Raw genomic sequence first — 332,490 nt, forward strand, 5'->3', positions numbered from 1 at the left:
GAGCGTTTCGTCTCAACCGAGGCGCGCATTCTACGCTTTCCTCATTTGCTGTCAAGCGTTTATTTTGAAGTTTTTTCGAAGCGGCTTTCTTACGAAAGCGTTCAACTTCAACAACTTACCGCTTGCCTCGTTGCGTTCAACGCTGCGAGGAGGCGAATAATACGCGCTTTGAAATCAGAGTCAACACCTTGATCTAAAAAACTTATTTTCGTCCCCTGCGCCTGACCGGCAACTAAATGCATGCAGCACCGCTCTGTAGAGAAACCCCCTAGGAGCGTACTGGCAATGAGCGATGCGCAAAGCGAAAAGACCCCCGGCCTGTCGGCAGATGAAGAGAAGGAAATCGATGACAACCAGCCCCCGCGCGCCGCGGTGCTGCACGAGATCATCCGTACCCAGGGCGACCATGAACTGGAACGCACCCTGGCCGCGCTGTGGTGGTCGGCCCTGGCCGCCGGATTGACCATGGGCCTGTCGCTGATGGCCATGGGGCTGTTGTATTCACGCCTGCCCGATGGCGAAAGTTCCCAGGTCATCGCCGCCCTTGGCTATAGCGCGGGTTTCCTGGCGGTGATCCTGGCCCGCCAGCAATTGTTCACTGAGAACACCCTGACTGCCGTGCTGCCGGTCATGACCACCCCTACCCTGGGTAACCTCGGCCGCCTCCTGCGACTGTGGGGGGTGGTGCTGCTGGGTAACCTTGCCGGGACCTTGCTGGTGGCGTGGGTCATGCTGGAACTGCCTATCTTCGACAGCAAGACCGACGTCGCCTTCCTGGAAGTCGGGCGCAAGGTCATGGAAAACGATATGAGCCAGATGTTCGCCAAGGGCATCGTATCGGGCTGGATGATCGCCACCATGGTCTGGATGATTCCGTCCATGGAGCACGCCAAGATCTGGATCATCCTGATGATCACCTACCTGATGGCGCTGGGCGACTTCACCCATATCGTCGTGGGCTCGGTGGAAGTGTCCTACCTGGTATGGGCCGGTGAAGAGACCTGGAGCCGCTTCTGGCTACACTTCGCCTTGCCGACCTTGGCCGGCAATATCGTTGGCGGGAGCTTCATCTTCGCGCTGATCAGCCACGCCCAGGTGCGCAGCGACAGCGGCAAGTCACCGTCCAAGCTGCTGAGCGACGACAAGCAGGAACAGCGCGAGCGCGATTGAATCAGCGCTGCGCCACTGACCGCTCAACCGTGCTCTCGCCCTGGCGCGATGGGTGCGGTTGCCACCAGCGCGGCCCTTCATGGGGCATATCGATGCTCACTCGCTCTCCCATTTGCGGCGTGCTGAGCTTCACCTGGGCCTGGGCTGCCAGCGCGACGATGCGTTCGAACGGCTCTTGCCAGGCATGCAGGGCCAGATCGAACGTGCCGTTATGGATCGGCAGCAGCCACCGCCCACGCAGATCCACATGCGCCTGCAGGCTCTGCTCGGGCTGCATGTGCACATTGGGCCAGGCGACGTTGTAGGCACCGGTCTCGATCAAGGTCAGATCGAACGGCCCATAGCGCTCGCCAATCTGCGCAAAGCCCGCGAAGTAACCGGTGTCGCCACTGAAGAACAGTCGCGTTTGCTCATCGACGATTACCCAGGACGCCCACAGGGTGCGGTTGCTGTCCAACAGCCCGCGGCCGGAGAAGTGCTGTGCAGGTGTCGCGACAAAGCGCACCCCGTGCACCTCGGTCTCTTGCCACCAGTCAAGCTGGGTGACCTTGGCCGCCGGCACCCCCCACTCGACCAACAGGTCACCCACGCCCAGCGGCGCCAGGAAACGCTCGGCGCGCGAAGCCAGGCGGCGAATCGCCTGTTCGTCCAGGTGATCGAAGTGATCGTGCGAGAGCACCACCGCAGCCAGTGGCGGCAAATCATCGAGCCCCAGTGGCGGGGCATGAAAGCGCAGCGGCCCGGCCCACTGCACCGGCGATGCCCGTTCGGCGAATACCGGGTCGGTGATGAAGTAGCGCCCACGCAGTTTGAGCAATACCGTCGAGTGGCCCAGGCGCCACAGGCTGTGGTCAGGCGCATCGAGCACCTGCTGACGGCTCATCGCCTGCACCCTGATCGCAGCCGCCGGCCGCGTCTCTGGCGGCTTGCGCAGCAACAGGTATTTGAGGCCAATGCGCAGCTTTTTCAGGAAGCCGTCCTGGGGCAGGCTGGCCTGATTGTGAAAACGCCCGTCACGCTGAGGGGCGACGGGGTCGCCGGAACTCGCCAAGGGAGCCATAAGCAGCAACACTCCAAGCAACAACGAAGGCTTCATGTTACCCCACCGGGATCACATCAACCGTAAATGGCCTGATAAGCCGTGCTCAGGCTTGCCTGGCGTGGAGCATAGTTCGCTGCCTGCTCAGCGCAATGACCGCTCGGCCACGATCTCCGGCAGATCCTCGCGCTGCATATAGATGCGCAGTGGCTCGGCAATATTGAGCCGGTCATCGACGTGCTGGCTTAGCAGCAGTGCCAGGCGCTCGCGACACAGGGCCATGCGTTTACCCTGCAGCGCCCGCCAGACGAATTCGCTGCACGGGGTGATGCTGTCGTCTGCCACGTCCATGCCGAAGGCGTCTTCGGAAAAGCGCACGATATGCTCGCCGCGCTTGCCATGAAAGCCGACGAAGCCGTTGAGTTGGTCCGCTGCGCTGCAGATATCTTGAGAAGTGATGGCCATGAGGTAACCTCGCAATTGAACGAAAGAACGCACGCAAGGCCCGCGGTCGCCTCTACTGGACGACTCACAGCCGCCAGACTAGCGCATGCCCAGCGGGTGCGGCGAAGGATTTTCGTGGCAAATTGCAAGCGCCGATCAGCGCCGCGACTGATCCTCATGGACCTGCACGCTGGCGGTCATCCCCGCACTCAGGTGCACGCCCTGGGGAATGCTATCGAGCTTAATGCGGACCGGAATGCGTTGCGCCAGGCGTACCCAGTTGAAAGTCGGCTCGACCACCGGTAACAGTTGACCGTCGGGGTTGCTGTTGCTGTCGGTAATGCCACGGCTGATGCTTTGTACATGGCCCTGCATGGCCTCACCTGCGCCCATGAGCCACACGCTGACGCGATCGCCCACGCGTATGCGCGGCAGCTTGGTTTCCTCGAAATACGCCTGAATATAGAAGGTCGAGTCGTCCACCAGCGCCATCACCGCCTGCCCGGCATTGACGTAGTTGCCCTGGGCCAGGCGCAGATTGGTGATATGCCCGCTGCGCGGGGCGCGCACCTCGCTACGCGCCAGGTTGATCTTGGCCACCTGTAATTGCGCCTGCGCCTCGTGCAGCTCGCCGCGAGCGATAGCCGCGTTGATCTGGGCGTTTTCACGCAGCTCCGCGCTTATCGCCTCCGGGCCCAGCGCCGTGCGCCGCGCAGCCTCACGCTCGCGCAGGTGCAATTGCTGGGCGCGGGTTTCAGCCACGGCGCTGGCTTGCTCGAACGCCGCCTGAAACCGCTCGCGATCGATGCTCATCAGCACATCACCGGTCTTGACCTGCTGGTTGTCCTCGACCTTCAGCTCGCGCACCCAGCCCGAGACGTCTGGAGCGATCACCACCACATCGGCACGCACCCGCGCATCGCGGGTCCACGGCGTGAGCATGTAGTACTGCCAGAGTTGATAACCCGCCAGAACGGCGACGGCAACCACGCACAAAGTCACCAGTACGCGAACCACAGCACGCATTCAATCACTCCTCACAAAGGCCCAAGCAGACGCACCACCAGATACAGCACACACACGAACAAGGCCGCATCGAACAGCGCTTCGTGCCAGATCCAACGCCCGAGCGGCGTTGCCTGCACCAACAAGCGCAGCACGGCGGTCAACGCCAGTGCCATTAACACATAGATCAGAAACGGGCTGAGCAACACCCCGCCCAGCGCCCATTCACGCAAGCCCATCGGCATCCTCCTGCGAGCGGCACCATCTGCGCCAGCTGTTGTTCAACTGCAGCACCGCACCTTGCGCCAGGCGCAACGGGTCGCTGGCCGGCGCCTGCTGCAGCGCTTCGATGAACCGTGCGCTGGCGCTGTCCAGACGATGTTCGCGGCCGGCCGCTGGCCCTTGCGCCAATACCGCCTCGACCTGGCGCAAGTAGTCGCGATCAGCCCCCGCCAACGGCACCTGGGCCAACGCCAGGCACATGCGCAGATGCACCAGCTCATCGCCCAGGTCCAAGCCATGCAGGCCATCGTCCCAGCGCTTGCGCCGGTGGTTCGACAACTCGCCCGCATGCCGCGCCAGTTGCATCAGCCGATCAGCCATACGCCCGCCGAACCAGGTGTCGGCGCCGCGCAAATCCCGGCGGGTCAAGCGCACCAGGTCGTTGACGGTCGCCGCACGCAGGCGTCGCCCCAGCCACGCAGGGTGGCGAAACACCAGCAGACGGAACGCCATCACCGCCGCGCCCACGCCAACCAACATGGCCAAGGCACTGTTGAGCATGCTCGCCACCCCGAAGGTCATGGCATTGAGCGGTGCTACCAGGACGATGAAATGCAAACAGTAGGAGGTCGCCGTCGCCCCGGTACGCGGATGCGCCATGCCGAGCGCGCCGAAACCCAGCGGCACGCCCATGCCCAGGCACAGCATGGCGAAGCTGCTCCACTGCGGGAGGAGTATCTGCCCTACCAACAGTGCAACCGGGATCGCCAGCAAGATCCCGCGCAGAAAGCTCAGGCCGATCTGCGCGCCGTTTTCACGGCTGGCGAACAAGCTGCAGACCACGCAGGTCAAGACCAGCCCGCCGAGTGCCGACGGCCATGCGGTTGCCAGCCAGAAACCGCTCATGGCCAGAAATGCCAGGGCACTGCGTGAGCCAAACAGCAAGGCCAGGGACCAGTCGCGGTGCACGGCCAGCCCCTGGGCGGTGCTCCGCCCTGCCCTGCCGGCTTCGACATCGGTCAACGACTGGCGCGCGGCCATGGCGTTATCCAGGAGCAACGTCATGCGCGCCAGGCAATAGTGCTCGGCCGGGCTGATCTGCTGATCGTGAGCTGCATCCCACAGGCGTTGGCGCAACAGCAGCAAGCCTGCTTGATCGGAGTCGAGCAACTGCGTGCGCAACTGCTCGAACCACGGCGCAAGCCGCGCAGCTTCATGCGCATCGAGTTGCAGCCACTGCCGGCGCACCGAGCGGGCGATGCGCAGCAGCACCATGAGCGTGTGGCTCAAGCTGCGAATCGCTCTGGCCCGCTGCCGGCCGCGCTGCCCCTCGAACCAGGCGTGTTCACGCTGGGTGTCGATGGCGACGATGCGCCCGAGGCTGTCGAGCAGCCCTTTGCGCGCCTCGTCTTCGCCGCCGAGCATGGCGCTAGCCGCCTGCAGCCCGTTGGTCCAGGCCTGGCGCGCCTGCCCGGTCAATTGCTGCTCGACACGCAGCGGCCAGATCAAGGCGCTGCTGGCAGTGGCGCAAACGATCCCCAGGGAGATCTCGGTGCAGCGCGCCACAGCCTGGTCGAATACCTGCAACGGGTTGCCGATCGCCGGCAAGGCGATGATCGCGGCGGTGTAGCCGGCCAGCACGAAGGCGTAGGCCCAGGCGCTGCGCAGCTGCGTGGAAGCGGCGGTGCACAGCGCCAGCCACAGGGCCAAGGCCAGCAGGAACAACCACGGCGTCTGCGCGAACAGGCCGATGAACACCACCGACATGACCGTGCCCACCAGGGTGCCGGCCAGGCGTGCCAAGCCCTTCTGCACAACCATGCCGGACAACGGCTGGGCGACGATGAACGCGGTCATCAACGCCCACGCCGGCTGCTCCAACCCCCAGCGCATGGCCAGCCACAGCGCCAGGCCTCCCCCAAGCAAGGTCTTGAGGGCGAATTTGATGGCAAGGCTGCTGGGTGCGAAAAGCGCCTGGAGGGTGATGGGCACGGACGAACCTTATGCGCGGTGGCTAGTTACACGATAGACAACGGCAGATAGCATACTGCGCGACTTATTAATTAGCTAGCTAATCATCTATATAAACCACGCGCACAAAAAAATGGGCGACCGAAGTCGCCCTAAATGCCTTGCGTGCTCGTGAATCCGGAACCTCAGCGCGGCTTGCGCTTGTTGGCGTCCTTCCAGATGAAAATGCCCAGACCGGCAAAGAAGGCGAACATCAACCCGACCGTTACCACCCCCGCGATAACCACGTTGTCGAGAAACATGCTGGCCTCCTGATAGGTTTGCCGTCGTCCGATGGATGCAAGGTAACCAATCTGGCGGGGGAGAAAATTGATCAGGGTCAACTTCGCCCAGAACTGGGCTCACGAGGCGGGCGCAGGGATGACCTGCGTCAAATTTCAGCGCTTCTTGGGTTTGCCTTTGGGCTTCTTTTTCTTGGCGCCTGCCAATGGCATGGCCTGCTCGAACGCCTGGCGCACCTCGTTCAGGCGTTTTTCCTTGAGGTCATGGATGCGCTTGGCGCGCTCGGCATCGAAGTCGATGAGGTTGTCTTGGCTCATGGGTGGGCTCGACCGTCTACAGAACCTGCATCATGCCGCCGGCTAGCCGCGCTGACCAGCCCCCGCTCAGACTTCGATGTCCACCAGCAGGCCCTGGCGCGGGGTTTCGCCCATCAACGGTGCCACCGGCACGGTGTTGTCGGCGTTGAGCTCATCACCCGGCACAGCACTGTAGAGCTCGTCTTCACGCGGGTTGCGGCGCTTTTGCTGGCGACGCTGCTCCTCACGCAAGAGCAGTACCTGCTCCTGCGGATCGCGCTGGTGCTTGAGGTCGATCGCGCTTTCGCTGGACGACGGCTGCACGGGGACTACCGGCTTGATGTCGGGGGTCTGCTTGACCGGGTCCTGTTGCGAGGTCACGGGCGCGGCACTGAGCGGGATGATCGGCGGCAGCATGCAAGTTCTCCTGTACCCCTGTATCGGCCGACCCCAGGCCGGCTTGAGCGTGGCGGATCGGTACGCAGCTTGCCTAGGTAGACAGCGGTTACTGCAGATCGTCCTCGGGGTCATCGTCTGGCGGCGCGCTGACCTCGCTCCAGGGCCGCTTGTAGACTTGCTGCCACAGCCCATCAAGGTGCTCGCGCAGCACCGCGGGGGCGGTCTTGAGCGAGGCGCTGTCTTCGCGCTCACCGCCGATCGGCTGCTCCCCGGCCGGGCTGATCAGCGATTGGCCGGTGATGGTGTAGACCTTCTGCCCTTCACGCATTTCGATGGAGATGTCATGCGGGTCGATGCCACCGCCACAGTAGGCATGACTGGCGACGGTCACTTCGGCGACACCGTCCTTGTTCAGGTCGGTGACGTCGCTGACATCGGTATAGAAGTCGGCGTCCAGGTCGAGCCCTGGGCAGGTGGTTTCCTGTTCGATCTGCCAGCGCGGAACAAACGCATCGCGCTCGGCGGCACGCCCATAGAGCGTGGCCTTGAGCACCACCCGGTCGACTTCCTGCTCCGACTCGGCATCCACCGCCTGCCCGTCGCTGCGGCTCAGTACCAACAAGCCCTCGCCGTCGTGATCGCGAAAATGCACGCTCTTGAGCGGCGTCTGCACACCCAGCACTTCGAGTTGCTCGACCGGTATGGCAGGCAGGGTTTCAAAGCTTTTCTGTTCACAGGCAGCCAGCAACGACAAGCTGCCGATGGCCATACAGGTGTGCAACCAGCGGTGCGTGAACGACATAACGGCGCGCAACCCTTGTCAGCGAGACGGTGTTCTGCGATGAAACAGCTAGACTGATCGACTTCTGGGGTATGGTCCGCCCCCCTGATCCGTTAACATAGCCGGCTTTTCATCGCGGGAGTTCAGGCAGTATGGCGCAGCAGTATCAACCGGGGCAACGCTGGATCAGTGACAGCGAAGCGGAGCTTGGCCTTGGGACAATCCTGGCCCAGGATGGCCGCCTGCTGACCGTGCTCTATCCCGCCACTGGCGATACCCGCCAGTATTCCCTGCGCAATGCGCCGTTGACCCGCGTGCGCTTCTCGCCGGGCGACCAGATCACCCATTTCGAGGGCTGGAAGCTGACCGTGCGTGAAGTCGAGGACATCGACGGGCTGATGGTGTACCACGGCCTGGATGCTCAGAACCAGCCACGCACCCTGCCGGAAACCCAGCTGTCGAACTTCATCCAGTTCCGCCTGGCCAGCGATCGCCTGTTCGCCGGGCAGATCGACCCGCTGTCGTGGTTCAGCCTGCGCTACAACACCCTGCACCACACCAGCAAGCAGATGCAGTCGGCACTGTGGGGGTTGGGCGGCTGCCGCGCGCAACCGATCGCACACCAGCTGCACATCGCCCGTGAAGTGGCCGACCGCAGCGCCCCACGTGTTCTGCTGGCCGACGAAGTGGGCCTGGGCAAGACCATCGAAGCCGGCCTGGTGATTCACCGCCAGCTGCTCTCTGGCCGCGCCAGCCGCGTGCTGATCCTGGTGCCGGAGAACCTGCAGCACCAGTGGCTGGTGGAAATGCGCCGGCGCTTCAACCTGCAAGTAGCCTTGTTCGACGCCGAGCGGTTCATCGAGAGCGATGCCAGCAACCCGTTCGAGGATGCGCAACTGGCACTGGTGGCGCTGGAGTGGCTGGTCGAGGACGAAAAGGCCCAGGACGCGCTGTTCGCTGCCGGTTGGGACCTGCTGGTGGTCGACGAAGCGCACCACCTGGTATGGCATGAAGACCAAGTCAGCGCCGAATACGCCCTGGTCGAGCAATTGGCCGAAGTGATTCCTGGCGTGCTGCTGCTAACCGCTACCCCTGAGCAGCTTGGCCAGGACAGCCACTTCGCGCGCCTGCGTCTGCTCGACCCTAACCGCTTCCATGACCTGGCCGCTTTCCGCGCCGAGAGCGAAAACTATCGCCCGGTGGCCGAAGCGGTGCAGGAGCTGCTCGATCAAGGTCGCCTGTCGCCCGAGGCCCACGCGACCATCGAAGGGTTCCTCGGCGCCGAAGGCGAAGCCCTGCTGGCAGCGGTCAGCGATGGCGACACCCAGGCCAGCGCGCGTCTGATTCGTGAGCTGCTCGATCGCCATGGCACCGGCCGTGTGCTGTTCCGCAATACCCGGGCGGCGGTGCAAGGCTTCCCCGAGCGTCAACTGCACCCGTACCCGCTGGCCAACCCGGAGCAATACCAGGCGCTGCCCGCTGGCGAACGCGCCGAACTGTATCCGGAAGTCGCCTTCCAGGCCCTGGGCGAGACGGCCGATGAGCAACGTTGGTGGCGCTTCGATCCACGTGTCGACTGGCTGATCGACACCCTGAAAATGCTCAAACGCACCAAAGTGCTGGTGATCTGCGCCCATGCCGAAACTGCCATGGACCTGGAAGACGCCCTGCGCGTGCGCTCGGGCATTCCGGCCAGCGTATTCCACGAGGGCATGAGCATCCTTGAGCGCGATCGGGCAGCCGCCTACTTCGCCGATGAAGAGTTCGGCGCGCAAGTGCTGATCTGCTCCGAGATCGGCAGCGAGGGCCGTAACTTCCAGTTCGCCCACCATCTGGTGATGTTCGATCTGCCGGCGCACCCCGACCTGCTCGAACAGCGAATCGGTCGTCTTGACCGTATCGGTCAGCAGCACATCATCGAGCTGCACGTGCCCTATCTGCAGGACAGCCCGCAAGAACGCCTGTTCCAGTGGTACCACGAAGGCCTCAATGCCTTCCTCAATACCTGCCCGACCGGCAACGCCCTGCAGCATCAGTTCGGTTCGCGCTTGCTGGCGCAGCTCGCAGGCGGTGAGGCCAAGGCCTGGACTGCCTTGGTCAGCGAAGCCCGCGCACAGCGAGAGCGCCTGGAGGCCGAGCTGCACAGCGGTCGCGACCGCCTGCTCGAACTCAACTCCGGCGGCGCCGGTGAAGGCCAGGCCCTGGTCGAGGCGATTCTTGAGCAAGACGATCAGTTCGCCCTGCCGATCTATATGGAAACCCTGTTCGACGCGTTCGGCATCGACAGCGAGGACCATTCGGAGAACGCCCTGATCCTCAAGCCAAGCGAGAAGATGCTCGATGCCAGCTTCCCGCTGGGCGATGATGAGGGCGTGACCATCACCTACGATCGCGCCCAGGCACTGTCGCGCGAAGACATGCAGTTCCTGACCTGGGAGCATCCCATGGTGCAAGGCGGCATGGACCTGGTGCTGTCCGGTTCCATGGGCAACACCGCGGTCGCGCTGATCAAGAACAAGGCGCTCAAGCCTGGCACGGTACTGCTCGAACTGCTGTTCGTCAGCGAGGTAGTAGCCCCGCGCAGCCTGCAGCTGGGTCGCTACCTGCCCCCGGCAGCGTTGCGCTGCCTGCTCGATGCCAATGGCAACGACCTGGCCTCGCGCGTGGCCTTCGAGACCCTCAACGATCAGCTTGAAAGCGTACCGCGCGCCAGCGCCAACAAGTTCATCCAGGCCCAGCGCGACGTGCTCGCCCAGCGCATCAGCGGCGGCGAAGCGAAGATCATGCCGACCCATGTCGAACGTGTCGCCGAAGCCCAGCGGCGCCTGGCAGCGGAGGCTGACGAGGAGTTGGCGCGCCTCACCGCGCTCAAGGCCGTCAACCCAAGCGTGCGTGACAGCGAGATCGACGCCCTGCGCAAGCAGCGCGAGCAGGGTCTGGCCATGTTGGACAAGGCCGCCCTGCGGCTCGAAGCCATCCGCGTGCTGGTAGCCGGCTAGCACTGGATTCGCTGGCCCCTGAACCCCGCGCATCCTTGCAAGGTGCGCGGGGTTTTTCGTTATGCGAAGCCGCTATTTGGTCCATAACCAAATCATTGAAGTCAAAGTGCCATTATTGAGGAAGCTTTCGACGCGTCTTTCTATACTGCCTCGGGACCGTCCACGCGGTTGACGACGACGATCTGGCGAACTCGAACAAAGGGCATGCTATGGAATGGCTGGGGTTGCAACTGTTCGCCGGACTGCCGGCACACGGGCAGATCGTCATGGACTGCCGCCACGAGCCGTTATTGATCGTGATCGCCTTTGCCGTGGCCAGCGCGGCGTGCTTTGCCACCCTCGACATGGCCGAGCGCCAATCCCACAGCCGCCACGCCGCCGCCCAGCGCCAATGGCGCCTACTGGGCGCCTGCTGCCTGGCCGGCGGCATCTGGGCCATGCATTTCATCAGCATGCTGGCCTTACAGGCGCCGCTGGAAATGCACTACGACGCCACCCTCACTGGCCTGTCCTTGCTGATCGCACTGGCTGCGGCGTGGCTGGCCATGACCAGCCTCGATCGCAGCGACATGCGCGCGCATCATTATGTGCAAAGCGCGGTGCTGATCGGCGTGGGTATCATCCTCATGCATTTCGTCGGCATGGCGGCGATGCAGACCGGCGCGCAGCAGTACTACCAGACCAGCCTGCTGCTGGCCAGCGCGGCCATCGCGGTGATCACCAGCCTGGGTGCCCTGTTGCTGGCGCGCTTTTTTCGCAACGGCAGCGGCGTCGTGCATCAAGCGATGAAGTATGGCGCCAGCCTATTGATGGCCAGCGGCATCGTCGCTACCCATTTCACCGGCATGGCTGCCATGACCCTGGTCATACCTGCCGACACCGCACTTACCCTGCCTTCTGCTGACAACAGCCTGCAACTGAGCCTGACGGTGGCCTTCATCACCTTGCTCATCAGCGGCAGCAGCATCAGTGCTGCGCTGGCCGACAAAAAGCTGCAGAGCAAGGAAGAAGACCTGCGTCGCTACGGCGTCCTGCTCAGCCAACTGGATCAAGCCCGCGCCTCGTTGCAGCAAGCTGCCCATTACGATGCCTTGACCAACCTGGTCAATCGCCGCGGCTTCAACCAGCTGTTCGCCGAGCGTCTGGCCGAGCAGGATGCCAATCACAGTCGTCTGGCGGTGATGTTCCTCGACATCGACCACTTCAAACGGATCAACGACAGCCTTGGGCATGACGCAGGCGATGAACTGCTCAAGGCGATCGCCGAGCACATCAGCGCCGCGACGCGTAGCCAGGACCTGGTGGCGCGCCTGGGGGGCGACGAATTCTGTGTGGTGACCAGCCTCAACAACCGGGACGATGCGCGTCATCTGGCCCAGCGCATCATGCAACGGATGAAAGATCCGATCGACCTGGGTGGACGGCGCATGGTCATGACCACCAGCATCGGCATCAGCCTGTATCCCGATGACGGGCTGACAGCAGAAGAGCTGCTCAAGCACGCCGACCTTGCCCTTTACCAGTCCAAAGGCAACGGGCGCAACAGCCTGCATTTTTTCAACAGCTCGCTGAAAAGCCGGGCCAGCCTGGCCCTGCAGTTGGAGGAGGAGCTGCGCATCGCTCTGCTCGAGGAGCGCGGTCTGTGCGTGCATTACCAACCGATCTTCGACGCTGCCAGCGGCCAGGTGGCCAAGCTCGAAGCCCTGGTGCGCTGGCAGCACCCGCTGCATGGCTTGATGGGGCCTGACCGGTTCATCGGCGTCGCCGAAACCAATGGCCTGATCGTCGACCTCGACTTGTGGGTGCTGCGCCACGCCTGTCAGGATCTGGCTCGCCTGCACCAGCATGGCCATGCCAACCTCAGGGTCACGGTCAATTGCTCGGCGGTGACCCTGGGCCACGAGTCCCTGCCCAACGAAGTGGCGATGGCGCTGGACCAGGCGGGCCTGGCGCCGAGGTACTTGGAACTGGAAGTCACCGAACATGCATTGATGGGCGATATCCAGCACACCGTCAACCTGCTCAAGCGCGTGCGTAGCCAGGGCGTTGGCCTGTCGATCGATGATTTCGGTACTGGCTACTCATCGTTGGCCTACCTCAAGCGTCTACCCCTGGACGTGCTGAAGATCGACCGCACGTTCCTGCACGATGTGCCCACCAACTCCAAGGACCGGCAGATCGTCCAGGCCATCATCGCGATGGCCCACACCCTGCACCTGAAGGTGGTCAGCGAGGGCGTGGAGACGCCCGATCAGCATCACTTTCTGGCCAGTAGCGGCTGCGACTACCTGCAAGGCTACCTGCTCAGTCGTCCACTGCCGATGGGCGATCTGCGCGCCCTGCTCGAGCGGCTCGACAGCCAAGCCTGGGCGCTTACTCCTCGCTGCGATAAAGCTCCACCAGGGTCGCCGGATCCTTTTCCAGATAACCCTGGCCACCGTGCAAGCGCATCAACTGCGCAGCCAGGCCACTGACGGGCGTTGCGGCGCCGTGTTCGCGAGACAGCTTGACCGCACCGTCCAAGTCCTTGAGCAACGTGCGCACGTGCCATCTGACCGGTTCGAACTGGCGCTTGGCCATCTGCGGTGCAAGGATCTGCAGCGGCTTGGAGTCGGCGAAACCACCGGCCAGGGCGTCGGCCAGCAGGCTGGCGTCCACCCCTGAGCGCTCGGCCAATGCCACCACTTCGGCGATGACCAGGGCATTGCAGGCCACGATCATCTGGTTGCACGTCTTGGTCACCTGCCCTGCCCCTACCCCGCCCATGTGCGTAACCCGCTGGCCGAGCACCTGCAGCACTGGGCGAGCACGCTGCAGATCAGCGGCTTCGCCGCCCACCATGATGGCCAGGCTACCGGCTTGCGCGCCCGCGACGCCGCCGGAGACCGGCGCATCCAGCCACGCCATGCCGCACCGGGCTGCCAGTTCCGCAGCCATTTCCCGGGTGGCGGTAGCTTCCAGGCTCGAGCAATCGATCAGCAGTTGGCCGCTGCGCCCGCCTTGTGCGATGCCCTGCGCGCCGAACACCACCTCACGCACGACGGCGGTATCGGCCAGGCACAGCACTACCATGTCGCTGCTGCGGCACAGCTCGGCCGGATTGCTGGCCAGGCGCGCACCGGCCGCGAGCAACGACGCGCATTTGTCCGGGCTGCGGTTCCATACCGTCAGGGGATAGCCAGCGGCCAACAGGCGCTGACACATCGGCAGGCCCATCAGGCCAATTCCGGCAAACCCCAGCGAAGGCAATGCTTTACTCATGAGCAACTCCAGGCAGCAAATCGAAGAACCCGCACCAGCGGGTGTGCAGGTGCCAATCCAGCGTAAAAACCTTAGAACTCGTAAGGGAAACCCCTATCGCATGGCCGGAGAGTCCGTTGCTACAGTCGCGCTATACCCGTACTGGCCATGTGGCATAACCCTCACGATCACATCTAGAAGGCAAACGGCGCACTATGACCTCTGCGAACAATTCTGCCAATGCGGCCCATGAGTCTTCAGCCTTGCCAGCCGCGCCGAGCAGCAGCGATCCGCGGTCGCCCGCCAGCGTCTCGCGCCCGCTCCCCCAGCAGTACCTGTACTTCACCGAACAGGACATCCAGAGCATTCTCGACAACCTCGACGGCCTGCGTGATCTGGTATTTCCCAGCACCCTGCACGCCGAAGACGAAGACGCCTTGCGCCTGGAGCAGCAGTTTCCATCGGTGTGCCTGATCGGCCTGGGTCGCTGCGGTTCGAATATCGCCCTGGACGTGGCGGAGCTGGTGTACAACGCGCGCACGTTTTTCCTCAATGAGTTCAACAATGAAGACCGTCCCAGGGGCGAGCCCGACTACAGCCCTGCGCGGTGGATACGGCAAAACCTGCGGCTGGTGCAGAACAAAGGCGCCAAACCGGTCTTTCTGGTCGAGCCGCTGGTCATGCTCGGCGACCTCGACAAGGACATTGCCGGGCGCATTCGTTTTTCGCGCAAGGGTGAGCGCGGCGGCTTTCTGCGCGACTACAGCAAGATGAAGATCATGGACCTGTCCGAGGTCCACGCTGGCGGTGCCGGCAACGCGCCGATTCTGGGCCAGTACTTGGCCAGGATCATCCTCAACCGCGAAACCCAGCGCTTCTCCAGCGCCGAGTGGAAGCTGGTGCATTCCTACCTGATCGACTCCTGCGGCATCAAGGCCAACCAGTCGCGCTTGTACTTCTACATTTTCAGCGCCGGCGGCGGCACGGGCTCAGGCATGGCCTCGGAGTTCGGCCTGGCCCAGCAGTACGCCTACATGAACAAGACCTTCGACACCAAACCCGTCGAAGACAACGACGGCAAGAGCGGCCACTCGTTCGTGTTCGAACCGATCTTCACCAGCGGCATTTGCGTGCTTCCCAATGCGTCTGACAACCGCAGTGAAATGTCCGAAGCCTTGCACATCAATGCCGGGCGGCTGCTGTGCAAGTACCTGAGCGAGGAGTGGGATTTTTCATACAACTTCGCCAATGAGGACAGCGGCGAGGCCAGCGTGATGGGGCGCATCCGCCCGTGGAACGCGATGATGCTGATTTCCAACGACATCATGCGCTATGCCGAGCAGAGCGACGATGGCACGATTCACAACATCGACGTCAATGCCATGGAGAAACACGCCAACCAGTATATCTCCCAGCAGATCTTCAACATCCTGACCGCCCAGGCGGTGACCACCGACTACGACCAGAATTATTTCCGCCGTGCCGGCATCGACATCGGCGAAACCATCCGCCTGGATGCCAACGACCTGTTCATGAGCCTCGCCGGGCCTGTAGCGATCGCCTATGCCGAGTCGGTCGTGCCCGAAGCACCGACGCTGAGTTCCGACAAGTTCAAGGTCTTCGAACGCGACACACCGCGCATGGACATCGACGACCTGTTTCTGCGCTCGATCGACCTGCCGCATTTCAACAAGCAGACCCAGGCCATCGAAGGCATCAGCCTGCTGCCGATCGAGTCGCAACGCTACCGCGCAGCCCTGGAGCAGTATCAGGCTTCTGGCTTCGACGCCGCTGCCTTGCACGACCTGCATTTCTTCAAAAACTGCTCGTCGGTGGTGTCGATCGTCTCGCTGCCCAAGGACTACAAGCTCTCTTACATGGACCTGAACCGGCTCAAGACCCACCTCAACAGCCTGTTTCCCAACACCACGCTCAAGCGCTATGCCCTGGTGATCGGGGCCTCGGCCAACCTGTCGCTGACCACCCTGATCGCCAAGAGTCCATGCCTGTCGGACGATTTCCTGACCTTGATCGTAGCCTTCATCAAGCGCTGCTTCGCCAGGCCGCCGTACCGCTTCGACGACACCCTGGACAATGCCATGCTCGACTTCATCACCAGCGAGCACTTCCAGGAGGAACGCATTGATCAGCTGCTCAATGAGTTCGAAAACCCGGCGAAAATTCTTGATACCAACTGGTATGCGATCAAGCCCATGTACGAAAAAAAGTACCGTGAGCTGATCAGTGACAAAGGCCGTTTCGTCTCGATCAACGATATCCGCCTGTCGAGCGAGTGCGTGAAGAAGGCCATCAAGTACCTGCGCGAGATCTTTCGTCACCGCATCGGCAAGACCCGGGTCATTTCCCTGAACAACCACACAGGACGGATCGACTACTAGGCGACCTGGCGAGCGGTAATTACGCTGTGCGTAAACTGTTACCGCCCCGCCGAATCGCCAAGCGACTGTTACCAACTTCCACCTTACGTGCGCGTCAACGCGCACGCTTTAGGTGCGCTTGTGCATTTGCGTGCACTGAAACGGATCTCGCTTACCCACGGGCTTTGGTTTGGATGACGATGAACGGCGAAACCACCACCGCCCATATCTCTGGATCGCGGCTTTGCAGATCGCTCGCCTGCTCGGCAGTCACCGGCCCGACAGTGCCATCGTTGCGCCATTTGGCAACCATCTCGCTGCGATTTTCCGCCATTGCAGCAGCGACTTCGATCAGGTCGAGAGAGGGCTCGACCCAAATCAGGTCACCCTTGGCCCAGAAACGCTCCAAAGCTTTCCACTCGATGATCGCCGTCTCGCCGAGCAATTTGGCATAGAGGGTGCTTGTTTGATCAGTCATGGGTCTTTACCCGCACAAATAGCCAATGAAAAAAGGTCGGCATTTTTGCAGAAAAACCCGGTTTCAAATATGTAATTTGGTCGATTGACCCCGAACTTGTGGGGTGGGGCCGTAGATGCAGGCAAAGTGATGGCGCTTTTCTGTATCTTTCTGTCGACCATGCGACAACCCGCGATCTAGGCACTTTTTGCCGGCTTTTCAAGCGCGCAGACAGCGCTCTACACTGTACCGGTACAGTTCCGGGACATGTTCCGGGGGAAGGTGGGCATGCAGCGTGGCGTGACCATGCCGCAAATCCCGCCCGGTCTGTAGCCCTGGCCGCCAGGACTATAAGAATTACAACAGAATGAGTGGAGCACTATGATCAAGATTTCCAAGCTGTTCGCCGCAATGGTACTGGCCGGGGTAGCCAGCCATTCGTTTGCCGCCGATACCATCAAGATCGGGATCGCAGGTCCCAAGACCGGTCCTGTGACCCAGTACGGCGACATGCAGTTCATCGGCGCCAAGCAAGCCATCAAGGACATCAACGTCAAGGGCGGCGTCGATGGCAAAATGCTCGAAGCCAAGGAATACGACGACGCCTGCGACCCTAAACAGGCCGTGGCGGTCGCCAACAAAGTGGTCAACGATGGCGTCAAGTTCGTGATTGGCCACCTGTGCTCCAGCTCTACTCAGCCTGCGTCCGACATTTACGAAGACGAAGGCGTGATCATGATCACCCCCGCCGCCACCTCGCCGGAAATCACCTCCCGCGGCTACAAGCTGATCTTCCGCACCATCGGTCTGGACAGCGCCCAAGGCCCGGCTGCCGGCAACTACATCGCCGACCACGTAAAACCGAAGGTCGTTGCCGTTCTGCACGACAAGCAGCAATACGGTGAAGGCATCGCCACCGCGGTCAAGCAAACCCTGGAGAAGAAAGGCACCAAGGTTGCGGTCTTCGAAGGCCTGAACGCCGGTGACAAGGACTTCTCCTCGATCATCCAGAAGCTCAAGCAGAACAACGTCGACTTCGTCTACTACGGCGGCTACCACCCAGAGCTGGGCCTGATCCTGCGCCAAGCCCAGGAAAAAGGCCTGAAAGCCAAGTTCATGGGCCCGGAAGGCGTGGGTAACGACTCCATTTCGCAGATCGCCCAGAACGCCTCCGAAGGCCTGCTGGTGACCCTGCCCAAGTCGTTCGATGCCGATCCGGAAAACAAGGCCATCGTCGACGCCATCAAAGCCGATGGCAAGGACCCGAGCGGCCCGTTCGTGTTCCCGGCCTATTCTGCTGTGGAGCTGATCGCCAAAGGCATCGAAGCGGCCAAGTCCGAAGACACCGACAAGGTGGCCGAGGCCATTCACAAGGGCTCGTTCAAGACCCCGACCGGCACCCTGTCGTACGACGAGAAAGGCGACCTGAAAGACTTCAAGTTCGTGGTCTACGAATGGCACTTCGGCAAGCCGAAGACCGAAGTCTCCCCTCAGTAACTGCGTGACTAATAGCTGACCGTTGAAGCCCACTGTGCGAGCAGTGGGCTTTGTTTTACGAGGTTCATGGGCCTGATCCCCGCGATCCGGGGGCGTGCCCACCTGAAAATCTTAAAACCGTCACCCGCGGTTTCCTGGCCGTACCCCTGCCAGCGAAATGCAAATCAGGTTTTTAGGAGCGCTGTAATGCCTGAGATCTACCATTTCTTCCAACAACTGGTTAATGGATTGACCATCGGCAGCACCTACGCCTTGATCGCCATTGGCTACACCATGGTGTACGGCATCATCGGCATGATCAACTTCGCCCACGGCGAGGTCTACATGATCGGTTCCTACGTGGCCTTCATCGCCTTGGCTGGCCTGGCCATGATGGGTATCCACTCGTTACCGATCCTGATGACCGTCGCCTTCGTCGCGACGATCTGCGTCACCAGTGCCTACGGCTACAGCATCGAACGGGTTGCCTACCGCCCCTTGCGCAACAGCAACCGGCTGATCCCGCTGATTTCCGCTATCGGCATGTCGATCTTCCTGCAGAACACGGTCTTGCTCTCGCAAGACTCCAAGGACAAGTCCATCCCCAACCTGATCCCTGGCAGCTTCTCGTTCGGGCCAGGCGGCGCCGAGGAGGTCCTGGTCAGCTACATGCAGATCCTGGTCTTCGTGGTCACGCTGGTAGCCATGACCTGCCTCACCCTGTTCATCTCCCGTTCCCGCCTCGGGCGCGCCTGCCGTGCCTGCGCCGAGGACATCAAGATGGCCAACCTGCTGGGCATCAACACCAACAACATCATCGCCCTCACCTTCGTCATCGGCGCCGCATTGGCTGCGGTGGCGGCCGTGCTGCTGAGCATGCAGTACGGCGTGATCAACCCCAACGCCGGCTTCCTGGTGGGCCTGAAGGCCTTCACCGCGGCGGTACTGGGCGGCATCGGCAGCATTCCGGGCGCCATGCTCGGCGGGCTGGTGCTGGGCGTGGCCGAGGCCTTCGGCGCCGACATCTTCGGCGACCAGTACAAGGATGTGGTGGCATTCGGCTTGTTGGTTCTTGTCTTGCTGTTCCGGCCGACCGGCATTCTCGGCCGCCCGGAGGTTGAAAAAGTATGAACAGAAATCTCAAACAGGCGTTCTTCAGCGCCTTGCTGGTCTGGGCCGTGGCATTTCCGGTGCTGGGCCTGAAGCTGAGCATCGATGGCATCAGCCTGGTGGTGCACAGCCAAGGTTCGTTCACCATCAGCATCATCGCCGTGTGTTCGGTATTGATGTTCCTGCGCGTGCTCTTCGACCGCCAGTGGAATGCGGTGATGGGCCGCCGTTCGGATCGCAAGCTGATCCCGCCGGCTGTCAGCAACTACCTGACCCTGCCGAAAACCCAGCGTTACGTGATCATGGGCCTGATCGTCGCCGCCTTGGTGTGGCCGTTTTTCGGCTCACGTGGGGCGGTCGACATCGCCACGCTGATCCTGATCTACGTGTTGCTGGGCTTGGGCTTGAACATCGTGGTGGGGCTGGCCGGCCTGCTCGACCTGGGTTATGTCGGCTTCTACGCCGTTGGCGCCTACAGCTACGCGATGCTCTCGCATTATCTGGGCTGGAGTTTTTGGGTCTGCCTGCCGATCGCGGGCCTCATGGCGGCGACCTTCGGTTTCCTCCTCGGCTTCCCGGTACTGCGCTTGCGTGGAGACTACCTGGCGATCGTGACCTTGGGCTTTGGCGAGATCATCCGCTTGTTCCTGCGCAACCTCACCGACTGGACCGGCGGCCCCAACGGCATCAGCAACATCCCCAAGCCAGAGCTGTTCGGCCTGACCTTCGAACGTCGCGCAGCCGAAGGCATGCAGACCTTCCATGAGTTCTTCGGGCTGCCTTACAACTCGATCAACAAGGTCATCTTCCTTTACCTGGTCGCCCTGCTCCTGGCACTGCTGGCGTTGTTCGTCATCAACCGCCTTCTGCGCATGCCGATCGGCCGGGCGTGGGAAGCGCTGCGCGAAGACGAGATCGCCTGCCGTGCCTTGGGGCTGAACCCCACCGTGATCAAGCTCTCGGCGTTCACCTTGGGCGCCGCCTTCGCAGGTTTTGCCGGCAGCTTCTTCGCCGCGCGCCAAGGCCTGGTGACGCCTGAGTCGTTCACCTTCATCGAGTCGGCGATCATCCTCGCCATCGTGGTCCTGGGCGGCATGGGTTCTCAATTGGGCGTGATTCTGGCGGCCATCGTGATGATCTTGTTGCCTGAGTTGATGCGTGAGTTCAGCGAATACCGCATGTTGATGTTCGGTGCGCTGATGGTGTTGATGATGATCTGGCGTCCGCAAGGCCTGCTGCCTATGCAACGTCCTCACCTGGAGCTGCGTCGATGAGCCGCGAAATTCTGCAAGTCAGCGGCCTGAGCATGCGCTTCGGCGGCTTGTTGGCGGTCAACGGCGTCGCCCTGACCGTCAAGGAAAAACAGGTCGTGGCGCTGATCGGCCCCAACGGTGCCGGCAAGACCACGGTGTTCAACTGCCTGACCGGCTTCTACAAGCCAAGCGGCGGCACCATCCTGCTGGACGGTCAGCCGATCCAAGGCTTGGCGGGCCATCAGATCGCCCGCAAGGGCGTGGTGCGCACGTTCCAGAACGTGCGCCTGTTCAAGGAAATGACCGCGCTGGAAAACTTGCTGATCGCTCAGCACCGCCACCTGAACACCAACTTCTTCGCTGGCCTGTTCAAGACCCCAGGGTTCCGCCGCAGCGAACAAGAAGCGATGGAGCGCGCGCAGTATTGGCTGGATAAGGTCAACCTGACCGAGTTCGCCAACCGTACTGCCGGCACCTTGGCCTACGGCCAGCAACGACGCCTGGAAATCGCCCGCTGCATGATGACCCAGCCGCGCATCATCATGCTCGACGAACCGGCTGCGGGCCTGAACCCCAAGGAAACCGAGGACCTCAAGGCGCTGATTGGCTACCTGCGCGAGTCGCACAACGTCACCGTGCTGCTGATCGAGCACGACATGAAGCTGGTGATGAGCATCTCCGACCACATCGTCGTGATCAACCAGGGCACGCCGCTGGCCCATGGCACGCCGGAGGAGATTCGCGACAACCCTGACGTGATCAAAGCCTACCTGGGGGAAGCGTAAATGCTGAAGTTCGAGAACGTTTCCACTTTCTACGGCAAGATCCAGGCATTGCACAGCGTCAACGTGGAAATCAACCAGGGCGAGATCGTCACCCTCATCGGTGCCAACGGCGCCGGCAAGTCGACCCTGCTGATGACCCTGTGCGGCTCGCCGCAGGCGCACAGCGGCAGCATCAAGTACCTGGGCGAAGAGCTGGTGGGCCAGCCGTCGTCGCACATCATGCGCAAGAGCATCGCCGTGGTGCCCGAAGGCCGCCGTGTGTTCGCCCGCCTGACGGTGGAAGAAAACCTGGCCATGGGTGGCTTTTTCACCGACAAGGGCGACTACGAAGCGCAGCTGGACAAGGTCCTGCAGCTGTTCCCGCGCCTCAAGGAGCGCTACATCCAGCGTGGCGGCACCATGTCTGGTGGCGAGCAGCAAATGCTGGCGATCGGCCGCGCCCTGATGAGCAAACCCAAGCTGCTGCTGCTCGACGAGCCTTCGCTGGGCCTGGCACCGATCATCATCCAGCAGATCTTCGACATCATCGAGCAACTGCGCCGCGATGGCGTGACGGTGTTCCTGGTCGAGCAAAATGCCAACCAGGCGTTGAAGATCGCCGACCGGGCCTACGTGCTGGAAAACGGCCGGGTGGTGATGCAGGGGACCGGTGAAGCGCTGCTGACCGACCCCAAGGTGCGCGACGCCTACCTGGGCGGCTGAATGAGCAAAGGGCCTACGGGCCCTTTTCTCTTTGCGCGAGGCAAGCCGTACCGCGCCAGCAAACACTTGTGATACCCGCTCACCCTGCGTAACGTGGCCAGCTCTTTGAACCCGATTTGCGGAGCCCGCCCGATGCGCCTCACCCCTACCCTGCTGCTCAGCGCCTTGTTGCCTTTTTTCGCTGGCTGCCAGCTGCTGGCCGAGCAGCCCCGTGATCCGAACATCGGCACCACGCGCATGCAGGGCGAGCTCAGCGCCGGGGGTGGCCGACTGCTGTTCAAGCCGTGCAGCGAAGCGCGACGTTTCGTGATCAATGACGTAGCCGCCACGGGCATCCTGCAAGAGTCGGCAAGCCTGGCCAAGGACGCCAATGCCAAGCTGTTTGCCGATGTCCGTGGCCGTCTGACCGGTGCCAAGCAGGCCGACAACGACGGTCAGCTCGAGGTCAGCCGCCTGTACCGTCTGGAGCCATCGCGCCAGGGTTGCGACGACCCCAACTTCAAGCAATTGACCCTGCGTGCCGACGGTCATGCGCCTGAGTGGCAGGTGCAGGCCAGTGGCCGGGGCATGGTGCTCGATCGCGCGGGCAAGGAGCCGCTGCCGTTGCCGTTTCTCGAGGAAGAGGTCCCAGGCGGCGGTCTGACCCTGAGCAGCGAAGCCAACGGCCAACACGTCGAATTGTGGGTCGCCCCGCAGCGCTGCGTCGATGCCGCCAGCGGCGCCGTGCGCCATCTGCGCGCCGAACTGCGCATCGACGGTCAGACCCTGCACGGCTGCGGCTACTACGGCGGTGCCCGCGACAACTGATGGCCGGGCGCTTTTATCCTGCCAGTCAGGGTGGCTAACAGCTTATACTTGGCGGTTTGTGTAAAGCCGCCGGCCGCCCATGGCCGGGATATTGGACCCTGTCATGCTACGAATCACCGAACTCAAGCTGCCCCTGGACCATCCCGACGAGGCCCTGCGTGAAGCCATCGTCCAGCGCCTGGGCATCGACGACGCGCAACTGCTGAGCTTCAACCTGTTCAAGCGCAGCTACGATGCGCGCAAGAAGAACAGCGAACTGTTGTTCATCTATACCATCGACCTGCACGCCAGCAACGAAGCCGAGCTGCTGCGCAAGTTCGCCGACGATCGCAATATCGGCGTGGCGCCGGACGTAACCTACAAATACGTCGGCCAGGCGCCGGCCGATCTACAGGAGCGTCCTATCGTGGTCGGCCTCGGCCCGTGCGGAATCTTCGCCGGCTTGCTGCTGGCGCAGATGGGCTTCAAGCCGATCATCCTCGAGCGTGGCAAGGAAGTGCGCCAGCGCACCAAGGACACCTGGGGTCTGTGGCGCAAGAGTGTGCTCAACCCCGAATCCAACGTGCAGTTCGGCGAAGGCGGCGCCGGAACCTTCTCCGATGGCAAGCTCTACAGCCAGATCAAGGACCCGAACCACCACGGGCGCAAGGTGCTGGAAGAGTTCGTCAAGGCCGGCGCGCCGGACGAGATTCTCTACATCAACAAACCCCATATCGGCACCTTCCGCCTGACTGGCATGGTCGAGCAGATGCGTCAGGACATGATCGCTCTGGGTGCTGAAGTACGCTTCGAGGCGAAGGTCACCGACCTGCTCAGCGATAATGGCCAACTGACCGGCGTGGTGCTCGAAAGCGGTGAGCAACTGCATTCGCGCCACGTGGTCCTGGCATTGGGCCACAGTGCCCGCGATACCTTCCGCATGCTCCACGCCCGGGGCGTGTACATGGAAGCCAAGCCGTTCTCGGTGGGCTTTCGCATCGAGCACCCGCAGTCATTGATCGACAAGGCGCGCCTGGGCAAGTATGCCGGGCACCCGAAACTCGGTGCGGCCGACTACAAGTTGGTGTATCACGCCAAGAACGGTCGCTCGGTCTACAGCTTCTGCATGTGCCCAGGCGGCACCGTAGTGGCCGCCACCAGCGAGCCAGGGCGTGTGGTCACCAACGGCATGAGCCAGTACTCGCGTAACGAACGCAACGCCAACTCCGGCATCGTCGTGGGCATCGACCCGGAGCGCGATTATCCGGGCGGGCCGCTGGCGGGTATCGAGTTGCAGGAGCGCCTGGAAGCCCATGCCTATGTCATGGGCGGTAGCAACTACCAGGCGCCGGCACAGCTGGTGGGCGACTTCGTCGCAGGTCGGCCGACGACCGCCTTGGGCAGCGTCGAGCCATCCTACAAACCGGGTGTCACCTTAGGCGATCTGGCGCCGGCGCTGCCCGACTTCGCCATCGAAGCAATCCGTGAGGCACTGCCGGCGTTCGACCGGCAGATCAAGGGCTACAACCTGCACGATGCAGTGCTGACCGGAATCGAGACGCGTACCTCCTCGCCCCTGCGCATCACCCGTGGCGCCGACTTGCAGAGCTTGAACATGAAGGGCCTGTTCCCGGCCGGTGAGGGTGCCGGTTACGCCGGTGGCATTCTATCGGCGGGCGTGGATGGCATCCGCATTGCCGAAGCCGTGGCGCGCGATATCCTCGGTCTCTGACACGCCATTAAAAAACCCCGAAGCGGCCAGGCCGCTTCGGGGTTTTTTAATGGCTGAGGATCAGTGGGTGACGCGGCTGGTGCCGTCGACGGTCATGATTCGGACCCGCTCGCCAACGCGGAAGATTTCATTCTCTTGTACAGCCTGTACATAGGAACGCATGCTGCCGTCGTCTTCGCGCACGGTAATCTCGACACCTTGGGTGCGGGTGATGCCTTCTTCGGCTGCAGACCCTGCCAGGCCGCCAGCCAAGGCTCCGATCACCGCAGCCACCACACTGCCACGGCCGCCGCCGACGGCGCTGCCGGCGACACCACCGACAATGGCACCGGCGCCACCGCCGATTGGGGTCTTGGTACCCTCGATCTTGACCGGGCGCAGGGATTCGATGGTCCCCATACGCACGGTTTGCACGCGGCGGGCCTCATCACGGGAGTAGCTGTCGCCGGTCAGGCTCGAGGCACAGCCGCCCAGCAGTAGCGACGCAGTGGTAAAGGTCGCCACCAGCAAAGCAGATTTACGCATGGGTACGGTCTCCAAAAGGTTATGTGTCCATTAGACGCTTCGTGCTGCGCGCTGTCACGACGCACATGTAATAAAAATGATTTCGTTCAGCGCCGGTACAGGCACCTTTCAGGCTAAGACAAGCGCTGGCCGCCGATTGCTGCATCGCCCGGCCCGGTATCAAGAAAAAGGGCCGCAGTGCGGCCCTTGTGCAAGCATCACGGCGCCAGCCGTTCCCGCTGCCACTGGCCGTCGACCAAGCGGTAGTTGAGGCGATCGTGCAGGCGGCTTGGCCGGCCCTGCCAGAACTCGATGCGCTCCGGCAGCAGGCGGTAGCCGCCCCAATGCTCCGGGCAGTGTGGCTGGGTGTCGCTGAAACGTGCCTCGGTGGCCTTGACCATGCCCTCGAGTTCTTCGCGGCTGGCAATCACCTGGCTTTGAGGCGAAGCCCAGGCACCCAGGCGGCTGCCCAAGGGGCGCACCTGGTAGTATTCGTCCGATTCCCGGGCGCTGACCTTCTCCACCCGGCCTTCGATACGCACCTGCCGCTCCAATGCTGGCCAGAAGAAAGTCATCGCCGCGAACGGGTTGGCCTCCAATTGTTGGCTCTTGGCGCTGTCGTAGTTGGTGAAGAAGGTGAAACCGCGTGCGTCCAGACCCTTGAGCAGCAACACCCGGCAGTGCGGGCGACCGTCGGCATCGACGGTGGCCAGGGTCAGGGCGTTGGCCTCCACCGGCGGCTGCTCGGTTTTCACCGCATCGCCGAACCACTGCTGGAACAACGCGAACGGCTCATCCGGGGCCTGGGTTTCGGCCAGGCCATCTCGGGTGTAGTCGCGGCGCATATCGGCCAGGGATTGGGTCATGACTGCGTTTCCTTGACGATCAGTTGGTCTTCGCAGGGCTGTTGGCAGCTACTTTCTTGTCGGCGGCGGCAGCTTTCTTGGCGGCAGGCTTGGCCGGGGCCGCTTTTTTCTTGGCGCTGGCCTTGGCGGTGGTCTTGGCCGCAGGCTTGGTCGCAGCTTTTTTCGCAGCCGGCTTGGCTGCGGCTTTGGCAGCAGGCTTGGCCACAGGTGCGGCTGCGGCAGCCGGTGCCTTGCTGTCCTGCACGGCAACCATCGACGCTGGCGCCGACACCGGAACGGCGCGCTGGTATTTGGCCATCAATGCGAGCATGGTGTTCTGCGGCGTCAGCAGCATTTCCACGCGGCGGTTGAGCGAGCGACCTTCTGGGCTGTCATTGGCCGCACGCGGCATTTCCGAACCCATGCCCTTGAGCGACAGGCGATCACGCTGCAGGCCGCTGAGGCGGAAGATGGCCGAAACCGACGCTGCACGCTCCAGGCTGAGCTTCTGATTCAAAGCTGCAGCGCCACTGGTATCGGCGTGGCCAAGCACCAGCACGGCGGTCTTGTTGTCGCCCTCGACAGCCTTGGCGACCCGGGTGATCGGGCCGAGGGTCATGGGCAGCAACATGTTCGGGCGGTCGGGGTTGTAGGAGCTGTCCACTGGAATGGTCACGACCAGTACGTTGTCGCGGCGCTCCACCTCCAGCTTGCTGTCCTTGACCGCTTCACGCAGCTTCGGCTCGTACTGGTCGAGCCAGGCTTGAGTGGCCTTTTCATCGATCTTCGGTACAGCGGGTGCCTGAGCCTGTTTCTCTTCATTGCCGAATGGCCACCACCAGCGGCTGGCGCTCTCGGACTTGGCGTCGGCCTTGGCGACCTTCTCGGTGACCGCCTCTTTCACTTCCTTGTCGGCGACCTTGTCGGAACCGAATGGCCACCAGCTGCTGACGCCTTCGTTGGCGGCATCCTGGGAATGGCTGGCGCAGCCGGTCATGGCGGCCAAGCACAGGGCAAGAGCTAAGGTTTTATGTGAAGACATCAGCGATACACCATGAAATTGAAAGAGATTTTGCCCAGGCAACCAGGCGTTGGTATTGAGGATAGTCAAAGGGTTCGCGTAATACCCGCATTACCCGATCAAAGGCAAGTCCCCAGCACGCGCACCAGCTGCTGGGCGCGCGGGTCCATGAGCACATAAGGGCCGAGGGTGTTGACCACGAAGCCGAATGCGACATCGCGCTCAGGGTCGGCAAACCCCACCGAGCCGCCCGCGCCAGGATGCCCGAACGCGCGGGCGCCGAGGCCAAAGGTGGCATTGGCGACCTCGGGCTGATCGAGCATGCAGCCGAGGCCAAAGCGGGTCTGGGTCAACAAGGTGCGATCCTGGCCAAGGCTGTGCTCGCGGGTCAACTCATCGAGCAGTTCGGACTCCAGCAGGCTGCCGTCGAGCAGACCGGCATAGAAACCGGCGAGGCTACGTGCATTGCCATGGCCGTTGGCCGCTGGCTGCTCCATGCGCCGCCACTCAGGCTTGTTGGTGCTGGTAAGGATCGCTGGCGGGTTGGTGAAGGCACGGGTAGACAGCGCTTCGGGCTCGCGCAGGGTGACCTGCAGCAGGCGCTGGGCGGCCGCATCCCCAAGGTTGCCCTTGCCGCGCGCGATATGCGCGACACGATGGAACTGCTCGTCGGCCAGGCCGACGTGAAAGTCCAAGCCCAATGGCCGGGCCGTACGGTCGACGATCGACTGCCCAGGGCTGCGGCCGTCGGCACGCCGGATCAACTCGCCGATCAGCCAGCCATAGGTGATGGCGGCATAGCCATGCTCGGTGCCAGGCGTCCACCACGGAGTTTCGGCGGCCAGGGCATCGACCATGGCCTGCCAGTCATACAACGCCTCGGCCGGCAGCAGCTCGCGGATCGCCGGCAACCCGGCGCGATGGCTGAGCAACTGGCGCAGGGTGACGTGTTGTTTGCCAGCTTGGGCGAATTCGGGCCAGTAGTGGGCTACCGGTACGTCCAATGCCAACTTGCCCTCGCCGACCAGCTGCAGCGCAGTGACGGCGGTGAAGGGCTTGGTGCAGGAGAACAGGTTGGCGATGGTGTCGCTGTGCCAGGCGTGCTGAGCGTCCTTGTCGGCGCTGCCGGCCCACAGATCGAGCACAGTCTGCCCACCGACCTGAACACACAGCGCGGCGCCGCGCTCCTGGGGATCTTCGAACAATGCGGCGAAGGCGTCGCGTACCGCTTCGAACTGCAGCTCGTAATGGCCCTGGATCTGCACCCGCTATTCTCCATACGACATGGCTGAAAAGGGGTGCATTGTTTCAGTAGTTGGCTGTTTTGCAAACTGGCTGTCGCTCGATGGTCGCCAACTGCCGAGCGTCAAGGGGCCTTTGGCTCAAGCTTGTTACGCAATTGCCCGAGCAACTGCACATTATGCTTGCGCACAGCCTCGACGAAGCCTGGGTACGGCACATCGGTAATCGCCACCAGCCCCAGGTGACCGTTCTCGCCGTCGAGCAGACGCCCACTGGCCGGCTGGTCGAGGTACTGGAACCAGTGCGCACCGACGATCATCGGTTGGGCCAGGGCCGCATCGAGAAAATTGCCATAGGCCGGCCCGCGCTGCTCTTCCCGGGCGACTTCCACCGGGCCAGGCCAGAACGGCCCGCGGTCGCGCGAACCGAACTGAAACTCCGACACCAACACCGGTTTGTCCAGCTCGGCCAGGCGAGCGAAGTCGTAGCCATCTTCGGGCTTGAGGGTATAGAAGTTGAAACTCAGGACATCGCAGAACTCGGCGCACGCCTTCACCGCTTCCGGGGTACTCACGGCGTAGCGTCCGCCGAGCAGCAGGTGGTTGGGCGCATGCCAGTTCAGCGCATCGGCGATGGTCTTGAAGTAGGTTTCGGCAAATACCTGCTGGAAGTACTGATAATCACGCTCGATCTCCGGGTGCTGCGGGTCGGGCAGCGGCGCTTCGAAGCCTGGATCTTCCATGAGCTCCCAGGCCGGCAGCTCGATGCCCCAGGCCTTGGACAGGCCCTCCTGATTGCGGTACTTGTCGCGCAGCTGCTTGAGAAAGGCGCGCTTGGCCGGCACGTCGGTGGTCAGGCGCAGGGTGCCATAGGCCAGGCCATAGCGGGCTTTGGGATCGTTACCGGGGGCGGCCCAGGCCAGTTCGTTGTCGGCGAAGTAACCGATCAACCACGGGTCGTCGCGGTGGTCACGCGCGGCGATGGCAACGGCGCGCTCGGTGGCCATGGCAAAGCGCGGGTCGAACGGATCGGGCATGCGCCCCCACCAATCCATGCCGGTGCTGATGCTGGCATAGTCGCCCACGATCGACAGCGGCAAGGTATAGGGCATGCGCCGCGCTTGACCCAGGGCCGGGTCGCTCCAGTTGCCGAGGGTGTTGAAGCCCCAGGCCTGAAGGCGATCCAGGGTATGCGCCTGCCAGCGGGCTGCATCGAGCATCGGGGTGGGGCACGGCGCTGCAGCCTGCCCTTCGACCGCAGGCGCGCACGGCGTGCCGTGACTGCGTTGAAGGTTCGCGGCATAGAAGTCGAACCAGCGGCCCTGCTTGAAGGCACGTCCCTGCGAGGAGGCATTGCCATCGTCATTGTTGCCCTGGCCATAGAATGCCGACAGCGCATCGCCTTCTGCAGGCAAGGCCTGGAACATGGCTTCGCGCCCGGCGACATAGGTGCGCCCGCCATCGGCGGCGACGGCATTGACGCCCAGCGAGAAAAACGGGTGGCCTTCCGGCGTCACCAGGTACCAACGGCCGTCGCGCTTGTGGGTGCGGAAGAACCCTTTGGCTTCGAAAGCCGGCCCGGCCACCACGCCGCCGTAGCTGTCCAGGCGCAACTGCTGGCGCTCGGCAAGCCAGCCCTTGAGCTGCTGCTGATCGCGCAGCTCCGCCGCCTTGAGCTGCTCGTCGCTGGTGATCTTCTCCGGCCAGCGGCCTCGGGAGAACTGGCCGTAGGCGTCGATCAAGTCGCGATAAGCGGCTTGATAAGCCTGGTCGTCATCCTGAATGCCGACTTTCTCGATCAACAGGTTCTGTGCAACGTTCGGATTCGCAATGCTCAGGCTGACCGAAGCCACCTGCTTGAGGTCCAGTGCCCCAGCGCTGCTGGTCAGCAGCACCCGCTGCCCCTGGTGCATCCAAGGCATTGGCGGCCCCGCACGCATGCCTTGGCTCAGCGGCGACATGGCCTTGAGCGGCACCATGACGGTTTGCGCAGGGCCTGCCGGCAGGTCGACGCGGCTGGTGAGGCTGCGGCCATCGCTGCCGAGCACCGTGACATCGACGGTCAAGGCCCAGTCCTGGGCGCTCTGCATGCGCAGGGTCAGAAATTGCCCAGCCGACCAGTCCCATACGCCGGCCTGCGGGCTCAGGCGCAAGGTCGGGCGTTCGACAGGGTTGAATACCACTCGCCTGAGCACTTCGCCCTCGGCCGTCTGCTCCGCATTGTACTGGGGCATGCCGCTGTTCTCGGTTGCCACGCTGACCTGCGAAGTTGGGCGCACGAAGCTGAACAGCGTCTGTTGCCCAGCCAGCGACGGCGTGCTGAACAACAAGGTGAGTACCACGGGCAAGCTGCGGCGGATCATAGGGCTGGGGCTCTCCTTCCGGACCCTCATGAGCCCGCGACTGAGTATGGACAACAGGCCGGCGCATCGTGCGCCGGCCGTCAGGAAATCTCTCGCCGGAACGGCGGTAGCGCGTTGAGAATAGCTTTGCCATAGCGCTGAGTGACCAGACGCCGGTCGAGCAAGGTGATGACGCCGCGGTCCTGCTCGGTACGCAGCAACCGTCCGCACGCCTGGATCAGGCGCAGGGAGGCGTCGGGCACGGCGATTTCCATGAACGGGTTGCCGCCTCGCGCCTCGATCCATTCGGCCAATGCCGCCTCGACCGGGTCATCGGGCACAGCGAAGGGGATCTTGGCGATCACCACGTGTTCGCAGTAGGCACCGGGTAGATCGACACCTTCGGCGAAGCTGGCCAGGCCGAACAGCACGCTGTGCTGACCATCGTCGACCCGGGCCTTGTGCTTGTTCAAGGTTTCCTGCTTGGACAGATTGCCCTGGATGAGCACCAGCTTGCGCCAGTCGCGGTCCAGGCCGTCGAACACCTCTTGCATCTGCTTGCGCGAAGAGAACAGCACCAGCGCGCCGCGAGCATCTTCGACGATGTTCGGCAGCTCGCGGATGATCGCGGCGGTGTGCGCGGCGGCATCACGTGGATCGGCCTTGAGGTCCGGAACCCGCAGCAGCCCGGCATCGCCGTGCACGAACGGGCTGGGTACCACGCAGGTCACGGCATCGCGCGGCAACCCCGAGCGCATGCGGAAACGGTCGAACTTGCCCAGTGCGGTCAAGGTTGCGGAGGTCACCAATGCGCCATGGGCGACGCTCCAGAGGCTGCGCCGCAGCATTTCGGCGGCCAGGATGGGGCTTGCGTTGACTTCGATGTCGAACAGCGCGCCGCTCTCGGCCAGGGTCAGCCAGCGCGCCATGGGCGGGCTGTCCTGCGGGTCCTCGGCGGTAAAGGCGGTCCACAGCTCCCAATTGCCCTGGGCGCGGGTCACCAGGCTGCCGAACAACGGGTACCATTCTTCGGCCTGGTGGCTGGCGATGCCGATGTTGACCTCGCCATCCATGCCCTCCTTGAGCAGGTCAGCCAGCCGGGTGAACAGGTCGTTGAGACGGGCGAAGCCTTTCTTGAGTTCGATGCCGACTTCGCGGATCTGCTCCGGCACCACGCCGCCTTCGAAGCGGTAGCGTGGTCGCTCACGGCCCTCGGTATCTTCGCTTGGACGAAAATCGGCGACTTGCTCGCACAGGGTGAACATGAATTGCTGCTGGGTACGCACCTCGCGGGCCAGCTCAGGTACCTGCTCGATGTACTTGCCCAGGTCGCCCGGCAGTGGGTGCTGGGCCAGCAGCTTGGTGAGGTTCTTGGCGGTTTGCTCGAGCCAATCGGCCGTCGAGCGCAGGCGGGAATAGTGGGCGAAGTGGCCGATGGCCTTGTCGGGCAGGTGATGACCTTCGTCGAACACGTAGACCGTGTCGCGCGGATCGGGCAGCACGGCGCCGCCGCCCAGGGCCAGGTCGGCCAGGACCATGTCATGGTTGGTGACGATCACATCGACCTTGCCCATGCCTTCGCGGGCCTTGTAGAACACGCACTGCTGGAAATTCGGGCAATGGCGGCCCGTGCACTGGCTATGGTCGGTGGTCAGGCGCGCCCAATCCTGGTCGTCGATGGCCTCTGACCAGCTGTCACGGTCACCGTCCCAACGGTTGCCGGCGAGCTTCTCGATCATGCTGTTGAAGAGCTTCTGGCTGCGCTCGTCGACCTCGATGTGAAAGCCCTCTTCCTCGAACAGCTGAGCGGTGGCCGATTGCGCATGGCCCTCCTGCAGCAGGATGTCGAGCTTGGACAGGCACAGGTAACGGCCGCGACCCTTGGCCAGGGCGAAGCTGAAATTCAGGCCGCTGTTGCGCATCAGGTCGGGCAAGTCCTTGAAGACGATCTGCTCCTGCAGGGCCACGGTCGCAGTCGCGATCACCAGGCGTTTGCCGGCAGCCTTGGCCGCTGGAATCGCGGCCATGCTGTAGGCGACCGTCTTGCCGGTACCGGTGCCCGCTTCCACCGCGACCACCGCAGGCTCACCGCTGCGGCGACCTTCGTCGTCGCAGGCGATGTCGCCGAGCACCTTGGCCACTTCGGCGATCATCAGGCGCTGGCCGTAGCGTGGCTTGAGGCTCTTGGCTTCGAGAAAACGCGAGTAGGCGCCCTGGATGGTGGCTTTGAGTTCGTTGCTGATCATGGTCTGCAGGCGCCCGTAGGGCTGGATATATTTTCAGTGTTGCGCATGGGGCGGCTATCATACCCCGCTATTGCCCATTGTGCCGCATGGAGATCCGGATGCTTGCCTTTGCCTTGCCTTACACACTGCATGTTCTTGCCGCCTTGGTGTGGGTGGGCGGCATGTTCTTCGCCTGGCTGGTGCTGCGTCCGGCAACGGTTTCAGCGCTGGAGGGGCCTGCGCGGCTACGCCTGTGGCTGGAAGTTTTCCGACGCTTCTTCGTCTGGGTCTGGCTGGCCGTGGCGATTTTGGCGATCAGTGGTATTGGCATGCTGCACCTGCGCTTCAGCGGCTTCGAAACCGCGCCCAGGTACGTGCAGGTGATGATCGGTGGGGCGATCGCCATGTTCGCGCTGTTCATGCGCATCCAGGCCTTGTTGCTGCCAGAGCTGAAGGCGGCGGTGCAGGCCGAGGACTGGCCGGCCGCAGCCGCGGCGTTGGCGCGGATTCGGCGCCTGGTGGGCGCCAACCTGTTGCTGGGCCTGGCCATCGTCGCCGTGGCCAGTGCTCGCCTGCCGATCTGATCGAACGTTGACCCCGAACGCCCGGCACGCCGCGCTCGGGGTAAAGCCTCACAAGCGTTGCAGGATCAGCTCACCTTGAGCGCCAGCCAGCCCGGGCTGGCCCTCCTGACCCGGCCGGCCATTGGCGCCTTTGTCGGTACGGTAGACCAGGCAACCCTTGCTCGCCCCGCCCTTGCCCGCCTTGCCGGCCGCGCCGGGCTTGCCGGGCGCACCACCGTCCAGGCGCACGACGATGCGCTCTTCGGGAAAGTCCCGGGGCACATGCAGGCGGATTCGCCCGCCGGGTGCGCCGTCATGCCCATTGCCGCCGTCGTCGCCATTGGCTCCACGGCTTGCCTGGCCCCAGGTGCAGCCACCAGCCTGGCCATTGGCACCATCCAGACCGACGTAGCCCGGCGCTCCGGCGCCGCCTCGGGCATCGATGGCCAGGCGCTCGGCGTCCAGTTCGGCCAGCGTCAGTTCAAGGCTGCGCCCTGAGCGCGCCGCCCGTTCGTAGCTGCCCGCAGCGCCAGGCGCGCTGATTTCGCTACCCTCTCCCAGCACCGCACGGCGCACGTCGATGGCCAAGGCCGACTCGGCGGGGGCAATGGCAATGCGTGCTTCACGGCCCAAGTGCAGGTCATCGATCTTCAGCTCGGTCAGGCTGGCCGGCAACAGCAAGGTCGCCGAGTCTGCCACGCGCAACTGCTCAAGGTGCACGCTGGCCGACTTGCTCGGCAAGCGCAGCATCGAATGCGGAGCGACTTCCAGGCTCTGAGCCAGCACCTGCGGGGCCACGAACAGCGCCAGCAACATCATCTTACGCATGGCGAGGCGCCTCCTGCGGACGGGGAATGGACATGACATGAAAGATACCGGTAAGCAGAATCTGCAAACGGTCGAACCACCGATGGCTGCGCCCGCGCAAGCTGGTGTTGAACAACAGCACTTCGAGCAGATGCAGGCCGAACACGAAGACGCCTACGGCATTGATCAACAGATTCAGCGGCAACGGTTGCGGCATGAGCAGATTGAACAGCACCACCCCCCAGAACGCCACCGTCAGGACCTTGCCCAGGCCCAGGATGAATTTCATGCCCTGCTCCCCTTGTGTCTATTTATAGTTATCCCGGCGTGCCCGCTGCAGCGAGCGACCCAGCCAACACTACCTACTCGGCCAGGCCTTCGCCAGTCGAACACGCGCCTGCAAGAGGGTGACGCAGGCGCTTGCGGCTCAACGCTGGATCTTGATCTCGGTGCGACGGTTCATGGCGCGTCCTTCGGCGGTGGCGTTGTCGGCCACTGGCTGGGTTTCGCCGGCACCCATGACCGAGACGAAGCTGGCGCGCGGGACGCCGCTTTCGATCAGATAGCGGGTCACCGACTGGGCACGGCGCTCGGAGAGCTTCTGGTTGTAGCTATCGGAACCGACGCTATCGGTGTGGCCGGTCACGCTCAGGCGGGCGCTGGGCGCTTCCTGTTTCAAGCGCGTGGCGACGCTGCTCAGGCGTTCGCGGTCGGCAGGCGTGAGCCCGGCTGAGTTGAATTCGAAGTGCACGTCGCGAATGACGATGACTTCCTCCTTGACCACCACCACTTCCTCGACCACCGCCACTTCCTCGACCTGCGGCGGGCAACCGTTGGCATCGACCTGCACCCCGCGCGGCGTGCCAGGGCACTTGTCGCGGCTGTCCGGTACGCCGTCGCCATCCTCGTCACCGTCGCCATGCGCCCAGCAGTAGCCCGCGGCCAGACCACCGCCGAGCAAGGCGCCCCAACCGGCCCAGCTGGTACTTTCGAAGGCACCCAGGGCGGCGCCGCCGACACCCCCGACGGCAGCGCACTTCGGCCAGTCGGTCTTTTGCAGACCGGCACACCCGGTCAGCACACTGCTGAATAGAACCAAGGGTAACGCTGCGCGTACTATGCTCATATTCTCAGTCTCTCCATGGGAATCGGCGTCAGGCCGATCCCTGCCAGTAAAGACCGCGTCGTCCATCCCTGCCAGCAATGCGCCATGACGCTGCGAGCGGCCTCTATGCCGGCGGCCCGCAGCCCGCTAGTCTTGCAGCACCTGAACGAGGAATGGCAATGACCGATGGTTCTTCCCAGCGCACGCCGCAGCAAGCCTTGGCTGCTCTGCTCGAGCGCTTCACCCCGCAACGCCTGCTGCTGGTGGGCACACGTTTCCCGGCCCTGGAGGCCTTTGCCCAGGCCCACCCGCAGGTGATCATCGAAACCTGCGCACCAGGCCCTCTGCCACCGGCGCTGGCCGCGCAGCGCTTCGACCTGGCGCTGCTGGTCGACTGCCTCGAGCATCTGCCCAAGCGCACCGGCCTGCACCTGCTGGGCGGCATTCGCAACCTCAATGCCAACCGGGTCGCAGTGCTGGCCGACCTGCCCGCCTGCGGCTGGCACGACACCGATTTCTTCGCCCTGGCGTTGTCGGCCAGCGAGAAATTCAGCCGAGGCGAGCAGGTCCTGAGCTTGTTCACCTATGATCTACATGATTACAAGCAGGTCCCCGACTGGCTCAACGCCAAGTTTTGGGCCAACCCTGAAAACTTCGGCAAGTACTGGTGGTGATGATGAGTGTCTCGGTTTGCCCTTGTGGCAGCGGCAACCTGCTGGACGCCTGCTGCGGGCACTACCATGCCGGTACGCCGGCGCCTGATGCGCAGACACTGATGCGCTCGCGCTACAGCGCCTACGTATTGGGACTGGTCGACTACCTGGTCGGCACCACCCTGCCCGCGCAGCAAGCCGCATTGGACCGCGCCGCCATGGCAGCCTGGAGCGCCCAGAGCACCTGGCTGGGCCTTGAGGTGGAGAGCGCCGAGGTCTTGGGCGGCCAACCCGAACATGGCTTCGTGACCTTCACGGCGCGCTGGCACGATGCGCACGGCGACCATCAGCACCGCGAGCGCTCAGCCTTCGTGCAACACGCGGGGCGTTGGTACTTCATCGACCCCACGGTCACCCTGCGCGCCGGGCGCAACGATCCCTGCCCCTGCGCCAGTGGGCAGAAATTCAAGAAATGCTGCGCCAGCTACGTCGGTAACTGACGATGATCGCCGCCGCCCGCCTGCTGCTGCTTGCTGCCCTGCTAGCGGGGCTCGCCGGCTGCGCGAGTTGGGGTGGGGACGACTGGCGCCCGCCCGAGGTGCACCTGACACGTGTTGAAACGGTCAAGGCGCGGCTGCTGCAGCAGGAATTTCTCTTGCACCTGCGTATCGACAACCCAGACGACAGCCGCCTGTTCATTCGCAACCTCACCTACTCGGTGTGGCTGGGCGATGTGCTGCTGGCCGAGGACGAGGTCAGCCTGTGGCGCAGTGTCGGCGCGCACGCCCGACGCACCTTCAAGATCACCGCGCGGACCAACCTGTGGCGCCAGCTCAAGCCGCTGGCCAAGTTGCTCAAAAGCCACGCGCCGTTGCACTACCGCCTGCAGGGTGAACTGCGCAGCGGTTTGATCATCCATCGGGACCTGCATATCACGCGCAGTGGTGAGATAATCCCCGGCACTTTCATACCGGAGTGACCCTGCAATGACCCAGCAACCCCATGTTCATGGCCCCGACTGCAACCATGGTCACGATCATGACCACGATCACGGCCATGTCCACGGCCCGCACTGCAACCACGGCCACCAGGAACCGGTGCGCAACGCCCTGAAGGACGTCGGCCGCAACGATCCGTGCCCATGCGGCAGCCAGAAGAAGTTCAAGAAGTGCCACGGCGCCTGATCGCCACGCCTTGAGCCGGTCAGGCGCGCGGCCTGATCGGCGCCTGACCGTGGCTGCATGCTACCTTTACCCCTCTGCCCCTATTCCTCGCCACGCCCCCCAGGAGCCTTCGTCATGGCCGCCCCCGTGCTTCCACCTTTCCGCCTGCGGTTCACCGCCGCCGCTACGCTGCTCGGCATGCTCGGGCTTGCCGGCTGCCAGACCGGCGGCGTGCGGGACAGTGTGCCGCCGACCACCGGCGTGCAAGCGCTCAAGGGGCTGGCGCAGAACGTTTCGGTACGGCGCAATGCGCTGGGCGCGCCACTGATCGAAAGCAGCAACTTCCATGATGCGCTGTTCAGCCTGGGTTACGTGCATGCCAGCGATCGCCTGGAACAGATGGTCGCCATGCGCCTGCTGGCCCAGGGCCGGCTCGCCGAACTTGCCGGCAGTCAGGCGCTGCCCATCGACCGCCTGATGCGTGCAGCCAACCTCAAGCAACGCGCAGCCCAGCAGTACGCCGATGCCTCGCCGCGCCTCAAGCGCTTCTTCGAGGTCTACGCCCGCGGGGTCAATGCCTACCTGTTCCGCTACCGCGACCGGCTGCCGGGCGAGCTGGCCAGCAGCGGCTACCGACCCGAGTACTGGAAAGCCGAAGATTCGGCGCTGATCTTCAGCCTGTACGCTTTCAGCCAATCGGTGAATGTCCACGAAGAGCTCAGCGCCCTGGTCCTGGCGCAGCAGGTGGGCAGCGATAAGCTGGCCTGGCTGCTGCCCGGCGCCCCGGATGAACCGCTGGCCGATGCCGAGCCAGAAAAACTCAAGGGCCTGAACCTGGCCCGTCAGCTGCCCGGGCTGACCGAGCTGGCCGCAGCCAGCCGGCAGTTGGCCGATCTGGGCCTGCTCGGCAGCCCAGGCTCGGCCAACCTGGCGCTCGGCCCGCAGCGCAGCCGCAGCGGCAAAAGCCTGCTGGCCAGCGACAGCCGTGCCAGCTGGGCGCTGAGCCCGGTGCAGATCCACACTGCCAGATATCAGGTCGCCGGGCTGTCACTGCCGGGCTTGCCCATCGTGCTGGCCGGCTACAACGGCAAGCTGGCCTGGAGCAGCAGCGCGGTCATGGCAGACAACCAGGACCTGTACCTGGAGCAACTGCGCCATGCCGGCAACCAGGTCAGTTACCTGGCCGACGGCAAGTGGTTGGCCGCGCGCGCGCGCAACGAAACCTTCCTGGTCCGCGGTCAGCGTCCGCAGCGTGAGGTCATGTACGACACCCGTCACGGCACCCTGCTGGGCGACACCCGGAGCGCCAGCTTGGGCTTGGCCCTGAGCCTGCCGCAGCTGCAAGGCGAGCGCAGCCTCGACGCTTTGTTCGACCTGACCCGCGCGCAGAATCTCGAGCGCGCTTTCGACAGCACGCGCGAAGTCGCCAGCGCAGCGTTGAATTTCGTCTTCGCCGAGCCTGAGCACATCGGCTGGCAGGTCAGCGGCCGTTACCCCAACCGCCGCGAAGGCCAGGGCCTGCTGCCCTCACCTGGCTGGGACGGGCGCTATGACTGGGACGGCTATGCCGACCCCATGCTGCACCCGTACGATCAGGATCCGCCGGCTGGCTGGATCGGCCACGCCAACCAGCGCAGCTTGCCACGCGGCTATGGCATGCAGCTGTCGAGCACGTGGTATTACCCCGAGCGCGCCGAGCGTCTTGGCCAGTTGGCTGGCAATGGCCGGCACGACAGCCGCAGCCTGATGGCGCTGCAGAACGACCAGGTGACATTGCTGGCCGGCAAGCTCAAGCAGATGTTCAACGCCCCCGGCATGGCCGGCCCGCTCGACCAGGCCATCGCCGCTCTGGCGCCAGCCCAGCGGGACAAGGCCCGCGAAGCCCTGGCGCGGTTGCAGGCCTTCGATGGGCGCCTGAGCCCGACGTCAGCCGATGCCGCGCTGTACGAACTGTTCCTGCAAGAGGTGACGCGCCAGACCTTCCTCGATGACCTGGGCCCGGCCTCAAGTCCGGCCTGGCGGGCCTTCGTCGGTAATGCACGGCTGTCGTATTCGGCCCAGGCCGACCATCTGCTCGGCCGCGATGACAGCCCGTTCTGGGACGATCGCAGCACGCCGCACAAAGAAGACAAGCCGACCATTCTCGCCCGCAGCCTGGCCGGCGCCATCGACACCGGCAGCGCCTTGCTGGGCGCTGACCGCCGCGCCTGGCAGTGGGGCACGCTGCACCAGTACCGATGGCCAGCGCCGAGCTACCACGGTTTGGGCGATGCACTGCGCCGTGCACCGATCGCTACCGGTGGCGACTTCAGCACCTTGGCCATGACCCCCTACGCGTGGGGCAATGACTTCGACACCTACCTGCCTGCCTCGGCACGCATGATCGTCGACTTCGGCCAGGCCGAGCCGTTGCAGGTGCTGACCAGCAGCGGCCAGTCCGGCAATCCGGACAGTGGTCATTACCAGGACGCCCTGGATGCCTGGTTCAAGGGTCGGTTCATGAGCCTGCCGCTGCAACCGCAGCACTTCGCCAAGGCCTACGGCAACCAGCGCCTGACCTTGGTGCCGGGGCGCTAAGCGACCCGCCGCGCGCATCGCAGCCGAACTTCCGCTGTCCATGGCGGCTCCTAACTGGTAATCCCGACCAGCACAGGCACCGCCATGGACCTTGTGATCGCCCGACCCGAAGGCCTGTACTGCCCACCCGGCGACTTCTACATCGACCCTTGGCGCCCGGTCGACCGCGCCGTGATCACCCATGGTCACGGCGACCATGCCCGTACCGGTAATCGCCATTACCTCACCGCCGCCCCCGGCGCCGGCATCCTGCGCAGTCGCCTGGGCCAGGACATCGACCTGCAGACCTTGGCCTATGGCGAACGCATCCAGCACCACGGCGTCACCTTGAGCCTGCACCCGGCCGGTCATGTGCTGGGCTCGGCGCAGGTGCGCCTGGAATATCAAGGTGAGGTCTGGGTCGCGTCCGGCGACTACAAGGTCGAACCCGATGGCACCTGCGCCGCCTTCGAGCCGGTGCGCTGCCATACCTTCATCACCGAATCGACCTTCGGCTTGCCGATCTACCGCTGGCCGAGCCAGGCCGAGATCTTCGCCGGGATCAACCAGTGGTGGCGCAGCAACCGTGACCAGGGCAAGGCCAGCGTGCTGTTCTGCTACGCCTTCGGCAAAGCTCAGCGCATCCTGCATGGTCTGGACCCGGACATCGGCCCGATCCTGGTCCATGGCGCCGTCGAGCCACTGAACCGGGTATACCGCGAAGGCGGCGTGTACTTGCCGCAAACCCGCTATGCCGGCGATGTAGCGCGCAACGACCCGCTCATGCGCCAGGCCCTGGTCCTGGCGCCGCCGTCCGCTGGCGGCAGCAGCTGGATGCGCCGTTTCGGCGATTACAGCGATGCCTTCGCCAGCGGCTGGATGTTGCTGCGCGGCACGCGGCGCCGGCGCGGTGTCGATCGCGGTTTCGTGCTGTCCGACCATGCCGACTGGCCAGGCCTGCTGTGGGCCATCCGAGAGACTGAAGCACAGCGGGTGATGGTGACCCATGGCTCGGTCAACGTGCTGGTGCGCTACCTCACCGAACTGGGCCTGGATGCCCGCGCCTTCGTCACCGAATATGGCGACGAAGACGACACTCACTCAACGCAGGCCGACGCATGAAAGCCTTTGCCCAGCTCTACCTGCGCCTGGACGCCACCACCTCGAGCAACGCCAAGCTGCAAGCCTTGCGCGACTACTTCGCCAGCGCGCCGGCGGCCGACGCGGCCTGGGCGGTGTACTTCCTCGCCGGCGGCCGCCCGCGCCAGTTGGTCCCGACCCGCGTACTGCGCGAGCTGGCCACAGCGATGGCGGGCTTGCCGGAATGGTTGTTCGAGGAAAGCTATCAGGCCGTCGGCGACCTGGCCGAGGCCATCTCCCTGCTGCTGCCGGAATCGGCGCATGCCAGCGACGAGGGCCTGGCGCATTGGGTCGAGGTGCACCTGCTGCCACTGCGTGGGCTGCCGGCCGAGGAGATCCAGCAACGCTTGCCCCAGCTCTGGGCGCAACTGGATCGCCCCAGCCTGATGCTGTGCTTGAAACTGATCACCGGCAGCTTCCGCGTTGGCGTGTCCAAGTTGCTGGTCACCCGCGCCCTGGCGCAACTGGCGGAGCTGGACGCCAAACGTGTGGCGCAACGGCTGGTCGGCTACACCGACATCAGCCACCGGCCGACAGCCGCCAGCTATCAGAAGCTGATTGCCGAGGAGTCGGCGGACGAGCACAGCCAGCGCGGTGGCCAGCCCTACCCATTCTTTCTCGCCCACGCCCTGCAAGCACCGACCGAGCAATTCGATACCTTGCTGGGCCCGCCCAGCAATTGGCAGATCGAATGGAAATGGGATGGCATCCGCGCCCAGGTGGTCAAGCGCGAGGGTCAGCTGTGGATCTGGTCCCGTGGCGAGGAGCTGGTGACCGATCGCTTTCCCGAACTGCACGGCATGGCCGAAAGCCTGCCCGACGGCGTAGTGATCGATGGCGAGATCCTGGTCTGGAAGCCCGGCGCCGATGCCGCCAAGCCCGCCGTTCAGCCGTTCGCCCTGCTGCAGCAACGCATCGGCCGCAAGACCCTCGGCAAGAAGGTCCTGGCCGATGCCCCGGTGGTGCTGCAGGCCTACGACTTGCTGGAGTGGCAAGGCGAGGATTGGCGCAACCGTGCCCAGCATGAACGCCGCGCGCAGCTGGAGCGGCTGGTGCAGGCGCATCCCCTGGCCCCCTTGTTGCTATCGCCGCTGTTGGAGGGTGACAGCTGGGAGGCCTTGGCCGAACAGCGTGAACAGTCGCGCAACCTGGGCGTCGAGGGGTTGATGCTCAAGCAACGCGAGGCGCTGTACGGCGTGGGCCGCACCAAGGACATGGGCCTGTGGTGGAAATGGAAGATCGACCCGTTCAGTGTCGATGCCGTGCTGATCTACGCGCAGCGCGGTCATGGCCGCCGGGCCAGCCTGTACAGCGACTACACCTTCGCCGTGTGGAATGCGCCCCCCGGCACGCCCGATCGGGCCTTGGTCCCATTCGCCAAAGCCTATTCGGGCCTGAGCGATGCCGAGATGCGCAAGGTCGATGCGATCGTGCGCAAGACCACCGTGGAAACCTTCGGGCCGGTGCGCAGTGTCACGCCAACCTTGGTCTTCGAGCTGGGTTTCGAGGGTATCGCGCTGTCCAAACGGCACAAGAGCGGTATTGCCGTGCGCTTCCCGCGCATGCTGCGCTGGCGTCTGGACAAGCCTGTGGACGAGGCTGACGACCTGGCCACCTTGCAGGCGCTGCTGGCCTGAAGAGCAGGCGAAAACGGGCAAACTATGCTTCTATCTGTGGGCCGACACGTGTCGCAGTCCGTTTTTCGTCACGCAGCCAGGACCACCATGCACCACTCGACTCACGATTTGCTCTCCCCCGTGCCGGGCGTCACCCGGCAATTGCACAGCTTCCACTTCGGCCCCCGGAGCGGCGCCAAGGTGTACATTCAGGCGTCGCTGCATGCGGACGAACTACCTGGCATGCTGGTGGCCTGGCACCTCAAGCGGCGTCTGGCCGAGCTGGAGCGACAAGGGCGCCTGCAGCGCGAAATCGTCCTGGTGCCGGTGGCCAACCCCGTAGGCCTGGAGCAGGTCATGCTGGACGCGCCGCTGGGCCGCTTCGAGCTGCAGAGCGGTGAGAACTTCAATCGCAACTTCGTCGACTTGTCCGACAGCATCGGCGATCAGGTCGAAGGCCTGCTGACCCAGGATCCGGCCCATAACCTGGCGTTGATCCGCGACCACCTGCGCCGTGGCCTGGCCGCACACCCGGCACACACGCCCCTGCAGTCGCAACGCCTGGCCCTGCAACGGCTGGCCTGCGATGCCGATCTGGTCCTGGACCTGCACTGTGACTTCGAGGCGGTCGAGCACCTGTACACCACGCCGGAAGCCTGGCCCCAGGTCGAGCCGCTGGCACGCTTACTGGGCGCGCAGGCCAGCCTGCTGGCCACCGACAGCGGCGGACAGTCGTTCGACGAGTGCTTCAGCCTGGTCTGGTGGCAGTTGCAGCAGCGCTTCGCCAAGCGCTTCCCCATCCCGCTGGGCAGTGTCGCCGTAACCATCGAACTGCGCGGTCAGGCCGACGTCAACCACGAACTGGCGAGCAAAGACTGCAACGCCATCGTCGGCTACCTGACCCACGCCGGTGCCATCAGCGGCCCCAGCCCTGCGCTGCCACCCCTGCCGCGGGCGGCCACCCCACTGGCAGCTGTCGAGCCGCTGGTGGCCAGCTCGGGCGGCCTGCTGGTCTATCACGCACGCCCCGGCGACTACTTGCAAGCCGGGCAGTTGGTCGCCGAAATCATCGACCCGCTCAGCGATCAGGTCGGCGAGGTACGCAATCGCCAGCCAGGCCTGTTATATGCACGCGGTGTGCGGCGCATGGCCACCGCTGGCATGGTCATCGCCCATGTCGCCGGCACCGAGGTATGTCGCAGCGGCTACCTGCTGGCCAACTGATCGAGTAAAACCAATGGGCGCGACCGGTGGTCTGTAGAACACAGCCCTTCAGGACCGCGCCCACGCATGCCCTCCGATCTTGCCAATGCCTGGTTTGCCGCCCTCGGCTGGAAACCTTTCGCCTTCCAGCGCCAGGTCTGGGCAGCGGTGGAGCGCGGCGAATCCGGTCTGCTGCATGCCAGCACCGGCGCAGGCAAAACCTATGCAGTGTGGCTGGCAGCCTTGCGCGCCTTCGCCAAAACCGCCAACGCCCGCCAGCCGGCGCCCTTGCAGGTGCTGTGGATCACGCCCATGCGCGCCCTGGCTGCCGACACCGCGCGGGCCTTGCAGGCACCGGTCGATGAACTCGGCCTGAACTGGACCGTGGGTGTACGCAGCGGCGACACCGGCAGCGCCGAACGGGCGCGCCAGGCGCGGCGCTTGCCCAGCGTGCTGATCACCACCCCCGAAAGCCTCACGTTGCTGCTGACCCGCGCCCAGGCGGCCGAAGACTTCGCCAGCCTGCGCATGGTGGTAGTGGATGAATGGCACGAGCTGCTCGGCAACAAACGCGGGGTGCAGTTGCAATTGGCGCTGGCGCGCCTGCGCCGCTGGCAACCGGCGCTGGTGACCTGGGGCCTGTCGGCCACGCTGGGCAACCTGCCACATGCCCTGGACGTGCTGCTGCCAACAGGCGGCCAATTGGTCAAGGGCCGCCAGGACAAGCAACTGCTGGTCGACACGCTGCTGCCCAAGGCCATCGAACGCTTTCCCTGGGCCGGGCACATGGGTCTGAAGATGCTCGATCAGGTGGCCCATGAACTCGATGTCAGCACCAGCAGCCTGGTGTTCACCAATACCCGCGCCCAAGCAGAGCTGTGGTACCAGGCCCTGCTCGATGCCCGTCCCGAGTGGGCCGGGCTGATCGCCTTGCACCACGCCTCGCTGGCCAGGGCAACCCGCGACTGGGTTGAGCAGAGTCTCAAGCAAGGCACTCTCAAAGCCGTGATCTGCACCTCGAGCCTGGACCTTGGCGTGGACTTTCTGCCGGTCGAGCGAGTCTTGCAGATTGGCTCGGCCAAAGGCATTGCCCGGCTCATGCAACGCGCCGGTCGTTCGGGCCACGCGCCGGGGCGGCGCTCGCGCATCACCCTGGTGCCCACCCATAGCCTGGAACTGGTTGAGGCTGCTGCAGCGCGAGCGGCGTTGGCTGCCGGGCACATCGAGGCCCGCCGCTCGCCGCGGCTGAGCATGGACGTGCTGGTGCAGCATCTGGTGAGCATGGCACTGGGCAGCGGTTTCCGGCCCGATCAACTGCTCGAAGAAGTGCGCAGCACCTGGGCCTTTCGCGACTTGCGCGACAGCCAGTGGCAATGGGCGCTGGACTTCGTCAATCATGGTGGCTATTCCCTGACCGCCTATCCGGACTACCAACGGGTCGAAGCGCACCCGGACGGCCTCTGGCGGGTCGCCAGCGAGCGCTTGGCCAGGCGGCACCGCATGGGCATCGGCACCATCGTCAGCGAGGCCAGTCTGCAGCTCAAGTACTGGAGCAAAGGCGGCGGCGGCAAGCACCTGGGCAGCGTCGAAGAAGCCTTCATCGCCCGCCTGCGTCCAGGCGACACCTTGGTATTCGCAGGTCGCGTGCTGGAATTGGTGCGGGTCGAGGGCATGACCGCCTACGTACGCCGCAGTACCGCACGCAAGGCTGCCGTCGCGCGCTGGAATGGCGGGCGCATGCCGCTGTCCAGCGAGCTGGCGGATGCTTTGGTCGAACAACTCGATGGCGCCGCTCATGGCCGCTATCAGGCTCCGGAATTGCAGGCAGTACGGCCCCTGCTGGAGGTGCAGGCACAGTGGTCGGCGCTGCCCACCCGCACGACCCTGCTCGCTGAAACCATGAGCTCGCGCCAGGGCTCGCACCTGTTTTTGTATCCGTTTGCCGGGCGCATGGCCAACCTTGGCCTGGCCAATCTGATCGCCTGGCGAGTGAGCCGGGTGCAACCGCTGTCGGTATCGATCGCGGTCAACGACTACGGCTTCGAGCTGCTCAGCCCCAGCACTGTGGACTGGGCAGGCTGCTTGCCAGAGGCACTGTCGGGGCAAGATTTGCTTGAAGACGTATTGGCCAGCCTCAACGCCGGGGAAATGGCCTTGCGGCGCTTTCGCGAAATCGCGCAGATCGCCGGCCTGGTGTTTGGCGGCTACCCGGCTGCGCAGAAAAGCACCCGACAGATTCAGGCGTCCAGCGGCCTCTTTTATGAAGTGTTTCGCAAGCACGATGCCGATAACCTGCTGCTCGGGCAGGCGCGAGACGAAGTGCTGAGTGAAGAGCTGGAGATCGAGCGGCTGCATCAGCAGCTGCTGAAAATGCAGGGGTTGCGCCTGGACCTGCGCGTCCTGCAACGGCCCGGGCCGCTGGCCTTCGCCTTGCTCGTCGAGGGCATGCGCGAAACCCTGAGCACGGAAAAACTGGCCGACCGCATCGCGCGGATGGTGGCAGACCTGGAAAAAGCAGCGAACCGGACATGACTGTGCATTTGAGTATCGAACACTGCGGCCAGACCCTATGGCTGCTGCCCGACAAAGCCATCTACTGGCCAGCGCGCAGGGCGCTGCTGGTCGCCGACGTCCACATCGGCAAGGCTGCGAGCTACCGCGCGTTGCATCAGCCGGTTCCACGGGGCACGACCACGGCGACGTTGGCACGCCTGGATGAATTGCTGCTTCGCTATGCGTGCGAACAGCTGATCGTGCTCGGCGATTTCCTGCACGCCCGCACGGCCCGGACCCCTGCAACGCTGGCCGCGTTGCAGGCGTGGAAAAATCGGCATCCAGGGCTGAAGGTGATCCTGGTACGCGGCAACCATGACAAGCACGCCGGCGATCCGCCTGCGGAACTGGGCATCGAGGTGGTGGATGAGCCGCTGCTGCTGGCGCCGTTCGCGCTCAAGCATGAACCCGAGGCACACCCCGGCGTTCCTGTACTGGCGGGCCATGTGCATCCGGTCTACGTGCTGCGCGGTCGGGGACGGCAACGGCTGCGCTTGCCCTGTTTCCTGCTGGATCAGCAGGTCAGCCTGCTGCCGGCATTCGGCGAGTTCACCGGTGGCTGGAACGTGGAGCCTGCCAACAGCACCCGCGTATTCGTCGCAGGCGCCGAGCAGGTCTGGGCACTGGCCCTGCCGTCAAGCGACAGGTGAGGGAGGCGGCTCGTCGGGAATGGTCGGCTCACCCGGTTCGGTCGGCGGCTGATCGCCCGGCTGCGGCGTATCCGGCCCCGGCTGCCCTGGCACGCCGCCAAGCTGCATCGGCAGGGGCTGTGCCAGCAGTGACCACGCCAACAGACCGATCTGATTGGGCTGCAGCACGGCCAGCTTCTCACTGATGGTGGGGTTGAGTTTCATTGGCACCTCCAGACGAGGGCCGTCTCGCTTCATGCGAGTCGGCGCTGTTCACTGTGTTGGAGTGCCGTTCGGGAAACTAATTCCCCGCGCTCGTCGGATCAGGTGCGCGGCAGGGTAACGCCGCGTTGCCCCTGGTACTTGCCGCCACGATCCTTGTACGACACTTCACATTCTTCGTCGGACTCGAGGAAGAGCATCTGCGCCACGCCCTCGTTGGCGTAAATCTTGGCGGGCAGCGTCGTGGTATTGGAGAACTCCAGCGTCACGTGACCTTCCCACTCAGGCTCGAGGGGCGTGACGTTGACGATGATGCCGCAGCGGGCATACGTGCTCTTGCCCAGGCAGATGGTCAGCACATTGCGCGGAATCCGGAAGTACTCCACGGTGCGGGCCAGGGCGAAAGAGTTCGGTGGAATGATGCAAACGTCGCTCTTGATGTCGACGAAGCTGCCAGCGTCGAAGTTCTTCGGATCGACGGTGGCCGAGTTGATGTTGGTGAACACCTTGAATTCATCGGCGCAGCGCACGTCGTAGCCATAGCTGGAAACGCCGAAAGAGATGACCCGGCTGTCGTGCTCGCCGCGCACCTGGCGCTCGACGAAGGGCTCGATCATGCCGTGTTCCTGCGCCATGCGGCGAATCCACTTGTCCGATTTGATGCTCATGGCGGGGTGTCCTGAAGAGTTGCGAGGGGAAAATCCAGGCGTGCATCTTACCGGTCCCGGCGCCTGGGTTAAAGTTCCAAGCCACACCCCGCGTCGGCTGCGGCCTGGAGTATCCGCCGATCTGAATTTCGACAAACCTTTCACCGGTTATTGGCAGGTCAGTGAAAGTGGGTTAAGGTGACGCCACTGTGCTGCACGCGACACCGAAGATCTGTTTGATGCACGATTCACATCGGCCCATCTGCAAGACTCCTTCTGCTCCTTTGCACTCAGTTCACGGCTGGGGCTTTTCCTGGCCGCCATCAACTTTGTCCAAGGAGACAGAAAAATGTCCAACCGTCAATCCGGTACCGTCAAGTGGTTCAACGATGAGAAAGGCTACGGCTTCATCACCCCTCAGTCGGGCGACGACCTGTTCGTGCATTTCAAAGCCATCCAAGCTGACGGCTTCAAGACCCTGAAAGAAGGCCAGGCTGTTACTTTCGTCGCTACCCGCGGCCAGAAAGGCATGCAGGCTGAAGAAGTCCAGATCGCCTAAGTCGATCTCGCTTCCTCGCTTCAAAAAAACCCGCCTCCTGGCGGGTTTTTTTATGCCTGGTGATTGCACCAGGCCAGCCACTGGGCAAGCGGGCGGACCCGCCGCCCAGCGGCGCGCGGTAGCTGTCAGTCGTCGCTGACGGTAATGCTGGGCATGGCGGGTGCCGCCGCCTCCTGCTGGACGATGCGCGCACCGACCTGGCGCGCCAACTCCTGGTAGACCATGGCGATCTGGCTCTCAGGCTCGGCGATGGCCGTCGGCTTGCCGTTGTCGGCCTGCTCGCGGATCAGCATCGACAGCGGCAACGAAGCCAGCAGCTCGACCCCATACTGGGCCGCCAGCTTCTCGCCCCCGCCTGCGCCGAACAGGTGTTCGGCATGACCGCAGTTCGAGCAGATATGCACGGCCATGTTTTCCACTACGCCCAGCACCGGAATGTTGACCTTGCGGAACATTTCCACGCCCTTTCTGGCATCGAGCAGGGCCAGGTCCTGGGGTGTGGTGACGATCACCGAGCCAACCACCGGGACCTTCTGGGCCAGGGTCAACTGGATGTCGCCGGTGCCTGGCGGCATGTCGATGACCAGATAATCGAGGTCATCCCAGGCAGTCTGGGTCACCAGCTGCAGCAGCGCGCCGGAGACCATCGGCCCACGCCAGACCATCGGCGTGTTGTCGTCGGTCAGAAAGGCCATGGACATCACTTGCACGCCATGGGCCTGGATCGGCACGAACCATTTCTGCTCGCGGATCTGTGGGCGCGTGCCTTCGGCGATACCGAACATCACGCCCTGGCTGGGGCCGTAGATATCGGCATCGAGGATGCCGACCCGGGCGCCTTCGCGCGCCAGTGCCAGCGCCAGGTTGGCGGCGGTGGTCGATTTGCCGACGCCGCCCTTGCCCGAAGCCACGGCGATGATGTTCTTGACGTTGGCCATGCTCGGCACCTGGGCCTGGGCCTTGTGCGCCGCGACCACGCAATCGATCGACACCTGGGCCGAACCGACACCGTCGAGGTTTTCGATCGCCGTCTGCAGCACCTGCGCCCAGCCATTGCGGAACAGCCCAGCGGCGTAGCCTAACTGCAGGTGCACGGCGACCCGGTCACCCTGGATATCGATGGCGCGCACACAACCGGCGCTGACCGGGTCCTGGTTCAGATAAGGGTCGGTGTACTGGCGAAGCACGCCTTCGACGGCGGCACGGGTGACGGCACTCATGAACACTCCCATTGGCAAACTGAGTTCAAAACAGGCACCTATCCTAACCGTCAATCGTCAGCAGATGCGTGCTTGGGGTGAAATATCTTCGCTGGGCCTTTATAGTGGCCGATCACCCTGATGTTCACCTGAGCCCTATAAGTAGCCGAGCCACCATGTCCGAGCCACGCCAGATTCTCGTTACCAGCGCCCTGCCCTACGCCAATGGATCCATCCACCTTGGCCATATGCTGGAGTACATCCAGACCGACATGTGGGTGCGCTTCCAGAAGCTGCGTGGCAACCAGTGCATCTATGTCTGCGCCGACGACGCCCACGGTTCGGCCATCATGCTGCGCGCCGAGAAAGAAGGCATTAGCCCCGAGCAACTGATCGCCAATGTGCAAGCCGAGCACAGCGCTGACTTCGCTGATTTCCTGGTGGACTTCGACAACTTCCATTCCACCCACAGTGAAGAAAACCGCGAACTGTCGAGCCTGATCTACACCCGTCTGCGGGACGCCGGGCACATCGCCACGCGTTCTGTGACCCAGTACTTCGACCCGGAAAAAGGCATGTTCCTGGCCGACCGCTTCATCAAGGGCACCTGCCCCAAATGCGCGGCCGAAGACCAGTACGGGGACAACTGCGAGAAGTGCGGCGCGACCTACGCACCGACCGAGCTGAAGAACCCCAAGTCGGCGATCTCCGGCGCCACGCCAGTGCTGCGCGATTCCCAGCATTTCTTCTTCAAGCTGCCGGACTTCCAGGCCATGCTGCAGCAGTGGACCCGCAGCGGCACGCTGCAGGATGCGGTAGCCAACAAGCTGGCCGAATGGCTCGATGCCGGCCTGCAGGAGTGGGACATCTCGCGCGATGCGCCGTACTTCGGCTTCGAGATCCCAGGCGAGCCGGGCAAGTACTTCTATGTCTGGCTGGATGCGCCGATCGGCTACATGGCCAGCTTCAAGAACCTCTGCGCACGTCGCCCGGAGCTGGACTTCGATGCGTTCTGGAACGAGGGCTCGACCACCGAGCTGTACCACTTCATCGGCAAGGACATCGTCAACTTCCATGCGCTGTTCTGGCCAGCCATGCTCGAAGGCGCAGGGTTCCGCAAGCCGACCGCGGTGAACGTGCACGGCTACCTGACGGTCAACGGCGCCAAGATGTCCAAATCGCGCGGTACATTCATCAAGGCGCGCACCTACCTTGACCACCTGCAGCCCGAGTACCTGCGTTATTACTACGCAGCCAAGCTTGGCCGTGGCGTCGATGATCTCGACCTGAACCTTGAAGATTTCGTGCAGAAGGTCAATTCCGACCTGGTCGGCAAAGTGGTGAACATCGCCAGCCGTTGTGCCGGCTTCATCCACAAAGGCAACGACGGCGTCATGGTCGCCGGCAACGCCGCGCCCGAATTGACCGAGGCCTTCATTGCCGCCGCCCCGTCGATCGCCGAAGCCTATGAAGGCCGCGACTTCGGCCGTGCCATGCGCGAAATCATGGCCTTGGCCGATCGCGCCAATGCCTGGATCGCCGACAAGGCGCCGTGGTCGCTGGCCAAGCAGGAAGGCAAGCAGGATGAAGTGCAGGCCATCTGCGCCCAGGGCATCAACCTGTTCCGCCAGCTGGTGATTTTCCTCAAGCCGGTGCTGCCAGTGCTCGCCGCCGATGCCGAGGCCTTCCTCAACGTCGCCCCGCTGACCTGGAACGACCACAGCACGCGCCTGGAAAACCACATGCTCAATCCATTCAAGGCGCTGATGAGCCGCATCGAGCCTGCAAAGGTCGAAGCCATGGTGGCCGCCAGCAAGGAAGACCTGCTGGCCGCCGAAGCTCAATCACCAGCGCCGGTCGGCAACGGCGAGCTGGCCAAGGATCCGCTGGCCGCGCAAATCGAGTTCGACACCTTCGATGCGGTCGACCTGCGCGTTGCCCTGATCGTCAAGGCCGAGGCTGTGCCTGGCGCCGACAAACTGCTGCAGCTGACGCTGGATATCGGCGACGAGCGGCGCAATGTGTTCTCGGGGATCAAATCGGCCTACCCGGACCCTTCCAAGCTCGAAGGGCGGTTGACCATGATGGTGGCCAACCTCAAGCCGCGCAAGATGCGCTTCGGGGTGTCCGAGGGCATGGTCATGGCAGCAGGCCCGGGTGGCGAGGAGATCTACTTGCTCAGCCCTGACAGCGGCGCCAAGCCCGGTCAGCGTATCAAGTAATCCCCCTGCCCCGGCCTCAGCGCCGGGGCAGCTCCATCTGCAACCGGCCCTGCCCTGTCGTCAAGGAATGCATTGACCGATGAACGCCGCCAAACGCCTGGAGATCTTTCGCAGGCTGCACGAAGACAATCCCGACCCCAAAACGGAATTGGCTTATACCACCCCTTTCGAGTTACTGGTCGCGGTGACGCTCTCGGCGCAGTCCACCGATGTCGGCGTCAACAAGGCCACCGCGCGGCTGTTTCCGGTCGCCAACACCCCTCAGGCCATCTATGCGCTGGGTGTCGAAGGGTTGAGCGAATACATAAAGACCATCGGCCTGTATAACAGCAAGGCCAAAAATGTCATCGAAGCCTGCCGCTTGCTGATCGAGCGCCACGACGGTGTGGTTCCGCAAACCCGCGAAGACCTGGAGGCCTTACCGGGCGTAGGGCGCAAAACGGCCAACGTGGTGCTCAACACCGCTTTTCGCCAACCGACCATGGCCGTCGACACGCATATCTTTCGGGTCAGTAACCGAACCGGTATCGCGCCGGGCAAGACGGTGCTGGAGGTCGAAAAGAAGCTGATCAAGTTTGTACCCAAAGATTACCTGCTAGATGCCCACCATTGGCTCATCCTGCATGGACGCTATGTGTGCCAGGCACGCAAACCCCGCTGCGGCAGCTGCCGCATCGAAGATTTGTGCGAGTACAAGCACAAGAGCAGTGACGATTGAGCCGATAGTAAAAACGCCGGCGTTTCGATTGAAAAAATCTTTTTTACCCGCGTTCGCTTTCTCGCTATAAGGACGGCCATTAGCCCTTTGGCTTGGAGCGACCCATGAGTGACGATAAAGACGACCTGTCGATCGAAGATGACTTCGTAGCTGTCGAGGACGATGCAGAGCCGCAAGTGGAGCCTGCGAAGACCAACCTGAGCAAGCGTCGCACCATCGACAACCTGCTCGAGGAGCGGCGACTGCAACGGCAACTTGCCGACTTCGACTACGACCTGTAGCCGCGCAGTCGCCTGCGCGCAGGAGGCTGCCTGCGCGGCCATCTCAATTGAGGTTATGCCGTCGCGCCAACTCGACCAGATCGACCAGCGAGTGCGCGTTGAGCTTCAGCAGCAGCCGGGTTTTGTAGGTGCTGACTGTCTTGTTGCTGAGAAACATGGCGTCGGCGATTTCCTTGTTGGAGCGCCCGCGCGCAAGCTGCTGCAGCACCATCATTTCTCGGGCCGACAAACGATCGACCATCTCCGTTTCGCTGGCACCGCCCACCCGTCCCCGTGTCTTGTGCAAGGCCTGGTTAGGGAAGTAGCTGTAGCCTGAGAGCACTGCCTTGATGGCGCTGAGCAGCTCGGTGAGTTCCTGCTGCTTGCACACATAGCCAGAAGCGCCGGCCTGCATGCAGCGCATGGAAAAATGCCCAGCGGCCTGTGAGGTGAGGACCAGCACGCGGCTCCCCGGACTTGCCGCCGCCATGCGCGCGATGACTTCCAAGCCGTCTAGCTTGGGGATGCCAATGTCGAGCACCACGATATCCGGATGGTGCTCGCGCGTAAGCTGCAAGGCCGCTATGCCGTTGTCGGTCTCGGCCACCACATCGTACCCGTGCCGCTCCATCAGCATGCGCACGGCCAAGCGTATGACCGGATGATCATCCACGATAAGGACTTTATTCATGCGATATCCATCATTGGTTATTTAGCATTGACGATTGCCCCACCTTAACCGAGCCGAAGGTGCAATGGCGCATCGATACCCCGCGCAAATAGCCGAATAGATGATCCCTACAATGGTTTGGGAAATTTCCTACAAGGGGCGATTTACAGCACAAGCGCCGAAGTGCTTCGCCCTAGTGACTCAACCCACAACGCAGCGATAAGCAGGCGCGCCCGCTGACTCGGAAAGAGTCCACAATTTGGTTGAGGCGTTCAGTCGGTTATTGATAGCCGACAATATGAAAGGAGGCATCCCATCATGACCGAGAGCCAACCTGTAGCCCCGTTGACGATCATTGCCATCTTCGCGGGGATCATCGAGGCATCAGCCCTGGCCACGTTGCCGTTTCTCAGTGAAAAGAGTCAGACTTACTACACTTGGTTTCTCGTCGGCTTTCCGTTCTTTCTTACCGCCCTGTTCTTTCTGACGCTGAACTTCAACTACAAGTCGTTTTACAAACCCGATCCCGCCGAGCCCCGCGCTGCGCTTGAACCGGTGTTACAGCCGCACCCGCCGCAGGCAGTCACCATGATCTTTTCCGGGCCTGATGCACAGGCGCGCCTGCAGCAAGAGGTGCTGCAGGCGGTTACCCAAGTGCATCCGGCAGACAGGCATTGGCGTTTTCATCAAGAGGAGTTACAGCGCATCGTGCTGCTGTCGATCGTCTGCCAAGCCCCAGGCTATCGCCGTGAACGTTGACCAGCAGCAGCGTGACGCGCACAAAAAACCCCGGCAGCCGCCAGGGTTTTTGATGTCTGCGCGCCAGGCGCTTTACGACATTGCCTGCGTGGCGATCAGAGCATGCCACGGCCTTTGTTGGCAGCGATGCGCATGCGCAGGGCATTGAGCTTGATGAAGCCCGCAGCATCGGCCTGGTTGTAGGCGCCGCCGTCTTCCTCGAAGGTCGCGATGTTGGCATCGAACAGCGAGTCGTCGGACTTGCGACCGACCACGACAACGTTGCCCTTGTACAGCTTCAGGCGAACCACGCCATTCACGTTGACCTGCGACGCGTCGATCATCTGCTGCAGCATCAGGCGCTCGGGGCTCCACCAGTAACCGGTATAGATCAGGCTGGCGTACTTGGGCATCAGCTCGTCTTTGAGGTGAGCGACTTCACGGTCCAGGGTGATCGACTCGATGGCACGGTGTGCCTTGAGCATGATGGTACCGCCAGGGGTTTCGTAGCAGCCGCGCGACTTCATGCCTACGTAGCGGTTTTCTACGATGTCCAGGCGCCCGATACCGTTGGCACCACCGATGCGGTTCAGTTCGGCAAGCACGGTGGCCGGGGTCATGTCGACGCCGTCAATGGCGACGATATCGCCGTTGCGGTAGGTCAGCTCGATGTAGGTGGCCTGGTCAGGGGCGTTTTCTGGCGAAACGCTCCAACGCCACATGTCTTCTTCGTGCTCGGTCCAGGTGTCTTCCAGTACACCGCCCTCGTAGGAGATGTGCAGCAGGTTGGCGTCCATCGAGTACGGCGACTTCTTCTTGCCGTGACGCTCGATCGGAATGCCATGCTTTTCGGCATAATCCATCAGCTTCTCGCGCGACAGCAGGTCCCATTCGCGCCATGGGGCGATGACCTTGACGCCAGGCTTGAGGGCATAGGCACCCAGCTCGAAGCGAACCTGGTCGTTACCTTTACCGGTAGCACCGTGGGAAATGGCATCGGCGCCAGTTTCGTTGGCGATCTCGATCAGACGCTTGGCGATCAGCGGGCGGGCGATGGAAGTACCCAGCAGGTACTCGCCTTCGTAGACGGTGTTGGCGCGGAACATCGGGAAGACGAAATCACGCACGAATTCTTCACGCAGGTCGTCGATGTAGATCTCTTTGACGCCCATTGCCTGCGCTTTGTCGCGTGCCGGCTCGACTTCCTCACCCTGACCCAGGTCAGCGGTGAACGTCACCACTTCGCAGTCATAAGTATCCTGCAGCCACTTGAGAATCACCGAAGTATCAAGGCCGCCGGAATACGCCAGTACGACCTTTTTTACGTCCGCCATGCCATCACTCCACGGGGTTGTACGGAAAGCGGCCGATTCTACCGGCGTTGCCGATAAATTTACAGAGGCGCGACAGCTTCTGACGACAAAGCGACAAGAACTTTCTGTGGGGCGACGCCAGTGGGCGCAGGCACGCTCACAGCTGCTTGGGTGGCGCCGCCACGTCAGGCGCGACCGCCGGTTTGGGTGGTGCTGCCACTCGGTCCAGCTCGATGTTCACCCGGCGATTGCGCGCCCGGTTGGCTGCGCTGTTGTTCTTCACCAGCGGGTAGCGCTCACCGTGGAAGCGCACGACGATCTGCTCTTCAGGCACACCATGGGCCTTGAGGTAATCGGCCACCGCCAGTGCCCGACGCCTGGAAGTGTCACGGTTGGTGAGGCGATTGCCACTGTTGTCCGAATGGCCATTGAGTTCGATGTGATTGACCGTCGGATCAGCCTTGAGGTAGTCCAGAATGACGTCCAGGCGCGCCCGCGCGTTGGCGTCCAGCTCCAACCCGCCGCCCGGGAAGCCGACCTGGGTCTGGCGCACCTGGTCATAATTCATCGCCAGCATCTTGCTCGCACAAACCTGGTAATCGCCATAGGCCTTGGCGAAACTCACCGGCAGTACCCGCACCTCCATGGCCCGCCCGCCTTCGCCGGTGTAATTGCGCACCACCGTGCTGCGGCCATCGAGCAAGCCGTTGATCAGGCGGCTGGCCTGGCTTTGCGAAGAGCTGAACAGCACACCACTGCGGGCCATGCGTACCGCGCCCAGGTTGACGTCGCCACGCCCTGGTTGCCAGGGGGCGGCGGCGGCGAGCAGGGTTGCAGCGCCCGCGCCCAGCACATTGCTGTCCGAACGCAGCCTGAACACTGGCTGCTCACCGGCCTTGCGCACGAACTCGCCACTGCCGAAACCGTCGATCGGCTGAATCAGGCGGCATTCGAACTGATCGCCCTCGACCTTCCAGGCGACATTCTCCACGCGGGTCTGGAAGGTCAATGCACCGGCCGGCAGGCTGGCGACAAGGGTCAACAGGGCTAGGTAACGCTGGCGCACGGGCGGCTCCACAAATTCTGACTGCTACAGGCAGGCTATCGGACGCTTGGCTGAAAACTTGATAGCCGTGCTCGGACCGGGGTTTTCCGGTAGCATTGGCGCCTGAGTTCGACCCGCCTGGAATCCCCAATGTCCGATCGCCTGACCCTCCTGCGTCCCGACGACTGGCACATCCATCTGCGCGATGGTGCCGTCCTGCCTCATACCGTTGGTGATGTGGCGCGTACTTTCGCCCGTGCCATCATCATGCCCAACCTGGTTCCGCCGGTGCGCACTGCCGTCGAAGCTGGCGCCTATCGCGAGCGGATCCTGGCCGCTCGCCCGGCCGGCAGCCGCTTCGAACCGTTGATGGTGCTGTACCTCACCGACCGCACCAGCCCCGAAGACATCCGCGCGGCCAAGGCCAGCGGTATCGTCTACGCCGCCAAGCTGTACCCGGCCGGTGCCACGACCAACTCCGATTCGGGCGTGACCAGCATCGACAACATCTTCCCGGCCATCGCGGCACTGGCCGAGGTGGGCATGCCGTTGCTGGTCCACGGTGAAGTGACGCGCAGCGAGATCGACGTGTTCGACCGCGAAAAGCGCTTCATCGATGAGCACATGCGCCGCCTGGTCGAGCGCTTCCCGACCTTGAAAGTGGTGTTCGAGCACATCACCACCGGCGATGCCGCGCAGTTCGTCAGCGAAGCCCCGGCCAACGTTGGCGCTACCATCACTGCCCAACACCTGCTGTACAACCGCAACCACATGCTGGTGGGCGGTATTCGGCCGCATTTCTATTGCCTGCCGATCCTCAAGCGCAACACCCACCAGGTGGCACTGCTCGACGCAGCCACCAGCGGCAACCCGAAGTTCTTCCTCGGCACCGATTCGGCACCGCACGCCCGTCATGCCAAGGAAGCGGCCTGCGGGTGCGCTGGCTGCTACACCGCTTACGCTGCGATCGAGATGTACGCCGAGGCATTCGAGCAGCGCAATGCCCTGGACAAACTCGAAGGCTTCGCCAGCCTGCACGGGCCGGCTTTCTATGGCCTGGCGGCGAACACCGACACCATCACCCTGGTACGCGAAGAGTGGACCGCTCCAGACAGCCTGCCGTTCGGCGAGCAGACCGTGATCCCGCTGCGCGCCGGTGAGACGTTGCGCTGGCGCCTGCTGGAGGACAACGCGTGAGCGAAGACCATTACGAAGACGACCAGGACAGCCTGGGCGGCGGCTCGCGTCACCCGATGGCCGAGCGCTTCCGTGGCTATCTGCCGGTGGTGGTGGATGTCGAGACCGGCGGCTTCAACAGCGCCACCGATGCCTTGCTGGAAATCGCCGCTGTCACCATCGGCATGGACGAGAAGGGCTTCCTGTTCCCCGAGCATACGTATTTCTATCGCGTGGAGCCGTTCGAAGGGGCCAATGTCGAGCCCGCTGCGCTGGAGTTCACCGGCATCAAGCTCGATCACCCGCTGCGCATGGCCGTGAGCGAAGAAAGTGCGCTGACCGACATCTTCCGTGGTGTGCGCAAGGCGCTGAAGGCCAACGGTTGCAAGCGGGCGATCCTGGTCGGGCACAACAGCAGCTTCGATCTGGGCTTTCTCAATGCGGCAGTCAACCGCAACGATATCAAGCGTAACCCTTTCCACCCGTTCTCCAGCTTCGACACCGCCACCCTGGCGGGCCTGGCATACGGCCAGACGGTCCTGGCACGCGCCTGCCAGAGCGCCGACATCGATTTCGACGGACGCGAAGCACACTCGGCACGCTATGACACCGAAAAGACCGCCGAGCTGTTCTGCGGCATCGTCAACCGCTGGAAAGAAATGGGCGGCTGGAGTTATTGAGCGGCAAGCTGCAAGGCAAAGCGAGTAGCGAGTAGCTTCGCAAAAAAAACCGGCCACGAAGGCCGGTTTTTTTTGGGGGTCCGGAAGCTTAGAGCTTGCCAGCGTTCTCGCTCAGGTAGGCGGCAACGCCTTCTGGCGAAGCGCTCATGCCTTTGTCGCCTTTCTTCCAGTTGGCAGGGCAGACTTCGCCGTGCTCTTCGTGGAATTGCAGGGCGTCGACCAGGCGCAGCAACTCGTCCATGTTACGGCCCAGCGGCAGGTCGTTGATGATCTGCGAACGGACCACACCGTTGGTGTCGATCAGGAAGGCGCCACGGAAGGCCACGCCGCCTTCGGACTCAACGTCGTAGGCCTTGCAGATTTCGTGGGTCATGTCGGCAGCCAGGGTGTACTTGACCTGGCCGATGCCGCCGTTGTTGACCGGGGTGTTGCGCCAGGCGTTGTGGGTGAAGTGCGAGTCGATCGAAACGCCGATCACTTCCACGTTACGCGCCTGGAAGTCAGGAATGCGGTTGTCCAGCGCGATCAGCTCGGACGGGCAGACGAAGGTGAAGTCCAGCGGGTAGAAGAACACCAGGCCGTACTTGCCCTTGATGGCCGAGGCCAGGTTGAAGCTGTCGACGATCTCGCCATTGCCCAGCACAGCTGGGACGGTGAAGTCGGGGGCTTGTTTGCCAACGAGTACGCTCATTGTTATCTCCTGATGAGGGTGAGAAACCATTTGCCGGGCCAAGGCAGCTTGCCCGACTTCCAACAAAGGCTGACCATCATACACGGCTTGGCATGACAGGCCGAATGCAACCGTCGGTCGCCCGCCGAGGGGATTACCAGAAACCACTTTGACAAGCATTCTCATTAACATTAAGCTCCAACCCATCGACTCAACCAGCGATGGTCAGCCCTATGTATGTGTGTCTTTGTGTAGGCGTCACCGACGGCCAGATCCGCGAAGCAATCTATGAAGGATGCTGCAGCTACAAGGAAGTCCGTACGGCGACCAATGTCGCCAGCCAGTGTGGCAAATGCGCCTGCCTGGCCAAGCAGGTGGTACGCGAAACGCTCACCGAGCTGCAAGTCAGCCAGCAAGCCGCCCTGCCCTACCCCGTGGAATTTACCACTGCGTAATTCAACCGAATTCAAAGAACCGGACCTCGCGTCCGGTTTTTTTATGCCCGCATATCAATAAGTTAGGCCTTTAACGCGGTTCACAAACATTCTTATTCCTATTAATTTTCACTTAACTTTCAATAACTTAGGTTTGACAGTCGTGAGCACCAGGCTCAGACTCTGCGCTATCGGCACACTTCTACAGGGCAGGAACCCGGCATGAAAGGCGACATCAGCGTCATCCAGCATCTCAACAAGATCCTCGGAAACGAGCTGGTCGCGATCAACCAGTATTTCCTGCACGCCCGCATGTACGAAGATTGGGGCCTGAACAAGCTCGGCAAGCACGAGTACAAGGAATCCATCGACGAGATGAAACACGCTGACAAGTTGATCAAGCGTATTCTCTTCCTCGAAGGTATTCCTAACGTTCAGGACCTGGGTAAGCTGCTGATCGGCGAGCACACCAAAGAGATGCTCGAGTGCGATCTCAAAATCGAGCAGAAAGGCCTGATCGACCTCAAGGCTGCCATCGCCCATTGCGAAACTGCAGGCGACTTCGGCTCGCGAGACATGCTCGAAGACATTCTCGAATCCGAAGAAGAACACATCGATTGGCTGGAAACCCAGCTGGGCCTGATCGACAAGATCGGCATCGAGAACTACCTGCAATCGCAGATGGGCGAAGAGTAAATCTGGCGCCCATGAAAAAACCCGCTCGATGCGGGTTTTTTTATGCCTGCCTGTTTATCAGGCTTCGGAAGCCTTGGCCTTGGCAGCAGCCTCTTTGATCAGGGTTTGCAACTCACCCTTCTCGAACATTTCCAACATGATGTCGCTGCCGCCGACCAGCTCACCACCGACCCACAATTGCGGGAACGTTGGCCAGTTGGCGTACTTGGGCAGGTTGGCGCGGATTTCCGGGTTCTGCAGGATGTCGACGTAGGCGAACTTTTCGCCGCAACCCATCACAGCCTGCGAGGCGCGCGCGGAGAAGCCACACTGTGGGGCATTCGGCGAGCCTTTCATGTAAAGCAGAATGGTGTTGTTGGCAATCTGCTCTTTGATCGTTTCGATGATATCCATGTAGCACCTCGGCTGAACTTTCCGACGCGATCGTCGGCACGGTGACGCATTGTATCGGAAAGCCGAGCAGCGTGCTCGGCCTTGCCGATGCTCAAGCGGCGCTCACCTGCACCGGCACGCCATTGAGCGCAGCGTTGCCGGACACCGCGTCGCGCAGGCGCTCGTCGGTCAAGTCGTTGGCACTGACCCCGGCGTGGGCCTGGGCAACCTGCATCTGCACGCCTTGGCGGGTGTGGCCGAAGCCATGGGGCAGACTGACCACGCCGGGCATCATGTCGTCACAGGCCTGCACCTGGACCTCCACTTCGCCCGTGCGCGAGCGAATGCGCACGCGCTGGCCATCGTGCAACTGGCGCTGCTGCAGGTCGTGCGGGTGCATCAGCAGTTGATGGCGAGGCTTGCCTTTGACCAGGCGCTGAAAATTATGCATCCACGAATTGTTGCTGCGCACATGCCGACGCCCGATCAACAGCAGCTCGTCTGAGGATGGCGGCGCCAGTTGCGCCAGGCGCTGCAGGTCGTCAATCAGCACCTGCGGCGCCGCCTCGACGGTCTTGCTCGAGGTGGCCAGGCGCGCACCGAGGTTACTGCGCAGCGGCCCCAGATCGAGCCCATGGGGATGCTGGTCAAGGGTCTGCAACGACAGGTTCCACGGGCTGGCCTCGCCATAGCGACCTTTACGCAGGGCCAGGTCGATCATCTGCGCCGGTGACCAGGTGTTCTTCAGCTCGACCTCGGCAAGCCTGGCATAGGCCTGCGCCAAGCCGACGAAAATTTCCCAGTCGTGCAACGCGCCCTCGGGCTTGGCCAGAATGGCTCGGTTGAAACGCGTCACGTTGCGCACCGCCAGCAGGTTGAAAGTGCTGTCGTAATGATCGTTTTCCAATGCCGAGGTCGACGGCAGGATAAGGTCAGCGTGGCGTGTCGTCTCGTTGATGTACAGGTCGATGCTGAGCATGAACTCAAGCCCTTCCAAGGCCGTATCCAACTGCCGGCCGTTGGGGGTGGACAGCACCGGGTTACCGGCGACCGTGACCAAGGACCGTACCTGGCCGTCGCCTGGGGTGAGCAGTTCTTCGGCCAGCGCCGCCACCGGCAGTTCACCGCCATACTCGGGCAAGGCTGACACGCGGCTCTGCCACACATTGAAATGGCCACCGGAGGTGCTCGCCACCAGATCCACCGCAGGCTCGGTGCACAATGCGCCACCCTCGCGATCCAGGTGGCCGGTCACCAGGTTGATCAGTTGTATCAACCAGTGGCACAGGCTGCCGAACGCCTGGGTAGAAACGCCCATGCGGCCATAGCAGACCGCGCTCTGGGCGGCGGCGAAGTCGCGGGCCAGCTGGCGAATCCTCGCCGCCTCGATGCCACAGTGAACGCTCATCGCCTCGGCGCTGAACGGCGCGATCGCTTCACGCACCTGCTGGAGCCCAGTGACCGGCAGGTGCGAGCCACGGGCAAGGTCTTCTTCGAACAGGGTATTGAGCAGGCCGGCCAGCAGCGCCGCATCGCCGCCGGGGCGGATGAACAGATGGTCATCGGCCAGGTTGGCGGTTTCGCTGCGCCGCGGGTCGACCACCACCAGGCGGCCTCCGCGCGCGCGCAGGGCCTTCAGGCGCTTTTCCACATCCGGCACGGTCATGATGCTGCCATTGGAGGCCAGCGGGTTGCCGCCCAGAATCAGCATGAATTGGGTATGGTCGATGTCCGGGATCGGCAGGAGCAGACCATGGCCGTACATCAGGTGGCTGATCAGGTGCTGCGGCAGCTGATCCACGGAGGTAGCGGAAAAGCGATTGCGGGTTTTCAGCAGGCCCAGAAAGTAATTGCTGTGCGTCATCAAGCCATAGTTGTGCACGCTGGGGTTGCCCTGGTACACCGCCACGGCATTGCGCCCATGGGCCTGCTGAACCGCCCACAGACGCTCGGCGGCCAGGCTGAACGCCTCTTCCCAACTGATCGCCTGCCACTGCTCGCCAATGCGCCGGTGCGGTTGACGAAGGCGGTCCGGGTCGTTCTGGATATCTTGCAAGGCCACCGCTTTGGGGCAGATGTGCCCGCGGCTGAACGGATCCAGGGGGTCGCCTTTGATCGAGCCGATCACCGCGTGCCCATTGGGTTCATGGCTGACTTCGATGTTCAGCCCGCAGATCGCTTCGCACAGGTGACAGGCACGGTGATGCAGGGTCTTGGTCATGGCCGCCTCTGCCTTGTTGTGATTATGGAGTTAGCGAGACTCGACTATGCCGCGCAGGCTCATCGTCGACCAGCGGGCTTTGCGCCATGAATTGCGCGACATCAGGCAGACGATTCACGACAGCGGTTTGCAAAGTGCCCAGCAGGCCGTGTACAACCTGCTGTAGCAAATAAAAAACGGCTCGGACACCAGGGTCACGATACCCGGGGCCGTCGCCTCAATACGCGGCCGCTGTTTCCCCTCTTGGTTTCAGGCGACATTTAATTATAGTATTGCGCCTTTCCCCATTTCGTCCGCTCCGTGCGGCTTACGCCGCAGGTCACCTCCGTTGTTAAAAATAAACCTACGGTCGACCTGCATACTGTTGCAGATAAGGTAGTCAATATGAGCGCTAGGCACTTTCTCTCCCTGCTGGATTTCACCACCGACGAACTGCTCGGGGTGATCCGCCGAGGCATCGAGCTGAAGGACCTGCGCAAGCGAGGCGTGCTGTTCGAGCCGCTGAAGAACCGCGTATTGGGCATGATTTTCGAGAAATCCTCGACCCGTACCCGTGTATCGTTCGAAGCCGGGATGATCCAGCTCGGGGGCCAGGCCATCTTCCTCTCGCCACGCGACACCCAACTGGGCCGCGGCGAGCCGATCGGCGACAGCGCCATCGTCTTGTCGAGCATGCTCGACGTGGTGATGATCCGCACCCACGCCCACAGCACCTTGACCGAATTTGCCGCCAAATCGCGCGTGCCAGTGATCAACGCGCTGTCCGACGAATCGCACCCTTGCCAACTGCTGGCCGACATGCAGACCTTCCTGGAACATCGCGGCGCCATCCAGGGCAAGACCGTGGCCTGGATCGGCGACGGCTTCAACATGTGCAATTCCTACATCGAGGCGGCCAAGCAGTTCGATTTCCAGCTGCGCATCGCCTGCCCGGAAGGTTATGAACCCGATCCGCGCTTCATGGCCCTGGGCGGCGATCACGTGCAAATCGTGCGCGACCCGCAGCAAGCAGTGCAGGGCGCGCACCTGGTGACCACGGATGTCTGGACTTCCATGGGTCAGGAAGAGGAAACTGCACGGCGGCTAAAGCATTTTGCGCCTTACCAGGTCACCCGTGCCCTGCTCGACCTGGCGGCACCCGACGCCTTGTTCATGCATTGCCTGCCCGCCCACCGAGGTGAGGAAATCAGCCATGACCTGCTCGACGACCCACGTTCGGTCGCCTGGGACCAGGCTGAAAACCGCTTGCATGCGCAGAAGGCCCTTCTCGAATTTCTTGTCGAACCGGCTTACCACCACGCATGAGTTCCCTACTGCTGAATCTGCGCAACCTCGCCTGTGGCTACGGCGAGCAGCGCATCGTCCAGAACCTCAACCTGCACCTCAATGCAGGCGACATCGGTTGCCTGCTGGGTTCCTCAGGCTGCGGCAAGACCACCACCCTGCGCGCCATCGCAGGCTTCGAGCCGGTGCACGAAGGGGAAATCCAGCTGGCCGGCGAGGTGATCTCGCGGGCCGGCTTCACCCTGGCGCCGGAGAAGCGCCGCATCGGCATGGTGTTTCAGGACTACGCCCTGTTTCCTCACCTGACCGTGGCGCAGAACATCGCGTTCGGCATCGCCAAGCATCCGCGCCAGGCCCAGGTGATCGAAGAAATGCTCGCGCTGGTCAAGCTCGGCGGCTTGGGCGGGCGCTACCCGCATGAGCTGTCCGGGGGTCAGCAACAGCGGGTGGCATTGGCGCGGGCGTTGGCCCCAGAGCCTCAGTTGCTGCTGCTGGACGAGCCGTTTTCCAACCTCGACGTAGAACTGCGCCGACGCTTGAGCCATGAGGTCCGCGACATCCTCAAGAGCCGCGGGACCAGCGCCATTCTGGTTACCCACGATCAGGAAGAAGCGTTCGCCGTCAGCGATCACGTCGGCGTCTTCAAGGAAGGTCGCCTGGAACAGTGGGATACGCCCTACAACCTTTATCACGAGCCGCAGACACCCTTCGTGGCCAGCTTCATCGGCCAGGGCTACTTCATCCGAGGCCAGATGAGCAGCCATGAAGCGGTAATGACCGAACTCGGCGAACTGCGCGGCAATCGCGCCTACATCATGGCGCCCGGCAGCGCGGTCGACGTCCTGCTACGCCCGGATGACATCGTTTACGCCCCGGGCAGCGCGCTGCAGGCGAGCATCATCGGCAAAAGCTTCCTGGGTGCATCGACGTTGTACCGTCTGCAGCTGCCAACGGGCAGTCAGCTCGAAGCGATCTTCCCCAGCCACGTCGACCATCAGCTGGGCGATGCGGTAGGCATTGCGGTCAAGGCAGACCATCTGGTGCTGTTCGCAGCGCCCGGCAGCGTGGCGGCGCAACTGCCGCGCCTGGATGGTGTACGCCGCTACAGCTCGGCGACTTGAAACCACCCCTAGGGGCCGGCGCTCGGCCCCTGCTGCTCTGCTCAGACCTTGCCGATAGCGGCGAATGTGCCTTGGGTATGTTCGGCAAGCACCGCAGCGGCCAGCTCCACCTCGAGTCCGCGCCGGCCAGCGCTGACATGAATGGTTGCAAAACCTTGCGCAGAGTCGTCGATGAACGTGCGCAAGCGCTTTTTCTGCCCTAGTGGGCTGATTCCTCCTACAAGATAACCGGTCGAGCGCTGCGCAACAGCCGGGTCGGCCATTTCGCACTTCTTGACGCCGGCCGCATGGGCCAGCGCCTTCAGGTCCAGGGTACCGACCACTGGCACCACCGCGACCAGCAATTCGCCTTTCTCGCTGCTCGCCAGCAAGGTCTTGTACACCTGCTGGGGGTCGAGCCCGAGCTTCTCCGCCGCCTCCAGTCCGTAGGACGCTGACTTGGGATCGTGCTGATAGCTGTGCACGCGGTGCGCGGCGCGGTGTTTTTTCAACAGGTCGAGTGCGGGGGTCATGCCTGGCTCCGATGCTGACGGCTCGGCGCTACTGTAGGGCATCTGCACCACAGCAGCCAGCGGCGCGCCCCGTCAGAGCCTCTAGCACGCGGATCAGGCCTGCACACAGGCGCTCAAAACGTGACTGACCGTTCACTTTCGACCTTTGACATCAGCGTTTCTTGTCTATATTTTTTCGTTTCTGAAGAAACGGTGCCCTTTTAAGGTGCACGTCATCTACCCGCCGCCTGTCAATGGGGATCGACATCCGGCTTTGCTGTCGAGCGCTCTGCGCCTCACAACAAAAACAACGAGGTCATACATGACGACTGCTCTACGTGAACCCACGCTGTCCAGCCAATGTCTGGCAGAATTTCTCGGCACCGCATTGCTCATCTTCTTCGGCACCGGTTGCGTCGCCGCGCTCAAGGTCGCAGGCGCAAGCTTTGGCCTGTGGGAGATCAGCATCATCTGGGGTGTCGGCGTGAGCATGGCCATCTACCTCACGGCGGGTATTTCCGGTGCGCACCTGAACCCTGCTGTGAGCATCGCCCTGACCCTGTTCGCCGGCTTCGACAAACGCAAGCTGCCGCTGTACGTGCTCGCCCAGATCGCCGGCGCCTTCTGCGGCGCGGCGCTGGTGTACACGCTGTACAGCAACCTGTTCTTCGATTTCGAACAAGCCCACGCCATGCTGCGTGGCAGCGCCGACAGCCTCGAGCTGGCGTCGGTGTTCTCGACCTACCCGCATCCGGCCTTGTCCACTGGCCAGGCCTTTCTCGTCGAAGTGGTGATCACCGCCATTCTGATGGCGGTGATCATGGCCCTGACCGACGACAACAACGGCCTGCCGCGTGGCCCGATGGCGCCACTGCTGATCGGCCTGCTGATTGCCGTGATCGGCAGCGCGATGGGTCCACTGACCGGCTTTGCAATGAATCCGGCCCGCGACTTCGGGCCAAAATTGATGACCTTCCTGGCTGGCTGGGGCGAAATCGCCTTCACTGGCGGTCGGGATATTCCGTATTTCCTGGTTCCGCTGTTCGCTCCGATCCTTGGCGCTTGCCTGGGCGCTGCGAGCTATCGCGGCTTGATCGCGCGCAACCTACCGGCTGCGCCCGGCGCGGCCGAAGAGACAAACGACCATCGCCAGGGCGATACTCAAGTCAACTGATGACGGCGCCCTGACCTCCTCTTTATGCAAGGCCTACGACCATGACAGACACCCAGGATAAGAACTACATCATCGCCCTGGACCAGGGCACTACCAGCTCGCGGGCGATCATTTTCGACCGCGACGCCAACGTGGTTGGCACCTCGCAGCGCGAGTTCGCCCAACACTATCCGCAGGCTGGCTGGGTCGAACACGACCCGATGGAGATCTTCGCCACACAGAGCGCGACCATGGTCGAAGCCTTGGCGCAGGCCGGCATCAGCCACGCCCAGGTCGCCGCACTGGGGATCACCAACCAGCGTGAAACCACGGTGGTCTGGGACAAGGAAACCGGCCGCCCGGTGTACAACGCCATCGTCTGGCAGTGCCGCCGCAGCACCGAGATCTGCGCCCAGCTCAAGCGCGATGGGCACGAAGGCTATATTCGCGAGACCACCGGCCTGGTCACCGACCCGTATTTCTCGGGCACCAAGCTCAAGTGGATACTGGACAACGTAGAAGGCGCCCGCGAGCGCGCCGAGCGTGGCGAGCTGCTGTTCGGTACCGTCGATAGCTGGCTGATCTGGAAATTCTCCGGCGGCAAGGTGCATGTCACCGACTACACCAATGCCTCGCGCACGCTGATGTTCAATATCCACAGCCTGCAGTGGGACGACAAGCTGCTGGAGATTCTCGGCATCCCACGGCAGATGTTGCCCGAGGTGCGTTCGTCCTCGGAAGTCTACGGTCACACCAAGAGCGGTATCGCCATCGCCGGTATCGCCGGCGATCAGCAATCGGCGCTGTTCGGACAGATGTGTGTGGAGCCTGGCCAGGCCAAGAATACCTATGGCACTGGCTGCTTCCTGCTGATGAACACCGGTGACAAGGCTGTAACGTCGTCCCACGGGCTGCTGACCACCATCGCCTGCGGCCCGCGGGGCGAAGTGGCCTACGCCCTGGAGGGCGCGGTGTTCAATGGCGGCTCGACCGTGCAGTGGCTGCGCGACGAGCTCAAGATCGTCAACGACGCGCTGGATACCGAATATTTCGCCAGCAAGGTCAAGGACAGCAACGGCGTGTACCTGGTGCCGGCGTTCACCGGACTCGGCGCGCCCTATTGGGACCCCTATGCGCGCGGTGCGCTGTTCGGCCTGACCCGCGGCGTCAAGGTCGATCACATCATCCGTGCGGCCCTGGAATCGATCGCCTATCAAACCCGCGATGTGCTCGATGCCATGCAGCAGGACTGTGGCCAGCGCTTGTCGGAATTGCGCGTGGATGGGGGCGCGGTCGCCAACAACTTCCTCATGCAGTTCCAGGCCGATATCCTCGGCACCTGTGTCGAGCGCCCGAAAATGCGCGAAACAACCGCCCTCGGCGCTGCTTACCTGGCCGGGCTTGCCTGCGGCTTCTGGAGTGGCCTGGACGAATTGCGCGACAAGGCCATCATCGAGCGCGAGTTCAGCCCGCAACTGGACCCGGCCCAACAGGAAAAACTCTACGCAGGCTGGAAAAAAGCCGTCGAGCGTACCCGTGACTGGGAAGATCACGAGGCGTGATCGCCGCTGGGGCCGCACTGCGGCCCCCATGGCGCACTGGCCGTCATCCCTTTCCTACGGCATCATTGCAGCATTTGTCCGGCAGCCCCTAAGGACCGCCCATGAATCTGCCCCCCCGCCAACAACAAATCCTCGAACTGGTGCGCGAACGCGGCTACGTCAGTATCGAGGAAATGGCGCAGTTGTTCGTCGTCACTCCGCAAACCATTCGCCGCGACATCAACCAACTGGCCGAGCTCAACTTGCTGCGCCGCTACCATGGTGGTGCGGCCTACGATTCGAGCATCGAGAACACCGCCTATGCCATGCGCGCCGATCAGATGCGTGACGAGAAGCAGCGCATCGCCGATGCGGTGGCACGGCAGATTCCGGACCATGCCTCGCTGTTCATCAACATCGGTACCACTACCGAGTCCATCGCTCGGGCGCTGCTCAGTCACAGTCAGTTGAAGGTCATCACCAACAACCTGCACGTGGCGGCAATCCTGGCCGCCAAGGATGATTTCGAAGTACTGGTCGCCGGCGGCACGGTGCGCCGCGATGGCGGCGTGGTGGGCCAGGCCAGTGTCGATTTCATCAATCAATTCAAGGTGGACTTCGCCCTGGTCGGGATCAGCGGCATCGACGAAGACGGCAGCTTGCTGGACTTCGATTATCAGGAAGTGCGGGTGTCGCAGGCCATCATCGCCAATGCGCGGCAAGTGATCCTGGCCGCAGACTCGAGCAAGTTCGGACGCAATGCCATGGTCAGACTCGGCTCGATCAGCCTGGTGGACTGCCTGGTGACCGATCAGGCGCCCAGTGTGGAACTGGGTCAGCTTCTCGATCAACACAAGATACGCCTCGAGGTCGTCTAATCCGGGGCGGCGACTGCTGCTATTTTCACAAATGTTCATTTAAGCGTCATTCAATCAGTTTTTTCTATGAGGACTGACTGGCGACCCGCGTCTTGTTGCGCTAGTATTTTCGGAAACGAACATTAATGTTCATATTCGATGTGAACAGCCCAGGAGGCCTTGCCCGTGACCGAGTCCGTTTCGCCCCAGCTCCCCTCAAGCGAATGCTTTGACGTTGCCGTGATCGGCGGCGGCATCAACGGTGTGGGCATCGCTGCCGATGCGGCCGGGCGTGGCCTGAAGGTTTTTCTTTGCGAAAAGGACGACCTGGCCCAGCACACCTCCTCGGCCAGCAGCAAACTGATTCATGGCGGCTTGCGCTATCTCGAGCATTACGAGTTCCGTCTGGTGCGCGAGGCGCTGGCCGAGCGCGAAGTGCTGCTGGCCAAGGCCCCGCATATCGTCAAGCCGATGCGCTTCGTACTGCCCCACCGTCCGCATCTGCGCCCAGCCTGGATGATCCGCGCAGGGCTGTTCCTTTACGATCACCTGGGCAAGCGCAAGCGCTTGGGCGCGTCGCGCAGCCTGCGCTTCGGGCCAGGCTATCCACTCAAGCCGACGATCACCCGCGGTTTCGAATACGCCGACTGCGCAGTCGACGACGCCCGCCTGGTGGTGCTGAACGCCATGGCTGCACGCGAGCATGGCGCGCACATCCGCACCCGCACTCGCTGCCTGCGTGCCGAACGTGTCGATGGCCTGTGGCAGGTTGACCTGCAGCACGCCGATGGCAACCTGCAGACAATCCAGGCTCGGGCGCTGGTCAATGCGGCAGGCCCGTGGGTCGCCAGCTTCATCAAGGACGACCTCAAGCTCGATGCGCCGTACGGCATTCGCCTGATCCAGGGCAGCCATCTGATCGTGCCGCGCCTGTACGAAGGTGAACATGCCTACATCCTGCAGAACGAAGATCAGCGTATCGTCTTCTGCATCCCCTACCTGGAGCGTTTCACCCTGATCGGCACCACCGACCGTGAATACACCGGCGACCCGGCCAAGGTGGCGATCACCGAGCAGGAAACCGACTATGTGCTGAAGGTGGTCAACGATCACTTCAATCATCAGCTAAGCCGCGACGACATCCTGCACACTTACTCCGGTGTGCGTCCGCTGTGCAACGACGAGTCGGACAACCCTTCGGCGGTGACTCGCGACTACACCCTCGCCCTGTCGGCAAGCGCGGGCCAGGCCCCGCTGCTGTCGGTCTTCGGCGGCAAGCTCACCACCTACCGCAAGCTCGCCGAATCGGCGATGGCTGAACTCAAGCCGTTCTTTACCCAGATGCGCGGCAGCTGGACCGCCACTGCACCCTTGCCAGGTGGCGAGAACATGAGCACCGCGCAGGCATTGGTCGAGCGCCTGATGACCGCGTACAGCTGGCTGGCGCAAGACATTGCCAAACGCTGGGCCGTGACCTACGGCGACCGCGTCTGGCGCCTGCTTGAAGGCGTTCAAGGTCCGGACGATCTCGGCACGGCCATCGGCGGTGGCCTGTTCAGCCGCGAGGTGGATTACCTGTGCCGTGAGGAATGGGCCCGCGACGCCGATGACATCCTGTGGCGCCGCACCAAGCTGGGCTTGTTCACCACCGCCAGCGAGCAGCAGGCGCTACGTGATTACCTCAAGCAGATGCCTGCACTGCGCGCTGCCTGAACAATGGCGGCCCGTCTTCAGCCGAGGCCGCCTGTCGCTTCAGGGGTGGAGCCGCTGATATAACTCAGCGGCCAATGTCCTGAGCAGTTTGCGCTCTGCAGCCTGGTACTCGTGCATGTAGCCTATGCTGCGCTGGTTGAATAGCCACTCGTCTATGGTGCCGTTCTCCAACTCCTTCTCACTCGCTTCCAACAAGGTCAGGGACTGCGCATTCACCTGAGCGAAACGCTCGGCGTAGTGTTCGCGTGCGTAGGCCTCCCAGAACGGCCGCTGTGCAAGCGATGTAATCAGCGCTTGTGGCGATTCGGCCGCCAGCACCTGCTCCTGGGCCGCGATCAGGTCCCGCGTGGTGACGTGGGCGAAGGCCTCGTAATGCATGGTTTCGGCTTCAATGGGCAAATCCAGGGCGCTTGCCAGTTTCACCCGGTAGAACAACTGCACTTCGATTTCATCGATATGCGGGTTATTCGCAGCACGCATCTGGTCGATGTGCCGCATCGCGATTCGATCCACCTCATCGAGGCGATACAGGCCGCGTGCCAACGCCATGAGCTTGCCGGGCACCGCCGCAGGAGGCAGGTTACTGGTGTACTTTTCCGCCTGTACCGCCACTTCCATCTGGCCCAGCAACAGCAACAAGCGGTCTTCGCAGGTGCGGGTGCCAGAGGCTTGGAGGAACAGGCGCTCGCGCACGCTTTCATGCTCCGCGCACGCCTTGAGTATGCGCCAGATTCGTGCGCGGTAATGCCCGGGGTGTTCACTGAAGTCGTCGCCGCGGGCAAAGTCGGCAAGAAACAGAAACAGGCCAGATGAGCCTTGCTCGGCGTGCAACGCGTGCCACCATGTGCGGCGCTCACTCGCGGTGGCGGCGGGCCCATCGCCCAACCAGCATTCGAGCAACTCATCGTCGATCGGCCCGTGCCGGTAACTGGCACTGCCCCTCTGGCCTGCCGTCACCCCACCGGAGGCTTCGTCGAGCAAGCCCTCGCTAACCGCATCCAGCGGGTTGTCATGCACCGTCATTTGGTCGATCTGGTTGCGCAGGTCAGTCAGGCTCATGCGGATCTGGCTGATGTTGTTGTCGCGCAGGTCCAGGTGCGCTTGCCAGGTAACCTGGGCAGGCACGGCGTTGAGTGATGTGCCATTGAGCGCCAGCGAACGCAGGCGGCGCAGGCCCGGCAGCGCTGGTGCATAGCCGAGCGGATTTCTCGAAAGGTTGAGTACCTGCAACTGCGCCAGGGCCGACAGGCGCCGTTCGCCAGCGCCATCCATGACGATGCGATTGCGCCCCAGATGCAACTGACGCAGGTGCCGCAAGCGCTCTACGCCAGGCGGCACCGTGCTCAGGCGATTGCCTTGCAGGTCCAGTTCGACCAGATTGCCGAAGCGCGACAGGAAGTCTTCATCGATCTCGCTCAGGTCCATGTTGCGCAGGGTCAGCCGCCGGATGTGGTCGAAGCGCAGGCCACGCGGCAGGCGCGGCAGGCTACCGACGCGTTCGCCATCGATTTGCACCACGAACTCGTCGGCATAGTTGGTGATCTTGCGGCGCCAGGCGCGGCGCAGGGCAGTGACCACCTGGCGCCGCCGCCAGCTGTCGCGAATACCGCTGGCAGCGTTGTGCCAGGCATTCAGCGCTCGGCGCAGGCGTGTCAGTTGAGCCTGAACATGCTCGTAATGGTCCCAGAGGCTTTCACCGTGCTCCAGCACGTCGAGCAAGTAGGCTTCGAGTTCGTCCTCGGTGAGCAGCGGGTAAATGCGTTGAAAGCCGCGCCTGATCGAGCGCCGTCCGCCGCCAAGGCGTCCGCTGAGCGGGTAGCCCAGGCGCCCATCGATCAAGCGCAGCGGCGCGCGCACGCCGATGGCTGGCGACACCATGTCCAACGTCTCGAGGAGCTGATTGCGGTTCTGGCTGGCAGCGCCGAGCAAACGCCATGACAAGTCATCGCCGGTCAAGGACGTGACGCTGCCCAGACGCGCCTGCTGCTCATCGTCCAAGCTCTGCAGCAGCGCCTCGATCAAGCCCCGGGCAGGGCCAGGGCCGTCATCAAGCACGTAGCCATCACCGACCCGCACCAGAACCTCGACTTCAGCGCCGCTGCCTATGCTGGCCACCAGTCGCCCCTCTGTACTGCCCACGCGCAGTTCCAGGCGCCGCTCTGGACCCGGCGGGGCCAAACGGTCGAGCACGCTCAAGGCCAGGCGTTCGGTGTCTTCGTTAACCGCCCTGGCCAAGCGCAAACCGGCGCAGGCACGGTCCAGGCGGCTGTCCTGGATCAGCCAGCGGGCGCGTTCGGCCAGCACCAGCGGGACGCGACCGGTGCGTTCGAAACTGTCGAGGTGGGTGCTCTCTGCACTGCCAGCCAGGTGCTGCCGCAGGCGTCGGGTGAGGCTTGGGAAGTCCCGTTGTAAAAGTGCTTCGAGGCCGCTTAGCTGGTCGGTCTGGCCTGTCAGACGTTGCAGCAGAGCCTCGCCCTGCTCGGTCACGTGCAACTGATGCAAGCGGTGCAGTTCGACGGCATCGGCCAGACGCGCCGGGGCGCCTTCGCCTGCCAGGTGCAGATGCCGCAGCTGGTCGGCCGTCACGCGCGTGGTCTGCATGGCCTGGGTCGCCAGTTCGTCGCTGACCGTCGACAGTTCGGCGCCGAAGGCGCGCAGCAGTTGCCCATCGCTGGCCCACTGCTGCGGCTCGACATAGCCTGCCGCCGCTGCCTCGGCCAATTTCACCCGGCCATCGGCAGCCGCCACCGGTACCAGCTCATCGACAAACGGCGCAGACGCCAACTGAGTACGCAGCATGCTGCTGCCTTTGGCCACCAGCACGCCAATGGCGACGTTTTCCGCCACGCCGAACAGGTGATCAAGGGCCGTCGCGCGGTCGCCGATACGCCAGGCCTCATAGCCTTCGTACACCTGCCCGGCCAGTTGCACGGCATTGACCGCCAGCATCACTTCGCCCAGCACCGGCACGAACATCCCTGCCAGATTGAGCAGCTCAAAGCCGGCGCTTTGCCAGGCATCGAGCCGTGCACGGCGATCTTCATCATCTTCTTCAGCGGTCGGCACCGCGAGCACGCGTGCATCATCGAACAGCTTGTCGACCTGCTGGCGAGCCAGATAGGCATAGATTTTCGCCTCGATCGGCAGGTTGCGACCGTCGAGCTGCATCGCCGTAGCCGGCCCTTGCACTTGAGGGGCCAAGGCGGAATAGAACGTGGCACGATCACGCTCACTGATGAAACGGGCGAAATAGCGCTGGTAATCGCCATCGCGCAGGCGCACCGCCAGATCCTGGTACAGCGCCTGCCAGGACGCGTAGCGCGTAACCGTCTGCCCCGGTTGGGCCGGGAAATAAGCAATCACATGCCGCACAGGGCCATCGGCGCTATCGCGCACTTCGAGCGCCAGCACACCGCGCACCTGCTTGCCCAGCAGATAAAGCTGACGGGCGTGCACCACCCCCGGCAATGGCGCCACGCTGGGCTTGCTGCTCAACAGCGGGAGCACATGCAGAAAACAGCTTTCATCCAATTGACCGTCCAGGGCAGCAAGGCGCATCGCCACTTCGACATGGCTGCGCCAGGCGGCCTCGAATGCCAGATGCACCTGCCCGCTACGTTCAGCATCCTGTTCAGGACGCAGCAGGTCTTTCAGCACGCCCTGGTAGCGAGCGCCCACGTTCAGCGCACGGCACAAGCCAGCGAAGCGCTCGAACCCCAACGCCAGGCGCTTGCCGGCAGCGTCTTGCAGTTGGCCCTTGCGCAGGATGTCCGGGCGCGTTTCGGCCACATGATAGTTGTGCAAGGCCGCCGCCAGCAGCGTCTGTTTCGAGACGTGGGTATAGCTGGGTGGCTTCAATACCGGCGCCGCTGTGGGCAACAGAATGCGTTGCTCGACGCGCACCCAGGTCGCACGGCTGTCTATCTGCCCCAGACCTGCGCGCTGTGCCAGCTCTTCGACCAAGGGCTTGGCGAATTGGTCCAGTGGCGGCATCTGCTCGAAAATCGCCTGCAACCGGCCAACTGCCGTTTCCTGGTTTTGCAGGGCACGGCGCAACGCGTGCAGTCGGTCGATCGAGGCATGCTGCCAATGGGCTGGCAGGCGACTGGCGATCAGGGCGGGTATGGAACCTGGCAGGAAATCGTTCGGATCGGTAGCTGCAGCGGGCATGAGCGAAGCTCCTAGAAAGTGAGCCCACTAGCTCAACAACTCGCTGCCACCGAGATGACGTATCGGAATAACACAACGACGCGTTGTTCGTTCGGATAGCCGAAGCCATTGATGAACATTCATTCGGGAAGCCGAACGGACGCATTTGTAGCACCAGGTAATAAAAGGTTAATCCTCAGCAAATTCGCAGCGTTATCATCAAGGGCGGAGCTTGGCACGACTCATGCTCTACACTTGGTAGCCGAATGCACCCGCTTACAGCGGCATTCGTTGAACGAAAGAGTCCGCCAACGGCTCCATAAAAAAAACAAACACGTCGAGGAAAATTTGATGCGCATCGTTCGTCACCTGTTGGGCGCAACCATCGCCGCCGCGATCATCGCTTCGCCAGCCATGGCCGAAGAGCTGACCGGTACCCTGAAGAAGATCAAGGAATCGGGCACCATCACCCTGGGCCACCGCGACTCTTCCATCCCGTTTTCCTACCTTGCCGGTGGCAGTACGCCGGTAGGCTACTCCCATGACATCCAACTGGCCGTGGTCGATGCCCTGAAGAAACAGCTGGGCACCGACATCAAGGTCAAGTACAACCTGGTCACCTCCCAGACCCGCATCCCGCTGGTGCAAAACGGCACCGTCGACCTCGAATGCGGCTCGACCACCAACAACGTCGAACGCCAGCAGCAGGTGGGCTTCACCGTTGGCATCTTCGAAGTCGGCACCCGCCTGCTGACCAAGGTCAAGGACGGTCAGCCTGCCTACAAGGACTTCCCTGATCTGGCTGGCAAGAACGTCGTGACCACGGCCGGCACCACCTCCGAGCGCCTGCTCAAGGCGATGAACGCCGACAAGCAGATGAAGATGAACGTGATTTCCGCCAAGGACCACGGTGAAGCCTTCAACATGCTCGAAAGCGGCCGCGCCGTGGCATTCATGATGGATGACGCGCTGCTCGCCGGCGAAATGGCCAAGGCGCGCAAGCCTTCGGACTGGGTCATCACTGGCACCCCGCAGTCTTATGAAATCTACGGCTGCATGGTGCGCAAGGGTGACGATGCGTTCAAGAAAGCGGTCGATGACGCCATCGTGGGCTATTTCAAGTCCGGCGAAGTCAACAAGAGCTACGATAAGTGGTTCCAGCAGCCAATCCCACCTAAAGGCCTGAACCTGCAGTTCAAGATGAGCGACGAGCTGAAGAAGCTGATCGCCGAGCCGACCGACAAAGCGGCCGACGACAAGAAGGCCTGATCCTCAGCCGATAGTGGCCTGGTGCACATCCGCACACGATCCAACCCACAGGCCACGCTTTAGTGTCTACCCTTTCATCCAAGGGCGCGCCGCGCCCCTGGATGCTCGAAGGTGCCCGTGAAACAACCGTCTGAGGGGAAATCCCGATGAATTACAACTGGGACTGGGGCGTGTTCTTCAAGTCCACCGGCGTGGGTAGCGAGACCTATCTGGACTGGTATATCACCGGTCTGGGCTGGACCATCGCGATTGCCCTCTGCGCCTGGATCATCGCCTTGCTGCTGGGGTCTGTCCTCGGCGTCATGCGGACCGTGCCGAACCGTCTGGTATCGGGGATCGCCACCGCCTATGTGGAGCTGTTCCGCAATGTGCCGCTGCTGGTGCAGCTGTTCATCTGGTACTTCCTGGTGCCGGACCTGCTGCCTGAAGGCCTGCAGGAATGGTTCAAGCAGGATCTCAATCCGACCACCTCGGCGCTGATCAGCGTGATCATCTGCCTGGGTCTGTTCACCGCCGCACGGGTGTGCGAGCAGGTACGCACTGGTATCCAGGCGCTGCCACGCGGCCAGGAAGCTGCGGCCCGGGCCATGGGCTTCAGCCTGCCGCAGATCTACACCAACGTGCTGCTGCCGCAAGCCTATCGGATCATCATTCCACCGCTTACCTCGGAATTCCTGAACGTGTTCAAGAATTCCTCGGTAGCCTCGCTGATCGGGCTGATGGAGCTGCTGGCGCAGACCAAGCAGACCGCCGAGTTTTCCGCCAACCTGTTCGAGGCCTTCACCCTGGCCACGCTGATCTACTTCACCCTCAACATGGGCCTGATGCTGCTGATGCGTGTGGTCGAGAAGAAAGTCGCCGTGCCCGGCCTGATCTCCGTGGGGGGCAAATAAATGGAAATGGATTTCAGCGAAATCATCCCCGCGCTGCCGGCCCTGTGGGACGGCATGTTGTTGACCTTGCAACTGATGGTCATGGGCGTGGTCGGCGGTATTGTCCTGGGTACGCTGCTGGCCCTGATGCGCTTGTCCTCAAGCAAGCTGCTGTCGCGCCTGGCCGGGGCCTACGTCAACTACTTCCGCTCCATCCCGCTGCTGTTGGTGATCACCTGGTTCTACCTGGCGGTGCCATTCGTGCTGCGCTGGATCACCGGCGAAGACACCCCGGTCGGTGCGTTCACCTCGTGCGTCGTGGCGTTCATGATGTTCGAGGCGGCCTACTTCTGTGAAATCGTCCGCGCCGGCGTGCAGTCGATCTCCAAGGGGCAGATGGGCGCGGCACAGGCCCTGGGCATGACCTACGGGCAAACCATGCGCCTGATCATCCTGCCGCAGGCGTTCCGCAAGATGACCCCGTTGCTGCTGCAGCAGAGCATCATCCTGTTCCAGGACACCTCGCTGGTCTACACCGTCGGCCTTGTGGACTTCCTCAATTCGGCACGTTCCAACGGCGACATCATCGGGCGCTCCCATGAGTTCCTGATCTTCGCCGGGGTCGTGTACTTCGTCATCAGCTTCTCCGCTTCGTGGCTGGTCAAGCGCCTGCAAAAAAGGATCACCGTATGATTTCCATCAAGAACGTCAACAAGTGGTACGGGGACTTCCAGGTGCTGACCGACTGCAGCACCGAGGTCAAGAAAGGTGAAGTGGTGGTGGTCTGCGGCCCCTCGGGCTCAGGCAAATCGACCTTGATCAAGTGCGTGAATGCGCTGGAGCCGTTCCAGAAGGGTGACATCGTGGTCGATGGCACCTCGATCGCCGATTCCAAGACCAACCTGCCCAAACTGCGTTCACGGGTCGGCATGGTGTTCCAGCACTTCGAGCTGTTCCCGCACCTGAGCATCACCGAGAACCTGACCATTGCCCAGCGCAAGGTGCTCGGCCGCAGCGAGGCGGAAGCGACCAAGAAGGGCCTCGCCCTGCTCGATCGGGTCGGCCTTGGCGCCCACGCCAAGAAGCACCCTGGGCAGTTGTCCGGTGGTCAGCAGCAGCGCGTGGCCATCGCCCGCGCGCTGTCGATGGACCCGATCGTCATGCTGTTCGACGAACCGACCTCGGCGCTGGACCCTGAAATGGTCAATGAAGTGCTCGACGTCATGGTCGAACTGGCCCATGAAGGCATGACCATGATGTGCGTGACCCACGAAATGGGCTTTGCCCGTAAAGTGGCCAACCGGGTGATTTTCATGGACAAGGGCCACATCATCGAGGACTGCCAGAAAGAGGCATTCTTCGGCGACCCTACAGCGCGCCACGAACGTACCCAGCATTTCCTCAGCAAGATCTTGCAACACTGATTCGGCACCAACGGCAGCGCTGCCCGGCTCAGGCCGGCAGCGGATGCTGGCCGTGACAAGGCCACTGTGATGAAATGCGACCCCTCGCTTCTTCTGCCTGCCAAGCCCGCCGTGAAATCCCGCCTGATCCGCCAACTGCTGCTGCCACCTTTGATCATCCTGCTGATGGTCGGCCTCGGCTGGGCCGGTTATTCGATCAGTGAAAGCAACGGTATCCGGGTGCTCAGCGAAAGCGGTGAACGCGCCCTCGAACTGCATGCGCGCACCGTCGAGAGCGAAATCAGCAAATACACCTACCTGCCCAGCGTGCTCGAGCTCGAAGACAGTGTCTCGCGGCTGCTCACCGACCCCGATGGCGCCAACCGGCAATCGGTCAACGAATACCTCGAGGGCCTCAACCGCCGCAGCCGCAGCCGGGCGATCTTCGTGCTCGATACCAGCGGCCGGGTGCAGGCCACCAGCAACTGGCGTGACGCCGACTCGTTCCTGGGCGAAGACCTGTCGTTTCGGGCCTACTTCCAGACCGCCGTGCGCGGCGAGCCCGGGCGCTTCTATGGCATCGGCAGCACCACCGGCGAAGCTGGTTATTACCTGGCCCATGGCCTGGAAGAACATGGCAAGGTGATCGGCGTCGCGGTCATCAAGGTACGCCTGGACACCCTCGAAGAGCGTTGGCAGCGCGCCCGCCTGGAGGCTTTCGTCAGTGATGAGAATGGCATCATCATCCTCTCCAGCGACCCTGCCCGGCGCCTGAAGTCGGTGCGCCCGTTGTCGCCGCAAATGAAGGAGCGCCTGGCGCGCAGCCTGCAGTATTACTGGTGGCCGCTGAACGAGCTGCAGCCCCTGGCCCGGGAAACCCTGGCCGATGGCGTGGAAAAGCTCACCTTCCCGGCCAACAGCGAGACCGCCCAGGGCAAACCCCATGAAGTGACGTACCTGGCGCAGACCCGGCGCCTGGCGGACACTCCCTGGCACTTCACCCTGCTCACCCCGCTGCAGGATCTGCGCCGCGAATCGATGGTCCAGGGCATCCTGGTAGGCGTGGCGTTCGCGCTGCTGGCGATCCTCGGCATCGCCTGGAACGAGCGACGCAAGGTGATCGCCACCCGCCTGGCCGCGCGCGAAGCGCTGCAACAGGCCAACAACCAGTTGGAGCAGCGCATCGCCAACCGCACCGCCGACCTGCGCGCCAGCAACGAGCGCCTCAAGGGCCAGATCCGTGAACGTCGGCACGCCGAGCAGACCCTGCGCCATGCCCAGGACGAACTGGTCCAGGCCGGCAAGCTGGCGGCAATCGGCCAAATGTCGACCAGCATCGCTCATGAACTCAATCAGCCGCTGGCGGCGCTGCGTACGCTATCTGGCAACACCGTGCGATTTCTCGAGCGTGGCGCGCTGGAAACCGCCAGCACCAACCTGCGTACCATGAACGAGCTGATCGATCGCATGGGCCGCATTACCGCCAGCCTGCGCTCGTTCGCCAGGCGCGGTGATGACAGCGGCCAGGCATCGCTGGCCAAGGCGGTCGACGCGGCCCTGCAGGTGCTGGGCGAGCGCATCGCCGGTGGCCAGGTGCAGTTGCACAGCGACTTCGACGACCAGCAACTGGCGATCGACCAGACCCGCCTGGAACAGATCCTGGTCAACCTGATCGGCAACGCGCTCGACGCCATGGCCAGCCAACCGTTACCGGCGCTGTGGCTGGAGGGTGAGCTGGCGGCTGACAAGTACCGCCTGCGGGTGCGCGACAACGGCCACGGTATCGACGATGAAACCCGCAAGCACCTGTTCGAACCCTTCTTCACCACCAAACCGGGCGAACGCGGCCTGGGCCTGGGGTTGACCCTGTCGGCAAGCCTCGCGGCCGCCGCCAAGGGCAGCCTGAATGTGGAGCACCCCGCCAGTGGCGGGACCGCCTTCGTCCTCGCCATGCCCCTCGTCCAGCCCCCCAGCGAATCGGCAGAGCAACCATGAATCCAGTGCCCCTTACCGTCCTGATCGTCGAAGACGACCCGCATGTGCTGCTTGGCTGCCAGCAGGCGCTGGCATTGGAAGACATCGCCTGCGAGGGCGTGGGCAGCGCCGAGCAGGCCCTGGAGCGGGTCGGCGATGATTTTGCCGGCATCGTCGTCAGCGACATCCGCCTGCCAGGCATCGATGGTCTGGAACTGCTCAACCGCCTCAAGGCGCGCGACAAGAGCCTGCCGGTGGTGCTCATTACCGGGCACGGCGATATCGACATGGCCGTGGGTGCGATGCGCAACGGCGCCTACGATTTCATGGAAAAACCCTTTTCCCCCGAGCGCCTGGTCGATGTGGTGCGCCGCGCCCTGGAACAACGCGGGCTGTCGCGCGAAGTGCTGGCGCTGCGCCGGCAATTGGTCGAGCAAAGCAGCCTGGAGGGCCGCATCATCGGGCGCTCCCCGGCCATGCAGCATTTGCGCGAGCTGATCGCCAATGTCGCCGACACCTCGGCCAACGTCCTGATCGAAGGTGAAACCGGCACCGGCAAGGAATTGGTCGCGCGTTGTCTGCACGACGCCAGCCGGCGCCAGGCCGGGCCATTCGTAGCGCTGAACTGCGGTGGCCTGCCAGAGAACCTGTTCGAGAGCGAGATTTTCGGTCACGAAGCCAACGCCTTCACTGGCGCGGGCAAGCGACGCATCGGCAAGATCGAACATGCCAACGGCGGCACGCTGTTCCTCGATGAAGTGGAAAGCATGCCGATCAACCTGCAGATCAAGCTGCTGCGCGTTCTCCAGGAGCGCACCCTCGAGCGCCTGGGTTCGAACCAGAGCATCGCCGTTGACTGTCGAGTGATCGCGGCCACCAAGTCCGATCTCGATGCCCTCGGCCAGTCAGGGCAATTTCGCAGCGACCTGTACTACCGCCTGAACGTGGTGACCCTGGAGCTGCCGCCCTTGCGCGAGCGCCGCGAAGACGTACCGCAGTTGTTCGAGCACTTTTTGCAGCAATCGGCCCTGCGCTTCGACCGCGAGACGCCGACCCTCGACAGCCAGACCCTGTCCCGGCTGATGGCCCACGACTGGCCAGGCAACGTGCGCGAACTGCGTAACGTCGCCGAGCGCTATGCGCTGGGGCTGCCAGCGTTCAAGAAGAGCCCGAGCGGCGCCGCCAGCCAGGGTGTTGGCTTCGCCGAAGCCGTGGAAGCCTTCGAGCGCACCTTGCTCAGCGATGCACTGCAACGCAGCGGCGGCAACCTCAGCCAGGCCAGCCAGGAGCTGGGCATGGCGAAGACCACGCTGTTCGACAAGGTCAAGAAATACGGACTCGGCTGACCCTGGACCTCGCCTACTGCGGTAATAGTCCGACGCTCCGCACACCAGCGGTTTGCCTGCACGGTCGACAGGCGCCTGCAACATGAGCGAAACTCAACTGATTCCCCGTTAACATAAAATATTTTCTCGGAGTCAGCCGTGCTGGAGATCCGCCACCTCAAAACCCTTCATGCCCTGCGCGAAGCTGACAGCCTGGTGGAGGCTGCCGAGCGCTTGCACCTGACCCAGTCGGCGCTTTCGCACCAGTTCAAGGAGTTGGAAGAACGCCTAGGCCTGCCCTTGTTCGTGCGCAAGAGCAAGCCGATCCGCTTTACCAGCGCAGGCCTGCGCCTGCTGCAACTGGCCGATGCCACCCTGCCGTTGCTGCGCGGCGCCGAGCGCGACATTGCCCGGCTGGCCGGCGGCACTGCCGGGCGTCTGCACATGGCCATCGAGTGCCACAGCTGCTTCCAATGGTTGATGCCGACCATCGACCAGTTTCGCGACGCCTGGCCCGAGGTGGAACTGGACCTGGCCTCAGGCTTCGCCTTCGCCCCGCTACCGGCCCTGGCACGCGGTGACCTGGACCTGGTGGTGACCTCCGATCCGCTGGACCTGGCCGGTATAACCTATGTGCCGCTGTTCACCTATGAAGCCATGTTGGCCGTGGCCAACCAGCATGCCCTGGCGGGCAAGGCCCATATCGTGCCGCAGGATCTGCTCGACCAGACGCTGATCACCTATCCGGTGGAGCGCGATCGCCTGGACATTTTCACCCGTTTCCTCGAGCCCGCCGACGTCGAGCCTGCCGCCGTGCGTACCTCCGAACTGACCGTGATGATGATGCAGTTGGTCGCCAGCGGCCGCGGCGTCTGCGGCATGCCGCATTGGGCGCTGCACGAATACAGCTCGCGCGGTTACGTCAAGGGCAAGCGCCTGGGCGAAAAAGGGCTGTTCGCCACCCTGTATGCGGCGGTGCGCACCGACATGCTCGATGCACCCTACATGCGCGATTTTCTGCTGACCGCCAAAGACACCTCGTTCGCCACCCTCGACGGGGTCAGTGCGGTGCGCTGACGGCCTCGCGATACAGCGGCAAGATCAGGTCGCGGGTCAACGGCGCCAGCGGCAGGGTCGCGGTCTGATCGGCGGCCAACCATTGCACTTCTTCGATTTCCGCTGCCGGGGTCACGGTGGCGGCGCTGTCGACGCGAAACAGTTCGGCCTGCACCACGAAGCCCGGCTCATTGGCCGCTGGCGCGCTGAACTGGCCAAGGTATCGAGCCTGGTCGGGGTCGATGGCAAGGCCCAGCTCTTCATGCAGCTCGCGCACCAGTGCCTGAACCGGGGTTTCACCGGCATCGATCTTGCCACCGGGTTGCATGAACGCCTCGGTCCCACGCTTGCGCACCAGCAAGGTGCGGCCTTGGGGATCGATGAGCAACGCGGCAGCGATGCGGATGATATTGGCCATGGGGTTGATCCTGGATAAAAGGGCTCAGGGAAAAGGCCGGCGAGGATCCCATGCAGCCGGCCAGCCTGACAAGGCCGACGCGGCAAGACGAATGGCCACTTGCCAAGCGCCTGGCGAGCCGCCATAACCATCAGATGAACCTGCCAGCCCATCAGCATCCCGTGCTCGAACTGTTTCATCCAGCGGTGAGCACTTGGTTTGCCCGCCATTTCGCCACGGTCACTGCCGCTCAGGCCCAGGCCTGGCCGCTGATCCATGGCGGGCAGTCGATGCTGCTTGCCGCCCCGACCGGCTCGGGCAAGACCCTCAGCGCGTTTCTAGCCGTTCTCGATGAATTGTTCCGCCAAGGCCTCGAGCTGGGCGGCGAACTGCCCGAGCAAACCCTGGTGGTCTATGTGTCACCGCTCAAGGCGTTGTCCAACGACATCCGCCTGAACCTGCAAGCGCCGCTCGAAGGCATCGGCGCTGCGCTGCTCGAACAGGGCCTGCAGGCGCCGCGCATCACCAGCGCCGTGCGTACCGGCGATACGCCGCAGAAGGACCGCGCGGCGATGCGTCGGCGCGCACCCCACATTTTGGTCACCACCCCCGAATCGCTCTATGTATTGATGGGCTCGGCCTCCGGTCGGCAGGGCCTGGCCAACGTTCACACGGTGATCGTCGATGAGATTCACGCGCTGGCCGGCAACAAGCGCGGCGCTCACATGGCACTGACCCTGGAGCGTTTGCAAAGCCTGGCTGGACGCAGCCTGCGGCGCATCGGGCTGTCGGCCACGCAGCGCCCGGTGGAACGCGTGGCGCAGTTTCTGGTGGGCCAACAACGCCCCTGTGCGATCGTCGACGTGGGCCATGCGCGGCAGCGCGATCTGGCCATCGAGGTGCCGCCGGTGCCCTTGGGGGCGGTGATGGCCAGCGATGTCTGGGGGTTGCTCTATGATCGCCTGGCGGACCTGGCGCGCGAGCACCGCACCACCTTGGTGTTCGTCAATACGCGCCGGCTGGCCGAGCGCCTGACGCGCCACCTGGGCGATCGCCTGGGCAAGCAGGCGGTGGCTGCGCACCACGGCAGCCTGGCCAAGGAACTGCGCCTGGACGCCGAACAGCGCCTCAAGGGTGGCCAGTTGCAGGTGCTGGTGGCCACCGCGTCCCTTGAGTTGGGCATCGACATCGGTGATGTCGACCTGGTCTGCCAGATCGAATCGCCCGGCTCGATCGCGGCGTTTCTGCAAAGGGTCGGACGCTCGGGGCACCAGGTCGACGGCATTCCCAAGGGCCGGCTGTTCGCCACCTCGCGGGACGATCTGATCGAATGCGTGGCTTTGCTGGACTGCGTGCGCCGTGGCGAACTCGACCAGGTGCACCTGGCCAAGGCGCCGCTGGACGTACTGGCGCAGCAGATCGTCGCCGAGGTCAGCAACCATCCTTGGCACGAACAGGCGCTGTTCGACTGTCTGCGCCAGGCGACCCCTTATGCCGAGCTTGACCCTGCGCGGTACCAGGCGTTGCTGCGCATGCTCGCCGAAGGCTACAACGGCCGTCAGGGTCTGCGCAGCGCCTATCTGCACCGGGATGCCGTCAGTGGCACCCTGCGCGGCAGACGGGGCAGCCAGCTGACCGCGCTGACCAGTGGCGGTACCATCCCCGAAACCGCCGACTACGCGGTGCTGCTCGAACCGCAGGCCCTGAACATCGGCAGTGTAAATGAAGATTTCGCGGTGGAAAGCATCACCGGCGATATCTTCCAGCTGGGCAATGCTTCCTACCGCATCCTGCGCGTGGAACCCGGCCGCGTGCGGGTGGAGGACGCCCAGGGCCTGCCGCCGACCATTCCGTTCTGGCTGGGTGAGGCGCCAGGGCGCAGTGACGAGCTGTCGGTCGCGGTCGCCCGTCTGCAGGCCGCGATCGACGAACAGCTGGGCCTCTGTGCAGGACACTGGCCGGCAGTGCTGCAGTGGTTGCAAAGCAGTTTCGCCCTGAGCGAGGCCTGCGCCAGCCAATTGCTCGACTACCTGGGACGAACCCGGGAAGTGCTCGGCGCCCTGCCCTCGCAGCAAACCCTGATCATGGAACGCTTCTTCGACGAATCCGGCGGCACTCAGCTGGTCATTCACACGCCCTACGGCAGCCGCATCAATCGTGCCTGGGGCCTGGCCCTGCGCAAACGCTTCTGCCGCACCTTCAACTTCGAGCTGCAAGCGGCGGCCAGCGAGGACGCCATCGTCTTGTCGCTGTCGACCAGCCACAGCTTTGAGCTCGATGAGGTGTGGCGCTACCTCAACAGCCGCAGCGCCGAGCAGGTGCTGATCCAGGCCTTGCTCGATGCGCCACTGTTCGGGGTGCGCTGGCGCTGGAACGCGGGCGTGGCCATGGCCTTGCCGCGCTTTGTCGGTGGGCGCAAGGTCGCGCCGCAGATCCAGCGCATGAAAAGCGAAGACTTGATCGCTGCGGTGTTTCCCGACCAGATCGCCTGCCTTGAGAACATCGCCGGCGAGCGGCAGATCCCCGAGCACCCATTGATCGAGCAGACCCTCGACGATTGCCTGCACGAGGCCATGGACAGCGAAGGCTGGCTGGCCCTGCTGCGGCGCATGGAAAGCGGCCAGGTGCGCCTGTTGTGCCGCGACCTGCCAGCGCCTTCGCCGTTGGCAGCGGCGATCCTCAATGCCCGGCCGTACGCCTTCCTTGACGACGCACCGCTGGAGGAGCGGCGCACCCAGGCCGTGCTCAATCGGCGCTGGAGCGAGGTGCACAGCGCCGATGACCTGGGCGCGCTGGACCTGGAAGCGATCGCTGCAGTGCAGGCCGAAGCCTGGCCGCAGCCGGTCGGTGCCGATGAAATGCATGAAGCGCTCATGAGCCTGGGGGCGGTCAGCGACGCCGAAGTCCTGGGCAACCCCAGCTGGGCCGCTTTGTTGCGCCAACTGGCCAAGGCCGGACGGGCGCTGCGCTTAGTCGATGTCGGGCTGTGGCTGGCGCGCGAGCGCCTGCAGCTGCTGCAAACGCTGTATCCCCAGGCGCAACGGCAACCGGCGCTGGAGGTGCTGCCAGGCTTCGATCAGGCGCTCGATGAAGATGCCGCGCTGGCCGAGTTGCTGCGCGCCCGGCTCAGTGGCCATGGCCCGCTGACCCTGGCGCAGATCGCCGCGCCGCTGGCCCTGCCGGCTGCGCGCATCGAACAGGCGCTGGCCCGCCTGGAAGGCGAAGGGCAGCTGCTGCGTGGCTACTTCAGCCCAGGCGCGCGCGACCTGCAATGGTGCGAGCGGCATCTGCTGGCGCGCATCCACCGCTACACGGTCAAGCGGCTGCGCCGGGAGATCGAGCCGGTCAGCCTGCAGGACTACCTGCGCTTTCTGTTCGACTGGCAGCACATTGCGCCTGATGAGCGTCTGCGCGGTCCGCAGGCGCTTGCCCAGGTGCTCGGCCAACTGCAGGGCTTCCCCAGCGCTGCCGGCGCATGGGAAGCGGAACTGCTGCCGGCGCGCATTCACGACTACAGTCCACAGTGGCTCGATGACGCCTGTCGCAGCGGGCAATACGCCTGGAGCCGGCTGGCGGCGAACCCGGCCAGCAACACCCTGGCCAGTACCCCGCTGGTGTTGCTGCCGCGCGAGCACATGAAGCTGTGGCGGAGCCTGGCGAGCGTACCGGCGCCGGAGACCTTGGGCGGCCGGGCACAACGGGTGCTGGAGGTGCTGCAGACGCAAGGGGCCTCGTTCTTCGACGAGCTGGTCAGTGAGGCACGCCTGCTGCCCAGCGAACTGGAAGCGGCGTTGCAGGCACTGGTCGGGGCAGGCCTGGTCGGCGCTGACAGTTTCACCGGCCTGCGCAGCTTGATCGCCCCGGCCGCCAAGCGCTCGCCGCGCAGCAGCAGGCGCGGCTTTGCCCCGCTGTCGAGCAGCATGGCCCACGCCGGCCGTTGGGCGGTGTTGCGCCGCGGCGCTGAAGACGTCGATCAACAGCAGCGCCTGGAGCATATTGCCTACAGCCTGCTGCGCCGCTACGGCGTGATGTGCTGGCGCCTGCTGGCCCGCGAAAGCGACGTGCTGCCGCCCTGGCGCGAGCTGTTGCGCTGTTATCAGCGCCTTGAAGCGCGTGGCGAGATTCGCGGCGGGCGTTTCATCGCCGGCCTGGCAGGTGAGCAATTCGCCCTGCCCGAGGCGGTCGGGCTGCTGCGCCAGGTACGCCGGCGTGAACCAGACGAAACCTTGGTCATGGTCAGCGCCAGCGACCCGTTGAACCTGCTTGGCTCGTTGTTGCCGGGCGCCAAGGTGCCCGCAGTGGGCGGCAACCGGCTGCTCTATCGCGATGGCGTGCCGGTGGCGGTGCGCAGTGCAGGGCGCTGCCGCTACCTGGTGCAGGCTTCGGTGCAGGAGCAGGCGCTGTGGCAGCAGGCGCTGCAGCGTGCCACGCCCGGGCTTGGGCGGCTGACACTGTAAGGCGCGGCGGCGCGAACGAGTGCCGCTAATGCAGATTTAATGTGCAGCACCGGCCAACTTGGTTATGGTCGGGGTTTGCCCAGGCCCTGAGCCTGACCGCGCCATTGCAAGGAATCTGTATGAGCCTGTCACTTCTCAGCCGTTACGCCTGCTTCGCAGCCTGTGTTCTGTTCACCCTGGCAAGCCTGCCGTTCGTGCAGCATGAATGGCTCTGGCCATTCACCCTGACCACGGCGATCCTCAGCCTGATCGGTCTGGTCGACCTGCTGCAACAGCGCCACGCGGTACGCCGCAATTACCCGATTCTGGGCAATATCCGCTACCTGGTCGAAGCCATCCGCCCGGAAATCCGCCAGTATCTGCTCGAAGCCGACAGCGATGCCCTGCCCTTCTCGCGAGCGCAGCGCTCGCTGGTCTACGCCCGGGCCAAGAACGAAGTATCGGACAAACCCTTTGGCACCTTGATCGATGTGTACCAATCGGGCTTCGAGTTCATCGGTCACTCCATGCGCCCGGCCCCGCTGGCTGATCCCGCGAGCTTTCGCATCACCATCGGCGGTCCGCAGTGCAGCCAGCCGTATTCGGCATCGATCTTCAACATCTCGGCCATGAGCTTCGGCTCGCTCAGCGCCAACGCCATTCGCGCCCTCAACAAAGGCGCCAAGCTGGGCAATTTCCACCATGACACCGGCGAGGGCAGCATCAGCCCTTACCACCGGGAACATGGCGGCGACCTGGTCTGGGAGCTGGGCAGCGGCTACTTCGGCTGCCGCACCGCCGACGGACGCTTCGACCCCGAGCGCTTCGCCAGCCAGGCGCGCAGCCCGCAAGTGCGCATGATCGAGATCAAGATGAGCCAGGGCGCCAAGCCTGGCCACGGCGGCATCCTGCCCAAGCACAAGGTCAGCGAGGAGATCGCCGAAACCCGTGGCGTGCCGATGGGCGAAGACTGTATTTCACCCTCGCGGCACAGCGCCTTTTCCACCCCGCTCGAACTGATGCAGTTCATCGCTCAGCTGCGCGAGCTGTCTGGGGGCAAGCCGGTGGGCTTCAAGTTGTGCCTGGGTCACCCGTGGGAGTTCATGGGCATCGCCAAGGCCATGCTGGAAACCGGCATTGTGCCGGACTTCATCGTCGTCGACGGCAAGGAAGGCGGCACCGGTGCCGCGCCCGTGGAGTTCACCGACCATATCGGCGTGCCAATGCGCGAAGGTTTGTTGTTCGTGCACAACACCTTGGTCGGCCTGAACCTGCGCGACAAGATCAAGCTCGGTGCCAGCGGCAAGATCGTCAGTGCGTTCGACATCGCCAGCGTGCTGGCGATCGGCGCCGACTGGGCCAACTCGGCGCGCGGGTTCATGTTCGCGGTCGGCTGCATCCAGTCGCAGAGCTGCCACACCAACAAATGCCCGACCGGCGTGGCGACCCAGGACCCGCTGCGCCAGCGCGCGCTGGTGGTGCCCGACAAAGCCCAGAGGGTACGCAACTTCCATCACAATACCTTGCGCGCCCTGGCCGAGATGCTCGCCGCCGCAGGCCTGGAACACCCGGCGCAGCTGGAGGCCAAGCACCTGGTGCGGCGGGTGTCGGCCACCGAGATCAAGTTGTTCTCGCAGATGCACGTGTTCCTCAAGCCCGGCGAGCTGCTGACCGGCGAGGTGGACGGCGAATTCTACTCGCGCATGTGGCAGCTGGCCCGGGCCGACAGCTTCGAGCCGCACAGCGAAGCGGCCGCCTGAGGCTGTCCGGGGCCACGGCAGTGGCCTTTCGACAAATTTTTCACCTCGGCCCGTCAACGTCTAAGCTTCACGCAAGCAGGACGAAAATATTTGGCCGGATAGAAGATTATGGGCGCACTGTGGCAATCGGAACCACCCAGAACGCAAGCACCTGAATCAGCGCAGGCCACTCCACCACAACCGCCTTCCCCGCGTAAACGCAGGTTGTGGTGGCGGCTGATCGTGTTGATCCTGTTGCTGGCCCTGATCGCCATCGGCATTGCCGCTTATGACGAGTTTCGCAGCTCCGAGCTGCAATCGCGCGAGTTCAGCAAACTGGCGGCGACCCTGACCTACTCGCTGCAACCCGGTCCCAGCGACGCCATCGTCTATCCAGGTGAAGGCCCGTTCGACAAGCGCCTGGGTTACAGCGCGCTGGGCGAATTCCTGCCACGCCTGCTCAAGCGCGATTATCTGATCAGCGAGCAGGTGCAGTTCTCCCCAGCCTTGATGCGCTATGTCGATCATGGCCTGTTCGCGCCCTACATCGAGAAGATCCAGGCCGGGCTGGCGATCACCGATTGCCGCGGCGACATGCTCTATCAGTACAACTATCCCCAGCACCTGTACCCGAACTTCGCGTCGATTCCGCCGGTGATCGTCAACAGCCTGCTGTTCATCGAAAACCGCGACCTGCTCGACACCCAGGACGTGAAGAACAACCCGGCCGTGGACTGGCCGCGCTTCGCCAAGGCTGCCTATAGCCAGGTCGCCAAGTACCTGGCCCTGCCAGGGCAGTCGGCAGGTGGCAGTACCCTGGCGACCCAGCTGGAAAAATACCGCCATTCGCCGGACGGGCTGACGGTCAGCGGTGGCGAAAAGATCCGCCAGATGATCTCGGCGAGCGTTCGGGCCTACCAGGGCGGCCCGGATACTACCCAAGCGCGCCAGCGCATCGTGCGTGATTACCTCAACAGCGTGCCGTTGTCGGCGGTGCCTGGGCATGGTGAAGTGCATGGCATGGCCGAGGGGCTGCGGGTGTGGTACGGCGCCGACTTCGATGAGGTCAATAAGGTCCTGACCTCGACCGCCAGTGATCCGCAGAGCACGGCCGCACGCGGTCTGGCCTTGCGCGAGGTGCTGTCGTTGATGATTGCCCAGCGCCGGCCGTCCCACTATCTGTCCAAAGGCCGCGTGGAGCTGGCCGAGCTGACCGACGCGCACATCCGCGTGCTGGCCGCGAGCAAGGTCATCGAGCAGCCGCTGGCCGACGCCGCGCTGGCCAGCAAGGCGGTGTACCGTGACTGGGTAGCGCAGCCGACCATCGTGCCGATCGTCACCAACAAGGGCATCAGCCTGGCGCGCAATCGCCTGGCGGCGATGCTCAACCGTCCCCTCTACGACCTCGACCGCCTGGACCTATCGGCGACCAGCACGCTGCAGGCCGACCTGCAGTTGCAAGTCAGCCAGTACCTGAAGAACCTCGCTGACCCCGAATTCGCCGCGCAGATCGGCCTGATCGGTGAACGCCTGCTGACCGCCAAGACCACCGACCAGGTGAGCTACAGCTTCACCCTGTTCGAACGCACCGCCGACGGCTCGCGCGTCCGGGTGCAGACCGACAGCACCAACCAGCCTTTCGACATCAACGAGGGCAGCAAGCTGGAGCTGGGCTCCACGGCCAAGCTGCGGGTGCTCACCACCTACCTGGAGATCATTGCCGAGCTGCACGACAGATACGCGGGCAAACCGGTGGCCGAGTTGAAAAAAGTCGATGTGGCCGAGCTCGATCGCATCAGCCAGTGGTCGCTGGAGTGGCTGGCGCAGAACAGCAGGAACCAGAACCTTGACGCCATGCTCGATGCGGCGCTGGAGCGCAAGTACTCGGCCAATACCGGCGAGGCCTTCTTCACCGGCGGCGGCATGCATGTGTTCAACAACTTCCGCAAGGAAGACAACGGCCGCAATCCTACTTTGAAGGATGCCCTGCGCGAATCGATCAACCTGCCCTTCATTCGCCTGATGCGCGACCTGGTGCGTTATGTGACCTACCAGCAGCCCTACAACCGCGTACCGCTGCTCAAGGATGATTCGGACCCGCGACGCCAGGAATACCTGGCGCGCTTTGCCGACAAGGAAGGCACCAGTTACCTGATGCGCTTCTGGAAGAAGTACCAGCGCAAGACTTCCCAGCAACGCCTGGACACCTTCCTCGACAGCATGCGCGCCACGCCCCAGCGCCTGGCTGCAGTGCACCGCTATCTGTTCCCCGAGGCCGGCCAGGAAACCTTCAATGCCTTCGTGCGTGCCCACAGCAAGGATGACCGCGCGGCTTTGAGCAAGCTCAACGACGGCAAGCTGGCGCAGATGTACGAGGCCTATGGGCCGGGCAAGTATGACCTGCCCGATCAAGGGTACATCGCCAAGGTGCATCCACTGGACCTGTGGCTGCTCGGCTACCTGCTGAAAAACCCAAGCTCCACCTTGAGCGAAATGGTCAACGCCAGCCGCTTCGAGCGCCAGGAAGTCTACAGCTGGCTGTTCAAGAGCCGTCATCAAGGCGCTCGCGACAGCCGTATCCGGACCATGGTGGAAATCGAGGCCTTCCTCGACATTCACCAGCGCTGGAAACGTGTGGGTTATCCGTTCGACCACCTGGTGCCGTCGCTGGCCACCGCCATCGGCAGCTCGGGTGACCGCCCGGCAGCGCTGTCGGAGCTGGTAGGCATCATTCAGAACGACGGCGTGCGCCTGCCGACGCTGCGCATCGACACATTGCATTTCGCCGCCGCCACTCCCTATGAGACCAAACTGATCAGCGACCCGGACCGAGGCGTGCGGATTCTGCCGGTCGAAGTGGCGCGGGCGCTCAAGGGGGCAATGTCGCAAGTGGTCGATGCCGGCACGGCACGGCGCATTTCCGGCAGTTTCAAGCTCGATGACGGCACACCTCTGGTGATGGGCGGCAAAACCGGCACCGGCGACAACCGCATAGAGAGTTTTGGCGCGGGTGGCCGGTTGATCGGCTCACGCTCGCTCAATCGGACTGCCACGTTCGTGTTCTTCCTCGGCGACAACCACTTCGGCACCCTCACCGCCTTTGTGCCGGGGCGCTCGGCCGAAGCCTTCAAATTCACCTCGGCCCTGCCAGTGCAGGTGCTCAAGGGCATGGCGCCGATCCTCATGCCTTATTTGCAGCCGGGCAACCCGAATGAATGCAAAGCGCCGCAAGTGGCCATGCAGGGCAGCGACACATCTAAAACGTAGATGATAATCATCGGCATTTGCCGGGTTGTGTTTAGATATATCTTGAGTAATATCTTGCGATATATCTGAACACAGGACCTGCACATGCGTGAGCACCCCACCCATGACCCGTTCGAGCGTCGCCCCGGCCGCGGCGAGCGCGGGCCACGCGTATTCGCCCCAGGCGACCTCAAGCTGTTGCTGCTGTCGATGCTCGCCGAGCAACCCGGCCATGGCTATGACTTGATCCGGCAGATCGAGAACCTGTTCGACGCCAGTTACACGCCAAGCCCTGGGGTGATCTACCCCACGCTGAATTTTCTCGAAGAAGCCGAGTTGATCAGCGGCCAGGTGCAGGGCAGCAAGCGCCTGTACACCATCACCGCTGCCGGGCGCAGTGCCCTTGTCGATCAGGCGGTGGCGCTGGAGGGCGTGCGCATGCGCATTGAAGTCAGCAAGCGCGCCCTGCGTGGGCACGACCGTCCGCCGCAAATCCATGAAGCGGTGGGCAACCTGCGCCACGCCCTGCACATGCACAGCGGACGCTGGACCCCCGAAGAAATCGAGCGCGTGCGCAGCCTGCTCAACGACACCGCCAAGGCCATCGCCTGCGCGCCGGCCGATCCCGTCAAGGAGAACCCCCATGAGTGACTCCATCCATCGCGTCAACCATGAAATCCGCCAGCGCCGTCTGCAGGTGCTGCGGGTCACCGACCTCACCCCGCGCATGCGCCGCATCACCTTGGGCGGCCCTGAGCTGCAGGGTTTCACCAGCCTGGGGAGCGATGATCACATCAAGCTGCTGTTTGCCGAATCCGCCGAGCAACAGCAGGCCATCGACGCCCGCAATCTGGGCCGTGATGGCGCAGTTCGGCCGACCATGCGCGAATACACACCGCGCCGGATCGACCTGGATGCCAATGAACTGGACATCGACTTCGTGCTGCACGGCGACGGCCCTGCCTCGACCTGGGCGGCTCAGGCTGCGCCTGGCCAGACGCTGAACATCGCAGGTCCGCGGGCCTCGCTGGTGGTGCCGGATATCTTCGACAGCTACTTGCTGATCGGTGACGAGACGGCCATCCCCGCCATTGGCCGGCGCTTGCAAGCGCTGGCCGCTGGGCGTCGTGTGCTGGCGCTGATCCAGATCGAAAATGACCTGGAACGCCAACCGTTGCCAAGCGCCGCCGAGGTCGAAGTGATCTGGATACCCCGCAGTGAAGACCTGCTGGCACGGTTGCGCAGCCTGGAACTACCAGCAGGCAAGCTGTACAGCTGGGTAGCGCTGGAAAAATCCTTGACCCGCCAGGCCAAGGCCTTGCTGCTCGACAAGGGCGTAGCCGAAGATGCCCTCAAGGCCGCCGCCTACTGGCGCGCAGAAGGCAGTGCAGACGACGAGTGACCTGGCCTATCGGTGGCCACGCCACCGATCCAGCCCCAGCAGCACCAGCGCGATGGCCCAGAACCCCGCCAGTACGCCCAGGGCGTTGAGCAACACCTGCCCGTAGCCCAAGCTGGCCACATCGATGAACGGGTAGGCATAGACGCCGATTTCACTGCCACGCCACAGCGCATAGACGAAATACACCGCCGGGTACAGCGCCCACAGCGCCAGATGGCGCCAGCGCAGGCTGCCCTTGGGCACTTCGCGCCACCAATACAGGGTGAACAAGGCAGGCATGACATCGTGCAGCAGCTCATCGGCCAGCCACTGCCAGCCTTCGGGATGCCACAGGTGGCGCAGCAGCACGCTGTAGGCCAGGGCCACCAGAATGATGCTGGCAGCGATCGCCGAGCTGACCACAGGCGAGAGAAAGAAGCGCTTGGCGGCTGACTCACGGCCGAACGCGGCATAGCTCAGCACCGTGGTCACCAGGGTGTTGGTCAGTACCGTGAAGTAACCGAAGACGTTGATCAGCCCGCCGATCAGGCTGGCCTGCTCTTGCCAGCGGTCCAGCAGCACCAGATAGACCTGGATCGCCAGGGCGAACCAGCCGAGCAACGCCATCGCCGTCAGCCAGGGACGTTTAGGCACGTCAGGCCTGGCGCTGCAGCTTGATGTACAGCTGCTCGACCTTCTCCCGCGCCCAGGGCGTCTTGCGCAAGAACGTCAGGCTCGACTTGATGCTCGGATTGCTCTTGAAGCAGCGCACGTCCACGCGTTCGGCCAACCCCTGCCATTGGTAGTGCGCCACCAGTTCAGTGAGGATCTGTTCGAGGGTCTTGCCGTGCAGCGCGTTGTGGTGGGCCGTGCTCATGCCAGTGCTCCGTGGGAAAGATGCGCACCTTACACCAGTGTAGTGATGGGTGGGGCGCGCGTTGCGCGCTGAAAAACCGCTGGCAGGGGCAAAACCTTCTGTGCTGAAATAGTTATGTTATATTGTAACAACATAAAAGCATCTGCCAAGGAACGCCTCATCCCCATGCTGCACATACCGCTTCGCCTCTCCCCTCTCGCTGCTGCGCTGTGGCTGGCCTCCCTGCCGAGCCACGCCGTGGAACTGCAACCTCAAGTGATCACTGCCAACCCCCTGGGCAACGCTCAACTGGCAACCCCCAGCACCGTGCTCGAAGGCGACGACCTGCTGCAACAGCAGCACGCCAGTCTCGGTGAAACCTTGAACAAGCAACCTGGCGTCGCCTCTACCTGGTTCGGCCCAGGCGCCAGCCGGCCAGTGATCCGTGGCCTGGACGGCGACCGGATTCGCATCCTGCGCAACGGAGTCGGCGCCCTCGACGCTTCGGCGCTATCCTACGACCACGCCGTGCCGCTGGATCCGGTCAGCGTCGAGCGCGTCGAGATCGTCCGCGGCCCTGCGGCGCTGCTGTACGGCGGCAGTGCGATTGGCGGCGTGGTCAACACGTTTGACAACCGCATTCCCGACGCGCCGATCGACGGCATCCACGGCGCGGGCGAACTGCGTTACGGTGGCGCCGACACCACGCGCAGCAGCGCCGGCAAGTTGGAAGCCGGCGACGGCACCTTCGCCTTGCACCTGGATGCCAACAGCCGCCAGTTCAACGACTTGCGCATCCCCGGCTACGCCCTTAGCAGCAAAGTGCGCGACGCCGACGCCGCGGGCAGCCGCCACCGCCTGGAAAACAGCGACGGTCGCCAGGATGGCGGCGCGCTCGGCGGCTCCTACAACTGGGAGCATGGCTATGCGGGCTTGTCCTACAGCCGCTATGACAGCAACTACGGCTCGGTCGCTGAATCCGGCGTGCGCCTGGACATGAAGCAGGACCACTACGCGTTTGCGTCGGAACTGCGCGATCTGGACGGCCCGTTCAGTTCGGTCAAGCTCGATGCCGGCTACACCGACTACCAACATAGCGAGATTGAACAAGGCGAGGTGCACACCACCTTCAAGAACAAGGGCTATGAGGCCCGCATCGAGGCACGTCACCAGCCGCTCGGGCCGCTGCAAGGCGTGGTCGGGGCGCAGGTCAGCCGCAACCAATTCTCCGCCTTGGGTGAAGAAGCCTTCGTCCCGCACACCGATACCGATAGCCTGGCGCTGTTCATGCTCGAACAATGGCAGGCGACCGAGCGTCTGGATCTGAGCCTGGGGGCGCGGCTGGAGCACACCCGGGTCGAGCCCGATGCCAAGGGCAACGAGACCTTCGCCGGTGCCGACGGCAGCAGCAGCTTCAACGCCTTCAGCCTGTCCTCAGGTGCGGTGTATCAGCTCGATCCGGTGTGGTCGCTGGCCGCCAACCTGGCGTACACCGAGCGAGCGCCGACTTTCTATGAGCTTTACGCCAATGGCGCTCACGTGGCCACCGGGGCCTATGAGGTCGGCGACGCCAGCCTGAACAAGGAAAAAGCCATTTCCACCGACCTGGCGCTGCGCTTCGACAATGGCACGCACAAGGGCAGTGTCGGGGTGTTCTACAGTCACTTTCGCAACTACATAGGCTTGATCGGCACCGGCAATCTGCGCGAAGGGCACGATCATGATCATGATGACGATGAGCACGACCACGATCACGAGCATGACGAGGGCGGCTTCCCCGAGTATCAATACCAAGGCGTGCGTGCGCGCTTCTACGGTATAGAGGCGCAGGATCGCTGGCAGTTGGTGCAAAATCGCTACGGCAGTTTCGCGTTGGAGCTCTCTGGCGACTACACCCGGGCGAAGAACCTCGACAATGGCCAACCGCTGCCGCGCATTGCCCCACTGCGCTTGAACAGCGGCCTGGTCTGGGAGCTGGAGCGCTGGCAGGCGCGGGTCGACGTGCAGCACGCGGCTGGGCAGCACCGCACCCCGGCCAACGAAACCAGCACCGACGGCTATACCACCCTGGGTGCCAGCGTCGGCTATCGCTTCGATGTCGGCCAAAGCCAGTGGCTGGCATTCGTGCGCGGTGAAAATCTCACCGACCAGACCGTGCGCTATGCCAGTTCCATCCTGCGCGACATCGCACCGGCACCAGGGCGCAGCGTCGAAGTCGGCTTGCGCACTACGTTCTAAGCGCCACGAGGCCCGCGGGCAACGCACTCGCTGCCCGCGAGACTACTGTTGCCGCAACGGTAACAATCCCCTGCGACAAATTGTCTTTTTTTCCACGCGCTTCCCCTATATCCTCCCCGCCCCTTGGCTGAATCGCTTCACCCAGCCACTTCCCCGTTATTCGATGCATCGATGGTCACGCTCATTGGTGCGTTCGCCGTTTTCTCGATTATTAAAAGACAGCGCTACCTCATGCCACTGCCTTACATTCGTTACACCCACCTTGCAGCCACTACCCTGGCCGTTTCACTGTGCGCCGCAGCCAATGCCAGCGAGCCATTCGCCCAGGATTCCCCATGGATGTTCGGCGACTGGGGCGGTAGCCGCAGTGAGTTGCTCGAACAAGGTTACGACTTCACCTTTGGCTACACCGGCGAGATGGGCAGCAACCTGCACGGCGGTTATGACCACGAGCGTACCGCGCGCTACAGCGATCAGTTCAGCTTCACCAGCCACTTGGACCTGCAGAAGATCCTCGGTTGGCACGACAGCGAATTTCAGCTCACCGTGACCGAACGGCACGGCGACAATATCAGCAACGACCGCATCAATGACCCACGCGTCGGTGGCTTCACCTCGGCACAGGAAGTCTGGGGCCGGGGCGAAACCTGGCGACTGACGCAACTGTGGATCAAGCAAAAGTATTTCGACGGCGCCTTGGACGTGAAATTCGGCCGCTTTGGCGAAGGTGAAGACTTCAACAGCTTCCCGTGCGACTTCCAGAACCTGGCGTTCTGCGGCTCTCAGGTGGGCAACTGGGTGGGCGGCATCTGGTACAACTGGCCGGTCAGCCAATGGGCGCTGCGGGTGCGCTACAACCTCAGCCCAGCGTTGTACGCCCAGGTCGGGGTGTACGAGCAGAACCCGTCGAACCTGCAATCGGGCAACGGTTTCAAGCTCAGCGGCAGCGGCACCCAGGGCGCGGTCATGCCGATCGAACTGGTGTGGGCGCCACGCATCCAAGGTCTGAAGGGGGAATATCGCGCCGGCTACTACTACAGTAGTGCCAACGCCCAGGATGTTCTCAACGACCGCAACGGCCAGCCGGCCGCCCTCAGTGGCGCCGCCTACCGCAGCAGTTCGAGCAAGCACGGCATGTGGCTTGGCGCCCAGCAGCAAGTGACCTCGCTGGCATCGGACCAGTCACGTGGCCTGAGCGTGTTCGCCAACGCCACGGTGCACGACAAGAAAACCAATGTCATCGACAACTACGTTCAGGCTGGACTGGTTTACAAAGGCCTTCTCGACGCCCGCGCCAAGGACGACATCGGCTTTGCCGTCGCCCGCGTGCACGCCAACCCGGCCTACCGCAAGAATGCGCGCCTGGCCAACCAGGCGGCAGGCTTGGACGACTACGACAATCCTGGCTACTTGCCGGTGCAAGACACCGAGTACAGCGCCGAACTCTATTACGGCATTCATCTGGCCGACTGGCTCACGGTGCGCCCGAACCTGCAATACATCCGCCATCCAGGCGGGGTGTCGCAGGTCGACAGCGCGCTGGTCGGCGGTCTCAAGATTCAAAGCACGTTCTAACCCTTCGCACACTGACAACCTTCACACAACGGAGAACCTAAGATGAGCACTGAAAGTGCCAAACAAGGACGCCGCTGGCTACCGCGCCTGATGGGCGTGCTGCTGTTGCTGATGGGCCTGGCCCTGCTGGCGGGCGGCATCAAACTGAGCCAGGTCGGCGGCTCGCTGTATTACCTGATTGCCGGCATCGGCTTCGCCGTTTCTGGCGCCCTGCTGCTGGCACAACGCCGCCTGGCCCTGGGCCTGTATGGCCTGGTGCTGCTGGGTAGCACGGTGTGGGCTTTGCTGGAAGTCGGCCTTGACTGGTGGCAACTGGTGCCGCGCCTGGCCATCTGGTTCGCGATCGGTGTGGTATTGCTGCTGCCTTGGACGCGTCGTCCGTTGATCGGCCCCGGCGCCAAAGCCAATACCGCACTGCTGAGCGTCGCGGTGCTGGCGTCGGGCGCCTGCGCCCTGGCCAGCCAGTTCACCCACCCCGGTGAAGTGTTCGGCGAGCTGGGCCGTGACAACAGTGAGATGGGCAGCGCCGCGCCGGCCATGCCCGATGGCGACTGGCAGGCCTATGGACGCACCGAGCACGGTGATCGCTACTCGCCGCTGCGCCAGATCACCGCGCAGAATGCCTATCGCCTGGAAGAGGCCTGGCGCATTCGCACCGGCGACCTGCCCACCGACAACGATCCGGTGGAACTGACCAACGAAAATACCCCGCTCAAAGCCAACGGCATGCTCTATGCGTGCACCGCGCACAGCAAGGTATTGGCCCTGGATCCGGATACCGGTGCCGAAATCTGGCGTTACGACCCGCAGATCAAGACGCCGGTTGGCACCTTCAAGGGCTTTGCCCACATGACCTGCCGCGGCGTTTCGTACTACGACGAAAACAGCTATGTCAGCCGCGACGGCAGCCCGGCACCGAAGGTCTCCGACGCCGGCCAGGCGGTAGCACAGGCATGCCCACGCCGCCTGTACCTGCCGACCGCCGACGCGCGCCTGATCGCCATCAATGCCGACAACGGCAAGGTTTGCGAAGGCTTCGCCAATCAGGGCGCGATCGACCTGACGACCGGTATCGGCCCGTTCACCGCGGGTGGCTACTACTCCACCTCGCCGGTGGCGGTAACGCGCAGCCTGGTGATCATCGGCGGCCATGTCACCGATAACGAGTCGACCAACGAGCCCTCGGGCGTCATCCGCGCCTACGACGTGCACGATGGTCGCCTGGTGTGGAACTGGGACAGCGACAATCCCGACGACACCCAGCCGCTGGCACCCGGCAAGCTGTACAGCCGCAACTCGGCGAACATGTGGTCGCTGGCCAGCGTCGATGAAGACCTGGGTATGGTCTACCTGCCGCTGGGCAACCAGACGCCAGACCAGTGGGGCGCCGATCGTACCCCGGGTGCTGAAAAATACAGCGCTGGTGTCGTCGCTCTGGACCTGGCTACCGGCAAGGCGCGCTGGAACTACCAGTTCACTCACCATGACCTGTGGGACATGGATGTCGGCAGCCAGCCGACCTTGGTTCACCTGAAGACTCAAGACGGCGTAAAGCCTGCGATCATCGTGCCGACCAAACAGGGCAGCCTGTACGTGCTCGACCGCCGCGACGGCACCCCGATCGTACCGATCCGCGAGATTCCGGTGCCGCAAGGTGCGGTCAAAGGCGACCACACCGCGCCGACCCAGGCGCGTTCGGACCTCAACCTGCTCGGCCCTGAACTGACCGAACAGGCCATGTGGGGCGCTACGCCGTTCGACCAGATGCTGTGCCGCATCCAGTTCCGCGAGCTGCGCTACGAAGGCCAGTACACGCCACCGTCCGAGCAAGGCAGCCTGATCTATCCGGGTAACGTGGGCGTGTTCAACTGGGGCAGCGTGTCGGTCGACCCGGTACGCCAGCTGCTGTTCACCTCGCCGAACTACATGGCCTTCGTGTCGAAGATGGTGCCCCGTGAGCAAGTCGCGGCCGGGAGCAAGCGCGAGAGCGAAACCAGCGGCGTGCAGCCCAACACCGGCGCACCCTACGCGGTCACCATGCATCCGTTCATGTCGCCCCTGGGCGTGCCATGCCAGGCGCCGGCCTGGGGCTACGTCGCGGCGATCGATCTGTTCACCAACAAGGTGGTCTGGAAGCGCAAGAACGGCACCACCCGTGACAGCACCCCGATCCCGATCGGCATGCCGGTCGGCGTACCGAGCATGGGCGGCTCGATCGTCACCGCTGGCGGCGTCGGCTTCCTCAGCGGCACCTTGGACCAGTACCTGCGTGCCTATGACGTGAACGACGGCAAGGAGCTGTGGAAAGCGCGCCTGCCAGCAGGCGGCCAAGCCACTCCGATGACCTACACCGGCAAGGATGGCAAGCAATACGTGCTGATCGTGGCCGGCGGCCATGGCTCGCTCGGCACCACCATGGGCGATTACATCATCGCTTACAAACTTCGGGACTAAGCGGCGGGCTGCAAGCGGCGGGCTGCAAGCAAAAGCGGATGCGCTTCTGTCTTGCAGCTTCAAGCTTGCAGCTTGAAGCTTGAAACCCCTGCCGCTCTGCCCCATCTAAGCACCATAGTCATTGACGCAGGTGCCCCATGAGCGACCAGCAGGATTTGCCGGACCAACCCGACGAACACAGCGCAGTAGAACCACCCGACACCCAGGCCCTTCCCGGCCATGCCCTTGCCCTGCCCGGCCAGCAGCTGCCGGACAAGGTCTATGTGATCCCGATTCACAACCGCCCCTTCTTCCCTGCGCAAGTGCTGCCGGTGATCGTCAATGAAGAGCCCTGGGCCGAAACGCTCGACCTGGTGGCCAAGACCGACCATCACTCGCTGGCGCTGTTCTTCATGGACACCCCGCCCGAAGACCATCGGCATTTCGATACCTCTGCGTTGCCTGAGTACGGCACGCTGGTCAAGGTGCACCACGCCAGCCGCGAAAACGGCAAGCTGCAATTTGTCGCCCAGGGCCTGACCCGCGTGCGTATCCGCACCTGGCTCAAGCACCACCGGCCGCCCTACCTGGTCGAGGTCGAGTATCCGCGCCAACCTGCCGAGCCGACCGACGAGGTCAAGGCCTACGGCATGGCGTTGATCAACGCGATCAAGGAGCTGCTGCCGCTCAACCCGCTGTACAGCGAAGAACTCAAGAACTACCTCAATCGCTTCAGCCCCAACGACCCCTCGCCACTCACCGATTTCGCCGCCGCGCTGACCTCCGCCACGGGCAACCAGCTACAGGAGGTGCTCGATTGCGTGCCCATGCTCAAACGCATGGAGAAAGTCCTGCCCATGCTGCGCAAGGAAGTCGAGGTGGCACGCCTGCAGAACGAGATCTCCGCCGAGGTCAACCGGCAGATCGGCGAGCACCAGCGCGAGTTCTTCCTCAAGGAGCAGCTCAAGGTCATCCAGCAGGAGCTGGGCCTGACCAAGGACGACCGCAGCGCCGATCTGGAACAGTTCGAGCAGCGCCTGGCGGACAAGACCCTGCCCGAGCAGGCGCGCAAACGCATCGACGAAGAGATGGGCAAGCTGGCCATCCTCGAGACCGGATCCCCCGAATACGCGGTGACCCGCAACTACCTGGACTGGGCCACTGCCCTGCCCTGGGGCGTGTACGGCAAGGACAAGCTCGACCTCAAGCATGCACGCAAGATTCTCGACCAGCACCATGCCGGCCTGGACGACATCAAGGAACGCATCCTCGAATTCCTCGCCGTGGGCGCCTGGAAAGGCGAAATCAGCGGCTCGATCGTGCTGCTGGTGGGCCCGCCTGGCGTGGGCAAGACCAGCATCGGCAAATCCATCGCCGAGTCCCTGGGCAGACCGTTCTACCGTTTCAGCGTCGGCGGCATGCGCGATGAGGCGGAGATCAAGGGCCATCGCCGCACCTACATCGGTGCCCAGCCGGGCAAGTTGGTGCAGGCCCTGAAGGACGTCGAGGTGATGAATCCGGTGATCATGCTCGACGAAATCGACAAGATGGGCCAGAGCTACCAGGGCGATCCGGCGTCGGCGCTGCTGGAAACCCTCGATCCGGAACAGAACGTCGACTTCCTCGATCACTACCTGGACTTGCGCCTGGACCTGTCCAAGGTGCTGTTCGTGTGCACGGCCAACACGCTGGACTCGATCCCAGGCCCCTTGCTCGACCGGATGGAAGTGATTCGCCTCTCCGGCTACATCACCGAAGAAAAACTGGCCATCGCCAAACGCCACCTGTGGCCCAAGCAACTGGCCAAGGCTGGCGTCGCCAAGACCAGCCTGAGCATCAGCGACACCGCGCTGCGCCTGGTGATCGAGGGCTACGCCCGTGAAGCCGGCGTACGCCAGCTGGAAAAACAGCTAGGCAAACTGGTGCGCAAGGCGGTGGTCAAGTTGATCGACAACCCTGACGCCAAGCTCAAGATCGGCAACAAAGACCTGGAAACCGCCCTGGGCATGCCGGTGTTTCGCAGTGAGCAGGTGCTGGCGGGCAAGGGCGTCATCACCGGCTTGGCCTGGACCAGCATGGGCGGTGCGACCCTGCCGATCGAGGCCACGCGTATCCACACCCTTAACCGCGGCTTCAAGCTCACCGGCAAGCTCGGTGACGTGATGAAAGAATCTGCGGAAATCGCCTACAGCTACGTGAGTTCTAACCTCACGCAATTCGGCGGGGATCCGACGTTCTTCGACGAAGCTTTCATCCACCTGCACGTACCCGAAGGCGCCACGCCCAAGGACGGCCCGAGTGCCGGTATCACCATGGCCAGCGCCCTGCTGTCGCTGGCCCGTGACCAAGCGCCGAAAAAAGGCGTGGCCATGACCGGCGAACTGACCTTGACTGGCCAGGTTCTCCCCATTGGCGGCGTGCGTGAGAAGGTGATTGCGGCGCGTCGGCAGAAGATCTTCGAGCTGATTCTGCCAGAGCCCAATCGCGGCGATTTCGAGGAACTGCCAGAGTACCTGCGTGAGGGCCTGACAGTGCATTTCGCCAAGCGCTTCGCTGACGTGGCCAAGGTATTGTTCTGACCTGCACCGGCCTTTCGCGGGATTGCCCGCGAAGAGGCCGTACTGACAACACAAATCCCACTGATCATCGGTTATTCTCAGGCCATCGCCAGCCTTCGGAGCCACCATGACCGCCCCTCGTCTGCTCGTTCCCCTGAGCCTCGCACTGCTCGCCGCCTGCGCCCAGCAACCAAAACAAACCGTCGAACTGGACGCCGAAAGCGAATGCCCCCAGCGCCTACAGATCGGCCAAAGCCTTGGCTTGACCCTGCCGAGCAACCCCTCCACCGGCTACCGCTGGCGGGTACAGAACCCTGCTTCGAACGTATTGCGCAGCCTCGGCCCCGAGGTCTACAGTGACCCCGAAGACGCAGGTATCGTTGGCAGCTCGGGCCTCTCGACCTGGCGCTTCAAGGCCCAAGCTGCCGGTGAGGGACACCTTGTGCTGGTCTATCAGCAACCGTGGGCACCAGAAGTCCGCCCTGTGCAGACGTTCGACTGCGCCATCAGGGTAAATTGAACACCGGTCAGACCGCTTCGAAACCCCGGCGCAAGGCAAGTAGGTAATCCCTCGCTTGCCTCAATGCAGACTCGAGTGCCGGTTGAGTCGTAGCATTCAACGCACGCTCATGAACTTGCCAGGCATCCATGAACTTGTTTGCTTGCGCCATCCAAGGTATACGGCTCTCGAGCAACCTCCTGACACTCTCGAACTGGTCGGATGTCAGCTCTGCCTTATCAAGCTGCTGTCGAAGTTGATTCAACGTTCTTTCCTGCTTGGTCCGAGCGTCCCTGATCTGCTTTATGGCCGCTACGACATCGGCGAACCGACGTCCATTTTCCAGCAGGTCCAGGTGCTTGTTGAGCTTGCTCAAAGCCGCCTTAATCAACTCCGGATTTAGGGTCGGATCTTTGAGCGTCTTCAGCACCCCATCTATATCGCCCTCCTCGGGTATAGTGCTGCGCAAGGCCTTGCGTACAGAAGGCTGATCGAGCGTCTTCAGTAGCTCATTCGCCTCTTCCAGCTTTGCCGTATTCTCGGCGACCAGTATCTCGACCTCGGCAATGTTGGCGCGCAGCTTGGCGACACCGGACTCATGCTCTTTTTGCAGCGCTAGACTATCCGGTGAGCGATAGTCGCACACGTCCCCTATCGCCTTGGTAATCTCACTGACTTCTGCATTCAGGTCCTGGCGGACACGGAGTAACTCCTCCTCATCCAATTGAGGCAAGGAGTCTTTGAGGTCAAGGTTCAGACCAACCAGGCTAGCCAATGCTTTTTCCCGAAGGGCATCATTACCGGCCACAACCAAGTTAACCAGATCCAGCAAACGCTCGCGCAGAGACGGAAGTATGTCAGTTGAGTCATTGTAGTAAAGCTCGCTCATCCGTGCCTCGATCTGCAGCATCACTTTTACATCAGGCAGTTCATCCATTTGTATGTCCATGGCAGAAAACTCCTTAATCATCCCCGCAGGGCCTCATTGAAAAGTTCAGAAATTTTTTTGGTAATGCCCAGAATGTCCCCCCAAGGGGAGATAACCCGCTCAAAGCGATTGACGAATCGCTTGAGCTCTAGCTGGGTGGATACGCTCTCCACGTTCTTGAGCGAGCTCTTTGCATAGGCCCCCAACAGCACCCAGACATCTTCCAGGTTTTTGGTTGCTGTGCAGACTTCCACCAACCTGAATTGCATATCTTTCAAAGCACTCTTGATGCTTTCAAATTGCATGACACTGCCGTCCAGCAGCACATCCTTTTCAGCTGTCAGCTGGGCTTGCCTATCGAGCAGCAGGTTTTTTTCTGCCCGAACGGTTTCAGCTTGAGCACCATAGATTCCGCCAGTCACCGCGAGCCCAATAGGCCCGAAGACCAAGCCATAGAACGAGGCACCGACAAGCCCGTTGTACTCGACAAGTTTCTGCTGAATAGCTTCATCCAGCTGGGCAAGCTCCATTTCTAAAGCTTGCAGTGTCTCAGCCGCATCGTGATTTTGGAATTTGGCGAACAGACTTCTACCCATAGGATCCAAATTTTTGGAAATCGCATCACCAAATCTATCGATGAGCTTTTTGACATGCCGAATGTTTTCCAGCTTATCGGATATTTCTTCGGTCATGTTCTGCAGGAAGGTTTCCACACTCTCCCTGAATGTTCGCGTTTCGCTGTCACCCAGCTTGAGCATCTCCAGTGCAAAGGACTCCTCAGGTGACGAATCCCAGGAGTCAAGGGCCTTGACGGTTGTTAGAAAGTTGGCGCCATCCTTGATCAGGCTTTCAGCAAAAACCTGCAGATCAGCCCCCAGGCTTTTGCACGAATCTTCGACATCATCCCAGGAATCTACGTGTCGGCGGAGATTATCAAAAAACACATTGATATCGCCTGGTTTAAAGCCAAGCACATACAAGGACTCCATTTTTTCAACTTCGGCAGGTAGGGGCAGCTGCCGGACTGCCGACGCGTAACGTTTGATCGTCCTGAGATTGTCCCGACTAAAAATAAATGCAGGCTCTCCCTTCTTCAGGTCAAAAATCTGACGCGGCACCAGGACTGCCCGCTCTTCTTCAGTGAGCTGATCAAATGGTTTGCCTTCTTGTAAAGGTGTACTGTCCTTCGATAAAGGTATATTTCCCACAGGGCTATTACTCACACGAAACCTCCACGCTGGCTATAGTCACTCGAATCAGAACTCAAATCGCTCGAACAAAGTAGCGCTGGGAGCGGATAACAAAAGTCAGGATAAAGTCGTTAACTTGCCGGAAAAGCCGGCGCTTGTAGACGGACCGAGGTGTACCGGAACCCTCGCCCCCCCACGCGGCCATCTGTCACTTCGGTTTGATAAATAGGCAGCCACAGCCACTTTTAGCTAGAATATTGCCCCCTCATCACCCACGCTTGAGCCTGCCGTGAGCCATTCCCCCGACCGCCTTTTCTCTCAACCCTTGGAACTAGTCTCCGACTTCGCCTTCAACGAAGACGTGGTGCGTGTGTTTCCAGACATGATCAAGCGCTCGGTGCCGGGTTACCCGACCATCGTCGAAAACCTTGGCGTGCTCGCGGCCCGCTTCGCCCAGCCGAACACCGCGCTGTATGACTTGGGCGCGTCCCTCGGCGCAGTCACTCAGGCCTTGCGCCGCCATGTGCGCAGCGAGGGTTGCCGGGTGATCGCGGTGGACAATTCGGCCGCCATGGTCGAACGCTGCCGCCAGTACCTCACCGCCCAGGACTCGATGTTCCAGGAGTTGCTGCCGGTCGAGGTGCTCGAGGCCGATATCCTCAGCCTGGCGCTGCAGCCGGCCTCGGTGGTGGCGATGAATTTCACCCTGCAATTCATCGCCCCCGAACAACGCCTGGCCCTGCTCACGCAGATTCGCCAGGCCCTGCTGCCGGGCGGCGCGTTGATTCTCTCGGAAAAACTGCGCTTCGCCGACGCCGATGAACATGCCCTGCTCAACGACTTGCACCTGGATTTCAAACGGGCCAATGGCTACAGCGAACTGGAAATCGCCCAGAAGCGCAGCGCCATCGAAAACGTGATGAAGCCCGACACCCTGCACGCCCACCAGGAGCGCCTCTACGCGGCCGGCTTCAGCAAGGTGGTGCCGTGGTTCCAATGCCTCAACTTTGCCTCGCTGATAGCCCTGCCATGATCGATCTGTCCCCACTGGTGCGGCGTCTTGCCGGCACGCCCCTGGCTAACTGGTCGCAAGGCCTGCAAGCTCAACTCGACAACAAGCTGGAAAAAGGCCACGGCGATCTCGACCGCTGGCGTGGTGCGCTGCAGGCGCTGCCGGCCCTCACGCCCAGCGAGATAGACCTGGTCAACGGCCTGCGCCTGGATTGCCGGTGCGACGACGCCAGCCGCGTGCAGATGCGTCAGGCACTGATGGGCCTGTCGCCCTGGCGCAAGGGCCCGTTCGACCTGTTCGGGGTCCACGTCGACACCGAATGGCGCTCGGACTGGAAATGGTCGCGGGTCAGCCCGCACCTGGATCTGCGCGGCAAGCGCGTGCTCGACGTCGGCTGTGGCAATGGCTATTACCAATGGCGCATGCTCGGCGCCGGTGCCGACCTGGTAGTCGGCGTCGATCCCAACTGGCTGTTCTTCTGCCAGTTCCAGGCCGTGCAGAAATACCTGCCCGAGCTGCCCGCCTGGCACTTGCCCTTCGCCCTGGAGGAGCTGCCAGCGGGCCTGGAGGGCTTCGACACGGTGTTTTCCATGGGCGTGTTCTATCACCGCCGCTCGCCGATCGAACACTTGCTGGCGCTCAAGGATTGCCTGGTCAAGGGCGGCGAACTGGTGCTGGAGACACTGGTGATCGAAGGTGACGAAAACCAGGTGCTGGTGCCTGAAGACCGTTATGCGCAGATGCGCAATGTCTGGTACTTGCCCTCGGTGCCGGCGTTGTCACGTTGGCTGCGCCGCGCAGGCTTCAGCGATGTGCGCTGCGTGGATGTCAGCGTCACCAGTGTCGACGAGCAACGCAGCACCGAGTGGATGCGTTACCAGTCGTTGAGCGACTTCCTCGACCCTGACGATCACAGTAAAACGATCGAGGGGCTGCCTGCCCCACTGCGCGCCACGCTCGTTGCCCGCAAATAGCCGCAAGCCCAGATCGCAACTGGCCCGCACCCGCTTCCGGCGCGGGCCAGTTCGCAGTGCAATCAGCGCGCTGCCGCGACGATCAGCGCCTTCATCTCCGCTACCGCCGCCTTGAAGCCGACGAACAGCGCATGCGCGACCAGCGCATGGCCGATGTTCAGTTCGTTGATACCCTTGATCGCGGCCACTGCCTCGACGTTGTGATAATGCAGGCCATGGCCGGCATTGACGATCAGCCCCTGGCCGATGCCACATGCCACGCCTTCCTTGATGCGTTGCAGCTCTTCGGCGAGCTCGGTCGGTGTCTGGGCATCGGCATAACGCCCGGTGTGCAGCTCGATGGCCGGCGCACCGACGCGCTGCGCCGCTTCGATCTGGCGCTGGTCGGCATCGATGAACAGCGACACTTCGGCACCGGTGCGCGCCAAGCGCTCGACTGCCGCCTTGATACGTGCCTCCTGCCCCGCCACATCCAGGCCGCCCTCGGTGGTCAGCTCCTGACGGGTTTCCGGGACCAGGCAGATGTGCGCCGGGCGAATCTTCTCGGCGAAGGCCATCATCTCTTCGGTGACGCCCATCTCGAAGTTCATGCGGGTCTGCAGCACGTCCTTGAGCAGCAGCACGTCGCGCTCCTGAATATGCCGGCGGTCTTCGCGCAGGTGCACGGTGATACCGTCGGCGCCTGCTTCCTCGGCATCCAGCGCAGCCTTGACCGGGTCCGGGTAGCGGGTGCCGCGGGCCTGACGCAGGGTTGCCACGTGGTCGATGTTGACGCCTAGGAGCATGCGGTTGCTGTGAGTCACGAAGGGCTCTCCTGAAGATTGAGCCACACAGCATACGACGTGCTCAGCGCTTGCGAAACAGTTCCCGGCTGACCAGCGGTCGCGGCCCCAGGTGTACAGCCAATGCTTGGCGCATCAGGCGCTTGGCCGCCAGCAAGGTGCCCGGCGCCTCCCAGTTCGCCTCGGCCAATGCCAGCAACTCGGTACCGTTGAACAGGCCCGGCTGCAGCAAGTGCACGCGCTCGAGCCCGGCATCGACCTGCAGCCGGTACAAGCCATCGGCGGCGATCGGCTCGTCGTTGACGTCCAGGGTCAAGGAGAAGGTGTAGCCAAGGTCCTGCAGCAGTCGCCACTCGAATGCGCGCAGCAGCGGCTCCAGCGGCCTGCCAGCCGCCAGGGCCTGCAAGGTCAGGGCGTAGTGCTCGAACAACTCGGGCTGCGGGGCTTCCCCAGGCAGCAGGCGCATCAGCAGCTCGTTGAGGTACAGCCCGCTGAACAACGCATCGCCAATGAGCCAGGCGGCAATACCGACCGTGTCCAGACGCCTGACGTTCTTCAGCTCGCCCTTGCCATGCAACTCGACCTCAAGCGGCACGAACGGTCGCACCAGGCTGCCGCCCTTGCCGCGCGCACGGCGTAGCACCGCGCGCACGCGCCCCTGTGGGGTGAGGAAGTCCACCAGGGCGCTGGTTTCCTTGTAGGCCCGGGTGTGCAGGACGTAGGCTGGCTGGCCGACAGGTTGTTCCATGAAAAGATCACTCGCCCCGGGGTTGCACTGGCCGCGCCTACCGGGGGCTGGCGGTGCCGGGATTACAGGTCGCCGTAGCCCAGCGAGCGCAAGGCACGTTCATCGTCGGACCAGCCGCCCTTGACCTTGACCCAGAGGTTGAGCATGACCTTGGAGTCGAACAGCACTTCCATGTCCTTGCGCGCTTCGGAGCCGATGCGCTTGATGCGCTCGCCCTTGTCGCCAATGATGATCTTCTTCTGGCCGTCACGCTCGACCAGGATCAGCGCGTGAATGTGCAGCACATGGCCCTGCTGCTTGAACTCTTCGATTTCCACGGTGATCTGGTACGGCAGCTCGGCTCCGAGCTGGCGCATGATCTTCTCGCGCACCAACTCAGCGGCCAGGAAGCGGCTGCTGCGGTCGGTGATCTGATCTTCCGGGAAGAAGTGCTCGTTCTGCGGCAGGTGCTTGGCGATCTGTGCTTCCAGGGCTTCCAGGTTGTGACCCTGTTGCGCGGAGATCGGCATCACTTCGGCGTTTGGCAGCTGTTGCTGCAGCCATTGCAGGTGCGGAATCAGCTCGGCCTTCTCTTCCATGCGGTCGGTCTTGTTGACGGCGATGATCAACGGACCGGTGACGTACTGCACGCGTTCGAGCACCAGTTGGTCTTCGTCGGTCCACTTGGTGCGATCGACCACGAAGATCACCACATCGACATCCTTCAAGGCGGCCGAGGCGTTACGATTCATGTAGCGGTTCAGCGCTTTGTCGTTGGCCTTGTGCATACCCGGCGTGTCGACGTAGATCGCTTGCACGTCACCCTCGGTCTTGATCCCGAGCATGTTGTGGCGTGTGGTCTGCGGCTTGCGCGAAGTGATCGCCAGCTTCTGTCCGAGGATGTGGTTGAGCAAGGTCGACTTGCCCACGTTGGGGCGGCCGACGATGGCCACGTAACCGCAGCGGGTCGGATTGTTGTCAGTCATTGCCATTCTCCACGCCCAGGGCGATCAATGCCGCGGCGGCGGCGACTTGTTCGGCGATACGCCGGCTTACGCCCTGCCCACGGCTTTTGTTGTTCAGCAGTACCACTTCGCATTCGACGAAGAACGTGCGGCAGTGCGGTTCGCCCTGGATGTCGACCACCTCGTAGCGCGGCAGCTCGCAGCTGCGCGATTGCAGAAATTCCTGCAGGCGGGTCTTGGGGTCTTTGTTGGTGTCGACCAGGGTCAGGCCTTCGAACTCATCGGTGAGCCAGGCCAGCACGCGCTCGCGCGCGGTCTGCATGTCGGCATCGAGGTAGATCGCGCCGATCAGCGCTTCCAGCGCGTCGGCCAGGATCGACTCGCGGCGAAAGCCGCCGCTCTTGAGCTCGCCGGAGCCCAGGCGCAGGTAGTCGCCCAGGTCGAAGCCTCGCGCCAGGCGGGCCAGCGTCTCGCCTTTGACCAGGCGTGCGCGCAGGCGCGACAGTTGCCCTTCGCGGGCCTGGGGGAAGCGCTCGAACAGCGCTTCGCCAGCGACGAAATTGAGAATGGCATCACCGAGAAACTCCAGGCGCTCGTTATTGCGCCCGGCATAGCTGCGGTGAGTCAGGGCCAGCAGCATTTGCTCCTGGTTCTTGAAGGTGTAGCCGAGCTTGCGCTCGAGACGGGCAAGGGAAGCACTCATGCAGCCACCCGTGGGTTGTTAAACGCGTTGTTCAAATCAACATCCTGAAAGACTGTTGGGCTGTGGTTCGTCGCGCCGAGCGGCGAATCTCTCGTTCCTTGAAAACACAGCCTATGTCAGAAATGCATTCGGCGCTGTCTTCAGGACAGCGCCGATGGGTATCAATGGATCAGGCCGACCCGCGACAGGTTGGGCAGGTGACTGAGCTTGGGCTCTGGCCAGCTCATCCACACCGCAAAGGCCTTGCCGACGATGTTGCGGTCCGGGACCATGCCGTGCAGCGCCTTGGGGATATTCGGATCGTCCCAGTAGCGGCTGTCGTTGGAGTTGTCGCGGTTGTCGCCCATCATGAAGTAATGGCCTGCCGGGACGGTCCATTGCTGGTCCGGCGGCATGCGATAGCGGGTCATTTCCTTGCGAATCAAGTGCTCGGCAGCGCCGAGTTTTTCCTTGTACAGCTCAGCGCTGCCCAGGGTGCCCGGCTCGGTACCGACCAACTGCTCGGCAATCGGCTGACCGTTGACGAACAGCCGCTTGTCGCTGGTGTAGCTGATCGTGTCGCCCGGCAGGCCGACGACGCGCTTGATGTAATTGACGTTCGGGTCGCTGGGGTAGCGGAACACCATCACATCGCCGCGCTGCGGGTCACCGACTTCGATCACTTTCTTGTCGATCACCGGCAGGCGAATGCCATAGGAGAACTTATTGACCAGAATGAAATCGCCGACTTCCAGGGTTGGTTTCATCGACCCTGACGGGATCTGGAACGGCTCGACCAGAAACGAGCGCAGCACCAGCACGATGAACAACACCGGGAAGAACGACTTGCCATATTCGACCAGCAGCGGCTCCTTGTTCAGGCGCTCGACCACAGCCATTTCTGGCTGAGTGACGCTGCCCTGGTAAGTGGCGACCGCTGCCCGCCGGCGCGGAGCCAGGAACAACAGGTCGATCAAGCCCAGCAGACCGCAGACGAAAACGGCGATGACTAGCAACAGCGGGAAATTTAGCGACATAGGACCTAGCTATCCAACCTGAGCACGGCGAGGAAGGCTTCCTGTGGAATTTCCACGTTACCGACCTGTTTCATGCGTTTCTTACCGGCCTTCTGCTTCTCCAGCAGCTTCTTCTTACGGCTGACGTCACCGCCGTAGCACTTGGCCAGTACGTTCTTTCTGAGCGCCTTGACGGTTGTCCGCGCGATGATCTGGCCACCGATGGCTGCCTGGATCGCCACATCGAACATCTGCCGAGGGATCAGCTCCTTCATCTTCTCGGTCAACGCACGGCCTTTGTAGGCCGCGTTGTCGCGGTGCACGATCAATGCCAGGGCATCGACCTTGTCGCCGTTGATCAACACGTCCAGCTTGACCAGGTTGGCCGACTGGTAACGATCGAAATGGTAGTCCAGCGAAGCATAGCCACGACTGGTGGACTTCAGACGGTCGAAGAAGTCCAGCACCACTTCGTTCATCGGCATGTCATAGCGCACCTGCACCTGGCTGCCGAGGAACTGCATGTCACGCTGCACGCCACGTTTCTCGATGCACAGGATGATGACGTTGCCCAGGTGCTCTTGAGGCACAAGGATGGTCGCCGTCACGATCGGTTCGCGGAAATCGGCTACCGCCGACACATCCGGAAGCTTCGACGGGTTGTCGACCACGATGGTTTCACCGGTCTTGAGCTCAAGCTCGTAAATCACGCTTGGCGCGGTGGTGATCAGGTCCAGGTCGTACTCGCGCTCCAGGCGCTCCTGGATGATCTCCATGTGCAACATGCCGAGGAAGCCGCAGCGGAAGCCGAAGCCCAGTGCATCGGAGCTTTCTGGCATGTATTGCAGCGACGAATCGTTGAGGGTCAGCTTTTGCAAGGCGTCGCGGAAGTCTTCGAAATCATCGGAGCTGACCGGGAACAGGCCCGCGTAGACCTGCGGCTGGATTTTCTTGAAGCCAGGCAGCACCTCGACCTCAGGGGTCGTCGACAGGGTCAGGGTGTCACCCACCGGTGCGCCGTGAATGTCCTTGATGCTGGCAATGATGAAGCCCACTTCACCGGCCTTGAGATCGGCGGTCTGGGTGTGCTTGGGAGTGAACACGCCTACGCTGTCGACCAGGTGCAGCTTGCCGGTGGACTTGACCAGGATCTTGTCGCCCTTCTTGACGCGACCGTGGCGCACGCGCACCAGCGACACAACCCCCAGGTAGTTGTCGAACCAGGAGTCGATGATCAGCGCCTGCAGCGGCGCGTCGATATCGCCCTGGGGCGCAGGAATGCTGTGCACCAGGCGCTCGAGGACCTCGTCGACGCCCATGCCGCTCTTGGCACTGCACGCCACAGCGTCGGTCGCGTCGATGCCGATGATCTTCTCGATCTCGTCCTTGACGCGGTCCGGGTCGGCCTGGGGCAGGTCCATCTTGTTGAGCACCGGCATCACTTCCAGGCCCTGCTCGATGGCGGTATAGCAGTTGGCCACGGACTGGGCTTCGACGCCCTGGCCAGCATCGACCACCAGCAAGGCGCCTTCGCAGGCCGCCAGCGAACGCGAGACTTCATAGGTGAAGTCGACGTGGCCAGGGGTGTCGATGAAGTTCAGCTGGTAGACCTTGCCGTCCTGCGCCTTGTAGTTGAGCGTGACGCTGTGGGCCTTGATGGTGATACCGCGTTCGCGCTCCAGGTCCATGGAGTCCAGTACCTGGGCTTCCATTTCGCGCGCTGTGAGGCCACCGCACATCTGGATGAAACGGTCGGCCAGCGTCGACTTGCCATGGTCGATGTGGGCGATGATGGAGAAATTGCGGATATGACTCAAATCACTCACGGGTCAACACTCGAAAAGGCTGCGAGCCGGGACGCCCGCCGAAAAATAGCCGGGAATTGTACCTGATGCTGCCCGGATATGGGAGATTCCTCTATCGGACTTAATGTTTCCCAGCAGCCGCGGCGGTGCTGAAGAACTGCCGCAGCCAGCAAAAAGGGCAGCCGAAGCTGCCCTTTTCCTGTGATCGCGCGGTTATTCGGCGAGCTTGAAGGTGATGAAGCTGGCACGGCCCTGACGCAGTACCCGCATCGACACCGAGCGGTTCTTCGGCAGATCCTTGGCGATTTCGGTGAACTGCTTGGCCGAAACCACCGCCTGGTTGTTGAGGTGGCTGATGACGTCACCTGGACGCAGGCCGATCATTGCCGCCGGACCATCCTGCACTTCCTTGATCAACACGCCGCCCTTGAGTTCGAGGGTTTTCTTCTGCTCGGCGGTCAGGTCCGAAACGGCTACCCCCAGGCGGTTGCTGTTGCGCTCGGCGCTGCCTTCAGGGCCGGTGCCGCTGGCGATGTCGGCATCGTCGTCAGGCATCGGGCCAACGGCCACGTCGAGGGTCTGGCGTTTGCCGTTGCGAATGATCTCGAGCTTGGCCTTCTGGCCGTCCTTCAAGCTACCGACCAAGTGCGGCAGGTCGGCCGACATGACGATGGGCTGGCCATTCATGCTCAGGATCACATCGCCCACCTGCAGCCCGCCTTTGGCTGCCGGGCCATTTTCCAGCACCTGCGCGACCAGGGCACCCGCCGGCTTGTCCAGGCCGAACGACTCAGCCAGGTCCTTGTTGACCTCCTGAATCACCACACCCAGCCAACCGCGGCTGACCTTGCCGTCTTTCTTCAGCTGATTGGAGACGTCCAGCGCGACGTCGATGGGAATCGCGAACGACAGCCCCATGAAACCGCCGGAGCGGGTGAAGATCTGCGAGTTGATGCCTACCACTTCACCCTGCATGTTGAACAGCGGGCCACCGGAGTTACCCGGGTTGATCGCCACGTCGGTCTGGATGAACGGCACATAGGTGTCGTTAGGCAGGGTGCGCCCCTTGGCACTGACGATACCCTTGGTCACCGAGTGGTCGAAGCCGAACGGCGAACCGATGGCCAGCACCCATTCGCCGACCTTGAGTTTTTCCGAGTCGCCGAGCTTGACGGTTGGCAGGTTCTTGCCGTCGACCTTGAGCAAGGCGACGTCGGTGCGCGGATCGGTGCCGATCAGCTTGGCTTGCAGCTCGCTGCGGTCGGACAGGCGAACGATGATTTCATCGGCATCGGCCACCACGTGGTTGTTGGTCAGCACGTAGCCATCGCTGGAGATGATGAAGCCCGAGCCCAGCGACATCGCCTCGCGCTGGCGATCCCCGCGTGGCGAGCGTGGCTGTTGCGGCAGGTTGCGTTCGAAGAACTCGCGGAACATCGGCGGCAGGCCTTCGAGGTCAGGCATCTGCCCGGCAGCGATGCGGCGCTCGGGCAGCTTCTGCTTGGTGCTGATGTTGACCACCGCAGGCGAAGCCTGCTCGACCAGCGTGGTGAAGTCCGGCAGGGCTTCCTCGGCCTGGGCCGTGAGCACCTGGCCAAGCATGAGCACGGCGGCGAACATCGATAGGTAGGATTTCAAGCGTGGTATTGACATACGGCTCCCGTCACAACGAGCGGTAGTTAGAAATGGCCCCGCAAAACGCAGGAAAGGCCAGGCTCCCAGAAGCCTGACCTATAGAAAATTTGCCGGAAGAATGCAAATGACAATGCTTTAATTTCATTTCAGACGCATGTCCGTCCGCCTGACCGCAGCCTGCTCAAGCCCGAAAAAACGCGCCATCACTGGCGCGCCTGGGCATCCTGCGGGCGCATCGACAGCGCGACCCGTTCTGCCGTGCCCAGCGGAATCTCGCCGACCACAGTGACCATGACCTTGCCTTTGGGCGTGTTCAAACGCCGCGACACAGCCGAGGTCGGGCCTAGTTGAGTGCGCACGTCAGCACCGCCCTCGTCCTTGATCGGCTCCAGGAACACCGAAAAACGCGCCAGACCGTCGTCATACATCAAGCTGCTGATGCTGCTATCGCGCTGCGCGTCGCGCCGTACACTGCTGGTCACCAGCTCGAAGCCGGACGGCAACCAATCGGAACGCCAACCGGCAACGGTCTCTTTGGAGGCAGTGGCACTGGGTTCGACCGCCTGGCAGGTAGCACTGGCCTGCAGATCCTGATCGGTGGGCACGTGGTCGGTGTCCAGCCGGGTCATCTGGAAGCGCTCGAGCAACTGCCCTTTGTCATTGAGCATCAAGGAGCGCAACGGCAAGCCGGTACGGCGATCCAGGTGCAGCTCGAAGCCGTAGCGATGCTGGTCGCGCGGCGTCAAGGTAAGGATGACCGCATCGCGCCCAGCGATCCGCGACTTGCCGGCCACGCTCAAGTCGTACCAGCTCATCAGTTTCAGTGGATCGAGTGAACGCTGCGCAGCCTCAGGCGCAGTGGCGAACGTGCTTGCGCTGCTGGCCAAGCCGCCACTTACACACTGCACCTTGCCGTTGATGCGCACGATCTCCTGGGCGGTATCATCGAGCTGCAAAAGCCGCTCGCTGACCTTGCCACCCTGGACGCGGTGCCAGATATCGTGGGAAGAAAAGCTGCCGTTACGTTCGTAGACGAAGGAGCCTTGGTAACTCTGTTTTTGCTCGGCCTGTGCCAGCTTGTTCAGCCACTCATTCGCCTCAGGCGATGAGTTGGCCGCCAACGCTGGCACCGTCATGCAGCTGCCTATCAGCAGCGACAGGAGAGGTAGCGCGCGCATGAGCCTCCTTACTTAGCGGTTTTCCAGGCTGGCAGCGCGAGCGTACGGCAGTGCGGTTTCAGTGCCCTTGAGGGCCGATTCCTGGGCGTGCTGGCGCAGGTAGCCTGGCAGGCGCTGATCCCAGCCAGCCTGGTTCTGCAGGACGCCATTGGCCATCGGGCCGGTGGCCTGATCGCTGCTTTCGCTGTAGCCAGCCAAGACCGCAGGGCCCTGGGTCTGAGGCATGCTCAGGCCTTGCTGTACCGGTTGCTGGGCGGCGAGCTCGGCACCGGTGATCTCGTCCTGGTTGTACATGCGCACACCGGCCAGCACGGCCACGGTGACCGAAGCGGCAACCGCCAGGCGACCGAGGGTGCGCCATGGGCCTTGCTTGGCCTTGGCAGGTACGGCTTCGTCAGCCAGCGCCGCGGATACCGCCGAGGCGATGTCCAGCTGGGGCAGCAACAATTCCTTGTGCATCGCTGCGCGGGCTACCTGGTAACGCGACCAGGTGGCACGGGTTTCGGAGTCGTCGACGGCGTTCAACACCCGACGCAATTCCAGTTGGTCCGCTTCGTTATCCATTACCGCGGACAGCGATTCCTGCAAAGCTTCACGACTCATGGCGGTTCCTCTCTTGGCTGTAGCCGCTGTCTCAGGTTTCCTGCAGCAGGGGCTGCAGGGCTTTATCTATGGCCTCCCGAGCGCGGAAGATTCGAGAGCGCACGGTACCCACCGGACATTGCATGACACTGGCAATGTCTTCGTAACTCAGCCCGTCGAATTCACGCAGGGTCAACGCCGTGCGCAGGTCTTCGGGTAGCTGCTGGATGGTGCGATGGACAGTGCCTTCGATTTCATCCCGCAACAACGAGCGCTCTGGGGACTCGAGATCCTTGAGACCATGATCGCCGTCGTAAAACTCCGCATCCTCGGAGCTCACATCGCTGTCTGGTGGCCGTCTTCCACGGGATACCAGATAGTTCTTCGCCGTGTTGATGGCGATGCGGTACAGCCAGGTATAAAACGCGCTGTCTCCGCGGAAATTGCCAAGCGCTCGGTAGGCCTTGATAAAGGCTTCCTGCGCCACATCCTGGGCCTCGTGGGTGTCGTGAACGAACCTCACGATCAACCCGAGAATCTTGTGCTGATACTTCAGCACCAACAGATCGAAAGCTCGCCTGTCGCCGCGCTGCACGCGCTCGACCAGCTGCTGATCCTCTTCCTGGGTTAGCATGAACACTCCTCGGTGAACTCGAAGGAGCGTTGCAGCCATCGTTCAGGCTTGCAACCATAGACTCGGGCTTTGCGCAAAAGTTCTCCCCTCCAAGCAAGTTTCCTGCGGCCCTTGGTCGGCTCGCACGAAAGACGCGGCGCGGTCACGGCTCGCTACGTCGATAATCAGGTTTCGAATACGCAGGTGTCAGCCCAGATAGAGCTGCCGCCCTGCGTCGCCGCGGCAATAGTGTGGCGTGCGGGCAGCCTTCATAGGATTTCCCGCCGTGTCGGAAAGTTCCCACAAAGATTGACTCAGCGCTCCCAGTGGCATGGAAATGGGCCACTGCAGGCTGCTATAAAGGCAGCCCGGCCAGCCTTCACGATAGTTTCACATTGCCATCTGCGCGTGACTATTGTGCCGTGCCCTTTCCAAAGATTACTAGTGTCCCGACATGAGCCAACAATTCCAACACGATGTCCTGGTGATCGGCAGCGGCGCAGCCGGTCTCAGCCTGGCACTGAACCTCCCCGGCCACCTGCGCATCGCCGTCCTGAGCAAAGGCGATCTGGCCAATGGCTCGACCTTCTGGGCCCAGGGCGGCGTCGCTGCCGTGCTGGACGATACCGACACGGTGCAGTCGCACGTCGAGGACACGCTCAATGCCGGCGGCGGCCTGTGCGACGAAGCGGCGGTGCGCTTCACCGTCGAACATAGCCGTGAAGCCATCGAATGGCTGATCGAGCAGGGCGTACCCTTCACTCGTGACGAACACCACGGCGTCGATGACGGCGGCTTCGAGTTTCACCTGACCCGCGAAGGCGGGCACAGCCACCGGCGCATCATTCACGCCGCCGACGCCACCGGCGCGGCGATTTTCACCACGTTGCTCGAACAAGCGCGCAAGCGGACCAACATCGAGCTGCTGGAGCAGCGCGTGGCGGTCGACCTGATTACCGAGCGGCGCCTGGGCCTGTCCGGTGAGCGCTGCCTCGGCGCCTACGTCCTGGACCGCAGCAGTGGCGAGGTCGATACCTTCGGCGCGCGCTTCACGGTGCTGGCCACCGGCGGCGCGGCCAAGGTCTATCTCTACACCAGCAACCCAGACGGCGCCTGTGGCGACGGCATCGCCATGGCCTGGCGCGCAGGCTGCCGGGTGGCCAACCTGGAGTTCAACCAGTTCCACCCAACCTGCCTGTATCATCCCCAGGCCAAGAGCTTCCTGATCACCGAGGCCTTGCGCGGCGAGGGCGCACTGCTGCGCCTGCCCAACGGCGAGCGCTTCATGCCGCGCTTCGATCCGCGCGAAGAACTGGCCCCACGGGATATCGTCGCCCGCGCCATCGACCATGAAATGAAGCGCCTGGGCGTGGACTGCGTCTATCTGGACATCACCCACAAGCCGGCTGAATTCATCACCTCGCACTTCCCGACGGTCTATGAGCGCTGCCTGGCCTTCGGCATCGACATTACCCGCCAGCCCATCCCGGTGGTACCGGCCGCCCACTACACGTGCGGCGGGGTGATGGTCGATGACCGCGGTCACACCGACGTGCCGGGCCTGTACGCCATCGGCGAGACCAGCTTCACCGGTCTGCACGGGGCCAACCGCATGGCCAGCAATTCGCTGCTCGAGTGCTTCGTCTACGGCCGCTCCGCTGCAGCGGACATCCAGGCCCATCTGGCCCAGGTCGCGATGCCCCAAGCCCTGCCCTGCTGGGACGCAAGCCAGGTGACCGATTCGGACGAGGACGTGATCATCGCCCACAATTGGGACGAACTGCGGCGCTTCATGTGGGACTATGTGGGTATCGTGCGCACCAGCAAGCGCCTGCAGCGGGCCGAGCATCGGGTGCGCCTGTTGCTCGACGAGATCGACGAGTTCTATAGCAACTACAAGGTAAGCCGCGACCTGATCGAGTTACGCAACCTGGCCCAGGTCGCCGAATTGATGATCCGCTCGGCCATGCAGCGCAAGGAAAGTCGCGGGCTGCATTACACCTTGGACTACCCGCAGTTGCTGCCCGAGGCCAAGGACACCATTCTCAGCCCGTAGTGAATCCAAGCCGTTTCAGCCAGCTGCCGCCGGGGTGCTGGCAAAGCGGCGCCGACCGAACCGCAGCCGCACCCGCAGGCGCCGGTGCTGCTCGATGTGCATGGCGTCTGCCGGTATGCACTGGCTTTCACTCAGCCAGCGCCCTGCCCTGACGAACCGCAGCACCACCAGCTGCGGCACCACCACGCTGTCGGTGCACAAGCGTACCGGCTGCCAGCCGTGGGCCTGACTGAACACGTGCCAGCCGCGTGCGTCGCGACGCAAGCCAGTCACCGCGCCAGGGTGAGTCAGCAGGATCCGTCGAGGAATGGCCCAGCAGGCGTGGACCACCAGCGCAGCAGCGATGCCGACGGCGAGCCAGGCGGGCAGCGCACTCAGCGCGAGGACCGGCAGGGCCAGTAGAAGGCCTGCCAGATAGGCCGCCAGCAACAGGCGCGAGCCTTGCCAGCGGCACTGGAAGCATTCACTTGGGCTGGACACGGTCCAGGATGATGCGAACCATGCGCTGCAGCTCCGGGTCCTGCGACTCGGTGCGTTCCATGAACCAGCCGAACATGTCCTGATCCTCGCAGCTCAACAGGCGCACGTAGAGTTCGCGGTCGGCTTCGCTCAAGGTCGGGTAGACCTCCTGGGTGAATGGCACCAGCAGCACGTCCAGTTCCAGCATGCCGCGACGGCTGTGCCAGAACAGCCGGTTGAGTTCAGTTTGTTCGACCATGGGGCCCTCCTCGAATGGTCGCGCAGTATACCGCGCGCTGAACGAAGCGGCACAGGGCGTTGGTCTAGTCACCTACCTATTTTGTTACTGGCGTTCTATGATGGCCGCCAGTCTTTAGCCACCGCGATGACCCATGGCCGATTCCGCTTTCTTCAGCCCCCTGTCCCACGAGGGCGTCCTCGCCGTCCGCGGCTCCGATGCCGGCAAGTTCCTGCAGGGCCAGCTGACCTGCAATATCAACTACCTGAGCCTCGAGCACGCAAGCCTAGGCGCCCGCTGCATGGTCAAGGGCCGCATGCAATCGAGCTTCCGTATCCTGCCCGAGGGCAACGGCTACCTGCTGGCCATGGCCAGCGAGCTGCTCGAGGCGCAACTGGCCGACCTGAAAAAGTACGCCGTGTTCTCCAAGGCCACGCTCACCGACGAGAGCGCTGCCTGGGTCCGCTTCGGCTTGCACGACGGCGCCGCTGCGCTGCAGGCGCTGGGCCTGGTGCTGGCAGCGGAGGCTGGCAGCACCGCGCGCCACGATGGCTTGATCGCGATTGCGGTCAGCGCGGGTCGCAGCGAACTCTGGGTGCCGGTGGACCGCGCCGAGAGCGTTCGCCAGGCACTGGCGAGCAAGCTGGCTGAAGGCAGCCTCGACGATTGGCTGCTGGGGCAGATTCGCGCCGGCATCGGCCAGGTCACCGGGCCGACGCGCGAGCTGTTCATTCCGCAGATGATCAACTTGCAGGCCGTCGATGGCGTGAGCTTCAAGAAAGGCTGCTACACCGGCCAGGAAATCGTCGCGCGCATGCAATACCTGGGCAAGCTCAAGCGTCGCCAGTATCGCCTGGCGCTCGACCAGCAAGCACCGCCCGCGCCAGGCACGGCGATCTTCTCGCCGACCCACGGGTCGTCGGTCGGCGAGGTGGTGATCGCCGCGCATGCCGAGCGCGGCTGTGAGCTGCTGGCGGTGCTCAGCGCCGAGGCGGTCGAGGATGACAACCTGCACCTGGCAAGCCTCGAAGGCCCTCGCCTGGCGCTGTTGAGCCTGCCCTACGAGCTGGACCGCGACCGCGAGATCCAGCGCTGATCAGTGCACCACCCTTGCCGTAGAGACGTTCATGAACAAGCTGGCCGAGATGGTTCAAGCGCAATTGCTCGCTGCCATCGAAAAGGATGACCTGGTCCTGCCCACCCTGCCGGAAGTGGCCCTCAGCATTCGCGAAGCGGCAGAGGACAGCGAGATCAGCGTGGCGGCCTTGAGCAAGGTGATCGGCCGCGATGCCGCGCTTTCGGCGCGGCTGATCAAGGTGGTCAATAGCCCGCTGCTGCGCGCTGCGGTTGAGGTCACCGACCTGCACACGGCGATCACCCGTCTCGGCATCAACTACAGCTGCAACCTGGCCATCGGCCTGGTGATCGAACAGATCTTCCATGCCCGCTCGCCAGCGGTCGAACAGAAACTGCGCGATATCTGGTCCAACAGCCTGGAAGTTGCGGGCATCAGTTATGAGCTGTGTCGACGCTTCACGCCACTCAAGGCCGATCAGGCGACCTTGGGTGGGCTGGTCAATCAGATCGGCGCCTTGCCGGTGCTGATCTATGCCGAAGAACACAACGAGTTGCTCTCCGACCCCGTCTGCCTGCACTACGTGATCGAACAGATTCAGCCTGTGCTGGGTGACAAGATTCTCTCGGCATGGGAGTTTCCCGAGCAACTGGTCAACCTGCCCAGCCAGGTTCAGGACCTGGACCGGCGTACCGACAAAGTCGACTACATCGACGTGGTGCAGATCGCCCGATGCCTGAGCCAGCGCGGGCGCAGCAGGCCTTTGGCAGCGCTGCCGGCCTACCGTCACCTGGGCCTGCCCTACGGCACCGAACTGGATGTCGCCGAGCTGCTCGAAGCACGCAGCATGCTGCGCTGATAGCGCTGTTGGCGCTGGGCGCCGGCAGCGGATTCAGGCGCCATCTGCAATGAAACTCACGCGGACTTTCAGACCGCCTTTCGCGCCATCATGCAGGCTGATCTGCGCCAGGTGCGCGCGGCAGATTTCACCGACGATCGCCAAGCCCAGGCCGCTGCCCTGCACACTGCGCCGGTAGAAGCGTTCGAAGACTTTCTCGCGTTCCTCGAAGGGAATCCCCGGGCCGTCGTCTTCGACCTCCAGCACCGCCGGCGCCAGTACCCGCAAGATCACGTTGCCACCGGCCGGCGTATGCGCCAGTGCGTTGTCCACCAGGTTGCTCAGCAACTCGTTGAGCAAGGTCGGCTCGCCCTTGAGCCACACCGGTGCATCTGCCTCCAGGGCCAGGGCCACGCCTCGGTTGTGCGCCAGGGGCGCCATGGCCATGCCCAGCTCACGCGCCAGCTGGCTCAGGTCCAGACGCTGGGCGCCGCCTTCGGCGATGGCCCGAGCACCGTTCTCGACCCGTGCAAGCGACAGCAACTGGTTGGCCAGGTGAGTCAGGCGATCGGTGCCTTGCACGGCCGATGCCAGGGTCTGGCGCCATTCTTCAGGTTGCGTCGAGCGCAGGCCCAGTTCGACCCGAGCCTTCAGGGCGGCCAGGGGTGTGCGCAGTTCGTGGGCAGCCTCGGCGATGAATTGCGCTTGGCGTTCGAACTGTGCGCGCAAGCGTTCGGTGAAGTGGTTGAGGGCATGCACCAGCGGGCGCAGCTCGCGTTGCACCTGCACCACCGGCAGCGGCCGCAGGTCGTCCGGCTGGCGCTCCTCCACCGCCGTGCGCAGGCGCTCCAGCGGGCGCAGCGCAGCACTGACGGCGAACCACACCATCACCAACGCGCCAAGCGCCAGCATGCCCAGACGCAACAGGGTATCGGCCATCAGCCCGCGCGCCATGCGCACGCGCGCCTCTTCGGTTTCGGCCACACGAATCTCGGCCATGCCGTTCATGTTCGGCTCGCTGACCGCTTTGAGCAGGCTGACCACGCGCACGTCCTGGCCCAGGTAGGTGGCGTCGTAGAAGCGTGCGAGCGCCGGATAATCATCGGTGCGCGGCGTGCCTGGCGGTGGCGGCGGCAGCCGCTCGTAGCCGGAAATCAGCCGCTGCTCGATGTCCAGCACCTGGTAGTAGATGCGCCCGGCGCTGTCGTAGGCGAAGGTATCCAGGGCCACGTAAGGTACGTCGGCGCTGAGCGTACCGTCGCGCTGTGACAGGCCGGCGGCGATGGTTCGCGCCGAGGCCAGCAGGGTGCGGTCGTAGGCGGTATCGGCCGCCTCGCGGCCGTTCCAGTACGCGCTCAGGCCGCTGGCCAGCATCAGCACCACCAGCAACAGGGCCAGGTTGCCGACCAGCCGCGCGCGCAGGCTGCCGGTGTCACGCATCACGGTGCTCGAGCAGATACCCCAGGCCGCGGAAGGTCACGATGGCCACCGATTGGCCGTCGAGCTTCTTGCGCAGCCGATGAATATAGATCTCGATGGCATCGGCGCTGGCCTCCTCATCCAGGCCGAACACCTGGGCCGCCAGCTGCTCCTTGCTCATCACCCGGCCAGGCCGGGCGATCAGCGCTTCAAGTACGCTCTGTTCGCGCGAGGTCAGGGTCAGGGTGTCTTCCCCCAGATTGAAACGCCGGGTGTCCAGGTCGTAGACCAGCGGGCCGCAGCGCTGCTGCCGCTCGCCGCCGAGCACGCTGCGGCGCAGCAGGGCCTTGACCCGCGCCTCGAGCTCGGCCAGCTCGAAGGGCTTGGCCAGGTAGTCGTCGGCCCCCAGGTTGAGCCCATGGACGCGGTCCTTGACATCGCTGCGCGCGGTGAGCATCAGCACCGGCAAGGTCTTGCCACGACCGCGCAAGCGCGCCAGCACTTCGAAGCCGTCCATGCGCGGCAGGCCCACATCGAGCACGGCGACGGCATAGTCCTCGCTGGCCAGGGCCAAGTCGGCGGCCACGCCGTCATGCAGCACATCCACGTTCAGGCCATGGCTCTTGAGGGCCTGAGCCACGCTTTCAGCCAGTTGCAGATGGTCTTCCACCAGCAGCACACGCATCGGATTCTCCCAGCTCGGAGGGGGCAGTGGCGCGGAGTGTACCGCTGCCGTCAAGTCTGTGAAGCCCCTTGTAACAAACCTTTCACGCTGAAAGGTTAGCGAAAGGTTGGTTGCCTAGCATCGCACCACGGTCGCTCCACGCGCCGCCATAAGCACCAACAAGGTGCAACGAATAAGAACAAGAAATGGAGTCATCCCGATGCTGTCAGCGCAGCTTCAGGCGTTCGCGCCTCGTCCTTCCCCATTCGCACGTCCATCGGCCATCGCCTGCGCCCTCGCAGCCGCCGGCACCGCCCCGTTGAGCCAGGCTGCCTTCCTCGACGACAGCACGGCCACCTTCGAAACCCGCAACATGTATTTCAATCGCGACTTTCGCGACGGCACCAGCGCGCAGCAGTCCAAGCGCGACGAATGGGCCCAGGGCTTCATGCTCAACTTCGAGTCAGGCTACACCGACGGCACCGTGGGCTTCGGCCTCGATGCGCTGGGCATGCTCGGCATCAAGCTCGACTCCAGCCCCGACCGCACCGGCAGCGGCCTGCTGCCAACCCACGACGACGGCCGCGCCGCCGATGAATACTCGAAACTCGGCCTGACCGGCAAGGTCAAGGTGTCCAAGACCGAGCTGAAGATCGGCAGCCTCATCCCCGAACTGCCGACCTTGCAGCCCAACGACGGGCGCATCCTGCCGCAGACCTTCCAAGGCGGCTTGCTGACCTCCAAGGAGATCAAGGGCCTGACCTTCACCGGCGGGCGCCTGGACAAAGCCAAGGACCGCAACGACACCAACTGGGAAGACCTGACGCTGAACAACAAGAACGGCCGCTTCGGTGGCACCTTCAGCGCCGATCACCTTGCCTTGGCAGGCCTCGACTACCAGTTCAGCGACCGTATCACCGGCAGCTATCACTTCGCCCAGCTCGACGATATCTACCGCCAGCACTTCATCGGCCTGCTCGCCACCCAGCCTTGGGGCCCAGGCGCCTTCGGCGCCGATGTGCGCCTGGCGGTTAGCGACGAGGCCGGCGCCGCCAAGGCCGGACGCATCGACAACACCTCGTTCAACACCCTGCTCAGCTACAGCCTCGGCGGGCACAAGGTCAGCGCCGCCTGGCAGCAGTTGTCCGGTGACAGCGCCTTCCCCTATATCGACGGCGCTGACCCGTACCTGGTCAACTTCGTGCAGATCAACGACTTCGCCGGCGCCGAAGAGCGCTCCTGGCAAGCCCGCTACGACTACAACTTCGCCGCCTTGGGCATCCCCGGCCTGACCTTCATGACCCGCTACATCAGCGGCGACAACGTCAGCCGCGCCGCCGGTGGCGAGGGCAAGGAATGGGAACGCAACACCGAACTCAAGTACGTGGTACAAACCGGCCCGTTGAAAAACGTCGCCGTGCGCCTGCGCAACGCCACCTTCCGCTCGAACTTCGCTCGCGATGCCGACGAAGTGCGGGTCCTGGTCAGCTACAGCGTCGCGCTGTGGTAAGCCAACTGCGCTCACTCATAACAACAACGCTCACGGAGACTTTCAATGACCTTCTCACTGCGCCGCCTCGCCCTCGCCACCGGTTGCCTGCTGCTGGCAGGCAATGCCCTGGCGGCTGAACCGAAACGCCCTGAATGCATCGCTCCGGCCTCGCCAGGGGGCGGTTTCGACCTGACCTGCAAGCTGGTGCAAAGCGCCCTGGTGCAGGAAAAGATCCTCAGCAAGCCCATGCGCGTGACTTACATGCCAGGGGGTGTCGGTGCCGTGGCCTACAACGCCGTGGTGGCCCAGCGCCCTGCCGATGCCGGAACCCTGGTGGCCTGGTCCAGCGGCTCGCTGCTGAACCTGGCGCAAGGCAAGTTCGGCCGTTTCGATGAAAACGCGGTGAAGTGGCTGGCCGCCGTTGGCACCAGCTACGGCGCCATCGCGGTGAAGAGCGATTCCCCTTACAAAACCCTCGACGACCTGGTCGCCGCCCTGAAGAAAGACCCTGGCAGCGTGGTAATCGGTTCCGGCGGCACCGTTGGCAGCCAGGACTGGATGCAGACCGCGCTGATCGCCAAGGCCGCTGGCATCAACCCGCGCGACCTGCGTTACGTGGCCCTGGAAGGCGGCGGCGAGATCGCCACGGCGCTGATGGGTGGGCACATTCAGGTTGGCTCGACCGACATCTCCGACTCCATGCCACACATTCAGAGCGGCAACATGCGCATCCTTGCGGTGTTCGCGGAAAACCGCCTGCCGGAACCTGAGATGAAAGACATCCCCACCGCCAAGGAGCAGGGCTACGACATCGTTTGGCCGGTCGTGCGCGGCTTCTACCTGGGGCCGAAGGTCAGCGAAGAAGACTACGCCTGGTGGAAAGAGTCGTTCGACAAGATGCTGGCCTCCGACGACTTCGCCAAGCTGCGCGATCAGCGCGAGCTGTTCCCGTTCGCCATGACCGGTGCCGAGCTGGACGGCTACGTCAAGAAACAGGTCGCTGACTACAAGACCTTGGCCAAGGAATTCGGCCTGATCCAGTAAGCCACCCACGCGGTCCGCTCGTGCTGGGAGGTCCGCGTCTCGCCGACGAACAACGAGGATTTCTTGATGATCCTGCAACGCATCTTCGCCCTGGTGCTCCTGGCAGTGTGCGCGATCCTGGCCGTCATGGCCTGGCCCTATCAGGCCGCGTTTTCCTACGAACCGGTAGGCCCGCGCGCCTACCCCTTGCTGATGCTCGGCCTGATGAGCCTGGGCCTGTTGTACCTGGCCATCCGTCCGACGCCGATCGTGCGCAAGGACGACGAGCCAGAGCTCGACCGTGCCACGCTGATCAAGATCGCCGCCTGCGTCGGCCTGTTGCTGGTCTTTGCCGCCACCTTCGAAAGCCTGGGTTTCATCCTCAGCGCCGTTCTGGTCGGTATTCCCATGGCCCGGCTATACGGCGGCCGCTGGCTGCACAGCGCCATCGTGGTGGTGGGCATGAGCGTGTTCCTCTACTGGTTGTTCGACCGCGTCATGGACGTACCCCTGCCCCTCGGCCTGCTGAGCGTATTGGAGAACTGACACATGGATACCTTGAGCTACCTGGGCCAGGGCTTCGGCGTCGCCCTGTCCCCCTACAACCTGGTCACCGCCCTGTCGGGCACCTTGATCGGCACCGTGGTCGGCCTGTTGCCGGGCCTGGGCCCGATCAACGGCGTGGCCCTGCTGATCCCGATTGCCTTCGCCCTCGGCTTGCCGCCTGAATCGGCGCTGATCCTGCTGGCTGCGGTGTACCTGGGCTGCGAGTACGGCGGGCGGATCAGCTCGATTTTGCTGAACATCCCCGGCGAAGCCTCGACCGTGATGACCACCCTCGACGGCTACCCGATGGCGCGCCAGGGCCTGGCCGGTGTGGCCTTGTCGCTGTCGGCCTGGAGCTCGTTCATCGGCGCGCTCATCGCCACCTGCGGCATGGTGCTGTTCGCCCCGCTGCTGGCGAAATGGGCGATCGCTTTCGGGCCGGCCGAGTATTTCGTGCTGATGGTGTTCGCCATTGTCGCCCTCGGCGGCATGGCCGGTGACAAGCCGTTGAAGACCTTCATCGCCGCGCTGATCGGTCTGTTCCTCTCGGCGGTCGGCATCGATGCCAACAGCGGTGTGTACCGCTTCACCGGTGACAGCGTGCACATGGCCGACGGCATTCAGTTCGTGGTGCTGGTGCTGGGCCTGTTCTCGGTCAGCGAAATACTGCTGCTGCTGGAAAAGACCCACCACGGCCACCAGGCGGTGAAAGCCACCGGGCGCATGTTGTTCAACTTCAAGGAAGCGGCCTCGGTATTCGTGGTCAACATCCGTTGCGGCCTGCTCGGCTTCATCATGGGCGTGCTGCCTGGTGCCGGTGCCACCCTGGCCAGCGCCGTGGCCTACATGACCGAGAAACGCCTGGCCGGTGACAGCGGCAAGTTCGGCAAGGGCGACGCCCGTGGCCTGGCCGCCCCGGAAACCGCCATCGGCGCCTCCTGCTGCGGCGCGCTGGTGCCCATGCTGACCCTCGGCGTCCCAGGTTCAGGTACCACGGCAGTCATGATCGGCGCCTTGACCCTGTACAACATCACCCCAGGCCCACTGCTGTTCGAACAGCAGCCGGACATCGTCTGGGGCCTGATCGCCTCGTTGTTCATCGCCAACATCATGCTGGTGATCCTCAACATCCCGATGATCCGCATCTTCACCCGCATCCTGGCCGTGCCGAACTGGGCGCTGGTGCCGGTGATCGCCATCATCACCGCGATCGGGGTGTACGCCGTGCACGCCACCACCTTCGACCTGTTCCTGATGGTTGGCATCGGCATCATGGGCTACATCCTGCGCAAGCTGGACTTCCCGCTGTCGCCGATCCTGCTCGGGTTCATCCTCGGTGGCCTGATGGAGCAGAACCTGCGCCGCGCGCTGTCGATCTCCAACGGCGAACTGGGCATTCTCTGGTCGAGCCCGATCAGCTTGTCGGTGTGGGGCGTGACCCTGTGCATGCTGGCCCTGCCGCTGCTGCGGATCTGGCGCAAGCGCAGTGCACAGCGCCGGGCCATGGCCGATGCCTGATCGGCACCTGCCGCTGTTCGTCGCGACCGGGCTGGTCGGCTTGGCTGGGGGTTATGCCGCCAGCCAGGTCGGCTGGCCGCTGCCGTGGATGGTCGGTGCGTTGCTGGCGATCATCCTGGTGCGCTGCCTGACCCCCTGGCAGCTGCCGGAAATTCCCAATGGCCGCAAATGCGGGCAATGCATCATCGGTATCGGTATCGGCCTGCACTTCACCCCTGCGGTGATCGAGCAGGTGGCCGAGCATTTCGCGCTGATTTTCTTCGGCGCCCTGTTCACCACGCTGTCCAGCGTGATCGGTGTGTGGCTGTTGCGGCGTACCGGCGAGGACCGCGCCACGGCGTTCTTCGCCAGCATGCCTGGCGGCTCGGGTGAAATGGTCAACCTGGGCGCGCGCAATGGCGCGGTGCTCAGCCAGGTCGCGGCGGCGCAGAGCCTGCGCGTGCTGGCGGTAGTACTGTGCATCCCGGCACTGTTCAAGTTCCTCCTCGGTGACGGCGTGGCGCTCAACCATACCGGCAGCGTCAGCTGGAGCTGGCTGGCGCTGATCGTGCCGCTGGGGGTGGCAATGGGCGTGCTCTGGCAGCGTCTGCGCCAGCCCAACCCATGGCTGTTCGGGCCATTGCTGGTGGCGGCATCGGTGAGCCTGGCGGGCGACTTGCAGATTGCCATGCCCAACGGTGCCAGCCAGATCGGCCAATGGCTGATCGGCAGCGGCCTGGCCTGTCACTTCAACCGCGCCTTCTTTCGCCGCGCGCCGTCGTTTCTCGGCCGCACGCTGGTGGCCACCGCCCTGTGCATGGCGGTCGCCGGCAGTGCCGCCTGGGCGCTCAGTGCGATGACCGCGCTGGACTTGCGCTCACTGACCCTGGGCATGATGCCTGGCGGCATCGCCGAAATGAGCCTGACCGCGGAAACCTTGCAACTGTCGGTGCCGCTGGTAACGGCGCTGCAGGTCATGCGCTTGTTGTTCGTGCTGTTTCTGGCCGAGCCGTTGTTCCGGGTCTGGAACGCTCGTTCACCCAACCGGTGACGGCATTTCAGAGCGGTGGCAGCGCCCAGTTGATCGGGGCCAGGCCACGCTGCTCGAGAAAGCCGTTGGCCCGGCTGAAGTGGCCACAGCCGAGAAACCCGCGATAGGCCGACAACGGCGACGGGTGCACCGATTTCAGCACCAGGTGCTTGGTACCGTCGATCAGCTTCTGCTTGCTCTGCGCATGGGCACCCCATAGCAGGAAGACCACGTTGGAGCACTGTTCGCTGACCACCTCGATGATCCGATCGGTGAAGAACTCCCAGCCTTTCTTGGCATGCGAGGCGGCGTTGGCGCGCTCCACGGTCATGGTCGTGTTGAGCAGCAATACGCCCTGCTCTGCCCAGCTCTGCAGGTGGCCGTGGTTGGCGATGGGGATGTTCAGGTCGCGGTGCAGCTCTTTGTAGATGTTGACCAGCGACGGCGGGGTCGGCACGCCAGGCTGCACCGAAAAGCACAGGCCATGGGCCTGACCGGGGCCGTGGTAAGGGTCCTGGCCGAGGATCACCACCTTCACCTCGGGCAACGGCGTGGAATTGAGCGCGTTGAAGATCAGCGGGCCCGGCGGGTAGATCTGCTTGCCGGCCGCATGTTCCTGGCGCAGGAACTCGCGCAGCTGGTGCATGTAGGGCTTGTCGAACTCTTCACGCAGTGCAGCTTTCCAGCTCGGCTCGAGTTTGATGCGGTCGTCGTCAGTCATGGGGCCATCCGTAATCGATGGCGCGACACTAGGTAAGGCGCATGCCCTTGTCAATCGATCCGACCGGCGACGGGCATGTTCGCCCAGGCGAGCCATACTTGCCTGATCACGTTCGCGAGGTACGCCATGGCTGTTCACTGCGAAGTACAGGTCGGCGCTGCTGGCGCCGGCATCGGCATCGCAACCCTCGATGCGCCACAATCACTCAATGCCTTGAACCTCTCGATGATCGAAAGCCTTGGCGAGCAGTTGCATAGGTGGGCCAAAGACCCGAGCGTGGTCTGCGTTTTGCTGCGCGGCACTGGCGCCAAAGCCTTCTGCGCCGGAGGCGATGTGCACGCGCTGGCTCAGGCTTGCCGCGCCGAACCTGGCAGTGTGCCGGCCCTGGCGGCGAGTTTCTTCGCCGCCGAGTACCGCCTCGACTATCTGCTGCACACCTACCCCAAGCCACTGCTGTGCTGGGGCCACGGGCATGTGCTGGGCGGCGGCATGGGCTTGCTGCAGGGCGCTGGCATTCGCATCGTTACACCGAGCAGCCGCCTGGCGATGCCGGAAATCAGCATCGGTCTGTACCCGGACGTGGGCGCCAGCTGGTTCCTTGCGCGGCTGCCGGGCAAGCTGGGTCTGTTCCTCGGCCTGACCGGGGCGCCGATCAACGCCCGGGACGCCTTGGACCTGGGCCTGGCCGACCGTTTTCTGGGCGAGGAGCAACAGCCGGCGCTGCTCGACGAACTGCTGCAAATCAATTGGCAAGAGCAGACCGCACTGCAGCTCAACAGTTTGCTCAAGGCCGAGCAGCACAGCGCGTGGCAGCAGTTACCCGAAGGGCAATGGCTCAGCCGCCGCGCGCTGATCGACGAAGTGCTCGATGTCGCTGATGCAGCCGCTGCCTGGCGCGCCGTGACAGCCCTGAGAAAACATGCCGACCCGCTGCTGGCTGCGGCCGGGCAACGCCTGCAGGAAGGCTGCCCGCTGACCGCACACCTGGTGTGGGAACAGCTCCGCCGAGCCCGGCACTTGTCGCTGGGGCAGGTCCTGCAGCTGGAATACACCATCAGCCTCAATTGCTGCCGGCATCCGGAATTCAGCGAAGGCGTGCGTGCACGCCTGATCGACAAGGACAACCAGCCGCGCTGGCATTGGCCGGATATCAGTCACGTACCCGCGGCAGTGGTCGAGGCGCATTTCGCCACGCTCTGGCACGGGCCACACCCGCTTGCCGACCTGAGCTGATGGGCGCCGCGTCTAGCGCTGCCAGTTACGATCCGGGCCACGCCCACGGTCCGGACGCCGCTCGTGCTCAGGGCGGCCCTGCCAGTTGCCGTGCTGATAGCGCTGGCTGCCATCGCGATAGTCATGACGATCACGGTCTCGCCCATAGTCGTGACGCTGGCGATTGCCGTAGTCATAGCGTGGGTTACCGTGCCATTGATTCAGCCCAGGCCGTGGTTGCGGTCGGTAATAGGCCGGAGGCGCCGGGCGGTAGTAGCGTGGCGCCGGCTGATAGTAGTAGCGGGGCTGCGGCACCACGTAGTAACGATCCTGACGGTAATAGCCAGGCGTCACATAACGATCGCTGGTGTAATAACCCGAACGGTAGTGGCCACCGCCGCCGTAGTAAGGCGCACAGGCGGACGTCATGAGACCCAGCAGGGCGATCAACAGAATTCGATAGGACATGGCGGCCTCCCGGACCGCTGGGGTGCCCGCACAGCGACGCTGGCAAGCGCCGATGGAAATGCGTTCATCGGCAAAGAATCAGACCATCGCGACAAGGTGCAGTGCCATTTCAGCAACAAATTGATACAGCTTCATATCACCCTGAAATACTTGCAGTCTTTGCGGCGGTATCTCACTAGAATGGGCGCCTCGGCACACATCACGGGAAGATCATGCCCTCACGCTCCGCCCTGTTGTCACAGCGCTCGTTGATCCTCGCCCTGCTGCTGTTGCTGGCGTGCGGCTTCCTCGCCACTTCGCTGATCAGTTACTTCGCCTCGCGCAGTGCCATCCGCGATGGCATCGTCAACACCGAGTTGCCGCTGACCTCCGACACCGTCTATTCGGAAATCCAGAAGGACCTGATCCGCCCGGTGCTGATTGCCTCGATGATGGCTCAGGACACCTTCCTGCGCGACTGGGTGCTGGCCGGCGAGCAGGACACTGCACGCATCACCCGGTTTCTCGGCGAAGTCGTGGGCAAGCAGGACATCTTCACCTCGTTCTTCGTCTCCGAGCGTAGCCTCACCTACTACCAGGCCAAGGGCGTGCTCAAGCAGGTGCGGGCCGACAGCTGGCGCGACGCCTGGTATTTTCGCCTGCGCCAGATGAAGTCGCCGTACGAGATCAACGTCGACGTCGACATGGCCAATCAAGACAGCCTGACAGTGTTCATCAACTACCGCGTGCTGGATTACCAGCAGCGCTTCATCGGCGCTGCCGGGGTGGGGCTGAGCGTGGACGCCGTGGTCAAGCTGATCGACACCTATCAGCGCCGCTACCAGCGCTCGGTGTTTTTCATCGATGCCGAAGGCAAGGTCATCCTGACCGGTTCCGATGGCGGTCCCCATGGCCTCAAGGGCGGCGAGCCACTGGCCGAGAATGCCGATCTGCGCGGCTTGCTGGCGCAGCGGCCAGTGCCGAGCCAGGGCAGCCATGAGTACAAGGACAGCCAGGGCCACAGCCATTTCCTCAACGTGCGCCACTTGCCGGAACTGGACTGGTACCTGCTGGTGGACAAACGCGAAGGCGGCGCGCTGGACCGCATTCGCCAATCGTTGTACCTGAACCTGGCGATCTGCGCGATGATCACCCTGGTGGTGCTGTCGCTGCTCAATGGCATGCTCAGGCGCCACCACCTGAGCACCGAAGCGCTGGCCACCCTCGATACCCTTACCGGCCTGCCCAATCGGCGCAGCTTCGACCTGCTGGCGGCCCAGGCCCTGCTGGCGGCGCAACGCGACAACGCGCCGCTGGTGGCGTTGCTGATTGACCTGGACCATTTCAAGGTGCTCAACGATACCTACGGGCATCTTGCCGGTGATGAGGTTTTGCGCCAGTTCGCCAATGTGCTGCAGGGCAGCTTGCGCCAATCGGATGTCCTGTGTCGTTGGGGTGGCGAGGAGTTCGTGGTGTTGCTGCGCGAAGTGCAAGGGCGCCAGGCGATCGATGTGGCCGAAAAAATTCGTCGCCGCACCGAGCAACTGACGTTCAGCCATGACCAGCGAGCGCTGCGCTTGACCGCCAGTATCGGCTTGAGCGCCTTGCAGCCAGGCGATAGCCTGCACACATTGCTCAGCCGCGCTGATCGCGCGCTGTACCGGGCCAAGCAGGCGGGCCGTAACCGCGTCTGCAGCGAAGCGACGGAACCGACCCATGAATGACAGCCAGCATTGCCCGGCCTGCGGCGCGCCCAACCAGTGCAGCCTGGCCGACCCGAAGCGGGCGACACAAGCGTGCTGGTGCTACGGCGTAAGCATCGATCCGGCGGTGCTCCAGTCCTTGCCCGAGGCACTGCGTGACAAAGCCTGTTTGTGCCCGCGATGCGCAGCGGTACTCGACCAGTTGCCCGACCAGGGTGCGGCGGGGGCTGACGAAAACCGCTAGACTGCGCGCCCGTCCCTCCCTGTTGCTGCCATGCGTCTCGATCGCTTTCTCGCCAACCAGCCCTGCTACAACCGTCAGCAAGTCCGCCTGCTGCTGGCACAACAGCGGGTGCGCGTGGATCACCGCGTGACCACCGATCCCGTTGCCCAGGTCAGTCAATTCAGCCGCGTCGAGGTCGACCAGCTGCTGCTGCAGGCCGGCCGCCCGCCGCGCTACCTGATGCTGCACAAGCCCAGTGGCTGCGTAAGCGCCACCCATGATCCACAGCACCCTACCGTGCTGGATTTGCTGCCCGATGAACTACGTGACGATCTGCACATCGCCGGACGCCTGGATTTCAACACCACGGGTTTGATGATCCTGACCAACGATGGGCAATGGTCGCGGCGCCTGACCCAGCCGAGCACCAAGCTGCCCAAGCACTACCTGGTCGACACCGAAGATGACATTGGCGCGCACTACGTGGCACGTTTTCAAGAAGGCTTCTACTTCGCCTTCGAAGACCTCACCACGCAACCTGCCCAGCTGGATATCCTCGGCCCTCGCCGGGCGCGCCTGGCCATCGTCGAGGGTCGCTACCATCAGGTCAAACGCATGTTCGGGCACTTCGACAACAAAGTGATTGGCCTGCACCGCGAGCGCATGGGCACGATCCACCTCGATCCCGCCCTGCAGCCTGGGCAGTTCCGGGCATTGACCGCCGAGGAAATCGCCTCGGTGTGAGGCCAGGTTCTCGGGCTCGCGACCGTTGGGCGCCTGGGCCCTGATATCTGCACCAGCGGCACTTGCGAGAATGCGGCGCCACTGCTTGACTGCTAATTCGTCAGTCTGCGAGTGACCACTCGGTCACGCCCGCCAGCCTCGACACTTTTTGCCGGCCACCCAAAGCCCAGATGCCTTGGGGCACGGCAGATTGCCCGCCACAACAACATCGTCGACACCCGTGCCAAGGATCGACACAGGGCCCTGCGATTCATTCAGGCGCTTGCCTACCTGTCATAAAGAACGTGCACCCTAGGTGACGCGATTACCCTTTTTGCGCCAGGAGTCGATGACATGAGGCCAGAAATCGCTGTACTTGATATCCAAGGTCAGTATCGGGTTTACACGGAGTTCTATCGCGCGGAGGCGGCCGAGAAGACGATCATCCTGATCAACGGCTCGCTGGCCACCACCGCCTCGTTCGCCCAGACGGTGCGCAACCTGCACCCCCAGTTCAACGTGGTGTTGTACGACCAGCCCTATGCCGGCAAGTCCAAGGCCCATAACCGCCAGCAACGATTGATCAGCAAAGAGGAAGAGGCGCTGATTCTGCTCGAACTGATCGAGCGTTTCAGCTGCGACCACGTGATGTCGTTTTCCTGGGGCGGCGCCTGCACGCTTTTGGCCCTGGCGCATCAGCCGCGGCAGGTGAAGAAGGCGGTGGTCAGTTCGTTCTCGCCCGTGATCAACGCGCCGATGCGTGACTATCTGGAGCGCGGCTGCCAGTACCTGGCGGCGTGCGACCGCTACCAGGTCGGCAACCTGGTCAACGACACCATCGGCAAGCACCTGCCGTCGCTGTTCAAACGCTTCAATTACCGGCACGTGAGCAGCCTGGACAGCCATGAGTACGCGCAGATGCATTTCCACATCGAGCAAGTACTGCAGCGCGACCTTGAACGGGCCTTGACTGGCGCGCGCAACATTGCGATTCCGGTGCTGTTCGTCAACGGCGAGCGCGACGAGTACACCACCGTCGAAGACGCCCGGCAGTTCGGCAAGCATGTGGGCAATAGCCAGTTCAGCGTAATCCGTAACGCGGGCCATTTCCTGGACATGGAAGGCAAGTCTGCCTGCGATGCCACCCGCGACGCCCTGCTGGGCTTTCTCAAGCCTGCACCTCGCGGGCAACGAAAGCGTGCCTACCATTACCCGCAGGGCAATCATGCAATGGCACTGTGAACCCATCGGCGCCGAGTAACCCTGAGGTTACCGGCCGCCAACGCTAAATGCGCTTGCTCGCCGCTTGGAGATTGCAGCTTTTTTAGAACCCGGGCTTCTAATCCAGGCCAGGTTCTGGTAAAAAGTCCAACGCAAACGCGGGTATAGTTTAGTGGCAAAACGAAAGCTTCCCAAGCTTTAGTTGAGGGTTCGATTCCCTCTACCCGCTCCACACATTGCAAGTCCCGCCAGGCGTTAGTGCAACGCCCGCGCTGTCAAAAGGAGCCCATGGCTCCTTTTTTCGTTTCTGCTCCTTTCATTGATATGGCCCATGGCCGCCATCTGCCGACTCGCCGTATAGTCGCCCGCAGGCAAGGCCCTCGCCGCTGCTTGCCCCATGGACCTGGAAACCTCATCGAAGGACGACGCATGTTGCTTGCCCGTTGCCTCCCCGGCCTGGCCAATCTCCTCCACTACCGCCGCGAGTGGCTGCAGGCCGACCTGCAGGCCGGGCTGTCGGTGGCCGCCATTCAGATTCCCATCGCCATCGCCTACGCGCAGATCGTCGGCCTGCCGCCGCAGTACGGTCTATACGCCTGCATCTTGCCGATGATCGTCTACGCCTTGATTGGCAGCTCGCGTCAGTTGATGGTCGGCCCTGACGCGGCCACCTGCACGATGATCGCCGGGGCCGTGGCGCCGCTGGCGATGGGCGATGTTCAGCGCATCGCCGAGCTGTCGGTGATCGTCACCGTGCTGGTGGGGCTGATGTTGATCGTCGCCGGGCTGGCCCGCGCCGGCTTCATTGCCAGTTTCTTTTCGCGGCCGATCCTGATCGGCTACCTCAACGGTATCGGCCTGAGCCTGATTGCCGGGCAGCTGTCCAAAGTGGTGGGTTTCACGATCGAGGGCGACGGCTTCGTGCTCAGCGTGATCGATTTCTTCCAGCGCCTGCCGGAGATTCACGGGCTGACCCTACTGATCGGCAGCCTGGCGCTCGGCCTGCTGATCTGGCTGCCGCGCCGCTATCCACGGCTGCCCGCTGCGCTGGTCACGGTCGCGCTGTTTACCGTGCTGGTCGGCCTGTTCGGCCTGGACCGATTTGGCGTAGCCATTCTCGGGCCGGTGCCGGCCGGCATGCCTGAGCTGGCCTGGCCGCACAGCGACCTTGCGCAAACCAAGAGCCTGCTGCGCGATGCCTTAGGCATCGCGACCGTCAGTTTCTGCAGCGCCATGCTCACCGCGCGCAGCTTCGCCGCGCGCCACGGTTATGCGATCAACGCCAACCACGAGTTCGTCGCGCTCGGGGTCAGCAACCTGGCGGCTGGCCTGTCCCAAGGTTTCGCCATCAGCGGCGCCGACTCGCGGACCGCGGTCAACGACATGGTCGGGGGCAAGAGCCAGTTGGTCGGCATCATCGCAGCGCTGGTCATCGCCCTCATCCTGCTGCTGTTCACCGCACCGATGGCGTGGATCCCGCAAGCCGCCTTGGGCGCGGTACTGTTGATGGCCGGCTGGGGCTTGATCGACATGCGCTCGCTGCGTCATATCAGGCGCCTGAGCCGCTTCGAGTTCTGGTTGTGTCTGCTGACCACGGCCGGCGTCCTGGGCCTGGGCGTTCTGCCCGGCATCGTGTTCGCCGTGACCCTGGCCATCTTGCGCCTGCTCTACACCATCTACCAGCCGACCGACGCCGTGCTCGGTTGGCTGCCCGGCACCGAAGGGCAAGTCGACATTCGCAAGCATGACGACGCGCGCACCGTGCCAGGCCTGGTGGTCTACCGCTTCGATGACGCGATCCTGTTCTTCAATGCCGACTATTTCAAGATGCGCTTGCTCGAGGCCGTGCAGCGCGACGCCCAGCCCCGCGCCGTACTGTTCGACGCCGAAGCGGTGAGCAGTATCGATGTGACCGGCATCGCCGCCCTGCGTGAAGTGCGCGACACCCTGGCGGCGCGCGGCATTCGCTTCGCCATCGCTCGCGCCCGTGGACGGTTCCTGCGCATGCTGGTGCGCTCGGGGCTGGCCCGGGAAATGGAAGACACCTCGTTGTTCGGCTCGGTGCGCGCCGGGATCCGGGCCTATCGGGTATGGCGCAACAGGCAGCCTGGCGCATGACATGCTAAAGTCCCGCCGTTTACCGCACCATCGACCGGACCGCCCATGCCAGCTCTCGACGCCCACCTCGCCTCTTGGCCAGACCTGAACCAGCGCCACCCCTGCACCGCCCTGCTGCTGGGCAATGGCGCCAGCCGGGCACTGTGGAAACCGTTCGGCTATTTCTCGCTGTTCGAGCAAGCCCAGCGCGCCGGGCGCAAGAAAGGCCTGGCCATCAGCGACCAGGCACTGTTCAAGTCATTGGGCACCGAGCTGTTCGAGCCGGTTTTGAGCACGCTCAACCATACCGTGCGCGCCAACGCCGCCCTGGCGATCAATTCTACCGCGCCGCTGAACCGCTACTACTCGATCAAGGAAGGGTTGATCCACGCCGTGCGCACGCTGCACCTGCCGTGGTCGCTGCTCCCCGCCGCCACCTTGCAGGCGATCAACCTGGCCTTGCGCGACTACCGTAGCGTCTATACCAGCAATTACGACCTGATCCTGCCGTGGGCCATGCAGCAGCAGCCGCAGGGCTTTGCCGAGCTGTTCGACGAGCAGGGTTTCTTCGATGTGCGCCGGCCCCAAGGCCAAGGCACCCGCGTGCTGCACCTGCATGGCGGCCTGCACCTGCTGAAACTGCCCGACGCCAGTACCCGGCAACGTAGCGCCGTGGGCGGCGAGTTACTCGACGGCTTCGCCGTGAACGTTCCAGGTGAGGTGCCGTTGTTCGTCAATGAAGACCGCAGCGAGGAAAAACTGCGCGCGATCCGCAACTCCGACTACCTGGCGTGGTGCCTGGGGGAATTGGCCAGCGAGCGCCAGGGCATCTGCCTGTTCGGCCAGCACCTGGACAGCAGCGACCAGCACCTGCTGGAAGCCATGCGCCAGGCCCGGCCTGCGTACCTGTCGATCGCGATCCGGCCGTTGCATGAGGCTTCGGTGCTGAATCAGAAGCGACACTTCATCGAGCGGTTCGCCGACATGAGCGGGACCGCGCTGCATTTCTTCGATGCCAGCACGCACCCGCTGGGTGTGCAAGGGTTGGCGATCGACGCCCCGACTGACCGCTCCTCGACGGACCGCTAGCGGGTCAGATTAAGCTGTCCGCCCGCAACAACGTTTCAAGACAATGCTCCTGCACGCCGTAGAAGCCTTTGAGCTGGGCGATTTTCTCCAGCAGCGCGGTGTTGTCAGCGGCCTGTCGCCGCTTGACCGCCAAAATCATCTTGTTCTTGTTGGTGTGCTCGAGGGAGATGAACTCGAACACCTTGGTCTCGTAGCCGCAGGCTTCGAGGTACAGCGCGCGCAGGCTGTCGGTGAGCATCTCGGCCTGCTGGCCCAGGTGCAGGCCGTATTGCAGCATCGGCTGCAGCAGACCGGGGCTGTGCAGTTGCGGGCGGATCTGCTTGTGACAGCATGGCGAGCACATGATGATCGCGGCATTGCAGCGGATGCCGGTATGGATGGCGTAGTCGGTGGCCACATCGCAGGCATGCAGGGCGATCATCACCTCGATCGCTTCGGGCACCACGCTGCGCACATCGCCGCAGAGAAACTCAAGGCCCGGGTGCTCCAGGCGGCCGGCGGCCGCGTTGCACAGCTCGACCATGTCCTGGCGCAACTCCACGCCCAGCACCTTCGCTTCACGGCCCAGGCTGTTGCGCAGGTAGTCGTGCATGGCGAAGGTCAGGTAGCCTTTGCCAGAGCCGAAGTCGGCCACGCGCAGCGCCTGGTCGGCCGCTACCGGGGCATTGGCCAGGGCGTGGTCGAAGACTTCGATGAACTTGTTGATCTGCTTCCATTTGCGCGACATCGCCGGGATCAACGCGCCTTGCCCATCGGTCACGCCGAGGTCGCGCAGGAACGGGCGCGACAGGTCCAGGTAGCGTTTCTTCTCGCGGTCGTGGGCGGCAGTCGCGGCCACCTCACGCGGCGCCTGGGCGCCGTGGCGCTGCAGCATCGGCTTGCCCTTCTTGCTGAACGCCAGCTGCACCTCGCCGTCCGCGTCGAACAGATGAGCGTTGCGAAAGCTCGCCGGCAACAGTTCGGCCACCAGCGCCTCGGCCTGCTCCAGCGCGACGTTGCGGGTAATGTCGCGGGTCTGGTGGCGATAGACCAGTGACAAGTGCGGCTGGCCCTTGACCTGCAACGGCTTGGCGATGATGCGCTGCAAGGTCTCGTCGGCCCCGACGTGGCGCGCCAGCACCAACTTGATCAAGGTATTACCGTGCAGGGCCGCGCTCAGCACGTTGAGGAACTGAGCGCGGGCATCCGGCGCAGAGGTGGCGGAAGGACTGGCTGACATAAAAAGCGGGTGCCTCGGATAACAGGAAGCGCGTTGCGCAATGGTCGGCATTCTACACCCCCGCGGCACAGCCTTCAGTCGAGAATCACCAGACGGTTGGGCAGCTCGATGCGGTCGGGCATGTGGCTACGCGGCAAGCGTTCGCCCAGCAGCTCGCCGCACGCCTCGATGCACTCGACGAAGCCTGGCAGGGTCTGCCCGCAGCGCACCCGCTCTAGCAACCGCGCAGCGAGCAACCTTCGGGCATGGCGATCAAGGTGGGCGTCGATGCGCTGGCCCACGAGGATCTGCACATGCTGCTCAGCTTCGGCGACGAAGATCAGAACCCCTGCGCCCTGCGCGCCGGTGCCCAGGTGCTGCTCGCGAAACTGCTGGCGCGCCAGGCCCGTCGCGCGCCACCGGCGCAGCGCGCCGGGGATCAGCCAGCTGGCCAGGCGTGGGCTGCGCAGCAGCAGGCACAAGCCGATGAACAGCAGTACGTTGCTCACCAACAGGGCGCGCCCGCTGGGCCAGCCGCACGCGAGGTAGAGCAGGCCCGGCACGGCCAGGGCCAGCAGCGCGGCGCAGAACAGCGGCAGGTAGGCGTAGTCGTCGGCGCGTCGCGCCAGCACGGTCACCAGCTGGGCGTCGGTACGCCGTTCGACGCGGGCGATGGCTTCGGCCACCTGCCGACGTTGATAGTGGTCAAGGGGGGTCATGCCTTGGTTCTCTTCAGCGTTCTTATAGTTGTTGTCCCGGCATTCGGGTGCTCCTCCGCCACCGACATATTCAGGCATAATCGGCCGCTGGAAGCATGACCCGCGAATCGTACAACAATAGCCGCCTGAAAACTTCGGCCGCGCGCGTATCTTCGTAGATACGGCACACGCCTCGAACATGGAATCGATGATGAAACTGTCTCTGCTGGGCCTGGCCATGGGCCTCGCCAGCCAGGCGGCCCTCGCCGCCCCGATCGCCCCGCCCCTGCAGGACAAGCAGGCTTTCATCGAGCATCTGATCAGCCAGATGAACGAAGCCGAAAAGATCGGCCAATTGCGCCTGATCAGCATCGGTCCGGAAATGTCCCACGAAAAGATCCGCGAAGAAATCGCGGCCGGGCGCATCGGCGGCACGTTCAACTCGCGCACCGCGCCGGAAAACCGGCCGATGCAGGATGCTGCCATGCGCAGCCGCCTGAAGATCCCGATGTTCTTCGCCTACGACACCATCCACGGCGAGCGCACCATCTTCCCCATCGGCCTGGGCTTGGCCGCCACCTGGGACATGGACGCCATCGCCAAGGTCGGCCGTACCTCGGCCATCGAAGCCTCAGCCGACGCCCTGGACATGACCTTCGCGCCGATGGTCGACATCGCCCGCGATCCGCGCTGGGGCCGCACCAGTGAAGGGTTTGGCGAAGATACCTACCTGACCGCGAAGATCGGCCAGGTGATGGTGCGCTCGTTCCAGGGCAGCAGCCCGGCCAATCCCGACAGCATCATGGCCATCGTCAAGCACTTCGCCTTGTACGGGGCGGTGGAAGGCGGGCGCGACTACAACACGGTCGATATGAGCCTGCCGAAGATGTACAACGACTACCTGCCGCCCTACCGCGCCGCGCTCGATGCCGGGGCTGGCGGGGTGATGGTGGCGCTCAACTCCATCAACGGTGTACCGGCCACCTCCAACACCTGGCTGATGAACGATCTGCTGCGCAAGCAGTGGGGGTTCAAGGGCGTGACCATCAGCGACCACGGCGCCATTCAGGAGCTGATCCGCCATGGCGTCGCCCGCGACGGCCGCGAGGCGGCCAAGCTGGCGATCAAGGCCGGTATCGACATGAGCATGAACGACACCCTTTACGGCCAGGAGCTGCCAGGGCTGCTCAAGTCTGGCGAGGTCACCGAGCAGGAACTGAACCAGGCCGTTCGCGAAGTGCTCGGGGCCAAGTACGACATGGGCCTGTTCAAGGACCCGTACGTGCGCATCGGCAAAGCCGAAACCGACCTCGAGGATTACTACGGCGAAGACCGCCTGCATCGCCCGGCTGCCCGCGATGTGGCGCGGCGCAGCCTGGTGCTGCTGGAAAACAAGCAGCAGACCCTGCCGCTGAAGAAAGCCGGCACCATCGCCCTGGTCGGGCCGCTGGCCGACGCGCCGATCGACATGATGGGCAGCTGGGCCGCCGATGGCAAACCGATGCACTCGGTCACCGTACGCGAAGGCTTGCGCCGCGCGCTCGAAGGCAAGGCCGAACTGCTCTTCGCCAAAGGTGCCAACGTTACCGGCGACAAGGCGATTCTCGATTACCTGAACTTCCTCAACTTCGATGCACCGGAAATCGTCGACGACCCGCGCCCTGCGGCGGTGCTGATCGACGAGGCGGTCAAGGCCGCGCAAAAAGCCGATGTTGTGGTGGCCGTGGTCGGTGAGTCGCGGGGCATGTCGCACGAATCGTCGAGCCGCACCACCCTGGAAATCCCGGCCAGCCAGCGCGCGTTGATCAAGGCGCTGAAGGCCACCGGCAAGCCGCTGGTGCTGGTGCTGATGAACGGCCGGCCACTGTCGCTGGCCTGGGAGCGCGAGCAGGCCGATGCCATGCTGGAAACCTGGTTCGCTGGCACCGAGGGCGGCAACGCCATCGCCGATGTGCTGTTCGGTGACTACAACCCTTCGGGCAAGCTGGCCATCACCTTCCCGCGCTCGGTGGGGCAGATCCCGATGTACTACAACCACACGCGCATCGGCCGGCCCTACACCCCAGGCAAGCCTGGCAACTACACGTCGCAGTACTTCGAAGAACCGAACGGCCCGCTGTATCCATTCGGCTACGGCTTGAGCTACAGCAGCTTCGAGCTGTCGGACCTGACCCTGTCGGCCCAGGACCTCAAGCGGGGCGACACCCTGCAGGCCAGCGTCACGGTGAAGAATACCGGCAAGCTTGCAGGCGAGACGGTGGTCCAGCTGTACCTGCAGGATGTGTCGGCATCGATGAGCCGCCCGGTCAAGGAGCTGAAGAACTTCCAGAAACTCCTGCTCGAGCCTGGTGAGTCACGCACCTTGAGCTTCCGCATCAGCGAGGATGACTTGAAGTTCTACAATGGCCAGCTGCAGCGGGTGGCCGAACCTGGCGAGTTCACCGTCCAGGTCGGCCTGGATTCCGAGGCGGTGCAACAGAAAAGCTTCGAACTGCTGTAACCGTTTGGTCGCCCCTTCCGGCCTCGGCGCGGGCTTGCGCGCGAAGAGGCCGGCACTCAATCGCCTTGATCCGGACCTGCCCCAATGCCCTTTTCCTTTCGCGCCCTGCGTCTGGGGCTGATCACCCTGCTGATCGTGCTGGGTACCGTGCTCAGCGCCGGCTGGGCCATGCACCAGGCCAAGCGCCAGGCCATGGAAGAGGACGCGCGCCGCGCCAGTCAGCAGCTGACGCTCTACGCCACGGCTCTGCACACGCTGATCGATCGCTACCGCGCGCTGCCGGCGGTACTGGCGCTGGACCCGGAACTCATCGCGGCGCTGCGTGGGCCGGTCAGCGAGCAACAGCAACATGCGCTGAACCTCAAGCTCGAACGCATCAATGGCGCGGCCAATTCTTCGACCCTGGAGCTGCTCGACCGTACCGGGCTGGCGGTGGCCGCCAGCAACTGGCGCCTGCCGACGACCTACGTCGGTTCCAACTATGGCTTCCGGCCTTACTTCAAGCAGACCCGCAGCCAAGGTTCGGGCCGCTTCTACGCCGTTGGCGTGACCAGTGGCGTGCCGGGTTATTTCCTGTCCAGTGCAGTGAAGGATGAGCAGGGTCGCTTTCTCGGGGCCATGGTGGTCAAGCTCGAATTCCCCGAGCTTGAGCGCGAATGGCGCCAGGGCAGCGACATCCTGCTGGTCAGCGACGCCCGTGGCATCACCTTCATCGCCAATCAGGACGGCTGGCGCTACCGTGAGCTGCAACCGCTGAGCGCTGCCGATCGCGCGGAGCTGGCGCAAACCCGCCAATACGACAAGCAGCCCCTGGTGCCCCTGCATCCGCAAATCCTCACCCGCTTCGCCAACAACAGTTACCTGAGCCGGGTGAGCGGCCCTGAGGGCAGCGTCGAGTACCTCTGGGAGAGCCTGCCCCTGCAGAGCGAAGACTGGACCCTGCACCTGCTGCGCAAACCCCAGGTCCAGGCCGCCGGGCGCAACGCTGCACTGGGGGCCGCCGCGGTGTGGCTGAGCCTGGTGTTCGCGGCGCTGTTCATCAGCCAGCGGTTGCGCCTGGCGCGCTTGCGCCAGCGCAGCCGCGAACAGCTCAAACGCCAGGTCGAGGAGCGTACCCGCGAGCTGCGCACGGCCCAGGAAGGCCTGGTGCAGTCGGCCAAGCTGGCCGCCCTGGGGCAGATGTCGGCCGCCATGGCCCACGAAATCAACCAACCGCTGACCACCCAGCGCATGCAGCTGGAAACCTTGCGCCTGCTGCTCGATCATGGCCGTTACGACGAGGCGCGCCAGGCCCTGGAGCCGCTCGAGCAGATGCTCACGCGGATGGCCGCGCTGACCAGCCACCTGAAGACCTTCGCCCGCAACAGCCCGGGCGGTCTGCGCGAGCGCCTGGACCTCGCCAGCGTGGTCGACCAGGCCCTGCACCTGCTCGAGACGCGCATACGCGCCGAAGCCGTCGAGGTCGCGTTGTACCTGGCGCGTCCGGCCTGGGTCCGCGGCGACGCGATTCGCCTCGAGCAAGTGTTGATCAACCTGCTGCGCAATGCCTTGGACGCCATGGCCGACAAGCGCTACAAGCGTCTTGAAGTGCGCATCGAACCCGATGGGCAACAGTGGCGCCTGAGCGTGCTGGATTCCGGCGGCGGCATTGCCGACGCGCATCTGGGCAAGCTCTTCGACCCATTCTTCACCACCAAACCGGTGGGCGAAGGCCTGGGCCTGGGCCTGGCGATTTCCTATGGCATCATCGCCGAGGCCGGTGGCCTGCTGCATGCCGAAAACGTGCCGGGCGGCGCCCGGCTGATTCTGACCCTGCCGCAAGACCAGGAGCCCGTATGTTGAATTCGGTGATCGTCGTCGATGACGAGGCCAGCATCCGCAGTGCGGTCGAGCAGTGGTTGAGCCTGTCAGGCTTCAACGTGCAGGTGTTCGCCCGCGCCGAAGACTGCCTGGCACAGCTGCCCGCCCACTTCGCCGGGGTGATCATCAGCGATGTGCGCATGCCTGGCATGGACGGCCTGCAGCTGCTGGCACGCGTGCAAGCCGAAGATGCCGATCTGCCAGTCATTTTGCTGACCGGCCACGGGGACGTGCCGATGGCCGTTGAGGCGATGCGCAACGGGGCCTATGACTTTCTGGAAAAGCCCTTCACCCCGCAGCACCTGCTGGGCAGCCTGCGCCGGGCGCAGGAGAAACGCCAGCTGGTCCTGGAGAACCGCCGCCTGCATGAGCAGGCCGATCTCAAATCGCGCCTGGAGGCGACCTTGCTGGGCATGTCCACCGGCATGCAGCAGCTGCGCCAGCAGGTGCTGGACCTCGCCAGCCTGCCCGTCAATGTCCTGATCCGTGGCGAAACCGGCAGTGGCAAGGAACGTGTCGCGCGCTGCCTGCATGACTTCGGGCCACGTGCCACCAAGCCGTTCGTGGCGCTCAATTGCGCAGCCATTCCCGAAACGCTGTTCGAGGCCGAGCTGTTCGGTCATGAAAGCGGTGCCTTCACCGGCGCCCAAGGCAAGCGCATCGGCAAGCTGGAATATGCCAACGGCGGTACGCTGTTTCTCGATGAGATCGAAAGCATGCCCCTGGCCCAGCAAGCCAAGCTGTTGCGGGTGATTCAGGAGCAGAAGCTCGAGCGCCTGGGTGCCAACCAGAGCATCAGCGTCGACCTGCGGATCATCGCCGCGACCAAGCCGGACCTGCTCGAAGAGGCCCGCGCCGGGCGCTTTCGCGAAGACCTTGCCTACCGCCTGAACGTGGCTGAATTGCGTTTGGCGCCCTTGCGTGAGCGACGTGAAGACATCCCCCTGTTGTTCGAGCACTTCGCCCGTGCCGCTGCGGACAAACTGGCGCGCAGCGCGCCTGCGCTCTCGGCGCCGCAGCTGGCGCAACTGCTGACCCATGACTGGCCAGGCAACGTCCGCGAGCTGGCCAATGCCGCCGAACGGCATGCCTTGGGGTTGGGCCTGTCGAATATCGAGGTCGTCCCTGCCGGACAGTCCCTGGCCGAGCAAATGGAAGCGTTCGAGGCGCAATGCCTGCGCGCGGCACTGCGTCAGCACGGTGGTGAAATCAAGGCGGTGATGGAGGCGTTGCAGCTGCCTCGGCGCACGCTCAATGAAAAGATGCAGCGCCATGGCTTATCGCGCGAGACATTCATCGGCGCCCAATAGGCGGAAATCCGCTTATTGATCATGCTGGATAGGCGTAAAACCGCTTACCGTAAGTGGACGCTGCCGGCGCTACACCGCCCTTTGCGGGCACACGCCTTGCGCAGAGGCCTGCAGGCTGGGGCTTCGAGATGCAGAGGCCCTCGTTTGGAGCGCCCTGCACCCATTTGGCACACCTTCTGCACTGGGCTTGGCAAGCTGCGCCCTGGCGCGCTCTCACAACAACAACGAGAAGGTATCCCTGATGGATAACGCCACCACCCTGCCAAGCGGGGCGGCCGCCACGCCGACCGCTGAAAGAACCACCGCCAGCCGCCTCAAGTCGATCTTCAGCGGCTCGATCGGCAACATGGTCGAATGGTACGACTGGTACGTCTACGCCGCATTCTCGCTCTACTTCGCCAAAGCCTTCTTCCCGGCAGGCGACTCCACTGCACAACTGCTCAACACCGCCGCGATCTTCGCCGTGGGCTTCTTGATGCGCCCGATCGGCGGCTGGTTGATGGGCATGTATGCCGACCGCAAAGGCCGCAAGGCCGCGCTGATGGCCTCGGTGTTGCTGATGTGCGCAGGCTCGCTGGTGATCGCCCTGACCCCAGGTTATGAAACCATTGGCGTGGCGGCGCCGATCCTGCTGGTGATCGCGCGCCTGATGCAGGGCCTGTCGGTGGGTGGCGAATACGGCACTTCAGCCACTTACCTGAGCGAGATGGCGAGCAAGGAGCGTCGTGGCTTCTTCTCCAGCTTCCAGTACGTGACGCTGATCTCCGGCCAGCTCATCGCCCTGGCCGTGCTGATCGTGCTGCAACAGACCCTGACCACCGAGCAGCTGTATGCCTGGGGCTGGCGCGTACCGTTCGTGATCGGCGCACTGTGCGCCGTGGTGGCCCTGTACCTGCGGCGCGGCATGGAAGAAACCGCCTCGTTCACCAAGAAGGAAAAGGCCAAGGAAAGCCTGATGCGCACCCTGATGCGCCACCCCAAGGAACTGTTGACCGTGGTCGGCCTGACCATGGGCGGCACCCTGGCCTTCTACACCTACACCACCTACATGCAGAAGTACCTGGTCAACACGGTGGGCATGAGCATCAGCGACTCGACCACCATCTCGGCCGCCACGCTGTTCCTGTTCATGTGCTTGCAGCCCCTGGTCGGCGGGTTGTCCGACAAGATCGGCCGGCGCCCGATCCTGATCGCCTTCGGCGTACTGGGAACCCTGTTCACCGTACCGATCCTCAGCACCCTGCACACCATCCAGACTTGGTGGGGCGCGTTCTTCCTGATCATGGCAGCACTGATCATCGTCAGCGGCTACACCTCGATCAATGCCGTGGTGAAAGCCGAACTGTTCCCCACTGAAATCCGTGCCCTGGGCGTAGGCCTGCCCTATGCACTGACCGTATCGATCTTCGGGGGTACGGCAGAGTACGTGGCCCTGTGGTTCAAGAGCGTCGGCATGGAGAGTGGCTTCTACTGGTACGTGACCGGCTGCATCGCCTGCTCGCTGCTGGTGTACGCGACCATGAAGGACACCAAGCAGCACTCGCGAATCACCACTGACTAAGGCTGGTCAGGGCTGAAAACGACAGGGCGTTTCCAGCGATGGGACGCCCTTTTTGTTCAGCCCTTGAAAACCGTGAGCCGATTAACGCGCCTATTCGGGTCACCTTATGAGCCGAATAGGCGCGTTAATCGGCTCATTGGCGAGCTGAATTTGCTCACCTGGCATCAATGGCTTTTCCCAGTTGCGGAAGGCGTTCTGAGCAAACCGATACTGGTCGCTAATTGCGCAATGAAGCACCCAGGCAGGTGATCTTGACATCACCCCATGGCTTCCCTGACCCAAGCTGGCCAGTGTCTTAACGCGCTATTAATTTCCCATGTGCACTCTGCACTGCATGGCGCAGACCGGCGGTGTGCACGATCCATCGAGTCCAACTCGCCTGCCGTTTTTCCCTGATCAGCGCCATTTATAATCGAATAAATAGATCAATAGGCGCGAGTATTTGCGCTTTTTAATCGTATTAATGGGCGTAACCTTAATCCCATCAAGCCATTCAACCCTCTACAGGAGCAATCCTCATGAAAAGCAAACTGATCCTCACCGTTGCCCTTTCCGTTCTTGCTACGGGCGCATTTGCCGAAGACGGCTTTGACCGAACCAATGCCCATTCTTTCGCCACAACCCAGAGCCAATCGGCGAACTATGCCGAAGATGGCTTCGATCGCACCAACGCGCAGCGCTTTGCCGAAGACGGTTTCGACCGCACCCATGCCCATCGCCTCAGCTGAGCACTGCTGCAAGCAACCCAGCCCGGCATTAGCCGGGCGTGAGCGTATCCAGGCGCGCCCGGGCTTGGCACACTAGGCACCTCGTCAACCAGGAGGTAGGGCCAGCAAGCCCAGCACTCATGTACTACTACGAACCCGCCAAAGGCCACGGCCTGCCCCACGACCCCTTCAACGCCATCGTCGGCCCACGGCCGATCGGCTGGATTTCTTCGCAGGACCGCGAAGGCCGCTTGAACCTGGCGCCCTACAGCTTCTTCAACGCCTTCAACTATATTCCGCCGATCATCGGCTTCTGCAGCGTCGGGCGCAAAGACAGCTTGAACAATATCGAGCAGACCGGTGAGTTCGTGTGGAATCTTGCCACCCGCCCTTTGGCCGAGCAGATGAACCAAAGCTGCGCCGCGGTGGGGCCCGAGGTCAGCGAATTCGAATTGAGCGGCCTGAGCGCAGCACCCTCGCGCGTGGTCAGCGTGCCGCGAGTCGGCGAAACACCGGTCGCCTTCGAGTGTAAGGTCAGCCAGATCGTCCAGCTCAAGCGCGCCGATCAGGCACTGGTACCCAGCTGGCTGATCCTCGGGGAAGTGGTAGCGGTGCACATTGCCGAGCACCTGCTCAAGGACGGCATCTACGACACCGCAGCTGCCGAGCCGATTCTGCGGGGCGGCGGCCCGGCCGACTATTTCGAGTTGGGCACGCTGTTCAAGATGGCGCGGCCGCAGGGCTGATCACCAGATCAACTCGCCCTCGGCGCTGACGCCCTGCAGGCGTTGCAGTTCTGCCGTGGCCGCCTCGTCGGCGGCCACGGCGCCCTTGAAGACCTGCCCGTCGAGGACCTTGTGAAAGCGCGGCGCGCCGCCCATGCCAAGGGCCTTGACTGCGATCGCCGCGCTGTAGCCGCCGCCCGCTGCCGGAACCATTGCCGATACCGCTTCGTGGTGGGGGAATTCTCTGCGTGCCATGTTGCTTTCCGAGACAGGAGCGAAGGGCGGCATTCTAACCGTGATCAATCGAAGGTATGCAAGTCGAGACTGCTGACGACCCGGGCCTGGACCAGCTCGCCGAATAGCTCCAGCGTCGGCGAGGCGAAATAACCACGCATCGCCTGCTGGTCCTGCCAGCTGCCGCTGAGCAGCCACAGGTCGGCGTCAGCCTGGGAGCGTTGGACGGTGAAGCCCAGGCACCCGGGGGTGCGCAACGAGGGTTCCAGCAGATCCCGCAGGCGTGCCCCGAGTTCTGCCGAGCGGCCGCTGCTGGCACGGACCAAAGCCAAGTGGGTGACCGGTTGTCGTAAGGTCATTGCACGATCTCCTTGAAGCAGACGGACGAAAAGGCCAGGCTGCCAAGACTAGGCGCGCTCGCACGCCCCGCGTTAGGCCAATACTGCTCGGCGCTTGCCTGATCCTGCAGCGAGGCAGGATCAGGCAAGCGCCGAGCAGTATTCGACTAGCGCCGCGCATTGCCCAAACCTATGCTGCGTCGGTCAGCAGAGGAAAGCCATCATGACCACCGCCCCGTCCATCGATCCGACCCTGGAGCAGCAGCGCCTGGAGCTTGCCGAGTTGATTGCCCGGCACGCCGGCGAGCCGCATGGCCCGGCCTCGGCCATCGCGGATCTGTACTTGGTGCGCTACACCGAAAACGTGCGTTCGGTGCCGACACTGGCGCAACCGGCGCTGTGCATCCTGGCCCAGGGCAGCAAGAGTCTGTTTCTGGGTGACGAGCAATACGCCTACGATCCTCTGCACTATATGGTGGTGTCAGTGACCCTACCGCTGAGCGGCGTGCGCCTGGATGCCAGCCCGCAAAATCCCAGTCTTGGCCTGCGCATGGACCTCGACCCTGCTGAGATCAGCCAGTTGATCGCCGAGAGCGGGCCGATGCTGGTACCCAATCGGCCATCGGGTCGTGGCCTGTATGTCGACCGGACCGATGCGGCGTTGCTCGACGCCCTGTTGCGCTTGCTGCGCCTGCTGGACACCCCGCGCGACATCGCCATGCTTGCGCCGTTGTTTCGCCGTGAAATCCTCTACCGTATGCTGCGCGGGCCACAGGGCCATCGGCTGTACGAGATCGCCCTGGCCAATAGTCAGACCCATCGCGTCTGCCAGGCCATCACCTGGCTTAACACCCACTACCAGCAGCCGCTGCGCATCGAGGACCTGGCGCGGGAGGTCAACCTCAGCGCCTCGACCCTGCATCACCGCTTCAAGGCCGTGACGTCGATGAGCCCGTTGCAGTACCAGAAGCAGTTGCGCCTGCAGGAAGCCCGACGCCTGATGCTCAACGATGGCCTGGAGGCAGCGGTGGCGGCCTATCGGGTCGGTTATGAAAGCCCTTCACAGTTCAGCCGCGAATACAGCCGGCTGTACGGCGCACCGCCGATCCGCGACGTCGCCAGGTTGCGCGCTACTGCGGGCTAGTGCCGGCGTACCATTGCTGCTGATCGATCTGGATCAAGGTCGGCCCGTGGCGCTCCAGCGCCTGGCCCAAGGCTGCCTGCAACTGCGCAACGTCTGCCACAGCCTGGGCTGCAGCGCCAAGGGCGCGGGCCACGCCGATGAAGTCGGGCGTATGGATATCCACGCCGATTGGCGTAATGGCGCGGTTGACCATGTAGCGCTTGATCTCCTCATACCCTTGGTTGTTCCACAACAGTACGATCAGCGGCACCTGCGCCTCCACCGCGCTGGCCAGTTCCGGCAGGGTGAACTGCAAGCCGCCGTCGCCGATCAGGCACACGCAGGGTACACGTTCACTGGCCCGTTCGGCGCTGCCCAACCACGCCCCCATGGCGGCCGGCAAGGCATAGCCCAGAGTGCCGTAGCCGGTCGAGGCATTGAACCAGCGACGCGGCGCCGGCATGTCCAGGGTGAGGTTGCCGGTGTATACAGGCTGCGTAGAATCGCCCACCAGCACGGCATTGGGCAGGCGTTGCAGCAAGGCTTGCAGCAAGCGGGTCTGGCTCAGCATCTGGGGGTCCCAGCTTGCCGCGAGGGTGGCGCGCAAGCGCTGCACGCGGGCGCTGCCCCAGCCTGCTTGGTGGCGCGGCTGCGCCCGCTTGCCCAGCGCCTCGAGCAATGCCTCGGTGCCCAGCCTGGCGTCGGCGACCAGGGCCAGCTGCGGCAGGTAGTTGCGTACGGTCTGGTCCGGGTCGATGTCGATGCGCAACAAGCTGCCGGGGATCTTGAAGCCGCCTTTGAACGTTACGTCGTAGTCGGTTTCAGCCAGTTCGGTGCCGATGGCCAGGACCAGGTCGGCTTCTTCGACCAGCTCACGGGTCGCCGCCAGCGACTGGGTCGAGCCGATCAGCAGCGGATGGCCGGCCGGCAGCAGCCCTTTGCCATTGATGGTCAGCGCCACCGGTGCCTGCAGGTGCTCGGCCAACTGCGTCAGTGCAGCAGCGGCGCCCAGCGCTCCACCGCCTGCCAGGATCAGGGGCCGGCGTGCCGTGGCCAAGCGCTCGGCCATGCCGGCAATGGCATCCGGCGCGGCGCCGGCGCGGCTGCTGCGCACTGGGCGGCCGGGCAGCAGGTGATCGGCGGGTTCGACCAGCACATCCAGCGGGATCTCGAGGTGTACCGGGCGCGGCCGCGCGCCGTCGAACACCGCAAATGCCCGCGCCAGCAGTTGTGGCAAGTCATCCGCGCTCATCAAGGTCTGGGAAAACGCCGCCACTCCCGCTACCAATGCTGCCTGATTAGGCAACTCGTGCAGCTTGCCACGGCCACCGCCCAGCTGATCACGCGATTGCACACTCGATATCACCAGCATCGGGATCGAGTCGGCGTACGCCTGCCCCATCGCCGTGGTGATGTTGGTCATGCCAGGGCCGGTGATGATGAAGCACACGCCAGGCTTGCCGCGGGTGCGCGCATAACCGTCAGCCATGAAGCCTGCGCCTTGCTCATGGCGCGGCGTGATATGCCGAATGGACGAGTCCGCCAGGCCCCGGTACAGCTCCACCGTGTGCACGCCGGGGATGCCAAAGACATGGTCCACACCATAGCCTTCAAGGAGTTTGACCAGTACCTCACCGCAAGTTGCCATCGCTGTCACCGTCATTCTTCGTGGGGATCAGCCGCTATTGGATCCGCCACAGGGGTATCGTCACAATGCAAATAAACACATACTTGCCATGTCTTCAGCTCATGGCTGCCAGCGATGAAACGTCTCCCGCCCCTGCCCGCTCTGCATACCTTTCTGGTCACCGCCCAGCACTGCAATTTCACCCGCGCCGGGCGGCAACTGCATATCACCCAGGGCGCAGTGAGCCGGCAGATTGCAGCGCTCGAGCAACACCTGGGCTACCCGCTGTTTCAGCGCCAGGCCCGCGGCCTGAGCCTGACCCGCGAAGGTCAGGACTGGCTGCCACGGGTACAGCAGATCTTCGCACTGGTCGAGCAAGGCGTGCGTGAAGTCGGCGCGGGTAAAACGACCTTGCAGCTCAAGGCACCGACCTGTGTCATGCGTTGGTTGCTGCCACGGCTGATGGAGTGGCAAGCGCTGCGCCCCGACGTGCCGGTGGAGCTGACGACCACGGTCCAACACGGCGTGGATTTTCGTCGTGAGGGGTTCGACGCCGCGGTGATCTACGCTGACAAACCCGCTCCCGGGCTGGAAGTGCGCGAGCTGTTCGCTGAACAACTGACGCCGGTCTGCGCCCCCTCGCTACGCGATGGGCCGAACCCGCTGCGCCAGGTGCACGACCTGGCCGGACACATGCTGCTGCACCCCTCGCGCGACGAGCATGACTGGCAGTCGTGGCTGCGGGCCGCCGGTGGGGCGCTGGCAGCGCAAGGGCCCAAGCAGCACTTCGAAACCCTGGACATGGCGATGGCCATGGCCTCCCAGGGCACTGGCGTGGCGATCGGCGACTGGGCGTTGATCGGTGACGATTTGCAAGCCGGGCGGCTGTGCATGCCATTCCCGTTGAAGGTGCCGACCGGCAAAGGCTATTACCTGGTGAACCCGAGCAAAGGCCCAGCGCCGGCACTGCTTGAACTGCTTGACTGGCTGCAGCAGTGCGCAACCGCTGAGCAATGATCGTCCGCCAGGACTATGCTCAAGGGTGTCACCCTGGCGCGGTAGAGGGAGGTGGGCAGCATGGGCATCCGATCCAGACGAATCACCCTGGCCATGGCATTGATCGCAGTCGCTGCGCTGTATGGCTCGGCGTGCTGGCGCGCCGAGCTGCTGCGCAGTCAACCCAGCGCGGCGCACAGTTGCCTGCAGGCGCACTGCGTGCCACATACCGCCACCTTGAGCGCCGTGCGTTAGCCCGACAGGTGGCTGGTCACTCTTCGACGCTCATGTATTCCTTGGCCCAGCGAATGTAATCCTCAGGCTGGGTGTAGGTGTGCGACAGTTCAGTGGCGCTGAGGTTTTCCGACTTGTTCTGCTGACCGCGTTGCAGGCGCAGGCAGTCGTAGGTGGCCTTGATCGCGGCGAAATAGGCGGCGTGACCATCGACCACGATGCGCACGCCCAAGCGTGCCAGTCGCTCATCATCACGCAGATTGGGGTTGGCGTAGGTCACCAGCATCAGTGGCACGCTCAGGTGTTCGGCGATCTGCTCGAGGTGCTCGAAATCCTTGACCCCGACCATGCAGATACCGTCGGCACCGGCTTTCTGGTAGCTCTGGGTGCGCACGATGATCTCTTCGGTGCTGAGCACGCCCGCATTGGTGCGAGCGATGATCGACAGCGACGAGTCGACGCGTGCTTCCAAGGCTGCGCGAATCTTGCCCACGCCCTCCTCGACCGAAATCAGGTCGGTGGACTTACGCCCGAATTGCGCCGGCAGCAGTGTGTCTTCGATGGTCAGGGCAGCGACGCCCGCGCGTTCGAGCTCGATGACTGTACGCATGACGTTGAGCGCGTTGCCATAGCCGTGGTCGGCGTCGGCCAGCACCGGCAACTGCGCCACGCGGCCAATGCGGGTGGCCTGTTCGACGAACTCGCTCAGGGTAATGAGCGCAAAGTCCGGCGCGGCCAGCACCTGCAAGGACGCCACCGAGCCGCCGAGGATGCCGACTTCGAAGCCGAGGTCGGCTGCGATCCGCGCCGACATGGGGTCGAACACCGACGCTGTGTGATAACAGGAACCAGAAGCGAGCAGCTCGCGGAAGGCAAAACGCAGATCTTGGTGGGAAGCCTTGGGCATGATCACTCCGCTTATGAAATGTAGAAATTGAACGGTTGCTACCGACCTCTGAATCGGGTCTACCTGACCTGTTCCAACCGTCGCCATCTGGGCGGTCATGCTCGACATGCAGGCAGAGGAATAAAAGGTGTGGGAGACAGCGCTGCGAAAAACCTGCGGCAATTTGCTGCACCAGCATGGTGCAGGCCGCGAGTTACAACCGCTGTGGCATACCAACGATATCACGCGGCCATGTTGCCATGGATGAATGCGCCAATGCCGATCTTGCATAGGGGATGCAGATAGTACATAGGAAGCTACCTAACTCGGGTTACACTTCGCGTACTTCGTGCGATTGGCTTTGCGCCGACGCAGTGCTCTCTACAAGGTATCGTTCGTGACAGCCGCCCTTCCCCCACCTGCCCTGCGCAGCGTCCTGACCGCCCTGATGCTGGCGATTTTCCTGGGCGCGCTCGACCAGACCATCGTCGCGGTATCGCTGCCGGCCATCTCGGCGCAATTCAACGACGTTGCTCTGCTGGCGTGGGTGATTTCCGGCTATATGGTGGCGATGACGGTAGCGGTGCCTGTCTACGGCAAGCTCGGTGACCTGTACGGGCGCAGGCGCATGATCCTCACCGGCATCGCTGTGTTCACCCTTGCATCGATCGCCTGCGCGCTGGCCCAGGACATGCAGCAGTTGGTGGTTGCGCGGGTCATCCAGGGCATCGGTGCCGGCGGCATGGTGTCAGTGAGCCAGGCGATCATCGGCGACTTCGTGCCACCGCGCGAGCGCGGCCGCTACCAGGGCTATTTCAGCAGCATGTACGCCGTGGCCAGCGTCGCCGGGCCGGTGCTGGGCGGTTGGCTGACCGAGTACCTGTCGTGGCGCTGGGTGTTCTGGATCAACCTGCCCCTGGGCATCCTCGCGCTGTGGGCGATTCGCCGCGCCTTGGCGGGCCTGCCGGTGCAACGTCGCCAGGCGCGGGTCGATTACCTGGGCGCCGTGTTGTTGATCGCAGGGCTTGGCAGTCTGCTGCTGGGCATCACCCTGGTCGGTCAAGGCCAGCAGTGGAATGCGACGCCAGTGCTGACGCTGCTTGGCTGTGCACTGTTCGGCTTGGCCATGTTCATCGCCCATGAGCGCCGTTGCGCCGAACCGCTGCTGCCCATGAGCCTGTTCGGCAATCGGGTGGCAGTGCTGTGCTGGGCCGTGATTTTCTTCGCCAGCTTCCAGTCGATCTCGCTGACCATGCTGATGCCGTTACGTTATCAGGGGATCACCGGTGCCGGGGCCGACAGCGCGGCGTTGCACCTGTTGCCGCTGGCCATGGGCTTGCCGCTGGGGGCCTTTAGCGGGGGGCGTCTGACCAGTCGCACCGGTCGCTACAAACCACAGATTCTGGCCGGCGCCGTGCTGATGCCGATGGCCATTGTCGCCATGGCCCTGACCCCACCGCAATCGGCCTGGCTCAGCGGCATGTTCATGCTGCTGACTGGCGTCGCCTGCGGCCTGCAATTTCCCACGACCTTGGTTGGCACCCAAAGCGCGGTCGAGGGCAAGGACATAGGCGTAGCCACTAGTACCACGAATCTGTTTCGCTCCCTGGGCGGCGCGATGGGCGTGGCCTGCATGTCGAGCCTGTTGCTGGCGCTGCTGCAACAAGGTGGCTTCGAGCTGGTGGGCAACCCTTTGCTGGGCAGCCTCAAGGCCGCAGCCCCGGACCCTGCGGTACAACAGGGGCTGCTGGAGACCTTCCGCCATCTTCTGCTCGGCAGCGCCGCCATCGCCGTGCTTGGCCTGGCTGCTGCCCTGCTGCTGCCCGATCGGCAATTGCGCGGGCGTTAGGCTGAGGTCGGTTCAATCGGTTGTTAACGTTACTTGGGCAACACTTCCTCACAATCCTTAACAAAGTGTCATTTGCGCAGCGCAGGGCTCAAGCGCAGCATATCCAACCCTGCATCGACCCATTTTTCGGCGTCGTGCAACAGATTGAAGCTCTCGGGCAGGAGCAGCCAGCGTCCGATCACCCCATCGACATAAGCGAACATTGTGATGGCCGCGCGCTCTATATCCAGCTGCTCGGGCAATTGTCCGCGACGCACGGCGTTGGCCAAGGCCAGGGTAATGCCCTCGTGGCAATCGAGCACCGCGCCCTGGCGTTGCTGGCGAATCTCACACATGTCGTCGGTGAACTCGCATTTATGATGCAGGATTTCATTGATGCGCCGGGTGCGGGCATCGAGCACCAGCTGGTTGAACACCTGCAGCAAGAGCGTGCGCATGCAACCGAGCGGGTCCAGTTCGTCTTCGCTCTCGCTGGCACGCGCCAGGTGGTCATGGGTTTCGTGCAGGCTGTCGAGCAGTGCCTGCACCAGTTCGGCCTTGTTATTGAAATGCCAGTAGATGGCACCGCGGGTGACGCCCGCCAGTTCGGCGATGTCGGCCAGGGTGGTTCGCGCAACGCCGCGCTTGTAGAACGCCCTTTCCGCCGCCTCGATGATCTGGGCGCGGGTTTCCTGGGCTTCTTCTTTGGTTCGACGGACCATGGCAGTGCAACCTCATCTGAGCCCGCTGCGCTGCGCAAACGGGGAAAATCGCCGGGGCCACCTCTGCAGGGCGCCTCCCGATTGGGCTAATCAATGGCTGAGGCGGTAAACATGTACCACCTGGCGGTATTTACAAACAACCATGAATGTAAGTATATTCGTTAGTAAGCTACTTATCCACCGGATAGTTTTCTTCTGACAAGACTGTTCCATTATTCTTGAGCGTCTCCCTGCTCTTGCGACCCGAGGATCCTCATGCAATTCAAGCCAGCCGTTACCGCTCTGGTTTCCGCCGTCGCCCTGGCAACGCTGCTAGGTGGCTGTAAGAAAGAAGAAGCCCCGCCCGCGGCGCAGGCTCCTCTGGTCGGCGTCGTCACCCTGCAAGCGCAGCCCTTCACCCTGACCTCCGAACTCCCGGGCCGCACCACCGCGTTCCGGGTGGCCGAAGTGCGCCCGCAGGTCAATGGCATCATCCTCAAGCGCCTGTTCAAGGAAGGCAGCGAAGTCAAGGAAGGGCAGCAGCTGTATCAGATCGACCCGGCCGTCTACGAAGCCAACCTGGGCAACGCCCAGGCCAACCTGCAAGCGACTCGCTCGCTGGCCGAGCGCTACAAGCAGCTGGTCAATGAGCAGGCGGTGTCGAAGCAGGAATTCGACGATGCCAATGCCAAACGATTGCAAGCCGAAGCCTCGCTCAAGAGCGCCCAGATCGACCTGCGCTACACCAAGGTCCTGGCGCCGATCAGTGGCCGCATCGGCCGTTCGGCGGTCACCGAAGGCGCGCTGGTCAACAGTGGCCAGACCAACGCCATGGCCACCATCCAGCAGCTCGACCCGATCTACGTCGATGTCACCCAGTCCACCGCCGAGCTGCTCAAGCTGCGCCGTGACCTGGAAAGCGGCCAGTTGCAGAAGGCCGGCGACAACGCCGCCTCGGTGCAACTGGTGCTGGAGGACGGCAGCGTGTTCAAGCAGCAGGGCCGCCTGGAATTCTCGGAAGTCGCAGTGGACGAAACCACCGGCTCGGTCACCTTGCGCGCGATCTTCCCCAACCCCGATCACACCCTGCTGCCGGGCATGTTCGTGCATGCGCGGCTCAAGGCCGGGGTCAACGCCAATGCCATCCTCGCCCCACAGCAGGGCGTGACCCGCGACCTCAAGGGTGCGCCGACGGCGATGGTGGTCAACCAGGACAACAAGGTAGAACTGCGCCAGCTCAAGGCCAGCCGCACGGTCGGCAGCGAGTGGCTGATCGAGGAAGGCTTGAACCCGGGCGACCGCCTGATCACCGAAGGCCTGCAGTACGTACGCCCAGGCGTCGAGGTCAAGGTTGGCGAGGCCAGCAACGTCAAGAAGGCCGGCAGCCCTGATCAGGCCGACGCGGCCAAAGCAGACGCCAAAGCGGAGTAAACCATGTCGAAGTTCTTTATCGATCGCCCGATCTTCGCCTGGGTGATCGCGTTGGTGATCATGCTGGTCGGCGCCCTGTCGATCCTGAAGTTGCCGATCAACCAGTACCCGAGCATCGCGCCACCGGCCATCGCCATCGCCGTGACCTACCCGGGCGCCTCGGCGCAAACCGTGCAGGACACCGTGGTGCAGGTCATCGAGCAGCAGCTCAACGGCATCGACAACCTGCGTTATGTGTCCTCGGAGAGTAACTCCGACGGCAGCATGACCATTACCGCCACCTTCGAGCAGGGGACCAACCCCGATACCGCCCAGGTCCAGGTGCAGAACAAACTGAACCTGGCTACCCCGCTGTTGCCGCAGGAAGTGCAGCAGCAAGGTATCCGCGTCACCAAGGCAGTGAAGAACTTCCTGCTGGTGATCGGCCTGGTGTCCGAAGACGGCAGCATGACCAAGGACGACCTGGCCAACTACATCGTCTCCAACATGCAGGACCCGATCTCGCGGACTGCCGGTGTCGGCGACTTCCAGGTGTTCGGTGCCCAATACGCCATGCGTATCTGGCTCGATCCGGCCAAGCTCAACAAGTTCCAGCTGACCCCGGTCGACGTCAAGACCGCCGTCGCCGCGCAGAACGTACAGGTGTCCTCCGGCCAGCTCGGCGGCCTGCCCGCCATGCCAGGCACCCAGCTCAACGCCACCATCATCGGCAAGACCCGCCTGCAGACCGCCGAGCAGTTCGAGAAGATTCTGCTCAAGGTCAACAACGACGGCTCCCAGGTACGTCTGGGTGATGTCGCCGAAGTCGGCCTGGGCGGTGAAAACTACGCCGTCAGCGCGCAGTTCAACGGCAAGCCGGCCTCGGGCCTGGCGGTCAAGCTGGCCACTGGCGCCAACGCCCTGGACACTGCCAAGGCCCTGCGCCAGACCATCTCTGACCTCGAGCCGTTCTTCCCGCCAGGGGTCAAGGCGGTGTTCCCGTACGACACCACGCCCGTGGTCACCGAGTCGATCAGTGGGGTGATCCACACCCTGATCGAGGCCGTGGTCCTGGTGTTCCTGGTGATGTACCTGTTCCTGCAGAACTTCCGCGCCACCATCATCACCACCATGACTGTACCGGTGGTGCTGCTGGGTACCTTCGGCATCCTCGCCGCGGCGGGCTTCAGCATCAACACCCTGACCATGTTCGCCATGGTCCTGGCCATCGGCTTGCTGGTGGACGACGCCATCGTCGTGGTGGAAAACGTCGAGCGGGTGATGTCCGAAGAAGGGCTGCCGCCCAAGGAGGCGACCAAACGCTCCATGGAGCAGATCCAGGGCGCCCTGGTCGGTATCGCCCTGGTGCTGTCGGCGGTGCTGCTGCCCATGGCCTTCTTCGGCGGCTCCACCGGGGTGATCTACCGCCAGTTCTCCATCACCATCGTCTCGGCCATGGGCCTGTCGGTGCTGGTGGCGCTGGTGTTCACCCCGGCGCTGTGCGCAACCATGCTCAAACCGCTGAAAAAGGGCGAGCATCACAACGCCAAAGGCGGTTTCTTCGGCTGGTTCAACCGCAACTTCGACCGCAGCGTCAACGGCTACGAGCGCAGCGTGGGCAGCATCCTGCGCAACAAGGTGCCGTTCCTGCTGGCCTATGCCCTGATCGTGGTCGGCATGATCTGGCTGTTCACCCGCATCCCCACCGCGTTCCTGCCTGAGGAAGACCAAGGCGTACTGTTCGCCCAAGTGCAGACGCCGGCTGGCTCCAGTGCCGAGCGAACCCAGGCGGTGGTCGACCAGATGCGCGAATACCTGCTCAAGGACGAAGCCGATACCGTGTCGTCGGTGTTCACCGTCAACGGCTTCAACTTCGCCGGCCGTGGGCAGAGCTCGGGTATGGCCTTCATCATGCTCAAGCCCTGGGGTGATCGCTCCAAGGAAAACAGCGTGTTCGCCTTGGCCGAACGGGCCCAGCAACACTTCTTCAGCTTCCGCGATGCGATGGTGTTCGCCTTCGCCCCGCCTGCGGTGCTGGAGCTGGGTAACGCCACCGGCTTCGACGTGTTCCTGCAGGACCGCGGCGGTGTCGGCCATGCCAAGCTGATGGAAGCGCGCAACGAGTTCCTGGCCAAGGCCTCGCAAAGCAAGATCCTCAGTGGCGTACGCCCCAACGGCCTGAACGATGAACCGCAGTATCAGCTGACCATCGATGACGAGCGTGCTAGCGCCTTGGGCGTGACCATCTCCGACATCAACAACACCCTGTCGATTGCCCTGGGTGCCAGCTACGTCAACGACTTCATCGACCGTGGCCGGGTCAAGAAGGTCTACATCCAAGGCGAAGCCAACGCGCGGATGAGCCCTGAAGACCTGCAGAAGTGGTACGTGCGCAACGGCGCAGGCGAGATGGTGCCGTTCTCCTCCTTCGCCAAGGGCGAGTGGACCTACGGCTCGCCCAAGCTGTCGCGCTACAACGGTGTCGAGGCCATGGAAATTCTCGGTGCGCCGGCCCCTGGCTACAGCACCGGCGAGGCCATGGCCGAGGTCGAGCGCATCGCCGGCGAGTTGCCTGACGGTGTCGGCTTCTCCTGGACCGGGATGTCGTACGAGGAAAAACTCTCCGGCTCGCAGATGCCGGCACTGTTCGCCCTCTCGCTGCTGTTCGTGTTCCTCTGCCTGGCAGCCCTGTACGAAAGCTGGTCGATCCCGATCGCCGTGGTGCTGGTCGTGCCCCTGGGCATCATTGGTGCGTTGATCGCCACCAGCCTGCGCGGCCTGTCCAACGACGTGTACTTCCTGGTCGGCTTGTTGACCACCATCGGCCTGGCGGCGAAGAACGCCATTCTGATCGTGGAATTCGCCAAGGAACTGCACGAACAGGGCCGCAGCTTGTATGACGCGGCCATCGAGGCGTGCCGCATGCGTCTGCGTCCGATCATCATGACCTCGCTGGCGTTCATCCTCGGCGTGGTACCGTTGACCATCGCCAGCGGCGCGGGTGCCGGCAGCCAGCACGCGATCGGCACCGGCGTGATCGGCGGCATGATCAGTGCGACCGTATTGGCAATCTTCTGGGTACCGCTATTCTTCGTCGCTGTGTCGTCACTGTTCGGCAGTAAAGAGCCGAGCAAGGACGATACCCCTGAAACTCCACGTATTGAGGCTGGGCAATGACCAAGTCTTTGTTGTCCCTGGCGGTCACCGCTTTCATTCTTGGCGGCTGCTCGCTTATTCCCGACTACCAGACCCCGGAAGCGCCGGTGCCTGCGCAGTGGCCGCAAGGCCCTGCGTATTCGCCGGCCCAGGCCGCCGACGTGGCCGCCGCCGAACAGGGCTGGCGGCAGTTCTTCCGCGATCCGGCGCTGCAGCAGCTGATCCAGACCTCGCTGATCAACAACCGCGACCTGCGTATCGCCGCGTTGAACATCGACGCCTACCGCGCGCAATATCGCATCCAGCGCGCCGATCTGTTCCCGGCGGTGTCCGCCACCGCCAGCGGCAGCCGCCAGCGGGTCCCCGGCAACCTGTCGCAGACCGGCGATTCGAGCATCACCAGCCAGTATTCCGCGACCGTGGGCGTAAGTGCCTATGAGCTGGACCTGTTCGGCCGGGTGCGCAGCCTCAGCGAACAGGCGCTGGAAACCTACCTGTCCAGCGAGCAGGCGCGCCGTTCCACGCAGATCGCCCTGGTTGCCAGCGTGGCCAACGCCTACTACACCTGGCAGGCCGACCAGGCGCTGTTCAAGCTGACCGAAGAGACGCTGAAGAACTATCAGGAAAGCTACAACCTGACCCGTCGCAGCAACGAAGTAGGCGTGTCCTCGGCGCTCGACCTGAGCCAGGCGCGTACCGCCGTGGAAGGCGCGCGGGTCAAGTACTCGCAGTACCAGCGCCTGGTCGCCCAGGACGTCAACAGCCTGACCGTGCTGCTGGGCACCGGCATTCCGGCCAACCTCGCACAGCCGCTGGGCCTGGACGCCGACCAGTTGGCCGACGTGCCGGCTGGTCTGCCCTCCGACGTGCTGCAGCGCCGGCCGGACATCCAGGAGGCCGAGCACCTGCTCAAGGCCGCCAACGCCAACATCGGCGCCGCCCGCGCAGCGTTCTTCCCCAGCATCAGCCTGACCGCCAATGCCGGCAGCCTGAGCCCGGACCTGGGCCACCTGTTCAGCGGTGGTCAGGGCACCTGGTTGTTCCAGCCGCAGATCAACCTGCCGATCTTCAATGCCGGCAGCCTGCGTGCCAGCCTGGATTACTCGAAGATCCAGAAGGACATCAACGTCGCCAAGTACGAGAAGACCATCCAGACCGCCTTCCAGGAAGTCTCCGATGGCTTGGCTGCACGCAAGACCTTCGAAGAGCAGCTGCAGGCGCAACGCGACCTGGTCCAGGCCAACCAGGACTACTACCGGCTGGCCGAACGTCGCTACCGCATCGGCATCGACAGCAACCTGACCTTCCTCGACGCCCAGCGCAACCTGTTCAGCGCGCAACAGGCGCTGATCACCGATCGCCTGTCGCAGCTGACCAGCGAGGTCAACCTGTACAAGGCCCTCGGCGGCGGTTGGTACGAAAGAACCGGCCAGGCCAACCAGCAGGCGTCGGTGCAGGCACCGCAAGGCTGATAGCCCCTGCTTGGCAGCAAGCCCACCCTGGCGGTGGGCTTTTTATTGGGCGCTGTTCAGTGGGGAAATACCGAGGGCACTTAGCGTTCGGTTACCGCCCAATACCGCTTGCGGCGAATTGCCTCGCCGCGCTGCTACCGCGCACCATCGCCGGGCAACGTTGCACAGTTCATCAAAAGACCCGCGCCTGCAGGCCTGGCCCTGCAGCGCAGCGGCTCGCCCATAAAAACAAGAGATCCATGATCGATGAGCACTATGCAACCCGCACGCCCGCTGCTGCCCGGCCTGTTGGCCGTCGCCTGCACCCTGCCCGCCTGGGCCGAACAGCCAGGCGGCTTCATCGAGGACGCCAAGGCCAACCTCAACCTGCGCAACTTCTACATCACCCGAAACTTCATCGACCCCGCACACCCTCAGGCCAAGGGCGAAGAGTGGACACAGAGTTTCATCCTCGATGCTCGCTCCGGGTTTACCCAAGGCACCGTGGGCTTAGGCATCGATGTGCTGGGGCTGTACGCGCTGAAGCTCGACGGTGGCAAAGGCACCAGCAACACACATCTGCTGCCGGTGCATGACGACGGCCGCCCAGCTGATGACTTTGGCCGCCTGGGCGTGGCCGTGAAGGCCAGGTTGTCGGCCACCGAGTTGAAGGTAGGCGAATGGATGCCAGTGCTACCTGTACTGCGCGCGGATGACGGCCGCTCGTTGCCGCAGACCTTCCGAGGCGGCCAGCTCATCTCCAGGGAGATCGACGGGCTGACCCTCTACGCCGGCCAGTTCCGGGGCAACAGCCCGCGCAATGACGCCAGCATGGACGACATGTCGCTCAATGGCCGCCCAGCCTTCAGCTCCGACCGCTTCAATTTTGCCGGCGGCGAATACACCTTCAATGACAAGCGCACACTGGTCGGTGCGTGGCACGCGCAGCTCAAGGACATCTACCGCCAGCAGTACCTGAACCTGCAGCACAGCCAAGCACTGGGCGACTGGACCCTGGGCGCCAACCTGGGTTACTTCACCGGCAAGGAAGACGGCGCGCAACGTGCCGGCGCGCTGGATAACCGTACCGCCTCGGCGATGCTGTCGGCGCGCTACAAGGGCAATACATTCTATATCGGCCTGCAGAAAGTCAGTGGTGACGATGCCTGGCTGCGGGTCAACGGCACCAGCGGCGGCACCCTGGCCAACGACAGCTACAACGCCAGCTTCGACAATGCCAGGGAACGCTCCTGGCAACTGCGCCACGACTTCAACTTCGTCAGCGTCGGCATCCCCGGCCTGACCTTGATGAACCGCTACATCAAGGGGGACAACGTCAGCGCAGGCGGGGTGAGCGATGGCAAGGAGTGGGCGCGGGAAAGCGAACTGGCGTACGTGGTGCAGTCAGGCACGTTCAAGGACCTGTCGCTGAAATGGCGCAACTCCACCATGCGCCGGGATTTCAGCAGCAATGCCTTCGACGAGAACCGGTTGATCGTCAGTTACCCGCTGAATCTGTTGTAACGCCATTCGCGGCGCTGATGATGCTGGCAGTTGCCGGCTATGCTGGCTATATCCAATGCTTGCGCCGGCCCGCCACCCGGCAAACCAGGGAGAACAACAATGAAAACCCTCGTCGAACACCTGAGCCAGTACGCCAACTATCACCGCGACCCTCGCAACATCGCCACGCACTTTGTCGGGATTCCGTTGATCGTGGTGGCCGTTACCGTGCTGCTGTCACGTCCCGGCTGGAACGTGGCCGGTATCTGGCTTTCGCCGGCCCTGCTCGCCGCGGCGGCGTCGGTGTGGTTCTACCTGCGCCTGGACCTGCGCCTGGGTCTGGTCATGGGCGCATTGCTCGGCCTGTGCCTGTGGATCGGCCAGGTGCTGGCCGTGCAGTCGACCAGCGTGTGGCTCGGCGCGGGGCTGGGCGCATTCGTGGTGGGTTGGATCATTCAGTTCGTCGGCCATCACTACGAAGGGCGCAAGCCGGCCTTCGTCGACGATATCAGCGGGCTGATCATCGGCCCGCTGTTCGTGGTGGCAGAAGCTGCGTTCATGCTCGGGCTGTGCCCGGCCTTGAAACAGGCCGTGGAAGCCAATGCCGGGCCGGTGGCCTTGCGCGGGGCTTAAGCGCGCGATTCCAGCCCCAGCTCATCCCACACCGACTCAGCCAGATGGAAGGTGGCGTTGGCCGCTGGAATGCCGCAATAGATCGCACTCTGCATCAGCACTTCCTTGATCTCGTCACGGGTCACGCCATTGTTGGCCGCCGCCCGCAGGTGCAGCTTGAGTTCGTCGTTGCGGTTCATGCCGATCAGCATGGCGATGGTGATCAGGCTGCGGGTATGCCGTGGCAGGCCTGGACGGGTCCAGATATCACCCCAGGCATGGCGAGTGATCATTTCCTGAAATTCGCAGTTGAAGCCGTTGAGCTTCTCCAGGCTGCGGTCCACGTGGGCATCGCCCAATACTGCCCGGCGTACCTGCATGCCAGCTTCGTAGCGTTGTTTCTCATCCATCAGCAATCACCTCAGCGAGCCAGCAGGAAATCGAGCACGCGGCGGCTGAATGGCTCGCCGACCTCGACATTGGACAGGTGCGCAGCCGGGAATTCGGCATAGGTCGCACCGACGATGTGACGTTGCAGGAAGCGCCCATGCTCGGGGGTAGTCACCGCGTCTGCGCTGCCGGCGACGATCAGCGTCGGCACCTTGATAAGCCCGAGCTGCTCGCGAAAATCGGCATCGCGCACCGCCGCGCAGTTGGCCGCGTAGCCCTGCGCGCTGGTGTGCGCCAGCATCTGGCAGATCCGCTGTGCCTGTTGCGGCTGCGCGGTGGCGAAGGCCGGTGTGAACCAGCGCGCGATGGAAGCATCGCGCAGGTCAGCCATGGCTTGCTGCCCGCCCTTGAGGACCGTGTCGATACGGCTGTTCCACACCTCGTCATTGGCGATTTTGCCCGCCGTGTTGCACAGCGTCAGGCTGTGCAGGCGCTCGCCGGCATGGATTCCCAGCCATTGGCCAATCAAGCCGCCCATGGACAGGCCAACGAAATGCGCATGGTGAATGTCCAGGGCATCGAGCAGCGCCAGCACATCCTGGCCCAATTGTTCGATGCTGTACGGGCCTGGGGTGACCTGCGAGGCACCGTGCCCGCGCGTGTCATAGCGCAGCACCCGCAGGTGCTCGCTCCACAGTGCGATCTGGCTGTCCCACATGCCAAGGTCGGTGCCCAGCGAGTTGGACAGCACCAGCACCGGCGCATCCGCCGGCCCGTCGAGTCGATAGTTCAGCGCGCCATCGGCCAATTGCAACGTCGCCACAGCGGTCTCCTTCAAGCAGTCAGATGTTGATGTTCGGCCACCGCCCGCGCCACCCAGACGCGGGCCTGGCCAAGGTAATGGGCAGGGTCCAGCAGCCGGTCGAGCTCGTCGGCGCCCAGTTCGGCAGTGACCTGCGGCTCGTCAGCGAGTACCGCACGCAGGTGGCGCTGTTCGGCGACGGCGCGCTGGCAGCACTGCTCGAGCAGGTGGTGGGCGCAGTCGCGGCCAAGGCGCTGGGCCAGCACGCTGCTGACCGCTTCGGCCAGGACCAGGCCCTGGGTCAGCTCGAGGTTGCGGCGCATGCGCAGGGCGTCCACCTCCATGCCTTCGGCAATCAGCTGGGCCTGGCGCAGGGCGCCGGATACCAGGCAGCAGATTTCCGGCAAGGTTTCCCATTCCGCATGCCACAGGCCAAGGCTGCGTTCGTGCTCCTGGGGCATGGCGGTCAATAACGTCGAGACCAGCCCCGGGACCCGCGTGGCGGCGCCGATCAGCACCGCCGCGCCCACCGGGTTGCGCTTGTGCGGCATGGTCGACGAACCACCCTTGCCCGGCGCCGAGGGCTCGAACAGCTCGCCCGCTTCGGTCTGCATCAGCAGGCTGACATCGCGGCCGAACTTGCCCAGGCTGCCGGCCAGCATGCCCAACACGGCAGCAAACTCCACCAGGCGGTCGCGCTGGGTATGCCAGGGCTGTTCAGGCAGGCTCAGCTGCAGTTGTTCAGCCAGCGCTTCGGCCACCGGCAAGGCCTTGTTGCCCAGCGCCGCGAGGCTGCCCGACGCACCGCCGAACTGCAGCACCAACAGACGCGGACGCAGCTCCTGCAGACGTTGCCGATGGCGCGTCAGCGCCCCGAGCACACCGGCCAACTTCATGCCCAGGGTGACCGGCGTCGCATGTTGCAGCCAGGTGCGTCCAACCAGCGGCGTATCGGCATGTCGCAAGGCCTGCCGCGCCAGGGTATCGGCCAGCCGGCTCAAGTCTTGCTCGATCAGCGCCAATGCCGTGCGCAGTTGCAGGACCAGCCCGGTGTCCATGGCGTCCTGGCTGGTGGCGCCCAGGTGCACGTAACGCTCGGCCTCGGGCACGCCGCTGGCGATGACCTTGCCCAGCGCCTTGACCAGCGGGATGGCGGAATTGCCAGCCGTGGCGATGGCATTGGCCAAGGCCTGCACATCGTAGCGCTCGGCCTGGCAGGCGGCTTCGATGGCGAGCGCGGCGCTGGGGGGCACCAGGCCGGCAGAGGCCTCGGCGCGCGCCAGCGCAGCTTCGAAGTCCAGCATGCCCTGCAGGCGACCGCGGTCGCAGAAGACTTCGCGCATGGCCGGCGCGGTGAAGTAAGCGTCGAACAGTTGGTTGCTCATGCAACGTCCTTAGTGATCGTGGTGCAGGTACTCGGCCTGTTTGGGCAGACGCAGGCTGAACAGGAAGGCGATCGCCATCATGGCCGTCACGTACCAGTAGAAGGTGTTTTCCATGCCCAGGGTCTTCAAGCCCAGGGCCACGTATTCAGCCGAACCGCCGAACGCCGCGTTGGCCACCGCGTAAGCCAGGCCCACGCCGAGGGCGCGCACCTGCGGCGGGAACATCTCGGCTTTGACCAGGCCGCTGATCGAGGTGTAGAAGCTGACGATGCACAGCGCCAGGCTGATCAGCACGAAGGCCATCAGCGGGCTGGTCACGGTCTTCAGCGCCATCAGCAGCGGCACCGTGCACAGCGTGCCCAGCGCACCGAACAGCAGCATCGAGTTGCGCCGGCCGATGCGGTCGGAGAGCATGCCGAACAACGGCTGCACGACCATGAACAGGAACAGCGCGCCGGTCATCACGAAGCTGGCGCTCTTGGCGCTCATGCCGGCAGTGTTGACCAGGTATTTCTGCATGTAGGTGGTGAAGGTGTAGAAGATCAGCGAGCCGCCAGCGGTGTAGCCCAGCACGGTGATGAACGCGGCGGTGTGGTTGCGGAACAACCCCTTGATGGTGCCGGCGTCCTTGTCCTTGCGGGTTTCGGCGCTGCTGGTCTCATGCAGCGAGCGGCGCAGCATCAGCGAGATCAGGGCGGCGATGGCGCCGACCACGAACGGAATGCGCCAGCCCCAGGCGCGCAGCTCGTCTTCGCTGAGCAGCTGTTGCAGGATCACCACCACCAGTACCGCCAGCAACTGGCCGCCAATCAAGGTCACATACTGGAACGAGGCGAAGAAGCCGCGCTGGCCGCGCAGCGCCACCTCGCTCATGTAGGTCGCCGTGGTGCCGTATTCGCCACCGACCGACAGGCCCTGGATCAAGCGTGCCAGCAACAGCAGCGCCGGTGCCCAGGCACCGAGGCTGGCGTAGGTCGGCAGGCAGGCGATCAGCAGCGAGCCGAAGCACATCATCAGCACCGAGATCATCAACGAATTCTTGCGCCCGTGGCGGTCGGCCAGGCGGCCGAAGATCCAGCCCCCGATCGGGCGCATGAGAAAGCCTGCAGCGAACACGCCGGCGGTATTGAGCAACTGCACGGTGGGGTCGTCGGACGGGAAGAACGCCGGGGCGAAGTAGATGGCGCAGAAGGCGTAGACGTAGAAGTCGAACCATTCCACCAGATTGCCCGATGAGGCACCGACGATGGCGAAGATGCGCTTGCTACGCTCTTCACCGGTGTAATGCGTTGTGGTCATGGCAGTTGTGCTCCAGGAGGGGTCAAAGGTAAGTCTAGACATACCTAGTAACACACTCGTTCAGCGGGCGGGACTGGCAATTGGCCTAGTGCCGTACAAGTTGGCCCGCGCATGGGCGGGCCGGATCGCGGCGTTGCCACGCCTCAGACCGGCGTTGTGCAGTGGGCAGCGCCGAACCGAAGCAGAACAACCCCGCGCCCCGGCCCGCCCACACGCAGACCGGAACAGCTCAGACGCGCTCGATGGCCAATGCCAGCCCCTGGCCGACACCGACGCACATGGTCGCCAGGCCCTTGCGTCCCCCGTTTCGTTCCAGCTGGTGCAGCGCCGTCAGCACCAGGCGCGCACCGCTCATGCCCAATGGATGGCCGAGGGCGATGGCACCGCCATTGGGATTCACCTGTGGCGCATCGTCGGCCACGCCTAGCTCGCGAAGAACTGCCAGGCCCTGGCTGGCGAAGGCTTCGTTGAGCTCGATGACATCGAAATCGCTCACTGCCAGGCCCAGGCGCTCGGTCAACTTGCGCACCGCCGGCACCGGCCCGATACCCATCACGCGCGGCGCAACGCCGGCGCTGGCCATGCCCAACACCCGCGCCCGCGGGGTCAGGCCGTGGCGCTGCACCGCTGCAGCCGAGGCCAGGATCAACGCTGCAGCACCGTCATTGACGCCCGAGGCATTACCAGCGGTAACGGTCTTGTCCGGGCCATTGACCGGCCTGAGCCGGGCCAGAGCTTCGAGGGTGGTGTCCGGGCGCAGGTGCTCATCCTGCTCGACCACGGTTTCGCCTTTCTTGTGGGCGATGCGCACGGGCACGATTTCTTCGGCGAAGAACCCTGCAGCCTGCGCCGCTGCGGCTTTCTGTTGGCTGCGCACAGCGAAGGCGTCCTGGTCGGCGCGCGACACCTGGAAATCGTCAGCCACGTTATCGGCGGTCTCGGGCATGGAATCGACGCCGTACTGGCTTTTCATCAACGGGTTGACGAAGCGCCAGCCGATAGTCGTGTCTTCGAGCTGCATGCCGCGCGAGTAGGCGCTTTCAGCCTTGCCCATGACGAACGGCGCACGCGACATCGACTCCACGCCGCCCGCGATCGCCAGCTCCATTTCGCCACTGGCGATGGCGCGAAACGCCGTGCCGATCGCATCCATGCCCGAGGCGCACAGGCGGTTGAGGGTCACCCCCGGGATCGTCTCGGGCAGGCCGGCCAGCAGCAGGGCCATGCGCGCGACGTTGCGGTTGTCCTCACCAGCCTGGTTGGCGCAGCCGAAGAACACTTCATCGAGCTGGTCCCACTGCACCGACGGGTTGCGCTCGATCAACGCCTTGAGCGGCACCGCGGCCAGGTCATCGGCGCGCACCGCGGCCAAGGCACCGCCGAAGCGGCCGATCGGGGTGCGGATGGCGTCACAGATGAATACGTCGCGCATCAGGCTTCTCCTGCCACCTGGCCATGGGCCGCGGCGGTTCTAGCTTCAAGGTCGCGCAGCGCGCCCAGCTCGGCTGCAGTGGGCTCGGCGGTGGTCTGCACGTCGTCGGCGAAGCGGATCGACCAGCCGGTGGCGGCAATGATCTGCTCACGGGTCACGCCTGGATGAATGGCGGTCACCACGAATTCGTGGCTGCCGGCTTCCGGCTCCATGATGCACAGGTCGGTGATGATGCCGACCGGCCCGTCGCCCGGCAGCCCGAGGCGCTCGCGCGAATCACCGCCCTCGCCGTGGCCGACCGAAGTGATGAAGTCGAGTTTTTCCACGAAGGCGCGCGGCGACTGCTTGAGAATGATCAACACTTGCTTGGCGGAGCCGGCAATTTCCGGCGCCCCACCGGCACCCGGCAGACGGGTCTTCGGCGCATGATAATCGCCGACCACGGTGGTGTTGATATTGCCGAAGCGGTCGACCTGGGCTGCGCCCAGAAAACCGACGTCGATGCGCCCGCCTTGCAGCCAGTAGCGGAAGATCTCCCCGGTCGGCACCACGGTGTCGGCGGTTTCGGCCAGCTCGCCGTCGCCGATCGACAGCGGCAGCACGCTGGGCTTGGCGCCGATCGGGCCTGATTCGTAGATCAGTACCACATCCGGCGAGGACGTCAGGCGCGCCAGGTTGGCCGCCTTCGACGGCAAGCCTATGCCGACGAAGCAGACGGCGCCATTGCGCAGGCGGCGGGCAGCGGCAACGGTCATCATTTCGGAAGTCGAGTAGCTCATTGTGCAGCCTCCGCGGTGCTGTTCAGCTTGGCCTGGAACGCGTTGAAATCGGCAGTGCCACGGATGTAGGTGTCGATCCAGGCGCTGAACGTCTCGCGATTGCGCGCAATCGGGTCCCAGGCCTGGTAGAAGCGGTTGTCACGCTCGTAGTAACCATGCGCATAGGAGGGGTGTGCGCCACCTGGGACCAGGCACACCGCACTCAGGGCCCAGGTCGGCAACACGCAGGCATTCATCGGCGCCTGCAGGTCGTCGACGATTTCCTCGACGGTGACGATGCAGCGCTTGGCGGCCAGGGCCGCTTCTTTCTGCACGCCCAGGATGCCCCACAGCAGCACATTGCCCTTGCGGTCGGCTTTCTGCGCATGGATCACCGTCACGTCCGGGCGCACCGAGGGCACCGCTGCCAGCACTTCGCCGGTGAAGGGACAGGTCACGCTCTTGATCAGCGGGTTGACCTTGGGCAGGTCGGAGCCTGCGTAGGCCCGCAGCACTGCGAACGGCAGGCCCGAGGCACCGGCGACATAGGCGTTGGCCAGATCGGCGTGGCTGTGCTCTTCGATCTCGATCGGGTGCGGCCACTGCTTTTCCACGGCATCGCGCAGGCGGTGCAGCGAGCCGACCCCCGGATTGCCGCCCCAGGAGAAGATCAGCTTGCGGGCGCAGCCGGCGCCGATCAGCTGGTCGTAGATCAGGTCCGGGGTCATGCGCACCAAGGTCAGGTCGCGTTTACCCTGACGGATGATCTCGTGACCGGCAGCCGTGGGGATCAAGTGGGTGAAGCCTTCGAGGGCGACGCTGTCGCCGTCCTGAATGAACTGCTTCACGGCCTCGTGAAGCGAGAGAATTGCAGCCATTGGGAGACTCCTGGTCAGGGCGCTACAGTGGGCTCAGATTAAGCAGACGAGGGACGCCGTACAATCCGATAATCGACTATTCGTGCGATTATCGAACGATTCTGCAGGCCGTCGCCTGCGTCACCAAAGGGCCGCGGCGTCAGGTGGCGTCGGCATGGCTGACCAAGCCTTTGATGATCACCCCAAGCGTGGCCAAGGCTGCCGGGACCAGCAAGGCCGTCAGCACCTGCTCGAAGTTCCAGCCCAGGCCCAACAGGGTGGCGCCGCTCCAGGCACCGAGGATGGCGCCGAATCGGCCGATGCCGAGCATCCAGGATACCCCCGTGGCGCGGGCCTGGGTCGGGTAGAAGCGTGCTGCCAGCGACGGCATCGCCGACTGCGCACCGTTCACGCACATGCCGGCGACCAGCACCAGTGTGGCGAGCACGGTGATGTTGCCCAGGCTCTGGCCGACGGCGTAGGCGAACACTCCGGCCAGCAGGTAGAACAGGCCAATGACCTTGTGTGGATTGAAGCGGTCCATGGCCCACCCGACCGCCACCGCGCTGAGCACTCCGCCAAACTGGAACAGCGCGCCGATGAACGCGGCCTGTTCCATGCTGGCACCACTGTCACGCATCAAGGTCGGCAGCCAGCTGGTCAGCAGATAGACGATCACCAGGCCCATGAAATAGGTCAGCCACAACAGCACGGTGCCCAGTCCAAAGGTGCCAGAGAAGATCACCGCGAATACATTGCGCGCAGCCACGGCCTTCTGTTCCGGCACGCTGAATCTGGCAGCCTGTGCCACCAGGCTTGGCGCAATTGGCGACAACGTCCTGCGTACCTTGTCCGTGCCACGGTTACGCACCACCAGAAACCGCGCCGACTCGGGTAACCAGCGCATCAGCACCACGGCCAGCAATAGCGGCAGAACCCCGCCAATGACCAACAAACTGTGCCAACCGTAAGCGGGAATCAGCTTGGCGGAAATGAAGCCGCCCCCGGCCATGCCGAGGTTGAAGCCGCAGAACATGCTGGTGACCAGCAGCGATTTGAGCCGCTCGGGGGTGTATTCCGACAGCAACGTGGTGGCATTGGGCATCCCCGCCCCCAGGCCCAGGCCGGTCAGAAAACGCAGCACCAACAGTTGATCGACATTGCTGGCGTACGCCGAAGCCAGGCTGAAGCCGCCAAAGACCAGCACCGCGCCCACCAGTACGCCTTTGCGCCCGAAACGGTCGGCCAGCGGCCCGGAACCCAGCGCACCGAACACCATGCCGATCAGCGCCGCGCTCATCACCGGACCGAGACTGGCGCGGTCGATCCCCCACTCCTGAGACAGGGCCGGAGCGATGAAGCCCATTGCCGCAGTGTCGAGCCCATCAAGAAAGACGATCAGAAAGCAGAGCAGCACCACGCGCCACTGGTAGCGCGACAAAGGTTGCTCGTTGATCAATGCCTGAACGTCGAGATTGCTCCCGACAGCATGTGCTTGGTTCATTGTTGTTATCCAGAAAGAAGGCACGGTTGGGCCACTGCACGTGTATCGACCGTACAGGGCTTTGACAGCAAGACAGTGCGGCCGGAATCAGCCTGGATATAACGGCAGCGCGGACGAATGGGGCCGCGACAGTGGAGTGACAGTGGTCATGGGATGCGCCTCTGATGTTGTTCTTGTATTCGGTCGGCGAGCCGACCGGTGCGAGAGACATTAATCAGCAAGCAGGCGCTGCGCAATTGAGCTCAAACGACACTGTGCGTTTATCGCACGCAATGCGCAGCACCCTGGCGATTGGCGCTCGTTCAGCCGAACAGCTGGTGACACAGGTCGCGACTGGCCGCCAGCAAGATCGGCAGGAAACGCTGTTCCAGTTCGCCGCGACTGACCCGGCCGACGTGGGTACTGACGTTCAGCGCGGCCAGTACCTGGCCGGAGGCGTCGTAGATGGGTACCGCAATCGAGCGCAAGCCTTGCTCCAGTTCCTGGTCGACCACGCACCAACCCTGCGCCCGTACCTGCTGAATACAGGCGAACAGCGAGTCGGCATCGTGCAGGGTACGACTGGTGCGCGCCTTGAGGTCGGCGCGGGCAAGGTATTCACGCAGGCTGGTGTCATCCATCGCCGCCAGCAGAATGCGGCCCATGGAAGTGCAATAAGCCGGCAGCCGCCCACCCACCGAAAGGTCCACCGAAATCAGGCGCTCGACCGTGGCCGAGCGGGCGATATAGAGGATGTCGTCGCCTTCGAGAGTGGCCATGTTGGCCGCCTCGTGCAGCTGATCGCTGATGCGGTCCAGATAAGGCTGCGCCGACACGGCAAGTGGCGTCGAGGACAAGTAGGCATGCCCGAGGGTCAGCACCTTGGGCAGCAACGAGTAGGTGCGCCCATCCGTCGTCGCGTAGCCCAGCTTGATCAAGGTATGCAGGCAGCGACGCACGGCAGCCCTGGGGATTTCCGTGCGATGGCTGATCTGGGCGATGGTCAGATGCCGTTTACGTTCCTGGAACGCCTGGATCACTGCCAGGCCTCGCGCCAGCGAGGTCATGAAGTCAGGGTCACCGGTGAAGGCCTGGATGCGTTTGGCCGGCGATGCCACGATGGGCGGTGCCAATGCCGGTGCGCTCAGGCGAGCTTCCTCGGGATGGGTGGCGTCCTCGGCCATGGTGTCGTCGCTCATCGCTTACCTCAAAATAAATCGCTGGCTCGTGCGATTATCGAACGAACGGCCGATAATCGCAATTGACCGCTGACAAATTTGCTTATACCTTTCCTCTGCCACATGTGGCTTCTTTGGAGAGACTGGTCAGGTACCCACCGTAGAAGTCTCAGGCAACGGCCTCGCCTCGTGCGGGGCCGTTTTATTTATACCGTGCTGCAATTGCATCGAACTCTCGCGCCGCCTGTTCGCTCTTATTTACAAGGCAGTTGTAAATGGACAACTTGTCGTTGGCCGCGAACAAAAGCCTGTTTGAACTATGTCCGCTTGCTATAATCGGTTTCGCTGGCCCGAATCGGCGCTACGCCGACCCACTCCTCAGGAACCGAAGTGCCAGCACCCGCTCGGCAAACAGAAGTTGCACGCGGGCTCCCATGTTTATCAACTATTCAGGTAACACTGTGACGAAAGAAGAACTGCGCGCTGAACTCGAGCGCCAGGCTGAACGTTACACGGAAGTTTACGGTGGCGAAGTCACCACCTATGCGGCGCAAACGGAACCCGAGCGCAAGCCTTGGCGCAAACGTGCCACTGTCCAGGACCAGGCCTTCAGCCAGGAGCTGGAAAAAATGGAAAAGGAACTGCGCAGCGAGCACCCTTGAACTGCCCGCTGCAACCTTGATGCGATCAGGCTGGGCGACGCGAAGGTGGCGATCTTTACCCAATCGGCGCTGATGAAATGGAATTACACAAATTTCATACAAGCGTTTGAACGGGCTCGCATGCTGCTTTTTACAGAAAAATTGCTTCCGTTTCCGATTTTTGCTGCCTTTTCGACGAATTTACACGCCCGGATACCTGCTTAAAAAAGGTTGATCCAGCGCACGCAGGGCTGCCATCGGTCAGTGGCGGGTGCATCGATTGCCAAGGTTTTCTGGCATAATCCCGCCCCCCTATGACCGCCAGACAACCTTCATGATCGATTTATTCAGCGGACTGGATGCCTGGGTGTTGGTGAGCTTGCTGCTCGCCTTGACCTTCGTGCTCGCCTTCGAGTTCATCAATGGCTTTCATGACACCGCCAACGCGGTAGCCACCGTCATCTATACCAAAGCCATGCCTCCACACCTGGCTGTGTTCTTCTCCGGGATCTTCAACTTCCTCGGCGTGCTGCTGGGCGGCGTGGGGGTGGCCTACGCCATCGTTCACCTGCTGCCGGTCGAGCTGCTGATCAATGTCAACACCGGTCACGGCCTGGCCATGGTCTTCTCGTTGCTGGCCGCCGCCATCACCTGGAACCTGGGCACCTGGTACTTCGGCATCCCGGCGTCGAGCTCGCACACGTTGATCGGCTCGATCCTCGGTGTAGGTCTGGCCAATGCCCTGATCAACGACATCCCCCTCGGTGACGGCGTCAACTGGCAAAAGGCGATCGACATCGCCATGTCGCTGGTGGTCTCGCCGATGGCTGGCTTCGCCGTTGCAGCACTGGTGTTGATCGGCCTGAAGTGGTGGCGCCCCCTGTCGAAGATGCACAAGACGCCGGAGCAGCGCCGCAAGCTCGACGACAAAAAACATCCACCGTTCTGGAACCGCCTGGTGCTGGTGATCTCGGCGATGGGCGTGAGCTTCGTGCATGGCTCCAACGATGGCCAGAAAGGTATCGGCCTGATCATGCTGGTGCTGATCGGTATCGTGCCCGCCAAGTTCGTGCTCGACCTCAACAGCACCACCTACCAGATCGAGCGTACCCGCGACGCCACTCTGCACATGAGCCAGTTCTACGAGCGCAATGCTGCCACCCTGGGTGAGTTCCTGGCCCTGGGCAAGGCCAAGTCGACCGACCTGCCGGAGCAGTTCAGCTGCAACCCGCAGCAGACCGAGCCGACCATCGCGGCCCTGCAGTCCTCGCTGCAAGGGGTGACCGACTACCACGCACTGGATACTGACAAGCGCGTCGAAGTACGCCGTTACCTGCTGTGCCTGGACGACACCGCGAAGAAAGTCGGCAAGCTGCCAGGCCTGGACGCCCGCGAAAAAGCCGACCTCGAGAAACTGCGCAAGGACTTGACCGCGACCACCGAATACGCGCCGTTCTGGGTCATCGTGGCCGTGGCCCTGGCCTTGGGCCTGGGCACCATGGTGGGCTGGAAGCGGGTGGTACTGACCGTCGGTGAGAAGATCGGCAAGCAGGGCATGACCTATGCCCAGGGCATGTCGGCACAGATCACCGCCGCCTGCGCTATCGGCATGGCCAACGTGTTCGCCCTGCCGGTGTCGACCACGCATGTACTGTCGTCCGGCGTAGCCGGCACCATGGTCGCCAACAAAAGCGGCCTGCAAGGCGGCACCGTGAAGACCATCCTGCTGGCCTGGGTGTTGACCCTGCCCGCTTCCATGGGCTTGGCTGCAGGCCTGTTCTGGCTGGCCTCCAAGGCCCTGGCCTGAGCGGTGACGCTGCGCTGAAAAGTGCGCTGTGGGAGTCGCCCAGCTGGGTCGACCCCCACAGTGAGCAGCACTAGCCCCAGGGCCTTGCGCTCATTTTCGCTTGCCGCCGAGCAACGACCCCAGCATCCCTCGCACCAACTGCCGCCCCAGCTGATTGGCAGCCTGGCGCACGGCAGACTTGATGGCCTGACCGGCTGCACCCTGCAGAAACTCTCCGGCCTTGTCGGCAAAACTTTCCTCTGCCTTGGGCACTGGCGCAGGCTCGACCGGCTCGCCTTTGCGCTGGGTCAACAGCTCATACGCCGACTCCCGGTCGACCGCCTGGTCATAGCGTCCGCGCAACGGCGAGCTCGCAATCAACGCCGCGCGCTCTGCGGCGCTCAACGGTCCGATGCGCGACTGCGGCGCTGCGATCAGCACGCGCTGCACCTGTGCCGGCGTGCCTTTATCCTCCAGCGTGCCGACCAGCGCCTCACCGATGCCTAGCTCAGTCAGCACCGTCAAGCTATCGAATGCAGGGTTGGCGCGCATGCCATCGGCCACGGCCCTGAGCGTTTTCTGCTCCTTCACGGTATAGGCGCGCAGGCCATGCTGGATGCGCAATCCCAGCTGCGCCAGTACGCTATCAGGCAGGTCGCCCGGTGACTGGGTGACGAAGAACACCCCTACCCCTTTCGAGCGGATCAGTCGCACCACCTGCTCGAGCCGATCCTGCAAGGCCTTGGGCGTGCCGTTGAACAACAGGTGCGCCTCATCGAAAAACAGCGCCAATACCGGTTTGTCGGCATCGCCGCGCTCAGGCAGTTGCTCGAACAGCTCGGCCAACAGCCACAACAGGAAGGTTGCGTAGACTTTGGGCGCCTCATGTACCAGGCGGCTGGCATCGAGCAGGTGAATGCGCCCGCGGCCGTCGCGGTCGGGCTGCAGCATGTCTTCAAGCTGTAGCGCTGGCTCGCCGAACAGCGCCTCGGCGCCTTGCTGCTCCAAGGTCGCCAGCCGGCGCAACAAGGCCTGCGTCGACGCCGTGGTGACCAGCGCACTGTCTTCACCGAGCAATTGCGGATGCTGCTTCAGGTGTGCCAGCAACGCCTTGAGATCTTTCAAGTCGAGCAGCAGCAGGCCTTCACGGTCGGCCACCTTGAACGCCGCATACAACGCGGCCTGCTGGCTGTCGGTCAACTCCAGGAGATTGCCCAGCAGCAGCGGGCCCATTTCGCTCAAGGTGGTGCGCAATGGGTGGCCCGATTGCCCGGCTACGTCCCAGAGGGTCAGCGGATAAGCGCGCGGCGCGTGTCCAAGCCAGGGCATGCCGGCGATACGCTCGGCGACCTTACCCTGGGGTGCGCCGGGCGCACCCAGGCCGCACAGGTCGCCCTTGATGTCGGCGGCAAACACCGCCACACCGGCATCGCTGAACTGTTCGGCCAGGTGTTGCAAGGTCACGGTCTTGCCCGTGCCAGTCGCCCCTGCGATCAAACCATGGCGATTGGCCAGGCGCATCGCCTGCTGTACCGGCTGACCGCTGGGATCGGCGCCTATAACTAAGGTGGAAGTTTCAGCCATCTGGATAATCCCCGCTCAAGCTTTGGCTTAATTCGGCCGATACCTGTGGGTGATATTCGCCTTAACCGACAGGAGCCACCGAAAAGGATATTCGGCAAGTTGCACTGTTGCGTGCCCGCGCGTGCGAACGCCCGATAAAAACCTTAGCGGAACGATTACGCCATGAACAAAAACCTGCGCTTCAGCCACAAGATTCTGTTGGCTGCGTCTCTGATCGTGATACTCGCCTTTAGCCTGTTCACGCTGTACAACGACTACCTTCAGCGTAATGCCATCCGCGAAGACCTGGAAAATTATCTGGCGGAGATGGGCGAATCGACGTCAACCAACATCCGCAACCTGTTCGACGGCCGGATCAAACTGGTGGAAAACCTGGCGCAGAACATCGCCCAGCAACCCGCCAGTGCCGAAACCCTGATGGGTCAGAATGCGCTGATTTCAAGCTTTCTCACCGTCTACCTGGGCAAGGTCGACGGCGGCTTCAGCGTGCGCCCGGATGCCAAGATGCCCGAAGGCTACGACCCGCGCACCCGCCCCTGGTACAAGGATGGCATGAATGCCCAGGGCGCAATCCTCACCGAGCCGTACATCGACCTGACCACCAACAAGATGGTCATCGGCATCCTCAGCAAGGTCGCCGCAAATGTCGGCGTGGTCGGTGGCGACCTGGCGCTCGACGGCCTGGTGCAGATCATCAATTCGCTGAACTTCGGCGGCATGGGCTATGCCTTCCTGGTCAACGACCAGGGCAAGATCCTCGTGCACCCGGAGCAGGACCTGGTGATGAAGTCGCTGTCAGACTTGTTCCCGCAAGGTACCCCCAAGCTGTCCGGTGAGCTGACCGAGGTCGATGCCAATGGCCAGGCCCGGCTGGTGACTTTCACGCCGATCAAGGGCTTGCCTGCGGCCAACTGGTACCTCGGCCTGTCGGTGGACAAGGGCAAGGCGTTCGCCATGCTCAGCACCTTCCGCACCTCGGCGGTGATCGCCACCGTGGTGGCGGTGGTGATCATCATCGGCCTGCTCGGCCTGCTGATTCGCGTGCTGATGCAACCGCTGCACACCATGACCCGGGCCATGGAAGACATCGCCGAAGGCGAAGGCGACTTGACCAAGCGCCTGACCATTCACAGCAACGACGAATTCGGCATCCTCGGCAAGGCCTTCAACCGCTTCGTCGAACGCATTCATGGCTCGATCCGTGAAGTGTCGTCGGCCACCGAGCAGGTCAACGAGGTAGCGCTGCGGGTCATCAGCGCGTCCAACTCGTCGATGAGCAATTCCGACGAGCAGTCCAACCGTACCAACAGTGTGGCCGCTGCCATCAACGAACTGGGCGCCGCAGCCCAGGAGATCGCCGGCAATGCCGCCCAGGCTTCGCAGCACGCCAGTTCCGCACGCCTGCTGGCTGAGGAAGGCCAGCAGGTGGTCGAGCGCAACATCGCCGCGATGAACCGGCTATCGGACCTGATCGTCAGCTCCAGTGCGCACATCGAGACGCTCAACAGCAAGACAGTGAACATCGGTCAGATTCTCGAAGTGATCACCAGCATCTCGCAACAGACCAACCTGCTGGCCCTCAATGCCGCCATCGAGGCGGCCCGAGCCGGTGAGGCGGGGCGTGGGTTTGCCGTGGTCGCTGACGAGGTACGCAACCTCGCCCATCGCACCCAGGAGTCGGCGCAGCAAGTGCAGACCATGATCGAAGAGTTGCAAGTCGGCGCGCGCGAGTCGGTGGACACCATGGGCCAGAGCCAGCGTCACAGCCAGGACAGCATGCAGATCGCCAATCAGGCCGGCGAACGTCTGGACAGCGTGACGCTGCGTATCGGTGAAATCGACGGCATGAACCAGTCGGTGGCGACCGCCACCGAAGAGCAGACCGCCGTGGTCGACTCGATCAACATGGACATCAACGAGATCAACATGCTCAACCAGGAAGGCGTGGAAAACCTGCAGGCGACCCTGCGCGCCTGCTCGGACCTGGAACAACAGGCCACCCGCCTCAAGCACCTGGTCGGCACCTTCCGCATCTGAGTGGCAAGCTGCAAGCTGCAAGTAAAAGCAAGACGGCGATCGCCCGGAGCTTTTGACTTGTAGCTTGCAGCTGCCCTCCCCCAATCCGACCGAACAAACTCCCCTGTCGCAAGGTCAATCTTTAGGCGCGTCACCGCCGGCTCATTGCAGCCGTATGACAGACTCGAAGACGATCCCGGAGGGATGCTGATCGTGCACATCGCTGACATCACCATGTTCTACGCCCCAGCCAGTGGCGGCGTGCGGACTTACCTTGATGCCAAACACCATCGCCTCGATGCCATTGCGGACGTACGCCACAGTTTGCTGATACCCGGCGCCAGCGCCACCCATGCCGATGGTATCTATCACGTCCCGGCACCACCCCTGCCCTTCGGCAAAGGCTACCGATTTCCGGTGCGCCTGGCGCCGTGGTGCAATGTATTGCGCAACCTCAAGCCCGACCTGATCGAGGTCGGTGACCCCTACCTCACCGCCTGGGCGGCGCTCGAAGCACGGCGCCAGCTGGACGTGCCGGTCATCGGCTTCTATCACTCCGATCTACCGCTGTTGGTGAGCAACCGCATGGGCAACTGGTTCACCCCCAATGTTGAAGCCTACGTCAGCAAGTTGTACGGCAACTTCGACCGAGTGCTGGCACCCAGCACCGTGATGGCCGACAAGCTGCGCCGCCTCGGCGTGCGCGAAGTGCACGTGCAGCCCCTGGGCGTCGATCTGGAAACCTTCAACCCCGAGCGGCGCGACCCGCATGTGCGCGCCGAACTGGGCATTGCCGACACCGCGCGCCTGCTGATCTATGCCGGGCGTGGCTCACGGGAAAAGAACCTGCCCGTGCTGCTCGACTGCATGCGTCACCTCGGGCGACCTTACCACCTGTTATTGGTAGGCTCGAACATGCCGGCCAACGTGCCGGACAACGTCACGGTCATCGACCAGTTCAGGCCTCCTCAGGAAGTCGCCCGGCTGATGGCCAGCGCCGACCTGCTGGTACACGCGGGAGATCAGGAAACCTTTGGTTTGGTGATTCTCGAAGCGATGGCCAGCGCCACGCCGGTGGTCGCCGTCAAGGCCGGGGCGTTTGGCGAGATCGTCAATGACAACTGCGGGCGCCTGTGCCGGCCCAATGACGCCCACGCCATGGCCATGGCCGTGCGCGAGGTGTTCGAGGCCGGCGTGCGCAAGCTGGGCGCCCAGGCGCGTCGGCATGTCGAGCAGCACTATTCGTGGGACAGCGTCGTGACCGGCCTGCTGCATCACTACCACGCCGTGGTCGGCCATCAACCACAGGTACGCGCCCATGGCTGATTCACTCACCCACCCAGGCAGCGTCATGCTGGTGCTTCACGACGTCGCCCCGGAAACCTGGCCGGACTACGAGCCTTTCGTGCAGGCGGTGGACGAAATGGGCCATGTACCGATGACCTGGCTGGTGGTTCCGGACTTTCATCACCGCAACCCGCTAGGCCAGTCGCCGTCGTTCTGCCGCCTGCTCGAACGGCGCCTGGCCAAGGGCGATGAGCTCGCCTTGCACGGTTTCTTCCACGCTGACGACGGACCGGCACCGCGCGGCATCAGCGATTTCTTCATGCGGCGCATCTATACCCACGAAGGCGAGTTCTATGCCCTCGATCAGGCGCAGGCCATGCAGCGACTGGAGCAGGGCCTGGCAGTGTTCGAGCGCCAGGGCTGGCCGGTGGCAGGCTTCGTCGCCCCGGCCTGGCTGATGAGCCAGGGTACACGGCAGGCCCTGAGCCAACTGCCGCTGCGCTACACCAGCACGCCGCAGCACCTGTATCGATTGCCGGATTTCACCGCATACGACGCCCCAGGCTTGGTCTGGAGTGCCCGCAGCGCCTGGCGCCGCGGTCTGTCCAAGGTGCTTTGCGATTGGCAGTGCCAACGCTGGCGCACAGCCGATACCCTGCGCCTGGGCCTGCACCCGGTGGACATGCGCCACCGTTCTTCGCGCGACTATTGGCTCAATACCCTGGATGACCTGCTGCTGCAAGGCCGCGAACCGCTGACCAAATCAACCTGGCTGGAGCGCCAGGTGGCGGCATGAATCGCTGGGGCTGGCTGGGCCTGGCACTGCTTGGGGCCGTGCTGGTACCGGCATGGCTTGGCGGCAGCGAGCTGCTGCCCAGACTCAAGACCTTCGACCCAGAGCTGCTGCTGGGTCTGCTGGGCATGATCGTCCTGTGCTGGGTCATCAACGCCATGCGCTTGCGCTTGCTGCTGGGTCAGCACGGCGCACGATTGGGCGTCCTGCGCAGCGTCGGCGTCATCATGGCCACCGAGTTCGCGATCTGCACTACCCCCGGCGGGAGCGGCGGTCCGGTAACCCTCATGGCCTTGCTGGCACGCAATCACATCGGAGCGGCGCGCAGTGGTGCGGTATTTGCCATGGATCAGCTCAATGACCTGCTGTTCTTCTTCTGCGCGATGCTGGCGATTTCCGGCTATGCGCTGTTCCATAGCCTGGGTCGCAGTCAGGAAAGCATGCTGCTGGGCAGCGCGCTGTTGCTCTGTGCGGCGCTGGCGCTGGTGGTGGTGTTGCTGCGCTATCGACGCGCGGTGTTGCGTTTCAATGGGCGCCTGTTGCGACGCTTGGGTGTGACGCCGCAGCGCCGTCGACGCTGGGCGCGCAAGGTACTTCATTTCATCGATGCGCTGGCGCAGACCTGGCAGTTGCCCAAACGCACGCTGGCGCTGGTCTTCAGCCTTACCTGCGTGCATTGGAGCCTGCGTTTCAGCGTGCTGTACCTGGTGCTGCAGGGACTGGGCGCGCAGCTGTCGTGGATCCCCAGCTTTCTGGTGCAGATGCTGTCGCTCAGTGCCGGGCAATTCAGTCTGCTACCCGGCGGAGCCGGCGCCGCCGAGCTGACCTCGGCGAGCCTGTTATCGCCCATGGTGGGCAGTTCGACCGCAGCAGCGGCAATCGTGATCTGGCGGGCGATTACCTACTACTTTTATCTGCTGGCGGGCGGACCGGTATTCGTCTGCCTGCTGGCGCGCCCGTTGCTGGAGCGCTGGCGCCGTCAGGCGGGTTGAGCTGGCGCCAGAGTTCGGCGGCACCGGGGAATTCGGTGCCGTCGTCGTCATCCAGGGCATCGGGGTCGTAACGTGCCAGGCAGCCCTCACCCAGGGTGGGCGGCGCCGAGGCGGCAGGGTTGTTGCGCTTAGCCATGATCCCCCCCCGAGCACTGAAGCTGCGCTGTCAGTCGAATACCACGGTCTTGTTGCCGTGCACCAGCACCCGATCCTCCAGGTGATAGCGCAAGCCACGGGCCAGCACCATCTTCTCTACGTCACGACCGAAGCGCACCATGTCTTCGATGCTGTCGGCATGATTCACCCGCACCACATCCTGCTCGATGATCGGCCCGGCATCGAGCTCTTCGGTCACGTAGTGGCAGGTCGCGCCGATCAGCTTCACCCCGCGCAGGGCCGCCTGGTGATAGGGCTTGGCGCCAACGAACGACGGCAGGAAGCTGTGGTGGATGTTGATGACCTTCTCGGCGTAGTCCTGGCACAACTGGGGCGGCAGGATCTGCATGTAGCGCGCAAGCACCACGACATCTGCAGCATGCTCCTGGACCAGGCGCGACACTTCGGCGAAGGCAGGCGCCTTGTCCTTGGGGTCGACCGGCACATGGAAGAACGGAATGCCATGCCACTCGACCATGCTGCGCAGATCGTTGTGGTTGGAAATCACGCAGGGAATGTCGCAATCGAGCTCGTCGGTATGCCAGCGGTGCAGCAGGTCGGCCAGGCAGTGCGATTCGCGGCTGGCCATCAGCACGACGCGTTTTTTCTGCGCCGAGTCGGTGATGCGCCAGGTCATGGAGAATTCTTCGGCGATCGGCGCGAAGGCTTCACGGAAAGCCTCGATACCGAACGGCAGCGATTCGGCACGGATTTCATGGCGCATGAAGAACCAACCGCTCTGCTGATCGGAGTGGTGGCTGGCTTCGGTGATCCAGCCATTGTACAAGGCCAGGAAATTACTGACTTTCGCCACGATGCCGACACGGTCGGGGCAAGCGATCACCAGACGATAGGTGCGCATGAATTAAGACTCCAGAACTTCGCAAAGGCGCACATTCTAGCGGCACGTCCAGAAAAACGCAGTAAGCAATGCGCCGGCCGCCGGCGTCTGGGTACGTCCCGGTGGCGCTGGCGGCTGGTCGCAGGGGCGTCGAGGCGAGCATTAACTAATCGCGACTATGTAAAAATTTCTTAATCTAGAGATATTTTGTCACAGGGTTAATGACAAGTAAGCGAGGATTATTATGTTTACTTGCGAGTATCGCCTGTCTATTATTGGACCACACATTTCTGAACACGCATTAAGGAACACTTCATGTCCCTGATCAACGAGTACCGCGCTACCGAAGAAGCCATCAAGGAACTTCAAGCTCGCCTGGCCAACCTGTCCCAGGATGACAAGCTGAAGAAAGAACTGGAGTTCGAAGGCAAACTGCGCGCACTGATGGGCGAATACTCCAAATCGCTGCGCGACGTGATCGCCCTGCTCGACCCAGAAGCGAAAATGAGCAAGGCACCCCGCGGTGCGGTGAAACCAACCGCCACCAAGCGTGCACGCAAGGTCAAGCAATACAAGAATCCGCACAACGGTGAAGTGATCGAAACCAAAGGCGGCAACCACAAGACCCTGAAAGAATGGAAAGCCAAGTGGGGCGGTGATGTGGTTGAAAGCTGGGCCAGCCTGCTGGACTGATCGTCCACACACCGGCGCGGTATATTCAAACAAGAACGCCAGCATTCGCTGGCGTTTTTTGTGGACGATCAACAGGTGATAGCAAAGTGCTGTTGAAGATGGCGGGCATGCACTTGCCACGCCTGCAACACCTTGCGCCCGGCCTCGTCTGCCGTGGCCCAGGCGCTCAGGCATGCCTGCTCGAAGTCGCCCAGGGTAGTTGGCGCACCCCACTGTGGATCGCTCAGGCGCCGTTGGCAGAAGCTGTACCAACGCAGGCTTTCCTCGCTGTCGAGGGTATCGGGAAAGTTGCGGGCACGGTAACGGAACAATAATTCAGGCAAGCGTGGATCATCGAACATCCAATGGCCATGACCCAACTGTGCCGGATCCAGGCTACGGACTTGTTCGCACAGGCGCCGGTCGCGCTCGCCAATGAAGCCTTCATACAACTGCTGTTCAGGGTCCTCGTTCGTGGCGAAATCTTCCTTGCCATAGATATGTTCGAGCTTGTCCTGCCAGACCGCTTGTTGAGTGCCAAGTGCTTCAGCGCGGGTTTGCAACGAGGCTAGATCGATGCCCAGGCGTTGCTGATCGATCGGGCGCACTACCGACAAAGGCGCGACCACCGGGCAGCGATTGATGTGTACCAACTTCAGGGGCACCGGTAGTTGTCCATCAGACAAATCTTCACGCCGAGTGTACAAGCGCTGACGCAGATCCTCAGCACTTTCCCGCAATAACGGTAGGGTTTCCTGATGCAAATCACAGACTATCAGGGCATTGCGATTGTGTGGGTGCCATGCCAATGGCAAGACTACGCCCACGTAATTGCGCGCTGCTGAAAAGCGCCCAGATATATGCACCAGTGGCTGCAACAGACGGATCTGCTCCATCACCTTGTGCTTGCTGCGCAGCTGAAATAACCAGTCGAACAACTTTGGCTGTTTCTGCTTGATCAGGCGCGCCAGGGCGATGGTCGCCCGTACGTCGGATAACGCCTCGTGGGCATGCCCATGGTCGATGCCGTTGGCTTTGCTGAGCAGCTCCAGGCGCAGGCTGGTGCGACCGTCCTGTTGCGGCCAGACGATTCCTTCAGGGCGCAGCGCATAGGCCGTGCGTACCACGTCTATCAGATCCCAACGGCTGTTCCCGCCCTGCCATTCACGGCCGTAGGGGTCGAAGAAGTTGCGGTACAAGCTATAGCGCGTCACTTCATCATCGAAGCGCAGGGTGTTGTAGCCGGCACCACAGGTGCCGGGACGTGCCAACTGTTCGTGAATGCGGGTCATGAACTCTGCTTCGCCCAAGCCTTCACTGGCCAGTTGCTCGGGGGTGATGCCGGTGACCAGGCAGGCGGCAGGATGCGGCAGAATGTCGTCGGAGGGGCGGCAATAGAGATTGACCGGCGCCTCGACTTCATTGAGCTCATGGTCGGTGCGCACACCGGCGACCTGCAGCGGTCGATCGCATCGTGGGTTGATGCCGGTGGTTTCGTAGTCGTGCCAGAAAATGCTGGAAGTCACGGGGTCGTCCTGTTGCAAGATCGACCCGATTCTAACGGAGCCTGGCTCAGGCGGAAGCGTTGGCCGGGCGGAAACTGAAATAGTCGCGCAGGTTGCGCACGAATTCATCGTACTCAGGCGGCGCCTGGAGCAGCATGAACCCGGAATCGTAATGACCGGGTGTCTGGTCTTCGCGACACCACAGGCAACTGGCGGTCAGGTTGATGAACTGAAACCCGCCGCCGGCCAACGGCACGCGCAGTTGCAGCTCGAAGTCCGGCCCAACCAGCACCGGCAGTGAGCTGATCAGCATCATGCCGTCTTCGGAGGCATTGCCGAGCTGCCCGATCAACTGATCGGTGAAGCGGTTGTAGACCTTGAGTACACAAGGCAACTGATGACGTTCGATGTGGCGCTGAGTGAACATAATGACAAGACAGTCCTGGTACCAGGAATGCAAGGTACTGGCGGTGAGTGTTACAACTGATTTACAGATTAGCCCAGCACGCTGGGCAAATCCCGTGAATTTAGCGATACCTTGGTGTTAACGCCAAGGGGCAGTGCTGATCGGCTTGGCCACGGCCGCCTCGGTGCTGCGGTAATGACCGAGTCGCTCCAAGGTTTGCAGGCGCGCCTTGGCCCGGTAGGCATACTCATTGCCCGGATAATTGAGGATCATGTACTCATAGGTCTGCGCGGCATCGACATAGAGTTTCTCTCGCTCCAGGCACTGGCCCCGCAGCAGGGACACCTCCGGATGAATGAACGGCCGCGCTCGGCTGGTACGGTCGACCTGCGACAGTTCGAGCATGACGCGCTGGCAATCGCCCCGGTCATAGGCACGGTAGGCATTGTTCAGGTGGTGGTCCATGGACCAGCGGGTGCAGCCGCCAGCGCTGAGCGCGAGGGCAATGATGATCAAGGCACGCATGGGTATCTCCTTTGCTAGCCAGTCTATCGGCCGCTGGCGCCAAGACTGAAGCTGCTGGCTGCAAGCTGCAAGCTGCGAGCTGCAAGAAAAAGCCCGCAAGGCCACTGCCGTTGCTCGCTTGTGCTTTTTGCCTTTGCTTGTGCTCGCAGCTTGCAGCCGCCGCCCAAGGGGGCCCCGCCGCGGTAGTGCAACGGAACAATGACTACAGGCCAATTGAGGAGTAGCCTTTCGCTGCGCTTCACTATAGGAGTCTGTGCATGAGCATCCGCCGTACCAAAATCGTCGCCACCCTTGGCCCCGCCAGCAACTCGCCGGAAGTGATCGAACAGCTGATCCTCGCTGGCCTGGACGTGGCACGCCTGAACTTCTCCCACGGCACGCCGGACGAGCACAAAGCCCGTGCCCGCCTGATCCGTGACATCGCCGCCAAGAACGGCCGCCATGTCGCGCTGCTGGGCGACCTGCAGGGTCCGAAGATCCGCATCGCCAAGTTCGCCAACAAGCGCATCGAATTGAAAATCGGCGACAAGTTCACCTTCTCCACCGCCCATCCGCTGACCGAAGGCAACCAGGATATCGTCGGTATCGACTATCCAGACCTGGTCAAGGACTGCGGCGTGGGTGACGAACTGCTGCTCGACGACGGGCGTGTCGTCATGCGCGTCGAAACCGCCACCGCCGATGCCCTGCATTGCGTGGTGATCATCGGCGGTCCGCTGTCGGACCACAAAGGCATCAACCGCAAAGGCGGTGGCCTGACTGCGCCGGCGCTGACCGAAAAAGACAAGGCCGACATCAAGCTGGCCGCAGAGATGGACCTGGACTACCTGGCCGTGTCTTTCCCGCGGGACGCCAGCGACATGGAATACGCGCGCAAGCTGCGTGACGAATCGGGCGGCAACGCCTGGCTGGTGGCCAAGATCGAACGTGCCGAGGCCGTTGCCGACGACGAAACCCTGGACAAGCTGATCGCCGCCTCCGATGCTGTGATGGTTGCCCGTGGTGACCTGGGCGTAGAAATCGGCGACGCCGAGCTGATCGCCATCCAGAAGAAAATCATCCAGCATGCGCGCCGCAACAACAAGGCGGTGATCGTCGCGACGCAGATGATGGAGTCGATGATTCAGAACCCGATGCCGACCCGCGCCGAGGTGTCCGACGTGGCCAACGCCGTGCTGGACAACACCGATGCGGTGATGCTGTCGGCCGAGAGTGCTGCCGGTTCCTACCCGATCGAAGCGGTCCAGGCCATGGCCCGCATCTGCCTGGGCGCCGAGAAGCACCCGACCAGCCAGAAGTCCAGCCACCGCCTGCACACCACGTTCGAGCGCTGCGACGAGAGCATTGCCCTGGCGGCGATCTACACCGCCAACCACTTCCCCGGCGTCAAGGCGATCATCGCGCTGACCGAGAGTGGCTATACCCCGCTGATCATGTCGCGCCTGCGCTCGCACGTGCCGATCTTCGCGCTGTCGCCACACCGCGCGACCCAGGCACGCGCCAACATGTTCCGCGGGGTTTACCCCATCGCCTTCGACCCGGCATCCAAGCCTGCCGACAAAGTCAGTCAGGCGGCGGTAGACGAGCTGCTGCAGCGCGGTCTGGTGCAACAAGGTGACTGGGTGATCCTGACCAAAGGTGACAGCTACCACACCATCGGCGGCACCAACGGCATGAAGATCCTGCACGTCGGCGATCCGCTGGTCGGCTGATCCGCTGTCGCGGTAACAGCCCGCGTCTACAGCGTAGGCGCGGGCTTGCCGGTTCAAGCGTGTTCGACGAACACGTCCGCAAACACCTGCCCTCGCGGCAGGCCCGCCATGAACAAGCGCCGGGCGAAGCGCTCGACGGTTGCCGGTGCCCCGCACAGCAACGCCACCGTTTGCCGCGATGACGGGCGCAACCGTGCCAGCGCCTGTTCCAGCTGCGCGGCTGGCACCAGTTCGACCTCCACCCCTTCCAGCTCCCGCAACGCCTGGGCCAGGTAATGCCCAGCGTCGTCCGCCGCGACATGCACCAGCCGGATTGCACCTTCATGCCCCTGCCGCAATGCTTCGCGCACGATGCCCCACAACGGTGCCAGGCCCGTGCCCGCTGCCAGCAACCACAGCGGCCGCGCCTGCCACTGCGGGTCGTAGTGCAGCGCGCCGCCGCGGAGCTCGCCCAAGCGTAGTTCGTCGCCAATTCGCAGCCTGCGAACCAGGGTGCAAAAGGCGCCGGGCCGCCGGCAGTCGATATGAAACTCCAACCACTCATCCTCGCCCGGCAAGCTGGCCAGGGAATAAGGGCGGGCCACGCTGCCTGACCACAGCACCACATGTTGCCCAGCTTGATAGCGCAGCAGTCGCCCAGGCGCCAGCCGCATACGCAGCACCTCACCCAGCCACTCCAGCGCGACGACCCGCGCCGGTATCCCATCCTGCTGCGGGTCGAACACTGCAACCTGCAGGTCTTCGACCACTCGGCACTGGCACGCCAGGCGCCAGCCCAGGGCGTGCTTGTCCAGCGCCAAAGCCTCAGGCAGCGCGTCGACAGGCTGCCCGCTCAGGCACTGCACCAGGCACGCATGGCAACTGCCGGCACGGCAACTGTAGGGCACGTGGTGCCCAGCCTCGTTCAGGGCATCGAGCAAATTGCGGCCGGTCGGCACCGTCCAGCGCCGCTCGCCCACGGTGATATCAGGCATCAACCCTCCTCTGCATGGCGGGGTATCGGATTCGATGGGGCGCAGGGCCTCAATTATTCACCGACAGCCCCAGCCTGCGCATCCTTTAAATAGCGGGCTTTCTTGCAAGAGGCATGCGCATGAGCAGCTCACAACCGTATCTGTGGCTTCGACGCTTGCGGGTCGATGTCACCTCGCCCTCCAACCGCGTTTTCGCCAATGGCCAGCAACAGGTCGAAGTGACCGTGACGGTCGAGCCGCGCGAAGGCCACAGCCTTAGCCAACAACAGCTGGATTCGATCAGCCTGGTGCAGTTTGACGACAACGGGCAGTTGCAGCCGCTGGACTTTGCCCTGTTCGCCGACGACCAGCGCGATACGCGCTTCGATTACCAGCCGGCCAGCCATCACCCGCCCAGTACCTTGCCAGGCATTACCGATGCCACGCGCAGGCGGCGCTTCTATATAAGCTCGACACGTCCAGGTGGCAGCATCGACACCGTTTACGCCAGCATCTGGCTGCCGGACGGCAGCCGCGCGGTCAGCAACCAAGGCTTTTTCAGGTCATCGGTGAGCGTCGAATCGCTCCCGCCGCTGCGCCTGGGCAAGGAGCATTTCCAATTGCAACGCGACGATGTGGCAGCCGAGCCACTGGAGGGTGGGCACTTCGACCTCGACTTGTACACCCTGGGCTTCAAGGACCCGAATCAGCGGATCATCGAAAGCCGCTGCTACGGCACCGCCAGCGGCGTCGAGTACTACGAAGGTTACGTCGACAGCCGCCCGGCCCTGCAATTCGGCGGCCCCTACAGAGCGGACAGTTTCTTCCACTACGCCTTTGCCGTGGGCCCAGCGTTCGTCTGGCAGGCCTACGGGGAAAAGGTTGGCATCAATCAGACGGCGGGCACGATGAATGTCGTGCGCGTGCAAAACGTCGATTACGACAAACCCGGCTACCCCCAGATACGCCGCCCTAGCCGCTGGGGTCTGGTGGACCAACAGGGCAACGAACACCTCATCGAGCTATTGCCCGCCGCCAATGGCAGCCTGATCGATTTTCGCATCGGCCACTGACCTGCATGGCCAGCGCGATGCGTCGCTGGCCAACGCCTACCGACTACCGCGAGCGACCCTATGCCCACTGCCACGCTGCACACCCAAGCGCACAATTTTCCCGAGCGGTTCAACACCGCAGTCGATCCGCGCACTGGCCAGTTCACCCTGTCACTGACCCTGCCCCTGGCCCCCGGCAACCAACTGCGCGGGCCGACGCTGTCGCCGTGCCTGTCGTTCAGCACCCTGGACTCGCTGGTCGATCACGGCTTTGGCCATGGCTGGAAGCTGAACCTGTCGCACGTCGATTTGGACCCCGAACATGCCGTGCTGCGTCTGACCAGCGGTGAGCAGTTCGCCCTCGACCCGACGGCCAGCGACCTCGACGGCCAAATGCCGTGGCAGCTGCGCGATCACAAGCTCGACAACCTGCGCCTGCAGCGCCAGGCCGACGGTCGCCTGCGCCTGGACTACAAGAGCGGAGAATGCGAGCTGCTGCGCCAGCACGCCGGCACTGCCCGCTACCTGTTGGACGAGGTGCATTCGCCCCTGGGCGACAGGCTGTTCCTGGACTGGATCGCCCTGGCCGACGGCCCGCCACAACTTGCCGCAGTACGTGACGAACAGCGCACCCTGCTCGCCCTGCAACGCCGCGCCGGTGAACTCGAGCTGATGCTGAACCCAGGCACCTCGCAGGCCAGCAACGTCACCCTGCGCCTGAGCAACGAGCGCCTGACCGAGCTGCAGTTACCCGGCGCCGCCAGGCCGGTGCGCATCGAATACGATGAAGTCCCGCTCGCCGATGGACGCTGCCTGCTGCTGCCCAGCCACTGCACCAGCCCGCTGGGGGCACGCGACACCGTCCACTGGGCCGAAGGCGCGCACGGGCATCAACTACCGCCAGGCGCGCCCCTGGCTACCCTGCCGCGTGTCAGCGGCTGGACCCATTCGTGCGGCGTGCCCGGGGCCGACCGCCACCACCAATACGATTGGCTGGGCCAGCGCAATTTCCTCGGCTACGCCAGCGGCCAGGTCGTCGAATGGCAGCCGGGCCGCGACAACCTTTACCAGGCCCCGGGCGATTATCGCTACCAGGTCACTGAAACCATCAGTGACGATCACGGCGAGCCGTTGGCCTGCATCACCCGCGTGTGGAACCGCTTTCACCTGCTGGTCGAGCAACGTTGCCGCCAAGGCAGCTGCGAAGTGCGCGAGCGAACCGTCTACGGCGACGATCCGAGTGCCAGTTGGGAGAAGCAGCCGTCAGACTGCCAGTTACCCAAAGAGCACGTGACCCAGTTCATCGAGCATGCCGCAACCGTGCGTGAACGCAGCGAACGCACCTGCTATGGCTATGATGCAGCGGGCAACCTGCTGCAGGTCGATTACCCCAGCGGCCTGCAGGTGCGTCACACCTATCATCCAGCACACGGCAACGCCGACTGCCCGGCCGATCCGTTGGGCTGGGTGCGCCATCGGGCGTCATCGACCGTGATTCCAGCACCGTCTGCGCATCCGGCCCCTGTGCTGCGCGAACAATACCGTTATCAACGCCTGGAATCGTCGCTCGCAGGCGCGCCAGCCCATGTCCTGCTGACCTGCCAGGAGACCTTCGACGACAGCGTCGGCAGCCTGCTCAAGCGCATCGATACCACCTACGAGCAAACCCCCGGAGCGTTCTACGGCCGGCGACAGCGCCAGGTTTTCAGTATCGGCGCAAAAGCTACTACCCACCTTCACACCTACCGCAACGAAGACGCGACGCTGGTCAGCGAAACGGCAGTGATCGGCTTCGAAAACGACGCCGTCAACCGCACCGTCTCCCGTGTCGCCCACTGCCAGATCACCGGTCTGCTCGCCTGGGAGCGCAGCGTCAACGGCGCCTGCACGCAGTTTTTTCACGACCCGGCAGGCCGCCTGATCCGCACCGTGATGGCCGCCGGCAGCAGCCAGCAGCATGAACACCAGGTGCGCTACCACCTGGGCGACCCTGCCGCACGTGCCGCTGCCCGCGCCGGCAGCTGGCTGGTCAACCTGGTGGAACAGGTCGATGTCAGTGGCCGCCGGCAACGCCAATGGCTCGATGGCGACGGGCGCACGCTGCGGGTGGAGCTCGAAGACATCGACCACGGCCCTGGGGTGTTTCGTGAAGTCGCCGTGAATCGGTTCGATGCACTGGGCCGGCCAATCAGCCAGACCCAGCTCGACTGGTTCGCGCACGCAGACGCCGCGGCGTCGTTGCGCCTGCACAGCACCCTGGCGTACGACGGCTGGGGCAACGTCTGCCGGCAGACCAGCCCTGAAGGGATCGACAGCCATATCCGTCACGACCCGATTGCACGACGCCGCGAGCAGTGGCAGTCGGTGGGCGACCTGACCGGGCCGCTGCAGGTCGAGCGGGTCGACGCCGCAGCGAGCGTGATCGAACGGCACTGGCTCGACAGCAACAGGCGCCTGGTGCGCACCGTGCAGCTCGAACGCGATGGCCTGGGGCGCATCGTCACCCAGCGCCTGCTATGCGCGGGCACTGAGCACAGCGCGTTGCAGCTGCGCCACGATGCCTTTTCGCGCCTGGTCGAGCAGCACTTGAGCGACGGCACTCGCCTGCACTGGCGTTATGCAACGCACAGCGATGGCCACCATCCTGAAAGCCTGCGCCTGCACGCAGCCGGCGCGGCGGCTGCCGTCAGCCTGGGCAGCCAAGTGTTCGACGGCCTGGGCCGTCAGCGCGCGGTCACGGTGGCCGGCCAGACCACCCAATACCTCTATCGGCCAGGCCTGCTGCCACCGGCTGCGAACATCCTGGCCAACGGCAAGCGCGTGGACTACCGCTATGACCCGGACCTGGACAACGCCCTGATCGGCGTAGCCGCCGACGACGAGCCGCTGCAGCAACTGACCTATCATCCGACCTTCGGCGTGCCTGTCCAGGTCAGCACCGGCCATGGGCAGCAACGCTGGCAGTTCAGCCAGAGCGGCCTGCTCCAGTGCGAAACCTGGGCGGTAGAGGACCAGACCCACAGCAGCCACTGGACGCATTCCCTCAGAGGCCTGCCGCTGAGCCTGCGCGACGCCGCCGGGGTGCAGCACATACGCAGTTACGATGCCTGTGGGCGTCTGAGCAGCGTCCAGGTCGGCGACGTGCACACCGCGCTGACCTATGACGTCTTTGGCCGACTGGCTACCCAGACCACGCTGGAGCGCGCCAGCGCACGCCAGTTGGTCTGTGAGCATGAATACGATGCGATGGGGCGCCCGCAGCAGCTGCGCTTCGTGTTCACGCAGGTTGACGAGCGCAGCGAAGCCACCCAGACCCTGCGCTACAACGACCTCGACCAACTGGTCTGGCGGCGCTGGCAAAGCCAGGAAAGTACCGGCGAAGAGCGCTTTGACTACGATCTGCGCGGGCGTCTGGTCCACTACAGCGCCGATGCCGAGGTCGCGCCCCTCGATGCCAAGGGCAACGCTATCGTCGAGCAGCGCTTCGTGTTCAATCCGCTCAATGGCTTCGAACGGGTCACCAGCCGTTTTGTCGATGCCAGCGAAGACATCGCCACCTTCGATTACGCACCCAACAATCCGGCCCAGCTCGTGCGCATCTGCCATACCCACGCCAGCTGGCCGGCAAGCATCGACCTGCGCTACGACGCCTGCGGCCGGTTGATCGCCGATAGCCTCGGTCGCCGCCTGGATTGGGATGCCCACGGCCGTCTGGAGCGTGTTGAGAAAGACGGCGCAGCTTGCCTGTACCGCTACCATGCCAACGGCCAAGTGTATGCGCGGACCTTTGCCGGCGGCGTGATACGCAGTTTCTACGCGGGTGGCCAGTTGACCCATGAACGGCACGGCGAGCAGGTATTGAGCGTTGCCAGCGATGGCCGGGCGCTGCACGCGCTGGCTGCAGTGGACAGGCCTGACAGCCACGCGGCCCTGCTCGGCCAGGACCACCAAGGCAGCCTACGCTTGCACGCTGCGCAAGCGCTGCAGCAGCTGCGCTATTGCCCCCACGGCAGCAACGCCGATGAGCCGCGCCCGGCCTGGGGCTTCAGCGGCAACCGCCGTGAGCCGCCATTCGACTGGTACCTGCCCGCTGGATATCGGCCGTACGATCCGCTGCTGATGATGTTTCTGAGTCCAGACAGCGAAAGCCCCTTCGGCGCAGGCGGCATCAACCCTTACGCTTACTGCGCCGGTGACCCGATCAACCGCGTCGATCCCGATGGTCATAACTGGGTAGCCTGGACCGTGGCCGGCCTGGGCCTGGCCATGGGCGCCCTGGCGACATTGGCCAGCGCCGGCACAGCTGCCCCGGCGCTGTGGGGCGTGCTAAGCGCAGGCCTGGGGACGCTCACCAGCAGTGGCATGCTCGCGATCGGCAGCGCCTCGCTGGCAGCCCTGTCGCTGGGCACAGGCATCGCCAGCATGGCCCTGCAAGGGCCGCGCTGCGATACCCGGGCAGCCGAGGTGCTGGGTTGGGTAGCGCTGGGTAGCGGGCTGGCCGGCTCGGCCTTGAGCCTGGCGCCGCTGCTGGGCCAACTGCTGCCAAGAGTCTCGGCCAGGGCACTGCGGGTCGCGCCGAGCAGCCACCAACCGTCACCGGTCAAGTTCGTGCGCGGCTATGCCGATGTGCTGTACGGCGAAGGCCTCGAGAATGACGTGGCATTTCATCGCAATGTCTGGGGCCAGGGCTATACCGCCTTCGAAACCCACGGTTCAGCCTCAGGCAAGCTGATGAACGCCCAGGGCCAGATGGAAAATGCCAGGCGCATCGCCCTGCGTGAGATCGCCCCTCGGCAACTCCAGCTCGGCACTCCGGCCAACCAACCCATGGTCCTGCTGGCCTGCTTCGGCGGGCGCAGTGGCGCCGCGCAGCAGCTGGCCGATGTGCTGCAGCGCCCAGTGTATGGGTATGACAACGTCATCTACGTGGTGCGCGCCAGCTTCATGCGTAACCTGGACAGCGCCGGCGGCTTCAATATTCCGCTGCAGCGCGTGCCCTGGTGGCGCCGCGCCAACGCTGGTCCAGACCCGAACCCGAGCATGCCGGGCTTCGAAATCGCCTCAGGTCGCACCTACTACCCGCAATAAACCGGCCATCGCCCCTGCGCGTTTTCGACCATGGTCCAGACCACGCGCAGGTGTTTCGCGCACGGAGGCGCGCTATACTGCCGCGCCCTTTTGCGCCGGCCAGCCTGCCGGCGCGCCTTGCAAGGCGTTTCGACACGCTGGTCGGCACCGTCGAGCGTCTTTTTGAATGTTCCCGTCTTTAAGAGGAGCGCGCTGCATGACCGTGATCAAGCAAGACGACCTGATTCAGAGCGTCGCCGATGCCCTGCAATTCATCTCGTACTACCACCCCGTCGATTTCATCCAGGCCATGCACGAGGCCTACCTGCGTGAAGAATCGCCGGCTGCCCGCGACTCGATTGCCCAGATTCTGATCAACTCGCGCATGTGCGCCACTGGCCATCGTCCGATCTGCCAGGATACCGGCATCGTCACCGTGTTCATCCGCGTGGGCATGGACGTGCGCTGGGACGGCGCGACCATGAGCGTCGACGACATGATCAACGAAGGTGTGCGTCGCGCCTACAACCTGCCTGAAAACGTCCTGCGCGCCTCGATCCTCGCCGACCCGGCCGGTGCTCGCAAGAACACCAAAGACAATACCCCAGCGGTCATCCACTACTCCATCGTGCCGGGCGACAAGGTCGAAGTCGACGTCGCGGCCAAAGGCGGCGGTTCGGAGAACAAGTCGAAGATGGCCATGCTCAACCCATCCGACTCGATCGTCGACTGGGTACTCAAGACCGTGCCGACCATGGGCGCCGGCTGGTGCCCGCCAGGTATGCTCGGCATCGGCATTGGCGGCACCGCCGAAAAGGCTGCGGTGATGGCCAAGGAAGTGTTGATGGAGTCCATCGACATCCATGAGCTCAAGGCCCGTGGCCCGCAGAACCGGCTCGAGGAAATTCGCCTGGAGCTGTTCGACAAGGTCAACCAGCTGGGCATCGGTGCCCAGGGCCTGGGTGGCCTGACCACCGTGCTCGACGTCAAGATCATGGACTACCCGACCCACGCCGCCTCCTTGCCGGTGTGCATGATCCCCAACTGCGCCGCCACCCGTCACGCCCACTTCGTGCTCGACGGCAACGGCCCGGCCGAGCTCGAAGCACCGTCGCTGGACGCCTACCCAGAGATCGTCTGGGAAGCCGGCCCAAGCGCGCGCCGCGTCAATCTCGACGATATCACCCCGGAAGAGGTCGCGAGCTGGAAGCCGGGCGAAACCATCCTGCTCAACGGCAAGATGCTCACCGGACGCGATGCTGCGCACAAGCGCATGGTGGAGATGCTCAACCGTGGCGAAGCGCTGCCGGTCGACCTCAAAGGCCGCTTCATTTACTACGTCGGCCCGGTCGATCCGGTCGGTGACGAAGTGGTAGGCCCAGCTGGCCCGACCACGGCCACGCGCATGGACAAGTTCACCCGCCAGATCCTCGAGCAGACCGGCCTGCTGGGCATGATCGGTAAATCCGAGCGTGGCCCGACCGCGATCGAAGCGATCAAGGACAACAAGGCGGTGTACCTGATGGCCGTCGGCGGCGCCGCCTACCTGGTGGCCCAAGCCATTCGCAAGTCCAAGGTCCTGGCGTTCGCCGAACTGGGCATGGAAGCGATCTACGAGTTCGAGGTCAAGGACATGCCGGTCACCGTTGCCGTGGACAGCAACGGCGAGTCGGTGCACATCACCGGTCCCGCCCTGTGGCAGAACAAGATTGCCCAGAGCCTGGCCGTTGAAGTGAAGTGACCCTGAAGTAGCGCCGCGGGCTGTTCACGAGCAACTCGATTGCCCGTGAACAGCCCGCGGCGTTTTCATTTCAGTCTGTCGAACTGTTCTGGCCAGTCCCTGCGGGTGAACACCTGCCCTTCGCGTCTCACACGCACCAGCGCTTCAAGATCCAGCTCACACCTCAGCCATTGGCTGCCCATCGGGCTCAACGCCTCGCTTGAAGCCACTACGCCATCACCGGGCATGCCGTGATCGGGCGGCACGAACAACCCAGCCCGGCCGATATTCTCATCCAGCGCCGGCGACCATGGCGCCACGCCCACCGTCGGGCTCTGCAACACGGCAATCTGGTTTTCCAAAGCCCTGGCCTGGGCCCCGATGCGCACCCGGTGGTAGCCCGCTTCGGTGTCGGTGCAACTGGGCGCGAGGATCAGGTCCACACCTTGCTCGGCAAGCGTGCGGGCCAGCAGTGGAAACTCGTTGTCGTAGCAGATCAGGATCCCCAGCTTGCCTAACGCCGTGTCGAATACCTGCAGCCCTTGCCCTGCGCTGATGTGCCATTGCTCGCGCTCGAAGCGCGTCATCATCAGTTTGTCCTGCCGGCCAATCACACCCTGAGGCCCGAACAGCCAGGCACGATTGCGGTAGCGGCCATCGTCGTCGAGCACCGGCAGGGTGCCCGGTTGCAGGTAGATGCCCCAGCGCCTGGCGATGCCCTCGCACAATGCCAGCCAAGGCTCGACAAGCGGCTGGATACCCTTGATCGAAGCCTCGAGATCACCGCGCTGCTCGCTCGGCAACTGGCCACTGAGCACCAGCCCGGCATACTCGGGCAGCAGCAACAGCTGGGCGCCGGCTTCAGCCGCCTCGGCGCACAAGCCTTGCAGATGGTCGGCGTAAGCCTCCCAGGTTTCGTGCAGCTCAATGGCGTACTGACAGGCCGCAAGGCGGATCAAATGGGCAGTTCCTTGGTCCAGAACGACATGATCTTGTCCGAGCTTTGCTCCTCGTCCAGATCGCGCCAGGCGTAGCTGGTCCGCAAGGACGGATCGTGCAGAAAGCCGCGGTTGCGCCAGAAGCCGTGTAGGGGTTTGTAGTCGGCAGGGCGGCGTGGGTGCACGCCGGGGCGCTCCACGGCGCAAAACGCGCAGAAGTCGAACTCGGCAAGCTTGTGGGCGTAGGACTCGCGCTCGATGAAAAAGCGCACCCCCAGGCCCTGCCCCCGGTATTCGGGCAGCACCAGCGATTCACCGAAGTAATAGATGCCGGCCGGGTCGCGTCCCTGGGCCAGGAACGGCTGCTGAAATTGCCCTGCGACGTCTATCAGTGGCAGGCCGGTGGCGGCGCCGATCACCTGGCCCTGGTCCACCGCGATCACTACCAGGCTGCGTCCGGAGCGGCTGTAGTTGGCAAGGTAGTCGGCTTCGTACTCAGGGCTGCCGTCGTAGAGATAGGGGTACTCGCGAAACACTGACAAGCGCAGGCGAGCGAGGTCATCGATGTAAGGCGCGATAGCGGCGCCGTGCAACAGGCGTATTTCCATGCTTGGCGGTCGTTTTGTCGATGTGGATGACGCGCTCGGCTAAGCCGGGCTTGAGGGGAAACCCTATCATCCGAGCCAACGCACCGCCTTTTCCCTACACGACAGGTATTGTTCCATGACCGCTACCGACCTGGTAAATGCTTACTACGCCGCTTTCAATGCCGGTGACATGCCAGCCTTCCTGGCCTTGCTCAGCGAAGACGTGATCCACGACGTCAATCAGGGCGAGCGGCAGATGGGCAAGGCCAAGTTCGCCGCGTTCATGGAGAAGATGAACCGCTGCTACCGTGAGCGCCTGGCCGACATCGTGGTCATGCACAACGCCGATGGCAGCCGGGCAGCGGCCGAGTTCACCGTGCACGGCCAATACCTGGCCGATGACCAAGGGCTGCCGCCTGCCAATGGGCAGACCTATGTACTCCCAGCAGGCGCGTTCTTCTACATCCACTGCGGCAAGATCGCCCGCGTGACCAACTACTACAACCTCAACGACTGGCTCGAGCAGGTCGCCTGAGCCTACAGCGCGCTATGGGCTTCAGCCGCTTCAGCCGATGCGGGTGCCGAGCACCTTGAGCAAGGCCGCCAGCCAGGCCGGATGCGCCGGCCAGGCTGGCGCGGTCACCAGGTTGCCATCGACGTGGGCCTGATTCACGGCGATATCGATGAATGTGCCACCGGCCAGCCGCACTTCGGGGGCACAGGCCGGATAAGCGCTGCACTCGCGGCCTTCCAATACCCCCGCAGCGGCCAGTAGCTGGGCACCGTGGCAGACCGCAGCGATCGGTTTACCGGCTTGGTCGAAGGCGCGCACCAGCTCCAGCACCCGTTCGTCCAGGCGCAGGTACTCCGGCGCACGCCCGCCCGGGATCAACAGCGCGTCGTAGCCTTCGGGGCGGGCACGCACGAAGTCGTAGTTCAAGGCGAACTGGTGCCCGGGCTTCTCGCTGTAGGTCTGCTCGCCTTCGAAATCGTGGATCGCCGTGCGCACCGTTTGCCCCGCCAGCTTGTCCGGGCACACCGCATGCACGGTGTGGCCAACCATGCTCAGGGCCTGGAACGGCACCATGGCTTCGTAATCTTCCACATAGTCGCCTACCAGCATGAGAATCTTCTTTGCGGTCATCGCAGCTACCCTCGGTTGCCTGGACACAGTTACTGCACGATAGCCGCTCTCAGTCGCGCCGGTCGAGCAGGTTGACCACCAGTCGGTCAAGCCAGCCCCATATGCGTTGCTTCACCCGTCGCCACAGCGGCCGTGCCTGCCAATGATCGAGGTCGACCACTTCGCTCAAGGCGAAATCGCGCTCGAAGCTGGCCTGCACCGCAGCGGTCAGGGGTGGGTCGAGTGCCTCGATGTTGGCTTCGAGATTGAAGCGCAGGTTCCAGTGGTCGAAGTTACAGGACCCGACGCTGACCCAGTCGTCGATCAGCACCATCTTCAGGTGCAGAAAACACGGCTGGTACTCGTAGATGCGCACCCCGGCGCGCAGCAGGCGCGGGTAATAACGGTGGCCGGCATAGCGCACCGAAGGGTGATCGGTGCGCGGCCCGGTCAGCAGCAGGCGCACGTCGACCCCTTTGCCAGCGGCCCGGCGCAATGACCGGCGCACGCTCCAGGTCGGCAGGAAGTATGGCGTCGCCAGCCACACCCGGCGCTTGCCGCTGTTGATCGCGCGCACCAGCGCATGCAGGATGTCCTGATGCTGCCGGGCGTCGGCATAGGCCACCCGGCCCAAACCCTGCCCTTGCGCGGGGATCTTCGGCACGCGGGGCAGGCCGAAACCCTCGGCGGGGCGCCAGGCGGTGCGGCGATTGTTGGCATGCCACTGACGGTCGAACAGCAGCTGCCAGTCGCCTACCACCGGCCCCTGCATCTGTACCATGACCTCGTGCCACTCGCTGCTGGCCTCGCCGGGCTTCCAGAATTCATCGGTGACCCCAGTGCCGCCGACCACGGCCCAGCGCTCGTCGACCAGCAACAGCTTGCGGTGGTCGCGGTACAGGTTGCGCACGCCGCGCTTCCAGTGCAGGCGGTTGTACCAGCGCAGGTACACCCCAGCATCGAGCAACCGCTGGCGCAGCGCCGTGGTGAATGCCAGCGAGCCGTAATCATCGAACAGGCAACGCACGCGCACGCCACGCCGGGCCGCCTGCTCCAGCACCTGGACCACCGCCTGCGCGCAGGCGCCTGCCTCGACCAGATACAACTCCAGATCGACCTGGGATCGAGCCTCGCCAATGGCATGCAGCATTCGCGGGAAGAACTGCGGGCCGTCGATCAGCAGTTCGAATTGATTACCGTCACGCCAGGGAAATACCGGGCCCGGCATGTCAACGGGCAGTGAAGATCAGCACCGCATTGACCGGCACCGTAGGGTTGATGGAATTGAGCTTGGCGAACGTGCGCAGCTTTTCCAGGCCAGGCAGCAATCCGAAATCGGCGGCATGCAGCACCAGCGGTTCGAGGGTCACCACCTGGAAACGCCGCTCGTCCAGGCGCGTGGCCAACAACAGGGCGTTGTAGCGATGGGACTGACCATGCAGGCTGACGGTCAAGGGCAGGCGCAATTCGATCTGCGCGCCGTTGGCCAGATCGGTGATCGGCTCCAGGTCGAGTTGCGCCTGGACACTGGCTTCGGCGAAACGCTGCACGTCGAACAGGTTGTCGCGCATCTGCTCGTCACGCAGGGGAATGCCACTGCTGACCGAATCCATCTCGATGCGCAGCGCCGCAGCGCCCTTGCGATCGACGCTGCCGTGCAGCACCAGGAAGCGATGGACCTCGGCAATCTCGCCGTTCTTGCCGGTGATGAACGACAGCCGTGAGGATTCGCCATCCAGGTGCCAGTTGGCGTGGGCAGGCAGGCACAGGGTCAGGAGCAAGGCAGGCAGCAGACGGGACAGTTTAGGCATGACAGGTCTCATCGAAGATGACCGCCAACATTACCCGCCCGCCTGCAGCTCAGCAAGCCGACTGCTGCGCCTCGGCAGGGTTCACGCCAAGCCGGCTGCCGACCAGGCCTTGGCCAGGCGCGTTTCGCGCGCTGCGTTGGCCAGCGCCAGCACGCCCTGGTCGCGCTGCCACAGCTGCGCCCAGTGCGCAGGGCCTTGTTGCAGGGCCTGGTCGAGCGCCCCACGCAGTTCCTGAAATTGCGCAAACAGGCCGGCGAGCAACAGGTGGCAGCCTGCGCTGTCGGCGCTTTGTCGACTGCCCTCGGCACACCCAGCCAACAGCCCCAGCAGGCGCAGGCGCAGCGCCTGCGGCCATTGGCAGTGCTGGCCGACGCCATACAGCCATGCCGTCAGCGCGGCGAGCACGTAGAGGTCTTCCAGCGAGCGGAACGGTTTCACATAAGCGTCCCAGCCATCCCCGGCCAGCAGTTCGCAGGCGGCATCGTGCAGCTGCAAGCGGGCATGCCCGACCTCGGGCATCAGCGGCAAGGTCGGCAACGCCTCCAGGGTCACCCCCGGCTCGCCGGGGTACACCACTGCCAGTTGCAGCTGCGCCGGCTGCCCGGCGCCTTCGCTACGCGCGGCAACCAGCAGCCACTCGGCCTCAAGGCCCGCGGTGACGAAGTCCTTGCTGCCACTCAGGCGCAACCCGGCAAGGCGGGTGTGCATATCGGCCGGTCGCACGCTGCGCCGCTCGGTGGCGCACAGCGCGCCCAGGCTATCGGGGGCGCTGGGCCAAAGCACGCGCAAGGCCGCCTGGTAGCCGATCAGAAACGCCAGGCCCGGCGTGGCCATGGCACGCCCACCCAGCACCGCCAGCTCGAACGGCGTCACCGCACCCAGGCGCTCGCGTTGGGCGGCGTAGATCTCGCCCAGGCTACCGGCCAATGGCTGGCAAACAGGGTCGTTGATTCGTTGCAACCAGGCCATCGCGTGCTCCTTGAAGGGCTGTTGGGTGTGTCATGCAAGCATCACCAAACATTCACGGGCGTGACACTGCATCTACCTAGGCTGACTTTGCCCAACAAAGCCGACCGGCCGCAACCCTTCTTGGCTGGCTCATGGAGACGCGTATGACTCGGATCGCTCACGCTGGCGCCGCCAGCACTGCACGCCGCCTGCAAGCCGAACGCCTGGTGGGCGCCGCGCCGCTGCAGGAGGCCCAGGCCTTGCGCTACCAGGTGTTCAGCGCAGAATTCAAGGCCAAGCTCAAAGGCGCCGAGCAGGGCCTGGACAGCGATGAGTTCGACGCCCACTGCCGGCACATCGGCGTGCGCGACCTGGCCACCGGGCAACTGGTCGCCACCACCCGCCTGCTCGACCACCGGGCTGCCAGCAGCCTGGGGCGCTTCTACAGCGAAGAGGAATTCAGCCTGCACGGTCTGTTGCAACTGCAAGGGCCGATCCTCGAGCTGGGCCGCACCTGCGTAGCGCCTGACTATCGCAACGGTGGCACCATCGCCGTGCTCTGGGGCGAGCTGGCCGAGGTGCTCAATGAAGGCGGCTACAGCTACCTGATGGGCTGCGCCAGCATCCCCATGCAAGACGGTGGTATCCAAGCCCACGCGATCATGCAGCGCCTGCGCGAGCGCTACCTGTGCAACCAGCACCTGCGCGCCGTGCCCAAGCATCCGCTCCCCAGCCTGGACCTGCCCGGCAACGTCATCGCCGAGCTGCCGCCCCTGCTCAAGGCCTACATGCGCCTGGGCGCGAAGATCTGCGGCGAACCGTGCTGGGACCCAGACTTCCAGGTCGCCGACGTGTTCATCCTGCTCAAGCGTGCCGACCTCTGCCCACGTTATGCCCGTCACTTCAAGGCTGCGGTGTGATGGCGCAGTTGCGGGTGCTTGCCCGGCTGGCCAGGCTGTCGATGGTGCTGCTGTTGGGGCTGGGCATGGCCAGCCTCATCGCCGTCGGCGAACGCCTTGGCTGCGCGGCGTCGCTTGCGCTGCGCCAGCGCTGGGCCTGCTGGTTCATGCAGCGGCTGGCCGCCGCGTTACCGTTCGAGGTGCGGGTGCTCGGCGAACTGCCGCGCCAGCCGATGTTGTGGGTCAGCAATCACGTGTCGTGGACCGACATCCCGCTGCTCGGCATGTTGCTGCCGTTGTCATTCCTGTCCAAGGCCGAGGTGCGCCAGTGGCCAGTGGCCGGCTGGCTGGCACAGAAGGCCGGCACGCTGTTCATCCGCCGCGGCGGTGGCGATGCTCAGCGCCTGCGCGAGCAGATCGCCGGACAATTAAGCGAGGCTCGGCCGTTGCTGATTTTCCCCGAGGGCACCACCACGGACGGCCGGCAAGTGCGCACCTTTCACGGCCGGCTGCTGGCCGGCGCCATCGATCGCGGTGTAGCGGTGCAGCCGGTGGCCATCGAGTATCTGCGCGATGATGGGCCAGATCCATTGGCGCCCTTCATCGGCGACGATGACCTGGTCTCGCACCTGCTGCGCTTGTTCGCGCAGCCCAAGGCCCAGGTGTGCATCCATCTGTTGACGCCGATTGCCAGCGCTGGCCTGGAACGGGCGGCGTTGGCCCATCAGGCGCAGCAGGCGATTCATAGGGCATTGTTCGGGGTCGCAGAGAGCCTGCGGGTGCAGGCTGCATGAGGCTCAGCCCTCAGCCACGCGCGGCGCTGGCGAACGCCTGCAACTGCGGGTAGAACGCGCGGAAATCTGCCAACAGCGGCTCATACAAGTGCTCGAGCTCGGTCATTACGCCGGTCAGCCCCTGCGGGCGCGACAGGCGCCGGGCGATACCGTTGAACACCTGTTCCAGCGTAGCGAAGTCGCCATAGGCGCCCAACCAGTCATCGGCCGCCATGAACGGCGCGATCCGCGCGAGCCGGCCCGGCAGCTGCGGCTCGGCCAGCAGGACGCGGTAGAAGCCTGAGGTGAATTGCGCCAGCGGCTGCTCGGCGTAATCGCTCCAATGCCGCGCCAGGCAGTGGTCGAAGAACACGTCCAGGACGATGCCGGCGAAGCGCCGACGCTGCTGCGGAAAACGTCCCAACGCCTGCATCACCAGTGGGTGCTGATCGGTATAGCTGTCAATGCGCCGATGCAGGCGAATCGCCGCCTCGAGCGCGGGAGGAAAACGCCCTTCCAGGGCGCCTTTGACGAAGTCGCCATACAAGCTGCCGAGCATCTGTTGCGGCGCCGGGCCACCCAGGTGCAAATGTGCGAGGTAGTTCATCGGCGCAGTCTAGCATTGCCGCGCGGTATATCGTCATGGGCCGATATACCGATTGGCGCTGGACACCGAACCTTTTCATATTTGTATATCGCGAAATACCGATGTACGGTTCGTTCTATCACGATATGCGCCCCTGCGAGCCTCCCCATGCCACCGGATCTGGACGACATCATCAAAGCACTGGCCCATCCGCTTCGGCGCGAAATTCTCGCTTGGCTCAAGGACCCTGCGACGCAATTTCCCGATCAGTACCACAGTACCGACAACGGTGTCTGCGCCGGGCAGATCGACCAGCGTTGCGGGCTGTCCCAATCCACGGTTTCGGCCCATCTGGCCACCTTGCAGCGGGCCGGCCTGATCAGCAGCCAGAAGGTCGGCCAATGGCACTTCTTCAAACGTAACGAAGCCACTATCGAGGCATTCCTCGACCAACTGCGCCAAGCGCTTTGACCAGGCAGGTAACCGACATGACCACACTGTTCGACCCCATCACCCTGGGCGATATACAACTGCCCAACCGCATCATCATGGCCCCGCTGACCCGCTGCCGCGCCGACGAGGGCCGGGTGCCCAATGCGCTGATGGCCGAGTACTACGTACAACGCGCCAGTGCCGGGCTGATTCTCAGCGAAGCGACTTCGGTGACGCCCATGGGCGTCGGCTACCCCGATACCCCCGGCATCTGGAACGACGAGCAGGTGCGTGGCTGGACCAATGTGACCAAGGCGGTGCACGCCGCCGGTGGGCGGATTTTCCTGCAGCTGTGGCACGTAGGCCGCATCTCCCACCCCAGCTACCTCAACGGCGAGCTGCCCGTGGCGCCGAGCGCGATCAAGGCCCAGGGCCATGTCAGCCTGGTGCGTCCGCTGAGCGACTACCCGACCCCGCGCGCCCTTGAAACCGAGGAAATCGCCGATATCGTCGAGGCGTACCGCAGCGCAGCCGAGAACGCCAAGGCCGCAGGTTTCGACGGCGTCGAGATTCACGGCGCCAATGGCTACCTGCTCGACCAGTTCCTGCAAAGCAGCACCAACCAGCGCAGCGACCGCTACGGCGGGTCGCTGGAAAACCGCGCACGTCTGCTGCTGGAGGTCACCGACGCGGCCATCGAAGTGTGGGGCGCGGGCCGTGTGGGCGTGCACCTGGCACCGCGCGCCGATGCCCACGACATGGGTGATGAGCACCGCAGCGAAACCTTCACCTATGTGGCCGGCGAACTGGGTAAACGCGCGATCGCGTTCATCTGCTCACGGGAGAAAGAAGCCGACGACAGCATCGGCCCGCTGATCAAGCAAGCCTTCGGCGGCCCATACATCGTCAACGAGCGCTTCGACAAGGCCAGCGCCAACGCCGCACTGGCTGCAGGCAAGGCCGATGCCGTGGCCTTCGGCGTGCCGTTCATCGCCAATCCAGACCTGCCTGCGCGGCTGGCCGCCGACGCGCCGCTCAACCAGGCGCACCCGGAAACCTTCTATGGCAAGGGGCCGGTGGGCTACATCGACTACCCACGCCTGTAATCGCCGGCGTCGCTGGCCGCCTCGGCCAGCGGACCCCCGCTCGCGCTCAAGGCCGCGCGTTGATTTGCTGTTGCAGGTTCTGGATCTGACTCTGCAGGGTCGTCAGGCTGCGCGTGGTCTGCCCGCGAAACGCATCGAATTCCTGCACCGTGGCGCCACTGGCGGCGGTGCTACGGGTTTCCAGCTGGCTCTTGAGCACCAGCACATCCTGTTCCAGGCTGTCGACCGCGGCCTTGAGGTTGCCCTGCTTCTTCAATGCCGCTACCTCATCGTTGAGGCTCTTGAACTGGCCATCGAGCTTGCTGCCATCCACCTGAGCCGCTTTCAATGCCGCCAGTTGCTCGTTCACCGCTTTGAGTTGCGTCTGTAACTGCGCTTGCAACTCGGCGACCGCCTGCTGCCGTGCCTGGGCATCGGCCAGCACCTGCTCCAAGCGCTTGCCCAGGTCACCCGTCTGACCCGCCACGCCTTGCTGCTGCTTGTCCTGCTCGGCCAAGCTGGCCTGCAATTGCTTGATCTGCAGCTTGAGCGCCTCGCTGCCGGTGGTGTTGGATGTCTCGCTGGCGGCGACCTTGCCGCTGATCGCCTGCAACCGCCCGGCGGCCTCTTCGCTGATGCGGGCGAAGCTTTCCTGAGTGGCCACCAACTGCTGCTCCATCAGCGAAATCTGTTGGAAACTCCACCAGCCCAAGCCTGCCAAGGCAATGAACGCCGCCCCGAGCAATGCCCATAGCGCCCCTGTGCTGGCAGGCTTGGCGGCCCGTTGGCGGCTGCGCGACACCCGCGCGGGCAGCAGTTCGTCGTCATCGGGGGTACCCGCTCGCAAGGTGGGCACATCGTCGAATTCGTCGTGGACATCGTTACGCATAAGTGGCTTCAACCGCAGTAATAGCAAAGAGGCATGAGTATAAACCGCTGGGGCGGCGCGCTGATGACCATGATGGGCCGATCAGGTTCCCTGGCCCGGCGGCTGGTGTTTCCACCAGGCGCAGAATTCATCCAGGGCACTCCACAGGCTGACCTTCGGCTGATAATCCAGGTAATGCCGAGCCCGGCTGATATCCAGGGTGAAGTCGCGGCTCATCACCTGCATGCCCAAGCGCGAGAGCGTCGGTTGTGGACGACCCGGCCAGAGCAGGCAAGCGGCTTCGTTGAGTGCGGCCAGGCTGTAGGCCAGTGGGTACGAGCGGTAGCGGGTCACCTGCGGCAGTTGCATCTGGCGCATGACGTAGTTGACCACGTCCCACAATGGCAACGGCTGACCATTGCTGATGTTGTAGGCCTGACCCAAGGCGCGTTCATCGGCGAACAACGCGCTCAGTAACGCGTCATTGAGGTTGTGCACGCTGGTGAAGTCAACCTTGTTCAGGCCGTTGCCGATGATTGCCACGCGGCCTTTGCGCTGCATCTGCATCAACCGCGGGAAAATGCTCGCATCGCCCGCGCCGGTGACGAAACGCGGGCGCAGGGCGAGCACCTCGAGGCCAAACTCCTGGGCGCCGAAGACCTTCTGCTCGGCGATATGCTTGGTATGCCCGTAGTGGTCGTGAAAGCGGCGCGGCACCTGGTCTTCGCGGATGTCCAGGCGCGAGCGGCCGTTGAAATAGATCGACGGCGACGACAGGTGCACCAGGCGCCGCACATGCTCTTTCAGGCAGCCCTCGACAACGTTCTCAGTGACCACCACATTGCCCTGGTAAAAGTCCTGATAACGCCCCCAGCTACCCACCGCGCCTGCGCAGTGCACCACTGCCTCGACCCCTTGGCACAGGCGGCGAGCCAGTTCCGGATCGCCGAGGTCACCCGGAATGAACTGCGCGCCGCGCTTGACCAGATGCTCGACGCCTTCGGCGCGTCGGCCGCTGACCCGTACTGCCAGGCCCTGCTCCAGCGCAAAGCGGGCAAAGCGCCCGCCGATGAAGCCGCTCGCGCCCGTGACCAGAATTTGCATGTAAGACTCCGCCAAGATTTCAGAAGCAACAGACGCCATCCACCGCTACAACGGCACCAACCAGTGCCGTGCCGTGCGCCGCAAGTGCTCGGTCAGTTGCGCGAGCAATTGCCCGCCATTGCGCCAATGATGCCAGTACAACGGCACGTCGATGGGCGTATCGCTGCAGATTTCCACCAGCAAGCCGCTGGCCATTTGCTCACGCGCCTGCAGTTCAGGCACCAGCCCCCAGCCGAGTCCGGCCTCGGTCATGCGCAGAAAACCTTCCGAGGACGGGCACAGGTGATGCACAAAACCCTCCTCGATGCCCAGCGACGCCAGGTAACGGTGCTGCAGAAAGTCATCCGGGCCGTAGACGATGGCCGGCATGCGCGCCAGGCGCCGAGCTTCGAAGCCTGTCGGGAAACAGCGCGCCATGAACAGCGGGCTTGCCAGTGCCCGATAGCGCATGGCGCCCAGGGGCAGGCTGCGCGCACCGGCCACAGGGCGCTCGCTGCCGCACAGGCAGGCGGCCACTTCGCCTGCACGCATGCGCTTGAGCCCGACCTCCTGGTCTTCGACCACCAGATCGGTGAGCAGCCGCTGTTCGGCGCAGAAGTCCCCAACCGCTGCCGCCCACCAGGTCGCCAAGCTGTCGGCGTTGAGGGCAATGCGCAGGCGTTCGGGCATGCCCTCTTCATCCAGTGCCGGCACCTGGCGTTGCAGATCCCGTTCGAGCAGGCGCACCTGCTGCACATGGTTGAGCAACTGCCGCCCCACCTCGGTGGGACTCGGCGGTGTGGCACGTACCAGTACCGGTTGGCCAACGCGAGCTTCGAGCAGTTTGATGCGCTGGGAAATGGCCGATTGCGACAAACCCAGCACCTGCGCGGCGCGCTCGAAGCCGCCCTGTTCGATCACCGCCGCAAGGGCAGCGAGCAACTTGTAGTCGAACATCGATTTTCCTAATGCCGGATCAGGTTTATTTGTTTTTCTTATACAAGTTCGGGCTGCACACTGGCCAGCATCTTTTCCGGAGTGAACGCCATGTGGCAAAGCTATCTCAACGGCATGCTCGTAGCCCTTGGCCTGATCATGGCCATCGGTGCCCAGAATGCCTTCGTGCTCGCGCAGAGCCTGCGTCGCGAGCACCACTTGCCGGTGGCCGCAGTGTGCATCGTGTGCGATGCGCTGCTGGTGGCAGCGGGTGTGTTCGGCCTGGCCACGGTCCTGGCGCACAGCCCAACGCTGCTGGCCATCGCGCGCTGGGGCGGTGCGGCGTTCCTGATCTGGTACGGCGCCAGGGCGCTGCGCAGTGCCTGCTCCAAGCAAAGCCTGCAGCATCAACAGGGCCAGGGCACGCGCTCGCGCCGGGCAGTGCTGCTGAGCGCCTTGGCCGTCACCCTGCTCAACCCGCATGTGTACCTCGACACCGTACTGCTGATCGGCTCGCTGGGGGCGCAACAGACAGCCCCTGGCGCCTACGTGGCAGGCGCCGCCAGTGCGTCGCTGCTGTGGTTCTCGACGCTGGCGCTCGGCGCCGCCTGGTTGGCGCCGTGGCTGGCTCGCCCGGCGACCTGGCGGCTGCTCGACCTGATGGTCGCGGTGATGATGTTCGCTGTCGCTGCCCAGCTCATCCTCTCTTGAGCTGGAAGCTGCAAGCTTGGGCCTGACGCTCTATTCCCTATGTTTGTTGCGTGGTTATGCGCAGGACCCAGTGCTATGATCCAAGGCTTGCGTCGCAAAGAGTACAAACTCGCCGACGTACCTTGGGCCGCCCGTGATCGGCCTTGCGCAAACCGCAGACAGACCTGAATCAGGAGATCTACCATGGCTTTTGAATTGCCGCCGCTGCCTTACGCCCACGATGCCCTGCAGCCGCACATCTCCAAGGAAACCCTGGAGTATCACCACGACAAGCACCACAACACCTACGTCGTGAACCTGAACAACCTGGTCCCAGGCACCGAATTCGAAGGCAAGAGCCTGGAAGAGATCGTCAAGAGCTCTTCAGGCGGTATCTTCAACAACGCCGCTCAAGTCTGGAACCACACCTTCTACTGGAACTGCCTGTCGCCAAACGGCGGCGGTCAGCCGACCGGCGCGCTGGCCGACGCCATCAATGCCGCTTTCGGTTCCTTCGACAAGTTCAAGGAAGAGTTCACCAAGACGTCGGTCGGCACCTTCGGTTCCGGCTGGGGCTGGCTGGTCAAGAAAGCCGACGGTTCCCTGGCCCTGGCCAGCACCATCGGCGCCGGCAACCCGCTGACCAGCGGCGACACCCCGCTGCTGACCTGCGACGTCTGGGAGCACGCCTACTACATCGACTACCGCAACCTGCGTCCGAAGTACGTCGAGGCGTTCTGGAACCTGGTCAACTGGACCTTCGTTGCCGAACAGTTCGAAGGCCAGACCTTCAAGGCCTGAACCCTGCAGACCTGAACGAAAAACCCGGCCTTCGCGCCGGGTTTTTTCATGCCTGCCACTGCCGCCGGCAGTGGGCACGGTTTTGCTTGCTCAGCGCGCAGAGCGCGCTAACATCAATCCTCTGGAAGTTTGATACCGCGCACTCAAGTTGCAGGGTCGGGCGACCGATACACTGGCCAAGGTCGGCCAATAGTGTATTGCCAACGTTAATGGCAAAATGCTGCCATGCGCATGGATTAAGGAAACCCCATTGAAGCTGGAATTGCGGAACAGCTTATCGATCAAGTTGCTCAGGGTCGTGCTTCTTTCGGCGCTGGCGGTCGGCGTCGTCCTCAGTTGCGCGCAGATCGTCTATGACACGCACAAGACCCGCCAGGCCATCGATAACGACGCCCAACGCATCCTCGACATGTTCCGCGACCCTTCCACTCAGGCGGTCTACAGCCTCGACCGCGAGATGGGCATGCAGGTGATGGAAGGCCTGTTCCAGGACGGTTCGGTGCGCATGGCCTCGATCGGCCACCCCAACGAAACCATGCTCGCGGAAAAGTCGCGCCCGCTGCGCGATATGTCGATGCGCTGGTTGACCGACCTGCTGCTGGGCCAGGAGCGCACCTACACCACCCAGCTGGTCGGTCGCGGGCCGTACAGCGAGTACTACGGCGACCTCAGCATCACCCTCGACACCGCCGCCTACGGCGAAGGTTTCCTGATCAACGCGGTGATCATCTTCATTTCCGGCGTGCTGCGGGCGCTGGCCATGGGCCTGGTGTTGTACCTGGTGTATCACTGGCTGCTGACCAAGCCGCTGTCGAAGATCATCGAACACCTCACCCAGATCAACCCCGACCGCCCCAGCCAGCATCAGATTCCGCTGCTCAAAGGCCATGAGAAAAACGAGTTGGGCCTGTGGGTCAATACCGCCAACCAGCTGCTGGCCTCGATCGAGCGCAATACGCACCTGCGCCATGAAGCCGAGAACAGCTTGCAACGCATGGCCCAGTACGATTTCCTGACGGGGCTGCCCAACCGTCAGCAACTGCAGCAGCAGCTCGACAAGATTCTCGCCGACGCCGGACGCCTGCAGCATCGCGTCGCGGTGCTCTGCGTCGGCCTGGATGATTTCAAGGGGATCAACGAGCAGTTCAGCTATCAGGCCGGCGACCAGTTGCTGCTGGCCTTGGCCGACCGTCTGCGCGCCCACAGTGGTCGCCTCGGCGCCCTGGCGCGTCTGGGCGGCGACCAGTTCGCCCTGGTTCAAGCCAACATCCAACAGCCCTACGAGGCCGCGGAGCTGGCCCAAAGCATTCTCGACGACCTGGAAATGCCCTTCGGCATGGAGCATCAGCTGATCCGCCTGCGTGCCACCATCGGCATCACGCTGTTCCCGGAGGACGGCGACAGCACCGAGAAACTGCTGCAAAAGGCCGAGCAGACCATGACCCTGGCCAAGGCTCGCTCACGCAACCGCTACCAGTTCTACATCGCCAGCGTCGACAGCGAAATGCGCCGGCGCCGCGAGTTGGAAAAAGACCTGCGCGAAGCCCTGCCGCGCAATCAGTTGTACCTGGTCTATCAACCGCAAATCAGCTACCGCGACCATCGCGTGGTCGGTGTCGAGGCGCTGCTGCGCTGGCAGCATCCGCAACTGGGCATGGTACCGCCAGATCAGTTCATCCCCCTGGCCGAGCAGAACGGCAGCATCATCGGCATCGGCGAATGGGTGCTCGACCAGGCCTGCCGACAGCTGCGCGAATGGCACGACATGGGCTTCGGCGAGCTGCGCATGGCGGTCAACCTGTCCACCGTGCAGCTGCACCACAACGAGCTGCCGCGGGTGGTCAACAACCTGCTGCAGGCCTACCGCCTGCCACCGCGCAGCCTGGAGCTCGAGGTCACCGAGACCGGCCTGATGGAAGACATCAGCACCGCTGCGCAGCACTTGCTCAGCCTGCGCCGCTCGGGGGCGATGATCGCCATCGACGACTTCGGCACCGGCTACTCGTCGCTCAGCTACCTCAAATCCTTGCCACTGGACAAGATCAAGATCGACAAGAGCTTCGTCCAGGACCTGCTCGATGACGACGACGATGCCACCATCGTTCGCGCCATCATCCAGCTGGGCAAGAGCCTGGGCATGCAAGTCATCGCCGAAGGGGTGGAAACCGCCGAGCAGGAAGCCTACATCATCGCCCAGGGCTGCCACGAAGGTCAGGGTTATCACTACAGCAAACCACTGCCTGCGCGCGAGCTGACCAGTTTCCTCAAGCAGGCCCAGCGCAATCACGCATCGGCCCTGTAACGCTGGCGCGATTACAGGCCGTGACGCGCATTTACACGATTTGCGACCCCGCCCCTTTACAGCAAATGCAAATCTTTCGCATGATGTTGCCGATTCGCGTGCCAAGACGCGCGGCGCAAACCCTCGGTCCAACCACACGACGCAGGAAACCCACAATGATTCGAATGCCTCTGGCCTCCGCCAGTCTGCTGGCCATTGCCATCGCTCTCGCCGGGTGTGGCGAAAGCAAGGATGACAAGGCGGCCGCGCCGCAAGCTCAGGCACCTGCCGCTGCCAGCGCCCCTGCCGCGGCATCCGGGGCAGTCGACGAAGCAGCCGGCAAAGCCGTGGTCAAGCATTACGCCGACATGGTGCATGCCGTCTACAGCGACTCGCTGAGCACCGCCAAGACCCTGCAGAGCGCCATCGACGCATTCCTGGCCAAGCCCGACGAGCAGACCCTGAAGGCCGCCAAAGAGGCCTGGGCAGCGGCACGCGTGCCCTACCTGCAGAGCGAGGCGTTCCGCTTCGGCAACACCATCATCGACGATTGGGAAGGTCAGGTGAATGCCTGGCCTCTCGACGAAGGCCTGATCGACTATGTCGACTCGAGCTATGAGCACGCCTTGGGCAACCCGGCAGCCAGCGCCAACATCATCGCCAACACCGAGATCCAGGTCGGCGAAGAGAAAATCGACGTCAAGGACATCACCCCTGAGAAGCTGGGCAGCCTGAACGAGCTGGCAGGTTCCGAGGCCAACGTCGCCACGGGCTATCACGCCATCGAATTCCTCCTGTGGGGCCAGGACCTCAACGGTACCGGTCCAGGCGCCGGCAACCGCCCGGCGTCCGACTACCTGGAAGGCGAAGGTGCCACTGGCGGTCACAACGACCGTCGCCGGGCTTACCTCAAGGCGGTCACCCAGCTGCTGGTGCAGGACCTGGAAGAGATGGTCGGCAACTGGGCGCCCAACGTCGCCGACAACTACCGCGCCACCCTGGAGGCCGAGCCGGTCACCGACGGCCTGCGCAAGATGCTGTTCGGCATGGGCAGCCTGTCGCTGGGCGAACTGGCCGGTGAGCGCATGAAGGTTTCCCTGGAAGCCAACTCCCCGGAAGACGAGCAAGACTGCTTCAGCGACAACACCCACTACTCGCACTTCTACGACGCCAAGGGCATTCGCAACGTCTACCTGGGCGAGTACACCCGCGTCGACGGTTCCAAGATGACCGGCCCGAGCCTGTCCTCGCTGGTCGCCAAGGTCGATCCAGCGACCGATGCCACGCTCAAGGCCGACCTGGAAGCCACCGAGGCAAAGATCCAGGTCATGGTTGACCGCGCGCAGAACGGCGAGCATTACGATCAGCTGATCGCTGCCGACAACGCCGCCGGCAACCAGGTGGTGCGCGACGCCATCGCCTCGCTGGTCAAGCAGACCGGCGCGATCGAGCAGGCGGCTGGCAAGCTGGGTATCGCCAACCTGAACCCGGACACCGCGGATCACGATTTCTGATCCGCCAACCGGCGAGTGAGCAGAGGCGACCTTAGGGTCGCCTTTTTCATGGGCGCACCGCTGGGGCAGATTTCATCCGGGTAATTGCAAATTGCTCTTATTCAAATTCCAGCACTTTGCTAAGCTTGCACGCCGGTTTTTTCGTCCACGCCCAGGATTTTGCATGTCCTCGTCGCTGTCCCGATCCCTTCTTGCGCTGCTGGCCCTCGCCCTCGCCGCCTGTGACGACGCCCCGCGTTTCACCCAGGCCGAGCCTGGCGAAGCGCTGTCCGGTGGCCAGGCAACGGTCGTGCGCAGTGATCGCAAGGCGTTTTCCTTGCCGTCGGCCAACCTTTCGCCCGAGCGCCGTCTGGATTTTGCCGTGGGCAACAGTTTCTTTCGCAGTCCCTGGGTGATCGCACCCTCGACCACCACTGCGCGCGATGGCCTCGGCCCGCTGTTCAACACCAATGCGTGTCAAAACTGCCACGTGCGCGATGGCCGCGGCCATCCGCCGGAACCAGGCGCCAGCAATGCCGTGGGCATGCTCGTGCGCCTGTCGATCCCCGACCAGCCGTATCTGGCCAAGGTGATCGAGCGCCTGGGCGTGGTGCCCGAGCCAGTCTACGGCACCCAGTTGCAGGACATGGCGGTGCCCGGCGTGACGCCCGAGGGCAAGGTGCGGGTCAGCTACACGCCCCAGTGGGTGAGCTTCGCCGATGGGCACCAGGTCGAGTTGCGACGCCCGAGCTTGCAGATCAGCCAGCTTGGCTACGGTGCCATGCACCCCGATACGCGATTTTCCGCCCGCGTGGCGCCGCCGATGATCGGCCTGGGCTTGCTCGAAGCCATACCTGAAGCCGCCCTGCTGGCCAACGAGGACCCGGACGACCGCAACCGCGACGGTATCCGCGGGCGTGCCAACCGCGTGTGGGACGACGCCCTGGGCAAGACCGTGATTGGCCGCTTCGGCTGGAAGGCCGGGCAGCCCAACGTCAACCAGCAGAACGTGCACGCGTTCAACGGTGACATGGGCCTGACCACCACCTTGCAACCCAAGGACGACTGCACCGCCGCGCAGACCGCCTGCCTGGCAGCGCCCAATGGCGACGGCGACGGCGATGAAAAAGAAGTCAGCGACAATATCCTGCGTCTGGTCACCTTCTATGCGCGCAACGTTGCCGTCCCAGCTCGGCGCGAGGTGAACGCACCGCAGGTGCTGGCCGGCAAGAACCTGTTCTTCCAGGCCGGCTGCCAGGGCTGCCACACCCCGCAGTTCACCACCGCCGCCGATGCGCCCGAGCCGGAGCTGGCCAATCAGCTCATCCGCCCCTACAGCGACTTGTTACTGCACGACATGGGCCCGGGCCTGGCCGATGAACGCACCGAATTCGCCGCCAATGGCCAGGACTGGCGCACCCCGCCGCTGTGGGGCATCGGCCTGACCGCAACGGTCAGCGGGCACACCCAGCTTCTGCATGACGGTCGCGCGCGCAACCTGCTCGAGGCCGTGCTCTGGCACGGCGGCGAGGCACAGCGGGCACGCGACCAGGTGCTTACCTTCAATGCCGAGCAGCGCGATGCGTTGCTGGCGTTCCTCAATTCACTTTAATACGCGCAAGGAGCCGGGCATGTTCCGACCCAAACTGTTGTTCACCAGCCTCGCCGCACTCGCCCTGGGCGCCTGCTCGCCGCAAGACCCGCAGGCGGTGACCTCCGCCGCAATCGCCAAGCAGGTGATCCTGCCCACCTACAGCCGCTGGGTCGAAGCCGACCGCCAGCTGGCAGCCAGCGCCCTGGCGTACTGCGAGGGCAAGCAGAGCCTGGAAACCGCGCGCGCCGACTACCTCAACGCGCAAAAGGCGTGGGCTGAGCTGCAGCCCCTGCTGGTTGGCCCGCTGGCCGAAGGCAACCGCGCCTGGCAGGTGCAGTTCTGGCCTGACAAGAAAAACCTGGTAGGCCGTCAGGTCGAGCAACTGGTCAACGGCGACAAGCCGGTCGATGCCGCTACACTGAGCAAGTCCAGCGTCGTGGTCCGCGGCCTGTCGGCCTACGAGTACATTCTCTTCGACAGCAAGCCGGACATCGCCACGGCTGAACAGAAGGCCCGCTACTGCCCTCTGCTGGTGGCCATCGGCGAGCATCAGAAAACCCTTGCCGAGGAGATCCTCAAGGGCTGGAACAGCACCGACGGCATGCTCTCGCAGATGACCAAGTTCCCCAACCAGCGCTATGCCGACTCCCATGAGGCCATCGCCGACTTGCTGCGCTCCCAGGTCACTGCCCTGGATACCCTGAAGAAGAAACTCGGCGCGCCGATGGGCCGGCAGAGCAAAGGCATCGCTCAACCGCTGCAAGCCGAAGCCTGGCGCAGCCACGCCTCGCTCAAGAGCCTGGAGGCGACCCTCAAGGCGGCCCAGGCGGTGTGGGTCGGGGTCGACAACCAGGGTCTGCGTGGCCTGTTGCCCAGCGATCAGAAAGCGCTGGCGCAGAAGATCGACGACGCCTACGCTACCTCGCTCAAGCTGCTGGCCGACAACCACAAGACCCTCGGTGAGCTGCTGGCCGACGATGCCGGGCAGCAGACCCTCAACCAGCTTTACGACAGCCTCAACGTCGTCCACCGCCTGCACGAAGGCGAGCTGGCCAAGGCGTTGAACATCCAGCTGGGCTTCAATGCCAACGACGGTGACTGATCATGCTGCGACGCCAGGCCCTCAAACTCGGTAGCGTGTTGCTCAGCGCCCTGACCCTGGGCGGCTGGAGCCTGCTGCGCAACAAAGGCAGCGAACCGCTGCTGCTGTCGGCGCGTGACGACAGTGCTGGCAAGCACTACGCGGTCGGCTTTCGCCTGGACGGCACCCAGGTGTTCAGCACCGAGGTCGGCCAGCGTTGCCACGCCATCATCGATCACCCGCAGCTGCCGATCGCCCTGTTCGTCGCCCGTCGCCCTGGTACCGAAAGCTACCTGATCGACGTGCGCGACGGGCGCCTGTTGCAGACGCTCGCCTCACAGCCCAATCGCCACTTCTATGGCCATGCGGTCATCCATAACAGTGGCCAGTGGCTGTATGCCACCGAGAACGACACCACCGACCCAGGTCGCGGCGTGCTGGGCGTGTACCGCTTCGAGGATGAGCGGCTGGTGCACAGCGGCGAGCTGCCAACCCACGGTATCGGCCCGCACGAAGTGGCCTGGCTGCCCGATGGCGAAACCTTGATCGTGGCCAACGGCGGTATTCGTACCGAGGCCGAAAGCCGGGTCGAGATGAACCTCGATGCCATGCAGCCGAGCCTGGTACTGATGAAGCGCGACGGCACCCTGCTGAGCCAGGAAACCCTGGCCCAGCAGATGAACAGCATCCGGCACCTGGCCGTGGGCAGCGATGGCACCATCGCCGCCTGCCAGCAGTTCATGGGCGATGCCGACGAAACCGCGCAACTGCTGGCGATCAAGCGCCCTGGCGAGGCCTTGCAGGCCTTCCCGGTACCCGAGCGGCAGTTGCAGTCCATGGCGCAGTACACCGCCAGTGTCGCCATCCACAGCGAGCTGCGCCTGGTGGCGCTGACCGCGCCGCGGGCCAATCGCCTGTTCATCTGGGACCTGGACAGCGGCGCGGTCAGGCTCGACGCACCGATGCCCGACTGTGCCGGGGTTGGCGCAGTGCAGGACGGTTTCGTCGTGACCTCCGGTCAGGGGCGTTGCCGCTTCTACGATTGTCGCAAGGCCGAGCTGGTCGGCCAGCCGATGCAGCTGCCCTCAGGCTTTTGGGACAACCACCTGCACCTGGCCTGAGGCACTGCCCTTGAGCGAAGAGCACTTGCGCTGCCTGGGCCAGCGCAATTGCTCCGACGTGCGGCGAAAAACAGACGATACTTGATGCATCCGCACATGGGCAGGATCGCCCGCTGTCGTGCCCCGCCCATTACCGCTCGTCGCCAAGGAATCGGACCTATGCGCCGCCGCATGCTCATCATGTTGGCAGTGGTTGTGCTAATCGTGCTGGCATTGGGAGGCTACAAGGCCTTCTCGATCTATCGGCAGATCCAGGTGTTCACCGCGCCGAGGCCGCCTGTCACCGTGGCGCTGGCGCCGGCCGAGCAACGCCAGTGGCAGCAGCGCCTGCCCGCTGTGGGCAGCCTCAGGGCTGGGCAAGGGGTCGACCTGAGCCTTGAGGTGCAAGGCATCGTCAAGACGCTGTATTTCGATTCGGGGCAGCAGGTCAAGGCCGGCCAACCGCTGCTGCAGCTCAATGACGATCAGGAGAGCGCCCTGCTCGGTACCGCCCAAGCCGATCTCGGCCTGGCCAGAATCGACTTCGGCCGAGCCAGTCAGCTGGTAGGTGACGCCGCCATCTCGCGCGGCGAGTACGACCGCCTGAGTTCGCAGTACCGACGCAACCAGGCGGTGGTCGAACAGCTCAAGGCGCAGCAAACCAAGAAGCGCATCGCCGCGCCCTTCAGCGGCACGATCGGCATTCGCCAGGTCGATGTCGGTCAGTACCTGGCACCTGGCAGCGTGATCGCGACCTTGCAGGACACCTCCAGCCTGTACGTCGACTTCAATGTGCCCGAACAGGCATTACCGCGCCTGAGCCTGGGCCAGGTGGTGCAAGTCGAGGTCGCCGCCTACCCTGGGCAGACCTTCAACGCCAGCCTCAGCGCGATCAACCCCAAGGTGGACGAAAACACCCGCAACCTGCTGGTGCGCGCCACCCTGGCCAATCCTGACGGCAAGTTGCTACCGGGCATGTTCGCCAACCTGATGGTATTGCTGCCTGATCCACAACCCCGGGTGGTGGTGCCGGAAAGCGCCATCACCTACACCCTCTATGGCAACTCGGTGTACGTCGCCACAGTGCGGCAGACACCCAACGGCGACCGACCACCCGACCAGCACGGCCAGCCACAACTGAGTGCCGAGCCGCGTACCGTACAGACCGGCGAGCGCCGCGATGGCGTGGTGGTGATCACCCAAGGCCTTGCCGCTGGCGAGCAGGTAGTCACCGCCGGCCAGTTGAAGTTGACTGCGGGTGCGGCCATTCGGGCCGGCCAGGCCCCTGCGCCAGAGCGCCAACCCGACGCTGCGCGCGGCGACTGAGCAGGAGGTTGGCATGGCATTTACCGACCCGTTCATCCGCCGACCTGTGCTGGCCTGTGTGGTCAGCCTGCTGATCCTGCTGCTCGGGGTACAGGCCTGGAGCACGTTGCCGATTCGCCAATACCCGAAGATGGAAAACGCGCTGATCACGGTGACCACCGCCTACCCCGGGGCCAACGCCGAGACCATCCAGGGCTACATCACCCAGCCTTTGCAGCAGAGCCTGGCCAGCGCCGAAGGCATCGACTACATGACCTCGGTCAGTCGGCAGAATTTCTCGGTGATTTCCATTTATGCGCGCATCGGTGCCGACAGCGACCGCCTGTTCACCGAGTTGCTGGCCAAGGCCAACGAGGTCCGCAATCAGCTGCCGCAAGCTGCCGAAGACCCGGTATTGAGCAAAGAAGCGGCCGACGCCTCGGTGCTGATGTACGTGAGTTTTGCCAGTCAGCAGATGAGCAACCCGCAGATCACCGATTACCTGTCGCGGGTCATCCAGCCCAAGCTCGCCACGCTGCCCGGCATGGCCGAGGCGCAAATCCTCGGCAACCAGGTGTTCGCCATGCGCCTCTGGATCGACCCGATCAAGCTGGCAGGCTTCGGCCTGGCCGCCAGCGACGTGACCGATGCGGTACGCCGCTACAACTTCCTGGCGGCAGCGGGCGAGGTCAAAGGCGAGTACGTGGTCAGCAGTATCAACGCCAGCACCGAACTGAAATCGGCCGAAGCGTTCGCCGCCCTGCCGGTCAAGGTCGAGGGCGACAGCCGGGTACTGCTGGGCGATGTGGCCAGGGTCGAAATGGGCGCGGAAAACTACGACACGGTCAGCTCGTTCGACGGCACGCCGTCGGTCTACATCGGCATCAAGGCGACCCCGGCCGCCAACCCGCTGGAGGTGATCAAGCAGGTACGCCAGGTGATGCCCGAGCTCGAACGGCAGCTGCCCTCGGCGCTGAAGGCATCGATCGCCTACGATGCGACGCTGTTCATCCAGGCGTCGATCGACGAGGTGATCAAGACCCTGGGCGAGGCGGTGCTGATCGTCATCGTCGTGGTGTTCCTGTTCCTCGGCGCCCTGCGTTCGGTGCTGATTCCAGTGGTGACCATCCCCCTGTCGATGATCGGCGTGCTGTTTTTCATGCAACTGATGGGTTACTCGCTCAACCTGCTGACCTTGCTGGCGATGGTCCTGGCCATCGGCCTGGTGGTGGACGATGCCATCGTCGTGGTGGAGAACATCCACCGGCACATGGAGCAGGGCCAGCCTCCCCCTGTGGCGGCGCTGGAAGGGGCGCGGGAAATCGCCCTGCCCGTGGTGTCGATGACCATCACCTTGGCGGCGGTGTATGCGCCCATCGGCTTTCTCACCGGCCTGACCGGGGCATTGTTCAAGGAGTTTGCCCTCACCCTGGCCGGGGCGGTGGTGATTTCCGGCATCGTCGCGCTCACCCTGTCGCCGATGATGTGCGCCATGCTGTTGCGCCCTGGACACAATGCCAGCGGCCTGGCCCATCGGCTCGACACGCTGTTCGAGGCGCTCAAGGTACGCTACCGGCGCCTGCTGCATGCGACCCTGGACAGCCGCCCAGTGGTGCTGGTGTTCGCCGCCATCGTCCTGTGCCTGATTCCGCTGCTGGTGATGTTCAGCCAGAGCGAGTTGGCGCCCAACGAGGACCAGGGCGTCATCTTCATGATCAGCAGCTCGCCGCAGCCGACCAACCTTGATTACCTCAATGCCTACACCGATCAGTTCATGCCGGTGTTCCGCTCGTTTCCAGAGTACTACTCCTCGTTCCAGATCAACGGGTTCAACGGGGTACAGAGCGGCATCGGCGGCTTTCTGCTGAAACCGTGGAACGAGCGCGAGCGCACGCAGATGGAGCTGCTGCCACTGGTACAGGCCAAGCTCGAAGAAATCAGTGGGCTGCAGATCTTTGGCTTCAATCTGCCGTCGCTGCCCGGCACCGGCGAGGGCTTGCCGTTCCAGTTCGTGGTCAATACCGCTGGCGACTACCCTGCCCTGCTCGAGGTCACCCAGCGGATCAAACAGCGTGCCCAGGACTCTGGCAAGTTCGCCTTCCTGGATATCGACCTGGCGTTCGACAAGCCCGAGGTGGTGGTCGACATCGACCGCGCCAAGGCCGCGCAGATGGGCGTCTCCATGGACGCCTTGGGCGGCACCCTGGCGACCCTTCTGGGCGAGGGCGAGATCAACCGCTTCACCCTCGATGGCCGCAGCTACAAGGTCATCGCCCAAGTCGAGCGGCCCTACCGCGACAACCCTGGCTGGCTGAACAACTACTACGTGAAGAATCGACAGGGCCAGCTCTTGCCCTTGTCGACGCTAATCACCCTGAGCGACCGTGCCCGACCGCGCCAGCTCAATCAGTTTCAGCAGTTGAACGCTGCAATCATCCAGGGCGTGCCGATCGTCAGCATCGGCGAGGCCCTGCAAACGGTGCAGGAGATCGCCCGGGAAGAGGCGCTGGAGGGCTTTTCCTTCGACTATGCCGGCACCGCGCGGCAATACGTGCAGGAAGGCAGCGCCTTGTGGGTGACCTTCAGCCTGGCGCTGGCGATCATCTTTCTGGTGCTGGCCGCGCAATTCGAAAGCTTCCGTGACCCCCTGGTGATTCTGGTGACCGTACCGCTGTCGATCTGTGGCGCCTTGCTGCCGCTGTTCCTTGGCCTGTCGAGCATGAACATCTATACCCAGGTCGGGCTGGTGACACTGATCGGCTTGATCAGCAAGCATGGCATCCTGATCGTCGAATTCGCCAACCAACTGCGCGCGGAGCAACGCCTGAGTGTGCGCGAAGCCATTGAACAAGCGGCTGCCATCCGCCTGCGCCCGGTATTGATGACCACGGCAGCGATGGTATTCGGCATGGTGCCGTTGATTTTGGCAAGCGGCGCAGGGGCGGTGAGCCGCTTCGATATCGGCATCGTGATCGCCACGGGCATGTCGATCGGGACCTTGTTCACCCTGTTCGTCCTGCCATGCATCTACACCCTGCTGGCGCACCTCTCTGCGCCGATGCGCCCCGGCGCTGGATGAGCCGTCATGGGTGCCCGCGAAAAAACAAAAGCCTCGCGACTGCGAGGCTTTTGCTGTGCTCGAACGATTTCAGCCAAATGGCCGTAGCCCCTGGCGCATGCCGAACAGGAACAGCAGCAGATCGTGGTCAGGCTGGGCCTGAGCCTCGGGTGCCTTGGCTACGCGCGGGATCGCGCATTGGCCAGCCTTGCTGATGACGCCAGGCTTGGGCTCTTCCCAGGCGGCGAATGCCGCTGTGGTCACAGCCAAGCCAGCCACCAGGAACAAAGCTCGAGCGATTTCTAGTTTCATTGCCCTAACCCTTTGACAGCGCTGCCAAACGCCATCTGGTAAAAGTAGAGCAGCGTTTGCCATTCCGTGTCATTTAGCGACGAGTGGCGACGCAGCTGGCGCAGGTCATTACCTGCCGCGCGCTGACAGCTGAGGCGTCGTCGGCACTTTTCCAGGTCCAGGAGTGCGACTTCGACGCGGGCATGCTCCCCCTCGCCGATGACCTTGATGAAGACGTGCTTGCCGTACAAGCAGCCGTGCTGCCAGTGGCCCAGGTGCATGCGCGCGAGGTTGTCGGCCAGCTCCTTGAGCATGCGCTCGTGCACCACCTGGGGATAGCGCTCGCGCGCGCCCTTGGCATGCCAGGTGTCGAGCTCGACGAAGCCGTCGAGGGCCTCGCTGACCAGCAACGCCCGCCATTGCCGATCGGCGTCGCGCTCGGCCCCGCAGAACACGATGCGCGGCACGCGGACCCCAAGCTGTTCGAAACTGTTGAGCGCGTCGAGCTCACGCAGCACCGTTGGCCTGCCGAATGGGTGCAACAGGCTGCGATAGATGTGGCCAACCTGGCGCTTGGCATACAGCACCTTGCCGTTACCGTCGCTCAGCCGTTGTACGCCGCTTTCGCCGCCGCGCCGCTGATTGGGCTCCTCGACCCACTCGCCTTGCTGGCGCCAGTAATAGTCGAACCGTGATTCCCCATGTTGGGCTACCGCCATCAAACACTACCCCTTACGCAATACATAAACCCGCCACATGGCATAGAACGGCAGGAAGTCGAGGTGCTCCTGGATTCTGAAGCCGGCGGCCTTGAATTCGGCCTCTACCGTTTCTGCCGGTAACACGAACCGGTTCTGGTAGCTGTCCTGCTGCGCCCTGGCGCTGCGCTTGTCTTCGAGCTTGCGGCGGCGCCAGGCCTTGAAATTGCCGTCTACCCACAGCGACAGGATAACGCTGTCACGGCTAACCCGCTGAAACTCGTCAAGAATGGTCTTGCGGTGCGCCGGGTCACCGATGTGATGAAACAGGCGCATGCAAAATATGCTGTCGACCGCGTTGTCCGGCAGGTCGATGGCGAACGCAGATGTCTGCAAAGGCCGTACCCGGGCTACCACCTCTGGCGGTTGCGCGGCACACGCGGTCTGGATCATCGCCTCGGAATTGTCGGCACCGATGATCACCCGATTCGGTTTTTCCGCCAGCAGCGGCCAGAAGCGCCCAGCACCGCAGGGTAAGTCGAGCACCAGGCCCGGTTCCCCAGCCAGCGCCAGGGCGCGACGGGCCATCTGCTCATCACGGGCATGGGACAGGCGTCGAGCCAGCCCGTCCTGGTGCTTGCGAAAGTAAGCCTGGGCATGTTGCTGGTCATACTTTTCGGAAAATTCGAGTTTGATCGGGCTGCGCATTGGGCGTCTCCAGGTTCCAGTGCGCACACCTTAGGTAACGAGTCGTAACGGCCAGGTTATCCTGATGTGAAAAAAATGTAAGCACTCGTCATGAATGTTTCACGCCATTACTGAAAGGGATCAGTCGTTTCCGCGCTCTGGCTGAGGTCGACCTGGAAGCGACAACCGTGGGGCGAGGTCGAGGTCAGCGTCACCCGCCAGCCTTGGTCATCGCAGATCCGCTGCACCAGCGAAAGCCCCAGGCCCAGCCCCTCGCCACGGCGCTCATCGCCGCGCACGAACGGCTTGAACATCGCTTCGCGTTGTTCCTCGGGAATGCCGACGCCGCTGTCCTCGACGCTGAAACCGGTGGCTTCCAGGCTCAAGCGGATGTATCCGCTGTCGGTGTAGTGCGCGGCGTTGCGCAACAAATTGCCCATCACCGATTGCAGGAAGGTAGCGTTGTACAGCAGCGGACCCGCGCTGACCTGGCCATCGAAGTACAGCGTCAGACCTTTTTGCTCGATGGTGTCGCGCCACACGCCGATCAAGTCTTCGGCAACTTCGCGCAGGGTGGCCCGGGACGCCACCGCGCCCTGATCACGCTGGGCACGCGCAAGCATCAGGAAGGTCTTGACCAGCTCGCGCATCTCCTCGGTGGCGCGGGCGATGCGCTCCACCTGGCTGCGGGAGCGCGTGTCGAGGTTGGGGTTTTCCATGAGCAGTTCGCAGGAGGTCGCCAGCACCATCAACGGTGTGCGCAGCTCATGACTGACATCGCTGGTGAACAGCCGCTCACGGGTCAGCGCGTCGCGCAGCCGGCCGAGGGTGTCGTCGAAGGCGACGGCCAGCTGCCCGACCTCATCGGCCGCGTAATCAGGCGCCAGCGGCGGCGCCAGCCCCAGCAGTTGGTCACGATGGCGCACCTGGCGGGCCAGGCGAATCACCGGCGCCATCACCCGCCGCGCCAACAGCCAGCCGAGCACCACGGCCAGGACCAGGCTGAGCACGAAGCCGACCACCACCACCGCAAACAACAGACGCTCGCGCTCCTCGAAATCGCTCTGGTCCTGCAGCAGCACGTAGCGCCGGCCATCGACGATCTCGACCATGGCATGATAGGAAAGCTGGTCGCGGAACACCTCATGAAAGCCCACATCCAGGTGGCGCAGATCCTTGGGCAGCTCGAAATCATCGCGCCCGCCACTGAAGTAGAACAGCTGGTCGGGCCGCGGTCGGTGGCTCCAGTCGCTGACGCTGTCCATGCGCAGGAGGCGCTGCAAGTCGCCGCCGAGCACCGAGGAAATCAGCCGCTCTTCGACCAGGTGCACGGTGGCCACGATGCCAAAGGCAAAGGCGCCTGCCACCAGCGCGCTCATCAAGGCGAAGGCGATGATGATGCGCTGGGCGAGGCTCTGTTTAAACTCCATCACGGCCCTCGGCGAGGCGATAGCCGACGCCATGGACGGTATGCAGCAAGGGTTTCTCGAACGGCTTGTCGATCACCTGGCGCAACTGATGGACATGGCTGCGCAGGCTGTCGCTGTCCGGGCAGTCGTCACCCCACAGGGCTTCTTCGAGCACCTCGCGGCGCAGCACGTGGGGGCTCTTCTGCATCAGTACCGCCAGCAGCTTGAGACCAACCGGGTTGAGCTTGAGCAACCGGCCCTGGCGAGACACCTCGAGGGTGTCCAGGTCATAGCTGAGGTCGGCCACCTGCAGGGTACGCCGACCACCACCCTGGGCCCGGCGCAGCACCGCCTCGATGCGTGCGGCCAATTCCGACAACGCGAAAGGTTTCAGCAGATAGTCATCGGCCCCGGAGCGAAAGCCCTGCAGGCGATCGTCGAGCTGGTCGCGGGCGGTCAGCATGATCACCGGGGTATCGCGGCGGGCGTCCTCGCGCAGGCGCTTGCACAGGGTGTAGCCGTCGATACCGGGCAGCATGATGTCGAGCACGATCAGGTCGTAGTGCTCGGTGGCGGCCAGGTGCAAGCCGGACAAACCATCCTGGGCGCAGTCCACGGTGTAGCCTTTCATGCCCAGGTAATCGGCCAGGTTGGCAAGGATATCGCGGTTGTCTTCAACCAAAAGAATACGCATCGGGGTCTCCTGTGCGGCGCTTCGCTTAGGTGCGCGGCAGGCGCAGCTTAAGGCCATCGCCGGTCGTGTACCAGCCCCGGGACGAATTCAGCGCACTTGACGGTTTTTTCACCGAACCTTCACGCACAGAGCATAGTGCCAGCACGACAATGCCGAACTTTTCGCATCCTGGAGTCGCCATGTCGCACACCCTTCACCCTCGCCCGCTCAACCTGTGGCTGTACCTGGGCACGCCGCTGGCCATTGCGCTGGCCTTGCTGTTGCTGGAGTTGACCTCGCTGGACATGGACATCGCCACGTTGTTCTTCGACCCGGCCGCCGGTCAATTCATCGGCCGGCACAGCTACCTGCTGGAAACGGTGCTGCATGATCGGGTCAAGCAAGGGGTAATCGTGCTCGGTTTGCTCGCCCTCGCCGCCTTTGCCCTGAGCCTGGTCTGGCCCAGGCTGTTCGGTTGGCGTCGTGAGTTGGGATGCCTGGTCTTGGCGCTGGGGCTGTCGACGGCCTTCGTCACGCCACTGAAGAAGGTCACACAGGTGCAATGCCCGTGGAGCTTGACCCAGTTCGGCGGCAGCGAGACCTACAGCAAGTTGCTGGAACCGCGGCCGGCCACCGACAAACCCGGGCTGTGCTGGCCGGGCGGGCATGCAGCGACCGGCTTCTGCCTGTTCGGGCTGTTCTTCATGCTGCGCGATCGCAGGCCGCGCCTGGCGCGGGCGGCGTTTGTCGTGGCGTTGGTGGCAGGTTCGGTGCTTGGTCTGGGGCGAATGATGCAGGGCGCGCATTTTCTGTCGCACAACGTGTGGACGGCGGTGTTCTGCTGGTTGATCGGCTTGGGATCGTACTACCTGATCCTCTATCGGCACCGCCCCAGTACCATCATTAACCCTAGATAGATCGTAGGAGCGAGCGCAGCTCGCGATCCGCCGCACGACAGGCGCCCGATCGCACAGGCGCAAAACAATACCGTGGCGAACACAAAAAAGCCCCGGTTCTCACGAACCAGGGCTTCCGAGGGTGCAGCGGGTAAGGCTGGCTTACATCATGCCGCCCATGCCACCCATGCCGCCCATGTCTGGCATACCGCCGCCAGCTGGAGCTTCGCTTGGTGCGTCAGCGATCATGGCTTCGGTGGTGATCATCAGACCGCCGATCGAAGCAGCCGCTTGCAGCGCCGAGCGGGTGACCTTGGCCGGGTCGAGGATACCCATTTCGATCATGTCGCCGTACTCGCCGGTTGCAGCGTTGTAGCCGTAGTTGCCCGAACCTTGCTTGACCTTGTCAGCTACCACGCTTGGCTCGTCGCCGGCGTTGGCAGTGATCTGACGCAGCGGTGCTTCTACAGCGCGACGCAGCAGGGCGATACCGACGTTCTGGTCTTCGTTGTCGCCTTTGAGCTCGGTGATGGCCGACAGGGCACGCACCAGGGCAACACCACCGCCAGGCACCACGCCTTCTTCGACGGCTGCACGGGTAGCGTGCAGGGCGTCTTCGACGCGAGCTTTCTTCTCTTTCATTTCAACTTCGGTGCCTGCACCGACCTTGATCACGGCAACACCGCCAGCCAGTTTGGCCAGACGCTCTTGCAGCTTCTCACGGTCGTAGTCCGAAGAGGTTTCTTCGATCTGGGCACGGATCTGCTTGACGCGTGCTTCGATGTCGGCGTCGACGCCAGCACCATCGATGATGGTGGTGTTTTCTTTCGACAGGATCACGCGCTTGGCGTTGCCCAGGTGCTCCAGGGTAGTGGTTTCCAGGGTCAGGCCGATTTCTTCGGAGATGACCTGGCCGCCGGTCAGCACGGCGATGTCCTGCAGCATGGCCTTGCGGCGGTCGCCGAAGCCTGGAGCTTTGACCGCAGCAACCTTGACGATGCCGCGCATGTTGTTGACCACCAGGGTCGCCAGGGCTTCGCCTTCGACGTCTTCGGCAACGATCAGCAGCGGACGGCCGGCTTTGGCAACGGCTTCCAGAACCGGCAGCAGCTCGCGGATGTTGGAGATCTTCTTGTCGACCAGCAGCAGCAGCGGGCTGTCCAGCTCGGCAACCATGGTGTCTGGCTTGTTGACGAAGTACGGCGACAGGTAGCCGCGGTCGAACTGCATGCCTTCTACGACGGACAGTTCGTTTTCCAGGCCCGAGCCTTCTTCGACGGTGATCACGCCTTCCTTGCCGACTTTTTCCATGGCTTCGGCGATGATTTCACCGATGGAGCTGTCGGAGTTGGCGGAGATGGTGCCTACCTGAGCGATGGCCTTGGAGTCGGCGCATGGCTTGGAGAGGTTTTTCAGCTCGGCAACGACAGCAGCGGTGGCTTTGTCGATACCGCGCTTGAGGTCCATTGGGTTCATGCCAGCAGCGACGGCCTTGAGGCCTTCGTTGACGATGGCTTGAGCCAGGACGGTAGCGGTGGTGGTGCCGTCACCGGCAGCATCGTTGGCCTTGGAAGCGACTTCCTTGACCAGCTGGGCGCCCATGTTTTCGAAGGCGTCTTTGAGTTCGATCTCTTTGGCGACGGAAACGCCGTCCTTGGTGATGGTCGGAGCGCCGAAGCTCTTGGCCAGTACCACGTTACGGCCTTTCGGGCCGAGGGTCGCTTTTACCGCGTCAGCCAGAACGTTGACACCAACGAGCATTTTCTTACGAGCGGAATCGCCGAATTTTACGTCTTTAGCAGCCATGATCGTTTAATCCTTGAAAAACTTTGGAGTAACGGGAAGTCGGGGGAAATCAGCCTTCGATGACGGCGAGGATTTCATTCTCGGCCATGACCAGCAGGTCTTCGCCATCGACTTTCACGGTGTTGCTGCCCGAGTAAGGGCCGAAAACCACTTTGTCACCGACTTTGACGGCCAGCGCACGTACTTCGCCGTTGTCCAGGACACGGCCGGTGCCAACGGCGACGACTTCGCCGCGGTTTGGTTTTTCAGCGGCCGAACCCGGCAGGACGATACCGCCAGCGGTTTTCGATTCTTCTTCGCTGCGACGGATGACTACGCGGTCATGCAGAGGACGAAGCTTCATTGTCGATCTCTCCCAATTTGTGGTTTTCATCGGCCGGTGTCGACACCGGCGGGTTGATGCGGTCCGGCGTTGCCGGGGGTAGCTCGCCGCAGGCAAGCCACCTGTGTAATGACTGGTGTTGCCACCAGAAACCTTGCGGTGACCACATACATGAGGCCGCTGTGGGCAATTACAAGGTTTGCCATGCAAAATTTTTCCGCAGGCCGAAAAACACAGGGGCCGCATCTGCGGCCCCCAAGGTTGGACGAATCGGTCTATTGGTCACGGCGTTCGTATTCGCCTTCGATCACATTCGGCCGATGGGCGCTGTCGCGCGGTTGCGGCTGCAGCGGGTCGTCCTGGAACGCGCGCTGGCGCATGGCCTGGGCCTCGGCGCGCTCACGCAGCTTGCGCACTGCCAGGCGACGGCTGAACGGCAACAGGCACAGCACGCCCAGCACGTCGCTGATGAAGCCGGGCAGCAGCAGCAGGCCGCCGCCGACGGCCAGCATCAGGCCCTGGAACATCTCCTCGGCCGGCAGCTCACCGCGCTGCAGGCTTTCCCGCGCGCGCAGCGCCGTCGCCAGGCCGGCCACGCGCATGACCAGCACGCCCAGGGCGGAACCGGCGATGATCAGTAGCAGCGCCGGAAAGAATCCGATGGCGGCGCTGACCTTGACGAAAACGAACAACTCCAGCACCGGAAACAGCAGTAACAGCAATAGAAAAGCACGCATCAAAGCATTCCTCGTCGGAAGAAACCTTCCAGTAAGACCATCAGATGGATGCATGCGCTCGGCTTTTCAAGCCTCGACGTCGATCGGATTCGGCCAATGAGCAGCGCGGGCCAGCAATACCAAGGCTTCGCGCACTTGTGTCGGCGTATTGCAAGTGCTCGGGAACGGCAACCAGTGAATGCCCTGGCCAATCCTCAGGTGCATGCCTTCGCTGTCGATGCCGGCCAGCTGTGCCGGCGCGCCGGTCGGCAGACCGCTCAGCGCGACATAGTGGGCAATGGCGCTGGCGTGGTCGGTGTTCATGTGTTCGACCATGCTGGCCTCCGCCTGGCCGGCGAAAGGGTTGGCCAAGGTCACCTGGTCGAGCCAGTGAATGGCGCCGAAGCCGCCGATGTAGCGGTGACGTACCGGCTGCAGCACCCAGAAATCGAAATCATGGGCTTTGTGGTAATTGGCCGCATCGGGGAAATACCGGTAGTAACGCTCCGCTGCCGCCTCGATCGAGGCCTCTTCTACCAACGGGTGCGCTTCGGCCATCACGGTCAGGCGCCCCACGGCCTGCACGTCTTCGGCCTCACGCTCGCCGACCAGCAACGAGCACTTGGGGTCTTTGAGCAGGTTGTGGGTGTGTTGGGCGATGCGGCTGATCAGCATCAGTGGGTTACCGGCAGCATCCAGGCAATACGGCACCACCGAACCGAAGGGAAACCCCGGCATGGACTTGGAATGGGTCGACAGCACGCCGCGGTATTCCTTGAGCAGCAATTGCCGCGCGGGTCGAATGGCCTGTTTGCTCATCACGTCTTCTCTACGTTGCACGCTATACGCTGCAAGCTACAAGAAAAAGCGCGCTCGCGGGCGGATGGGGGACTGCTTTTTTTTGCAGCTTGCGGCTTGCGCGCCTTACCAGCTGACGCCGAAGCCTGCGGTGTAGCGGGTCTTGTCCAGATCGCTTTCGCGGGTGCCGGTGATGATGTCTTTTTCCGCCTTGAGGTTGAGCGAGGCCCAATCGGTGACCTTGTAGCGCAGACCGATCTCGGCATCCAGCGAATAGTCGGCGACGTTACCCAGCGGCTTGGCGAACTCACCGTTGGTGAACAGCTGAACCTTCTTGCCGATCAAGTAGCGGGTGTAGTCCCACTTCAGCGCGGCCGAATAGAAGTTGTCCTTGGCACCGTCCTGGTATTCGAAGTCGGTGCGGTTGAGCAGCGTACCGAGCGAGAATGCGCCCAACTCGTTATCCCAGAACTGATAGCCCGGGCCGGTACCCACCGTGCGCTGGCGCGCCAGGTCCTCGACGTGGTCGCGCTTGTACTCCAGGCGACCCTGCCAGAACCACTGCTCAGTCAGGAAGCGGTCAAGCGCGTACTCGGCGCTCCAGTTGTCGGTGGTGGTGACATCGTCCTTGGTTTCGCGGTTGTATTCGCCTTCGGCATTGTGCCGCCAGCGGCCATGACGCGCCGTGGTCTTGAACCCGACGTCATAGTCGTCGGTGTCGTTCTCGGCACGCTTGTAGTCCAGCGCCACATCGACATTGCCCTTCCATACCAGATCCTCGACCACAGGTTTGGGCTTCATGATCTGCTCGATGCTGGCCAGCTCCACAGTCTTGGGCGCATCGCCGTTGGCCAGAGTCACCTTGCCGGGCTCGGCAGCCTTGAGCGATTTGGCCTTCTCGCCGCTGTAGGCATCCTGCTTGACCAACAGCTGTTGGTCGCTTTCCAGGGTCTTGACCTGTTTCCAATCCAGCGACACCGAACCGCCATAAGGCGTTTCGAGCAGCAGCTTGCCGCCGTCGAACACGCGAATCTTGCCACTGAGGCGATCGCCGTTCTTCATCCACACGGTATCGGCGAACGCTGGGGCAGCGCACAGAGAAGCAGTCAACAGGCACAGCAAGGATCTAGAATGCATAAGCGCTAATGGATTCGAATTGACGAAAAAGCCGGCATTATCCGGCAACCCACGACATGAGCAAGCACAGACACAGGAGTCTGCAATGAGTTCCACTCGCATTTATTCGAACCATTGGTCCGCTTTCATCCAAGGCCAGGGCTGATCGGGTGCACGGGGAAGATGGGCTGTACCAGAACACGCCTGACGCCCGACGAACGGCGCTGTATTCGGTGCTCGGGCAGGTGCCGTCAGGCAAGGTGGTCAGCTACGGCCAATTGGCCGAACTGGCCGGCCTTGGTCGCGCGGCGCGCTGGGTGGGCCGTACCCTTGCGCAACTGCCAGATGGGAGTCGTCTGCCCTGGCATCGTGTGTTGGGCGCCAGCGGCCGCCTGAGCCTGGCAGCGGGTACGCCCAGTGGCGACGAACAGCGCGCCAGGCTGCGCGCGGAGGGCGTGCAAGTAACCCATAATCGTGTGGATATGACGCGTCATGGCTGGCGCCCAGTGGAGCACAGCGGTTAGAGTGCGCGCTTTGTTTTCGTAAATTTGAGGCAGATGTTGGCCCATGCCCCGTAAAACCTGGCGCGCTGCGCTCGCTGCCTATGCCAGCCCGTCAACCTTGGTGCTTCTGCTGTTGGGCTTTGCTGCCGGCCTGCCCTACATGCTGGTGTTTTCGACCTTGTCCGTGTGGCTGCGCGAAGCGGGCGTGGCGCGGGAAACCATTGGCTATGCCAGCCTGATCGGCCTGGCCTACGCCTTCAAGTGGGTCTGGTCGCCCCTGCTGGACCAGTGGCGCCTACCGCTGCTCGGTGGCATGGGGCGTCGTCGCTCGTGGCTGTTGCTGTCGCAGGCGCTGGTGGTGATCGGCCTGCTGGGCATGAGCCTGTGCGACCCGCAGCAGCATCTCTCCTGGCTGATCGCCCTGGCGGTGCTGGTGGCCTTCGCCTCGGCCACCCAGGATATCGCGGTCGACGCCTACCGTCTGGAGATTGCCGACGACCAGCGCCAGGCCGCCCTGGCCGCCAGCTACATGGCCGGCTACCGGGTCGCTGCGCTGCTCGCCACTGCCGGTGCGCTGTTCTTCGCCGAATGGTTCGGCTCCACCGGCTTCAGCTACCTGCATAAAGCGTGGGCCGGCACGTACGTGCTGTTCGGGGTGATGATGCTGCCGGCGCTGTTCACCACCCTGGTGATGCGCGAACCGCCGGTGCCACTGCGCACGCAGCTGTCGGCTGCGCGCTATGGCCTGATGCATCAGCTGGCGTCGGTATTCGTGCTGATCATCCTGCTGGTCTCGGTGCCGGCGAGCTTTACCCAGATGTTCAATACCGGCTGGTCGACGGTCATTTCCGGCGACGCCACGCCGCTCGACCTGTTGCTCGAAGATCGCGCCTTCCTGCGTTTGATCCTCTACGTACTGCTGACCTGGGCTTGCCTGTCCAGCCTGGGCCGGCGTGGCCTTGCGCCGGTGCTGGTGCCGGTCAACGACTTCATCGCCCGTTACCGCTGGCAAGCCTTGCTGCTGCTCGGGCTGATCGCCACCTACCGGATGTCCGACACCGTCATGGGTGTAATGGCCAATGTCTTCTACATCGACATGGGCTTCACCAAGGACCAGATCGCCAGCGTCAGCAAGATCTTCGGCCTGATCATGACCCTGGTCGGCGCCGGGGCCGGCGGCCTGCTGATCGTGCGCTTCGGCATCATGCCGATCCTGTTCGTCGGCGGCGCCGCCTCGGCCGCGACCAACATCCTGTTCCTGATGTTGGCCGACATGGGGCCTAACGTCGAAATGCTGGTGGTGACCATCTCGCTGGACAACTTCAGTTCGGGCCTGGCTACCTCGGCGTTCGTCGCCTATCTGTCGAGCCTGACCAACCTGAAGTTCTCGGCCACGCAGTACGCGCTGCTCAGTTCGATCATGCTGCTGCTGCCGCGGCTGATTGGCGGCTATTCGGGGGTGATGGTGGAGAAATACGGCTACCACGATTTCTTCCTGATCACCGCCCTGCTTGGCGTGCCGACGCTGATCCTGATCGCCCTGCAGTGGCGTCAGGAAGCCGGCCGCGGCAAGCCCGCCGCGGCCGACTCGCCTGCCGCCGATCAGCCCTGAGCGATCATCGCTGCCTGCACAGGCCTGTGCAGGCAGCCATCAGCCTGCGACCGTCGCGTCGGCATGACGCCCGCCGACCACGTACCACAACGGCCACAGTGCCAGCGCACCGGCAATGCTTGCCGCCCAGGCGAAGTGCAACAGGCTCGCGCCCGCCCCGATCATCGCCAGCAACGCGCCGCCCAGGCCGAGCAAGGCGATGGTGATCATGCCCAGCATGGCCGATACCAGGCCTTTGCTTTGCTCGCTGGCGAACAGGGTCATGCGGTAGAGCACCGCGTTGGCCACCCCTAGCCCCAGCGCATACAGCGACATGCCTGCGACGACGCTGGCCACGCTCGGCCACCACCAGGTCGCCAGCAGCATCAGGGCCAAGCCAGCCAGGTACGGCGCCAGGGCACCCCGCACCAAGGCCGGCAGCGGGTAGCGGTCGGCGATACGGTTGATGATCAGGTTGCCCAGGATCAGGCCACCGAATACCGGCAATTGCCAGAGCGCGTAATCCAGGGTGCTGAGCCCCTCGTCATGGATCAACAGCACCGGCGACAGGCCGATCCAGGCGATCAGCGGCAAGCCCACCAGGCCCAGGGCGGCACTGCCTGCGACGAACTTGCGGTTGCGCAGCAACTGGCCATAGCCGGCCAGCAACGGCAGCAGGTGGATGGGTGTGAACGCAAGCCGCGAGCCATCGCGGCGCTCGACCCCGAGGGTTTCCGGCATCAGGCGATACAGCAGCCCCCAGCACACCACCGCGCCCACGGCGAAGGCCACGAACAGCCAGCGCCAGTCCAGCCACTGCAGCATCAGCGTGCCCACCAGCGGCCCGAGCAGCGGCGAGAGCAGCGCGATATTGGCCAGCAACGCCATCATGCGCACGGCATCGGCTTCGCTGAACGACTCGTTCAACGCCGGATAGCTGACCGTCACCACAAAGCCCAGGCCGATGCCCTGCAGCAAGCGCAACAGGTTGAACACGCCGATGTCCTGCACCCAATAGGTCGCCAGGCAAGCGACGCCAAAGCAAGCGCAGCCAGCCAGCAGCAGCGGGCGCCGGCCATAGCGGTCGGCCAGCGGGCCGATCAGCCATTGCAACACGACACCGCCCAGCAGGTACAGGTTGAGCGCGTGGGGAATGAACTCGGGGCTCGCCTGCAGGTGCTCGACCACCACCGGCATGGCCGGCATCACGGCGTCGCTGGCCAGGTAGGTGAGCAGCTCGAACAGGGCCAGGGTCAAGCCGAACAGCAAGGCCCGCAAGGGAGTGATGTAGAGCAGTGGTTTCATGGTGGCGAATCGATGCAGACAAGAAGGGTCAGGCTATATGCCAGAAATGCAGCCGTTTTGCTGTGAACAAGTGTAAGGCTGAAAACGACCAGGGCCGCAGAAGCGGCCCTGGTTGCAACAGGGTAGATACTCAGGCGGTGGTTTCCTGCACCACGCGGATGACCCGCTGCGGGAACGGAATGTCGATGCCTTCGGCTTTCAGGCGATCGCGGGCCTGCTCATTGAGCATGAAGATCACATCCCAGTAGTCGGAGGTCTTGGTCCACAGACGCAGCGACACCGTGATCGAGCTGTCGCCAAGGGTCGACACCACCGCCTGCGGGGCAGGATCTGGCAACACCCGTGGATCCTGGGCCAGTTCCAGCAGCACATTGCGGGCTTTTTGCAGGTCGGCCTCGTAGTCCACACCCACATCGAACACCACCTTGCGCGTGGGCTGACGGTTGGTGTTGGTGATGATGCCGTTGGACAAGGTGCCGTTGGGCAGGATCACGGTCTTGTTGTCACCGGTACGCAGCACGGTGTGGAAGATCTGGATGCTGTCGACGGTGCCGCTGACGCCTTGGGCCTCGATCCAGTCGCCGATTCGAAACGGCCGGAACAACAAGATCAGCACACCACCGGCAAAGTTGGCCAGGCTGCCCTGCAGCGCCAGGCCGATCGCCAGTGTCGCACCACCGATCGCGGCGACGAACGAGGTGGTCTCGATGCCGATCATCGAAGCGACGCTGATCGCCAGCATGATCTTCAGGATGATGTTGGTCAGCGTGCGAATGAAGCCCTGCAGCGCCGGGTCGTGCACGCGCAGACCGACCACGCGGGCAAGACGATCGCTGACCAGGTTGGTGATCCACCAGCCAATGGCCAGGGTCAGCAGCGCCAGCAGCACACGGCTACCGTACTGCATGATCATGGGAATCCAGGTATGGGATTGGCGAACCAGCTGATCGACCTCAGCGCTAAAGTCCATGTTCTTCTCCTGATGCCGAGCGGCAAATCTGTGTAAAGCAGGCCGCCTAGGTTCGAGCGGCCCCGGAACCGATGGACCGCCCAGGCGGCCCTGCGGTTCCTGGAAAGGCGCGGATCAGTCGCGGAAGTTGTTGAACTGCAGCGGCATGTCGAATTCCTTGGTGCGCAGCAGGGCAATGGCTTCCTGCAGGTCGTCGCGCTTCTTGCCGGTGACGCGCACCTGCTCGCCCTGGATGGCGGCCTGGACCTTGAGCTTGCCGTCCTTGATGGTGGCGACGATCTTCTTGGCCAGGTCTTTATCGATGCCCTCGCGGAATTTCGCTTCCTGCTTCTTTTCCTTCCCGGAAGCATACGGGTCCTGGGTTTCCAGGCACTTGACGTCGATCTTGCGCTTGACCAGCGCCAGTCGCAGGATTTCCAGCATCGCCTCGAGCTGGAACTCTTCTTCGGCCGTGAGCACCACGGTCTGCTCTTTGTCCTTGAACTCGAAGCTACCTTTGCCTTTGAGGTCGTAGCGGCGGTCGAGGTCCTTGATGGCGTTGTCGACCGCGTTCTGCACTTCGTGCTTGTCCAGTTCCGATACCACGTCGAACGAAGGCATTGGCTATTCTCCATGAGAGTGAGCGCGCTCGAGCTGAACATGGAGCGCGTCGGTGTTGGCGGGTTAAAATGCGGGCTCATTATAACGGGTTGCGAAACGCAGATGAGCAGCACCTGGCATATTCTCGGCGCCGGTAGCCTCGGCAGCCTCTGGGCGTGCCGTCTGGCACGCGCCGGCAAAGCGGTTCGCCTGATCCTGCGCAACGACCAGCGCCTGCAGGCGTACCGGCACGCCGGTGGCCTGACCCTGATCGAGCAGGAGCAGGCCGCGTTGTTCGCCATTCCTGCCGACACCCCCGAATCCGCAGGTCCCGTGCATCGACTGCTGGTCGCCTGCAAGGCGTATGATGCCGCCCCCGCCATCACCCGTCTGCTGCCACGCCTGGCTGCGGATGCGCACATCATCCTGTTGCAGAATGGCCTGGGCAGCCAGGAGGAAGTGGCCGAACAGGCCCCCCACGCCCGCTGCATCGCCGCCTCGAGCACCGAAGGCGCGTTTCGCGAGGCGGACTGGCGGGTGCGTTTCGCCGGCCACGGCTTCAACTGGCTGGGCGACCCGAGCAACCCCGCGCTACCCGATTGGTTCGAGGACCTGGCCAATGCGGGCATCCCGGCCCAGTGGACGGTCGACATTCTCACCCGCCTGTGGCGCAAGCTGGCAATCAACTGTGCTATCAACCCGCTGACGGTGCTGCATGACTGCCACAACGGTGGTCTGCTGGGCCACCTCGACCAGGTCGAGGCGCTGTGCGTGGAGCTGGCTCAGTTGCTGCAGCGTTGTGGCCAGCCAGCAGCGGCGAGCGAGCTGGGCGAAGATGTGCAGCGGGTGATCCTCGCCACCGCGGCCAACTACTCTTCCATGTACCAGGACGTACGCGCCGGCCGGCGCACCGAAGTGCACTACCTGCTCGGCCACGCCTGCCGCGCGGCCGAGCGCCATGGCCTGGTGCTGCCGGCGCTGGAACACCTGCACCGGCAACTGGTCGATAACCTGCGCGCGCGCGGTTTGCCCAGCGCCTGATCCGGCTTTTTCACAAGGACACCGCCCAACCCATGACCCTGCGCCAACGCCTGGAAAACCTGCCGGTCGGTCACAAGCTACTGGCGGCCCTGCTGGTGCTGCTCGGCACGATTCTGCTGGTGGCCAACCTGGCCTTCATCAGCGCCGCCTACTGGATCACCCAGGAAAGCATGGCGCCGCAGGCCTTGCAGACCATCGGCCGGCTGGTGGCCAACCCGCAACTGTCCGCCCGCGCCGGCGACTCCACCCCGGCGGCCACGGCGCTGCTCGAAGCCTTGGACAGCTACGCGCCCCTACGCGCTGCGGCCATCTATGGCAGTGACGGGCGCATGCTGGCGCAACTGCAGCATGGTGAGCCGCTGACCCTGCCCAAGCGCTACCGTAACGTCGATGCCTGGCGCCTGATGGAGTTTCGCAGCACCCAGCTGATCCGTATCGCTCGCCAGGCCAGCCCACCAGCGCACCTGCTGCTGGTGGCCAGCAGCGAACTGCCCAGTGCGTTCTACACCGGCACCTTGACTGCCAGCCTGGCGATCCTGGTGTTCAGCATCTTGCTATGGCTGGTGATCGCCCGGCAGATCAAGCGCCTGATCACCCAGCCGATCAACCAGCTCGAAGAACTCACCCGCCAGGTCACTCGCGAAGAGAGCTATGCCCTGCGTGCCACCCCCGGCAACGACGACGAGATCGGCAGCCTGGCCGAAGCGTTCAACACCATGCTCTCGCGCATCGAAGCCCGCGAGCAGCAACTCAAGCGCACCCGCGATGAGTTCCAGAGCGCCTACGATCAAGCCCAGGGTCTGGCCGAGGAAACCCGCCACACCAACCGCAAGCTGGAGCTGGAAGTGCAGGTGCGCAGCAAGATCGAGAAAAAGCTCACCGGCTTTCAGAACTACCTCAACAGCATCATCGACTCCATGCCCTCGGCATTGATCGCCCTGGATGAACAGCTCTACGTCACCCAGTGGAACCACGAGGCCACGGTGCTCTCGGGCACACCGCTGGACGAAGCGCTGAACCAGCCGATCTTTCTCGCCTTCGCACCGCTAAAGCCGTACTTGCCCCAGCTCAAGGAGAGTGTCGAGAAGCACCGTGTGGCGAAGATCGAGCGCGTCACCTGGGCCAAGGACGACGAGCCGCGCCACTATGCCCTGACCTTCTACCCGCTGACTGGCGGCGGCGGCCGTGGCGTGGTCATTCGCATCGATGACATCACCCAACGCCTGTCACTCGAAGAAATGATGGTGCAATCGGAGAAGATGCTGTCGGTCGGCGGCCTCGCCGCTGGCATGGCCCACGAGATCAACAATCCACTGGGCGCCATCCTGCACAATGTGCAGAACATCCGCCGGCGCCTGTCACCTGAGCTTGCACGCAACCAGGAGCAGGCCAGCGAGCTGGGCATCGACCTGGCCACCGTCAATCGCTACCTGCACAACCGCGAGGTGCCGCAACTGCTCGACGGCATCCAGCAAGCGGGGGCACGGGCCGCCAAGATCGTCACCCACATGCTCAGTTTCAGTCGCCGCAGCGATCGCCAGCTGGCCCCCTGCGATCTGCCAGCACTGATCGACCAGGCCTTGGAGATCGCCAGCAACGATTTCGACCTGAGCATCGGTTTCGACTTCAAGGGCCAGGCCATCGTGCGCCAATTCGACCCCAACCTGGGGCCGGTGCCGTGCACGGCCAACGAGCTTGAACAGGTCTTGCTCAACCTGTTGAAAAACGCCGCGCAGGCTATCCACCAACGGCCACAGGCGAGTGAGCCGGGGCGCATCGTCCTGCGTACCCGACTCAATCCGCCATGGGCCGAAATTCAGGTGGAGGACAATGGCGTGGGCATGCCCGAAACGGTACGCAAACGCACCTTCGAGCCGTTCTTCACCACCAAGGAAATCGGTCAGGGCACCGGGCTCGGGCTGTCGGTTTCGTACTTCATCATCACCAACAACCACAAGGGGCAGATGGAGGTGCATTCCACCCCCGGCCAGGGTACCTGCTTCACCTTGCGCCTGCCCCTTGGCCAGCCGTCCCCCACGGCAGACAACCAAACGGAGACGTGACATGGGCTATCGCCTGTCGAAGATCTACACCCGCACCGGCGACCGGGGCGAAACCGGCCTGGGCGACGGACGGCGGGTGCCCAAGGACCACCCCCGCGTCGAGGCAATCGGTGAGGTCGACACCCTCAATAGCCACCTGGGGCTGCTGCTGGCCGGGCTGGCCGAATGCGGCCTGAGCGAGGTGAGCGAGGTCCTTGCGCCCTGCCAGCACCGCTTGTTCGACCTCGGCGGCGAGCTGGCGATGCCCAGTTACCGGGCGCTGAGCGAAGCTGAAGTGGCGCGCCTGGAGGCGGCCATCGATACCTGGAACGAGGAATTGGGGCCACTGGAAAACTTCATCCTGCCCAGCGGCTCGGCGCTGATCGCCCAGGCCCATGTGTGCCGCAGCCTGGCGCGCAGCGCTGAACGCCGCTGCCAGCAGTTGAATGCGCTGGAGCCATTGGAGGGCGTGGGGTTGGCCTATATCAATCGGCTGTCGGATTTGCTTTTCGTGGCGGCGCGGATCATTGGCCGGCGACAGCGGGTTGCCGAGGTACTGTGGCAACCTGCGCCCAAGCCCGCCAGCTGAAAACGCGGGGCCGCACCGCGGCCCCGATCACTCAGGCCTCAGGCCAGAAGGCACGGATACCCGCAACGCCCTGGGCGCCGGCCTGCCAAGCTTGCTCGCGCTGCGCCGGGCCGACACCGCCCAGCAGATAGACCGGGTGCTTGAAACCGGCAATCAACTGCTCGGCCTGCTCCCAGCCCAACGGCGTCGCATCGGGGTGAGTCTGGGTCGCCTGCAGCGGTGACAAGGTGACGAAGTCCACGCCCATCTGCTCGGCCAAGGCCAGCTCTTCAGCGCTGTGGCATGAGGCCGCCAGCCAACGCGCCTGGGGAAACGGTCGGCCTTTGGCGGCATACTTTCGCAGCTGTGCCGAGGTCAGGTGCCAGCCGGCGGACGGGAAATCGCCCAGCCACTCCAGCGGGCCCTTGAGCATCAACTGCGCCTTGCCAGCGCACAGCCCCACGGCGTCCACGGCAACGTCGCGGTACTTGGGGTCGTACATGTCCGGCGCGCGCAGCTGAATCAGGCCAATACCGCTGGCGACGGCCTTCTGGATACCCTTGAGCAGTTGCGGCACTTCCAGGCCATCCGGGGTAATCAGGTACTGATCGGGCAGGCGCGCGGCAGCGACGATGGGCTGGTTGGCCTCGGGAAAGGCATACTGCGCCAGGTCGCGCGGTGCCACCCAGGCCAGCGGTTGCCCCTCGGCGCCATGGGGCTCGCCGCTGAAGGCCTGGACTTCACGCACGTCCAGCAACACCTGCTTGTCCGGATAGTCATGGTTGACCTTGATCAGTGCGCGCGAGGCGCTGACCTCGATGCCGAGCTCTTCACGCAGTTCACGGGCCAGCGCTGCCTCGACGCTCTCACCCGCCTCGACCTTGCCGCCGGGGAATTCCCACAGGCCGCCTTGATGCTGACTGTCGGAGCGCCGCGCAATCAAAATGCGCCCGTCCGTGCCGCGGATCACGGCGGCGACTACATGGATACGTTTCACCCTTGATGCTCCGCCAGGCCAGCGTGCTGCCAGGCCTGGAAGGCCGGCCACTGGTAGATGGTCTCGATATAACTCGCAGCTGCCGCTGGCACCTGCACACGGTAGGTTCGCAGGCGTACCGCCACCGGCGCGAAGAAGGCATCGACCAGACCTGGTTTGCCGAACAGAAAGGGGCCGGGCTCCTTGGCCACCACACGGCACTCCGACCACAGGGCAACGACCCGGTCGATGTCCACCTGCACGTCCAGCGGGATCTGCTCCAGCGCCTGGTCCCGGGACAGGTCGAACGGCATGGCAGTGCGCAACGCGGCAAATCCGCTGTGCATCTGCGCGCAGGCAGAACGGGCCTGGGCCCGTGCGGCGATATCAGCCGGCCACAACTGCGCCTGGGGGTGACGTTCGTTGAGGTATTCGGCGATGGCCAGGGAGTCGGCGATCGTGCCGTGCTCGGTCTGCAGCACAGGCACCTTGCCGGTAGAGGAAAACGCCAGGATGCGCTGGCGCGTATCGGGCTGGCGCAACGTGATCAAGGTTTCCTGGTAGGGCGCGCCGGTCAGTTCAAGGGCCAAGGCACCGCGCAGCGACCAGGAAGAGTACAGTTTGTCGCCGATGATCAGGTGATAGCTCATGGGTCGGCTCCATGTGTCTGGTGAGTGGGGGCCGCCGTGCAGCGCGGCCCCAGGGTTGCATCAGGTGCGGTATTCGGCGTTGATCTTCACGTATTCGTGGGACAGATCGGTGGTCCAGATGGTCTCGCTGCACTGACCGCGACCCAGTTCGATGCGGATGGTGATCTCTTCCTGCGCCATGACCTGCGAGCCTTGCTCTTCGGTATAGCTCGGGCTGCGCCCACCCTGGCTGGCAATGCACACCTCGCCCAGGTAGACGTCGATCAGACCGACATCCAGCGCTGGCACGCCGGCGCGGCCGACGGCGGCGAGAATCCGCCCCCAATTGGGGTCGGAGGCGAACAGCGCGGTCTTGATCAGCGGCGAGTGCGCCACGGCGTAACCCACGTCCAGGCACTCCTGAGGATTACCCCCGCCGTTGACCTGTACGGTCACGAACTTGGTCGCCCCCTCGCCGTCGCGCACGATGGCCTGGGCCACCTCCATGCACACCTCGAATACCGCTTTTTTCAGCGCTTCGAACAAGGCGCCGCTGGCCTGGGTCACTTGCGGCAGGTCGGCCTTGCCAGTGGCGATCAGCATGCAGCAGTCGTTGGTCGAGGTATCGCCATCGATGGTGATACGGTTGAACGACTTGTTGGCGCCGTCGAGAATCAAGTCCTTGAGCACCCCAGGCGCCACCTTGGCGTCGGTGGCGATATAGCCGAGCATGGTCGCCATGTTCGGCCGGATCATCCCGGCGCCTTTGCTGATGCCTGTCACGGTGACGGTCACGCCATCGTGCTGGAACTGGCGGCTGGCACCCTTGGGCAGGGTGTCGGTGGTCATGATGCCGGTAGCGGCTTCCGCCCAGTTGTTCTCGGACAGATTGTCCAGGGCAGCTTGCAGCGCGCCTTCGATCTTCTCGACCGGCAGCGGCTCGCCAATCACCCCGGTGGAGAACGGCAGCACCGACTCGGCGGGTACGCCAGCCAGCTCGGCCAGCTTGGCGCAGGTGCGCTCGGCGGCAGCCAGGCCGGGTGCACCGGTGCCGGCGTTGGCATTGCCGGTGTTGGTCAGCAGGTAGCGCACCTGGCCCTGCACGCGCTGCTTGGACAGGATCACCGGCGCCGCGCAGAACGCATTCAGGGTGAACACGCCCGCCACGCTGGAGCCTTCGGCGCAGCGCATCACCACCACATCCTTGCGCCCTGGGCGCTTGATGCCCGCAGAGGCGATGCCGAGTTCAAAACCTGGCACCGGGTGCAGGGTAGGCAGGGGACCAAGACCAACAGCCATGAAAGCGCTCCTAGAACATTCGATTGATAGCGAAAAGCGGGGCCGCTTCGCGCCCCATCGCGAGACAAGGCCGCTTCCACGGGGACTGCGCAGCAGCAGGGCTGTGCGCTATCGCGGTGGAAGCGGCCTGGTGTCGCAACAGGGCCGCGAAGCGGCCCCATTCAGGTCAGATCACTCGATCTGACCGTGGCAGTGCTTGAATTTCTTGCCCGAGCCGCACCAGCAAGGCTCGTTACGGCCTAGCTTGAGGTCGTTGCGCACCGGGGCGGCAGCCACGGCTACTTCAGCGCCCTCCTCGGCCAGCGTTTCGCTTTCAAGGCCTGGCGCTTCGGCATGCTGGAACTGCATGCGGCTGGCCAGTTCTTCGGCCTCGCGGCGCAGACGCGCTTCCTCTTCGATCGGGTCTTCGCGGCGCACCTGGACGTGCGACAGCACGCGAATGGTGTCGCGCTTGATCGACTCCAGCAGCTCCTGGAACAGGGCGAACGACTCGCGCTTGTATTCCTGCTTCGGGTTCTTCTGAGCGTAGCCGCGCAGGTGGATACCATGACGCAGGTGGTCCATGGTCGACAGGTGGTCTTTCCACAGGTCGTCCAGTACGCGCAGCAGAATCTGCTTCTCGAAGGTGCGCAGGGCGTCGATACCGGCCTGATCTTCCTTCTCGGTGTAGGCCGAAGTGATCTCGCTCAGCAGCTTCTCGCGCAGGGTTTCTTCGTAGAGGTGATCGTCTTCGTCCAGCCATTGCTGAATCGGCAGCTTGATGCCGAAGTCGCTGGCCAACGAGGCTTCCAGGCCGGCGACGTCCCACTGCTCAGGCAGCGACTGCGGGGGAATGTGCTGGCTGATGGTGGCGTCGAGCACTTCCTGACGGAATTCGGCGATGGTGTCGCCAATGTTCTCGGCCGCCAGCAGGCTGTTGCGCATGTGGTAGATCACCTTGCGCTGTTCGTTGGCGACGTCGTCGTATTCGAGCAGTTGCTTACGGATGTCGAAGTTGCGGCCTTCGACCTTGCGCTGGGCCTTTTCGATGGCATTGGTCACCATGCGGTGCTCGATGGCCTCACCGGACTGCATGCCCAGCGCCTTCATGAAGTTCTTCACCCGGTCGGAGGCGAAGATGCGCATCAGGCTGTCTTCGAGCGACAGATAGAAGCGGCTCGAACCCGGGTCACCCTGACGACCGGAACGGCCACGCAGCTGGTTGTCGATACGGCGCGATTCGTGGCGCTCGGAGGCGATCACGTGCAGGCCACCGGCCTGGATCACCTGCTGGTGACGCTTCTGCCAGTCGGCCTTGATCTGGGCGATCTGCTCAGGGGTCGGGTTTTCCAGGGCGGCGACTTCGGCCTCCCAGTTACCACCCAGGAGAATGTCGGTACCACGGCCGGCCATGTTGGTGGCGATGGTCAGGGCGCCAGGCGCACCGGCCTGGGCGATGATCTCGGCTTCCTTCTCGTGGTACTTGGCGTTCAGTACCTTGTGCTCGATGCCTTCCTTGTGCAGCAGGTTGGACATGTGCTCGGAGGTTTCGATGGTCGCGGTGCCCACCAGAATCGGCCGGCCCTGGGTCATGCTCTCTTTGATGTCGGCGATGATCGCGGCGTATTTCTCGTCGGCAGTCAGGTACACCAGGTCGTTGAAATCTTTACGCGCCAGCGGCTTGTTCGGCGGAATGACCATCACGTTGAGGGCGTAGATCTGGGCGAACTCGAACGCTTCGGTGTCGGCAGTACCGGTCATGCCGGAGAGCTTGTTGTAGAGGCGGAAGTAGTTCTGGAAGGTGGTCGATGCCAGGGTCTGGCTTTCGGCCTGGATGTTGAGATTTTCCTTGGCTTCGATGGCCTGGTGCAGGCCCTCGGAGAGACGACGACCGGGCATGGTACGGCCGGTGTGCTCGTCGATCAGCAGTACCTGACCGTCCTGGACGATGTACTCGACGTTGCGATGGAACAGCTTGTGCGCACGCAGGCCAGCATACACGTGGGTCAACAGGCCCAGGTTGTGCGCCGAATACAGGCTCTCGCCCTCGGCCAGCAGGCCGACCTGGGTGAGCATTTCCTCGATGAACTGGTGACCGGATTCGTTGAGCTCGACCTGGCGGCTCTTCTCGTCGATGGTGAAGTGGCCTTCCTGGGTAACCTGGCCCTCGACCTCTTCAATGTGCTGGGTCAGGCGCGGAATCAGGCGGTTGATCTCGATGTACAGCTTGGAGCTGTCTTCGGCCTGGCCGGAGATGATCAGCGGGGTGCGCGCTTCGTCGATGAGGATCGAGTCGACTTCGTCGATCACCGCGAAATTCAGTTCACGCTGGAATTTTTCTTCCTGGCTGAACGCCATGTTGTCGCGCAGGTAATCGAAACCGAATTCGTTGTTGGTGCCGTAGGTGATATCGGCGCCATAGGCTGCGCGTTTTTCCTCAGGCGGCTGGAAGGCCGAGACGATACCCACGGACAAGCCGAGGAATTCGTACAACGGACGCATCCAGTTAGCGTCACGGCGGGCCAGGTAGTCGTTCACCGTGACCACGTGCACGCCCTTGCCGGACAGCGCATTGAGGTAGACAGCCAGGGTACCGACCAAGGTCTTGCCTTCACCGGTACGCATCTCTGCGATCATGCCCTCATGCAGGGTCATGCCGCCAATCAGCTGGACATCGAAGTGGCGCATGCCCATGACGCGCTTACCGGCCTCGCGGGCGACGGCGAAGGCTTCGGGCAACAGCTGGTCCAGTGTCTCGCCTTTGGCCAGGCGCTCCTTGAACTCTGCGGTCTTGCCCCGCAGCTGCTCATCGGAGAGGGCCACCATCTTCTCTTCGAAGGCATTGACGATAGATACCGTCTTGAGCATGCGTTTGACTTCACGCTCGTTCTTGCTTCCAAAAAGTTTTTTTAACAAAGGCGCAAACATATCGGCAGGATCTTCCACACGTAGGGATGGAGGGCGGCCCCATGAGTCGCCCGTGCAGCCCTGAGGCCGCATGCGAACGAGCATTCTACCCGGAAACGATGGTGAGGAAAGTGGTGGATTGCCACGATGCTGGCACAGCGCTTGGGTGGGGACTTTTCTAAGATAGGGGCATTTTCCCTGAGTTCAACCTCAAGGTGGATGAAACCGTCTGCGCGTACGTTCAGGCTGTGCTGACCGGTGAGCGGGCCAGTGCGGGTGGCACAGTGTTAGACTGGCGATCTTGTAACTTCATGCATATCGCCATGGCCTTCAAACCCTCCCCTGCCCAGCCGCCTGCTGCCCTGCTGCGGCAAAACCGTCCGTTGCGCCTGCTGCTGAATCAGGCCGAGCGCCTTGAGCACCTGCAGCGCCTGCTCGAAAGCCAGCTACAGCCGGCCGCGCGCGAACATTGCCACGTCGCCTCATGGCGCGATGGCACCTTGCTGCTGGTGGTGACCGACGGCCACTGGGCCACGCGCCTGCGTTATCAGCAAAAGCGGCTGCTGGCGGCGCTGCAGGCCATGGAGGCCTTCGGCAACCTGCGGCGCATCCTGTGCAAGGTGCAGCCCCCGCTGGTGCCAGCCAAACGCGGCGGCAACAGCAGCGAGTTGTCTACCTGCGCCGCCGCCACCTTGCGCGATACCGCCGATGGCATCACCGACCCAAAGCTGCGCGCGGCCCTGGAGCGCCTGGCCGCCCACGCCCAGGACAAGCCATAAAAAAGGCCACCCGAAGGTGGCCTCAATGAACTAGAGAGTGTTCGAACTTACACCGCCGCAACAGGGCGCATGTACGAGATCGGTGCCGTGCTGGCATCTTCGAACGTGACCACTTCCCAAGCATCGGTTTCAGCGATCAGCTTGCGCAGCAGCTGGTTGTTCAGCGCGTGGCCGGACTTGAAGCCCTTGAACTCGCCGATCAGGCTGTTGCCCAGCAGGTAAAGGTCGCCGATGGCGTCGAGAATCTTGTGCTTGACGAATTCGTCATCGGAACGAAGGCCGTCCTCGTTGAGCACACCGGTCTCGTCGACCACGATGGCGTTCTCGACACTGCCGCCCAGCGCCAGGTTGTGCTTGCGCAGGTACTCGATGTCACGCATGAAACCGAAGGTACGGGCGCGGCTGACTTCCTTCACGAACGAGGTGCTGGAGAAATCCACGACTGCACTTTGGGTCTGGCCCTTGAGGACCGGATGATCGAAGTCGATCTCGAAGCTCACCTTGAAACCATCGAAGGGCAGGAAGGTGGCGCTCTTGTCGCCCTCCACCACCGTCACTTCGCGCAGGATACGGATGAACTTCTTGGCTGCGTCCTGTTCTTCCAGGCCGGCAGATTGGATCAGGAATACGAAGGGGCCGGCGCTGCCGTCCATGATCGGCACTTCCGAGGCGGAGAGCTCGACGTAGGCGTTATCGATGCCCAGACCCGCCATGGCGGAGAGCAAATGCTCGACCGTATCGACCTTGACGTCCCCGTTGACCAGCGTGGTGGACATGGTGGTCTCGCCAACATTGGCCGCACGCGCCGGGATTTCGACCACAGGGTCGAGGTCGGCGCGACGGAAGACGATGCCGGTGTCGACAGGCGCAGGCTTGAGGGTCAGGTAGACCTTCTCCCCGGAGTGCAGGCCGACGCCGGTGGCACGGATGGTATTCTTCAGGGTGCGTTGTCTAATCATGGCATTGGCCGCTTCAGCGCAATTAATGCGAACAGGTATCAACAAAGGCTGGGGATAATAACAGACCCTGCCTTTGCTGAACACCAATCACCCTTATACCCCTGATAAATTCCATCAATCGGCCTGACGACGCAGGAAGGCTGGGATATCGAGGTAGTCCAGGTCATCCTGAGGGTTGAGTTTAGCTGCCGCCGCGGCGCCTGCATGGGCCTGGTTGCGCATCACGGTCGGACGCTCCAGGTCACGGTAGTTGACGGCTGGCTGCTCCTGACGAACCGGCGCCGGGTTGGACGCCTCGTAAGCCTGCTGGGCAGTCTGCAGGGTGTTGTCGACCACTTTGACCGGCTTCTCGATGCGCGCGCCCAGGCCAGTGGCGACCACGGTCACGTGCAGTTCGTCGCGCATGTCCGGATCGATGACGGTGCCGACCTTGACCATGGCGTGGTCGGAGGCGAAGGCTTCGATGATGCTGCCGACGTCGGAGTACTCACCCAGCGACAGGTCCGGACCTGCGGTGATGTTCACCAGGATGCCGCGGGCGCCCTGCAGGTTGACGTCTTCGAGCAGCGGGTTGCGAATCGCCGCTTCGGTGGCTTCACGGGCGCGATTCGGGCCACTGGCGCAACCCGTACCCATCATCGCCATGCCCATTTCACCCATGACGGTGCGCACGTCGGCGAAGTCGACGTTGATCATGCCTGGGCGCTTGATGATGTCGGAGATACCGCGAACGGCACCGGCCAGGACATCGTCGGCCTTGGCGAAGGCGGACAGCAGGCTGGCATCCTTGCCCAGGATGGTCAGCAACTTCTCGTTGGGAATGGTGATGAGCGAGTCGACGCTCTCGGCCAGCATGCGGATGCCCTCATCGGCGATCTGCATGCGCTTGCGACCCTCGAACGGGAATGGACGGGTCACCACCGCAACGGTGAGGATGCCCATTTCCTTGGCCACTTCGGCGATGATCGGCGCCGCGCCGGTACCGGTACCGCCACCCATGCCGGTGGTGATGAACACCATGTTGGTGCCTTGCAGCACTTCGGCGATGCGCTCACGGTCTTCCAGCGCGGCCTGACGGCCGACTTCCGGGTTGGCACCGGCACCCAGACCTTTGGTCACACCGGTACCCAGTTGCAGGATGGTGCGGGCGCCGATGTTTTTCAGCGCCTGGGCATCGGTGTTGGCGCAAATGAACTCCACGCCTTCGATGCTGCTCTTCACCATGTGGTTGACGGCGTTGCCGCCGCCACCGCCGACGCCGATCACTTTGATGACCGGGCTTTGCGGGACGTTGTCTACGAGCTCGAACATTTTCCCTCTCCTTTCAGTTCTCTAGTTGTCGCGCCTACCACTACTGCTTTGAAACTTAGAAGTTGCCCTGGACCCACCGCTTGAAGCGCTCAAGCACTGGAGCCTTCGGTTCATCGCCATAGCTGTTGCTGCTGGTGTTACCGGTCAGGGGCAGGTCCTCGGACTGCTTGTGCAGGCCGTAGGTGAGCAAGCCCACGCCGGTGGAATAGATCGGGTTGCGCACCACGTCGCTCAGCCCCCGAACGCTGTGCGGTACGCCCAGGCGTACCGGCATGTGGAAGATTTCCTCGGCCAGTTCGACCGCACCTTCCATCTTCGCAGTGCCGCCGGTCAGCACGATGCCGGCCGGCACCAGGTCTTCGTAGCCACTGCGGCGCAGTTCAGCCTGAATCAGGGTGAAGAGCTCGTCGTAACGCGGCTCCACGACCTCGGCCAGGGCCTGACGCGACAGTTCGCGCGGCGGACGATCGCCAACGCTCGGCACCTTGATGGTCTCGCCGGCGCCGGCCAGCTTGGCCAGGGCGCAGGCGTAGCGGATCTTGATCTCTTCGGCGTATTGAGTCGGCGTACGCAGGGCCATGGCGATGTCGTTGGTGACCTGGTCGCCCGCGATCGGGATGACCGCGGTATGGCGAATGGCGCCTTCGGTGAAGATGGCGATGTCGGTGGTACCACCGCCGATGTCCACCAGGCACACGCCCAGCTCTTTTTCGTCATCGGTGAGCACCGAATAGGCCGAAGCCAGTTGCTCGAGGATGATGTCGTCGATTTCCAGGCCGCAGCGGCGCACGCATTTTTCGATGTTCTGCGCCGCGTTGACGGCGCAGGTGACCACATGGACCTTGGCCTCCAGGCGCACGCCGGACATGCCCAGCGGCTCGCGCACGCCCTCCTGGTTGTCGATCACGTAGTCCTGCGGCAGCGTATGCAGCACGCGTTGGTCGGCCGGAATGGCCACGGCCTGGGCGGCGTCGAGCACTCGCTCAAGGTCGGCCAGGCTGACTTCGCGGTCGCGAATGGCGACGATGCCGTGGGAGTTCAGGCTGCGGATGTGGTTGCCGGCGACGCCGACGAAGGCCGAGTGGATGCGGCAGCCGGCCATCAGCTGGGCTTCTTCCACCGCGCGCTGGATCGACTGCACGGTGGATTCGATGTTCACCACCACGCCTTTTTTCAGGCCGCGCGACGGATGGGTACCGATACCCACGATCTCCAGGGTGCCGTCTTCGCCCACCTCACCCACCAGCGCCACCACCTTGGAGGTGCCGATGTCCAGCCCGACGATCATTTTGCCGCTATGCGCGTTTGCCATGGTCCTGCCTCTCTCTAATTCTTCGCAACGGCGGGTTGGGCCGTCGTCGGTGCAATCGGTTCCCGCCAACCAACGGCAAGTCCGTTGGAATAACGCAGATCAATGCGGGCGATGGTGGTGATCTGGTCTTTGAGTGTCTTGTCGTAAATGGCAATGAAACGGCGCATCTTCTCCACCAGATGGTCGCGCCCCAGCAGCAGCTCGATGCCCGGGCCGGCGCTGCTCGCACCGGTGGTCAGGAACCAGCTGCCACGCTCGCGCAGCTCCAGGCGAGCGATGGAAAAGCCCAGGGGGCGCAGCATCTGGCTCAGTACCTGATACTGCTGCATGACTTGTTGCTGAGCACGTTGCGGACCGGCCAGTTGCGGCAAGTGCTCGTAGTTGGCCAGCTCGCGAGGGGTGAAGGCCTGGCCCTGGTTGTTGAGCAGCGCCTCGTCACCCCAGCGCGCTACCGGCAGTTGTTCTTCCAGGCGGATGACCACCTCGTCCGGCCACACGCGGCGTACTTCGGCGTGGGCGATCCATGGCATCTGCTCGAGCTCGGCGCGCATCGCCGGCAGGTCGACGCTGAAGAAGCTCGCCGCCACGTAGGGTGCGATGCGTTGCTGCACCGACTGCTGGCTGATGTAGCTGAGGTCGCCCTGCACGTCGATCTTGGTGATCGGGCGGTCGGCATACGGCATCAGGCGAATGGCCCCTTCATAGGCACCAAAGCCTGCGGCCACCAGCACGATCGGCCACAGCAGACGCTTCAGGCCGCCCAGGCTGGGCCGCGGCAGGCGCGCCGATACGGGCTCGTCGGCCACCAGTCGGCTGGCACCGCGCGGCACCGGCTTGCTGCGGCCGGTAACGGGTTGCTGCTGACGTATCATTGCGCCTTGCATGATGATTAACCTCGCGATGCCACGCTGTCGGCCAGAATCGCCAGCACCAGCTGCTGGAAATCCAGACCAGCCGCGCGGGCCGCCATGGGCACCAGGCTATGATCAGTCATGCCGGGTGCGGTGTTGACTTCGAGCAGCCAGAAACGGCCCTGCTCGTCCTGCATCACGTCCAGCCGGCCCCAGCCTTCGATGCCGATGGCATCGCAGGCGCGCGCGGTCAGGTCGATCAGTTCCTGCTCCTTGGCACTGTCCAGCCCGCACGGGATGCGGTACTGGGTGTCATTGGCGATGTATTTGGCGTCGTAGTCGTAGAACACGTGCGGGGTACCCAGGGCGATCGGCGGCAGCACCTGGCCACGCAGTACCGCGATGGTGAACTCCGGGCCGTGAATCCATTGTTCGACCAGGACTTGCGAATCGTACTTGGCGGCATCCTTCCACGCGGCGACCAGCTCCTGCACGCTGGCGACCTTGGCCATGCCGATGCTGGAGCCTTCATGCGCCGGTTTGACGATCAACGGGAAGCCCAGTTCCGTGCCTGCAGCAATACAGTCATCTTCACTGCTCAATACGGCATGTCGCGGGGTCGGAATGCCCAGGCTCTGCCACACCTGCTTGGTGCGCAGTTTGTCCATCGCCAGTGCCGAGGCGAGAATGCCGCTACCGGTGTAGGGAATCCCCAGGCACTCAAGCAGGCCTTGCATGCTGCCATCTTCGCCGCCACGCCCGTGCAGGATGATGAACGCACGGTCGATCTTTTCATTGAGCAGGCGCGCCAGCAGGTCATCGCCCACGTCGATGGCCACCACGTCGACCCCTGCCGCGCTCAGGGCGTCGATCACCGCGGCACCAGACTTCAGCGACACCTCACGCTCGGCGCTCTTGCCGCCATACAGGACGGCGACGCGGCCAAACGCCTTCACATCCAGGGTCGAATGCAATTGTGGGTAGGCGTGGCTCATTGCGACTTCTCCTGCTTGGTGCCAGCGAACAGTGGGCTTTTCATCAGTTGCGGAGCCAGCCCGCCTACGTCGCCGGCACCCTGGCACAACAGGATGTCGCCGGCACGCAGCAGCGGCTTGACCAGCGGCGCGAGCTCCGCGCCACGTTCGATGTAGATAGGGTCGAGCTTGCCGCGCTGGCGAATGCTGTGACACAGCTGACGGCTGTCGGCACCGGGGATTGGCTCTTCGCCGGCCGGGTAGACCTCCATCAGCAGCAGCACATTGGCCTCACCGAGCACCTGCACGAAATCGTCGTACAGGTCACGGGTGCGGCTATAGCGGTGCGGCTGGTAGACGATCACCAGGCGGCGGCTCGGCCAACCACCGCGCACGGCCTTGATCACCGCGGCGACCTCGGTCGGGTGATGGCCGTAGTCATCGACCAGCATCACACTGCCATCGTCGACCGGCAGTTCGCCGTATACCTGGAAGCGCCGGCCGACACCCTGGAAGCCGGACAGGCCCTGGACGATGGCCTCGTCACTGATGCCTTCGTCAGAGGCAATGGCGATGGTGGCCAGGGCGTTGAGCACGTTGTGGTTGCCGGGCATGTTAACCGACACCTCGAGCGGCTCGCGGTCGCGGCGCAGAACGGTGAAGTGGGTCTGCATGCCCTGCTGGCGCACGTTGATGGCGCGAATGTCGGCCTCTTCGCTGAAGCCGTAGGTCACCGTCGGACGCTTGACCTGCGGCAGGATCTCGCGCACCACCGGGTCGTCCAGGCACATCACGGCCAGGCCGTAGAACGGCAGGTTATGCAGGAACTCGACGAAGGTTTTCTTCAGCTTGTTGAAGTCGCCTTCGTAGGTCGCCATGTGATCGGCGTCGATGTTGGTGACCACGGCCACCATCGGCTGCAGGTGCAGGAAGCTGGCGTCGCTCTCGTCGGCTTCGGCGATCAGGTAGCGGCTGGTGCCCAGCTGCGCGTTGGTGCCGGCGGCGGTCAGGCGGCCGCCGATGACGAAGGTCGGGTCCAGGCCCCCGGCGGCGAACACCGAGGCGAGCAGGCTGGTGGTGGTGGTCTTGCCGTGCGTGCCGGCCACGGCGACGCCATGGCGGTAGCGCATCAGCTCGGCCAGCATCTCGGCACGCGGCACCACAGGGATGCGGCGCTCCAGGGCCGTGGCGACTTCCGGGTTGGCCGGGTTGATCGCGCTCGACACCACCAGTACGTCGGCGTTGGCCGCGTTTTCGGCACGGTGTCCGACGAAGATCTCGGCACCGAACGACTCCAGGCGCTCGGTCACAGGCGAAGCCTTGAGGTCCGAACCCGATACCTGGTAACCCAGGTTCAACAGGACTTCGGCGATGCCGCACATGCCAACGCCGCCGATACCGACGAAGTGGATGCGATGGATACGGCCCATCTTCGGCTGGGGCATGGCTTTCTGGTTTTCAACCATGGGCCACCTCCAGGCAGATATCGACCACGGTGCTGGTTGCAGCAGGTTTGGCCAGGCGCCGTGCGGTGCCAGCCATGGTGTTGAGTTTCTCGGGTTGCATCAGCACCTCGTTCAGGCGGTCGGCCAATTGCGCCGCGCCAGTTGTCGCTTGTGGCATGAGGAAGGCAGCGCCTTCACGGGCCAGATATTGGGCGTTATGGGTCTGGTGGTCGTCGATCGCGTGGGGCAACGGCACCAGTACCGAAGGCAGGCCTGCCGCCGCCAGCTCGCTGACGGTCAGGGCACCGGCCCGGCAGACCACCATATCGGCCCAGCCATAGGCGTGGGCCATGTCTTTGATGAACGGTTGCACCTCGGCCTGCACCCCGGCTTCGCGGTAACGCTCGGCAGTGGCTGGCGCGTGGTGCTTGCCGGCCTGGTGAAACACCTCCGGGCGCAGCGCCGCAGGCACTTCGGACAGGGCCTTAGGCAACAACTTGTTCAATGGTTCCGCGCCCAAGCTGCCGCCCATGACCAGCAGGCGCGCCCGGCGTTCGGCCAGCGGCGCACGCTCGGCGCTCATGAACAGCTCGGCGCGCACCGGATTGCCGGTGGTTCGCAGCTTGTCGCTGGCGCTGAAGGTCGCCGGGAAGGCTTCGCAGACCCGCGCAGCCATTGGCAGCAGCAGACGATTGGTGGTGCCGGCGCGGGCATTCTGCTCGTGGATCACCAGCGGCACGCCGCATAGCTTGGCTGCCACGCCGCCAGGGCCGGTCACGTAGCCGCCGAAGCCGACCACGCACACCGGCTGGAGCTGACGCACGATTCGCCGCGCCTGCAACACGGCCTTGACCAGGGTGAACGGGGCCTTGAGCAACGACAACTTGCCTTTGCCGCGCAGGCCGCTGACCTGGATCAGGTGCAGCGGCAGGCCGGCCTGCGGCACTAGCTCGTTCTCGATACCGCGCGGTGTGCCCAGCCAATGCACGCTGTAGCCGCGCGCCTGGAATTCGCGCGCGCAGGCCAGCGCCGGGAATACGTGGCCACCGGTGCCACCGGCCATGATCAGTACGTTTTTGCCGTCAGCGCCCATGACTGGTCTCCTCGGCAAAATCGCTCTCGCTGAATTCGTGCTCTTCACTGCCCAGGTGCGTGCGGCTTTCCCATTCGATGCGTAGCAGTAGGCCCACGCAGGCGCAGCAGATCACCAAGGACGAGCCACCATAGCTGAGAAACGGCAGGGTCAACCCCTTGGTCGGCAGCAAACCGACGTTCACCCCGATGTTGATCAGGAACTGGCCGATCCACAGGAATGCCAGGCCGAACGCCATGTACGCGGCAAAGAACTGCTTGGCCTTCTCGGCCCACAGGCCGATGTAAAGCGCACGGACGGTAACGAAGACGAACAGGGCAATGGTCAACAGCGAGCCGACCACGCCCAGCTCCTCGGCCAGCACCGAAAACACGAAGTCGGTGTGCGCTTCAGGCAGGTAGAACTGCTTCTGCACACTGTTGCCCAGGCCTACGCCCAGCCATTCACCGCGGCCGAAGGCGATCAGCGCCTGGGTCAGCTGGTAGCCAGAGCCGAACTGGTCGGACCACGGATCGGTGAAGGTGATCAAGCGCGCCATGCGGTAGGGCTGCGCCTGCACCAGGACGAACACGGCGAACACCGCAAGCACCACCATCAGGCTGAAGCGGAACAGTCCCACACCACCGAGGAACAGCATCGCCGCAGCCGCGCCCATCATCACCACGGTGGCGCCGAAGTCGGGTTCCATCAGCAGCAGCACGGCCATCGGCAACAGCACGATGAACGGCTTGAAGAAGCCCATCCAGGTTTCGCGCACCTCGGTCTGACGCCGCACCAGATAGCCGGCGAGGTAGATGACCACGAACACCTTGGCGATTTCCGAAGGCTGCACGTTGAAGAAGCTGAAGCCGATCCAGCGCATCGAGCCGTTCACTTCGCGGCCGATGCCCGGCACCAGCACCAGCACCAACAGACCGAAGGCGCCCAGCAGCATCATGAAGCCCATGCGCTGCCAGGTGGCGATCGGCACCAGCATGGTGGCCCCGCAGGCGACCAGGCCGAGGAACACGTACACCAAATGGCGGAACATGTGGTACAGCGGGTTGCCCGATTGCACGGCGGCCACTTCCGAGGAGGCCGAGGTAATCATCACCAGGCCAAGGCCCAGCAGCGCCAGGCAACCGGCGAGCATGGCGAAGTCGAGGTCGATGCCGCGGCCGCTGATCAGCGGCGATGGGTAAGGCTTGAGGATGCCGAAGATCATGCAAGCTCCCCCGCCGCCTGGGCGAACAGGCGCCCACGCTCTTCGAAATTCTTGAACATGTCGAGGCTGGCGCAGGCCGGCGACAACAACACCGCATCGCCCGGCTGAGCCAGCTCGGCGCAGCGCTGCACGGCCTCCTCCAGCGTCTTGACCCGCACCTGCTGCACCTCGCTGCCCAAGGCGCCTGCCAGACGCTCGGCGTCTCGGCCGAGCAGTACAACGGCGCGGCAGAAGCGCTCGACCGGCGCGCCTAATGCGGCGAAGTCGGCCCCTTTGCCATCACCACCGGCAATCAGCACCAGCTTGCCGTCGATGTCGGCACCCAGGCCTTCGATCGCAGCCAGGGCAGCACCGACATTGGTGGCTTTGGAATCGTCATACCAGTTGACCGCACGATGTTGGCGAATCCATTGGCAACGGTGAGCCAGGCCCTTGAACTCGCGCAGTGCTTCGAGCATCGGCGCCATCGGCAGGCCGGCGGCATGGCCCAGGGCCAGGGCCGCCAACGCGTTGCTCTGATTGTGCGCGCCACGAATCTTCAGCTCGCGGACCGGCATCAGGGTCTGGAACTCGAATGCCAGGTATTTTTCGCCATCGACTTCACGCAGGCCGAAGGCCTTGAAGTCCGGTTGATTCAGGCCGAAGCTCCAGCACGGCCGGCCTTCGACCGGCAACGGCCGGCTCAGGGCGTCCTGGCGGTTGACCACCACCTGGCGGGCGCCCCGGAAAATCCGGTGCTTGGCCAAGTGATAGGCCGGCAGGCCGCTGTAGCGGTCCATGTGGTCTTCGCTGATGTTGAGCACGGTCGCGACTTCGGCGTTGAGCTGGTCGGTGGTCTCCAGCTGAAAGCTCGAGAGCTCCATCACGTACAGCTCGATATCGTCACTCAGCAGATCCAGCGCCGGCGTGCCGAGGTTGCCGCCCACGGCGACCCGCTTACCGGCCTTGGCAGCCATTTCGCCCACCAGGGTAGTCACGGTGCTCTTGGCATTGGAGCCGCTGATGGCGACGATCGGCGCCTTGGCATGCCGCGCGAACAACTCGATGTCACCCGACAGCACCACACCCCGCGCTGCAGCCTGTTGCAGGGCTGGGGTAGCCAGGGCCAGGCCCGGGCTCACGTACAGCTCGCTGGCACGGCAGAGGAAGTCGACGTCCAGTTCACCACAGCGCACTTCCACCTGCGGGTAATCACGGCGCAGGGTTTCCAGTTCCGGCGGTTGCTCGCGGGTGTCGGCGACCGCAAAGGCGATGCCCCGGTTCGCCAGGAAGCGAACCAGGGACATGCCGCTCTTGCCGAGGCCGACAACGATGCGGAATTGGTCGGAAGCGATCAATGACACGCTTTTCTACCTCAGTTTCAGGGTGGCAAGGCCGACCAGTACCAGAATCACGGTGATGATCCAGAAGCGGACGATCACGCGTGGCTCGGGCCAGCCCTTGAGTTCAAAGTGGTGGTGTATCGGCGCCATGCGGAACACGCGCTTGCCGGTGAGCTTGAAGGAGGCCACCTGGATCACCACCGACAAGGTTTCCATCACGAAGATGCCACCCATGATGAACAGCACGATCTCCTGGCGCACGATCACGGCGATGGTGCCCAGCGCAGCGCCCAGCGCCAGCGCACCGACGTCGCCCATGAACACCTGCGCCGGGTAGGTGTTGAACCACAGAAAGCCCAGGCCTGCGCCGATCAGCGCGCCACAGAAGACAATCAGCTCACCGGAGCCTGGCACGTAGGGAATCAGCAGGTACTCGGCGAATTTCACGTTGCCCGACAGGTAGCAGAAGATACCCAGCGCGCCGCCGACCATGACGGTTGGCATGATCGCCAGGCCGTCCAGGCCATCGGTCAGGTTGACCGCGTTGCTCGAGCCGACGATGACGAAATAGGTCAGCACGACGAAACCGATGCCCAAGGGAATCGTGACGTCCTTGAGGAACGGCACGATCAGCGTGGTTTCGACGCTGGTCGGTGCGCTCGTGTACAGGAATACCGCAGCGCCCAGGCCGAAAACCGATTGCCAGAAGTATTTCCAGCGGCTCGGTAGCCCGCGCGAGTTCTTCTCGATCACCTTGCGGTAGTCGTCCACCCAGCCGATCGCGCCGAACAGCAGCGTGACGATGAGGACAGTCCATACGTAGCGGTTGCTCAGGTCGGCCCACAGCAGCGTGCTGATGGCGATGGCAGACAGGATCAGCGCACCGCCCATGGTCGGTGTGCCGGACTTGGACAGGTGCGATTGCGGACCGTCGTTACGGACCGCCTGACCGATCTGGCGGATCTGCAGGGTACGAATCATCCACGGCCCCAGCCACAGCGCCAGCGACAACGCGGTCAGTACGCCAAGAATCCCGCGCAGGGACAGGTACTGAAAGACCGCGAAGCCTTTGTAGAACTGTTGCAGATACTCGGCCAACAGCAGCAGCATTAATGTTTCTCCCCGCTGGCACCGCACAGTGCAGCCACGACGTTTTCCATCGCAGCGCTGCGCGAGCCCTTGATCAAGATAGTGGTATCACTGGCCGTCTCGGCCTGAACGGCTTCGATCAGCTCAGCTTGCGTAGCGAAATGACGGCCACCGGCGCCAAACGCCGTGACCGCGTGGATCATGTTGTTGCCCGTCGCGTAAACGGCATCGACCTTGCCCCGAGCGTACTCGCCCACCTGCCGGTGGCCTTCCTCAGCCCAGGCACCCAGCTCGCCGATGTCTCCCAGCACTAGAACGGTGCGACCGGAAAAGCCGGCGAGTATATCAATGGCCGCGCACATGGAGGTGGGATTTGCGTTGTAGCTGTCATCGATGACGCGCACGCCATTGGCGGCGATCTGCGCCACACTGCGACCCTTGACCGGCTGCACTGCATTGAGCCCGGCGGCGATGCCGCTCAGGCTCAGACCAACGGCGTGGGCAGCGGCAGCGGCGGCCAGGGCGTTGCTGACGTTGTGGGTACCGAGCAGGTTCAGTTGCACCGGCACGCTGCCCTCGGGGCCGTGCAGGGTGAACGATGGACAGCCGCGGGCATCGCGACCGATGGCGCTGGCATGGAAGTCGGCGCGGGCATCGGACAAGGCAAAGCTCAAGACCCGATGATCGCCGGCGCGCGCCTGCCAGGTAGCGAACGCCTTGTCGGCGAGGTTAAGGATCGCGATGCCGCCCTCGCCCAAGCCTTCGAGGATCTCGCCCTTGGCTTCGACGATCTTTTCCGGGCCGCCGAATTCACCGACGTGGGCGGTGCCGGCGTTGTTGATGATCACCACCTGCGGGCGGGTAAGGCCGACGGTGTAGCGGATCTCGCCGATGCGCGAGGCCCCCAGCTCGATGACCGCGGCGCTGTGCTGCGGGCCGATTTCCAGCAAGCTCAGCGGTGCACCGAGGTCGTTGTTCAGGTTGCCACGGGTGGCGTGCACCAGGCCGCGCGTGCGCAGGATGCTGGCGAGCATTTCCTTGACCGTGGTCTTGCCGCTGGAACCGGTGATGGCGATCACCGGCTTGTCGAACGCGGCGCGATTCAGCCCACCGAGTTGGCCCAGCGCCAGGCGGCAATCGGCGACCAGCAGTTGCGGCAGATCGACACCGGCGACTTCGCGTTCGACCAGGGCGGCAACAGCACCCTTGGCCTGCACATCGGCCAGGTAATCATGGCCATCGAAGCGCGGCCCGCTCAGGGCGACGAAAAGCTGCCCGGCGGCCACGCTGCGGCTGTCGATGCTGACGCCGTCGAAGCTGGCATCGGCGCCGACCAGGCGTGCGTTCAGCACGCCGGTCAGCTGGCTCAGGGTCATGGCTTCAAGCATGCGGCGCCTCCCAGGCGGCAAGTGCCTTGTCGGCTTCGATCAGGTCGGAGAACGCCTGGCGCTCGCCGTTGATTTCCTGGTAATCCTCGTGCCCCTTGCCGGCCAGGACGATGACGTCCTCGGCTGCTGCGCTGGCAATCAGGCGGGCAATGGCAGCGCCGCGACCGGCGACGAATTCAACGGCATCGGGCGCTGTGAAGCCCGGGCGGATGTCGTCGAAGATGCGCTGCGGCTGTTCGCTGCGCGGATTGTCGTCGGTCACCAGTACCCGATCGGCCAGGCGCTCTGCCACGCCTGCCATCAGCGGACGCTTGCCACGATCACGGTCGCCGCCGCATCCGAACAGGCACAGCAGCTTGCCATGGGCATGCGGGCGTAACGCTTCGAGGACTTTCTCCAGGGCGTCGGGGGTATGCGCGTAGTCGACCACCACCAGCGGCTTGTCGCCGCCGCCCAAGCGCTGCATGCGGCCCACCGGGCCCTGCAGCAGTGGCGTGACCTTGAGGATTTCATCCAGCGAATAGTCCATGGCCATCAAGGTGGCCACGGCGGCGAGCATGTTGCTCAGGTTGAAGCGGCCCAGCAACTGGCTACGCAAGGTGCGTTCGCCCTGGGCGGTCACCAGCACGGCGCTCACGCCATCGTCGCTGAACCGGGCCTCGCGGCAGAACAGCGCTGCATCGGGATTCTCCAGGCTATAGCTGAGCAGCCGGCTCTCGAGGTGCTCGACACTCGGGCGACGCGCGAAGTCTGCCGCCAGGCGACGGCCGAAGTCATCGTCCAGGTTGACCACCTGGCAACGCAGGCTCGGCCAGGCGAACAGCTTGGCCTTGGCGGCCTCGTAAGCCTGCATGCTGCCGTGGTAGTCGAGGTGATCACGCGACAGGTTGGTCATCACCGCAATGTCGAATTCCAGCGCAGCGACCCGCCCTTGCTCCAGGGCATGGGAGGAAACCTCCATGGCCACGGCCTTGGCGCCGCCCTTCTTGAGGTCGTACAGGGTCGCTTGCACGGCGATCGGGTCAGGCGTGGTCAAGCGGCCGCTCTGCAGCTCGCCGTAGAACCCGGTGCCCAGGGTGCCGATCAGCCCGCAACGCTGGCCCAGCGCATCGAGCGCCTGGGCAACCAGCTGGGTGACGCTGGTCTTGCCATTGGTGCCGGTCACCCCGACCAGGTACAGCTGGCGGCTCGGCTCGCCATAGAAGCGCCCGGCGATCTGCGACAGCTGGCCGATCAGACCCTTGACCGGAATCAGCGGCACGTCGGTCAGCGGCAGCACGTTGGCGCCCTGCTCTTCATAGGCCACCGCCGCCGCACCGCGCGACAGCGCGTCGGCAATATGGGCACGGCCATCGACCTTGGCGCCGGGTACCGCCAGGAACAGGTCGCCCTGTCGCACCTGACGGCTGTCCAGGGTCAGTTCACGAATCAGAGGGTCGCGGCTGGCATGGGCGAACAGCTTGCTCAGTGGCATCGTCATTATCCACGCCCTCCCTTGGCGGGTACTGCATTGGCCTGCTGCGGATCGCTGGGCGGCGGCAGGTTATCTGGCGGCACGTTCATCAGGCGCAGGGTGCCGGACATGACTTTGCTGAACACCGGGGCTGAAACCAGGCCGCCGAAGTAGCCGCCCTTGCCTGGTTCGTCGATCACCACGACGATGGCGTAGCGCGGGTCGCTCATCGGACCGAAGCCTGCGAACAGCGAGCGGTAGGCGTTTTCGGTGTAGCCCTTGGAGCCGACCGTGGCTTTACGCGCCGTGCCGGACTTGCCGGCCACGTGATAGAACGGCACCTGGGCGCGGAACACTCCGCGCGGCGCCTCGATGACCTGTTGCAGCATGCCCTGGACGGTTTCGGCGGTGTCCTTGGGAATCGCCTGTACCGCTTCGGGAGCCTTGTCGACCTTGAGGATCGACAGCGGCACCATCTTGCCGTCGTTGGCCAGTGCAGCGTACGCGTGCACCAGCTGCAAGGCGGTCACCGAAACGCCGTAGCCGTAGGACAGGGTCGCGGTCTCGGCCTTGCGCCACTCACGGTGGTTGGGCAGGTTGCCCACGCGCTCGCCGGGGAAACCGAGGCCGGTGTATTGGCCCAGGCCCACCTGGGACATGACTCGGTAGATGGCTTCGCCGCCAATGTCGAAGGCGATCTTGCTCATGCCGACGTTGGACGAGTTGATCAGGATGCCGGTCAGGTCGAGGATCGGGCCCTCGCTGCGCGAAACGTCCTTGATGGTGTAGCGGCCGATTTGCAGACTGCCCGGATACACCTCGACCTTGTCGGTGGGTTTCCAGCGACCGCTCTCGAGCGCCGCACTCATGGAAATCGGCTTGACCGTCGAGCCTGGCTCGAATACGTCGATGATCGCCCGGTTACGCATGGCTGCCGGGAACATGCTGCGACGGTTGTTGGGGTTGTAGGTCGGCTGGTTGACCATGGCCAGGACTTCACCGGTCTTAACGTCCATGATGACCAGGCTGCCGGCCTTGGCGTCCTGCTCGGCAATGGCGTTGCGCAGCTCACGGGTGGCCAGGTACTGCAAGCGCAGGTCGATCGACAACGCCAAGGTCTTGCCGGCCTTGGCGTTCTTGGTGACCTGGATATCCTTGATCAGGCGCCCGCGCCGGTCCTTGATCACCTGGCGCTTGCCCGGTACGCCGGCCAGCCACTCGTCGTAGGCCAGCTCCACGCCTTCGCGGCCATGATCGTCCAGGTCGGTGAAGCCGACCATGTGCGCCGTGACGTCACCGGCTGGGTAGAAGCGGCGGAATTCTTCCAGACCGTAAACACCCGGCACCTTCAGGTCGAGCACGTGCTGACCTTGCTCGGGGGTGAGCCCGCGCACCAGGTAGATGAACTCTTTGTTCGCCTGTTGGGTCAGGCGCTCGGTCAGCTGTTGGGCATTCTGCCCAAGTGCCGCAGCCAGTTGCCCCCAGCGCTCCTTGGAACCCTGCATCTCCTTGGGGTTGGCCCACAGGGTGGTGACCGGCGTACTGACGGCCAGGGGCTCACCGTTACGGTCGGTGATCAGACCGCGGTGCGCTGGAATGGGAATGTGCCGCAGGCTGCGAGCATCGCCCTGGCCTTTGAGGAAGTCGCGGTCGACCACCTGCAGGTCGATGATGCGCCAGCAGATAGCGCCGACCATCAGGGCCAGCAAACCGATCACGACCCGGAAGCGCCATGGGTAGAGTGCGCCCTCGAGCTTCATCATGGCGCCACCATCCGCACTTCGTCAGCGGCCGGAACGCGCATCTTCAGTTGCTCGGACGCCAGGTTCTCGATACGACTGGCGGCAGTCCAGGTGCTTTGCTCGAGGATCAGCCGGCCCCACTCGGCCTGGGCCTTGTCGCGCTCGTTCAATTCGCCGTAGAGGGTGTTGAGCAACTGGCGGTTCCAGTGGGCGCTGTAGGACACGGCGATCGCCGAGACCAACACGCCCACGAACAGCAGCAGCATCAGAAAGCTTCCGCCTGGCAGAGGTTTGGCGAAGAGCCGGCTCACCGAAGCTTCTCCGCCACACGCATCACCGCGCTGCGTGACCGTGGATTGGCCTTGAGTTCCGCCTCGGAGGCGAACTGGGCCTTGCCGATCAGCTTGATCTTCGGCTCGAAGGCCTTGTGCTGCACTGGCAGGTTGCGCGGCAGGTTGTCCGCCTCGCCCTTGACCAGTTTGCGCATGAACAGTTTGACGATGCGGTCTTCCAGCGAGTGGAAACTGATGACGGCCAGGCGCCCACCGACTTCCAGTGCCTGCATGGCTGCCTCGAGGCCTGCCTCGAGATCGCCCAGTTCGTTGTTGACATGGATACGCAGGCCCTGGAAGGCACGGGTCGCTGGATTCTTGCCCTTCTCCCAGGCGGGGTTGGCCACCTTGAGCACTTCGGCCAGGTCTGCGGTTCGGGTGAACGGCTGCTGTTCGCGGCGCTCGACCACGGCACGCGCCATACGCCCGGCAAAGCGCTCCTCGCCATACTCCTTGAACACGCGGGCGATCTCCTCGACCGGCGCAGTGGCGATGAACTCGGCAGCGCTGATGCCCTGGTCGGGGTTCATGCGCATGTCCAGCGGGCCATCGTTGAGGAAGCTGAAGCCGCGCTCAGGGTCGTCCAGTTGCGGCGACGACACACCAAGGTCGAGCAGGATGCCGCTGACCTTGCCGGCCAGACCGCGCTCGGCGACTTCCGTACCCAGCTCGGCAAAGCTGCGCTGCACAATGACAAAGCGGCCGTCTTCGGCCGCCAGCGCTTGCCCGGTGGCAATCGCTTGAGGATCCTTGTCGAACCCCAGTAGTCGGCCTTGCGGCCCCAGTTTGCTGAGGATCAGGCGGCTATGCCCGCCCCGCCCGAAGGTGCCGTCCAGATAGCAACCGTCGGCGCGCAGGGCCAAAGCCTCGACAGCTTCATCGAGCAGGACGGTGATGTGGTTGAAGCCGCTATCTATGGTCACAGGATCAGGTCACGTAAATCGTCGGGCATGGCGCCCGGTTGTTGAATAGCTGCAAGATCAGCTGCCGAAACCGCGTTCCAGGCATCTTCATCCCACAACTGGAATTTGTTCAGTTGCCCCACCAGCATCGCCTTCTTGTGCAGCTTGGCGTACTCACGCAGGCGGGGCGGTACCAGGAAACGCCCACTGCCGTCGAGCTCCAGGTCAACCGCGTTACCGATCAGCAGGCGCTGCAGGCGGCGGTTTTCCTCACGCAACGACGGCAAGGCACGCAACTTGGCTTCTATCTGTTCCCACTCATCGAGGGGGTAAACACACAAGCAGGGATCGACGGCGTCGATGGTCACGATCAGCTGACCATCACAGCGCGAATCGAGCTCGTCACGGTACCGACTCGGCATGGCGAGACGGCCTTTGGCATCGAGGCTGACGGCGTTGGCTCCGCGGAACACGGCTGCGATTCCCCACAATATTAGCTTTTTTGTGTCAGAAAACCCACTTCGTCCCACTTTCTGCCACTTGCGCACACTATAGGAATCCGTCCGCTGCACCGTCAAGGCACGTTCATAAGGAAAACCCTTACAGGACCGAGATTTAGCGCATTAAAGGAAGGAGGAAGGTGTACCGGGGCATGAAAAAAACGTGAAAAATCAAAACTGCACAGACGCATGCGCTGTGAAGTTAAAGTGGTTTATTAAGAGTAAGATTTTTTTGGTATTACCAGAATGCGTCTGCTATCGATTCAAGCAGGGGGGGGGAAGGTGGAGAGTCGATCTGTAAGCCGGGTTTTGTCGAGGACAGTCATTCCTCTACGACGGCCATCACTGGACGCCTCTAGCAACCTACCCGGTTCCGACGCGGGCCACGCATGATGGAACCCTATTTGGTCTTGCTCCGAGTGGGGTTTACCTAGCCACGACCTGTTGCCAGACGTGCGGTGCGCTCTTACCGCACCTTTTCACCCTTACCGGCACCGAAGTGCTTAGGCGGTTATTTTCTGTGGCACTTTCCGTAGGCTCGCGCCTCCCAGGCGTTACCTGGCACTCTGCCCTGCGGAGCCCGGACTTTCCTCCCCCATCTTTTGCGGAACAAAAGACGGCAGCGACTGTCCGATCGACTCTCCGCCGACAAGGTTAACGGCAGGCGCGCTCAAGAACAAGCAATACCGTCAACTATGTCTAAATGCCATTACTGGGCTTTCTGCTTTTCAAGCGCCACTTGATAGAGCAGGTTCTTGCGCACACCGGTGATCTGCGCCGCCAAGGCCGCTGCTTTTTTCAGCGGCAGCTCAGCCAGCAGAAGATCGAGCACGCGCTGCGCTTCGGTACTGATCGCCTCTTCACCCTGTGGCGCTGTCCAACCCCCCACCAGCACTACGCACTCGCCGCGCTGCTGATTGCTGTCGCCAGCGACGAACGCCCGCAGCTCGGCCAGAGGCAGACCCTTGAGGGTTTCGAACGTTTTCGTCAGTTCCCGCCCCAGCAATGCCGGGCGCTCGCCACCGAACACCGCCTCCATGTCTTCGAGGCATTCGAGGATGCGGTGCGGCGCTTCATAGAAGATCAGTGTGCGGGGCTCCTCCTTCACCTGCTCCAGGCGCGCACGACGAGCGGCAGCCTTGGCTGGCAGGAACCCTTCGAAGATGAAACGATCCGACGGCAGTCCCGCCGCCGACAGCGCCGCGATCAAGGCACAGGCACCTGGCACCGGCACCACCTGCACGCCAGCGGCGCGCGCCTGCCGCACCAGGTGGTAGCCAGGGTCGGAAATCAACGGCGTGCCGGCATCGGAAACCAGCGCCACGTCCTCACCGGCCAGCAGCTTGGTGATGAACCGCCCGCCTTCGTCGCGCTCGTTATGCTCATGACACGCGGCCAGGGGCGTCTCGATGCCGAAGTGCTGCAGCAGACGGACCGAATGCCGGGTATCCTCGGCGGCGATCAGGGCGACATCGGCCAGCACCTTGAGCGCTCTGGCGCTGATGTCGTCAAGGTTGCCGATGGGGGTCGCGACCACATACAGCGTACCCATGGTGGATTTCGAAGCCCCGGCCACATCAATCACTGCTAACACCCTGCCTTTCGGATCAAAGGCGCCATTGTAGCCCGAGCGCCGGTTACACAGCGCAAAGAACTTGACCGGCGAGCGGCGAAGCGGCGCCTATAGTGAAGGTTCTGCCATCGGCGGATCGCGCCCCGGCCGCCGCTTGGGTACAATCGCCGACCAACTTGATCGAGTAACAGGACCCTTACATGATCGCTTGCCTGCGGCTGTTCACAGCCCTCTGCTTCGCTGCCCTGCTGGCAGCTTGCGCCAGCTCGCCCTCATCCAGCCTGGGTGAGTTGCCACGCACGCCGGATGCCAGCATCGAGCAACTGCTCGAACAGGCGGCTTCCAGCAAGTCTGCGCAAGATGCCGCCCTGCTGCGCCTGAGCGCCGCCGACCTGGCCTATAAGCAGAAGGACTTCCCACGCGCCGCACGTATCCTGGAACAGGTGCCGATCGAGTCGCTCAAGCCTGCGCAGCAGATTTTTGCAGCCACCCTGGGCGCGGAGCTGGCCATGAGCCGCAACCAGCCCAAGGCTGCCCTGAGCGCCCTGTCCCACCCGAGCCTGCAGCACCTCGCCGAGCTGCCTGCCGAACAGCAGGTACGCACCTACAGCGTGCATGCTGCAGCCCTCGAAGCCGACGGTCAGGCCCTTGCAGCCGCCCAGCAGCGCGTGCTGCTCAGCCCGCTGCTCAGTGGCGCTGCTGCCAGCGCCAACAACGACGCGACCTGGGCCCTGGTCGCTGCGCTGCCCGCCGAGCAGCTGCAACAGCCTGCCAGCGACCCCGTGTTGGCTGGCTGGACCAGTCTGGCACTGGCTGTAAAAAGCGCTGGCACCCTTGAACAGCAGCAAGCGGCCATCGACACCTGGCGCCAACAGCATCCTGACCACCCGGCCGCCAAGCAACTGCCGAGCGCCCTGGCCAAGCTCAAGGAACTGGCTAGCCAGCCGCTGACCAAGATCGCCCTGCTGCTGCCACAGGAAGGCCCACTGGCCGGCGTCGCCCGGGCGCTGCGCGATGGCTTCATGGCCGCGCACTTCCAGGCCCAGCAAGCCGGCCAGCAGGCCCCGGCGGTACAGGTCTACGACAGTTCGCGCATCGGCTCGCTGGAAGACTTCTACCGCCAGGCGCAAGCCGATGGCGTACAACTGGTGGTCGGGCCGCTGGAAAAGCCGCTGGTGAAAAAGCTCGCCGCCAATCCACAGTTGCCCCTCACCACCCTGGCTCTGAACTACGCCGACGCCGGTCAGCAAGCGCCCGCGCAGCTGTTCCAGTTCGGCTTGGCTGCTGAAGACGAAGCCCGTGAGGTCTCCCGCCGCGCGCGTGCCGACGGCATGGTCCGCGCCGCAGCAATGGTGCCCAGCGGTGAATGGGGCGATCGCGTACTGGCTGCCTTCCGCCAGGACTGGGAGAGCAACGGTGGCACCATTGTCGCCGCTGAGCGCATCGCGCAGCCAGTAGCCCTGGCCCAACAGATCGCCAACATGTTCCAGTTGCGCCAGAGCGAAGGCCGTGCCCAGAGCATGCAGAGCGCTGTCGGCGGCAATGTCGCTGCGCAGCCCTCGCGACGCCAGGACATCGAGTTCATCTTCCTCGCCTCTACCCCACAACAGGCTCAGCAGATCAAGCCGACTCTGAACTTCCAGTACGCCGGCGACGTGCCGGTCTACGCCACCTCGAACCTGTACAGCGCCAGCGGTGACGTGAACCAGTACAACGACATGAACGGCATTCGCTTCTGCGAAACGCCGTGGCTGCTCGACACCAGCAACAGCCTGCGCCAGCAGGTGGTGCAACAGTGGCCGCAGGCTGCGGGCAGCATCGGCCGCCTGTATGCGATGGGCGTCGATGCCTATGCCCTGGCACCGCGCCTGGGCCAGCTCAAGGCATTGCCGGACAACCGCATCCAGGGCCTGTCCGGTAGCCTGAGCATGAACCCCAGCCAGCGGATCGAGCGCCAGCTGCCGTGGGCCGAGTTCGCCGGTGGCCAGGTCAAACGCCTGCCGGACACCCCGCGCTGATGCCAGACGCATCGTCGACCAGCGCCGGCCAGGCTGCGGAAAACCAGGCCCTTGGCTACCTGCAAGGGCACGGCCTGCAGTTGCTGGCGCGCAATTGGCGATGCAAGGGCGGCGAGCTTGATCTGGTCATGCTCGACGCCGATACAGTAGTATTCGTCGAAGTCCGCTATCGCTTGCACGCAGGCTTCGGTGGCGCCCTCGGCAGTGTCGACGGGCGCAAGCAGCAACGGCTGGTGCTTGCCGCAACGCTGTTCCTGCAGAAGGAGTCGCGCTGGGCCGACTACCCTTGTCGCTTCGACGTTGTCGCCCTGCAAGGCAGCCAGCATGCAGGGCGGCCGCTGCAATGGCTGAAAAACGCCTTCGAATGCTGAACCCACTTCGATTTTCTAGCGCTATGTTTCGCGGGCAGGTCCTGGTTGCGCGCAGCAACGGCCACCGCCCCACTTAAGGTCACCAGATGGACATGCAATCCCGAATTCGCCGGCTGTTCCAGGCCAGCATCGACACCAAGCAACAGGCAATGGACATCCTGGCACCGCACATCGAGCAGGCTAGCCTGGTCATGGTCAATGCGCTGCTCAACGAGGGCAAGATGCTCGCTTGCGGCAACGGCGGCTCGGCCGGCGATGCCCAGCATTTTTCCTCCGAGCTGCTCAATCGCTTCGAGCGCGAGCGGCCGAGTCTGCCGGCCATCGCTCTGACCACCGACAGCTCGACCCTGACCTCGATCGCCAACGACTACAGCTACAACGAGATCTTCTCCAAGCAGATCCGCGCACTCGGCCAGCCCGGTGACGTCCTGCTGGCGATCTCGACCAGCGGCAATTCGGCCAACGTGATTCAAGCGATCCAGGCGGCACATGATCGCGAAATGATTGTCGTAGCATTGACCGGGCGTGACGGCGGTGGCATGGCTTCGCTGCTGCTGCCCGAAGACGTGGAGATCCGCGTACCGTCCACGGTCACCGCACGTATCCAGGAAGTCCACCTGCTGGCGATCCACTGCCTGTGCGATCTGATCGACAGCCAATTGTTCGGGAGTGAAGAATGACCCCCATACGCCTCGGCCTGATGGCCCTTACCCTGTGCCTGAGCGTCACCGGTTGCAGCTCGGTGCTGACCTCGACCCGCAATTCGCCGATCGAAGACAACCGCGGCACGCGCACCATCGGTAGCAAGATCGACGACTCGCTGATCGAAACCAAGGTTTCGGTGAACATCGCCAAGGCCAACCCGGACCTGGACGACGGTTCGCACATCGTTGTCAGCAGCTACAACGGTATCGTGCTGCTGGCCGGGCAAACCCCTCGAGCCGAGCTCAAGAGCCTGGCCGAACAGACCGCCAGCCAGGTTCAGCGGGTGAAAAAGGTGCACAACGAACTGCAAGTCATGCAGCCTTCGTCGATCCTGGCGCGCAACAACGACGCGTGGCTGACCACCAAGATCAAGACCCAGATGCTCACCGACAACGCGGTGCCCAGCTCGCGCATCAAGGTGATCACCGAAAACGGCATCGTCTACCTGCTCGGCCTGGTCACCCAGCAAGAGGCCAATTCGGCCACTGCGGTGGTTCAGGGCGTCTCGGGCGTGCAGAAGATCGTCAAGTTGTTCGAATACATCGATTGATCGGCCGCTGGCGCGCGCCAGCGCTGGCTTTACCTGGGAAACACGGGAAACACCGCATGAAACAGCTTCTGCTACCGACCCTGCTGCTCGGCACGCTGGCCACCCTGGCCGGCTGCTCGACGCCAAGCGTCATCACCCTCAACGATGGCCGTGAAATCCATGCCGTCGATGCGCCGAAGTTCGACAGCGACTCAGGCTTTTACGAACTGCAGCAACTGGACGGCAAGCGCACCCGCGTCAATCGTGACCAGATCCGCACCATCACCGATCTGTAAGCGCAGCCGAGCCCTGAAAAAGGCGATCCACGTGGATCGCCTTTTTTGTTACTTGACCACCTTCAGACTAGGCCGCCCGCTGGGGCGTGGCGGTTGGCCACCGCCCTCGGGTGGGCCGTCGTCGTCCGGCTCGACGCCTTCTTCTTCCAGCTCATCGTCTTCCATCAACGGCGGCTCCAGCTCGAAGACCATACCCTGGCCATTCTCCCGAGCATAGATGCCCAGGATGGCGCCAGCAGGCACGAACAGCGAGTGGGCAACTCCACTGAAGCGACCTTCGAAACTGACCGCGTCATTGTCCATGTGCAGGTTGCGCACGGCGCTGGGCGAGATGTTCAGCACGATCTGGCCATCACTGGCAAAGCCTTGCGGAACCTGGACCTTCGGGTATTCGGCATTGACCAGCATATGCGGGGTGCAATCGTTGTCGACGATCCACTCATACAGTGCTCGTACCAGATAGGGGCGACTGGAGTTCATCAACGGCTCCTTAAAGCTTGCGCATTTCACGCTCAACGGACGACAGGCTCGCCTGGAAGGGCTCGCGGGCGAACTGTCGCTCCATGTAATCCAGCAGCGGCTTGGCTTGCCGCGGCAATTCGATACCCATCACCGGCAAACGCCAGAGGATGGGCAATAGACAACAATCGACCAGGCTTTGCTCCTCGCTCATGAAGCAAGCGAACTCGCCGAACAACGGCGACACCCCGGTCAAGCTCTCGCGCAAGGCCTTGCGCGCGTCGCTGCGCGCCGCCTCGGCACTGCGTGGGTCGAGAATGGTATCGGCCAGCGCGCACCAATCACGCTGAATACGGTGGATCAGCAGGCGGCTGTTGCCACGCGCGACCGGATAAACCGGCATCAACGGCGGATGCGGGTAACGCTCCTCGAGGTATTCCATCACCACGGTCGGCTCGTACAACGCCAGGTCGCGATCGACCAGGGTCGGCACGCTGCCGTAAGGATTGACCTCTGCAAGCTTGGCCGGCGGGCGTGCAGGCTCGACATCAATGATCTGCACAGCAATGCCCTTTTCGGCAAGCACCAGGCGAATCCGATGTGAATAGTGATCAGCCGGATCGGAATAACAGGCTAACCGGTTGGTTGCGCCCATGTAGCGCCTCCTCGCAGGGAATACATGTCAACTCTAAATGAAAACGCGCCTGGGGCACCCTGGCATTTCTGTCAGGGCGCCCCAGGCGCGTTCAACTACCAGAACTACTGCGTGATCAGTGCACGTCCTTCCAGAATTCGCGCTTGAGCAAATAGGCGAATACGAAGAAGAAAGCCAGGTACAGCAACACGTAGGTACCGATGCGCTGGCTTTCCAGTTTGACCGGGTTGGCCGAATAGGCCAGGAAGGTCACCAGGTTCTTGACCTTCTCGTCGAACTGCTCGGCGCTCAGGGTACCGGAATTCGGCGTAACGGTCAGCTGGTCGCAGGCTTCGTGGGTCAGCGGGCTGCCGGTCAATGGGTCAAATTGTTTCTTGCCATCGACCACCATCTGCACCTGCTTGCAACCAATCACCTGGTTACCCTGCAGCCCCACCAGCACATTCGGCATGCCGACATTGGGGAAGACCTTGTTGTTCACGCCATAGGGCCGCGACTTGTCCTCATAGAAGCTGCGCAGGTAGCTGTACAGCCAATCGTTGCCACGCACCCGTGCAACCAGGGTCAGGTCTGGCGGCGCTGCGCCGAACCAGGTCTTGGCGTCGTTGGGCTGCATGCCGATCTGCATGTGATCGCCAATCTTGGCACCGGTGAATACCAATTTTTCCAGCATCAGCTCATGGGGAATGCCCAGGTCATCGGCGACCCGCTCGTAGCGTTGGAACTTGGTGCTGTGGCAACCCATGCAATAGTTGGCGAAGGTACGCGCGCCGTCTTGCATGGCGGCTTTGTCGGTGAGGTCGATATCGACCTTGTCCAGCTCCATGCCGTGCTCGGCGGCGAAGGTAAAGGCAGGCATCACGGCCAATAACAGTACTGCAATCAACTTTTTCATCAGCCAGTCACCCTTTCCGGAACCGGTTTGGTCTTCTCAAGCCTTGTGTAGAACGGCATCAACAGGAAGTAGGCGAAATACAGCACCGTGCACGCCTGCGACAGCAAGGTGCGACCAGGTGTGGGCGCCAGTACGCCGAGCACGCCGAGCGTGACGAAGGCGATGCAGAACAACAGCAGGAAGACTTTGCTGATCCAGCCCTTGTAGCGCATGGAACGTACCGGGCTGCGATCGAGCCAGGGCAGCACGAACAGCACGGCGATGGCGGCGCCCATGGCGATCACGCCCATGAGCTTGTCCGGCACCGCGCGCAAGATCGCGTAGAACGGCGTGAAGTACCAGACGGGGGCGATATGCTCGGGCGTCTTGAACGCGTTGGCCTGCTCGAAGTTAGGTTTCTCCAGGAAGTAACCGCCCATCTCAGGGAAGAAGAACACCACAGCGCAGAACACGAAGAGGAACACCACCACGCCGACGATATCCTTGACGGTGTAGTAAGGATGGAACGGAATGCCGTCCAGTGGGATGCCGTTCTCGTCCTTGTGCTTCTTGATGTCGATGCCGTCAGGGTTGTTCGAGCCGACTTCGTGCAGGGCCAGAATATGCAGCACGACCAGGCCGAGAATCACGATGGGCAGTGCCACGACATGCAAGGCGAAGAAGCGGTTGAGGGTGATGCCGGAGATCAGGTAGTCACCGCGGATCCATTGGGTCAGGTCGTCACCGATCAACGGAATGGCGCCGAACAGCGAGATGATCACCTGGGCCCCCCAGTACGACATCTGCCCCCACGGCAGCAGATAGCCCATGAACGCCTCGGCCATCAGTGCCAGGTAGATCAGCATGCCGAACAGCCACACCAGCTCACGGGGCTTCTGGTAAGAGCCGTAGAGCAGGCCGCGGAACATGTGCAGGTAGACCACGATGAAGAAGGCCGAGGCACCGGTGGAATGCATGTAGCGCAAGATCCAACCGTACTCGACATCACGCATGATGTATTCGACCGAGGCGAACGCCTCTTCGGCCGAGGGCGTGAAGCTCATGGTCAGCCACACGCCGGTGACGAGCTGGTTGACCAGCACCAGCAACGCCAGCGAGCCGAAGAAGTACAGGAAGTTGAAGTTCTTCGGCGCGTAATACTTGCTCAGGTGGTCTTCCCACATTTTGGTTGCGGGGAAGCGAGCGTCGATCCAGTCCATGAATTTGCTCATCATGCGTTCTCCTGGTCGACGCCAATGACGACGATGTCGTCCGACTCATAGGAATGCGGCGGCACTGGCAGATTCAGGGGTGCCGGTTGGGATTTGTAGACACGACCGGCCAGGTCGTAGTGCGAGCCATGGCAAGGGCAGAAATAGCCGCCGACCCACTTTGGCCCAAGGTCGACGGGCGCGACTTCCGGGCGGAAGGTCGGCGAGCAACCCAGGTGGGTGCACAGCCCGACGAGCAACAGGATTTCCGGCTTGATCGCCCGGGTTTCGGGGTCGACATAGGCGGGTTGATCCGAGCTCTTGGAGAGCGGGTCTGAGAGATCGCCTTCGATCTTCTTCAGGTTGCCAAGGATTTCTGGCGTTCGGCGCAAAATGAATACCGGCTGCCCGCGCCATTCGGCGACCATCTGCTGCCCGGGTTCGATCTTGGCGATGTTGACCTTCACCGGTGCGCCTGCTGCCTTCGCCTTGGCACTGGGGAACCATGACCCCACGAACGGTACCGCAGCCCCCACCGCCCCCGCCGCCCCGACCACGGACGTCGCGGCTACGAGGAAGCGGCGCCGGCCTGCGTTGACGCCGTCATTGCTCATTCAGTCCTCTCCCATCAGCTTGCTTGGCCAGTTGTACCTGACCTGTAGTTAGGTTGTGTCTGTGGCACTAAAAGTTGGTCGCCATGGTAAGAAACAAATCCACACAGTGACAAGGTGATTAGCCCTGCATAGGGCTACAACCCGCGCTTTGCTTGATCTGCGTCTATGCGACCAGTGGTCATGGACATGCTGAGAGGTTAGTTCAAACGCAAAAAAAAGCCCGGTTCCAAGGAACCGGGCTTCTTTCGACTGCCGAAGCGCTATTAACGCTTGGAGTACTGAGGACGCTTACGCGCTTTACGCAGACCCACTTTCTTACGCTCGACTTCACGAGCGTCGCGGGTGACGTAGCCAGCACGACGCAGAGCGCCACGCAGGGTTTCGTCGTATTCCATCAGAGCGCGGGTGATACCGTGACGGATCGCACCGGCTTGACCGCTGACACCACCACCGGAAACGGTGACGTAGATGTCGAACTTCTCAACGGTTTCGGTCAGTTCGAGTGGCTGACGAACAACCATGCGAGCAGTTTCGCGACCGAAGAACACGTCCAGAGAACGGTTGTTGATGGAAATGTTACCAGTACCCGGACGCAGGAAAACGCGAGCGGTTGCGGTCTTGCGACGGCCAGTGCCGTAATTTTGAGTCGCCGACATAATGAACTTTCCCGTTAGATCTTCAGTTCTTGAGGCTGCTGAGCAGTGTGTGGGTGAGCAGCACCCGCGTACACTTTCAGCTTACGGTACATGTCGCGACCCAGCGGGTTCTTAGGCAGCATGCCCTTGACCGCGGTTTCGATAACACGCTCAGGGGCTTTGGCGATCAACTTCTCGAAGTTGATTTCCTTGATGCCACCTGGGAAACCGGAGTGGGAGTAGTACATTTTGTCGGAAGACTTGGCGCCCGTCACACGAACCTGCTCGGCGTTGATCACGACGATGTAGTCGCCGGTGTCAACGTGAGGGGTGTATTCAGGTTTGTGTTTGCCACGCAGACGGGTAGCGATTTCGGTAGCCAGACGACCCAGGGTCTGGCCAGCGGCGTCGACTACGAACCACTCGCGCTTTACTGTTTCCGGTTTAGCAGTAAAAGTTTTCATTCTCTAAAGCCTCAGAGGCCGCCCAGCGAAAAATAGACGGCGAATCTTACTGGATAGTGCACAACTTGCCAAGGGCAAGCGCGCAGCCGAACACTGGCGCTATTGGGGGCTCGGGTCGGGCACGCCAATATTCGACGGGGGTTCTTCCTGCGTGGTGGTGCATCACTTCCGCCACATGGAGAGGGGCAGAATTATCCAGATTGCGCGAAAAATTTCAACCTGCTTTGATGGGCTTCTTAGCCAATGGAGAGTCTTCCCGATGGAATACCGCAAGCTCGGCCGTACCGACCTCGACGTCAGCGCCCTGTGCCTGGGCACCATGACCTGGGGTGAGCAGAACACCCAGGACGAGGCGTTCGAGCAAATCACCCTGGCCAAGGCCAGCGGCATCAACTTCATCGACACCGCCGAAATGTACCCGGTGCCGCCGCGCCCGGAAACCTACGCCGCCACCGAACGCATCATCGGCAACTGGTTTCGCGCCAACGGCGACCGTGATGACTGGGTCCTGGCGAGCAAGGTCGCCGGCCCCGGCAATGGCATCAGCCACATCCGCGACGGCCAGCTCAAGCACAACCGTCAGCACATCGTGGCGGCCCTGGACGAAAGCCTGAAGCGCCTGCACACCGACCGCATCGACCTCTACCAGCTGCACTGGCCGGAGCGCAGCACCAATTTCTTCGGCAAGCTGGGCTACCAACACCTGTCCAACGACCTGTTCACCCCGCTCGAGGAAACCCTCGAAGTCCTCGATGAGCAGGTGCGCGCTGGCAAGATTCGCCATGTTGGCCTGTCGAACGAAACACCCTGGGGCACCATGAAGTTCCTGCAATTGGCCGAGGCCCGCGGCTGGCCACGCGCGGTGTCGATCCAGAACCCCTACAACCTGCTCAACCGCAGCTTCGAAGTGGGCCTGGCCGAGGTGGCGATCCGCGAACAGTGCGGCCTGTTGGCCTACTCGCCGCTGGCGTTCGGCATGCTCGCGGGCAAGTACGAGAACGGCGCACGCCCAGAGCAGGCGCGCCTGACCCTGTTCAGCCGCTTCGCCCGCTACTCCAATCCACAAACGGTGGCAGCCTGCAGCCGCTACGTGCAACTGGCCCAGGCCCATGGCCTGGACCCGGCGCAGATGGCCTTGGCCTTCGTCACCCGCCAGCCGTTCGTGACCAGCAACATCATCGGCGCCACCACGCTCGCGCAACTGCAGAGCAACCTCGACAGCCTGCACGTGACCCTGAGCGACGAATTGCTGGCAGCCATCGAGGCGATTCATCAGGAGCAACCCAACCCCGCGCCCTGAGCGCGTAGCGGCAAGTGGCAGGCAGCGAGAAGAAGCGCCCGACCCCAGCGCGCTTTTATCTTGCCGCTTGCAGCTGACATCTTGCAGCTTTGCAAAAAACGTAAGACGATTCAGCCGGTGATTGACCACTCTCCCATATAAGAACAATGACAATGATGTTTACCCAACCCTCCGCGTCGCTGCGGCGCGTCAGCATCCTGGCCATTGACAAGGTGTTCGCTTCGACACTGATGCAGGCCAAGGACTTCTTCCACCTCGCCAGCCTGCGCTACAGCAAGCAGCTGGGCCTGGGCTTGCAGCCGATGTTCGACATTCATCTGGTCAGCCCGGATGGGCAACCGGTGGACAGCTTCAGCAATGTGCAATTACCGGTCGATGGCGGCCTGGGCGATGCCGACGTGATCATCCTGCCGGCGTTCTGGGACGATTTCGACAACCTTCAGCAACGCTACCCGCAGGTGCTACCTTGGCTGCGCGAGCAGCACGCCCGCGGTGCGGTGCTGTGCGCCGAAGCCAGCGGGGTGTTCTGGCTGGCAGAATCGGGTCTGCTGGACGGTAAGGAAGCGACTACCTACTGGCGGTTCTTCAGCACATTCGCCGAGCGCTTCCCGCAGATTCGTCTGAACCAGGACAAGCACCTGACCGACGCCGACAACTTGTACTGCGCCGGTGGCACGACGTCGGCGTGCGACTTGTACATCTACCTGATCGAGCGTTTCTGTGGGCCCAATGTGGCGCGGGCCGTGGCCCGCGACATCCTCTATGAAGTGCAGCGCAACTACACCCCAGGACGCATGGGCTTCGGCGGCCAGAAACTGCATCAGGACCTGATCATCCTGCAGATTCAGCATTGGCTGGAAGAGCACTTCGCCGACAAGTTCCGCTTCGAAGATGTGGCGCGTAACCATGGCATGAGCATCCGCAACTTCATGCGCAGGTTCCAGGGCGCGACCGGCGACAAGCCGCTGCATTACTTGCAACGCCTACGCATCGAGACGGCCAAGGGGCTGCTGTCGAGCACACGCAAGAGCATCAAGACCATCAGCTACGAGGTCGGCTACGACGACGCCAGCTTCTTCGCCCGCCTGTTCCGCCAGCATACCGAGTTGTCGCCGAACCAGTACCGGCAGCAGTTCATGCAAGAGGCTTCCTAGGGCGCTTTGAGCTGCAAGCTGCAAGAAAAAGCCAGAGCAGTCCGCGAACCGCTCTGGCTTTTTGCTTTTCTCTTGCAGCTTGCAGCTGTTCTCAGGGCCTGTGTGCGCGAGAAAGGAATTCGTGGGACTGCATTTCCAGCAAGCGGCTCAGGGTGCGCTGGAATTCGAAACTCAGGCGACCGCCGGTGTACAGGTCCTTGAGCTCGACTTCGGCGGAGATGATCAGCTTGACGTTGCGGTCATAGAATTCATCGACCATGTTGATGAAACGACGGGCGATATCGTCGGTGGTGACGCCCATCTGCTCGACATTGCTCAGCAACACCGCATGGAAGATCTTGCCTAGCTCGATGTAGTCGTTCTGGCTGCGCGGGCCATCGCACAAGGCGCGGAAGTCGAACCAGGCGACATCGTCGCAGGTACGCAGGGCGTGGATCGGGCGGTTCTCGATCATCAGCACGTCGTTCTCGACAGCCTGGGTGCACTCGGGCGTCAACGCCTTGAAGCTCGCCTGCATGCTTTGCTGCGCCGCTTCATTGAGCGGGAAATGGAACAGCTCGGCCTGCTCCAGATGGCGCAAGCGGTAGTCCACGCCGCTGTCGACGTTCACTACGTCGGTGTATTGCTTGATCATGGCGATGGCCGGCAGGAAGCGCGCACGTTGCAGGCCGTCCTTGTACAGGCCGTCAGGCACGATGTTGGACGTGGCCACCAGCGAGACGCCGTTCTTGAACAGCTCTTCCATCAAGGTGCCGAGGATCATGGCATCGGTGATGTCGGACACGAAGAATTCGTCGAAGCAGATCACCCGGGCTTCGTCGCTGAAACGCTTGGCGATGATGGTCAGCGGGTTCTTTTCGCCCTTGAGGGTCTTCATTTCTTCATGCACACGCTTCATGAAGCGGTGGAAGTGCGTACGCATCTTCTGCTTGAACGGCAGCGCCTCGAAGAACGTGTCGACCAGATAGGTCTTTCCTCGCCCTACCCCGCCCCAGAAATACAGGCCTTTGACCGGCGTCTGATCCTTCTTGCCGAACAGCTTGCCGAAGACGCCCGGCTTGTTGTTCTGCGCCTGGACCAGGTCGTCGTACAGGCGCTGCAAGTGACGCACAGCAGTTTCCTGCGCCGCGTCATGGAAGAAGTCGGGACGTTTCAGATCTGCTTGATATCGTTCTAGGGGCGTCATGATTTCGTTAGCGAGGCAACAAAAAACGGGCCGTCACTGTAGCGAGCGGCCCGCTTAATGGCAATCAGACTTGCGGCGAAATGCCTCAGTCCTGCGCCGGCTGAAGCGCTACACGCAGGCTTTCGATAGCCGAATCACGCGCCTGGGCGCTGTCGAACTGCGGGCCATCAGCCACCTGCTCGTCGTTCAGCCACAGGCTGAAGCCCATGCCTTCGACGCGCACATCGGCCTCACCACCCTGCTGCAGCTGCTTGCTCACGGCGCCGGCGCTCTTGCCATCGGCGAAGCTGCGCGAGAGCAGCAGTTGCTCGCCATCAGCGGCCAGCAGGCGGAAGCGGAAGCTGCCATCGTCGTCACGGAAGCTGACGAAGCGCGCGCTCTTGGCGGCTTTCTTCTTCACCTCAGTACTGCCTTGCACGCTACTGCGAAACGAGCGCAGGCCCACTGCCTCACGCAGCTGTTCGAGGAACGGCGTAGCGATCGAGCGTGCCTTGGCAGCACCGGCGAGGAGAATGTCCTCGAGGTCGGCGGGGCGCGCAATGAGCTGGTGGTAGTGCTCGCGCTTCTCGGCCAGTTGCCCGTCGAGCAGCTGGAACAGGCGCTGCTTGGCCTCCCCCCAGCCCAGGCCCTGCAGCAGCTCGTCGCGGAACTCGGCGCACTGCCCAGGCGTTGCGAATGCCTGGTACAGGGTGAACAGGTGGGCGGTGTCCGGATCCTTGGCTTCGCCTGGCGCGCGCGAGTCGGTGACGATGCGCGAGATGGCGTCCTTCATGTCCTTGGCGCTGGTGAACAGCGGGATGGTGTTGTCGTAGCTCTTGGACATCTTGCGCCCGTCCAGGCCCGGCAGGGTGGCCACGCTTTCTTCGATCAGCGCTTCGGGCAAGGCGAAGAAGTCCTTGCCCTGCCCGAACAGGTGGTTGAAACGCTGGCCGATGTCGCGAGCCATTTCCACGTGCTGGATCTGATCACGACCAACCGGCACCTTGTTGGCGTTGAACATCAGGATGTCCGCAGCCATCAGCACCGGGTAGCTGTACAGGCCCATGGTCACGCCAGCATCCGGGTCTTCGCCGGTTTCCAGGTTCTTGTCGACCGAAGCCTTGTAGGCGTGGGCGCGGTTGAGCAGCCCTTTGGCCGCCACGCAGGTGAGTAGCCAGGTCAGCTCGGGGATTTCGGGAATGTCGGACTGACGGTAGAACGTCACCTTCGCCGGATCCAGGCCACCGGCCAGCCAGGTGGCAGCGATTTCGAGGCGCGAGCGCTGGATGCGCAGCGGGTCATCGCACTTGATCAGGGCGTGGTAATCAGCCAGGAAGTAGAACGAGTCGACGCCCGGTTGCTGGCTGGCGACGATCGCCGGACGGATGGCGCCGGCGTAGTTGCCCAGGTGCGGGGTGCCGGTGGTGGTGATACCGGTAAGGATGCGCGTGGTCATGGTGTTCGCTTATTCAGGCTTGGCTCGGTTCGAAAGGCGCGGCAGCAGCAGATCCTTCAGATCGGTCAGCTTGCCATGGAAGAAGTGTCCGCATTCTGCCACTTTCAGCAGCTCATGGGGGCGACCCAGTGCGTCGGACCATTCGTAAACCAACTGCGGATTGACGACCTCGTCGGCATCCGGCTGCACCACCGCGAGCGGGCAATGCTGCGGCAGCGGGAAGTCCGCGCTCAGGCGCATCACCGCCGGGGCAATCATGAACAGCTGCTGCAGCGTCACGCCTTCGCCCTCCAGGCGCCCAGCCAGGCTGGCCGCGACGAACCCGCCGAACGAAAAGCCCATGATCACCAGCGGCAGTTGCGGATGTTGCTGACGCAGCCAGGCGGCGGCGGCCTCGGCATCAGCCACTTCGCCTGCGCCCAGGTCATGGCTGCCGGCGCTTTGGCCGACACCACGGTAGTTGAAGCGCAAGGTCACGTAGCCGGCATCGCGAGCCGTGCGTTGCAGGGTCGAGACCACCTTGTTGAGCATGGTGCCACCCTGGACCGGATTGGGATGGCAGATCAACACCGCACCCCGGGCATCGGCCACGTCCAGGTACAGGGCTTCGAGCTGGCCGAGCGGGCCATCGATGAACAAGGGGGTTTCGCGGACAAGCAAGGCACTACTCCGTGACCTCGAAGGGGGTCGATTCGTCTAGGTGAGGAATTCTGTTCTGATTTGCGATCGCTCGCGGTATACAGCGCAGGTCTGAGCCGTTAACGTAAAGCAAAGCCGTTTATAGAGGAAGGACTCGTGGAACTCTCGCTCCTTGTTTGGTTGTTGCCAACCCTGGCCCTGGTCATCGGTGTGGCGGTCGGTTTCATCGTGGCCCGCCTGTTGCCCAATGCGGCGCCCAGCAGCACCCAGCGCCAGCTGGACGATATCCAGCAGCGCTTCGACAATTATCAGAACCAGGTGGTTACTCATTTCAACAGTACTGCGGTGCTGGTCAAGAAGCTGACCCAGAGCTACCAGGACGTGCAGGATCACCTGGCAGAAGGCGCCAACAGCCTGGCCCTCGACGACGTGACCCGCCAGCGCCTGCTCGCGGCCCTGCATTCCGAAGGCAATCAGGGGCCACGTGACCGCCTGACCCCGCCAAAGGACACCGCCGAAGTGCCACGTGACTATGCACCGAAGTCGCCGAACTCGCCGGGCATGCTCGACGAGAGCTATGGGCTCAAGCGTTGAATCGCTGAAATGAACAAGGCCTCGCATGAGGCCTTTTTCCTGGGCTGGATTTGACGCAGCTATTTAACTGCAAGCCTCCAGCGCCTGCTGCACATCAGCCACCAAATCATCCACATCCTCCAACCCCACCGACAACCGCACCAGCCCCTCGGAAATGCCGTGGTGCGCCCGCTCTTCAGGCGTATAGCTGGAATGGGTCATGCTCGCCGGATGCTGCGCCAGCGATTCGGCATCCCCCAGGCTCACCGCCCGGGCAAACAGTTGCAGCGCATTCATGAAGCGCCGCCCGGCCTCGATTCCGCCCTTGAGTTCGAAAGCGATCATCCCGCCCGGCAAGCGCATCTGCCGCTGCGCCAGTTCGTACTGGGCAAACGATGGTAGCCCCGGATACTGGATCAGCTCCACCTGTGGCTGGACCGCGAGAAACTCGGCAACCCGCTGGGCATTCGCGCAGTGGCGATCCATACGCAAAGCGAGTGTCTTGATGCCACGCATCAGCAGCGAGGCATCGTGCGGCGACAGCACAGCGCCCGTCATGTCCTTGAGGCCTTCAAGGCGAATCCGGTCCACCAGTGCCTTGCGTCCGATCACCAGCCCGGCCGTGATATCGCCGTGCCCACTGAGGTACTTGGTCGCCGAATGCACCACCAGGTCGGCCCCCTGCTCCAGCGGCCGCTGCAGGTAAGGCGTGCAATAGGTATTGTCGACCACGATATGCAGGTCATGCCCCCGCGACGCTTCAGCAACTGCCGCGATATCGACCAGTTGCATGTTCGGGTTGGCCGGGGTTTCGAAGTAGATCATCCGGGTTTTGGCGTTGATCGCAGCCTTCAAGGCCTTGGCGTCATTGAGGTCGACATGGCGCACCTTCACTCCGAACTCGCCGATGCCATGGTGCATGTAGGCAAAGGTGCAGCCATACACCGTGCGCCCGACGATCAGCTCATCACCGGGGCGCAGCAGGGTCCATAGCGTCGAGGTGATGGCCCCCATGCCTGAAGCCAACGCCAAGCCTGCCTCGCCTCCTTCCAGAGAAACCATGCGCTGCTCCAGCAAGGCTAGGGTCGGGTTGGAGATACGGCTGTAGAAGTGCCTGCCCTCCTCACCGGCAAAGCACGCCGCGCCGTATTCGACGCTGGGGAAGGCATAAGTTGCAGTCTGGTAAACCGGTGGCACCAAGGCACCGCCGTGGGAAAGCGGGTCGTAGCCATGATGGATGGCGCGGGTGGAAAAACCGGTGTTGTTATGGGAGTCGCGCATGGCAACAGCCTCTGGTGGTTTGTTATAAGCTTATGCCACCGAGCTGTCTGAATTTTTCCAAAATTGCCCACGCATTCGCGCCTGTTTTGGAAAGAAAACAACAAATACAACATCAGGAGGGCAAATCATGCCTTCAAGCCTCGACCGCACCGACCGCGCCCTGCTCGCCGCCCTCCAAGACAACGCCCGCCTGACCATTTCCGAACTTGCCGACCAGGTCGCACTGACCACCTCGCCGTGCTGGCGGCGGGTCAAGTTGCTGGAGGATAACGGCTATATCACCGGCTACCAGGCCATCTTGTCGCCCAAGTCGCTGGGGTTTGGGGTGACGGCGTTTGTCAGCATCATGATGGACTCGCATACCAAGGACATGGCGTTGACGTTCGAGCAGCGGCTGATGGAGATCCCCGAGATTGTTGCTTGCCACAACATCTCTGGACGGTATGACTTTCTGCTCGAGATTCTGGCGAGGGATCTGGAATCGTTTGGGGAATTTACCCGGGAAGTGCTGCAGCGGTTGCCGGGGGTGAAGGAGATTTATTCGAGTTTTTCCTACAAGGCGGTTAAGGAAAAACACGTTATTCCTGTTGCTGAAAAACACATCTGAAACAGATCATTCCAGTCAGTCGGAATACTCCTACTGATTGACGAGCAGCGCCTGACATACAGGAAAAACTGCCTGGAGCACGCTTTGCCATGTAGCGACCAGGAGGATGACTACATGGCTCAAAATGAAACTGTCAAATTTGGTGAACCCTTCCGTGATTCCCGCGGTGCGCTGAATCTGAATGAAGGCGTCTTGACGCGCGCGCAAGCCCCGGACCGAGTGTCTCTCAGCCCGTTGCCGCCATTGTCTGGGACCGGCTATGGCGGCTGGGGGCTTGATGCAGGGCGGCCTCGAGGTACTGGAGGGCCTAGCCCTTTCGCCCAGGAAAAAGGCTGGCGAACGGTTTTCGGCGAGGAGTTTACTGCCGTCAACAATATCAACGCCGATCAATATGCACCCGCTCTTGAACAACTTCCCGCGCAAATCAGCGCTGAACGCGCCGCCATCGAACAACAGGCAATCGCGGGAGCTGCGGGTCAGCCTGTCCAGCATCTGGGGCTACGCCAGCAACTGGCCACGACGAGCTTGCAACAAAGGCGCGCCGAGTATCTTCAAATCGTCCCCGTGGCAACCAGCTTCTACGGTGCCATTCCTTTTTATAAACGCTACGACTCCTTCGCCACCCGGTTGAATGACAATGGCGCATTCCCGATAGGCACCTCTGGCGAGGCATGGGGCCGACAGGTCTGGGAGACTTTCAACGCGTCTGTAGATGCCGCCTACCGCTTGCACATCGCAGCGCAGAAGTTTCACGCGTTGGCGGTGGACCTGCCTGAAATGGCTCGCCAGGTCGACGAGGCAGAAATTGCGCAACCTGCTGTCGACCTCCCCAAAGCCATCGAACGGCGGTATGGGCAAATTCTTCATGAACAGCAGATCTACTTCGACTGCCTGCCCAGCTTCCTGCAGCAGCAAGTGGCTCAATCCACCCCAACCCAGGAAACCGATACCCTCATCCAGCGCTTTTCGGCCTATGTGAACACTGCCAATGCGCTGATCGCAGCGAAGCAAGCCGAGATACCCGCTTTCAGTGACTCCAACCCGAACATCGTCGGGCCACTTTCCAAGCCTCAAACCGAGGCACTGCACGACCTCGTCAACGAACAGGCCACCCGCAGGGCCGGCGTGCTTTGGGCAGATTATCACCGGGCACTGGCGCTCACAGAGTCCATTCGCTATTTGCAGCAATTCAGCGCGTCCATGGCGAACCTCACCCAGCGAGCGATGGAAATGGAACAACTGCAGGCAAGGATTGCAGCCGAACATGCAGCTGCCGAGGAGGCTGCACGTCAGCAAGCAGAAGCAGCGCGAATAGCTACCGAAGAAGCCGCACGTCAGCAAGCAGAAGCTGAACGGATAGCTGCCGAAGAAGCGGCCCAGCGCCAAGCTGAGGCAGCACGCCAACGCATCAGTTACATCAACGACACCCACTCCGCTGCCTCTGCGACGACCGTCATTCCGATCGGGTTGGCGACCTTTGCTGCGGATGTCGCGTCGGTTGCTATTCGCGGAGCAATTATCGCAGCGGTAGGTCGATTGGCTACCACAACGGCCCCCTTGGCTGTAGCCATACTTTCGGCAGCCTGGCCTGCAACGCTGGGTAATTCGGAAAGGCGGTACCTGATCAGCACTCCTCTTTCCAGCCTTTCTCCACCAGACGGGCCTGACCTGGCCGCCCTCGCCCTTTCATCAGCCAGCGTGGACGTGCCTTATTTACTTGCTGGTAGTGAAGACGCAAACGACATCAGCTTGTACGTGGTTCCCGGCGGTAAGGCAGTCCCGGTAAGGGCCGCAACATTTGATGCTGAACGGCAGGTATACAGCCTCGCACTGGAGAACCCACAGCGCATCCTGACCTGGACACCCGCCAGCCCGCCCGGAGGTGATGAAGGTAGCTCCACTAGCCTGCCACCCGCTCCGCCGGGCACGATTGTTTACACCGGCAGCAGCCTCAACCCTGTAAGCAACACGACGGAAAGCTATCCTGCACTGGATCTTCTCGATCAGGAACGGCTGATCATCACCTTCCCGATCGACTCGGGATTGCCGCCTATTCTGGTGGTGTTCAAGAGTCCGAGGTTTGAGGCTGGGACCTCGATTGGTCAAGGCGTGCAGGTTACAGAGACATGGCGCGCGCAGGCCGCCAGCCTTGAAGGTGCGCCAATTCCGTCTCAAATTGCCGATCTGCTCAGAGGTGTTGAATTCAGAAACTTTGATGCGTTCCGGCGACGCTTCTGGAAGTCTGTGGCTAACGATCCTGAGCTTTCTAAACAATTCAGTGAAAGGGACCTAGCGCGCATGAGGAAAAATGGAAATGCACCATTGGTGAATGACGAGGACATTTACATGAGCCAGATGACTTTCGCGATCCATCACGTGCTACCAATAAGTGAAGGCGGTGGTGTTTACGACATGAGCAATTTGAGAATCGTAACGCCAAGGGTGCATAACACCATCCATTATGGAGAAAAGCCATGATACTCAAGGAAAATCTAAGTGATTACACAGAGCAGGAATTCCTGGAGTTTCTAGCTGAAATCGACAGAGCAAACGAGGACGAGCCTGACGAGGTACTCACGCCTTTACTGCAGCATTTCAGAAAAGTAACTGAGCATCCTTCTGGAATAAATCTCCTTTACAGGCCAGCCACCCCGGAGGATGGTAATCCGGAGAAAATTGTAGAAATCATCAAGTCTTGGCGACTAGCCAGCGGGAAAAGCGGCTTTAAGTCATAGCCAACACATGCCCCGTTTTCACGGGGCATATCACTCCTTGACCAAGAATATTCCTACACGCTCATTAAAAAAATCTCACACCAAATGCAGCACGGTGAATATTTCCACCCCAAGCAACCAAAGCCATGATCTCGATATCTTTTTAAGAGAGAAACACTGACATGGCGTTCCACCTCCCCGAGCACATCGCAAACCCAGAACCTTGAAACGGCCGAAATTTTAGTTGTTAATACTTGCTTTCACCATGACGAAAGCTCCCGCAAGCGCAATCGACAGCAAAATTAGAAAACACGTAAGCCCCAACCATGGGCAAATTTTCCTACAACAACGATAGATCCCACCCACACTCAATACTCATATTTCCTATTGAAGAATTGGCCATAATTTCCAATGCACGGTAAGGGTCTACCCGACGGGCACAAAAACAATAAAAATGCCAAATAACCCCAAAAGGACGCTGTCACACGAGCACCATATGATACAGCTATTAGCAGTCGTTATTTTTGTATTGTTCGGATGCACAGGCGAAATGCCCCTACTGCTTCCCAACAGGCAAGAAATGAAATTTCAGTGTGACATGGACCCTTACAAACAAGGCTGCGAGTGGATGATGGACTATCAAGAGCACCGTCGCTGGATCAAGAAACCGACGACCTGAAGCCACGACATGCAGGTAATTCAAGACCCCACCGGCGGGTGGCATACTACGGCAATTGTTAAACCAGCAAGGAATAATCCTACAAAACAGAAAAATCCTCACAATTCACGTAGCACCACGAATATTTAACTACCGCGCAACTTAAGTGATGCTGCCAGCATCAACAGGAGGGAAACGCTGACATGGCATTACCACTACCCAACCACATCGCAAACAAGCTTGCTGAGCAAATCTTCAACAACTTCGACGATTTCTCGCAGGCTTTCTGGTTAGCGATCGCCGAAGACCCGATCTACTCCCAACAATTCGTTACCTCGCAACTCAACCGCATCAAGCAAGGCTGGCCACCCCGCGCGCCCTTTGGCGAAACCGCAAAAGGCGTACGCGACTATCAGATCTGCCACCTCGACCCACCCGCCTTTGGCGGTGCGATGTACGGCGCCGAAAACCTGCGGATCATGAGCGCCCTGCAGTACGCGCTGTCATCGGAGGTGAAGTGGTGATCAGTCAAAAACACTCCCTTGCCGATTACACCTGTGCCGAATTCAGGACGGTGGTTGAGGAATTGCTACAGGCGTCTGGAACCTCCGCCTGGCAGGATCGCTTGCTCGAACACTTTATCGACATGGCCGAACACCCGGACGGCTCCGACCTCCTCTACTACCCGGCAAACGAACTGGAGGGCTGCGCCGTGGGGGTGATCGCACGTATCATCGCCTGGCGAAAATCAAACGGACTTCACCTGTTCAAGGACGTGCAATGAAAAAGTCTGTATGGGTGTTGAAGCTGTTTCTGACCGGTTGTGTAGACGGCAAGTTCTTTCTTTTGCCTGATCAGCAGAACCAGAAGTTTTCCTGCGACATGGATCCTTACAAGCAGGGATGTGAACGCCAATGTGACTATGACCGGCACTTCAAGTCAGTCGAGGACAAGAAGAGCTAGGTAGGCCAGTCCGTTCATATGGCGCTATCTGCGAACACCACCGCGATTGCTCGGAGGCATTTCGTGAGCGGTATGGCGAAGCAGCCCGAAAATACAATCGCCAGGCAAGTGCTGGAATCACTGAGGCGTTATCCGGAACTGATACGCCAGATTCCCGTGGGTACAGTGCCACACCGCGTCCAGCCTTCCCTTTACGATACCAACCCCGCCAACTATCGTGCCAACTCCGACACCCGCCATGCCGATCCCGCCAAACATTTCGGTGTCTATTACCTCGGTCTTACCGAGGAAGTTGCCGTGGCCGAGTCCTTCCAGCCTGGCCAGGGTGTTGATGACCAGTCAGTTAATCTCTGGCGACTAAAGCAAACGTCACTGCATCGACTCAAGGCGGCGCGTGTATTGAACGTGATTGACGTGGCCGCATTGGCGAATAGAGCCACCCACCACAAAGTGCGCGATATCGTGCAGGCCAAGGGACAGGGGCGAGAAGGATATGCACTTACCAAAAAAATCAGCCAAGCGTGCATGAATGTCGGTGAGGTCGATGGCCAGCTCTATCAGTCAGCGGTCTACACCGTGACCGGGTCAATGGACGGGTGCAACCTTGTGTTGTTCGAGGGTCGTAGGCGCCAAGTCGAGGCGATCAGCCACCAGCTGGTAATGGAAGCACTGCTATTGAATGGCGAGACGGCTGTGGAATTGCTGGAGAGTCTGGGTGTAGTGCTGGAGTAAACACAAAAAAGCGGACCTCTCACGAGGCCCGCCTTCACTGTCCTGCCATCAACGCATTACGGTAGTCACGCTTGATGATTTCCAGAGCGGCTGGATCATCCAGTACTTCAAACCGTGGCACTTCGTGGCTCGGCTCGCCTGGGTCGGAGTAATCCATTATGCCGACCAGGTGCTGAACGAGTGTGTTCATTGCTTCCGTATCAGCAGGATCAACATCAAGCGTTGCAATCAATGCCTCAATGATTGACCTTGGTTTGTTTTCGACAAACTGAAACGACGGGTAGAACTTTCTGCGATTGCCGGTATTGGTGTAGGTCAGGAGCTTCCCCGCCTTGGTCTTCTGACTCAGTGCTTGCTTGGTAATGCCCAGGATTTCGCACGCTGCTTTGCCGTCACGCAGCTCACAGCGGCTGTCTACCCGCTCAAAGGCGCGTGCCTTCATCCTGGCCACCGCTTCCTGGTTGCGCGTTGCAATACTGCGTTTCGCCTCAACCTCGACCTTGGCGAGCGCAGCAAAAGCCTTCTCGTCCGCAAGCGCCACTGCTTTGAGCACTACCGCAGCCGACGCTCGGGCAAGATGCTCCTCGAAGCGCTCCCGCAATGCAACCTTGGCGGCCTCGATGCTTGCGAGCGCGGGATGAATGGCACCGTGGGTGACCGCCCTCATAGACCCTCCTCAGGGCCTGAATAGCCCGTGTGCCGATAGGCTATGGCCGCTGCGAAAAATCTGTCAACTTGTCAATTCGTCAAAATATAAAGCAACTATAGAAAATACCCACAAACAAAAAACCCCGCCGAAGCGGGGTTTTTCACAAGCATCAATGCTTAGATCGCGCCACGCTGACGCAGCACATCCAGCACCTGCTTCACGCCTTCTTCAACGCTGGTGCTCTGGGTATCGATCACCAGGTCGGCATCCAGCGGCACATCGAACGGGAAGCTTTCACCCGGAATGTTGTCGCCGCCGGCCGCATACAGGCCCTGTGGGTCACGCTCACGGCACGCCAGCGGCGAAGCCTGAACGTAGACAGTCACCAGACGGTCCTTGCCGATCAGTGCCTTGGCCTGCTCGCGGCCTTCGGCATCCGGGGCGACGAACGCCGCCAGGGTCAGCAGGCCGGCTTCGTTGAACTGGCGCGCCACGTGGGCGGCGCGGCGCCAGTTCTCGGTGCGGCCAGCGCGGTCCTGTGGCAGGCCCTTGTTCAGGTCGTGGCGCAGGTTCTGGCCATCCAGCACATATACCGCACGGCCCATGTCGAACAGCTTGCGCTCCACAGCGTAGGCCAAGGTGCTCTTGCCAGCGCCGGACAGGCCACTGAACAGCACGGTTGCAGGCTGCTGGCCGAAGCGCAGGGCACGTTCTTCGGTGGCCACGTGAGCGAGCTTGCCATGCTGGCCAGTGCTGCCGTGGGGCAGTACCGGCGGTGCGATGATCATGCCGGCGCCGACAGTGCCGTTGGTCAAGCGGTCGATGACGATGAACGCACCGGTGGTGCGGTTGCTGTCGTAACCGTCCAGGGCGATGGCGCTGTCCAGCGACACGCTGACGCGGCCGATCTCGTTCAGTTGCAGCGCGCTGGCGGCGCCGCGCTCAAGGGTGTTGACATCGACCTTGTGGGTGATGCTGGCAATCGAGCCCGGCACGTAGCTGGTGGCGCGCTTGATGTCGTATTTCTTGCCCGGGAGCATCGGCTCCTCGGCCATCCACACCAGCATGGCATCGAACTGGTCGGTGACCGGCGGCACGTTATCGGCATGTACCAGCAGGTCGCCACGGGAGATGTCGATCTCGTCTTCCATGGTCAGGGTCACGGCCTGGCCTGGGCCGGCGTTTTCCAGCTCACCTTCGTAGGTAACGATGGATTTGACCCGGCTGCTCTTGCCCGACGGCAGCACGACCACTTCGTCACCTTTGTGCACCACGCCGCTGGCGATGGTGCCGGCAAAGCCGCGGAAGTTCAGGTTCGGACGGTTGACGTACTGCACCGGGAAGCGCAGGTCGGTGAAGTTGCGGTCGGCGGAGACTTCGACGGTTTCAAGGATTTCCATCAGCGTCGGGCCGGCGTACCAAGGCGACTGCTCGCTGTGGTTGACCACGTTGTCGCCCTTGAGCGCCGACATCGGCACGAAATGCAGGCTGCTTGGCTTCAGGTTGATGGCGTCGGCGAACTTCAGGTAGTCGGCCTTGATCGACTCGAATACGCCTTCGTCGAAGCCTTTGAGGTCCATCTTGTTGACCGCAACCACGATGTGCTTGATGCCCAGCAACGAGGCGATGTAGCTGTGACGACGGGTCTGAGTCTGCACGCCGTAGCGGGCATCGACCAGGATGATCGCCAGGTCGCAGGTGGACGCGCCGGTGGCCATGTTGCGGGTGTACTGCTCGTGGCCGGGGGTGTCGGCGATGATGAACTTGCGCTTGGCGGTCGAGAAGTAGCGATAGGCGACATCGATAGTAATCCCCTGCTCGCGCTCGGCCTGCAAGCCGTCTACCAGCAGCGCCAGGTCGACTTCTTCGCCGGTGGTGCCGACCTTCTTCGAATCACGGGTGATGGCCTCGAGGTGGTCCTCGTAGATCATCTTCGAGTCGTGCAGCAGGCGCCCGATCAGGGTGCTCTTGCCATCGTCGACGTTGCCGCAGGTCAGGAAGCGCAGCAGTTCCTTGCGCTCGTGCTGGGCCAGGTAGGCGAGGATGTCCTCGCTGATCAGATCAGATTGGTGCGACATGGAGTAACCCTGAAATTAGAAGTAGCCTTGGCGTTTCTTGTCTTCCATGGAGCCGGCGCCATCGTGGTCGATGACACGGCCCTGGCGTTCGGACGTGCGGGTCAGGAGCATTTCCTGAATGATGTCCGTCAGGGTCTCGGCTTGCGACTCGACAGCGCCCGTCAGCGGGTAGCAGCCGAGGGTACGGAAACGTACCTTCTTCTTGACGATGCGCGCCTTCTCTTCCTCGGAGAGGTGCTCGAGGATGCGCTCGTCGTCGATCATGATCAGGGTGCCGTTCTTCTCGATGACTTCACGCTCGGCGGCGAAGTACAGCGGCACGATCGGGATGCCTTCGAGGTAGATGTACTGCCAGATGTCCAGCTCGGTCCAGTTCGACAGCGGGAAGACGCGGATCGACTCGCCCTTGTTGACCTTGCCGTTGTAGACGTTCCACAGCTCCGGACGCTGGTTCTTCGGGTCCCAGCGGTGCTTGCTGTCGCGGAACGAGTAGACGCGTTCCTTGGCTCGCGACTTCTCTTCGTCGCGGCGCGCGCCACCGAAGGCGGCGTCGAAACCATGCTTGTCCAACGCCTGTTTCAGGCCCTGGGTCTTCATGATGTCGGTGTGCTTGGAGCTGCCATGGGTGAACGGGTTGATGCCCTGCGCCACACCCTCGGGGTTGACGTGGGTGATCAGCTCCAGGCCCATTTCCTCGACCATCTTGTCGCGGAAGCGGTACATTTCCTGGAATTTCCATTGGGTGTCGACGTGCATCACCGGGAACGGCAACTTGCCCGGGAAGAAGGCCTTGCGCGCCAGGTGCAGCATCACGGCGGAATCCTTGCCGATCGAGTACAGCATCACCGGGTTGTCGAACTCGGCGGCCACCTCGCGGATGATGTGGATGCTTTCCGCCTCCAGCTGTTTCAAGTGCGTCAGTTTGTCGACCATGGCTACTCACGTAAAACGATGTTATGGACGGCCTGCGGGCCGTGTTCGAGCGAGCCACTCTATCACAGCAGCTGCTTCTATTTAGGAGGCTAACTAGATCGAAAGCGTCTAACGATATGACTGCCGGTTTGGGCTTGGAGGACCTGTGCGGGCCGCGGTCCCCCGCCGAAATCAAATGGGATTGGGGCAGTCGATGAACAGGTGCTCCAAGGCAAAGCGCCGCGCCAGGTAGTCACCCAAGGCCTGCACCCCATAGCGCTCGGTGGCATGATGCCCGGCGGCGATGAAACTGACGCCATTCTCGCGCGCGCTGTGGTAGGTCTGCTCGGATGCTTCGCCGGTCAGGTAGAGGTCGACCCCAGCGGCGATCGCCGTGTCGATGTAGCCCTGCCCGCCGCCGGTGCACCAGCCGACCCTGCGGATCATCGCCTGCCCTTCCACCAGCAGCGGTTCACGCCCCAGCACATCCTGCACCCGGCGGGCGAAGTCGCGCGCCGTCACCGGCTCGGCCAGCGAGCCGACCAGCCCCACCACCTTGGGGTTGTCCGCATCCAGTGGCCCTTCGACGGTGATATCCAGCTGCCGGGCCAACTGCACGTTGTTGCCGACTTCCGGATGCACGTCCAGCGGCAGGTGAAACGCCAGCAGGCTGATGTCGTTGTTCAGCAGAGTCTTCAGACGGCGCTGACGGATACCGGTGATGCAGGGGTTCTCGCCTTTCCAGAAGTAGCCATGGTGCACCAGGATCAGGTCGGCCTCGGCCTCGACCGCCGCATCGAGCAAGGCCTGGCTGGCGGTCACGCCGCTGACGATGCGGCTGACCTGCGGCCGGCCTTCGACCTGCAAGCCGTTGGGGCAGTAGTCTTGAATCCTGGCGCTAGCGAGGTAACGCTCGGCCTCCTCGACCAGGGTATTGAGCGCGACGGCCATGACGATCTCCTCGATTTCTGTACGTATAGCGGGCCCAACAGCGGGTCAACGCCCGTATAATGCCGGCCATTATGAGCCGTCGCCGGCAGCGGGGGAACCGGTGTATGATCGCGCGCGTTCATGGCCCCACTGCGGCCACAGGCCCCCGCTCCTTTCCAGGATTCGTTCATGTTCAAGGCGTTGCGTTATTTTGGCTGGCCCCTGCTTACCGGTGTTCTGATCGCCGTACTGATCATCCAGCGTTTTCCGCAATGGGTCGGCCTGCCCAGCCAGGATGTCAACCTGCAGCAAGCCCCGCAGACTACCAAGGTCATGCAGGGGCCGGTGTCCTACGCCGACGCCGTGACCCTCGCCGCACCGGCAGTGGTCAACCTGTATACCACCAAGGTGGTCAACAAAAGCGCGCATCCGCTGTTCGAGGACCCGCAGTTCCGGCGCTTCTTCGGTGACAACCTGCCCAAGCAACGGCGCTGGGAATCGAGCCTGGGCTCGGCGGTGATCATGAGCCCCGAGGGCTATCTGCTGACCAACAACCACGTCACCAGCGGCGCCGACCAGATCGTCGTGGCGCTCAAGGACGGTCGCGAAACCCTGGCGCGGGTGATCGGCAGCGATCCGGAAACCGATCTGGCGGTGCTCAAGATAGACCTGAAGAACCTGCCAGCGATCACCATTGGCCGCTCCGACAGCATTCATATCGGCGACGTGACTTTGGCCATTGGTAACCCCTTCGGCGTGGGCCAGACCGTGACCATGGGCATCATCAGCGCCACCGGGCGCAACCAGTTGGGCCTGAACAACTACGAAGACTTCATCCAGACCGACGCTGCGATCAACCCGGGCAACTCGGGCGGCGCCTTGGTCGATGCCAATGGCAACCTGGTCGGCATCAATACCGCGATCTTCTCCAAGTCCGGCGGCTCCCAGGGCATCGGCTTCGCCATTCCGGTGAAGCTCGCGCTGGAGGTGATGAAGTCGATCGTCGAGCATGGTCAGGTGATTCGTGGCTGGCTGGGCATCGAAGTGCAGCCGCTGAGCCAGGAGCTGGCCGAATCGTTCGGCATGCAAGGCCGCCCAGGCATCGTGGTGGCGGGGATCTTCCGCGATGGCCCGGCGCAGAAGGCCGGCCTGCAACTGGGCGACGTGATTCTGAGCATCAACGGCGAGCCCGCCGGTGACGGGCGCAAGTCGATGAACCAGGTGGCGCGGATCAAGCCCAACGAAAAGATCAGCATCGAGGTGATGCGCAATGGTCAGCAATTGAAGCTGATCGCCGAAGTCGGCTTGCGACCGCCGCCGGCACCGGTGGTGACCAAGGAAGAGAAGTAACAACCAGGGCCGCGCAAGCGGCCCTGGTTACATCAGTGCAGAATCTGGCTGAGGAACAGCCGGGTCCGCTCGCTGCGTGGGCGGTCGAAGAAGTCATCGGGCGCTGCCTGCTCGACGATTTCCCCCTTGTCCATGAAGATCACCCGGTTCGCCACGGTCCGGGCAAAGCTCATTTCGTGGGTCACGCAGAGCATGGTCATGCCGTCCTCGGCCAGGCTGACCATGGTGTCGAGCACCTCCTTGACCATCTCCGGATCGAGCGCCGAGGTAGGCTCGTCGAACAGCATGATCTTTGGCTTCATGCACAACGCTCGGGCGATCGCCACACGTTGCTGCTGGCCGCCCGACAGCTGCCCGGGGAACTTGTGCGCCTGCTCCGGAATGCGCACTCGCTCCAGGTAGTGCATGGCAATTTCCTCGGCCTGACGGCGCGGCATCTTGCGCACCCACATGGGCGCCAGGGTGCAGTTTTCCAGGATGCTCAGGTGCGGGAACAGGTTGAAATGCTGGAACACCATGCCCACCTCACGGCGGATCGCCTCGATCTGCTTGAGGTCGTTGGTCAACTCGACGCCATCGACCACGATACGCCCCTGCTGGTGTTCTTCCAGGCGGTTGAGGCAGCGAATGGTGGTCGACTTGCCCGAACCGGATGGCCCGCAGAGCACGATACGCTCACCCTGGCGCACGTTGAGGTTGATGTCCTTGAGCACATGGAATTGCCCGTACCACTTGTTGACACCCTGCATCTGGATAATGCCTTCCGGGCCAACAGGCTGCTTGATCGCTTCACTCATCTCGACACTCCTAACGCTTGTGGCCAGTGTCCAGCTTGCGCTCCAGATGCATGGAGTAGCGGGACATACCGAAACAGAAAATCCAGAACACCAGGGCGGCGAACACGTAGCCCTCGGTGGCCATGCCCAGCCAGGCCGGGTCGGCGGCAGCTTGCTTGACGCTGTTCAACAGGTCGAACAGGCCGATGATGATCACCAGGCTGGTGTCCTTGAACAGGGCGATGAAGGTGTTGACGATGCCGGGGATCACCAGCTTGAGGGCTTGCGGCAGGATCACCAGGCCCATCGCCCGCCAATAACCCAGGCCCATGGCCGCGGCCGCTTCGTACTGGCCTTTGGGGATGGCCTGCAGGCCGCCGCGCACCACCTCGGCGATGTACGCCGACTGGAACAGAATCACCCCGATCATCGCCCGCAGCAGCTTGTCGAAGCTCATGCCTTCAGGCAGGAACAGCGGCAGCATCACCGATGACATGAACAGCACGGTGATCAGCGGCACGCCACGCCAGAACTCGATGAAGGTGACACAGACCACCTTCACCGCCGGCATTTTCGAGCGCCGCCCCAAGGCCAGCAGGATGCCCAGCGGCAAGGCGCCAACGATGCCCACGGTGGCGATCACCAAGGTCAGCATCAGGCCGCCCCACTGGCTGGTGGCAACGCTGCTCAGGCCCAGCACGCCACCGTGCAACAGGGTGTAGGCGACGATTGGGTACAGCACCAGCAGGCCCAGGCCATAGATCGCCTTGCGCGGGAAGCGCTTGATGAACAGCGGCGCGCCACCCAGTACCGCCAGCCACACGGTCAGGTCGACCCGCCAGCGCAATTCGGCAGGGTAATAGCCGTACATGAACTGGCCAAAGCGCTGCTGCACGAACACCCAGCAGGCGCCTTGCTTGGTGCAGTCGGCGCGTGTGCTGCCGACCCAGTTGGCGTCCAGCAACGCCCACTGCACCAGCGGCGGCACGATCAGCCACACCAGGTAAACCGCGAACAGGGTCAACAGGGTGTTGAGCCAGCTGGAGAACAGGTTTGCACGCATCCATGCGAGCACGCCGACGGTCTTCACCGGCGGCGGCATGTCAGGTTTGAAAACATGTGCATTCACGGGCGTATCCTCACCGCTCGATCAGCGCGATGCGCTTGTTGTACCAGTTCATCAGCAGCGAAATGCTGATGCTGATGGCGAGATAGACACTCATGGTGATGGCGATCACCTCGATGGCCTGGCCGGTCTGGTTCAGCACCGTCCCGGCGAACAGCGAAACCATCTCCGGGTAGCCGATGCCCGCCGCCAGCGACGAGTTCTTGGCCAGGTTCAGGTACTGGCTGGTCAACGGCGGAATGATCACCCGCAGGGCCTGCGGGATGATCACCTTGCGCAGGGTCGGGCCTTCGCGCAGGCCGAGCGAGCGCGCAGCTTCGGTCTGCCCATGGCTGACCGAGCGAATCCCGGAGCGCACGATCTCGGCGATGAACGCGGCGGTGTAGATGGTCAAGGCCAGGGTCAGCGCCAGCAGCTCAGGTATCAGCACCCAGCCACCGACGAAGTTGAAGCCCTTGAGCTGCGGCACCTGCCAATGCACCGGGCTGCCGAACAGCAGCACGCAGGCCCCGGGGATGCCGATCAGCAAGGCCAGGCCCAGCCAGAACTTGTGCAGCGGCTGCCCAGTGGCGTCGAAGCGCCGGTTGGCGTAGCGGACCATGGCCACGATGGCCAGCAGCGCCACGGCAACGGCCACCACGAACGGCCAGAAGCCTTCGGCCATCGAGGCTCCGGGGATGTTCAGGCCGCGGTTGCTGATGAACACCATGTCGTCGATGTTGATGCTGCCCCGTGGTCCTGGCAGGGTCAGGAACACGGCGAAGTACCAGAACAGGATCTGCAGCAAGGGCGGGATATTGCGGAAGGTCTCGACATACACCGCCGCCAGTTTGCTGATCATCCAGTTCGGCGACAGCCGCGCCACGCCGATGACGAAGCCCAGTACGGTGGCCAGGATCACGCCGATCAAGGTCACCAGCAGGGTATTGAGCAGGCCGATGACGAACACCCGCGCATAGCTGTCGGATTCGACGTAGGGGATCAGGTGCTGGGCAATGCCGAAGCCTGCGCTGCGCTCGAGAAAGTCGAAGCCCGAGGTGATGCCCCGGTGTTGCAGGTTGGTCTGGGTGTTGTGGAACAGGTACCAGCCCAGACCCACCACCAGGACCACGGTGAGGATCTGGAACAGCCACGCGCGCACACGTGGATCGCTCAGGGACAGGCCCCTTTGTGCGCCGATTCGATTTTGCATGAAGTGCCCCGGAAAGTAGGGTTCCGAACGACCTGCGGCGGCCGAATGCCGCCGCAGGGTGCAGCCATCAGCGCACCGGTGGCGCGTACTGGATGCCGCCGTTGTTCCACAGGGCGTTCATGCCACGGTCGATCTTCAGGTCGGTGCTCTGGCCCAGGTTCTTCTCGAACACTTCGCCATAGTTGCCGACTTGCTTGACGATCTGCACCACCCAGTCCTTGGGCAGCTTCAGGTCCTTGCCGTACTCACCGTCGCCACCGAGCAGGCGGGCGACATCCGGGTTCTTGGTCGCCTTGGCTTCAGCCTCGACGTTCTTCGAGGTGATGCCGGCCTCTTCGGCGTTGAGCATGGCGAACAAGGTCCATTTGACGATGCTGAACCATTCCTCGTCGCCCTTGCGCACCACCGGGCCCAGCGGTTCCTTGGAGATGGTTTCCGGCAGCACCACGTACTCGGTCGGTGCGGCCAGCTTGGAGCGCTGCGCGAACAGCTGGGACTTGTCCGAGGTCAGTACGTCGCAACGGCCAGATTCCAGGGACTTGGCGCTCTCGTCCGAGGTATCGAAGGTGATCGGGGTGTATTTCAGGCCATTGGCGCGGAAGAAGTCCGACACGTTCAGTTCGGTGGTGGTACCGGCCTGGATACAGATGGTCGCACCATCGAGTTCCTTGGCGCTGGAGACGCCAAGCTTCTTGTTGACCAAGAAGCCCACGCCGTCATAGTAGGTGACGCCGGCGAACACCAGGCCCATGCCGGCATCGCGCGAGCTGGTCCAGGTGGTATTGCGCGACAGCACATCGACCTCGCCTGACTGCAGCGCGGTGAAGCGCTCCTTGGCGTTGAGCTGGCTGAACTTGACCTTGCTGGCGTCACCGAACACGGCCGCTGCGACTGCGCGGCAGACATCGGCGTCGATACCGACGATCTTGCCTTGTGCATCCGGTACCGAGAAGCCTGGCAAGCCATCGCTCACGCCACACTGGACGAAGCCCTTCTTCTTCACCGCATCGAGGGTGGCACCGGCCTGGGCAGTGCTCACGGCGCCCAATGCGGCGGCAGCGGTCAGGACTGCCAGGGTGGTTTTCAACATCTTCATTCACAACCTCCAAATCGCTCTTGTTGTACGAGCCGGAATTGCACCGCACCCTTATGAGGCGCATCCGACCCTTGTTGGCTTGTTATTGGGTCAATTGGCGCAATGGGCTGTTCTGTGACAGCCTTCGCGTGCAAAGGGTGTTACCGTCACGGCCTGCCTTTTGCATCGGTTGAAGAATTGCAAAGCGCGTACCAGAGTTGTCGGCTGTAGCGTTTAAGTGATCGTCAAGTAGCTAAAGTTGTATCGTTGCGACATTCTTTTACTGACAATCATTTGCTACGCCTTTTTTCAACGCACGCTTGTGCTACACCCGCACTATTTCGGAGCAGTCATGACCAACCCGCTGATTCTCGAACCACTGAAAACCGCAGACGCTTGTGTGATCTGGTTGCATGGTTTGGGCGCCGACCGTTACGACTTCCTACCCGTGGCTGAATTCATGCAGGAACGCCTGCCCAGTACCCGCTTCGTGATGCCCCAGGCGCCGACCCGTCCGGTCACCATCAACGGTGGCTACGCGATGCCCAGTTGGTACGACATCAAGGCCATGACGCCGGCGCGCGCCATCGACGAAGCACAGCTCGACGCCTCGGCCGAGCAGGTCATCGAGCTGATCAAGGCCGAGCAGGCCAAGGGCATCGACTTGTCACGGATCGTCCTGGCCGGGTTCTCGCAAGGCGGCGCGGTGGTGCTGCACACAGCCTATATAAAGTGGCAGGAAGCCCTCGGCGGCGTGATTGCGCTGTCCACCTACGCTCCGACCTTCGCCGACGATCATCAGCTGAGCGCCTGTCAGCAACGCACCCCGGCGCTGTGCCTGCATGGCGTGCACGATCCGGTGGTGATCCCGTCTATGGGCCGCACCGCCTTCGAGTACCTCAATACCTGGGGCGTGGCCGCCCGCTGGCACGAATATCCGATGGAGCATGAAGTGGTGGTCGAGGAGCTGAGCGACATTCACGACTGGCTGAGCAAGCAGTTGCAATAAGACCAACCCGCCCCTGGCTGGGCGTTTTCCGCTACGCCGTGCGGATGTCTTGCATTACACTGCCCGGCGTACATTCCTTAATCAGTTGATGAGAAGATCGTGCTCAAGGCACTCAAGAAACTATTCGGCAAACCAGACGCCGCGCCCACTGCGCCCGCGCCTGCTGCCAGCGTCACGCCCGCCGCGCCCGCGCCAAGCGCACCGGCCCGGCCGCAACCGAAAGCGCCAGCGCCTCGGCAACCTGCCATCGCCAAGCCCACTGCAAACGCCGAGCCTGCGGCAGCAGCCAGCAAGCCTGCCGAGGACAAGCCGCGCCGCGAACGCAAACCCAAACCCCAGGCCAGCCTGTGGAAGCCGGAAGACTTCGTGGTCGAGCCGCAGGAAGGCAAGACCCGCTTCCACGACTTCAAGCTCTCCAACGAGCTGATGCATGCCATTCACGACTTGGGCTTCCCCTACTGCACGCCGATCCAGGCGCAGGTGCTGGGCTTCACCCTGCGCGGCCAGGACGCCATCGGCCGGGCGCAGACCGGCACCGGCAAGACCGCGGCGTTTCTGATTTCGATCATTTCCCAGTTGCAGCAGACGCCACCGCCCAAGGAGCGCTACATGGGCGAGCCACGGGCACTGATCATCGCCCCAACGCGCGAGTTGGTGGTGCAGATCGCCAAGGACGCTGCCGCCCTGACCAAGTACACCGGCCTGAACGTCATGAGCTTTGTAGGCGGCATGGACTTCGACAAGCAGCTCAAGGCCCTGGAGGCGCGGCACTGCGACATCCTGGTGGCCACGCCGGGCCGCTTGCTGGACTTCAACCAGCGCGGCGAGGTGCACCTGGACATGGTCGAGGTCATGGTGCTCGACGAAGCTGACCGCATGCTCGACATGGGTTTCATCCCGCAAGTGCGGCAGATCATCCGCCAGACCCCGCCCAAGAGCGAACGCCAGACCCTGCTGTTCTCCGCCACCTTCACAGACGATGTGATGAACCTGGCCAAGCAGTGGACGACCGACCCGGCAATCGTCGAGATCGAGCCGGAGAACGTCGCCAGCGAGACGGTCGAGCAGCACGTGTATGCGGTGGCCGGCAGCGACAAGTACAAGCTGCTGTACAACCTGGTGACCCAGAACCAGTGGGAACGGGTCATGGTCTTCGCCAACCGCAAGGACGAGGTGCGGCGCATCGAGGAAAAACTGGTGCGCGACGGCATCAACGCCGCCCAGCTCTCGGGCGATGTGCCTCAGCACAAACGTATTCGTACCCTGGAGAACTTCCGCGAAGGGCGCATCACCGTGCTGGTGGCAACCGACGTGGCTGGGCGCGGGATCCACATCGATGGCATCAGCCACGTGATCAACTTCACCCTGCCAGAAGATCCGGACGACTACGTGCACCGCATCGGTCGTACCGGCCGCGCCGGTACCAATGGCGTGTCGATCAGCTTCGCCGGGGAGGATGACTCCTACCAGTTGCCAGCGATCGAAGCGCTGCTGGGGCGCAAGATCAAGTGTGAGATGCCACCGGATGAGTTGCTCAAACCAGTGCCGCGCAAGCCGCACTGATTACCAGCGCCCGGCAGCATCCTGGTCGCTCTGCCTGCCTTCGACCCAGCGCGGCCCTTCCTGGGTGTTTTCCTTCTTCCAGAACGGCGCGCGGGTTTTCAGGTAATCCATGATGAAGTTGCAGGCATCGAACGCTGCTTGCCGATGGGCACTGGCCACACCGACGAAGACGATCGGCTCGCCTGGCTCGAGCGCGCCGATGCGGTGCAGTACCTCGACCTTGAGCAGTGGCCAGCGCTGCTCGGCCTCGACGACGATCTTGCCCAGGGCTTTCTCGGTCATGCCGGGGTAGTGCTCGAGGAACATGCCGGCGACGTCGCGCCCGTCATTGAAGTCGCGCACGTAGCCGACGAACCCCACCACCGCGCCGACCCCGACATTCGCCGCATGCATGGCGTTGACCTCGGCGCCTGGATCGAAAGCGCTTTGCTGTACGCGTACCGCCATGCTCAGCCTCCTGTCACAGGTGGAAAGAATGCCACTTCATCGCCGTCCTGCACCGGCTCATCCAGGCGGCACAGGTCTTCATTGCGCGCACACATCAGGTTGTGTTCTGCCAGCACCGCGTAGTCCCCGCCTTTGTCGACAAGCGCCTGACGGACATCGTCCAGCACGCTGAACCGACCTTCCAGCTGTTCGGCATCCAGCCCCAGTCGCTCGCGGTAACGGGCGAAATACATCACCTTTATCTTCATCACGCCTGCACCTTGTAGTGGCCACTCTTGCCGCCGAGCTTTTCCAGCAGGCGCACCTGCTCGATGAGCATGCCCTTGTCCACGGCCTTGCACATGTCGTAGAGGGTCAGCGCGGCGACGCTGGCGGCGGTCAGCGCTTCCATCTCCACCCCGGTCTGCCCGGCCAGCTTGCAACGGGCCACGATGTGTACCGAATCTTCGCCTTGGGCGCTCAATTCGACTTTCACGCTGGTCAGCATCAGCGGGTGGCACAACGGGATCAGGTCGCTGGTCTTCTTCGCCGCCTGGATGCCGGCGATACGTGCTACCGCGAACACATCGCCCTTGGGGTGTTGACCGTCGACGATCATTTGCAAGGTCTGCGGCAACATGCGCACCCGCGCTTCTGCCACCGCTTCGCGCTCGGTCACGGCTTTTTCAGTGACGTCGACCATGTTGGCGCGCCCCTGGGAATCAAGATGTGTCAGCACTGCTCTGCTCCTGTGAAGGGAACAGAGAGTGTAAACCCGTGGGTCAGCTTTGCGCAGTGGATTGTGTTATGGAGAGGCGACCTTGCCGGCGTATCGAACCGGCAAGGTGGCTTACACAGGATCTTCCAAGGGCTTACATGTGCGACTCGGCGTATTCGGCCAGAACCGACCGCGGTACACCTTGCAGCGTGATGTGCACGCCGTGGGGGAAGTCCTTGAAGCGCTCGGTCAGGTAAGTCAGGCCGGAGCTGGTCGCGGACAGGTAGGGGGTATCGATCTGCGCCAGGTTACCCAGGCACACCACCTTGGAGCCAGCGCCGGCACGGGTGATGATGGTCTTCATCTGGTGCGGCGTGAGGTTCTGGCATTCGTCGATGAGGATCAGGCTCTGCTGGAAGCTGCGCCCGCGGATGTAGTTCAGCGACTTGAACTGCAAGGGCACACGTTCAAGGATGTACTCGACGCTGCCATGGGTGCTTTCGTCATCCATGTGCAGGGCTTCGAGGTTGTCGGTGATCGCGCCCAGCCAAGGTTCCATCTTCTCGGCCTCGGTACCCGGCAGGAAGCCGATCTCCTGGTCCAGCCCCTGCACGCTGCGGGTGGCGATGATGCGCCGGTAGCGCTTGCTGACCATGGTCTGCTCGATGGCTGCAGCCAGGGCCAGAATGGTCTTGCCGGAACCTGCGGCGCCGGTGAGGTTGACCAAATGGATATCGGGGTCGAGCAAGGCGAACAGCGCCAGGCTCTGGTGGATGTCGCGCGGCTTCAAGCCCCAGGCTTCCTGGTGCAGCAGCGGTTCCTGGTGCAGGTCGAGCAGCAGCAGCTCATCGTTGCGCATGCCCTTGACCCAGCCGACGAAGCCTTGCTCATCGATGATGAATTCATTGATGTGCACCGCCGGCAGGCTTTCACTCATCTGCACCCGGTGCCAGGTACGACCGCGCTCCTGACGCGTTTCGACCTTGCTGACGCGGTCCCAGAACGAGCCGGTGACCGAGTGATAGCCCTTGGACAGTAGCGAAACGTCATCGACCAGCTGGTCGGTGCTGTAGTCCTCGGCAGCAATGCCACAGGCGCGCGCCTTCAGGCGCATGTTGATGTCTTTGGTGACCAGCACCACGTCCAGGTCGGTGCGCCGGGCGCGGACCTCGAGCAGTTGGTTGATGATGATGTTGTCGTTGAGGGTTTCAGGCAGCAGCTTGTTCGGTTCGTTGCGCGGGGTCATCAGGATCGACAAAAAGCCCTTGGGCCCACTCTTGCCGCGCTGGATCGGCACGCCCTGTTCGACTGCGCTGGGCGAGGCATCGCCCAAGGTCTGGTCGATCAAGCGGATGGCCTGGCGGCATTCGGCAGCGATGGACTGTTTACCGGTCTTGAGCTTGTCGAGTTCCTCCAGCACCGTCATGGGCAGGGCGACGTGGTGCTCCTCGAAGTTGAGCAATGCGTTGGGGTCGTGAATCAAGACGTTGGTATCGAGCACATAGAGGATTGGCTTGCTGGAGGAAGGGGTGCGTCCTTGGTCATCCATACTCGGTCACCTTATGTCGAAGCCACACGGCACGCGCTGTGGCGCGCCGCAGAGTGACGACCGTTCTCCCCGTATCCGCGTTGCTACGGGCGGGAAGCGAACCTGGCAAGGTGGGCCTGGATGACGCCACCTGTGCTGCAGGAATCGGCTGTCTGGTTTCTTCATACCGCAAAAACCATGACCGGAAAAAGCACTTTTACGTATTTTTGAAGTTTATTTTTCCGATTGACGAAGCGCCCTTGGCGATCGCTCGATCGCAGACTACAGTCAGAAGTCATACCCCCGATTCACCTGCCGCATAATCGTGGCAATCCTCCCAACCGAGTCCGCTTTGCGCGGTGTGCTGCAGCAGCCATTGCAGCGCTGGCTGAGCCTTTGGCAGGCTGTCGTGAAACTGGATGACGCCTTTGCGCCACAGCAGCATCAAGGTCACGACACGCTGGGCAGATGCCTCGGCCGTCAGCGCAGTATCGTCCTGAGCATCGATGTCCCACAGCGATACACTGAGCTGCTGGCTGGCCATGAACGCTTCGCCATCGGCGCGGCGCTGACCGTAAGGTGGACGAAACAGCGGCACGTATTGCCCGGGCAGGTCCGCCTGGACTCGCGCCTGGGCACGTTTGATCGAGTCCTGCCAGCCCTGCCACTGGGCATGCGAGCGGTATTCCCAGCCTTGTATGCCAACACACTGGCCGCCATACAGCCGTGCCAAGCTGCCGGCCGGCGTAGCATCGCGGCGCTGCTGCAGGCGGCTGCCCAGCACGAAGAAGGTGCCTTGCAGGCGCTGCTTGCGCAGGTAGGCTGTCAAGGCGTCGACAGGGCTGCCCTCAGGCCCGGGACCTCCGGCGAAGGTCAGCAAGAACATCCGATCGTTCAATTCGTCGCCGCTGCGCTCACCACTGGACAGGCGCTCGATCTCGCTGCTGGTCTGCGGCAACAACGCGGCCTTGCGCAGTTGCTCATCGAGGTAGCGCACATGGAACTGATAGCTTGGCTCGACCCAGCCTGTGTAGAAGGTGCCAACATCGCTGGCGAACGTCGCAGCCTTGCTGCGCAATTCACTCATGGACTCGACCAGATAGCAGAATGACGCATCCTGCTCGCAACTGCGCTGGGCCTGTTGATAACCCTGCCACAGGCGCTGCCACATCTGCGCGCGCACCGCGCGGATCTTCTGCAGGTTGATCTGGCGCAGGCCCAGGCGCGCGCCCAGGGCAGCGTCGTCGAGCAGCTCGCTTTCGTGCAGCACGCGGGCAAACGACAGGATCTCCGCCCGCGAGGCAACATCGAACAAGGGCGGGCTGTCGAGCTGTTCAGGCCACTGGCTGCGGTCGAGGCTGGCCGGCGGCATGGGCGCAGCCTGGGCGGCCAGGCCCAGCAACATGGCAAGCAACGCGGCGACGATGCGCATGAGCGATCCCTGGGTGACGGCAAAGCGCGCACTATAGCGCCTGCCTGGCCTATGGTCTGTGACTATCGTCGTCATAGTTTGGACTTGTCCTCCCTACCCCGTAGAATTGCCGGCAACGTTTCCTGGAGCCGACCCGATGCTGACGGTGATTTCCCCCGCCAAGACCCTCGATTACGAAACCCCCGCGGTTACCGAGCGGTTCACCCTGCCGCAATACCTGGACGACTCCCAGCAGCTGATCGGCCAATTGCGCGAGCTTTCGCCGGTGCAGATCAGCGAACTGATGCACCTCTCCGACAAGCTCGCTGGCCTCAATGCTGCGCGTTTCGGCAGCTGGAGCCCACAGTTCACGCCGGCCAACGCGAAGCAAGCCTTGCTCGCCTTCAAAGGCGATGTGTACACCGGCCTCGACGCCCAAAGCCTCAGTGAAGACGACTTCAGCTACGCCCAGGATCACCTGCGCATGCTCTCTGGCCTGTACGGCCTGCTGCGCCCACTCGACCTGATGCAGCCGTATCGCCTGGAGATGGGCACCAAGCTGGCCAATGCGCGCGGCAAGGACCTGTACGCCTTCTGGGGCACGCGTATCAGCGAATGGCTGAACCAGGCGCTGGCCGACCAGGGCGACGATGTCTTGCTCAATCTGGCCAGCAACGAGTACTTCAGTGCGGTCAAACGCAGCGCCCTCAAGGCCCGGGTGATCAATGTCGACTTCAAGGACCAGAAGAACGGCCAGTACAAGATCATCAGCTTCTACGCCAAGAAAGCCCGCGGCATGATGAGCCGTTTCGTCATCCAGGAACGGGTCAACGATCCCGAGCAGCTCAAGGCCTTCGATGTGCAGGGCTATTACTACAGCGCCGAACAGTCCAAGGCCGATCACCTGGTGTTCCTGCGCGATCACCCGGACGACTGAGCCGAGCACAGGCCATCAAGGCCCATCGGCCAGGCGTACCCAGCCCGCTGCCAGGCCATCGACTTCGATCCCCTGCACCACTGCTGCGCCAGGCGTTACCCTGACCTTGCGCGGCGGTTGCCCGTCCTGCGCGCGAAACAGCACGTAAACCTGCCCCGCCTGATCCTCGTGCAGCGCCTGCGGCGGTATGACCATCGCCTGCCGGCGAGGCTCCAGCTCGACGCTCAACTGCGCGCTCATGCCCAGCCGCAACCCCAGCGCGGTGGCTGCCTTGGGCAGGGTCAATCCCACCGTCAACGCGTACCAGGCCGCTTGCCCGCGATCATCCAGGGCCTGCTGGCCAACCTGCTCGACGCGGCCTTCGAAGCGCTGCCCGGCGATCAGCGCCTGCACCGGCTGCCCCTCGCGCAGCTTGGCCAGATCTTCCTCGTGCACCTTGGTCACCACCTGCAGACGCTCGAGCGCCACGAGGCTGCCAAGGGGCGCGCCTTGGCTCAGCAGCTGTCCGACCTGCAACGGCCGCCCGGTATCATTGCGCTCGCTGGGCGCTGCCACCAGCAGCCCGCTGAAGGGCGCCACGACCACGCTGAGCGCACGCCGATCGGCCAATGCCTGCCAGCGCGCTTGCGCATTGGCCAGCTCCATGCCGGCAATCGACAGTGCCTCGCCCTCGCCACGCGTGCGGGTTTGCCGGACATCCTGCTCGGCATCCAGCAAGGCCTGGCGTTGCGCCTGGGCTTGCTGCTCCAGGCTCTCTAGCTCCATGCGTGCGATGATGCCGCGCTCGAACAGGCGGCGGGCCTCGCGCAAAGCGCCCTCGCTGGCCTGCAGGTTGGCCCGGGCGGCGCCGAGCGCGCGTTCGCTGCGTGCCATTTGCGGCCCCTCGCGCCAGGCGCGCAACTCAGCGAGCTGCGCGCGAGCCTTGAGTCGCTCCGCTTCGGCCTGGCGCAACTGGATATCGATCTGCGCCGTGTCCAGCACGAACAGCGGCTGGCCAGCGGCGACTGGCTGCCCTGGCTGGACCAGAACGGCTGCCAGCACCGCGTCGAACGCTGCGCCCAGCGCCTGTCGGCGGCTCGCCTCAAGCCTGCCGACCAGTCCCAGGCGGCTGTCCACGCGCTGCGCCTCGACCCTCACCCACCGTGGCGCAGAACGCGGTTCGACAACCGGCCAGCAGGCCCAGGCGAGCAGCACACCCGCACATGGCAGCAGGCGTATCACCCAACGCCAATGCCTAATCATCCAGCGCCACCTGCCAGCGTTGTAGCGTGCTGCCCACCACTTGGTCGAGCATGACCTGCGCCTGCAAGTAGTCGATGCTGGTGTCCAGCTCCGTGCTCTGTGCCTGGCGCAGATCGCTTTCGAAGCTCAGCACCTGGAAATTGCTGGAGCGTCCAGCGGCCAGCTTCTCTTGCTCGATGTCCAGCTTGCGCTGTGCCAGCTCCAGGGCTCGGCGGGCGATGCCCAGTTGTCGCCAGCGCACCTGCAGGTCGCGCACGGCAACGGCGACATCGCGAGCCAATTGCTGCTGGGCCTGTGCTTCGCGCAGGCGCTGGGTGTCCGCCGCTACCTGGGCCTGTACCAGGACTTGCCGGCGGCTCAGGTCGCCGAGCGGGATGCTCAGTTCAAGGCCCAGGTAATGCTGCCAGGCCCTGCTTTCCACGGGCCGCTCGCGCTGTTGGCTCGCCCCCCCGATCAAGGCCAGGTCCCACCACTGTTCATTGCGGGCTACCTGCAAGTCGATCGCCGCCTGCTCACCTGCCAATAGCTGCGCGCGGTAGGCCGGTTGCAGGCGTTGCGCGCGCTGCAGCGCCTGCTCGGCATCCAGGTGCGTCGGCTCGACGCGCAGGGGCTCGACGGCGCGCAAAGGTGTGGTCATGTCCAAAGCCAGAACCTGCGCCAAGGCCAGACGGCTTTGATAGAGCCGGTTGCGACTGCCTTCGCGCGCCAGTTCCTGATCAGCGACCTGCGCCTGGGCCTGGACGATCTCGAAGGCCGGCATGCGCCCGGCCGCGATCAACGCACGGTTCACCTCGACCCATTGCCGCGCGCGTGCCAAGGCATCATCGGCGATGCGTAGCTGCTCCTGGGCACGCAGCAAGTCGTGGTAGTCGAAGATGGTCTGGGCAACGACTTGAGCGACGCTCTCCTGCAATGCCAGGCGGTTGATCTGTTCAGCCAGGTGCGCCTGGCGCAGCGGCGCGGTGGCGATCGCACGTCCGGCACCGCGCAGCAGCGGCTGGATGATCGTCAGGTTGGCGCCGTCGCTGTAACGCCGCCCGGCGTCATCGGCGCGGGTATCATCGTACGCCCAGTCCAGGCTCAGGCGCGTGCCATAGGGCGTGAGCAGACTGGCGCTCGGCGTGAGCTGGGCCTGACGGTAACGGTCAGCCTGGTTGCGCTGACCCAGATAGCGCGCGTGCAACGACAATTGTGGGGCGAACTGGTCGACGGCCACCCGCAGGTCGAAGCGTTGCACCACCCGCTGCAAGTAGGCACCGCGCACGGCCCGGTTGTCGCGCAAGGCCAGGGCAATGGCATCGGTCAGGCGAAGCTCGACCGACTCCTGCGCCCCTACGCAGGTCATTGTCACCAGGCTGCCGATCAGCAACAGCCACCTAGTCATCGCGCAGCGCCTGCACCGGTTGCAGCCGCGCCGCCGCCAGCGCCGGCTGCAGGCCGAAGAACAACGCCAAGGCCAGCGAACTGCCAACCCCGGCCGGCAACGACCGGACGTCGAATGCGAATCCCCAGCCGGTCAGCCAGACGAACCCCCAGGCCGCGGCCAACCCAAGCAGCAGCCCGGCAAACGCAGCGGCCGCCGCCAGCACCACCGCCTCGAGCAGGAACAACCCGGCGATATCTCGCCCGCGGGCGCCGAGCGCCAGGCGTACGCCTATTTCACGGCGGCGCTGGCTGACGTTCATGACCATCACATTCATGATGCCAACACCGCCGAGCAGCAAGGCGATGGCGGCCGTGCCGGCCAGGCTCCAGCGCAGCAGCTGGGTCTGACTGGCCATGCTTGCCAGCAGTTGCGCAGGCAGTTGCACGCTCAGCGCATGGGCGGGCAATTGCGCCTGCAAGTCATCGAGCAATTGCTGGGCAATCGCTGCCAACTCACCGCGATCATCGCCTCGGGCCAGCACGGCACTCACCTCACCCGCACTGGCCAGGCGGCCCAGGGCAGACAGAGGCATCAGTACTGTCTGGTCGAGATCGATCGGCAGCATAGGGTTGGCGCCGCGCTGCGCCAGGATGCCGATCACGTCGAACAGGTAGTTGTCCAGTTGCAGACGATCGCCAGGTTGCGCCTGCAAGCGCTCGGCCAGCGCTGCCCCAAGCAGCACGTGCAGCGCGCCATCATCATGACGGGACAGCGCCCGCCCGCTGTGGATCTGTAAATCGAGCACCTGCGCCAGCGCCGGGGTGCTGCCAGCCACCATCAGCGCTTCGCTGACCTCACCCAGCCGCGCTGCGGCGACGCTGACTGCCAACGGCGCCGCAGCCACGATTGCTGGCGGTAGCGCCGCCAACGACAGCCGTACAGGCGGCGCGGCAACGCCTGGGGTGTCGATGCTGACCAGTACCAGGCTGCTGCCCAGGCGCTGGAACATCTGCCGGGTGTGCTGCGCAGCGCTATGGCCGATGTTCAGCAACGCCACCAGCGCCGCGCAGCCGACAGCGATACCGAACGCGGCCATCCAGGCTCTCCCTGCCAGCTGCCGAACACTGCCGAGTGCCTCCTGCAGCCTTTGCGGCCATGACGGTCCGTAGTCTTCAGGCATGCTCGAGCGCACCCTCGCGCACCCGGACGCGTCGCTGCATGCACGCGGCGATGCGCTCATCATGGGTGACAAGCAACAGCGTCATGCCCTGCTCGCGGTTGAGCGCGAGCAGCAACTCGACCACCGCTTGCGCCGCGTCGCCGTCCAGGTTGCCGGTGGGCTCGTCAGCCAGCAGGATGCGCGGCTGGGTGACCAGGGCCCGGGCGATCGCCACGCGCTGGCGCTGCCCGCCCGACAGATCGGCTGGCAGACTGGACGCCTTGTGCAACAAACCGACGCTGTGCAGCCGCACCCTGGCGGCCTCACGCGCCGCTGCACGGGGCACACCGCGATAGCTCAGGGGCAAGGCAACGTTGTCCAACGCGCACAAGCGTGGCAGTAGATTGAAACTCTGGAACACGAATCCGAGCAGATGATTGCGGGTGATCGCCCGGCTGTCGGCGTCGGCGGTGCTCATGTCACGGCCGTCAAGGTACACCATCCCTTCGCAGGCGCGGTCCAGCAGCCCGATGATGTTGAGCAAGGTGCTTTTGCCTGAGCCAGAGGCCCCAAGGAGGGCGCAGGATGCGCCGCGCGCCAGGGTAAACGAGGCATTGTGGAGGATGCGCTGGCCACCGAATCGGCGGCCGATGCCGTGCAAGGCAATGATGGGATCCTGGATCATTGCTGTTTGCTCGCGTCCTGCGCAGGTGGCGTCAGTGGCGGCTTTGCTTCGTCGGCCTGCTGTTCCAGTTCGAGGGTGGTTTGCAGGACCGTGTCGAACAAGAACATTGACGTACGAGTGCGCGGCAACTCTGCACCCTCTTTATTCAGCATGGCATGCAGCTCGAAACCGTCGAATTCGGCGCCAATGATAGGCGGGAGTGACCTGTAGTAGTCACTCATCTCGCGGATCGCCAATTCACGCGAACCGCTTCGTTGATATTCGCTGTTCGATTTTTCTACGATATAGGCTGTCCACTGGGACGCGCGTAGCCCCAGTTCCCAGTTGGCTGCGTAGCGTTCGTTGTGGGTAAACTCACCTGCCTCATCGTAGCTGATGAGTGCCAGTTGCTCGGTTGTCAGATCTTTGAAAGGGTTAGTGTCTTTTCCATTGGAAAAATCGGTCGCTTGACGCGCCCTGGCCAATAACTCGGGATCATCTGTCTCAGGGACGATGGCGTCATAAAGCGCTTTGTTCGAGATATAAGCGTTACCGCCCAGGTGGATACTGATGCGCAGTGCCAGAGCGGCCAACTCTTTGCGGCTCAATTGGCTGTCACGCGCAGCAGCGCGTTCCGCCGCAGCCGCCAGCTGCTTGGCTAAAGGTGACACCTGTAGGGAGTCTGCCGCCTGATCCGTCGATATTTCAGGCATAGCCCCTGACGCGCCTGGTCGAACTGGGTTTAATCCTGACGTGATAGATGCTGGTAAGGATGTAACGAGTGAATCGCCAACTTTTGTCATGAGCGCTATCTCCACGACTGGTAGCACGAATGTAAAACCATCGGTTGCGGTAGCCTGCGCGCCGAGCAATGCTCGGACACGCGCAGGCCACCCTGCACATGAGGTCTACTTCATGACAAATTCAGCTTTCCATGAGTAGTTTGCGCCAAAGCCTGAATTGACAGCGGTGCACGTCGCGCCGCCGCTTGGATTGGCAGCCTTGCTCCATTTAGGCAGCATCATGACGAACGAAGTGCCAAAGGCGCAGGTTTTAGTGCCGTCGGAATAACGCAGCGAGGCACCATTAACGTCTGGACTGACTTGACGTTGCACCGTGAACTTGATCGATTGGCCGGCATTGACCTTTTGTTCAGGTTTGGGATTGGCAATCAGGTAAGTGCTGTTTTCATTGGCGTTCGTCAATTGCAACGTGACGGTCTTGGCAGAGAGGTTCTTGAAGGTCACCTCGACAGGCGGACCCGCCAGCGCCTGCCCTGTGGCAAGCAAGCAAACGGTAGAGCATAGAAATTGAAAGATAGTTTTCATCGGTATGGGTCTCGTCTCTTCCATGTGTTGATGGATGAGACGCCCTATCTGGCCATCAGCCGGAGGCTGTCCAAGACGTTCCCTCGTTCATGGACAGCCTAGAAAGGCGTCCAAGAAGGCTAGCGGCAGCTCTACGTAAAACCTTAGTCTCTGTGTGGCCTTGCTCTGTTACGGTATGTGTCTCAGGCCATCCTGTCCCACAGGTCGCAGGTAGAGAAGCAGAATAGCCAATATTCCGGCGCCACTAAAACGACGAATACCGGTTTATCGCGAGACGCCATAAGCCCGTTCGTACTTTTTTGACTAATTTCGAAAAAAAATTTTGCGTGATGGCATAACAACGGCGCGCGTCAGTTCCGCCCCTTATAGCCGGGGGTAAAACCGAGCTGTGCTATCAAATTGAAAGTATTCGCCACTGAAAAATTATTTAGAAATCTTTCATGGTGGCCATTCCGCCCCAGGAACTTCTCCCACTACCTGTCGCTCATAGTGCCGTAACGAATTTCATGCCCCCGGGCTGTACGAGATGACTTACAGGACAATCGGCCGGTAACTAATACCCGCCTCACTCAGTAACACCGGTGCAAACGGGTTCCCCCGACAGCCCCGTCCATGGAGGACAGACGCGCCCCTGACAATTCGTCCTAGTGGTTGATTTCAAAGGATTTTTCCACTTGAAAGAACAAGCACAGCAGTACGCCACGTAAGCGTATTGCAATAAAGACGGCTGCATCATAGGGCACGCCTTTTAATTACTGGTTAGCAACTGCCATTTACTAGTGCACAACTTTGTGCGCGACGGATTCATTCATGCCTGCGCTCGGCGAAGTGAGCATTCGCCACGGACCCGTGCGCCCGAAAACTGTTGTTAATCAACCCAGTCCGGCTTTTGCGAAAGAGCCGACGTGATAAACACACGAGGTGATAGCGATGCGTATCAGCATCTTTGGTTTGGGTTATGTAGGTGCGGTCTGTGCAGGCTGCCTGACGGCGCGTGGCCATGACGTGATTGGTGTGGACGTGTCCAAGACCAAGATCGACCTGATCAATCAGGGCAAGTCGCCCATCGTCGAACCTGGCCTGGAAGCACTGCTGCAACAAGGCATCGCCAATGGCCGCCTGCGTGGCACCACCGATTTCGCCGAGGCCATCCGCGCCAGCGACGTGTCGATGATCTGTGTCGGCACCCCGAGCAAGAAAAACGGCGACCTGGGCCTGGAGTACATCGAGTCGGTGTGCCGCGAGATCGGTTACGTGCTGCGTGACAGCGAGCGCCGCCACACCATCGTGGTGCGCAGCACCGTGCTGCCAGGCACCGTGAAGAACGTGGTGATCCCGATCCTCGAAGAATGCTCCGGCAAAAAAGCCGGTGTCGACTTCGGCGTCGCGGTGAACCCGGAATTCCTCCGCGAAAGCACCGCGATCAAAGACTATGACCACCCTCCGATGACCGTCATCGGCGAGCTGGACAGCGCCAGCGGTGACGTGCTGCAAGCGTTGTACGAAGAACTGGACGCCCCGGTCATCCGCAAGCCGATCGAAGTGGCCGAGATGATCAAGTACACCTGCAACGTCTGGCACGCCACCAAGGTCACCTTCGCCAACGAGATCGGCAACATTGCCAAGGCCGTGGGTGTCGATGGTCGCGACGTGATGGACGTGGTCTGCCAGGACAAGGTGCTGAACCTGTCGCAGTACTACATGCGCCCAGGCTTCGCCTTTGGCGGCTCGTGCCTGCCCAAGGACGTACGCGCCCTGACCTACCGCGCGGCCAGCCTCGATGTACGCGCACCGCTGCTCGACTCGCTGATGCGCAGCAACGAATCCCAGGTGCAGAACGCCTTCGAGCTGATCGAAGCCCACGACAAGCGCAAGGTCGCCCTGCTCGGCCTGAGCTTCAAGGCCGGTACCGACGACCTGCGCGAAAGCCCGCTGGTGGAACTGGCCGAACGCCTGATCGGCAAGGGCTACCAGCTGGACATCTACGACGAGAACGTCGAGTACGCCCGCGTTCACGGCGCCAACAAAGAGTACATCGAGTCGAAGATCCCCCACGTCTCGTCGCTGCTCAACGCCGATTTCCAGAAGGTCATCGACAACGCCGACATCATCGTCCTGGGCAACCGTGACGAGCAGTTCCGCGCCCTGGCTCAACAGGCACCGGAAGGCAAGCAAGTCATCGACCTGGTCGGCTTCATGAACAAGACCACCTGCAACGTCAGCCGTACCGAAGGCATCTGCTGGTAAGCGCTTGACCGGCCAGCGATGGGGCCTTGGCACCAGGCGCCCCATCGCTGCCCACCTTTTCCCGAATTCTCGACGGATGCTGAACATGCAAAGGCTCCAGACAGTGCTGTTGCAGTGCGCCGGGTGGCTGCTCTACATGAGCCTGCTCATGCTGATCGCCCTGGCCCTGCCAGCCGATATCTTCGACTCGCAGTCGAAGCACTTCATCTTCCTGGTCGGCGCAGTCGGCATCTGGCGCTACTCCATGGGCGCCACCCATTTCATCCGCGGCATGATCTTCCTCTACGGCGTCTACCCCTACCTGCGCCGCAAGGTTCGGAAAATGGGCGAGTCCGCGGCGCCGTCGCACGTCTACCTGATGGTCACCAGCTTTCGTATCGAAGCTCTGACCACCGCCCAGGTGTACAGCTCGGTGATCCGCGAAGCCATCGAATGCGGCTACCCCACCACCGTGGTCTGCTCGCTGGTAGAGATGTCCGATGAGCTGCTGGTGAAAAGCCTCTGGGCCAAGTACAACCCGCCGTCCCACGTCACCCTGGACATCGTGCGCATCGCCGGCACCGGCAAGCGCGACGGCCTGGCCTACGGGTTCCGCGCCATCTCGCGGATGCTGCCGGACGAAAATGCCGTGGTCGCGGTGATCGACGGCGACACCGTGCTGGGCGAAGGCGTGGTGCGCAAGACCGTGCCGTGGTTCAAGCTGTTCCCCAACGTCGGCGGCCTGACCACCAACGAGTTCTGCGAAGTGCGCGGCGGCTACATCATGAGCGAGTGGCACAAGCTGCGCTTCGCCCAGCGCCACATCAACATGTGCTCGATGGCCTTGTCCAAGCGCGTGCTGACCATGACCGGGCGCATGTCGATGTTCCGCGCGAGCGTGGTGACCAACCCCGAGTTCATCGCCGACGTCGAAAGCGACTCGCTGATGCACTGGCGCCTGGGCCGCTTCAAGTTCCTCACCGGCGACGACAAGTCCAGCTGGTTCAGCCTGATGCGCCTGGGCTATGACACCTTCTACGTGCCGGACGCGGCGATCAACACGGTCGAGCACCCGCCTGAAAAGAGCTTCCTCAAGGCCAGCCGCAAACTGATGTACCGCTGGTACGGCAACAACCTGCGGCAGAACTCCCGTGCCTTGGGGCTGGGGCTGCGGCGCCTGGGTGTGTTCACCAGCATCGTGCTGTTCGACCAGCGCGTGTCGATGTGGACCAGCCTGCTCGGCCTGACCGTGGCGGTGATCGCCAGCCTCAAGTTCGGCATGGCCTACCTGCTGGTGTACCTGCTGTGGATCGGCATCACCCGTCTGATCCTGACCATCATGCTGCTGTGCTCCGGCCACAGCGTCGGGCCGGCCTACCCGCTGATTCTCTATTACAACCAGATCGTCGGCGCGCTGATGAAGATCTACGTGTTCTTCCGCCTCGACAAGCAGTCCTGGACCCGCCAACCGACTGCCCTCAAGCGTGACCTCGCCAGTTTTCAACAATGGTTCAACACCTGGTCCTCGCGGACCATGACCTTCTCCGCTGCCAGCGTCTTCGTCGCTGTGCTGTTCATGGTCGTGTGAGCCCAATCCGGATCGGTACTAACAGGAACAAACCAAGATGAATAACGCCGTGAACGTCAACGTCGTGCATGAGTCCGAAGCCCAGCGCCAACACGCCCGTGTGCGCATTCCGGCCAAGCTGCGCATTCTGGACCAGGCGCGCCAGGCACCGGATGTAAAGGTCGACGACCTCTCTGCCGGTGGCTTGAGCTTCCACAGCCCCCTGCCCCTGGCGATCGGTGAAGTACTGCGCGGCCGCCTGCAGTTCACGGTCGACAACCTCGGGTTGTCGATGGACATCGAATTTCAGGTGCGCTCCCACGACAGCGCCAGCGGCCGTACCGGTGCCCAGTTCCAGAACCTGGAGCCACGTGACATCGCCACCCTGCGCCACATCATCACCAGCCATCTGTCCGGTGAGCTGATCACCGCCGGCGACGTGCTCAGCACCTTGCAGCGCGACAACTTCACCAAGGCACGCAAGCAGAAGGACAACGGTTCGGGCCTGTCCGCCTTCGGCCGGCTCAAGGCGGTGACCGTGACCCTCGGGGTATTCGTGGTCGGCGTGGCGGCCTTCGGCTTCGTTGCCAAGTCGCTGTATGGCATGTACTTCGTCAGCCATGCCGAAGCAGGCGTGGTGGCGGTGCCGACCACCACCGTGACCATGCCGCGCGACGGCACCGTGAACAGCCTGACGCAAACCGGCGGGCAGATCGTCAAGGGCGCGCCGCTGGCCAGCTTCACCACCAGCATGCTGGACATGCTCAAGGGCAGCCTGGACGACTCGCAGCTGGAACCGGCGAAGATCGAGGAGCTGTTCGGCAAGCAACTCTCCGGCACCCTCACCAGTCCTTGCGATTGCGTGGTCGCTCGGCAACTGGTCGATGACGGCCAATATGCCGCCAAGGGCCAACCGATCTTCCAGCTGATACCGCGAACCACCACACCGATGGTCGAGGCGCGCTTCAGCTATCGCCAGTTCGACGAGGTCAAGCCAGGCACCCGGGTCAGCTTCCAGGTCGCCGGCGAAGACGCGATGCGCAGCGGCCAGATCGTCAGCAGCACCAGCCTCAACAGCGATGACCTGGCCTCCGACATCCGCGTGCAGATCAAGCCGGACAGCGCCATGCCTGCCGAGCTGGCAGGCCGCCCGGCCTCGGTACAAAGCGATCGCGGCCCGTCCCTGGACTGGCTGGTCGACAAAGCTGCGGCCCGCGGGCTGTAAGGGGATCAAGCGATGACCTTGCCGAAGAAAAGCGCAAGCCTGGGCCTGTGTGCCCTGGCCACGGCGGTGGCCCTGGCCGGTTGTGCCGGCCTGCCTGACCAGCGCCTGGCCAACGAAGCCCTCAAGCGCGGCGACACTGCGCTGGCCGAGCGCAACTACCAGGCGTTGGCCGACCTCGGTTACAGCGATGCCAAGGTCGGCTTGGCCGACATCAAGGTGGCCAGCCGCGACCCTGCGCAGATCCAGCAAGCCGAGGCGACCTATCGCGCCGCAGCGGCGACCTCGCCGCGGGCCCAGGCGCGTCTTGGGCGGCTGCTGGTGGCCAAGCCCGACAGCACCCAGGCCGAACGCGAAGAGGCCGAAACCCTGCTCAAGCTGGCCGCCCAGCAAGGCCAGGGCAATACCCTGATTCCGCTGGCCATGCTCTACCTGAGCTATCCGCAGAGCTTCCCCAAGGTCAACGCCCAGCAGCAGATCGACCAGTGGCGTGCCGCCGGCAACCCGGAAGCGGGCCTGGCCCAAGTGCTGCTGTACCGGACCCAGGATACCTACGACCAGCACCTGGACGAGGTCGAATCGATCTGCAAGGCAGCCCTGACCAGCACCGACATCTGCTATGTCGAGCTGGCCACGGTCTATCAGAAACGCGCCCAGGCCGATCAGCAAGCCGCGCTGATCGCCCAGCTCAAGTCGGCCTATGCCCGCGGCGCCGTGCCTGCCAGTCGGGTCGACAGCGTGGCGCGAGTGCTGGCTGACCGCAGCCTCGGCCAGACCGATGAAAACACCGCCAAGGCCTTGCTCGAAGAAGTCGCGCCGGCCAATCCGGCCTCCTGGGTGAGCCTGGCCCAGCTGCTGTACGACTTCCCCGAGCTGGGCGACACCGACCAGTTGATGAGCTACATCGACAAGGGCCGGGCCGCCGAACAGCCGCGCGCCGATCTGCTCCTGGGTCGACTGTATTACGAAGGCAAGACCGTGCCGCCCGACGCCGCCAAGGCCGAGCGCCATCTGCAAGCTGCAGCCGCGGCCGGCGAAGTCAGTGCCGACTATTACCTTGGCCAGCTGTACCGCCGTGGTTACCTGGGCAACGTCGAGCCGCAGAAAGCCGTCGATCACCTGCTCGCCGCCGCCCGCGGCGGCCAGAACAGCGCCGACTATGCGCTTGCCCAGCTGTTCAGCGAAGGTCACGGCATTCGCCCGCAACTGGGCAACGCCTGGGTGTTTGCGCAGTTGTCGCAACTCAACCCCACCCCGCAGTCCAGCGAGCTGCTGCAACAGCTCGATCAGCAGCTCAGCCCCGAACAGCGCAACCAGGCCCAGAGCCTGTTGGCACAGGAACGCCAGGCCCGCGGCAGCATGGGCCAAGGCGCCACCCGCTCCCTGGCCATGGAGGCCCTGCAAGACGACGAAAAAGACGTAGACGCCGAGGACTCGCTATGACGCTCAATCCCTTCGTGAAAGCCGGCATCGGCCTGAGCTTCGCGCTGCTGTGGTCGTGCCCGACCCTGGCGGACATGACTGCGCAGAAGAACTTCGGCCTGGACGTGAAGATCACCGGCCAATCCGAGGACGACCGCGACCTGGGTACCCGCCCCGGCGGCGACGTCAACGGCCTGGGTCTGGACCTGCGCCCCTGGGTATACGGCGAACGCGGCAACTGGAGCGCCTACGCCATGGGCCAGGCAGTGACTGCCACCGACACCATCGAAACCGACACCCTGCGCCAGAACGACGACGGCACCACCACCGACACCGGCGACAACAGCCGCAAACCTGATAAAAGCTACCTGGCCATGCGCGAATTCTGGGTCGGCTACAGTGGCCTGACCGCCTACCCCGGCGAGCAACTGCGCCTGGGTCGCCAGCGCCTGCGCAGCGACGACGGCATGTGGCGCGACACCAACATCGAGGCGCTGAACTGGACCTTCGACACCACGTTGCTCAAGGCCGACCTGGGGGTTGCCCAGCGTTTCAGCGAATACCGCACCGACCTCACCGAGCTGGCCCCGGAAGACAAGGACCGCACCCACGTGTATGGCAACGTCGCCGCGCAGTGGACGCCGGGTCACTGGGTTGGCCTGCGCGCCCACCACACCCATGACAGCGGCAGCCTGAAGAACCCCGGGGAAACCGTCGATGCGCTGGACAAGACGCGCACCGGCGACCTCACCTGGCTGGGCCTGGAAGCCAACAGCGACGCCTACAACTGGCGCAACGAACACACCGTCAACTACTGGGGCAGCGTCACCTGGTTGAGCGGTGATCGCGACAAGCTCAGCACCCAGCTGGTCGGCGACGACCAGGTCGCCACCGGCAAGCAGAGCGGCGACGTCAATGCCTGGGCCACCGACCTCGGCATCCGCCTGCGCCTCGATCCGCAGTGGCAGGTCGGCGCCGCCTATGCCCGCGGCAGCGGCGGGGGTGGCGATGATGGCTCGAACAACTTCGAGCAGACCGGTCTTGAGAGCAACCGCTCCAACTTCACCGGTACCCGCTCGCGCGTGCACCGCTTCGGCGAGGCCTTCCGCGGCGAACTGGGCAATCTGCAGGCAGCGACCCTGTTCGCCTCCTGGCAACTGCGCGACGACTACGACGCCAGCCTGATCTACCACAAGTTCTGGCGCGTCGACGGCAACCAGAACATCGGTTCCAGTGGCATCAACGCGGTGGTCAACGACAACGGCGTGAACCGTCAGCTGGTCGATGGCGAAAAAGACCTCGGCCAGGAAATGGACGTGGTCGTCACCAAGTACTTCAAGCAGGGCCTGTTGCCCGCTTCGATGAGCCAGGCGATCGACGAGCCTTCAGCCCTGGTGCGCCTGCGCGCCGGTGTGTTCAAGCCCGGCGACGCGTATGGCAAAGAAGCGGACTCGTACATGCACCGTGCCTTCGTCGACGTGATCTGGCGCTTCTGAGGCCGGCAAAGGACCTGAGCAAATGAACCTTCACCCGCACATTCGTCACAGCCTGCTGGCCAGCGCCCTGCTGCTGGCCAGCCAGGTCGCCGTCGCTGCCCAGCCCCAAGTGATCGCCAAGGAGCTGCAGCAGGCCAAGACCTACACCGTGGCCAGCGCACCGATCGAGCCGCTGCGCATGGACCCACCGAAGCTGCCGGATCTGTCCGGCTACACCGCCGAGGCGGTGCAGCAGAAGATCGACCGCAGGCACAAGGGCAAGGTCAGCGTGCGCCGCATGTTCCAGGAAGATACCCTCAAGGAATTCGTCGGCGGCGACAACAAGGCCGCCGAGTGGGTACAACGCCAGCACGGCATTCCCCAGGCGATCTTCATCGACGACGGTCACCTGGACCTGGTCGAGCTGAGCAAGCGCGTGCCCAAGCAGTACCTGAGCGAAGTGCAACCTGGCGTGTATCTGGCGCGCCTGCCGATCGTGGTCGGGCACAAGGGCATTCTGGAAATCGACGGCAAGGTCAAGCAGCTGCGTCTTTCCCAGGAAGGCGGCGCGTTTCTGGTCAACGATGGCAAGTTGTTCGTCACCGACACCCAGGTGACCGGCTGGCGCGAGCAGGACAATGGCCCGGCGACCTTCCGTTCGCCCAAGGAGTTTCGCCCGTTCCTGCTGTCCTGGGGCGGCACCGAGACCTACATCGTCAATTCCAGGATGGCCAGCTTCGGCTATTCGAAATCCAAGTCGTACGGCGTGAGCATTTCCCAGTACACGCCGAACATGTCCAAGCGCATGGGCCGTGCCGAACCCACCGGCTGGATCATCGGCTCGCAGTTCAGCGACATGTGGTACGGCTTCTATTGCTACGAAACGTCCGACTTCGTGGTCAAGGACAACACCTACAACGACAACATCGTTTATGGCATCGACCCGCACGACCGTTCGCACCGCCTGATCATCGCCGGCAACACCGTGTACGGCACCAAGAAGAAGCACGGCATCATCGTCTCGCGTGAGGTCAACGACAGCTGGATCATCCACAACAAGAGCTACGACAACAAGCTCTCGGGCGTGGTGATCGACCGCAACAGCGTCAACAACCTGGTGGCCTACAACGAGATCTACCGCAACCACACCGACGGCATCACCTTGTACGAAAGCGGCGACAACCTGATCTGGGGCAACAAGCTGATCAACAACCGCCGTCACGGCATTCGCGTGCGCAACAGCGTGAACATCCGCCTGTACGAAAACATCGCCATGGCCAATGGCCTGGTCGGGGTGTACGGGCACATCAAGGACCTGTCCGACACTGACCGCGACATTGCCCTCGACCCTTTCGACACCAAGGTTTCGCTGATCGTGGTGGGTGGCGAGCTGGCGGCCAACGGGTCCGGCCCGCTGTCGATCGACTCACCGTTGTCGGTCGAGCTGTACAAGGTGTCCATGCTCGCCCCGCGCAAGGCCAGCGGCATCAGCCTCAACGGCGTGCTCGGCGAGCGCCAGGACGAAATTCTCGACCTGCTGGTGCGCCAGCAGAAGGCCGTGCTGATCGACCCGGTCGAACGCCAGACCGAAATGATCGATTAAGGAAGCCCAGACCATGACTCCACACCTGATCAAACTGCTGGGCTTGTCCGCCGCCCTTCTGGCCATCAGCCAAGGCGCGCGCGCCGATCAAGTACCGGCCCCGAGCTTCACCGCCGAGCCCTGCTGCCAGCTGTGCCCGCAGGCGCACGACGCCAGCCGCTACACCACGCGCTACCAGCAGAACTTCACCACCCTGGTGCAAGCCCAGGGCGATTGGCTGTTCCGTACCCGGGAAGACCTGCGCACCGAATTCGACACCACCCCGGCCGGTTACAAGCGCCTGCAGCAGGTACACGATGCGTTCAAGAAGCGCGGCGTCGAGCTGGTCGTGGTGTACCAGCCCACGCGTGGCCTGGTGAACCGCAACATGCTCAACCCGGCCGAGAAAGCCGCCTTCGATTACCAGAAGGCCCTGGGCAACTACCAGGCCATGCTCAAGCGCTTCGCCAGCATGGGCTACAACGTGCCGGACCTGTCGCCACTGACCAACGAACAACTGGCCGCCGCCGACCAGGGCAAGGACTTCTACTTCCGCGGCGACCAGCACTGGACCCCGTATGGCGCCCAGCGCGCGGCCAGGATCGTGGCCGACACCGTGCACCAGATGCCGGCATTCGAAGGCATCCCGCACAAGGAATTCGAAACCCACAGGTCGGGGCGCATGGGCAAGACCGGCACCCTGCACAACGTCGCCGGCCAACTCTGCGGCACCAGCTACGCGGTGCAATACATGGACCAGTTCACCACCGAGCCGAAGGGCTCGAGCGGTGGCGACGACCTGTTCGGTGACAGCGGCAATGCACAGATCACCCTGGTCGGCACCAGTCACAGCGGCAAGAACTACAACTTCTCGGGTTTCCTGCAGCAATACATCGGCGCCGACGTGCTCAACGTCGCCTTCCCCGGTGGTGGCCTGGAGGGCTCGATGATCCAGTACCTGGGCAGTGAGGAATTCCAGAACAACCCACCGAAGATCCTCATCTGGGAATTCTCGCCGCTGTATCGCCTGGATCAGGAAACCATCTGGCGGCAGATCCTCGCCCTGCTCGACGATGGCTGTGAAGCGCGCCCGGCCCTGATGAGTGCCAGCACCACGCTCAAACCCGGCAAGAACGAGCTGATGGTCAACGGCAAGGGTGGCGTGATCAAAGAACTGGTCAACCGCAACTTGCAGATGGACATCAAGTTCGAAGACCCGTCGGTGAAGGTGTTGCAGGCGACCCTGTGGTACCTGAACGGTCGCCACGAAGACATCAAGCTGGAGAAACCGGAGACCTCCGACACCGACGGCCGCTTCGTCTTCCAGATGCGTGAAGATCAGGACTGGGCCAGCCAGAACCTGCTGGCCCTGGAAGTCCAGGGGCCGGAAAGCGGCACCCAGAAGGTCGAAGCCAAGCTCTGCAAACGCAACAACTTTGCCATCCCTGCGCACACCGCGCAGGCCGGACAGTGAGGCGAACCATGTCAGCATTCACGCGTATTTTCCGCCCCGCCCTGCTCACCCTGGCACTGTTCGGCGGCGCCGCCCAGGCCGCACTGGTGCCACCGCAAGGCTATTACGAGGGCATCGAGAAGATCAAAACCGGCGAGAACCGCTTCCGCTGCGAATCGGCGCCCAAGCCGTACACCGGAGCGCTGCAGTTCCGCAGCAAGTACGAAGGTTCGGATAAGGCACGGGCGACGCTCAATGTCGCGTCGGAAAAAGCCTTTCGCAAATCCACCGAAGACATCACCACGCTGGAGAAAGGCGTGAGCAAGATGGTCGGCCAGTACATGCGTGACGGCCGCCCGCAGCAACTGGATTGCGCCCTGAGCTGGCTAGGCACCTGGGCGCGCGCCGATGCGTTGATGTCCAAGGACTACAACCACACCGGCAAGTCGATGCGCAAATGGGCGCTGGGCAGCATGAGTGGCTCGTGGCTGCGCCTGAAGTTTTCCAACGCACACCCCCTGGCGGCGCATCAGGCCGAGGCCGAGCTGATCGAGAAGTGGTTCGCCCGCCTGGCCGAGCAGACCGTGCGTGACTGGAGCGACCTGCCGCTGGAAAAGATCAACAACCACAGCTACTGGGCCGCCTGGTCGGTGATGGCCACGGCCGTGGCGACCGATCGCCGCGACCTGTTCGACTGGGCGGTGAAGGAATACAAGATCGGCGTCAACCAGATCGACGACCAGGGCTTCCTGCCCAACGAGATCAAGCGCCGCCAGCGCGCCTTGGCTTACCACAACTACGCCCTGCCACCGCTGGCGATGATCGCAAGCTTCGCCCAGGCCAATGGCGTGGACCTGCGCGCCGAGAACAACTTCGCCCTGCAGCGGCTGGGTGAAGGCGTGCTGTACGGCGCCCGCGATCCGCGTCATTTCGCCGAGCGCGCCGGTGAGAAACAGGACATGAAGGACCTCAAGGTCGACACCAAATACGCCTGGCTGGAGCCCTGGTGCGCGCTGTACCACTGCGTCGGCGACACCCTGGAACGCAAGCAGGACATGCAGCCGTTCAACAGCTTCAGGCTCGGCGGTGACGTGACGCGGGTCTATGACCCGAACGCAGAATCGAAAAAATAGTTGTCGCCTGGATAGCGGCCGCTGCCACACGGGATACGCGGTACCTGTGGGCGCGGCCGGGTGTCGCGAAACGAGGGTGAAGCCCTCGCCAGTGGCCATGAAGTGAAAAAGGTTTCCTCCAGTTCTGCACTGGGGGGTTTGGGGGGCGCTGTGCCCCGGATGCTGTGAACAATAAGGAGAACCGGGATGGTCTTCTCGTCCAACGTGTTCCTGTTCCTGTTCTTGCCGATCTTTCTCGGCCTGTATTACTTGAGCGGACAACGTTATCGCAACCTGCTGCTGCTGGTCGCCAGCTACATCTTCTACGCCTGGTGGCGGGTCGACTTCCTCGCCCTGTTCGCTGGCGTGACCCTGTGGAACTACTGGATCGGCCTCAAAGTCGGCGCCGCCGGGGTGCGTAGCAAACCCGCCCAGCGCTGGTTGCTGCTGGGCGTCGGGGTGGACCTGGCAATTCTCGGTTACTTCAAGTACGCCAACTTCGGCGTCGATAGCCTGAACGCGATCATCACCTCGTTCGGCCTTGAGCCGTTCATCCTCACCCACGTGCTGCTGCCGATCGGTATTTCGTTCTACATCTTCGAGTCGATCAGCTACATCATCGACGTGTACCGCGGCGATACTCCAGCGACCCGTAACCTGATCGACTTCGCCGCGTTCGTGGCGATCTTCCCGCACCTGATCGCAGGCCCGGTGCTGCGCTTCAAGGACCTGGTCGACCAGTTCAACAACCGCACCCACACCCTGGACAAGTTTTCCGAAGGCTGCACCCGCTTCATGCAGGGTTTCATCAAGAAGGTGTTCATCGCCGACACCCTGGCGGTGGTCGCCGATCACTGCTTCGCCCTGCAGAACCCGACCACCGGCGATGCCTGGCTGGGCGCCCTGGCCTACACCGCGCAGCTGTACTTCGACTTCAGCGGCTACAGCGACATGGCCATCGGCCTGGGCCTGATGATGGGCTTTCGTTTCATGGAGAACTTCAAGCAGCCGTACATCAGCCAGTCGATCACCGAGTTCTGGCGGCGCTGGCACATCAGCCTGTCGACCTGGCTGCGCGACTACCTGTACATCACCCTGGGCGGTAATCGCAAAGGCACCTTCAACACCTACCGCAACCTGTTCCTGACCATGCTCCTGGGCGGCCTGTGGCACGGTGCCAACTTCACCTACATCATCTGGGGCGCCTGGCACGGCATGTGGCTGGCGATCGAGCGCGCGCTGGGCATCGACACCAACCCGCAACGCTTCAACCCGATCAAATGGGCCTTCACCTTCCTGCTGGTGGTGGTCGGCTGGGTGATCTTCCGCGCCGAGAACCTGCACGTTGCCGCCCGCATGTATGGCGCCATGTTCAGCTTCGGCGAATGGCAGCTGTCGGAACTCAACCGCGCCCAGCTCACCGGCCTGCAGGTGGCGACCCTGGTGATCGCCTACCTCACCCTGGCGTTCTTCGGCCTGCGCGACTTCTACCGCAACGCCACACCGCCTGCCGCCATCCGCACGCCGGCGCAAGTGCATGCCGACGGTTCGATCGGCCTGGACTGGACCCGGGTGATGAGCCGCGCGCTGATCCTGCTGCTGTTCGCCGCCTCGATCCTCAAGCTGTCGGCGCAGAGCTACTCGCCGTTCCTGTACTTCCAGTTCTGAGGCCAATGACATGAACCGGACACTACGCATCACTTATTCGCTGTCGTTCCTGGGCCTGCTGGTCGGCATGGGCGCCTGGTCGACCGGGGCCTTCGAGAGCTTCCACCGTACCGAGCAGATGACCTTGCTCAACGGCAAGCTGGCCAAGGCCGCCGAGACTCACTACGACGACCAGTTCCCGATCAAGCGCCTGGGCACCAACCTGTGGGCGGCGCTGGACTTCAAGTTGTTCAACGAAGGCCGTCCCGGCGTGGTGCTGGGCCGCGACCAGTGGCTGTTCAGCGATGAGGAATTCAAGCCCAGCGCCGATGCCCAGCAATTGATGCAGGACAACCTGGCGTTGATCCGTGGCGTGCGCGATACCCTGCACCAGCACGGCAGCCAACTGGTGCTGGCGATCGTCCCGGCCAAGGCGCGGGTCTATGCCGAGTACGTTGGCAAGGAGCAACCGGCCAGCCTGCACGATGACCTGTACAACCAGTTCCACGCCCAGGCGCGTCAGGCCAATGTCTTCGCCCCGGACCTCAAGACCCCGCTGGAGCAGGCCAAGGCGCGCGGCCAGGTGTTCCTGCGCACCGATACCCACTGGACGCCGATGGGCGCCGAGGTAGCGGCCCAGGCCGTGGCCGAAGCGGTCAGTCGCCAGAGCCTGCTCAATGGTGCCCCGCAGGCGTTCGTCACCGAGGCTGGCGACAGCGCGCCGTACAAGGGCGACCTGACCAACTTCCTGCCGCTCGACCCGCTGTTCAGCAGCCTGCTGCCAGCCCCGGACACCTTGCAGCAACGCAGCACGCATCCGGTGCAAAGCAGTGCAGATACCGGCGATGCGCTGTTCGCCGATACCCAGATCCCGGTAGCGCTGGTAGGTACCAGCTACAGCGCCAACCCGCACTGGAACTTCCTTGGCGCGCTGCAGCAGGCGCTGCACAGCGACGTTGCCAACTACGCCGAAGACGGCCATGGCCCGCTGCTGCCGATGCTCAAGTACCTGCAAAGCGACGCTTTCAAGAATGCTGCGCCACAAGTGGTGGTGTGGGAATTCCCCGAACGTTATCTGCCAATGAAAAACGACCTCAGCAGCTTCGATCCGCAGTGGATCGTGCAGCTGAAAAACACCCGTAAATCCGAAGAAAACCTGGCCTTGTCGTCCACCCGGACGAACCACTGATCGATAGAGAGGAAATGCACATGACTACCAAGACTTCCATTGCCAAAGCCCTCACCCTCGCGGCCGGCCTTTCCCTTGCTTCGATGCAAGCCTTCGCTGGCGCCGATGCTGCGCTGTATGGCCCGAGCGCACCGAAGGGGTCGACCTTCGTACGCCTGTACAACGCCGCCAGCGCCCCGGCTGCCGCCAGCGTCGGCAACACCCAGATCAAGCAGGTCGGCGCCCAGTCGAGCAGCGACTTCAGCTTCCTGCCAGGCGGCGACTACACCGCCCAGGTCGGCGGCAAGAGCGTCCCGGTCAAGCTGGCGGCGGACAAGTACTACACCCTGGTCAACAGCACCAGCGGCACCCCGCAGTTGATCGAAGAACCACCGTTCAAGAACAAGCAGAAAGCGCTGGTCCGCGTGCAGAACCTCAGCGACCAGGCCGTGACCTTGAAGACCGCCGATGGCAAGACCGAAGTGGTGCCGTCGGTGGCGACCAAAGACCGCGGCGAGCGTGAGATCAATCCGGTCAAGGTCAACCTGGCCTTGTTCGAAGGCGACAAGAAAGTCAGCGACCTCAAGCCGGTCGCCCTGGAGCGCGGCGAAGCCGCTGTGTTGTACGTAACAGGTTCCGGCAGCAACTTGTCGCCGGTGTGGGTAACTCGCCCCGTGACCAGCAACTGATTCCCTGCCTCATAACGACTATTGGAGAAACATGATGATCCCGGTAATTCTTTCTGGTGGTAGCGGTTCGCGTCTGTGGCCTTTGTCGCGCAAGCAGTTCCCCAAGCAATTCCTGGCCCTGACCGGCGAGCACACGCTGTTCCAGCAGACCATCGAGCGCTTGATCTTCGAAGGCATGGACACCCCGATCGTGGTCTGCAACAAGGACCACAAGTTCATCGTCCAGGAACAGCTGGCTGCCCTGAAGCTGCAAACCCAAGGCCTGCTGATGGAGCCGTTCGGCCGCAACACCGCACCGGCGGTGGCGATGGCGGCGATGAAGCTGGTCAATGAAGGGCGCGACGAACTGATGCTGGTGCTGCCTGCCGACCACGTCATCGATGACCAGAAGGCATTGCAACGCGCCCTGGCCCTGGCCACCGTGGCCGCCGAACGTGGCGAAATGGTGCTGTTCGGGGTGCCGGCGACCAAGCCTGAGACCGGCTATGGCTACATCCGCTCCAGCCAGGACGCGCTGCTGCCCGAAGGCGTGGCGCGGGTTGCGCAGTTCGTCGAGAAGCCAGACGAAAAGCGTGCGGCCGAGTTCGTTGCCGCCGGCGGTTACTTCTGGAACAGCGGCATGTTCCTGTTCCGTGCCAGCCGCTTCCTCGAAGAGCTGAAGAAGCATGACTCGGACATCTACGACACCTGCCTGCTGGCGCTGGAGCGCAGCCAGGAGGACGGCGACGTGCTGAGCATCGACGAGGCGACCTTCGCCTGCTGCCCGGACAACTCGATCGACTACGCCGTGATGGAAAAGACCCAGCGTGCCTGTGTGGTGCCGATGTCCGCTGGCTGGAGTGACGTGGGCTGCTGGTCGTCGCTGTGGGAAGTGCACGACAAGGACGACAACGGCAACGTCACCAAGGGCGATGTGGTGGTGCAGGACAGCCACAACTGCATGATCCATGGCAACGGCAAGCTGGTGTCGGTGATTGGCCTTGAGAACATCGTGGTGGTCGAAACCAAGGACGCGATGATGATTGCCCACAAGGACAAGGTCCAGGGCGTCAAGCAGATGGTCAAGACCCTCGACGAGCAGGGCCGCAGCGAGACCCAGAACCACCTGGAAGTATATCGCCCGTGGGGCTCGTACGATTCGGTGGACATGGGTGGTCGTTTCCAGGTCAAGCACATCACCGTCAAGCCCGGCGCCAGCTTGTCGTTGCAGATGCACCACCACCGTGCCGAGCACTGGATCGTGGTATCCGGCACGGCCGAGGTGACGTGCGACGAGAACGTGTTCCTGCTCACTGAAAACCAGTCGACCTACATTCCGATCGCTTCGATCCACCGTCTGCGCAACCCTGGCAAGATTCCACTGGAGATCATCGAGGTGCAATCGGGCAGCTACCTGGGCGAGGACGACATCGAGCGTTTCGAGGACGTCTATGGCCGCACCTCGAATAGCCTTGAGCGGGGGGTTTCCGTCAAGACCATCGCGCAGTAAGGCGAGCTGCCAGGTCTGGCTAGTTGCCAGGCCTGGATAGTTGCAGCGCCTAGGCGATCGAGCGCCGCCCGCGGCGCATCGCGAGCTACGCTCGCTCCTACGGGTTGTTTCAATCCTGTGGGGAAACATTCGTAGGAGCGAGCGCAGCTCGCGATGCGCCGCGCAGGCGGCGCTCGATCGCACAGGCGCCAAAGCATCGAGCGCTTCGAGGACGTCTATGGCCGCACCTCCAATAGCCTTGAGTGCGGCGTTTTCGTCAAGACCATCGCGCAGTATGGCGAGCTGCAAGGCCTGGATAGTTGCAGCACCTAGGCGATCGAGCGCTTCGAGGACGTCTGCGGCCGCACCTCCAATAGCCTTGAGTGCGGCGTTTTCGTCAAGACCATCGCGCAGTAAGGCGAGCCTGCAAGGTCTGGGGATTTGCAGCGCCTATGCGATCGAGCGCCGCCTGTGCGGCGCATCGCGAGCTACGCTCGCTCCTACGGGTTGTTTCAATCCTGTGGGGAAACAT

General features: G+C 63.1%; 295 protein-coding genes, 1 tRNA gene, 1 other RNA gene and 5 pseudogenes. 153 read left to right on the forward strand and 149 right to left on the reverse strand.

The features are described 5' to 3' along the window. A pseudogene (locus tag FS665_RS23535) lies at positions 1–192 on the forward strand (hypothetical protein); the annotation flags it as partial. Between the two features lie 93 nt (positions 193–285). Beyond that, on the forward strand, positions 286–1,170 hold the full coding sequence (locus FS665_RS11100) for a formate/nitrite transporter family protein (RefSeq protein ID WP_145187672.1): 885 nt from the start codon (positions 286–288) through the stop codon (positions 1,168–1,170). 1 nt (position 1,171) lies between these two features. Here FS665_RS11100 and FS665_RS11105 read toward each other — a convergent pair whose 3' ends face one another. From FS665_RS11105 to FS665_RS11135, 9 genes are all read right to left on the reverse strand, one after another. Further along, on the reverse strand, positions 1,172–2,266 hold the full coding sequence (locus FS665_RS11105; RefSeq protein ID WP_145187675.1) for an MBL fold metallo-hydrolase: 1,095 nt from the start codon (positions 2,264–2,266) through the stop codon (positions 1,172–1,174). Between the two features lie 87 nt (positions 2,267–2,353). Continuing rightward, positions 2,354–2,674: a DUF2025 family protein gene (locus tag FS665_RS11110; RefSeq protein WP_145187678.1), complete on the reverse strand. Its 321-nt coding sequence runs from the start codon at positions 2,672–2,674 to the stop codon at positions 2,354–2,356. A gap of 135 nt (positions 2,675–2,809) precedes the next feature. Then, complete coding sequence (locus FS665_RS11115; RefSeq protein ID WP_145187681.1) at positions 2,810–3,679, reverse strand: HlyD family secretion protein; 870 nt, start codon at positions 3,677–3,679, stop codon at positions 2,810–2,812. 11 nt (positions 3,680–3,690) lie between these two features. Further along, positions 3,691–3,897: a DUF1656 domain-containing protein gene (locus tag FS665_RS11120; RefSeq protein WP_145187684.1), complete on the reverse strand. Its 207-nt coding sequence runs from the start codon at positions 3,895–3,897 to the stop codon at positions 3,691–3,693. Next, on the reverse strand, positions 3,884–5,872 hold the full coding sequence (locus tag FS665_RS11125) for an FUSC family protein (protein WP_145187687.1): 1,989 nt from the start codon (positions 5,870–5,872) through the stop codon (positions 3,884–3,886). Before FS665_RS11125 ends, FS665_RS11120 begins: the two co-directional genes overlap by 14 nt. Before the next feature lie 164 nt (positions 5,873–6,036). After that, entirely contained in the window at positions 6,037–6,153 is a 117-nt protein-coding gene (ccoM, locus tag FS665_RS23820; RefSeq protein ID WP_306102582.1) for a cytochrome c oxidase subunit CcoM, read from the reverse strand. Positions 6,154–6,288: 135 nt separating this feature from the next. Then, positions 6,289–6,450 carry a hypothetical protein gene (locus FS665_RS23405; RefSeq protein WP_023379090.1) on the reverse strand — a complete coding sequence of 54 codons (162 nt, stop codon included), beginning with the start codon at positions 6,448–6,450 and terminating at the stop codon, positions 6,289–6,291. A 66-nt stretch (positions 6,451–6,516) separates the two neighbouring features. Continuing rightward, complete coding sequence (locus FS665_RS11130; RefSeq protein WP_145187690.1) at positions 6,517–6,846, reverse strand: aspartate-semialdehyde dehydrogenase; 330 nt, start codon at positions 6,844–6,846, stop codon at positions 6,517–6,519. 88 nt (positions 6,847–6,934) lie between these two features. Further along, a complete protein-coding gene (locus FS665_RS11135; RefSeq protein ID WP_145187693.1) occupies positions 6,935–7,630 on the reverse strand; it encodes a M949_RS01915 family surface polysaccharide biosynthesis protein in 696 nt (231 codons plus the stop codon). 131 nt (positions 7,631–7,761) lie between these two features. Here FS665_RS11135 and rapA point away from each other — a divergent pair, with 131 nt between their 5' ends. After that, positions 7,762–10,608 carry an RNA polymerase-associated protein RapA gene (gene rapA, locus FS665_RS11140; RefSeq protein ID WP_145187696.1) on the forward strand — a complete coding sequence of 949 codons (2,847 nt, stop codon included), beginning with the start codon at positions 7,762–7,764 and terminating at the stop codon, positions 10,606–10,608. Between the two features lie 209 nt (positions 10,609–10,817). Beyond that, positions 10,818–13,082, forward strand: coding sequence for a bifunctional diguanylate cyclase/phosphodiesterase (locus FS665_RS11145; protein WP_145187700.1), 2,265 nt, complete (start codon positions 10,818–10,820; stop codon positions 13,080–13,082). Here FS665_RS11145 and FS665_RS11150 read toward each other — a convergent pair. Beyond that, entirely contained in the window at positions 12,982–13,869 is an 888-nt protein-coding gene (locus FS665_RS11150; RefSeq protein WP_145187703.1) for an NAD(P)-dependent oxidoreductase, read from the reverse strand. The genes FS665_RS11145 and FS665_RS11150 overlap by 101 nt on opposite strands. Before the next feature lie 194 nt (positions 13,870–14,063). Here FS665_RS11150 and FS665_RS11155 point away from each other — a divergent pair, with 194 nt between their 5' ends. After that, positions 14,064–16,247: a hypothetical protein gene (locus tag FS665_RS11155; RefSeq protein ID WP_145187706.1), complete on the forward strand. Its 2,184-nt coding sequence runs from the start codon at positions 14,064–14,066 to the stop codon at positions 16,245–16,247. A gap of 151 nt (positions 16,248–16,398) precedes the next feature. Here the strand turns inward: FS665_RS11155 and FS665_RS11160 are convergent, their stop codons facing one another. Beyond that, positions 16,399–16,704: a DUF2288 domain-containing protein gene (locus FS665_RS11160; protein ID WP_145187709.1), complete on the reverse strand. Its 306-nt coding sequence runs from the start codon at positions 16,702–16,704 to the stop codon at positions 16,399–16,401. 360 nt (positions 16,705–17,064) lie between these two features. On the opposite strand from FS665_RS11160, the gene FS665_RS11170 reads away from it, so the two are divergent. The 7 genes from FS665_RS11170 (at position 17,065) to FS665_RS11200 (ending at position 24,527) form a co-directional block, all read left to right on the forward strand. Further along, the gene (locus FS665_RS11170; protein WP_145187712.1) at positions 17,065–18,180 is read left to right on the forward strand and encodes a branched-chain amino acid ABC transporter substrate-binding protein; all 1,116 of its coding nucleotides are present in this window, start codon (positions 17,065–17,067) and stop codon (positions 18,178–18,180) included. A gap of 186 nt (positions 18,181–18,366) precedes the next feature. Then, positions 18,367–19,290, forward strand: a complete 924-nt coding sequence (livH, locus tag FS665_RS11175) for a high-affinity branched-chain amino acid ABC transporter permease LivH (protein ID WP_145187715.1) — start codon at positions 18,367–18,369, stop codon at positions 19,288–19,290. Further along, positions 19,287–20,543 (forward strand): high-affinity branched-chain amino acid ABC transporter permease LivM, encoded by a 1,257-nt coding sequence (locus FS665_RS11180; RefSeq protein WP_145187718.1) that lies wholly within the window; start codon positions 19,287–19,289, stop codon positions 20,541–20,543. Before livH ends, FS665_RS11180 begins: the two co-directional genes overlap by 4 nt. Next, positions 20,540–21,307, forward strand: a complete 768-nt coding sequence (gene livG / locus FS665_RS11185; RefSeq protein WP_145187721.1) for a high-affinity branched-chain amino acid ABC transporter ATP-binding protein LivG — start codon at positions 20,540–20,542, stop codon at positions 21,305–21,307. The genes FS665_RS11180 and livG overlap by 4 nt, the downstream gene beginning before the upstream one ends. Further along, positions 21,308–22,009: an ABC transporter ATP-binding protein gene (locus tag FS665_RS11190; protein ID WP_145187724.1), complete on the forward strand. Its 702-nt coding sequence runs from the start codon at positions 21,308–21,310 to the stop codon at positions 22,007–22,009. It begins immediately after the preceding gene. A gap of 132 nt (positions 22,010–22,141) precedes the next feature. Then, positions 22,142–22,816, forward strand: a complete 675-nt coding sequence (locus FS665_RS11195) for a COG3650 family protein (protein WP_145187727.1) — start codon at positions 22,142–22,144, stop codon at positions 22,814–22,816. 103 nt (positions 22,817–22,919) lie between these two features. Beyond that, positions 22,920–24,527, forward strand: a complete 1,608-nt coding sequence (locus tag FS665_RS11200) for an NAD(P)/FAD-dependent oxidoreductase (protein ID WP_145187730.1) — start codon at positions 22,920–22,922, stop codon at positions 24,525–24,527. A gap of 60 nt (positions 24,528–24,587) precedes the next feature. Here the strand turns inward: FS665_RS11200 and FS665_RS11205 are convergent, their stop codons facing one another. The 6 genes from FS665_RS11205 to dinG all read right to left on the reverse strand — a co-directional run bounded on the left by FS665_RS11205 (position 24,588) and on the right by dinG (position 32,726). After that, positions 24,588–25,052: a glycine zipper 2TM domain-containing protein gene (locus FS665_RS11205; protein WP_145187733.1), complete on the reverse strand. Its 465-nt coding sequence runs from the start codon at positions 25,050–25,052 to the stop codon at positions 24,588–24,590. A 197-nt stretch (positions 25,053–25,249) separates the two neighbouring features. After that, positions 25,250–25,897, reverse strand: coding sequence for a pyridoxamine 5'-phosphate oxidase (pdxH, locus tag FS665_RS11210; RefSeq protein ID WP_145187736.1), 648 nt, complete (start codon positions 25,895–25,897; stop codon positions 25,250–25,252). 19 nt (positions 25,898–25,916) lie between these two features. Next, positions 25,917–26,918 (reverse strand): OmpA family protein, encoded by a 1,002-nt coding sequence (locus tag FS665_RS11215; protein WP_145187739.1) that lies wholly within the window; start codon positions 26,916–26,918, stop codon positions 25,917–25,919. Between the two features lie 98 nt (positions 26,919–27,016). Continuing rightward, positions 27,017–28,162 carry a serine hydrolase domain-containing protein gene (locus tag FS665_RS11220; RefSeq protein WP_145187742.1) on the reverse strand — a complete coding sequence of 382 codons (1,146 nt, stop codon included), beginning with the start codon at positions 28,160–28,162 and terminating at the stop codon, positions 27,017–27,019. Between the two features lie 101 nt (positions 28,163–28,263). After that, a complete protein-coding gene (locus FS665_RS11225) occupies positions 28,264–30,501 on the reverse strand; it encodes a beta-agarase (RefSeq protein WP_145187745.1) in 2,238 nt (745 codons plus the stop codon). Between the two features lie 80 nt (positions 30,502–30,581). Next, positions 30,582–32,726: an ATP-dependent DNA helicase DinG gene (gene dinG, locus FS665_RS11230; RefSeq protein ID WP_145187748.1), complete on the reverse strand. Its 2,145-nt coding sequence runs from the start codon at positions 32,724–32,726 to the stop codon at positions 30,582–30,584. Positions 32,727–32,824: 98 nt separating this feature from the next. Between dinG and FS665_RS11235 the strand changes: the two genes are divergently transcribed. Next, positions 32,825–33,289 (forward strand): CopD family protein, encoded by a 465-nt coding sequence (locus tag FS665_RS11235; RefSeq protein ID WP_145187750.1) that lies wholly within the window; start codon positions 32,825–32,827, stop codon positions 33,287–33,289. Between the two features lie 48 nt (positions 33,290–33,337). Here the strand turns inward: FS665_RS11235 and FS665_RS11240 are convergent, their stop codons facing one another. The 3 genes from FS665_RS11240 to FS665_RS11250 form a co-directional block, all read right to left on the reverse strand. Beyond that, positions 33,338–34,096, reverse strand: coding sequence for a collagen-like protein (locus FS665_RS11240; protein ID WP_145187753.1), 759 nt, complete (start codon positions 34,094–34,096; stop codon positions 33,338–33,340). Next, positions 34,089–34,364 carry a DUF1145 domain-containing protein gene (locus tag FS665_RS11245; RefSeq protein ID WP_145187756.1) on the reverse strand — a complete coding sequence of 92 codons (276 nt, stop codon included), beginning with the start codon at positions 34,362–34,364 and terminating at the stop codon, positions 34,089–34,091. Before FS665_RS11245 ends, FS665_RS11240 begins: the two co-directional genes overlap by 8 nt. A 138-nt stretch (positions 34,365–34,502) precedes the next feature. Further along, the gene (locus tag FS665_RS11250) at positions 34,503–35,201 is read right to left on the reverse strand and encodes an OmpA family protein (RefSeq protein ID WP_145187759.1); all 699 of its coding nucleotides are present in this window, start codon (positions 35,199–35,201) and stop codon (positions 34,503–34,505) included. A gap of 158 nt (positions 35,202–35,359) precedes the next feature. Here FS665_RS11250 and FS665_RS11255 point away from each other — a divergent pair, with 158 nt between their 5' ends. The 10 genes from FS665_RS11255 (at position 35,360) to pdeM (ending at position 46,714) form a co-directional block, all read left to right on the forward strand. Beyond that, positions 35,360–35,854: a DUF6231 family protein gene (locus tag FS665_RS11255; RefSeq protein WP_145187762.1), complete on the forward strand. Its 495-nt coding sequence runs from the start codon at positions 35,360–35,362 to the stop codon at positions 35,852–35,854. Between the two features lie 2 nt (positions 35,855–35,856). After that, positions 35,857–36,333 (forward strand): YchJ family protein, encoded by a 477-nt coding sequence (locus FS665_RS11260; RefSeq protein ID WP_145187765.1) that lies wholly within the window; start codon positions 35,857–35,859, stop codon positions 36,331–36,333. A gap of 2 nt (positions 36,334–36,335) precedes the next feature. Continuing rightward, positions 36,336–36,812, forward strand: coding sequence for an LEA type 2 family protein (locus FS665_RS11265; RefSeq protein WP_145187768.1), 477 nt, complete (start codon positions 36,336–36,338; stop codon positions 36,810–36,812). Between the two features lie 7 nt (positions 36,813–36,819). After that, the gene (locus tag FS665_RS11270) at positions 36,820–37,017 is read left to right on the forward strand and encodes an SEC-C metal-binding domain-containing protein (protein ID WP_145187771.1); all 198 of its coding nucleotides are present in this window, start codon (positions 36,820–36,822) and stop codon (positions 37,015–37,017) included. Between the two features lie 114 nt (positions 37,018–37,131). Further along, positions 37,132–39,573, forward strand: a complete 2,442-nt coding sequence (locus tag FS665_RS11275) for a penicillin acylase family protein (RefSeq protein ID WP_145187774.1) — start codon at positions 37,132–37,134, stop codon at positions 39,571–39,573. An 84-nt stretch (positions 39,574–39,657) separates the two neighbouring features. After that, positions 39,658–40,674: a ligase-associated DNA damage response exonuclease gene (locus FS665_RS11280; protein WP_145187776.1), complete on the forward strand. Its 1,017-nt coding sequence runs from the start codon at positions 39,658–39,660 to the stop codon at positions 40,672–40,674. Beyond that, positions 40,671–42,329 (forward strand): ATP-dependent DNA ligase, encoded by a 1,659-nt coding sequence (locus FS665_RS11285; protein ID WP_145187779.1) that lies wholly within the window; start codon positions 40,671–40,673, stop codon positions 42,327–42,329. The genes FS665_RS11280 and FS665_RS11285 overlap by 4 nt, the downstream gene beginning before the upstream one ends. Before the next feature lie 87 nt (positions 42,330–42,416). After that, entirely contained in the window at positions 42,417–43,532 is a 1,116-nt protein-coding gene (locus FS665_RS11290; protein ID WP_145187782.1) for a succinylglutamate desuccinylase/aspartoacylase family protein, read from the forward strand. A gap of 66 nt (positions 43,533–43,598) precedes the next feature. Beyond that, positions 43,599–46,043: a ligase-associated DNA damage response DEXH box helicase gene (locus FS665_RS11295; RefSeq protein WP_145187785.1), complete on the forward strand. Its 2,445-nt coding sequence runs from the start codon at positions 43,599–43,601 to the stop codon at positions 46,041–46,043. Further along, complete coding sequence (pdeM, locus tag FS665_RS11300; protein ID WP_145187788.1) at positions 46,040–46,714, forward strand: ligase-associated DNA damage response endonuclease PdeM; 675 nt, start codon at positions 46,040–46,042, stop codon at positions 46,712–46,714. Before FS665_RS11295 ends, pdeM begins: the two co-directional genes overlap by 4 nt. Here the strand turns inward: pdeM and FS665_RS11305 are convergent. Together FS665_RS11305 and dcd are read right to left on the reverse strand one after the other, a co-directional pair. Next, the gene (locus tag FS665_RS11305; protein WP_145187791.1) at positions 46,700–46,918 is read right to left on the reverse strand and encodes a hypothetical protein; all 219 of its coding nucleotides are present in this window, start codon (positions 46,916–46,918) and stop codon (positions 46,700–46,702) included. The genes pdeM and FS665_RS11305 overlap by 15 nt on opposite strands. Before the next feature lie 98 nt (positions 46,919–47,016). Next, on the reverse strand, positions 47,017–47,583 hold the full coding sequence (gene dcd / locus FS665_RS11310) for a dCTP deaminase (protein WP_145187793.1): 567 nt from the start codon (positions 47,581–47,583) through the stop codon (positions 47,017–47,019). A 328-nt stretch (positions 47,584–47,911) separates the two neighbouring features. Here dcd and FS665_RS11315 point away from each other — a divergent pair, with 328 nt between their 5' ends. Continuing rightward, a complete protein-coding gene (locus FS665_RS11315) occupies positions 47,912–48,121 on the forward strand; it encodes a cold-shock protein (RefSeq protein ID WP_016488765.1) in 210 nt (69 codons plus the stop codon). A 125-nt stretch (positions 48,122–48,246) separates the two neighbouring features. On the opposite strand, the gene apbC is transcribed toward FS665_RS11315, so the two are convergent. Beyond that, positions 48,247–49,341 carry an iron-sulfur cluster carrier protein ApbC gene (gene apbC / locus FS665_RS11320; RefSeq protein WP_145187796.1) on the reverse strand — a complete coding sequence of 365 codons (1,095 nt, stop codon included), beginning with the start codon at positions 49,339–49,341 and terminating at the stop codon, positions 48,247–48,249. Positions 49,342–49,496: 155 nt separating this feature from the next. Between apbC and metG the strand changes: the two genes are divergently transcribed. The 3 genes from metG (at position 49,497) to FS665_RS23410 (ending at position 52,541) form a co-directional block, all read left to right on the forward strand. Continuing rightward, positions 49,497–51,542 (forward strand): methionine--tRNA ligase, encoded by a 2,046-nt coding sequence (metG, locus tag FS665_RS11325; protein ID WP_145187799.1) that lies wholly within the window; start codon positions 49,497–49,499, stop codon positions 51,540–51,542. A 79-nt stretch (positions 51,543–51,621) separates the two neighbouring features. Then, positions 51,622–52,260: an endonuclease III gene (gene nth / locus FS665_RS11330; RefSeq protein ID WP_145187802.1), complete on the forward strand. Its 639-nt coding sequence runs from the start codon at positions 51,622–51,624 to the stop codon at positions 52,258–52,260. 104 nt (positions 52,261–52,364) lie between these two features. Then, on the forward strand, positions 52,365–52,541 hold the full coding sequence (locus FS665_RS23410) for a PA3496 family putative envelope integrity protein (protein WP_178108329.1): 177 nt from the start codon (positions 52,365–52,367) through the stop codon (positions 52,539–52,541). Positions 52,542–52,584: 43 nt separating this feature from the next. Here the strand turns inward: FS665_RS23410 and FS665_RS11335 are convergent, their stop codons facing one another. Beyond that, complete coding sequence (locus FS665_RS11335; RefSeq protein WP_145187804.1) at positions 52,585–53,211, reverse strand: response regulator transcription factor; 627 nt, start codon at positions 53,209–53,211, stop codon at positions 52,585–52,587. A gap of 297 nt (positions 53,212–53,508) precedes the next feature. On the opposite strand from FS665_RS11335, the gene FS665_RS11340 reads away from it, so the two are divergent. After that, a complete protein-coding gene (locus tag FS665_RS11340) occupies positions 53,509–53,949 on the forward strand; it encodes a hypothetical protein (protein WP_145187807.1) in 441 nt (146 codons plus the stop codon). A gap of 95 nt (positions 53,950–54,044) precedes the next feature. Here the strand turns inward: FS665_RS11340 and FS665_RS11345 are convergent, their stop codons facing one another. Beyond that, positions 54,045–55,262, reverse strand: a complete 1,218-nt coding sequence (locus tag FS665_RS11345) for an argininosuccinate synthase (RefSeq protein WP_145187810.1) — start codon at positions 55,260–55,262, stop codon at positions 54,045–54,047. Between the two features lie 136 nt (positions 55,263–55,398). Further along, on the reverse strand, positions 55,399–56,307 hold the full coding sequence (locus FS665_RS11350; protein WP_145187813.1) for an OmpA family protein: 909 nt from the start codon (positions 56,305–56,307) through the stop codon (positions 55,399–55,401). A 129-nt stretch (positions 56,308–56,436) separates the two neighbouring features. On the opposite strand from FS665_RS11350, the gene pyrC reads away from it, so the two are divergent. Together pyrC and rnt are read left to right on the forward strand one after the other, a co-directional pair. Next, on the forward strand, positions 56,437–57,483 hold the full coding sequence (gene pyrC, locus FS665_RS11355) for a dihydroorotase (RefSeq protein ID WP_145187816.1): 1,047 nt from the start codon (positions 56,437–56,439) through the stop codon (positions 57,481–57,483). 56 nt (positions 57,484–57,539) lie between these two features. Next, positions 57,540–58,142, forward strand: a complete 603-nt coding sequence (rnt, locus tag FS665_RS11360; RefSeq protein ID WP_371921261.1) for a ribonuclease T — start codon at positions 57,540–57,542, stop codon at positions 58,140–58,142. Positions 58,143–58,230: 88 nt separating this feature from the next. On the opposite strand, the gene FS665_RS11365 is transcribed toward rnt, so the two are convergent. Next, complete coding sequence (locus FS665_RS11365; protein ID WP_145187822.1) at positions 58,231–58,833, reverse strand: peroxiredoxin; 603 nt, start codon at positions 58,831–58,833, stop codon at positions 58,231–58,233. 212 nt (positions 58,834–59,045) lie between these two features. On the opposite strand from FS665_RS11365, the gene FS665_RS11375 reads away from it, so the two are divergent. Both FS665_RS11375 and bfr read left to right on the forward strand, forming a co-directional pair. Further along, positions 59,046–59,267: a bacterioferritin-associated ferredoxin gene (locus tag FS665_RS11375; protein WP_145187825.1), complete on the forward strand. Its 222-nt coding sequence runs from the start codon at positions 59,046–59,048 to the stop codon at positions 59,265–59,267. A 201-nt stretch (positions 59,268–59,468) separates the two neighbouring features. Then, complete coding sequence (bfr, locus tag FS665_RS11380; RefSeq protein ID WP_145187828.1) at positions 59,469–59,942, forward strand: bacterioferritin; 474 nt, start codon at positions 59,469–59,471, stop codon at positions 59,940–59,942. A gap of 57 nt (positions 59,943–59,999) precedes the next feature. On the opposite strand, the gene grxD is transcribed toward bfr, so the two are convergent. Then, positions 60,000–60,335 carry a Grx4 family monothiol glutaredoxin gene (gene grxD, locus FS665_RS11385; protein ID WP_136913238.1) on the reverse strand — a complete coding sequence of 112 codons (336 nt, stop codon included), beginning with the start codon at positions 60,333–60,335 and terminating at the stop codon, positions 60,000–60,002. A gap of 91 nt (positions 60,336–60,426) precedes the next feature. Beyond that, on the reverse strand, positions 60,427–62,535 hold the full coding sequence (locus tag FS665_RS11390) for a molybdopterin oxidoreductase family protein (protein WP_145187831.1): 2,109 nt from the start codon (positions 62,533–62,535) through the stop codon (positions 60,427–60,429). 384 nt (positions 62,536–62,919) lie between these two features. Here FS665_RS11390 and argF point away from each other — a divergent pair, with 384 nt between their 5' ends. Beyond that, entirely contained in the window at positions 62,920–63,840 is a 921-nt protein-coding gene (gene argF, locus FS665_RS11395) for an ornithine carbamoyltransferase (RefSeq protein WP_145187834.1), read from the forward strand. Continuing rightward, positions 63,837–64,940: an ABC transporter ATP-binding protein gene (locus FS665_RS11400; protein ID WP_145187837.1), complete on the forward strand. Its 1,104-nt coding sequence runs from the start codon at positions 63,837–63,839 to the stop codon at positions 64,938–64,940. The genes argF and FS665_RS11400 overlap by 4 nt, the downstream gene beginning before the upstream one ends. Before the next feature lie 41 nt (positions 64,941–64,981). Here the strand turns inward: FS665_RS11400 and ybaK are convergent, their stop codons facing one another. Beyond that, positions 64,982–65,452: a Cys-tRNA(Pro) deacylase gene (gene ybaK / locus FS665_RS11405; RefSeq protein ID WP_145187840.1), complete on the reverse strand. Its 471-nt coding sequence runs from the start codon at positions 65,450–65,452 to the stop codon at positions 64,982–64,984. Between the two features lie 301 nt (positions 65,453–65,753). Here ybaK and FS665_RS11410 point away from each other — a divergent pair, with 301 nt between their 5' ends. From FS665_RS11410 to glpD, 4 genes are all read left to right on the forward strand, one after another. After that, on the forward strand, positions 65,754–66,605 hold the full coding sequence (locus FS665_RS11410; protein WP_145187843.1) for an MIP/aquaporin family protein: 852 nt from the start codon (positions 65,754–65,756) through the stop codon (positions 66,603–66,605). A gap of 41 nt (positions 66,606–66,646) precedes the next feature. Continuing rightward, a complete protein-coding gene (gene glpK / locus FS665_RS11415; RefSeq protein WP_145187846.1) occupies positions 66,647–68,146 on the forward strand; it encodes a glycerol kinase GlpK in 1,500 nt (499 codons plus the stop codon). A 101-nt stretch (positions 68,147–68,247) separates the two neighbouring features. After that, complete coding sequence (glpR, locus tag FS665_RS11420; RefSeq protein ID WP_145187849.1) at positions 68,248–69,003, forward strand: DNA-binding transcriptional repressor GlpR; 756 nt, start codon at positions 68,248–68,250, stop codon at positions 69,001–69,003. A 165-nt stretch (positions 69,004–69,168) separates the two neighbouring features. Beyond that, positions 69,169–70,695, forward strand: coding sequence for a glycerol-3-phosphate dehydrogenase (gene glpD, locus FS665_RS11425; protein WP_145187852.1), 1,527 nt, complete (start codon positions 69,169–69,171; stop codon positions 70,693–70,695). 39 nt (positions 70,696–70,734) lie between these two features. Here glpD and FS665_RS11430 read toward each other — a convergent pair whose 3' ends face one another. After that, positions 70,735–74,865 (reverse strand): NEL-type E3 ubiquitin ligase domain-containing protein, encoded by a 4,131-nt coding sequence (locus FS665_RS11430; RefSeq protein WP_145187855.1) that lies wholly within the window; start codon positions 74,863–74,865, stop codon positions 70,735–70,737. Positions 74,866–75,195: 330 nt separating this feature from the next. On the opposite strand from FS665_RS11430, the gene FS665_RS11435 reads away from it, so the two are divergent. The 7 genes from FS665_RS11435 to metR all read left to right on the forward strand — a co-directional run bounded on the left by FS665_RS11435 (position 75,196) and on the right by metR (position 82,764). Further along, positions 75,196–76,113, forward strand: a complete 918-nt coding sequence (locus FS665_RS11435) for a glutamate/aspartate ABC transporter substrate-binding protein (protein WP_145187858.1) — start codon at positions 75,196–75,198, stop codon at positions 76,111–76,113. A gap of 146 nt (positions 76,114–76,259) precedes the next feature. Next, positions 76,260–77,006, forward strand: a complete 747-nt coding sequence (locus FS665_RS11440) for an amino acid ABC transporter permease (protein WP_145187860.1) — start codon at positions 76,260–76,262, stop codon at positions 77,004–77,006. Next, the gene (locus FS665_RS11445; protein WP_145187863.1) at positions 77,007–77,678 is read left to right on the forward strand and encodes an amino acid ABC transporter permease; all 672 of its coding nucleotides are present in this window, start codon (positions 77,007–77,009) and stop codon (positions 77,676–77,678) included. Then, positions 77,675–78,409, forward strand: a complete 735-nt coding sequence (locus tag FS665_RS11450) for an amino acid ABC transporter ATP-binding protein (RefSeq protein ID WP_145187866.1) — start codon at positions 77,675–77,677, stop codon at positions 78,407–78,409. Before FS665_RS11445 ends, FS665_RS11450 begins: the two co-directional genes overlap by 4 nt. Before the next feature lie 69 nt (positions 78,410–78,478). Beyond that, the gene (locus FS665_RS11455) at positions 78,479–80,383 is read left to right on the forward strand and encodes an ATP-binding protein (protein WP_145187869.1); all 1,905 of its coding nucleotides are present in this window, start codon (positions 78,479–78,481) and stop codon (positions 80,381–80,383) included. Next, positions 80,380–81,708: a sigma-54 dependent transcriptional regulator gene (locus FS665_RS11460; protein WP_145187872.1), complete on the forward strand. Its 1,329-nt coding sequence runs from the start codon at positions 80,380–80,382 to the stop codon at positions 81,706–81,708. Before FS665_RS11455 ends, FS665_RS11460 begins: the two co-directional genes overlap by 4 nt. A 138-nt stretch (positions 81,709–81,846) precedes the next feature. Next, on the forward strand, positions 81,847–82,764 hold the full coding sequence (gene metR, locus FS665_RS11465) for a transcriptional regulator MetR (protein WP_145187876.1): 918 nt from the start codon (positions 81,847–81,849) through the stop codon (positions 82,762–82,764). Here metR and FS665_RS11470 read toward each other — a convergent pair. Next, positions 82,748–83,161 carry an NUDIX domain-containing protein gene (locus FS665_RS11470; protein ID WP_145187879.1) on the reverse strand — a complete coding sequence of 138 codons (414 nt, stop codon included), beginning with the start codon at positions 83,159–83,161 and terminating at the stop codon, positions 82,748–82,750. The genes metR and FS665_RS11470 overlap by 17 nt on opposite strands. A gap of 134 nt (positions 83,162–83,295) precedes the next feature. On the opposite strand from FS665_RS11470, the gene FS665_RS11475 reads away from it, so the two are divergent. The 5 genes from FS665_RS11475 to FS665_RS11495 all read left to right on the forward strand — a co-directional run bounded on the left by FS665_RS11475 (position 83,296) and on the right by FS665_RS11495 (position 93,963). Further along, on the forward strand, positions 83,296–87,597 hold the full coding sequence (locus FS665_RS11475; RefSeq protein WP_145188706.1) for a DEAD/DEAH box helicase: 4,302 nt from the start codon (positions 83,296–83,298) through the stop codon (positions 87,595–87,597). 119 nt (positions 87,598–87,716) lie between these two features. Next, positions 87,717–89,336, forward strand: coding sequence for an FMN-binding glutamate synthase family protein (locus FS665_RS11480; RefSeq protein WP_145187881.1), 1,620 nt, complete (start codon positions 87,717–87,719; stop codon positions 89,334–89,336). Between the two features lie 108 nt (positions 89,337–89,444). Then, entirely contained in the window at positions 89,445–92,582 is a 3,138-nt protein-coding gene (locus tag FS665_RS11485; protein WP_145187884.1) for a transglycosylase domain-containing protein, read from the forward strand. An 84-nt stretch (positions 92,583–92,666) separates the two neighbouring features. Continuing rightward, a complete protein-coding gene (locus tag FS665_RS11490) occupies positions 92,667–93,212 on the forward strand; it encodes a PadR family transcriptional regulator (protein ID WP_145187887.1) in 546 nt (181 codons plus the stop codon). Continuing rightward, a complete protein-coding gene (locus FS665_RS11495; protein WP_145187890.1) occupies positions 93,205–93,963 on the forward strand; it encodes a siderophore-interacting protein in 759 nt (252 codons plus the stop codon). The genes FS665_RS11490 and FS665_RS11495 overlap by 8 nt, the downstream gene beginning before the upstream one ends. A gap of 6 nt (positions 93,964–93,969) precedes the next feature. On the opposite strand, the gene FS665_RS11500 is transcribed toward FS665_RS11495, so the two are convergent. Next, a complete protein-coding gene (locus tag FS665_RS11500; protein ID WP_145187893.1) occupies positions 93,970–94,596 on the reverse strand; it encodes a Pr6Pr family membrane protein in 627 nt (208 codons plus the stop codon). A 1-nt stretch (position 94,597) separates the two neighbouring features. Continuing rightward, on the reverse strand, positions 94,598–94,819 hold the full coding sequence (locus FS665_RS11505) for a VF530 family DNA-binding protein (protein WP_145187896.1): 222 nt from the start codon (positions 94,817–94,819) through the stop codon (positions 94,598–94,600). A gap of 165 nt (positions 94,820–94,984) precedes the next feature. Between FS665_RS11505 and FS665_RS11510 the strand changes: the two genes are divergently transcribed. From FS665_RS11510 to FS665_RS11530, 5 genes are all read left to right on the forward strand, one after another. After that, positions 94,985–97,036: a TonB-dependent receptor gene (locus FS665_RS11510; protein ID WP_145187899.1), complete on the forward strand. Its 2,052-nt coding sequence runs from the start codon at positions 94,985–94,987 to the stop codon at positions 97,034–97,036. Between the two features lie 231 nt (positions 97,037–97,267). Next, positions 97,268–98,611: a carbohydrate porin gene (locus FS665_RS11515; protein ID WP_256675089.1), complete on the forward strand. Its 1,344-nt coding sequence runs from the start codon at positions 97,268–97,270 to the stop codon at positions 98,609–98,611. Positions 98,612–98,653: 42 nt separating this feature from the next. Beyond that, entirely contained in the window at positions 98,654–101,065 is a 2,412-nt protein-coding gene (locus FS665_RS11520; RefSeq protein WP_145187902.1) for a glucose/quinate/shikimate family membrane-bound PQQ-dependent dehydrogenase, read from the forward strand. 137 nt (positions 101,066–101,202) lie between these two features. Beyond that, entirely contained in the window at positions 101,203–103,623 is a 2,421-nt protein-coding gene (gene lon, locus FS665_RS11525) for an endopeptidase La (RefSeq protein ID WP_145187905.1), read from the forward strand. Positions 103,624–103,729: 106 nt separating this feature from the next. Beyond that, on the forward strand, positions 103,730–104,122 hold the full coding sequence (locus tag FS665_RS11530) for a protease inhibitor I42 family protein (protein WP_145187908.1): 393 nt from the start codon (positions 103,730–103,732) through the stop codon (positions 104,120–104,122). Between the two features lie 7 nt (positions 104,123–104,129). Here the strand turns inward: FS665_RS11530 and FS665_RS11535 are convergent, their stop codons facing one another. Both FS665_RS11535 and FS665_RS11540 read right to left on the reverse strand, forming a co-directional pair. Further along, the gene (locus FS665_RS11535; protein ID WP_145187912.1) at positions 104,130–105,050 is read right to left on the reverse strand and encodes an alpha-xenorhabdolysin family binary toxin subunit B; all 921 of its coding nucleotides are present in this window, start codon (positions 105,048–105,050) and stop codon (positions 104,130–104,132) included. A gap of 17 nt (positions 105,051–105,067) precedes the next feature. Next, positions 105,068–106,252: an alpha-xenorhabdolysin family binary toxin subunit A gene (locus FS665_RS11540; RefSeq protein WP_145187915.1), complete on the reverse strand. Its 1,185-nt coding sequence runs from the start codon at positions 106,250–106,252 to the stop codon at positions 105,068–105,070. Positions 106,253–106,508: 256 nt separating this feature from the next. Here FS665_RS11540 and cmoA point away from each other — a divergent pair, with 256 nt between their 5' ends. Continuing rightward, the gene (cmoA, locus tag FS665_RS11545) at positions 106,509–107,252 is read left to right on the forward strand and encodes a carboxy-S-adenosyl-L-methionine synthase CmoA (RefSeq protein WP_145187918.1); all 744 of its coding nucleotides are present in this window, start codon (positions 106,509–106,511) and stop codon (positions 107,250–107,252) included. After that, positions 107,249–108,205: a tRNA 5-methoxyuridine(34)/uridine 5-oxyacetic acid(34) synthase CmoB gene (gene cmoB / locus FS665_RS11550; RefSeq protein ID WP_145187921.1), complete on the forward strand. Its 957-nt coding sequence runs from the start codon at positions 107,249–107,251 to the stop codon at positions 108,203–108,205. The genes cmoA and cmoB overlap by 4 nt, the downstream gene beginning before the upstream one ends. 62 nt (positions 108,206–108,267) lie before the next feature. On the opposite strand, the gene pdxJ is transcribed toward cmoB, so the two are convergent. From pdxJ to rpoE, 10 genes are all read right to left on the reverse strand, one after another. Next, entirely contained in the window at positions 108,268–108,990 is a 723-nt protein-coding gene (pdxJ, locus tag FS665_RS11555; protein WP_371921263.1) for a pyridoxine 5'-phosphate synthase, read from the reverse strand. Between the two features lie 61 nt (positions 108,991–109,051). After that, entirely contained in the window at positions 109,052–109,735 is a 684-nt protein-coding gene (gene recO, locus FS665_RS11560) for a DNA repair protein RecO (RefSeq protein WP_145187928.1), read from the reverse strand. Between the two features lie 62 nt (positions 109,736–109,797). Then, positions 109,798–110,700: a GTPase Era gene (gene era / locus FS665_RS11565; RefSeq protein WP_145187931.1), complete on the reverse strand. Its 903-nt coding sequence runs from the start codon at positions 110,698–110,700 to the stop codon at positions 109,798–109,800. Further along, positions 110,693–111,382 carry a ribonuclease III gene (gene rnc, locus FS665_RS11570; protein WP_027917873.1) on the reverse strand — a complete coding sequence of 230 codons (690 nt, stop codon included), beginning with the start codon at positions 111,380–111,382 and terminating at the stop codon, positions 110,693–110,695. The genes era and rnc overlap by 8 nt, the downstream gene beginning before the upstream one ends. Before the next feature lie 161 nt (positions 111,383–111,543). Then, entirely contained in the window at positions 111,544–112,398 is an 855-nt protein-coding gene (lepB, locus tag FS665_RS11575; protein WP_145187934.1) for a signal peptidase I, read from the reverse strand. A gap of 5 nt (positions 112,399–112,403) precedes the next feature. Beyond that, the gene (lepA, locus tag FS665_RS11580; protein WP_145187937.1) at positions 112,404–114,203 is read right to left on the reverse strand and encodes a translation elongation factor 4; all 1,800 of its coding nucleotides are present in this window, start codon (positions 114,201–114,203) and stop codon (positions 112,404–112,406) included. Positions 114,204–114,395: 192 nt separating this feature from the next. Further along, on the reverse strand, positions 114,396–115,802 hold the full coding sequence (locus tag FS665_RS11585; protein WP_371921264.1) for a DegQ family serine endoprotease: 1,407 nt from the start codon (positions 115,800–115,802) through the stop codon (positions 114,396–114,398). 218 nt (positions 115,803–116,020) lie between these two features. After that, a complete protein-coding gene (locus tag FS665_RS11590; RefSeq protein WP_145187943.1) occupies positions 116,021–116,995 on the reverse strand; it encodes a MucB/RseB C-terminal domain-containing protein in 975 nt (324 codons plus the stop codon). A gap of 12 nt (positions 116,996–117,007) precedes the next feature. Further along, positions 117,008–117,598, reverse strand: coding sequence for a sigma-E factor negative regulatory protein (locus FS665_RS11595; RefSeq protein WP_145187946.1), 591 nt, complete (start codon positions 117,596–117,598; stop codon positions 117,008–117,010). 31 nt (positions 117,599–117,629) lie between these two features. Then, positions 117,630–118,211: an RNA polymerase sigma factor RpoE gene (gene rpoE, locus FS665_RS11600; protein ID WP_003252049.1), complete on the reverse strand. Its 582-nt coding sequence runs from the start codon at positions 118,209–118,211 to the stop codon at positions 117,630–117,632. Between the two features lie 433 nt (positions 118,212–118,644). On the opposite strand from rpoE, the gene nadB reads away from it, so the two are divergent. After that, positions 118,645–120,246: an L-aspartate oxidase gene (gene nadB / locus FS665_RS11605; protein ID WP_145187949.1), complete on the forward strand. Its 1,602-nt coding sequence runs from the start codon at positions 118,645–118,647 to the stop codon at positions 120,244–120,246. Between the two features lie 15 nt (positions 120,247–120,261). Here nadB and FS665_RS11610 read toward each other — a convergent pair whose 3' ends face one another. Continuing rightward, positions 120,262–120,726, reverse strand: coding sequence for a protein YgfX (locus tag FS665_RS11610; RefSeq protein WP_145187952.1), 465 nt, complete (start codon positions 120,724–120,726; stop codon positions 120,262–120,264). Next, positions 120,710–120,964: a succinate dehydrogenase assembly factor 2 gene (locus FS665_RS11615; protein ID WP_145187955.1), complete on the reverse strand. Its 255-nt coding sequence runs from the start codon at positions 120,962–120,964 to the stop codon at positions 120,710–120,712. Before FS665_RS11615 ends, FS665_RS11610 begins: the two co-directional genes overlap by 17 nt. A 133-nt stretch (positions 120,965–121,097) precedes the next feature. On the opposite strand from FS665_RS11615, the gene FS665_RS11620 reads away from it, so the two are divergent. Together FS665_RS11620 and FS665_RS11625 are read left to right on the forward strand one after the other, a co-directional pair. Beyond that, positions 121,098–122,039 carry a folate-binding protein YgfZ gene (locus FS665_RS11620; protein ID WP_145187958.1) on the forward strand — a complete coding sequence of 314 codons (942 nt, stop codon included), beginning with the start codon at positions 121,098–121,100 and terminating at the stop codon, positions 122,037–122,039. Positions 122,040–122,070: 31 nt separating this feature from the next. Beyond that, complete coding sequence (locus FS665_RS11625) at positions 122,071–122,877, forward strand: HDOD domain-containing protein (RefSeq protein ID WP_145187960.1); 807 nt, start codon at positions 122,071–122,073, stop codon at positions 122,875–122,877. A gap of 33 nt (positions 122,878–122,910) precedes the next feature. Here the strand turns inward: FS665_RS11625 and FS665_RS11630 are convergent, their stop codons facing one another. Next, positions 122,911–124,296 carry a sensor histidine kinase gene (locus tag FS665_RS11630; RefSeq protein ID WP_145187963.1) on the reverse strand — a complete coding sequence of 462 codons (1,386 nt, stop codon included), beginning with the start codon at positions 124,294–124,296 and terminating at the stop codon, positions 122,911–122,913. Continuing rightward, positions 124,289–124,960, reverse strand: coding sequence for a response regulator (locus FS665_RS11635; RefSeq protein WP_145187966.1), 672 nt, complete (start codon positions 124,958–124,960; stop codon positions 124,289–124,291). The genes FS665_RS11630 and FS665_RS11635 overlap by 8 nt, the downstream gene beginning before the upstream one ends. A 199-nt stretch (positions 124,961–125,159) precedes the next feature. On the opposite strand from FS665_RS11635, the gene FS665_RS11640 reads away from it, so the two are divergent. The 5 genes from FS665_RS11640 (at position 125,160) to FS665_RS11660 (ending at position 130,548) form a co-directional block, all read left to right on the forward strand. Further along, positions 125,160–126,449, forward strand: coding sequence for an OprD family porin (locus tag FS665_RS11640; protein ID WP_145187969.1), 1,290 nt, complete (start codon positions 125,160–125,162; stop codon positions 126,447–126,449). A gap of 45 nt (positions 126,450–126,494) precedes the next feature. After that, positions 126,495–127,475, forward strand: a complete 981-nt coding sequence (locus FS665_RS11645) for a tripartite tricarboxylate transporter substrate binding protein (protein ID WP_145187972.1) — start codon at positions 126,495–126,497, stop codon at positions 127,473–127,475. A 66-nt stretch (positions 127,476–127,541) separates the two neighbouring features. Next, positions 127,542–128,000: a tripartite tricarboxylate transporter TctB family protein gene (locus FS665_RS11650; RefSeq protein WP_145187975.1), complete on the forward strand. Its 459-nt coding sequence runs from the start codon at positions 127,542–127,544 to the stop codon at positions 127,998–128,000. A 3-nt stretch (positions 128,001–128,003) separates the two neighbouring features. Then, positions 128,004–129,518 (forward strand): tripartite tricarboxylate transporter permease, encoded by a 1,515-nt coding sequence (locus FS665_RS11655; RefSeq protein WP_145187978.1) that lies wholly within the window; start codon positions 128,004–128,006, stop codon positions 129,516–129,518. Continuing rightward, a complete protein-coding gene (locus tag FS665_RS11660; protein WP_145187982.1) occupies positions 129,511–130,548 on the forward strand; it encodes an AbrB family transcriptional regulator in 1,038 nt (345 codons plus the stop codon). Before FS665_RS11655 ends, FS665_RS11660 begins: the two co-directional genes overlap by 8 nt. A gap of 7 nt (positions 130,549–130,555) precedes the next feature. On the opposite strand, the gene ung is transcribed toward FS665_RS11660, so the two are convergent. After that, positions 130,556–131,248 (reverse strand): uracil-DNA glycosylase, encoded by a 693-nt coding sequence (gene ung / locus FS665_RS11665; RefSeq protein WP_145187985.1) that lies wholly within the window; start codon positions 131,246–131,248, stop codon positions 130,556–130,558. 126 nt (positions 131,249–131,374) lie between these two features. Between ung and FS665_RS11670 the strand changes: the two genes are divergently transcribed. After that, positions 131,375–132,481, forward strand: coding sequence for an enoyl-CoA hydratase/isomerase family protein (locus FS665_RS11670; protein ID WP_145187988.1), 1,107 nt, complete (start codon positions 131,375–131,377; stop codon positions 132,479–132,481). A 12-nt stretch (positions 132,482–132,493) separates the two neighbouring features. Here the strand turns inward: FS665_RS11670 and FS665_RS11675 are convergent, their stop codons facing one another. Then, a complete protein-coding gene (locus tag FS665_RS11675) occupies positions 132,494–132,928 on the reverse strand; it encodes a hypothetical protein (protein ID WP_145187991.1) in 435 nt (144 codons plus the stop codon). A 212-nt stretch (positions 132,929–133,140) separates the two neighbouring features. On the opposite strand from FS665_RS11675, the gene FS665_RS11680 reads away from it, so the two are divergent. From FS665_RS11680 to FS665_RS11710, 7 genes are all read left to right on the forward strand, one after another. Next, complete coding sequence (locus tag FS665_RS11680) at positions 133,141–134,631, forward strand: diguanylate cyclase (protein ID WP_145187994.1); 1,491 nt, start codon at positions 133,141–133,143, stop codon at positions 134,629–134,631. Continuing rightward, positions 134,624–134,854 carry a cysteine-rich CWC family protein gene (locus FS665_RS11685; RefSeq protein ID WP_145187997.1) on the forward strand — a complete coding sequence of 77 codons (231 nt, stop codon included), beginning with the start codon at positions 134,624–134,626 and terminating at the stop codon, positions 134,852–134,854. The genes FS665_RS11680 and FS665_RS11685 overlap by 8 nt, the downstream gene beginning before the upstream one ends. Positions 134,855–134,884: 30 nt before the next feature. Further along, complete coding sequence (locus FS665_RS11690) at positions 134,885–135,577, forward strand: pseudouridine synthase (protein ID WP_145188000.1); 693 nt, start codon at positions 134,885–134,887, stop codon at positions 135,575–135,577. Positions 135,578–135,910: 333 nt separating this feature from the next. Then, positions 135,911–136,798: an alpha/beta fold hydrolase gene (locus FS665_RS11695; protein WP_145188003.1), complete on the forward strand. Its 888-nt coding sequence runs from the start codon at positions 135,911–135,913 to the stop codon at positions 136,796–136,798. A 137-nt stretch (positions 136,799–136,935) separates the two neighbouring features. Continuing rightward, positions 136,936–137,009: transfer RNA gene (locus FS665_RS11700), tRNA-Gly, on the forward strand. Positions 137,010–137,206: 197 nt separating this feature from the next. Continuing rightward, positions 137,207–138,895: a SulP family inorganic anion transporter gene (locus tag FS665_RS11705; RefSeq protein WP_145188006.1), complete on the forward strand. Its 1,689-nt coding sequence runs from the start codon at positions 137,207–137,209 to the stop codon at positions 138,893–138,895. A 45-nt stretch (positions 138,896–138,940) separates the two neighbouring features. Next, positions 138,941–139,963 (forward strand): DUF4917 family protein, encoded by a 1,023-nt coding sequence (locus tag FS665_RS11710; protein WP_145188009.1) that lies wholly within the window; start codon positions 138,941–138,943, stop codon positions 139,961–139,963. A 4-nt stretch (positions 139,964–139,967) separates the two neighbouring features. Here the strand turns inward: FS665_RS11710 and FS665_RS11715 are convergent, their stop codons facing one another. After that, positions 139,968–141,182, reverse strand: coding sequence for an SAM-dependent methyltransferase (locus FS665_RS11715; RefSeq protein WP_145188012.1), 1,215 nt, complete (start codon positions 141,180–141,182; stop codon positions 139,968–139,970). Positions 141,183–141,256: 74 nt separating this feature from the next. Beyond that, positions 141,257–141,880, reverse strand: a complete 624-nt coding sequence (locus FS665_RS11720; protein WP_145188014.1) for a hypothetical protein — start codon at positions 141,878–141,880, stop codon at positions 141,257–141,259. A 187-nt stretch (positions 141,881–142,067) separates the two neighbouring features. Here FS665_RS11720 and bglX point away from each other — a divergent pair, with 187 nt between their 5' ends. The 6 genes and pseudogenes from bglX (at position 142,068) to FS665_RS11750 (ending at position 150,543) form a co-directional block, all read left to right on the forward strand. Further along, the gene (bglX, locus tag FS665_RS11725) at positions 142,068–144,359 is read left to right on the forward strand and encodes a beta-glucosidase BglX (protein ID WP_145188017.1); all 2,292 of its coding nucleotides are present in this window, start codon (positions 142,068–142,070) and stop codon (positions 144,357–144,359) included. Between the two features lie 84 nt (positions 144,360–144,443). Next, positions 144,444–146,201, forward strand: coding sequence for an ATP-binding protein (locus FS665_RS11730; protein ID WP_145188020.1), 1,758 nt, complete (start codon positions 144,444–144,446; stop codon positions 146,199–146,201). Beyond that, the gene (locus FS665_RS11735; RefSeq protein WP_145188023.1) at positions 146,195–147,529 is read left to right on the forward strand and encodes a sigma-54 dependent transcriptional regulator; all 1,335 of its coding nucleotides are present in this window, start codon (positions 146,195–146,197) and stop codon (positions 147,527–147,529) included. The genes FS665_RS11730 and FS665_RS11735 overlap by 7 nt, the downstream gene beginning before the upstream one ends. 241 nt (positions 147,530–147,770) lie before the next feature. After that, complete coding sequence (locus FS665_RS11740; protein WP_145188026.1) at positions 147,771–149,090, forward strand: MFS transporter; 1,320 nt, start codon at positions 147,771–147,773, stop codon at positions 149,088–149,090. Positions 149,091–149,608: 518 nt separating this feature from the next. Beyond that, a pseudogene (locus FS665_RS11745) lies at positions 149,609–149,815 on the forward strand (heme utilization protein); the annotation flags it as partial. Between the two features lie 122 nt (positions 149,816–149,937). Further along, complete coding sequence (locus FS665_RS11750; protein ID WP_145188032.1) at positions 149,938–150,543, forward strand: flavin reductase family protein; 606 nt, start codon at positions 149,938–149,940, stop codon at positions 150,541–150,543. On the opposite strand, the gene FS665_RS11755 is transcribed toward FS665_RS11750, so the two are convergent. Beyond that, positions 150,544–150,810 (reverse strand): hypothetical protein, encoded by a 267-nt coding sequence (locus tag FS665_RS11755; protein WP_145188035.1) that lies wholly within the window; start codon positions 150,808–150,810, stop codon positions 150,544–150,546. 11 nt (positions 150,811–150,821) lie between these two features. After that, on the reverse strand, positions 150,822–151,115 hold the full coding sequence (locus FS665_RS11760) for a putative quinol monooxygenase (RefSeq protein ID WP_145188038.1): 294 nt from the start codon (positions 151,113–151,115) through the stop codon (positions 150,822–150,824). A 202-nt stretch (positions 151,116–151,317) separates the two neighbouring features. Here FS665_RS11760 and FS665_RS11765 point away from each other — a divergent pair, with 202 nt between their 5' ends. Beyond that, the gene (locus FS665_RS11765; protein WP_145188041.1) at positions 151,318–152,238 is read left to right on the forward strand and encodes an AraC family transcriptional regulator; all 921 of its coding nucleotides are present in this window, start codon (positions 151,318–151,320) and stop codon (positions 152,236–152,238) included. Here FS665_RS11765 and FS665_RS11770 read toward each other — a convergent pair. Further along, positions 152,225–153,865: a 5-guanidino-2-oxopentanoate decarboxylase gene (locus FS665_RS11770; RefSeq protein ID WP_145188044.1), complete on the reverse strand. Its 1,641-nt coding sequence runs from the start codon at positions 153,863–153,865 to the stop codon at positions 152,225–152,227. The two genes, FS665_RS11765 and FS665_RS11770, sit on opposite strands and share 14 nt — an antisense overlap. 114 nt (positions 153,866–153,979) lie before the next feature. Here FS665_RS11770 and FS665_RS11775 point away from each other — a divergent pair, with 114 nt between their 5' ends. Both FS665_RS11775 and FS665_RS23415 read left to right on the forward strand, forming a co-directional pair. Then, positions 153,980–154,861 (forward strand): LysR substrate-binding domain-containing protein, encoded by an 882-nt coding sequence (locus tag FS665_RS11775; protein WP_145188047.1) that lies wholly within the window; start codon positions 153,980–153,982, stop codon positions 154,859–154,861. Positions 154,862–154,921: 60 nt separating this feature from the next. After that, positions 154,922–155,095 carry a hypothetical protein gene (locus tag FS665_RS23415; protein ID WP_178108330.1) on the forward strand — a complete coding sequence of 58 codons (174 nt, stop codon included), beginning with the start codon at positions 154,922–154,924 and terminating at the stop codon, positions 155,093–155,095. A 16-nt stretch (positions 155,096–155,111) separates the two neighbouring features. Here the strand turns inward: FS665_RS23415 and FS665_RS11780 are convergent, their stop codons facing one another. Further along, positions 155,112–155,981: an oxaloacetate decarboxylase gene (locus tag FS665_RS11780; RefSeq protein ID WP_145188051.1), complete on the reverse strand. Its 870-nt coding sequence runs from the start codon at positions 155,979–155,981 to the stop codon at positions 155,112–155,114. A gap of 376 nt (positions 155,982–156,357) precedes the next feature. Between FS665_RS11780 and FS665_RS11785 the strand changes: the two genes are divergently transcribed. Continuing rightward, entirely contained in the window at positions 156,358–157,809 is a 1,452-nt protein-coding gene (locus tag FS665_RS11785) for an MDR family MFS transporter (RefSeq protein WP_145188054.1), read from the forward strand. 68 nt (positions 157,810–157,877) lie between these two features. On the opposite strand, the gene FS665_RS11790 is transcribed toward FS665_RS11785, so the two are convergent. Further along, positions 157,878–158,510, reverse strand: coding sequence for a TetR family transcriptional regulator (locus FS665_RS11790; protein WP_145188057.1), 633 nt, complete (start codon positions 158,508–158,510; stop codon positions 157,878–157,880). A gap of 255 nt (positions 158,511–158,765) precedes the next feature. On the opposite strand from FS665_RS11790, the gene FS665_RS11795 reads away from it, so the two are divergent. The 5 genes from FS665_RS11795 (at position 158,766) to FS665_RS11815 (ending at position 166,642) form a co-directional block, all read left to right on the forward strand. Continuing rightward, a complete protein-coding gene (locus tag FS665_RS11795; protein ID WP_145188060.1) occupies positions 158,766–159,920 on the forward strand; it encodes an efflux RND transporter periplasmic adaptor subunit in 1,155 nt (384 codons plus the stop codon). 3 nt (positions 159,921–159,923) lie between these two features. Further along, complete coding sequence (gene ttgB / locus FS665_RS11800; protein WP_145188062.1) at positions 159,924–163,076, forward strand: multidrug efflux RND transporter permease subunit TtgB; 3,153 nt, start codon at positions 159,924–159,926, stop codon at positions 163,074–163,076. Then, positions 163,073–164,527, forward strand: a complete 1,455-nt coding sequence (locus FS665_RS11805; protein WP_145188065.1) for an AdeC/AdeK/OprM family multidrug efflux complex outer membrane factor — start codon at positions 163,073–163,075, stop codon at positions 164,525–164,527. The genes ttgB and FS665_RS11805 overlap by 4 nt, the downstream gene beginning before the upstream one ends. Before the next feature lie 246 nt (positions 164,528–164,773). After that, positions 164,774–166,030: an OprD family porin gene (locus FS665_RS11810; protein ID WP_145188068.1), complete on the forward strand. Its 1,257-nt coding sequence runs from the start codon at positions 164,774–164,776 to the stop codon at positions 166,028–166,030. A gap of 99 nt (positions 166,031–166,129) precedes the next feature. After that, entirely contained in the window at positions 166,130–166,642 is a 513-nt protein-coding gene (locus tag FS665_RS11815) for a DUF962 domain-containing protein (protein WP_145188071.1), read from the forward strand. Here the strand turns inward: FS665_RS11815 and pcaC are convergent. The 9 genes from pcaC to pcaR form a co-directional block, all read right to left on the reverse strand. Beyond that, a complete protein-coding gene (gene pcaC, locus FS665_RS11820) occupies positions 166,639–167,031 on the reverse strand; it encodes a 4-carboxymuconolactone decarboxylase (protein WP_145188072.1) in 393 nt (130 codons plus the stop codon). The two genes, FS665_RS11815 and pcaC, sit on opposite strands and share 4 nt — an antisense overlap. Positions 167,032–167,042: 11 nt before the next feature. Continuing rightward, complete coding sequence (pcaD, locus tag FS665_RS11825; protein WP_145188074.1) at positions 167,043–167,834, reverse strand: 3-oxoadipate enol-lactonase; 792 nt, start codon at positions 167,832–167,834, stop codon at positions 167,043–167,045. Between the two features lie 11 nt (positions 167,835–167,845). Next, positions 167,846–169,198, reverse strand: a complete 1,353-nt coding sequence (locus FS665_RS11830; protein WP_145188077.1) for a 3-carboxy-cis,cis-muconate cycloisomerase — start codon at positions 169,196–169,198, stop codon at positions 167,846–167,848. A gap of 9 nt (positions 169,199–169,207) precedes the next feature. Continuing rightward, a complete protein-coding gene (locus tag FS665_RS11835; RefSeq protein WP_145188081.1) occupies positions 169,208–170,497 on the reverse strand; it encodes an MFS family transporter in 1,290 nt (429 codons plus the stop codon). Positions 170,498–170,726: 229 nt separating this feature from the next. Further along, a complete protein-coding gene (pcaF, locus tag FS665_RS11840) occupies positions 170,727–171,932 on the reverse strand; it encodes a 3-oxoadipyl-CoA thiolase (protein WP_178108338.1) in 1,206 nt (401 codons plus the stop codon). Beyond that, positions 171,929–172,708, reverse strand: a complete 780-nt coding sequence (locus FS665_RS11845) for a CoA-transferase subunit beta (RefSeq protein WP_145188088.1) — start codon at positions 172,706–172,708, stop codon at positions 171,929–171,931. The genes pcaF and FS665_RS11845 overlap by 4 nt, the downstream gene beginning before the upstream one ends. After that, positions 172,705–173,565, reverse strand: a complete 861-nt coding sequence (locus FS665_RS11850; RefSeq protein WP_145188091.1) for a CoA transferase subunit A — start codon at positions 173,563–173,565, stop codon at positions 172,705–172,707. The genes FS665_RS11845 and FS665_RS11850 overlap by 4 nt, the downstream gene beginning before the upstream one ends. Positions 173,566–173,704: 139 nt before the next feature. Continuing rightward, a complete protein-coding gene (locus FS665_RS11855) occupies positions 173,705–175,048 on the reverse strand; it encodes an MFS transporter (RefSeq protein ID WP_145188095.1) in 1,344 nt (447 codons plus the stop codon). A 302-nt stretch (positions 175,049–175,350) separates the two neighbouring features. Further along, positions 175,351–176,211: a pca regulon transcriptional regulator PcaR gene (gene pcaR / locus FS665_RS11860; RefSeq protein WP_145188712.1), complete on the reverse strand. Its 861-nt coding sequence runs from the start codon at positions 176,209–176,211 to the stop codon at positions 175,351–175,353. A gap of 455 nt (positions 176,212–176,666) precedes the next feature. Here pcaR and FS665_RS11865 point away from each other — a divergent pair, with 455 nt between their 5' ends. After that, positions 176,667–176,867 (forward strand): hypothetical protein, encoded by a 201-nt coding sequence (locus FS665_RS11865; RefSeq protein ID WP_145188098.1) that lies wholly within the window; start codon positions 176,667–176,669, stop codon positions 176,865–176,867. Positions 176,868–177,180: 313 nt separating this feature from the next. Continuing rightward, the gene (locus FS665_RS11870; protein WP_145188101.1) at positions 177,181–178,653 is read left to right on the forward strand and encodes an inorganic phosphate transporter; all 1,473 of its coding nucleotides are present in this window, start codon (positions 177,181–177,183) and stop codon (positions 178,651–178,653) included. Positions 178,654–178,743: 90 nt separating this feature from the next. Here FS665_RS11870 and FS665_RS11875 read toward each other — a convergent pair whose 3' ends face one another. Continuing rightward, positions 178,744–180,216 (reverse strand): helicase HerA-like domain-containing protein, encoded by a 1,473-nt coding sequence (locus tag FS665_RS11875; protein ID WP_145188103.1) that lies wholly within the window; start codon positions 180,214–180,216, stop codon positions 178,744–178,746. A 306-nt stretch (positions 180,217–180,522) separates the two neighbouring features. Here FS665_RS11875 and FS665_RS23915 point away from each other — a divergent pair. The 5 genes and pseudogenes from FS665_RS23915 to FS665_RS11895 form a co-directional block, all read left to right on the forward strand. Further along, a pseudogene (locus FS665_RS23915) lies at positions 180,523–181,395 on the forward strand (cache domain-containing protein); the annotation flags it as partial. A 261-nt stretch (positions 181,396–181,656) separates the two neighbouring features. Next, positions 181,657–182,253: pseudogene (locus FS665_RS23920) on the forward strand (methyl-accepting chemotaxis protein); the annotation flags it as partial. A gap of 183 nt (positions 182,254–182,436) precedes the next feature. Then, positions 182,437–183,558 (forward strand): glycosyltransferase family 1 protein, encoded by a 1,122-nt coding sequence (locus FS665_RS11885; RefSeq protein WP_145188109.1) that lies wholly within the window; start codon positions 182,437–182,439, stop codon positions 183,556–183,558. Beyond that, positions 183,551–184,315 carry a DUF2334 domain-containing protein gene (locus FS665_RS11890; RefSeq protein ID WP_145188112.1) on the forward strand — a complete coding sequence of 255 codons (765 nt, stop codon included), beginning with the start codon at positions 183,551–183,553 and terminating at the stop codon, positions 184,313–184,315. The genes FS665_RS11885 and FS665_RS11890 overlap by 8 nt, the downstream gene beginning before the upstream one ends. Continuing rightward, positions 184,312–185,304 carry a lysylphosphatidylglycerol synthase transmembrane domain-containing protein gene (locus FS665_RS11895; protein ID WP_145188115.1) on the forward strand — a complete coding sequence of 331 codons (993 nt, stop codon included), beginning with the start codon at positions 184,312–184,314 and terminating at the stop codon, positions 185,302–185,304. Before FS665_RS11890 ends, FS665_RS11895 begins: the two co-directional genes overlap by 4 nt. Before the next feature lie 166 nt (positions 185,305–185,470). Here the strand turns inward: FS665_RS11895 and purU are convergent, their stop codons facing one another. Beyond that, positions 185,471–186,322 carry a formyltetrahydrofolate deformylase gene (purU, locus tag FS665_RS11905; RefSeq protein ID WP_145188121.1) on the reverse strand — a complete coding sequence of 284 codons (852 nt, stop codon included), beginning with the start codon at positions 186,320–186,322 and terminating at the stop codon, positions 185,471–185,473. Between the two features lie 294 nt (positions 186,323–186,616). On the opposite strand from purU, the gene mvaT reads away from it, so the two are divergent. Then, a complete protein-coding gene (mvaT, locus tag FS665_RS11910) occupies positions 186,617–186,994 on the forward strand; it encodes a histone-like nucleoid-structuring protein MvaT (RefSeq protein ID WP_145188124.1) in 378 nt (125 codons plus the stop codon). A 68-nt stretch (positions 186,995–187,062) separates the two neighbouring features. Here mvaT and sbcB read toward each other — a convergent pair whose 3' ends face one another. The 3 genes from sbcB to FS665_RS11925 all read right to left on the reverse strand — a co-directional run bounded on the left by sbcB (position 187,063) and on the right by FS665_RS11925 (position 189,409). Then, positions 187,063–188,499: an exodeoxyribonuclease I gene (gene sbcB, locus FS665_RS11915; RefSeq protein ID WP_145188127.1), complete on the reverse strand. Its 1,437-nt coding sequence runs from the start codon at positions 188,497–188,499 to the stop codon at positions 187,063–187,065. A gap of 46 nt (positions 188,500–188,545) precedes the next feature. Continuing rightward, the gene (locus FS665_RS11920) at positions 188,546–188,905 is read right to left on the reverse strand and encodes a PilZ domain-containing protein (RefSeq protein WP_145188132.1); all 360 of its coding nucleotides are present in this window, start codon (positions 188,903–188,905) and stop codon (positions 188,546–188,548) included. A gap of 117 nt (positions 188,906–189,022) precedes the next feature. Next, entirely contained in the window at positions 189,023–189,409 is a 387-nt protein-coding gene (locus FS665_RS11925; RefSeq protein ID WP_145188135.1) for a tol-pal system YbgF family protein, read from the reverse strand. 257 nt (positions 189,410–189,666) lie between these two features. Here FS665_RS11925 and pyk point away from each other — a divergent pair, with 257 nt between their 5' ends. After that, complete coding sequence (pyk, locus tag FS665_RS11930) at positions 189,667–191,121, forward strand: pyruvate kinase (RefSeq protein WP_145188138.1); 1,455 nt, start codon at positions 189,667–189,669, stop codon at positions 191,119–191,121. 53 nt (positions 191,122–191,174) lie between these two features. On the opposite strand, the gene FS665_RS11935 is transcribed toward pyk, so the two are convergent. Continuing rightward, a complete protein-coding gene (locus FS665_RS11935) occupies positions 191,175–192,095 on the reverse strand; it encodes an iron-sulfur-binding ferredoxin reductase (protein ID WP_145188141.1) in 921 nt (306 codons plus the stop codon). 119 nt (positions 192,096–192,214) lie between these two features. Here FS665_RS11935 and FS665_RS11940 point away from each other — a divergent pair, with 119 nt between their 5' ends. From FS665_RS11940 to FS665_RS11950, 3 genes are all read left to right on the forward strand, one after another. Further along, positions 192,215–193,147: a hypothetical protein gene (locus FS665_RS11940; protein ID WP_145188144.1), complete on the forward strand. Its 933-nt coding sequence runs from the start codon at positions 192,215–192,217 to the stop codon at positions 193,145–193,147. Positions 193,148–193,207: 60 nt separating this feature from the next. Further along, positions 193,208–198,214 carry an RHS repeat domain-containing protein gene (locus FS665_RS11945; RefSeq protein WP_145188147.1) on the forward strand — a complete coding sequence of 1,669 codons (5,007 nt, stop codon included), beginning with the start codon at positions 193,208–193,210 and terminating at the stop codon, positions 198,212–198,214. Between the two features lie 196 nt (positions 198,215–198,410). Further along, positions 198,411–199,934, forward strand: coding sequence for a fumarate hydratase (locus FS665_RS11950; protein WP_145188150.1), 1,524 nt, complete (start codon positions 198,411–198,413; stop codon positions 199,932–199,934). Between the two features lie 65 nt (positions 199,935–199,999). Here the strand turns inward: FS665_RS11950 and FS665_RS11955 are convergent, their stop codons facing one another. Continuing rightward, positions 200,000–200,872, reverse strand: a complete 873-nt coding sequence (locus tag FS665_RS11955; RefSeq protein ID WP_145188153.1) for a carbon-nitrogen hydrolase family protein — start codon at positions 200,870–200,872, stop codon at positions 200,000–200,002. Then, the gene (locus FS665_RS11960; protein ID WP_145188156.1) at positions 200,869–201,459 is read right to left on the reverse strand and encodes a GNAT family N-acetyltransferase; all 591 of its coding nucleotides are present in this window, start codon (positions 201,457–201,459) and stop codon (positions 200,869–200,871) included. The genes FS665_RS11955 and FS665_RS11960 overlap by 4 nt, the downstream gene beginning before the upstream one ends. Before the next feature lie 115 nt (positions 201,460–201,574). Here FS665_RS11960 and FS665_RS11965 point away from each other — a divergent pair, with 115 nt between their 5' ends. Beyond that, the gene (locus FS665_RS11965; protein ID WP_145188159.1) at positions 201,575–201,973 is read left to right on the forward strand and encodes a nuclear transport factor 2 family protein; all 399 of its coding nucleotides are present in this window, start codon (positions 201,575–201,577) and stop codon (positions 201,971–201,973) included. 30 nt (positions 201,974–202,003) lie between these two features. Here the strand turns inward: FS665_RS11965 and FS665_RS11970 are convergent, their stop codons facing one another. From FS665_RS11970 to FS665_RS11985, 4 genes are all read right to left on the reverse strand, one after another. Further along, positions 202,004–202,582: a DJ-1/PfpI family protein gene (locus FS665_RS11970; protein ID WP_145188162.1), complete on the reverse strand. Its 579-nt coding sequence runs from the start codon at positions 202,580–202,582 to the stop codon at positions 202,004–202,006. 49 nt (positions 202,583–202,631) lie between these two features. After that, positions 202,632–203,789, reverse strand: coding sequence for a phosphatidylserine/phosphatidylglycerophosphate/cardiolipin synthase family protein (locus tag FS665_RS11975; protein ID WP_145188165.1), 1,158 nt, complete (start codon positions 203,787–203,789; stop codon positions 202,632–202,634). Position 203,790: 1 nt separating this feature from the next. Next, the gene (locus FS665_RS11980) at positions 203,791–204,372 is read right to left on the reverse strand and encodes a YceI family protein (RefSeq protein ID WP_145188168.1); all 582 of its coding nucleotides are present in this window, start codon (positions 204,370–204,372) and stop codon (positions 203,791–203,793) included. A gap of 81 nt (positions 204,373–204,453) precedes the next feature. After that, positions 204,454–205,341 (reverse strand): acyl-CoA dehydrogenase, encoded by an 888-nt coding sequence (locus tag FS665_RS11985; RefSeq protein WP_145188171.1) that lies wholly within the window; start codon positions 205,339–205,341, stop codon positions 204,454–204,456. Between the two features lie 143 nt (positions 205,342–205,484). Between FS665_RS11985 and olsB the strand changes: the two genes are divergently transcribed. Together olsB and FS665_RS11995 are read left to right on the forward strand one after the other, a co-directional pair. Further along, entirely contained in the window at positions 205,485–206,240 is a 756-nt protein-coding gene (olsB, locus tag FS665_RS11990) for an L-ornithine N(alpha)-acyltransferase (RefSeq protein ID WP_145188175.1), read from the forward strand. Beyond that, positions 206,240–207,013, forward strand: coding sequence for a lysophospholipid acyltransferase family protein (locus tag FS665_RS11995; protein WP_145188178.1), 774 nt, complete (start codon positions 206,240–206,242; stop codon positions 207,011–207,013). The genes olsB and FS665_RS11995 overlap by 1 nt, the downstream gene beginning before the upstream one ends. A 10-nt stretch (positions 207,014–207,023) precedes the next feature. On the opposite strand, the gene FS665_RS12000 is transcribed toward FS665_RS11995, so the two are convergent. Then, on the reverse strand, positions 207,024–207,599 hold the full coding sequence (locus FS665_RS12000) for an ACP phosphodiesterase (protein ID WP_145188181.1): 576 nt from the start codon (positions 207,597–207,599) through the stop codon (positions 207,024–207,026). 147 nt (positions 207,600–207,746) lie between these two features. Between FS665_RS12000 and FS665_RS12005 the strand changes: the two genes are divergently transcribed. Next, entirely contained in the window at positions 207,747–208,049 is a 303-nt protein-coding gene (locus FS665_RS12005; protein ID WP_145188184.1) for a helix-turn-helix transcriptional regulator, read from the forward strand. A 17-nt stretch (positions 208,050–208,066) separates the two neighbouring features. Continuing rightward, the gene (locus tag FS665_RS12010) at positions 208,067–209,116 is read left to right on the forward strand and encodes an alkene reductase (RefSeq protein ID WP_145188187.1); all 1,050 of its coding nucleotides are present in this window, start codon (positions 208,067–208,069) and stop codon (positions 209,114–209,116) included. A 46-nt stretch (positions 209,117–209,162) separates the two neighbouring features. On the opposite strand, the gene FS665_RS12015 is transcribed toward FS665_RS12010, so the two are convergent. The 3 genes and pseudogenes from FS665_RS12015 to FS665_RS12025 form a co-directional block, all read right to left on the reverse strand. Next, positions 209,163–209,984 (reverse strand): ATPase, encoded by an 822-nt coding sequence (locus FS665_RS12015; protein WP_145188190.1) that lies wholly within the window; start codon positions 209,982–209,984, stop codon positions 209,163–209,165. A gap of 81 nt (positions 209,985–210,065) precedes the next feature. After that, positions 210,066–211,067, reverse strand: a complete 1,002-nt coding sequence (locus FS665_RS12020; RefSeq protein ID WP_145188193.1) for an NAD(P)-dependent oxidoreductase — start codon at positions 211,065–211,067, stop codon at positions 210,066–210,068. 41 nt (positions 211,068–211,108) lie between these two features. After that, positions 211,109–212,003: pseudogene (locus tag FS665_RS12025) on the reverse strand (LysR family transcriptional regulator ArgP); the annotation flags it as partial. Between the two features lie 90 nt (positions 212,004–212,093). On the opposite strand from FS665_RS12025, the gene FS665_RS12030 reads away from it, so the two are divergent. From FS665_RS12030 to FS665_RS12070, 9 genes are all read left to right on the forward strand, one after another. Beyond that, complete coding sequence (locus tag FS665_RS12030; protein ID WP_145188199.1) at positions 212,094–212,693, forward strand: LysE/ArgO family amino acid transporter; 600 nt, start codon at positions 212,094–212,096, stop codon at positions 212,691–212,693. A gap of 183 nt (positions 212,694–212,876) precedes the next feature. After that, positions 212,877–213,473, forward strand: a complete 597-nt coding sequence (locus tag FS665_RS12035) for a superoxide dismutase (RefSeq protein ID WP_145188202.1) — start codon at positions 212,877–212,879, stop codon at positions 213,471–213,473. Between the two features lie 250 nt (positions 213,474–213,723). Further along, positions 213,724–215,775: a bifunctional diguanylate cyclase/phosphodiesterase gene (locus FS665_RS12040; protein WP_145188205.1), complete on the forward strand. Its 2,052-nt coding sequence runs from the start codon at positions 213,724–213,726 to the stop codon at positions 215,773–215,775. 155 nt (positions 215,776–215,930) lie between these two features. Beyond that, on the forward strand, positions 215,931–217,268 hold the full coding sequence (locus FS665_RS12045) for an imelysin family protein (protein WP_145188208.1): 1,338 nt from the start codon (positions 215,931–215,933) through the stop codon (positions 217,266–217,268). A gap of 163 nt (positions 217,269–217,431) precedes the next feature. Further along, the gene (locus FS665_RS12050; protein WP_145188211.1) at positions 217,432–218,859 is read left to right on the forward strand and encodes a di-heme oxidoredictase family protein; all 1,428 of its coding nucleotides are present in this window, start codon (positions 217,432–217,434) and stop codon (positions 218,857–218,859) included. A gap of 19 nt (positions 218,860–218,878) precedes the next feature. After that, a complete protein-coding gene (locus tag FS665_RS12055; protein WP_145188213.1) occupies positions 218,879–219,943 on the forward strand; it encodes an imelysin family protein in 1,065 nt (354 codons plus the stop codon). Positions 219,944–219,945: 2 nt separating this feature from the next. Further along, a complete protein-coding gene (locus FS665_RS12060) occupies positions 219,946–221,043 on the forward strand; it encodes a DUF1513 domain-containing protein (RefSeq protein WP_145188216.1) in 1,098 nt (365 codons plus the stop codon). Positions 221,044–221,202: 159 nt separating this feature from the next. Continuing rightward, positions 221,203–222,348 carry an efflux RND transporter periplasmic adaptor subunit gene (locus FS665_RS12065; RefSeq protein WP_145188219.1) on the forward strand — a complete coding sequence of 382 codons (1,146 nt, stop codon included), beginning with the start codon at positions 221,203–221,205 and terminating at the stop codon, positions 222,346–222,348. Positions 222,349–222,361: 13 nt separating this feature from the next. After that, complete coding sequence (locus FS665_RS12070; RefSeq protein WP_145188222.1) at positions 222,362–225,406, forward strand: multidrug efflux RND transporter permease subunit; 3,045 nt, start codon at positions 222,362–222,364, stop codon at positions 225,404–225,406. Positions 225,407–225,475: 69 nt separating this feature from the next. On the opposite strand, the gene FS665_RS12075 is transcribed toward FS665_RS12070, so the two are convergent. From FS665_RS12075 to colR, 5 genes are all read right to left on the reverse strand, one after another. Beyond that, positions 225,476–225,697, reverse strand: coding sequence for a hypothetical protein (locus FS665_RS12075; protein WP_145188225.1), 222 nt, complete (start codon positions 225,695–225,697; stop codon positions 225,476–225,478). Next, positions 225,694–226,395 carry a lipopolysaccharide kinase InaA family protein gene (locus tag FS665_RS12080; RefSeq protein WP_145188228.1) on the reverse strand — a complete coding sequence of 234 codons (702 nt, stop codon included), beginning with the start codon at positions 226,393–226,395 and terminating at the stop codon, positions 225,694–225,696. The genes FS665_RS12075 and FS665_RS12080 overlap by 4 nt, the downstream gene beginning before the upstream one ends. A gap of 6 nt (positions 226,396–226,401) precedes the next feature. Then, positions 226,402–227,082, reverse strand: a complete 681-nt coding sequence (locus tag FS665_RS12085; protein WP_145188232.1) for a class I SAM-dependent methyltransferase — start codon at positions 227,080–227,082, stop codon at positions 226,402–226,404. A 107-nt stretch (positions 227,083–227,189) separates the two neighbouring features. Next, on the reverse strand, positions 227,190–228,491 hold the full coding sequence (locus FS665_RS12090) for a HAMP domain-containing sensor histidine kinase (RefSeq protein ID WP_145188235.1): 1,302 nt from the start codon (positions 228,489–228,491) through the stop codon (positions 227,190–227,192). Further along, positions 228,481–229,164, reverse strand: coding sequence for a two-component system response regulator ColR (gene colR, locus FS665_RS12095; protein WP_063913285.1), 684 nt, complete (start codon positions 229,162–229,164; stop codon positions 228,481–228,483). Before colR ends, FS665_RS12090 begins: the two co-directional genes overlap by 11 nt. Before the next feature lie 179 nt (positions 229,165–229,343). Between colR and FS665_RS12100 the strand changes: the two genes are divergently transcribed. Further along, positions 229,344–230,060, forward strand: coding sequence for a phosphatase PAP2 family protein (locus FS665_RS12100; RefSeq protein WP_145188238.1), 717 nt, complete (start codon positions 229,344–229,346; stop codon positions 230,058–230,060). A 141-nt stretch (positions 230,061–230,201) separates the two neighbouring features. Here the strand turns inward: FS665_RS12100 and groL are convergent, their stop codons facing one another. The 5 genes from groL to FS665_RS12125 all read right to left on the reverse strand — a co-directional run bounded on the left by groL (position 230,202) and on the right by FS665_RS12125 (position 234,818). Next, a complete protein-coding gene (gene groL, locus FS665_RS12105) occupies positions 230,202–231,845 on the reverse strand; it encodes a chaperonin GroEL (protein WP_145188241.1) in 1,644 nt (547 codons plus the stop codon). Between the two features lie 49 nt (positions 231,846–231,894). Further along, positions 231,895–232,188, reverse strand: coding sequence for a co-chaperone GroES (locus FS665_RS12110; RefSeq protein ID WP_029614823.1), 294 nt, complete (start codon positions 232,186–232,188; stop codon positions 231,895–231,897). 254 nt (positions 232,189–232,442) lie between these two features. Next, positions 232,443–232,904 carry an FxsA family protein gene (locus FS665_RS12115; RefSeq protein WP_145188244.1) on the reverse strand — a complete coding sequence of 154 codons (462 nt, stop codon included), beginning with the start codon at positions 232,902–232,904 and terminating at the stop codon, positions 232,443–232,445. Between the two features lie 66 nt (positions 232,905–232,970). Further along, positions 232,971–233,702 (reverse strand): HugZ family protein, encoded by a 732-nt coding sequence (locus tag FS665_RS12120; protein ID WP_145188247.1) that lies wholly within the window; start codon positions 233,700–233,702, stop codon positions 232,971–232,973. Positions 233,703–233,807: 105 nt separating this feature from the next. Then, entirely contained in the window at positions 233,808–234,818 is a 1,011-nt protein-coding gene (locus FS665_RS12125) for a DUF481 domain-containing protein (protein WP_145188250.1), read from the reverse strand. Positions 234,819–234,967: 149 nt separating this feature from the next. Here FS665_RS12125 and FS665_RS12130 point away from each other — a divergent pair, with 149 nt between their 5' ends. Together FS665_RS12130 and FS665_RS12135 are read left to right on the forward strand one after the other, a co-directional pair. Next, positions 234,968–235,321 carry an MGMT family protein gene (locus tag FS665_RS12130; protein ID WP_145188253.1) on the forward strand — a complete coding sequence of 118 codons (354 nt, stop codon included), beginning with the start codon at positions 234,968–234,970 and terminating at the stop codon, positions 235,319–235,321. Positions 235,322–235,364: 43 nt separating this feature from the next. Then, on the forward strand, positions 235,365–236,912 hold the full coding sequence (locus FS665_RS12135) for an AmpG family muropeptide MFS transporter (RefSeq protein ID WP_145188256.1): 1,548 nt from the start codon (positions 235,365–235,367) through the stop codon (positions 236,910–236,912). A gap of 39 nt (positions 236,913–236,951) precedes the next feature. On the opposite strand, the gene FS665_RS12140 is transcribed toward FS665_RS12135, so the two are convergent. The 3 genes from FS665_RS12140 to FS665_RS12150 all read right to left on the reverse strand — a co-directional run bounded on the left by FS665_RS12140 (position 236,952) and on the right by FS665_RS12150 (position 239,766). Beyond that, positions 236,952–238,196 carry an MFS transporter gene (locus FS665_RS12140; protein ID WP_145188259.1) on the reverse strand — a complete coding sequence of 415 codons (1,245 nt, stop codon included), beginning with the start codon at positions 238,194–238,196 and terminating at the stop codon, positions 236,952–236,954. A 130-nt stretch (positions 238,197–238,326) separates the two neighbouring features. Beyond that, positions 238,327–239,166, reverse strand: coding sequence for a mechanosensitive ion channel family protein (locus FS665_RS12145; RefSeq protein ID WP_145188261.1), 840 nt, complete (start codon positions 239,164–239,166; stop codon positions 238,327–238,329). Between the two features lie 114 nt (positions 239,167–239,280). Next, positions 239,281–239,766, reverse strand: a complete 486-nt coding sequence (locus FS665_RS12150; protein ID WP_145188264.1) for a YajQ family cyclic di-GMP-binding protein — start codon at positions 239,764–239,766, stop codon at positions 239,281–239,283. A 102-nt stretch (positions 239,767–239,868) separates the two neighbouring features. Here FS665_RS12150 and FS665_RS12155 point away from each other — a divergent pair, with 102 nt between their 5' ends. From FS665_RS12155 to FS665_RS12165, 3 genes are read left to right on the forward strand one after another with little or no spacing between them, the layout of a single operon-like run. Continuing rightward, positions 239,869–240,786: a putative 2-dehydropantoate 2-reductase gene (locus tag FS665_RS12155; RefSeq protein ID WP_145188267.1), complete on the forward strand. Its 918-nt coding sequence runs from the start codon at positions 239,869–239,871 to the stop codon at positions 240,784–240,786. 32 nt (positions 240,787–240,818) lie between these two features. Next, on the forward strand, positions 240,819–242,849 hold the full coding sequence (locus tag FS665_RS12160; protein ID WP_145188269.1) for an ATP-binding protein: 2,031 nt from the start codon (positions 240,819–240,821) through the stop codon (positions 242,847–242,849). Between the two features lies 1 nt (position 242,850). Beyond that, complete coding sequence (locus FS665_RS12165) at positions 242,851–243,417, forward strand: cob(I)yrinic acid a,c-diamide adenosyltransferase (protein WP_145188272.1); 567 nt, start codon at positions 242,851–242,853, stop codon at positions 243,415–243,417. Between the two features lie 31 nt (positions 243,418–243,448). Here FS665_RS12165 and FS665_RS12170 read toward each other — a convergent pair whose 3' ends face one another. From FS665_RS12170 to secA, 4 genes are all read right to left on the reverse strand, one after another. Continuing rightward, positions 243,449–244,393: a Nudix family hydrolase gene (locus FS665_RS12170; RefSeq protein WP_145188276.1), complete on the reverse strand. Its 945-nt coding sequence runs from the start codon at positions 244,391–244,393 to the stop codon at positions 243,449–243,451. After that, positions 244,390–245,022 (reverse strand): glutathione S-transferase family protein, encoded by a 633-nt coding sequence (locus FS665_RS12175; RefSeq protein WP_145188279.1) that lies wholly within the window; start codon positions 245,020–245,022, stop codon positions 244,390–244,392. The genes FS665_RS12170 and FS665_RS12175 overlap by 4 nt, the downstream gene beginning before the upstream one ends. Positions 245,023–245,082: 60 nt before the next feature. Beyond that, positions 245,083–246,300: a bifunctional glutamate N-acetyltransferase/amino-acid acetyltransferase ArgJ gene (gene argJ / locus FS665_RS12180; protein WP_145188282.1), complete on the reverse strand. Its 1,218-nt coding sequence runs from the start codon at positions 246,298–246,300 to the stop codon at positions 245,083–245,085. Positions 246,301–246,471: 171 nt separating this feature from the next. Continuing rightward, entirely contained in the window at positions 246,472–249,207 is a 2,736-nt protein-coding gene (gene secA / locus FS665_RS12185; protein ID WP_145188285.1) for a preprotein translocase subunit SecA, read from the reverse strand. A gap of 302 nt (positions 249,208–249,509) precedes the next feature. Here secA and FS665_RS12190 point away from each other — a divergent pair, with 302 nt between their 5' ends. After that, positions 249,510–249,965 (forward strand): DUF721 domain-containing protein, encoded by a 456-nt coding sequence (locus FS665_RS12190; protein WP_145188288.1) that lies wholly within the window; start codon positions 249,510–249,512, stop codon positions 249,963–249,965. A gap of 47 nt (positions 249,966–250,012) precedes the next feature. Here FS665_RS12190 and lpxC read toward each other — a convergent pair whose 3' ends face one another. The 18 genes from lpxC to rsmI all read right to left on the reverse strand — a co-directional run bounded on the left by lpxC (position 250,013) and on the right by rsmI (position 269,394). Beyond that, entirely contained in the window at positions 250,013–250,924 is a 912-nt protein-coding gene (lpxC, locus tag FS665_RS12195) for a UDP-3-O-acyl-N-acetylglucosamine deacetylase (RefSeq protein ID WP_145188291.1), read from the reverse strand. Between the two features lie 114 nt (positions 250,925–251,038). Then, positions 251,039–252,235 (reverse strand): cell division protein FtsZ, encoded by a 1,197-nt coding sequence (gene ftsZ, locus FS665_RS12200; protein ID WP_003251871.1) that lies wholly within the window; start codon positions 252,233–252,235, stop codon positions 251,039–251,041. 55 nt (positions 252,236–252,290) lie between these two features. Next, positions 252,291–253,547: a cell division protein FtsA gene (gene ftsA / locus FS665_RS12205; RefSeq protein ID WP_145188295.1), complete on the reverse strand. Its 1,257-nt coding sequence runs from the start codon at positions 253,545–253,547 to the stop codon at positions 252,291–252,293. Positions 253,548–253,561: 14 nt separating this feature from the next. Next, entirely contained in the window at positions 253,562–254,431 is an 870-nt protein-coding gene (locus FS665_RS12210) for a cell division protein FtsQ/DivIB (RefSeq protein ID WP_145188298.1), read from the reverse strand. Between the two features lie 5 nt (positions 254,432–254,436). Continuing rightward, positions 254,437–255,393 (reverse strand): D-alanine--D-alanine ligase, encoded by a 957-nt coding sequence (locus tag FS665_RS12215; protein ID WP_145188301.1) that lies wholly within the window; start codon positions 255,391–255,393, stop codon positions 254,437–254,439. After that, complete coding sequence (murC, locus tag FS665_RS12220; RefSeq protein ID WP_145188304.1) at positions 255,390–256,838, reverse strand: UDP-N-acetylmuramate--L-alanine ligase; 1,449 nt, start codon at positions 256,836–256,838, stop codon at positions 255,390–255,392. The genes FS665_RS12215 and murC overlap by 4 nt, the downstream gene beginning before the upstream one ends. Next, a complete protein-coding gene (gene murG / locus FS665_RS12225; protein WP_145188307.1) occupies positions 256,831–257,910 on the reverse strand; it encodes an undecaprenyldiphospho-muramoylpentapeptide beta-N-acetylglucosaminyltransferase in 1,080 nt (359 codons plus the stop codon). Before murG ends, murC begins: the two co-directional genes overlap by 8 nt. Then, positions 257,900–259,114 carry a putative lipid II flippase FtsW gene (ftsW, locus tag FS665_RS12230; RefSeq protein ID WP_145188310.1) on the reverse strand — a complete coding sequence of 405 codons (1,215 nt, stop codon included), beginning with the start codon at positions 259,112–259,114 and terminating at the stop codon, positions 257,900–257,902. The genes murG and ftsW overlap by 11 nt, the downstream gene beginning before the upstream one ends. Next, a complete protein-coding gene (gene murD, locus FS665_RS12235) occupies positions 259,111–260,457 on the reverse strand; it encodes a UDP-N-acetylmuramoyl-L-alanine--D-glutamate ligase (RefSeq protein ID WP_145188313.1) in 1,347 nt (448 codons plus the stop codon). The genes ftsW and murD overlap by 4 nt, the downstream gene beginning before the upstream one ends. Before the next feature lie 6 nt (positions 260,458–260,463). Further along, complete coding sequence (gene mraY, locus FS665_RS12240; RefSeq protein ID WP_145188316.1) at positions 260,464–261,546, reverse strand: phospho-N-acetylmuramoyl-pentapeptide-transferase; 1,083 nt, start codon at positions 261,544–261,546, stop codon at positions 260,464–260,466. Next, a complete protein-coding gene (murF, locus tag FS665_RS12245) occupies positions 261,546–262,913 on the reverse strand; it encodes a UDP-N-acetylmuramoyl-tripeptide--D-alanyl-D-alanine ligase (RefSeq protein ID WP_145188319.1) in 1,368 nt (455 codons plus the stop codon). The genes mraY and murF overlap by 1 nt, the downstream gene beginning before the upstream one ends. Next, the gene (locus tag FS665_RS12250) at positions 262,906–264,393 is read right to left on the reverse strand and encodes a UDP-N-acetylmuramoyl-L-alanyl-D-glutamate--2,6-diaminopimelate ligase (RefSeq protein ID WP_145188322.1); all 1,488 of its coding nucleotides are present in this window, start codon (positions 264,391–264,393) and stop codon (positions 262,906–262,908) included. The genes murF and FS665_RS12250 overlap by 8 nt, the downstream gene beginning before the upstream one ends. Continuing rightward, positions 264,393–266,126, reverse strand: coding sequence for a penicillin-binding protein 2 (locus FS665_RS12255; protein WP_178108340.1), 1,734 nt, complete (start codon positions 266,124–266,126; stop codon positions 264,393–264,395). Before FS665_RS12255 ends, FS665_RS12250 begins: the two co-directional genes overlap by 1 nt. Beyond that, positions 266,126–266,419 (reverse strand): cell division protein FtsL, encoded by a 294-nt coding sequence (ftsL, locus tag FS665_RS12260; protein WP_145188328.1) that lies wholly within the window; start codon positions 266,417–266,419, stop codon positions 266,126–266,128. Before ftsL ends, FS665_RS12255 begins: the two co-directional genes overlap by 1 nt. Beyond that, the gene (gene rsmH / locus FS665_RS12265) at positions 266,416–267,363 is read right to left on the reverse strand and encodes a 16S rRNA (cytosine(1402)-N(4))-methyltransferase RsmH (protein WP_145188331.1); all 948 of its coding nucleotides are present in this window, start codon (positions 267,361–267,363) and stop codon (positions 266,416–266,418) included. The genes ftsL and rsmH overlap by 4 nt, the downstream gene beginning before the upstream one ends. Continuing rightward, a complete protein-coding gene (mraZ, locus tag FS665_RS12270; protein WP_145188334.1) occupies positions 267,360–267,815 on the reverse strand; it encodes a division/cell wall cluster transcriptional repressor MraZ in 456 nt (151 codons plus the stop codon). The genes rsmH and mraZ overlap by 4 nt, the downstream gene beginning before the upstream one ends. A 309-nt stretch (positions 267,816–268,124) precedes the next feature. Beyond that, positions 268,125–268,484: RNase P RNA component class A (gene rnpB, locus FS665_RS12275), an RNA gene on the reverse strand. 67 nt (positions 268,485–268,551) lie between these two features. After that, complete coding sequence (gene rsmI, locus FS665_RS12280; protein ID WP_178108331.1) at positions 268,552–269,394, reverse strand: 16S rRNA (cytidine(1402)-2'-O)-methyltransferase; 843 nt, start codon at positions 269,392–269,394, stop codon at positions 268,552–268,554. A 221-nt stretch (positions 269,395–269,615) separates the two neighbouring features. Between rsmI and FS665_RS12285 the strand changes: the two genes are divergently transcribed. The 5 genes from FS665_RS12285 (at position 269,616) to FS665_RS12305 (ending at position 273,334) form a co-directional block, all read left to right on the forward strand. Next, entirely contained in the window at positions 269,616–271,433 is a 1,818-nt protein-coding gene (locus FS665_RS12285; RefSeq protein WP_145188340.1) for a penicillin-binding protein activator, read from the forward strand. Further along, the gene (locus tag FS665_RS12290; RefSeq protein WP_145188343.1) at positions 271,433–271,804 is read left to right on the forward strand and encodes a YraN family protein; all 372 of its coding nucleotides are present in this window, start codon (positions 271,433–271,435) and stop codon (positions 271,802–271,804) included. Before FS665_RS12285 ends, FS665_RS12290 begins: the two co-directional genes overlap by 1 nt. 86 nt (positions 271,805–271,890) lie before the next feature. Further along, positions 271,891–272,484: a phosphoheptose isomerase gene (locus tag FS665_RS12295; protein WP_008097558.1), complete on the forward strand. Its 594-nt coding sequence runs from the start codon at positions 271,891–271,893 to the stop codon at positions 272,482–272,484. Further along, positions 272,481–273,059 carry a BON domain-containing protein gene (locus FS665_RS12300; RefSeq protein WP_145188346.1) on the forward strand — a complete coding sequence of 193 codons (579 nt, stop codon included), beginning with the start codon at positions 272,481–272,483 and terminating at the stop codon, positions 273,057–273,059. The genes FS665_RS12295 and FS665_RS12300 overlap by 4 nt, the downstream gene beginning before the upstream one ends. Before the next feature lie 56 nt (positions 273,060–273,115). Next, the gene (locus FS665_RS12305; protein ID WP_145188349.1) at positions 273,116–273,334 is read left to right on the forward strand and encodes a YgdI/YgdR family lipoprotein; all 219 of its coding nucleotides are present in this window, start codon (positions 273,116–273,118) and stop codon (positions 273,332–273,334) included. 48 nt (positions 273,335–273,382) lie between these two features. Here the strand turns inward: FS665_RS12305 and FS665_RS12310 are convergent, their stop codons facing one another. The 7 genes from FS665_RS12310 to rplM all read right to left on the reverse strand — a co-directional run bounded on the left by FS665_RS12310 (position 273,383) and on the right by rplM (position 278,246). Next, complete coding sequence (locus FS665_RS12310; RefSeq protein WP_145188352.1) at positions 273,383–273,814, reverse strand: ClpXP protease specificity-enhancing factor; 432 nt, start codon at positions 273,812–273,814, stop codon at positions 273,383–273,385. 10 nt (positions 273,815–273,824) lie between these two features. Beyond that, on the reverse strand, positions 273,825–274,448 hold the full coding sequence (locus tag FS665_RS12315; protein WP_145188355.1) for a glutathione S-transferase N-terminal domain-containing protein: 624 nt from the start codon (positions 274,446–274,448) through the stop codon (positions 273,825–273,827). Between the two features lie 115 nt (positions 274,449–274,563). Further along, positions 274,564–275,343 carry a cytochrome c1 gene (locus FS665_RS12320; protein WP_145188358.1) on the reverse strand — a complete coding sequence of 260 codons (780 nt, stop codon included), beginning with the start codon at positions 275,341–275,343 and terminating at the stop codon, positions 274,564–274,566. Further along, complete coding sequence (locus FS665_RS12325; protein WP_145188715.1) at positions 275,343–276,554, reverse strand: cytochrome bc complex cytochrome b subunit; 1,212 nt, start codon at positions 276,552–276,554, stop codon at positions 275,343–275,345. Before FS665_RS12325 ends, FS665_RS12320 begins: the two co-directional genes overlap by 1 nt. Continuing rightward, positions 276,554–277,147, reverse strand: coding sequence for a ubiquinol-cytochrome c reductase iron-sulfur subunit (gene petA, locus FS665_RS12330; RefSeq protein ID WP_145188362.1), 594 nt, complete (start codon positions 277,145–277,147; stop codon positions 276,554–276,556). Before petA ends, FS665_RS12325 begins: the two co-directional genes overlap by 1 nt. Before the next feature lie 263 nt (positions 277,148–277,410). Continuing rightward, on the reverse strand, positions 277,411–277,803 hold the full coding sequence (gene rpsI, locus FS665_RS12335) for a 30S ribosomal protein S9 (RefSeq protein WP_003260797.1): 393 nt from the start codon (positions 277,801–277,803) through the stop codon (positions 277,411–277,413). A 14-nt stretch (positions 277,804–277,817) separates the two neighbouring features. Continuing rightward, complete coding sequence (gene rplM / locus FS665_RS12340) at positions 277,818–278,246, reverse strand: 50S ribosomal protein L13 (RefSeq protein ID WP_003251819.1); 429 nt, start codon at positions 278,244–278,246, stop codon at positions 277,818–277,820. A gap of 259 nt (positions 278,247–278,505) precedes the next feature. Between rplM and FS665_RS12345 the strand changes: the two genes are divergently transcribed. Then, a complete protein-coding gene (locus FS665_RS12345) occupies positions 278,506–279,546 on the forward strand; it encodes an NADP(H)-dependent aldo-keto reductase (RefSeq protein WP_145188365.1) in 1,041 nt (346 codons plus the stop codon). Between the two features lie 230 nt (positions 279,547–279,776). Then, entirely contained in the window at positions 279,777–280,700 is a 924-nt protein-coding gene (locus FS665_RS12350) for a GlxA family transcriptional regulator (protein WP_178108342.1), read from the forward strand. 91 nt (positions 280,701–280,791) lie between these two features. Here FS665_RS12350 and zapE read toward each other — a convergent pair whose 3' ends face one another. The 3 genes from zapE to FS665_RS12365 all read right to left on the reverse strand — a co-directional run bounded on the left by zapE (position 280,792) and on the right by FS665_RS12365 (position 283,981). After that, positions 280,792–281,886, reverse strand: coding sequence for a cell division protein ZapE (gene zapE / locus FS665_RS12355; RefSeq protein WP_145188368.1), 1,095 nt, complete (start codon positions 281,884–281,886; stop codon positions 280,792–280,794). 85 nt (positions 281,887–281,971) lie between these two features. Then, positions 281,972–283,321 carry a tryptophan--tRNA ligase gene (locus tag FS665_RS12360; RefSeq protein WP_145188371.1) on the reverse strand — a complete coding sequence of 450 codons (1,350 nt, stop codon included), beginning with the start codon at positions 283,319–283,321 and terminating at the stop codon, positions 281,972–281,974. Positions 283,322–283,330: 9 nt separating this feature from the next. Next, a complete protein-coding gene (locus FS665_RS12365; protein ID WP_145188374.1) occupies positions 283,331–283,981 on the reverse strand; it encodes an alpha/beta hydrolase in 651 nt (216 codons plus the stop codon). Between the two features lie 135 nt (positions 283,982–284,116). Between FS665_RS12365 and FS665_RS12370 the strand changes: the two genes are divergently transcribed. Next, positions 284,117–284,554 (forward strand): YhcB family protein, encoded by a 438-nt coding sequence (locus FS665_RS12370; protein ID WP_145188377.1) that lies wholly within the window; start codon positions 284,117–284,119, stop codon positions 284,552–284,554. Between the two features lie 63 nt (positions 284,555–284,617). On the opposite strand, the gene FS665_RS12375 is transcribed toward FS665_RS12370, so the two are convergent. Further along, the gene (locus tag FS665_RS12375) at positions 284,618–285,814 is read right to left on the reverse strand and encodes a methionine gamma-lyase (protein ID WP_145188380.1); all 1,197 of its coding nucleotides are present in this window, start codon (positions 285,812–285,814) and stop codon (positions 284,618–284,620) included. Between the two features lie 127 nt (positions 285,815–285,941). On the opposite strand from FS665_RS12375, the gene FS665_RS12380 reads away from it, so the two are divergent. The 7 genes from FS665_RS12380 to FS665_RS12415 all read left to right on the forward strand — a co-directional run bounded on the left by FS665_RS12380 (position 285,942) and on the right by FS665_RS12415 (position 291,488). Continuing rightward, positions 285,942–286,421 (forward strand): Lrp/AsnC family transcriptional regulator, encoded by a 480-nt coding sequence (locus tag FS665_RS12380; RefSeq protein ID WP_145188383.1) that lies wholly within the window; start codon positions 285,942–285,944, stop codon positions 286,419–286,421. Between the two features lie 114 nt (positions 286,422–286,535). Further along, positions 286,536–288,899: an S-type pyocin domain-containing protein gene (locus tag FS665_RS12385; protein WP_145188386.1), complete on the forward strand. Its 2,364-nt coding sequence runs from the start codon at positions 286,536–286,538 to the stop codon at positions 288,897–288,899. Then, positions 288,896–289,156, forward strand: a complete 261-nt coding sequence (locus FS665_RS12390) for a bacteriocin immunity protein (RefSeq protein WP_145188389.1) — start codon at positions 288,896–288,898, stop codon at positions 289,154–289,156. The genes FS665_RS12385 and FS665_RS12390 overlap by 4 nt, the downstream gene beginning before the upstream one ends. An 840-nt stretch (positions 289,157–289,996) precedes the next feature. Next, positions 289,997–290,317: an S-type pyocin gene (locus FS665_RS12400; RefSeq protein WP_145188396.1), complete on the forward strand. Its 321-nt coding sequence runs from the start codon at positions 289,997–289,999 to the stop codon at positions 290,315–290,317. Continuing rightward, positions 290,311–290,577: a bacteriocin immunity protein gene (locus tag FS665_RS12405; RefSeq protein ID WP_178108332.1), complete on the forward strand. Its 267-nt coding sequence runs from the start codon at positions 290,311–290,313 to the stop codon at positions 290,575–290,577. Before FS665_RS12400 ends, FS665_RS12405 begins: the two co-directional genes overlap by 7 nt. Next, positions 290,574–290,756 (forward strand): hypothetical protein, encoded by a 183-nt coding sequence (locus FS665_RS12410; protein ID WP_145188401.1) that lies wholly within the window; start codon positions 290,574–290,576, stop codon positions 290,754–290,756. Before FS665_RS12405 ends, FS665_RS12410 begins: the two co-directional genes overlap by 4 nt. Before the next feature lie 72 nt (positions 290,757–290,828). Next, positions 290,829–291,488: an RES domain-containing protein gene (locus FS665_RS12415; protein WP_145188720.1), complete on the forward strand. Its 660-nt coding sequence runs from the start codon at positions 290,829–290,831 to the stop codon at positions 291,486–291,488. 34 nt (positions 291,489–291,522) lie between these two features. Here the strand turns inward: FS665_RS12415 and FS665_RS12420 are convergent, their stop codons facing one another. The 4 genes from FS665_RS12420 to FS665_RS12435 all read right to left on the reverse strand — a co-directional run bounded on the left by FS665_RS12420 (position 291,523) and on the right by FS665_RS12435 (position 296,078). Continuing rightward, positions 291,523–292,155, reverse strand: a complete 633-nt coding sequence (locus FS665_RS12420; protein WP_178108333.1) for a hypothetical protein — start codon at positions 292,153–292,155, stop codon at positions 291,523–291,525. 158 nt (positions 292,156–292,313) lie between these two features. After that, positions 292,314–294,215, reverse strand: a complete 1,902-nt coding sequence (gene cysN, locus FS665_RS12425; protein WP_145188404.1) for a sulfate adenylyltransferase subunit CysN — start codon at positions 294,213–294,215, stop codon at positions 292,314–292,316. A gap of 15 nt (positions 294,216–294,230) precedes the next feature. After that, a complete protein-coding gene (gene cysD, locus FS665_RS12430) occupies positions 294,231–295,148 on the reverse strand; it encodes a sulfate adenylyltransferase subunit CysD (RefSeq protein ID WP_145188407.1) in 918 nt (305 codons plus the stop codon). Between the two features lie 171 nt (positions 295,149–295,319). Beyond that, a complete protein-coding gene (locus FS665_RS12435; protein ID WP_145188410.1) occupies positions 295,320–296,078 on the reverse strand; it encodes a Nif3-like dinuclear metal center hexameric protein in 759 nt (252 codons plus the stop codon). Positions 296,079–296,246: 168 nt separating this feature from the next. Between FS665_RS12435 and algW the strand changes: the two genes are divergently transcribed. Continuing rightward, entirely contained in the window at positions 296,247–297,407 is a 1,161-nt protein-coding gene (algW, locus tag FS665_RS12440) for a Do family serine endopeptidase AlgW (RefSeq protein WP_145188413.1), read from the forward strand. A 32-nt stretch (positions 297,408–297,439) separates the two neighbouring features. On the opposite strand, the gene FS665_RS12445 is transcribed toward algW, so the two are convergent. From FS665_RS12445 to FS665_RS12460, 4 genes are all read right to left on the reverse strand, one after another. Then, entirely contained in the window at positions 297,440–298,204 is a 765-nt protein-coding gene (locus FS665_RS12445) for an amino acid ABC transporter ATP-binding protein (protein WP_145188416.1), read from the reverse strand. Between the two features lie 10 nt (positions 298,205–298,214). Further along, positions 298,215–299,312, reverse strand: coding sequence for an amino acid ABC transporter permease (locus FS665_RS12450; RefSeq protein ID WP_145188421.1), 1,098 nt, complete (start codon positions 299,310–299,312; stop codon positions 298,215–298,217). Between the two features lie 10 nt (positions 299,313–299,322). Continuing rightward, entirely contained in the window at positions 299,323–300,501 is a 1,179-nt protein-coding gene (locus FS665_RS12455; protein WP_145188424.1) for an amino acid ABC transporter permease, read from the reverse strand. A 67-nt stretch (positions 300,502–300,568) separates the two neighbouring features. Then, positions 300,569–301,597, reverse strand: coding sequence for an amino acid ABC transporter substrate-binding protein (locus FS665_RS12460; protein WP_145188427.1), 1,029 nt, complete (start codon positions 301,595–301,597; stop codon positions 300,569–300,571). A gap of 331 nt (positions 301,598–301,928) precedes the next feature. Between FS665_RS12460 and FS665_RS12465 the strand changes: the two genes are divergently transcribed. Then, complete coding sequence (locus FS665_RS12465) at positions 301,929–302,585, forward strand: alpha/beta hydrolase (protein WP_145188430.1); 657 nt, start codon at positions 301,929–301,931, stop codon at positions 302,583–302,585. A gap of 99 nt (positions 302,586–302,684) precedes the next feature. Continuing rightward, positions 302,685–304,148 (forward strand): ATP-dependent RNA helicase RhlB, encoded by a 1,464-nt coding sequence (gene rhlB, locus FS665_RS12470; protein WP_145188432.1) that lies wholly within the window; start codon positions 302,685–302,687, stop codon positions 304,146–304,148. Here the strand turns inward: rhlB and moaE are convergent, their stop codons facing one another. The 5 genes from moaE to FS665_RS12495 form a co-directional block, all read right to left on the reverse strand. Further along, positions 304,149–304,595 carry a molybdopterin synthase catalytic subunit MoaE gene (gene moaE / locus FS665_RS12475; RefSeq protein WP_145188435.1) on the reverse strand — a complete coding sequence of 149 codons (447 nt, stop codon included), beginning with the start codon at positions 304,593–304,595 and terminating at the stop codon, positions 304,149–304,151. It abuts the gene before it with no gap. A 2-nt stretch (positions 304,596–304,597) separates the two neighbouring features. Further along, positions 304,598–304,843 carry a MoaD/ThiS family protein gene (locus FS665_RS12480; protein ID WP_145188726.1) on the reverse strand — a complete coding sequence of 82 codons (246 nt, stop codon included), beginning with the start codon at positions 304,841–304,843 and terminating at the stop codon, positions 304,598–304,600. Beyond that, positions 304,843–305,313, reverse strand: a complete 471-nt coding sequence (moaC, locus tag FS665_RS12485; RefSeq protein ID WP_145188438.1) for a cyclic pyranopterin monophosphate synthase MoaC — start codon at positions 305,311–305,313, stop codon at positions 304,843–304,845. The genes FS665_RS12480 and moaC overlap by 1 nt, the downstream gene beginning before the upstream one ends. Before the next feature lie 133 nt (positions 305,314–305,446). Next, positions 305,447–306,841 carry a PhoH family protein gene (locus FS665_RS12490; RefSeq protein ID WP_145188441.1) on the reverse strand — a complete coding sequence of 465 codons (1,395 nt, stop codon included), beginning with the start codon at positions 306,839–306,841 and terminating at the stop codon, positions 305,447–305,449. A 274-nt stretch (positions 306,842–307,115) separates the two neighbouring features. Next, positions 307,116–308,252 (reverse strand): polysaccharide deacetylase family protein, encoded by a 1,137-nt coding sequence (locus FS665_RS12495; protein ID WP_145188444.1) that lies wholly within the window; start codon positions 308,250–308,252, stop codon positions 307,116–307,118. Between the two features lie 136 nt (positions 308,253–308,388). Between FS665_RS12495 and yaaA the strand changes: the two genes are divergently transcribed. Next, positions 308,389–309,168: a peroxide stress protein YaaA gene (yaaA, locus tag FS665_RS12500; protein WP_145188448.1), complete on the forward strand. Its 780-nt coding sequence runs from the start codon at positions 308,389–308,391 to the stop codon at positions 309,166–309,168. Between the two features lie 15 nt (positions 309,169–309,183). Here yaaA and FS665_RS12505 read toward each other — a convergent pair whose 3' ends face one another. The 6 genes from FS665_RS12505 to FS665_RS12530 form a co-directional block, all read right to left on the reverse strand. Next, complete coding sequence (locus FS665_RS12505) at positions 309,184–310,410, reverse strand: efflux RND transporter periplasmic adaptor subunit (protein ID WP_145188451.1); 1,227 nt, start codon at positions 310,408–310,410, stop codon at positions 309,184–309,186. Beyond that, on the reverse strand, positions 310,403–311,794 hold the full coding sequence (locus tag FS665_RS12510) for a TolC family protein (protein WP_145188454.1): 1,392 nt from the start codon (positions 311,792–311,794) through the stop codon (positions 310,403–310,405). Before FS665_RS12510 ends, FS665_RS12505 begins: the two co-directional genes overlap by 8 nt. After that, complete coding sequence (locus FS665_RS12515) at positions 311,787–312,872, reverse strand: ABC transporter permease (RefSeq protein WP_256675090.1); 1,086 nt, start codon at positions 312,870–312,872, stop codon at positions 311,787–311,789. The genes FS665_RS12510 and FS665_RS12515 overlap by 8 nt, the downstream gene beginning before the upstream one ends. A gap of 76 nt (positions 312,873–312,948) precedes the next feature. Then, complete coding sequence (locus FS665_RS12520; RefSeq protein ID WP_145188460.1) at positions 312,949–313,620, reverse strand: ABC transporter ATP-binding protein; 672 nt, start codon at positions 313,618–313,620, stop codon at positions 312,949–312,951. Beyond that, a complete protein-coding gene (locus tag FS665_RS12525; RefSeq protein ID WP_145188463.1) occupies positions 313,617–314,312 on the reverse strand; it encodes a hypothetical protein in 696 nt (231 codons plus the stop codon). The genes FS665_RS12520 and FS665_RS12525 overlap by 4 nt, the downstream gene beginning before the upstream one ends. A gap of 195 nt (positions 314,313–314,507) precedes the next feature. Next, a complete protein-coding gene (locus tag FS665_RS12530; protein WP_145188466.1) occupies positions 314,508–314,927 on the reverse strand; it encodes a hypothetical protein in 420 nt (139 codons plus the stop codon). A 930-nt stretch (positions 314,928–315,857) separates the two neighbouring features. On the opposite strand from FS665_RS12530, the gene FS665_RS12535 reads away from it, so the two are divergent. From FS665_RS12535 to FS665_RS23420, 13 genes are all read left to right on the forward strand, one after another. Further along, positions 315,858–317,174 carry a nucleotide sugar dehydrogenase gene (locus FS665_RS12535; RefSeq protein WP_145188469.1) on the forward strand — a complete coding sequence of 439 codons (1,317 nt, stop codon included), beginning with the start codon at positions 315,858–315,860 and terminating at the stop codon, positions 317,172–317,174. Positions 317,175–317,259: 85 nt separating this feature from the next. Continuing rightward, on the forward strand, positions 317,260–318,741 hold the full coding sequence (locus tag FS665_RS12540) for a glycosyltransferase family 2 protein (protein ID WP_178108334.1): 1,482 nt from the start codon (positions 317,260–317,262) through the stop codon (positions 318,739–318,741). Between the two features lie 37 nt (positions 318,742–318,778). After that, positions 318,779–319,945, forward strand: coding sequence for an alginate biosynthesis protein Alg44 (locus FS665_RS12545; RefSeq protein ID WP_145188475.1), 1,167 nt, complete (start codon positions 318,779–318,781; stop codon positions 319,943–319,945). A gap of 12 nt (positions 319,946–319,957) precedes the next feature. Beyond that, complete coding sequence (gene algK, locus FS665_RS12550) at positions 319,958–321,385, forward strand: alginate biosynthesis TPR repeat lipoprotein AlgK (RefSeq protein ID WP_145188478.1); 1,428 nt, start codon at positions 319,958–319,960, stop codon at positions 321,383–321,385. Continuing rightward, positions 321,382–322,860 (forward strand): alginate export family protein, encoded by a 1,479-nt coding sequence (locus tag FS665_RS12555; RefSeq protein WP_145188481.1) that lies wholly within the window; start codon positions 321,382–321,384, stop codon positions 322,858–322,860. Before algK ends, FS665_RS12555 begins: the two co-directional genes overlap by 4 nt. Positions 322,861–322,882: 22 nt before the next feature. After that, positions 322,883–324,442 (forward strand): mannuronan 5-epimerase AlgG, encoded by a 1,560-nt coding sequence (algG, locus tag FS665_RS12560; protein ID WP_145188484.1) that lies wholly within the window; start codon positions 322,883–322,885, stop codon positions 324,440–324,442. 13 nt (positions 324,443–324,455) lie between these two features. After that, the gene (locus FS665_RS12565; protein ID WP_145188487.1) at positions 324,456–325,895 is read left to right on the forward strand and encodes an alginate O-acetyltransferase; all 1,440 of its coding nucleotides are present in this window, start codon (positions 324,456–324,458) and stop codon (positions 325,893–325,895) included. An 8-nt stretch (positions 325,896–325,903) separates the two neighbouring features. Then, the gene (locus FS665_RS12570) at positions 325,904–327,007 is read left to right on the forward strand and encodes a mannuronate-specific alginate lyase (RefSeq protein ID WP_145188490.1); all 1,104 of its coding nucleotides are present in this window, start codon (positions 325,904–325,906) and stop codon (positions 327,005–327,007) included. A 186-nt stretch (positions 327,008–327,193) separates the two neighbouring features. Beyond that, positions 327,194–328,654 (forward strand): MBOAT family protein, encoded by a 1,461-nt coding sequence (locus tag FS665_RS12575; protein ID WP_145188493.1) that lies wholly within the window; start codon positions 327,194–327,196, stop codon positions 328,652–328,654. Between the two features lie 10 nt (positions 328,655–328,664). Then, positions 328,665–329,822 carry an alginate O-acetyltransferase gene (locus tag FS665_RS12580; RefSeq protein WP_145188496.1) on the forward strand — a complete coding sequence of 386 codons (1,158 nt, stop codon included), beginning with the start codon at positions 328,665–328,667 and terminating at the stop codon, positions 329,820–329,822. Between the two features lie 20 nt (positions 329,823–329,842). Beyond that, on the forward strand, positions 329,843–330,490 hold the full coding sequence (locus FS665_RS12585) for an alginate O-acetyltransferase AlgF (RefSeq protein ID WP_145188500.1): 648 nt from the start codon (positions 329,843–329,845) through the stop codon (positions 330,488–330,490). A 34-nt stretch (positions 330,491–330,524) separates the two neighbouring features. Beyond that, the gene (locus tag FS665_RS12590; protein WP_145188729.1) at positions 330,525–331,979 is read left to right on the forward strand and encodes a mannose-1-phosphate guanylyltransferase/mannose-6-phosphate isomerase; all 1,455 of its coding nucleotides are present in this window, start codon (positions 330,525–330,527) and stop codon (positions 331,977–331,979) included. Between the two features lie 153 nt (positions 331,980–332,132). Then, entirely contained in the window at positions 332,133–332,291 is a 159-nt protein-coding gene (locus tag FS665_RS23420; protein WP_178108335.1) for a hypothetical protein, read from the forward strand. Positions 332,292–332,490: the final 199 nt, after the last annotated feature.

The sequence above is a fragment of the Pseudomonas sp. URMO17WK12:I11 genome (genome assembly GCF_007677725.1).
In the GTDB taxonomy this organism is placed as follows: domain Bacteria; phylum Pseudomonadota; class Gammaproteobacteria; order Pseudomonadales; family Pseudomonadaceae; genus Aquipseudomonas.

Bases quoted from the DNA above. Each gene is read 5' to 3' on its own strand.
- FS665_RS11100 (WP_145187672.1), top strand. From the start codon at position 286: ATGAGCGATGCGCAAAGCGAAAAGACCCCCGGCCTGTCGGCAGATGAA.
- FS665_RS11105 (WP_145187675.1), bottom strand. From the start codon at position 2,266: ATGAAGCCTTCGTTGTTGCTTGGAGTGTTGCTGCTTATGGCTCCCTTG.
- FS665_RS11110 (WP_145187678.1), bottom strand. From the start codon at position 2,674: ATGGCCATCACTTCTCAAGATATCTGCAGCGCAGCGGACCAACTCAAC.
- FS665_RS11115 (WP_145187681.1), bottom strand. From the start codon at position 3,679: ATGCGTGCTGTGGTTCGCGTACTGGTGACTTTGTGCGTGGTTGCCGTC.
- FS665_RS11120 (WP_145187684.1), bottom strand. From the start codon at position 3,897: ATGGGCTTGCGTGAATGGGCGCTGGGCGGGGTGTTGCTCAGCCCGTTT.
- ccoM (WP_306102582.1), bottom strand. From the start codon at position 6,153: ATGTTTCTCGACAACGTGGTTATCGCGGGGGTGGTAACGGTCGGGTTG.
- FS665_RS23405 (WP_023379090.1), bottom strand. From the start codon at position 6,450: ATGAGCCAAGACAACCTCATCGACTTCGATGCCGAGCGCGCCAAGCGC.
- FS665_RS11130 (WP_145187690.1), bottom strand. From the start codon at position 6,846: ATGCTGCCGCCGATCATCCCGCTCAGTGCCGCGCCCGTGACCTCGCAA.
- FS665_RS11135 (WP_145187693.1), bottom strand. From the start codon at position 7,630: ATGTCGTTCACGCACCGCTGGTTGCACACCTGTATGGCCATCGGCAGC.
- rapA (WP_145187696.1), top strand. From the start codon at position 7,762: ATGGCGCAGCAGTATCAACCGGGGCAACGCTGGATCAGTGACAGCGAA.
- FS665_RS11145 (WP_145187700.1), top strand. From the start codon at position 10,818: ATGGAATGGCTGGGGTTGCAACTGTTCGCCGGACTGCCGGCACACGGG.
- FS665_RS11150 (WP_145187703.1), bottom strand. From the start codon at position 13,869: ATGAGTAAAGCATTGCCTTCGCTGGGGTTTGCCGGAATTGGCCTGATG.
- FS665_RS11155 (WP_145187706.1), top strand. From the start codon at position 14,064: ATGACCTCTGCGAACAATTCTGCCAATGCGGCCCATGAGTCTTCAGCC.
- FS665_RS11160 (WP_145187709.1), bottom strand. From the start codon at position 16,704: ATGACTGATCAAACAAGCACCCTCTATGCCAAATTGCTCGGCGAGACG.
- FS665_RS11170 (WP_145187712.1), top strand. From the start codon at position 17,065: ATGATCAAGATTTCCAAGCTGTTCGCCGCAATGGTACTGGCCGGGGTA.
- livH (WP_145187715.1), top strand. From the start codon at position 18,367: ATGCCTGAGATCTACCATTTCTTCCAACAACTGGTTAATGGATTGACC.
- FS665_RS11180 (WP_145187718.1), top strand. From the start codon at position 19,287: ATGAACAGAAATCTCAAACAGGCGTTCTTCAGCGCCTTGCTGGTCTGG.
- livG (WP_145187721.1), top strand. From the start codon at position 20,540: ATGAGCCGCGAAATTCTGCAAGTCAGCGGCCTGAGCATGCGCTTCGGC.
- FS665_RS11190 (WP_145187724.1), top strand. From the start codon at position 21,308: ATGCTGAAGTTCGAGAACGTTTCCACTTTCTACGGCAAGATCCAGGCA.
- FS665_RS11195 (WP_145187727.1), top strand. From the start codon at position 22,142: ATGCGCCTCACCCCTACCCTGCTGCTCAGCGCCTTGTTGCCTTTTTTC.
- FS665_RS11200 (WP_145187730.1), top strand. From the start codon at position 22,920: ATGCTACGAATCACCGAACTCAAGCTGCCCCTGGACCATCCCGACGAG.
- FS665_RS11205 (WP_145187733.1), bottom strand. From the start codon at position 25,052: ATGCGTAAATCTGCTTTGCTGGTGGCGACCTTTACCACTGCGTCGCTA.
- pdxH (WP_145187736.1), bottom strand. From the start codon at position 25,897: ATGACCCAATCCCTGGCCGATATGCGCCGCGACTACACCCGAGATGGC.
- FS665_RS11215 (WP_145187739.1), bottom strand. From the start codon at position 26,918: ATGTCTTCACATAAAACCTTAGCTCTTGCCCTGTGCTTGGCCGCCATG.
- FS665_RS11225 (WP_145187745.1), bottom strand. From the start codon at position 30,501: ATGATCCGCCGCAGCTTGCCCGTGGTACTCACCTTGTTGTTCAGCACG.
- dinG (WP_145187748.1), bottom strand. From the start codon at position 32,726: ATGATCAGCAACGAACTCAAAGCCACCATCCAGGGCGCCTACTCGCGT.
- FS665_RS11235 (WP_145187750.1), top strand. From the start codon at position 32,825: ATGCTTGCCTTTGCCTTGCCTTACACACTGCATGTTCTTGCCGCCTTG.
- FS665_RS11240 (WP_145187753.1), bottom strand. From the start codon at position 34,096: ATGCGTAAGATGATGTTGCTGGCGCTGTTCGTGGCCCCGCAGGTGCTG.
- FS665_RS11245 (WP_145187756.1), bottom strand. From the start codon at position 34,364: ATGAAATTCATCCTGGGCCTGGGCAAGGTCCTGACGGTGGCGTTCTGG.
- FS665_RS11250 (WP_145187759.1), bottom strand. From the start codon at position 35,201: ATGAGCATAGTACGCGCAGCGTTACCCTTGGTTCTATTCAGCAGTGTG.
- FS665_RS11255 (WP_145187762.1), top strand. From the start codon at position 35,360: ATGACCGATGGTTCTTCCCAGCGCACGCCGCAGCAAGCCTTGGCTGCT.
- FS665_RS11260 (WP_145187765.1), top strand. From the start codon at position 35,857: ATGAGTGTCTCGGTTTGCCCTTGTGGCAGCGGCAACCTGCTGGACGCC.
- FS665_RS11265 (WP_145187768.1), top strand. From the start codon at position 36,336: ATGATCGCCGCCGCCCGCCTGCTGCTGCTTGCTGCCCTGCTAGCGGGG.
- FS665_RS11270 (WP_145187771.1), top strand. From the start codon at position 36,820: ATGACCCAGCAACCCCATGTTCATGGCCCCGACTGCAACCATGGTCAC.
- FS665_RS11275 (WP_145187774.1), top strand. From the start codon at position 37,132: ATGGCCGCCCCCGTGCTTCCACCTTTCCGCCTGCGGTTCACCGCCGCC.
- FS665_RS11280 (WP_145187776.1), top strand. From the start codon at position 39,658: ATGGACCTTGTGATCGCCCGACCCGAAGGCCTGTACTGCCCACCCGGC.
- FS665_RS11285 (WP_145187779.1), top strand. From the start codon at position 40,671: ATGAAAGCCTTTGCCCAGCTCTACCTGCGCCTGGACGCCACCACCTCG.
- FS665_RS11290 (WP_145187782.1), top strand. From the start codon at position 42,417: ATGCACCACTCGACTCACGATTTGCTCTCCCCCGTGCCGGGCGTCACC.
- FS665_RS11295 (WP_145187785.1), top strand. From the start codon at position 43,599: ATGCCCTCCGATCTTGCCAATGCCTGGTTTGCCGCCCTCGGCTGGAAA.
- pdeM (WP_145187788.1), top strand. From the start codon at position 46,040: ATGACTGTGCATTTGAGTATCGAACACTGCGGCCAGACCCTATGGCTG.
- FS665_RS11305 (WP_145187791.1), bottom strand. From the start codon at position 46,918: ATGAAACTCAACCCCACCATCAGTGAGAAGCTGGCCGTGCTGCAGCCC.
- dcd (WP_145187793.1), bottom strand. From the start codon at position 47,583: ATGAGCATCAAATCGGACAAGTGGATTCGCCGCATGGCGCAGGAACAC.
- FS665_RS11315 (WP_016488765.1), top strand. From the start codon at position 47,912: ATGTCCAACCGTCAATCCGGTACCGTCAAGTGGTTCAACGATGAGAAA.
- apbC (WP_145187796.1), bottom strand. From the start codon at position 49,341: ATGAGTGCCGTCACCCGTGCCGCCGTCGAAGGCGTGCTTCGCCAGTAC.
- metG (WP_145187799.1), top strand. From the start codon at position 49,497: ATGTCCGAGCCACGCCAGATTCTCGTTACCAGCGCCCTGCCCTACGCC.
- nth (WP_145187802.1), top strand. From the start codon at position 51,622: ATGAACGCCGCCAAACGCCTGGAGATCTTTCGCAGGCTGCACGAAGAC.
- FS665_RS23410 (WP_178108329.1), top strand. From the start codon at position 52,365: ATGAGTGACGATAAAGACGACCTGTCGATCGAAGATGACTTCGTAGCT.
- FS665_RS11335 (WP_145187804.1), bottom strand. From the start codon at position 53,211: ATGAATAAAGTCCTTATCGTGGATGATCATCCGGTCATACGCTTGGCC.
- FS665_RS11340 (WP_145187807.1), top strand. From the start codon at position 53,509: ATGACCGAGAGCCAACCTGTAGCCCCGTTGACGATCATTGCCATCTTC.
- FS665_RS11345 (WP_145187810.1), bottom strand. From the start codon at position 55,262: ATGGCGGACGTAAAAAAGGTCGTACTGGCGTATTCCGGCGGCCTTGAT.
- pyrC (WP_145187816.1), top strand. From the start codon at position 56,437: ATGTCCGATCGCCTGACCCTCCTGCGTCCCGACGACTGGCACATCCAT.
- rnt (WP_371921261.1), top strand. From the start codon at position 57,540: ATGGCCGAGCGCTTCCGTGGCTATCTGCCGGTGGTGGTGGATGTCGAG.
- FS665_RS11365 (WP_145187822.1), bottom strand. From the start codon at position 58,833: ATGAGCGTACTCGTTGGCAAACAAGCCCCCGACTTCACCGTCCCAGCT.
- FS665_RS11375 (WP_145187825.1), top strand. From the start codon at position 59,046: ATGTATGTGTGTCTTTGTGTAGGCGTCACCGACGGCCAGATCCGCGAA.
- bfr (WP_145187828.1), top strand. From the start codon at position 59,469: ATGAAAGGCGACATCAGCGTCATCCAGCATCTCAACAAGATCCTCGGA.
- grxD (WP_136913238.1), bottom strand. From the start codon at position 60,335: ATGGATATCATCGAAACGATCAAAGAGCAGATTGCCAACAACACCATT.
- FS665_RS11390 (WP_145187831.1), bottom strand. From the start codon at position 62,535: ATGACCAAGACCCTGCATCACCGTGCCTGTCACCTGTGCGAAGCGATC.
- argF (WP_145187834.1), top strand. From the start codon at position 62,920: ATGAGCGCTAGGCACTTTCTCTCCCTGCTGGATTTCACCACCGACGAA.
- FS665_RS11400 (WP_145187837.1), top strand. From the start codon at position 63,837: ATGAGTTCCCTACTGCTGAATCTGCGCAACCTCGCCTGTGGCTACGGC.
- ybaK (WP_145187840.1), bottom strand. From the start codon at position 65,452: ATGACCCCCGCACTCGACCTGTTGAAAAAACACCGCGCCGCGCACCGC.
- FS665_RS11410 (WP_145187843.1), top strand. From the start codon at position 65,754: ATGACGACTGCTCTACGTGAACCCACGCTGTCCAGCCAATGTCTGGCA.
- glpK (WP_145187846.1), top strand. From the start codon at position 66,647: ATGACAGACACCCAGGATAAGAACTACATCATCGCCCTGGACCAGGGC.
- glpR (WP_145187849.1), top strand. From the start codon at position 68,248: ATGAATCTGCCCCCCCGCCAACAACAAATCCTCGAACTGGTGCGCGAA.
- FS665_RS11430 (WP_145187855.1), bottom strand. From the start codon at position 74,865: ATGCCCGCTGCAGCTACCGATCCGAACGATTTCCTGCCAGGTTCCATA.
- FS665_RS11435 (WP_145187858.1), top strand. From the start codon at position 75,196: ATGCGCATCGTTCGTCACCTGTTGGGCGCAACCATCGCCGCCGCGATC.
- FS665_RS11440 (WP_145187860.1), top strand. From the start codon at position 76,260: ATGAATTACAACTGGGACTGGGGCGTGTTCTTCAAGTCCACCGGCGTG.
- FS665_RS11445 (WP_145187863.1), top strand. From the start codon at position 77,007: ATGGAAATGGATTTCAGCGAAATCATCCCCGCGCTGCCGGCCCTGTGG.
- FS665_RS11450 (WP_145187866.1), top strand. From the start codon at position 77,675: ATGATTTCCATCAAGAACGTCAACAAGTGGTACGGGGACTTCCAGGTG.
- FS665_RS11455 (WP_145187869.1), top strand. From the start codon at position 78,479: ATGAAATGCGACCCCTCGCTTCTTCTGCCTGCCAAGCCCGCCGTGAAA.
- FS665_RS11460 (WP_145187872.1), top strand. From the start codon at position 80,380: ATGAATCCAGTGCCCCTTACCGTCCTGATCGTCGAAGACGACCCGCAT.
- FS665_RS11470 (WP_145187879.1), bottom strand. From the start codon at position 83,161: ATGGCCAATATCATCCGCATCGCTGCCGCGTTGCTCATCGATCCCCAA.
- FS665_RS11475 (WP_145188706.1), top strand. From the start codon at position 83,296: ATGAACCTGCCAGCCCATCAGCATCCCGTGCTCGAACTGTTTCATCCA.
- FS665_RS11480 (WP_145187881.1), top strand. From the start codon at position 87,717: ATGAGCCTGTCACTTCTCAGCCGTTACGCCTGCTTCGCAGCCTGTGTT.
- FS665_RS11485 (WP_145187884.1), top strand. From the start codon at position 89,445: ATGGGCGCACTGTGGCAATCGGAACCACCCAGAACGCAAGCACCTGAA.
- FS665_RS11490 (WP_145187887.1), top strand. From the start codon at position 92,667: ATGCGTGAGCACCCCACCCATGACCCGTTCGAGCGTCGCCCCGGCCGC.
- FS665_RS11495 (WP_145187890.1), top strand. From the start codon at position 93,205: ATGAGTGACTCCATCCATCGCGTCAACCATGAAATCCGCCAGCGCCGT.
- FS665_RS11505 (WP_145187896.1), bottom strand. From the start codon at position 94,819: ATGAGCACGGCCCACCACAACGCGCTGCACGGCAAGACCCTCGAACAG.
- FS665_RS11510 (WP_145187899.1), top strand. From the start codon at position 94,985: ATGCTGCACATACCGCTTCGCCTCTCCCCTCTCGCTGCTGCGCTGTGG.
- FS665_RS11515 (WP_256675089.1), top strand. From the start codon at position 97,268: ATGCCACTGCCTTACATTCGTTACACCCACCTTGCAGCCACTACCCTG.
- FS665_RS11520 (WP_145187902.1), top strand. From the start codon at position 98,654: ATGAGCACTGAAAGTGCCAAACAAGGACGCCGCTGGCTACCGCGCCTG.
- lon (WP_145187905.1), top strand. From the start codon at position 101,203: ATGAGCGACCAGCAGGATTTGCCGGACCAACCCGACGAACACAGCGCA.
- FS665_RS11530 (WP_145187908.1), top strand. From the start codon at position 103,730: ATGACCGCCCCTCGTCTGCTCGTTCCCCTGAGCCTCGCACTGCTCGCC.
- FS665_RS11535 (WP_145187912.1), bottom strand. From the start codon at position 105,050: ATGGACATACAAATGGATGAACTGCCTGATGTAAAAGTGATGCTGCAG.
- cmoB (WP_145187921.1), top strand. From the start codon at position 107,249: ATGATCGATCTGTCCCCACTGGTGCGGCGTCTTGCCGGCACGCCCCTG.
- pdxJ (WP_371921263.1), bottom strand. From the start codon at position 108,990: ATGCTCCTAGGCGTCAACATCGACCACGTGGCAACCCTGCGTCAGGCC.
- recO (WP_145187928.1), bottom strand. From the start codon at position 109,735: ATGGAACAACCTGTCGGCCAGCCAGCCTACGTCCTGCACACCCGGGCC.
- era (WP_145187931.1), bottom strand. From the start codon at position 110,700: ATGACTGACAACAATCCGACCCGCTGCGGTTACGTGGCCATCGTCGGC.
- rnc (WP_027917873.1), bottom strand. From the start codon at position 111,382: ATGAGTGCTTCCCTTGCCCGTCTCGAGCGCAAGCTCGGCTACACCTTC.
- lepB (WP_145187934.1), bottom strand. From the start codon at position 112,398: ATGTCGCTAAATTTCCCGCTGTTGCTAGTCATCGCCGTTTTCGTCTGC.
- FS665_RS11585 (WP_371921264.1), bottom strand. From the start codon at position 115,802: ATGTTCGCCGCCGTGCTCATGCTTGGCCAGGTGCTCACGGCCCAGGCC.
- FS665_RS11590 (WP_145187943.1), bottom strand. From the start codon at position 116,995: ATGCGCGCGCTACCTCTCCTGTCGCTGCTGATAGGCAGCTGCATGACG.
- FS665_RS11595 (WP_145187946.1), bottom strand. From the start codon at position 117,598: ATGAGTCGTGAAGCTTTGCAGGAATCGCTGTCCGCGGTAATGGATAAC.
- rpoE (WP_003252049.1), bottom strand. From the start codon at position 118,211: ATGCTAACCCAGGAAGAGGATCAGCAGCTGGTCGAGCGCGTGCAGCGC.
- nadB (WP_145187949.1), top strand. From the start codon at position 118,645: ATGAGCCAACAATTCCAACACGATGTCCTGGTGATCGGCAGCGGCGCA.
- FS665_RS11615 (WP_145187955.1), bottom strand. From the start codon at position 120,964: ATGGTCGAACAAACTGAACTCAACCGGCTGTTCTGGCACAGCCGTCGC.
- FS665_RS11620 (WP_145187958.1), top strand. From the start codon at position 121,098: ATGGCCGATTCCGCTTTCTTCAGCCCCCTGTCCCACGAGGGCGTCCTC.
- FS665_RS11625 (WP_145187960.1), top strand. From the start codon at position 122,071: ATGAACAAGCTGGCCGAGATGGTTCAAGCGCAATTGCTCGCTGCCATC.
- FS665_RS11630 (WP_145187963.1), bottom strand. From the start codon at position 124,296: ATGCGTGACACCGGCAGCCTGCGCGCGCGGCTGGTCGGCAACCTGGCC.
- FS665_RS11635 (WP_145187966.1), bottom strand. From the start codon at position 124,960: ATGCGTGTGCTGCTGGTGGAAGACCATCTGCAACTGGCTGAAAGCGTG.
- FS665_RS11640 (WP_145187969.1), top strand. From the start codon at position 125,160: ATGCTGTCAGCGCAGCTTCAGGCGTTCGCGCCTCGTCCTTCCCCATTC.
- FS665_RS11645 (WP_145187972.1), top strand. From the start codon at position 126,495: ATGACCTTCTCACTGCGCCGCCTCGCCCTCGCCACCGGTTGCCTGCTG.
- FS665_RS11650 (WP_145187975.1), top strand. From the start codon at position 127,542: ATGATCCTGCAACGCATCTTCGCCCTGGTGCTCCTGGCAGTGTGCGCG.
- FS665_RS11655 (WP_145187978.1), top strand. From the start codon at position 128,004: ATGGATACCTTGAGCTACCTGGGCCAGGGCTTCGGCGTCGCCCTGTCC.
- FS665_RS11660 (WP_145187982.1), top strand. From the start codon at position 129,511: ATGCCTGATCGGCACCTGCCGCTGTTCGTCGCGACCGGGCTGGTCGGC.
- ung (WP_145187985.1), bottom strand. From the start codon at position 131,248: ATGACTGACGACGACCGCATCAAACTCGAGCCGAGCTGGAAAGCTGCA.
- FS665_RS11670 (WP_145187988.1), top strand. From the start codon at position 131,375: ATGGCTGTTCACTGCGAAGTACAGGTCGGCGCTGCTGGCGCCGGCATC.
- FS665_RS11675 (WP_145187991.1), bottom strand. From the start codon at position 132,928: ATGTCCTATCGAATTCTGTTGATCGCCCTGCTGGGTCTCATGACGTCC.
- FS665_RS11680 (WP_145187994.1), top strand. From the start codon at position 133,141: ATGCCCTCACGCTCCGCCCTGTTGTCACAGCGCTCGTTGATCCTCGCC.
- FS665_RS11685 (WP_145187997.1), top strand. From the start codon at position 134,624: ATGAATGACAGCCAGCATTGCCCGGCCTGCGGCGCGCCCAACCAGTGC.
- FS665_RS11690 (WP_145188000.1), top strand. From the start codon at position 134,885: ATGCGTCTCGATCGCTTTCTCGCCAACCAGCCCTGCTACAACCGTCAG.
- FS665_RS11695 (WP_145188003.1), top strand. From the start codon at position 135,911: ATGAGGCCAGAAATCGCTGTACTTGATATCCAAGGTCAGTATCGGGTT.
- FS665_RS11705 (WP_145188006.1), top strand. From the start codon at position 137,207: ATGTTGCTTGCCCGTTGCCTCCCCGGCCTGGCCAATCTCCTCCACTAC.
- FS665_RS11710 (WP_145188009.1), top strand. From the start codon at position 138,941: ATGCCAGCTCTCGACGCCCACCTCGCCTCTTGGCCAGACCTGAACCAG.
- FS665_RS11715 (WP_145188012.1), bottom strand. From the start codon at position 141,182: ATGTCAGCCAGTCCTTCCGCCACCTCTGCGCCGGATGCCCGCGCTCAG.
- FS665_RS11720 (WP_145188014.1), bottom strand. From the start codon at position 141,880: ATGACCCCCCTTGACCACTATCAACGTCGGCAGGTGGCCGAAGCCATC.
- bglX (WP_145188017.1), top strand. From the start codon at position 142,068: ATGATGAAACTGTCTCTGCTGGGCCTGGCCATGGGCCTCGCCAGCCAG.
- FS665_RS11730 (WP_145188020.1), top strand. From the start codon at position 144,444: ATGCCCTTTTCCTTTCGCGCCCTGCGTCTGGGGCTGATCACCCTGCTG.
- FS665_RS11735 (WP_145188023.1), top strand. From the start codon at position 146,195: ATGTTGAATTCGGTGATCGTCGTCGATGACGAGGCCAGCATCCGCAGT.
- FS665_RS11740 (WP_145188026.1), top strand. From the start codon at position 147,771: ATGGATAACGCCACCACCCTGCCAAGCGGGGCGGCCGCCACGCCGACC.
- FS665_RS11750 (WP_145188032.1), top strand. From the start codon at position 149,938: ATGTACTACTACGAACCCGCCAAAGGCCACGGCCTGCCCCACGACCCC.
- FS665_RS11755 (WP_145188035.1), bottom strand. From the start codon at position 150,810: ATGCCGCCCTTCGCTCCTGTCTCGGAAAGCAACATGGCACGCAGAGAA.
- FS665_RS11760 (WP_145188038.1), bottom strand. From the start codon at position 151,115: ATGACCTTACGACAACCGGTCACCCACTTGGCTTTGGTCCGTGCCAGC.
- FS665_RS11765 (WP_145188041.1), top strand. From the start codon at position 151,318: ATGACCACCGCCCCGTCCATCGATCCGACCCTGGAGCAGCAGCGCCTG.
- FS665_RS11770 (WP_145188044.1), bottom strand. From the start codon at position 153,865: ATGGCAACTTGCGGTGAGGTACTGGTCAAACTCCTTGAAGGCTATGGT.
- FS665_RS11775 (WP_145188047.1), top strand. From the start codon at position 153,980: ATGAAACGTCTCCCGCCCCTGCCCGCTCTGCATACCTTTCTGGTCACC.
- FS665_RS23415 (WP_178108330.1), top strand. From the start codon at position 154,922: ATGGGCATCCGATCCAGACGAATCACCCTGGCCATGGCATTGATCGCA.
- FS665_RS11780 (WP_145188051.1), bottom strand. From the start codon at position 155,981: ATGCCCAAGGCTTCCCACCAAGATCTGCGTTTTGCCTTCCGCGAGCTG.
- FS665_RS11790 (WP_145188057.1), bottom strand. From the start codon at position 158,510: ATGGTCCGTCGAACCAAAGAAGAAGCCCAGGAAACCCGCGCCCAGATC.
- FS665_RS11795 (WP_145188060.1), top strand. From the start codon at position 158,766: ATGCAATTCAAGCCAGCCGTTACCGCTCTGGTTTCCGCCGTCGCCCTG.
- ttgB (WP_145188062.1), top strand. From the start codon at position 159,924: ATGTCGAAGTTCTTTATCGATCGCCCGATCTTCGCCTGGGTGATCGCG.
- FS665_RS11805 (WP_145188065.1), top strand. From the start codon at position 163,073: ATGACCAAGTCTTTGTTGTCCCTGGCGGTCACCGCTTTCATTCTTGGC.
- FS665_RS11810 (WP_145188068.1), top strand. From the start codon at position 164,774: ATGAGCACTATGCAACCCGCACGCCCGCTGCTGCCCGGCCTGTTGGCC.
- FS665_RS11815 (WP_145188071.1), top strand. From the start codon at position 166,130: ATGAAAACCCTCGTCGAACACCTGAGCCAGTACGCCAACTATCACCGC.
- pcaC (WP_145188072.1), bottom strand. From the start codon at position 167,031: ATGGATGAGAAACAACGCTACGAAGCTGGCATGCAGGTACGCCGGGCA.
- FS665_RS11830 (WP_145188077.1), bottom strand. From the start codon at position 169,198: ATGAGCAACCAACTGTTCGACGCTTACTTCACCGCGCCGGCCATGCGC.
- FS665_RS11835 (WP_145188081.1), bottom strand. From the start codon at position 170,497: ATGACCACAACGCATTACACCGGTGAAGAGCGTAGCAAGCGCATCTTC.
- FS665_RS11845 (WP_145188088.1), bottom strand. From the start codon at position 172,708: ATGAGCTACTCGACTTCCGAAATGATGACCGTTGCCGCTGCCCGCCGC.
- FS665_RS11850 (WP_145188091.1), bottom strand. From the start codon at position 173,565: ATGGCTGCAATTCTCTCGCTTCACGAGGCCGTGAAGCAGTTCATTCAG.
- FS665_RS11855 (WP_145188095.1), bottom strand. From the start codon at position 175,048: ATGAACCAAGCACATGCTGTCGGGAGCAATCTCGACGTTCAGGCATTG.
- pcaR (WP_145188712.1), bottom strand. From the start codon at position 176,211: ATGGCCGAGGACGCCACCCATCCCGAGGAAGCTCGCCTGAGCGCACCG.
- FS665_RS11870 (WP_145188101.1), top strand. From the start codon at position 177,181: ATGATCGATTTATTCAGCGGACTGGATGCCTGGGTGTTGGTGAGCTTG.
- FS665_RS11875 (WP_145188103.1), bottom strand. From the start codon at position 180,216: ATGGCTGAAACTTCCACCTTAGTTATAGGCGCCGATCCCAGCGGTCAG.
- FS665_RS11885 (WP_145188109.1), top strand. From the start codon at position 182,437: ATGCTGATCGTGCACATCGCTGACATCACCATGTTCTACGCCCCAGCC.
- FS665_RS11890 (WP_145188112.1), top strand. From the start codon at position 183,551: ATGGCTGATTCACTCACCCACCCAGGCAGCGTCATGCTGGTGCTTCAC.
- FS665_RS11895 (WP_145188115.1), top strand. From the start codon at position 184,312: ATGAATCGCTGGGGCTGGCTGGGCCTGGCACTGCTTGGGGCCGTGCTG.
- purU (WP_145188121.1), bottom strand. From the start codon at position 186,322: ATGCGCACCTATCGTCTGGTGATCGCTTGCCCCGACCGTGTCGGCATC.
- mvaT (WP_145188124.1), top strand. From the start codon at position 186,617: ATGTCCCTGATCAACGAGTACCGCGCTACCGAAGAAGCCATCAAGGAA.
- FS665_RS11920 (WP_145188132.1), bottom strand. From the start codon at position 188,905: ATGTTCACTCAGCGCCACATCGAACGTCATCAGTTGCCTTGTGTACTC.
- FS665_RS11925 (WP_145188135.1), bottom strand. From the start codon at position 189,409: ATGCGTGCCTTGATCATCATTGCCCTCGCGCTCAGCGCTGGCGGCTGC.
- pyk (WP_145188138.1), top strand. From the start codon at position 189,667: ATGAGCATCCGCCGTACCAAAATCGTCGCCACCCTTGGCCCCGCCAGC.
- FS665_RS11935 (WP_145188141.1), bottom strand. From the start codon at position 192,095: ATGCCTGATATCACCGTGGGCGAGCGGCGCTGGACGGTGCCGACCGGC.
- FS665_RS11940 (WP_145188144.1), top strand. From the start codon at position 192,215: ATGAGCAGCTCACAACCGTATCTGTGGCTTCGACGCTTGCGGGTCGAT.
- FS665_RS11945 (WP_145188147.1), top strand. From the start codon at position 193,208: ATGCCCACTGCCACGCTGCACACCCAAGCGCACAATTTTCCCGAGCGG.
- FS665_RS11950 (WP_145188150.1), top strand. From the start codon at position 198,411: ATGACCGTGATCAAGCAAGACGACCTGATTCAGAGCGTCGCCGATGCC.
- FS665_RS11960 (WP_145188156.1), bottom strand. From the start codon at position 201,459: ATGGAAATACGCCTGTTGCACGGCGCCGCTATCGCGCCTTACATCGAT.
- FS665_RS11965 (WP_145188159.1), top strand. From the start codon at position 201,575: ATGACCGCTACCGACCTGGTAAATGCTTACTACGCCGCTTTCAATGCC.
- FS665_RS11970 (WP_145188162.1), bottom strand. From the start codon at position 202,582: ATGACCGCAAAGAAGATTCTCATGCTGGTAGGCGACTATGTGGAAGAT.
- FS665_RS11975 (WP_145188165.1), bottom strand. From the start codon at position 203,789: ATGCCGGGCCCGGTATTTCCCTGGCGTGACGGTAATCAATTCGAACTG.
- FS665_RS11980 (WP_145188168.1), bottom strand. From the start codon at position 204,372: ATGCCTAAACTGTCCCGTCTGCTGCCTGCCTTGCTCCTGACCCTGTGC.
- FS665_RS11985 (WP_145188171.1), bottom strand. From the start codon at position 205,341: ATGGCCTGGTTGCAACGAATCAACGACCCTGTTTGCCAGCCATTGGCC.
- olsB (WP_145188175.1), top strand. From the start codon at position 205,485: ATGACTCGGATCGCTCACGCTGGCGCCGCCAGCACTGCACGCCGCCTG.
- FS665_RS11995 (WP_145188178.1), top strand. From the start codon at position 206,240: ATGGCGCAGTTGCGGGTGCTTGCCCGGCTGGCCAGGCTGTCGATGGTG.
- FS665_RS12000 (WP_145188181.1), bottom strand. From the start codon at position 207,599: ATGAACTACCTCGCACATTTGCACCTGGGTGGCCCGGCGCCGCAACAG.
- FS665_RS12005 (WP_145188184.1), top strand. From the start codon at position 207,747: ATGCCACCGGATCTGGACGACATCATCAAAGCACTGGCCCATCCGCTT.
- FS665_RS12010 (WP_145188187.1), top strand. From the start codon at position 208,067: ATGACCACACTGTTCGACCCCATCACCCTGGGCGATATACAACTGCCC.
- FS665_RS12015 (WP_145188190.1), bottom strand. From the start codon at position 209,984: ATGCGTAACGATGTCCACGACGAATTCGACGATGTGCCCACCTTGCGA.
- FS665_RS12020 (WP_145188193.1), bottom strand. From the start codon at position 211,067: ATGCAAATTCTGGTCACGGGCGCGAGCGGCTTCATCGGCGGGCGCTTT.
- FS665_RS12030 (WP_145188199.1), top strand. From the start codon at position 212,094: ATGTGGCAAAGCTATCTCAACGGCATGCTCGTAGCCCTTGGCCTGATC.
- FS665_RS12035 (WP_145188202.1), top strand. From the start codon at position 212,877: ATGGCTTTTGAATTGCCGCCGCTGCCTTACGCCCACGATGCCCTGCAG.
- FS665_RS12045 (WP_145188208.1), top strand. From the start codon at position 215,931: ATGATTCGAATGCCTCTGGCCTCCGCCAGTCTGCTGGCCATTGCCATC.
- FS665_RS12050 (WP_145188211.1), top strand. From the start codon at position 217,432: ATGTCCTCGTCGCTGTCCCGATCCCTTCTTGCGCTGCTGGCCCTCGCC.
- FS665_RS12055 (WP_145188213.1), top strand. From the start codon at position 218,879: ATGTTCCGACCCAAACTGTTGTTCACCAGCCTCGCCGCACTCGCCCTG.
- FS665_RS12060 (WP_145188216.1), top strand. From the start codon at position 219,946: ATGCTGCGACGCCAGGCCCTCAAACTCGGTAGCGTGTTGCTCAGCGCC.
- FS665_RS12065 (WP_145188219.1), top strand. From the start codon at position 221,203: ATGCGCCGCCGCATGCTCATCATGTTGGCAGTGGTTGTGCTAATCGTG.
- FS665_RS12070 (WP_145188222.1), top strand. From the start codon at position 222,362: ATGGCATTTACCGACCCGTTCATCCGCCGACCTGTGCTGGCCTGTGTG.
- FS665_RS12075 (WP_145188225.1), bottom strand. From the start codon at position 225,697: ATGAAACTAGAAATCGCTCGAGCTTTGTTCCTGGTGGCTGGCTTGGCT.
- FS665_RS12080 (WP_145188228.1), bottom strand. From the start codon at position 226,395: ATGGCGGTAGCCCAACATGGGGAATCACGGTTCGACTATTACTGGCGC.
- FS665_RS12085 (WP_145188232.1), bottom strand. From the start codon at position 227,082: ATGCGCAGCCCGATCAAACTCGAATTTTCCGAAAAGTATGACCAGCAA.
- FS665_RS12090 (WP_145188235.1), bottom strand. From the start codon at position 228,491: ATGGAGTTTAAACAGAGCCTCGCCCAGCGCATCATCATCGCCTTCGCC.
- colR (WP_063913285.1), bottom strand. From the start codon at position 229,164: ATGCGTATTCTTTTGGTTGAAGACAACCGCGATATCCTTGCCAACCTG.
- FS665_RS12100 (WP_145188238.1), top strand. From the start codon at position 229,344: ATGTCGCACACCCTTCACCCTCGCCCGCTCAACCTGTGGCTGTACCTG.
- groL (WP_145188241.1), bottom strand. From the start codon at position 231,845: ATGGCTGCTAAAGACGTAAAATTCGGCGATTCCGCTCGTAAGAAAATG.
- FS665_RS12110 (WP_029614823.1), bottom strand. From the start codon at position 232,188: ATGAAGCTTCGTCCTCTGCATGACCGCGTAGTCATCCGTCGCAGCGAA.
- FS665_RS12115 (WP_145188244.1), bottom strand. From the start codon at position 232,904: ATGCGTGCTTTTCTATTGCTGTTACTGCTGTTTCCGGTGCTGGAGTTG.
- FS665_RS12120 (WP_145188247.1), bottom strand. From the start codon at position 233,702: ATGAGCAAACAGGCCATTCGACCCGCGCGGCAATTGCTGCTCAAGGAA.
- FS665_RS12125 (WP_145188250.1), bottom strand. From the start codon at position 234,818: ATGCATTCTAGATCCTTGCTGTGCCTGTTGACTGCTTCTCTGTGCGCT.
- FS665_RS12135 (WP_145188256.1), top strand. From the start codon at position 235,365: ATGCCCCGTAAAACCTGGCGCGCTGCGCTCGCTGCCTATGCCAGCCCG.
- FS665_RS12140 (WP_145188259.1), bottom strand. From the start codon at position 238,196: ATGAAACCACTGCTCTACATCACTCCCTTGCGGGCCTTGCTGTTCGGC.
- FS665_RS12145 (WP_145188261.1), bottom strand. From the start codon at position 239,166: ATGGACTTTAGCGCTGAGGTCGATCAGCTGGTTCGCCAATCCCATACC.
- FS665_RS12150 (WP_145188264.1), bottom strand. From the start codon at position 239,766: ATGCCTTCGTTCGACGTGGTATCGGAACTGGACAAGCACGAAGTGCAG.
- FS665_RS12155 (WP_145188267.1), top strand. From the start codon at position 239,869: ATGAGCAGCACCTGGCATATTCTCGGCGCCGGTAGCCTCGGCAGCCTC.
- FS665_RS12160 (WP_145188269.1), top strand. From the start codon at position 240,819: ATGACCCTGCGCCAACGCCTGGAAAACCTGCCGGTCGGTCACAAGCTA.
- FS665_RS12165 (WP_145188272.1), top strand. From the start codon at position 242,851: ATGGGCTATCGCCTGTCGAAGATCTACACCCGCACCGGCGACCGGGGC.
- FS665_RS12175 (WP_145188279.1), bottom strand. From the start codon at position 245,022: ATGAGCTATCACCTGATCATCGGCGACAAACTGTACTCTTCCTGGTCG.
- argJ (WP_145188282.1), bottom strand. From the start codon at position 246,300: ATGGCTGTTGGTCTTGGTCCCCTGCCTACCCTGCACCCGGTGCCAGGT.
- secA (WP_145188285.1), bottom strand. From the start codon at position 249,207: ATGTTTGCGCCTTTGTTAAAAAAACTTTTTGGAAGCAAGAACGAGCGT.
- FS665_RS12190 (WP_145188288.1), top strand. From the start codon at position 249,510: ATGGCCTTCAAACCCTCCCCTGCCCAGCCGCCTGCTGCCCTGCTGCGG.
- lpxC (WP_145188291.1), bottom strand. From the start codon at position 250,924: ATGATTAGACAACGCACCCTGAAGAATACCATCCGTGCCACCGGCGTC.
- ftsZ (WP_003251871.1), bottom strand. From the start codon at position 252,235: ATGTTCGAGCTCGTAGACAACGTCCCGCAAAGCCCGGTCATCAAAGTG.
- ftsA (WP_145188295.1), bottom strand. From the start codon at position 253,547: ATGGCAAACGCGCATAGCGGCAAAATGATCGTCGGGCTGGACATCGGC.
- FS665_RS12210 (WP_145188298.1), bottom strand. From the start codon at position 254,431: ATGCAAGGCGCAATGATACGTCAGCAGCAACCCGTTACCGGCCGCAGC.
- FS665_RS12215 (WP_145188301.1), bottom strand. From the start codon at position 255,393: ATGAGCCACGCCTACCCACAATTGCATTCGACCCTGGATGTGAAGGCG.
- murC (WP_145188304.1), bottom strand. From the start codon at position 256,838: ATGGTTGAAAACCAGAAAGCCATGCCCCAGCCGAAGATGGGCCGTATC.
- murG (WP_145188307.1), bottom strand. From the start codon at position 257,910: ATGGGCGCTGACGGCAAAAACGTACTGATCATGGCCGGTGGCACCGGT.
- ftsW (WP_145188310.1), bottom strand. From the start codon at position 259,114: ATGATCTTCGGCATCCTCAAGCCTTACCCATCGCCGCTGATCAGCGGC.
- mraY (WP_145188316.1), bottom strand. From the start codon at position 261,546: ATGCTGCTGCTGTTGGCCGAGTATCTGCAACAGTTCTACAAAGGCTTC.
- murF (WP_145188319.1), bottom strand. From the start codon at position 262,913: ATGCTTGAAGCCATGACCCTGAGCCAGCTGACCGGCGTGCTGAACGCA.
- FS665_RS12250 (WP_145188322.1), bottom strand. From the start codon at position 264,393: ATGACGATGCCACTGAGCAAGCTGTTCGCCCATGCCAGCCGCGACCCT.
- FS665_RS12255 (WP_178108340.1), bottom strand. From the start codon at position 266,126: ATGAAGCTCGAGGGCGCACTCTACCCATGGCGCTTCCGGGTCGTGATC.
- rsmI (WP_178108331.1), bottom strand. From the start codon at position 269,394: ATGGGTACGCTGTATGTGGTCGCGACCCCCATCGGCAACCTTGACGAC.
- FS665_RS12285 (WP_145188340.1), top strand. From the start codon at position 269,616: ATGATCGCTTGCCTGCGGCTGTTCACAGCCCTCTGCTTCGCTGCCCTG.
- FS665_RS12290 (WP_145188343.1), top strand. From the start codon at position 271,433: ATGCCAGACGCATCGTCGACCAGCGCCGGCCAGGCTGCGGAAAACCAG.
- FS665_RS12295 (WP_008097558.1), top strand. From the start codon at position 271,891: ATGGACATGCAATCCCGAATTCGCCGGCTGTTCCAGGCCAGCATCGAC.
- FS665_RS12300 (WP_145188346.1), top strand. From the start codon at position 272,481: ATGACCCCCATACGCCTCGGCCTGATGGCCCTTACCCTGTGCCTGAGC.
- FS665_RS12305 (WP_145188349.1), top strand. From the start codon at position 273,116: ATGAAACAGCTTCTGCTACCGACCCTGCTGCTCGGCACGCTGGCCACC.
- FS665_RS12310 (WP_145188352.1), bottom strand. From the start codon at position 273,814: ATGAACTCCAGTCGCCCCTATCTGGTACGAGCACTGTATGAGTGGATC.
- FS665_RS12315 (WP_145188355.1), bottom strand. From the start codon at position 274,448: ATGGGCGCAACCAACCGGTTAGCCTGTTATTCCGATCCGGCTGATCAC.
- FS665_RS12320 (WP_145188358.1), bottom strand. From the start codon at position 275,343: ATGAAAAAGTTGATTGCAGTACTGTTATTGGCCGTGATGCCTGCCTTT.
- FS665_RS12325 (WP_145188715.1), bottom strand. From the start codon at position 276,554: ATGAGCAAATTCATGGACTGGATCGACGCTCGCTTCCCCGCAACCAAA.
- petA (WP_145188362.1), bottom strand. From the start codon at position 277,147: ATGAGCAATGACGGCGTCAACGCAGGCCGGCGCCGCTTCCTCGTAGCC.
- rpsI (WP_003260797.1), bottom strand. From the start codon at position 277,803: ATGTCGGCGACTCAAAATTACGGCACTGGCCGTCGCAAGACCGCAACC.
- rplM (WP_003251819.1), bottom strand. From the start codon at position 278,246: ATGAAAACTTTTACTGCTAAACCGGAAACAGTAAAGCGCGAGTGGTTC.
- FS665_RS12345 (WP_145188365.1), top strand. From the start codon at position 278,506: ATGGAATACCGCAAGCTCGGCCGTACCGACCTCGACGTCAGCGCCCTG.
- FS665_RS12350 (WP_178108342.1), top strand. From the start codon at position 279,777: ATGCAGGCCAAGGACTTCTTCCACCTCGCCAGCCTGCGCTACAGCAAG.
- zapE (WP_145188368.1), bottom strand. From the start codon at position 281,886: ATGACGCCCCTAGAACGATATCAAGCAGATCTGAAACGTCCCGACTTC.
- FS665_RS12360 (WP_145188371.1), bottom strand. From the start codon at position 283,321: ATGACCACGCGCATCCTTACCGGTATCACCACCACCGGCACCCCGCAC.
- FS665_RS12375 (WP_145188380.1), bottom strand. From the start codon at position 285,814: ATGCGCGACTCCCATAACAACACCGGTTTTTCCACCCGCGCCATCCAT.
- FS665_RS12380 (WP_145188383.1), top strand. From the start codon at position 285,942: ATGCCTTCAAGCCTCGACCGCACCGACCGCGCCCTGCTCGCCGCCCTC.
- FS665_RS12385 (WP_145188386.1), top strand. From the start codon at position 286,536: ATGGCTCAAAATGAAACTGTCAAATTTGGTGAACCCTTCCGTGATTCC.
- FS665_RS12390 (WP_145188389.1), top strand. From the start codon at position 288,896: ATGATACTCAAGGAAAATCTAAGTGATTACACAGAGCAGGAATTCCTG.
- FS665_RS12400 (WP_145188396.1), top strand. From the start codon at position 289,997: ATGGCATTACCACTACCCAACCACATCGCAAACAAGCTTGCTGAGCAA.
- FS665_RS12410 (WP_145188401.1), top strand. From the start codon at position 290,574: ATGAAAAAGTCTGTATGGGTGTTGAAGCTGTTTCTGACCGGTTGTGTA.
- FS665_RS12415 (WP_145188720.1), top strand. From the start codon at position 290,829: ATGGCGAAGCAGCCCGAAAATACAATCGCCAGGCAAGTGCTGGAATCA.
- FS665_RS12420 (WP_178108333.1), bottom strand. From the start codon at position 292,155: ATGAGGGCGGTCACCCACGGTGCCATTCATCCCGCGCTCGCAAGCATC.
- cysN (WP_145188404.1), bottom strand. From the start codon at position 294,215: ATGTCGCACCAATCTGATCTGATCAGCGAGGACATCCTCGCCTACCTG.
- cysD (WP_145188407.1), bottom strand. From the start codon at position 295,148: ATGGTCGACAAACTGACGCACTTGAAACAGCTGGAGGCGGAAAGCATC.
- FS665_RS12435 (WP_145188410.1), bottom strand. From the start codon at position 296,078: ATGGCCGTCGCGCTCAATACCCTGGTCGAGGAGGCCGAGCGTTACCTC.
- algW (WP_145188413.1), top strand. From the start codon at position 296,247: ATGTTCAAGGCGTTGCGTTATTTTGGCTGGCCCCTGCTTACCGGTGTT.
- FS665_RS12445 (WP_145188416.1), bottom strand. From the start codon at position 298,204: ATGAGTGAAGCGATCAAGCAGCCTGTTGGCCCGGAAGGCATTATCCAG.
- FS665_RS12455 (WP_145188424.1), bottom strand. From the start codon at position 300,501: ATGCAAAATCGAATCGGCGCACAAAGGGGCCTGTCCCTGAGCGATCCA.
- FS665_RS12460 (WP_145188427.1), bottom strand. From the start codon at position 301,597: ATGAAGATGTTGAAAACCACCCTGGCAGTCCTGACCGCTGCCGCCGCA.
- FS665_RS12465 (WP_145188430.1), top strand. From the start codon at position 301,929: ATGACCAACCCGCTGATTCTCGAACCACTGAAAACCGCAGACGCTTGT.
- moaE (WP_145188435.1), bottom strand. From the start codon at position 304,595: ATGGCGGTACGCGTACAGCAAAGCGCTTTCGATCCAGGCGCCGAGGTC.
- FS665_RS12480 (WP_145188726.1), bottom strand. From the start codon at position 304,843: ATGAAGATAAAGGTGATGTATTTCGCCCGTTACCGCGAGCGACTGGGG.
- FS665_RS12490 (WP_145188441.1), bottom strand. From the start codon at position 306,841: ATGGATGACCAAGGACGCACCCCTTCCTCCAGCAAGCCAATCCTCTAT.
- FS665_RS12495 (WP_145188444.1), bottom strand. From the start codon at position 308,252: ATGCGCATCGTCGCCGCGTTGCTTGCCATGTTGCTGGGCCTGGCCGCC.
- yaaA (WP_145188448.1), top strand. From the start codon at position 308,389: ATGCTGACGGTGATTTCCCCCGCCAAGACCCTCGATTACGAAACCCCC.
- FS665_RS12505 (WP_145188451.1), bottom strand. From the start codon at position 310,410: ATGATTAGGCATTGGCGTTGGGTGATACGCCTGCTGCCATGTGCGGGT.
- FS665_RS12510 (WP_145188454.1), bottom strand. From the start codon at position 311,794: ATGACTAGGTGGCTGTTGCTGATCGGCAGCCTGGTGACAATGACCTGC.
- FS665_RS12515 (WP_256675090.1), bottom strand. From the start codon at position 312,872: ATGGCCGCGTTCGGTATCGCTGTCGGCTGCGCGGCGCTGGTGGCGTTG.
- FS665_RS12520 (WP_145188460.1), bottom strand. From the start codon at position 313,620: ATGATCCAGGATCCCATCATTGCCTTGCACGGCATCGGCCGCCGATTC.
- FS665_RS12525 (WP_145188463.1), bottom strand. From the start codon at position 314,312: ATGCCTGAAATATCGACGGATCAGGCGGCAGACTCCCTACAGGTGTCA.
- FS665_RS12530 (WP_145188466.1), bottom strand. From the start codon at position 314,927: ATGAAAACTATCTTTCAATTTCTATGCTCTACCGTTTGCTTGCTTGCC.
- FS665_RS12535 (WP_145188469.1), top strand. From the start codon at position 315,858: ATGCGTATCAGCATCTTTGGTTTGGGTTATGTAGGTGCGGTCTGTGCA.
- FS665_RS12540 (WP_178108334.1), top strand. From the start codon at position 317,260: ATGCAAAGGCTCCAGACAGTGCTGTTGCAGTGCGCCGGGTGGCTGCTC.
- FS665_RS12545 (WP_145188475.1), top strand. From the start codon at position 318,779: ATGAATAACGCCGTGAACGTCAACGTCGTGCATGAGTCCGAAGCCCAG.
- algK (WP_145188478.1), top strand. From the start codon at position 319,958: ATGACCTTGCCGAAGAAAAGCGCAAGCCTGGGCCTGTGTGCCCTGGCC.
- FS665_RS12555 (WP_145188481.1), top strand. From the start codon at position 321,382: ATGACGCTCAATCCCTTCGTGAAAGCCGGCATCGGCCTGAGCTTCGCG.
- algG (WP_145188484.1), top strand. From the start codon at position 322,883: ATGAACCTTCACCCGCACATTCGTCACAGCCTGCTGGCCAGCGCCCTG.
- FS665_RS12565 (WP_145188487.1), top strand. From the start codon at position 324,456: ATGACTCCACACCTGATCAAACTGCTGGGCTTGTCCGCCGCCCTTCTG.
- FS665_RS12570 (WP_145188490.1), top strand. From the start codon at position 325,904: ATGTCAGCATTCACGCGTATTTTCCGCCCCGCCCTGCTCACCCTGGCA.
- FS665_RS12575 (WP_145188493.1), top strand. From the start codon at position 327,194: ATGGTCTTCTCGTCCAACGTGTTCCTGTTCCTGTTCTTGCCGATCTTT.
- FS665_RS12580 (WP_145188496.1), top strand. From the start codon at position 328,665: ATGAACCGGACACTACGCATCACTTATTCGCTGTCGTTCCTGGGCCTG.
- FS665_RS12585 (WP_145188500.1), top strand. From the start codon at position 329,843: ATGACTACCAAGACTTCCATTGCCAAAGCCCTCACCCTCGCGGCCGGC.
- FS665_RS12590 (WP_145188729.1), top strand. From the start codon at position 330,525: ATGATCCCGGTAATTCTTTCTGGTGGTAGCGGTTCGCGTCTGTGGCCT.
- FS665_RS23420 (WP_178108335.1), top strand. From the start codon at position 332,133: ATGCGCCGCGCAGGCGGCGCTCGATCGCACAGGCGCCAAAGCATCGAG.